The following is a 461,373-nucleotide window of genomic DNA, read 5'->3' on the forward strand; positions in this document are numbered from 1 at the left end:
GAGCAGCTTCATGCTTTCTATAACGGGAGAAAAAGTAAATTCAGCGTCCGGCGCTGGCGCGGAACGTATCGAAGCGCGAGCGCGTCGACGCGCCGGTCAGATAGACCGGTGCGATGGTTTCGATACTGGTCGGCTCGATACCGAGTTCAGGCGCCAGCGGCCCGCTCAATACATTGTCGACTTTCATCGAATCCAGATTGTCGCGCGAGATCACCGGTTCGCCGGGCGCCATTTCGAACGTCAGCGCCTGCAAACGCGCGAATGCTTCCGGCAGACGAATGATGCGCGCGTGCTTGCCGATCACGTCGCCGCAATAGGCGACGAGGTCTTCGAGCGTGTACACGGTCGGGCCGCCGAGTTCGTATGTGTGGCCGCTGGCGGCGTCCATGTCGAGCACGTTGATGATGGCTTTCGCGACGTCGTCGACATACACCGGCTGGAATTTCGCATCGGGCATGGCGAGCGGAATCACCGGAAACATCTTCTGCAGAAACGCGAACTTGTTGAGGAACTGGTCCTCCGGCCCGAACACCACGGACGGTCGGAAAATCGTCCACGCCAGGTTCGCCGCGTGCACGGCCTTCTCGCCGTCGCCCTTCGAGCGCGTGTACATACTCGGACCGTTCGAATCGGCGCCCAGCGCGCTGATGTGAATCAGGCGATGCACACCCTTGCCCTCGCAAGCCGCGACGATTTTGGTCGGCAGTTCGACATGCATGCGCGCGAACTCCGGACCATACGGTCTGCCGCGTTTGCCGTTCAGCGTGGCCACGAGATTGATCACGCAATCGGCGCCCTCGACAAAACGCGCGAGTTGAACCGGATCGAACACGTCGGCTTCGATCACGTCGATGGGTAATAGCGTGAGATGGCGGGCGTTATAGCGCCGCCGGGTGGCGATGCGCACGTCTTTGCCCATTTCAACGAGCGCATTGACGAGATGACTGCCGATAAAACCGGAACCGCCGATGATCGCAACGGCTTGATGTCGCATTTTCGACTCCCTTGGTGGAAGCCGCGGCAAGGGCTGGCGTGGCGCGCTGCCGCTCGGGTCGAACGCGGACCCGAGCGGCAGCGGCACGGCGCTTACGGTGCGATATAACCCAGACGCGCCTTCAGCGATTGCGGACGGCCTTCGAACAATGCCGCGTAGTAGACCGTGTTGGACAACACATTCTTGACGTAGTCGCGGGTTTCCTGGAACGGAATCGCCTCGGCGAAGATCGCGCCTTCCACCGGACGCTGCAACGATTGCCGCCAGTTGCGCGGCCGGCCCGGACCGGCGTTGTAGCCGGCGGTAGCGAGCACGGCGGACCCGTCGAACTGATTGTAGATCATGGACAGGTAGTTCGTGCCCAGCAGGATATTGGTGTTGATGTCGTTCATCTGCTCGCGCGAAATCGGACCGAGGCCGATCTTCTTGGCGACCAGTTGCGCGGTGCCCGGCATCAACTGCATCAAGCCGCTCGCGCCGACTTCGGAGCGTGCGTTCATGATGAAGCGCGATTCCTGGCGAATCAGCCCATAGGCCCATTCCACGTCGAGCCCGTTCGACTGCGAATCGCGCTCGACGATATCGCGGAACGGCGACAGATAACGCAACGAGAAGTCGTGCTCGCTCTTCGTGCGGTCCGCCGTGTTGACCGTGCGGTCATACAACTGAATACGGCGCGCGTATTCGGAGGCGGCGATCAGTTGCCGGTCGCTCATGTTGCGCAGCGGCCAGTTCCATTCGCGATTGCCTTCGAGCCGCAGATTCAGCGCGTAGAAACGCTGCGCCAGATCGAAGCCCGGCGTGTTGCCGGCCTGCTGGACTTCGGCGTCGGTCACCGAGGTTTTCGGCGGCACCGTGATCTTCTGGCCGAGTTCTTCCATGGCCAGTTGGCCGTAGAAATTGAAGCCCTGCGAGATCGATTCGAATTCCTGGTTGGCGGTGGCCGTGTCGCCTGCCTGCTTCAACGCGCGTGCATGCCAGTAGATCCACGAAGGCTGATTGCGCAGCGCGGCCGGCATCTGCTCGATCGACCAGCGCACCATCGTCCAGTCACCCGCCAGCAGTGCCGTGCGGGTGCGCCATTCATACGCGGGGTTCGACAGCGGCGCGTTCACCGACAGGCGATACCAGTCCACCGCGCTCGGCATCTGCTTGGCGGCAGCCTGATAAGCAATGGTGCCCCAGCCTATCGCGCGTTCGGGTGAACTGAGCGACGGCGCCACCGATGCGAACGTGGCCGCGGCCATGGCCGGATCGTTGCGCGCCATGCGCGTGATCGCCAGCAACGCCAGTTGATGCGACTGCGCATCCGGACCGACGCCGCGTGCCAGCAGCAACGGCGGTGTGCTGGTGGCCTGGCCGAACAGCACCGGATCGGGCGGCTGGTTGCTGAGCGCGTCGACGAGCTTGCTGCCGGTGGCGGTGTAGTTCTGTTCGTACGCGAGACGGATCTGCTGCCAGATGTCGTCGGTGCTGAACTGGCGGCTTACGCCCAGCGAGGTGATCAGATCGACGCAGCCGTCGCCGTACCACTTCGGATCGACCAGCAGCGCACGCGCCGCGTCGGCGACATTTTCACCGCGCGACGCACGCGATTCGAGCGCATAGCACTTCACCTGCGTGTCGTCGTTCAGGACGAAGCGCGCGTATTGCTGGTCGAAGTTGCGCCAGTCGTGACGCGCGCCGAGCACCGTCAGGTAGTCGTTACGCAGACGGTCGGCGATCGCCTGGCCGTCGTACTGCTGCAGGAAGGCCAGCACGGGCGCGTCCGGCGCGTCGACGCGGGCATGCCCGCTCGAGTCGAACAACTGCGGCTTGAGCTGGAAGTACGCCAGATAAGAAGGCGCGGGATAGTTCGGGATCATGCTCGCCAGCTGGGCTGCACGCGCCGCGTCGTTATTGCGGGCGGCCTCGCGAAGCTGGACGAAAATCTGGTCGTCGTTCGAGAGCTGCGAAATGGGAATGGGCTTGACGGCTGAGGCCGTGCTGCACGCGACGAGCGCCGCAGCGGCGAGCGCCAGACCGGCCGCGCGATATACTCGGTAAAGGCGTTTTGACATCGTTGTTTCTGGAGCGCGAATTGAACCCAAGCATAGCATGCAACCCCGTCGCCGAATCGAAAAAGGCACTGCGTCGAATGCTATTGGAAGCCAGGCTACAAGCGGCTTCCGAGCCGGCTCACAATGCCGCGCTCGGACGGCGCATGCTCGACGTGTTGAAGCGCCATGACGTGAACCGCGTGGGGTTCTACTGGCCACTCACCGGCGAGTTCGACGCGCGCGGCGCGATCGCGCTGTGGCTCGCGGCTGGCGCGCAACGCGAAGCCAGTTTGCCGGTGGTCAGGGAGCGCGGCGTGCCGCTCGAATTTCATGCATGGACGCCCGATACGCCGATGAAGCTCGGTCATCACAAGATCGCCGAACCGACTTCCGGGCAGGTGGTGATTCCCGATCTGCTGTTCGTGCCATGCGTCGGTTTCGACGCGGCAGGCTACCGGCTGGGTTATGGCGGTGGCTATTACGACCGCACGCTAGCGGCGTGGCCGGGGGCGACGCAACCGCTCACGGTCGGCGTCGCTTATGAAGCGTGTCGGACCGACGCATTGCGACGCGAAGCCCACGACATGCCGCTCGACCTGATCGTGACCGAGGCAGGGCTTTATCCGCGTCCGGTGAATTGAGCGTTCGGCCGGCGCGGCGAGAAAGGCGGGCTTCGATCTCGGGGCTCGCGTTCACTCAGTGAGTGAGTAAGGCAGTCAGACGCTGCCCCGTTCAACCACCCAGACGCTCAACGCGCAACTACAACGAAGCCGCCGCCCGCGCCGCCGTGTCGTACAAACCAGACGCGTTGCGCATCAGTTGCGCGGCCTCGCCGATCTGCTCGTTGGTCAGGCCGCTCTCCTTCAGCGTCGAAATCAGACAGCTCTCGCGGACCTCGCGATACCGCATGCACAACTCGCGGCCTGCATCGGTCGCCGAGAAGAACACTTCCTTGCCGGTCTTTTCGCTTTTTACATACCCTCTAGCTACGAGCTTTTTCAACGCGTAGGTGGCGACGTGCGTGTCTTCAATGTTCAGCACGAAGCAGATGTCCGCCAGCTTCTTGCGCCGCTCGCGATGACTGACATGGTGCAGCAGCGAAACTTCGATGGCGGTCATGTCCTTTTCTCCGGCTGCCGACATGCAACGCACCATCCACCGGTTGAATGCGTTGCCCGCCATGATCAGCGCGTATTCAAGTTCGGACAGTTCCGCGCTGCTGTCGGACACGAGGTGCTCCGACGAAACGATCTTGGTGGGATGGCGCGACATGATGACGATTCTCGGCAAACAGGATGGGAAGGTGTCGGGAGTGTACGACGAGCCATCGGTCCCGGCGAGCCTGGCAAAAACGCTTATTGAGAAATTGTTGATATTTTATTGATAATGTACGCTTCAACCATCGCGAACCCGATGCCGTTAATAGGGGCAGCAGGTCCGCCAGATGTTCGACTCCTCCGACTCGTCCTGGGCCGTTAAGCCATGAGCCAACCAAGAATCTTCCCGCTCGGCGATGCCGCGCTAGTCTGCGAAGCGCCGCCGCCCGCCACGCTGGACTGCCAGCGGCGCGTGTGGGCCGCCGCCGCAGCCGCGGGCGACTGGCCGCATGTGCTGGAAGTCGTGCCGGGCATGAACAATCTGACGCTCGTGTTCGATCCGCTCGAAGCCGACCCTGAGGCGCTCGCCGGCCAGTTGCAGGCGGCCTGGGACGCCGCGGCCGAAGCGCCGGAGGCTGGGCGTGACGTCGATATTCCGGTGCAGTACGGCGGCGAGTTCGGTCCCGATCTGCAAGCCGTGGCCAATCACACGGGTTTGAGCGTGCGCGAGGTGGTCGAACGTCATTCGAATGCCGAGTACGTGGTGTTCTTTCTGGGCTTTCAGCCGGGCTTCGCTTACATGGGCGGGCTCGACGCCGCGCTGCATACGCCGCGCCGCGCGTCGCCGCGGCTCGAAGTGCCGGCGGGCTCGGTTGGGATCGGCGGTGAACAGACCGGCATTTATCCGGCCACGTCACCCGGCGGCTGGCAGTTGATCGGCCGCACCGAGCTGCCGCTGTTCGACCCGGCGCGCCGCCCGCCCACGCTGCTGCAACCGGGCGACCGGGTGCGCTTCACCATCGCGGGGATACACACATGATCGATGTGATTCGCGCGGGTCTGCTGACCACGATTCAGGACCTCGGGCGTCATGGCTACCGGCATCTCGGTGTCGCGATGGGCGGGGCGCTCGACCGACTGTCGCTCGAAGTCGGCAACCGGCTGGTCGGCAACCGGCCCGATGCGGCCGGTCTGGAAATCACCTTTGGCCCGACCGTGCTGCGGTTTTTGCGCGCTACGCGGGTCGCTATCACCGGCACCGAATTCGGCGCGACGCTCGACGGCAAGCCGGTCTATTCCTGGTGGAGCCTGCCGGTCCAGGCCGGTCAGGAACTGGTGCTGAACACGGCCAGGCGCGGTATGCGCGGTTATGTGTGCATAGCGGGCGGTATCGACGTGCTGCCGATGCTCGGCTCGCGCAGCACCGATCTGGCCGGCCACTTCGGCGGACTCGGCGGCCGCGCGCTGCGCGACGGCGACCGCCTGCCGGTCGGCGCGCCGCCGCAGCGCGGCCATCTCGGCTTCACGCCCGAGGCGCCGGCATTCGGCGTGAAAGCGCCCTCCTGGTGCAAGTTCGTGCTGGTTCAGGAGCCGCTGCGGCGCGGCCGGCATCCGTCTGGCGTGCCGTGGGCGGTACCGATCCGTGTGCTGCGCGGGCCCGAGTACGACAACTTCACCGAAGCCGCGCACAAATCGTTCTGGTCCGATGAATGGCTCGTCACGCCGAACAGCAATCGCATGGGTTATCGCCTTGCCGGCAGCGAACTCAAACGCACGCAGAAAACCGATCTGCTGTCGCACGCGGTGCTGCCCGGCACGATTCAGGTGCCGCCAAACGGCCAGCCGATCGTGCTGATGAGCGACGCGCAAACCACCGGCGGTTATCCGAAGATCGGCGCGGTGATCCAGGCCGATCTGTGGAAACTGGCTCAGGTGCGTCTGAACGCCGCCGTCCGCTTCATTCCGACGACGCCTTACGAGGCGCGTCAGGCCTTACTGGAAGAACGCACGTATTTGCGGCAGATCGACGCCGCGATCGCGATGCATGAAGAACGCTGCGCGCGGCAGACGGCCGTCGCGGCGCTGTAAAAACGGGCGCTCCGAGTCTGGCGCTGCGAGGGACTGCCCTCGTCGCGACAAACCCGGGGTGGCCCGGCGTTGTCTTGAGCGTAGAGGAACACCATGGAAATCGATTTGAACGCCGACCTCGGCGAAGGCTGCGGGTCCGACGAAGCGCTGCTCGACCTCGTCAGTTCGGCGAACATCGCGTGCGGCTGGCATGCGGGCGGCGCCAACGCGATGCGCGACTGCGTGCGCTGGGCGGTGGAAAAAGGCGTGTCGATCGGCGCGCATCCGAGCTTTAACGATCCGGAAAACTTCGGCCGCAAAGAGATGGACCTGCCGGCCAACGACATCTACGCGGGCGTGCTGTACCAGTTGGGCGCATTGTCCGCGATCGCCCAGGCCGAAGGCGGGCGCATCGCGCACGTCAAGCCGCACGGCGCGCTGTACAACCAGGCCGCGCGCGATCCGAAGATCGCCGACGCGATCGTCTCCGCCGTGCACGATTTCGATCCGTCGGTGGCGGTGTTCGCGCTCGCCAACAGCGGACTCGTCACCGCCGCGCGCAACGCAGGGCTGATCGCCGTCGAAGAAGTGTTCGCCGACCGCGGCTATCGCGCCGACGGTTCGCTCGTGCCGCGCAAGGAGCCCGGCGCGCTGCTCGACGACGAAAACCAGGTGCTGGAACGCACGCTCGCGATGGTGCGCGAGCAACGCGTGCAAGCCGTGGACGGTCAATGGGTCCCGCTCAACGCGCAGACCATCTGCCTGCACGGAGACGGCCCGCATGCGCTCGCCTTCGCGCGACGGATTCGCGGCGCACTGGAAGACGCCGGCATCGAAGTCCACGCGGCCGGCGCGACGCGCGTCTGAGCCGCGCCGATTTACGTTGATCTGAGCCCAACCGGCGAACCGACCGGACAGCGCGCTTCAACCGTTGTGCAAAGACCGTTGTCATGCCCCAAACGCCCCGCTCCAGGCGGGGCGTTTGCCAGGCGCACGACGCATCGCATTACCCGCAGTCAATCAGTATCAGCAAAGGTAGTACCGAAGCGGTATAGGCAGGTGTAGCGCAGATGTTGTCGTTCGAAGCAACGCGGCCATGAAGAGCCGCGGCAACAAAACGGCGCGTGAATCACGACGCGCCGGCACACGTTAGCCGTCACAAGCGGCAAGGTTGAAACCCTGTTTGGAGATCCAGATGCAGACAACCGTCAGTCTATGGCCGCTCATCGGCGTGGCCGTCATCATCGTCGGCTTTTTATTACGGTTCAATCCGATGCTGATCGTGGCCGTCGCCACGATCGTCACCGGTCTGGCCGCGCACTTCCCGCCTGAAAAAATCCTGGCCGAAATCGGCACCGGCTTCATCAAAACCCGCAATATCCCGCTGATTATCTTTTTGCCGCTCGCGGTGATCGGCCTGCTCGAACGGCACGGTCTGCGTGAGCGCGCGCAAGCGTGGATCGGCGGCATCAAAGCCGCTACGGCGGGACGCCTCCTGATCGTCTATCTGCTGATCCGCGAATTGACGGCGGCGGTCGGCTTGACCGGCCTCGGCGGTCATCCGCAGATGGTGCGTCCGCTGATCGCGCCGATGGCCGAAGGCGCGACGGAAACCCGCTTCGGCAAGATCAGCGACGCGGTGCGTTTCCGGTTGCGCGCGTTCTCCGCCGCCACCGACAACGTGGGCCTGTTCTTCGGCGAGGACATCTTCGTCGCGTTCGGTGCGATCGTGCTGATGACCACCTTCCTGAAAGAGGCCGGCATTGTCGTCGAGCCGATTCACGTTGCGGTCTGGGGCATTCCCACCGCGATCTGCGCGTTTCTCGTTCACGGCTTCCGCCTTTATCTGCTCGACCGCAAACTCGAACGTGAATTGCGCGGCAATGCCGCGGCCGCCAGCGCCACGGTCGCGCCGACGCAATCCGCCGCAGGAGACAAAGCATGACGCTCACGATCAACTATCTGTTCTGGCTGTTGGGCGTGGTGCTGCTGGTGATCGGCGGCATGATCGTCACGGATAAGGAACACCCGCGCCGCTTCACCGCCGGCGGTTTCTGGATTCTCTATGCGTTGATTTTTCTGATCGGCGACAAGCTGCCGCCCGCCGTGGTGGGCGTGGCCGTGATCGTGATGGCGTTGATCGCCGGCTTCGGCGGCGTCACCGCGGGCAAGGCGAAAACACTGTCGCTCGAAGCACGCAAGGCTAGCGCCGCGCGTCTCGGCAACAAGCTGTTCATTCCCGCACTGACCATTCCGGTCGTGACCGTGATCGTCACGCTGTCGGCGAGCCATTTGATCTTCGGCGGAATGCCGCTGATCGAAAAGGCCAACGTCACGTTGATTGGCTTCGGCATTGGCTGCGTGATCGCGCTCGCGATTGCCTGCGTGCTGACGCGCGACACCGTCGGCCAGTCGATGAAAGAAGCGCGGCGCCTCGTCGATGCGTTGTCGTGGGCTGCGGTGCTGCCGCAGATGCTCGGCATGCTCGGCCTAGTGTTCTCGGACGCGGGTGTCGGCAAAGCCGTCGCGCACGTGACCATCGCTTACATCAGCCTCGACTACCGCTTTATCGCGGTGGCCGTGTACTGCATCGGCATGGCGCTGTTCACGATGGTGATGGGCAACGGCTTCGCCGCCTTCCCGGTGATGACCGGCGGCGTCGGCGTGCCGATTCTGGTGGGCGTGTTCCACGGCAACCCGGCGGTGATGGTCGCGATCGGCATGTTCAGCGGCTACTGCGGCACGCTGATGACGCCGATGGCCGCGAACTTCAACATGGTGCCGGCCGCGCTGCTGGAACTGCCGGATAAGAACGCGGTGATCAAGGTACAGATTCCGACCGCGCTGACTATGTTGGTCGTGAACATCTTCCTGCTGAATTTTCTGATGTTCCTGTAGGGCGCCTGCGTTTCAATGCGGTAGATATCGGTGCAGTGTGCGACGGATACGCATCCCAATTGGGATGCGTCCGATCGCGCCTCAACGAGGTGGAACCTAGGATGGCGGATTGCCTCCCTTCCACGGCTCGCCGACGCGTGCAATGCGCGCCGGCGGCACTCCCGAGCAGGTTTTCATGGAACAACCTTCCCACGTCGACGACGCGCGTAGCGACTCGCCGCCGTCCCATCTCGCCGCGTTGATCGACGCCGCACTCGCCGCACATCGAACGGGCCAGCCCCGCGCCGCCGAATCGCTGTACCGCCAGGCGCTGGCACTCGGTCCCGCCAATCCGCGCGTCCTGCACTACTTCGGCGTGCTGCACTATCAGCGCGGCGATCATGAAACCGCCGCACGGTTGATGAGCGAGGCACTCAGACTCGACCGCGACGACGCTGCCTGCTGGAGCAACCGCGGTCTCGTGGCCGCCGCACTCGGCCATGCCGACGAGGCGCTGATCTGCTATGACCAGGCGCTACAACGCCAACCGGATTTCGCCGACGCGCACAACAACCGCGGCGTCACGTTGCAAGCACAAGGCGCCTTCGGCGAAGCGCTCGAACACTACCGGCAGGCGCTGGCGTCGAACCCCGCGATGGTCGACGTTCATCTGAATCTCGGCACGGCGCTGGCCAGGCTCGAACGTTTCGACGAAGCGCTCGCGTGCTATCGCCACGCGCTGACGCTCGATCCGCAATCGGCCCAGGCACACTTCAACGCAGGGAACGCGCATAACGCGCTTGGACATCACGAAGCGGCCATCGCCAGCTTAGAGCAAGCATTGGCGCTGCGAGTGGACTACGTGGAAGCGCATATCAACCTGGGCAGCCTGATCGGTAAGCGCGGCGACTATGCGGGCGCCGAAGCGCACTACCGGCACGCGGTTGCGCTCAAGCCGAATCCGGTTCACCTGGTGTGCCTCGGCGGTTCGCTCGGCGCGCAGGGCCGACTGGACGAGGAGGAAGTTTTCTATCGCCGCGCGTTGGCGCTCGATCCGGATTACGCGGACGCGCATCAAAACCTCGCGTGGCTATTGCTCAAGCGTGGCGACTATAAGCAGGGCTGGGTTGTCTCTGCGCGGCGCTGGCGGCAAAGCGACTACGACGCGCTCGCGATTCCCGGCGTGCCCGAATGGCGCGGCGAGCCGCTTGCCGGACGCCATCTGCTGCTGGTCGGCGAACAGGGTTTCGGCGATCACTTCCAGTTCCTGCGCTTTGCGCGCGTGCTCGAACGGCTCGGCGCAACGGTCGACCTCCGCGTGCGCGAGCCTTTGCTGCCGCTGGCGGAGCGCACACCGGGCGTGCGCCGCGCATTCAGCGGCCAGCCCGATTCTCACTACGATTTCTGGGTCCCGATGATGAGCGTACCGTCATGCATCGGCACGGAGTTATCCACCCTACCCGCAGAGGTTCCGTATTTATTCGCGAAGCCGGAAAAGATCGACGCGTGGCGCAAGCGCATGGGTGCCGCCGGTCAGACGCTGCGCAAAGTCGGACTGGTCTGGGCCGGCAGCCCGACCTTCGGCAACGACCGCTACCGTTCGATCACGCTGACCGAACTGCACCGGCTCGGCGAGCTGGACAACGTGGCCTGGTACGCGCTGCAGAAAGGTCCCGCGCACGCGCAGTTGGCCGACGCGCCGACCGCGTTCCGCGCTCACGATTTCACCGCGGAATTGGCGAACTTCGAAGACACCGCCGCACTGATCATGAATCTCGACCTGGTGATCTCGGTGGACACGGGCGTTGCGCATCTGGCCGGTGCGCTGGGCATGCCGGTGTGGTTGCTGCTGCCCGCCAACTCCGATTGGCGCTGGCTGGAGACGCGCAGCGATTCGCCGTGGTATCCCGGCATGACGCTGTTCCGGCAGACGACGCTGGGCGATTGGGCGCCGGTGGTCGAGCAGGTGTCTGAAGCGCTACGCAACGGCCGCCATTAAAACCCACGCGACGCCCGCTCACAGCGTCTCTCAACACGCCGCCCAGCCGCGCGCGACGCGAGGTTAAGGCCGCCGACGCTGCTGCGCCATCATGTAAGCGCGCAACAACTTGTTGATGCGCGTCTGATAACCCTGCCCCTGCTCCTTGAACCAGCTCAGCACGTCCGCGTCGAGGCGCATGGTCACCGCCTGCTTCGGCGGAACATGCAGTTCGGCGCGCTCGAAGAAGTCGCCGGCCAGTTCGGGCATTTCGCTCGTATCGATCTGCTCGTCTTTGGACGATGCAAGCCGCTTCCAGTCTGTTGCCGATTTCTTTTTCATCATTTCACCTCTGCTTGTTTGCCGCGATGGCGCCGGTTTCAGTCAGTGCCAGATACGCTGCTTGTATTGCGTGACTTCGTGGCGGGTTGCCTTACGCGCTGAAATGATCCGCAGCACATTTTCGTCTCGCTCGACATACACCACCACACCCAGGACCACCGAAATACAGCCCAGCGCGATCCAGCGCTCCTCGCCGTAGTCTTCGCGCTGGTCCAGCGCCGTCAGTACCGGATGATTGAACACGTCGATCGCATCGCCAAAGTCGATGCCGTGTTTGCGGATGTTGATCTGATTCTTAATTTCGTCCCATTCAAAAAGCACGCGCCACCTGTATTGACGTTTGTACATACAGCATAGCATGCGAAGGCAGGCTACGTCAGCGTGCGCCGCGAGCATTTTGCGGCACACGTCAGCGTCGGACTGGCGGTGCGGAACCTTGTTCCTGTTCTGGCCGAACGGCCAGCCCGGCTTAGGATGCGGTGTCAATCAAGCGTGCCTCGCGCTCAGCACGCGGAGCGAATGTCAGTACGCGTCCACGATGAAACCGTGCTGCCGCAACAATTGCAACACGCCTTTGCGGCCACCCAGATGCAATGCGCCGATCGCCACGAACACCGGTTTGTTCGGTGCGGCGATCAGCAACATGCGCGACACGAAACGCCGGTTGCGTTCGTAGACGATACGGTTGTCGATCGAATCGGAGACGCGCTGGTCACGCGCGAGTTTTTCGGATTTGGCCGCCTGCCAGGCGGCGATCGCATCGGCGTCGCCGACGCGCCACAGGCGGTGCAAGGTCCGCACGTCTTCGACGTTTTCCGCGGGCGTCTGCACGAGGTCCTGCGCCAGCATCTCGCGCTGCTGCGCGAGCGAGAGCCCGGTGAATGCGCGCATCTGTTGCGGCAAGGTTTCGAGTCCGACGATCTTGCCGCGCGTGCGGATATACACGTTCTGCAATTGCGCTTCCGTGCCGTACTCGGTTTGCAGGCCGGCGCTCAATGAATCGTAGGTTTCGACCACCAGCGACGCGAGCCACGGCCGCATCTTCTTGATCGCATCCAGCGCAGCGGGATTGCCCCGCAGACGAAAGGCCAGCTTGCGCCACAACGGATCAGGCAACAGACCCGGCAGACAGTCGCGCCGGCACACGCCGTACTTCGACACGTCGTCTTGCGAGACGAGCAGTTCGTCGGGTGAGAGTTCGAGCGCCAAAGTCGGCGACGCCGCCAGAGCGCCGAGGATCGGCGCGCGGAACGGCTGTTTGGCGGGATAGTCGGCGGGGTCGCCGACATGCAGCGTGCCCAGAACATAAATGGTGGTGGTGCCGCGTGTCGCGACGTAGAACGGCATGCGCGCCGGCTGTTGACGCACCGGGCCGCTTGCCGTGGTGCCCGGCGAAGCGGGCGGCGGATTGAAACCCGGCAAGCTGGCGCGCGGCGGCGCCGGCATGCTGGGCAATGGTGCTGAGGGACGCCCGGCTTGCCCAGGCGCATTGGCGGCCGCCCCGGCCGCCTGCGCGAGCCCGATCGGCATCAAATCCGACGTCATGCCCGGCGGCAAAACCAGGCCGATGCCGAATACCGAACAGGCCAGCGCGACGCCGGTCAGCGCACGCGTCTTCCAGCGCCGCGCGAAAGCGGCACGGCGGCCGCCATCACGCGAGCGGCGCGTAAAACGACGCGCCGCCACCCCATCAGGCATCCACGTCCCCCACCTCCTCGGCGCGGTGACACGACACCTGGCGGCCATCCACTTCGCGCAGCTTCGGTTCTTCGCTGCGGCAGCGGTCGATCACATACGGGCAGCGCAGGTGAAACGTGCAACCCGACGGCGGATTCAGCGGCGACGGCATCTCACCTTGCAGCTTGATCTTGATGGTGCGATCCGCTTCGAAGATGGACGGCGTGGCCGACATCAGCGCGCGCGTGTACGGATGCCGTGGGTTCGAGAAAATCCGCTTCTTGTCGCCGAGTTCCGCGACGCCGCCGAAGTACATCACCATCACGTCGTCAGCGATATGCTCGACCACCGAGAGGTTGTGCGAGATGAACACGTAGCTGGTCTTGAACTGTTCCTGCAGATCCATGAACAGATTCAGAATCTGCGCCTGGATCGACACGTCGAGCGCCGACACGGGTTCGTCGGCAACCACGATCTGCGGGTCGAGAATCATCGCGCGGGCAATCGCCACACGCTGGCGCTGACCACCGGAGAACATATGCGGATAGCGCTTCGCGTGTTCCGGACGCAGGCCGACGGTGCGCATCATCTGCGCGATCCGTTCGGCGCGTTCGGTCGCGCTCAGTTGCGTGTTGATCGCGAGCGGTTCGCCGAGCGTCTGCTCGACGGTCTTGCGCGGATTGAGCGACGCAAACGGATTCTGGAACACCATCTGCACGCGCCGCCGCAACGCCGCGATCTTCGCGTGATCCGCGCCCGCCACGTCTTCACCGTCGATCATCAAGCGGCCCGCGCTGGGCGCTTCGATCATGGTGAGCTGGCGCGCCAGCGTCGATTTGCCGCAACCGGATTCGCCGACCACCGCCAGCGTCTTGCCGCGTTCGAGCGCGAACGACACGCCGTTGAGCGCCTTCACGGTGCCCGAGGAAAACATGCCGCGCTTGACGGAGTAGTAACGCGCGAGCTGGTCGGCAACCAGCACGTGATCGCCCGCATGGTTCGACTGGCGCCGCGTTTCGGGTACTGCGTTCATCGTGCGCCTCCATGGGTGTGAACGTTGGCGTCGCCGCTCAGGTTCAGGGGTTTGATGCAGCGCACGCGCGCCACCTCGGCATGGCCTTGCAGCGGCGCCAGCGCCGGGCGCGCCTTGGTGCAGTCGTCAGCCACGTACTTGCAGCGCGGCGCGAACAGACACCCTTTGGGCCGATCGTCACGCCCCGGCACCATGCCCGGCAACGCGGCCAGCCGCACCGCGCCGACGTTGTGCTCGGGAATCGCCGCCAGCAGTGCTTCCGTGTACGGATGATGCGGCGCGGCGAAGATATCGGGCACCTGGTTGGTTTCGATCACTTCGCCAGCGTACATGACCGCGACGCGTTGCGCGACCTCGGACACCACCGCCAGATCGTGCGAGATCAGCACCAGCGCCATGCCGCGTTCCTTCTGCAGCTTGATCAGCAGTTCCATGATCTGCGCCTGGATCGTGACGTCGAGCGCGGTGGTCGGTTCGTCGGCGATCAGCAGCTTCGGGTTGCAGGCAATCGCCATCGCAATCATCACGCGCTGGTTCATACCGCCCGACATCTGATGCGGGAACGAGCCGATGCGGCCTCTCGGGTCGGGAATGCCGACCTGATCCAGCAGTTCCAATGCGCGCTTGTCCAGCGCGCTGCCGCGCAGGCCTTCGTGCAGCTTCAGCACTTCCTTGATCTGATAGCCGACCGTGTAGCTCGGATTCAGACTGGTGAGCGCGTCCTGAAACACCATCGCGATGTCTTTGCCGATGATCTTGCGGCGTTCCTTCGCCGAGGCTTTCAGGAGATCGCGGCCGTTGAAGGTGACTTCGTCGGCGGTGACTTTGCCGGGTGCGTCGATCAGGCCCATCAGCGCCATCATCGTGACGCTCTTGCCCGAACCGGATTCGCCGACTACGCCGACGACTTCGCCCGGCGCCACGTCGAGGCTGATGCGGTCGACCGCAGGCAGCCCGTTGAAATTCACCGCCAGGTTGCGGATGGTCAATAGATTCGTCATATCACGCCATCCGTTTCAGTTTGGGGTCGAGCGCATCGCGCAGCCCGTCGCCGAGCAGGTTGATCGCCAGCACCGAGATCACGATGGACAGACCGGGCAACGTGACGATCCACCAGGCGTTGTCGATGTAATCGCGTGCCGAAGCCAGCATCGCGCCCCACTCCGCCGACGGCGGTTGCACGCCGAGGCCGAGAAAGCCGAGCGCGGCCGCGTCGAGAATCGCCGACGAGAAACCCAGCGTAGCCTGCACGATCAGCGGCGCGGTGCAGTTCGGCAGCACTTGCGAGAACATCAGCCGCAAGGTGCCCGCGCCCGCCACGCGCGACGCCGTCACGTATTCCTTCTGCAACTCGCCCTGCGCGGACGCGCGCGTCAAACGCACATAACCCGGCAACGCGACGATCGCGATCGCCAGCATCGTGTTGACAAGACCGGGACCGATGATCGCCACCACCGCGACCGCGAGCAGCAGCGACGGCAACGCGAGCAGCACGTCCATGATGCGCATGATCGGCGTATCGGCCCACTTTTCGAAGAACGCCGCGATCAAGCCGAGCACGATGCCCGGAATCAGCGCGAGCACCACCGAAACGAAGCCGATCCAGAACGACAGCCGCGCGCCGTACATGAGACGCGAGAGGATGTCGCGGCCCGCTTCGTCGGTGCCGAGAATGAACTTCCAGTTACCGCCGTCGAGCCAGGCGGGTGGAATCTTCACGTTGTCGCGGTATTGCTCGATCGGGCTGTGCGGCGCGATCAACGGCGCGAAGATCGCGACGAAGATCAATGCCAGCACGATGATGCCCGCGCCGACCGCACCTCGGTTGCGCGAGAAATTCGCCCAGAATTCACGGGCGGCGATAGCGCGGCCACTGGGCGGCGTCACTGCCTGGGGGACTGTATTTTGAATGTCGGCCATAGTGATTTACCTCGTATGGCGGATGCGTGGATTGAGCACGCCGTACAACAGGTCGACGAACAGGTTCACAACGATCACCAGCGTGGCGATCATCAGGATACCGCCCTGCACCACCGGATAATCGCGCCGGCTGATCGCGTCGATCAGCCACTTGCCGATACCCGGCCACGAAAACAGCGTCTCGGTCAGCACCGCGCCCGCGAGCAGCGTGCCGACCTGCAAACCGATCACCGTGACGACCGGAATCAGCGCATTGCGCAACGCATGCACGATGATCACGCGGCCCGGCGACAAGCCCTTCGCGCGCGCGGTGCGGATGTAATCCTCGCGCAGCACTTCGAGCATCGACGAACGCGTCATTCGCGCGACGACTGCCAGCGGAATCGTGCCGAGCACGATTGCCGGCAGGATCAGATGGCTCAGCGCGGATTTGAACGCGCCTTCGTCGGTCGACATCATCGCGTCGATCAGCATGAAACCCGTGACGTGCGGAATGTCGTATTCGACCGCAATGCGGCCCGACACCGGCGTCCAGCCGAGCTTCACGGAGAACACCATGATGAGGATCAAACCCCACCAGAAGATCGGCATCGAGTAGCCGGTCAAAGCCGTGCCCATCACGCCGTGATCGACCACCGTACCGCGTCGCAACGCCGCGAACACGCCGGCGGGCAAGCCCACGATCAGCGCGAACAGCATGGCGCAGATCGACAGTTCGATCGTGGCGGGAAAGCGCGCGAGGAATTCGCCCATTACGCTGGTGTTGGTGATGATCGACGTGCCGAGGTCCCCATGCAGCGCACGGCCGACGTAGTGGATGTACTGCATCGGCAGGGATTCGTCGAGCCCGAGCCGGTGCAGCGCCGCGGCGTGCATGGCGGGATCGACGCCGCGCTCGCCCATCATCACTTCGATGGGGTCGCCCGGAATCAGGTGAATTAGCGCGAACGCAAGGATCGTGATACCGATGAAAGTCGGAATCACCATGCCGATGCGGCGCAAAACAAAGCGGAACATGGTTTTGTCCCTATGGTCTTGATGAAGAAAAAACGCAACCGGCGACGAGGGCTTGTGACCCCGGTCGCCGGACCATTTCGACCAGTTTTCTAACCGTGCGAAAAGCGTACTGCGTAACTATTACGATTCGCCTGGCGAATTACTTGACGCTGACGCCGTCGAAGCGCGCGTAGCCGAGCGGTTCGATGCGCATGTCGACCACCTTCTTGCTGACCGGTTGGTAAACAGTGGAGTGAGCGATCGGCGAGAACGGCAGTTGCTGCGCGAAGATCTGCTGCGCCTGCATGTACGCCGAGGTGCGCGCGCCTTGATCGGACGTGACGCGACCCTTCTGGACCAGATCGTCGAACGGCTTGTAGCACCACTTCGAGAAGTTGTTGCCGTTCACCGCTTCGCAGCCGAGCAGCGTGCCGAGCCAGTTGTCCGGATCGCCGTTGTCGCCGGTCCAGCCGATCAGCATCGTGTCGTCTTCACCCGCGTGCGCGCGCTTGATGTACTCGCCCCATTCATACGTGACGATCTTCGCCTTCACGCCGATCTTGGCCCAGTCGGCCTGGATCATTTCCGCCATCAGACGGGCGTTCGGGTTGTAGGCGCGTTGCACCGGCATTGCCCACAGCGTGATGTCGAAGCCGTTCGGGAAGCCGGCCTTCGCGAGCAGCGCCTTGGCCTTGTCCGTGTCGTAGGACGCGCTCTTCAGGTTCTTGTCGTACGACCATTGGGTCGGCGGCATCGGGTTCGTTGCGGCCTGGCCCGCGCCTTGATACACCGAGTCGATGATCGCCTTCTTGTTGATCGCCATATCGAGCGCCTGACGCACTTCGAGCTTGTCGACCGGCTTGTGCGTGACGTTGTACGCGAGGTAGCCGAGGTTGAAGCCCGGTTGCGACGGCATGTCGATGTTGGCTTCAGCCTTCAGCGGCGCGATGTCGGCCGGACGCGGATAGCTCATCACCTGGCATTCGTCGCGCTTGATCTTCTGCACGCGCACGCCGGCGTCCGGCGTGATCGAGAAGATCAGCTTCGAGATCTTCACCGCGTTCGGCTTCCAGTAATCCGGATTGCCGTCGAAGCGGATCGTCGCATCTTTCGTGTAGCTGCGGAAAATGAACGGACCCGTGCCCACCGGGTACTGGTTGATGTCGGCGGCCTTGCCGGCCTTCATCAACTGGTCGCCGTATTCGCTCGACAGGATCGACGCGTATTCCATCGCCAGATTCTGGATGAACGGTGCGTTGACTTCCTTCAGCGTGAACTTGACCGTGTACGGGTCGACCTTTTCGACGCCGGTGATCAGCTTGTCGAGGCCCATGTCCGTGAAGTACGGGAACTGGACCGGGTACGCCTTATGGAACGCCGAGTTCGGGTCGAGCATGCGCTGGAACGTGAACAGGACGTCGTCTGCGTTGAATTCGCGGGTCGGCTTGAAGAACGACGTGGTCTGGAACTTCACGCCGTGACGCAGATGGAATGTGTACGTCTTGCCGTCCGCGGAGACTTCCCACTTTTCGGCGAGGCCCGGCTCGACCTTGGTGCCGCCGCGCTCGAATTCGACGAGGCGGTTGTAGACGGTGAACGTGTTAGCCGTGAAGTCGGTGCCCGTGGTGTATTGGGCCGGATCAAAACCCGCGGGACTGCCTTCTGAGCAGTAAACCAGGGTTTTATTCGGAATCTCGGCGCGCGCGACACTCGCGCCCACCATCGATGCCGCTGCGGCGGCGACGAGCGTCGTAACACGCACGGCGCGCAACAGATTGTTTTGCTTCATGTTTCCTCCAGGATCGGGGCCGGCTATCGCCAGCGTAGCGCGATCTTACTTGAGCTTGGCTCGGGGCAACAAGCGGAGGAAATTACCCGTGTTGACGATCGGAAACCTTTAGGGCATAAGGCGCTCCGCCCATCGGCGCTGGCCGGCCGACACGCTGCAGAGGGTGGGATCAGAAAAAGCATAGCGGCCGTGGCTATTTCAGGCGGCTCTTGAGACCCGCAGCTTGCCGGGCGCGACGGCGCGCGGTTGGTGCGGCGCAAAAAAAACCGCGCGGCTTGCATCGGCCGCGCGGTTTTTTGCCCAGATCCAGGCAAACCGGATTTTAAGCGTTCAGGCGTTCAGTCGTTCGCAGATCGCCTTGGTCGCCGCGGCGCCATTCAGCGTGTAGAAATGCAAACCCGGCACTTTGGCGTCGAGCAGGCGCTCGCAGAGGTCCGTCACCACGTCGAGCCCGAACGCGCGAATCGACTCGCGGTCGTCGCCGAAGCTTTCCAGCCGGCGCGCAACCCAGCGGGGCACTTCCGCGCCGCACATTTCCGAGAAACGCATCAGTTGCGAGTAGTTCGTGATCGGCATGATGCCCGGCACGATCGGCACGTCCACGCCGAGCTTCTGCGCGTCGTCGACGAAACGGAAATAGGCGTCCGCATTGAAGAAGTACTGCGTGATCACCGAGTTGGCGCCGGCCTTCACCTTGCGCACGAAATTGTCCATATCGTGACGCGGCGAGCGCGACTGCGGGTGGTACTCCGGATAGCCGGCCACCTCGATCCAGAACCAGTCGCCGAATTCGGCGCGGATAAAGCTCACCAGTTCCGACGCATAACGCAACTCGCCGACCTCACCCATGCCGGACGGCAAATCGCCGCGCAGCGCGACGATATGGCGAATGCCATGCGCGCGATACTCGTTGAGAATCGCGCGCAGGCTGTCTTTGGAGGAACCGATGCACGACACGTGCGGCGCCGCTTCGATGCCTTCCTTCGCGATATCGACGACGGTGTCGAGCGTGCCCTGCTGCGTCGAGCCGCCCGCCCCGAACGTGACGGACACGAACTTGGGCTTGAGCGGCGCGAGCTGCGCACGCGTGGCGCGCAGCTTGTCGACGCCTTCCGCGGTTTTCGGCGGGAAGAATTCGAATGAAAGTTCGATGGGGTTCATGATTCAGTAGGTCAACCGAGACTGCGGTTGCCGAAAATAATCGCGGACAGAATCCACGAAACGATGCTGTACAGAATCGAGCCGATGAACGCCGACCAGAAACCCGACACTTCGAAGCCCTTCAGCAGCGACGCGCACAGCCAGAAGCACAGCGCATTGACCACCAGAATGAAAAGCCCGAGCGTGACGATCGTGACGGGCAGCGTCAACAGGATCAGCACCGGCCGCAGGACGGTATTGATCAAGCCGAGCACCACCGCGACGATCAGGGCGGTGCCGAAACTGCGGATATGGATCGACGGAACGAGGTAGGTGATGATCAGGAGCGCGAGCGCGTTGATCAGCCAGGTCAGCAGCACGGTCATGTAGAGCTCCTTTCAAGCAGGATGTGCGGTAACGCAGAAACGCGCGGAAAAAAGCGCAGAAAAGGCGGCGATGGCGAACAAAGCGGCGCATGATGCGCCGCCCTGTCGTCAAACTGTCATGCCGTCAAACCGCCCACGTGCTTAATAGCGGTAGTGGTTCGGCTTGAACGGGCCGTTCTTGTCGACACCGATGTAGCCAGCCTGCTCGTCCGACAGCACGGTCAGGTTTGCGCCGATGCGTGCCAGATGCAGGCGTGCGACCTTCTCGTCCAGATGCTTCGGCAACACGTAGACCTTGTTCTCGTACTTCTCGCCCTGCGTGAACAGTTCGATCTGCGCGAGCGTCTGGTTCGTGAACGAGTTCGACATCACGAACGACGGGTGGCCCGTCGCGCAACCCAGGTTCACGAGGCGCCCTTCAGCCAGCAGGATCACGCGCTTGCCGTCCGGGAAAATGATGTGGTCGACTTGCGGCTTGATGTTGTCCCACTGGTATTGACGGGTCGACGCAATGTCGATTTCCGAATCGAAGTGACCGATGTTGCAGACGATCGCGTTGTGACGCATAGCCGCCATGTGATCGTGGCCGATCACGTGGAAGTTGCCGGTTGCCGTCACGAAGATGTCGGCCTTGTCCGCCGCGTATTCCATCGTCACGACGCGGTAGCCTTCCATCGCCGCCTGCAGTGCGCAGATCGGATCGATTTCGGTCACCCACACGGTGGCGCCCAGACCGCGCAGCGATTGCGCGCAGCCCTTGCCCACGTCGCCGTAACCAGCCACGACCGCGATCTTGCCCGCGATCATCACGTCGGTTGCGCGCTTGATACCGTCGACCAGCGACTCACGGCAACCATACAGGTTGTCGAACTTCGACTTGGTGACCGAATCGTTGACGTTGAAGGCCGGGAACGGCAGACGGCCTTCCTTTTCCATCTGATACAGACGGTGCACGCCGGTGGTGGTTTCTTCCGTCACGCCCTTGATGTGCGCGAGGCGCGTGGAGTACCACGTCGGGTCCGCATCCAGGTGAGACGCGATCGACTTGTACAGCGCGACTTCTTCTTCGTTGGTCGGCTTCGAGATCACCGAACGGTCTTTCTCCGCCTTCGAACCGAGGATCAGCAGCAACGTGGCGTCGCCGCCGTCGTCGAGGATCATGTTGGCGAATTCGCCGTTCGGCCATTCGAAAATGCGGTGCGAGAACTCCCAGTATTCGTCGAGCGATTCGCCCTTGAACGCGAACACCGGCACGCCGGCCTTGGCGATCGCGGCGGCAGCGTGGTCTTGCGTCGAGAAGATGTTGCACGAGGCCCAACGCACATCGGCGCCGAGCGCGGTGAGCGTCTCGATCAGCACGCCGGTCTGGATCGTCATGTGCAGCGAACCTGCCACACGCGCGCCCTTCAGCGGTTGCTGCGCCTTGTACTCTTCGCGCGTTTGCACGAGGCCGGGCATTTCCGTCTCGGCGATGGTCAGTTCCTTGCGGCCCCAGTCGGCAAGCGACATGTCGGCAACAATGAAGTCCTGGGAAGCTTGGGAATCGATTACTGCGGCGTTCATCACGCCCTCCTTTCTAAGAAATTGACTAGAAATTTGACGTGAGCGCGGTTCGATGCGGTGGTGGTAAAAGCGCATGGCGCATTCACCCCTCCGATTGAAGCCTTCGAGCCTGGCGGGCGGCCGGCGAATGTTGATTCGCGGTACCCGTCGCAACGCTCCTCGAAGGCGAACGGCGATTGTAGCAAATCGAGATGGCTTGGTGGCGAGCTTCGGTTTTTCGCGCGGGCCGGTTTTGGCGAGCGGAAAACGGCGTGCGGCGGAGGGGTGTTTGGCCTTCAGCGTGCGGCTTGTGGGGCGTTGGCCGGTGTGGCTTATGTCGCCGTCACATTCGCGACGAAAGCCGCGCGTAATTGATCGACGCCCGCCCGCGCGCTATCAACAAAGCGCTTTGAAAAGTGGAATGCGTCGGCGACATCGGCGGGGTCCGGCTGCTGCAAGCCCAGCGCGATGCGGAAGTAGCGTTCGGCGTGAATGCCCGGGTGGTAATGCATGCGCACGCGTGGCGTGTCGTCGAGACGCCGGTTGCCGAACATGTCGCGTAACGCCCACGAAAACGCGCCGTCTTCTCCGCCGATGCGGCGAAACACCGGATCCATCGGAAACCCGCCGAGCGCCGCGAACGCCGCGCGCCGGATGATCAGGCTGCTCGGCACCGTGTTGCTGAGCGTCGCCGAATGCACGGCGAAGTCGGGATGCGCGGTGAGTTGGGCGGGAAAGCCGGTGTACTCGACGTCGAGGCGCACGGCCATGTCCGCCAGGTTTTGCGCAAGGAAATCGGCGGCGGCAGTGAGCGCGCCGGGCAGATACTCGTCGTCGGCATCGAGAAAGGCGAGCAGGTTGTGCGACGCATGCAGCGCGCCCCAGTTGCGCGCCCGCGCGGCGCCGCCGTTGCAAGGCATGGACAGCAGGCTCACGCGCGGGTCGAACGACGCGCAATAAGTCACCATATCCGCCGACGCATCCGACGACCCGTCGTCGACAACAACAATCTGCGCCGCCTCGGGCTGGCTCAGGCAGCTTTGCAGCGCGCGGACCAGCGTCGGCGCGGCGTTGTAGCACGGCATGATGATCGAAATCGGTGTCATGGATCGAAACGCAGCCCAGCCGGCCGCCGAAAAAAGAGCCGCCGATGGTATCCCGCTTGGCGCCACGCCCATCCTGAAATGTCCGCGCCCCAATTCGGCGAGCCGCGCCGGCTTTTGACGACGCTCATACAACTTGCGCCGCCGCATAAATGGCATGACTTACAATCCCCAAGATCATTCCAATTTGGAATTCTGGAGCTTGAGATCGTGGAACTACGTGCGTTGCGGTATTTCGTCGAAGTGGTTCGTCGGCAGAGCTTCACCGTCGCCGCCGAGCAGATGTTCGTCACGCAGCCCACCATCAGCAAGATGGTGAAGTCGCTGGAAGACGAGATCGGTTCGCCGTTATTGCTGCGCGACGGGCGTCAGATGGTGCTGACCGACGCCGGCCGGATCGTCTACCAGCGCGGTCAGGACGTGCTGGCGGCGCACGCACAATTGCAGGCCGAACTGAACGATCTCGACACGCTCGGCCGGGGCGAACTCACCATCGGCATTCCGCCGATGGGCGGCTCGCTGTTCACGCCCGCTATCGCCGCGTTCCGCCAGCGCTATCCGAAAATCGAGTTGAAGCTGTTCGAACAGGGTTCACGTGCGATCGAAGCAGCGCTGATCAACGGTGAGCTGGAGTTAGGCGGCGTGCTGCAACCGGTCGATCCGGAAAACATCGACGTGTTGCCGATCACGCGCCAGCTGCTGTGGCTTGTGGCGCGCACCGGCTCGCGCTGGGACGAACTGCACGAAGTGCCGCTCGCGCAGTTGGCCAACGAACCGTTCGTGTTCTACGGCGAGAGTCTCGCGCTCAACGACGTGGTGCTGAACGCGTGCCGCACGGCCGGTTTTGCGCCGACTATCGTCGGGCGAAGCGGGCATTGGGATTTCATGGCGGCGCTGGTGCAAGCCGGCGTCGGCATTGCGCTGTTGCCGGCGCCGTATTGCAGGCGGCTCGATCCCGCGCAGTTCACCTGCCGGCCCGTGGCGGAGCCCGAAATTCCATGGGAAATGGCGATCGGCTGGCGCCGCAACGGTTATCTGTCGCATGCGGCGCGCGCGTGGCTGGAGGTTGCGCGCGAAGCGTTGCCGGGTCAGGCCGCCGATGACTTCATGCTGGGACCCGGCATCGGCGTGAGCGGTATTACGGTGCCGGTGCCGACGGGCAAGTAACGCCCAACGGCCTCCGCGCTCCATTTGCCGATTCAGGCCGCCGAAGCAGCCGAAGCCGCCATCCCGTTCGCCCGTGTCGTCGCCGTTTGTCCTGCTTGTCCCGCCTGCGCCTCGCGTCGGCTAGCCGCGATCAGCTCGGCCGCGCGCTCACCGATCATCACCGTCGGCGCATTGGTGTTCCCGCCGATCAGCGTCGGCATCACCGACGCATCGACGATCCGCAGCCCCGTCACCCCCCGCACCCGCAATTGCGGATCGACCACCGACCGCGCGTCCCCACCCATCCGGCAGGTCGCCACCGGGTGATAGATCGTGTCGGCATGTTCGGCGATGGTTTGCCGAAGCGCCTCGGCCGTCTGCCCCGGATGCGTGTACAGCTCAGTGCCGCCATGCAGCGCGAGCGAAGGCGCATCGAGAATGCGCCTCGCCATCTGCGCGCCTTCCATTAGCAGATCGAGATCGCGCGAATCGCAGAAAAAGCGCGGATCGATCACCGGCGCCGTGCGCGCATCCGCGCTCGCCAGCGTCACGGTGCCGCGACTGTGCGGCCGCAGCACGCACACATGCAGCGAGTAGCCGTGACCCCAATGCATATGCCGGTTGTGATCGTCGACCAGCGCCGCGCAGAAATGCAGTTGCAGATCGGGGCGCTCCAGCGTCGGTCTGCTTTTCAGAAAACCGCCCGCCTCGGCCACGTTGCTCGACAGCATGCCGGTGCCGTGGCGCATGAACGTGACGAACTGCGGCAGCATTCGCGCGATGCCGCGCAGCGAAAAACCCGTCGGTTCGATCGACGACACCCGCTTGTTGATCGTGAAATCGACATGGTCGATCAGGTTCTGCCCGACTTCGGGCGCATCGTGCAGCACGGGAATTCCTAGCGACTGCAAATGCGCGGCCGGTCCGATGCCCGAGCACATCAGCAGTTGCGGCGAATTGAACGCGCCGCCCGCCAGCACGACTTCGGCACGCGCGTCGAGCGTTTCGCGGCGACCACCGCGCACGATCTCGACGCCGCTCGCGCGCTTGCCGTCGAAGTTCACGCGCATCACCGTCGCCTCCGCGATCAGATGCAGATTGGGCCGCTCGCGATCGTAGATATACGCGCGCGCCACGCTGCAACGGCGTCCGTCGCGTTGCGTGACCTGGTAGAAACCGACTCCTTCCTGATCTGCGCCGTTGAAATCGCGATTCGGCTTGTAGCCGGCTTCAAGCGCGGCCTGCACGAAGCGCTTCGAAAACGGATTCTGATAACGCAGATCGGACACGGTGAGCGGGCCGTCTTCGCCGTGCGAGGCATCCGCGCCGCGCTCATTGCCCTCGGCGCGGCGGAAATACGGCAGCACTTCCGCCCACGACCAGCCGTCGCAGCCGAGTTGCGCCCATTCGTCGTAATCGAGTGGATGGCCACGCGTGTAGATCATCGCGTTGATCGCGCTCGATCCACCAAAGCCGCGGCCACGCGGCTGATAACCCTGTCGCCCGTCGAGGCCGGGTTGCGGCGTGGTCAGGTAGCCGTAGTTGGTCTTGAGCTTGTTCGGCACGACGGCCGCGACACCCACCGGCATGTTGACGAATAGATTACGGTCCGTATGCGGTCCGGCTTCGATCAGGGCGATCGTCGCGTCGGGGCAGCTATCCGCAAGACGGCTTGCCAGCGTGCAACCGCCCGAGCCCGCACCGACGATGATGTAGTCGTATTGCATCCGCTCCTCCTGTCGACCCGCTTTGGGACCGCGTTGCTCGCGGACCCTGTCTCGTGCACACTTGTCTACGTGTGTTTCAACGGCATTGTAGGGAGCGTTGGGAGGCGGCGGCAGCTTCGCGCCAGAGCGATTACTCTAAACGGAAGGCCCATCGCCCCCCTATGATGAAAGACGCGCGGCCGCCCGCCGGACGGCCGTGACAGTACGCCACGGTGTATTCAAACACGGCACGTTGAGCGCCGTCCTCATAGCGTGCGCCACGACACGCAGCGCTCAAACAGCACCCCGCCAATCGGCACCGGCGAACCCGCGGTGAACGGAGACAGCAGATGGAACGGCATAGCTTCGGCCAGACTCACGAGGTGACGAATCAGGCTCCGCCGCTGGCGGACTACAACCTGTTCGCCAGCGACGCCGCGTTGTCCGCCGCCCTCGACCGCGACGGCGCGCCGTGGCATCGCGATGCGTTGCTGCGGCACGGCGCCGCGCTCACCACGCCCGACACACTCGCCCTCGCCGAACTCGCCAACCGCCACACACCGGAACTGTTCACGCACAATCCGCGCGGCGAGCGTATCGACGCGCTCGAGTTTCATCCGTCATGGCATACGCTGCTGTCGCTGCTGCGCCGCGAAGGTTTGCACGCGCTACCGTTTTCCGATCCGCAGCGCGGCGCGATGGTCGCGCGCTGCGCCGGCTATTTTCTGCATGCGCAAATCGAGTCCGGCTCGCTGTGTCCGCTGACCATGACGTTCGCGAGCATTCCGGTGCTGCAGCGCGAACCGGCGCTGTTCGACAAACTGCGCGACAAGCTCTACTCGCGCGACCATGATCCGCGCGACGTGCCGCTCTCGCACAAAGGTTCCGCGATGATCGGCATGGGCATGACCGAGAAGCAAGGCGGCTCGGACGTGCGCAGCAATCAGACACGCGCCTATGCCACGGGCGGCAGCGGCCGGGGCGCTGCGTACCGGCTGGTCGGCCACAAGTGGTTTTTCTCCGCGCCGCAATGCGACGCGCATCTCGTGCTCGCCCGCACCGACGAACACGAAGGCCTGTCGTGCTTCTACGTGCCGCGCTTCGCGCCGGACGGCCGCAAGAACAACGTGCAGATCCAGCGTCTGAAAGACAAGCTCGGCAACCGTTCGAACGCGAGCAGCGAGGTGGAATTTCTCGACGCGTTCGGCATTCTGATCGGCGACGAAGGGCGCGGCGTGCCGACCATCATCGAAATGGCAAATTACACGCGGCTCGATTGCGTGATCGGCAGCGCGGCGTTGATGCGCGCGGCGCTAGTGCAGGCGATTCATCATGCGCGGCACCGCAGCGCGTTCGGCCGTCAGTTGGCCGACCAGCCGTTGATGCGCAACGTGCTGGCCGATCTGGCGCTGGAATCGGAGGCGGCCACGGTGCTGTTCATGCGGCTCGCGCGTGCGTTCGAGTCGACGGCGGATGCGTCGTCCACCTCGTCGGCGGAGCGGGCGTGGCGGCGCATCGTCACGCCGGCGTCGAAATACTGGGTGTGCAAGCGCGCGCTGGAATTCACCGGCGAGGCGATGGAAGTCTGGGGCGGCAACGGCTACGTCGAAACCGGTCCGATGGCGCGCTTCTATCGCGAAGCGCCCGTGAACTCGATCTGGGAAGGCTCCGGCAACGTGATGTGCCTCGACGTGCTGCGCGCCATGGAGCGCGAGCCCGACGCGGCACAAGCGCTGTTCGCCGCGTGGCAGGCGGACGCGCACGCGCAACCCGCTTTGCGCGCCGCGCTCGGCAAACTCGCCGCCGTGATCAATGGACCGGCCGACCAGCGCGAAGCATCGGCGCGACGGATCGCCCAGCAGATCGTGCTGATCGCGCAGGCGGTATTGCTGCTCCAGCACGCGCCGGCCGAAGTCGCCGACGCGTTCATCGCCACCCGACTCGGCGACGGCTGCGGCGAAAGCGGCCGCGTGTACGGCACGTTACCGGCGAGCTTCGACCACGCGGCGATTATCGAGCGGGCTTTTCCTGCCTGATATCCGACAACAAACTCAACAAACCTTCAGGCACGCCGCACCAACAGCATCAATAAACCAATAAAGCGCGATGCAAACGCGCACCGACATCATCAGGGAGTAGACACACATGAAGAACGATCTGCCCGAGGTCGCCGCGCTTGAAGCGCTGCTGCGCGATCAACGTCACGCTTATTTGCGCGCGCCGTATCCGTCGTGGGAGACGCGCGCCGCGCACCTCAAAGCGTTGCGCAAAGTCATGCTCGACAACCGCGACGCGCTCGCCGAGACCATGAACGCCGACTTCGGCAATCGCGCCAAACAGGAAGTGCTGCTCGCCGAATTCCTGCTGGTGAAAGAAGAGATCGACGCCGCGCTGCGACACGGCAAGCGCTGGATGAAGGCGCAACGCCGCAGCACCAACAAATGGCTGCTACCGGCCCGCGCGAAGGTGGTGCCGCAACCGCTCGGCGTGGTCGGCATCATCGTGCCGTGGAATTATCCGGTGCTGCTCGCCGTCGGCCCGCTGATCAGCGCCCTGACCGCCGGCAACCGCGCGATCATCAAGATGTCGGAATTGACGCCGCGCACGTCGGCGCTGTTCGAGCAGTTGATCGGCCAGACCTTTGCGCGCGATCACGTCGCGGTGGTGAACGGCGACGCCACGCTCGCCGCCGCATTCAGCGGGCAGCCGTTCGACCATTTGCTGTTCACGGGCTCGACCAAGGTCGGGCACGAAGTGATGCGCGCCGCCGCCGAGCATCTGACGCCGGTGACGCTGGAACTCGGCGGAAAATCGCCGGCGCTGATCGGCGCGCATGCGCGTTTCGATAACGCGGTGGACAACCTGATCGCCGGCAAGACGCTCAATGCGGGTCAAACCTGTATCGCGCCGGACTACGTGCTGGTGCCGCGCGGCAAGGAGCAGGCGTTCGTCGAACGGGCGCGCGCGCGGATGGCGAAGATGTACCCCGGTTTTGCCAGCAATCCGGATTACACGTCGATCATTTCGGCGCGCCACTTCGAGCGTCTGGAGCGTCTCGCGGACGAAGCCCAGGCCGCCGGCGCGCAACTGCACACGCTCACCGACAGTTCGCCCGATCCGGCGAGCCGCCGTTATCCGCTGATCGCCGTGACGAACGCGCCCGACGAATGCGCGCTGATGCAGGAAGAAATTTTCGGGCCACTGCTGCCGATCGTCCCGTACGACACGCTCGACGACGCGATCGCGTGGATCAACGCCCGCCCGCGTCCGCTCGCGCTGTATCTGTATGCGGACGACGCCGCCACCATCGAACGCGTGACGCATGAAACAATTGCCGGCGGCATGGCGATCAACGAGACGCTGATGCATCTGGCGTGCGAAAGCCTGCCGTTCGGCGGCGTCGGCGCGAGCGGGATGGGCGCGTATCACGGCTATGAAGGCTTCGTGACGTTCTCGAAGATGAAGCCGGTACTGACGCAGGCGCGTCTGAACGCGCGCGGATGGATATCGCCGCCGTACGGCAAACGGGTGAATGCGTTGCTGAAGCTGATGATGCGGTTTTGACGCGGGCGATCAGCGCCCCGCCGCCCCGCCTTCCACTTCAGTCGCGACCACATCGGTGACGTCGCTCGCGTCGTCACCCTCGGCGCCTGGCGCGGGTTCACTCTCCGCGCCGCTTTCCAACCGGTGCAGCCACGCGAGCATTTCCGCCACCGCCTGATAAAGCTGCGGCGGAATCCGCGAATCCAGGTCCACCTGCATCAGCAGCGAGACCATTTCCGGCGCTTCGTGAACGTACAGACCGGCCTCCTTCGCGCGCTGCACGATCATCTCGGCCAGCATGCCGTAGCCCTTGGCGATCACGCGCGGCGCGGGATCGCCGCCTTTGGCGTCGTAGACGAGCGCGGCCGCGCTGCGGCGGTGTCTGCGGCTCATCACATCTCCCAGTCGAAATCGTCGAGCGCGGCGCCGTTCGGCGCGCGGCGGCCCGCCGCTTTATCTGCTGCCGCCGAAGCCGACGCCGAGCGCGCATACGCCGACGCCGCCGCCTGCGCGGCCGCCGCGGCGCCTGGCGCGTTTGCGCCGGTGGAAGGCGCGCCGCCGCCAATCTCGCGAATCGTCAAGCCGTTCAATTCGATCCCCGCTGCCGCCAGCCGCTGACGGAAATTCTCACCCTGCATCGCCAGCCGCGCCGCGCCGACCGGGCTCGCCTGCACGCGCGCGACAAGGCGCGTGCCGGTCAACGTCAATTCTGCGTCGACGGTGCCGAGCGTGGGCAACGACAGCGTCAGACGGGTGTGCCACGGCTGGTCGTCCTCGCTCGCCGCGCCGCCGCCGCTGCGGTCCCATTCGTCGCCGTCCTGTTCGATGGTCCAGTCGAGCTTGGCGCCCGGCCACGCTTCACCGGTCCAGCGGAATTGCCCGGTCGCGAGCATATCCAGTTGCTGGCGCACCAACGGCACCGTCGCGGGATGCACCGCCGCCGCCATCGATTGCGAATTCTGCGACGCGCTGCCGTCGGCCGCCTGCGACGTGCCGCTATGCAGATTGGCATGCGTCGACTGCCCGTTCAGATCCGACAGCGAGCTAGCCAGCACCTCGCCGGCCACGAAGCGCGCGGTTTGCGCATTCGGAATGGGCTGCTGCGCACGGGCGGCGTTGGCGTCCTGCGCGCCGTTCGGCTGGCCGTTGTTCGGCGCGGCGCCCATGCCCTGGCGGGTCGACGCCGTCGACGCGCTCGCCTCGCTGCCATCGCTCGCCCAATCGAGCGGCAATTGCGCGGCGGCCACGAGCTTGTTTTGCGCCTCGTCGGCCAGGCTCGCGGGCGAACGCTGGCCCGCCAGCCATTGCGCGAGATGGGCTTCGTAGAAAAGACCGCTGTCGCCGACCGTCTGTTCGAGCGCGGCCGCGAGCGCCGCCACGGGCACCTGCGCCGCCGCCACATTGGCGGTGGCCGCGGTTCCAGCGGTATTCGGATTGGGATTGGCCGTGCCGGAAGCGGCCGGCGTGTCGAACAGCGGCAAAGCGCCGATTTCGACGTCGAGCGCCGGCGCGGCGGGCCAGATCGGCATCTGGCCAAGCACGGCGGGGGTGGCTTCGCCGCCGGAGCGCACGATCGCGCTCAAGGTCAACGCCACGGCGGACAGCGCGGTTTGCGCGGAAGGCTGCGGTGCGGGTGTCGCGACGGGAGCAGCGGTGGTCGGCGCGTCATCGACGCTTGCCGCACCGGTTTGCGACGCGGTCGCGCTGCCGGGGGCGATATTGAGCAGACTGTCGATCCGGTTCGCTAGCAGCGAAGCGACGGCCGTGTCGATTCCGTTCATGCCGATTCCTTGATCACAGTGGCGGCAACGCGCTCAAATACAGTCAGTCAGGCGAAGCCGTGGGGAATCCAGCACAGGCGCGGCACACGGACGGCAAGTCGGCACGCGGGCGTGCGAACTCAGCGCGCCCCGTACAGTTCCTTGAGCACGCGCGTCGGCCGGCCGGCGAATAACGCCGACAGATTGGCCATGCGCGGATTTGCCAGATCGCGGATCGCGGCGTCGTCGGCGAGAATTTGCCGGATCAGCGCGTATTTACGCAATCGCTCCGATTCATCGAGCCTGACGCCGGTCTCGGCGTCCTTCAACGCGTCCACCAGATGCCGGTATTCCTCCTGCAAGTGGACCAGATCGTTCCACAACGCGCGCCGGGCAGCCGTCAGCATGCGGCAGGAGATCGCTGCGATCGCCTCGTAGCGGGCGAAGTATTCTGCGTTCGATGTCATCTCATGCTTTCCGCGGCCGGCTGGACCGCCATCCGCGCGATTTCCGGGGCGATCCCGATCCATGCCTCTTCGAGTGTCGCCAGCAGGCCGTCGACCTCGACCAGCATCGCCTCGCTCTGTTTTACGTTGGCTTCGAGCAGCCGGCGCGACATGTAGCCATATAGCGCGTCCAACCGCTCTGCAATCTCGCCGCCCGCGTCAACGTTGAGCGATTGCTGCAGCCCGCTTTCGACGATCTGAATCGCCTTGCCGATCGCCTCTCCACGAGCCGGCACATTGCCCTGCTGCAAATGCATGCGCGCTTGCGCGATCGCCTGCCGGGCGCCCTGATACAACATTACGATCAGACGATGCGGACTCGCGCCCATCACCCCTGTCTCGACGCCCACGCGTGCGTACGCATTGGCTCCAGAGTGTCCTGGGGAAAACATCGGCGCTCCTCCTCTCTTGCACAGCGGTTGGTCATGACATCCCGTCCGGGCACGTTATCGCACCCGGATTTCTGCCTGTATCTGGTTATCGGATACGCAGCGGGAAAGCTTTAGGCCGGTGTAAGGAGGATTAAGGCGCCAGATGGCGCGGCCCGCCAGGGCCACACGGCAAACGGTGGTTCGGGCGGGCGGGTAAGCCTTGCCGCCCGAACGCCTTCATACCTGCATCTGCATGATGTCGTTGTAGGCGGACACCAGCTTGTTGCGCACCTGCAGGCCGAACTGGAAGCCGATATTGGCTTTCTGTCCGTCGACCATCACGTCGTTCAGCGAGACGTTCGACGCGCCGATTTCGAACGCCTGCGATTCGCCGGCGGCCTTCATCTGATCGCCGCTGATCTTGTCCAGCGAAGCTTTCAGCGCGGACGCGAAGCCGCCGGCCGAGGCCGCGCCGGATTGGTCGGCGACGGTGTTATTGCTGCCGGCCGCTTGCGCCGCCATCGACTGCATCTGTTGCAGCGCCGACGAAAGCGCGTTCACGGGCATAGTCATGTTCTCTCCAGGAATGACGACCGGCATGCCAGAACCGTACCGATCTGGGATGAAAGCATAGCAGCGGCGCATACGGGAAAGCCCCGAAACTAGGGGGGAAACCCCGCTCTATTCAAGCAATCGGGTTGAGCCGCGCTGCGGATAATTTCAATGGTGAAAGTCTCTGTCCGTACGCCCGCCGACCTCGGTGCGGTGAAGCGGCAGAACGCAAAGGCATCCCGGAGATACCCGACGCATGGATTCGTCAGCCAACTCTTTGATCAACCCCGACGCCCGCATGGGCCTCGCCGGTGCGCAGCCCGGCGCCGGCGCCCCCGGCGCCGGCCAGTCAGGCGGCGCCGCTGACCTCGGCGGCCTGGGGGGCAACCTCGGCGGCAATTTTGGTCAGCGCCTGTCGGGCCTCGCGCAAATGCGCGGCAACCCGCGCGCGCCGCTGATTTTCGCGGTCGCGCTGCTGATCGCCGTGATCGCGGGCCTGTTCCTGTGGTCGCGGGCGCCGGACTACAAGGTGCTCTACAGCAACCTGTCCGACCGCGACGGCGGGGCGATCATCACCGCGCTGCAGGCTGCCAACATTCCCTACAAGTTCTCCGACGCCGGTGGCGCGATTCTCGTGCCGTCCGAGCAGGTGCATGAAATGCGTCTGCGGCTCGCGTCGCAGGGTCTGCCCAAGAGCGGCTCGGTCGGCTTCGAACTGATGGACAACCAGAAGTTCGGCATCAGCCAGTTCGCCGAGCAGATCAACTATCAGCGCGCGCTGGAAGGCGAACTCGAACGCACGATCGAATCGATCTCGTCGGTGAAGTCGGCCCGCGTGCATCTGGCGATTCCGAAGCCTTCCGTGTTCGTGCGCGACAAGGAAGCGCCGTCGGCTTCCGTGCTCGTCAATCTGTATCCGGGCCGCGCGCTCGACGAAGGCCAGGTGCTGGCGATCACCCATATGGTGTCGTCGGCGGTACCGGATATGCCGGTCAAGGGCGTCACCATCCTCGACCAGGACGGCAACCTGCTGACGCAGCCGTCCGGCGGCAGCGGCCTGGACGCTTCGCAGCTCAAGTACCGCCAGCAGATCGAACGCAACACCCAGCAGCGCATCGACTCGATCCTGTCGCCGCTGTTCGGCGCCGGCAACGCGCATTCGCAGGTCAGCGCGGATATCGACTTCTCCCGTACCGAACAAACCTCGGAAAACTACGGCCCGAACGGCAACCCGCAGCAGGCGGCGATTCGCAGCCAGCAATCGAGCAGCGCGACCGAAATGTCGCAAGGCGGTGCGTCGGGCGTGCCGGGCGCGCTGTCGAACCAGCCGCCGCAGCCGGCCTCGGCGCCGATCAACGCGCCGAACGGCGCAAGCGGCGTGACCACCACGCCGGTCAGCGACCGCAAGGACTCGACCACCAACTACGAACTCGACAAGACGGTGCGTCACCTCGAACAGCCGATGGGCGGCATCAAGCGTCTGTCGGTGGCGGTGGTGGTCAACTATCTGCGCGTGGTCGACGCCAAGGGCCACGTGACGATGCAGCCGGTCACCGCCGACAAGCTCGCGCAGGTCAATCAACTGGTGAAGGACGCCATGGGCTTCGACGCGTCGCGCGGCGACTCGGTCAACGTGGTCAACAGTTCGTTCAGCACCGAAGTCGATCCGAATGCCGACCTGCCGTGGTGGCGCACGCCGGACATGATCGCGCTCGCCAAGCAGATCGCGACCTACCTCGGCATCGGCGCAGTCGCCCTGTTCCTGTACTTCGTGATGGTGAAGCCGGCCGTGCGCCGCGCGTTCCCGCCGCCGGAACCGGTCGCTGTCGCCGCGCTGAACTCGCCGGACGAGCCGATCCTGCTGGACGGCATCCCGGCCGCCGAGCGCGCGGGGGTGAGCACCGTCGCCGAACTGGAAGGCGACGCCGAGATGATGGCGCTCGAAAACGCCAAGCACAAATATGAGCGGAACCTGGAATTCGCCCGCAGCATCGCGCGTCAGGATCCGAAGATCGTTGCAACCGTCGTGAAAAATTGGGTGACTGATGAGCGCTGAAGGCGTAATGAAGAGCGCGCTCCTGCTGATGTCGATCGGCGAGGAAGAAGCCGCGCAGGTATTCAAGTTCCTCGGGCCGCGTGAAGTCCAGAAGATCGGCGTAGCGATGGCGGCACTGAAGAGCGTGACCCGTGAGCAGGTCGACGAAGTCCTGCAGGAGTTCGTGCGCGAGGCGGAACAGCACACCGGCATGTCGCTGGATTCGAACGAGTACATCCGTTCGGTGCTGACCAAGGCGCTCGGCGACGACAAGGCCGGCGCGATCATCGACCGGATTCTGCAAGGCAGCGATACCAGCGGTATCGAAGGCCTGAAGTGGATGGACTCGGCGGCCGTCGCGGAACTGATCAAGAACGAGCACCCGCAGATCATCGCGACGATCCTCGTTCACCTGGACCGCGATCAGGCGTCGGAAATCGTCGCCTGCTTCACGGAACGGCTGCGCAACGACGTGCTGTTGCGGATCGCGACGCTCGACGGCATCCAGCCGGCCGCGCTGCGCGAACTCGACGACGTGCTGACCGGCCTGCTGTCCGGCAGCGACAACCTCAAGCGCAGCCCGATGGGCGGGATCCGCACGGCGGCCGAAATTCTCAACTTCATGTCGAGCAACCATGAAGAAGGCGTCATCGAGAACGTGCGCCAGTACGACGCGGAACTTGCGCAGAAGATCATTGATCAGATGTTTGTGTTCGAGAACCTGCTCGATCTGGAAGACCGCGCGATCCAGTTGCTGCTGAAGGAAGTCGAGTCCGAAGCGTTGATCATCTCGCTGAAGGGCGCGCCGCCCGCGCTGCGCCAGAAGTTCCTGTCGAACATGTCGCAGCGTGCTGCCGAACTGCTCGCCGAAGACCTCGATGCGCGCGGCCCGGTCCGCGTCTCCGAAGTCGAGACGCAGCAACGCCGCATCCTGCAGATCGTGCGCAACCTGGCGGAAAGCGGCCAGATCGTTCTAGGCGGCAAGGCGGAAGATGCATATGTCTGATCAGAACTCCTCGGCGAAGGAACGGCTCTCGGCCTACCAGCGCTGGGAGATGGCTTCGTTCGATCCGGTGCCGCCGGCGCCGCCCGAACCCGAGGTCGACGACGGCGCGTTCGAAGCCGAACTCGAACGCCTGCGCGATTCCGCGCATGCACAGGGCATCGCTTCGGGCCATGTGGCCGGTCAGGCGCTCGGTTATCAGGCGGGTTACGACCAGGGTCATGCTCAAGGTTTCGAGCAAGGCCAGAGCGAAGCACGCGAAGAAGCGGCGCGGCTCGCCGCGCTGGCCGAGACCTTCAAGGTCGCGCTAGAAGGTGCTCAGGGCGCGATTTCCGAAACGCTGGTCGCGCTGGCGCTGGACATTGCGCAACAGGTGGTGCGCCAGCACGTGCAGCACGATCCGACCGCACTGATCGCCGCCGCGCGTGAAGTGCTGGCCGCGGAACCCACGCTGATCGGCGCGCCGGCCTTGATCGTGAGTCCCGCCGATCTGCCCGTCGTCGAAGCCTATCTGATGGAAGAACTGCAAACGCGCGGCTGGACCGTGCGGACCGATCCGGCGGTGGAACGCGGCGGCTGCCGCGCGCAAGCCGCGACCGGCGAAGTGGATGCCGGTATCGACACGCGCTGGGAGCGCGTCGCCGCTGCGCTCGGCAAGGTGAGTACGTGGTGAAGCCGACGCTCGAAGATATCCGCGCCAGCGACCTGACGCCGCTCGAGCGCGAACTCGCGCTCGCGTCGTTCGGCGCCGAGGCGCTGACGGATGAGCCGGCAAAGGGCGCGGCGGATGCGGCCCAGGCCGCTTCGGCGCAGCGCGATCCAAGTCTGGCGCATCCGGCGACCGGCGCGGCGGCCAGCCGCGAATCGGCGGCCGCGAAACTTGCCGGCACGGCCGCTGCCGCTCAAGTCCACGCCCCATACGATCCCGCGCTCGACAGCAATCCGCACATGCAAGCCTGGCGCGGCCGGCTCGACGCGCTGCGCGCGCGCAGCGCGATTGCCAAGCCGATGCGCGCCTGCGGAAAGTTGACGCGCGCCGCGGGGCTGGTGCTGGAAGCCGTGGGCTTGCGCCTGTCGGTGGGCGCCGAAGTGATGATCGAACTGCCGCTCGGCAGTTCGCGGCCGATGGCCGAAGCCGAAGTGGTCGGCTTTGCCGGCGACAAACTGTTTCTGATGCCGACCACCGAAGTGATCGGCCTGCTCCCCGGCGCGCGCGTCTATCCGCTCGAAAGCGCGCCGATCGCCGATCCGATGGCGGGCGCGAAACGCCTGCCGGTCGGCTGGGAATTGCTCGGCCGCGTGCTGGACGCGTCCGGCCGTCCGCTCGACGGGCTCGGCCCGCTCGGCGCGCACGCCGACGCGCCGCTGTCCGCGCCCGTGATCAACCCGCTGCACCGCGAGCCGATTCACAAGGTGCTCGACGTCGGCGTGCGCGCGATCAACGCGCTGCTGACCGTAGGCCGTGGCCAACGCATGGGTTTGTTCGCCGGCTCGGGCGTCGGTAAATCGGTGCTGCTCGGCACGATGGCGCGCTACACCAGCGCCGAAGTGATCGTGATCGGCCTGATCGGCGAACGCGGCCGCGAAGTGAAGGAATTCATCGAACAGATTCTCGGCGAGGAAGGTCTGGCGCGCTCGGTGGTGATCGCCGCCCCGGCCGACGTCTCGCCGTTGCTGCGGATGCAGGCTGCCTCGTATTCGACGTCGCTCGCCGAGTATTTCCGCGATCAGGGCAAACACGTTTTGCTGCTGATGGACTCGCTGACCCGCTACGCGATGGCGCAGCGCGAGATCGCGCTGGCCGTGGGCGAACCGCCCGCCACCAAGGGCTATCCGCCTTCGGTGTTCGCCAAGCTGCCGGCGCTCGTCGAACGAACCGGCAACGGTCCGGCGGGCGGCGGTTCGATCACCGCGTTCTATACCGTGCTGACCGAAGGCGACGACCAGCAGGACCCGATTGCCGACTCCGCGCGGGCGATTCTGGACGGCCACATCGTGCTGTCGCGCTCGCTGGCCGAGGCTGGACACTATCCGGCGATCGACATTGAAGCGTCGATTAGCCGGGCAATGACCGCGCTGATCGACGATAACCATCTCGAAAAGACGCGTATGTTCAAGCAGATGCTGTCGCGCTATCAGCGCAACCGCGATCTGATTAACGTCGGCGCCTACTCGAGTGGGCGCGACGCGCTGCTCGACCGGGCGATTGCGCTGTATCCGCGGATGGAAGCATTTTTGCAGCAAGGTTATCGCGAGTGCGCGAACTTTGAACCGAGTCTCGAGATGCTGGACGCGCTGTTTGCCCAAGGAGGCTGACGATGGCGAAACACTTTCCGATCAAGACCCTTATCGGCCTGGCTCAGGACGATGTCGACGCCGCCGCGCAACGTCTGGGCCGCGCGCAACGCGAGCGCAACGACGTAGAGGCACAGCTCGACGCACTCGTGCAGTACCGCGACGAATATCACGCGCGCTTCACGGCGACGGCCCAAACTGGCATGCCGGCCGGCAACATGCGTAATTTCCAGGCTTTCATCGACACGCTCGACGCCGCCATCGACCAGCAGCGCAACCTGCTGGTGACGGCCAATGCGCGGGTCGAGGCCGCCAAGCCCGACTGGCAACGCCAGAAGCAGAAGCTCGGCTCGTACGAAGTGCTGCAGGCACGCGGCGAAGCGGCTGAAGCGAAGACCATGGCGCGGCGCGACCAGCGCGACGCCGACGAACATGCCGCCCGAATTCTGAGGATGCGTGCCGAAGGCGCATGACGCGCCCCGGTACGACAACCACCTCGACTGACTGAACACCCCGTTTGACGGATTGACAGGATTCCCTATGTCGCCACTTTCACAGATCGGCTCACTGCTCGGCACCGCCAGCAGCTCGTCCACGAACGCGGCGATCGCCGCTGCGGCGAACGTCCAGCCGTTCTCGCAAACGCTGCAACAGAGCATCGACCAGCAGAGCAGCGCGGCTGCGCAGAGCGCCAAACAGCAGGCCGCGGCGCAACAGGCTGCCCAGCAAGCCGCCCAGCAGCAACAGGCCGCTCAGCAGCAGGCTGCGCAACAACAGGCCGCGCAGGCCGCCAGACAGCAACAGGTTGCGCCGACGCCGGCGACGCCGCCCGCGTCTTCGTCGGCTTCGTCCGCGTCGACGTCGAGCGTGCATGACGCTCCGCCGCCGGCCGATCCGTCCACCAAGAGCGCGAGCGACGCGAACAGCAGCGGCAGCAATTCGACCGGGACGACGTCGTCGGCTTCGTCGTCGGGCAATGCGCAGCAGGCGTCGACTGGCAATACGACAGGCACGCCGGCCAAGTCCGGCAACGCGGCGAACCAGGCTAATGCCGGCACGGCGGCCGCCGCCGCAGCGGCTCAAGCCCAGGCTCAAGCGCAGGCCAATGCGAACGCCGCGGCCACACCGACCGTTCCGGATCCGACGACGGCCGCGGCCGCTCTGCCGGACACCCTGGCGGGCACGGTCACTGACGGCACGACGAGTGGTACGCCCGGCAAGAAAACGAGCGCAACGGATTCGAAGGCGACCGACGACGCCTTGCAGGCGGCATTGGCCGCACTGGCGAGCGGCCAGGGCGTGGTGCCGCAACAGGCGCTGGCCAGCGGCGCGGCGGCGGGTGCCGCGACGATGGGCACGGCCGGCGCGAATGGCGGCCTGAACGGCACGTCGGACGGCAAGACGTCGGCGGCGGGATTGTTTGGCGACAGCAAGGGGGCGAGCGCGTCGAAAACCGCCCTGACGGCGGCGACGACCGCGGACCCTTCCGCGGCGGCCAAGGCGGCGGCGGACACGTTGGGCGCGACTGCAGCGGGCGCCGGCGCTCAGACCGACGATGTGGCCTCGTTCAAGAATGCGGCTGACGCGGCGACGGCGGCGCTGGCTGCGACGCAGGCGGCGGGTGCGGCGAGCGTGACGACGGCGGTGCAGAGCACGGCGAATGCGGGGGCGGCGCAGGTGGCGAATGCGTTGGCGCCGCAGGTGGGCACGACGGATTGGGAAGACGCGTTGAGTCAGAAGGTGGTGTTTCTGTCGAATGCGCACACGCAGAGTGCTGAGTTGACGTTGAATCCGAAGGATCTGGGTCCGTTACAGGTGGTTTTGCAGGTTGCCGATAACCATGCGCATGCGTTGTTTGTTTCGCAGCATCAGTCGGTGCGGGAGGCGGTTGAGGCCGCGCTGCCGAAGTTGCGGGAGGCGATGGAACAGAATGGGATTGGGCTTGGCAGCGCTAGCGTGAGTGATGGGTTTGCTCGGCAGAGCGGGCAACAGTCTGGGCCGTCCGGCGGTGGGGGGGGTGGGCGCTCTTCGGCGTCTTTTGCCTCCGGCAGTGGGGATGATTCTGCTTCTAGCGTCGTTTCTGTTCCCGTTAAACGGACTGTTGGGCTTGTTGATACTTTTGCCTAGGCGGCTGCTTTTTGGGCCTGCTGGCCTTGCTGGGCTGTTGGCCTTTCCTTGATTTCACGGTGGTCTATTGGCGTTCCCCCTGTGCGGGGGGCACCTACTTTTCTTTGCCTGCCGCAAAGAAAAGTAGGCAAAAGAAAGCGGCTCAAACCGCTAATTCTTAAGCGGGTCCCCCGCGCAGTCACAGTAGTGGCTCATCTGGAATCCGTGCCCTCGCGCACTCCGCGTCCGTGACACAGCATTCATTCATCCCGCCTCACGCTTCGCGCTCACCGGATCGGTTCGGCCGGTAGTTTTGGTTTCCCCGTGGGAGCCATCGGCTTCGCCTCGGCGAGGTGCCCCAAAAACCAGCGGTGAATACCGCTCGGGGTTTGGAAAGTGCCCGGGGGCGCGCGTAGCGCTGCCGGATGGATGACTGCTTTGTCACGGAAGTTGAATGTGCGGGGCACGGATTCCAGATGGGCCAATAGCGTGGCTGTGCGGGGGACCCGCTTAAGAGTTAGCGGTGTGAGCCGCTTTCTTTTGCCTACTTTTCTTTGCGGCAGGCAAAGAAAAGTAGGTGCTCCCCCGCACAGGGGGAACGCTAATAGACCACCGTGAAAGCAAGGAAAGGCCAACAACCCAGGCGCAAACCCCAAAAGCCCCCCGCCAAGGCCAACTCTAAAAACAAGAGATAGCCCTCAATAACCCTTCTTTTCGACCCATCGCGCACCGCCCAAATCAACAACAATCACCATCACCAGCACTAAAGGCAAGCAAAGCAAACCTCATGGCAACCACAACCGCAAACCAGCAAGCCGTGCCCGCTTCCCCGGGCCCCTTGAAGCGCATCATCCTGATCGCCGTCATCGCGATCATCGCCGCTGGCGCCGCCGGCGCGGGTGTGTGGTTCTTCATGTCGAAACGCGCGCCCGTCGCCGCATCGACTGAAGCCGCCGCGCCGACGCCGCCCGCCGTGCCGCTGTTCTTCCCGCTCGAATCAATGACCGTCAACCTGCAATCGGACGACGGCCAGCAACACTTCCTGCGCATCGGCCTGACGCTCAAGCTCGGCGACGCCCGCACGCAGCAGGAACTCACCGACCATATGCCGGAAGTGCGCAGCCACATCCTGCTGGCACTGTCGAATAAACACCCGGACGATCTGGCACCGCTCGACGGCAAGCGCGCACTCGCCACCGAACTCAAGACGCTGATCGAACAGCCGACCGATAAGGGCGCAGCGCCGATCCGCGTCGACGACGTGCTGTTCACCGAATTCGTCGTGCAGTGACGTCCCCCGCGACGTTGCATAGCGCTGCCACCATCAACCGCCACGGTACGCACGAGGAATAAGGAATGGGCCACGAAGAGTTCATGTCCCAGGAGGAGGTCGATGCCCTCCTCAAGGGCGTAACCGGCGAAACAGATTCAGAAGCCGATACCAGCGAACGTGTGGGCGTACGCCCGTACAACATCGCGACGCAGGAACGCATCGTCCGCGGCCGGATGCCCGGCCTCGAAATCATCAACGACCGCTTCGCGCGTCTGTTGCGCGTCGGTATCTTCAACTTCATGCGGCGCTCGGCGGAAATCTCCGTCGGTCCGGTGAAGGTGCAGAAGTACAGCGAATTCACCCGCAACCTGCCGATCCCGACCAACCTGAACCTGGTCCACGTGAAGCCGTTGCGCGGCACCTCGCTGTTCGTGTTCGACCCGAACCTGGTGTTCTTCGTGGTCGACAACCTGTTCGGCGGCGACGGGCGTTTTCATACCCGCGTCGAAGGCCGCGATTTCACGCAGACCGAACAGCGCATCATCAACAAGTTGCTGAACCTGGTGTTCGACAACTACACGGCGTCGTGGAAAAGCGTGCGCCCGCTGCAGTTCGAATACGTGCGCTCGGAAATGCACACGCAGTTCGCCAACGTGGCGACGCCGAACGAAATCGTCATCGTCACGCAGTTCTCGATCGAGTTCGGCACGACCGGCGGCACGCTGCACATCTGCATGCCGTATTCGATGATCGAACCGATTCGCGACGTTCTGGTGTCGCCGATTCAGGGCGAAGCGCTCGAAGTCGATCGCCGCTGGGTGCGCGTGCTGTCGCAGCAGGTGCAGGCCGCGGAAGTGGAACTGACCGCCGACCTCGCGCAGGTGCCGATCACGTTCGAAAAGATTCTGAACATGCGCAAAGGCGATGTTCTGCCGATCAACATTGCCGAACACATCACCGCGAAAGTGGATGGCGTGCCGGTGATGGAATGCGGCTACGGTATTTTCAATGGTCAGTACGCGTTGCGGGTCCAGAAAATGATCAGCGCAGCCGACACGATGAAGGAAGGTGGATATGAGTGATCTGAACGCAAAGCCTGAGACCGAACTGGCCGGCACTGCGCCCCAAATGGCGGCTGACGAGGTCTCGGCCGAAGACGATACGGCAATGGCGGACTGGGCCAGCGCGCTGGCCGAGCAGAACGACAACGAAGAAGCCAGCCCGACCACGGCGGGCGTGTTCCAGCCGCTGTCGAAAGTCGAACCGACCACGACGCGCAACGACATCGACATGATCCTGGACATTCCTGTCCAGATGACCGTTGAACTCGGCCGCACCAAGATCGCGATCCGCAACCTGCTGCAGCTGGCGCAGGGTTCGGTGGTGGAACTGGACGGCATGGCCGGCGAACCGATGGACGTGCTGGTCAACGGCTGTCTGATCGCGCAGGGTGAAGTGGTCGTGGTGAACGACAAGTTCGGTATCCGTCTGACCGACATCATCACGCCGTCCGAACGTATCCGGAAGTTGAATCGATGAAACGCTTTGCCGGTCGCGCTTCGGCCTCGATCGCCCTGCTGGCCATGCCGTTCGCGGCGTTCGCGGCCGACATGAACGCGGTCAACAACGCCGCGAAAATCGCTTCCGGTGTCGGCGCCGGCACCGCCGTTCCGGCACTCGGCGTCGGCGCGGTATTGCAAACCATCTTCGCGTTGCTGGTCGTGATCGGCCTGGTGTTCGCGTGCGGCTGGCTCGCGCGCCGTTTCGGCCTGCAGCCGGCCAGTCGCGGCGGCCTCGTGAAAACGGTCGGCGGCGCCTCGCTCGGCGGCAAGGAACGCGTCGCGGTCGTCGAGATCGGCGATACGTGGCTCGTGCTCGGCACGGCGCCCGGCAATGTACGACTCCTTCATACGATGCCGGCGGGTTCCACCGCGCTCGATCCCGCCGGCGCCACGTCGCCGGCCGCGCCCGGCACCAGCGCCGCGTTGCCCGGCAGCTTCGGCCAACGCTTTCGCGATGCGTTAAAAGGCGAAGTGGGCAAACGTTTCAACGGGCAAGGCAACGAGGTTCGTTAATGCAGTTCAGTCTTTCTTCGGCGCGTCACGCGCAATCCGCTCGCATGCACAGCACCGCTTCGACAGCTATGGCCACGCTCGGTCGCGTCGCGCGCCGTATCGCGCCGCTCTTACTGCCAGCACTGCCCGCGCTGATGCTCGCGCTGCCGACGCTGTCGTTCGCGCAAGCCGCCGGTTTGCCGGCCTTCAACACGAGCCCCGGTCCGAACGGCGGTACGACCTATTCGCTGAGCGTGCAGACAATGCTGCTGCTCACGATGCTGTCGTTCCTGCCGGCGATGGTGCTGATGATGACGAGCTTTACGCGCATCATCATCGTGTTGTCGCTGCTGCGCCAGGCGCTCGGCACGGCCACCACGCCGCCGAATCAGGTGCTGGTCGGTCTGGCGCTGTTCCTCACGCTGTTCGTCATGTCGCCGGTTCTCGACAAGGCCTACAACGACGGCTACAAGCCCTTTTCCGACGGCACGATTCCGATGGAAACGGCGGTCAATCGCGGTCTCGCGCCGTTCAAGACCTTCATGCTGCGGCAGACCCGCGAAACCGATCTGGCCTTGTTCGCCCGCATCTCGCACGCCGCGCCGATGCAAGGTCCGGAAGACGTGCCGCTGTCGCTGCTGGTGCCCTCGTTCGTCACCAGCGAACTGAAGACGGGTTTCCAGATCGGCTTCACGATCTTCATTCCGTTCCTCATCATCGACATGGTGGTAGCGAGCGTGCTGATGTCGATGGGGATGATGATGGTGTCGCCCGCCACGATCTCGCTGCCGTTCAAGCTGATGCTGTTCGTGCTGGTCGACGGCTGGCAGTTGCTGCTCGGCTCGCTCGCGCAGAGCTTCGTTTAAGCGCGCTATTTAATCGGGGCTGACGCCCTTCACGCTTTCCGGTTCCCTCGCCATGAATCAAGAATCCGTCATGACGCTCGCGCACCAGGCCATGTATGTCGGCCTGCTGCTCGCCGCGCCGCTGCTGCTGGTCGCGCTGGTGGTCGGTCTGGTGGTGAGCCTGTTCCAGGCCGCCACGCAGATCAACGAAACGACCTTGTCGTTCATTCCGAAGCTGCTCGCGATTGCCGTGACCATGGTGATTGCCGGCCCGTGGATGCTGACCACCATGCTCGACTATCTGCGCCAGACGCTCACCAACATTCCGACGCTCGTCAACTGAGCGCGGCGCCGGTCCTCGCTCACCCTTCCCCGCTGTCATGTTCTCCGTCACCTACGCGCAACTGAACGGCTGGCTCACGGCCTTCCTGTGGCCGTTCGTGCGGATTCTCGCGCTGGTCGCCACCGCGCCGGTGCTCGGCAACAAAGCCTTGCCGATGCGCGTAAAGATCGGCCTCGCGGCCTTCATTACGATCATCGTCGCGCCCACGCTCGGCGCGATGCCGCAATTCACGGTGTTTTCCGGCGCGGGCGTGTGGATCATCATCAATCAGTTTCTGATCGGCATCGCGCTCGGCGTGACCATGCAGATCGTGTTCCAGGCCATTAGCGCGACCGGCGACTTCGTCGGCCTCGGCATGGGCCTCGGCTTCGCGACCTTCTTCGACGCGCAGGCGAGTAGTTCGAGCCAGGTGCTGTCGAGCTACATGAACACCATCGCGATGCTCGTGTTTCTGGTGATCGACGGTCATCTGCAAATGATCAGCGCGCTGCTCGCAACCTTCCAGTCGGTGCCGGTGTCGGCGAATCTGCTCGGTGCGCCCGGCTGGCACACGCTGGCGATGTTCGGCAACACGGTGTTTTCGGCGGGTCTGCTGCTGTCGCTGCCGGTGGTCGTCGCGCTGCTCATCACCAACCTCGCGCTCGGCATCCTGAACCGCGCGGCGCCTCAAATCGGCGTGTTCCAGATCGGTTTCCCGCTGACCATGCTGATCGGCATGCTGCTCCTGCAACTGATGATCCCGAACATGATTCCGTTCTTCATGCGGCTGTTCGACATCGGGATCGATCAGATGGGACGCGTGGCGGCCGGGTTTCGATAGATAGCAAGACCTGACCGCAACGAAAAGAAACGCTGCCACAAACAGAAAGGGCGGATCCCGGTTCACACCGGGATCCGCCCTTCTTCGTTTCAGACTGCTTTGACGCCTAGTTCAGGTACTGGAACAGCGAGATGTTCTGAATCTTCGCGAAGGCCTGCTGTGCCGCTTGCAGCGCGTTCTGCGTCAGCGTGTACTGACCGATCGTCTTGACCATGTCGGTCTGCGTCAAATCCGCCAGGTTGCTCGCGGTCTGCAGCGTGTTGGTCTGCGTGACCGTCTGCAAAGCCTGCACTTCGTTCATGCGGCCACCCACGGTCGCCTGCGCCGTCTGCACGTTGTTCATCGTGTTTTCGAGCTGCGTCATGCTGGTGGTCAGTTGGCTCTGGAAGCTGGCCGTCTGCGCGCCGGGCGTGAGCGGCGTTTGCAACGTGGTGATCAACTGGCTCAGATTGGCGAACACGTCCATGCTGCCCTGCGTCGCCGGCGTCACCGTAAAGCTGTCGCCCGAATTCGGCGCGCCGCTGATCGACACCGACTGGCCGCCGATCGTGATCGCCGAACCGGCCGTGAACGGCTGCGCCGGGCTCGTGCTCGTCGCGCCGGTGGCCGGATTGGTCTGGCTCACGGTGTAGGTGGTCCCCGACACGAAGTTGATCTTGTACGTGTCCGCGTTGGTCGGGTCGGTCGGATTGGTCAGGCTGACGCTGCTGACCACGCCGGTGCCGGTGTTGCCGGCCGCTCCCGCCGGCACCGCGCTGGTGCCGATCGACGCGACGCTGCCGAAGATCGCGAGCCCGTTATCGCCGGTCTGCAGCGTACGCGAGCCGGTAATCTGCACAGCCGGCGAGCCGGTGTCGCCCGAATAGGTCACGGCGCCGGAGGCGGTCGTCGAGTACGGCTGGGCGCCGCTTTGATAGCCGGCGAACAGGTAGTTGCCCTGCGGGTCGGTGGAATTGGCGAGCGTCATCAACTGGCTGCGCAGACTCGTCAATTGCGTGGCGAGCGCGCCGCGGTCGCTGTCGGTCAGCGAACCGTCGCCGGCGCGCAGCACCAGCGTGTGAATGGTCGTCAGCACGGTGTTGACGCTGCCGAGCGTCGAGTCTTCCTGCTGCATCGACGCGAGCGCGGAGGTCTGATTGGTCGTGTACTGCGCAAGCGTGGTGGCCGTCGAGCTCAACTGCACGGCCTGCGCCGCGCCGAGCGGATTGTCCGACGGCGTGGACAGACTCACGCCGCTCGAAATCTCGGCATAGATCTGCGACAACTGAGCTTGCTGGTTGCTCATTGTCTGCACGTTCATGTTGAAGTACTGCGCGCTGGAGATACGCATGTTCAACGCCTCACTGGAAGATGCCAAGCAACGTCTGGAACAGGGTCTGCGCGGTCTGAATCACCTTGCTGTTCGCCTGATAGAGCTGCTGATACTGAAGCAGGTTGGCTGCTTCCTCGTTAATGTTCACGCCCGAGACCGACTGCTGCGCGGCGGTGATCTGCGTCACCAGCGCGGTTTGCGCCGTGCTCGCCGTCTGCACCTGGTTGGTCTGGTTGCCGATCTGGTTGACGTAGTTCGCGTACGCGCCGCTCAGCGTGACCGTGCCGCCCGCCAACGCCTTCGCGGTGGAGAGGTTCGACAGCGCCAGCGCGTTGCGGCCGTCGCTGGTCGCGCCGGTGTTCGGGCCGATGGTGAACTTGTCGCCTGCGGCCGGCGTGCCGCTGATGGTCATCGTGACCTTGTTCATCTGGCCGGCGGACGAATTGGTGATCGTCAGCGTCGCGCCGTTGGCCGTCGAATACGGCACCACGGTGGTCGCGTCGGTAATCGGATAACTGGTCGGCGGCGTGCCGGCCACGGTCACCGTCGAACCGGCCGGGAAACCGGTCAGACCCGTGCCGTTGTACGCCAGCGTGGTCGTCGAATTCGGCATCGTGTAGCCGGCCGTCACCGACGGCGAGGTGATCGTCGCCGTGCCGGTGTTGCCGGTCGAGGCCGCCACCTGCAACGGCAGCGCGGCGGCGATCGCCGCCGGATCGGTCGAGGCGGTCGCGAAGCTGTTCAACGCGCCACGGGTCGGCTCGACCGTGAACGAGTCGCCGGCTTTCATCGTGCCGGTGGTCGAAAAATTCAGGCCGTTGATCGGCTGGCTCAGATTGCTCGCCGAGCCCACCACTGCGCCGCTCGAGTTGTCGGTCAGCGTGTAGGTGCTGCCGTTGAAGGCGAGCGTGTAGTCGCCGGTGGTCGGCTGCGCGGGGTTCGCGAACGAAACGTTCAGTGAGGCGTTGCCGGTGTTCTGCGTGTTCGCGTAGACCGTCGGGCTGCCCACCGAGAACAGCGCGCCGCCCTGGGTGCCGCCGAGCGTAATGCCCAGGCTGTTTTGCGCGTTGACCTGCGCGGAGAAGCTCACGGCGATCGCGCCGAGTTGCGCTTCACCCGGATCGAGCGTCTGGCTGCGGAACTGCAGCAGGCCGCCCAGCGAGCCGCCGGTGACTTTGCTGTCCGGCAGGTTTTGCGGCGTGGCGGCCGGATTCGCGCCGGCCTGGCCGAGGTACTGCACGGACAGTTCGCTGGAGTCGCCCGTCGACGGCGCGGTGCCCAGGTTATAGCTGTTGGTGGACGACACGAGCGGCTGCCCGTTGCCCATGAACACGCTATAGCTGCCGTTGCTGTTGACGACCTGCACGCCCACCAGTTGCGACAGATTGGACACGGCGAGGTCGCGCTGATCCATCAGTTGGTTCGGCGGCTGGCCTTGCGTGCTGGCCTGAGCGATCTGGCCGTTCAACTGCGCGATCTGCTGCGTGTAGCTGTTGATCTGCGAAACGGTGTTGGTGAGCTGCGTGTTGACGCTCTGGCGCAGCGAGTCGTATTGCTGGCCCGCGGCATTGATCTGGTTCACCAGCGTCTGCGCGCCGCTCACCGCGGTCTGGCGGGTCGACAGTGTCGACGGGCTGTTCGAGACGTTCTGCAAGCCGGTGAAGTAGCTGGTGATCGCGCTCGAAATCCCGGCAGTCGGGCTGCCGATCAGATTGTTCAGTTGCGAGATCAGCGTGTTGTAGGTCGACAGCGAGCTACCCGACGCTTGCGCATTGTTCAACTGGGTCGTCAGATACTGACTGTACTGGCGCGTCACCGTGGTGGTCGAAACGCCTTGCGGCAGATAGCCGGAACCCGTGTACTGGCCGCCGCTTTCCGCGTAGACCGGGGTTTCGATCGTATAGCCGGGCGTCGACGCGTTGCTGATGTTCTGGCCGGTCGTCGTGAGTCCCCACTGGGCTGCGTTCAGTCCACTGAGGCCGAGATTGATGAGATCTGACATGCGTCATCCTGAAGGGCGACATCGACCGCATGCCGCCGCGTTGCTTGAACAGTCTGTTTAACGGCCTCGATGCGGAAAAATTGAGGCCGTTCCGATGCGTGTTCGACGTTTGTTTCAACGTTTGCGAGGCCGTGCCGCCGGGGCCTCGTGATCCATCCGCGAAAGCTCAGCGCACCAGCGAGCGGCGCTTCATTTCGAGCTGCGTGATCAGGCGTTGCAGCGTGTTTTCGGCGCTGCCCGGCAGCGTCAGAAAACGGAAGCCCAACTGGTAGCGCTGCGTGCCGTTCGGCAACGCGGTGGAGCGGTGCGACACCAGTTGCAGATCGAGCGAAAGACGGCCGAGCGCGCCGAGCATCAGCTCGCAATCCAGCAGCTGGGTGCCCATCGGCAATTCGGCGACGCGTTCGTCGGTGGTGCGCATGCCGACGCCGCCCAGCGACAGATCGTGCACTTCGAAGCGGAACGTATCGCCCTCAGGCAAACGGCCGGTACACATGTACGGATCGAGAATCGGCGCATCGACGCGGAAATATTCGCGGCGCTGCACGTAAAACAGCACCTCGGGGAAGTCGGCTTCGAACGCCGGCAGCCCTTCGTAGCGGGTCTCGCGCGGTGTGGAGGTGGCGAACTCGACGCGCACGCCGTCCGGCTGCGCATGGAACTGGCAGCGCGGCGCGGCCAGCAGGCCCTGGTTCTGTTCGGCGAGCGCGCCCCAGTCGAACGTGAAGGTGCGCCCGCGCACGTCGACGTCGAGCAGCCGCGTGACGAGCTGGCCGCTCGCGTATTGAGCAGTGAGGAAATCGCCGCGATTGACGAGATTGCGTAGCTGTACGCCGATCTCCAGCGGATTGCGACGACCGAAATCGTTGGAACTTTCGTCTGGTGAAGCGTGCGGCTGGCCGGGCGCTTCGGTCTGGCCATTCGACTGGTTCATATCCATGGGCTTGCCGGTATGCATGTTCTTGCGGGCGCGTGCCAAGGCTCCTGCCGGGGCTTTCGCGCGGTCTTCATCGAAGCCGCAGCACGCGCATTCAACCGGACAATACTGCGCTTTCCGGTATCGGGTCTAACTGATTAGCGGCATCGCCAGGCCAAAATTTAGGGGCCTGTAATGAATTATTTGCCGCAAACGTTAAAACCGCCCGATTCACCCCATCCGCCTCGCGCGGCTGGGCCGGCTGCCCGTGGACAGCCGGCCTCGTCCGTCTTGTTATGCACCTGGCCCCGTCGCGTGCATGGGATATCGCTCAGCCCATCTTTTGCATGATGGACATCAGTTTTTTCGCGTAATGCGGGTCGGTCGCGTAACCGGCGCGCTGCATACCGTTGGCGAAACCGCTCACGTCGTGCGCCGAGTTGATGACTTGCGCATAACGCGGATTGTTCTTGAGCAGGCTCGCATAGTCGGTCATTGCTTCCTGGTACGAGTCGTACGCGCGGAATTTTTCGACGGTGCGCTGCGGCTTGCCGTTCACATACTCGGTCGTGACGGTCGAAACGGTCTTGCCGGTCCAGTCTTTGGTTGCCTTGATGCCGAACACGTTGTGGCTGGTCGAGCCGTCCGTCTTCTTGATCTCGCTCTTGCCCCAGCCCGATTCGAGCGCGGCCTGACCGATGATGAAGCGCGCCGGAATCCCGGTCGCCGCGCTGGCAGCCTGAGCGGGTGCGGCGAGCTTGTCGACGAACGCGTCGACCTTCGGCGAGGTGCCGTCGCCCTTGAGCGGCGGAGTCAGCGCGCTGTTGGCCGAGTAGCCCCTGCCCATGGCCAACTGGCCGTTGGCTTGCGCATTGCCATACGCTTTTGCGAGCGCGTTCAGCGCCGCGGTCTGACCTTCGTCGCCACCGCCGCTGCCGCCGCCCAGTGCGTTGGCCATGCCGGCGAGACCGCCCGCGCCGCCGGCGCCGCCCGTCTGGATGCCCTGATTACGCATCAACTGCTTGAGCATCGCATCGGCCACGCCGATACCCTTTTGCGACAACTGCTGCGACATCTGCTGATCCATCATCGACGTGAAGGTCGCGCTGTCATGCGAATCGAATGGACCATCCTGCGGCGTCGCATCGCGCATGCTTTTCAGCATCATTTGCGTGAAAACCGCGTCGAACTGCTGCGCAGCCATCTTCATGCCGGCTTGCGGCGACGCCTTGACCTGCGCGCTTAGCTTGCTGAAACCCTGGACGTCGAGCGCGAAGCGCTGGGTCAGCTCGTTGGCCGCATTGGCCGAGTTGGCGGAATTGATCGTGTCCGAATTCATCTGCTGTCTTCCTTAGATGATTTCCAGGTCGGCGCGCAAAGCGCCCGCTGCCTTCATGGCCTGCAGGATCGACATCAGATCCGCGGGCGTCGCACCCAGTGCGTTGAGCGCCTTCACCACGTCGGCGAGGTTCGCGCCGGCGGTCACCATCTTCAGTGCGCCGTTGTCCTGCTTCAATTGAATCTGCGACTGCTTGGCCGCGACGGTCTGACCGTTCGAGAACGCGCCGGGCTGGCTCACCACCGGCTGCGTATTGATCACCACCGACAGATTGCCGTGTGCGACCGCGCAGCTCTGCAGCGTGACCATCTGATTCATGACGATCGAGCCGGTGCGCGCGTTCAGGATCACCTTCGCGGCGGCTTGCGCCGGCTTGACGTCGATGTTCTGCAATTGCGCCATGAAGGCGACCTGCTGCTCCGGATCGCTCGGCGCGCGCAACTGGATCGTGCGGCCGTCGAGCGCCATGGCCGTGCCGCTGCCGAACGTATTGTTCACCGCCGACACGACCCGCTGCGTGGTGTCGTAGTCCATGTCGTTCAGATCGAGCTGCATCGTGCCCGCTTGCGACACCGACGTCGGCACCGCGCGTTCGACAATCGCGCCACCGGCAATCCGCCCCGCGTTGAGCGTATTCACCTGCACCTTGCTGCCGTTCGCGCTCGCGCCGGCGCCGCCGACCGCGAGGTTGCCCTGGCCGAGCGCATACACCTGGCCGTCCGCGCCCTTGAGCGGCGTGAGCAGCAGCGTGCCGCCGCGCAGGCTCTTCGAGTTACCGAGCGACGACACGGTCACGTCGATTGCTTCGCCCGGACGCGCGAACGGCGGCAGCACCGCCGTCACCATCACCGCGGCGACGTTCTTCAACTGGATGTTCGACAGCGTCGACTGCGAATTGCTCGAGCCCGCCGCCTGGTTGTTGATCGAGATGCCGAGGTTCGCCAGCATGTTGGCGAGCGTCTGCGTGGTGAACGGGGTCTGCGTGGTCTGGTCGCCCGTGCCGTCGAGACCGACGACGAGGCCGTAGCCGATCAGCGGGTTGTCGCGCACGCCCTGAATCTGCACGAGGTCTTTCAGGCGCTCCGCATGAGCGGGCGTCGCGGCCGGCAGTGCCGCGCAGACGAGCGCGACGAAGGCCATCGCTCGGCCGAGATGAACGAGTCGCGCGAAGCGGCCGGGGCGGGAGAAGACGGTACGCATGATCACCACGGCGACACGTTGAGGAAGAAGCGTTGCAGCCAGCCCATATTTTCAGCTTCGTCGAGATAGCCCTTCGCGGAATACTCGATCTTCGCGTCGGCCACCTGGGTGGAATACACCGCGTTCAGGCTGGAAATCGTGTTCGGATTCACCACGCCGGAAAAACGCACGAACTCGTTGCCCTGGTTGATCAGCATCTGCTTTTCGCCGCTCACCGCGAGGTTGCCGTTCGGCAGCACGCCCGTCACCGTCACGGTAATCGTGCCGTTGAAGGTGTTCGACGCATTCGCGCCGCCGGTGCCCTGGAACACGTTGGCGCCGGTCGCGCTGAGGTTGGTCTTGCCGAACAGACCGGTGAGGAAACCGGCGGTCGGCACGTTGAAATTGGTGCTGCCCGAACGGTTCGCGTTCGCGCCCGAGGACTTCGTCGCGTTGACGTTTTCCTGGATCACGATCGTCAGAATGTCGCCCACATTGCGCGGCCGCTGATCTTCGAACAGCGGCCGGCCCGCGTAACCCGGGTTATAGATGGAGCCCGGCGACTGCATCTGCGGCGGCGGCGGCGGCAGGGCCGTCATCGGTTGCTGCGTGATGGGCTGCTTGGGCACGAGGCCGCACCCCCCCAGGGCGGCGAGCAGCGTGAGCTGCACGAGCGCCTGAGCGGTGCGCGAATGAACCGGGTTACGAGAGAAGTGCGACATCATGATTACCGCCTGTTTAATTCCCAGTCCCTCAAACCTGCATCTGGCTGAGGGTCTGCAGCATCTGGTCGGAGGTCGTCACGGCCTTGCTGTTGATTTCGTAAGCGCGTTGCGTCTGGATCATGTTCACCAGTTCCTGCACCACGTTCACGTTCGATGCTTCCACGTAACCCTGATTCAGCGAGCCGGCGCCGTTCAGGCCCGGTTGCGCGATGTTCGGTGCGCCCGACGAAGCCGTTTCCGAGAACAGGTTTTCGCCCTTCGCATCCAGACCGGCCGGGTTGATGAAGGTCGCGAGCTGCATCGAGCCGAGCTGCTGGCTGTTGGTCGAGCCGGCCACGGTGATCGACACCACGCCGTCGCTGCCGACCGTCATCGACGTCGCGTTGTTCGGGATCGTGATGGCCGGAATCACCTGATAGCCGCTCGACGTGACCAGTTGACCCTGCGCGTTGGTCTGGAACGAGCCGTCGCGCGTGTAGGCGGTCGTGCCGTCAGGCATCTGCACCTGGAAAAAGCCCGCGCCGTTGATCGCGAGGTCTTTCGAATTGCCGGTCTGCGTCAGGTTGCCCTGCGTGTACAGACGCTCGGTGGCGACCTGTTGCACGCCGGTGCCGAGCTGGATGCCCGAAGGCAGTTCGGTTTGCTGCGTCGAATTCGCGCCCGGCTGGCGGACGGTCTGGTACAGCAAGTCTTCGAACACGGCGCGCGAGCCCTTGAAGCCGTTGGTGCTGACGTTCGCGAGGTTGTTCGAGATCACGTCCATCTGCGCCTGTTGCGCATTCATGCCGGTGGCGGCGATATACAGTGAGCGGTTCACTTTTGTTCTCCTGGGGGCCGGGCGAACCCGGCGCATCCTGTTAGCGTTAGCTAAAGCTGAGCAACTGGTTGGCGGACTGATCGTTCTTGTCCGCGTTTTCCAGCAGCTTGGTCTGCATCTGGAACTGGCGCGCGTTGGTGATCATCGCGACCATCGCGCTGACCGGATTCACGTTGCTGCCTTCAAGCGAGGCCGGCACCACCGTGACGGCCGGATCGGCGTCGGCGGGGTTGCCGTCGGCGGTCCGGAACAGACCGTCGTCGCCACGCGTCATGGTTTGCGGATCCGGATTCACCAGCTTCAACTGATCGACCGTCACCACCGCCGTCGGCGGATCGCCAGGGGTCAGGGCCGACACCGTGCCGTCCTTGCCGATGGTGATTTCCGCACCCGGCGGCACCGACACCGGGCCGCCGTTGCCGAGCACGGTCTGGTTCATCGCGTTCACCAGTTGGCCGTTTTCGTCGACGTGCAGATTGCCGGCGCGCGTATAGGCCTCGTTGCCGTCGGCGGTTTGCACCGCCAGCCAGCCCGGACCCTGAATCGCTACGTCGAGCGGGTTGCCCGTCTGCTGGATCGGGCCGGGCGTGTAGTCCGCGCCCGGCGTCGACGACAGCACGAACGTGCGGGTGGTGTTGTCGTCGACCGTGCTGCCGTCGCCGAACGACATCGGCACGGCACGGAACGTCGCGAGCTGCGCGCGAAAGCCGGTGGTCGATGCGTTCGCCAGATTGTTCGCGACGATAGCCTGCTGTTCGAGCGCTTGCGTGCTGCCCGACATCGCGGTGTAGATCAGCCGATCCATGATGGGAAGTCCCGGTCGCTTACAGGTTGATCAGGGTCTGGTCGACGGTCTGCTGAGTCTTGATCGTCTGCGCGTTCGCCTGATAGTTGCGTTGCGCGGTGATCAGGTTCACCAGTTCGCTGGTCAGATCGACGTTCGAGTTTTCCACCGCGCCGCCTTGCAGCACGCCGTGGTTGGTCGAACCCGGTACGGAGATCTGCGCGACGCCCGATTGCGACGTTTGCTGGAACTCGTTGTTGCCCAGGTTCACGAGACCGTTCTGGTTCGAGAAGTTCGCCAGCGCGATCTGACCGAGTGCCGCCGTTTGCTGGTTCGAGTAGTTGCCGGTCAGCGTGCCGTCGGCGCCGATCGTGAAGCTCGTCAGCGTGCCGGCCGCGTAGCCGTCGGGCTGCAGCGAGTTCACGCCGTCCTTGCCACCGTACTGCGTCGTGCCGCCGATGTTCAGCGTCAGATTCTGCGGCGTCGACGAACCGTCGGTGGTCGGAATGCTGAAGTTGTAGACGTACGGGGTCGTGGTCGCGCTGAAGGTCGGCGGCGTCGCGATCGGGGTGTTGACCTGCGTCGTGCCGAGCAGCGTGCCCGACGAATTGAAGTTCGCCTGACCCACCAGGTTCGCCGTGCCGGTCGAGGTGCCCGCGTACACGTTCCACGTTCCCGCCGACGTCTTGGCGAAGTACATGTTGACCGTCTGCGAGCCGCCCAGCGAGTCGTAGACCGTCGTGCTGGTCGAGTAGTTGTACGTCGTCGAGCTGTTCTGGTTGAACGCGATCGGCGTCGGCGTGATCGTCATCTTGTCACCGAGAACCGGCGTGCCGTTCATCGTGATCGTCTGACCGTTGCCGAGCGAAACCGCCGAGCCGGCCGTGTACGTCGCGGGCGCCGTGGTGGTGCCGAGCGTGGTATCGGTCACCGTGTAGGTGGTCGCGCTCGTAAAGTTGACGGTGTAGCTGTCGTTATTCGTGCCCGACGCGGTGTTCGTGATCGTCGCGCCCGGCGAGGACAGCGTACTGCCCGTTCCTAGTGTGGGCGCTACGAGCGGCGTGCCGAGCATCAGCGGATCCTGCGCGTTCAGGTTCAGGCCGGCAACGATCTTGGTGGTCGCTTGCGGTGCGATGTTCGCGGTCGGCACGCTCAGCGGCACGGTTTGCGCGGTGTTGATGATGCCGGCGGCGTTCGCGCCGTAGCCCATCAGTTGCAAACCCTGCGCGTTGGTGATGAAGCCGTTCTTGTCGAGCTGGAACACGCCGTTACGCGAGTACACCAGCGAGCCGTTATTCGACAACTGGAAGAAGCCGTTGCCGTTGATCGCGACGTCCAGCGCCTGGTTGGTGCTGGTGATGGTGCCTTGCGAGAACTGCTGCTGCACTTCCGAGAGCTTGGTGCCGATACCGACCTGGTTGCCCACCGCGGTCGCCACCGAATTCGCGTACATGTCGGCGAATTGCGCCGCGCCGCTCTTGAAGCCAACCGTATTCGCGTTGGCGATGTTGTTGCCGATCACGTCGAGGTCGCTCGACGATGCCGACAAACCACTCAAACCTTGTTGGTAACCCATGACGGTCTCCGTATCTGGAAAGTCGTAACTGACTGAATCTGAATCAGAGGATGGCGGCGACGTTGGTCAGACCGACGGTCGTGCCGTTCGACAGCACGAGGCCCGGCGTACCGGTGCTCTGCATGACGACGCTCTGCACGGTCGCGCTCGACAGCGTGGTCGCGGTTGCCTGCTGGCCGTTGATCGTGCCCACGGCGCTGATCGTGTAGGTGCCGTCCGGCAGCGTGTTGCCGGCTGTGTCGGTCGGCGTCCAGCCCACCGGCACCGTACCGGCCGACTGCTTGCCGAGGTCGATCGTGTTGACGATCGTGCCTGCCGAGTTCTTCACGACCACCTGCAGATCGCTCACCGCGTTGGCGAGCTGCACGCCGAACGAGCCGGCCTTGCCGCTTGCGACCGAGACCGAGTTGCCCGGGGCGAGCACGGTCGAGCCGATCAGCAGCGCGGCTTGCGACTGCTGGCCCGCCGACATCTGCGTCGCGAGCGAGCTCAGCGTCGTGTTCAACTGGCTGATACCCGACACCGTGTTGATCTGCGCCAGCTGCGACGTCATCTGCGAGCTGTCCATCGGGTTGGTCGGGTCCTGGTTCTGCAACTGCGCGACGAGCAATTGCAGAAAGGTCTGCTGCAGGCTGCTGGCCGAGGTGCTGCTGCTCGAACTCGTCGAGCTGGTCGCGCCCGTCGCGCTCGAGCTCTTGCCCGTGCCGTTCATGGTATCGAGCAGCGTCTGCGACACGTTCGTGCCGTTGCTGCCGATGGTGGTGTTGGTGGTCAAGAAGCTCTCCTCAGGTTCCGATCGTGAGCGTTTTCAGCATCAGTGTCTTGGCGGTGTTCAGGGTCTCGACGTTGGCCTGATACGAGCGCGAGGCCGAGATCATGTTGACCATTTCCTGCACCGGGTCGACGTTGGGCAGCGTGACGTAGCCGTCCGAATTGGCGGCCGGGTTGCCGGGGTCGTACGCGGTCTTCATCGGCGTCGGGTCGTCGACCACGCCGGTGACCTGCACGCCGCCGACCTGCTGGCCGGACGCGGTGCGCGCGCCGCCCAGCGGGCTGACCGCGAACACGACCTGCTTGGCCTTATAAGGCTGGCCGTCCGGGCCGGTCGTGCTGTCCGCGTTGGCGAGATTCGACGCCGTCACGTTGAGCCGCTGCGACTGCGCCGACATCGCGGAGCCTGCAACACCAAAAATGTTCATCAGGGATGGCATGGTTTCCTGACCTCTCCTGCCGGTTCGACCCGGCTTCCTGTTAATTCCCGTAGCGATTGTTCTTGCGACCTGCTGTCCTGCGCGGCGTCGGTTATTACGAGCCCGACTGGATCGCCGCCAGCATCGTTTTGATCTGGCCTGACAGCACCGTCATGCCTGATTCGAAGTGCAACGTGTTGTCCGCGAACTGCACCCGTTCGGTGTCGATGTCGACCGTGTTGCCGTCGAGCGCGGGCTGCGTCGGAATGCGGTATTGCAGATTGCCGTAGTCGTCGGACGCGCCGCCGGTCGGCGTCAGCGTCGATTTGCCCGACATGTGGCCGGGCGACGTCGACACCATCGACATGCCGCTCGTCACGCCCGCGGGCTGCGTCATCGCGAGCGTCGAGTTGTTCGACGCAGCGGTGCCGGTGGCGCCGTCGCCCTTCTTCAGCGCGCCGGCGAGCGAGGAAGCGAAGTCGACGTCGCGCGCCTTATACCCGGGGGTATCGGCGTTGGCGATATTCGACGACAGCAGCTCCTGGCGGTAAGCGCGTACATCGAGCGCCTGGCGGCCAAAGGCGAATTCGGCATCGAGTTTGTCCAGCATAAGAAATCTCCGGAGAACGTTCCCGAGGCTTCCCGCTGCAGCCTCGCGTGAGGACTGCGTGAGGCGAGAAGGCCTTTTTGCATGAAGTGCATCTTATGGGCGCTACGCAAGGAGCAATCGGACGAATAACCGGGAAAGGGGGCTTCTATTCAACGTTTGCGCAAAGGGGGCGCTCACTAGAATGCAAGGCGTACCGATGCATTCGATGGAGAAACGCGATGGACCAGCCCACCTTCGATCCGACGCTCCGCGCCAACCGCGCGGCGGCGCATGGCGTCGGTGCGGGCGTGCCGCGCCGGGCAAAGAAACAGCCGGCCTGGTCGATGCGGCTCGCGCGCCTGGCGCTGAGTTCGGCGTTGTGCCTGCCGGCCAGCGCCCTGTTGCTCGCGCCGAGCGCCTACGCGCAGGAAGCCGATGGGCCGATCGTGATTCCCGGCCCGGGCGAAAAGAATCCGGCGGCGCTCGCCGATCTCGCGCAGCAGATGCAAGCCGCGCCGGCCAAACGCGCCGGCACCGCCGCGACGCTGGCTGCGGCCACCGCGCAATCGCTGGGGCGCGGACCGGTCTCGCGCACCACGGACGAATTCACCCGCGCCGCCAATGCGAGCGGCTCGATCGTGATTGCCGGCGAAGGCGAACCGCCTGCCGCGCCGCAAATGATCCGTACCAATTTCAAACCCGACGCGAACGGCGTCGTGACGATTCCCGCGCCGGGTGCGGCCAATGCGCCGACCGGCATGGCCAACGTCAATGTCATGCCGGGCCAGCGCCGGGTCGTGCCGGTCGTCGTGCCGGTCGTCGTGACGCCGGCCGCGCGGCAAGCGGTGGGCGTGCAGCCGGTGGCGGCCAACGCACCGGTCAACGGCGGGTATCGCGGCGTGAATAGCGGTGTCGTCAGCAGCGCCAGCGGCGTCAACGGCATTGCCAGCAGCACCTCCGCTACCGACGGCTTCGACAGCCTTGCTTCACGCGGCGAACCGCCGCAACTGGGCGCGAACGGCAAGCCGCTCGCAGCGCGGGCAATCGCAACGCGCGCGGCTGTCGCGCCGCTCGCCGCCTCGACCACTGCCGCCGCTGCGGCCAATAGCGCCACGCCGGCAACGGTCCCGACGCCCGCGACGATCGCCCGCGTATCGGCCACTCGTCCCATCGCACCGGCCATTGCACAGCAAAACATGCGCGCCGCGGCCATCGCGCAACCCGCGCCGTTGCCCGGCCAGCAGGACGCGGAAGCAATCCGCAGCGCCGCTCTCGCGTTCCTGCAGCAGCAATCCGCCGGTTTGCCGGGCAAGGTCGAGATCACCGTCGCCCAGGCGTTTCCGCGCGGCCTCGCGGCCTGCACGGCGCTCGAACCCTTCATGCCGAGCGGCGCGCGCCTGTGGGGCCGCGTGACCGTCGGCGTGCGCTGCGCCGGCGAACGGCCGTGGACCATTTATCTGCAAGCGCGTATTTCGCTGAACGCCACCTACTACCTGGCCGCCCGCGCCATGTCGCCGGGCGAAGTGCTGACGGCCGCCGACCTCGTTGCGCGTGACGGCGACCTGACCGGCTTGCCGCAGGCGATCGTCACGGACCCGTCGCAGGCAATCGGCTCGGTGACGCTCACGCGTGTCGCCGGCGGCATGCCGCTGCGCCGTGACATGCTGAAAAGCACCTCGGCGGTCTCGATCGGCCAGACGGTGCGGGTCGTCGCGGCGGGCGCCGGTTTCTCGATTTCGTCCGAAGGCAGCGCGATGAACAACGCGTCGCCAGGCCAGCAGGTGCGGGTTCGTACGCCCAACGGCCAGATCATTTCCGGCATCGTGAAAGATGGCTCGACGGTGGAGATTCAACTGTGAACGGGCATGCAGCACGCGCCGCCCGGGATTCGCGCGTGCACCACACCGCGCGGGGCCGGATGCCGGCAGTGCGGATGACACGGGTCGGGCCTGCCAAGGGGCCGGATCGTCTTGAATGGCAAGGCAAAACCTGGAGCGATTGCGCTAAAGTTTTGATCAGCGAGTGCCGTTATCAGGATCAAATCGTTCAGGAAGCCAATCGTGAAAGTCGATTCCACAACCAATTCGAATCTGCCGTCGTTGAAAGACGCCCTGTCCCGTTCGCAACAAAGCGACGCGACGACCGCGAACAGCAACGCGCAGACCGCGAGCACCGCCTCGCAACCCGCCACCAGCGGCACCTCGGGCGACGCCAGCGTCAGCCTGTCGGGCCTGTCGCAGCATCTGCGCAGCCTTGCGGCGTCCGGTTCGGCGGACATCGACACGGCGCACGTCGAGTCGATCAAGCAGGCCATCAAGAATGGCTCGCTGACGATCGACTCCGGCAAGATCGCCGACGGCGTGCTGAACACCGCACGCGACCTGTTGCAAAGCAAAACCTCGTCGACCGGCAACTGATCGACGCATCGAAGTACGGTGACTTGCCGGGCGACGTTCGACAAACCCGGCTCGCGAATCTAGCGCGAGCCGTCGTGTTCAGCGAGTTGTTGAAATGAAAGACGCCCTGCTTGCCACCCTCGTCGAAGAATATTCGGCTGTCGAGGCGTTCGCCTCGATTCTGACCCTCGAGACCAAGGCACTGACCGCCTTGTCGCCGCTCGAATTGCTACCGCCGATCGTCGAGAAGAAAACCGAACTGATCGGCGTACTGGCCAATCTCGAATCCACCCGCGACACGCTGCTCGCCGACATGGGCTTGCCGGCCGGCTGGCCTGGCATGGAGCTCGCAGCCAGCACCGACGCGCGCGTCGCCGAACAATGGTCACTACTGCAGAAAGCCGCCGAACGCGCGCGGCGCTTCAACACGAGCAACGGTGAGTTGATCCGCGTACGGATGGATTACAACCAGCGCGCGCTGGCAGCGCTGCAGGTCGAAGTGCCGCAGAAGGTCGGCTTCTACGGACCGGATGGGCGGATTCCCGCGCAACCCGCGGCGTAGAGACTTCCCGGACTTCCCGGATCTGCCGGGCGACGTCGCTGCACGCGATTGCGGCACACGTCTGCGGCTGAATCTGCGCTGAATCTATTGTCTTGAACGAAGGGCTCGTCATCGACGAGCCCTTTCTGTTTTTTGCCTTCACTTCCCCTTTCCCAGCCGCACGTTAGCCATCCGGCCAGGTGGCGCGAAAGCGTGCGCCGGGTTGAAATCATGCCCTCCCCCACTGCGGTTTTTCGCGCTCCCGTCTCGCGTGTCGACGCCGATGCGCAGACCAAGGCGGAACGCTAGGCACTAGCAATATTGTGTAGTCGTGTGTATGATTTCAGGGGTACAAGATGAACAGCGCCGCAGTAATCAAATGGATTCAGGCGAATGACTGGCAGTTGGTCCGCATCTCGGGCAGCCACCATCATTTCCGGCATCCGTTCAGGGGCGGTCTCGTGACCATCCCTCATCCCAAGAAAGATCTGCCGCCCGGCACATTGAATAGCATCCTGAAACAGGCGGGCCTGAAATGAAAAATCTGATTTTCCCGATCGCAATCGAATCAGGTGACGACGAGCATGCGTACGGCGTGGTGGTGCCGGACCTGCCCGGCTGCTTTGCGGCCGGCGATACGCTTGAAGAGGCTTTTGCCAACGCGAAGCTGGCGGTCGAGTCGCATCTGGACACATTGCTCGACGAAGGGCTGCCGGTGCCGCAGCCGCTCAAATTGAGCGAGCATCATCGCAATCCGGATTACGCGGGCTTTATGTGGGGATTTGTCACCACCCGGAATATTCCAGCCCTGAAGAAGGCCGTGCGCATCAACATCTCGCTGCCGGAGGTGCTGGTCCAGGATATCGATGTTTACGCGCAAACGCGCGGTCTGTCGCGGTCGGCATTTCTCGCGCTCGCCGCAGAGCGTGAGATGGCGGTGTGAAGCAGGCGGGGTTCGGGCTGGCTGCCAGAACCGCCGTGAGCTGAAGCGCCGGGGTAATCCGGCCGGCGCTTCAGGTTACGTGGTGACGTCGGGTTAGGTGGCGCGCCTTCGGGTTGCTTCAGGTCGCCTCAGGTCGCTTCGGCATTCGCCCAGGCCATTTCGCGCAGGCGCGTGCGCAAACGCGCCACCGCCTGGCTGTGCAACTGGCACACGCGCGACTCGCTGACTTCCATCACCGCGCCGATTTCGCGCAGGTTCATGCCGCGTTCGTAGTAGAGCGACATCAGCAGCTTCTCGCGGTCCGGCAGGCGGTCGATCGCTTCCACCAGCGCCGAGCGCAGGCTATCGTCGAGCAACGCCGACAGCGGGTCCGAATGGTCCACGCAGTAGCGGTCGAGGAACGGCTCGTCGTCCGCCGAACGGTCGAAGTCTTCGTAGTAGATCAACTGGCTGCCGTGCAGGTCCTGCAGCATCGACTGATACTCGTCGAGCGGCATTTGCAGGTGGTCGGCAATCTCCGTTTCGCTCGCCGAGCGGCCCAGGTTCTGCTCCACCTTGTGCACCGCCGATTCGACTTCGCGCGAGGTACGCCGCAGGCTGCGCGGCAACCAGTCGTTGCTGCGCAGCTCGTCGAGCATCGCGCCGCGAATCCGCTGGCTGGCATAGGTCTCGAACTGCGCGCCCTGGTCTTCCTTGTAGCGGCTCGCGGCGTCCAGCAGGCCGATCATGCCGGCCTGGATCAGATCGTCGAGATCGACGCTGGCCGGCATCTTGGCAACGAGCTGCAAGCCGAGGCGGCGCACCAGCGGTGCGTACTTCGTCAGAACTTCGGCTTGGGAAATTTTTCCCTGAGCGTTATACATCGTGCTCCCCTTGTCCTTGTGCCGCCACTCAGGCGTGCTGCGCAGACGGTTGGTCGGCGTGTTGCGCCGCTGTAACTGTCGCAGACGCCATCCATGGCGTTTGCGACGACATCGCTGGCCGCATCGGCCAGTACTGCAATTCGGCGGCGAGGTGCCGGAAGTCGCGCGCAGCCGGTGTCGATGGGAACGCATCGACGACACAACGCGACAACTCCAGGGCTCGCGCCATCCGCGCATCGGCGGTAATGCAACCGGCGTCTTCCAGCGCCACCGTCAGGTAGCGCCCGGCCACGCCGGCCAGGTTGGCGAACGCGGTATGCGCGTCGCCGGGACTCTGCACGTGATTCACCAGCACGCGGAACTGTGCGAGCGCGTGCGCGTAGTGCAGGCGCTTCATACAGGCGTACGCCTCGGTGATCGCTTGCGCGGCCATCCGCGTAACGATCATCACGTCGTGCGCCTGTTTGGCGAGCGGCGACAGGTGGCCTTGCGGGTCCAACTGCGCATCGATCAGCACCACATCCGCGGAACCGTGCAGCACCACGCCGAACTGCGTGGCCGAGTGGCCTTCGCGGTTCAGCCGCGACGCGGCCAGCACCGAAAAGCCCAGCGCGTGGCGCGCGACGGCGTCGTCGAGCGCCATCTCGCCGCGCATCACGGCGGCGAAATTACCCGCGCCGCGCAGGCCGCCAAGCATCCCGCTCACCGACAGTTCGCCGAGGCACTCGTCAATCACCAATACGTCCTTGCCTTGCTGCGCCAGCGCCGCCGCGAGGTTCACCACCGTCGTCGTACAGCCTGCGCCCGTCGAGCCGCCCGTCACCGCAATCACGCGCGAGCCGCTACGCGCCAGCAGGCGCCGCAGTCCTTCTGCCTGATCGGAGATGAGCTTATCCAAAGCGGACCTCGTGAAGGTCGGCTGTCGAGCGGGCGGACAGCGAGGAGAGCAAGGCCGGAATATCGTCTTCGTGCGGCACGAACGGCGAGTTGTCGCGCGGAATGCAGAAGGCGCTCTTGATCAGGAATTTCCTGGTCGCGACGTACAGGTTCTCGGGCACCTTCTGACCGGTCGACACGTAGTGCACCGGCAGCTTGTAGCGGATCACCGTATCGAGCACGCCGCCCAGATTGGTGGCTTCGTCGAGCTTGGTCAGAATGCAGCCGGCGAGCGGCTGATGGTCCGGCGAGCGCTGATAGGCCTGCACGACTTCGTTGAGGGTGTCGCCGTGGCTGGTCGCGTTGAGCAGTAGCAGGCGCTGCACCGGCTGGCCGGCGCGGCACAGCATCGCGATCTGGTCGGAGACGAGCCGGTCGCGCTGGCTCATGCCGATCGTGTCGATCAGCACGATGTGTTTGTTGCGCAGTTCGGAGAGCGCGAGTTGCAGATCGGCGCCATCTTTCACCGCGTGTACCGACACGCCGAGAATCTTGCCGAAGATGCGCAGTTGTTCGTGGCCGCCGATCCGGTAGCTGTCGGTGGTCAGCAGCGCGACCTTGCTCGCGCCGAAGCGCATCACGCAGCGCGCGGCCAGCTTGGCGGTGGTCGTCGTCTTGCCGACGCCCGTCGGGCCCATCAGGGCGAACACGCCGCCGCGCTCCATCAGCGCGTCTTCGTCTTCCATCACCGGCAGGTTCGACTCGAGCACCGAGCGCACCCAGTCCATGCCGCCTTCCATGCTGTCGACTTCGTCGGGCAGGTTGTCGACCATCATCTGCACGAGTTGCGCGGAAAAACCGGCCGCGAACAGGTGCTTGGTGAGCGCGGCGCGCGCCGGGTTGCGGCGTTGGCGATCGCCCCACAGCAGGCCGGCGAAGTGTTCTTCCATCATGCCGCGCATCGACGACAGCTCGTTCATCACCGTGTCGTTGACGACCTGCTCCATGCGCACCTTGATCGCTTCCGCGACGGACGCCGGCGTGCGGTCATCGTTCTGCGTCAGCGACGGCGCGATTTTCTGCGCGGCGCGGCGTGCGGCGAGCTGCGCGGCTTCGCGCGCCCACTCGGGGGTGTCGGCGGATTGCGCCGCGTTTGCGCTGCCCGGCTGGACGGCGGCGCCGAGGCCCTTGGCCATGGCGGCGGCCGGCGTCATCGCGGCGGGACGCGCGCTGTAAGCGCCTTCCGGTTGCTGTTCAGCGGCGATACGACGAGCGTGGTCGATCAGCCAGGGGTTCGATTCGGCCATCGTGCGCGGCGTTTGCGAGTCAGCGACCGGCACGCCGGCGGCTTTGAGCAGATCGGCGCGGATGTCTTCATTCAGACGCGCGACCGCGGCACGGGCGCTCGGCTGCTCGGCACCGGCTGCTTGCGGCGCAGCGGAGGCGGGCTTGCCCAGCGCGCCAGCCGACAGCACGTTCGTGGCGCCCGGCAATGCCGCTTTCGGCGCGGCGGACGGCGCCGGCTTCGCGGCGGCCTTCATGGCCTGATTCGGTGCGGCAGCCGGTTCGTCGCTTAAAGCGTCGTCGAAGGCGTATGGGCCGGCGGCATGACCGCTGTCACTCTCGGCACCGGCTTCCGGGCTCGCGCCGAAGACCGACGAAAAGACGTCGGGCATGCCGCTCGCGTACGGATTGCCGATCGGATTGCCCATCGGCAGCGCGCGCGGTGCGGCCAGCGCGGGATGTCCAGCCGTGCCATTCATCGACCCGGCGCTTGCGCGCGGCGCCTTGGGGGTGATGGCAGCCAGGTCGCTGTCGGCCAAGGCGACGATCTCGACGCTGCCGTCGTCCATCGTGCGATTGGACAGTACGACCGCGTCCGCGCCCAACGCTTCGCGTACGAGACGCAGCGCATCACGACTGGTTGCACCGACAAATTTACGAATGTTCAAGCTGGACCCCCGATGAGGTAAACGGAACTAACGGACCGGCAACATACCGCTTCCCATTGAGATCATTATTGCGAAACCCTTCGAGCGACGATCGATGGATAAAGACTGTTAAAGGGGGGTAATTCGGACGATGGAAACGTGCTGCAAGTCCCGCGCACAGCGGTTTTAAACGCGCCTTTCATGCCCGCACGACGGGGCGTCCGCGGGCGCATCATGAACGACGCGGCCGGCTTGCGGCGCCAGAAGTGAGGCGCGGAAATGAAAACCGGCGCTCGAAGAGCGCCGGTGAAATTACAGCCTGCGAGATGAACCGGTGCGGTTGCCCGGTTCAACGCGGGATTCAATGCCGGATTAATGACGGCGCTCAATGGGCCCCGATCAGATTCACCACCTTGATATTGCGCGTATCGGGTACTTCCGCATAAGACAGCACCTTCAGTTGCGGCAGGCTGCGCCGCAGGAAGCGCGCGAGCATCGGCCGTAACGCGTGCTGCACCAGCAGCACGGGCGAGAGCCCGAGGTTCTGCTGACGCGTCATCGCCTTCTGGGTTTCGTTCAGCAGCGTGTGCGCGAGACCCGGTTCGAGCCCCGGGTTGGCGCCGGTGGAAAGCGCCTGCGACAGCACGCGCTCCAGGTTCGAATCGAGGCCCATCACCTGCATGTCGCCGGTGCCCGGGAACCACTGCTGCGTAATCGCGCGACCCAGCGCGAGCCGCACGGCCGCAGTGAGATCGTGCGCGTCGGTGACCTTGGGCGCATGTTCGGACAGCGCTTCGAGAATCGTGCGCATGTCGCGGATTGGCACGCCTTCTTCCAGCAGGTTCTGCAGCACCTTTTGCAGCGTGGTGAGCGGCAGCGACTTCGGCACCAGATCGTCGACCAGCGACGGCGTGTCCTTCTGCATCCGCTCGAGCAGCGATTGCACTTCGCGACGGCCGAGCAACTCCGACGCATGCGTGACCACCAGATGATTCAGGTGCGTCGCCACCACGGTGCTCGAATCGACCACCGTGTAGCCGTACACCTGCGCCTGTTCGCGCAGATTCGTGTCGATCCAGATGGCCGGCAAACCGAACGCGGGATCCTGCGTCGGCGTGCCCGGGAGCGCTGCGGACACCTGACCGGGATTGATCGCCAGCCATTGCCCCGGATACGCCTCGCCGACGCCCACTTCGACGCCCTTCAGCGCGATGCGGTAACCATTGGGCCGCAGTTCGAGGTTGTCGCGAATATGAATGACCGGCGGCAGAAAGCCGATTTCCTGCGCGAACTTCTTGCGGATGCTCTTGATTCGCTTGAGCAGTTCGCCGTCCGAGTTCTTATCGACCAGCGGAATCAAGCGGTAGCCGACTTCCAGGCCGAGCGTGTCGATCATCGTCACGTCGTCCCAGCTTGCTTCGGTGTTCTCGACCGGCGTCATCGCGGCCGGCGCGACGTCGACCAGCGCGTTGGTGTTCTTGCGGTCGTCGGCCTTCTTCTTCATCGTGCGGCCGAGCTGGATCAGCCCGCCGCCGAGAAGCAGAAACGCGAAGTGCGGCATGCCCGGAATCAGGCCCATCAGCACGAGAATGCAGCCGGTGATCGCCAGCACGCGCGGGTTCGTGAACAACTGCCCGGTGAGCTGGGTGCCGATGTCTTCATTAGTCGCCACGCGCGACACGATCACACCGGCCGCGGTCGAAATCACCAGCGACGGGATCTGTGCGACGAGGCCGTCACCGATCGTCAGCAGCGTGTAGGTCTTGCCGGCCGAGGCGAAGTCCATGCCATGCTGCACCATCCCGACGATCAGGCCGCCTAAGATGTTGATCACCATGATCAGCAAACCGGCGATCGCATCGCCGCGCACGAACTTGCTCGCGCCGTCCATCGAACCGTAGAACTCGGCTTCCTGCGAGACTTCGAGGCGCCGCTTGCGGGCCTGGTCTTCGTTGATCAGGCCGGCGTTCAGATCGGCGTCGATCGCCATCTGCTTGCCGGGCATCGCGTCGAGCGTGAAGCGCGCGGACACTTCCGCGATCCGCCCCGCGCCCTTGGTGATCACCATGAAGTTGATCACCATCAGGATCACGAAGACGACGATACCGACCGCGAAGTTGCCCCCCACGAGGAAGTGGCCGAACGACTCGATCACCTGACCGGCCGCGTCGGGACCGGTGTGGCCTTCGAGCAGCACGACCCGGGTCGACGCGACGTTCAGCGACAGCCTCAGCAAGGTCGAGAACAGCAGCACGCTCGGGAACGCGGCGAAGTCGAGCGGCTTCATCGTGTACATGCTGACGAGCAGCACCATCACGGACAGCGCGATGTTGAAGGTAAACAGCAGATCCAGCAGGAACGGCGGCAACGGCAGAATCATCATGCCGAGGATCATTACGATCAGCACCGGCCCGGCGAGGGCGCGCAAATTGGTGCTGCTCAAGGCATCCGGCCGTCGGGCGAGGAAACCGGCGCGAGTGTTCATGCGGAACGTCCTGATGCGTCGTCGTTAGCGGGATTAAGTACGTCGGCGGCTTCCTGGTCGGCTTCGTCTTCCGCCACACCGCCCTTGTCGAGTTCCGGCGGCACGTCGAAATCGGTCGGTGCGACCGGCACGGTGCCGCCTTCGGTATTGAAGCGCCGCAGCTGATACACCCACGCGAGCACTTCGGCGACCGCGCCATACAGCGGGCCCGGAATTTCGCGGTTCAGCTCGACGTTGTGATACAGCGCCCGCGCGAGCGGCGGCGCTTCCAGCAGCGGCACGTTGTTTTCGGCGGCGATCTCGCGAATCCGCGCGGCCACCAGGTTGACGCCCTTGGCGACCACCTTCGGCGCGCGCATCTCGCCGTCGGTGTATTGCAGCGCGACCGCGAAGTGCGTCGGGTTGGTCACCACCACGTCGGCCTTCGGCACGTTGGTCATCATGCGACGGCGGGCAATGGCGCGCTGCTGCTGACGAATCCGGCCTTTCACATGCGGATCGCCTTCGCTTTCGCGGTGCTCGCGCTTCACTTCTTCCTTCGTCATGCGCAGTTTCTTGTGGAACTGCCACAGCTGATACGGCACATCCATCGCGGCGACCACGAACATGCCCGCCACCGTCATGCCGCAGCACACGGCGATCAGATGCGCGGAGTTGGCCAGCGCGAGATTCAACGGCTGGGTCGCCAGCGCGAGAATCTCTTCGCGGCGATTCCAGATCGCCGTGCCGCCGATAATGCCCACCACCAGCGTCTTCGCGAGCGACATGCCGAGCTGGACCGGGCCATTGATCGAAAAAATCTTGCCGAGCCCTTCAATCGGATTGAGCCGGTTGAACTTGGGCTCGAGTCCCTTTGAAGACAACTGCCAGCCGCCCAGTGCGAGCGGCGAGAGCAATGCGGCCGCGCCGGTGAAAGCCAGCACCGGCAGGAGCGTGTAAAGCCCTTCGCGACCCGCCACGCCGGCACCGATCATCATGCGCCGGGTCTCGAAGACAGTCGCGTGATTGAAGGTGAAGGCCGTACGCAGCATGCTCTCCAAATGCTCGCCGATGCTGCTGGACATGCCCCACACGCCGAAGAACCCCGCCGCCAGCAACGCAAACGTCGACAGCTCCCGCGAACGCACGATCTGCCCTTCCTCGCGCGCCTTCTGCAGGCGCCGGGGAGTGGCTGATTCGGTTTTTTCGAGGTCGCTGTCCTCTGCCACAAAAGCTCTCCAGTCGGCCGAGGCACGACGCCTCTTTCCAGTGAGAGCGATTATTCCCGCTCGACGCAAGCGCTGATCGGGGGATAAGGGCGGAGAAAGGGGGGTATTTCGAGAGATGGAGCGGCGCGCGGCCGGCGGCCCGGTGTTACCCGGGCCGCCGGCCGGCTACGCCTTCAGACGCGTGCGTCAGAACGCCACGAACGGCGCCTGGCCGCCAGGCGTCGCGGTCTGATCAAGGCCGTAGTACACGTAGCGGCCAAAGAAGAACGGCAGACCGAGGTCGAACGCGCTGCTGCCGCTGATTTGCCCGGCGAGATCGTTGAACGCGTAACTGCTGCTGTTGCTGAACAGCATCGACGCACTCAGGATGCCGATGCTGGCAGTCGCTCTCGTGCTGTTCACGCCGCCCAGCGTCACCGAACGGGTTTGCGCCGACGACGGACAGTAAAAGCCCTGGAAGTTGCTGCCGCACAGCGAAAGCGAACTATCCGAGAAGAAGTAAGCGTTCGAGCCCGAATCCAGGAATGCCTGCACCGTCGTGCCGTTGAACACGCTGTTGTTCAGATCGCCATAGGCGTCGGTGGTGAAGGACTGCGCGGCGGCCAGCGTATTGTTCGACTGCGTGCCGATGCCGAACACCAGCGTGCCGGTGACCGACGCCGCGCCGAAATTCGACACAGCCGGCAACTGCACGATCACGCCGTTCTTGTCGACCGGGAAGTTCGCCACCGGATTGGCCACCTGCTGCGCGAGCGGCACCGCCGTACGGGCACAGGACGCGCCGCCCGGACACGCGAAGTAATTGCTGTAGTTCGCGGCCGTCACGGCGTTCGCGCAGGTCGCGCCGCAGTCGTTCGGCGCGGTGCCGATACCGAGAATGCCGTTGGCGCCAAGATCGGCGACGGTGTTTTCCGCCGAGCCGCTGCAACCGCGCGCCGGCACCGTGCTGGCGGCCAGGTCGCCGATGATCTGCAGCGGAATGGCCGCCGTGGTCGTCTCACCGCCAATCGCCACGCTCGCGGTGCGTACGGTGCCCCACGTGTAGCCGTCGGCAAAGCTTGCGCACTCGGCAAGCTGACCGCCGCTCACTGTGCTGACCGGCAACGCCCCGAGCACCGACTGGTTGATCACCGAACCGACCAGCCGCAAGCCAAACGAAGCGGTATCCACTTGAACGTTATTGATGGTCTGACAGTTGGACGTGGAGCCCGGCGCGCAGATCGTCACGCTGACCGTCGGAATATTGACGACGCCGTTCACGCCGGGGCCGACCGTGATCGTCGCGGTGTTCGCGGCATTCGCGGCAATCGGCTGCTGCGTCGGGCTGGCCGGCAACGATCCGCCATTCAGCGTAAACGAGGAATTGTTGCCGCTGCTGTTGCTGTCGCCACCACCGCCGCCGCCGCACGCGACGAGCGTCGACACCAGCATCACGGCCGCGACGGCCTGCATCCAGCTCTTGAGCTTCACCGCTTTGATAGCAATACGCATGGTTCGCATCGTCGTCCTCGCTCTTACTGGATGTCGGAACCGCTGACGCCAGCGGGCAACGCGGGCGGCAGCCACGCCTGACCGTTGAATGCGCCCATATGGCCGCCGGAATGTACGACGAGACCGCTCTGATCGACCGCGATGGGCCCACGGGCACCGCCGCGCCCGGCCTTCACAGCCTTCACGCCGGCCACGTACTGCGGGAAATAACTGCCGAGCATCTCGTTCAGATCGGGCATTTGCGGGCCGCGCCACGCAATGCCGAACACCGAGCCGTCGGCGGCCAGATATTCGCGAACCACCGTGCCGTTACCGAGCGTGGTCTCACGCACGGTGTAGGACGCGGAAGCGGCACTGGAGGAAGCGGCACCGGATGCGGAACGCATCACGCTCAACGCGGCGCTCGCGGCGGGCTGAACGGTGCGGGAGGAAACCGATGCATCCGCGGGCGGCGTCATCGGGGCGCCGCCCAATCCCGCATAGGCGGACGGCACGGCGAATAGCGAACTGGGCAAGACTAGCGCCGTAACGATCCTGGCGCGGCGTACACGACTCCACATGACGAGGCTCCTCCCGAGCTGCGCACGGTTCGCACAACGTGCGACCGGCTGCATGTATGCAGATCATACGGCACCGCCGACCTGGCAAACGGGAGGGGTTTTCCTCACCTTGCCACCGCCCGGCGACTGTCGTCACCGGTTAGCCGTGCCGCTGCTTGAACTCGTAGTATGCCTGTGGTTTGTGTCGGTAGACAGCAAGCGCACGCGGGGCGCGTGCCGTGCTATGCGGACTGGTTTGTCCAGACGATGCGGGCGGCCCGGTAGGCGGGCCGCCGGTTGCGCTGCAGGCTTAGAAGCCGAGGCTGGCCAGCAGGTCGTCGACTTGCGACTGGTCCTGCATCACGTCCGTCTTGCCTTCCGGATTGATCTGCGGACCGTTCAGCAGACTCTCCGGGCTGCCGGTCGGCGAAATCTCCGCCGCGGCCAATGCCGCCGCGTTCGCCGCGAACTGTTCGCGCCGCTCGAGCGCGATGTTCTCGACCAGCACGCCGAGCAACTGCTGCTCGATCAGGTACACCACATCCGTGATCTTCTTGATGACCTGACCGGTCAGATCCTGGAAGTCCTGCGCGAGCATGATCTCCATGAGCTGCGAATTGGTTGCCGTGGTCGCTTCGGGCACGCCGCGCAGAAAGGTCCGCGTGTCGTTCATCAGCGCGCGCACTTCTTCGCGCTCGATCGGCGCCGCGTACCACTGCTCCCAACGCGCGTCCAGCACGCCGGCGTCTTTCTGCAGCTGCTCCTGGATCGGCTTGGCGACTTCGATCGACGACAGCACGCGCTCGGCGGCCTGCTCGGTCATGGTCGCGATGTACTTGAGGCGGTCGCGCGCATCCGGCACCGCTTCGGCCGCACGCTCGACATGCTTGTCGAGCCCGAGCTCGCGCATCGAATCGCGCAGCGTGCGGGTCAGTGCTCCAATGCGGGCGAGGATGCGGTCGGACGCGAAGTCGCCGCTCTCATTCACCGCTTCGGCGCCTTGCGCATTGGTCGGCAGAGTCACATCAGCTCCCGGCTTTCGCCATCTTCTCGAGAATCTTGTTCAGCTTCTCGTCGAGCGTCGCGGCCGTGAACGGCTTGACGACATAACCGCTCGCGCCGGCCTGGGCCGCCGCGATGATGTTTTCCTTCTTCGACTCGGCCGTCACCATCAGCACCGGCAGGTGCGTGAGGTTCGCGTCGGCGCGGATTTCCTTGAGCATGGCCAGACCGTCGAGGTTCGGCATGTTCCAGTCGGAAATCACGAAGTCGTAGGTGCCCCCGCGCAAACGCGCGAGGCCGGCCTGACCGTCTTCCGCCTCGTCGACGTTCGAATAGCCCAGCTCCTTGAGGAGGTTGCGGACGATCCGGCGCATCGTCGGAAAGTCGTCAACTACCAGAATCTTCATTCCCTTATCCATTTCATTTCCTTAGCTTGATCCATGTGCGGCGCTTGACCGTGTCAAAACAGCGCATCAAATAAACGCCTCAATCTCCCGGCCAGCATCATACCCGTTGAACGCGATCGCCCATCGACGACAGGCGCGCCATCACGCGCCGGCTCATTTCCGGCAGCGATGCGATCTCGTCCGCCGCACCGAGCGCAATCGCTTCGCGCGGCATGCCGAACACGATACAGCTCGCTTCGTCCTGCGCAAGGGTATACGCCCCCGCTTTTTTCATGTCCAGCAGTCCGGCGGCGCCGTCGCGCCCCATGCCGGTCAGAATCACCCCGACCGCGTTCTTGCCCGCGTGCTGCGCGGCCGAACGGAACAGCACATCCACCGACGGCCGATGCCGGTTCACCGGCGGATCGTCCGACAGATGCGCAATATAGTTCGCGCCGCTGCGGGCCAGCAACAGGTGAGCGTGGCCCGGTGCGATATACGCATGTCCCGGCAACACACGTTCGCCATGCTCTGCCTCTTTAACGGTAATCCGGCACAAACCATTGAGGCGTTGCGCAAAAGATTTTGTGAAACCCGGCGGCATATGCTGCGCGATCAGCACGGCGGGCGCATCCGGCGGCAGCGGCACCAGCACTTCGCGGATCGCTTCGGTGCCGCCCGTCGACGCGCCGACAATAATCAGCTTCTCGGTACTGAGCAGCGGATTGTTGAACAGCGGCGCGGCGCCCACCGGCGCATGCGCCGCGTGAGCCGCCGCATGCTGGACCGGCGCGGCCTGGCGCACACGGGCGCGGGCTGCGGCGCGGATCTTGTCGGCGAGCTTTTCCGAGTAGTCGAGCATGCCGTCGCGAATCCCGACTTTCGGCTTGGTGACGAAGTCGACCGCGCCCAGTTCCAGCGCGCGCAGCGTGATTTCGTTGCCGCGTTCAGTCAGCGACGACACCATCACGACCGGCATCGGTCGCAGGCGCATCAGCTTCTCGAGGAAGTCGAGGCCGTCCATGCGGGGCATTTCGACGTCGAGCGTCAGCACGTCCGGGTTGTGCTGCTTGATGAGATCGCGCGCGACCAGCGGGTCGGGTGCGGTCGCCACGACCGTCATGTCCGGCTGGCCGTTGATGATTTCCGTCATCAGGCTGCGGATCAGCGCCGAATCGTCGACGCACAGTACTTTGATCTTTTGCACAGCGCTCACGCCTCCTCTGTAGTTCTGGCGTTGTTTGAGTTAATCGGGCGCGAGCCGGCGCCGAACAGTTCGATGCGCGGCTTCGCTGCGCCCGCACTGCCTGCCGCCGACCCTGCTGTTCCCGCTGCTCCGCCGGCGCTCGAGCTGAACAGCTCGATCTTGGGGCGTGCCGCGCCCGTCGACGAAAACAGTTCGACCTTGGGCCGCGCCGCAGCCGGCGTCGAGAACAGCTCGACTCGTTTGCGCGCGGCTGCGAGCCGCTCGGCACGGGCCTCGGCGCCCTGCCGCACGAGCGCCTGTTCGCGCTCGGCCACGCCCGCTTCCTGCTGCAGGCGTAATTTTTTCACCATCACCTGACCGGTGCGCGGCATGAACGCGACCTTGCGCGGGTGCGAGCCCTGCAAGTCTTCCGCGACGATCCGGATCTTTTCGAGCGCCAGATAGCGGCGCACGAATTCCGAATTGCGGTCGCCGATGTTCATCGTCGTCATGCCCGCCAGCACCGCGCCGCCGCCGAACACCTTGGCTTCGAAGCGCTCGCGCCGGCCGCCGGCCTTGATCAGTTCGTTGATCAGCACTTCCATGGCGTACGCGCCGTAGCGCATCGAATCCGACGCGGCCTGCGCGACGTCCGCGCCGTCGTCGGGCAGCATGAAGTGATTCATGCCGCCAATGCCCGCGGTGCGGTCCTGAATGCAGGCCGCCACGCACGACCCGAGCACGGTGACCAGCACCATGTCTTCGTGCGTCGTGTAGAACTCGTTCGGCAACAGCTTCACGCCGGGGCGCTGGAAGTGGTTGTCGTAATACAGATTGGTTGCGATCGGCAGGCGGCTGCTCATACGGTCACCCCGCTCGTCGTGTGAGACGACGTCGATGTCGATGCACGCGCCGGCGCGCGCGCGCCGGTGGCGTCACGCGTCAGTTCGTAGACGGTCTGGCCGCGCAGCTTGAACGCCTGCGTGACGTACGTGAAGTTTTCCGAGTGACCGGCGAACAGCAGGCCGCCCGATTTCATCAGCGGTTCGAAGCGGCCGAGCACCTGAGCCTGGGTCGGCTTGTCGAAATAGATCATCACGTTGCGGCAGAAGATCGCGTCGAACTGCGAGCGCAACTGGTAATCGCGGTCGGTCAGGTTCAGTTGCTGGAAGCGCACCAGTGCGCGCACTTCCGGGCGCACCTTGACCATCCCGACATGCGCGCCGGTGCCCTTCAGGAAGAAGCGCTTGAGCCGCTCGGGCGACAGATGCTTGACCTGGTCGAACTGGTACATGCCGGCTTCGGCTTTCGCGAGCACCTGGGTGTCGATGTCCGTGGCGAGCACCGAGGCCTGGCGCGCGCCGCTGTCGCCGAGCGCTTCGATCAGCGTCATCGCGATCGAGTACGGTTCTTCGCCGGTGGACGCCGCCGAGCACCAGACCGAGACCGGCTGCGGGCGGCGCGGCACGAACTCGGCAAGAATCGGAAAGTGATGCGCCTCGCGGAAGAACGCGGTCAGGTTGGTGGTCAGCGCATTGGTGAAGGCTTCCCACTCAGCCGGATCGTTCTCCGCTTCGAGCAGATCGAGATACTGTTTGAACGTGTCGAGACCGCGGGCGCGCAGACGGCGCGCCAGACGGCTATACGCCATGTCGCGCTTGTGATCCGACAGCGAAATGCCCGCGCTGCGATGGATCAGGTCGCGAATGCGACCAAAATCCGCCGACGTGAATTCGAAGTCCCGTCCCTGTTCACCGGATCGAACCGGTTCCGCCCGATCGGGTCGTTGCTGTGCGCGCGTTGCCATCATGAAAGTTCCTGCCTGCAATACGAGCCATCCCGCTCGCCGCCCAAAGGGTGTCTCTGGGAGCAAGGGATTGTGTTCGCGGGGTCGCGCCCGCCCGCGAGTTCCTGCAACACGCAGTCGGCCCGCGACACGCCTTGTAAGCGTGCTTCGATGATTCGCCCCTCATGGAGCGAGATGTCGAATGACTGCATGTCTTTGTGCCACTTCCTAGAACGTTTCCCAGTCCGCGTCCGAGCCCGCCGCGGTCGCGCTCGACGCGCCCGAACGTGCTGCGGAATCGGCGGCCGGACGAATCGTCTTCGGCCGCAGCGCCGGTTCGACGCGTGCCGCGCCTGCTTCGTGTGCGGTTGCCGCCGGTGCTGCGTGTGTTGCGTGTGTTGCCGCGTTGCTTGCCGCTGCCGCGCCTGCTGCCGATGTAGCGTGATTCGTTGCATGAGCCGCGCCGGCTTGCGGCGTGGCCTTGGCAGCCGGTTTGCTCTTGCTGCCCTTGCTACTGAAATTGCCGCTGCTACGCGTCACCGCTGGCGAACGCGCCGCCGGTGCCGCGCTACTACGCGTCTGCCCGCCGGCCACCTTCCAGCCGGTCAGCACCGCTTGCAACTGACGCGTCTGATCTTCGAGCGACGCGGCTGCGGCCGCCGCCTGTTCGACCAGCGCGGCGTTCTGCTGCGTAACTTCGTCCATCTGCACGACCGCGCGATTCACCTGTTCGATGCCGCCGGACTGTTCTTCCGACGCCGCGCTGATTTCGCCCATGATGTCGGTCACGCGGCGCACTGCCTGCACGATCTCGTCCATCGTGGTGCCCGCGCGGCCGACCAGCGCCGAGCCGCTTTGCACCTTGTCGACCGAGTCGCCGATCAATTCCTTGATTTCCTTCGCGGCACTCGCGCTGCGCTGCGCGAGGCTGCGCACTTCGCCGGCCACCACCGCGAAACCGCGACCCTGCTCGCCGGCGCGGGCAGCTTCGACCGCCGCGTTCAGCGCGAGAATATTGGTCTGGAACGCAATGCCTTCGATCACGCCGATGATGTCGACGACCTTGTTCGAGCTGGTCGCGATGTCCTGCATCGTCGTGACGACCTGGCTCACCACGTCGCCGCCGCGCGTGGCGATGTCCGACGCATTGACGGCCAGTTGGCTCGCCTGACGCGCGTTCTCGGCGTTCTGCCGCACGGTGCCCGTCAGTTGCTCCATGCTCGACGCGGTTTCCTGCAGCGAAGCGGCTTGCTGTTCGGTACGTTGCGACAGATCGGTGTTGCCCATCGCGATTTCGCGCGCGCCGGTGTCGATCGATTCGGTGCTGCTGTGTACCGCTTTCACCATCGTCGACATGCTGTCCTGCATCCGCTTGATGCCGGCGAACAGAATGCCGATTTCGTTGCGGCTGAACACGTTGATCGACTCGGACAGATCGCCCGCCGCGATCCGCTCGAAGCACGCGGTCGCATCTTTCAGCGGTTGCACGATCAGGCCGCGCAGCGCGAAACGGATACCCACCACCACGACCAGCGCGAACAACGTGAACACGATGATCAGCGTGGTCATCAGCGAGATGTTCGACTGCGCGCCGGCCTGCAGATCCACGGCGCTTTGCTGCAACGCCTTGATGACCGCCGACGCCGCGCCGTCATAGGCGATGAACATCGGGCTGATCCTGGTGTCGGCGATCGCGTGGTACGCGTTCATGTCGTTCGCGTTCAACGCCGCGAACTCCGGATCGACGCCGTCGCGCATCACCGCCGTGCGCCTGGCAAGCACGTCGTCGAGCAGCGCCGGGTCGATGCCGGCTTTCGGCGCGTCGAGATACGCCTGCCAGCTTTGATTGCCCTTGACCAGCAGTTCCTGCGCGCGGTCGATCGCCTTCTTCGCTTCGTCCGCGTTACCCGCGGCCGACAGCGTGTTGAAGCGGTCGATCGCGAGACGCGAGCGCAACAGGTACGCGGAAGCATCGTCGAGTGCGTGAATCGCCACCAGATCGCCGCGCGCAATGCGGTCGAGCGACTGGCTCGCGCGATTCAGCGCGGTTAGCCCGAGGGCGCCGACCACCACGGTCAGCGCCGCCAGAAGGATCCCCACCATCGTCAATGACGTGCGAATCGACCACCTGCTCAGCATCTCGATGCTCCCTGTCCCAATCTGTCGTTAAAGCTGGCTGCTGCCGCTGCCGTTACGCGCCGAGCGCTTCGATCAGCGCCATTTCGCGGCTGGTCATCAGCTTCTCGATGTCCATCAGGATCAGCATGCGGCCGTCGACGGTGCCCAGTCCCGTGAGGTACTCGGTCGTCAGCGTCGCGCCGAATTCCGGCGCCGGCATGATCTGGTCGGTGGCGAGCGTCAGCACGTCCGACACGCCGTCCACCACCATCCCGACCACGCGATGCGCGACGTTCAGGATGATCACCACCGTCTGGTGGTCGTATTCGACGCGGCCCAGATGGAACTTGATGCGCATGTCCACGATCGGCACGATGATGCCGCGCAGATTGATCACACCCTTGATGAATTCCGGTGCATTGGCGATCCGCGTCACGTTGTCGTAGCCGCGGATTTCCTGCACCTTGAGAATGTCGATGCCGTACTCTTCGGCGCCGAGCGTGAAGACGAGGAACTCCTGACCGCCGGCGTCTGCCTGCTGCGCGTCGCGGCGGCCATTCGTACCGCTCGCGTTCGCGACGCTCGAATTGATGGATTGGACTTCTGCCACGTTAGCCCCCAAACGGTTGGGATGAAATAAGTTGAGTGAGTGTTACGTCGAGTGTGAGCGGCATCATGCGAGGCTCATCGCGCCATGCGCGTGGCGCGTTTCGCGGTTCAGCGCCGCCACGTCCACGATCAGCGCGACGCTGCCGTCGCCGAGAATGGTCGCCGCGGAAATGCCGTGCACCTTGCGGTAATTCGTTTCCAGATTCTTCACGACCACCTGCTGCTGGCCCACCAGTTCATCGATCAGCATCGCAAAGCGGCGCCCTTCGGTTTGCATGATGGTGACGATGCCCTGGGTCGGCTCCTGCTTCGCGTCGTCGACGTTGAACACTTCGTGCAACGCGACCAGCGGCAGGTATTCACCGCGCACGCGCACCACGCGCTCGCCGTTGGCCACCGTGTAAATGTCTTCGGCTTGCGGCTGCAGCGACTCCATCACGAAGTTCAGCGGCAGAATGAAAATCTCGCTGCCTACTTTCACCGACATGCCGTCGAGAATCGCCAGCGTGAGCGGCAGAACGATCCGCGTGGTGCTGCCCTTGCCGGCGTGGGAGGTGATTTCCACGTGACCACCCATCGACTGGATGTTCCGCTTCACCACGTCCATGCCGACACCACGGCCGGAGACGTCCGTGACCTGTTCCGCCGTCGAGAAGCCCGGCAGGAAAATCAGGTTCCAGACTTCTTCGTCGCTCATCGTCTCGCTGACCTGCATGCCCTGCTTGGCCGCCTTCGCGAGAATCTTGTCGCGCCGCAGACCCGCGCCGTCGTCGCTCACTTCAATGACGATGTTGCCGCCATGGTGAGCCGCCGACAGCACCAGCTGGCCGGTCGCATCCTTGCCCGCCGCGCGCCGCGCTTCCACGGTTTCGATACCGTGGTCGAGACTGTTGCGCACGAGGTGAGTCAACGGATCGATGATCCGTTCGATCAGGCTCTTGTCGAGTTCGGTCGCTTGACCGAAGGTGACGAGCTCCACTTCCTTGCCGAGTTTCGCCGCCAGATCGCGCACCAGACGCGGGAAGCGGCTGAACACGTAATCCATCGGCATCATGCGGATCGACATCACCGCTTCCTGCAGATCGCGCGCGTTGCGCTCGAGCTGCGCCATGCCGTTGAAGAGCCGGTCGTGCAGCGCCGGATCGAACGTGCTGGTGGTTTCCGCGAGCATGGCTTGCGTGATCACCAGTTCGCCGACCAGGTTGATCAGCTGATCGACCTTTTCGACGCCGACGCGAATCGAACTGCCTTCCGCGCCACCGGCAGCCGCAGCCGGACGGGCCGCGGCCTTACGGTCGTGTTCGGCAGGCGCGGCGGCGCTCGCCGCCGGCGCCGCACTGGCCGCCGGTGCGCTGCTAGCCGCGGCGGGTTGCGCCGCCGCTGCGTCGAACAAGCCGTGTGTTGCAGCGGACGCAGCGGTGTTGGCCACCGGGGCCGACGACGCTGCCTGCACCGCTTGTGCTGCCTGTGCTGCTTGCGCCGGGGCCGAATCGGCAGCGTCGGGCGTTCCAGGTTCGCCTTGCTGCGTTTCGTCCGCCGGTGCGGTGCCGCGGCCGATCGAGATCTGACTTTCGTCGATCACGAAACAGCAGACGGCGATGATATCGTCGGAGGTCACGTCGGTCTTGAGCCACAGCGTGAAATCGCCGCCACTCTTGACCTGCCCGACGATGTTCCCCAGGTTGCCGAGCTCTTCGGCCAGCAGTTCCTGGTCCTTCTCCCCAACGCCCCGTAGCGTAATTTTCAGATGGGGACCGGCGTTATCGTCCGCGCCGGCACCCGCGGCTTGTCCGGTCTGAGCCGGTTCGCCGTCAATCCATTCACCCGCCGCCGCTTGCACCGCCTGTTCGACGACGTGCTCCGGCGGGGTACCGCCTTGTACTGCCTGTGTTTCAACGACTGCTGCCGCAACCGGTGCGGCGGCTGCCGCTGCCGGCGCGCCGCCCGCGCGGCTTTCCGCGTGCAACTGTTCGAGCTTCGCGCAGATTGCCTTGGCGATCGCGGCGTCCGGCTCGGCGCTCGCCCGGTAGTCGGCGAGCTGGCCGGACAACACGTCCTTGGTTTCGAGGAACGTGTCGATCATGTCCTTGCGCAGCACGAGTTCGTTATTGCGTGCGCGGTCGAGCAGCGATTCGAGAATGTGGGTCGTTTCCGTCAGCGCGGTAAAGCCGAACGTCGCCGCGCCGCCCTTGATGGAATGCGCCGCGCGGAAAATCGCCGCGAGGTCTTCCGGGTCCGGATGCGCGATGTCCAGATTGAGCAGCAACTGCTCCATCTGCGCGAGCAGTTCGTCCGCTTCGTCGAAGAACGTCTGATAGAACTGAGTGATGTCGAGTGTCATGCCTGGGTCACCGCGAGAGTTCCTGTCTAGGCTTGGGCTACCGTGCCGCCGCGTCGAGAGCTTCTATAACTTGGTCTAAGGGTGATGCTTACGCCTGATCCGGTTCGGCCAACGCCGCCACCAGTTCGGTCAGCATGTCCGGGTCGAGCGGCTTTTCGATCCAGCCGGTCGCGCCCGCCGCTCGCGCCGCCGCCTTGAACGGCTCGCCCGATTCCGTCGTGAGGACGAGGATGGGTGTCGCCTGGTAGGCCGGGTTGCCGCGCAGCGCGGCGATCAGATCGAGGCCGGTCTTGCCCGGCATGTGCTGGTCGGTCAGCACGAGGTCGAACGACATGGCGAGCGCGTTTTCGAGCCCTTCGATGCCATCCGACGCGAGCGTCACCTCATAGCCGGCCGTCGTCAGCGTCGCGGCGAGAATCTGCCGCATCGATGCCGAATCGTCGATTGCCAGGATATGCCTGATCATGAAAACCTCGCTGCACTTACGCTATGGATCGCCCGGCGGTCCGCGCCTGTTGGCGCGTGGACCGGCCAGACGACCGCTGTCTGTTACTGGGCCGCCGGCGCTGCCGCCGGCAACTTCGGTGCAGCCGTCACCGGCTGCGCAAGCTTTTGCAGCAACGGCTTGGAGCCGGCTGCGTCGTCCGACAAGGTAGTCGTGGTGGAGTCGTCATGATCGAGCGCCTCCTCCGACTTCTTGTTCAACACGATGATGCTGATGCGGCGGTTTTCCGGATCCATCGGGTCCGCCTTGTTCAGGTTCTGCGTCGACGCGAGACCGAGCACGCGCATCACCTTCGCTTCGTCCATGCCGCCGGCGATCAGCTCGCGGCGCGACGCATTGGCGCGGTCCGCGGACAGTTCCCAGTTGCTGTAACCCTTCTCGCCGCCCGCGTACTGCGCGGCGTCGGTGTGTCCCTGCACGATGATGCGGTTCGGCACGTCGTTCAGCGTGTGGCCGATCTCGCGCAGAATGTCGCGCATGTACGGCTCCACCTGGTCTTTCGCGGTCGCGAACATCGGCCGCTTCTGCGAGTCGACGATCTCGATGCGCAGGCCGGTCAGCGTCGAATCGATGCGGATCTGCTGCTTGAACTGGCGCAGCACCGGATTCGCTTCGATCGCGGCCATCAGCTTGACCTGCAGATCGTGCAGCCGGACCTGCTCGCGGCGTTCCAGCTCGCCTTGCGACTGGTTCATCGAATCGTCGTTACTGTGCGAAACGGTCCGCTGCGCACGGCTGTTCTGGCCGTCGGTGATACGTGTAATGCCCTGGGCGTCGGTCGAAATGTCGCGGCCGCCGCCCTTCAGAATGCTGGAGTCTTCCGCGCTGCGGTCGCCGCCCCACAACGTGACCTTCAACGGCTGGTTGAAGTAATCGGCGATCCCCTTCAACTGCACCGTGGACGCCGAACTCAGCAACCACATCAGCAGGAAGAACGCCATCATCGCGGTCATGAAGTCGGCATACGCGAGCTTCCACGCGCCGCCGTGATGGCCGGCCTTCTTCGGCGCTGCGCGCTTGACGACAATGGCGCGGTCTTTATCCTTGCTCATCGATTCGGTTCCCGGCGCCCTTTACTTGGCCTTGACGCGGCGCACGTGCTCTTCGAGTTCGGCGAACGACGGGCGCTCGGTCGAGAAGAGCACCTTGCGGCCGAATTCGACGGCGATTGCCGGGGCGTAACCGTTCAGGCTGGCCAGAATCGTCACCTTGATGCACTGGAACATCTTGGTCGACTCGGTCACGCGCTGTTCAGCGACGCTCGCGAGCGGCCCGATCAGCCCGTACGAGAGCAGAATCCCGAGGAAGGTGCCGACCAACGCCTGCGCGATCATCTCGCCAAGCACCGCGGGCGGCTTGTCGGCCGAGGCCATGGTGTGCACCACGCCCATCACCGCGGCCACGATCCCGAACGCCGGCATGGCGTCGCCGACCTTGTTCAGCGCGTGCGCGGGCGCCTCGCCTTCCTGGTGATGCGTTTCGATTTCCTCGTCCATCAGACTTTCGATCTCGAACGCATTCATGTTGCCGCCCACCATCAAGCGCAGGTAGTCGGTCAGGAATTCGATGATGTGATGGTCGGCGAGAATCTTCGGGTATTGCGTGAAGATCGGACTCTTCGACGGATCGTCGATGTCCGCTTCCAGCGTCAGCGTGCCTTCCTTGCGCGCCTTGGCGAGCAGGACGTAGAGGAGCGCCATCAACTCCATGTAGACGTCCTTGTTGTACTTCGCGCCCTTGAACAGGGTTGGAATGACACGCAGCGTCGCCTTGATCGTCTTCATTCCGTTGCCGAGAATGAACGCGCCGACGCCGGCACCGACGATCATCAGCACTTCAACAGGCTGCAGCAGCGCGCCAAGATGGCCGCCTTCCAGCGCGTAACCGCCGAAAACGGACAACAGCGTCACGAGAGTTCCCACGAAAATCAGCACTGCCGAGCCCTCACAAAGAAGCGACGGTGACCGTCGTTAATCTGGTTTACGGCAACGGAGCAGAAAACTTTGGTGGAAAAGCGGCTCGTCGCTCCGGTGTAAACCAGAGTCGGGTGCGCCAGACCCGGCAAGGGTCGGCGCGGGACGGGCGGACCGGAGGGTCCGCCGGATAGGGAAGCGGCCGGCGCGGGGTGCGTCGGCGTGCCGCGGGCGGCTGTGGCGGCCGGGGTGGCTGTGTTGGCCGCCCGTAGCCGCCACGACTCAGGCTTCGAGCGCGGCAAGGTTCTCGCGGGCGCGAGCGTCGGCGAATTTCTTGGCGTCGGCGAATTTCTTTGTCTTACCGGCCCGCGACGGCGGCTGGCACAGCCCGCAGACGAACGCATGCTGCGGATCGTGTGCGTGCGCGACAAAATGTCCCCCGCAACGGCAGCAGGCGGTCATTTGCAGCATGCCGGAATCGAAGAAGCGCACCAGCGTCCACGCCCGCGTGAGGCTGAGCACCGGCTCGTCGTCGTGCAACTGGACATGTTCCAGATACAGCCGGTAGCTTTTCACGATCGACTGGATCGTCTGGCAACCGCCGTGGCCGGCCATGAAACGGTAGATGTTGTAGAACAGCGAGGAGTGAAAGTTCGGCTGCCAGGTCATGAACCAGTCGGTCGAAAACGGCAACATGCCCTTGGGTGGCGACACCCCTTTCAATTCCTTGTACAGCTTGATGAGCCGGTCGCGCGACAGACTGGTTTCCGCTTCCAGCAATTGCAGGCGCGCGCCCAGTTCAATCAGTTCGATGGCCAGGGTGATTTCCCTGACTTCGAGCACCACACTTTTATAGGCCATCCGTGTGCCAATCTCCCGTCCTGATCGCGTGGTTTGACATGCGAGCTGCCATCAGCCGAGTTGCTCGACTGGCTGGCTAGCCATCAGGATCGCGGAATGCGCCTGAGCCACGGCGCTGGTTTTGCCTTTGTCCGCGAGCGCGGACAGCACGGCATGGTCGTCGAAACGGAAACGGCACAACACCTGATTGGACGCCGCCAGCTTCACGGTCTGCGCCAGAGACAAACTGGCGAGCACATCGGCTAACTGGTCCGAAATCCCCATGCGAAACATGCCCATCGGCTTGTCTTCGCGCAGCAATCGCTGCGCTAGCAGGAGATACGACAGGTTGACTTCTCTGATCTCATTGAGCATTTCGCTTGTCGCGCTCATGATTCCCCCGGGGTAAATCTGGCTGGTCAGGCCGTTACGGAAACGTTTGCTCGAACGCGCGCACCCCAACCGCACGAATCGGCTCGTTTCTGGTCTTGCGCACATTGTCTCGAAAGGGGCGGCGGACGAAAATCGGACAGACACCCAGCCTGTCTGACGGATTAATCCGTCATTCGTGTAGGAATAATTCCTACACAGGGCCGTGCGCGAGGGAGAGAGTTGGCGCGGTATGCGCGCAATTTGCGGTTTGCAATGCGCTTTGAATACTCGCCTGGAGACGGGTACGGACTGAATGGTGAGCCTTGAGCGACTCTGAATCCGCACCTTTGCAGCGGTGAAAAAGAATTATAAGACCATTTCACTTCAGCGCAACGCGTCCTTACGCAGGCGCGTAGGTATTGCGCTCCAGCCGTCAGGCGCGCGCCTTGCTGGAGGCTGCGCAGCGTTTCATTACGTGCCGCGACGATCGGCTGAATGCCCACGGTGAGCGTCCAGCCGACCTGTAACGCACCATGTTTCGCGCTGTAACAACATTAAGCGTTTGAAAAATAACTCGAATTCGCTCGGCCGATCCCGATAATGGACGCTAAGGGATTACCCGATGCAGGTTCGGAGCACCCCCGGGCGGCGGCTTACCGCGCCCAACCGTCCGACAGGCATTCGCGCTTCGCTCGACCCGAGCATTGCTGTGCGAAGCCGATATGAACAGGAGAAACGCATGCGAATCGCCCAAATTGCGCCGTTGTATGAAGCCGTCCCGCCGAAACTCTATGGCGGCACCGAACGCGTCGTGTCGTACCTGACCGAAGCGCTGGTCGACCTCGGTCACGATGTCACGCTGTTTGCGAGCGGCGACTCGGTCACGTCCGCGAACCTCGACGCCTGCTGGCCGCGCGCACTGCGTCTCGATCCGACGATCCGCGACGCGTTGGCTCCGCACGTGCTGATGATGGAAAAGGTCCGTAAGGTCGCGCACGAGTTCGACGTGCTGCACTTTCACCTCGACTACATGCCGTTCCCGCTGTTCACGACCATGGACACGCCGTTCGTGACCACGCTGCACGGCCGCCTCGACTTGCCGGAACTGCAACCGGTGTTCGACGCGTTCTCCAACGTACCGGTGGTGTCGATTTCCGATTCGCAGCGCCTGCCGTTGCCGCAAGCCAACTGGCTGAACACGATTTACCACGGCTTGCCGGATCAGTTGCTGACGCCGCAGGCGCACAAGAAGCCGGAATACCTGGCGTTCCTCGGCCGAATTTGCCCGGAGAAGCGCGTCGATACAGCTATCAAGATCGCTGCACAAAGCGGTTTGCCGCTGAAGATCGCCGCCAAGGTGGACAAGGTCGACCAGGAATACTTCAAACGCGAGATCGAGCCGCTGCTGTCGATGGCGCACGTGGAGTTCGTCGGCGAGATCAACGAGGCGCAGAAACCGGAGTTCCTGTCGGGCGCCAAGGCGCTGCTGTTCCCGATCGACTGGTCGGAGCCGTTCGGCCTCGTGATGATCGAGTCGATGGCCTGCGGCACGCCGGTGATCGCGTTCAACCGCGGTTCGGTGCCGGAAGTGATCGACCACGGCGTGACCGGCTATATCGTCGAGGACGTGCAAGGCGCGGTGGCCGCGCTGCAGCGTCTGGACGAGTTGTCGCGTACTGAGATTCGCGCGCAATTCGAACGCCGCTTTAGTTCGAAAACGATGGCGCAGAACTATGTGGATGGCTATTCGGCACTGATCGAAGCGACCCGCCGACCGATGCTGCGCCAGGTGGCGGTGGGCTGAGCGCCAGGTTGAATGAGGTGAATAGCGTGGGACAAGCGGCTTATGTCTCATGCTTTAGCGGCGTTTAAGCGTGGCCCCCGCCCGCTTACGCCGCTTTCCCATTTTCTGGTCAAATTGGCAGTCAATTCACCATGTGAATCGTTTGCGCGGTCGGGAAGTCAGAGTTATCCCACCTCTTTTGCAGAAAAAGCCGCCTCCCCGGGCGGCTTTTTAATGCCGGTATGGATACGCTCCCATACCGGATTCGTGTACGGCCAATAAGTCCGATTGCCGACTAACCTTCAGTTTGCTTTCGTCGGGCCGCAAATAGACTCACGCCGCGCCAATCAGAAAACGCTCGCGATTCTTGCCAGCAATCCACTTAGGCGGTTTGCCGCGGCCGCTCCACGTATTGCCCGATTTGGGATCCTGGTATTTCGCCGGCAACGGCGCCTTCTTGGGCGGGCGTCCGCGCCGTGCGGCGACCGCAAAGCCCAGGTCTTGCGCACTCAGACCGTATTCAGCGATCTTTTGGCGGATGTCGGCGACAACATTGTCGATTTCAGTACGGCGCGCTTCTTCTGCTTGCGCCTGCAATTTGGCGATCTGCGCCTTGAGATCTGCGTATTGTGACATTCCGGTTCTCCCCTTTTCTAGAACTCATTCGCTCGCAGACTAACTGCAATTATAAAAATTCGCAATGGCCAATAATACCGATTTAGGAAGATATCCTCTGATAATTATTAAGCTTCGATGAATTGTAAAACGCCATCTTTATCCGGTAATAATAGGTAAATCAGACTCCACTTTTGACAATTCTTGACACCCATTCTGGCTGTCCTTCCCTAGAATTGCGCGCTCAAACATCTAGCCGCGGCTTGTCTCATCTGTGCCGTGTAAAGCGCCATTCTTTTTAGGATTACCGACCATGCCGTTGTCAAAACGCCTAGCCGCCGAGCTCTTCGGCACCTTCTGGCTCGTGCTCGGAGGCTGCGGGAGCGCGGTGCTCGCCGCCAACTTCGCCGGCCCGGTTCATGGCCTCGGTATTGGCTTCGTGGGCGTGGCGTTCGCATTCGGGTTGACCGTGCTGACCATGGCTTATGCGATCGGCCACATTTCCGGCTGCCATCTGAATCCGGCGGTGAGCGTTGGTTTGACGGTCGCTGGGCGCTTTCCGGCGCGTGACTTGCCGTCGTATATCGTCGCGCAGGTGGTCGGCGCCGTGCTCGGCGCACTGGTGCTGTCGCTAATCGCGTCGGGCAAGCCCGGTTTCGACCTCGTGGCTAGCGGCTTTGCCAGCAATGGCTACGGCGAGCGCTCGCCGGGCCACTATTCGCTCGTGGCGGCGTTTATCTGCGAAGTGGTCATGACCGGCTTCTTCCTGTTCGTCATTCTCGGCGCAACGGACAAGCGCGCGCCGGCCGGCTTCGCACCGATCGCCATCGGCCTCTGTCTGACGCTGATCCATCTGATCTCGATTCCGGTCACCAACACGTCGGTCAATCCGGCACGCTCGACCGGGCCGGCACTGTTCGTCGGCGGGGCGGCAATGGATCAGCTTTGGCTGTTCTGGGTGGCGCCGATCCTCGGCGCGGTGATCGCGGGCGTGCTGTATCCGGTCATCGCCGAAAACCGGCGCGGCAATTCGACGACGCTGGCGGTCGACTGATAGGTAGATGCGGTTGAGCGAGCAGGTTGAGCGGGCGCCTCGGTGCCCATTTCGTTTTTTAGCGTTTCGGTTCGCTTCGTTGCGGTTTCAACCCTGTGTGCCGAACGATATTCGTCGAAGGCCGCGCTGAAAGTCCGCTGCTAGAATCGTGCGACTTCCCAAGCTCGCACAGGTACGACCGATGAACCGTTTCCGCGGATTCCTGCATGGCATCGCACTCTTGATCGGCGGTTTGTGCGCCGCCGCGCTAGCGCTACCCAATGCGCATGCAGCCGACGGCCAAACCGAAACGCTCGTGTTCGTGCGGCACGGCGAGAAACCTGCAGCGGGCTACGGGCAACTCAATTGCCAGGGGTTGAATCGGGCGCTGGCTTTGCCGGCAGTGATCGCAGCCAAGTTCGGCAAACCGGACGCGATCTACGCGCCCGATCCCGGCCAGCAGAAAGACGACAGCGGCCACCCTTACTACTACATCCGGCCGCTCGCCACGATCGAGCCGACCGCCATTCAATTCCAGATGCCCGTACAAACGCCGTATGGGTTTGCACAGATCGACCAGTTGAGTACCGCGCTCGTGAATCCCGACAATCGCGGCAAGCTGATCGTCGTCGCCTGGGAGCACAAGCTGATCGTTAAGCTGTTGCGGCAAATGTTGAGCACGCATGGCGGCAATCCCGCCGATGTCCCGAACTGGAAGAGCGACGACTTCGACAGTATTTACATTGTTCGCCTCAACTGGCAGAACGGCGTTGCCCAGGCGAGCTTCAAGCATGACCGCCAGGGGCTTGATGGGCGTTCTACCGATTGCCCGTGTGCGGCGTTGCCCGGCGCGCCGTCGGCGGCGGCATCGGCGGCTTCCACGAACGCGGCGGATTAATTCGGTAATACAGATGTAAGTCGCGATTACGGGCTCGGCGGCCAGGTTTCTGGCCAATCTTTGCGCCGACGTGATTCTTCATTCGTCGACGTGCTGAAATCGCTTATGGAACAGGTAGTTGACTGAAGCGATCATGCAGCGAGGTGGGTTGTAGACCAAGCTTCAGTGAGCTTTCAACCCTGTGAAGATGCTTGCAGTCCGTAACATCTCGTCGCAGTCACCGCGTGCCGGCATGCGTACATTGGTCCTGTGCGACAAACACTCGTCGCCTCACAGGAGAACAACATGAAACGCATCGTCACTCACTTGCTGGTTGCCGCCGGACTCGCGGTCGGCGTATGCGGTGTCGCGCAAGCGCATGCGGATCTGAACATCGGCCTGTCGCTCGGCGCACCGGTTTATGCGCAGCCCGCTCCGGTCTACGCAGCGCCGCAACCGGTCTACTACCGCAATGGCGGATGGGACCATCGCTATGATCGCGGCGATTACTATCGCCATGACCACCGGTATGAGCGTGGCTGGGATCACAACGACCGACGCGGGGGCCATGACGATCGCGGCGGTTACCGCGGTGGATGGCACGGCTGATGGTTCGGCGCGGTAACGCGCCCTACGATGCCGCTGAATCACTGAGCGCGTGCTGCACGGGGTTTTCAAACGGCTCGCGTCCGAAACCGGCCCGCTTCCATGAAACTGGAACCGGGCCGGTTTCATTTCAGCTCACGACATCAACTCGTCGTTGAGCGAGAAAAGCTTGCGCAGATGGTGCGCAACGCCCGCCTCGAAATTGTTGCCGATACGCGGCACGTTCGGCAGGCGCGTGATGAGATCCGGATTGGCGTTGTTCATCATGAACGGATGGCCCGCCGTCTCCAGCAGGTCGATGTCGTTCATGTTGTCGCCGAACGCCACGCACTGCGCGGCATTGACGCCGAGGCGCCCGAGCACGATCTGCAACGCACGTCCCTTCGATACGTTCGACGTCATCACCTCCAGGCAGTCCGGCAGCGAATACGTGACGTACAACGCGTCGCCGAATTCGCGCGCGAGGTTCGTTGCGACTTGCGCGAGATCGGCGGGGTCGCCGATATAGAGAACCTTCGCGATGTCAGCGCCGTCGTGTTTCGGCAGATCGGTCACCTCGTAGGTGAAGCCGGAATCCTGATGGAATTTCAACAGATCCGGCGCATCGCGATCGATCAACCACGCCTGATCGGCGAACAGGTTGACGATGACGCGGCCATGCTCGCCGACGATTTCCGGCTGCACGAGGCGCTGCACGATTGCCGGCGGCAGGTCGTCGGCGTGGATCACCGTGTTGTCCGGCGCATGAATGCGCGCGCCGTTCGACGTAATCAGATACGGGCTGATGCCCAGCACGTCGCGAATACCCGCGACGTCGCAATAGTGACGGCCCGTTGCAATCACGAAGTGCAGCCCGTCGCTTTCCAGCTTGCGCACGGTGGCGACCGTGAACGGGTCCACCTGATGATCCGCGTTGAGCAGAGTGCCGTCGAGATCCGTGGCAATGACTTTGTACATGGTGTGAGCAACCGGGCAGCGTCGAAGCGCGTATTTTACCGTTGCCTGACGAAGTCGCGGCTTTGGTCTTCACGGCCGGCGGCCAAAGTTAGCAGGCGCATTCTGCCGCGCAAACGTAGCCGGCGCGTTCAGCTTGTAGACTCACCTGGCGAGCTTAAGCCAGCGGGCTTAGCCGGCGAACTCAGCGGGCGAGTTTAACCGGCGCGCTTAACCGGCGAATTCAACGGGCAATGCGCTGGGCTTCGCGCTGCGCCAGTTGCAAGCCACCATGCGCTGAGTCGGCCAACGGTTCGCGCAACCTTGCCTGGTAAGCCTGCGGCACATGCTCGCGCAGAGGTGCGCCAAGGCCACCGCACAAGGCAACCGGCAGGCTCGCCGAGGAATCCAGCGCAGCGATCATCTTGCCCACTTCAACACCCGCCTCATCGAGCAGACGCGCCGCAAACGGATGCGTGCGATGCGCGATGACAATCGGCGCGAGTCTCGCATAAGCGGTCTGATTGGCCTCGCAAAGCCAGACGACCAGGCTGTCGCGGTCATGCGCGCCGGTGTGGGCAAGCAGCGCCTGCGCGAGATCGTCGCGGGGTGCGCGCCCGTCGAGCGATTGCTGCGCATGCACGATGGCGCGCAGGCCGAGCCACGCACCGCTCGCCTCGTCGCCCGACGGATAGCCGAAGCCACCGATGATGCGGCATTCGCCGTCGCTGTGGAGCGCAGCCGCCACGCTGCCGGTGCCCAGCGCGACGATCACGCCATGCGCGCCGCCGTGCGCGCCGAGTAACGTGGTGTAGGCGTCGCTTTCTACCGCGAGCCCCGCCACAGCGGGCGCCTGCGCGCGAAACGCGGCGAGCCATTCGCGATTGTTGACCCCTGCCAAACCACAGCCCAGCACGCAGCGCGACCAGTCGAGCGCGATCCCGGCGCTCGCGAATGCGTCACCGCAACCGGCCGCGATAGATTGCCACGCGCGCTCGACGCCCAGCCCCAAACCCGACGGCCCGCTTGCCGCCTGCGCCAGTTCGCGGCCCTGCGCGTCGCCGAGCACCACACGCGTGCCGCTACCGCCGCCGTCAACGCCGATCAGAAAGAGGTCTTGGTTCATCGAATTAAAAGAGTTCAGAAGGTGAATAACGCGTAGCGTGGCAGGTCCGATTCAATCCCGCAATCGGCCGAATGGCCAGCTTGCGCCGCATGCGGCTTCGGCTATGCTGGCGGGCGACATGACAACGCAGGAGCACGACCGTGACACAGCGATGCAACTGGGCGTCGAGCGAATCGCTCGCACACTATCACGACACCGAATGGGGCGTGCCCTCGCGCGACGACCAGCATCTGTTCGAGATGCTGGTGCTGGAAGGCGCGCAGGCGGGCTTGTCGTGGTCGACGATTCTCAATAAACGGACCGGCTACCGCCGCGCTTTCGTCGATTTCGATATCGACAAGGTTGCCCGCTTTACGCCGAAACACGTGGAGGCGCTGGTCACGGACGAAAGCATCGTGCGCCATCGCGGCAAGATCGAAGCGGCGATCACCAATGCGCGCGCCGTGCAGCAGATTCAGAGCGAGCACGGCTCGCTGGCGAACTTCGTATGGTCGTTCGTGGATCAGACGCCCATCCAGAACGATTGGGCTTCGTATAAGCAGGCGCCGGCGTCGACTGAAGTTTCGGACGCGCTCAGCAAGGCACTCAAACGCTACGGCTGCAAGTTTGTCGGATCGACCATCTGCTATGCGTTCATGCAGGCGGTCGGCATGGTGAACGACCACGAGACGGGTTGCATGTGCCGCGCGCAATGCGCGGCGCTTGGCAAGAAGGGACGCAACCGCAAGGCAAGTTGAAGCGGCCCACGCGCCAAACCCGCGAATTGAGGGTCTTTCGTCACGCTAGTCGGGGCTTCGTTAATCGGTGCGCGCCTGATACTGATCGTCATGCGCACTAACAACGAATAACCGCTGCGGAACGCGTGGGAGACCAACCATGAAAACGCTTAGCTTCCTGACGCATCAGGATATTTTCGACCAGGCCGTGAGTCATCTGCTCGGCCAGAAGCGCGCGGCGCTGTTGCCGCGCGGCGGTGGCGCCTACCGCGGTTATTGCGGCGGCTGTCCGGTCGGCAGCTTCATCAAGCCGCTCGACTACATGAGCGCGATGGAAGGCATTCCCGTGCGCTACATCGGCAAAACGCCCGTGCAGGTGCCCGCTTACATGGACGTGGGCGTATCGGCGCTGAAGAAGGCGCTGCTGCGCGCGCGCCTCAATGTCTACGATCCAACCACCATCGACCTGCTCAGTTGCCTGCAGAACGTCCACGACGTGTTCGGCACCTGGGAATGGCACGAGCGATTGAGCTCGATCGCCGTCCAATTCAGCCTGTCAGCCGAGCGACTGAAAAGCGCCGCTTAATCCCCCAAAACGACTGCCCTCAAAAGGCTTTCAAAAGCCCCAAAAGCAAAACGGCGATGTGGCTTCTTTCGAAGCTCACACCGCCGTTCGGCCGTGCTAAAAAAGCGTGCTTAGTGCAGCTTTTTCGGCAGCATCTGGCTGCGCAGGCGCTTGTGCAGGCGCTTCACAGCAGCAGCCTTCTTGCGCTTACGTGCCGTAGTCGGCTTTTCGTACGATTGGCGCTCACGCAGTTCAGCGATCAGGCCATTCTTTTCGATTGCGCGACGAAAGCGGCGAATCGCCACTTCGAACGGCTCGTTTTCCTTCAGAAGAATCGTCGTCATGTAATTCCTAAATCAATCACTTGATACGGGTTAATTTGCGTGGCGGGAAACCGCTCACGCGCCGGCCCTCCGGTCGTTTCGATTCATGGCCAGTAACAGGCAAACGCGGGCAGAACCCGGCCAAACCACGAATGAAACGAGAGGCAAAGCGGCCACGGAGGCCGGAAAAGAGAGGTGGGGAGTTCACCGCCGAACGCGGACAGACGTTAATGCAAAAAGCCGCGTCTGTTGCCGTTTCGCCAACCTTTCATCAACGAAAAACATTGACGGAACAGGCAAAGATCTCAATTCACTCCCGATGATATCAGGAAACTCTCCATCCTACCAGGGGTTTAGCGATTGCGCCAGGCCATCCGAGCGTCACGCACTCGCCTCGTCCAGCTCGCGAATATCGGCGCCAGTGAGCATCAGGTGGACGGCCGCCACGAGGCTTTTCAGCTGCTCGACCGAGGTCGCGCTAGCAATCGGCGCCGTCACGCTGGGCCGCGCGATCAACCAAGCTAGGGCGACGGTGGCCGGCGTACTGCCATGCTGGTCGGCGACCCGGTCGAGCGCGCCGAGAATCCGCAAGCCGCGTTCGTTCAGATACTTTTCGACGCGGCCGCCGCGCACCTTGTTCGCCAGATCCGTCGTCGATCGATATTTACCGGACAGAAAGCCGCTCGCCAGGCTGTAGTACACGACCACCCCGAGCTGATTGGCCAATGCGACCGGTTCGATGTCGCGTTCATACGCGGCGCGATCATACAGGTTGTACTCCGGCTGCAGCAGCTGATATTCGGGCAGTCCGTGCTGACGGGACACCGCCAGCGCCGCCTCGATCCGCGCGCCGCCATAGTTCGACGCGCCGATCACCCGCACCTTGCCGGCCTCGATCAGCCTCTGATAAGCACCGAGCGTTTCGGCGAGCGGTGTGGCCGTGTCGTCGTCGTGGGAAAAATAGATGTCGATGTAATCCGTTTGCAGGCGTCGCAGCGAATCTTCGACCGCTGCCTGAATGTTGGCCGCCGACAACCCCAGACGCTGCGGATGCTTAGAGACCTTGGTCGCCAGCACGATCCGGTCGCGCTTGCCGCTCTGCCGGAACCACTTGCCGATGATGGTCTCCGACTCGCCGCCCCGGTTGCCCGGCACCCACGCGGAGTAGACGTCGGCGGTATCGATGAAGTCGAGACCGGCGTCGACGAACGCATCCAGAATGGAAAACGAGGTCGCTTCATCCGCGGTCCAGCCGAAAACATTGCCGCCAAACATGAGCGGCGCGACCTGCAATTCGGATCTTCCAACCTTGCGTTTCTGCATGATTTCTCCCGAGTTTGTTACAAGAAAAAACGAGAATACGCCCTCTTTTCAATACCTGCAGTGAGCGCGCCGAGCAAGGCTGCAAGCGCCTCCCAGCGGTTTCGCACGGTGTCGCGCCGGTAAAACAATTGGGAAGACTTCGAACAAATTGCCTCAAGTTTTTTTTTAACGCGCCGTCAACCTTCACTGAGGCGGCCAGCAATGAACGAGTGCTTCCGCCGATGCCAACGTGGCGTATTGGGCTCAAGGCTTATTTAGGAGATTTTCATGCTCGGAATCAATAGCAACATCAACTCGCTGGTTGCACAGCAAAACCTTAATGGCTCGCAAAGCGCCCTCTCGCAAGCCATCACGCGTTTGTCGTCGGGTAAGCGGATCAACAGCGCGGCCGACGATGCAGCAGGTCTGGCGATCTCGACGCGTATGCAAACGCAGATCAACGGTCTGAATCAAGGCGTGTCGAACGCCAACGACGGCGTGTCGATGATTCAAACCGCGTCGAGCGCACTGTCATCGCTGACCGCCAGCCTGCAACGTATTCGCCAGTTGGCCGTGCAAGCGTCGACCGGCACGCTGTCGTCGAGCGACCAGGCAGCACTGCAACAGGAAGTTTCGGCACAGATCCAGGAAGTGAACCGTATCGCGTCGCAAACGACGTACAACGGCACGAACATTCTGGACGGCTCGGCGGGTAGCGTGACGTTCCAGGTCGGCGCGAACGTCGGTCAGACGATCAGCCTGAACCTGAGCCAGTCGATGTCGGCAGCGAAGATCGGCGGCGGCCTGGTGCAAACCGGTCAAACGGTCGGCACGGTTGCGATCAGCACGGATTCGACCGGTACGTACACCAGCACGGGCGCAACGATCACCTCGGTGAACGTTCTGTCGGACGGCAAGGGTGGTTACACGTTCACGGACCAGAACAACCAGGCGATCTCGTCGGGCGCGGTTTCCAACATTTTCTCGGCAGGCACTGCCGCGGGTACGGGCACGGCGGTCACCAACCTGACGCTGAACACCACGCTGGCGACGGCAATGGGTGCAACGGCTTCGGGCGTGGCAACGGCATCGGTTGCGCAGATCAACGCGATCAACAACCCGCCGACGGTTTCGGGCCTGAACATCGGCACGGTGACCGGCGCGAACGAAGCGATGGTCTCCATCGACAACGCTCTGCAAACGGTCAACAACCTGCAAGCATCGCTGGGCGCCGCGCAAAACCGCTTCACGGCAATCGCCACGTCGCAGCAAGCTGAGTCGACCGACCTGTCGTCGGCACAGTCGCAAATCACGGACGCCAACTTCGCGCAAGAAACGGCGAACCTGAGCAAGGCGCAAGTGCTGCAACAAGCTGGTATCTCGGTGTTGGCGCAAGCTAACTCGAACCCGCAGCAAGTTCTGAAGCTCCTGCAATAAGAGCTGACGTAATACCGGCTGCGCGCCGCGCTATCAGGAGACGGCGCGCAGTCGGGTTTCAAGCAACGGGAGGCTCGCCTCCCGATGTGCATTTGCAACACCCGATGCTGTAGCATCCCGCACTACCCAATTTCAGATTCCTAGACGCCTGGAGCCTCTGCATGTCCTCGATCTCAACCACGTCTTCTACAGCGAGCGCTAACGCTGCGCTGCAGTCGGCCGCTCAGTCGATCATCAGCGGCTCGACAGGCAATTCGTCGATGGACGTGTCGACGCTCGTCACGGCACTCGTGAACGCCAAGACCGCGGGACAAGCCGCGGCGTTGACGGCGCAACAAACCAGCGACAACACCAAACTCTCCGCGTACGGCGCACTGAGCGCCGCGTTGAGCGCACTCCAATCCGGCATCGCCGGGCTGGCGAGCGGTTCGACGTTGTCCACGTTCACCGCCACCGCCAGCGGCACCGGCCTGACCGCTACGGCCGGCAAGGGCGCCGTGGCCGGCAGCTATACGGTTGCCGTGCAACAGATCGCCGGTTCGCAGGCGTTGTCGTCGGCGGCGTTCGGCGCGACCACGCAACTCGGCACGGGCACGTTGACGATCGGGCTCGGCAGCCAGACGGTGAACGTCAACATCGACAGCACCAACAACACGCTGTCCGGCATTGCGGCCGCGATCAACGGCGCCAGCGGCAACCCCGGCGTGACGGCTACCGTCGTGACCGGCACGGACGGCGCTCACCTCGTGCTGCGCTCGGCGAACAGCGGCGCGGCCAACGTGATCAACGTGACGACCAACGTCACGAGCGACAACGGGCTGTCGAGCCTCGGCGTGACGTCGACGGCCAGCACGACGGGCGGTCAGTCGACCATTACCTCGGCGAATACGAGCAGCGCCTGGTCGCAAAGCACCTTCGCGCAGGACGCGGAGTTCTCGATCAACGGCATCGCCGCGACCAGCGCAAGCAACTCGGTAACGAGCGCCATTTCGGGCGTCACGCTGAATCTGTCGGCGGCGGCCGTCAGCACGTCGCAGACGCTGAACGTTACGCCGGACACGACGGCGGAAAGCAGCGCGATCAACAACTTCGTGAGCCTGTACAACACCGTCGTCACGACGATGGCCACGCTCACCTCGTATAACTCGTCGTCATCGTCGCAAGGCCCGCTGCTGGGCGACTCGACGCTGCTGACAATCCAGAACGCACTGGCCTCGGTGGTCGGCGGCGCGGTCGGCTCGGGCAGCACCGGCACGACGCTGGCGTCGATCGGCATCACGCTGAAAGACGATCCGGCGGACGGCACCCTGGTGGTCGACAGCCCGACACTGACCACCGCGCTGACGGCCAACCCGGCAACGGTCGCCTCGCTGTTCAACTCGACCACCGGCATTGCCGCGCAGTTGAACAACGACATCACGACGTTCACGCAGACCGGCGGCATCATCGACACCCAGAACACCGGGCTGAACACCGATCTGAAGAGCGTCGCCTCGCAGCAAAGCGCGCTCGCCGACTACACGGCGCAGTTGACGAGCCAGTATCAGGCGCAGTTCACGGCGCTGAACACGTTAATGGCGAGTGCAAACAGCAACTCGCAATACCTGACCGCCCTGTTCGGTGGCGCCAACAGCGCCGGTGCGCTGGCCACCGCCAACAGCCAGTAACGGTCGGGCAGAAAGGACGCGCACACCATGAACCAGACGGAATTGGTCGACCGCCTGCTGTCGATGACACAGGAAATCACCCAGGCGGCGTCGCTGGCCGACTGGCCGGAAGCGGCCCGCCTGATCGAAGCTCGCTCGCCGCTGCTGATGTCGCTGGTGGCGGAGCAGGAACCGGCCGCGCTGCAGAAGATCCGCCAGATCCAGACCATGGACGCGGCGCTGCTCGTGGAAGCCGAAACGACGCAAAACGAACTGCATATCGAGTTCGAAGCGGCAATGGGACGCGCCAAGGCAGCCGGCGAGTACCAGCGCATGGCGCGCATGTAAGCCGACTTACCGCGGAACCTGAGAGCCGTCGTTCTGCCGCGAGGCAAGCGGACGCCGGCACCGGGTCCCCGCCTACAACCCGACAATAAGAACTACGCGTCGAAGTGAGACGCGCTCGTTCCCTCAGCCCGCCTTGTGCGGGCTTTTTTCTTGTATCCGGCGCCCGCGCCCGCCCGTCCATACGCTAAACAGGCGGCGTTTTTACCGTCATCTCCGCGCATCGGAAACCCCGTCCCCGTCGCACAATTTCCTTCATAGACCATTCCGCGCTGAGACCATGACGCACCTGTACGAGCAGCCGACCGCCGAACCCTTGACGCCCGACCAGCAACTCGAGCAAGACATCGCGCTCGTCTTGCAGACAGCGCTCGAGCACCATCACAAGGCCGAATTCGACGACGCCGAAGCGCTCTATCGGGCGATCCTCGACGCGAAGCCGCTTCACGCGGATGCGCTTTACGATCTGGGCGTGCTGCTGGTGCAAACCAGCCGCCCCAAAGACGCCTTGAGCCACCTCGAGTTGGCGCTGGGTCAGCAACCGCACAACGGCCAATACTGGACGGCTTATATCGGCGCGTTGATCGACGCCGGCGAATCCGCCGCCGCGTGGCTCGCACTGGAGATGGGGCAGAAACAAGGCTTGAAGGGCCCTGCCGTGGATGGCCTGATCGTGCGGCTGGCAAGCCCGGGCTCGGTGATTCCCACGTATGCCGTGAACGAGCCGAGCCCCGCACTGGACACCGACGCTGTGGCCGACACGCAAGGCGACACCGGCAAGCCGGCCGCCGCGCCGGTCAAGTCCACGATTGCCTCGGGCCGGCGCGTCAGCCAGCAGGAAACCAACCGGTACACCTCGTTGTACAACCGCGGCCAGATCGCCGAGGCGCTCAAACTGGCCCGCTCGCTGACCCAGCGTTTTCCGGCTGACGGCATAGCGTGGCGCTGGCTCGGCATCGCGCTGCACCGTCTGGGCCGCTACGACGAAGCACTCGAACCGCTGAGGAAAGCGGAAGAACTGATCCCGGAAGAACTCGAAAGCCGCACCGTCCTGGCGGACACGCTGCGCCTGAAAGGCCTGCACAAAGACTGCGAAACCGTCTGTCGCGCGATTCTCGCGATCAACCCGGGATATGCCGAAGCACAGCGTATCTTCGGCATGTCGCTGGTGCATCAGGGCCGTGTGGCCGAGGGCCTCGCCGCGGCACGGCGCGCCATCGAACTGGCGCCGGACAGCTCCACCGCGCGCAGCACGCTCGGTGTGTTGCAGCTCGATCTCGGGCTGGTGGGCGACGCCGAGGAAAGCTTCCGTATGGCGTTGGAGAAAGACCCGAAGGACGCGATCGCGGGCGACAACTATCTGTTCGCGCTCAATCACAATCCGGACATCGATCCGGACGTGCTGTTCGCGGAGCATCTCAAGTTCGCGCAACGTCACGAAGCGCCGGTGCTGTCGCAATGGCCGCGTCACGTGAACAAGCGGGCGCCGGAGCGCAAGCTGAAGATCGGCCTCGTGTCGGGCGATCTGTTCCGCCACGCGGTAGCGTCCTACCTGCTGCCGATCATGGAGCATTTGGCCCAGGATCCGACGCTGTCTCTGCATGTGTACAGCAACCACATCCTCGAAGACGATTACACGCGCAAGATGCGTCAGTGCGCGGCCGAATGGCATCAGGTCACCGGCATGCCGGACGTTCAGCTCGCCAACAAGATCCGCGACGAACGTATCGACGTTCTGTTCGATCTGTCCGGCCATACGGGCCGTAACCGGCTCCTGACGTTCGCGCGCAAGCCCGCGCCGATTCAGGTGAGCTGGATGGGCTACCCGGCGACCACCGGCCTGAGCGCCATGGACTATTACCTCGCGGACCGGTTCGCTTTGCCGTTCGGTCCGATGGAGCGCCAGTTCTCCGAAAAAGTCGTGCAGATTCCCGCCAGCGCCGCTTTCCTGCCGGAAGAAAGCGCGCCGCCGGTCAATCTGCTGCCCGCCATGCACCAGGGCTATATCACCTTCGGCAGCTTCAACCGGCTCAATAAACTGCGCCGCGACGTGATCGCGCTGTGGGCTGAATTGCTGCATGCCGTGCCGTCTTCACGCATGCAACTGGGCGCCAGCTCGACCGACGAGGACCGCCAACTCCTGACCGGCTGGTTCGCGAGCGAAGGCATTACGAGCGATCGGCTGACCTTCCAGCCGCGTTCGAGCATCCCGGTCTACCTGCAGCAGCATTTCCACGTCGACATCTGCCTGGATACGTACCCCTACACGGGTTCCACCACGGTGCTGAACTCGCTGTGGATGGGCGTGCCGACGCTCACCATCGCCGGCAATACGCTGCCGGCCCGCGCGGCAATGGGCTGGCTGTCGCAAGTCGGGCTCGAACAGTTCGTGGCCGCCGACAAAGCCGAATTCGTCACAAAGGGCATCGCGCTGGCTGCGGACATTCCCGCGCTGGCGGCCATCCGCAACGGTTTGCGCGCGCGCTGCCTGGCGTCGCCCGCGTTTCACACCAATGTGGTCGCGGCCGGCGTCTCGCGCGCCGTGCGGACCATGTGGGAACGCTGGTGCGCCGGCGAACCCGCCGCCGCGTTCGAAGTACTCGCGCAGGAACTGGACGGCGTCGCCGTCGAGACTTCCGCGCCGTCGCAGACAGGGGAATCGAAATGAATGCAGCCTTGCCGCTGAAGGCGTTCGAGCAGCCAATCGACGAGCGTATTTATGTCACGCAGCCGCACCTCGCGCCGCTCGACGAATTCATTCCCTATCTGCAGCAGATCTGGGACAGCAAGATATTGACCAACGGCGGTCCGTTTCACCAGCAGTTCGAAGCGGCGCTTTGCGAGTATCTCGGCGTGAAGCATCTCGCGCTCTTTACCAACGGCACGCTCGCGCTGCTCACCGCGTTGCAGGCGCTGCGCGTGACCGGTGAAGTGATCACGACGCCCTATTCGTTCGTCGCCACCGCCCACTCGCTGGTGTGGAACGGCATCAAGCCGGTGTTCGTCGACATCGATCCGGATACGCTGAATCTCGACCCGGCCAAGATCGAGGCGGCCATCACGCCGCAAACCACCGCGATCATGCCCGTGCATTGCTACGGCAAGCCCTGCAATGTCGACGCCATCCAGAAAATCGCCGACAACTACAACCTGAAGGTGATCTACGACGCGGCCCACGCATTCGGCGTGCAAACCGATAGCGGCAGCGTGTTGCAACATGGCGACCTCGCGGTGCTCAGTTTTCACGCCACCAAAGTCTTCAACACGTTCGAAGGCGGCGCGATCATCTGTCAGGACGCGAAGACCAAACAGCGCATCGATCATCTGAAGAACTTCGGTTTCGTGGATGAAGTGACGGTGGTGGCCTCGGGCATCAACGGCAAGATGAGCGAGATCAACGCGGCGTTCGGCTTGCTGCAACTCAAGCATATCGACGAGGCGCTGGCGCGCCGCGCGCAGATCGACGCGCTCTACCGCGAACGGCTGCGCGACATTCCGGGCATTCGCTGCCTGCCGAAGACCGGCGAAAAGGTCGCGAACCACTCCTACTTCCCGATCCTCGTCGAACCCGACTATCCGATCAGCCGCGACGCGCTGTATCAGAAGATGCGCGACCACGAGATCTACGCACGGCGATATTTCTATCCCCTGATTTCGGAATTCCCGATCTATCGTGGACTACCGTCGGCGCGTCGTGAAAACCTGCCGGTCGCGCACGGGGTCTCGCAGCAAGTGCTGTGTCTGCCGATTTTCCCGGGCCTGACGGACGACATGCTCGAACGGATCGTCGGTCTGATCGCCGGCTGACAAAGCATGAAGCTCGCGATCATGCAGCCCTATCTGTTTCCGTACATAGGGTATTTTCAGCTCGCGGCGGCCAGCGATCGATTCGTCTTCTACGACGACGTGAATTTCATCAAGAACGGTTGGATCAACCGTAACCGGATTGCGCTCGGCGACGAGATCCGCTATCTGACCGTGCCGCTTTCCGGCGCGAGTCCGAGCCTGAAAATCAACGAGGTGGCGGTGCAACCGCCGGGCGTCTGGCTGCGCAAGACGCTCGAACAGGTTCGCCACGCGTACGCGAGAGCGCCCTACTACGCGCCGGTCAGCGACCTGATTGTGCGAATCCTGTCGGCGCCGGCACACGATATCGGCGAGCTGGCGGCGCGCAGTGTCACGGCCATCTGCGACTACGTGGGTATCCGTACGGAGTTCGTGCCGTCGTCGACGATTTACGCGAACGCACAACTGAAAAGCGTAGAGCGCGTGCTCGACATTTGCCGCGCCGAACACGCGACCGCCTATGTGAATCTGCCCGGCGGCCGTGCGCTCTACAGTGCGGACACGTTCACGGCGGCCGGCATCGAACTGGCGTTCATCGAGCCGGACTTGCGAAGCTATCCGCAGGGCGGCACACCGTTCATTCCCGCGCTGTCCATTCTCGACGTGCTGATGTTCAACGGCCCGTCTCAGGTCAAGGACATGCTGTGCGCGCGGGAGGCCGCATGAGCGGCCAGGCGGAGGACCGCCCGGCGATCGGCGGGTATCTGCAGTTCGAGCTGCGCTATGACGGGGCCGAATTACACGCGGACGCGTTGCGCTATCAATCATCGCGTGCGGCCTTGCTTGCTTTGCTGCAAGTGCAGCGCCCCGCCGCGGTGTGGCTGCCCTGGTATATCTGCGACAGCGCGATCGAGCCGCTGCATGCCGCCGGCGTCGCGATCAAGCGCTATTCGATCGACCGCGATTTTTACGTGCAAGCCGCGGACGTCGCCGCCGACGAGTGGCTGCTCTATGTGAATTACTTCGGACTCTGCGATTCGCAGGTGGACGATGTGCTGCGCCGCTTCCCCCCCGAACGGGTGCTGATCGACAACGCGCAAGCCTTGTTCGCCATGCCGCGCGACTGTCTCGCCAACCTGTACTCGCCGCGAAAATTCGTCGGTGTGCCGGATGGGGGTTATCTGATCGGGCGCGCCGCGCTCAGCGAGCCCACGCAGATCGATACGGGATCGCTGGATCGCAGTGCGCACCTTCTGAAGCGCCTCGCCTTCGACGCCGAAACCGGCTACGCGGATTACGCCGCAGCGGAACAGAGCTTGAGCGGGCAGGAACCGCAACGCATGTCGGCGCTCACGCGGCACATGCTGAGCGGCATCGACTATGAATCGGTGCAGCGCCGGCGCCGCGCCAACTATGACCTGCTGCACAGCCGGTTGCGCGCGTACAACCCGTCCGCGCTGGCGCGTCATCCGGACTCTGTGCCGCTGTGCTATCCGTTGTTCCGCGCGCCCGACGGGTTGCGCGAAACGCTATTCGGCGAACGCATCTACACGCCGGGCTACTGGCCGGAAGTCGCCACAAACGACAGCGCGCCGCCCCTCGAGCGCGAGTTGGCGAAGCGCACGCTGTTCATACCGTGCGATCAGCGTCTCGCTCCCGATCAGATCGAACAGATGGCCGGGTTTCTGGCCGCGAAGCTGGCGGAGCGCGACTCGCCAGGCGAACGGACCCGGCCCGCACACGCGTGAAAGCGTGCGCCGACGTACCTGTGCATTGCAGGTATATCCATTGGATGTTGAAGACATGACGAAGAAAGTGAAAGTGCTGGTGTTTCCCTGTGGCTCGGAGAACGCCGGCGAGATCCATCAGGCACTGCGCTACTCGCTGCACGTTGAACTGATCGGCGCCTCCAGCGTGGACGACTTTGGACAGTTTCGCTTCGCACGATACGTGGGCGGCCTGCCCAAAATTACCGACGACAATTTCGACGCTGAATTCGCCGCCTTGCTGGCAGCGTGCGAAATCGACATGGTGTTCGCCACGCACGACACCGTGCTCGATTACCTGTCGAAGCACGCCGCAGACATGGGTGTTTTCCTGGTCAACGGCGATCGACATGCCGCCACCGTCGCCCGTAGAAAGAGCGCGACCTACGAGCTGTTCTCGGACACCGCGTGGGTGCCGGCGGTTTTTCGCAGCGTGGAAGAAGTCACCGCGTGGCCCGCCATCGTCAAGCCGGATCTCGGACAAGGCGGCCAGGGCGTCACGCTGGTTCGCACTGAAGAGCACGCGCGCGACGTGCTGCGCAATACGGCGGAACCGATCCTCGTTGAATATCTGCCCGGCGAGGAAATCACCGTCGACTGTTTCACCGACCGGAAGCGTCGGCTGCTCTGGACCGGCCCGCGAACGCGCGAGCGTGTCAGGGCGGGGATTACGATGCGCTCGCGGTTGTTGCCGCCGAGCCCGGAAATCGACGCCATTGCCCGCACCATCAACGAACGGCTGACTCTGCGCGGCCCGTGGTTTTTCCAGCTCAAAGCCGACCGCAACGGCAAGTGGAAACTGCTCGAAATTTCATGCCGGGTCGCGGGAACCATGGTGGCGCAGCGCGCCCGCGGCATCAACCTGCCGCTGATGGCGGTGCAGGACTTCATGGGGCGCGACCTGACGACGCTCGACAACTCGCAGGTCAGGTTGATCGAGCGCAGCATCGCGACCCGTGCGTTGCTGGACTTCGACTACGACACCGTATGCGTCGATCTCGACGACACGCTGATTCTCGACGGATTCGCCGTGCCGCAGACCATCGCGTTTCTTTACCAATCGGTGGCCTCGGGCAAGAAGATCCATCTGATTACCCGACACCGCTTCGACGTCGCGCAAACGCTGGCCAAGGCGCGCATCGATGCGGGTCTGTTCGACCGGATCATCGTGCTCGGCGAGGACGAGTCGAAGGCCGATCACATCACACCCACTTCGATTTTTATCGACAACCATTTTCCAGAACGAATGGACGTCGCAAGACGGCACGCAATTCCGGTTCTGGACGTGGACATGATCGAATTTCTCATTACCTAGGGAGTTACAGTCGTGGAGAAGACATCACCGGATTTCCTGCGCGTACTACGCACCGAGCGACAGGACCTTCTCAATCGGATGAGACAAACCCGCTTCGAGTCGCTCAAAGCGGGCTGCAGCCATTCACAGATCATTCCATTCGCGACCTATTCGCCCTGGCTGGACGACGAAGGATTCAAAACGGTTTATGAAATCGCCAAAGCCTGCACGATGGTCGATATCTATCGTTGCTACGAGCTTTATCGACTGGCTCAACAGTGCCGCAACGTGGCGGGCGACATCGTGGAAATCGGCGTCTGGCGTGGCGGCACCGCGGCGTTGATGGCGCGCGCGTTGCCCGAGAAGGCGGCGCACCTGTTCGATACCTTCACCGGCGTCGCCAAGCAGGACGCCCGGTTCGACACGTTTTATTCCGGCGGCGAGCACGCCGATACCGACGAACGGATCGTCACCGATCTTTTCGCGGCAGTCGGCGCCAAGGCCCATATTCATCGCGGCATTTTCCCGGACGACACATTGGCCGCGCTGCCCGCGAAAGTCTGCATCGCGCACATCGACGTCGACACCTACCAATCCGTGAAACAGTCTTTCGAATCGATCTGGCCGAACGTGCAGACGAACGGCGTGGTGGTATTCGACGACTACGCGATATTCGGCTGCGAAGGCGCCAATCAGGCAATCAATGAGATTGTGGCCAGCGTGCACAACGGCCTGTTCGTTCATAACCTGAATGGGCATGCGTTGCTTATCAAACAGGCAGCGGCGGTCTGAGTTCCGGCGGGTAATGCGATCTGCGGGTGCAGATCGCATTACCCGTTTTCAATAGCGCGAGCGCAATGTGGCTCGTGTCCTGCCTGGTTGTAAGAAGCCTCGGGCAGTCTATAAAGCGGTCGTCACAACGACGTGCTTCGCCTTGTGTCGATCCATTCCGCATTTTCAATGCCTCCCTCCCGGCCCGGTTTCCCGCGCTGATCAAGTTCTTAACCGGCATTTTTTATTGGACGCCGGTCGGACTCGAACCGCTTCGTCGAAAAAACATAAAAGCTGCAATAAGCGACGCACACGATTAGACTGGCGCTCGCTTAAAGTTCGATCATCGCTTTCGATGAGGCTTTCATGATTCGCACGATGCACCGATACTGCATTGCCTTCGCCGTCGTAGTCCTTTCAGCCTGCTCCGTCACGCCACGTCATGACGTGAGCGAAGCGCCGACCGGCGCATCGACGGCGGCGTCGCTGGCGTCATGGAACGACACCACGGCCAAGCGCTCGATCGTCGATTTCGTCCAACTGGTGACGACGCCCGAGTCCAAGGACTTCATCCCGCGCGCAGACCGTATCGCCGTGTTCGATAACGACGGCACCCTGTGGCCCGAACAACCGGCGTCGGTGCAACTGGTGTTCGCGCTGCAACGCGTGAAGACGGTGGCCGGCAAGCATCCGGAATGGAAGCGCCAGGAACCGTTTCGCTCGATTCTTAGAGGCAATCTGAAAAGCATAGCCGCGAGCGGCGACACCGGGTCGATGCGCGTCCTCGCGGCGGCCCACGCCGGCATGACCAGCGACCAGTTCGCCGCGCTCGTGCACGAATGGTTCGATTCCGCGAGCGATCCGCGCTTTAACCGGCTGTATGCGGATCTTGCGTATCAGCCCATGCTCGAATTGCTCGCCTATCTGCGCGCCAACGGCTTTAAGACTTATCTGGTGACCGGCAGCGACGTCGAGTTCGTGCGGGATCTGGCGCAGCGCGTGTATGGCATTCCGCCGGAGCAGGTTATTGGTAGCACCGTTAAATACCGCTATACGCAGACCAACGGCGCGGTCTCGCTGACCCGTCTCGCGCAGGTCGACAGTCTGGTCGACGGTTCGGCCAAGCCGCTTGCGATTGATCGCGTAATCGGCCGGCGTCCGGTGATTGCATTCGGCAACTCGGATGGCGACGTGCCGATGCTGGAATGGACTTCGGCCGGCGATGGGCCGCGGCTTGCTGCGCTTGTGCATCACACGGATGCGGAGCGGGAGTATGCGTACGACCGCACATCGAAGAGCGGCAAACTCGATAAGGGTCTGGACGAAGCCGGGACGAAGGGCTGGCTGGTTGTGGATATGAAGGGTGACTGGAAGACGGTTTTTAAGGCGGATGGGGCGGCGAGTGGAGTTGCGGCGGCGGCGGGTGCGGCACCGGTGAATTGAAAAGTGAACTGATCGAGAATGTGACAAAGGCCGCCCTGGGCGGCGGCCAGTCTGTTTCCGTCAGTTCCTTCGAAGAAGTCCGCTTCAGTCGTTCTCTTCTTCCGGATAAGACGGGTAGCTGTCGGACACCTTCGTCTTTATATAGTTGATGCGCAACGAATCGGCTTTCGACAGCCAATCCGCCGTCGTGCATTTGTTGCGGACATTGAGTACCCAATCGATCTGACCGATTCTCCCCGGATCCTGGTACGAGATTTCCTTCGAGTACTTTCTCTGCAGCAGCACGTATCCGTAACTCACCTGAGCGTCCAGTTTCTGCAGCTTGAAGGCGAGAAAGGCAGTCGGTGATACGCGACACCCCCACAGGTACTCAAGGAGCTGGGCGGATGGAAAACGCTGGAAATGGTGCGACGGTATGCCGACTTGTCGGCCGATCATCTGGCGCGCTGGGTGGCGCCGCTGACGGCACCGTCCGAATCGATGCTAGCTGCAATCTAGCTGCAGCGACGGAGACGGAGAGACGGAAAAACCGCTGGAAGCCTTACGGCTATTGGTGCGCCCGGCTGGGGTCGAACCAGCAACCCCTGCTTTCGGCAGTTTTATCTACGCAACAAATTCCTTGCCGAATCAATGCCTCACGCAAATTGCAAATTGCAAATTGCAAATTGCAAAACCAAGGCTAATCAAGATCACTCAGTGCTGTTCAAGGTGTACTTTAGCTACGCCTGCCTGTGACTCTACACGCGCATCAAAGTGCGTCATCTTGCATCAACTGCAACGCTTTCTGATGTCGTCAAACGCTGGCAAACCCACCCCGTGCGGGTTTCCCGCCTAGATGGCCCGCTACATGAAAACCCGCCCCACAAGAGAAGCCCGCAGGCGCGGAGGGGACTGAGTTTTAGAGCTTCAGGCGATGTAGGCATCGATTGTCCGTTGCTCCCTACCGCACGACACACTTCGCAAAGATACGTATCTCACTGATCCTCCTAGCATCGATGCAATCAAGCCCATCGCTGGTAATGGTAACAATCCTGCGTCAAGGGCAAAATTAGAATAAAAAGCTAAATGCAAGATATTTTTAAAAAATTACAAATAGAAAGTATTTTGGAGGGTAAATTTGAGATGCCAATAACCTGCTGATTGTTATACACATCCGCGACGATCGGGTTTGGTTTTTGCAATGCTATGTGCATATCTCTATTTTCACAACCATTACACAATTAATACGGGCATAGATGAAAATAATTTCAATCTCCCAACTATTTTGACTGTATTCGTTACATCTTGTTTCAAACTGTGACTGCGTATAAAGTGTGTTGAATATTGATGCGCTTGAAACATAAATGCATCAAGGTCGTCTCCTCGAGTTTGCTCAGGACGATGGCGCACTTCATCAACTACCTTAGCGTGAGGCAACGCCGAGAAATTAACAGCGTTCAAATACGTTTACTAGACATACTTACGAGGTAAATGTTAAGAATCTAAGATTCTGTCGCTGTGATACACGGACTTTTCATGAAAACATCCATTACGGATATTTTGGCAAAATGCGTACTTATTTTTCTGATTGGGATCGCAATGGCCGTCATCCTCGGAAAAATTGAAATTTTAAATGGCTCTGTATGGAAAGATTTTCTCGTTGGCGCCTCAGCTGTCCTGTTAGCTGAGGTTTTCTTTAACTTCAAAAATGGAAGGAAGAAAGGTGATGATTGATCATGTAAATATTGGTTTTTGTCCCTCGATTCACGAATTGACGGCCAGCGAAATTGCAGTGGTATCAGGAGGAATGGAGCAGCAGGACCAGCCGAATCAGGATGCTGGTGGCGTGAGCGGCATCGTGTACGCCATCGCGTCAGGCGCGTTTTACGGCGGCATTACTGGCGCGCTAACCGGTGCGTATTCGGGCCTCAATTGGGCGCACTCAGGCATCGGCGGAATGATTACCGGTGGCGTGGTAGGCGGGATGAAGAAAATTGGCGGCGGCGGCTAGGCGAGCGCCAAGGTTGTCATCAAGCGGGCCTGTTTTTCGTTCTTTCTTGACTTTGACAGGTCAGCTCTTTAGCTAGGCCACGCAAAGGTTTGCTAAATCGTTTCGCGGCCAAATATCCAGTTTCGGGAGCGCTTTGAGTTATTCCCGGTTTGTATACCTCAGGATCGCTTTCACTCGGAACACGCGGCCGATTGTTCGGCCCAAGCTATTTTCGGAGTGTCGGATAAGTGTGCCTAACACGCTCCAGACACACTTAAACGATTTCTGACAACGCCCAGCCTATTCCAAGGGAATATTTCAGAAAGCTAATATCCTTCAGTTTCATTTTTATAAAAATTAATTCCAAAAATAATTTGTTCCGGCGCGAAGCGCAAAACGCGCAGGGAACACAGCTACTCGGGGAAGTAATCCTGGTTCAGCCGCTGTCTTTTTCATTCCTGACGGCCTTCAGCGCCTGCATGGCATTCGCCGTAATTCTGCTGTTCGCCTTCGGCACCTACACGCGACGCACAACTGTGGAAGGCGTGCTGACGCCCGATGCTGGTCTTGTCAAAATCTACGCGCAGCAGGGCGGCATCGTATTGAACAGACGCGTGACCGAGGGCCAGCGAGTGACACGCGGGCAGGTGCTGTACACCGTGTCGGATGACGTGCAAAGCGCGGTCGAGGGCCAGACGCAGGCCGCGCTCATCGATCAGGCCCGCCAGCGCAAGGCATCGTTGCAGCAGGAAATCAGCAAGATCCGGCAGTTGCAAAGCGACGAGCGTGACACGTTGCAGGCGAAGATCGCGAGCCTGCGTGCAGAACTCGCCGGCATCGACAACCAGATCACGGCGCAGCGCACGCGTGCGTCGCTTGCCGCTGATGCAGCCTCGCGCTATGCGGGTTTGCTCGCAAAGGACTACATTTCGACGGACCAGGCCCAACAGCGCGAGGCCGATCTGCTTGACCAGCAATCGAAGCTCAATGCCCTGCTGGGGGACCGCACCAGCACGGCACAGTCGCTGAAGGAAGCCACCAACGAACTTGCCGGACTCACGCTCAAACAGCAGAACCAGGTGTCACAGATCAGCCGCAGCGTGATGGAAGTCGATCAGAGCCTGATCGAGAGCGAGGCCAGGCGCGAACTCGCGATCACCGCATCCGAAACCGGCACTGCGACTGCCGTGATCGCTGAACCGGGGCAGATGGTCGATACGACCCACCCGCTCGCGAGCATCGTTCCCGATGGCGCACACTGGCAGGCATACCTGTTCGTGCAGAGTGCCGCAGTGGGCTTCGTTCACGTCGGCGATCCGGTGCTGATCCGCTACCAGGCGTACCCGTATCAGAAGTTCGGGCAATACGCGGCCACCGTCGTATCGATCGCGCGCACTGCGCTGTCCAGCGCGGAACTCATGACGAGCGGTGGTCCCGCCGACCCCAATGGCACGTTCTACCGGATCACGGTCGCACTCAAATCGCAAACCGTGACCGCCTACGGCAAGCCGCAGGCACTACAGGCAGGGATGGCATTGCAGGCCGACATATTGCAGGAACGCCGCCGCCTGTATGAGTGGGTGCTTGAACCGCTTTACAGCCTGACCGGCAAACTCTGACCCCCCGCTCATGTCCATCCTGGATCGTCTCTCATTTGGTGTCGGCAGGAAACTGCCGATGATCCTTCAAACCCAGGCAGCGGAATGTGGCCTTGCGTGTCTCGCGATGATCACAGGTTTTCATGGCCACCACGTGGACCTCGCGGCGATGCGCAGCCAATTCCCGGTGTCGCTCAAGGGCGCGGGCTTGGGGCGCGTGATCGAGATAGCGCAACGGCTGAATCTCGGTACGCGTGCGCTCAAGCTCGATCTCGACAATCTGGGTCAGCTACGCCTGCCATGCATCCTGCACTGGAATTTCAATCACTTTGTTGTGCTTCGGGAGGTCTCAGGGCGAAGTGTCACGATTTACGATCCTGCTCAGGGCATACGTAAGCTCAGTTTTCAGGAGGTATCCCGTTCCTTCACCGGTGTCGCTCTCGAACTCTGGCCGACAGCCGACTTCAAGCCGCGTGAAGCTGCACCCACCGTCAAACTGCGCACGTTGATCGGCCCCGTGTCGGGGCTGTCGCGTTCGCTGACGCAAATCCTGGCGCTGGCGCTGGCGCTAGAGATTTTCACGCTGGCCTCGCCGTTCTTCCTGCAATGGGTCATTGATGAGGTCATCGTCAGCGCCGACCGTGACCTCCTGACGATGCTCGCGCTCGGGTTTGGTCTCCTGCTGCTGATGCAGCAGGCTACCAGTGCCGCCCGCGCGTGGGCACTGATGTACCTCGGGACAACGTTCAATGTCCAGTGGCGTGCCAACGTTTTTAGCCATCTGCTGAGTCTGCCGGTCCAGTACTTCGAACGGCGGCACCTGGGCGACGTCGTTTCCCGCTTCGGTTCGATCGATACGATCCAGCAGACGCTGACATCGTCGTTCCTGAGCGCCATCATCGACGGCCTCATGACTATCGCGACGCTGGCCATGATGTTTGTCTATAGCCGTACGCTGGCGTTTATCGCACTCGGCGCGATGATGCTCTACGGGTTGCTTCGCTGGGCGTGGTACTGGCCGCTGAGACACGCATCTTCTGATCTGATCATTCATACCGCGAAACAGCAAAGCAGCTTCCTCGAAACGGTTCGCGGAGTAAAGACGATCAAGCTGTTCAACCGGCAAGGAGAGCGACGCTCGGGGTGGTTGACGCTCCTTGTTAAGCAGATCAATGCGGGACTTCACGTGCAGAAGCTGCAATTGCTCTATCAGCAACTGAACGGCCTGCTGTTCGGCATCGAGGGGCTTGTCGTTATCTGGCTTGGGGCGCGGCTCGTGATGGACGGTCAGTTTACTGTCGGCGTACTCATGGCATTCAACGCCTATAAAGGCCAGTTCGACAGTCGCGTCAGTAGCTTGATCGACAGGTTTTTCGAGGTCAAGATGCTGCAGCTGCAAGGCGAGCGTCTTGCCGATATAGTTTTTGCGCAGGCGGAGTCGGATACCAGCCTGCGCCATGTGCCGGGTGAAACCGAAAATCTGGATGCCCGTATCGAAGCCGAGAATCTGGCATTTCGCTATGCCGATGGAGAGCCGCTGATACTGGACGGCGTGAGCTTCAGGATCGAACCAGGTGAGTCGGTCGCCGTTGTCGGCCCTTCGGGATGCGGCAAGACAACCCTTGTCAACGTGCTGCTTGGCATTCTGGAGGCGACACACGGCACGATACGGATCGGCGGTGTCGAGCTGGAACGGCTCGGCATTGACCGGATGCGCTCGCTCGTCGGAACAGTGCTCCAGGATGACGTGCTGTTTGCCGGTTCGATAGCCGACAACATCAGTTTCTTCGACTCGCAGGCCGATCAACTGTGGGTCGCTGAATGCGCAAAGCTTGCGGCGATTCACGCCGACGTTGTTGCGATGCCAATGGGCTACAACACGCTTGTTGGTGACATGGGAACCGTCCTTTCAGGTGGCCAGAAGCAACGCGTATTGCTCGCGCGAGCCTTGTATAAACGCCCGATGATTCTGATACTCGATGAAGCGACGAGCCATCTGGACGTGCAACGCGAACAGCAGGTCAATGCGGCCGTGAGCACCTTGCAGATGACACGAATCATCATCGCGCACCGACCGGAAACGATCGCAACAGCCTCGCGTGTCATCGTATTAGGGGGCGGCAAGGTCGTATTTGATCAACCAACGTCCGCGCTCGCGCAAGCGGTTGCTGCACCCAGCCAGCCCGTAGAAGGACGGTGACGTTGTCCATGCGAATCCGCGCTGCGCTTTGCCTGCTCGCCCTGACCGGCTCACCGTCGACTTACGCGCAATGGCTGGACGCATACGGCACAAAGCACATCGCCGCGAGTTCTCCGGCTGCGCCGCTGCTGAACAATGCCTCATGCCTGCCGGAGCCGGTTGACCATCCACTCGAATTGGAGGATGCGATCCAGCAGGCGGTTTGCGCAAACCCTCAGGCACGAGAGGCATGGGCCAATGCACGTGCGCAGGCTGCCGCCGTTGGGGTGAATGAGGCCGCTTACCTGCCAACGCTCAACGCAACAGCGGGCATCGAGCGGGACACGCTGGCGACGACGTATGACGCGGGTGCTTTCGGTAACATAAAGACCTCGCAGAATTCGTCCAGCAAGTATGGTGTACTCAACCTGAACTGGGTGCTATTCGATTTCGGAAAGCGAGGTGCGGCGCTACGACAGGCTCGTGAATTACTGGCGGCGGCGAATGCGACGCAGGACGATGTACTGCAAACAGTCTTCTTTAATACGGCGCAGGCTTTTTACGCGGTGCGCGACGCGCGTGCGTCCATGGAGGCCGCACAGCAGACGGAGAATGTTGCGAAGGAAAGCGTTGCCGAGACCAGCGCGAAACATGACGCAGGCGCTGGCACATTGAGCGATCAGCTGCAGGCTCAGACAACGTATCGACGTGCCGTCATTGACCGTGTCAATGCAGAGGGCAACGAGCGCACAGCGAAGGGTACGCTTGCTGCCGCCATGGGTCTCGATGCAAATACGCCGATGCAGATCGACGGATCGGAACCGCCGGCGAACAGTTCTGAATTCGAACAGGACGTCGATCGATTGATCGATGAAGCGAAGGCAAGTCAGCCGAAGCTGGTCGCCGCCCGTGCAAAACTGGAAGCAGCGCGCGCGAATGTCGATGCGGCACGCGCGCAGGGTCGGCCGACAATCTCACTCGTTGGCAGCCTGACCCAAAACAATCCATCGTACCAGCAGCAACCGGAGCAACTGCCCATTGCGAGCAGCCGCGGCAGCACGATCGGTATCCAGGTCACGATTCCACTTTTTGAGGGATTCGCATCCGGCTATCGCGTTGCTGAGGCACAGGCACAGGCGGATGCCCAGGAAGCCGATATGCAAAACACGGAGTTGCAGGTATCACTCGACGTGTGGAGGAGCTATCAGAGCCTGCATGCCGACACGGCAAACCTGGACAACTCGAAGGCGTTGCTGACCGATGCGGAACATTCGCTCGAAATCGCGCGTGGTCGCTACAAGGCAGGCGTGGGCACCTTCACTGAACTGCTGAATGCACAGACAGCCCTTGCGGACGCGCGCAAGCAACGCATACTGGCCGTCTCGAAGTGGTCGACTGACCGGCTCAGACTGGCGGAGAGCCTGGGGAATCTGGGGTTGTGGGCCGCGCGGTAGAACAGGCGTCGTGGGAGCAATCAAAAATCTCATGCAGGGATGATTTGCCGCACGGATTCATATCCAGACGATTGGGGCGGTAGCGATGCTCGATGTACGAATCTTCGGCGTATTCACGGCGGTGTATCCAGTTCTGTCCGCGTCGAACATGCCACATTTTTAGCCACCCGCCTGACGTGCGGCAACAACGCCACCGATGATCGAATACGGTGTGAACCGCACCACATTCCTGATGTTGAAGAACTCATCGCGCGCAGTGACTTCGGACACCGGAATGAGCTGGATGCCGTCTTTCTTCCCGTTCGGTGCGTACATGAACAGGTTCCGGAAATTGCCCGGTCCCTTGCTATTCTTCAACGCCTCGCATCGTGTCGACATCGGTCTGACTCTGCGCCGCGTCTGTCATGTAGCGGATGAAGCCGGCATGCGAACCGTTCTCGTAGTAGCGCCGGCGGAACAGCGTCGCCGACTCGTTCAGCCAGGCTGCATGCAGCGCGCCGAGATATTCGGGCAGACCGTACACCTCCTGATTGATATCCGGCTCCATCAGGTGATGCACCGAGCCGGCCGCGAACTCGTGCGAAATCTGCCATCCGTTGATCTGGTAGAAACGTTGTAGGTCAGTCGCCCGCCGCAGATACTTGGCTGGCACATGTTTGAGCGCGAGCGGCCTGCCGAGCCGGTTATCCTGCCGCTCAAGGTACGCATTGCCGAACGTGAGAAAGTCGAGCGCCCACCTGTCGAATTCCTCGCGCGTGAGCAGCCTGTGCGGAATGAACGTAGCCGACAACACATTGCGCTTGAAGTAGATCGGCGAGCCGTGATGCACACCGGCGCGGAATGTCTTCGCCAGCCCCGACCACGACACAGGCGGCTCGAACCACTGACCGGCTGACCACGTTTCGACGTAATCAAGGATTTCGGCCCGATCCATCACCGGTACGGGATCGCCGAAGGTGTTTGCGAAGACATTGCCAGCATAGAAACGACGAAGATTCACCTGCGCTGGCTTGATCCGCATCTACATGGCGAACTGCTCGCGAACATCGACCGCGACAGGATCGATGCGATCGAGCGCGTGAAGCGTGCGGAGCCCGTTATGGTTCGTACACGCAGTGGCCTGAAGGCGACGGGCAAGACTGCCAGCGCTGGCACGGTGCGTCGCGTGGGCAGTGTCATTGTCGCCGTGCTGAATCATGCGGCGGAACGCGGGTGGATCGCGCAAGCCCCGATGAGGAAACGGAAGAAATCGACGGCAAAGCGCATCCGGTGGCTCACCCATACCGAGGCGTGCCGACTGCTCGCACAGTTGCCCGAGCATCTTGCGGCGATGGCGCGGTTCAGCCTGGAAACCGGGCTGCGTCGCGCCAACGTCACAGGGCTACAGTGGTCGCAGGTCGATCTGGTGCGCCGCATTGCCTGGATACATCCGGACCAGGCGAAGGCGCGCAAGGCGATCCCCGTGCCGCTGTCGGAAACAGCGGTAGCGGTGCTGCGTCAGCAACTCGCGAAGAAGCGGAAGGTGGAGCACGTTGAATGCGTGTTCGTGTACAAGGGCGCGGCGGTTTACCAGACCACGACGGAGGCGTGGCGAAAGGCGTTGAAGCGGGCGCACATCAAGGATTTCCGCTGGCACGACCTGCGGCATACGTGGGCGAGCTGGCACGTCCAGCGCGGCACGCCACTCCAGGTGCTCAAGGAACCCGGCGGATGGGAAACGATGGAGATGGTGCACGCTATGCGCACCTGTCGGCCGATCACCTGGCGCAGTGGGTGGCACCCCATACGCCGGTCGCAGACGTGATCCAGCTGCCGCCGCCCGACACGCAGAAAGAAAGGCGAATGTCAGGCTGGCAGGTGTACTTTAGCTACACCGGATGAAAAAGGAGGATGGGGGAAATCGCTCAAAGCCTTATCCAGCTTGGTGCGCCCGGCTGGGATCGAACCAGCAACCCCTGCCTTCGGAGGGCAGTACTCTATCCATTGAGCTACGGGCGCTTCAACACGAAAGCGCGGCAACCAGAGCGGAAGCGACGCCAAAGCGAGACCGAGAGAATACCCGGTTTCGGCCCAAGCGTCCACCGGACGGCCTCGATAGCCCCGTCGGCCGCCCTCGGCCCGCCCTCGCCGATGCGGGTAAACGCCTGCTGAACACCGCGCCGCGCCCCTCGCCGTCGTCGAAAGCTTGCGTCTATAATCGTCCGTGGCTGATATAGAACAAGAAGTTGCCGTCACGCTGTACCGCTCACATACCCACGGAGACGAGACAAGCATGAGCGAAGCACCACACGGAGCCCCGATCAAAACCCCTGGACAGCTCATTGCCGCGATTATCGCCAGCTTTGCTGTTCCGATCGTCATCATCGTTCTGCTGGTCGCGTACGTCGATAATTCGACACGCACCGGCGCCGGCACCGACTCTCTCTCCGAAGCCGAAGTCACCGCCCGCATCAAGCCGTTCGCGCAGGTCGACATTCGCGACGCCAATGCACCGCGCGTCTACAAGACGGGCGAAGAAGTCTACAAAGCTGTTTGCTCCGCATGTCACGCGTCGGGTGCGGCAGGCGCGCCGAAATTCACCAATACCGCCGACTGGGCTCCGCGCATTTCGCAAGGCTTCGACACGCTGTGGCACACGGCGCTCGCCGGTAAAGGCGCGATGCCGCCGCGCGGCGGCACTAGCCCCGACGACTACAGCGACTTCGAAATTGCCCGCGCCGTGGTCTATATGGCGAACAATTCCGGCGCGAGCTTCCCGGAACCGGCACAACCGGCAGCGGGTGCGCCGGCAGCGGCTTCTGGCGCAGCGGCAGCAGCCGCGCCGGCCGGCGCTTCCGACGCAGGCGCGGCCCAAGCCGCCGCGGCCATGGCCGCCATGGCGAGCGTGCCGCAAGCCGCCGCGCCGGCAGCCGGCGCCCAAAGCGCGGATGCGTCGCAAGCGGGCAAAGCCTTGTACACGCAGGTCTGCCAGGCCTGCCACGCGGCCGGCGTGCTGAACGCACCGAAGTTCGGCGACAAGGACGCCTGGGCGCCGCGCCTGAAAGATCCGATCGACACGGTCTATAACTACGCGCTGCATGGCAAGGGTGCGATGCCGCCGAAGGGCGGATCGAACGCCTCGGACGCGGACGTGAAGGCTGCAGTCGATTACATGGTCAGCGCGGTGAAGTAACCCACTCCACGAATATCGAGCGCTCGCGGCGGTCGTTGCGTAAAGAAAAATCCCTGCCTCACGGCAACGTGAGGCAGGGATTTTTGCTTATTAATCGTGCTTCGGTGCAATCGCCGGCCGGCTGAAGGCTTCGACAAACGCCAACGCCGGCGTGTCGCGAGCCGGCGCGGCGAGATGCTCATGCAAAGCAGCCGGCGTAAGCCACGGATACGCCGGCCCCGCTTGCAGCGCGTCGAGCAAAACGCCATCGGCATCGGGCACGACGTCCATGCGGGCGATATGAATGTGAAAGCCCGTGACGACCGGTGTCTCGTCGAACGTCCACCGATACACGCCGTGGCCGACGCGCAAGGCGCCCGTCGCCGGTTCGCGCATCACCACCAGCCAGGGCAACGCGTCGATCACGCCGTCTTGCACGGCGAGCGCGTCGCACACGTAATAAGTCCTGCACCGTGTGTACTGCGCGCCGAAATCGGTGACGAGCGTTTTGGCGATTGCATTGGCGCCGACGGTGCGCGCCGGAAACGCGATATTCGACGTCGCGAGCGACATGGTGAGCACAGCGTCGGCAGCGAAGGCCTCGGCGATGCGCTCGGCCCGCGTGTTGTCTTTCGCGTCGATGTAGGTTTCAAGCGCGCGGCGATAGGGTGCGAGCGGCAGCGAGGTCATGCGGGCGGTCTCCAGTGAGCGACGGTGCCCGCCGACTTCCACGATCGACGAGCCGCGTCACTCTAGCGCGAGCACGCCGCCAAACCGCCGAAGCACCTGTCGCCCGCGGGGTTTTGCGCATCACGACGCCGCGCAACACGACACGACACCACGCCGCTAGAAGCCGCAGCTCAAGGCTTCTGCAACAACGCCTTCAAACTCGCCAACCGGTCTTTCGGCGACATCGGCGCCTCATCCGCCGTCGGCGGCGGCGCATCATCGAGCAGCATCTCAGGAATAAAACGCGACGGCTCGCACACCACCGTCTCTCTCGCGCGCTTGCGCTTCTTGCACCAGTTCAGATGCAGGCTGCGTTGCGCACGCGTAATCGCGACGTACATCAATCGGCGCTCTTCCTCGATGCGCGCGTCGTCGATCGGCTCGTCGTCGGGGCCGCCGCGGTGCGGCATGATGCCCTCCTCGACGCCCACCAGAAACACGTGCGGATACTCCAGCCCTTTCGACGCATGCACCGTCGACAGCCGCACCGCGTCGGGATCTTCCTCGCGGCCTTCGAGCATCGACATCAGCGCGACCGTCTGAATCAGGCCGAGCAGATTCTTGCCGGTGTCGCCGAGACCGTCGGCGGTGTCGTAGCCGGTCGCCTCGCTATTCGCGGCGCCTTCCGGCTCGGCCTTGGTGCCCTTGCGCTTCAGCCATTCCATGAACTCCAGCACGTTCTGCCACTTGGACTGCGCCTGACGCTCGTCAAACGCGTCGTACAAGTAGGCCTCGTAGTGGATCGCGTCCATCAGTTCATCGAGCAACGGTCCGGCGGCGTCTTTCTCCGCGCGATCGGTGAGGCGCTGCATGAAGTCGCAGAACACGCGCATCGGTTCGATCTGGCGCGGCGACAGGCGCGCTTCGATGCCGCCCATATACACCGCTTCGAACAGCGACACCTTCGCCTGGCCCGCGAACGAGCCGAGCGCTTCGAGCGTCGTATTGCCGATGCCTCGGCGCGGCGTGGTGATCGCGCGGATGAACGCGGGGTCGTCGTTCGCGTTGGCGATCAGGCGCAGATACGCGCAGATGTCCTTGATCTCGGCCTTGTCGAAAAACGATTGACCGCCCGACAGCACATACGGAATCCGTTCCCGACGCAGCACCTGTTCAAAGATCCGCGCCTGGAAATTGCCGCGATACAGAATCGCGTAGTCGCGGAAATTCGCGCGGCGCTCGAACTTGTGCGCGGAGAGGCGAAACACCACGGACTCGGCTTCGTGCTCTTCGTCGTTGCAGGGCGTGACCGTGATCGTGTCGCCCATGCCGTGTTCGGACCACAGTTTCTTTTCGAACAGCTTCGGGTTATTCGCGATCACGTTGTTCGCGGCGGTCAGAATGCGCACCGTCGAACGATAGTTCTGCTCGAGCTTGATCAGGTGCAGCTTCGGAAAATCCTTGCTGAGCTGGCCGAGATTTTCGAGCGTCGCGCCGCGCCAGCCATAGATCGCCTGATCGTCGTCGCCCACTGCGGTGAAAGCCGCGCGCTTGCCGGCCAGCTGTTTCACCAGCTCGTACTGGCACGCGTTGGTGTCCTGATACTCGTCGATCAGCAGATAGCGCAGCTTGTTCTGCCAGCGGTCGCGCACCGGCTCGTTCTTCTCGAACAGCTCGGCGGGCAGACGGATCAGATCGTCGAAATCGACCGCCTGATACGCGTGCAGCGTCGCCACGTAATTGCGGTAGACGATTGCAGCCTGATGCTCGTCCTCGTTCGCCGCGATCGCGATCGCCTGCTCCGGCATGATCATGCCGTTCTTCCACAGAGAGATGATCGACTGGATCTTGCGGATAAAGCCTTTGTCCGTGGACCCCACCTGCTCCTGGATCATGCCGAAGCAGTCGTCCGAATCCATGATCGAGAACTGCGGCTTCAGCCCGACGTGTTCCGCTTCCTGCCGCAGAATCTGCACGCCGAGCGAGTGGAAGGTGCAGACCGTCAACTGGTTGACGGGCACTTTGCGACCTTCCTTGCCGGGCGTGGTGAGCGTCTTGCCTTCGAGCAGCTTGCCCACGCGCTCGCGCATTTCCAGCGCGGCCTTGTTGGTGAACGTGACGGCGGCGATGTGGCGCGGCTCGAAGCCCTTGGCCTCGATCAGGTGCGCGATTTTCTGCGTGATCACGCGCGTCTTGCCGCTGCCGGCGCCGGCGAGCACGAGACACGGGCCGTCGAGATAACGGACCGCTTCATTCTGGGCGGGGTTCAGGCCTGCGGACATCGTGTGTGGATGGGTAATGCGGTTGAAGGCGGCGGAAGACGCGGCGGCCCGGCATTGCCGGCCGGCGGTCTGGAGGCCCAAGATCATGCTGCGCGGCGCCGGCGGCTGGAACGCGTGCCCGGCGCGCTGCGCGGGTGTTCCGGCCCGCCTGGGTTCGCGCGAGAGGAGCGATGTTAACACGGATGAATATGACGGACGACGACGCTCGTCGACCTTCCGTGCCGCCACGCCGGCTGACTTCGCCAGACAGGCACGCCGGGCAATCCGGCCGCATGCCCCCGACAATCCTTGACGGCCACGCCCGCGGCCGGCCGCCCGAACATGCCACAATTACAGCGTTGCGCGCCGACGCCACGGTGGCCAGGCGGCGCGCCGTTTTGCAGGAAGACACGCATGTCCGCATCGCTGAAGATTGGATTGATGGGTTACGGTTTTGCTGGCGCCACCTTTCATGCGCCGGTGATCGACCACTGCGGGCGCGCGAGCGTCGCGGCAATCGCGACGGGCCGGCCCGAGCAGGCGCTCGCCGACTATCCGCACGCGAAAGTGGTGGCCGATCTCGACGCGCTGCTCGCGCTCGAGGAAATCGACTGCGTTGTGATCGCGACGCCCAACGACACGCACTTCGACCTCGCGCGCCGCACGCTGGAAGCCGGCAAACACGTGGTGGTCGACAAGCCGGTCACGCTCACCGCCGCCGACGCGCATACGCTCGCCAACATCGCGCTGGCCCGCGGCAAGCGCTTCGTGCCGTTCCATAACCGCCGCTGGGACGGCGATTTCATGACCGTGCGCGACCTGCTCGCCGCCGGCACCTTGGGGCGCGTCACGCAATTCGAATCGCATTTCGACCGCTTCCGGCCGGAAGTGCGGCAGCGCTGGCGCGAAGAGGCGTCGCGCGGTGGCGGCCTGCTGTTCGACCTGGGACCGCATCTGATCGACCAGGCGCTCGCGTTGTTCGGCGCGCCGCAGACCGTGTCGGCAACCGTGCGCACGCATCGCGACGAAGCCAGTGCGCCGGACTACGTGCACATTCAACTCGGCTATGGCGAATTCGAGGTCGTGCTGCACGCCAGCGCGCTAACCATGCTGCTCGCGCCGCGGTTCGCGATCCACGGCACGCGCGGGAGCTATGTGAAATACGGACTCGACACCCAGGAAGATCAGTTGAAGGCCGGTCTGCGCCCCGGTGACGAGGGCTTCGCCGCCGGCAATACAGCGGGCGTGCTGCGCGTGCTGGAAGGCGATCAGGAAGTCGAACGCGAACTGCCGACGCGTAACGGCGACTACGCCGGCTTCTACATTGCTCTCGCCGATGCGATCCAGAACGGCGTGAAATTCCCGGTCAGCGCGCAGGAAGCCGTCGACGTCATGACGATTATCGAACTGGCCACGCGCAGTTCGGAGGAAGGCGTCCGCTTGCCGTTCGAGCGGATTCGCTAAGGGGCTTGCCGGCGTCCGGCGACGGTTTGTGTACCCAAAACTGGCTCACAAACCGTCGCCGCGCCGCCTAAACTAACAAGCCCGAAAGGAACATAACGTTACAAATAAGCGCCCCGCTCCGGTCAGCGCGAACCCCGTCTTATCCGTTGCTACCCGGGTAGCACCAGAAAACGACAACGACTTCCGGAGAGTCCATGCCCCGTATCATTCGCGCAGTAGCAGCATGCGCTTTGCTCAGTTCGCTCGCCGCTTGCGTGGTGGCGCCCCAACCGGCGCCGGCCCCGCGCCCCAACCCGCAGCAGATCGCGTATGAGCGCCTGCATCAGGTCGACGGCCGTCTCGACAACCTGAGCCGCCGCATCGACGCTCACGTCAACCAAGGCTATTACCCGCCCCCGCAAGGCGGCGCGCTGCATCATCGCCTCGACGTGATCCGTCAGGAAGCGCACGACATGGCCGCGCAACACGGCGGCGGGCTGTCCGGCGACGAACAGCGCGTGCTGAACCAGGAACTGGACAACGCGGCACACGCCATCGGCGAATAATCGCGCCAGTTCAGGTCATGCGGTACAAAAGAAGCGCGGGCATCACGTCCCGCGCTTTTTTTTGACAGGCGCAATCGCGCTGCGCCAACCCCCGCGCCGCTCGCGCGCCTTTATTTGACAAGCTCGGGGGCGTCGCGTACATTCGCCGCACGCGTCGGGAGAGCGTGCTGGCCGCTGAAAATCGCAGGCCGCGCCGCCGAAGGGGCACACCCGCAAACTCTCAGGCAAAAGGACCGACCGCGTCGAAAAACCCGCCTCACTGCAGCATCGAGGCGCCGGTTTTTCGCACTCTGGAGAGCGGCAGTAGCCATCTGCAAACGCAGATTCCGGCAGGCTGCCCACCGAAGGGGCGCGCGTTTCACCGTGGCACGTCAACGTGTTCACGGCAACGCAATCTCTCAGGTATCGAGGACAGAGGGGCCATGCAGCGCATCGCTCGCAGCCATCAGGCCGTGAGGCGTAGCGCCGCATGGCCTTTTTTGTTTCGCGAGACGCCTGAGGCCCCATGACCGAACTCAAACACACCCCGCTCCACGCCACCCATTGCGCGCTCAAGGCCCGCATGGTCGACTTCGGCGGCTGGGACATGCCCGTCAACTACGGCTCGCAGATCGACGAACACCGCGCCGTGCGCACCGACGCCGGCATGTTCGACGTCTCGCACATGTGCGTCGTCGATTTCACTGGCGAGCGCGTGCGCGCCTTCTTCGACTACGCGCTGGCCAATAACGTCGGCAAGCTGCAAACCCCGGGCCGTGCGCTCTACTCCTGTCTGCTGAACCCGAACGGCGGCGTGATCGACGATCTGATCGTCTATTACTTCGGCGAAGATCACTTCCGCGTGGTCGTGAACGCCGGCACCGCCGACAAAGACATCGCCTGGTTCGGCCAGCTCAACGCCGAAGGCAGCTTTGGCCTGACCATCACGCCGCGTCGCGATTACGCGATCGTCGCCGTGCAAGGCCCGAACGCACGCGACAAGGTCTGGCAAACCGTGCCGGCTGCGCGCGCCGCGACTGAAGCCTTGAAGCCGTTCAACGCCGCCCGTATCGACGGTACGCCGTTCGGCGAACTCACCGTGGCCCGCACCGGCTACACCGGCGAAGACGGCTTCGAAATCATCGTGCCGGCGGAACACGTCGCCGCCCTGTGGGACGCGCTGCAAGCGCAAGGCGTCCGCCCGGCCGGCCTCGGCGCGCGCGACACGCTGCGCCTCGAAGCCGGCATGAACCTGTACGGCCAGGATATGGACGACAACGTCTCGCCGCTCGACGCCGGTCTCGCGTGGACCGTCGACCTCACGTCGCCGCGCGCCTTCGTCGGCAAGGACAAGCTGGAAGCGAACGGTTCGCAGGCCGCGTTCGTCGGCCTGATCCTGCTGAAAGACAACGGCAAGGCTGCAGGCGTGCTGCGTGCTCATCAGAAAGTCGTCACGTCGCACGGCGAAGGCGAAATTACCAGCGGCACGTTTTCCCCGACCATGCAGGAATCGATCGCCTTTGCGCGCGTGCCGAAAGGCGTGCAGCCGGGCGACACCGTTCACGTTCAGATTCGTGACAAAAACGTTCCCGCAAGCGTGGTAAAACTGCCGTTCGTGCGCAACGGCAAAGTGCTCGCGGTTTAAGCAGGCCGGCGCGTACGCCTCCCCCTTTATTGAACACCATCCGAACACCGCATAGGAGCATCCGATGAGCATCCCGGCCGATCTGAAATATACCGAATCGCACGAATGGGTCCGCACTGAAGCGGACGGCACGCTGACGGTCGGCATTACCGACCACGCGCAGGAAGCGCTCGGCGATATCGTCTTCTTCGAAGTCCAGGAACTCGGCAAGAACGTCGAAGCCGGCGACACCGTCGCCGTGATCGAATCGGTGAAAGCCGCTTCCGACATCTACGCGCCGGTCTCGGGCGAAATCATCGAAGCGAACACCGCCGTCGCCGACACGCCCGATTCGGTGAACACCACGCCGTACGACAGCTGGCTCTTCAAGATCAAGCCGTCCGACGACGCCACGCACGATCGTCTGATCGATGCCGACGCGTACGCCAAGGCCATCGGCGCCTGATTCACCTTTACGTTTAACCCGTCAGGTGCGGCCCGTCACTTTCGAGACTTCGAAAAGACAGCCGCACCGCCAGGAACACCCATGAAGCTCGAACACCCGGATCGTCTGATGAACCGCACTCCTCTCTCGCTCGCCGCGCTCGAAGTGCATGACGCCTTCGCCGAACGGCACATCGGCCCGGATACGGCCGACCAGCACGCCATGCTCGAAGCCCTCGGCTTCGCGTCGCGCGCCGCGCTGATCGACGCCGTCATTCCGAAGACGATCCGCCGCACCGAACCGCTGCCGCTCGGCCCCTTCGCGCAACCGAAGAGCGAAGCCGAAGCACTCGCCGCGCTGCGTGAACTCGCGGACAAGAACCAGGTGTTCCGCTCGTATATCGGGCAGGGCTATTACAACGCGCACACCCCGACGGTGATCCTGCGCAACGTGCTGGAAAATCCGGCGTGGTACACCGCGTACACGCCGTATCAGCCGGAAATCTCGCAAGGCCGTCTCGAAGCGCTGCTGAACTTCCAGCAGATGATCGTCGACCTGACCGGTCTGGCAATCTCGAACGCGTCGCTGCTCGACGAAGCCACCGCCGCCGCTGAAGCAATGACGCTTTTGCAACGCGTGGGCAAGTCGAAGTCGACTGTGTTCTTCGTCGCCGACGACGTGCTGCCGCAAACCATCGAAGTGGTGAAGACGCGCGCCACGCCAGTTGGCATTGAAGTGAAAGTGGGCCCGGCTGCTGAAGCCGCCAGCGCGAATGCGTTCGGCGTGCTGCTGCAATACCCCGGTGTGAACGGCGACGTGCGCGACTACCGCGCGCTCACCGAAGCGATCCACGCCGCGGGCGGTCATGTGGTGGTCGCCGCCGACCTGCTCGCGCTGACCGTGCTCACGCCGCCGGGCGAATGGGGCGCGGACGTGGCCGTCGGCAACACGCAGCGTTTCGGCGTGCCGGTCGGTTTCGGCGGTCCGCATGCGGCTTACCTCGCGGTGCGTGACGAATTCAAGCGTCAGATGCCGGGCCGTCTCGTCGGCGTGACCGTCGACGCGCAAGGCAATCCCGCGCTGCGCCTCGCGCTGCAAACGCGCGAACAACATATTCGCCGCGAGAAGGCGACCTCGAACGTGTGTACCGCGCAAGCGCTGCTCGCGATCATGGCCAGCATGTACGCGGTGTATCACGGCCCGCACGGTCTGAAGACCATCGCGCTGCGCGTGAACCGTATCGCCGCGCTGCTCGCCGAAGGCGCGCAGCAACTCGGCTACACGCTCGCCAACGAAAACTTCTTCGACACGCTCACGTTCAACAGCGGCGCGCGCACGCAAGCGCTGCACGACGCGGCGAACGCGAAGCGCATTAACCTGCGCCGCGTGAGCGCCACGCAAGTGGGCCTGTCGATCGACGAAACCACGTCGCGTCGCGATCTCGCCGATCTGCTCGCCGTGTTCGCTGAAGCCGCGGGTTCGAAAGATGTACCGCAAATCGACGCGCTCGACGAAAAACTCGCGGCCTCGAACACCGCATCGGTGCCGGCCGCGCTCGAACGCACCAGCGCGTACCTCACGCACCACGTGTTCAACCGTCATCACTCTGAAACGGAAATGCTGCGCTATCTGCGTAGCCTGTCCGACAAGGACCTCGCGCTCGACCGCTCGATGATCCCGCTCGGCTCGTGCACGATGAAGCTGAACGCGACCTCGGAAATGCTGCCGGTCACGTGGCCTGAATTCGGCCAGATCCATCCGTTCGCACCGGCTGAGCAAACCGTCGGCTACCGCGAAATGATCGATCAGCTCGAAGCAATGCTGGTCGCGGCAACGGGTTATGCGGCAATCTCGCTGCAACCGAACGCCGGCTCGCAAGGCGAGTACGCGGGTCTGCTGATCATCCACGCGTATCACGCGTCGCGCGGCGAAGCGCATCGCAACGTCTGCCTGATTCCCGCTTCGGCGCACGGCACGAACCCGGCATCGGCGCAAATGGCCGGCATGCAGGTGGTCGTGGTGGCGTGCGACGCGCAAGGCAACGTCGATATCGACGACCTGAAGAAGAAGGCCGATCAACACGCCGACAAACTCGCGGCGATCATGATCACGTATCCGTCCACGCACGGCGTGTTCGAGCAGAATGTTCGCGAAATCTGCGAGATCGTGCATGCGCACGGCGGCCAGGTGTACGTGGACGGCGCGAACATGAACGCTATGGTCGGTTTGACCGCGCCGGGCCAGTTCGGCGGCGACGTCTCGCACCTGAACCTGCACAAGACCTTCTGCATTCCGCACGGCGGCGGCGGACCGGGCGTCGGTCCGGTCGCGGTCGGCGCGCATCTCGCGCAGTTCCTGCCGAACCAGATCTCGTCGGGCTATGAGCGCGCGCCGAACGGTATCGGCGCGGTGTCGGGCGCACCGTTCGGTTCCGCCTCGATTCTGCCGATCTCGTGGATGTACATCGCGATGATGGGCGCGAAGAACCTCACCGCCGCGACTGAAACCGCCATCCTCAACGCGAACTACGTCGCGAACAAACTGGCGCCGCATTATCCGGTGCTGTATTCGGGCCCGGGCGGACTGGTCGCGCACGAATGCATTCTCGATCTGCGTCCGTTGAAGGAAACCAGCGGCATCAGCGTCGACGACGTCGCCAAGCGTCTCGCCGACTACGGTTTCCACGCACCGACCATGAGCTTCCCGGTGCCGGGCACGCTGATGGTCGAGCCGACCGAATCGGAATCGAAGGAAGAACTCGACCGTTTCATCGAAGCGATGATTGCGATCCGCGACGAAATCCGCGCCGTCGAAGAAGGCCGCTCGGACCGCGAGGACAATCCGCTGAAGCACGCGCCGCACACTGCTGCGGTCGTGATTGCCGACGACTGGAAGCACGCGTATGCGCGCGAAACCGCCGCGTATCCGCTGCCCACGTTGATCACGAAGAAGTACTGGCCGCCGGTTGGCCGTGCGGACAACGTGTACGGCGACCGCAATCTGTTCTGCTCCTGCGTGCCGATCGCCGACTACGAGTAAGCGTGGCCGCTGCCGCGCACCGCCTGCGGTTATCAGCAGGCGGTGCGTGGTTCGATCCGCATTTCTGTCGCGAGTGGCCGCAAACGGCTAACATCACACACCGAATCAGCCTAACGAGGAGTTTCGCATGGCGCGAAAGGTGCGATCGATGCATAGCCGGACCGGTATCAGGCAAGCCCAGAAGACGTGGCAACAGGCTTGCGCGTTCACGCTGGCGAGCGCGGCGTTGCTGCTGCCGTTGCGGCAAGCGCAGGCAGCGATGAATTTTTGCGCGGCGCCCGCGCTGCAAACCAGCGAACGCACGAACGCCGATCCCGGTGTGAAAGCACTCGTCAGCAACGTGCAGGCGCATCTGAACGATGCGCCGCACGCGCTCGAGAAACTGCACACCGAGGGCACGCTGCCGCACGAGGGCATCCACGATCAGAGCGTCGAAGCGGAGAAAGATCTCGATCTGCTGCGCGACGCCGCGCTCGCCTGGCGCGCAACTAGCGACGACCGTTATCTGAAGCTCGTCGACCGTTTGCTGTTCGCGTGGGTGACCACGTATCAGCCGAGTTTCAATCCGATCGACGAAACGCATTTCGAAGGCCTGATCCTCGCGTACGACATGACCGCCAGTGCGTTGCCCGTGAAAACGCGCAATGCGTCGATGGCGTTCCTGACGAAACTCGCGAACGGTTACATCGGTCAGATCGACGCGCAGCCGCGGCCGCTCAAAGGCACCTTCCGCAACAATTGGCAGAGCCACCGCATCAAGCTGATCGCGATGGCCGCGTTCACGCTCGACAACCGCAGGATGATCAACGCGGCGCAACGGTTGTTCGACGAGCATATCGGCGACAACATCGCGCCGGACGGCTCGACGATCGACTTCAGCGAACGTGACGCGCTGCATTACGTGACCTATGACTTGCAGCCGCTCGTCACGGCCGCGCTGTCGGCGCGCCGCCACAACCGCAACTGGTTGCCGGAGAAGGGCTCGAACGGCGCGTCGCTGCAGGCCGCGCTCAACTGGCTCACGCCGTACGCGACCGGCAGCAAGACGCATGAAGAATTCGTGCATTCGAGCGTTCCGTTCGATGCCAAACGTCGCGAGGCCGGTTTGCCCGGCTATTCGGGTCAATGGGACCCGAAGAACGCGACGGAACTGTTTCACCTGGCGGCGCGTCTCGACGGACGCTATACGCCGATCGCGCTACAGCTCGCACCGACGCCGCCCGCGTGGCTCGCCGTGTGTTTGCCGCTGCCGGCGCGATAAACCCACACTCATTAAGCATGGAGCAGTAAATGGCAGTCAGCGTGTTCGATCTCTTCAAAATCGGCATTGGTCCGTCCAGTTCGCATACGGTCGGGCCGATGCGCGCGGCGCTGATGTTCGCTCAAGGGCTTGAACGCGACGGGCTGCTCGACAACACCGCGTCGGTGAAGGTGGATCTGTACGGTTCGCTCGGCGCCACCGGCAAGGGCCACGGCACGGACCGCGGCGTCATGCTCGGCCTGATGGGCGACGCGCCCGACACCGTCGACCCGGACACGATCGCGCAACGGCTCGAAGCTGTGCGGGTCACGCGCAAGCTCGCGCTGCTCGGCACGCACGAGGTGCCGTTCGTGCTGAAAGAGCAGATTTCGTTTTATCGCCAGGCGCTACCCGAGCATCCGAACGGCCTGAAGCTGCGCGCGCTCGACGCGCAAGGCGAGACGCTGCGCGAGTCGACTTATCTGTCGGTGGGCGGCGGTTTCGTGGTGACGGCCGGCGCACCGAACACGAAGGTGCTGAGCGCCGTCGATCAACTGCCGCACTCGTTTCGCAGCGGCAATGAACTGCTCGCGCTGTGCGAATCGACCGGCAAAAGCATTGCTCAGTTGATGTGGGAAAACGAGCGTGTCTGGCATACGGAAGAAGAAACGCGCACGGGCCTGATGAAGATCTGGGACGTGATGCAGTCGTGCGTGTCGCGTGGTTGCGGCATCAACAATCCAGATGCCGAAGGCAACCTGCCGGGACCGTTCCAGGTGAAGCGCCGTGCGCCGCAGTTGTATCGCGCGTTGTCGGGCAATCCGGAACTCGCGCTGCGCGATCCGTTGTCGATGGTCGACTGGATCAATCTCTACGCGATCGCCGTCAACGAAGAAAACGCCGCGGGCGGCCGGGTGGTCACCGCGCCGACCAACGGCGCGGCCGGCATCATCCCGGCGGTGCTGCATTACTACGTGCGTTTCATGCCGGGTTCGAACCAGCAAGGCGTGATCGATTTCCTGCTGACGGCCGCGGCGATCGGCATTCTGTACAAGCTGAATGCGTCGATTTCGGGTGCGGAAGTGGGTTGTCAGGGCGAAGTAGGCGTCGCGTGTTCGATGGCGGCGGGTGCGCTCGCCGCGGTCATGGGCGGCACGCCGAGGCAAGTCGAGAACGCTGCTGAAATCGGCATGGAGCACAACCTCGGGCTCACCTGCGATCCGGTCGGCGGCATGGTGCAGATTCCGTGTATCGAGCGCAACGCGATGGGTTCGGTCAAGGCGGTCAATGCCGCGCGCATGGCGCTGCGCGGAGACGGCACGCATTACGTGTCGCTGGACTCCGTCATCAAGACGATGATGCAGACCGGCGCGGATATGAAGACCAAGTACAAGGAAACCTCGCGCGGCGGCTTGGCGGTGAATATCGTCGAATGTTGAGCGCTGTGTTGTACGGTGAATGACGATGAACGCGGGCTACGGTCCGCGTTTTTTTATGGGCGCGCGGTTGCATGGCTCGGCGATGACGCTTCGCCGTATGTGCGCCCATTGCGCCGCGCCATGACAGTGCATGCGCTGTCGGCGTAAGCTGTCGAAGCGCCGATCGGCCCCCCTCTTCGCCGATGCGGCAATCTCAGATCGCACTCATGTACTGCCTGGAGGCTTCATCGCAATGTCGCTGCCGAATGCTCCCGTTTCAGGTTCCGTCGCCGCTCAAACCACTGGCGCGCGTCTCGTTGTCGATGCCTTGCTCACGCACGGTGTCGAACGTGTTTTCTGTGTACCCGGCGAGAGTTTTCTCGCTGTGCTGGATTCGCTGCACGATGAGACGGAACGCATCCAGACCGTCGTTTGCCGTCACGAAGCCGCCGCCGCGAATATGGCCGAAGCCGTCGGCAAATTGACCGGCCGCCCGGGCGTCGCGATCGTCACACGCGGGCCGGGCGCCACGCATGCATCGATCGGTGTGCACACCGCGTTTCAGGACTCCACGCCGATGATTTTGCTGATCGGCCAATGCGCGCGCGAGCATCTGGATCGCGAGGCGTTCCAGGAGATCGACTATCGGCGCATGTTCGGTCAGATGGCGAAGTGGGTCGCGCAGATCGACGATCCGAAGCGCATTCCCGAATATCTGAGTCATGCGTTTCACACCGCGACGTCGGGACGGCCTGGGCCGGTGGTGTTGTCCTTGCCGGAAGATGTGCTGAGCGAGGCGTGCGATGTCGTGGCCGGCGCGCCGGCTTATCGGCGCGTGGCGGCGTCGCCGTCGGTCGCGCAGATCGACACATTGCGGCAACTGCTGGAAGGCGCGCAACGGCCCATGGTGATCGCGGGCGGCAGCGGCTGGACGCCGGAGGCCTGCGCGGATTTCCGGCGCTTCGTCGAGAACTGGCAGTTGCCGGTCGGGCTCGCGTTCCGCTTTCAGGACACGCTCGACAACGAGCATCCGAACTATGCGGGCGATGTCGGCCTCGGCATCAATCCGGCGCTCGCAAAGCGTATCCACGACGCGGATCTGCTACTTGCGATCGGACCACGTCTGGGCGAGGCCACGACGAATGGCTACACGTTGCTGGACATTCCGAAGACGAAGCAGACGCTCGTTCACGTCCATCAAGGCGCGGAGGAATTGGGACGCGTGTATGCCGCGGATCTGCCGATCGTCTCCGGTATGCCCGAGTTGGCGGCGATGCTGGCGGCAATGAAACCCGCCTCTAACGACGCGCTCGCCTGGCGAGGCGCGGCGGACGAAGCGCACCGCGCGTATCTCGACTGGCGCAAACCGCGCCAGATTCCGGGCGATGTGCAGATGGGCGAAGTGATCCAGCAATTGCGCGCGCATCTACCGGACGACGCGATTCTCACGAACGGCGCGGGCAATTACGCGACGTGGCTGCATCGGCATTTTTCGTATCGGCACTATCGCTCGCAGCTCGCGCCGACGAGCGGCGCGATGGGCTACGGTGTGCCGGCGGCGATCGCGGCGAAGTCGCTTTACCCGCAGCGCGCCGTGGTTGCGTTAGCCGGTGACGGCTGCTTCATGATGTCGGCGCAAGAACTCGCGACGGCGATGCAGTACGACCTGCATGTGCTTTTTATCGTCGTGAACAATGGCCACTTCGGCACGATCCGCATGCATCAGGAGCGGCATTATCCTGGGCGCGTGCATGGCACGGGATTGACCAATCCGGACTTCGCGGCGTTCGCGCGATCGTTCGGCGCGCACGGTGAAACCGTGGAGCGCACGGAAGATTTTCTGCCGGCCTTGCAACGCGCGATGGAAGCGAAGCGCGCGGCGGTGATCGAGATCCGCATGCCGCAGGAAGCGAGTACGCCGGGGGCGACGTTGGAGCAGATTCGCGAGCAGGGGAGGAAGTTGCGCGGGGAAGCGTAGCGCGGATTTGGCACGCGACGCATGCAGCGAAGCTACCCATAAAAAGCCCTGCGATTCAGAGAATCGCAGGGCTTTTTCGCATCAAGCATCACGTCAAATCACGACGTGACGCGCACATGCTCGAACGGAAACTTACTTCCCGCCCACGCTTTGCAGCGTCGTCCACTTACCATCCACCACCTTGTACAGCGTGATGCCGCCGTTCTTCAGATCGCCCTTGCCGTCATAAGCCAGGTTCGACGACGTCACTGCCGGCATCGAAGTCTTCGCGAGCAGCGGCAGGTACTTCGCCGGATCGGTCGAGTTCGCCTTCTTCATTGCGTCGAACATCGCCATTGCGCCGTCATAAGCGTACGGCGAGTACGTTTGCACGTCCTCGTTGAAACGCTTCTTGTACTTCGCAACGTAGTCCTTGCCGCCCGGCATCTGTTCCAGCGGCAGGCCGGCGAGCGATGCCACCGTACCGTTCGCTGCGTCACCCGCGATCTGGATGAACGTCGGCGTGTGGACCATTTCGCCACCCATCAGCGGCGCCTTGATGCCCAGTGCCTTCATCTGCTTAACCATCGGCGCTGCTTGCGAATCCGCGCCGCCGTAATAGATCAGATCCGGCTGGACCGACTTCAGCTTCGTCAGGATCGACTTGAAGTCGACAGCCTTGTCGTTCGTGTATTCACGATCGACGATCTGGCCGCCCGCAGCCTTCGCTGCCTTCTCGAACTGATCCGCCAGACCCTGGCCGTAAGCCGTGCGGTCGTCGACGATCACGATTTTCTTCATGCCCAGCGTCTTGACCGCGAACGTGCCGGCGACCGAACCTTGCTGCGTGTCGGACGTCATCATGCGGAACGTGGTCTTGAAGCCTTGCTGCGTGTATTCCGGCGCCGTTGCCATGGCGATTTCGGGGATGCCCGCGTTCGCGTAAATGCGCGACGCCGGAATCGTGGTGCCCGAATTGAAGTGGCCCAGCATGCCCTTGATACCGTCATCCACCAGCTTCTGCGCGACGGTCGTGCCGGTGCGCGGGTCAGCCTGGTCGTCGGCCGAATCCAGCACGAAACGAACCTGCTTGCCGCCGATCATCGGCTTGCTCGCGTTCATGTCTTCCACGGCCAGCACGATACCGTTCTGAAAGTCCTTGCCGTAGTGCGCCTGCGCACCCGTCATCGGGCCGGCGAAACCGACCTTCACGTCTTCCGTCGATTGAGCGTTAGCCGTCCCCGCCAGCGACATCGCCGCAACCAATGCGGCGCCTGCCAGCTGTTTCATCTTGTATTGCATAGCTTCTCCTTGGTACCAGGTGTGGATGGAGCGGTTTCGGGGTCGCCGTACCGCTTCCGTTTTGTTGAAAAGATCGGAAAGAGGGTCGCTCAACCAATCGTCATCAAATTCGCATTACCGCCGGCTGCCGCGGTATTCACGCTGACCGAGCGTTCCGTCAGCAGACGCTCCAGCGCGTAGTCTTCGTCGCCGCTTTCCAGCGCGCGCGCCGCGACACCTTGCACCGACACGATCGGCCCGGTGCGCTTCGCCACTTCCTTAACCAGCGCGAGCAATTCGTCGCTATCGCCTTCGAACAGCACGGCGTCGAAGGGTGTGTCGGCACTCTTCTTCACGCTCGCATGCGACTTCAGCGAGGCGGGCAGTTGCGACACCAATTGTTCGCCAGCCGCGCCTTCGAACAACGCACGATTTCCCGTAGCCAGCGCCGCGGCGAACTGCACGCGCGCGCCGCTCGCCGTCGACGCGACACACAGCACCGTGCCGCGCGCGCCCAGCGTGTAGGTGTTGCGCTCGCCGGTGGGCCCCGACAATACCGCCGTCGCGCCGGCCGGTATATGCGACAGATAGCCGTCGCAACGTGCGGCCAATTGCGGCTGACGTTCGGCGATCAGCCAGTCACGCAACGCGGTCAGCGCGGCGGACGGATTGTCGCTGTTTTCACCGCCTTGCGGTACGTCGGCGATCAACGACTGCGCCAGCGACTTCGGCAAACCGGCCGGACGCGTGGCCAGCAGACGCTGCAGATACAACGCGCCGCCCGCTTTCGGACCCGTGCCCGATAAACCTTCGCCGCCGAACGGCTGCACACCCACCACCGCGCCGATCACGTTGCGGTTCACATAAATATTGCCGACGTGCGCGCGGCTGATCACGTGAGCGATCGTTTCGTCGATTCGCGTGTGAATGCCGAGCGTCAGGCCGTAACCCGTCGTGCGGATCTGTTCGAGCAACTTGTCCAGCTGGCTGCGGCGATAACGCACCACGTGCAGCACCGGGCCGAACACTTCACGCTTCAGTTCGTCGATGCTGTCGAGTTCGATCAGCGTCGGCGGTACGAAGGTGCCTTGGGCGCAGCCGTCCGGCATCGGCAGTTGTTCGATCTTGCGGCCTTTCTCGCGCATCGCCGCGACGTGCGCGTCGATACCGCGCTTCGCGTCGAGGTCGATCACCGGGCCGACGTCGATCGACAAACGGTCCGGATTGCCCACCGCCAGTTCGCGCATCGCGCCGGTCAGCATTTCGAGCGTACGGTCCGCGATATCGTCCTGCAGACAAAGAACGCGCAACGCGGAACACCGTTGACCGGCCGAATCGAACGACGACTGCAGCACGTCCGCCACGACCTGTTCGGCGAGCGCCGACGAGTCGACGATCATCGCGTTCTGGCCGCCCGTTTCGGCGATCAGCGGAATCGGCTTGCCGTCCGGATCGAGGCGATTCGACAGCGTCTTGTTGATCAGGCGCGCGACTTCGGTCGAACCGGTGAACATCACCGCGCGGGTGCGCGGATCGGCCACCAACGCGGCGCCGACCGTTTCGCCATTGCCCGGCAGCAATTGCACCGCGCCAGCCGGTACGCCGGCTTCGCGCAGAATGCGCACGGCTTGCGCGGCGATCAGCGGCGTCTGTTCAGCCGGCTTGGCGAGCACAGTGTTGCCGGCGGCCAGCGCCGCGGCCACCTGGCCCATGAAAATCGCCAGCGGGAAATTCCACGGGCTGATACAGACCACCGGTCCGAGCGGACGATGCGTGTCGTTCGAAAACTCGTTGCGAATCTGCGTCGAGTAGTAACGCAGGAAGTCGATCGCTTCGCGGATTTCCGCGACCGCGTTCGCCAGCGACTTACCGGCTTCGCGAACCACCAGACCCATCAGCGTATGCATCTGCGCTTCGAGCAGATCGGCGGCGCGAGCGAGGCAATCGGCGCGCGCATCGACCGGCGTGGCTTGCCAGATCGGCGCGGCGGCCACTGCGTGCGCCAATGCGGCACTCACGTGCTCCGGCGTCGATTCGACGACGGTGCCGACGAGGTCGCGCTGATCGGCGGGATTGCGCACGTCGCGTGCGGTGCCCACGGCGATCTCGTTGTCTTCGAGCATCGGCGTGGCGCGCCACGGATGATGCGCGCTCGCCAGCAACGCCGACGACAGCGACGCCAGCCGGTGTTCGTTCGACAGATCGAGGCCCATCGAATTGAGACGCTCCGCGCCGAACAGATTGCGCGGCAGCGGAATCTTCGCGTGCGGCGCGCCGAGCGGCGTGATCTTCGACGCTTCGTCGGACGGATCGGCAATCAGGTCTTTGATGGCGACGTTTTCGTCGGCGATACGATTCACGAACGACGTGTTCGCGCCGTTCTCCAGCAGACGGCGCACGAGGTACGCGAGCAGCGTTTCATGCGTGCCGACCGGCGCGTACACGCGGCACGGACGGTTCAGTTTGTCGCGGCCGGTGACTTCCTCGTACAGCGGTTCGCCCATGCCGTGCAGGCACTGGAACTCATACTGGCCGGGATAGTAGTTGTTGCCCGCGAGGTGATAGATCGCCGACAACGTGTGCGCGTTGTGCGTGGCGAACTGCGGATACACCGCGTCCGGCGCGCCGAGCAGCTTCTTCGCGCAGGCGAGGTACGACACGTCCGTGTAGATCTTGCGCGTGTAGACCGGATAGCCTTCAAGGCCGTCCACTTGCGCACGCTTGATTTCGGTGTCCCAGTACGCGCCCTTCACGAGGCGCACCATCACGCGATGACGGCTGCGGCGCGCCAGATCGATCACGTAATCGATCACGAACGGGCAGCGCTTCTGATATGCCTGGATCACGAAACCAATGCCGTTCCAGCCCGCCAGTTCCGGATCGAAGCACAGCGCTTCGAGCAGATCCAGCGAGATTTCGAGGCGGTCGGCTTCTTCGGCGTCGATGTTCAAACCGATGTCGTAACGGCGCGCGAGGATCGCGAGCGAGCGCACGCGCGGCAGCAGTTCGCTCATCGTGCGTTCCTGCTGCGAACGCGAATAGCGTGCGTGCAGCGCGGAGAGCTTGATCGAGATACCCGGGCCTTCGTAGATGCCACGGCCGCCGGCAGCCTTGCCGATCGCGTGGATCGCCTGCTCGTACGACGCGTAGTAGCGCTGCGCGTCGGCTTCGGTGGTCGCCGCTTCGCCGAGCATGTCGTACGAGTAGCGGAAACCGCGCGCTTCATACTTGCGGCTGTTGGCCAGCGCTTCGGAGATGTTCTCGCCCGTGACGAACTGCTCGCCCATCAGGCGCATCGCCATGTCCACGCCCTTGCGGATCAGCGGTTCGCCGCCCTTGCCGATCAAACGCGTGAGCGCCGACGAAAGACTCGTTTCGCTATTGGTCGTCACCAGCTTGCCGGTGATCATCAAACCCCACGTCGCGGCGTTGACGAACAGCGACGGCGCCTGGCCGACGTGCGACTTCCAGTCGCCCTTGCTGATCTTGTCGCGAATCAGCGCGTCGCGGGTTGCGCGGTCGGGAATGCGCAGCAGCGCTTCGGCGAGGCACATCAGCGCCACACCTTCCTGGCTCGACAGCGAGAACTCGTGGATCAGCCCTTCGACGCCACCGCCCTTGCTCTTCGTGCGCAGCGTCTCGACCAGCTTGTGAGCCATGGCTTGCACGTCGCCGGCGAGGTTGGCCGGCAAGCGCGCCTGACCCAGCAGGAACGGCACGCACTCCGGCTCCGGACGGCGATAAGCCGCCGTGATCGCCGCGCGCAGCACCGACTGCGGTTGCACGTTTTGCGCGAAGTCGAGGAACGGATGCGAGGCACCGTCTTCTTCCTGTTCGACTGCAGCGCCATCGGCCAGATCGGCGGAACCCATCACCCCGGACAACTCGGGCGGCAATTGGCCGTGCTCGATCTTTTCGAGGTAAGCGAAGATCGCCTGCTTGATGAGCCAATGCGGAGTGCGTTCGAGGCGAGTGGCGGCATCTTTCAGCCGGGAACGCAGGAGGTCGTCGACCTTGACGCCAAGGGTGGTGCTAGCCATGTTTCCTTCTTCGGATACCAGACGAATGCCCGGCGAAAGACTAAAAGTTGGCGAATCGTACGCCTCTCAATAAAAAGGTGCAACCATACCGGGTATATGGTTGCACCTTCTTTAAACCCTTGCGGGGCGCGGGTTTGCGCCCGATGGCACCGCGTGCGGCGGAGCGGGTTGCGATCAGTACTTTCCCTGGCGTGATTCTTTTTGCTTTTACCCTTATCAAACGGGACGGCGCGCCGTTATAGAGAACATGGCGGCAAGCGGCCTCACGGCACGCAAAAAAAACGAAACGGGGTTTGGCGTTTTAGAGGATCGGTGAAATGGAAAAGTGGCTGGTGGTATTGGGTATCTGGGCAATGTGTGCGACTTGCGCGGTGCTGTTTATTCGTGGCGCAACCGGCGGTGCGGACAAACGCGCGGCGGTCGAAGGACGCACGCGCGCGGCATCGCGTGCATCGGCCGGCGATACGCGGACGGCGTTGAACGATTGATTTGAGTAGTGCGGGTGGTACGGCGCGGTCGTCAGATGTCGAGCGGATCGACTTCGACACTCCAGCGCAGCACGCCTTTCAAGCCGCGCAGCAGCGGTTGCCACGCGCGCAACGTCGCCTGCAAAGCCGCCCTTGAAGCGCTTTCGATCAGCAACTGCGCGCGATGCAAGTGCATCACCTTGACGATGGTGAGCGGCACCGCGTCGTAGACGGTTACGCGTTCAGCGGCCGGAATGCCGGTCAGCGCCGCCGCGGCCTGTTGCAGGAACGCGATCGCGGCCTCGAGCGTGCGCCCTTCGGCGCGCAGCAGCGCCTGATAAACGAACGGCGGCAAATGCGCGTCGCGGCGCTCGGCCAAGGTCGAATTGGCGAAGCCGACGTAGTCGTGACGACCCAACGCGTGATACAGCGCATGGCGCGGATAACGCGTCTGCACCAGCACTTCGCCGGGCAAACCTGACCGGCCGGCGCGGCCGCTCACCTGCATCAGTTGCGCAAAGAGGCGCTCGCTCGCGCGGAAGTCGTGCGAAAACAGCGCGGTGTCGGCGTTCAGCACGCCCACCAGCGACACGCGCTGAAAGTCGTGGCCCTTCGCGATCATCTGCGTACCGACCAGAATATCGACCTCGCCGGCGTGAACGTCGGAGAACAGCGCCTGCGCGCTGCCTTTGCGGCGCGTGCTGTCGGCGTCGATGCGCAACACGCGGGCGCCGGGCACCGCGCTCGCGAGCGTTTCTTCGACGCGTTGCGTGCCGCGCCCCATCGGCTCGATGTCGACATTGCCGCAGTCCGGGCACGAGCGCGGAATGCGCGACTCCCAACCGCAATGGTGACAACGCAGCGCGCGCTCCGGCTTGTGCAAAACCACGTAAGCGCTACAGCGCGGACAGCCGGCGACCCAACCGCAGGCGTCGCAGGCGAGTTGCGGCGCATAGCCGCGACGGTTCAGAAACACGAGGCTTTGCTCGCCGCGTTCGAGCCGGGCCTTCAGCGCAGCGATCAGCGGCCCCGAGAGACCTTCCACCGACGCCCGTCCGCGCCGTCGCTCTTCTTCCAGATCGATCAGCCGGACGGTCGGCAGCACGGCGTCCGCCACCGCGCGGCGCGACAGCGTGAGGCGCTTGTAGCGCCCCTGGTCGGCCTGCCACCAGCTTTCCAGCGACGGCGTCGCCGAGCCGAGCACGACCGGCAAACCGAGCTGCTTGGCGCGGTAAATCGCCAGATCGCGCGCCGAATAGCGCAAGCCTTCCTGCTGCTTGTACGCCGGATCGTGTTCTTCATCGACGACGATCACCGCTAGCTTCGGCAGCGACGCGAGGATCGCGAGTCGCGTGCCGAGTACGATACGGGCGCGGCCGGTGTGTGCGGCGAACCAGTTGCGCGCGCGTTCGCCTTCGGCGAGACCGCTGTGCAGCGTGACGATCGACGTCCCTTCGAGCGCGGCGAAGCGAGCGCGGAAGGCTGCCTCGAACTGCGGCGTCAGATTGATTTCGGGGACGAGGACGAGCGCTTGCGCGTCCGGTTTGGCCGCGAGAATCTCGGCGAGCGCGCGAAGATAGACCTCGGTTTTGCCGCTGCCCGTCACGCCGTGCAGCAGGAACGGCGCGAAACCGTTCGCGTCGCGAATGGCTTCAACGGCGGCGGCCTGTTCGTCGGTGAGCGTGGGTAGCGTGGGCGCTGGCGTCTCGGGCGGGGCCGCCGCGCCGACTACGGCGGCGGCTTCGATCACCTCTAGCGCAACCCAGCCTTGCCCTTGCCACGCTTCGAAGGTGGCGATTGCTTTGGGATGCAGCGCGCGGGCGTCGGCGGCTAGCAGGAAATCGGCTTCGGTGAGTGCCTGGGCGAGCTTGCGCAGCGCGCTGGCGCGCGCCGGCAATGCGTCGGGCAAAGCCGCACGCCCTTCGGCCGTGAGGCTGTAGCGCTCTTCGGGCGCAAACAGGCGCGACCAACGCGAGGCGTCCCTCAGCGCTTGAGGCAGCGCGGGCAGCGCGACTTCGCCGAGACCGCGTTGATAGTAATCCGCAGCGAAGCCGGCCAGCGCGAGCCATTCCGCCGACACCGGCGGACACGCCGCGCACACGGCGCTCACGGCGCGGAGCCGGTCGGCGGGCACGTCACTGTGAGCGGTTACTTCGCAGACGAGCCCCACCACGTGGCGCTTGCCGAACGGCACGCTGACCAGCATGCCGGGTTCGGCAAGTTCGGGCGTGTCGCACCGGTAGTCGAACAGAGTCGGCAGCGGATGATCCAGCGCAACACGGACGAACACGTCGCTCACGCGGCAAGCCGAAGCGGATGCGCCGGCGCGGCACGACGCCGCATCTCCGTGCACGTTGAGCACGTGCCGAACCCGTCGAAGTTAAAGTAAAACTTCAATTTCGGCGCTAAGTTTTGGATTCGGCTGAACAATTGCAATCGGTCCGCGTGCCTGTGGATAACTTTGTTGAGAACTTCGCTGGAAAGGGCCGCGAAGCGCGCCGCAGCGGCCTTCTGTGGGTTTCCGCACACTTTGCCGTGAACCCTTGAAACCCTTGCCAGACAAGGCTTGGATCAAATGCGCCGGCAAAGTGCAAGGGCCACCGTACGACGAAAGCTTCTACCGCGCCGCAGCGTGAAGAATGTGCATAAGTCAAGTCTTGACTTTCGCAGGACCGCCGTCTGACGGCCTGTGGCATGCCAATTTTCCCTTAGAGCGAGAGCCCACTTCGCCGCGTTGCAGCAAAAACGGTAACGATTACAGCATCACGCCGGTGCATGCGCGCCGCTTCGAATCGCCCGGCTATGACGATGCACTTCGTCAACGAGCTCTGCGACATTTTCCGGCGGCGTGAATTGCGAGATGCCATGGCCCAGATTGAAGACATGGCCCGGATGATTACCAAAGCTGTCGAGCACGGCACGCGCTTCCATGCGGATCGCCGCCGGCGGCGCAAACAGCACGGACGGGTCGATATTGCCCTGCAGGGCCACCTTACCGCCGACACGCTCGCGCGCTTTGGAGAGATTCACGGTCCAGTCGAGGCCGACCGCATCCACGCCGGTCTCGGCGATCTCGTCGAGCCACAGGCCGCCGCCCTTCGTGAAGGTGATCACCGGCACTTTTTCGCCGTCGTGATCGCGCTTCAACTGGCTCACCACCTGCTGGATGTACTGCAGCGAGAAACGTTGGTAGATGCCGTCCGCCAGCGCCCCGCCCCACGTGTCGAAAATCATGACGGCTTGCGCGCCGGCTTCGATCTGCGCGTTCAGATACGCCGCCACCGAGCGCGCATTGATCTCGAGAATGCGGTGCATCAGGTCCGGACGCGCGTACAGCATCGATTTGACGGTGCGGAAGTCGGCCGAACCGCCGCCTTCGACCATGTAGCAGGCGAGCGTCCACGGGCTGCCCGAAAAGCCGATCAGCGGCACGCGCTGACGGCCTTGCGCGTCGGTGAGCGCGGTGCGGATTTCACGCACGGCGTCGGTGACATAGCGCAGCGTGGCGTCGATATCCGGCACGGCGAGACGCGCGACGTCGTCTTCGGTACGTACCGGGCGGGCGAATTTCGGCCCCTCTCCCGTCACGAACTCGAGGCCGAGGCCCATGGCGTCCGGCACCGTGAGGATGTCGGAAAACAGAATCGCGGCGTCGAGCGGATAGCGTTCGAGCGGCTGCAGCGTGACTTCCGTTGCGAACGCCGGGTTCTTCGCGAGCCCCAGGAAACTGCCCGCACGGCCACGTGTGGCGTTGTATTCCGGCAGATAGCGGCCAGCTTGCCGCATCAGCCAGATCGGCGTGTAGTCGGTCGGCTGGCGCAGTAGCGCGCGCAGGAAAGTGTCGTTCAGGAGTTTATGGGCCACGGTGCGTACGACTGAGGGCAAAGGGGCATTTTACCGGACCCGGCTCCCGGCATCGCGCTTGATGCGGGCAATAACTGTTGCGCAACCGGCCGGTGGGCGCGGCTGGCGGCGCCCAATACCCATGCGTACCTGGCTGAACGGCTAATGTTCAACCCCGAAACGCCGGGCTATTATCCGACGACCTTACCGGACAATTACACGCAAACAAGGAGACTCCATGAACAAGGCAGCACTCGCACTGCTCGGCGCACTGGCCGGTGTTTTGATGCACGCAGGCGTGGCCGTGGCGCAGACCAGCACCGCCGCGGCGCCCTCCCGGCTCGACGATATTCTTGCGCGCGGCACACTGCGCGCCTGCACGACCGGCGACTACAAGCCCTACTCGTTCTACAAGCCGGACGGCCAGTTCGAGGGCATCGACATCGACATGACGGAGTCGCTCGCCAAGTCGCTCGGCGTGAAGGTGGAGTACGTCAAAACGTCGTGGTCGAATCTGATGAACGACTTCGTCGCCAAATGCGATATCGGCATGGGCGGCGTGTCGCCGACACTCGAACGGCAAAAGCGCGCGTTCTTCACGCAGGCGTACATGGTGGACGGCAAAACGCCGATCGTGCGCTGCGACGACGTCAACAAGTATCAAACCGTCGCGCAGATCGACCAACCGGGCACTCGTGTGATCGTCAATCCGGGCGGCACCAACGAACGGTTCGCGAAGCAATACTTTCCGCATGCGAACCTCACCGTCTATCCGGACAACGTGACGGTCTTCAAGCAGATTCTGGCCGGCAAGGCCGACGTGATGGTGACGGACGCGTCGGAAACCTTGCTGCAGCAAAAGCTGAATCCGGGTCTGTGTTCGGTACATCCCGACAAGCCATTCCAGTACGGCGAGAAAGCCTGGCTGCTGCCGCGCGGCGACGTGACGTTCCAGCAGTACGTTGACCAGTGGCTGCACCTCGCACGCGCGACGGGCGAGTATCAGGCGATCTCGGATAAGTGGCTGAAATAAACCTTCGAGGTTGAGCGGCGCGGTCGGTTTATTTGACGGAGGGGCGGCGGTTCAACGCATTGATAGGGCCGCATCGCCCACTCGATCATGTAACGGAACGCCGACGAGTTAAGCGAAAGCCGAACAATGTGGCCGGATTGCCTCTGATGAGCTGGCCCCGTTCCGGCCTTCTAATCGGTTCGACGTTCCGCAATGCAGCACACCGCGGTTCGTTTTCTCTGATTAATTTCTCGAGTTGGAAAATCCCATGTAACACAGGCGATCCTTGAGAAAAACGATGAGAATGCAACCATTTCATGCGCAATCGACTGAATGGACTACACCGCACCATGCGTCGCGAATAGCATCAATCATGCGTATGAAATTGCGGGTAAGTCATCGGTCATAATTACGTTTAAAACATTTTTATTTGGCAATATGTCCCGCAACGCCTTATCTGGCGGGCGTTACAACCTGAAACACTTTGTTACGGCGCTCGTAGGTTAATTCGCCCACAATGCCCTCAACGGTTTCAACACGGATGTGGCTGGGTGCGTGGTGTGAGCGGATACGATGCACTTGCCGGTCGGCGTATGCCGAAGCCCTGTGAAGGGGCATCCCTGCTGGGGCCGTAGTCGACGCTGGGGCGTCGTCTCAGTGGGTTCCACCTTTGGTCTCCTCGCGCTAACCCCGTAGCGTGTGGTTTTTAGCGGGCTCCAGGCCCGCTTTTTTTTCGCCCGGTCAAACGTTTGCGCGGTACGGTATCGCGCCGGTTGGAGTCTATTCGCAGACAGTTAGCGGCTTGCGTGGGCTTGCACAGCAAATGGTTGACCAATCTTTTCGATCCGGAAGCCGCGCCGCAAGATGACTTGCAGGCGCGGCTTCTGTTGATCGGCCGGCCTTAAAGTTAAGCCGTCTTGTTTTCCTGCAGCTTCAGTTCGCTGATCATCCGTTCGCGCATGATGAATTTCTGCACCTTGCCGGTCACCGTCATCGGCAATTCGTCGACGAAACGGATGTACTTCGGCACCTTGTAGTGCGCAATCTGCCCCTGGCAGAATTGCTGGATATCTTCCGCAGTGGCCTGCTCTCCGGAACGCAATACCACCCACGCGCAAACCTCCTCGCCGTATTTCGCATCCGGCACGCCGAACACCTGCACGCTCTGGATCTTCGGGTGGCGGAACAGAAACTCCTCGATCTCGCGCGGGTAAATGTTCTCGCCGCCACGAATCAGCATGTCTTTCAGACGACCGACGATGTTGCAGTAGCCGTCGGCGTCGAGCGTCGCCAGATCGCCGGTGTGCATCCAGCCATTTTCGATGCTTTCGCGCGTCTTCGCCTCGTCGCCCCAATAGCCTTGCATCACCGAGTAGCCGCGCGTACAAAGCTCGCCGGTTTCGCCCACCGGGACGATCTCGCCGAGCGGGTCGACGATCTTCACTTCGAGATGCGGCTGGATACGGCCGACGGTCGTCGTTCGCTTGTCCAGCGGGTCCGTGGTCGAGCTCTGGAACGACACCGGGCTCGTTTCCGTCATGCCGTAAGCAATGGTGATCTCGCTCAGGTGCATTCTGGAGACGACCTTTTTCATCGTCTCGATCGGGCACGGCGAACCGGCCATGATGCCGGTGCGCAGGCGCGACAAATCGTAGGTGGCGAAATCAGGGAGGTCGAGTTCGGCGATGAACATGGTCGGCACGCCGTGCAGCGCCGTGCACTTTTCTTCCGCGACCGCGGCGAGCGTCGCCGCCGGGTCGAAGCCCTCGCCGGGAAAGACCATGTTGGCGCCAACCGACACGCACGCCAGCACCGACAGCACCATGCCGAAGCAGTGATAGAGCGGCACTGGAATGCACAGGCCGTCCTGCTCGCTCAGGCGCATCGCCATCGCGATATAGCGCGCATTGTTGACGACGTTCCGATGCGTCAGCGTCGCGCCTTTCGGGTTGCCGGTCGTGCCGCTGGTGAACTGGATATTGATCGGCTCGTCGGCGTGCAGCGTCGCGGCGGCCGCGTCGAGTTTCGCGGGGTCGAGCGACGCACGGCCCTGCTCAACCACCTCCGAAAACGACAGCATGCCGGGCGTCTCGGTATCGCACATGCGAATCACGATCCGCAGCCCCGGCAGGCGCGCGGCATGCAGGTCGCCGGGCGCAGCGCTCGCCAGCTCGGGGGCGAGTTCCTGCAGCATCTGCAGATACATCGACGACTTGAAGCGCTCTGCTGCAATGATCGCCTTGCAGTCCACCTTGTTCAGCGCGTATTCGAGTTCGGCCAGACGATAGGCGGGATTGATATTCACCAGCACGGCGCCGATCCGCGCGGTGGCGAACTGGGTCAGCAACCATTCGACACGGTTGGGTGACCAGATCCCGACGCGATCGCCTTTCACGATGCCCAGCGCGGCCAGCCCCGACGCGAGCACGTCGACCTCGTCGGCGAATTCCCGCCATGTCCAGCGGATGCCCTGCTCCCGGAAAACCACGGCCGGCCTGGTTGGAAAGCGTTGTGCGGTGTCCCGAAGATACTGACTCACCGTCGCATCGCTGAGCGGGACCTGCGCCGAGCCGCGCACATAAGAGATGCCGCCGCGGGGCTCGATGAGCGCACTTTCGTCTGTTAGCTGAGCTGCCATGGTGAAGTCTCCGAGAGGCAATCGTTGCTCTATTGAAATGAATTTGAAGCCGATTGTGCCATTACCGCCTGGCGCGGCGGCATCAAGTCTTACCCGCACCGCAGGCCGGTGGTGTTACCCCGTCATGCCCATTGGCGAATTGTGTGGCGTTGTCGACCGTGGTCATGGCGCGGGCGGTTAGCGTCCCCGTGGCTCGGCGAGCACAGCGAAGATGGAGACACGGAATGCAGGCGAAGCACAACGACCACGGTGGCTGTCGTGTTCGCCCGGGCAAACCGAACGATCGCGATGCGTTAGTCGCTCGCGACCGGGTGGCGCCCCGAATCACCGCGGCTATTCCACGTCGGCCTATCCGGCAGCGCGATGACCGGCGACGCCGTGAACTCGACGCTTCGAAGGAAATTGAAATGAGAGTAGTCAGCAACACCTGTCATCCGGCTGCAGACATGGCGGGCGCGCAAACCCGATCGGATTTGCCAAAACCACGGCCGACGCCGGCGTTGATTCAGCACGACGCGGCGAGCGGTGCCGCCTTGCGCGAACCGGCGCCGGGTTTTCCGGCCGCCTATGCCGTTGAGCGCCCCGCAGGCGAGCTATCGCCGATCACCCAGCAACCGAACCTCTATCGTGACGCGAGCGGCAGCCAATACCTCCATCACGATTCAGGCTGGTACCCGGTGCGCGATGATGTCGACAGCGGCACTTTGCGCGTCTGGCAGCCCGACAGGGCCTACAAACCCCAATACCCGATACGGCGCGATGCCGACGGCAACTTCACGCTGCATAGCAACGTGGGACTCAAGGGCGGCGGTCTTTTCGACAAGACACCGGCCAACTCGTCGAGTTACAGCGAGGCGGACCGCAACACCAACCGCCAAACGCTCGGCGCCCAGCTCGGCGTGATCCGAAGTGCCAGCGATCCGGGGAGCTACGCAAACAGCGTCAAACTCGTGAACGATGGACTTTCGCGATTGCAGGTTGGCCTATCCGACCAGGCCTTCGACCGGATATCGACCAATCTCAATCGCGTTCAAAACGGCAAGATGACGAACGCCGAAGCGTCGTCGTCGGAATATAGGACCTTCATGAACGATGTTCACGATTCGACGCTCTCGCAAGGTGATAGGAACTGGTCGCGTTTTGGCGCGTATCTGAATCGTTATGCGGGTGTCCCGTATCACGCCGAGACGGATATCGCCAACATGCATCTGAATCGAAACCAGGACCGATTGACGCGTCTGAACATGCAGGCATTCGTTCAAAACGATCCTAAAGCCTGACGCGTCACACCGTTCAGCAAGCGGACGTAAAAAAGGGCTCCTATCAGGAGCCCTTTTTCATTCTTACCGTTCCGCCGGAGGCAGCGACACACGCCGCTTAGTCCTAGAAACGCTTAACCGCTGTTTAGTTCTGACCGCGCAGCTTGCGCAGACGCTGGATCGCAGCGAGCTGCGCCGTCGCGTACGCCAGTTCCGCTTGCGCGGTGGCGTACTCGAGGTTCGAACCCGTGTTCTGCAGCGCTTCTTCTGCACGCTTGCGTGCATCTTCAGCCTTGGCTTCGTCGAGATCCTTGCCACGAATCGCGGTGTCGGCGAGAACCGTCACAGCGCCCGGCTGGATTTCGAGGATGCCGCCGGCGACGAACACAAACTCTTCTTCGCCGTTTTCAGCTTCAATGCGCACCGCACCCGGACGAATCCGCGTAATGAGCGGCGTGTGGCCCGGCAGAATGCCGAGTTCACCTGCTTCGCCCGGCAGTGCGACGAACTTCGCCTGGCCCGAGAAGATCTGTTCTTCCGCGCTGACGACGTCTACTTTAATAGTTGCCATAAGTGTCGACTCCTGTCGACGAGAGTGGGCGCTTTAGCGCTTCCCCTCGTCTCATGCAAGGCTGGGTTGAACGTAGTAAGAGGCGCCGGCTTTGCGTTCCGCTACCGTTCGGTACCGATACGCGCGAGGCCGGCGCCCGCTTCGTTACACCCGACCTTTACTGGATCTTCTTGGCCTTTTCGAAGGCTTCGTCGATCGTGCCGACCATGTAGAACGCTTGTTCCGGCAGGTGGTCGCACTCGCCTTCAACGATCATCTTGAAGCCACGGATCGTTTCCTTCAGCGGCACGTACTTGCCCGGCGAGCCCGTGAACACTTCAGCAACGTGGAACGGCTGCGACAGGAAACGCTGGATCTTACGAGCGCGCGCGACGGCGAGCTTGTCTTCCGGCGCGAGTTCGTCCATGCCCAGAATCGCGATAATGTCGCGCAGTTCCTTGTAGCGCTGCAGCGTTTGCTGCACGCCACGCGTGATCGCGTAGTGCTCTTCGCCGATCACGTTCGGGTCGATCTGACGCGAGGTCGAATCGAGCGGGTCGACTGCCGGGTAGATACCCAGCGAAGCGATGTCACGCGACAACACGACGGTTGCGTCGAGGTGGCCGAAAGTCGTAGCCGGCGACGGGTCGGTCAAGTCATCCGCAGGGACGTACACGGCCTGAACCGACGTGATCGAGCCGGTCTTGGTCGACGTAATACGCTCTTGCAGCTTGCCCATTTCTTCAGCCAAAGTAGGCTGATAGCCCACTGCCGACGGCATACGGCCGAGCAGTGCCGACACTTCCGTGCCTGCCAGCGTGAAACGGTAGATGTTGTCGACGAAGAACAGCACGTCCAGACCTTCGTCACGGAAGTGCTCAGCCATCGTCAGGCCGGTCAGCGCCACGCGCAGACGGTTGCCCGGCGGCTCATTCATCTGGCCGTACACCAGCGCGACCTTGTCGAGAACGTTCGAGTCCTTCATTTCATGATAGAAGTCGTTCCCTTCGCGGGTACGCTCGCCAACACCGGCGAACACGGAGTAACCACCGTGTTCCTTAGCGATGTTGTTGATCAGTTCCATCATGTTCACGGTCTTGCCCACACCGGCGCCACCGAACAGACCCACCTTGCCGCCCTTAGCGAACGGGCAGATCAGGTCGATAACCTTGATGCCGGTTTCGAGCAGTTCGGTCGACGGCGACAGTTCGTCGAACGCCGGAGCCTTCTGGTGAATACCGCGAACCACGTCCGAGTTGATCGGGCCGGCTTCGTCGATCGGGCGACCCAGCACGTCCATGATCCGGCCGAGGGTCGGTTTGCCGACCGGCACGCTGATCGGCTTACCCGTGTTCTTCACAACCGTACCGCGACGCAGGCCGTCCGATGCACCCAGACAGATGGTACGGACAACGCCGTCGCCCAGTTGTTGCTGGACTTCGAGGGTCAGTTCCGAACCTTCGAGAATGAGCGCGTCGTAAATCTTCGGCATGTCCGAACGCGGAAATTCCACGTCGATCACCGCGCCGATGCACTGTACGATCTTGCCTTCTACCAAAGCAGTAGTACTCATCGCTTTTCCTTTAGATACTCAATTCTTCACTCGCGCAAAGGCGCAGTTTCGGTGGGTGCGCCATACCGGCGCACACGAAGCGGTGTGCTTGACCGTCACGGTCAGACAGCCGCCGCGCCACCGACGATTTCCGACAGTTCTTTCGTGATCGCGGCCTGACGGCTCTTGTTGTACACGAGCTGCAGTTCGTTGATGACCGTCTTCGCGTTATCCGAAGCGGCCTTCATCGCGACCATGCGGGCCGACTGCTCCGATGCCATGTTTTCCGCGACGGCCTGATAGACCAGCGCTTCGACATAACGCACCAGCAGTTCGTCCACCACTGCCTGCGCATCCGGCTCGTAGATGTAGTCCCACTGCGTGCTCGGCGTCGTGCCGTCTTCTTCCTTGCGCTCGAACTGTTCTGCCGACAGCGGCAGCAATTGCTCGATCACCGGCTCCTGCTTCATCGTGTTGACGAAGCGCGTGTACGCGAGGTACACCGCCGAAACCTTGCCTTCCGAGTACAGGTCGAGCTGCACCTTCACCGCGCCGATCAGCTTTTCCAGATGCGGCGTATCGCCCAGATGCACGACGTTCGACACCACCTTCGCGCGCAAACGGTTCAGGAAACCCAGACCCTTGGTGCCGATCGCAGTTGCTTCGATCGTCTTGCCCTGGCCTTCCAGTTCCTTGAACTTCTGCACCGACGCACGCAGCACGTTGGTGTTCATGCCGCCGCACAGACCCTTGTCGGTCGTCACGAGGATGATACCGGCCGCCTTCGCGCCTTCGTTCGACACCATGAACGGGTGACGATACTCCGGGTTCGCACGGCTCATGTGTGCAGCGATATCGCGGACCTTGTCGGCATACGGGCGAGCAGCGCGCATGCGCTCCTGAGCGCGGCGCATCTTCGATGCGGCCACCATCTCCATCGCTTTCGTGATCTTGCGCGTGTTTTGCACGCTCTTGATCTTGCCGCGAATTTCCTTCATTCCAGCCATTGCTTGCTCCTTGTCGGCCCGAGTTAGCGCTTTAGCGCTGACTCGGGCCCATCGAAGCAGCGCGGGAGCATTCTCATGCGGCCCGCGCCGCTTCAAGGTCCGTTTATGCCTTGCGGATCACTCGCGGATCAATAAGCGCCGGACTTCTTGAAGTCTTTGAGGGCCGTGTGCAGCAGGCCTTCGTCGTCCTTCGAGAGTTCCTTGGTATCTTCGATGCGCTTGACCAGGTCAGCGTGGCTCGACTTCAGATGTTCGCGCAGGCCCTTTTCGAACGGCAGCACTTGCGAGACTTCCAGATCGTCGAGGTAACCGTTGTTCGCGGCGAACAGCGCGACCGCCAGTTCCCACACTTGCAGCGGTTGATATTGCGGCTGCTTCAGCAGTTCCGTCACGCGGCGGCCGCGCTCCAGTTGCTTGCGGGTCGCTTCGTCGAGGTCCGACGCGAACTGCGCGAACGCAGCCAGCTCACGGTACTGCGCGAGGTCGGTACGGATACCGCCCGACAGCTTCTTCACGACCTTCGTCTGAGCCGCACCACCAACGCGCGACACCGACACGCCGGCGTTAATTGCCGGGCGGATACCTGCGTTGAAAAGGTCGGTTTCCAGGAAGATCTGGCCGTCGGTAATCGAGATCACGTTCGTCGGAACGAATGCGGTCACGTCGCCGGCTTGCGTTTCAATGACCGGCAGTGCCGTCAGCGAACCGCTCTTGCCCTTCACTTCGCCGTTCGTGAACTTCTCGACGTAGTCTTCCGAGACGCGAGCCGCACGTTCCAGCAGACGCGAGTGCAGATAGAACACGTCGCCCGGGTAAGCTTCACGGCCCGGCGGGCGGCGCAGCAGCAGCGAGATCTGACGGTATGCCCAGGCTTGCTTGGTCAAATCGTCATACACGATCAGCGCGTCTTGACCGCGGTCGCGGAAGTATTCGCCCATCGTGCAGCCGGCGTACGGTGCGAGGTACTGCATCGCTGCCGATTCCGACGCCGAAGCGGCCACGACGATCGTGTATTCCAGCGCGCCGGTTTCTTCCAGCTTGCGAACCACGTTCATGATCGACGAAGCCTTCTGGCCGATCGCGACGTAGATACAGAAGAGGTTCTTGCCCTTCTGGTTGATGATCGCGTCGACAGCGACTGCGGTCTTGCCGCACTGGCGGTCGCCAATGATCAGCTCACGCTGGCCACGGCCAACCGGCACCATCGCGTCGATCGACTTCAGACCGGTTTGGACCGGTTCCGAAACCGACTTACGCCAGATCACGCCCGGTGCAATCTTTTCGATTGCGTCGGTTTTCTTCGCGTTGATCGGGCCCTTGCCGTCGATCGGGTTGCCGAGTGCATCGACCACGCGGCCGAGCAGTTCCGGACCCACCGGCACTTCGAGAATACGGCCCGTCGTCTTGACGATGTCGCCTTCCGAAATGTGTTCGTACTCACCCAGAATCACGGCGCCGACCGAGTCGCGCTCGAGGTTCAGCGCGAGACCGAAGGTGTTGCCCGGAAATTCGAGCATTTCGCCTTGCATCACTTCCGACAGGCCGTGAATACGCACGATACCGTCGGTCACGGAGATCACGGTGCCCTGGTTGCGAACGTCTGCGCTCGCGTCAAGGCCCTGGATCCGGCTCTTGATCAGCTCGCTGATCTCAGAGGGATTGAGTTGCATTATTCGCTCCTGATAGTCAATTCTGTTGCGTGCCAGCCGCTTCAGCGCGTTACGCGCTTCAGGCCGTCAGAGCCGTCTGCATGCTGGCAAGCCGCGCGCGGACCGAGGTATCGAGCACTTCGTCGCCAACCGTCACGCGCACACCGCCAATCAGCGACGAGTCGACTTCGACCGTCGGCTTCAGCTTGCGGTGGAACTTGCGTTCGAGACTTGCGACGAGGTCGTTCAACTGCGCGCCTTCGAGCGGGAATGCGCTGACGATCAGCACATCGGCCGCCCCTTCGCGGGCATTCTTCAACTCTTCGAACTGCGTAGCGATTTCCGGCAGCAATTGCAGGCGATGGTTGTCCACCAGCATTTGCACCAGATTCTTCGCTTGCGCGTCGTCCTTGAGCGGCGACTTGACCGCGGCCAGCAGCAGTTCGCTGACTTGGGCGCGGCTTACTTTCGGGCTCGAGGCGATCGACAGCACTTCGGGCAGACGCGCAACCTGTGCCAGCTCCTGCACGAGCGTGGACCAGGCGGCGATGTCACCAGCTTCGGCCACGCCAAACAGCGCTTCTGCGTACGGACGGGCGATGGTTGCAAGTTCGGCCATGATCAGAGCTCGGCTTTCAGTTGATTCAGCAGGTCAGCGTGAGCTGCCTGGTCGACTTCGCGCTTCAGGATCTGTTCAGCGCCCTTCACTGCGAGTGAAGCGACTTCGCCGCGCAGCGTTTCGCGCGCCTTCACGACTTGCTGGTCAGCATCGGCCTTCGCTTGCGCGATGATGCGAGCGGCTTCAGCGTGTGCTTGCGCCTTGATTTCGTCAGCGACTGTCACAGCGCGCTTTTCTGCGTCGGCAATACGTTGCTGACCGTCGTTGCGTGCCTGAGCGAGTTCCTGGTCGACGCGCTTATGAGCGGCTTCGAGTTCAGCCTTGCCCTTTTCAGCAGCCGACAAACCGTCAGCAATCTTCTTCGAGCGCTCGTCGAGGGCGTTGATCAACGGCGGCCACACGAACTTCATCGTGAACCACGCGAGGATCAGGAACACGACCATTTGCGCAAACAGGGTTGCGTTAAGATTCACGGTGTTTCCTTAAACGTTGCTAGTTCGGAAAGTGAAACGGCAAGGCGCTCATCGATTCTGTATTCGATCAGCGCCCAAGTGCCCGTTCCGCCCTGCGCCTTTACCAGTTATAGCTCAGGCGCAAACTTCCGAGGAACCTCAGCCTGCCAGCTTCGACAGCAGCGGGTTCGCGAACGCGAACAGCATTGCCACACCAACGCCAATCAGAAACGCCGCATCGATCAGACCAGCCAGCAGGAACATCTTGGTTTGCAGCGGGTTCATCAACTCCGGCTGACGAGCACATGCTTCGATGTACTTGCCGCCCATCAGGCCGATACCGATACAGGCGCCGATTGCACCCAGGCCGATGATGATGCCGATACCGATGGCGGTCAGACCCTGGATGTTGGCGATGAAAGCTTGCATGATCACTCCTTTGTGAAAAGTCTTTTAGAACTGGTTGGAACTGGGATTTAAAAAACTAAAGCTAAAACCAAAAACTATTCGCGACGTGCAGCCGCTACTAGTGGGTATCGTGAGCCTGGCCGAGGTACACCAGCGTCAGCATCATGAAAATGAACGCCTGCAGCAGAACGATCAAAATGTGGAAGATCGCCCAAACCGTGCCTGCGATCACATGGCCGATGAAGCCAAGCACCGACACGTCCGCGCCGAAACCCCACATGCTGCCGAGCAGGGCAATCAGCAGGAACAACAGTTCGCCCGCGTACATGTTGCCGAACAGCCGCATGCCGAGCGAGACCGTCTTGGCGACGAACTCGATGATGTTCAGTGCAAGGTTCGGGATCCACAGCAGCGGATGCGCACCGAACGGAGCGGACAGCAGTTCATGCACGAAGCCGCCGGCGCCCTTGATCTTGATGTTGTAGTAAATCATCAGCGCGAACACACCGAGGGCGATGCCGAGCGTACCGTTCAGATCAGCGGTCGGCACGATGCGGTGGTGCGGGATGACTTCGGACAGACCCAGCAAGCCAATGATCTTGCCCGGCAGGTCCACAGGGATAAAGTCGAGCGAGTTCATCAGCGCGACCCAGACGAACACGGTCAGGGCGAGCGGCGCGATGAAGGTGCGCGAGCCGTGGATCATCGACTTCGATTGATCCTCGACCATTTCGACCAGCATTTCGATTGCGCATTGGAAACGGCCCGGCACGCCGGACGTTGCCTTGCGGGCAGCGAGATGCAGAATGAAGATGGTGGCCAGACCGCAAACGATCGACCAGAAAAGGGTGTCCAGATTCCACACGTGAATGTCGAAAATCGACGTCTGATGCGCGGTGGAAAAGTTCTGCAAGTGGTGCGCGATGTACTCGGACGGATCCATTGCGCGCGTGCCTTCGCTAGCTGCCATATCGTTAAAGCCACCCAAATTGTCGAAAATCGTCTTAGGCCGTTCCCGCAGCAATTCTGTATTGCGGGAACACGCCGGGTGCGGATCGTGTCATATCCGCACTCCTGATGCCGGCGCTGCGCGCCAGCCTGAATTTTGTACTGCTTTTGTTCCTGCACCCTTAGCGCCAGGCTAAGGCGATCCAGTACGTCTTGAGCGCGACGAGGTAGGTCACGAGCAGCGGAACCCAGCTTACGTCGCGATACCAGAAGGCGATGACTACAAACATCGCGATCGTTGTCCCCATCTTGAGCGCTTCGCCAATCATCCAGCTCATGGCTGTCGTGGCGCCGCTCAGCGTTCTAAGTCGTGCCGCGAACAACGCGCTCGGCACCCAGCAGATCGCTCCCCCCAGGAGCGCGGACAGCGCAGCATCGCCCGGCGGCTTGTAGAACAGCCACCACAGCAGCGTTGCACCCAGGGACAAAACCATTTGCGCCGCCACGACCTTGAAAGGCGTAACGCGCGATGGACGACTCACATTCGGACCAAATAGCTTTTCAGCTTCGGTCCGCGTGAGCGGAACGATATTGTTATCTTGTTGCTCGACATCCCACGCTTCGTCAGAAGGGACTCGCTGACCGGTGGACGCAACGGAAGCGGTGCGTTCAGCGGATTCGTCGTGCCCATTCTTCGGCGCTTGATTCGACGTTTTGACCGCCATCGCAGTGTTCCGAAAGTCTTGTTCCAGCCCGCCAGCTTACGCTGTGCTTACGGGGTTGCCGTGCAATTAAATCCGGGCGATTGTAAGCGATAGTTGCAGGCAATTCAAGACTTTAGGCCGTTCAATAAGCTGCGTGAAACCGCCCCTCACGATGCGGGAATAGCTTCCTGGCGGGCCAAAACGCGCCAAATGTAAGGCGGCTGGGGGGTAGCAAAACATGCGCATTGAATCGCATCAATTTGCGCCCGCGCAAACGGCCTTTTAACGCTGTAACGGTCGTCTCGAAAATGCAACAAACGCCGATTTTTGCGCGCGCGGGTGGACAGGCGGGGCGGCGTTGGGTAGGCAGTCGGCTTCGTAGATCGCGTTAGCTGTTCAGGCCAAGCCGCGTACATCTGGAATCCTGATTATTCGACACAGGATTTAGTTAGGATTCCAGCACGCTCTGATCGCCAAGCGGCGGCTCAATCAACGCCGCAGGCTTGCATCGCTTGGCCCCACTCCGTCGCAGCTGATAACCTGCAACGCGCCAAGAAGTAGCTTGCGATCGAAATCTCACCCCGATCCGTCGCAAGCGCCCTACTTCAGTTCGCCAATCAAACAGCCGCAGCGTTACCGCGCAAGCGCACCAGAATACCTTCCAGCGCATCCAGATCGCCGAAGTCGACCAGCACCTGCCCTCGCCCGCGTCGGCCGAGTTTGATCTTCACCGTCGCCGCCAGCAAATCGGACAGCTCTTCCTCGAGCCGCCGCGTGTCGCGACCGCCGTCCGGATTCGCGCGCGCCTTCACTGCCGGCGCGGCCTTGGTGGTCGTCGTGACCAGCTTCTCGGTCTCACGCACCGACATGCGCTTATTGACGACCTGATTGGCCAGCGTGATCTGCGTCGCGGCATCCACGGCCAGTAGCGCGCGCGCATGGCCCATGTCGAGATCGCCGGCGAGCAGCATGGTCTGTACCGGCGACGCCAGATTGAGCAGGCGCAGCAGATTCGACACCGCACTGCGCGAACGCCCCACCGACTCCGCCGCCTGCTCGTGCGTGAAATTAAACTCATCGAGCAGGCGCTGGATGCCCTGCGCCTCTTCCAGCGGATTCAGATCTTCGCGCTGAATGTTCTCGATCAGCGCCATCGCCGCGGCGGCCTGATCCGGCACGTCCCTGACGAGCACCGGCACTTCGCTCAGTCCGGCAAGCCGCGCCGCGCGGAAACGCCGTTCGCCGGCGATGATCTCGTATTTGTCCGCGGACACGGGACGCACCAGAATCGGTTGCATCAAACCCTGAGCGCGAATGCTCGCCGCCAGCTCCTGCAACGCGCCTTCGTCCATGCGTGTACGCGGCTGATACTTGCCCGCCTGCATCTTGCTAAGCGGCAGCACGTTCGGCGCGCCTTCAATGGCAACGGCCTCGGTGATATCCGCGCTGCCACCCAGCAGTGCTTCAAGGCCGCGACCCAATCCCTTCTTTCTCGCTACTGCGTTCATCGTGCTTCCTCGATCCGCTTAGGATGCCTGGGGCGCGTCATTCAACGCGCGCACCCGCTCAATCATTTCCGCGCCGAACTGCACGTACGCCTGCGCGCCGCGCGATGCGCGGTCGAACACCACGCCCGGCAGACCGTAGCTGGGCGCTTCGGCCAGACGCACGTTGCGCGGGATCACCACGTCGAATACCTTGTCGCCGAAATGCTCTTTCAGTTGATCGGAGACTTGCTGCTGCAATGTGATGCGCGGATCGAACATGACGCGCAACAGGCCGATCACCTTCAGATCACGGTTCAGGTTGGCGTGCACCTGCTTGATGGTGTTCACCAGATCGGACAGACCTTCGAGCGCGAAGTACTCGCACTGCATCGGAATCACGACGCCGTGTGCGGCGCACAGACCATTGAGCGTCAGCAGCGACAAAGCCGGCGGGCAATCGATCAGCACGAAATCGTATTCGCCTTCGACCGCGGCAAGCGCGTTCTTCAACTGACGCTCACGGTTCTGAACGCTGACCAGCTCGACTTCGGCACCGGCGAGTTCGCGATTCGCCGGCAGCACGTCGTAGCCGACCGCTTCGGGCCGTACTCGCGCGTCGGTCACCGCGACGCCATCCACGAGCACTTCGTAGACCGTATTCGCGCAGGCGGCCTTGTCGATGCCGCTGCCCATCGTGGCGTTACCCTGCGGGTCCAGGTCGATGAGAAGGACACGCTGTCCCTGCGCTGCCAAGCTCGCGGCCAGATTGACTGTGGTCGTCGTCTTGCCGACGCCGCCTTTCTGGTTCGCAACGCAGAAGATTTTTGCCATCGTTGGTGTGTCCCTTTTGCTGCCTGGATGAAGTAAATAAAGCTTGCTGCTGGTACGGGGCGCGTCTACCGGCTAGTGGCCAGCAGCCCACGAAGCTGCGGCCGTCAGTTGGCCGAATCCACCCGAACCTTGATCAGATGCCGTTCGGCGTCGAGCGACGGCACATTCAGCCGGACGATCTGTTCCACGTGGGCGCCGGCAGGCAAACGCTCGATCTCGCCTTCCGGACGCACGCCTTTCATCGCCCAGATCGCGCCCTGCTCCGCCACCAGATGACGGGCCAGTGTAACGAAATCCGAGAGCTCTGCGAATGCGCGCGAGACGATTACATCGAACTTTGCGGGTACTTCGGCGCCCGGCTGCAACGTCTCGACGCGGCCGGTCACCACCGACAGATTGGCCAAACCCAGTTCGGCCTTAGCCTGCGACTGAAACGCCGTTTTTTTATGAACGATGTCGTTCACGGTCACAGTCCATTCAGGCAAAACGATCGCCAGCACGATACCCGGCAAACCGCCGCCCGAGCCGACGTCGAGCACCGACGACGGACCGCGTGGCGCCAGATGCGGCACGATCGAAAGCGAATCGAGAATGTGCTGGATCAGCATCTGCCGCGGATCGCGGATGGCCGTCAGGTTGTAGACGGCATTCCACTTCGACAGTAACGCGACGTAGTCGAGCAGCTTGCCAAGCTGGGCATCGCTCAACTTGAGGCCGAGTTCGCGGACGCCCTCTTCCAGCAACGGCGCCAACGCTTCCCGACCGCTTCCCTTCTGGCTTACCGTCATTGCGTCACCGGCGTGCTGTCGGTGCCGGGTTCGGCGGGTTTCGTCGAACGACGCCCCAAGCCGCGCTTCAGATGAACCATCAGCAACGAGATCGCCGCCGGCGTGATACCGGAGATGCGCGATGCCTGACCGATGGTTTCAGGACGGAATTGCGTCAACTTCTGGCGCGCCTCGAACGACAGCCCGCGCACTTCCGCGTAGTCCAATGCATCCGGCAAGCGCGTGCTTTCGTGCGCCTCATTACGTTCGATCTCGCCAGCCTGGCGATCGATATAGCCCTGGTACTTGATCGCAATCTCGATCTGTTCCTTGATCTGGGCGAGCAGCACGTCGTCTTCCGCGAGGATCTCCGGCGCGGCGCAGGCACCCGCACGCAGGCCGCACACGCCGTCGTACGAGACACCCGGACGACGCAGCAGATCAGCCAGGCTGTACTCATGGTCGATCGGCTTGCCGAGCAGCGCGGTCGCTTCGTCGGCCGATAACGTCTTAGGATTCACCCACGTCGTGCGAAGACGCTCTGTTTCACGTGAAACAGCATCACGCTTGCGGCTGAACGCGTCCCAACGGACGTCGTCGACCACGCCAAGCTCGCGGCCAATCTCGGTCAACCGCATATCGGCATTGTCTTCACGCAGGCTCAGGCGATACTCGGCGCGGCTCGTGAACATGCGATACGGCTCCGACACGCCACGCGTGACCAGATCGTCGACCAGCACACCAAGGTAAGCCTGATCGCGACGCGGGCACCACGCCTCCTTGCCCTGAACGAACAGACCCGCGTTGATACCGGCCAGCAGGCCTTGCGCCGCGGCTTCTTCATAGCCGGTCGTGCCGTTGATCTGTCCCGCGAAGAACAGGCCGTTGATCACCTTCGTTTCCAGCGACGCCTTCAGCCCACGCGGATCGAAGTAGTCGTACTCAATCGCGTAGCCGGGGCGCAGGATGTGCGCGTGCTCCAAACCGCGCATCGAACGCACCAACTCAAGCTGCACGTCGAACGGCAGGCTCGTCGAAATCCCGTTCGGGTAGAACTCGTTGGTCGTTAGCCCTTCCGGTTCCAGGAAAATCTGATGCGATTCCTTCGACGCAAACCGATGAATCTTGTCCTCGATCGACGGGCAATAGCGCGGCCCGACTCCCTCGATCACGCCCGTGTACATCGGCGAACGATCAAGGCCGCCGCGGATGATGTCGTGCGTCCGCTCATTCGTATGTGTGACCCAGCACGGCACCTGCCGCGGATGCTGCTCAACCCGCCCGAGAAACGAGAACACCGGTACCGGATCCAGATCGCCCGGCTGCTCTTCGAGCTTCGAAAAATCGATCGTGCGGCCGTCGATTCGCGGCGGCGTCCCGGTCTTGAGGCGCCCTTGCGGCAGCTTCAATTCCTTCAGGCGCGCGGACAACGACACCGAAGCTGGATCGCCAGCACGGCCGCCGGTGTAGTTGTTCAAACCCACGTGAATCTTGCCGTCGAGGAACGTCCCCGCCGTCAGCACAACAGCGCGCGCGCGGAACTGAATCCCCACTTGCGTCACCGCGCCGACCACGCGATCACCCTCCACCATCAGATCGTCAACTGCCTGCTGGAACAGCCACAAGTTCGGCTGATTCTCCAGCCGATGCCGGATCGCCTGCTTGTACAGCAGACGGTCGGCCTGGGCGCGCGTCGCCCGAACAGCCGGTCCTTTCGACGAATTGAGGATGCGGAACTGGATACCGCCCTCGTCCGTCGCGGCCGCCATCGCACCGCCGAGCGCATCGACTTCCTTAACCAGATGGCCTTTGCCAATGCCGCCAATCGACGGATTGCAGCTCATCTGGCCGAGGGTTTCGATGTTGTGGGTCAGCAGGAGCGTGGTGTTGCCCATGCGCGCCGAAGCCAATGCGGCCTCGGTGCCGGCATGGCCGCCGCCGACGACGATTACGTCAAATTCTGTGGGAAAGAGCATCGCGGATCTCACGCCAGATCGTCGCGTGAGCCTTCAAAGGAAAATGTATGAGCGAATTATAACGGGTTCGGTTTAGGCCCGAATTTCGCCCGATTGGTCAGCCCATAAAAAAAACGGTGTGTTTCACGTGAAACACACCGCTTCAGACATCCACGGTCGGCGAAAAACGAAAAACTAGGCCACCTTTTTCGCCAGCCCGAGGTACGTTTCGATCACGCGTGGATTCTGCGCCAGGTCCGCCGCCGGACCTTCCAGTGCCAGTTCTCCGGTTTCAAGTACATAGCCGTAGTCGGAAATCTGCAGCGCCGCGCGCGCGTTCTGCTCGATCAATAGCGTCGCCACGCCCGTCTGACGCAGCGCGCTAATGATGTGAAAAATTTCCTTCACGATCAGCGGCGCGAGACCGAGGCTCGGCTCGTCCAGCATCAGCAGATCGGGTTTGCCCATCAGCGCCCGGCCGACTGCCAGCATCTGCCGCTCACCGCCGGACAACGTGCCGGCCGCTTGCTGCCGACGCTCCTTCAGCCGCGGAAAGAGTGCGAACACCGGCTCGAGCTGATCGAGGAAGTTGCGCTCCCCTGCCCGCTTGCGACGGTACGCGCCGAGCACGAGGTTGTCTTCCACGGTCATCGACGCAAACAGCTCGCGCTTCTCCGGCACCAGACACATGCCGCGCGCGACGCGCTTTTCGACCGGCACCGCGCTCACATCCTCACCTTGATAGAGAACGGTTCCTTTCGCATGACCCGTAGTGGGCAGTGCGCCCATGATCGCGTTCAGCAACGTCGACTTGCCCGCGCCGTTCGGGCCGATCACCGAGACGATCTGCCCCGGCCGCACTTTGATCGCCGCGCCGTACAGCGCCTCGACCTTACCGTAGCGAACCGACAGACCACTCACGTCCAGAATGGGACCCGCAGCATTCATCGTGTTTTCCATCACTCCACCCCACCCAGATAAGCTTCAAGCACGGCCGGGTCTTGCTGGACTTCCTGTGGCAAACCTTCCGCGATCCGCGTGCCGAACTCCATCACCACCAGACGATCGGTGAGATTCATCACAAAATCCATATCGTGCTCGACCAGCAGCACACTCATGCCCTCGGCCTTCAGCCGGCGCAGCAGGTCGGCGAGTTGCAGCTTTTCCTGATAACGCAGCCCGGCCGCCGGCTCGTCCAGCAGCAGCAAGGTCGGGTCGCAGCACAACGCGCGGGCGATTTCCAGAATCCGCTGCTGCCCCAACGCCAAGCTGCCCGCCTCGTCGTACATATGCTGCTCGAGCCCGACCCGGCGGATCTGACGCGCGGCCTCCGCCATCAAGCGCGCTTCTTCCGCGCCGTTCAAGCGTGCGATGCTGCGCCAGACGCCCGCCTGACCGCGCAGATGCGCGCCGATCGCGACGTTCTCCAGCACCGTCATCCCCGGCAGCAGCTTGACGTGCTGGAAAGTGCGGCCGATCCCGCGCTTGACGATTTCACGTGAACTCAGCGAATCGATGCGCTCGCCGCGGAACGTAATCTCGCCGCTGGTGGCTTGCAGCACGCCGGTCACGAGATTGAACGTCGTCGACTTGCCCGCACCGTTCGGGCCGATCAACCCGATGATCTGCCCCGCTTTGACCTCGAAACTGACGTCGTTCACCGCGACCAGACCGCCGAACTGCTTGCGTGCCTTGTTCACCGTCAGCAGGTTCTCACCCGCCGTCGGTTTGCTGCGTTGCGGCAACGGCTCCGCATGTTCCGCCAGATGCGCACGCGGCCCGCGTGGGAAAAAGCGCGCGACGAACGGCCAGACACCTTGTCGAGCGTATTGCAGCAGCAGCACCATCAGGATGCCGAACACGATCACTTCGAAGTTGCCGTTTTCGCCGAGCAGCTTCGGCAGCAGGGTTTGCAGATAGTCCTGCAACACGGTCAGGATCGCCGCGCCGAGCACCGCGCCCCATACGTGCGACACGCCCCCCACCACGGCCATGAACAGAAACTCGATGCCGTGATTCAAACCGAACGGCGTCGGATTCACCGCGCGTTGCAGGTGGGCGTACAGAAAGCCCGAGATCGACGCCAGCACCGCCGCGTAGACGAAAATCACCACGCGCATCCAGGCCGTATTGACGCCCATCGCCTCGGCCATCATGCCGCCGCCGCGCAACGCGCGAATCGCCCGCCCCGGCCGGCTATTAAGCAGATTTTGAACAGAGATCACCGCGCCGAGCACGACGACCCAGATCAGGTAATAGATATGGCGGCCGGACTCCAGGTTGATGCCAAAAACATTCAGCACCGGAATCCCGTTGATGCCGTCGTACTTGCCGAGCATGTCCAGATTGCCGAACAGGTAGAACAGCGCCAGGCCCCACGCAATCGTACCGAGCGGCAGAAAGTGCCCGGACAGACGCATCGTCACCAGACCCAGCATCAGCGCGATCAGCGCCGTCACGATCACACCCGCGATCAACGCGAGCCACGGCGACACGCCATACGTGGTCGTCAGATAGGCGGTTGCATAGGCGCCGATCCCGACGAACGCCGCCTGCCCGAAACTCGTCATGCCGCCGATACCGGTCAGCAGCACGAGGCCGATCGCGACGATCGAATACAGACCGATGTAGTTGAGCAGCGTCACCCAGTACTCGGGCACGTGAATCGGATGCGGCAACACCGGCAGCGCGAACAGCACCACGAGGAACAACCAGAAGAACTTGTTTTGCATGATCCGTTTCATCGCGTCACTCCTCGTCCTCTTCGCTGTGCGGACTGGCCAGACTTCGCCAGAGCAGCACCGGGATGATCAGTGTGAACACGATCACTTCCTTATAAGCACTCGCCCAGAACGACGAATACGATTCCAGCAAGCCGACCAGGATCGCGCCGGCAGCCGCCAGCGGATAGCTGACGAGTCCGCCGATAATCGCGCCCACGAAGCCCTTCAGACCCATCAGGAAGCCCGAGTCGTAGTAGATGGTGGTCAAGGGCGCAACGAGGATGCCGCACAGCGCACCGAGCCCCGCAGCCAGCGTGAAGGCGAGGCGTCCTGCCTGCGTTGTGCCGATGCCGACGAGCCGCGCACCGAGCCGGTTCACTGAGGTTGCACGCAACGCCTTACCCGAGATCGTGCGGTCGAAGTACAGATACAGCGCACCGATCAACACTGCAGCGGTGCCGATCACCCACAAGCTCTGTCCGGAGATCGACAGACTGCCCAGGTTGTACGTCGCGTCGGAAAACGCCGTGGTCCGCGAGCCTTCCGCACCGAACATCACGAGCCCGACGCCGACCATCGCGAAGTGCACCGCCACCGCCACGATCAACAGCAGCAGCGTGCTCGCCTCCGCGATCGGCTCATACGCCAACCGGTAGACGAACGGTCCCATCGGAATCACGATCAGCAGCGTCAACGCGATCTGCGCGAGCATGGGCAGCGGATGCAGGAAAAGACCTTGCGTCACCGCGTACACCGCGATCGGGAACAGCAGATATTTGCTGACCAGCGTCACCAGCGTGCGCGCCGCGTGCCGACGTCGCTCGGCATGCCGCACCAGACCCGCGACTTCGACGACGAAACACGCCGCGCCCATCGCCATCAGCAGCCAGCAGGTGGCCGGAAATTTTTGTGTCTGCAACGCGGCGAGCGTGAGCGCGCCGTACGAAACAAACTCCCCCTGCGGGATAAAAATCACCCGCGTCACGGAGAACACCAGCACCAGCGCAAGCGCGAGCAGCGCGTAGATCGCGCCGGTGGTGATGCCGTCCTGCGCGAGGATCGCCGCAATTGATAGATCCATACTTCCTCGTCCTGAAGCGTCGAAATCGAAACCGGGAAACAGTCGTGGCGGCGCCGTAGCGGCCAGCGACCTGCAAGTCTGAAAAGGCGACCGCCGCGCCGGGACACGGCGCGGCGATCGATGCCATTCTCATCGACCAGAATGGCAATGCGGCGTCATAGGCCGCACATTGCGCGAGAGGCGCGTACCGCTTTTGTTATTAGTCGTTCTGCAGCTTCCACTTGCCGTCGACGATCTCCACGATCACGCGTGCGCGTTTGTCGAGGCCGTTGTGGTCGGTCGGCGTGGTGTTCATGATGCCGTGCGACACCGGCAGTTCCTTGATGTTTTCCAGCGCGCCGCGCAGTGCCACGCGGAACGCTTCCGTGCCCGGCTGAGCGGTCTTCAACGCGACCGGAATCGCCGCTTGCAGCATCTGGCCGGCGTCCCAGGCGTGACCGCCGAAGGTTGCCACCGAACCCGCGCCATAGGCCTTCTCGTAAGCCGTCTTATAAGCTTCCGACGACTTCTTCACCGGATTCGAATCCGGCAACTGATCGGCAACCAGGATCGGGCCGGCCGGCAGGAATTCGCCTTCGCAATCCTTGCCGCACACGCGCAGGAAGTCGTTGTTGGCGACGCCGTGCGTCTGATAGACCTTGCCCTTGTAGCCGCGCTCCTTGAGCGTCTTGGCCGGCAGCGCCGACGGCGTGCCCGCGCCCGCGATCAGCACCGCGTCAGGGTTCGCGCCCATGGTCTTCAGCACCTGACCGGTCACCGATGCGTCGGTGCGGTTAAAGCGCTCGTTGGAGACGATCTTCAGATGGTGTGCCGCGGCGGCCGCCGTGAAGACGTTGTTCCAACCGTCGCCATACGCGTCCGCGAAGCCGATGAAACCCACCGTCTTCACGCCGTGACGTTCCATATAGTCGGCAATAGCGTCGGCCATCAGGCTGTCGTTTTGCGGCGGTTTAAAGGCCCACGCGCGCTTCGCATCCATCGGCGAAATGATCGCCGCCGACGCCGCCAGCGAGATCACCGGCGTCTTGCCTTCCGCAGCGGGATCGAGCATGGCGAGCGAGTTCGGCGTGACGGTCGAGCCGATGATGGCGTCGACGTGGTCTTCGTCGATCAGCTTGCGCGTGTTCTGCACAGCTTTGCCGGTGTCGGACGCGTCATCCAGAACGATGTACTGCACCGTCTTGCCGCCGATCTCCTTGGGCAGCAGCGCGATCGTGTTCTTCTCGGGAATGCCGAGCGATGCAGCCGGCCCCGTGGTGGACAGCGTCACGCCGATTTTCACCTGCGCGAACGCGGCGCCCGCGCCGCACATGAGCGCCATCGCGATGCCGGTACGTACCCATTGATTTGTCTTTTTCATTGCCAGTCTCCAAACGCTTTGAAGCGCGTATCTGTAATCCGGCTCACGGGCCGGGTGTCTGAATCTAGTTATAGGGTTCGGGCATGCCAAGCATGGTTTTCCCTGCTCGACGCGAGTTGCCTCCACCGTTGGTGCCACTTCCCTGCTGCGTGCCACGACTGCGGACTGCTGCGATTCCCATGCTGATTTTCTCGCGATCTTCGTCGCGATTTAGTGCTGCGATTTGTCGCGAGCAAAACACTAACATGTTAGTAGTATTGCGTTCTGCATCATCGACGGTCAAGCGGCTGCGGGCCCAATACGGGTTTGTCCTGAAGCCGCGACACCACACTTTTTCACGCGACGTCGCGCGACTTCACGTGAAACGGCCAATAAAAAAGACGCGTCAACTGCACGCGTCTTTTTGAATGGGGTTCCGTATCGCTTCGCCCTCGCTCAGTCGCCGGCCAACTTCCACTTGCCGCCGACAATCTCCACCATCACGCGCGCCCGCTGGTCGAGGCCAGAGTGGTCGTTTGCGCTCATGTTGAAGATGCCGTGCGACGCGGGCATGTCTTTCGTGCTTTCAAGCGCCGCACGCAGCGCCTCGCGGAACGCGGGCGTGCCCGGCTGTCCCTTCTTCAGCGCCAGCGGAATCGCGCGTTGCAGCAGCAAACCGGCGTCCCACGCGTGGCCGCCGAAGGTCGACACCGAGCCGACGCCGTAAGCGGTTTCATAGGCGCGTTTATAGGTCAGCGCCGTCTTCTTCACCGGATTCGAATCGGGCAACTGTTCGGCAACCAGCAACGGGCCGGCGGGCAGATACGTGCCTTCGCAATCCTTGCCGCACACGCGCAGGAAGTCGTTATTTGCGACGCCGTGCGTCTGATAGAGCTTGCCCTTGTAACCGCGTTCCTTGAAGGTTTTCTGCGGCAACGCGGCCGGCGTACCCGCACCCGCGATCAGCACCGCGTCCGGGTTCTGCGACATGATCTTCAGCACCTGCCCGGTTACCGACGCGTCGCTGCGCGCGAAGCGTTCGTTCGCGACGATCTTGATTTTGGCCAGCTCGGCGGCTTTGCCAAATTCCTTGAACCAGCTCTCGCCGTAAGCGTCGGAGAAGCCGATGAACGCGACCGTCTTCACGCCGTGATTCGACATATGCTGCGCGATCGCGGTGGCCATCAGGATATCGTTCTGCGGCGTCTTGAAGACCCATGCGCGCTTTGCGTCCATCGGCTCGACGATGCTCGCCGCGGCGGCCATGGAGATCATTGGCGTGGTGCTTTCAGCGGCGACGTCGATCATGGCGAGCGAATTCGGCACGACGGTCGAACCGATCAGCGCGTCGACGTGGTCTTCGCTGGTGAGCTTGCGGGCGTTCTTGACCGCCTGGGTCGAGTCGGTCGCGTCGTCGAGCACGATGTAATCGATTTTCTGGCCGGCTACCTCTTTAGGCAGCAGCGCGATCGTGTTTTTCTCCGGAATACCGAGTGACGCAGCCGGGCCGGTTGCCGATACCGTCACGCCGATTTTCACGTCCGCGAATGCAATACCGCTCCATGCTGCGGATACCCCGGTGGCGACTAATGCCGCGCTTATCCAACGCAATGCCGACTTCATCCCGCTCCTCTGTCTACCCCGTTATTCATTTGAGGTTAAATCCGCGAATTCCATTCCGCGGATTTAATCCCGACCCAGCGGTCGGTGAATAGCGAGTGTAGCGGAGCGCAGCCCCGCGCTGCAAGCGTTTTGCAGGGAAACGGCGTGCGGAAATGGAATGGCTAAGGGAATAAAAAAGGGCCGGGAAATTGGCACGCAATTGGTGTCGTGCCATTCCGAAAGCACAAATAAAAAGCGCTGCTGGATATCAATCCAACAGCGCTTTCGTCTGGGCACTGAGTGCCTCATTGTCTCCTCGTTCTCCACCTGCAAAATTCGTGGTGCATCAGAACTGCATGAAGATTAAACGAGCACATGGTGTACTACAACTAGCAATTACCCTAGTGGTGCACTGCCGCACTGAATTGGGGCGCATTTGCGCGGGTTTGGCCGCTTGCGTCGAATGGCTGGCGGACTTCAACGCCCGCCTCGCCATTTCAACTGCCTGCGGATTATATCGGATGCCGAAGCAGTTACGCAGACCAATCGGAATCACGCGCGCAATGGCCGCACTCGCGCGACGATCTCGCCCACAATCCCGCGCCGGAACGCCAGCACGCACGCGATGAAAATCAAACCGGTGACAATCGTGACCGACTCGCCCAGCGAGCGGAACCAGTCGATGCCCGTCGACGACGCGAGCGCCGTGCCGATGTCGCCGAGACGATCTTCCAGCGCCACGATCAACGCCGCGCCGAGCAGCGGCCCGAACAGCGTGCCCATGCCGCCGACCAGCGTCATCAGGATCACAAGGCCGGACATGGTCCAGTACGCGTCGCTCAAGGTTTCGAAGCCCTGCACCAGCACTTTCAGCGAACCGGCGAGACCCGCGAGACCCGCCGACAGAACGAACGCGAGCAGCTTGAAGCGATCCGTGTCGTAGCCGAGCGAGATCGCGCGTGGTTCGTTTTCCTTGATCGCGACCAGCACCTGACCGAACGGCGAATGCACGATCCGCACAATCAGCAGGAAGGCCAGCACCATGACCGCGAGCACGACGAAGTACAACGTCACGTCGGACGAAAGATCCAGCAGGCCGAACAGCTTGCCGCGCGGCACGCCTTGCAGACCGTCCTCGCCATGCGTGAACGGCGCCTGCAGGAACACGAAGTAGACCATCTGCGCGAGCGCCAGCGTGACCATCGCGAAGTAGATGCCTTGACGGCGAATCGCGAAAAGTCCGACCACGAAACCGAGCAAGGTGGCCGCCGCGGTGCCCGCGAGCACGCCAAGCTCCGGCGAGAAGCCGAGCGTCTGCATCGCGTACCCCGTCACATAGCCGGCCGAGCCTAGGAACATCGCGTGGCCGAACGACAGTAAACCGGTGTAGCCGATCAGCAGATTGAACGCCGCCGCGAACAGCGCGAAACACAGCACCTTCATCACGAACAGCGGATAGATGCCGAGCACCGGCACGGCGAGAAGCACGATCAGCAGCAGACCGTAGAGCATTTTTCTCTGCATCATTTTTCCTTGCCGAAGAGACCCGCCGGTCGCACCAGCAACACGAGCGCCATGATCACGAAGACGACGGTCGCCGACGCTTCCGGGTAAAACACGCGCGTCAGTCCTTCGATCACGCCGAGCATCAGGCCGGTGAGAATCGAGCCCATGATCGAGCCCATGCCGCCGATCACGACCACCGCGAACACGGTGATGATCATCGGCTGGCCCATCAACGGCGAAACCTGAATGACCGGCGCGGCGAGCACACCCGCGAACGCCGCCAGCGCGACGCCGAAGCCGTAGGTGAGCGTGACCATCAGCGGCACGTTGATACCGAACGCTTCGACCAGTTTCGGGTTCTCCGTGCCCGCGCGCAGATAGGCGCCCAGCCGCGTCTTCTCGATCACGAACCACGTCGCGAAGCAGACGGAGAGCGAGGCCACCACGACCCACGCGCGATAGTTCGGCAGGAACATGAAGCCGAGGTTGGTCGCGCCGGACAATGCCGACGGCACGTCGTACGGCTGGCCGGACGAACCGTAAATAGAGCGGAACACACCTTCGACCACCAGCGTCAGACCGAAGGTCAGCAACAACCCATACACGTGATCGAGTTTGTAGAGCCAGCGCAGCATGGTGCGTTCGATCGCGATGCCGAACAGCCCAACGATCAGCGGCGCGAGCACCAGCATCACCCAGTACGGCAGGCCGAAATACGAAAAGCCCATCCACGCGAGCATTGCGCCGAGCATGAACAACGCGCCGTGCGCGAAGTTGATCACGTTGAGCAAGCCGAAGATCACCGCGAGCCCGAGACTCAGAATCGCGTAGAACGAGCCGTTCACGAGCCCCAGCAGCAGCTGGCTCAGCATCGCCGGTAGCGGAATGCCAAAGATTTCCATTGAAGCCTTAACCCCTGAAGCTATCGCCAAGGTGAGATCGGTGACGCACGATCCGGCCGGCGCGCGTTTCGGCGGCAATAACGCCGAAACGCGCGCGGCATGTGAAACGGTTTGCGGTCTGCGGACAGACGACTAGCAGACCCTCAGCGTCGGGCCCTCAGCCCGCGCTTACTTCCACAACGCGCAGCGCGTTTGCGCCTTGGTCGTGAACGCCTGCTCGCCCGGGATCGTCGCCATGATCTTGTAGTAGTCCCACGGCTCTTTGGACTCGGCCGGCGTCTTCACCTGCATCAGGTACATGTCGTGGATCATGCTGCCGTCCTGACGGATGTAGCCCTTCGCGTAGAAGTCGTCGATCTTGGTCTTGCGCAGTTGCGCCATCACCTTGTCGGTGTCGGTCGAACCGACTGCCTTCACCGCGTTCAGGTAGGTCATGGTCGCGGAGTAGTCGGCGGCCTGCAGGCTCGACGGCATCTTCTTCGTCTTCTCGAAGTAGCGCTGCGCCCACTTGCGCGTGGTGGCGTCCTTGTTCCAGTACCAGCTATCCGTCAGCACCAGACCTTGCGTGGTTTCCAGACCCAAGCTGTGTACGTCGTCGATGAACATCAGCAGCGCGGCCAGCTTCATCGTCTTGGTCAGGCCGAATTCCTTCGCGGCCTTGATCGAGTTGACCGTATCGCCCCCCGCATTTGCGAGGCCGAGAATCTGCGCCTTCGATGCTTGCGCCTGCAACAGGAACGACGAGAAGTCCGACGCCGACAGCGGCGCGCGCACGGCGCCCAGCACCTGGCCGCCGTTCGCCTTCACCACGTCCGAGGTCGCTTTTTCCAGCGCCTTGCCGAACGCGTAGTCGGCGGTCAGGAAGTACCACGTCTTGCCGCCCTGCTTCGTCACCGCCGAACCCGTGCCGTTGGCGAGCGCGGTCGTGTCGTACGCGTAGTGGATCGTGTACGGCGTGCATTGCTCGTTGGTCAGCGTATCGGCGCCCGCACCGATGTTGATGTAGACCTTGTGCTTCTCGCCCGCGACCGTGTTCATCGACAGACCCGTTGCCGAGTTCGTGCCGCCGATCAGCATGTCGACGCCGTCGCGGTCGAACCATTCGCGCGCGCGCGATGCGGCGATGTCCGCCTTGTTCTGGTGATCCGCGTAGACCAGCGTGATCGGCTTGCCGTTGACCTTGCCGCCGAAGTCCGCGATCGCCATACGGATCGCTTCGAGTCCGCCCGGGCCGTCGATATCCGCATACAGCCCCGACAGATCGGTGATGTAGCCGATCTTCACCGCGTCGTCAGCCGCTTGCGCGCTGCCCATTGTCAGAGCGGCGCCGGCGGCGGCCGCGAAGCAAAGGGTGGCGAGTCGCGCGAGTGGGTTCTTTTTCATTCCTGTCTCCTGTTTCTTCACTTGTGGTTATCAGAGGCAATCGGGCGGCTTTTATACGCCCAGTAGATCGTGCAGCACCGGCATCTTGCTTTCGAGTTCACCCGCCCCGAAGTGCTCGACGATCGTGCCGTGCTCCATCACATAGAAGCGATCGGCAAGCGGCGCGGCAAAGCGGAAATTCTGTTCGACCATCACGACCGTATAGCCCCGCTCTTTCAGCGTGATGATCATGCGTGCCAGCGCCTGCACGATGACCGGCGCCAGCCCTTCCGATATCTCGTCGAGCAGCAACAGACTCGCGCCGGTGCGCAGAATGCGCGCGACCGCCAGCATCTGCTGCTCGCCGCCCGAGAGCCGCGTGCCCTGGCTCATGCGGCGTTCCTGCAGATTCGGGAACATCGAATAGATTTCGTCGAGCGACATCATGTGCGCTTTGTCGCCGACGGGCGGCGGCAGCAGCAGATTTTCCTCGCACGAAAGGCTCGAGAAAATCCCGCGCTCTTCGGGGCAGTAACCAATGCCGCAGTGCGCGATGCGATGCGTGGGCATGTTGATGGTTTCGCGACCGCCGATCCGGATCGAGCCCGTGCGCCGGCCCGTCAAACCCATGATCGCGCGCAGCGTGGTAGTGCGGCCCGCGCCGTTGCGGCCGAGCAGCGTGACGACTTCGCCGCGATTCACCGTCAGATCGACGCCATGCAGAATGTGCGACTCGCCATACCACGCCTGCAAACCCGCAATCTCCAGCGCGGGAACGGCATCCGCCGTGCCGCTTACTTCGAGGCTTTCGCGCTCGGCAATCGTATTCATGCGTGGGCTCCGGCGAGCGCCGCGTCGGCGCTGCCCATGTAGGCTTGCATCACGAGCGGGTTCTTCGACACTTCGGCGTAGCTGCCTTCGGCGAGCACTTCGCCTCGTTGCAGCACGGTGATCGTGTCGGAGATGCCGGCGATCACGTTCATGTTGTGTTCGACCATCAGGATCGTGCGGCCGCTCGAGACTTTCTTGATCAACGCCGTGACACGATCCACATCTTCGTGACCCATGCCTTGCGTCGGTTCGTCGAGCAGCATCAGCTCCGGTTCCATCGCGAGTGTGGTGGCGATTTCCAGCGCGCGTTTGCGGCCGTAGGAAAGTTCGACCGTCATGACATCGGCGAAATCGGTCAGGCCGACCTGGGTGAGCAGATCCATCGCGCGATCGTCGAGTTGGCGCAGCGTGCGCTCGCTTTTCCAGAAGTGAAATGCCGTACCAAGCTGGCGCTGCAAACCGATGCGCACATTCTGCAATGCTGTCAGATGCGGGAACACCGCGGAAATCTGGAATGAACGGATGATGCCGCGCCGCGCAATCTGCGCAGGACGTTCGCCGGTAATGTCGATACCGTTAAAGACGATCTGACCCGCGGTCGGTTCGAGGAACTTGGTGAGCAGATTGAAACAGGTGGTCTTGCCTGCCCCATTGGGACCAATCAGCGCATGGATCGAGCCACGGCGCACGCGCAGGTTCACCCCGTTCACGGCAATGAAGCCTTTGAACTCACGGGTGAGGCCGCGCGTTTCGAGAATCGTATCGCCGAGAATCATGTTCCCTTCCATACGGAGTAAGGCGAAGCACTACGATCTTACGCGCGAAGTTTTGCGCGACTTGTTATGACGGCGGCACCCCATGCCGCTCGTTGGCGTACTGCACCAATCCGGACGGTAATCCATGGCACGGCACGCAGCATGGCTGCCATTGTCGCGCCAATGATGCAGCGCATTCATTGGGATTTGCACTTAGTGGATGACGTCGGTCTGCCGCGCGGAACGTGCCGGCGCGCCTAACAGCGGACGCACACAGGCCGCCCGGCCTACGCGTGGCAGGCGGCGGGCGGCCCATGCAATCAACGTGCCGCTGTCACACAGCCGACATCGACGCGCCCGCCATGCCTTGCGCCTCGCGACTGCCGGCCACGCGGGCGCGGCGGTCTTCGCGAATCATCTCGCTGGCGCGCTCGGCGATCATCAGCGTGGGCGAGTTGGTGTTGCCCGACGTGATGACTGGCATGACCGATGCGTCGACCACCCGCAAGCCGTCAACACCGATAACACGTAGGCGGTTATCGACTACGGCGGCCGGGTCGTCGGTCGTGCCCATGCGGCAGGTGCCGACCGGATGGAAGATCGTCGTGCCGACCGCGCCGGCGGCCTGCTGAAGTTCTTCTTCGGTTTGATACTGGATGCCCGGCAAAATCTCCCGTGGCTGATAGCGGGCCAAAGCGGGCGCGGCGGCGATCCGTCGCGTGAGACGCAGTGCGTTGGCGGCGACGTGACGGTCGTAGTCGGTGGAGAGATAGTTCGGTGCGATCAGCGGCGGCGCTGACGCATCCGCAGACTCGATATGAATGCTGCCGCGCGACGTGGGCCGCAACTGACACACCGACGCCGTAAATGCATTGAAGCGATGCAGCGGTTCGCCGAAGCGATCGAGCGACAGCGGCTGCACGTGATATTCGAGGTCGGGCCGCGTGAGCGAGCGATCGTGCGGATCGGACCTGGCGAACGCGCCGAGTTGCGACGGCGACATCGACATTGGCCCGCTTTGAAACAGCGCGTACTGCATGCCGATCATCAGCTTGCCCCACCAATGCGCGGACGCCGTGTTGAGCGTGCGCACGCCGTCGACCCGATAGGCCATGCGCAATTGCAAATGGTCCTGCAGATTTTCGCCGACGCCACGCAGATCGTTGACGACATCGATACCCAGATTCTGCAGACGCGCGCCGTTGCCGATGCCGGACAGTTCGAGCAATTGCGGCGAGTTCACCGCGCCCGAACTGAGGATCACTTCGCAGCGCGCTTTGGCGAGATAGTCGGTGTTGTCGCCGCGATATTCAACACCGCTGCAACGGCGCCCTTCGAACACGACACGCTGTGTCTGCGCGCCGGTGATGACGGTGAGATTCGGTCGTCTGAGCGCCGGACGCAAAAACGCTTTCGACGCATTCCAGCGAATGCCGCGTTTCTGATTGACGTCGAAATAGCCGACGCCGGTGTTGTCGCCGCGATTGAAATCGTCGGTGGCGGGAATGCCGGTTTGCTGCGCGGCCTGCGAAAACTCTTCGAGAATTTTCCATTTGAGGCGCTGCTTTTCGACGCGCCATGGGCCGCCCGCGCCATGCGATTCATTCGCGCCGGCGTGATGATCTTCGCTGCGTTTGAAGACCGGCAGCACCCCGTTCCAGGACCATGACGAGTCGTTGGTGACGCGCGCCCATTCGTCGTAGTCTTCGCGCTGACCGCGCATGTAGATCATGCCGTTGATGGAAGAGCTGCCGCCGAGTACGCGCCCGCGTGGATACGACAACGCGCGTCCATTCAAGCCAGCCTCGGGCTGCGTTTTGTAAAGCCAATCCGTGCGCGGATTGCCGATGCAGTAGAGGTAACCGACCGGCACATGAATCCAGTGATAGTCGTCTTTGCCGCCAGCCTCGAGCAGCAGAACCTGCACGTCCGGATCCGCGCTCAGGCGATTGGCCAGCACGCAACCCGCCGTCCCCGCGCCCACGATGATGTAGTCGAATTCACCTTCCAGACGCCGGCCTTCCGATACGGCCTTGGTGTGCGTGTCGCTCATGGTCTAGTCTCCTAAGCTTCTCTGCCCGCAGACAGGCGATGCTTCCCTGCGCCTGCGGCGTCGGGCCGATTTTATTTGTTCGTTGCGCTTTCTTGCGTTGACCTTCGGGGCGCGATGGAACGCCGCACCGAAGGTCAACGCGTCACACTATTTCGCCACCGGCATCGTGAACTCGGCGCCCTTCGCGATACTGTCGGGCCAGCGCTGCATGATGCTCTTGTAGCGCGTGTAAAACCGCACGCCTTCTTCACCATACGCGTGATGGTCGCCGAACAGGGACTTCTTCCAGCCGCCAAAAGAATGCCATGCCATCGGCACAGGAATCGGTACGTTGATGCCCACCATGCCGATCTGGATCTGTCTGGAGAACGCACGCGCGACACCACCGTCGGACGTGAACAACGAGACACCGTTAGCAAATTCGTTGGCGTTGATGAGTTCTACCGCCGACGCAAAATCCGGCACGCGCACCACGCACAACACCGGCCCGAAAATCTCTTCGCGGTAAATTTTCATGTCGGTCGAGACATCGTCGAATAAGGTGCCGCCGAGGAAGAAGCCTTTCTCGTGTCCTTCGACCTGATGACCGCGTCCGTCGACCACGAGCTTCGCGCCCGCCGCGATACCCGCGTCGATATAGCCGACCACTTTGTCGCGATGCACGCCAGTCACCAACGGCCCCATCTCCGCTGCCGATTCCATGCCGTTGAGAATCTTCAGGCTCTTCACGCGCGGCGTGAGCCGTTCGATCAGTTCATCGGCGATATGCCCCACTGCGACCGCCACCGAAATCGCCATGCAACGCTCGCCGGCCGAACCGTACGCAGCGCCGATCAACGCATCGACAGCCTGGTCGAGATCGGCGTCCGGCATCACCACCAGATGATTCTTCGCTCCGCCCAACGCCTGCACGCGCTTGCCGCGCTTCGTGCCTTCCGTATAGATGTATTCGGCGATCGGCGTCGATCCGACGAACGACAACGCGCTCACGTCCGGATGCACGAGCAGCGCATCGACCGCTGTCTTGTCGCCGTGTACCACGTTGAATACGCCGTCCGGCAAACCGGCTTCTTTCAGCAATTCCGCGAGACGGATCGCGCACGACGGATCGCGTTCCGACGGCTTCAGCACGAAGGTGTTGCCGCACGCAATCGCGACGGGGAACATCCAGCACGGCACCATCATCGGAAAATTGAACGGCGTAATGCCGGCCACCACGCCCAACGGCTGACGCAGATTCCAGTTGTCGATGCCGCCGCCGATCTGATCGGTGAAGTCCGTCTTCAACAGATTCGGAATGCCGCACGCGAACTCGACGATCTCGATGCCGCGCATCACCTCGCCCTTCGCGTCGGAAAACACTTTGCCGTGCTCGCGCGTGATCAGTTCCGCGAGTTCGTCGTGGTGACGGTCGAGCAATTCCTTGAACTTGAACATCACGCGCGCGCGTTTGATCGGCGCGGTTTCGCTCCATACGGGGAACGCGGCCTTGGCGGCGGCAACCGCGGCGTCCACTTCGGCAACGCTCGCCAGCGGCACGCGCGCACTGACAGTGCCGAGCGCGGGATTGAAGACGTCGCCGAAACGGCCGCTCGTGCCCTCGACCGGCTTGCTATTGATGAAATGGGTCAGCGCGCGCGCCTGGGTTTCGCTGCGCGCAGCCGCATCCTGATCTGTCTCGCTCATGGTTTTCCTCTTTCGGTGAAGTCATCCGCCCCGCGTGTCCGCGCCGGTTCAAAGGCGTCGTGCGGGCGTGTCGAAGGGCAAGCGTACGGCGCTTCGGGGCAACAAATCCAATGAGTAATGCTCAATTGCGATATAAGGCGCGCTAATATCAAGATATGGATCTGACTCTGCTACGGGCCTTTGTCACCGTTGCACGCGAGGGCAACCTCACGCGCGCGGCGGTGCAACTCCACCTGACCCAACCCGCCGTCAGCCTGCAAATCAAGCATTTGCAGGAGACGCTCGGCGTGACGTTGTTCACCCGCACCTCGCACGGGCTGTCGCTCACACGCGATGGCCAGGCCCTGCTGCCCCACGCCGAACGCGCACTCGGCGCGGCCAGCGACGTGCAGCGCGCGGCGCAGTTATTGCGGCACGAAGTGCGCGGGCGCTTGCGGATCGGCACAATACTCGACCCGGCGTTTCTGCGTCTGGGTGGCTTTCTCAAGCAGCTGGTGGAAACCTGGCCGCGTATCGAGACGGCGCTGCGTCATGGCATGTCGGGCTGGGTGCTGGAGCAGGTGCGCGCGGGCGAGCTGGATGTCGGCTATTACATCGGCCTGCCGTCAGAGGACGAACCGCGCGACGGTGCCGCCTTTCACGCCGTCACGTTGACGCAATTCCAGTATCGCGTGCTGGCGCCGGCCGGCTGGAAAGATCGTGTGAAAGGCGCGCGCGACTGGCGCTCGCTTGCCGCGCTGCCGTGGATCTGGACGCCGCCCGCGTCCGCGCACAATCGGCTGTTGTCACGCTGCTTCGACGAGGCGGGCGTGAAACCGGTGAAGGTCGCGGAAGTGGATCAGGAGCCGTCGATGCTCGATCTGGTCAAGTCGGGCGTCGGTCTCACGCTCGCACGCGACGCCACCGCGATCGCCGAAGCACATGCGCACGCGTTGACCATCGTCGAAGGCGTGACGGTGCCGACGCAGCTCAGCTTCATCACGCTCGACGCACGCAAGGACGAGCCGGCGATTGCCGCGGCGTTGAAGTTGATCGAGCAGCAGTGGGTGACGTGATGGCGTGTTTGCGGCGTAGTGCGTAGGGGCTCTACGCGCTACGCAGCGATATGAGCTGTTCTCATGACAGCAGAGCCGCCTCGTTTGAGCGTGACCTCGTATCGAGCCGACCCACTCTGCGGCTTTTAGCCACCTGCGCGTCGTCCGGCTCACGCTACTCGCCTTGCACACCGCCACTCGCCGGCAAACCGCCAACCATCGCCCGCCCCTGTCCCTTCATCTGAAACCACACCGTCACGCAGTTTTTGTTAGATTGAGGGTTCGCGCTGACGCGCCGGTCCGCATCGTTGTTCGTTTCGCCTGACTCTGTCCTTCCCGGCAGCTTCGCCCCGGCCTCGCCGGAAGCCGCCGACCACTCCACCCTTTCGACAGGAACCTGACATGGCACGCAACATTGAAATCAAAGCCCGCGCCCAGCATTTCGAGCAACTCCGTGAGCGCGCAGCCAAGCTCGCGCCGGACGCGCCGCTGATCTTCCGCCAGCAGGACTTTTTCTACGACGTGCCGCGCGGGCGCCTGAAGCTGCGCCAGTTCGACGACGGCACGCCGGCCGAGCTGATCTTCTATCAGCGCGACGATCGTGATGGTCCGAAGGCCTCGTACTACACGCGCAGCCCGGTGACGAATCCCGAAGCCATGCATGCGCTGCTCGCCACCGCGCTGACCACGCGCGGCATCGTCACCAAGGAACGCCATGTGTACCTGACTGGACGCACGCGAATCCATCTGGACCGGGTGGACGGTCTGGGTGACTTTGTTGAACTCGAAGTGCTGCTCGCGCAAGACGACGACGAAGAAGGCGGCCACGCCGAAGCGCATGCCATGTTCGAAACGCTCGGTGTGCCGGAGTCGGATCTGGTAGCGGTGGCTTACGTCGACCTGCTGAGCCCGGCTAGCGAGCCGAAGCAGGCTGCTTAAAATTTAAGCGGAGCGATTTTTCGCGGCGTGGGGCGCGTGGGACACGCAGGAGGCGTACAAACGCCGCGCTCTTCTAACAGCCGCCGCATCAAGCGGCGGCGCCCCCCGGCGACAGATGCCCAAGCGGTAACGGCCCATTACGCTTGAACGTGGTCAGCACGATATTCGAGCGCACACTGTCCACGCCCGGCACGCGCATCAGCTTCTTCATCACGAACGTCGACAGATAGTTCAGATCCGGCGCGACGATCCGCAGCAGATAATCGGCGTCGCCCACCACCGCATGGCATTCGAGCACTTCGGGCAACACGTCGATCTGTTGCTGGAATTGCTCGATGATCGAATCGCCGTGGTGCTTCAACTTCAAACTGGTAAACGCGGTTACGCCGAGACCGAGTTTCTCCGGCCGCAGCACGACGCGATAACCGTCCACCACGCCGACCTGCTCCAGCCGCTGCAAGCGCCGTCCAATCTGCGACGGCGACAGCGGCACCTGCTCGGCCAGTTGCTGATGCGTGGCCCTGCCGAAGCGTTGCAACACGTCGAGCAACGCGAGATCGAAGTGATCCAGTTCTAGCATGTTAGATGTCCGCATGTAATCGCTATTCTATGCACGATTATTGCATATCGACACGATAAAATGCCATGATTGCGCCCATTCCGCATGTGTGCCGCTCTACACTCGCATCATCGATTTTGATCGGCATACGCCGTAGAGCCCCAGCACCATGTCCACCGCGAACACCGCCAAACTGAAAGAGCAATTCGACGCCGGCCTCGAAACCCGAGCGGACTTCACCATCGATCAACCGACCGAACGCTACGGCGCGGTCGACCATGCCGTCTGGCAACAGCTTTATGCCCGCCAGACGGCGCTGCTCAAAGGCCGCGTCTGCGACGCGTTTCTTGAAGGGGTGGAACGTATCGGCATGCCGGCCGATCGCGTGCCGTCGTTCGACGAGATCAATGCGAAGCTCACGCCCGCCACCGGCTGGCAGATCGTCGCGGTGCCGGGTCTCGTGCCTGACCAGGTGTTCTTCGAGCATCTGGCGAACCGCCGCTTTCCCGTGACGTGGTGGATGCGCCGTCCGGACCAGCTCGATTATCTGCAGGAACCCGACTGTTTTCACGATCTGTTCGGCCACGTGCCGCTGTTGATCAACCCCGTGTTCGCCGATTACATGCACGCGTACGGCCGTGCCGCATTAGCCGCCAGCGACGCCGGCGCGCTGCCGCTGCTGGCGCGTCTCTATTGGTACACAGTGGAGTTCGGACTGATCCGCGACGCCGCGAGTCCGAACGGTGTGAAGATCTACGGCGCGGGCATTGTGTCGAGCAAAGGCGAGACGGTCTACAGCCAGCACGACGCGGCGCCGAACCGGATCGGCTTCGACCTGGAACGGGTGATGCGCACGCGCTATCGCATCGACACGTTCCAGAAAACCTACTTTGTGATCGACGACTTCGCCCAGTTGTTCGGCGTCGCGCAAACCGATTTCGCGCCGCTTCTGGCGAAGCTCATCAGCGAGCCCGCGTTCGCGGCCGGCGATGTGCTCGAGCACGATCGCGTGATTACGCGTGGCTCGCAGCAAGGCTGGCAAACCGATGGCGATATCTGAGCGAAGCGGCTGAACGCATTGGCAACGGCCTGACGACATCCATGGAAAAATAGCGAATGGACCTGCTGGCCGGCAGGCCCGTTCAGACCCGAGAGGTAAACATCATGATCAGCAAACTGACTTCCGAAGAACGCGCGACGAAGATCGCCCAGTTGCACGGCTGGCAAGCTGTGGCCGGACGCGATGCGATTCAGCGGCAGTTCAAATTCGCCGACTTCAACGAAGCATTCGGCTTCATGACGCGCGTGGCCATCAAGGCGCAAGAGATGGATCACCACCCGGAGTGGTTCAACGTCTACAACAAGGTGGAGATCACGCTGTCCACGCACGACGCCAATGGACTGACCGAGCGCGACATCAAACTCGCCACCTTCATTGATAGTATTACCGCGTAATACACGCGATCCGAGGCGATTCGATGACGTTTATGCCCGGTGATTCAAACAATGGGACGGAATGAAAGGGCATTGCAGGCAATCCCTTATCGAAACCTTCAGTTCTACAGGCTATTATTAAGCCGCACGTAAGATTCCCATGCTTGCCTGGCAATCCCGTCCAAACGTTCCAGTGATAGCGTGTGCTGACGCTGTACAATCATCAGCGCATACGGCTTGGAGAGCGCGCTTGCCTCCTTGCACAGAACGAGTTCGTCGCCGCTTGATGGTGAGCGGGCGCGCCAGAAGTTGATCGCGGCTTCCAGTTCGTGAATGCTTATTTCGGACATGACGTCGTGATCGCTCTCCAGATCTGTGCAGCAGGCGCCCCGGCGAACCGCTTGCCCAAACGCCTAAACCCATTGTACTTGAGCGAAATCCATGCGACTCCTTCTGATCGAAGATGACCGCCCCATCGCACGCGGCATCCAAAGTAGTCTCGAACAAGCCGGCTTCACCGTCGACATGGTCCATGACGGTATTTTCGCCGAACAGGCCCTGACCCAAAACCGCCACGAGCTCGTGATCCTCGATCTGGGTCTGCCCGGTATCGACGGCATGACGCTGCTGTCGCGTTTCCGCCAGAGCAACCGTCATACGCCGGTGATCATTCTCACCGCGCGCGACGAATTGAACGACCGTGTCCAGGGCCTGAATTCCGGCGCCGACGACTACATGCTGAAGCCGTTCGAACCCACCGAACTCGAAGCACGCATTCGCGCGGTGATGCGCCGCAGCGGTCCGCACGGCGATATGCCGCGTCCGGAAGTGTCGCTGGGCGGTGTGCGTCTGTCGGGCGTCGACCGTCGTATTTTCAACGACGACAAGCCGCTCGAACTGTCGCCGCGTGAATTCGCGGTGCTCGAAATGCTGTTGCTGCGCCACGGCCGCGTGGTCAGCAAGGCGCAACTGCAAGACCACCTGACGCATTTCGGCGGCGATCTCGGCGACACCGCGATCGAAGTCTACGTGCACCGGGTGCGCAAAAAGCTTGAGAACTGCCGTGTCGAGATCGTCACGGTGCGCGGCTTCGGTTACCTGTTGCAGGAAATCCGTCAGGCCGCATAATCGTCATGAAGGCCGCCATCGTCATGGTGGCCTGACGGCGCCGGGCCGGCGCCGCGCACTCGGTGCGCACCACGCCGGCACCCGGCGGAATTTCACGGCGTCTGTGCCGTAGCTACTTTCCCGCGCGTTCGATCATGCCCCAGCCGGCCGCCAATAGTCTGCGCCGCACGCTGCTGCGGCGCCTCGCTGCTCCCCTTTCATTGCTCGCGCTGATGAGCGGCCTGATCGCTTACTGGCTCGCGTGGCAATACACGCAACACGTGGTCGACCGTTCGCTCGCCGACCTCGCCACCGCAATTTCCAAGCAGATCCAGATTGCCGGACCGGATGCCCGCATCACGGTGCCACCGCTCGCGCAAGCCATGTTCTCCGACCCGGCCGAAAATCTGGTCTACCGGATCAGCAACGGCGATACCGAAATCGCCGGCGACCACAATCTGCCGCTGCAAGGCACCAGCGTACGACGGATGCACTACGCCTATGTGTTCGAGACGCAGCATGAGGGCACGACCGTGCGCGTCGCTCAGGTGCGCGTCGATCAACCGAGCGGCAATCCGATCGTCGTCGAAGTCGGGCAGCCGGTGCATCACCGCTTCAGGATCGCCGCCGAGTTTCTGGTCGCGATCATGATGCCGCTGCTGTTGCTGCTGCTGGCGGGTTGGGTGATCGTGTGGCGCGTGGTGAATCAGCAGCTCAATCCGCTGACCGATCTTGCCGACTCGTTGAATCGTCAGACGCACACCTCGCTCGAACCGGTCGACGAAACCTATGTGCCGGTCGAAATCCGGCCACTGACCGGCGCGCTGAACGCGCTGCTCGATCGTCTGAAAACCGCGCTCGACGGTCAGCGCAAATTCATCGCCGACGCCGCACATCAGTTGCGTACGCCGCTCACCGCCGTCAAGCTGCACGCGGAACAGGCGGCCGTTGCGCGCGACCCGCAGCAGACGCTCAAGGCGGTTCGCGAACTACGCGCCGCGGCCGACCGCGCGGTGCGCTTGTCGAATCAATTGCTGTCGCTTGCACGCGCCGAGCCGGGTGAACAGGCGGCACGCTTCGTCAATGTCGACATGGCCGCGCTCGCGTTCGACACCGGCGCGGAATGGGTGCCGCGCGCCCTGACCTTCCAGGTCGACCTCGGCTTCCAGCGCCTCGATGACCCCGCCAACGCGCAGCCGTTGATCGCGCGCGGCAATCCCGTTTTGCTGCACGAAGTGATCGCCAATCTGCTGGATAACGCGCTGAAGTACGTGCCGCCCTCGCGCTTCGACGGCGGACGTATCACCGTGACGGTGTCGCAAACGGTGATCGACGAATTGCGCATGGCGGAGATCATCGTCGAAGACAACGGACCGGGCGTGCCCTTCACGCAGCAAGCGGATCTGTTCAAACGCTTTTTCCGCGGCGACGGTCAGACCGAAGCCGGTGTCGACAGCGGCGCCGGTCTCGGTCTCGCGATCGTTCACGACATCATGGTGCTGCATCACGGCAGCGTGCATTACGAAGATGCGCCCGATGGCGGCGCACGTTTCATCGTGCGTATTCCGCTCGTGCCGATCACCGTGCAGAACGAGCCGGTTGCCGACGAACGGCGTCCGGTAAAAAAATCGGCGCACTCGGCGCCGATCGACATCTAACGTAGGGATACCCCACGCGGGCTGCCGCGATCGCTCACTGAAGTGAGCTCGCGGCAGCCCGCGTTTTCATTTCTTCTTCGCTTTCTTGCTGGCCTTCCTGGCCGACTTCTCGCCCTTCTCTTTCTCCGGCGGCGCCAGCATCGTGCCGCGGCACTTGCGCGCGCCGCAACGGCATTCGTATTCCTTCTTCAACTTGTTCGTCTGACGCGCGTCGATCACGAGGCCGTAGTCGTAAAAGACTTCCTCGCCTTCCGCAATGTCGCGCAGCGCGTGCACGTACACGTGACCGTCGATTTCCTCGGCTTCGCAATTCGGCGCGCACGAGTGGTTGATCCAACGCGCGCTGTTGCCGTCGACCTTGCCGTCGATTACCTTGCCGCTGTCGAGCGCGAAATAGAACGTGTGGTTCGGTTCGGCCGGATTATGCGGATGCCGACGCAACGCTTCCTTCCAGGAGATCCGCTCGCCCTTGTATTCGATTAGCCGCTCGCCGGCTTTGATCGGTTCGATGGCAAACACGCCTTTGCCGTGCACACCCGAACGGCGCACGGCGATCCTGCGTGAACTCATTGAATGAATCCTTGTGAATAACGGGGATGAGGTCCGGCAGCCGCCGGACATGCCCGCGTCTGACGCGCTGCTTTTTTCCGACGCGGATAGCAAACGCGGCGCCTTGCGAGCGCCGCGTCGACTTGCGGCGCACCTACGCCACATCCGGCATCCTACACGCTCCAGACGGCATCCTTCAACCGTCAAAAAGACGTGATCGTGTCACACACCTCACCCGCTTCAACGTTGTCCGAACGAAATGTCGCCGAACAGCGCTTTTTGCTCGCGCGGTTGCGAACGCCAGTATTGCGGCGGCGCCTCGACCGTCGCGCCGAGTTGCGCTGCGGCGTGCCACGGCCAACGCGGGTTGTACAGCAATGCGCGGGCCAGCGCGATCAGATCGGCGTCGCCGGCTTCGATCAGTTGCTCGGCATGAAGCGGATCGGTGATCAGGCCCACGCCGATGGTCGTGAGGCCGGTGGCCTCTTTAACCGCCTTCGCGAACGGAATCTGATAGCCCGGTTCGAGCGGAATCTTCTGCAACGGCGAGACACCGCCGGACGACACGTCGATCCAGTCGCAGCCGCGCTTCTTCAATTCCTGCGCGAACGCGATCGTGTCTTCGAGCGTCCAGCCGCCCTCGACCCAATCGGTTGCCGAGACACGCACGCCGACCGGTTTGTCGGCGGGAAACGCGGCGCGCACGATGTCGAAGATTTCCAGCGGAAAACGCATGCGGTTTTCGAGCGAACCGCCGTAGTCGTCGGTACGTTGGTTGGCGATCGGCGACAGGAATTGATGCAGCAGATAACCGTGCGCCGCATGCACTTCCAGACCGTCGATACCGAGGCGCGCCGCACGCCGCGCGGAGGCCGCGAACGCTTCGCGAATCCGGTTCAGCGCGGGCGTATCGAGCGCCAACGGCGGCTCTTCGCCGGCCTTGTGCGGCAGCGCCGACGGCGCATGCGGCAACCAGCCGCCTTGCGACACCGGAATCAGTTGGCCGCCTTCCCACGGCGCCTGGCTCGACGCCTTGCGCCCGGCGTGCGACAACTGCATCGTCACCTTGATGTGGGAATGCTTGCGGATCGCGGCCAGCACCGGCACGAGCGCGGCTTCGGTCGCGTCGTCCCACAGGCCGAGATCGCCGGGGGTGATGCGGCCGTCCGGTTCGACCGAAGTCGCCTCGATGCACAACATGCCGGCGCCCGACAAAGCCATGCTGCCGAGGTGGATCATGTGCCACGCGGTGGCCTCGCCACGATCGGCGGAATACTGGCACATCGGGGACACGACGATACGATTGGGAAGCGTCACGCTACGCAGCGTGAGCGGAGAAAAAAGCGCGCTCATGGATGTCGCCCAGTAGAAACCCGAGAGCGATCGAGCATAGCACCGCAGGGGATTTACTGCAGACAGGGGTCGCTTGAGCGAAGGGCTTAACGCTTAAGGCTTTGGCTCGACTTGATCGAGCCACTCGCCGAACATCCGGCAGACAGCGGCTTCCAGTGCGGGGCCGAACTGCGCGGTTTCGGCGCGCAACTGGCGTGCATCGATACCGTGGCCGACAAGCTCGCCCGCATTGCCGATCAGCCAGGGTTCGAAGCGATCGGTGCGAATCTCCGGATGGCATTGCAAACCGAGCACATGATTGCCCCAACTGAACGCCTGGTTTTCGCAGGCCGGCGTGGAAGCAAGACGCGTGGCGTTGTCAGGGAGATCGAAGGTATCGCCATGCCAATGCAGCATGGAAGTTTGCGCGGCGTCCAGGTGGCGCACCGGCGAAGCGCGACCGGCATCGGTCAGCGTGAGCGGTGTCCAGCCGAGTTCGGTATGCCCGGCGGGATAAACCCGCGCACCGAGCGCACGGGCGATCAGTTGAGCGCCGAGGCAGATGCCGAGCGTCGGTAAACCGGCGGCAATGCGTTTTTCGATCAACGAAAGCAGCGGCACGAGCGTCGGATAAAGCGCGTCGTCGGTGGCGCTGATTGGCCCGCCGAGCACCACCATGACCGACGCGGACACCGGATTCGGCGCCTCGATACGGCCTAAGCCGACGTCGAGATAACGCACCGGACGGCCGCGCTCGCCGAGCACCAGCTCAAGACTGCCCAGATCCTCGAAGTGCACATGGCGAATGGCCAGAACTTCGCGATTCATCGGCCTGACCCACCTTCAGGTTGACTAAAGACTTGCCGCTACGCGGCGCCGATCGGCTCAGGGTGGCTTATGCCACCCCAAGCCGGCTTGGCAGTGTAGCGGATTGTCCCGGAAGAAGCCGCCTTACTGGGCGAAGATCTTCCAGGTCTTTTTCTGGGTGGCGACGTCGGCGATTTCGTAGACCGAGCAATCCAGACGCACGTTCGTGTCCGACATGTTCATGTCGAGCAGCGAGCAGTGATGCGGCGTCTTCTTCGGATTCTTGCTCGGCTCGAAATGCGCGCAGCTCAGGCACATGCGGTGCGGCGGAATCGTGCCTTGCGCTTCCAGCTGATGGACGGTCTTGAGCAACGTGCGATAGAACACCGACTGCTCATCGTCACGCAGCGTGCCGACCGCCTTCGCGAGGAAGTCCGGCCATTGCGCGGCGCGCTTCGCAGCGGTACGGCCACGTGCCGTCAGACGAACCGCGAGCGCGCGGCCGTCGTCGAGTGCGCGGCGCTTTTCGACCAGACCCTTGGTTTCGAGCGTGCTGACCGCATCGCTCGTGGTCGCTGCGGTCAGAGCCGTTTCACGGGCGATTTCGCCGAGGCGCATCGGGCCTTTGCGCTGCATCAGCAGGACGAGAATTTCGCCTTGCGTCGGGGTGAGACCCGCGCCTTCGGCCCATTCCCAAGCCTGGCTTCGCATCGCCGTGCTCAATCGCAAGAGGCTGTGGGTCACCCGCCCGGCTGCCTGTTCTCCGTATACGCCTTCGCTCATAATCTTCGATTCGTTTATTTACAGCCTTGGTTCAAGACCGGCGACTTGCTCGCCGACCGCGCCCGCAGCCTGTGGGGGTAGCCTTGCCCAACTACGGACAAGACGGTTTCTACTATCTCAAAAATTTGCCGCCTGACCAGCCAAGGCTGCGAAAACGACATTCTATGCGAGAGCGGCGAATCGTACAGCTAACTTATCCAGGGCAAGCTGTGGATAACCACGGGAAAACCTGGGGACGGCTTGTGCACCGATTCTTGATAACCATCCAGGCGGTGTTTTTACCTGCTGAAGTTGTCCTCGTATACCGGCGTCGATGTGCTCACGTCCCGACCGGTTATGGTTTACGCAGCACGTTGACTTTGCAGGGAATTATTCAGTTGTCCACAGGCCTGGGCGATGCTTGTTAACTACTACTACTTTGGTATACGTTAACTTTATAAAAACCTAAGACACGTCCGGCTGGAAAAATAAATTACATAAAAAAACCCGCACGAAGCGGGTTTCCTTACGGTTTGACGTAATCCGTTTTAATCCTGACTAGGCTCGCCATTGCAGACATTGCTGACGGACAGCTTCGTGCAAGGATTTTTCTTTCTCGAACACGCCACGCACCCAGGTCGCATCGTTCACCTGGCCGCGCGCGATCGCGCCGATCTCGGCAAGCGCATTACCCGAACCCAATGCTTCGGCGTGCGGTGCAATCAGATCGAGCGTTTCGAGAATGTCTTCGGAAATCGTCTTGCGTTCGCCGGTTTGCGGATTGATGCAGGTGCCGGCCAGACCGAAGCGGCACGCTTCGAAGCGATTGAAGGTGTAGACGAGGTAATCGTCTTCCTGCGGTGTGATCGGTTTGTCGAGCAGCAAATGCCGCGCCAGCGTCTGGATGTAGCAGGCAATCGCCGCCGCGCGATCCACCGATAGCGGTGTGTCCATCACGCGTACTTCGATCGTGCCGAAACCCGGCTTCGGCCGGATGTCCCAGTAGAAATCTTTCATGCTGTTGACCACGCCCGTGTGGACCATCTTCGAGAAATATTCCTCGAAGCTGTCCCACGTCAGCACGAACGGCGCGCGGCCCGATAGGGGGAACGCGAACACGGAATTCAGGCGTGCCGAATGAAAGCCGGTGTCGACGCCCTGCACAAACGGCGACGAAGCCGACAACGCGATGAAATGCGGAATGAAGCGCGACATGGAATGCAGCAGATACAGCGCGCTGTTCGGATCCGGACAGCCGATATGCACGTGCTGGCCGAACACCGTGAATTGCTTGGCCAGATAGCCGTACAACTCGGACAGGTACTGAAAGCGCGGCGTATCGACGATCTGCCGTTCGCTCCATTGCTGGAACGCGTGCGTGCCGCCGCCGCACAAACCGACGTTCAGATGATCCGCCGCGGAAACCAGCGTGTCGCGAATCTTGCGCAAATCGGTGACGGCCTGCTCGTGCGTCGTGCAGATGCCGGTCGACAGCTCGATCATGCTTTCGGTAATTTCCGGCGTGATGTTGCCGGGAATTTTTTCGTCCTTGATGAGGCGCAGCAGATCCGAGCCGGCTTTGGTCAGATCATAGTCGTGCGTGTTGACGATCTGCATCTCGAGTTCGACACCGAAGGTAAACGGTTTCGAATCGATGAAGGGTTCGAGTGACATAGCGTCCCCTGTGTCAGTCGGCCGGGAAGTTGTCGCCTGCCCGGCCGTTTTTGAATCGAATAACTCGAGTAAGTCGAATCAGGCGGATGAAACATCGAGCAGCGCCGAGCGCTTACGCTTCACGCCGCTCGGCCACCATCGCGAGACTGCGATAGACGAGCCACGGCCCGAGAATCTGCAGCACGAAAATCGAACACATCACGATTGCGCGCAGTTGCGGATCGAAGTTCGGATACAGGTTGTACGTATCGTCGACCAGCAGATACGCGAGCGCCGACATGGGCGATAACGATAAACCGAGCGCTATGCCCTGCTTCCAGTTCAAGCCGCTCGGTTTCGCGAAAGCCAGCACACCGACCAGTTTTGCCACCAGACGCGCAACGATCAGGCCCAATGCCGCCACACCGCCCAGCGCGATATCTTTCCATTCGAACGAAGTCAGCGTCAGCACGAACAGAATCACGGTCAGCAACCAGCCGGCGGTACCGAAATGCTCCGGCCACAATTGCGGACGCGCCTCATGATTTTTCACGATGATGCCGGCCGCGAGCAGCGCCAGAATCGTCGAGAGCTTGAACAGATGCGCGACCGCGATCGCCAGCAACACGAGGCCGAACAGCGCGACAAACGAATGCTCGTCCTGCATGTTCAGACGGCGATAAAAGAACGTGCAGGTCCGCGCGAGCAGATAGGCGAGCACGAGCGAGCCGACCAGCAGATACAGCGGTTGCAGGATGGTGGCGAAAACATTGCCGTAAGCCTCCTGATGCAACCAGCTCGACACCAGCTTTTCGATCACCACGGCGTACATGCTATTCAACGCGGTCAAGGTCAGCATGCGTTGCGTGACCTGACCTTCCGCGCGCAATTCCGTTTTGAGCTGGATCACCATCGCGGGCGAGGTGGCCATCGCGATCGCGGCGAGCACCGTCGCCACGATCACCGGCACGTTCAGCAACAGCAAAACCGGCAATACCAACGCGAACGTCAGCGTCGCTTCCGCCACGCTCGACAGGATCAGCCACGGGTTGCGGCGAATCCAGCGCAAATCGAGCCGGCTGCCGAGTTCGAACAACAGCAAACCGAGCGCGACGTCGAGCAAAGGTCGCGCGGCGCTGGCGGAATCGGCATCGATCACGCCCGAACCGGCCGCGCCGGCGACGAGACCAATCACCGCATAGCCGGAAATGCGTGGCAGACGCCACGCGCGATAACACAGTTCACCGCACAGGCCGGCGGCAAGCAAGGCGAGACCCGCCCAAAAAATGGCGTCGGGTGCGAGAGGCCAGGCCGGAAAGAATGAAAACGCCGACTTCATCGTGATGGGTTCTCCTTGGCAGCAACGGCAGGCGACACGAACCGGCGCGAACACCGGCGAGCGGGCGAGCGCATGAAGCGCTCACAGTCGCGACCGCTTCGCGTGACCCGCGTTGCGAGTTTTTCAACGATCGGATGATCTGAATGCACCGCAGCCGCTGGGAGCCCGGCGCATTCCTGAGTGCGGCCGTAGCAACCGGCACGGCACGGTGAAAGAACGCCGGCGACTTTGAATCAGATTCTGATTGAGCGGCACCGTTCCGTTGTTGCGTGTGCCGCTAGAGGCGAAGCACGACGCGGAAAAGAACGGCGATTGTGCCATAGCTTTTTCAGAGTTGACCGAAAAGGCGCGAACATGCAGGCAAAACGGTAAAAACGTACGTTATCTTCGCAGCATGAGGAAAAAGCGACCGTTTTGAGATGAGCTTGGGTCGTCTGGACGTTCAGTTTGACGGAGCTAGATGTGTTTTTCGGGAAGGTTAACCGGAAATTTTGGGGCGGTTTGGAGGGCGGTTGGCCGGGCTTTCCGATGACGACCGCTTTCCAGCTCGCCTCGGTCTTTCTGTTTACAGGTTTACCGTATGTATACGTAGTAACAGTTAACAAGCTGCCTCGGTTTCTGTGGATAACTCCTGTTTACCGAAATGAATCATCAGCTTGCCGACGGCATAACCGGATGCACAGCTTGTGCGGGAGCGGCGGGTATACAGGGGTAACTTTTGGCGATTTCCGGCGGCGGCAAAGTTACCCCGTTTACGTCCACAACGGTTCCACATGAGTTTCGCCGGTTAACGGCAAGCTTATCCACAGGGTGTGGTGGATAAGTTATCCACCGGGGTTAACACGGTTCACACGGCTCGACGCGCGGTTAACTCACGGTGCCCTGACGCAATGCTCGCAGGAGGAAGCGAGCCGGATCGATGTCCTCGGCCAGATCCCGTTCGATTGGCCACGGCTCGCCTTCGAGCTGCGACGCGATCAGTTCCGCGCCGAGCGCCGCCCACACCAGGCCGCGGGAACCGTAGGCGAAGGCGCCGTACAAGCCGTCCGTGCGCGGCAGGTCGAGCGGCCAGGCGCCACGCAGACGTTGGGCGTCGCGTGTGGCGAGGGTTTCGTCGGCGAGTTGGCCGATCATCGGCATGCGGTCGCTGGTGACGCAGCGGAAGGCGACGCGGCCGGCCAACGCGGCCGACGGCATCTGTCCGGCTCGGCCGGCTTGAGCAGCTTGTGAGGCTTGAGCCGTCGCTGTCGCCGACGCAACGCCCGAGAACGCCGGCAGCATCTGCGCGACGCGCTCGAGGTTTTCCAGATGGCCGTCCGCGCGCAGCGATGTGTCGGGATCGTCCAGTTCGTAGGTCGCGCCGGTCAGCGTGACGCCGTCGACGAGCGGCACCGCGTAGCCTTCACCGATCACCGGCAGCGCCAGCGGCGCGACCGCGCCGGCTGGCAGCAAGGTCAATTGGCCGCGGATGCTGCGCGTCGGCGCATGCCGCAAACCGGCGATGCGCGCGGCATCGTGCGCACTGGCGACGATCACCACCGGCGCGCGTGCCACCGCTTGCCCCGACGTGTCGAACACGGTCCATTGGTCGCCATCCCACTCGATTCGCGCGACGTCCACGCCAAAGCGACGTTCAAGCAAGTTGCCCGCCGCGGCGCATTGTGCGGCGCACAGCGAAGCCGGATCGATCCAGCCGCCGTGTGGAAAGAACCAGCCGCCCCGCGCGAGCGGCATGCCGGCGAGTTTTTGCGCGTCTTGCGCCGACACGGGCGTGACGTACTCGGACGGATAGCCGAACGCGGCGATCGCGTCGCCGATCGAGCGGGCTTCGTCGTCGTCCGCGGCGATTTGCAACAGGCCTCGCGCGCCGCGCAACGGTTGATGGCCGAGCCGTTCCAGCGCGGCCCAGCGCCTGAGCGTGTATAGAAAGCCCGCGCGCGTCACGCGCGACGCGACGCTGTCGTCGCGGGAAATCATGGGATGGAACACGCCGGCGGGATTGCCCGACGCGTCTTGGGCCACCGACGCATGGCGCTCCAGTGACGTCACGCGCCAGCCGCGCGCCGCGAGCCGCTCGATCACCGCGCAGCCCGCGAGCCCCGCGCCGATCACCACCGCGTGCCGTTCTTCCACCGCAAGCGGCGCGGGCGGTTCATAACGCCGCACGCGCCAGCGCGGCGCGAAATGGCCGACCAGCATCGCCCGTTTCCAGCCGAAGCCGTCCACCTTGCGGTACTCGAAGCCGCATTGCGTCAACGCGCGTTTGATGTCGCCGGCGCTACTGTAAGTGGCGAAGGTCGCGCCCTCGCCCGCCAGGCGCGCGAGCGACTTGAAGATCGCCGGGGTCCAGAGTTCGGGGTTCTTGGCCGGCGCGAAACCGTCGAGATAGAACGCGTCGGCGCGTAGCCTCAACGCCGGCAAGCTCTCGAGCGCGTCGCCGAACACCAGCGTGAGCACGACGCGGCCCTCGTCGAATTCGAGCCGATGCGTGCCCGGAACCAGCATCGGCCAGGCGTCGGCGAGCGTTTCCGCCAGCGCGCTAATGGTCGGGTCGGAGATGGTTTTGGCGTAGACGGTGCGCAGGTCGTCCAGAAGGAACGGATGCTTCTCGGTCGACACGAAATGCAGCCGCTCGCAGCGCGCCGGATCGGCGCGCCACGCGGCCCACGTCATCAGAAAGTTGATGCCCATGCCGAAACCGGTTTCGAGCACGGTGAAAACGCGGCGTTTTTGCCATCGTTCCGGCAACGCATTACCGCGTAGAAAAACGTATTGAGATTGTTCGAGACCGCCCACGACGCTGTGATAAATGTCGTTATAAAGCGGTGAGTAAAGCGAGCCGTTATCGCGAAAAGCGACGACAGCGGGGATCAGCGAATCGGTCATGCCGGACGGAATTAGACGCTCGCAAGAGCGGGTCGAACGTTACCGTCCGCGCGGGCCGCTCGCCGGACGGCGAAAAAGACGCGCCGAACGTTGGCAAAATCCAACGCCAAGCCCCGTCCATACTGGGTTTCAGCCATCCGCGGGAGGCGCCGACAGCAAAAACTGCGGTTTCCTTGCGATATCGGCCCCGGAACCGCGTAAATCTTCGAAACCCTTATCCTGATTGGGTTTGCGCTGCGCTATCATAGCAAGCGCCGCGAAGGGAGCGGCGGCACGGCCGCCAGGCAGTCATCTGCCGGGCGTTCAGGTCCGGAGGGGATCCGGAGCCGCAGCTGCTCGACGGCGCGGCCCGCGCACGTATAATCGGCGCGTTCGCGCTGTTCGTGTCAACCTAAACTCAGAAAGGAACCTTAATGAACAAACAGGAACTGATCGACGCCGTCGCAGGACAGACGGGCGCCAGCAAGGCTCAAACCGGTGAAACGCTGGACACGTTGCTTGAAGTGATCAAGAAGTCTGTGTCGAAGGGCGACGCGGTCCAGTTGATCGGCTTCGGTAGCTTCGGTTCGGGCAAGCGCGCAGCACGTACGGGTCGTAACCCCAAGACCGGCGAGACTATCAAGATCCCGGCCGCCAAGACCGTCAAGTTCACGGCTGGTAAGGCGTTCAAGGACGCAGTCAACAAGCGCTAAGCAGATTACTGCCCGGCAGTTGACACCCGCCAACGGCGGGTTTTTTTTCGTCTGCTGGTTTTGCAGCAGCGGGTTGAACGGCGACGTGTGTCGCGGTTCAACCTTCAGGCGCGGTCAGTCAAGTCTGGCTAGTCGTGGCGGTGGATGATTTCGCCGTGACCGTCATGATCATGGTCGTGGTGGTCGTGACCGTGATCATGCCCGTGGCCATGATGATCGTGATCATGATCATCTTCGTCGAAGTCCCATGCCGGGAACGGATCCGTGAACTGCTGCCACGCTTGCGGTCCCAACGCGTATTCGTCATCGGTCAGCAGGCAGGCGTCGAACTTCGCCTTCCACACCGCCGGTTCGATACCGACGCCGATCATCACCAGTTCCTGGCGACGGTCGCCGATGCTCATATCGTCCGGATCGCCATGCCAGTCGGCGGCGATTTCAGCCGCCAGCTCGTCGTCACCGTCCGGCCATTCGCTGCGGTCCTGCGCTGCCCACCACATCCCCGCCGGACCATGCCGGCAAGCGCCGCCGGCCTGCGACAGCGAACCGGCGATATCGTTACGCGTGGCCAGCCAGAAGAAGCCTTTGCTGCGCAGAACGCCCTTCCACTCCTGATGCAGCAGCGCCCACAGACGTTCCGGATGAAACGGCCGACGCGCCCGGTAAATGAAATTGCCGATGCCGAATTCGTCCGCTTCACCGTGATGCGCATGACCGTGCTCGTGATCATGTTCGTGATTCAGCGACGCCAGCCAGCCCGGCGCGCTCGACGCTTCGTCGAAATCGAAGCGGCCGGTGTTCAGCACTTCCACGAGCGGCACTTCGCCGAAGCGGCTAACCACCTGCACCGCGCGCGGGTTGATGCGGGCGAGGATGCGTTGCAAACGCGTGAGCTCGTCGGCGCTGACGAGGTCGGCCTTGTTCACGACCAGCACGTCGCAGAACTCGATCTGCTCGATCAGCAACTCGACCAGCGTGCGATCGTCTTCTTCGGTCGCGGCAATGCCGCGCTCGGCGAGCGCGTCGGCGGAACCGTAGTCGCGCAGGAAGTTGAACGCGTCGACCACGGTCACCATCGTATCGAGCCGCGCGACGTCGGAGAGCGACGCGCCGTCGTCGTCGACGAAGGTAAAGGTCTCGGCGATCGGCATGGGCTCGGCTACGCCGGTCGATTCGATCAGGATCGCGTCGAAACGCTGTTCGCCGGCAAGGCGCTTGATCTCTTTCAGCAGGTCGTCGCGCAGCGTGCAGCAGATGCAGCCGTTCGACAGTTCGACCAGTTGCTCCTCGACATGCGAGAGCGCCGCGGCGTCGCGCACGAGGGTGGCATCGATATTGACGGCGGCCAGATCGTTGACGATCACGGCGACGCGCAAGCCGGCGCTATTCGCGAGAATGTGATTCAGGAGCGTGGTCTTGCCGGCGCCCAGAAAACCGGAGAGCACGGTGACGGGCAAAAGCGGCTGGTTCATCGCAGTACGGGAAACAAGAGGATTGGAAGGCGTGCCGGGCGTGGGTCGCAGGACCGCGTGACCCATGACCGCGTTGGCGGTCGCATCGCGACGGCAGCACGAAGCCGCATTGTGCATCAAAACGGGCGAAGCCCTCCTGGCGAGCCGGATCGGCACACGGCTGAAATGACGCAGAGGCTGAAGTTGGTGCTTAAGTCGACGTTGGAGCGTATGACCGAACGGCCAGACGAAAGATCGTCTATATATAAGAGTAACGATCCAAAGCGAATAAAACCGACACGCTCGCTTAACGTGCGGCCGGCATCAGATTCCACTTGCGCAGGATCGTGGCGATCTGCATCGCATACTTATCGCGCAGCGCCGGCGTTTCCGAGTGGTACGCGCCGATTGCCTGCCAGGTATTGCCGTACTTGTTCATCTGACGGCGCAGATGCCACGCCGCGATGTAGACGTTCTTGCACGGCTCCATCAGCGTGCCTTGCGAGATGCCGTATTGCGCGAGCACCGGCAGATGAATCGAGTTGATCTGCATAACGCCGTAGTCGATCGAGCCGTTGGCGTTCTTATGCTGGGCATCGGGCCGATTGTGCGACTCCTGCCAAGCAATGGCGCGCAGAATCAACGGATTGACCTTCTGATACTTCGCCGCTTCGTCGAAACAATCGGCGCGCGCCTGCCCTGCTGCAACCAGCACGGCAAGTCCTGCGACGACAGTGACGAAGATTCGTTTCATCGGTCAAGACGACTAAGTAAAGCGCAAGAGTAAGGTTTGGTAAGGCGGTTCGTCGGCCATACTTCAGCCGCTTGCAGCCGTCGAGCCGCACTGGCCGGGCGTTTGTCCGGCATCGGGGAAAACCCGCGTCGGCAAGCCGCAACCGCTGACCCGAACGGCTCGTATCATACCGACAGGCAGACTCGCGTCAAGTTAGCTAACAGACATAAGCATGTGGAAACAAGGCGCTGCGTCATTCGCGCCCAACCTCGCACGAGCTTTCATTTGATTGACGGCAACAAACGGTCTTTAGAGTATTCGCACGGCGCCGTTCGTTTTGTGACAAATCCGACATGAAAAACTGTTACTGTTCATTTTTTTCGGACATAGGGTGGCCGACGAAGCGGGCGAAGTCTGTTCGCAAGGCGGCCTGGCAGACCGATAGGGCGGCGGCCTGTTCCCATGTCCGCACGGCGTGACCGTCGGCAGTTTTGGCTGCCGGCATCGAAACCACATTCCATGAGAATAAATCGTATGGCTTTGCGTCGCGTCGCAACGGCGCTGCTGGTGGCTGGCTTGATCACCGCGCAGACAGCACAGGCACAGGTGACACTGAACTTCGTGAACGCTGACATCGACCAGGTGGCCAAGGCGATCGGCGCGGCCACCGGTAAAACGATCATCGTCGACCCGCGTGTGAAGGGGCAGTTGAACCTGGTGTCGGAAAATGCAGTGCCTGAAGAACAGGCACTGAAGACCTTGCAATCCGCTTTGCGTATGCAGGGCTTCGCCCTGGTCCAGGACCACGGCGTACTGAAGGTCGTACCGGAGGCCGACGCCAAGCTGCAAGGCGTGCCGACCTACGTCGGCAATACGCCGGTCGCGCGGGGCGATCAGGTGATCACGCAGGTGTTCGTGCTGAAGAACGAATCGGCCAACAACCTGCTGCCGGTGCTGCGTCCGCTGATCTCGCCGAACAACACCGTGGCCGCTTACCCGGCCAACAATACGATCGTCGTCACCGACTACGCCGACAACGTACGCCGCATCGCGCAGATCATCGCGGGTGTGGATACGGCGGCGGGCCAGTCGGTGTCGGTCGTGCCACTGAAGAACGCGAATGCGCTCGATATCGCGCAGCAACTGACCAAGATGCTCGACCCCGGCGCGATCGGCAGTACTGATGCGACGCTGAAGGTGCAAATTACCGCCGACCCGCGCACCAACTCGCTGCTAATCCGCGCGTCGAACGGCGCGCGTCTCGCGGCCGCGAAGACGCTGGCGAAAGAACTCGACGCACCGACCTCGATGCCCGGCAACATCCACGTCGTGCCGCTGCGCAACGCGGACGCGACCAAGCTCGCGAAGACCTTGCGCGGCATGCTCGGCAAGGGTGACACGGGTTCGTCGGCCAGCTCGAACGAAGCCAATTCGTTCAACCAGAACGGCAGTGGCGGCGGTGGCGGTGGCTTAGGCAACAATTCGACAGGCGGCTCCGGTACACCGCCGTTGCCCTCGGGCGGACTTGGCGGCGGTGGCTCGCTGGGTTCGTCGTCGTTGGGCGGCGGCGGTTCGGGCGGTTATGGCTCGAACGGCGGCGCCGGTGCTGCCGGCCTGCTCGGCGGCGACAAGGACAAGGGCGACGACAATCAGCCCGGCGGCATGATTCAGGCCGACGCTGCATCGAACTCGCTGATCATCACGGCAGCCGAGCCGGTGTACCGCAATCTGCGTGCGGTGATCGACCAGCTCGATGCACGGCGCGCGCAGGTTTATATCGAAGCGCTGATCGTCGAGCTGAACTCGAACACGAACGCGAATCTCGGTATTCAGTGGCAAGTGGCGAACAGTTCGATCTATGCGGGCACGAACCTGACGACGGGCGGCACCGGCAACAGCATCGTCAACCTGACGGGGGCCGCGGCGGTGGCCGCAGCGACCGCGGGGACCGGCGGACTCGCTGGCGCGCTCGCAAGCCAGGGCGGGCTTCAGCAGGGCCTCAACGTTGGCTGGATCCGCAACATTTTCGGTGTGCAGGGATTGGGAGCGCTGCTGCAGGCGCTGTCGCAGACCGCCGACGCGAACGTGTTGTCCACGCCTAACCTGATTACGCTCGACAACGAAGAAGCGAAGATCGTCGTCGGGACGAACGTGCCGATCCAGACCGGTTCGTATTCGAACCTCACGAGTTCCACGGCGAGCTCGGCGTTCAATACCTACGACCGTGTCGACGTGGGCCTGACGCTGCACGTCAAGCCGCAGATTACCGACGGCGGCATTCTCAAGCTGCAGCTCTACACCGAAGACTCGGCGATCGTGAACGGCACGACCAACGTCACGACCAATCCGGCCGGCCCGGAATTCACCAAGCGTTCGATCCAGTCGACGGTGCTCGCCGACAACGGCGAGATCATCGTGCTCGGCGGCTTGATGCAGGACAACTACCAGGTCAGCAACAGCAAGGTGCCGCTGCTCGGCGATATTCCGTGGATCGGCCAGCTGTTCCGTTCGGAGCAGAAGACCCGCAACAAGACCAACCTGATGGTGTTCCTGCGCCCCGTGATCATCAACGATCGCAGCACCGCGCAGGCCGTGACGTCGAACCGTTACGACTACATCCAGGGTGTGCAAGGCGCATACAAGTCGGATAACCGGCTGATCAAGGACAACGACGATCCGGTCATGCCGCCGATGCCGCTCGGCCCGAGTCAGGGTGTGGCGCCGGCCATGAATCTGTTCGATCTCGACCAGATGCGTCGCCAGCAGATGACGCGTCCGCCGCTCAATCTGCCCCCGCCGGCGAATGGTGGTGCGGTGCAGACCAACCCGGTGCCGTCGAACAACGGCGCGGTGCAAAGCAGCCCGACGCCGTCGACCGCAGCGCCTGGAGTGCAGCCGTGAGCACGCCGTCCACGCCGCCGTCAGCGTCGCGTACTGCTGCGTCGACTCAAGCGTCGGCGATGCCGGGCGGTGGCGCGGCTGAACCCGTCGAACGCGGCGCGCCCTCGCCGCTCGCCGCACGCCTCGTGCCGTACGGCTTCGCGCGCAGCGGCCAGATTCTGGTGGCGCACCAGCATCCCGACAGCCTCGAAGTCTGGATCAGCGAACGCACCAGCGAAGCCGCGCTCGCCGAAGTGACACGCAACTTCGGCGCGGTCTCGGTCGTGCGTTTGTCCGCCGATGAACTCGCGCAGGCGATCAACCAGGCGTATGCGCGCCAGGACGGCAGCGCTGCGCAAGTGGTCGGCGAAGTGGAAGGCGAAGTCGATCTGTCGCGCCTGATGCAAGACATTCCCGAGGTCGAGGATCTGCTCGAATCGGAAGACGACGCGCCGATCATCCGCATGATCAACGCGCTGCTGACGCAAGCGGCGCGTGAACAGGCATCGGATATTCACATCGAGCCGTTCGAGACTTCGTCGGTGGTGCGCTTTCGGGTGGACGGCACGCTGCGCGACGTCGTGCGGCCGAAGAAAGCGCTGCACGGCGCGCTGATCTCGCGGATCAAGATCATGGCGCAGCTCGATATCGCCGAAAAGCGTCTGCCGCAAGATGGCCGGATCACGCTGCGCGTGGGCGGTCGTCCGGTCGATGTGCGGGTCTCGACGTTGCCGACAGGTCACGGCGAACGCGCGGTGCTGCGTCTGCTGGAAAAAGACGCGTCGCGCCTGAACCTCGAAGCGCTCGGCATGGGCCGTGACACGCTGGTCAAATTCGACAAGCTGATCGGCAAGCCGCACGGCATCGTGCTGGTGACCGGCCCGACCGGTTCGGGTAAGACGACCACGCTGTATGCCGCGATGTCGCGGCTCGAAACGGCGACCACCAACATCATGACGGTCGAAGACCCGATCGAATACGACCTGTCCGGCATCGGCCAGACGCAGGTCAACGAGCGGATCGGCATGACCTTCGCACGAGCGCTGCGCTCGATTCTGCGGCAGGACCCGGACGTCATCATGATCGGTGAAATCCGCGACCTCGAAACCGCGCAGATCGCGGTGCAGGCCTCGTTGACGGGCCACCTGGTGCTCGCCACCTTGCACACGAACGACGCGGCATCTGCCGTAACGCGTTTGACCGACATGGGTGTCGAACCGTATCTGCTGGCGTCGTCGCTGCTCGGCGTGCTCGCGCAGCGGCTGGTGCGGCGCCTGTGTCCGGTGTGTCGCGAAGAGCGTACCGAAGAAGACGGCAGCGTGCGCTGGCATCCGGTGGGTTGCGACAAGTGCGGGCAGTCCGGTTATGCGGGACGGCGCGGCGTGTACGAACTGCTGCTGATCGACGACGGGATCCGCTCGCTGGTTCACCGCAACGCGGCCGATTCGGAAATTCTCACGGCAGGCCGCGCGCAAGGTATGCGTACGCTGCGCGAGGACGCGGACCGTTGGCTCGAATCGGGGCTGACGTCACTCGAAGAAGTGATCCGCGTAACGGGCGGAGCGTAAGCGCATGCCGGCATTTCGTTTCGAAGCAATCGACGCGGCGGGCAAGGCGCAAAAAGGCGTGCTCGACGCCGACAGCGCGCGCGGCGCGCGAACCAATCTGCGCTCGCAGGGACTGACGCCGCTCGTCGTCGAACCGGCGGCGTCGCGCACGCGTGGCGAACGCAATCAGCGGCTGTCGCTCGGCCGGCGTTTGTCGCAGCGCGAACAGGCAATCCTCACGCGGCAACTCGCGAGTCTGCTGATCGCCGGGCTGCCGCTCGACGAAGCGCTCGCCGTGCTGACCGAGCAATCGGAACGCGACTACATTCGCGAGCTGATGGCGTCGATTCGCGCGGAAGTGCTCGGCGGTCATTCGCTCGCCAATGCGCTGACGCAGCATCCGAAAGATTTTCCCGAGATCTATCGCGCGCTGGTCGCGGCCGGTGAACACACCGGCAAGCTCGGTCTCGTGCTGTCGCGGCTCGCCGACTACATCGAGCAACGCAACTCGCTCAAGCAGAAGATCGTGCTCGCGTTCACGTATCCGGGCATCGTCACGATTATCGCGTTCGGCATCGTCACGTTTCTGTTGAGCTACGTGGTGCCGCAGGTGGTGAACGTGTTCGCCAGCACCAAACAACAACTGCCGATTCTCACCATCATGATGATGGCGTTGTCCGGGTTCGTGCGGCACTGGTGGTGGGCGATGCTGATCGGCGTGTTGGTGCTCGCGTATCTGGTGCGCTCGATTTTGAGGCAGCCCGGCCCGCGTCTCGCATTCGACCGCTGGCTGTTGACCGCGCCGCTGCTCGGCAAACTCGTGCGCGGCTATAACACCGTGCGCTTTGCCAGCACGCTAGGCATTCTGACCGCGGCGGGCGTGCCGATTCTGCGCGCGCTGCAAGCGGCGGCCGAAACGCTCAGCAACAACGCGATGCGCGAGAACATCGACGATGCGATCGTGCGGGTGCGCGAAGGCACGTCGCTGTCGCGCGCGCTCGGCAATACGAAGACGTTTCCGCCGGTGCTGGTTCACCTGATCCGTTCGGGCGAAGCAACCGGCGACGTGACGACCATGCTCGACCGCGCGGCCGAAGGCGAAGCGAGCGAACTGGAGCGTCGCACGATGTTCCTGACGAGCCTGCTCGAACCGTTGCTGATTCTGGCGATGGGGGGCGTGGTGCTGGTGATCGTGCTGGCGGTGATGCTGCCGATCATCGAGTTGAACAACCTGGTGCAGTAAGGCTGGGGAGTCTGGATTGCGCAGCGGCGGAGGTTGCGTGACGGGGCTCGCGGCCTCGCTGTAGAGCTCAGCACGGCGGCCACCGTTGCGGCGGCCGCGCGATCAGATGAAGCGTCAACTGAAACGAAGCGGCAATTTGATGCGTTTCGCTTCAGCGCACGTAGATCGTGGGACCTGCAGGATTGGCCGGCAGAAATACTTCGGAATGCGCGCCATTGCGGTTGATGATGATCGAGCGGGCGCGGACTTCGCCGAGCGTGGCACCTTGCATCAGCGTGCTACCGAGCGACACCGCGTGCGGCGGTTCGCCGCCGACGCTGACGATGGCCGCGGCGCCTTCCGTCAAAGCGAGGATGCCGAACAGATGCACGTCCTGATTGGCGTTGCGCGTGAGCTGTCCGCCGAACAGTGTGGCGGCCTGGTCGGTCGAGACCTGCGCGTGCGCGGCGGCAGCGGGCAACGGCGCACCGGACAACGTGCTGAGCGTGATGACCCAGTAGGTCACCGTCGCGCAAAACACGGCGAACAGTGCGAGCGACAGAAGGCGGATTTGGATAGCGTTCATGCGCATCATTGTACGGACTATTGTGAAAATTGCGTTGGTGGAAAGTGTCTCGGTGTTTTCTGACAACCCTTCAACTGCGTAACATTAAAATGACCGGCCGGGCGTGTTCAATGGCAGCCTGATTGCTGACACGCGGATCCCGCCCCGTCAAAAAAATTCCACCTGATAAGAGGTAGCAAGCTATGCAACTGTCGACCACTCGCCGTACTGAAATCGCGGGTTCGCGCAGCCGTCGTCAACGTGGATTCACGCTGATTGAAATCATGGTCGTGATCGCGATTCTGGGCATTCTGGCGGCATTGATCGTACCGAAGATCATGAGTCGTCCGGATGAAGCGCGGCGTGTTGCCGCGAAGCAGGACATCGGCACCGTGATGCAGGCCATGAAGCTTTACCGCCTCGACAACGGCCGTTATCCGACCCAGGAGCAAGGTCTGCGCGCGCTGATCGAAAAGCCGAGCACGGACCCGGTGCCGAACAACTGGAAGGACGGTGGTTATCTTGAACGTCTGCCGAACGATCCGTGGGGCAATGCCTATCAGTATCTGAATCCGGGCGTGCATGGCGAGATCGACGTGTTCAGCTATGGCGCGGACGGCAAGCCAGGCGGCGAAGGCAATGATGCCGACGTCGGGTCGTGGCAGTAATCCGTCGGCGTAGAGAAGATTTTCATGCGAGGTCCACTGCCGAACGGCCGCCGCCGCACCGCGGGTTTTACGCTGCTGGAAATGCTGGTGGTGCTGGTGATCGCGGGCTTGCTGGTGTCGTTGACCGCGCTGACGATCACGCGCAATCCGCGCACCGATCTGAACGAGGAAGCGCAACGTCTCGCGCTGCTGTTCGAGTCGGCCGGCGATGAAGCGCAGGTGCGCGCACGACCGGTTGCATGGCAGCCGGTGGACGGCGGTTTCCGTTTCGATCTGCGCACCGAAGACGGCTGGCGTCCGCTGCGCGACGATCTGCTTGGACCGCGCCGTTGGGAAGGCGGCGTGACGGGTGTGTCGATCAACTATCCCGGTTCGGATACGCAACCGAGCCGGGTGGTGTTCGGCACCGAGGCGATCGACGTGCCTGTGCAGATCACGCTGTTTTCGGCGGCGGGGCGCGCGACGATCGTCGGCACCGGCAATGGCCGCTACGAGGTGCACTGAGATGCGTCGTTGCAGGAGCAGGATGGCTCACGAGAAGGTCGACCGCGCGCAGCGCGGCTTTACGATGATCGAGGTGCTGGTGGCGCTGGCGATCATCGCGGTGGCATTGGCCGCGTCGTTGCGCGCCGTGGGCAGTCTGGCGACTGGCGAGGCCGATTTGCACAAGCGTTTGCTGGCTGGCTGGAGCGCGGACAACACGTTGGCGCAATTGCATTTGACGCATGGCTGGCCGAATGTCGGTTCGACGAGTTTCGATTGTTCGCAGGGTAATTTGCAGTTGATCTGTACTGAGCGTGTGACGGCGACGCCGAATCCGGTGTTTCGTCGGGTGGAAGTGATGGTGACGACGCCTGGCGGTAGAGGCAATCTTGCCCAGATGGTGACGGTGGTCGCGAATGAAACGAACCGTTCGCTCTGAGCGCCGCCGCCGATCGGGCGGGCGTGGCTTCACGCTGATCGAGCTGATGGTCGCGATTGCGATCCTGGCGGTGATTGCCGTGCTGTCGTGGCGCGGGCTTGACCAGATCATTCGTGGCCGGCAGACCATTACGAACGCGATGGAAGACGAGCGCGTGTTTGCGCAGCTGTTCGATCAGATGCGGATCGACGTGCGTCAGGCCGCGTCGGACGACGAAGCGGGTCAGGCGGCGGTGTCGGTGTCGGGCAATGTATTGCAGGTTGTGCGGCAGTTGATGTTGCCCGGGACGGCGCCGCGGTTGCAGGTGGTGCGGTATCGGATTTCCAATGGACGCGTGATTCGGTATGCGTCGCCGCCGTTGGGGAATGCTGGGGATTTGCGGCGCGCGTTGCGCGGTGGTGAAGGCGATGGGTGGAGTGCTGTGCCTTTGATGGGTGGGGTTGGGGCGATCAATGCGCGGTTGTATGTGCCTAAGGTTGGCTGGACTACCCAGATGGGCGATGTGCAGAATGCGATTACCGAGGCGGATAACAATTTGAAGGTTCCCCAGTTGGGGAGTGCGCCGCTGCCGCGGTCGGTTACCGGGCTTGAGGTCAGTATTGGGGCTACTTCGCTGGCGCGGCCAGTGACGCGCGTTTTTCTCGTCGGAGAATGAAATGAGGTTCTGTTTTTTGTCTCCGCGACGCTCTTCGGGTTTTCGTTCTTCTGGACGGGGGTTTTGTTTTTGTCGTTGTTCTGATTGTGTTGGCCTTTCCTTGTTTTCGCGGTGGTCTATTGGCGTTCCCCCTGTGCGGGGGGGCACCTACTTTTCTTTGCCTGCCGCAAAGAAAAGTAGGCAAAAGAAAGCGGCTCACACCGCTAATTCTGAAGCGGGTCCCTCGCGCAGCCACGCCAGTGGCTCATCTGGAATCCGTGCCCCCGCACACTCCGCGCTCGTGACAAAGCCATCATCAGCTCCAGCGCCGCTACGCGCGCCGACCGCCAGCTCCGAAAACCAGCAGGGTGCTTTCGCTCCACGCCAAGGCGAAGCCGACGGCCCCCCCAACACGCCAACAAACCCGAGGGGGTTCCTGGTTAGCCGTTCCGACGAGCACGCAGTGCAAGACGGGATGAATGACGGCTTTGTCACGAGCGCGGAGTGTGCGGGGGCACGGATTCCAGATGCACCACTGCCGGTGGTGGACCACGGGGCCCACTTAAGAGTTAGCGGTGTGAGCCGCTTTCTTTTGCCTACTTTTCTTTGCGGCAGGCAAAGAAAAGTAGGTGCCCCCCCGCACAGGGGGAACGCCAATAGACCACCGCGAAAACAAGGAAAGGCCAACAACAACAACAAAAGCCTAACCAGAAAAAACCACGAAACCGGCGTAGCCATAATCAGCGCCCTGCTAGTGGTCGCGCTATCAGCGATCCTGGTCTCCGGCATGCTCTGGCGCCAGCAAGTCCAAATCCGCCGGATAGAAAACCAGCGCCTGCTGTCCCAGGCCCAATGGGTCTCGCGAGGCGCGCTGGACTGGACACGCCTGATCCTGCGCTCAGAAGGCGACACCTCAGCGGGCATAACGTACCTGGGCGGCCTATGGGGCGTCCCCATCGCCAAAACGCGCCTATCGGATTTCTTAGGCCAGATCGGCGAAGCCCGCTCCGCCCAGGGCGCCGAAACCTACCTGTCAGGCTCGATAGAAGACGCCCAATCCAAGTTCAATCTGCGAAACCTGGTCTCAAGCCCGGCCCCAGGCGTCATGCAACTGAACGTGGAGCAAATCGCCTCCTACCAGCGCCTATTGGTCTCGCTAGGCATAAGCGGCCAGCTAGCCAAAGCAACCGCCCTGCAAGTCCGCGCAAGCCTGGGCCAATCGGCGACCCGCTTCCAGACGATCACGTCAACCAACGGCACAGCACCGACGCCAACACCGCAAGGCGGCACCACCGGCGGTACGTTCACCGACAAACCCGGTATGGAAGACAGCAACGACAACTCCGCGCAAGCCCCGCTGCAATTAACCAGCGTCGACTCGCTGCTCGATATCCCCGGCTACACGCCGGAAACCGTCGCGCGCCTGCGCCCGTTCGTCACCGTGCTGCCCACCGTCTCGGCGGTCAACATGAACACCGCCTCGGCGGAAGTGGTCGCGGCCATCGTGCCGGGCATGAGCCTGTCGTCCGCGCAAGCATTCGTCGCACGTCGGCAAACCGTGTTCTTCCATAACGCCAGCGATGTGATGCTCGCGCTGCAAGGCGCCGGCGCCCAGCAAGCCTCAATCGACCCGAATCAGCTCGACGTCAACACCAGCTATTTCCTGATCCACGGCCGCGTGCAGCATGAACGCGCGGAAGTCGATCGCACCACCCTCGTCTATCGCGATCCATTGACTCACACTACGCGTATCGTGCGAGTACAAGACCAACTATGAATAACGCCTTTCCCAGAGAGAGTGGCCTTTGAGCACGCTGATCGTCCTACTCCCGCCGCGTGATCCGGCGGTGCCATCGCAGGAATGGCAACTGCCGGAGCTGCCGTTCGTGCTGCTCGACAAGTCAGGCCGCACCCAGCGCGCCGGACGCTCGTCGCTCGCGCTGCTGCCGCGCGCGTCGTCGACGGTGCTGATGGTCGCCGCCCGCGATCTGCTGATGATGCCGACCACGCTGCCGCCGCTGCGCGGTCCGAAGCTGCGTCAGGCCCTGCCGAATATCGTCGAGGATCAACTGATCCAGGACCCGCAAACCTGTCATATCGCCGTCGACCCGAAACCGCTCGCGGGCGGTAAGCAGATGCTCGCGATCATCGACCGTGGCTGGTTCCGCTTTATCTGCGAAGCCTTCTCGGCCGCCGGACACCGCAGCCTGCGCGCCGTGCCGGTCACGCGCTGCCTGCCGCAAGCCGTCTCGCCCGATGTGCCCGCTGAAGTCGCCGAACTGGTCAGCGCAGGTGAACCCGGCGTGGGCGGCGCTGCTCAGGTGGCGACGTCGCTGCCGGGCGTCGCGCCGGTGGTCGCGCCCGGCGTGGCGTCCGTCATGCCGATGGTGGCGACGGTGCTCGGCGCGGTGGTCCAGACCGCGCCCGCGCTGCTGCTCGAAAGCGTGGTCGACAGCGGCGTGCCGCGCGTCGAACTGGCCATTGCTCGCGGCGTACAAGGCGAAGGGCTGGCGGTGCCGGCCACCGCCGTTAACGCGACACTCGCCGCGCTCGCGGGTGCGGCGCCCGTCTCGCTGTACATGCTGACCGAACTGCCGGGCAATGAGCCCAGCCTCGCTGCAAAAAGCCCGGCGCGGTTGGCCGCGCACATCCACGGAGCGAGTCCGCTGCCGTTCGAGCAACTGGCGCGGCGCGCGCTGGAATGCCGCTTCGACCTGTGCCAATTCGAGTTCGCGTCGCAGCCGTGGCGGCTCGACCGCGCGACGCTACGCCGTCTGCGGTTGCCGGTGCTGCTCGGCGTCGGCGCGCTGGTCGTGGCGATTGTCGGCATGAACGTGCAGTGGCTGATGCTCGCGCACCAGCGCGACGCGATCAACACGCAGATGACTGAGCTGCTGCTCAACACCTTCCCGAAGACGACCGTCGTGCTCGACGCGCCCGATCAGATGTCGCGCCAATTGCAGCAACTGCGCGTGGCGGCGGGTGAGCTGTCGCCGGACGACTTCCTGTCGCTCGCCGACGGCCTCGCGCGCTCGCTGGCGCCGGTGCCGGTCAACGGCATCGCCGCGCTCGATTATCACGACCGTCGCCTCGACGTGACCTTCAAACCCGAGGTGAAACTCGATCCGGACTTCGCCAAGCGCCTCGCGCGCAACGGCCTGACTGGCGAGATCGACAGCAACACCGGCAAGTGGACCATCAGGAACGGACAATGAAAGCTGAACTCGCTCAAACATGGGCCGGATTCTGGGACCAGCGCTCCGAGCGCGAAAAGACCATCCTGGCGTGGGGCAGCGCCGTCCTCGCGGTGGTGATCGCATGGTCGGTGCTGTGGGCGCCGGCGCAGGAGGGCCGCGCGCATCTGAAGGAATCGCTGCCCAGCCTGCAACGGCAACTCGCTTCGATGACCGCGCAGTCGAACGAGGCGCGTACGTTGTCGGCGGCCGCGCAAGGTGTCGCGCCGACCGGCGCCGCGCTGAAGGATGCGCTCGCCGCGTCGCTCACCGATCACGGTCTTGCCGCGACGCAGGTGCAGGTGATCGGCAATGCCGTGCAGATCCAGATGAAGAACGCGTCGTTTCCGGCGTGGACGAGCTGGGTCGACGACGCGCGCAAGCAGTTCAAGGTGCAAGTCGCCGAAGCGCACGTGACCGCGTTGAAGGACGATGGCCAGGTGGATCTGACGGCGTCGTTGCAGCCGTCCACCGCGAAATGATCGCGGCGTCGTCACAGGATTTTCTCGCATGACTTACTGGATGCGGCGCCTACGCGTCGCGCTACCCTGGCTCGTGGTTGCGGTGTTGTCGGCCGCGGCTGTGATGCTCACGCTGTTGCCGGCCGCCTGGATCACCCCGCAATTCGCCAGACAGACCGGCGGTCACGTCAATCTCGTCAACCCGGCGGGCTCGCTGTGGCACGGTTCGGCCACGCTGATGCTGGCCGCCGGCGCCGATACGAGCGCGGCGACCCTGCTGCCCGGACGGATCGAATGGCAGACGGCGTTCTGGCCGCTCTTCACCGGCCGTGTGCGGATGACCATGCGGCACAGCGAGGCGATGCCGGAGCCGATCACCGTCGACGCCACGCTGCGCACCGCCACGGTGACGCCCGGCACGATCGCCGTGCCGGCTTCGTTGCTGAGCGGTCTGGGCGCGCCGTTCAATACGCTCGATTTGCAGGGCGATGTGCAACTGTCGTGGTCTGACTGGCGTCGCTTCAATCACGAAGCGTTCGGTCAGATGACGATCATGCTCACCGACGCCAGTTCGCGCGTTTCGCTGGTCAGGCCGCTGGGGTCGTACCGGGTGGTGTTTCAGGCGCAGGGCGCGTCGTCGACGCTCGATCTGACGACCATCAAGGGGCCGTTGATGCTGTCGGGGAACGGCACGGTGTCGGCGGCATCGACGGAGTTTCATGGCACGGCGAGCGCCGCGCCCGAAGCGCGCGATAACCTCGCGGGACTGCTGAATCTACTGGGACGGCCGAGCGGTCCGGATACGGTGGCGCTGACGTTTGCGCATTGATTGGCATGTCGGACGGGTAAGCGGGCGGCTGGCGGGCGGCTGGCGGGCGCTTAGCGAACGCGCTTTGTTTTTGCGCACAGCGCTGCATTACTCGCACCGATAAAAAAGGCCTGGCCGCATTTCGCGGCCAGGCCTTTTTACTTCATCCGTCATTGCGCCTATTTGTTCTGCGACGCCTGCATCTCCGGCAGCGTCGCGCCGCTCTGTGCAACCGGCATGGCCGACGATGCCGGCAACGGCGCGGGTGCCGCGACATCGCCCGTTTCGCGGTTCATCTGCGCGATGTCCCAGCCGCCGCCCAGCGCCTTCACCAGACCGACCGACGACACCATCCGCTGTCCGGCGATGGTTTCGAGCTTCTGCTCCGCCGTGAACGCGGTGGTTTGCGCGGTCAGTACGTTGACGTAAGCGACCGTGCCCGCCTTGTACTCATTCGTGACGATGGCGAGCGCCTGACGCGCCGAATCCACCGCTTGCTGCTGCACGACGATTTCCTGTTCGAGAATGCGCTGCGACGCGAGGTTGTCCTCGACATCCTGGAACGCGGCCAGCACCGTTTGACGGTAGCTCGCGACGTCCTGGTCGTAAGCCGCGCGCGCGGCTTCGGTTTTCGCCTGGCGCAGACCTGCGTCGAACAGCGTCGCGGCGAGTTGCGGGCCGACCGTCCAGAAACGCGACGGCATGGTCAGCAATTGCGAGAACACCGAATTTTCGTAGCCGCCCGTGGCCGACAGCGTCAAGGTTGGGAAGAACGCGGCGATCGCGACGCCGATCTGTTCGTTCGCCGCCGCGGCCTTGCGTTCCGCCGACGCAATGTCCGGCCGCCGCTCGAGCAGCGCCGACGGCATCTGTTCGGGTACGGCGGGCGGCGTGGCGGTCAGCGGCGATGCCGCAATCGCGAAGGTCGAGGCCGGTTCGCCGACCAGCACGGCGATTGCATGCTCGTCTTGAGCGCGTTGCACGCCGTTGTCGATCGCGGCGGCCTGCGCCGATTGCAATTGCGTTTGCGCCTGAATCACGTCGGAGCGCGCCGCGACACCGGCCGCGTATTGATTCTGCGTGAGTTGCAGCGAGCGCTGATAGGCCGCGACGGTATCGTCGAGCAGCTTCTGGCTGGAGTCGAGCGCGCGCAGCGAGAAGTACGTTTGCGCGAGCGTGGCCTGGGCGGACAGCCGCGCGTTCGCGAGGTCCGCGGCGGCGCCTTGCTGACCGGCTTTCTGCGAATTCACCGAGCGAGTCACCGAACCCCACAGATCCGGCTCCCAGCTCGCCTGGAGTTGCGCGTTGAAGCTGTTGTTGACGCCCGAGCGGCTCGTTGCCGTCGTCGAATTGCCGCTCGACGACGAGCCGTTGCCCGAGCGCGTTGCGCCCGCCGATGCACCGATAGTGGGGAAATACGCTGCCCTCGCCTGGCCGACCAGCGCGCGCGCCTGCCGGTAAGCGGCGGCGTATTGGGCGACGGTCTGGTTCGCGACGTTCAGCTTGTCTTCGAGCGCGTTGAGTTGCGGGTCCTGATAAATGGTCCACCAGGCGCCACGATCCTGCTGATCAGCGGGTTCCGCGATTTTCCAGCCGGGCGCTGCTTCCTTGTACGAAGCGGGAATTTCCGCCGCCGGCCGCCGGTAGTCGGGGCCGACCACGCAAGCGGTGAGCAGGCTGGCGAGGGCAGCGGCTACCGCGATGGTCAGGGCGCGAGGCGCAAACGTCCGCGCGCGCGAGATTCGATCAGACTGCATGCAATGGATTCCTTCAGGACGCCGCGGCGCCGGCAACGGCGGCACCACTGGCCGGGCGAGATCATGGTCTGCCGGAATGTTAGCGTATGAGCCCGCCTGAGCGCGGGAAACTGAAAGGGTAATGCGGGGAAGAGCGCAGGTGTGTTACTGAGGGTGTCGCGATGGTTACGTGCTGTTACTGGCCGCGCGTCAAACGCGCGATTCCGTCGACTTGGTTTGGCGGGCCTGTTTGCCGGCGGCCGCGCGGCACGGCGCGTCGCCGCGCGCGAGGCACGGACCGGCGGCAGCCACCAGATTGCCCGGTTGAAGCGCCGAGCCCGGGGCGCCGGCGGAATGCCCGGCATGAGCAACACTCGCCGACGAGGCCGGCGCGCCGAGCAGCTTCACCGCCGCCACCTTGCCGCTTTTGCGTGCCCGCCGATGCTCGACCCACGCCAATACCGCCACGCCCACCGACCCGCCGGGCAGCACGAACAACACCGCGAATAGCGCCAGTTTCCACCAGCGGTGCGGGCCTTGAAAGCTGTTCAGCGCGGAATCGGTCAGGGAGCGGCTCAAGCCGCCAAGCGTGTTTTTGAGGTACAGCATGGGGGAAATCCTTTTTCGCACGACGCGTTTGCGGCGTGCAGACAATCGGTCAGAACATGGTCTCGGGTGGCGCGGATCGCGCGTAACTCGTTGCCTATAATAATATTGACTATGCAATTAAATTTCAAGATACTTTGCTCCGGGCGAAACCATACCGTTGTTTTTTGACGGTTTGCCCTACGCGAAATCAGATTTGACTTGTCTGCTTAGGCAGCTAAGATTCGATCTGCTTGATGATGTCCCGAAAACACAATGACTGACGGTCCCTACAAGGCGGACGAGATTCACCTCGAATCGAGTCTTGGCTATTACCTGTCGAAAGCGCGGAATGTGCTGGTCGAGCGAACCGACCGTGCCGTCAAGCCGCTGGGGCTGACCGCGCAGCAGATCGGCGTGGTGCTGATGTTGTCGTCGGGGCGGGCGAATACGCCATTCGAGTTGTCGCGCGCCATGTCTTACGACAGCGGATCCATGACGCGCCTGCTCGATCGCCTTGAAAAGAAAGGCTTTATCGTGCGCACGCGCAGCGAAGCCGATCGCCGCATGGTGAAACTGGAGCTGACGCCGCAAGGCCACGAAGCTGCGCGGCAGTTGCCGGGGCTCGGCGCGGAAGTGCTGAACGAGCAGTTGCGCGGCTTTTCCACCGCCGACCTGACCACGTTGATCGACCTGCTCGCGCGCTTTATCGCGAACGGTATCAGCGAGGGCATCAGCGCGGGCTGCGGGTTAGGCGCGCACGATGAATCGCAGCAGGCAGCACCCGAAGCATCGTCGCCGGAGCGCGGCGAACCCTAATCACACGGCGCTTTTGAGGGCGTCGAAGTCTGAGGATATCTGTCTGGGCAGAGAGTGATCCGGCATATAAGCACACCGGTTGATGGGTGCGATAAAGCTGCCGCGACAAGCTTTCCCGGCTGAGGAGAAGAACCTATGAGCGCTACGGCTCCCGCCGCCGCCCTACCCGCCGCCGAACCCGCGCAGCTCAAAGGCGGCACGCTGGCCCTGCTCACCGTCGGCCTTGCGCTCGGCACGTTTATGGAAGTGCTCGACACATCGATTGCGAACGTCGCGGTGCCGACCATTTCCGGCAGCCTGGGCGTGGCGACCAGCCAGGGCACCTGGGTGATTTCGTCGTATTCGGTTGCTTCGGCGATTGCGGTGCCGCTGACCGGCTGGCTCGCGCGGCGCGTGGGCGAAGTGCGGCTTTTCACGCTGTCCGTGCTGCTGTTCACAATCGCCTCGGCGCTGTGCGGCTTCGCGCATAACTTCGAGTCGCTGATCGCGTTCCGGTTGCTGCAAGGGCTCGTGTCCGGACCGATGGTGCCGCTTTCGCAGACCATTCTGATGCGCTCGTATCCACCGGAAAAGCGCGGCCTCGCGCTCGGCCTATGGGCGATGACCGTGATCTGCGCGCCGATCTTCGGCCCCGTGATGGGCGGCTATATCACCGACAACTACACGTGGCCGTGGATCTTCTACATCAACGTGCCGATCGGTTTGTTCTCGGCGGTGTGCGCGTACCTGCTGTTGCGTGGCCGCGAAACGAAGATCACCAAACAGCGTATCGACGCGGTCGGGCTCGCGTTGCTGGTGATCGGCGTGTCGTGCCTGCAGATGGTGCTCGACCTCGGCAAGGACCGCGACTGGTTCAACTCCACGTTCATCGTGACGCTGGCGATCATCGCGGTGGTGTCGCTCGCATTCATGCTGGTGTGGGAGACGACGGAGAAAGAGCCGGTCGTCGATCTCTCGCTGTTCAAGGATCGCAATTTCGCGCTCGGCGTGGTGATCATTTCGTTCGGGTTCATGGCCTTCTTCGGCTCGGTGGTGATTTTCCCGCTGTGGCTTCAGACGGTGATGGGCTACACGGCCGGGCTCGCCGGACTCGCGACCGCGCCGGTCGGTCTGCTCGCACTGTTTTTATCGCCGATGATCGGCCGGAACATGCACCGCCTGAATCTGCGCGTGGTGGCGAGTTTCGCGTTCATCGTGTTTGCGTTCGTCTCGATCTGGAACTCGACCTTTACGCTCGACGTCCCGTTCAATCATGTGATCTGGCCGCGCATTGTGCAAGGCATCGGCGTGGCGTGCTTCTTCGTGCCGATGACGACGATTACGCTGTCGAGCGTGTCGGATGAGCGGCTCGCGAGTGCGTCCGGTCTGTCGAACTTTTTCCGGACTTTGTCGGGCGCGATCGGCACGGCGATCAGTACGACGTATTGGGAAAACGACATGATCCGCCATCACGCGATGCTGACCGATTCGGTCAACGTCTATGCGGACAATACGAATGCGTATACCAATGCGTTGGCCAGCATTGGTTTGACGGGCGATAGCATCACCGCGCAGTTGAATCAGGTGGTCACCGCGCAGGCTTATATGATGGCCACGAACGATTTCTTCCGGATTTCCTGTGCGGCTTTTCTCGCGCTGGCGGTGCTGGTTTGGTTCACCAGGCCGCGCAAGGGTGCTGGACCTTCGTTGGGCCATTAAGCCAAGCCTTCACGTTAAAACGAAGACGCGCGACGAAGCGGAGTTTGTCCAAGCTCCTAGTCGCGCGTTTTCGTTTTTGGCTTCGGCTCCAGCTTCCGCTAAGGCCGAAACCGCTCTTCACTGCGTCAATGCTTCGCCATTCGTCGACGGGATCGACTGACTCTGCGAAACATCCGGATGCGCCGCCGGTTTCACACCGTCCCCACTCTGCGGCGTACCGTTCGCGACCCCGCGCACGTACTCCTTGAAGTCGGCGCCCGCTTCCCACGGATTCGGCTTGCAACCCATCGCGCCATCGCAATGCGCGGCGAAGCCGATCGTCGCGGTGCCGTCGGGGTTCGCGGTGCGCGTGATCTGATACGCCAGCGCCCGTTTGCCGCCGTCGGGGCCGGCGGTTTGAATCAAGGTGTCGGTGGCGGATTCGATCTTGTACTTCGAGTGACCCGACACCCACGTTTGCGCGCGTTGCCACCAGACGTCGCACTGAGCTTTGCTCGTGCACGTCAACGGCGTTGTCGCGATCTGCATCACGTCCGGGTTGACCTGCCCTTGTGTCGAACACCCCGCCGCCGCTGCGCACAACACAGCCAACAGACCTTTTTTCATCACGTTGATTCCTCCCTCGCTGGAGTGCGTCATGCAAGTTTGGACCGTCCTGTCGATGCGGTGTTTCATCTGCATCAGAGAATCGTCAGAGCGTGCGGAGAATTTGCCGATATCGCGCGGCGCTCGACCGCTTTTGACGTAGACGTTACCTGCGCACAAAGAAAAAGCGGCCACGTGGGCCGCTTTTCGTCGTACGCGCTGGCGTGCTCGCCGCTTAGACGCTGAAGCGATTCAACGTGTAGGCCCGATAAGCCGCGACGAATGCATCGAACGAACCGACTTCTTCCTGTTCGAGCTGGGTTTGCTCCGCGAGCGACTGCGCAGCGAGGTCGGTGAACACCTTCGTTTCCTCGGCATCCAGCGGACGCGCGCGGAAATGCGCAGCGTGCGCTTCGCTCTGTTCGAGACCGAACGCGAGGAAGCTCTGCTGCTTGTCGCGCATGGTTTGCAGCACGCGTGCCGACGGCGTCAGCGACGCATCCGTGAGCTTCGCGCGCTGCACTGCCACTGAGCGTGCATGCGCGTCGCCGCCGTGCAAAGCGTCGAGCGTTGCTGCTGCGGCGTCGATCTTGAGCATCAACTCGTTGGCCCAGTCGAGCATGGCGACCGGCTGACCGTCGCGCGTCAGTTCGAGGCCGGGCTTGCGGCCTTCCATCGTCACGCGGCCGAAGTTCTGGTTCGCTTCCGCGTAGGCGTCCGGCGGCAGCAACGCGCTGTCGTCGAGCGCGCAAACCAGCAGGTAGGCGTCGAGAAAACGCGACGTCTCGAGCGAAATACCAGTCGGCTCGAACGGATCGATGTCCATGCAGCGCACTTCGACGTATTGCACGCCGCGCGCGGCCAACGCATGCAGCGGACGCTCGCCCGGATACGTGACGCGCTTCGGACGGATTGTCGAGTAGAACTCGTTTTCGATCTGCAGCACGTTGGTGTTGATCTGCACCCACTCGCCGTTGCGTTGCGTGCCGATTGCCTCGTACGCGGGGTACGGCTGGCTCACGGCTTTTGCAAGCGCGTCGAGATAGCCCGGCAGCGTGTCGTAGTCGGCATGCAACTCGGCCTGCGCCGTGGTGTTCGAATAGCCGAGGTCGCTCATGCGCAGGCTGGTCGCGTATGGACGGTACAACGTGTCGGCGTCGAAGCTGTCGAGCGTGTGTTGTCGATCGCGCAGGAAGCGCCGATCCAGCGCCGGCGACGCGCCGAACAGATACATCAGCAGCCAGTTGGTGCGGCGGAAATTGCGGATCAGCGCGAGATAGCGCTCGGACTGATAGTCGACGGCGTTCGCGGTGGATTGCTGATCGGCATGCAGCACTCGCCAGACTTCTTCGTTCAGCGAATAGTTGTAGTGGATGCCCGCAATACACTGCATCGTGCGGCCGTAACGCAGCGCGAGACCAATGCGGTAAACGTACTTCAATTTGCCGATGTTCGAGTTGCCGTAACGCGCGATCGGAATGCCTTCGTCGGTGTCGGGCAGCAGGCCCGGCATCGAGTTGTTCCACAGGATCTCGCCGTCGAGTTCTGCGTAGACGAAACGGTGCAGCGTATCGAGCTTCCCGAGCGTCAGCGCGACGTCGTGCTCAGCCGGCGTGATCAGTTCGATCAGCGCTTCGGAATAGTCAGTAGTGAGCGACGGATGCGTGAGCGCCGAACCCAGCGTACGCGGATGCGGCGTCAACGTGAGTTGGCCCTCGTGCGTGACGCGCAGGCTTTCCTTTTCGATGCCGCGCAAGCCGCGCAACAGCGCGTCGCGCTGCGGGCCTGAGGTCAACACGGACAGGCGGTGCGAGAACGCGTCGGTCGTGCGGGAAGGTGTGGTGTTTGGCATTGAGGCGAGTCGGGCGTTGTCGGCCGCCATGTGCCGCTGCGCTGCTCGCTGGCAGCACGGCGCGGTCGACAACGTTCGGCGGAATTTTCAGTAGCGGGCACTTTAACATCTCGCCAGAACGGCTGCTTGAGGCCGCTTAGGCGGGCGTTTTCAGCGCCTGAATCTCCCCGCTCGCGCCGTCAACCGCCGCGTGCTCCGCCCGCCCGATCCGCAATCTCATTCCACAGATGCATGGCCGCGTAGGCGCGCCAGGGCCGCCATGCGTCGGTACGCGCACGCTGCTGCGTGGGCCGTACGAGCGAGGGATCGCGCGCGGTGATCGCTTGCATCAGCACGAGGTCCGACGCGGGCCACGCATCGGCGTCGCGCCATACGCGCATCGCGACGTATTCAACCGTCCACGGTCCGATGCCGGGCCTTGCGAGCAACGCGGCGCGTAACGTGGCGCTGTCGGCGGTTGTGCTGTCGACGGGTACTTCGCCGGTGGCGACCGCGTGCGCGAAACCCTGCAACGCGGCTACGCGTTTACCCGGCATGCCGATCTGCGCGAGATCCACCGCGGCCAACGCGGCAGGCGTCGGAAAACGCCACGCGGTGTTCTCATGCGGATGCCCTTCAATGCGCTCGCCGGCACGTTGCACCAACCGGCCGATGATCGTGGTCGCCGCCTTCACACTCACCTGCTGGCCGACGATCGCGCGCACCACCAGCTCGAAACCCGACCACGCACCGGGCACGCGCAGACCGGGCACGGCTTCGACCAAGGGCGCGAGCCACGGGTCCGCGGCGAGCTCGGCGGCGATTTTTTTCGGCTCGGCGCGTAGATCGAACATCTTCGCGATCGGCGCGGCGAGCGCATCGGCGTGACGGCTTGCCGGTCCGTCGATCGTCGCAACCAGACAGCGTTTGCGTGGATGCAGCCGCACGCTGAGCGTGCCGCTGTCGCCGGCCCAATCGATCGCGCGGCGATACGCGCCGTCTTCGACGGCTTCGACGCCGGGCGTCGCGCGTCCGCCGAAAAATCGCAGCAGACGCGGCCAGTCGAAGGGAGGTTTGAACGGTAGTTCGAGAGTTGCTACGTCTTCAAGCGTACTCACGCGACGTGATCCAGTTTGGTATGGGTGGGTTTGACACCGGCGCCGGCGCTTGCGCTTGCGTCGTCAGCGGTGCCTTGCTGGCGCAGGCGTGAATTGGACGAAACATGGCCGGCATGCTGCGCTTCATTATCGAGCAACGCCGCCTTGCGCGGCAGACCCCAGCGATAACCTGCCAGCGCCCCACCCTTCTGCACCACGCGATGACAAGGAATCGCCAGTGCGACCGGATTCGTCGCGCACGCACTCGCCACCGCGCGCACGGCACGCGGCGAGCCGACCGCTTCGGCGATGTCCGAATAGCTACGCGTCTCGCCGTACGGAATGCGCCGCAGCGCATCCCAGACGCGCTGCCGGAACGCGGTCGCGGCGATATCCAGCGGTAGATCGAAGTCCTGACGGCTGCCGCGCAAATACGCGTCGATCTGTGCGATGAACGGTGCGAGCCGGTCTGCGTCTTGCAGCAGATCGGCGTTGGCGAATTCGCCGCGCAGGTCGTCGGCGAGCATGGCTTCGTCGTCGCCGAAACCGATCTTGCAGATGCCTTTGTCCGTCGCGGCGACCAGCACGACACCGAGCGATGTCGGCGCGCACGCGTAACGCACGGTGAGCCCCGCGCCCTTGCGGCGATACGCGGACGGCGCCATGCCCAACTCGGCCGACGCGCTGTCATACATGCGCGACGGCGAGCCGAAGCCGGCGTCGAGCGTGGCGCGCGTGACGTCCGAGCCGCTTTGCAGTGCATCGCGCAATGCCGCGCCGCGCTGCGCCGCCTGATACTGACGCGGCGACACGCCCACCACCCGCTTGAACAGACGCTGAAGGTGAAACGGGCTGACGTGCACGGCGTCGCTCAATTGCGCGAGCGTGAGACGCTGCTGCGGGTCGGCATCCAGCGCGGCGCAGGCACGATTGACGATGGCCAGTTCGCGCGGCAGACCGCCGGGCTGGCAGCGCTTGCAATCGCGAAAGCCCGCAGCGCGCGCGGCCGCGGCATCGGTGAAAAACGCCACATTCTCGCGACGCGGCTGGCGCGACGCGCACGACGGGCGGCAGAACACGCCAGTGGTTTTGACGGCGTAGAAGAACGCGCCGTCGGCCTGCGGCTCGCGGCGAGTGACGGCGTCCCAGCGGTCGTCGTCGGAAGTCCAGCTCACGGGGCCGGATGCGTGCTCGATAGGATTGCGGGTCATGAGGGTTCCGAATGGGCGATGTCGATGCTCACCAATGTAGGCTGCCTGCCCCCACACTACGCCCCGGTTCTTGCTCTGTCATTGCGCTTCACCGTGGGCCGAAACGCCCGCCGGACGGTCGTTTTGCCGAAAACTGCGACAATTTGGCTCAATATCGGGTTTTCCCTTAAAAAGTTATTGCGTCGCACCAACCCTGTGTGTATATTAGTTCTTGTCTCCTCCATGTCTCCTCCTGATATGGATTCAGCCCGCTCCACATAGAGCGGGCTTTTTTTCGTCCATCGTTTCCCGATCCGGCCCCTCAGGCGGGCTTCACGCGCTCCGCTCGCGGCCGCGCCCTTTCTTCTACACTGGCGATTCCTCCGTTCCGCGAACCTGCCAAGGGGCGTTCGACATGAAAATCCACATTCGCGAGATCGACCACGTCGTCATTCGCGCGGCCGACGCCCAATCGATGGCGCGCTTTTACTGCGACGTGCTCGGTTGCAGCCTCGAAAAGGAACAGCGGGATCTGGGTCTGACGCAGTTGCGCGCGGGGCATTCACTGATCGACCTGTTGCAGGTCGGCGCGCGGCTCGATCACCCCGAAAACGGCGTGCCGGGCACCGGGCGGAATATGGATCATCTGTGTCTGCGCGTCGATCCGTTCGACGCCGACGCGCTCAAGGCGCATCTCACGGGGCACGGCGTCCGGCTGGGCGAACTGGGACTGCGCTACGGCGCGGACGGCTTTGGGCCGTCGCTGTATCTGTTCGACCCGGAAGGCAATATGGTCGAACTCAAAGGCCCGCCTGAAGCGGCGCGCATGACGTCGCTCTGAGCGTCAGGCGCCGCCGGCGTCAGGCCGACATCAAGCGTTGGCGGGCTCTTTCAACACCGTCCAGTCGATTTTCACCGCATCGGCGTCGGCGCTGCCGAGCCAGGCTTCGCCGTCCTGCACCGTGCATTGCAGCCGCATGGTCCGCGCGGCGAGCGAGCCGAGCGCCGTGGCGATATCTTCGCCGAGCGACCACACCGTCACGTTGCGCATGCGTTCCACCTTGCTACGCACGCCTTGCCACCAGATGTCCGACGTGCGGCCGCCGTAGGCGATCACGATCACCTCGTTCGAGCGACCGCTTGCCTTGGCAATGCGCCGTTCGTCCGGCTGACCGACTTCGATCCAGGTTTCGATCTGGCCAGTCAGGTCCTTCTGCCACAGATCCGGTTCATCCACATCGGACAAACCTTTGCAGAATTCGAGGCGTTCCTGCGCGAATAGCGCGAACGCGGCGACGCGGACCATCATCCGATCGTCGGTTTCCGAGGGATGGCGGGCGATCGTCAGCGCATGGTCGGCGTAATAGTGCCGGTCCATGTTGGCGATCTGCAGTTCCGCCTTGTAAATCGTCGATTTAAGAGCCATGCCGTTGCTAAACCAGGCGCTCGCTCCACCGGAGCGAACAGAAAAAGAATCGTCGACGGCGCGTTGCCGTTTTCCGTGTTTGTTGTACATCGTATGGTCCTCCCGCGCCGTCGGCCGGCTTCTGATACCACGGGAGAAGCATTTATCGCGCCACACCCGGCTCGAAAGCCGTGCCGTAGACCTCGCCGGCCGCGTCCCGTAAGGCGTCGAGCACGACACAGGCCGCGGGAGAAAGGAGATGCGACTGGCGCGTGATGATACCGAATGTATCCATCCTGTACGGTAAATCGATCGGTATACGCTTCAGGACACCGTACTGTTGGTACTGACGCGCCACTTCTTCCGGTAAAACCGCCAACATGTCGCTTTGCAACAGTAAGCTCGAAATCGCCAGAAAATTGTTCGTATTCACGACGTTTTGCGGCGGATTCAGTCCAATGTGCGAAAACATCAGATCAAAGCGATGACGCAACACGCTGCCCGGCGGATGCAAAACCCAGCTTGCGTTGACGATTCCCCGTAGTGTCAAACCTGTCTCATTTTCGAGAGGATGCCCGGGGCGTGCGACCACGCACAGCGGTTCGTCGGCGAGCGGTTCGTAGCTGACTTCCGCCTTGAACTGGTTCTGCCGCTCCAGAACGCGGCCAATCATGATGTCCAGCTCACCTTCGGCGAGCCGCGGCAGCATGACATCCGAGGTTTCCACTTCGGCCCAGATCTGCAACTGCGGGTAGCGCTCTTTCACGCGGGAGATCGCGCGCGGCACCATCGTCGCGGCGGCCGCCGCGATCACGCCGATCCGCACCTGCCCCGCCAGACCGGCGCGCAACGCCGAAATCTCGTCGTGCGCGTGGCTCAGATTCGACAGCACCATGCGTGCGTGGCGAATCATCACCTCGCCATACAGCGTGGCGCGCATGCCGTGCGGCGTGCGGTCGAACAGGCTGACCTCCAGCATGTCCTCCAACTCCTTCAGCAAACGCGACGCCGCCGGCTGGGTCATGCCGAGCATGTCGGCGGCTCGCCGGACGTTGCCCTCCTCTTCCATAGCCGCGAGCAACTGCAATTGCCGCGTCTTCAGGCGCGCGCGGACGAACCAGTTCGAGTAGTTACGCGTCATGGCTTGTCTCCCAGACTTCCCGACGATTGGCACAAAACGGCTCAACGCCTTTCGCCGGCTCGTGAGCGCCGAGCAAGGCTTCATGATGCCATACCGGAATTGGTATCGGGTTGGCCTAAAAAGGGATTGGAAAGTTATCGGAGCCGCTCATACCATTCGTGGACTTTCTGAGCCGTTCCGCTTCGCCCCGCTGCCCATAAATCAAATCAACGCAGCACTACAACTTCAGGAGACAACCATGACCCGCAAGCTTCGTCGTTTGACGCTATCCGCGCTCGCCGCCGCCGCGCTCGCCGCGCCCTTCGCCGCCCAGTTTTCCGCGCACGCGGACCAGCCGCTCAAGGTCGGCTTCCTAGTGAAGATGCCGGAACAGGCGTGGTTCATCAACGAGCAGAAAGCGGCCTCCGCGCTCGGTCAGAAAGATGGCTTCTCGGTCGTCAACATCGGCACGCCCGACGGCGAAAAAGTGCTCGCCGCGATCGACAACCTCGGTGCGCAAGGCGCGAGCGGCTTCGTGATCTGCGCACCCGACGTGCGCCTTGGCCCTGCGATTCAGGCCCGCGCGAAGCGCTACAACATGAAGTTCGTCACCGTCGACGATCAACTCGTCGACTCCACCGGCAAGCCGTTGCCGAACGTGCCGCATCTGGGCATGTCCGCGCTCAAGATCGGCAATCAGGTCGGTCAGGCGATCAGCGACGAAATGAAACGCCGCGGCTGGAAACCCGAAGAAGTCGGCGCGCTGCGCATCACGAACTACGAACTGCCGACCGCGAAGCTGCGCACCGATGGCGCGACGCAATCGCTGCTGGCCGGCGGCTTCAAGAAGGAAAACATCTTCGACGCCCCGCAGAAAACGACCGATGACGAAGGCGGTTTCAACGCTTCGTCGCCGGTGCTGGCGCAGCATCCGACCATCAAGAAGTGGGTGATCTTCGCGCTCAACGAGGAGAGCGTGCTGGGCGGCGTGCGCGCGACCGAGCAGTTGCATATTCCGGCGGCGGATGTGATCGGCGTCGGCATCAACGGCGCGGGCGAAGCGTTCGCGGAATTCCAGAAGAAAGAACCGACGGGCTTCTACGGCACGATCGCCGTGAGTTCGACGATGCACGGCAAGGAGAGCACGGAGAACCTCGTCGAGTGGATCAAGGACGGCAAGCAGCCGCCCGCCGATACGCAGACCACCGGCAAGCTGATGGTGCGCGGCAACTGGCAGGACGTGCGTAAAGAACTCGGCATTTAAGCGGGATTCGCGTTCGCACGCGGCGGGCCGTCTCTTGCGGATTCACGCGAGCGCGGCCTGCACCGGTTGTCTATCAGTTCGAGGTTTCGAGGTTTTCGATGACGGCTTCACCCAGTGAGTCTTACCTTGGCGAGACGGCGCTGCCGACGCAAGCGCCCTCGCCCGCAACGGCATTTGCGTCGTCGCGTCCTTATCTGCGACTCGACGGCATCACCGTGCGCTTTCCCGGCGTGCTCGCACTCGACCAGGTTTCACTCGAAGTACGACGCGGCGAAGTGCATGGCTTGATGGGCGAAAACGGCGCCGGCAAATCGACGCTGCTCAAGGTGCTCTCCGGTGTGAATCAACCCGCTGCGGGCACGTTGTCGCTCGACGGCGTCGAGCAGCAATTCACCACGACGAAAGCGGCGATCGCGGCAGGCGTCGCGATCATCTATCAGGAACTGCATCTGGTGCCGGAGTTGACCGTTGCGGAAAACCTGATGCTCGGCGCACTGCCTAACCGTTTCGGCGTGCTCGACGAAAAGGCGCTGGTGGCGCGCGCGGTGCGTGAACTCGAACGGCTCGGCGAGAAGATCGATCCGTCGCAACAGGTGAAGAATCTCTCGATCGGCCAGCGGCAAATGATCGAGATCGGCAAGGCGTTGATGCGCGACGCGCGCGTGATCGCGTTCGACGAGCCGACCAGTTCGCTGTCTTCGCGCGAAACCACGCAACTGTTCCGGATCATTCGCGCCTTGAAGGCCGAAGGCCGCGCGATTATCTACGTCACGCATCGCATGGATGAGGTCTACGAGCTATGCGATCGCGTGACGGTGTTCCGCGACGGACGCCGCATCGATACGTTCGACGCTGGCGAAGGACTCGATCGCGATCGTCTGATCAGTTGCATGGTGGGCCGCTCGATTGCCGACGTGTACGGCTACCGCTCACGCGAACTCGGCGACGTGCAACTCGACGTCAAAGGATTGATGGGACGCGGCCTGCGTGAGCCGGCTTCGTTCTCCGCGCGCCGCGGTGAAATCGTCGGCTTTTTCGGCCTGGTCGGCGCGGGACGTTCCGAGTTGATGAAGCTGATCTACGGCGCGGTCAAACCGACAGCCGGCGACATCACGCTCAAGGGAAAAGCGGTGCGCTTCGCCACACCACGCGACGCAGTGCGCGCCGGTGTCGCGCTGTGTCCGGAAGACCGCAAGCAGGAAGGCATCGTTTCGATCGCGTCGGTGTCGGACAACCTCAACATCAGTTGCCGCCGTCACTTCAGCCGCTTCAACGTGCTCAACGGCCGCAAGGAAGCGCAGACCGCAAAAACCTTCATCGGCAAGCTCGCGATCAAGACGCGTAACGGCGACACGCCGATCGGCACGCTGTCCGGCGGCAATCAGCAGAAGGTGATTCTGTCGCGCTGGCTTGCCGAAGAGATCGACGTGTTTCTGATGGACGAACCCACACGCGGTATCGACGTCGGCGCGCGCAGTGAAATCTACGGCTTGCTGTATGGACTCGCCGAAGCGGGCCGCACGGTGATCGTCGTGTCGAGCGATCTCGCCGAAGTGATCGGCGTGGCGGATCGCGTGATCGTGATGAAGGAAGGCCGCATTGTCGGCGATCTGCCGAAGGCGCAGGCCACGCCGGACGCATTGATCAAGCTCGCGTTGCCGCGCTAACGGCAACCGGCCGCACCGCACCCGGCGAAACAAAGTAGGCGCATCGCGCCATTGAAACGGAACACACATCATGCAGACACCTTCAACCGACACCTCGACCGCCCCCGTCGTCGCCTCAGGTCTCAGCGCGCGCGCCGCGCGCACCTGGGATCTGATCAACAAGTCCGGCATCGTGATGGTGTTCGTGATTCTGTTCGCGGTGCTGTCGTTCACGGTGCCGGATTTTCTGAGCTCGCGAAACATTCAGGGCCTGCTGCTCTCCGTCACGCTGATCGGTTCGATCTCCGTGACGATGATGTTCGTGCTCGCGCTCGGCGAAGTGGATCTGTCGGTGGCGTCGATCGTCGCGTTCGCGGGCGTGGTGGCGTCCACGCTGATCACCGCGACGCATAGCGTGACGCTCGGCATTGCGGTCGGCGTGCTCGCGGGTGGCGCGGTCGGGCTGGTGAACGGCGTGCTGGTCGCGCGCTTCAAGATCAACTCGCTGATCGTCACGCTTGCGATGATGGAAGTCGTGCGCGGCCTCGCCTACATCACCTCGAACGGCGACGCGGTGATGATCTCCGAAGAACGTTTCTTCGACCTGGGCGGCGGTGCGTTCCTCGGTATTTCGTACCCGATCTGGAGCAACATCGTCGGCTTCGTCCTGTTCGGATTTTTGCTGAAGAAAACCGTATTCGGCAAGAACGTGCTGGCGGTCGGCGGCAATAGCGAGGCAGCCTTGCTGGCGGGCTTGCCGGTCACGCGGATCAAGATCACAGTGTTTGTATTGCAAGGCCTCGTGACGGGTTTTGCGGGCGTGATGCTGGCGTCGCGCATGAGTCTGGGCGATCCGAAAACTTCGGTCGGGCTCGAACTGGGTGTGATTTCCGCCTGCGTGCTTGGCGGCGTATCGCTGACGGGCGGCGTCGCGACGATTTCCGGTGTGCTGGTCGGCGTGCTGATCATGGGTTCGGTGCAGGACGCCATGAGCCTGATGAACGTGCCGACCTTTTATCAGTACCTGATTCGCGGCGGGATTCTGCTGCTCGCGGTGCTGTTCGATCAGTTCCGCCGCAGCAAGCGCGTGCACTGACGCACGCCCTGCTCCCCCTCTTTGCCAACAGGAGATTTCATGGCTGATTCGAACCAGACTAAAAAGCCGCTGCGCAGCCAGGCGTGGTTCGGCCTCAAGGACCGCGATGGTTTTCTGCATCGCTCGTGGATGAAAAACCAGGGCATTCCGCACGACGAGTTCGACGGGCGTCCGGTGATCGGCATCTGCAACACGTGGTCCGAACTGACGCCGTGCAACGCGCACTTTCGCGAGCTCGCGGAGTACGTGAAAAAAGGCGTGCACGAAGCGGGCGGCCTGCCGCTCGAGTTTCCGGTGATGTCGCTCGGCGAGACCAATTTGCGGCCCACGGCGATGCTGTTTCGCAACCTCGCTTCAATGGACGTCGAGGAGTCGATTCGCGGCAATCCGATGGACGGCGTGATTCTGCTGGTCGGCTGCGATAAGACCACGCCCGCTCTGCTGATGGGCGCCGCGTCGTGCAATCTGCCGGCGCTGGCGGTGTCCGGTGGGCCGATGCTCAACGGCCGGTTTCGCGGCAAGCATATCGGTTCGGGCACGGGCGTCTGGCAGATGTCGGAGGAAGTACGCGCCGGCTCGATGACGCAGGAAGAATTCACCGAAGCCGAGTCGTGCATGAACCGCTCGCGTGGTCACTGCATGACGATGGGCACGGCGTCGACGATGGCGTCGATGGTCGAATCGCTCGGCATGGGCTTGCCGCACAACGCGGCGATTCCCGCCGTCGACGCGCGCCGTCAGGTGCTCGCGCATCTGGCGGGCCGGCGGATCGTCGACATGGTCCGCGAGGATCTGACCATGGACAAGATCCTCACACGCCAGGCGTTCGAAAACGCGATTCGCACGAACGCGGCGATCGGCGGCTCGACCAATGCCGTCGTGCATCTGATCGCGCTGGCCAAGCGGATTGGCGTGGAGTTGTCGCTGGAGGATTGGGAGCTGGGATCGAACGTGCCGTGTCTGGTGAATCTGCAACCGTCGGGTGAATATCTGATGGAAGATTTTTACTACGCGGGCGGTTTGCCGGCGGTGTTGAAGCAACTCGGCGAACAAGGCCTGTTGCATCGTGAAGCGCTGACTGTCAACGGTAAAACGATCTGGGACAACGTGCGCAACGCGCCGAATCACGACGAGAAAGTCATCACCACGTTCGCCGAGCCGTTCAAGCCGAAGGCGGGCATCGCCGTGCTCAAGGGCAACCTCGCGCCGAATGGCGCGGTGATCAAGCCGTCGGCGGCGACGGCGGAGTTGCTCAAGCATCGCGGCCGCGCGGTCGTATTCGAGAACATCGAGGAACTGCACGCGAAGATCGACGACGAGTCTCTCGATATCGACGAGCATTGCATCATGGTGCTCAAGGGCGCGGGCCCGAAGGGCTATCCGGGTTTCGCGGAAGTCGGCAACATGCCGCTGCCGAAAAAAGTGCTGCAAAAAGGCATCACGGACATGGTGCGGATTTCCGACGGCCGCATGAGCGGCACGGCCTACGGCGCGGTGGTGCTGCACGTGTCGCCGGAAGCGGCCGCGGGCGGCCCGCTCGCGTTCGTGCAAACCGGCGACATGATCGAACTGGACGTCGAAGCACGCCGTCTGCACCTGGACGTCTCCGACGACGAACTCGCCCGCCGGCGCGCCGTATGGCAGCCGCCGGAGCCACCCAAACGCGGCTATTACAAGCTGTATGTCGAGCATGTGTTGCAAGCGGATCAGGGCGCGGACCTGGACTTCCTCGTCGGCTCGAGCGGCGCGGCGGTGCCGCGCGATTCGCATTGATCGCTGCGCTGAATGACGCGTTGACTCAAGAATGGATTGATTGAACCTGCGCTTTGCGAGAAGGCGTACTGCCGATGCGGGCCGATAGGCCGCATCGGCTTTTTTGTCCGCGTCCGCTTCAGTTCGGCGTCAAAGCGTTAACCCGTAAAAAACGCCACGCACAAAATAAAATCGGCCGGGCACATAATGCCCGGCCGATCTATTACTCACAGGTCCACCGCCTCCGGCTTTTAACAGTCAGAGAATCTAATTGTCCGACACAACAACTCATTCCGGCGTGATGCCGGAATGACGGCGTTCAGCTTATTTTCAGTTTATTGTTTAATAAAGCGATCGTTTGCCCAGAGGCCTTCCGTATCGCTATTGCCGGAATTCACGAACTCGACGTCGTGGCCGACTACGCGCACCACGCGGAAGCTCGAATTTTCCGGCGTCGAAACGCATTGATATCCGGAGAAGAATTCCTGCATTTTCTGCTGTTCGCCGGCCTGGGCATGCACATCGGCGGCGTCGAGTTTATCTTTCGACAGACAGCCGTACGCATTGGCTTTGAACTGAATGGTTTGCTGCGGCTTGATCATGACGTCTTGCGCCTGAACAGTCGCGGCAGCCAATCCCGCAATGGCGAAAACAAGGGCGATTCGCGTTTTCATATTTTCCTCCGGTGCGGGCCGGGAATACTCTGGTTAGCTATGTATTTAACTTTAACGTCCCACCCGCAACTTGCACTTTAGGAGAATGGCGAAGAACAACAAGCACATCTTGTGTGCGGTCGCAACAGTGGCGAATTGTCGCACCATGCGCCATGGCTGCTTAAACATTGAGCAGCCGCTTAAATGGTTGGAATGGCGGTGGATAACTGACAGGTAAGCAGGGCACGCCGCTTTAACCAGTAAAGCTTTGCGGCGCGTATCGGCGTAAACGAGTAGCACCAATTAAGCGATTTACTACATTTAATTCGCGCACTTGGTGCATTGCACACAAAGTCATTCAGACGATCAATGAAAAATCGCGAAATAACGGTGTACGTGCAGAAGATAAACAATGCCAGGCTGGGTCGCCGGTGCGCGTCAGCGACATCCGGCAACCCTCGCGCGCTCACTTTTCGCGCTGCTTCGACGCGAAAAACTCCGCCTGGAACAGGCACATGCGTAACGCGTTGTGGTAGCTGCCGTTGCCGAAAAACTCCTCGATCAACTCGGCCTCGTGGCGGAAGCCGCACTTTTCGTAGACGTGGATCGCCGCGGTATTCGACTTGTCCACAATCAGGTAGACCTTGCGCAGATTCAGCACCGAAAACGCATAGTCGATCGCGAGTTGAGTCGCGACGGTCGCGTAGCCGCGGCCCTGAGCGTGAGGCGCGATGATGATCTGGAACTCGCCGCGCCGGTGAATATAGTCCAGCTCGATCAACTCGACGACGCCGACGGTCTGCCCTTCGTTGTCGATCGCGACGAAGCGGCGCTCGCGCAGATCGTGCACGTGCTGGTCGTACAGTTGGGTCAGTTCGGAGAAGGTTTCGTACGGCTCCTCGAACCAGTAACGCATGATCTTCGCGTTGTTGTTGACTTCGTGCACGAAGCGCAGATCGGTGCGCTCGAGTGGGCGCAAGGTGAGGTCGTTGCTGCGTTCGGTGGTCATGAGATTCCCCTTGGAATTATTGGTTTAGGCGCGCGAGGCCGGTGACGGCGCATCAAGCGCGCGCTAGTTAGTCAGGGCGCGTAGCCGGGAGTTCGTAAAGCGTGCCAGCGCGGTGCGACACAGGCACGCGGCGAACCGAGGCGCCGCGCGGGTTTGGCGCGGGCGGGGCGTCGCGTTGTCGCAGGTGGCCTGCCGCGTGTTTATGCTTGGCGCGACACCGTTCGGGCACATGCGGTGCTCTACAATGAAATCATGCTCCTGCGATCGGAGGCCACCGTGATCGAGCACTTGATTCTGGGCGTTTTTCTGGTGATTCCGCTGCTTATCGTCGCGTTTCTTTTCTCCGACGAATTGTGGCAAGAACACCGCCATCTGCACGAGATGCGACCCGCGCACGTTAAACCGCGGCGCATCGACTGGCGGCATCCGTTGCGCCGCACGCGGCATCGGCTTTAACGCGCGGGCTTTGACTGGCCGCTGATCCTCCTGGGTGCTGCACAGCACGAATCGACGGTGCCGTTTTAGAATGACGGCCCGTTGAACAGGAGGTGTTGTGCGCAAACTGATGTCTTTGATGCTGCTGGCGGCCACCGCCGCGGCCTTCGTGCCGGCGGCTGCCGAGGCGCATTCCCATTCCCGGGTGGTGTGCAAACGCGTGTGGGTGCATGGTCGGCTGGTGAAGCGCTGCCGTCGCGTGCCGCCGCCGCATCATTACCCCCATCATCGTCGGCCGCCGCCGCATCATGGCCCGGCGCCGTATCACCGTTGATGCATCACGAACCCGCCGCGCGCGGGTTTTTTTATGCAGGGCGCCCGAGACCGGCAGCACGGCGCGTGCAAATACGTGCCGCCAATAAAAAAGCCTGCCGTTTCGGGCAGGCTGAAAAAGAGATCCACACTCAATGCCTTGCGGGTACACAAGGCAGAGATAAGTCTAACTTGTGAACGCGCGCCGCTGGTTTCACCGGCTTTTACAGTTATTACGGCGCAATACGCGGCGTTCAGCTTCGAGCGATGCTTCAGGCCGCCTCAATCGGCACGCCAATGAGCGCGAATCCGTTGGGCGAGGGCTTCGAGCGTATCCGCGTCGGCGACCTCGCGCGCGTGCATGCGCAGCGGCTGGCCGTCCCAGCGCGGAATCACGTGAAAGTGCACATGCGGCACCGTTTGACCGGCCGCCTCGCCATTGAACTGGCCGATAAACACGCCGTCGGGCCGCAAGGCCGCGCGCACGGCGATTGCCAGCTTCTGCGTCATGCGCATGCAGGCCACCGTCGACGCATCCGACAGCTCGAAAATCTCCGCGACCGCCTCTTTCGGCACCACCAGCAAATGGCCGTCCGCTTGCGGCATCAGATCCATGAAGGCCAGCGCCGTGCTGGTTTCCGCGACTTTGATGCAGGGTAGTTCGCCACGCAGAATCCTCGCGAAGGGATTGCTGTTGTCGTAGTTCATCACGCTTCCTTTCCTGGGTTGCAGGGACAGTTCGAGGGATGCCGCATTCGCCTCTATTGTCCGCCTCGACTGTTACAGCGCGCGGGCCGCGCGCTTGATTGCCTGCGGTGGTTGGCCATATGCCCGCAGAAAGGCGCGCCGCATTCGTTCGGTGTCGACGAAACCGGTGTCGACGGCGACGGCTTCCATTGAATGGCGGCCGGCCTCCAGCATGGCGCGCGCGGCCTCCACACGCAACGCTTCAATCGCTTTGGCGGGCGATTGACGGGTTTCGTCGCGAAACGCGCGGCTGAATTGCCGCGGGCTCAGATGCGCGACGTCGGCGAGTTGTTCGACCGTCAACGGCTCGCGCAGATGGTTCTTGGCATACGACAGCGCGCTCTGGATGCGATCGGATTTCGGCTCGAGATCGAGCATGGCCGAAAACTGCGACTGGCCGCCGGTGCGCCGGTGATACACCACGAGCTTCCTGGCGATCGCGCGCGACACCGCCGTGCCAAGATCGTTTTCAACCAGCGCCAGACAAAGATCGATGCACGCCGTCATGCCGGCGGACGTCCACACGGAACCGTCGACGATAAAAATGCGGTCGTCGTCGACCCGCGCGCCGGGAAAGCGCCGTTGCAGCTCGCCCGCATAGGCCCAGTGCGTGGTGGCATGGCGGCCGTCGAGAATCCCGGCCTCCGCCAGCACGAAGGCGCCGGTGCAGATGCTGGTGGTGCGGCGCGACGCAGCGAGCGCGTCGTTCAGAAACGCCAGCATGCCGGGCGACGACGGCGCGATCTCCATGGCGCCTGTCACGACCACCGTGTCGTAGGTGGGATCGCCGAATGGTCGCGAGACGACCTCGACGCCGGACGAGCTGCGCACCGTGCCGCCGAGTTCGGAAATCACCTCGACCTGATATTCGGGCTGCCCAGCCACCAGGTTAGCCAGTTCGAACACCGAGATCGCGACCATATCGAGGATCTGGAAGCCCGGAAAAACCACCACGCCGACGTGTCTCATTGCGATGTCCTAAAACGAGGTAATTACGACATTTGAGACGAAAGACTACGCGTCTAGACTTGCCTCGTCAACCTGCAGTGCGCGATGAAAACGGCACGGCAGCGGCGGTTTCCGGTTCTTTCCCTTCATCTGATATCTGACAGGGCACAGGCGCAAAGCGCCGCGCCCGCAAGGAGCGCTTCAAATGGCAACGCAAGCAGGCAACAAAGGAACGGCATTGGTGACGGGCGCATCGTCGGGCATCGGCGCGGTGTATGCGGATCGCCTCGCGCGGCGCGGTTACGACCTGATCCTCGTCGCCCGGGATGTCGCCCGGCTGAACGGCCTGGCCGACCGTCTGAAGCAGGCCACCGGTCGCAGCGTCGAGACCATCGGCGCGGATCTGACCGTGAAGGCCGATACGCGCCGCATCGAAGACCGGCTGCGCGTGGACCAGAACATCACGATGCTGGTCAACAACGCGGGCGTCGGCGCGACGGCGTCGCTGATCGATTCCGATGTCGACTCGCTCGAGCAGATGATCGAGCTGAACGTGACCGCGCTCACGCGGTTGACGGCGGCGGCCGTGCCGGGTTTCGTCGCGCGCGGCAAAGGGATTCTGATCAATGTGTCGTCGGTCGTGGCGTTGTCGCCGGAGATGTTGAACGGCACGTATAGCGGTACCAAGGCCTATGTCCTGAATCTGACGCAGTCGCTGCAGCACGAAGTGGGCGACAAGGGCGTGCAGTTGCAGGCGGTCTTGCCGGGCGCGACCAGCACGGCGTTCTGGGACCGTGCCGGACTCGCGGTCGAGCATTTGCCCGCGCAGATCGTCATGACCGCCGAAGACATGGTGGACGCGGCGCTCGCCGGTCTGGACCAGGGCGAACTCGTGACGATTCCGTCGTTGCCGGACGCCGCGGATTGGGAGCGTTTCAACACCGCGCGCCAGCATTTGCAGCCGAATCTGTCGCACAAGCTGCCGGCCGCTCGTTACGCGAGCGCCAAGGCGGCTTGAAGAAGGCTGTACGGCGCGGCGCCCTAGCGCCAATCCGTCGCCACGTCGTCGGGATCGACCAGCGTCAATCCCGACGACGGCAACGGCAACGCCGTCTTATAGCGCACCTGCTTGAGTGCAAAGCTCGAACGGATATTGGAAATACCCGGAATCTTCGTCAAATGATCGACGATGAAGCGCTCGAGCGTCTGCATATCCGGCATCACGACGCGCAACAGATAATCGGCGTCGCCCGTCATCAGATAACACTCCATCACCTCGGGGCGCTCCGAAATTGCCTGCTCGAAACGCTGCAGCGCGTCTTCCACCTGCTTTTCCAGACTCACCTGAATAAACACGTTGATGCGCAGCCCGAGCCGTTCCGGATTGAGCAGCGTGACCTGCTGCTTGAACAGGCCCAGCTTTTCGAGCGCGCGTACGCGGTTGAAGCACGGCGTCGGCGACAGATTCACCGAGCGCGCCAGATCCGCATTGGTGATGCGCGCGTTCTGCTGCAACTGGCTCAGGATGCCGATGTCGATACGGTCGAGCCGGCGGGGTGGCGTCGTCATAGATGAAATATTCCGTGTGGGCGGCGAATTTCGGAATAAATAGCCTATCGCAGCGGACGATCACAAGCAATTCAGACGCTCATTTTGCGACCTCATGGTTACCATTGACTCACTCGATCTTGAGCCGAACGCGTCGATTGCGGGAGTGGTGCCATGACGGATTTGTCCAACGGTAATGAGCAGGTGCGGGCGTTGAATGTGCAGCAAGTCGGCGGCGCGGAGCAGGCGGACGACGATCCGCAGGAAACCGCCGAATGGCTCGACGCACTCGATGCGGTGGTCGAACACGTCGGTCGCGACCGCGCGCAGTTTCTGTTCGACAAGCTGGCGAGCCACGCGCTGTCGCTCGGTGTCGAATCGGCACGCACCAACGTCACGCCGTATCAGAACACGATCCGGTTTGAGCAACAGCCGCGCTATCCGGGCAACCTCGAACTCGAGGAACGGCTCGCCGCCGCCTTGCGCTGGAACGCACTCGCCATGGTGGTGCGCGCGAACAAGGCCTACGGTGAACTCGGCGGTCATATCGCGAGTTATGCGTCGGCGGCGGATCTGTTCGAAGTCGGCTTCAACCATTTTTTCCGCGCGGCGGCGCCGGGCGGAGAGGCGGGCACTGGCGACCTCGTGTACTTCCAGCCGCATTCGTCGCCGGGCGTGTACGCGCGGGCTTACCTCGAAGGCTTTCTGTCCGAAGAGAACCTGCAGCATTACCGGCGCGAGATCGGCGGCCCGGGTTTGTGTTCGTATCCGCATCCGTGGCTAATGCCGGACTTCTGGCAGTTCCCGACCGGCTCGATGGGCATCGGCCCGATCAACGCGATTTACCAGGCGCGCTTCATGCGCTACCTGGCCAACCGTGGCCTCGCGCAAACCGACGGCCGCAAGGTGTGGGGCTTCTTCGGCGACGGCGAGATGGACGAGCCGGAATCGACCGGCGCGCTCTCGCTCGCCGCGCGCGAGGGGCTCGACAATCTGGTGTTCGTGATCAACTGCAACCTGCAGCGTCTCGACGGCCCGGTGCGCAGCAACGGCCGCATCGTCGACGAACTGGAGGCGCATTTCATCGGCGCCGGCTGGAACGTGATCAAGGTGCTGTGGGGCTCGGACTGGGACGCATTGTTCTCGCGCGACCGCACCGGCGCCTTGCTGCGCGCGTTCGCGCAAACCGTCGACGGTCAGTTCCAGACCTTCTCGGCGAACGACGGCGCGTACAACCGCGAGCGCTTCTTCGGCCAGAACCCGGAGTTGGCTGCGCTCGCCGCGCAATTGAGCGACGACGATATCGACCGTTTACGACGCGGCGGTCACGACGTGCGCAAACTGCACGCGGCCTATGCGAAGGCGTTGGGCCATCAAGGCCAGCCGACGGTGATCCTCGCGAAGACGATGAAGGGCTTCGGCATGGGCACCGCGGGGCAGGGCCGCATGACCACGCATCAACAGAAGAAACTCGATTTCGATGACCTGAAGGCGTTTCGCGACCGTTTCCGCCTGCCGCTGACGGACCACGACGTCGAACAGGTGAAGTTTTACCAACCCGCAGCGGACAGCCCGGAAATGCAGTACCTGCATGCTCGCCGGGCGGCTCTTGGAGGCTATCTGCCCAGAAGGCGGAGAGTCGCATCGACGGGGCTGATCGTCCCGCCGGTGTCCTCCTGGGGGCAATTCGCGCTGGAGTCGAACGGCCGCGAGATGTCCACGACCATGGCGCTGGTGCGCATGCTGACCGCGCTGCTGAAGGACAAGGAAGTTGGCCAGCGCGTCGTGCCGATCGTCGCCGACGAGGCGCGCACCTTCGGCATGGCGAACATGTTCCGGCAGGTCGGCATCTATTCGCCGCTCGGGCAGTTGTACGAGCCGGAAGACCTCGGCTCGATGCTGTACTACCGCGAGGACACGCAAGGCCAGATTCTCGAGGAAGGCATTTCGGAGGCGGGCGCGGTGTCGTCGTGGGTCGCGGCGGCGACGTCGTACAGCGTGCACGATCTGCCGATGCTGCCGTTCTACATCTACTACTCGATGTTCGGTTTCCAGCGCATCGGCGATCTGATCTGGGCGGCGGCCGATCAACGCGCGAGAGGTTTTCTGATCGGCGCGACCTCGGGCAAGACGACGCTCGGCGGCGAAGGTTTGCAGCATCAGGACGGGTCGAGTCATCTGGCGGCATCGACGATTCCGAATTGCCGCGCGTACGATCCGGCGTTCGCGTACGAGCTTGCCGCGATCGTCGACAAGGGCATGCGCGAGATGGTCGAGGCACAGCGCGACGTGTTCTATTACGTCACCGTGATGAACGAAAACTACCCGCAGCCTTCGGTGCCGGATAGCGATTGGACGACGCTGAGGGAAGGGATTCTGAAGGGCATCTACGCGCTGGGCGCTCAGCAGGAAAGTGCCGCGAACGCCAGGGTGCAGTTACTCGGCGCGGGCGCGATTCTCGGCGAAGTGATCGCGGCGCAGCAGATGTTGAAGGACGACTGGCAGATCGACGCCGCCGTGTGGAGCGTGACGAGCTTCACCGAGTTGCAGCGCGACGGGATGGCGGCGGAGCGGCTTGCGCGTCTCGGCGGCGGCACCGATACCGATGCAGACACGCCCTACGTCACGCAAGCGCTCGCCGCATCGCAAGGTCCGATCATCGCCGCAACGGACTACGTGCGCGCGGTGCCCGAACTGATTCGCGCCTACGTGCCGCGCCGCTACGTGACGCTCGGCACCGATGGATTCGGCCGCAGCGATACGCGCCAGGCGCTGCGCGAATTCTTCGAAGTGGACCGCCGCTCCATCGTGATAGCCGCGCTCAAAGCGTTGGTGGACGAGGGCGCCATCGAGGCCACGGTACTCGCCGAAGCGCGCGCCCGCTATCGGGGTGACGCAGCGCCCGGCGCCGCGTCCTGGCAACGCTGAACGATCAGTCGCTCACCGCGACCTGATTCTTCCCGTCCCGCTTGGCGCGATACAGGCCGATGTCGGCGGCTTCGATCAGCTTGGTCACCGGCTCGGCCGCTGACGGCACCAGCGTCGCCGCGCCGATGCTGATCGTCACCACGCCGCTCGCGGAGCCCGCATGCGGAATCATGAGCCCTTCGATCGCGATGCGGATCTTCTCGGCAAGCAGCCGCAAGCCGCCCGACGACGTGCCCGGCAGCACCACCGCGAACTCTTCGCCGCCGAAGCGCGCGGCGAGATCGGGCGAGCGTCCCAGGCAGGCTTCGACGGTTTGCGCGACGCGCTTCAGCACTTCGTCGCCAGCCACGTGGCCGTAGGTGTCGTTGTAGGCCTTGAAGTTATCCACATCGATCATCAGAAAGCCGAGGCCGGTTTTGTCGCGCATGGCGCGGCGCCATTCGGCGGCCAGATACTGATCGAGGTAACGGCGATTCGACAGCCCCGTCAACCCGTCCGAATGCGTGAGCCGCTGCAACTCCAGATTGGTCGCGAGCAACTGCTGTTGCGACTGGCGCAGCGCCTGATACGCCTCGTCGCGTTGCAGCAGGTTCAGATACGAGCGCGAGTGATAACGAATCCGCGCGATCAACTCGATGCGGTCCGGCAGCTTCACCAGATAGTCGTTGGCGCCGGCAGCGAATGCCGCGCTTTTCACCAGCGGCTCTTCCTTGGTCGACAGCATGATGATCGGAATGTCGCGCGTGGCCGGATTCTGGCGGTACTGACGCACCAGCGTGAGGCCGTCGGTGCCCGGCATCACCAGGTCTTGCAGGATCACGGTGGCGCGCGTTTCGTCGGCGCAGCGCACCGCCTCTTCGGGCGACGCGCAGTAATGGAAATCGACGCTCGACTCGCCGGCCAGCGCCAGCCGGATCGCTTCGGCGATGATCGCCTGGTCGTCGACCAGCAACACCATGATCGGGCATTCGGCAGCCGGCGGATTACCGAGGATGCGGGCCAACGCGTCGTCAACGGCGAGATTGGGGGCGTCCTCCGCTTCCAACGCTTGCGCCTGCGCGTTCGCGTCGTCTTCTGCGAGGTCCTGCGCGGCGGCGTTCCGATGCGGTTTAGGAGTGTCCATGATGTTCAGCCAGAATGAATGTCAGTGAATCGAAACGTGCTCAGATGCGGTCGCGCGGACAGTGTGCGCCAATCACGCGCTGATCGCAGCCGCGAGTGCAGTAGCAATCCTCGGTAAAGGCAGAATCCTGACGGCGGCGTCGAGCGCGGCCGCCGCTTTCGGCATGCCGTACACGGCGCACGTCGCCTCGTCCTGCGCGATCGTGTGATAGCCCTTGGTGCGCATTGCCTTGAGACCGATTGCGCCGTCGCGACCCATACCAGTCAGCAGCACGCCGACCGCGCGCGCCGGCCAGCGTGCCACCACGCTGTGAAAAAACACGTCGACGGACGGGCGGTACGGCGTTTCTTCCGGCACCCGCGTGTAGCCGAGCACGTTCGGCAACTTGAGGTGCAGGTGATCGTCGGTGGCGGCGAGCAGCACGAGGCCCGCTTGCGGCCGGTCGCCTTCGCGGGCGATCCGCACCGGCAACGCCGATTGCTGGTTCAGCCAGTCGGCCATGCCGGCCGCGAACGCCGCGTCAACGTGCTGCACGATCACGGTCGCCGCCGGAAAATCTTTCGGCAGACCGGCGAGCAAGGTTGCGAGCGCGGCGGGACCGCCCGCCGATGCGCCGATCGCCACCAGCGGCGTATCGCTGTTCGTCGCGCTGACGGGTGTGCCGGCAGCCGCCGCGCCGGGTGCGATGCGCTCCTTGACCAGCGCGCCGATGCGGTCGATTTTCGCGATCAGCGTGGCGATGCTTTTGTGCGCGTCGGGCCCGCTCAGCGACGGCGTATCGACGGCGTCGAGGGCGCCCGCGCCCATCGCTTCATAGACGCGCCACGCGTTCGCGCCGACGTCGACGGTCACGATCAGGATCGCGCACGGCGCACGCGCCATGATGCGGCGCGTAGCTTCGATGCCGTCGACGTTCGGCATCACCAGGTCCATCAGCACGATGTCGGGCCGCTGCGCGGTGCAGAAATCGACCGCCTGCTGTCCGTCTTGCGCGACCCATAGCACGTCGTAGTCGTGGCGCGCCGCGAGTGCGCGGCGCAGCGCCTCGATGGCGAGCGGCATGTCGTTGACGATTCCGATTTTCATCCGTTTTACCCCCGGGCTTAGCCGTAAGCTTCGCCAATCAGATCACGCACCGCATCGAGTAGTGCTTCGTCGTGAAAACTGCCTTTCGCCAGATAGTAGTCGGCGCCGGCGTTCAGGCCGGCGCGACGGTCTTCTTCGCGATCTTTATACGAAACGATCATCACCGGCAGCGACTGCAACTGCGGATCGCGCTTGATCAGCGTGACCAGTTCGATGCCGTCCATGCGCGGCATGTCGATGTCGGTAATGACGAGGTCGAAGCGTTCGCCGCGCACGGCGTTCCAGCCGTCCATGCCGTCGACGGCGATCGTCACGTCGTAGCCGCGCGTGGCCAGCAGCTTGCGTTCGAGTTCGCGCACGGTGAGCGAGTCGTCGACCACCAGCACGCGGCGGGTCGTGCGCTGTGCGGCCGGCGCGACACCGTGTTGCGTGTGCCTCAGATCGCCGCCCGCGACGAGCCGTTCGACCGAACGCAACCAGTCGTCGACGTCGGCGATCAGCACCGGGTCGCCGTTTTCCATCAACGCGCCGGCGGTGATATTGCGGACCTTGCCGAGACGCGGGTCGAGCGGCTGCACCACCAGCATCCGCTCGCCGAGAAAACGGTCGACCACCACGCCGTACGTGTGCGGACCGTCGCCGATCACGATCATGCTGACGGCGTCGCTTTGATCGGCGGGTGCGGCGGTGTCCAGAATCTGATGCGCGGTGACGACGCCGATGCGCCGGCCGGCGAAGGCGATGTGCTGATGGCCTTCGAGCAGTTCGATCTCCGCGCGGCTCACGTTCAGCGTGCGGTTCACGTGCGCGAGCGGCACCGCGTACGGCTCGCCTGCGACTTCGATCAACAGGCTGCGGATCACCGACAGCGTGAGCGGCAATTGCAGTTGCACGCGCGTGCCGAGGCCGGGTTCATGGGTGATGCGCACCGTGCCGCGCACGCGTTTGACGACGTCGTGCACCGCGTCGAGTCCGACGCCGCGGCCGGAGAGATCGGTTACCTGATCGCGCAGCGAAAAGCCGGGCAGCAGCAGGAATTCGAGCAGTTCGGCTTCGGACAGACGGGCGGCGGTTTCGTCGCTCGCCAGCTTCTTGCGCACGATCGACGCGCGCAACGCGTCGAGGTCGATGCCCGCGCCGTCGTCGGAGACTGTGATGAGCAGCGCGCCGGCGGTGTGGCGTGCGTCGAGCGTGAGCGTGCCTTCTTCCGGCTTGCCGCGCGCGAGGCGCACGGCGGGCGCTTCGATGCCGTGGTCGAGCGCGTTGCGCAGCATGTGGCCGAGCGGCGCTTCGAGCAGGTCGAGAATGTCGCGGTCCACCTGGGTCGATTCGCCGACGAGTTGCCAGCGCACCTTTTTGCCGAGCGAACGCGCGACGTCGCGCACCATCCGAGCGAGTCCGCCGGTGCCGTCGCCGAACGGACGCATCCGGCATTGCAGCGCGGCGTCGTAGAGCTGTTGCGACAAATGCGTCGAGCGACGGTCGAAGCTTTCGAGATCGGCCAGACGCTCGGCGAGCAGGTGCTGCGATTCGGCGGTGAGACGGCGCACTTCTTCGAGCGCGGCCTGGGCGCGTGGGTCGAGCTTGAGGTCGGCGAGCGTTTCGTGCAGTTGATCGAGCGCGCGGGTACCGTCGCGATGGACGCGTTTGATGCGCAGCATCGATTGCGCGAAGGGTTTCAGCCAGCGCGATTCGACCAGCGATTCGCCGGACAGCGACAGCAGGCGGTCGAGGTTGTCGGCACGTACGCGCAGCATGCGGCCGGATTCGGTGGTGGTGGCGCTCGCGTTGCTCGCCGAGGGCGCTGCGGGCTGCGCGGGAATTGCGTTACCGGCGATGGTCGAGGCGGGCGCTGAAGGCAGCAGCGGGGAGGCTGTGGGATCTGCGGGTGCGCTCGCAGATGCGGAGACGTTCGCAGGCGCAGGCGCGGAGGCAGTCGACTTCGCTTCAGCTCGCAGCGCTTCGGCTAGCAGGTTGAAGGCGGCGTCGGGGTCGAATGCTGGGGGGGCGTCGGCGGGTGCGGGTGATGGCGTCGTTGTGCTCGGTGCGGCTGCGGAAGGAGTGGCAGACGTAGCGGGCGTAGAACCGTAAGCGGCCATGGAGCCGGAAGCCGACGTCAGTGCCGAGTCAGCACCCAACGCAAACCCACTCCGCGTCGCTGCCCCATGCGGCAGCACACTCGCCATCCGCGCATGCAATGCCGCCACGCAGGTGCCGACCTCATCGCGGGCCGATTCATCCTCGTCATTGCCGATGCGCGCGATGATATCCACGCCGCGCAGCAACTCGTCGATCCACACCGCGTCGAGCAATGCGCGCCCTTCCTGCGCCGCGACGAAACACTCCTCCATCTCGTGCGCGAGTTCGACGCCGACCTGCACGCCGACAATCCGCGCTGCACCCTTCAGCGAATGCGCGGCTCGCATGCAGGCTTCGAGCGCGGCGGCGTCGCGTGGCGCACGGTCGAGCGCGAGCAGGCCGTCGTTCAGCACGCGTGCCTGGGTCCGCGCTTCTTCGCGGAAAAGATCGATCAGCGACGGGCGGCGCGGGTCGTCCGTCATCCGAGACTCCGGTTCAATGTATCGAATAACGCGTCGGCGTCGAGCAGACCGACGCTCATGCCGCGCCACGGCGCGACCGCGCGCGTATGCGCGGCGGCCGCTTGCGACAGCGTGGCGGGCGGCGGGCAAAAACTGTCGAGCGCGAACCGGTGCACGCCGTCCACCTGGTCGACCGGCAACACCGCATGTTCTTCGCCGCGCGTGACCACCAGCAGGCGCGGCAGTTCGTGCCGCGCGCGGTCGTCGCGGTCGTTGCGCTTATCGCGCTTGTCTTGCGCAGCGCCGCCGGCGTCGAAACCGAGCAGATGCGCGAGCGACAAACACACCAGCAACTCGCCCTGCACATTCACCACGCCCAGCACCGCGCGATGTTGCCGATGCGGCAACGTATGAATCGGCCGCGTCTGCACGATGCGCTTGAAGATCGGCGTGGGCAGCGCCAGCCATTCGTCACCGATACGAAAGACGAGGAAGGATTCGCTCGCGTTTTGTCCTTCGTGTTTTTGATGTGTCTGCGCCGGCACGCGCGCTTCATGCAGCGCGAGATCCACGCGCGGAATCGGCCGCTCCAGCAGTCTGGCCGCGGCCGCTTCGAACACCGGGCAATTCAGGCAACGCACATAGTCGTCGAGACGCTCGCACGACGAATCGCCGCGCACGCCGATGCGGTTCCAGCAATCGTCGAAGCCGATCGTCTGCGTATCAGCCACGTGGCGCTCCCTGTGTGCGCGACGCGCGTTGCATCAGCAGACGCGCGCCATTGCGGTCGCCTTCAAGTTCGAGCAATGTCGCCAGATGGGCGAGTGCTTCCGTGTGCTGCGGATCGAGATAGAGCGCCTTGCGATAGTGGCCGCGCGCGAGGTTTGTTTCGCCGTTGGCGTCGGCCAATACGCCGAGCAGATAAAACGCGTCGGCGTGCGGCGCGTGTTGCTCCAGATAAACGTTGATCGCCGTGGCGGCTTCCGCGAGACGGCCGGCATCGGCGAGCGCGTGCGCGGCGTCCAGACTGTCGCGGGCGGCGTTGGTCGGCGCGGTGACGGTGGGCGGCAGCACGTTGTGCGTTGGCGACGAAGTCATCGGCGATTGTCGCGCTGGCAACGATCCGGCATGAAGCGACGCGGACGGCATTGCCTCGTTGAGCGGCGTGGTGGACCCGGCAGTGATGCCGTTAAACGGTGCGCTCTGTGCCGCCCCGTTGATCGATGCGCGCGCAACCGGATCGGGCCACGCGAACGGCTCCGCCGAGAACACTTGCAAGGGAGCGAGCGCGGGCACCGGCGCGTGCGTCATGGCGAGTGCGGCGGCGGTGGCGAGCGGCGCGGTATGCCAACCGTTCAACTGCGTTTCGCCCGGCGCCGCGCGATGGAAGGCGAACGCGAGCGGAATCTTCGCGGACTGCATGCCGTAACGCATCAGCAGCCCGGTTTCCGCCGGACCGACGAACAGCGTGCCGTTTTCGGCGAGCACCTGATTGAGCGCGTGCAACGCGGTTTGCTGCGCGTCACGGTCGAAGTAGATCAGCACGTTGCGGCAGAACACGAAGTCGTAGACGCCCAGCGCTGCGGCGTCGAGTTGCATCAGATTGGCGCGCGAGAATCGCACCGTATCGACGATGCGCGGCGCGAGACGCCAGCCGTCTTCGGTGCGTGTGAAGTGCGCGTCGCGAAACGGAAACGCGTTGCCGCGAAACGAATTGCGGCCGTAGTGTGCACGCTGCGCAACGGCGAGCGAACGTTCGCTGATATCCATCGCGTCGATACGTAACTGCGCGGCGTCGATGCCCGCGTCGAGCAACGTCATCGCGATCGTGTACGGTTCTTCGCCGGTTGAACACGGCAGGCTCAGAATGCGCAGCGGCAGCGCGGCGCCGCGTTCGTATAAGCGCTCGTGCGCGAGCCGCGCGAGTGCCTTGAACGCGTCGGCGTCGCGATAGAACCAGGTCTCCGGCACCACCACGGTTTCGATCAGCGCCTGCACGATGGCCGGCGACGCGAGCGCCGCGTTCCAGTAGTCGGCGAGCGTGGCGTCGGGGTGACCGTCCGCGTACCACGCCGCAGCGCGCTGGTCGACCGCGCGCTCGATCGCACTATGGCCGAGCGACGCCGCGTCGAGTCCCATGGCCCGGTGCAGGAGTTCCGCGAAGCGTCGGTACAGCGGCGCGTTGTCGTGATGCGCGTTCATGCGTGCGCCTCGGGAAACAGCAGCGCCTTGACGTCGTCGGGCAGCAGATGTTCGACGCGAATCCATTGCACCAGACCGCCGGCCTCGCTCGCGACCGGGCCGAGATAGCGCGCGTGCGGCAGGTCGATGCCGGCGTCGTGAAACGCGTCGGCGTCCAGACGCAAGGTGCGGGTTGCGCCTTCGAGCAGCAACGCGAGCAGGCGCACGGTGCCCGCGTACGGATAGCGCACCAGCACCACGCGCGTCGACATGAGCTGCGCGGCGGGACGACCGAGCGCGAGCGCCGGCAGATCGATCAGCGGCAGCGGCGTGCCCTCGTGGTCCAGCACGCCGGCTACCCATGACGGCGCGCCGGGGATCGTCTTCGGCGGCGACTGCGGCGTGAGCGGCATCAGACGCTCCACCTGCGTCGCGTCGATCACGTAGCGTTCGCTATCGAGCGTGAAGAGGATGAAGAGCATCGGCGTGGGTGGTGGCTGGACGGGAAGGGTGTCTGGCTTCGTGGCGCGGGCTGCCGCGCGTCAGGCCATGACCTTGAAGCGCGACACGCCGGTGCGCAGACTGTTGGCGACGTGCGTCAGATCGTCGATCGCCTGGGTCGACTGGCGCAGCGATTCCGCCGTTTGCTGCGCGGCCTCGGAAAGCTGCGTCAACGCCTGAGTGATCTGTTCGGCGCCGGTCGCCTGGGTCTGCATGCCTTCGTTGACCATCGAGAAGCGCGGCGCGAGTTGCTGCACCTGCTGGATGATCTGCGTGAGATGGCCGCCCACGTTCTGCACGTCGAGCATGCCGCGCCGCACTTCTTCGGAGAACTTGTCCATGCCCATCACACCCGCGGCCACGGCCGACTGGATCTCCTTGACCATCTGTTCGATGTCGTAAGTCGCGACCGCGGTCTGATCGGCGAGGCGGCGGATTTCGGTGGCCACGACCGCGAAACCGCGGCCGTATTCGCCGGCTTTTTCCGCTTCGATCGCCGCGTTCAGCGAGAGCAGGTTGGTCTGATCCGCGACCTTGGTGATGGTGGCGACGACCTGGTTGATGTTGCTGGCCTTCTCGTTGAGGATCGCGAGCTTCGCGTTGACCGAGCCGGCCGCTTCCATCACGAGGCGCATGGTTTCTTCCATGCGCGCGAGACCGGCGTGACCGGTGCCCGCGAGTGCCGCCGACTGGCCGGCTACTTCGGAGACTTCGTTCATGGTGCGCAGCAGATCGCGCGACGTCGCGAAAATCTCGCGCGAGGTTGCGCCGATCTCGGTGGTGGTGGCGGCGGTTTCGTTCGCGGTGGCCTGCTGTTCGCGCGAGGTCGCGGCGATTTCCGTGACCGAGGTGGTGACCTGCACCGCCGATTTCTGCGCCTGGCCGACCAGTGCGGTGATTTCGTCGGTCATGCGGTTGAAGCCCGTTTCGAGCGCGCCGATTTCGTCCGCGCGGTTCAGTTGCAGGCGTTGCGTCAGATCGCCCGTGCGCATGATGTCGACGACCTGCAGCACTTTGGCCATCGGCGTGGTGACCGCGCGCAGCAGCCAGTAGCCGGACAGCACGGCGACAGTCGCGGCGAGCAGCATCATCACGAGCAGCACGATGCGGGTCGCTTCGACCGAGCCGCGAATGCTTTCGGCGGACGCGTCGGCGTAACTCTTGTTGTTCTCGACCAGCTTGCGCACCGACAGCCGGCCGGTTTCCCAGATCGGTGTGAGTTGTGTGTTGAAGATGCGCGCGGCGTTGTCTTTCGAAGTTGGCAGGACGTTCAGCAACGACGCCTGGATCGGCACGTACTGCGCCTGCTGCTGGCGGAAATCGTTGAAGAGCTCATGGTCGACGTCGCGGAAGATGGTCGCGCTGTAGTCGTTGAGCAGCTTCTGCAGCGTCTGCTGGGTTTCCTGCAGACGCAAGCTATCGCGCTTGACGGAATCGGGGTCCGCGTCGATATAGATGAGGCGCTGCGTGACGGAGTAGTTCTCGAACCACGCCGCGCGCATGGCGGTGGCGTAGTAGAGGCCCGGCATGGAGTCCTGCTGCTGGCTCCTGGCGTTGCGGTCGATGCCGCCGAGCTGTTCGAAAGTGACGATCGCCATTGTCAGCATCACGATCAGCACGATCCCGAAGCTGCACAGAATCCGTTGCCGGATGGTCCATTGTTTCACGCGCACGCCCCTTACTTTGGCTTTGTCTCGAACCCGGTTGGTCGACGTGGGATGTCTCGGGTCGAGGGATCGGAAAGCTTTGCGGGCTGCCGGATTGATCCGACAGCTTGTGCGGCGAATTTTACATTGATCGGCGGATTGGGGGGCTGATCTCGTTGAGCGGTGGAACCCCTGGGAAACTGGTTTGCGACGCACGGCGCGCGGCGGTTACACGGGTAATGTCTAGTTACCACTTGCAGCATCTATTTCTGCCCGCGACCTCCACAATCCGTTCCATGCCTCAACGGCGGGAGTCAAACATGAAAAAGATCGCAGTGGCGTTGGTGATGATTGGGAGCCTGAGCATTGCGGGGCAAGCCTCGGCTCATGGCAATGGCGGCGACGTGGTCGGTGCGCTGATCGGCGGGGCGTTGCTGGGCGCGGTGGTGACCTCTGCGCTGAATCCGGCGCCGGTGGTGGCCTACCAGCAACCGGTGTATGCGCAGCCCGTTTATGCGCAACCGGCGTATCAGCCGGCCCCCGTGTATGCGGGTCCGCCGCCGGGATATTGCTATGACCAGTACAGCGGCGGCTATGTCGCGTGCGGTGGGCCGCCTCCGCAAGCGCAATACGGGTATCCGGGATATCCGCAGCCTCAGCCGGGTTGGTGAGCGTCCGGCGCGCCTCGCGCGCGCTGTACGAACATAAAAAAGCCGTCGCCTTTGAAGCGACGGCTTTTTGTTTCATATGCCGCTCAGTGCCGGTGATGCAGCCATTCCGCGTAGTGCGTGTCGAGCCAGCGCTCGAATTTTGGCGGCCTGGTCTTGTGGTGATAGTGGGACGCTGCCCAGATAACCACGCCGACCAGCAGCATGACAACGGGTCCCAGCAAATAAGCCAACAACGATTCAGACATGGGAGCCCCCGTGTTGGGTTGCGTCGGACTTTAAGTTTAGGCGATGAATCGCGGGAAAAAAGGGCGACGTGATGTGCGTGGAGGCGTCCTATTCTTCTCACCTTTTAAAACGCCGCGAAGAAGGCGATTTCCTTTTTTGTGACAACGATTTAAGTCGGGCGTTTTAGGTCTTGTGTACCAAAAAGACGACTCGATCACGGTTTCTCAAAGCAGGTGTCGCGCCGGAAGCGTTGATCGTTAGACACCACTCACCCCCCGGCTTTCCGCCCACTCTCGATTTGCGAATCGACGAAGTCCGCCCAGCCCTGCACCTGTGCACGCTGCTCCGCGGCGTCTTCCTGGTTCGTGTCTTGACCGGCGGTTTCATCTGCCGCGTCGGTCGATTGCGTCAGGTTCCGCAAATGCGCGGCCGCCGTGCGCCGGAAGTCATGCAGGACGAAATGCTCCACCTCCAGCCCCAGCGCTTTGACCGCCTGATTCAGCGTGCTTTTGGCGATGGGTTTGTCGTCGCCCCTGACGCTCGGGAATACGAAGCTTCCACTCGCCCTGGCGTGCTGAAGCTCGCGCAGCATCGACACGGCCTGACGCGACAGAGGCACCCGTTGATCCTGGTCCTTATTCAGACGTGCGGCGGGTATCGTCCAGCGTGCGTGGTCCAGATCGAATTCGTCCCAGCGCGATTCCACCAGATCCGATTTGCGGGCCATCGTCAGCACCAGCAGATGCAGCGCCAGCTTCAACGGGCGGCGAATGCTCGACGCGTCGATAGCGCGCAGCATGACGCCGATCTCGTCGCCGGAAAGCACGCGGGTGCGGCTGTCGAACGTGGCGATGGAGCGCGCCGGCACGACGTCGGCCGGATTGCTGGTGGCGAGCTGGCGGGCGATCAGATACGCATAGAGACGCTTGATCACGTTGCGCGTGTGCAGCGCCATTTTCGGCGAACCACGGCTTTTGATGCGCTCGCAGATCGCGACGACGTCGTCCGCGGTCACCGCTTTGATCCCCATGCCGCCGATGGCCGGCAACACGTCTTTGTCGAGCGCGCGACGGGTGGTGCGGCGGTATTCGGCCGATTTGCCCGCCATTTCCGTTGCAAGGTACAGCTCGGCGGCTTCGCGCAGCACGTCGGCTTTGCTCTCGGCGCCGCGGTCCCGGCGCGCCGTCGCGACCGGCGAGACGCCTTGCGCGACCATCTCCGCATACTTCTGCGCCTTGGCCCGCGCGACCCGCAGCGAGATCATCCGATAGTCGCCGATCGTGGCGAGCGGCTGGCGGCGGCCGTTCAGCGAATAGCGGAAGCGCCAGACCTTGGTGCCGGTCGTCATGACTTCGATGACGAGGCCGTTGCCGTCCGCGACGCAATAGCGGGTGGCGCGCGGTTCGAGCGCGCGAATCTGGCTTTCGGTGAGCGGGACGGCTAGTCGGGGCATGCTGGGATCGCGGGTACGTGGCCAGCGGGGATTTTAGCGCTTATCCGGTCTGTGTACCAAAGATTGGCTGTGTTTTGGCATCACAACGGTAGGTTGAAGGTGGCCGATCGGAATGTGGTGGCTGATCAAGCGAGCCTTTCTTGATGAGGTTTTCTGTCAAGCTAGCGAACAAGCCGAGCACTCACTACTTCCCAATACAGAACCTGCTGAAAATCACCCCAAGCAGATCGTCCGAGCTGAATTCGCCTGTGATCGAGTTCAGTTGATCCTGGGCGAGCCGAAGTTCTTCCGCAAACAGATCCAGCGCCTGCGAGTTCTGATCCGCGTGCGCGGCCGCCGTCGCGAGATGCTCCTCGGCGGCGCGCAGGGCGATCAGATGCCGCTCGCGCGCCAGGTAGACGCTTTCCGCGCCCGCTTGCCAGCCGGCAATCCGCAGCAACTCGTCGCGCAGCAGCGCCACGCCATCGCCCTGTTTCGCCGATAGCCGCACCTCGCTGAGCTCGGCGTCGGTATCGAGCGCTTGCGTCGCTGGCGCGAGGCCGGTCAGGTCGGTCTTGTTCAGCACGCGCACCACCGGCACACCGCCCGGGAAGCGGGCGGCGATCGTTTGGTCTTCGGCGGTCATGCCGATGCGCGCATCGAGCAGATGCAACACCACGTCCGCGCGTTCGATCTCGCTCCAGGTGCGCGCAATGCCGATCTTTTCGACTTCGTCCTCGGTATCACGCAGGCCCGCCGTGTCGATCACGTGCAGCGGAATGCCTTCGATCTGGATGGTTTGCGCGACCTTGTCCCGCGTCGTGCCGGCGATCGGTGTGACGATCGCCAATTCAGCGCCGGCCAGCGCGTTCAGCAACGACGATTTGCCGACGTTCGGCTGCCCCGCGAGCACCACCGACAAACCCTCGCGCAGCAGCGCGCCTTGGCGCGCTTCGCTCAGCACGTGCGCGAGGCGTTCGCGAATGCGTGTGAGCTTGCCGCGGGCGTCGGCGGCTTCGAGAAAGTCGATTTCCTCTTCCGGGAAGTCGAGCGTGGCTTCGACCAGCATGCGCAGCGTGATCACGTCTTCGACCAGCGCGTGAATGTCGCGCGAAAACGCGCCGTCGAGCGAGCGGCCGGCCGAGCGCGCGGCGGCTTCGGTGCTGGCCTCGATCAGATCGGCGACGGCTTCGGCTTGCGCCAGGTCCAGCTTGTCGTTGAGGAAGGCGCGGCGCGTGAATTCGCCCGGCTCCGCGAGACGCAGGCCGAACGCGCGGCCGGCGTCGACGCAGCGCTGCAGCACGAGTTGCAGCACGACCGGACCGCCGTGGCCTTGCAGTTCGAGCACGTGTTCGCCGGTGTACGAATGCGGCGCCGGAAAGTACAGCGCGATGCCACGGTCGAGCACGTTGCCGCTGCCGTCGAGAAACGGTACGTAGCTCGCGTGACGCGCTGCGAGCGACTGACCGGTGAGCGCCAGCATCAACGGCTGAGCCGCCGCTTCGCCCGCACGGCCGAACGAAATCCGCACGACGCCGATGCCGCCTCGACCGGGTGCGGTGGCAATGGCGACGATGGGATCTGAATCGGTGGTGAGCATGGGGTGCTTGGCAAAAAACGGAGGAAGGGCGGCGCGGCGTAGTGTGGGCCGAGTGGGCCGACGCGGCGCGAGGCATTGTAACGCGAGCGTTTGCCAGGGTTTGCGACGGGCGGCTTCCAGCAACGGTGGCGCGTCGCATCGGTCACTTTACCCCGCCAGTTGGGATTTATCTTAAATAAGCTAGGAATGTATCGTGGTTTCCGAGAATAATTAGGAGCGCGTAGGCCGGCCGAATCGCCTGGAAGGCCATCCAATAAGGAAAAGATCGAAAAATTTGAAATCGGCGGAACGCGTTGCACGAAGCGGCAGACAAGCTAAATTTATCTCAATTACGCCACCCCATAGCCCGCGGGGTTGTCAACAGACCGGACGCAGAATTGCACAATCCGGCGCATGCCGACCAAACAAGAAAAAGCCGCCTTCGCCAAGAGACTGAAGGGCCTGCTGGAACCGCTCAAGATCCGCGGTGGGACGAGACTCGCCAAGGAATTCAATAAACACTATCGCGGCGAACCGGTGACACCGCAAACCGCGCATAAGTGGCACTCGGGCAGCACCATTCCGATGCCCGACAAGTTGCGCACGTTAGCCGAATGGCTGCTGGTGACCGAACATTGGCTTCGCTATGGACCGTCGCCGGGCATGGCCGCGAAGCCGCTCGCTCGCGAGGAGAAGTATCCGCCGTCGCCTGAAATCATCGAACTGGCTTCGAAGATCGGCGCGCTGAATCCGAAGGACCGCTTTCTGGTCGAGGAGATGATCGTGCGGTTTTACGGTGAAGAGGTGGAACCGGTGGAAGAGATGAAGGCGGGGGAGGGTGAGACGTAGCGTGTGTTGCGGGGTGTGGGTGCGATTGCTGTGACCCGCCTCGGGCACCACTTTCTGCCAGCGATTCGGATTTATCTCAACTAAGCTAGGATTGTTACCGCGATTGTTGAGACAAATTAAGGCTTTCTAAGATGGTCATGTCGCTGGCACGCCCGCCATACAAAGAAAAATCAAAAAATTTGAATTCTGCGAAACGGCTTGCGTGAAGCGGGATACAAGCTAAATCTATCTCAAATACGCTAAATCATAGCTCGTATGGTTGTCAACTGGTTAGACGCTGAATTGCACAATCTGGCCCATGCCGACCAAACAAGAGAAAGCGGCCTTTGCCAAGAGGCTGCGTGACCTGCTAGAACCGCTGAAAATTCGCGGCGGGACCAAGCTCGCCGAACAGTTTAATCTGCGCTATCACGGGGAGCGTCCGGTGACGACGCAAGCCGCCCACAAGTGGCTGTCGGGCGCGACGGTTCCGAAGCCGGACAAGCTGCGCATGCTGGCCGAGTGGCTGAATGTGAAAGAGCATTGGCTTCACTACGGACCGGCGCCGGGCGCGAATGCGAGGCCGCTCGCGCGGGGCGAAAAGTATCCGCCTTCGCCCGAAACGATCGAACTGGCGTCGAAGATCGAGTCGCTTACCCCGAAGGACCGGTTCCTCGTGGAAGAGATGATCGTGCGTTTTTACGGCGAGGATACGGCGGGAGAATAACCGCGGCGTTTGCCGGCCGAACGTTGACGCGCCGACCATGAAAAAAGCCGCCCGGTTTGCACCGGGCGGCTTTTCTTTTTACGCGCTGCTGCGGTTTTAATACCGCGATCAGCTGGCGTCGGCGTGAATCGGTCTTGCGGACGGCAAGCGCGTTAGCGCTCGCCGTCAGACCCGATCTCAGGCCGCTTTCGTCTTCGACTTGCCCATCATCCGCGTGATGTAGTATTGCTGGGCGATCGACAGCACGTTGTTCACGACGTAGTACAGCACCAGACCGGCCGGGAAGAAGAAGAACATGACCGAGAACGCGATCGGCATGAACATCATCATCTTGGCTTGAACCGGGTCCGGCGGCGTCGGGTTCAGACGCGTCTGCAGGAACATCGAGACGGCCATCAGCACCGGCAGGATGAAGAACGGATCCTGTTGCGACAGATCGTGAATCCACAGAATCCACGGCGCGCCGCGCATTTCCACCGACGACAGCAGCACCCAGTACAGCGAGATGAACACCGGAATCTGAATCACGACCGGCAGACAGCCGCCGAACGGATTGACCTTCTCGGTCTTGTACAACTCCATCAGCGCCGAATTCATCTTCTGCGGATCGCCCTTGAAGCGTTCGCGCAGCGCTTGCATACGCGGCGTGATCGCCTTCATGCGCGCCATCGACTTGTAGCTCGCGGCCGACAGCGGGAAGAACACCGCCTTGATCAGCAGCGTGAGCAGCACGATCGACCAGCCCCAGTTGCCGACATAGCTATGAATCTTCTCGAGCAGCCAGAACAGCGGCTTCGCGATGATCGTGACCCAGCCGTAGTCCTTCACCAGTTCCAGACCCGGCGCGATGCCTTCGAGCATGCGCTCTTCTTCCGGACCGGCGAACAGGCGCGCGGAGACGTCGACCGTTTGGCCCGGCGCAATCGTCGCCACCGGTTGCTTCACGCCGACGCGATACAACGCCGGATCGATCTTCTCGACGTAGATGTCGCGCTTCACGCCCTGCTTCGGAATCCACGCCGACGCGAAGTAATGCTGCACCATCGCGACCCAGCCGTTGTCGGCCGAATTGACGAAGTCTTCCTTGTTCTTGTCGATGTCGCTGAACGTCATCTTCTGGAAGTGATGCTGGTCGGTGTAGACAGCCGGCCCGATGAAGGTGTGCGAGAAGCGCGGCGTTTCCACCGGCTGATCGTCACGCACCAGTTCCATATAGACCGACGGCGTCACCGGCACGGTGCCGACGTTCTCGATCTTCGTGTCGACGCCGATCACATAGCTGCCACGCGTGAACGTGTAGGTCTTGATGACCTTCACGCCACCCTTCACCGGCGATTCGAAGCTGAGCTGGAACGATTTTTCGTCGCCCGTCAGATCGTGCGGCTGGTTCGGCAACGGCGTGTAGATGTCGTTGTGGTTCGGGAAATCGCCGCCGAGCAGACCGGTGCGCGCCAGATACGTATGGTTCGCGGTGCGGTCGAACAGCGTGATCACCAGGTCCGGCGTCTTGCCGTCGCCTTGCTTCACGAGCGACAGCTTCGACAGCGTGCCGCCGCGGGTGTCGATCTCGCCGTTATAGACGTCGGTGCTGAACTTGATCAGTTGCGATTGCGCGGCGGCCGGCGCGTTGCCCGGAGCAGCTGCGTTCGTGGCCGGCAAATCGGCGGGCTGGGTTCCCGGCGTCGTGGTTCCCGGTTCGGCGCTACCGACGGTGTGCGTCGGCGTGGCGCTCGGGAAGAACATCGACGGGCGTCCGTGGTCGCGTTGCCAGTTGTCGAACAGCATGACCGCTGACATGAAAAAGATGACCCATAGGACGGTGCGTTTGATATCCATGCGTTGTCTCAGTGTCGATGGAACGGCGCGTCAGCGCTTTTCAGAAGTGGGAGGCGGGACGAGATCGATGCCGCCCGCGGAAAACGGGTGGCAACGGCAAATACGCCTGGCGGCGAGATAAGTCCCGCGCGCGGCGCCATGATACTGGATTGCTTCGCGCGCGTAATCAGAGCAGGAAGGGTAAAAACGGCACCGGTTGCCGAGCATTGGGCTCACGGCAACCTTGTAGAAACGCAATAAAGCGAAGAGTACCGTTTGCATGGCTGGTGCGGCTAACAGCGCCGCGCAACGTGGAGGTCCGGGTGGATGCCCGCGCAGCAGGGCTGCGGGAGCCGCAAAGCGGCGCAACGGGCAGTCACTTGAGCGTCATTCCGTTTGGGGCGCTTCCGCGGGCGGCGCCTGACGACGGACAATTTCGCGCGCTGCCTTGTCGAGCAGCGCCTCGATTTCGCTGCGGCACAACGCCCTCAAAGGCGGCGACGAGGCGCTCGGCAAAGCTTTCTTGTCGAAGCGCGTGTGCAAACGCAGCAGCACATCCCAACCGCCGAATTCCGCGCGACGCAGCCGGAAGGCTTCACGCGCGATTCGACGTACCAGATTACGCGTGGCCGCGCGCGGCGCGTACTTCTTGCCGATTACGAGGCCAAGACGTGCGTCGTTGCCGGTGGGCCGGCCGTACACCACGAAGTGCGCGGTGCGGCGCCACGGGCGCAAACGAAAAACGGATGAAAATTCATCCGTTTTCAGTAGCCTTGCGGCTTTGGGGAAGGCGGCTTGCGCTCGCAACGGAACCGAGCCCAGTTGCTGCGCCCCACCTGTTCCCGCCTCACCGCGGGCTTCAGTCACAGCGCGCAATCCGCTCGCCTGCCTTAGATGGCGAGGCGCTTGCGGCCCTTCGCGCGACGTGCGTTGATGACCTTGCGGCCACCTGCGGTCTTCATGCGAACGCGGAAGCCGTGGGTGCGCTTGCGACGGGTAACGGAAGGTTGGTAAGTACGTTTCATGTTGCTCTCACTTGATCGACTGATCGAAAAATAACCGCACGATCATCGCTGAAGCGGCAATGGCCGGAGGTTTACAGAATTGGTTTTCGCGGAACCCGCTATTTAAACCGGTTTTCTGTTGGCCGTCAATAGTTTAGCGCTCGCCGGCCTGCGACGGCGCTGGCTCGGGCCGATGATCCGTCCCTGTGGATAACTCCCTTCCGGGTAGCATTTGGCGTTAGAATCTCGCCTTACTTCCCAAAAATCCTGCACGCCGCTCCGGCTCGCTTGCCCCGCAAACCCTTGTGGCACAAGCGCCTGGAGCCGTTACGCCTGGCTGCTCAGGGCCTTGTTGCGCGCACGCGACAGGGGCAGCGGCGACCGCCGTGCACACCATAACGACAGCAACTCGATGAACGATTTCTGGCAACACTGTTCCGCATTGCTGGAGCGTGAGCTTACGCCCCAGCAGTACGTGACGTGGATCAAACCGTTGGCCCCGGTCGCCTTCGACGCCGCTGCGAACACGCTTAGCATCGCCGCGCCGAACCGCTTCAAGCTCGACTGGGTCAAGAGCCAGTTCTCCGGCCGCATCGCGGATATGGCCCGCGATTTCTGGCAAGCCCCGGTCGACGTGCAATTTGTTCTGGACCCGAAAGCCGGCATGCGCGCGCCGCAGGCCACGTCGTCGCCGGGTTCGACCCGTACTGTTTCATCTTCATCCGCGCCAATGGGCGGTAACTCTGGCGGTGGCGCCGCAGTGGACGCGGCCGTCGGCGCCGTGCAAGCGGCGCATGCCACACGCGCCGGCGGCGTGAACGCTGCCGCGCAGCAACATGCGAACGCGCGCGCGGCATCCGCCGCCGCCGAAGACGCCGCCGACCTCGATCTGCCCAGCCTCGACGCGAACGAAGCCGCGGCCGCCCGTCGCACGTGGCGTCCGGGTCAGAGCGCGAACTCGAACGGCAATGGCGAAAACGATTCGATGTACGAGCGCTCGAAGCTCAACCCGGTGCTGACCTTCGACAACTTCGTGACCGGTAAGGCCAACCAGTTGGCGCGCGCCGCGGCGATTCAGGTCGCGGATAACCCCGGCATCTCGTACAACCCGCTGTTCCTGTATGGCGGCGTCGGCCTCGGCAAGACCCACCTGATCCACGCGATCGGCAACCAGCTTCTGATGGACAAGGCCGGCGCGCGGATTCGCTACATTCACGCGGAACAGTATGTGTCCGACGTGGTGAAGGCGTACCAGCGCAAGGCGTTCGACGATTTCAAGCGCTACTACCACTCGCTCGACCTGCTGCTGATCGACGATATTCAGTTCTTCTCGGGCAAGTCGCGCACACAAGAGGAATTCTTCTACGCGTTCGAGGCGCTGGTCGCGAACAAGGCGCAGGTGATCATCACCAGCGACACGTATCCGAAGGAAATTTCGGGCATCGACGACCGTCTGATCTCGCGCTTCGACTCCGGCCTGACGGTGGCGATCGAGCCGCCCGAGCTGGAAATGCGCGTCGCGATTCTGATGCGCAAGGCGCAATCGGAGTTCGTGAGCCTGAACGAGGACGTCGCGTTCTTCGTCGCGAAACACTTGCGCTCGAACGTGCGTGAGCTGGAAGGCGCGCTGCGCAAGATCCTCGCGTATTCGAAGTTCCACGGCCGCGAAATCACGATCGAACTGACCAAGGAAGCGCTGAAAGACCTGCTGACGGTGCAGAACCGCCAGATTTCGGTGGAAAACATTCAGAAGACGGTCGCGGACTTCTACAGCATCAAGGTCGCGGACATGTATTCGAAGAAGCGTCCGGCGAACATCGCGCGGCCGCGGCAGATTGCGATGTATCTGGCGAAGGAGCTGACGCAGAAGAGCCTGCCGGAAATCGGCGAACTGTTCGGCGGGCGTGACCACACCACGGTGCTGCACGCGGTGCGCAAGATCGCAGCCGAACGCAGCACTGACGCGCAACTGAACCACGAATTGCACGTGCTGGAGCAGACGCTGAAGGGCTAAGCAAGTCGACTGGGAAAAACGACCTGTTTATTTCCAAACTCGCCCCCATTTTAGTGAGGCGGTTCTGTTTTCAGGCACAATACAGGTTTAACCGCCCGGCGGCCGCGGGCGGATTTCACGCTGTGGCAGGCGCTGCGTGGCGCCGGCGGGGGGCCACGGCTGTGAGCTGGATCGCTTGCCTGGCAAGGCGCGCAGGCCGTTATATCAACGAAGGAACTCTATGCAACTGGTCAAGACCGAACGCGATAACCTCCTCAGGCCGCTGCAAACCGTGAGCGGCATCGTCGAACGCCGCCATACGTTGCCGATCCTCGCCAATTTGCTGATTACCAAGAACGGCCCTGACGTGTCGTTCCTGTCCACCGACCTCGAGTTGCAGATCACCACGCGTGCCGATTTCGGCGTGGGCGGCGATTCGGTGGCGACCACGGTGGCAGCAAGAAAGCTCCTCGACATTCTGCGCGCCATGCCCGACGGGCAGGTCACGCTCACGCTGAACGACAAGCGTCTGACCGTGCAATCCGGCAAGAGCCGCTTTGCGCTGCAAACGCTCGCGGCGGACGAATTCCCGACGGTCGCGCAAGCTAAAGACTACGGCGCGAACCTCGTGGTTCCCCAGAAAACGTTCCGCCAGTTGCTCGGCATGGTCCATTTTTCGATGGCCCAGCAGGACATTCGCTACTACCTGAACGGCATGCTGCTGGTAGTGGACGGCGATCAGTTGATGGCAGTCGCAACCGACGGCCACCGTCTGGCGTTCTCGTCGATGAAGATCGAGGGCACGTTCGCGCGTCAGGAAGTGATCATTCCGCGCAAGACGATTCTGGAATTGCAGCGTCTGCTGGAAGACATCGACGACACGCTGAAGATCGACATCGCGCAAACGCAGGTGAAGTTCACGTTCGGCCAGGTCGAACTGGTGTCGAAACTGGTGGAAGGCAAATTCCCCGACTTCCAGCGCGTGATTCCGAAGTCGCACAAGAATCAATTTTTGATCGGCCGTGAAGAACTGCAGCGCTCGCTGCAACGCGCCGCGATTCTGACGTCGGACAAATTCAAGGGCGTGCGCTGCATTATCGAGCCGGGCCAGTTGAAGATCATGTCGACCAACGCCGATCAGGAAGAGGCGCAGGAAGAACTGGAAATCGCGTACGACGGCGACAGCGTCGATATCGGGTTCAACGTCACGTATCTGCTCGACGTGCTCGCGAACCTGAAGGTCGACATGTTGCAAGTGAGCCTGGGCGACGCCAGCTCCAGCGCGTTGATCACGATTCCCGAGAACGACGAGTTCAAATACGTAGTGATGCCGATGCGCATCTAACGCGTCCAATACCGAGAAGACACCAAGGGGCGCAGTGCCCCTTTGGCGTTTTTATGGTGTTTTGAAAAGTCCCGAGCAGCAACCTTGCAGTAACGCAGAACCGGAAAAAATCCATGACTGAAACGAACAATACGCAACCCGACAACAGCTACGGCGCCTCGTCCATTCAGATCCTCGAAGGTCTGGAGGCGGTGCGCAAGCGGCCGGGGATGTACATCGGGGATACATCGGATGGCACCGGTTTGCATCACCTCGTGTTCGAGGTGCTCGACAACTCGATCGACGAAGCATTGGCCGGGCATTGCAACGACATCCAGGTGATTATTCACGCGGATAACTCGATCTCGATCACCGACAACGGCCGCGGCGTGCCGACCGGTCTGAAGATGGACGACAAGCACGATCCGAAGCGCAGTGCCGCTGAAATCGTGATGACCGAGTTGCATGCCGGCGGCAAGTTCGACCAGAACAGCTACAAGGTGTCCGGCGGTTTGCACGGCGTGGGTGTGTCGTGCGTGAACGCGCTGTCGGCGTGGTTGCGTCTCGTGATTCGTCGCGATGGTAAGAAGCACTTCATGGAGTTTCACCGTGGTGTGCCGCAGAACCGCATCATCGAAGAGATCGATGGCGTGGCCGTGTCGCCGATTCAGGTGACGGGCGATACCGAGAATCGCGGTACCGAAGTGCACTTTCTCGCCGACGACACGATTTTCGGCAATGTCGAATATCACTACGACATCCTGGCGAAGCGGATTCGCGAACTGTCGTTCCTGAATAACGGCGTGCGGATTCGTTTGACGGATCAGCGCTCGGGTAAGGAAGAAGATTTTGCGTTTGTGGGCGGCGTGAAGGGTTTTGTTGAGTACATCAACAAGAACAAGGCCGTGCTGCACCCGAATATTTTCCACGTCAGCGGCGAGAAGGACGGCATTGCCGTCGAAGTCGCGATGCAGTGGAACGACAGCTACAACGAAAACGTGCTGTGCTTCACCAACAACATTCCGCAGCGTGACGGCGGCTCGCACCTGACCGGGTTGCGTGCGGCGATGACGCGCGTGCTGAACAAGTACATCAACGATCACGACGTCGCCAAGAAGGCGAAGGTCGAGACGTCGGGTGACGATATGCGCGAAGGGTTGTCGTGCGTGTTGTCGGTGAAGGTGCCGGAGCCGAAGTTCAGCGCGCAGACGAAGGACAAGCTGGTGTCGTCGGAAGTGCGCGCGCCGGTGGAGGATGTGGTCGCGAAGGCGCTCGAGGAGTTTCTGCTTGAGACGCCGATCGACGCGAAGATCATCGTCGGCAAGATTGTCGACGCGGCTCGCGCGCGGGATGCGGCTCGGAAGGCGCGGGAAATGACGCGTCGTAAGGGTGTACTCGACGGCGTTGGCTTGCCTGGGAAGCTCGCGGATTGCCAGGAAAAGGATCCGGCGAAGTCCGAGATTTATATCGTCGAGGGTGACTCGGCAGGTGGCTCGGCGAAGCAGGGTCGTGATCGGAAGTTTCAGGCGATTTTGCCGTTGCGCGGTAAGGTGCTGAACGTTGAAAAGGCGCGGTTCGATAAGCTGATTTCTTCGGAACAGATCGTTACGCTGATTACCGCGTTGGGTTGTGGGATCGGCAAGGACGATTACAACCTGGAGAAGCTGCGTTATCACCGCATCATCATCATGACCGATGCTGACGTGGACGGTGCGCATATCCGGACGCTGTTGCTGACGTTCTTCTATCGCCAGATGCCGGAGATGATCGAGCGTGGGTTTATCTATATCGCGCAACCGCCGCTGTTCAAGATCAAGGCGGGGAAGGATGAGCGGTATTTGAAGGATGAGTCCGAGGTTAATGCTCACATTTTGAAGCTGGCGTTGCAGGGCTCGGAACTGGTGCCGGCTGAAGGCGCTACGCCGATTACTGGTGACGCGTTGGGTGAGTTGGCTCGTGCTTATTTGCTGGCGCAGGCGGTGGTGAATCGGTTGAGCCGTTTGTATGACGCTGGCGCGCTTGAAGCGGTGATGGATGGGGTCGTGATGGACCTGTCCAGTGAGGAAGCGGCTGAGGCTTCGGCTCGGGCGATGGAAGCGAAGTTGCGCGATGAACCGCTGAAGCCTGAAGTTAAGGTGACGACGATGTATGACGAAGTGCGTGAGTTACGCTCACTGCGCGTCGCGCGGACGCATCACGGGAATCAGAAGATTTTTGTGCTGGATGAAGAGTTTCAGCTGACTGCGGATTACCGACAGCTTATTAATACGGCTAATACGTTTAAGGGGTTGATCCAGGCTGGGGCGGTGATCAAGCGTGGTGAGCGGAGTATGGCGGTGACGGACTTCAAGAGTGCTATGAAGTGGTTGCTGGCGGATGCTGAGCGCAACATCTCGAAGCAGCGGTACAAAGGCCTGGGTGAGATGAATCCTGGGCAGCTTTGGGAGACTACGATGGATCCGACCGTGCGTCGTCTGCTTCGTGTGCAGATTGAGGATGCTATTGCGGCTGATGGGATCTTCACGACGCTCATGGGCGATGATGTGGAGCCGCGGCGAGCGTTTATTGAGTCGAATGCGCTTAGGGCGGGGAATATTGACGTTTGAATGGGCATTGTAGCGGGAGTCATAACCTGAGATTTTGAGAGGCATCCGTTGAGACATTTATTGATGGATGCGTTCCGATAGCTCACATGACGGCACGCTAACCGGCGTCATAGGCGCAGGAAGGAGGGCCACAGTGCGTTGAGTTGGCCCTCGTTTTTTTTCAAACTCGGCAACAATCAGGGCGGCTTTTCAGCCCGATTTCTGCTGCGTTCGGTGTTTCGTTGGTTCTCGCCTGAGCTTTAGCCCAATGTACTGAAAGCGATTCAGCCTGCGGAAGCGCCGCCCAGCTCACGCACAGCGGCTTCGTTAGTTGCCAGGGCATCGTAGTCGGGATGACCCTGTTGCTTGCTCTAGAGATTGTGGTTCTTGTAGATAGACGCACGGCGCTCACTGCCTCCGAAAGACGATGGTCGTTGATGCGCTACTATCTGACGCGGGAAAAAACGTGGAATCTGGCGAAGTCGGTGACGGTGGAGTGAACGGCGGCTATGGACGGGCTGCTGTGCTGAGGTGCATTAATTTCGGTTACGAAGCTTCGATTTAGCTTTGGTTACGGGGCTCTTGACGGCCGCTGAGCCTTACGCGGTCAGCGGTAACCAGATTTAATTGTCCTAGGGCGCTGAAGCATTTTCCAGCGCCCTTTTTTTGCGATTGCCCCTCATATCTTTGCTCTTTGCGCAGGCGCGGTGCACCATGACCGGGCGCCCGGTACCGGGTTACGAATACAATGAGCGGCCCGACAGTCCTCGGCGGGAACCGTCGGCGGCGCGTATCCACACTTCTTAAATTTCAATGAACGCCCAGTTCCCTCCAGCCAAACTCTTCAAATATCGTTCGTTCAGCACGACGACTTTACGGATGTTCAGCCAGGCGGAGGTTTTTTTCGCGAAGCCTTCCACTTTCAATGACCCGTTCGATTGCAACCCTCAGGTGCACGTCGATGTCGAGTGGCGTGAGGTCGAGCGCCTCTGGAAGGCCGTTGCATTGAAGCAGATGGGCAGAGAGCGCGCGGCCCAAGCGATGGCCAGCTACCGCTATAACTCGACTGAGCATGGCAGGCACGACGATGACGGCGATGGGACCGCGAGCTACTTGAGCTACATGGTCCGCGATATCGACGTGCACCTTAAAGCGCAGTTCAAGGACTACGGTGTTCTGTCGATGGCGTCGAGTTGGGACAATCCCCTCATGTGGAGTCACTATGCCGACGAACATCGCGGAATTTGCATTGAATACGAAACTGACGACCACCGGTGCAAAGTTCTGGGGCCGGTTAACTACCGCTCGAGCCGATTTATACACGTCAGTGACCTGCATCTGTGGCTGATTAAGCGCTCGGCGGCGGCGGAGAAGAAAATTTTCAACCAATACTTCTTCGCGAAGGCGCCTCAGTGGCGCTACGAGCGTGAGTGGCGCGCCGTGTCTCAAATAAATGGAGCGCAAGACCGGCCGTTTCGTATCCGTGCAGTCCACTTTGGACTGCGCTGCGACGTTGCAATCGTCACGACGATTGCAAAGCTCTTCGAAGATTCAAGGGAAGACCCGAAGTTTTACAGGGTCACGCCGCGCACCGACGGCTTCAAGCTCGGCCGCTACCAGCTCGACGGATTGGAAATTGCAGCCTTCGGGATACGCGAGTCAGAACACTTCACCATTGATGACTTTGAATTTGACCCATTGACCGCAACCGGAAAGATTTCTGGGCGTCGACTCGTGTAGTCGCGAACCCAATCGTTCACCGCGGCGGGCTCCGCGCTAGCCGGAGCGATGCCTAATGGTATATACAATACGCATAGAATCTTGTTGATTACACGGGGCGCCGCCAGAGACGGCATAAGCCCTGACGAAGCCAACGTTTGCTACTTTCCCAACATTGCTGGATACGACCTTTCTCCAGAACGTTGTCAGGTAATATATTCCGGACAAGACAAACGAGCAGCAGGAGGGGGAAGTGCAAGAGACGATACCTTCTTCCGGCAAAGGTGAATCGTGGCTTTAAGATTTATGCTGTTCCTGTTGAAGTGTCCGGAGAGGTGACGGTTGGTCTGATGTGCGCGTTCTTTGATGACGCGGAGAGCCCTCTGACGTCTTGGCGCCTTCTCACGCACGACGAGGTAACCTTGGACCTCTTGCACGCGCTAACAAGAAGCGAGATTCCAGTTCACATGTTCGACGACCAGAATCGAGAACTTCTCGGCTATCGGGCGCGGGTCGACGTGCCGCTCATGGCAAAGATACGCTTGGAGCATGTGAAGTATCCTGAATTGGACCATGAGAGCTTCGTCGCCGCCCACGAACAGGCGAATCTGTGGTTTGGCCTACGGGGGGCGCAGGAGGACACAGAGGCTATTCACATTCAGTTCGTCGAGCCGTCGTTCCCTGAGGAACTAGTAGTATCGGACTTAAGGCCGGACCTGTACCAATTCCATGGCGGTCGAGGATATGGCTTCACATCGCTTGAGAGAAGTGAGCCTGGCGCGTACCAGGAGCTGGACATCATCGTGTTGCTCCAGCGGGTCTTCAGGCCGGACCAGATTTATCATGCTCCCAAGAGACACTATGACAAAGAGGAAATTGCTGACGTCCTCGTGATAACTGACGACCTGTGCCTCGTTGTGCAAGCCAAGGATTCGCCGAATACGGAGCAAACGCTGAATCGCAGTCTGGAGCGAAAGAAATCTGTCTCCGTGCACCAGGTCAAGGAGGCACTCAAACAAGTGTCTGGAGCTGTAGGCTACCTTCGCAAAACGCGCCCGCTTCGGATGATTCTCGGTGACCGGGAATTTTCAACCGACCTCAGCAATCGCAACGTACTCTCGCTAGTGGTGGTCCGCGAGCTGTTCATCGACAAGTACGCTGAATACAGCAAGGCATTGTTCGAAACGTTCCAGCAAACTGAACTGCCGTGCATCGCGCTCGACTACGGAGAGCTCCATCAGTACACGACCTATTGCCGGGACCAAGGGATGTTCCTGGGAGCATACTTTCAGGTGTTCGACACGGCGCGCGAGCTGGGCGAATTTCCGAGGCTACGGTTCGGTATGAGAGATGTGCACGCCCTGTGGCGTAGAAGCGAGTAGGTGGAGAGCATCCCCACGGATATTCATCTGGGTGAAGTTCCGATGGCAGATAGCTGCGTAGTGAGAGCGACACTCCCAACGCGGCGGGGCTTCCCGTCTCGACCTGGGGAACAGACTAGACGGTCTTGTTCACGATTGCGCTCGCGGGATGGTCGTCAATCATCCTACGAGCCACTTCAGCCAAGAACGAGTCCGTGTCGGCAAAGATGTGAGCAGTTCGCGGAGACACCGTTGGATTCCGGAACTCGCCGGGAAACAGTATGCGCTCCTGCCGGAATCCGTAGCCAACGTTGTCGACGGCTGACAACGTCAAACCAATTTTTGTCTCCCGTAACAGCTGATAGACCTCTTTTTGTTCAGCGACGGGCGTCCTTTCGCCAAGCGCAACGGTCACGATGGCTTCTTGAGGAACGTCCACAGTTAAAACAGGGAAACCTCTTGTGTCGGTGCACTCCGCTTTCTTGCAGTCCTGAAGGGCGCGAATAATTCGCACCTCTTCTTCGTACTTCCACTCGGTGGATTTGGCACAGAGCTCTGCCAACGGGACTGGCTCCGATTTATAAGAGTCGATGTGCTTCTTTGGCCGCCCGTCAACATACTCGACCGGGATTTGACCGATGAAGAACTTGTGGTCGGCATCGAAGGAGATGACTGCGCCTTGATATTGGTCTGCGTAGTGCGACCACATCAAAATTGAGTTGGGAGACCTCGACAGACAAAGAATGCCAACCTGCCGATTGAGTTCGTCGAGTATATGTCTTGATGTGATATCGCTTGCTACCTGGCCGTCAGCCAACTGGACGACTGCCTCCAACGGATTCGCGCGGCGCGGAGCGAGAATGTCGAACGAGAAGCTGACTTGTTCTTCCCCTTGGTCGGCGCGCACGATTATCTCTGGCAATAGTTCGAACGGGTCGTTGAACGCGCCCGGTTGGGTTATGCGGATAGACCCTCCGAGTATTCGCCTCAAGGTAGAGATGTTCACGTACTTGTGCAGGAGGTTCTTTGTCATTACTGCCTCGTTTAGGTGTGCGTCAGAAATGCCACGCATTGCGATGGTGGATTGCACTAGACGATACGGCGGCCGACTTATGTAGGTGGCTCCGGGCGCTGTGTCGATGCTCATTGTGCCTTGAGGTTGTTTCGGGACAACACGTTTTTCGCGCCATGGACTTTTTCCGACTTATGCATTTCAACTATGTCTTTGGCATATATTGCGAATCGGCGCGTCGAAATCTCGGTAACGGAATAGCTGCCACTTGTTTATCTAGGAGAATAAAGCACATACACTTCAGCATAGGACTTTATCAACCACGTAACGGGGGCATTATGGGAAGCTCAGGCTCGGGCAACTTTTCGGACTATCCTGGAACGAAGGCCAAGGAAGTCACCGGAGAAGGTACCGGCATGGCCGGTGGTACAAGCGGCGTCGACAAATGCAAACAGGCGTTTTCTTGCCTGCTGGAGGATGTCGGCAACAGCGACTTCTATTCGCAATTCAAGAAGGTCCCCGCTGTTGGCGACCAGTTGGGCATTGTCTTCGACAAGAAGCGCATCTTCGCAGTCGATGTGAACAGTGTGAAAGTTGGAGCGCTCCCCACAGCGTTCAACTATCTCGCGGCCTGTCTCGCAAGCGGCGTAAGCTACGTCGGCGTGGTTAGTTCGTCTGCAGTCGCGCCTGTTCCCACCGTTGAGGCCGACTTCGCGCCGCAATAACCATGATGACCCACACAGACGCAGTTCTGATTGTTGGAGAGCTGGTCGTCGACTTTACGCTCGCCCAGCGTGGTGCAAGGTGCAAGCTTCGTTTGGGGGGCGTCGCACATGCTGCGCGGGGTCTCTGGGCGGCAGGGCTCGAATATTCCGTGGCTGCGGTTTGCCCTAGGTATCTCGTTGACGAAGCGAAGCACTATCTGGCGGAGTGCGGGTGCAAAGAGTTTATCTGGCTTGGTGATGTCGTCGGCGCTCCGAACGTCATCCTCATTGGTGACGCTACAGAGGTGTCGCATCAAGGCTATGAAGACTTGATGCGCGATACCAAGGTAGCGAAGTTCCACGACCCGCTGCCGAGCCTCGATGCCTACCAGAAGGTGGTCGTCTTCCCTGGCCGGTTCGATATTGGTGCACTCTCCGACGCATTTTCGAAGGACGCGCGGTTCTCGTTCGACATCGCGTATGACCTCGAGAACCTGTCGTCGCTCAAGACGTTCACCGGGCGCGTGCAGGCGGTCATCATCTCGACGTCGTCTTCGCTGTTCGAGGCGCTCGGCAAGGTCGACGTTGATGGATTGATAGATGCGGTGAAGGCGTTGTCACCGGAGGTGTTCCTGCTCAAGGAGAATCGTGGCGGAAGTCGGCTCTTCGATATGCGCGATGGCGGCGTCGAAGAAATACCCGCAACGCTAGGTAAGACCGTCAACTCTGTCGGCGTGGGCGACGTCTATTCCTCTGTGATGGTGGCCCTCTCTCACAAGGGATGGATGGAGGCGGCATGGCGCGGATGCCAGGCTGCGACGGTGTACTCACAGTCGACGTTTCCTGATGACATCAAGCGCGATGTGGGGCGCGGGTTCCTGCTTTCGTTGGATGTGCTGCAGGCGCTGGGTGGGACCATGCTTCCGTGGCACGACCGACCGAGCTACTCCATCTACCTTGCCGGCCCGGACGTCTCGTACGTCGAGAAGCAGGAACTCGACCGTGCTGTGGATAGCCTCACGTATCACAACTTCCGGGTGCGGCGTCCTATTTTGGAGAACGGCGAATTGAAGCGGCCCGCGAGCGAGGGCGACCTGTATCGCACGTATCACATGGACTACGAGCTGCTGAAGGAATGCGATGCAGTCTTCGCCGTGCCCCTCGACCGCGACCCTGGGACGCTCGTCGAAGTCGGTATCGCAATTGCGATGGGGAAGCCCGTCATCACCTTCGACCCACGGCAGGAAAATGAGAACACGATGGTAGTCGTCGGAAGTTCGGTATACTCCGCGGACCTTGACGCGTGCCTCAACGGCACCTTCAACGCTCTTGCTAAATTGAGGGCCGAATCGCGATGAAAAAAGCCCTTCTTCTGGCCTCCGGCGGGCTGGACTCAACGACTGTTGGATACCAGCTCGTGGCGACGGGCGTTAAGGTTGTACCAATCTTTTTTGACTACGGGCAACATTGCGTAGAAGTGGAGTGGAGTCGCGTCAACGAAGTCTTGCCCGCCGACATGCAGCGGCCTGAGCGCTTCAACATGTCTGATATCTTCAGAGGGTCGCAGTCGCGGCTGATTCGCGAAGCTGACCTCTGGACCGAAGAGGTCAAGGACGACGACTTGTACATCCCGTACCGAACGATGCTGTTTTTCGCCGCTGCTGCTGCGCGCGCACAGACAGTCGGTATCTTGGATGTCTATACTGGCTTCATCAACAGCAACCACGCCAAAGAGATTGACTGCACTGCCGCGTTTATGAACAGCCTCGACGCACTCACATCAAGCATTGGTCCCGTCCGCTTTCACTCGCCCTTCCGCTACTCGTCTAAGGCGGACGTGGCTCGGGTGGCCGCAGAACTTGGCGTGCCTATCGGGCGAACCTACTCGTGCCAGGCGTCCGCACAGTTTCCGTGCGGCGCCTGTCCCAACTGCGTCGAGCGCCTGAACGCATTGAAAGAGGCGAAGCTGGTATGAGCAGGATTGGTGCCAAAGGGTCCACCATCGAGGTGTTGCTCGCAGCGCGTCGCATTGCCGACCATGCGAAGGATGAAGGTGCGCTCTTCGAGGAGAAGCATCCGCGTGCTACGTGCGACCACCTGGGAGCCGTTCTCGGCGATTCGGTGCTCCAGGCCGGACTCAACTACACCACGGTTGTGCGTCCGCGGGTGCTGGCTATTCTGCGGACGCATCCGACACGCCGTACGATTTCATCATTGGTCTCCCTGGTTCAGAATGGTGAGACCGGTGCATTCTTGAACTGGCGCCACCACGAGAAGGTGACCAGGTTCGAAGCGTTGGTAGTTTTCTTAAAGGACTGGGGAATCGAGGACGCGAAGGACTTGCGCGCCGGCCTGATATCCGACGAGTTCTGCGACGCGATTCAGACCGTCAATGGTATCGGTCCGAAGACCGTGGACTACATGGCATGCCTCGTTGGAATCGACTCCATCGCAGTTGACCGCCACGTGCGGACGTTCGCCAAGACGGTCGGTGTCGAGAACGATGACTACCACTTCCTGCGCAAGTCGTTCTGCTGCGCAGCCGACCTTCTTTCTCTTCCGCGACGCGAGTTTGATGCCTGGCTTTGGCGCCGGGCAGTGGCGCCAGCTCAGGTGCAGTTGACGCTCGGCGTCTAGGCTCCGCCGGTGGCTCGCAGTCAGTGCGCCCCAGCATTCCGGAGGCCGTAATTCCGTCGTCGTTGTCGTCGCTCTCCGATGGCCGCTCTTTTCGCACCACAGGCGCGAAGAAAAGATTCGTTTCGAAATCGCTACTCAGCCGTTCAATTCGTCAGCGCCGTAAAAGAGCCGCCAGTTCTCCGAGCGGTGCCTCGACCGATTCGCGCGATTTGCGCCACTGGTCGTCCTCGCAGCGCATCTGGGGAAGTAACAGATAAGGCCCATCAATCAACGCCCGCATCACCCGAGAAAGTGCATTTGAAGCTCTGCCACTGACTGATGTCCGAAGTTCCTTTGCCCGGTCGCCAACGCGCTTCATGCAATCGAGTGCGAAGGAAAGCTGACTCTGGTCGATATTCTCTACGCTGTTCGCGAGGAGGATTGCCCCTGAGTGGTCAAGGAAGTCGCCGACTTCGTGAGCAAATCCTGAGAATAACTGGCCCGCATGTCTCCGCACATTGTCGACCTCCTGCTTTGCGGCGGCAAGGCAAGTGGCCACCCGCTCGAGTTCGCGGCGCGCATAGGCTATGAAGGTCGCCATATCTGAGAATCGCGTAAGGGAGCCGCCCGTGGTCATCGTGACTGGAAAATCGCCGGCTTGGGCGCGCGGGAGCGCAATCGAGTTCAACTCGAACACGGCCGCAAGCAGGTCGAGGAACGACTCGCGGTCCGCTCCCGCCGGTGGTCCCAGCGAACCGTTGTCTAGGATAAAAAAGTCATGCATTTGCTGCTGCAAGCGATGTGTATCTTGCATAAGAACCACTAGCTCACGTTTCTGCAGTTCCCCTCTGGCGCTATCGAGAAGCTCCTGCAAGCTTGTTAGCGTGATATTCGTGCTTTGGGCAACGCGAATCGCGCCGGCCTGAAAACCGGATTCAGACAGAAGGAAAGCCCGGTCGGCGCCAACGTCTGAAGCAACCTGAGCGAGAGTCAGAACCTTTTCCTTCGGAATAGCTGTGTTCCAAAGCTTGCACTCAATGACCCAAGTAATGCCGACACCTGCCAAGGTTGTTTCGGCAAGCACGTCAACCACATGGATGCCCCGCGCTCCCGCTACCTCCTTTTCCACCTCAACCGAGCAGCCAAGCGACCGAAATAGCCCTGCGACATCCTGTTGATAGGCTCTCCATGGTAAGGACATGAATTCTCCTGCGGTGGTCGTGCTATTTCGTCGAGATAGTGGCTCTTCCAGTTTAAGGTCGCGCCAAACCTTGACTCCGAATATGGGCCGACGGGAAGATGCAGAGTGCAGAAGGCGAACGCTAGGCCTCTCGACAAGAACTGGCTTGCTTTGCCGAGCGTTTGCACGGTTGCCGAGACGCATCGCGTCGATTTTTATTGCAGTTGCTGTTGAGTGGTCCGGTCGGCGCGGACAATGGTGAAGTACCAAGCGTCAATGGTCGCCGTGCGATATATTTAGATGGTCATCCGTCCACCGAAAAGATTATGTCCCGCCTTGGCATCGAACACGAGAACGGCCTAATCTATGAAGGCACCGACAATCCGACCCATCTCACAGTCCCAGCACCGATAATCTCACAGTGTGCGCTCGTCGAGTCACCTTCCGACCTCGAAAATTTGCCTCGCGGCATGCTGAGCGACCCGTTTCGATGGATTTTCCGAGAGGATTCGTTTGACCCGGTGTCTCGGGTTCGACGAGGCCGTGCTTTTCAGTCATTTACCAAGAACAATCGGGAATCGGTCTTCGTAGAAGCCCACCCCAATTCGTTGTCTGACAGTAGACGGAGCCGGCCGGACGGTCGAGTAACCAAAGAACTGAACGTGTTCATTCACTGCACCGAACTGCTGGGGCGCCCGAACCGCGGGGAAGGTCTCCAGCTTGCGATAGGTCACGTCGGAGCACACTCGCTTTGGCGAATATTGCAGACTGAACAAACGGTCAGCCAGGACGTGCTGGTTACTCTTCGAGCTGAGTCTGCGTTTGGGATACTGCCCGCTCTCAACATGGCCCGAATTCCGGAGGAAAATCAGAAATCCGTCGTGGATGCTTACGACCGCGTCATGAAGGTGGCGTATCGCGATTCTCCAACTTCTGTTGTAGACCAGTGCCGAAACCTGTGCGCGGTTCTCGCTGGCCGGTGGTTACGCCAATTGAGCGGTGACGAGAAAGCGGTCCACAAAGACCTAGGTCCATGCCTCACGGCAATTGGCAAACATGTTGGTGAAAATGAGCGACGGCTGATTCGTGCGGCTCTCGAGACCGTCAACCTTCTTCACCCTCGTGGGAAGGATAATGAGCGTGAGCGTCTCAACCTGCGGGAGGTATCGAACGAGGACGCCGAGCTTGCCTTGCATGCAATGGGGTTCATTCTTAGAGAGCTCGGTTGGGGGCATTGATGGAATCGGCTCACGTCGTGTTTCGGGCCTCGCCAAAGCACGCGTTTCGCGGAAGAACCCTAAGGTTCGTGGCCATTCCGTTCAAAGTCGAGTCGACTTTTATGGTGGTGCTGGGGCAGCAGATTGATGTGCAGTCGCTCTCGGCTCCATTCACCCTGAAAGGCAACCCGTAAGTCGGTCGCGCGGACCTTCAGGCGAAAAAGGGTGAAAGCGTCAGCGCTCGAAACCGGGCGCTGGTCTCCAGCTAAAGTAACTCCGAAAGTCAGCGCCGCTCGAGAAAAGCCCGCCTCACGGGGCTGCGCCCAGGGCGTCGCACGTCGCACCCGAATTGATAACCGCCGGCTTCACAACGGTTCTTTGCACCGCCCCGGAATTTGAGCGTGTCGGTCGCCATTGGGCGGTCGGCCTATCTTGAACAGTGTTCGCGCTGGCATCAACGTTGGCGACGCTTTCTGATTCGCATTGCCGCCTCGTCAAAGTCCGACGCCAACGTTGCAAGAGTGACTCTTCCGAATTCGGCAAGCAGCGCGCTTTGGGCGTCTCGCAGCGTTGCCGACAGATGTGCGTTCACAGCCTGCTCAACCAGGCACTCGGGATGGTCTTCTGACACGAGGTCGGAAAACAACGGCGGCTCGCCCACCGCCCGATAGACGTCGAGCAGCGTAATTTCCTCAAGCGGCGTGGCCAGAACCCAGCCGCCACCGTGTCCCTTTTCTGAGTGCACGTATCCAGCGTCCCGCAATCCGCCAAACATCCGCCGTACCACGACCGCGATTGTGGCCAGCACCCGCATCGAACCGATGCGTTCTCGGTAGGCAACCACATAAAGCGAGCGCTAGAATGGCGTTTCGCAGACCGACCTGAGGGAGCCACAAGACATGCTCTCAACGGCCATGCCCGTGTTACAGCGCTTCCTATGTTGGCTATGCTCGTGTCATCGAATTGTCGGCGAAGGCCACGTTCGAGTACCTGCACGTGGAAATCGCAGACGGCTGTCGGTGTCCTGAATCCCGAGCGCTCTACAATTCCCCTATGATTTCGTTCCAACAGGCCGTCAGCCTTCGCGAGATTGAAGCCGCCTACGACGAGGCTGGCCGTGACCCGATTTTGCGAATTCCACTTGCCCTTCGATATGGCGGTGCTGTTGGCGTCCCGTCCGCGCTAATGCAATATGTCGCGACGTGGTCGCGTCATCAAATGCATTCCGCACTTCGACTGTACGGAAACGCGGACAGCAATCCGATGGAAGCCCTGGCGCAAGAGCCTCACGGGCTGGTGTCCACGTATTTCGCCGGCTCGGTCGAAGTGCCCGGACGTGACGACCCGCTATCGACTCGGGAGGCGCTGTCTTTTGGCGTCGGCAGAATCCAAGCTATGCAGGAGAGTCAGTTCCGAGACACGATGCGCGGCAGAGGGGTCTTCCTCTGCTGCTTCGCGCGGGCGAAGAACGAATATCTCCTTCCGTTTTATAGCCGGCCGCATCCCAGTGGGCTACGCTCGCGAGCGGACTTTGTCCGGCTCACCTCGAACATAATTAGCGCATGCGCGCCCGCGGCGGAATGGAAGGTTTCCGAGCAAGATAACACCGCGATTGGGACGTTGATTTACGAGCTCTTCAAGAACACGGATGAACACGCGACCGTCGACGAGGAAGGGAAACCTTATGTCAGAAACGTACGGGCGCTCATGGCGAAGTTCATTTCCTATGACCGCGATGCTCAACACGAGCAGGTGGTATCCGACGACGCGGTATTTAGCGAATACCTCGCAGAGCATTCTGCAGCCCATGCGGCAGCGGCTCCTGGCGGAGATTCCCCGCTTCAGCGTACGTCGTTTTTAGAGTTGACAGTGCTCGACACCGGGCCAGGTCTCGTCCGTCGCTGGATGTCACGATACGGTGCGCCGTCGGCAGGAGCTCTTTCCATTGACGAAGAGGTCGACATCGTCAAACGTTGCTTCGCTCTGCACGAAACAACGAAGGAAACGAATGCAAGCGGTGGTGGACTCACCTATGTACTCAAGACACTCAGCGAGTTGAACGCATATCTTCGCCTCCGCACGGGACGGATTTGTCTCGTCCAAGATTTTTCGAATACACCCGCTGGCGCATTTGAGCCAACGCATTGGCTTGAAAACCAGAGAGAATTGAGCCACACCGCAGGCGCGTCGTACTCCATTGTGATTCCCATGACGACGGCGGTGTCGCGATGAAGGGCTTTTTTGCGTTTGATTGGATGCTCGAAAGTAGTTCGCCAGTCCGAAACTTCCATTTGCTCTTCAAGCCACCAGGCATGTTCAACGGAGAAAATCTGGCCGATGCCATTGAGGCCGGCTTGCAGGGCATCAATCCGCCGGACGTGGTCGCAATCATCTGTGAGTCGGAGGAAGCCGCTGAGGTGAAGGAGGCGTTCGAGCAACCGCTGCTCGTCCAGGCTTCGAACCGTACGTCGACCAAAGTCTGTCTTTGTATCTGCTCATTTGGCCACGACGGCACCATCAACCGGGTGGATGCGCTCACCAACCCCGTTGCTCACCTCGAACGCTTGTTTCGTGGCCAGAGCGTTGCCATCCGGAACGCGGGTCTCAAAGAACTGTTTTCGGCCAAGCACGTCTCCGTCGTTGCGCCGCCCGGGTTCACCTTCGTCAAACCATCTCAAAAGCGCTCGACGCACTTCTTGCGCGCCGAAGAAGCGTTGACCGAAGTTGAAGGAGTCCAGTTCCTCGCATTTGCCCTTCTCGAAAAGCTCTGCAATCGCGCCCTGAAAGTTGGGGCGAATCTCGATGTGATTTTCGTCGACACGATGGGAATTGCTGCGGTGGCCTATGCGCTGCGTGACATGTACTGCACGTTGTTCAAAGTTCCAAAGCCTCGCGTAGTCACGTTCCATTCTCATGAAGGGATAGACAAAATCGATGCGCCACTTTATGGCACGTCGTTCACGCTCATCTCGGCATCATCGTCGATGAATCTGGAGCGAGATTGGAAACAGAAGGTGAAATGCGACGCCACCGAGGTGGTCACACTTCTAACGCTCCTCGACGCGAAGGACGCCCAGGATGCTCTATTTGCACTTCCGGCTCCTGCAGGCCTCAGTGACAAGCCGCACCATAAACACCTGAAGGACCTGCCAATCGTCGGCGAGCGCTTCGCTCCGGAAGACTTGTTGCCGAAATCGGTCCTGCTCCGAAAGTTGCAACATCGACTGCCGGAGGTCTCTGATTTCTGTAAGGCCTTTGGTCTGAACGGCGCGCTCGCTGTTCAAGCGCGTGGCCCGATTCCAACCGCGAAGGTCCGCCCCATTTATCTCGATGGACGGAAGCTGTTGGGTGACCTCGGCTTCAAGCATTTCGTCGACAAGCTGGTGAGTCAGCAGACCCCCGCGTCGGTGAGCGCCATCGTTTATCAAGATGATGAAGCTTCGCGTGAGATTGCGAAACACTGCGCCGAGCGGCTGCAAGAGGTCATGAATCGAGCGACTCCACTTATGCTGATAAGCGATACGGGAATCGAGTCTGGCGATGCCAAGCTGGATAGCGCCGCCGGGATTCTGGTGATTGCAGCCGTGGTCGGGCGTGGTACGCGCCTCCTTTCGATAGGCCGAGACTTACGCGACGTCCATTCGGGAGCGCGCACCTACTTCATTGGGGCCCAGATTGCGGAAACCGCAGCTCAGCTCTCCGCACTTCCGTTGAATCTCAAACACTCGGCTTCAGGAGCCGAAATCAGAATCGAACGATTCGCGGGCATTGCTGTTGGGCAAGGTATTGACGAATCGTTCGAAGAAGAGTTGCAGGCCTTCCGAAATATTCAACGACAGTTGGGTGACCCTTTCGCTTCGCGCCTCGAGCTCCTCGCTGGCTCCGCGAACGGCTTGGGGAACGCGGTCTTCATGCCGCGAGACGACAGCCTCGTTGAGGATATGCGACTCCGTCCAGATTTTGCGTACTGGGACGGATTCTACGAGGAAAGGAACGACACAAACGCTGCTGTTCTGGCGACGGCCGGCGCGCTTCTTCAGAATGCTAGAGAGGGGAAAAAATTTGCGAGTGAAAGCGACCGGCTCGCCACAGACGCATTTCAGCAGGTCGTCCTCAATCCAGAGAACTTTACGCGGTACAACGATGGCGCAATCCAGGCGGCACTTTTGCGCTGCGCGCGACCCAGCGAGCTGGACTACTCGCGGGAAGCGAGTGCCAGCCAGTTCTTGTTGGACCTGCTGGTAAACATCTTCGAGCAGCACGACCGGCGACAAGGAGAGGCAGCGTGCGAGTTTGCGTTCGCGCTGTACACACGCAAATTGCGCCTTCAACAACAGCACCTTGATGAGCTGAAGGCTCGCATCCGGCCGAAGCTGGAAGGCACCACCCACAAGCTTCGCCTGCTCCGCATGCTGTTTGGATTCGACGCGATGCCGGCAAGCGAGACCCTTCCCGACGACTTTTGAACGGGGTGTTGTCGGTCGCATCGTGATGTGCCGATGAAAGCGCCGAAGTGGCTGAAGCCCGCGACGACGTCAAAAGAAAATATCGCGTGCTGACTTTGTACGACCAATACCACGTTGCTGAGCAGTATGCGGAAGGCGTCCATGGCGCTTTGATGGCTGGCTATGCGGACTCCGTCGACGGACGAAATATCAATGCAGCAACGCGACGATTCGATGTCGCTATCTATGACGAACACTCGCTCGTGCGAGAGTTGGGTAAGCGTTATCGGAAGCTCAAGGATGTCCTCGCCGACTGTTGACCTTTCAGTCAGTTCGGCGGAGCCAGAGCAAACTTTCCCACTTGTCGCCGTTGTTGTTCGGCAACGGCGGGCTACCGAGTCGAAGGCGACGGCGTCCCTCAGCGCTTCATTGCTCCGTGAGCGAGCGTCCGACTGCACCTGGTAAGCACCTGTCAACGCGATGCCGGCACCCAGCTCTCAACGAGGTGTGAGGCCGACCGTGATGCGCCATTTTCTCTTGTTTGGTGGATGCGGTTCCGTTGTCGGACGACAATATTTCTAGCGCTCTCGTCGCAGGATACAATGAAAGATAAAATTGAACCAACGAAACCCATCTAGGTTGTTTATGGCAAGGAAAGTGAGTAAAAGCGATGACAAATCGGAAAATAATCCGAAATCAGAAAAGCGTAAATCGATTTCAGAACCGATAAAACGAGAGGTACTTACCGAAGCCGGGTATATCTGTGCGAACCCGGGGTGTCGCACACTAATGTTCGAACTTCACCACATCACGTATGTAGCAGAAGGCGGCAAAGATACGGCTGACAATCTAATAGCACTGTGCCCCAACTGCCACACTAGGGTTCATACAAAGGAAATTCACGCGGACTCTGTTCGCGCTTGGAAGGTCATGGTCGTAGCAGTAAACCGGGCATGGACGAAAGAAACGGCAACCGCGCTACTTTTTCTCGATAGCCCCGTTGGCAGCGACTTGGTCCTCACTGGCGACGGCGTTGTTCGGTTCGCCGACCTCATCGTTTCGGGACTTGCTGAGGTAATGCCCCGCGATGACTTCGTGGGCGAAGGGGTTGCTCCAATTTTTTTGGAAACAAATTTCAAGATGCAATTCCCTGCCTCTGAATTGGCAAAAAGGGCTTATTCAGTGCGCCTGACCGAAAAAGGAACTCTGTTAGCCGAAGCCTGGAAGTCGGGAAGTGTCGAGCGAATTACTTCGGCACTCGACCTCCTCGAGAAAAAGGATTCTGCAGAATAGGTATTCCCTTGGACGCCGTCTCACGCTGCGAGCTTATATTCATCGCGCTCAATCTTCTTCGAAGGAGGCGGCGATGAGCAAAGGAACAGGCGGCAGCCAAGGCGGCGCACGCGGCACTCGAGCGGAGCATCGAAGGGCTCGTCCAGTGGGCCCAAATAGGGAGGGAGTGGCGGCCGCTCAGCGAATGGCTTTCCCGGTGGCAATTGGCCGAGTACCAATGGGAATCCGTCAGGCGGCGGGCGTGGCAACGCTACACCTCGAGGGCATCAATGACGGGTCGTTTGTCGAGGCATAGCCAACCCTCAACGATGGTAGGGTGCTTTCATAACGGGGCCGCGGCCTCTAGCTGAAGCCTGCTCATGCTGAAACCTCTTCGATGTCCGTCTTCTCGCGGCTCGCCTCAGGTTTGCCTAAAAATTTTTGCAGCCAAATCTCCTACGGCCGCGGGCAGGTTTTCGAGCGCGCGCTTCCAATGCGAAATCATCACCCCTACTGCGTGGTATACCTATCGCTGGCCGTTCCGCGGTGCAGCCGCGCGACTGGTCGGACATCAGCGGCAGCGGTCGTGGGACAACCGGTACTGTGGGATAGTCTTGTCTGGCTTAGGGCACCACCGTCGTTCGACGTGCGCGTGGAGCTACATGACGCTCGAGCAGTTTGCACGGCGCATGAAAAACGGCACTTTTTCACTTCAGATTCTACCTGGAGTCAGAATCAGAATAGGGGCCAGGTCAGTTCTCATCTGGGAGTGGCAGCAGCGATAAGATGCAAAGCGAGAGGCCATCTTGGCATATGGAAAAATATCCATTCACAATGCCACTGCAAATCCATGAGCCTGGATTCAACTTTTATTTAAATAAATCAGTCAATCAATCAATGATTACTTTACGAGGGCTACATCAATGAGCGGAGCGGCGGGGGCTAGAGGCTACCTTCTACAAGCACTGACGTGCGTTTTAGAGAGTTTAGATTGGAATAACGAATGGAAAAATGTAACCATCGAATCAAGCTTAAGCGAGAAGATAGATATTATTTGGGAATTTCAGAATGGCGACAAAAGAGCGATTCAGGTCAAGTCATCCCAAAATCCTTTTTCGAAGGGCGACGTCGACAGGTGGGTCGCCGAACTACAAGCACTCGTCGTCAATGACCCGACAATACAGGCGGAACTGCAACTTATCGGCAATATCGCGACCGGAGTCCATGTCGGGAAAAATGGTGACGTTCTTGTGGCTCAGCCCTTGCCATTGAGCTTTCCAATTCTTATCGGCTCGGCTGCTCATCAGCTCGACAAGTACCTTGCTAACAGAACGTTCGCGCCGTGTCCTGCGTTCGCTCGCGAACTCATAATCGAGGGATTAACAACGCGTTTATCGGAAATGTCTACTAGGAGGGCGACATACCAATTGGCAGATTTTAGGACACAACTTCAGACCTGGCTGTTGCACTTTTATGTCAGGGCCACGGACAATGCATACTCCATGCAGTGCGAAGGTCTGTTTGGACCGGTAATCTTCCCTGCAAAGGATTATGACGAGATTGGACTTCGCCAGCTCGGATTGGTCTGCAATTTCTACAATGGGGGGCAGCGTACAGCAATCATTGAGTGGGTCGCGCTTCAGATAGAAATGAAAAAAAAGAAGGCTACACTTGAACCGGTTCATCTAATAGTGGACCTTGACGAATTCATGGAAGATGATGAAATTCTAAGAAGAGGCGATAGATTCAATCCATTTCGACCAATCAATATTGCTTCTTACCAGAGCGCTACCGCTACGATAGTCTTCAGATTGACCAACGAGTATGATGCATTCGCGGTCAAGCCCGGTGATGAGTTCCAAATCAAGGTTGTCGCCAAACTCGCGGACGCCGTGACGCCGAGATTGTTCAGAAAGCTTAAAGTGGTTTACCCCGAGCGCTTGAGGGACCAAGCCAAGGCCGTATCCATGGCCGTACAAACTTTCGAGCTTCCCGCTGACTTAGGGGCGGCTTGCGCTTGAGGATGAGTGGCGTCAGCCGCATCCTACCGAGCAGCCAATAAACCAGATTCCTGACGACGCTGTTGCTCGACTTGCTAGCCGCCGTAGCCCCGGAGGAAATAGCAAGGAACCGCATACTTGTCGACAATGCCGCCGAGCTCTACCACTTCTAATTTAATAGACCTCGCTAAGGAGCACTGCCTAGCCCTATCGCAGCAAATGCGTCGTCCTCCCCGATGTGCTTCGGTTAGCTGCTCGTCGACGCGCCCCTACGGCTGCAATGGCCGTAGTCGGACGATGATGGAGCCCATCCTGCCGACAGACATCTCGAGCCGAATCTTGATGACATTGAGCTTCATGTATCGGTCACAGATTGAGTATCGAGAAAGCGAGTTTCGACGTGTTTTTGGTCAAAATCCGCCGAGGGCCGATGTCATGCGTCATCTGCGCAGCGAGCATGTAGATGGTTGCAACGAGATGCATGTCTCTGTCTGTGCGGATGGTGGCCCGTTGTCATCATCGCCAAGTTGGCGCAGCCGAGTGGGGTTGCGACGGCTTACCAAAGCCTCCGGGAGGTCGACATCTCCCGCAACGATACCATCTGGCTTCTTCCGGCAGGAGGACGCCGAGCACATCTCGGCCGTATTGTTCTGCAACACGGGCACCATCGCCAAGTTCAGCTTCCAGATGAAGACACGGTTGTGGTGGACGACGCGTGGCTGACCGGAGTGCTCGATAAATTTCCCAAGGAATATGCTGAGGCTGACTTTCTTGTTCGATGTGCAAGCGCGTTGGGACTTGACGCTGCCGCAGAAAATCTCTTTGTGAAAGAAAACGAGGAACGATTCGCCTTGGCACCATCACCGGATGGGATGCGGGTGCTGACATCAGGAGGTTTGTTGCTCTCCCAATATCATCAGGGGCAGTTGAGTGAGGAAAGTGTTAAGGAGCCGCACACGACCCGCGGGTAGCGAGAGGCCAAGAGGGTGAAGGGCTACGGGGGACAGGAACTGAACCTCCTTATCGGCCGAAGTCCTTCGTTGCATCGTCATAGATGGCTCGGTATTGCTTCTGCGACCGCGCGCTGAGCCGTTCAGCTCCGGAGCCGTTCTAACTTCGAGCAGAACCAATCGTTCGGTCGCTCCGGGTCTTTGCTGAGCACGGCCCTCACGAAAGTTGGCCCTTATGACGTCGTCTTCATGAGTTCGGCGAGGTGCGGCACGAATAGCGCCTTCGTTGACGGAAAAAGCTTGAAACGTATGTAGAGAGATAACACCGGTCTGCCTAAGTGTCGTTGCTTCGAAAGCGTGTCACGTTGCGCGCGCCCCCCCCCCGCTTCACGACGTCAACAAGGCCCTCTTCCGCCCGGCGTAGCGCAAGCCTCAATACCGAGGGGTGAAGCATCCTGTGCTGCAGCCAGCGACTGAACAATCACGAAAAGTGTTTCGGACGATTGCGCTGCAGGTGAAACCGTCGTAGCGACGAAGCCTGAATGGACTACGCTCAATAAATTAACGCGCCGACGCTGCCTGCACGGGGAACTTGTCCGGCGGACCAAAGCGCGTCCGCGGTTTTCGGCACTTTACAGGACCTTCGCCAGAAGCTGAGGCCTCGCAGCTATCTGCTACCGTGCGAGGACCAGAAGTGTAAAATCAGACGATTTCAAGCGCCCTCCGGTCGTGCGTCGACAAACCGCAATTCCTGAAGGGTTAGCCACACAATTTCGGCGGCAGGAATCCAGAAACAAATGAATCATCAAGCGTTATCTTCTTTTATCTGGTCCGTCGCTGACCTTCTGCGTGGCGACTATAAACAATCCGAGTACGGCCGGGTCATTCTTCCGTTCACGGTGCTGCGTCGACTGGACTGTGTGCTGGAGTCCACGAAACCGGCAGTGCTGGCCGAATTTGAAGCCAAGACAAAAGCTGGCTTGAATCCGGACCCATTCCTCCTGCGCAAGGCAGGCCAGTCGTTCTACAACACCTCACCGCTCGACCTCGTCAAGCTGTTGGGTGACCAAGACCATATCCGGCAGAATCTTTACGCATACATACAGGGCTTCTCACCTGCCGCGCGGGACATTTTCGAACGCTTCGATTTTTATACGCAGGTCGAGCGTCTCGCCAAATCGAACCTTCTATACCTAGTCACAGAAAAATTCGCGAACATCGACCTGCATCCGACCGTGGTGGATAACGCACAGATGGGGCTCGTGTTCGAAGAGCTGATTCGCAAGTTCGCGGAAATTTCTAACGAGACCGCCGGGGAGCACTTCACCCCGCGCGAGGTCATCCGGCTGATGGTGAACCTTTTGTTTATCGAGGACGACGATGTGCTCACGCCAGGCAACGCCGTGGTGCGCACGATTTATGACCCGACAGCTGGGACGGGCGGCATGCTTTCTGTAGCCGGGGAATACCTGCTGGAGCATAACCCGGATGCACGCCTGACCATGTTCGGGCAGGAGCTGAACGACGAGTCTTACGCCATCTGCAAGGCAGACATGCTCATCAAGGACCAGGATGTGGGCAACATCGTGGTCGGAAATACGCTTTCCGACGATGGTCACGGTGGTCGCAAGTTTGATTACATGCTCTCCAATCCGCCGTTCGGCGTGGAGTGGAAGAAGGTCGAGAAGGCTGTTCGCCAAGAGCATGAGCAGAAGGGATTCGATGGGCGCTTTGGCCCCGGCTTGCCACGGGTGTCCGACGGCTCCATGCTCTTCCTGCTACACCTGCTTTCCAAAATGAGACCAGCGCAAGAAGGCGGCAGTCGCTTTGGCATTGTTCTCAATGGGTCGCCTCTCTTCACCGGCGGCGCCGGCAGTGGCGAGAGCGAAATCCGTCGCTACGTGCTGGAGAACGACCTGGTGGAAGCCATCGTCGGCTTGCCGACTGACATGTTTTACAACACGGGCATCTCCACCTACGTGTGGATTCTGTCCAACAGGAAGCCGCAGGCGCGCAAGGGCCGGGTCCAGCTCATCGATGCTTCGAGCTTTTGGCAGAAAATGCGCAAGAGTCTAGGCAGCAAGCGCAAAGAGTTGAGCGATGACCATATCGCGATGGTGACGCGACTTTTTGGCGAGTTCCTAGAGGCAGAACTAGCCACGGTGCTGGACGCTGAGGGCAAGGAAGTCGGCCGGTATGTGGTCACCGCCGCCGCCAGTGCTCCCGAGGCGTCCGCAGGAGGCAGAGTCAGACTGGCGCCTATCGCCCGCATCTTCAGGAACGAGGACTTCGGCTACACCACGATTACCGTCGAGCGGCCGCTGCTCGACGAACAGGGCCAGATTACGCTCGGACAGAAAGGCAAGCAGAAGGGCAAGCCGCAGCCAGATTCCGCGCTGCGCGATACTGAAAATGTGCCGCTTTCAGATGACATTGGTGCTTTCTTCAAGCGCGAGGTATTGCCGCATGCGCCGGATGCGTGGATTGACGACGAGAAGAGCAAGGTCGGATATGAGATTCCTTTTAACCGGCACTTCTACTTGTTTGAGCCACCGCGCAGTCTTCACGAGATTGACGAGGAACTGAAGACAGTGACGGCCAGCATCATGAAAATGCTTGAGGAGTTGGCGGAATGAGCTTGCCGACTTATCCACGGTACAAGAACGGCGACGCAGCATGGCTCGGGCTGGTGCCAGCGCACTGGACCGTGAAGCGTATGCGTTTCGCGGTCGAGCTCAACCCGTCCAAGTCCGAAATTTCCACCGTCGCACGCGATACTGAGGTTTCTTTTTTACCGATGGAGGCCATTGGCGACGACGGGTCCTTGAGCCTTGAACGAACGCGCCCCGTTGGGGCAGTGGAATCTGGCTATACGTATTTCCGCGACGGCGACGTAGCGGTTGCGAAAATCACCCCGTGTTTCGAGAATGGGAAGGGTGCACTCATGCGTGGGCTTCAAGAGGGTATCGGATTTGGCACGACCGAACTTATTGTTGCTCGGCCTAGGGCCGCCCAAACATCCGGCGCATTTGTGAATTGGATATTTCGGTCACCTGGCTTTAGAAAGCAAGGTGAAGCGAGCATGTACGGCGCAGGGGGGCAAAAGCGTGTGCCAGATGATTTCGTCAGAAATATTTCTTGGGCTTTCCCGCCGTCTTCAGAGCAGGTAGCCATCACCGCATTTCTCGACCGCGAAACTGGCAAGATTGATGCGCTGATTGCCGAACAGGAAAAGCTCCTCACACTGCTGGTAGAAAAGCGCCGGGCGACCATCTCCCACGCTGTCACCCGTGGCCTCAATCCCGACGCGCCGATGAAGGATTCTGGCGCGGCGTCGTTGGGTGAGGTTCCGGCGCATTGGCAGGTAAAACGGCTCAAGACAATTTCACCTAGTATCACTGTTGGCATAGTAGTGAATCCAAGTGATTACATCTCGGACGGGGGCCTGCCATTCATCTATGGCGGCGACATTTCAGAGGGCAATATTTCACTTGAATCCTGTCGAAGAATAAGCCCGGAAGGCAGCAACAGACAGGCGAAAACGAAGCTCGAAGCAGGCGACTTGCTTACTGTGCGCGTAGGGGCGCCGGGGGTAACTGCGGTGGTACCGGAAAGCTGCGCCGGGGGAAACTGTGCGTCGGTGATGCTGATTCGTAGAGGCAGATTCGAGTCGGAATGGCTATGCTACGCGATGAATAGTCGTATGGTCAGGTATCAAGTCGAAGTTGTGCAGTACGGGGCAGCACAAGAGCAATTCAATATTGGTCACGCCATCAATTTTTGGGTTGCGACGCCTCCTGCGTGCGAGCAAGCGGAAATTGCGGATTTCCTCAATCGGGAGACCACCAAGCTCGACACACTCAATGACGCTGCACGTCACTCCATTGATTTGCTCAAGGAGCGCCGCAGCGCCCTCATCTCCGCCGCTGTCACTGGCAAAATCGACGTACGCGGTGCTGTGCCATCGCCCGTCAGCAAGGGGGAGGAACTCGCCGCATGAAAACCATCGACGGCAAAGCTCGCACAGTCAGCGAGGTGCTCAAGGGCAAGCGCTATGGCATCGACTACTACCAGCGCGAGTACCGGTGGCAACGCAAGCAGGCCAAGGAACTCATTGATGACCTGACCGGCCAGTTCCTGCAATCACACCGCGGGGGCAACGCGCGTGGCGCGGTCGCGCAGTACGGCAACTATTTCTTGGGCTCAATTATCCTTAGCGAACGCGATGGGCAGCTCTTCATTGTGGACGGTCAGCAACGTCTGACCACGCTAACTCTGCTGCTGTTGCTGCTACACCGCCGTCAAGGCCAGCGCTCAGACCGCGCGCATCTGGAAGACCTGATTTACTCCGAGCGGTTCGGCGAGCGCGCGTTCAACATCGCGGTTGAAGACCGCCGAGCCATCATGACGGCGCTGTTCAACGGCGAGGTGCCCGACACCAGCGACGCGTCGGAGTCGGTGCAGACCATCGTCGCACGCTACGCGGACTTGGAGGAGCTGCTCGACGAGCTCGGCGAAGACCTCGACGACGACGCGCTACCGTATTTCTGCGACTGGCTGAGCGAGAAGGTCTACCTCATTGAAATTCGTGCCGCGTCCGACGAGGATGCGTACACCATATTCGAGACGATGAATGACAGGGGGCTGTCGCTCTCGCCGCTGGACATGCTCAAGGGCTATCTGCTGGCCAACATCGGCGACGTGGGCCAACGCAACGAGGCGGCACGGCTGTGGCGTGAACGTGTAGAGGCACTTCGTAAGCTCGGAAAGGATGAGGACACCGACGCAGTGAAGGCCTGGCTGCGTGCCTGCTACGCCAATAGCGTGCGCGAGCGCAGGAGCGGCGCGGAGAACAAGGACTTCGAGCGCATAGGCACTGAGTTCCATCGTTGGGTGGGCGAGCATGCCGAAGCACTCGGGCTGCGCAACAGTGCAGACTATGTCCGCTTCCTGTGCGAGGACTTCGTTTTCTACACGCGCCAGTACGAGCGCATCCGCAAGGCATCGCTCAAGCCAGAGGAAGGCCTGGAGCCTGTGTACCACGTCGCTTGCTTCAACTTCACCTTGCAGTATCCGCTCTTGTTGGCGCCGTTGCGGGTGAACGATTCGCCCGAGATGCTGACACGCAAGATTCGCGCAGTGGCCATTTTTTTGGACATCCTGCTCGCGCGCCGCGCCGTGAACTACCTGAGCATGACTTACGGGGCTATGTCGTATGCGGTGTTCCTCATCCTGCGCGACATTCGGGGCAAAGACGTGGGTGAGCTCGTGAACCTCCTTCTCGTTCGGCTCGAAGAGCAGGGTTGCGACTTCGACGGTACCAGCGACCGCAAGCGCAATGGTTTCGCCGGGTTCGGGTTGAACCAATGGTCAAAGCGCTATATCAAGGTACTGCTGGCGCGCATGACAGCCTTTTTGGAGACGGCCTCGGGTGTCCGCAGCCAGACAAGCGATTACTTGGTGGACGGTCGTGGCCGCTTCGAAATCGAACACATCTGGGCCGACCATCCCGAACGGCACGCTGACGAGTTTGCCTCACCGGTGGAGTTCGCCGATTGGAGGAACCGCTTCGGTGGCCTGTTGCTGCTGCCCAAGACCTTCAACGCCAGCTACGGCGACCTCCCCTACGCCGAGAAGCGGCAGCACTACGTGAGTCAGAACCTGCTGGCCCGCTCGTTGCATGAGCAGTGCTACGAGAGACACCCGGGCTTCCTGAGCTATATCCGGGAGCAGGGCCTGCCCTTCGAGGCGCTGCCCCAATTCCGCAAGGACGAGATGGAGGCGCGTCATCTGCTTTACCGCCAGTTCGCCGACCGGGTTTGGGACCCGCAGCAACTAGCGCGTGAAGCAAAGGGGGCTTGATGGCGTTGCACCAGGAAGTTCACTTCGAAACTGAAATCTGTCAGTCCCTGGCGGCCAATGGTTGGCTCTACGCCGAGGGCGACGCAGCGCAGTATGACCGCGCCAGCGCACTCTTTCTGCCTGACTTGACCGCGTGGATTGAATCGACGCAGCCGGATACCTGGCAGCGCCTCACGAAGACCCACGGACCGGCGCTCAATGAGCGGCTCGCCGAACGGGTGCGCAAAAGCCTGAACGAACGGGGCACGCTTGACGTGCTGCGTCGTGGCGTAGAAATGCTCGGCTTGAAGGAGCCGCTGTCGCTGGCCCAGTTCAAGCCGGCGCTCGCCATCAATCCCGTCATCCAGCAGCATTACGCTGCCAACCGGCTGCGCGTGGTGCGTCAGGTGAGGCACTCGCCCCACCATCCGCTGGACGCGCTGGACCTCGTACTGTTCGTCAACGGCATCCCGGTCGCGACCGCGGAGCTGAAGTCGGACTTTACGCAGAGCGTGCAGGACGCGGTGGACCAGTATCGCTTCGACCGTCATCCGCATCCCAAGGGCGGTATGGCGGAGCCGCTGCTCAGTTTTCCCGGTGGGGCGCTCGTGCACTTCGCCGTCAGCCAGCGCGAAGTGATGATGAGCACCCGCCTCGCAGGGACGGCGACCTGGTTTCTGCCGTTCAACCGGGGCAATGAAGGGGCGGCGGGTAACGCGCCAAACCCGGACGGCTTCGCGACCGCGTACTTGTGGGAGCAGGTCTGGGCGCGCGACAGCTGGCTCGACATCCTGCACCGCTACCTGATTGGCAAGCGCGATGATAAGAAGCAGCTCAAAAGCGTCATCTTTCCGCGCTATCACCAGCTCGATGCGACCCGCCGCGTAGTCGCCGACGTGCTGCGTGAAGGCGTGGGCCAGCGTTACCTGATTCAGCATTCAGCCGGCTCAGGCAAGACCAACTCGATTGCCTGGACCGCGCATTTTCTGGCCGACCTGCATGACGCAGAACATCGAAAGATGTTTGACAGCATCTTGGTGGTCTCGGACCGTACGGTGCTGGATACGCAACTGCAGGAAGCCATCTTCGACTTCGAGCGCACCACGGGCGTGGTCGCGAGCATCACCGGTGAGCACGGCAGCAAAAGCGCGCAGCTCGGTCAGGCACTGAAGGATGGGAAGAAAATCATCGTCTGCACCATTCAGACCTTCCCATTCGCGCTACAGGCAGTGCAGGAACTCGCGGCGACCGAGGGAAAGAGTTTTGCGGTGATTGCCGACGAAGCCCATAGCTCACAGACCGGTGAGGCGGCCGCCAAGCTCAAGCAACTGCTGTCGGCCGAGGAGTGGGCCGAGTTGCAGGATGGCGGCGAAATCGACACGGAAGCGCTACTCGCGGCACAGATGGAAGCGCGCACCGGGGCGAAGGGGTTGACGTACGTGGCCTTCACCGCCACGCCCAAGCAGAAGACGCTGGAACTGTTCGGCCGCACCGGGCCTGATGGACTGCCGCAGCCCTTCCACGTCTATTCCATGCGCCAGGCCATCGAGGAAGGCTTCATTCTCGATGTGCTGAAGAACTACACCACCTACAAGCTCGCGTTCAGGCTCGCGCACGACGGCGAGGAGTTCGACGAGAAGGAGGTAGAGCGTAGCGCGGCGATGAAGGGCATCATGCAATGGGTCCGCCTGCACCCGTACAACATTACGCAGAAGGTGCAGGTCGTCGTCGAGCACTATCGGGAGAACGTGCAACCGCTGCTCGACGGTAAGGCTAAGGCGATGGTGGTCGTCGGGAGCCGCAAGGAGGCCGTGCGCTGGCAGAAGGCCATTCGCGCCTACATTGAAAAGCAGAACTATCCGCTGGGTGTGCTGGTGGCTTTCTCCGGAGAAATCGATGACCCCGAGAGCTACCCGGCGCCAGTGACCGAAACCAGCAAGGACCTGAACCCGGGCCTCAAGGGGCGTGACATTCGTGACGCGTTCGCGGAACCCGACTATCACCTGCTGCTGGTGGCCAACAAGTTCCAGACAGGTTTCGACCAGCCCCTGTTGTGCGGTATGTACGTCGACAAGATGCTGGGCGGCATCCAGGCGGTGCAGACGCTGTCGCGCCTGAATCGTGCCCATGCCGGCAAGGACACGACCTACATTCTCGACTTCGTCAACGACGCCAGCGAGATTCTGAAGGCATTCAAGACCTATTACGAAACCGCCGAGCTGGAGGCCACCACTGACCCGCATCATGTCTACGACCTGCGTGCTAAGCTTGACGCAAGCGGGCATTACGATGATTTCGAGGTGGACCGGGTGGCATCGGTCGAACTGGACCCGAAGGGGACCCAGGCGCAGTTGAGCACCGCCATCGCGCCCGTGGCCGACCGCCTGCTCAAACGCTACAAGGCGGCGCATCAGGAGCTGGCCGCCGCCGAAGCTCAGCACGATGACAAGGCTGCGCAGGCCGCGAGAGACACGCTCGACGCACTGGTGCTGTTCAGGAATGACATGGGCGCCTTCGTGCGCCTCTACGCGTTCCTGTCGCAGATTTTCAACTACGGCAATACCGGTATCGAGAAGCGCTTTATCTTCTACAAGCGACTCATCCCGCTGCTGGAATTCGGCCTCGAGCGCGATACGGTCGACCTGTCGAAGGTGGTGCTAACCCATCACACGCTGAAGAATACAGGCCGGCAGACACTGAATCTAAATCATGGCGATGCCGATAAGCTCGCGCCGATGGACGCGGTAGGCAGTGGTTCGGTGCAGGAAAAGCAGCAGGCGCTTCTGAACGAAATTATCCAGAAGGTCAACGGCCTGTTTGAAGGCGAACTGTCCGACGACGACCAGCTGGTATACGTCAACGGCGCCATCAAGGGCAAGCTGCTCGAGAATCCGAGGATGTTGCAGCAGGCGGCGAGCAACAGCAAAGCGCAGTTTGCCAACTCGCCGGACCTGAAGGTCGCGGTGATGGATGCCATCATGGATGCGCTCGATGCCCATAGCGCGATGAGTACGCAGGCGCTCGGTTCCGAACGGGTGCGTGAGGGGCTAATGGACATCCTTCTTGGACCAGGGCAGTTATACGAGACGTTGCGGGCACGCTCCGAGGCGGGGCAAAAGGATTCTCGTCTTTAGCGTTGTCTCTATTGTGGCGGGAGTGGCGGGATGACCCGACAGGGCCAGACGTCCTCCTGCCCTTGGCAGCATTGCGCGAGATGGAACCGTTCGTGTGCGCGCAAGGGCAGAATCAGATTTTTGAATGACTTGCGCTCTCGCGCATAGCTCGCATTGATGGACCGCGGCTGAATCAGACCAGCGCTGGTGGCCCGTCGGGAACCCTAGCGCAATCAATCGGTTGCGCCCCTTCCCGATGACTCATCGCGCCAAACGCGTAAGGCGCTCCCCGAACGCGCGTTGCGCTGATACCGGCATTTCAGTGACCATCTAGCGCTTCGAGCGCTTCCACATTTCTTTGTCGCGTTGAGCAGTCCGGATGCGCGGGTCGGGGTACTGCATGGTTTCGTCGTACGCACGCGTTACGTCGAATGGCATGCAGTAGTCGAACATAACGTTCCGAGCGATGCGGAGCGAAGCAAAGATACTGATATCTCTGACATGCTACGGCCCGAAAGCCACTGTTCCATGTGCCGCTCTGGCGAAAGCGTTGCTTCGCTAGACGCAAACAGCGTTGCAGTGGGCGCCCCACCAAGGATACACCGTGGTAGGCAAAGCCAATGGGCGAGGAACAACAATCGCTTCTCGACTAATGCAACTTAGCCTTGCGAGGCGGTCAACGTCTGGTCTGTCGGATGAGGAAGGGGTCCGGATTCAAACCGGCTTTGGACTAGGTTTCGAACTCAGCAAGTACCGCCCCTTTGGTCGACTCCAAGACGGAATTGAGACGGCGAATTACGGTGAAGGGCAGAATGGTGCGACCATACACCGATTGTTTGTAATCGCCGCGCAGAAGTTCAGATGCGGACCAGATGAAAGACTACAGGTATCGGTGATTCACAACGCGAATACCTCTTTTATCATCTCGGATGAGACCTGTTTTCGTGATTCAATCAGCGGTTGAAAAGAGGCGTAATTCAATAAATTAGAATTATCATCGACAGAATTGAAAAAATAGATTCCCTCGCTCTCTCCGCCTTCAACTATTTCGACGCACCGAACAAAATGGAAAAGCCGCACAAACACGTCGCCATTTAGGTCTTTCAATCTGTAGTACAGGTCATTGCTAATCAATGGTTTTGAAGACATTGCCGTTACTCGCTGGAATGGTGTGCTTGCCACACCCGTAAGAGAAAGCATGTCATTCTCATAGACCTGACCATTCCACTTTTGATTTATCGGTTTCACCAACTCCGCCTCGGAAAAAATTCCGTCCAAGTTCTCAGCCAAGTTTTCAAGAATTTTTTCATATTTATCTATATAGTCGCTCGATTGACTAGACGTCAATAATCCGTGGTGCGCAACCTCGTTGCGTATTTTTGTCGCCTTTTCTAATTCATCGATAACTGGATGGCCGGCCACCTGAGTAATGATGGATTTCAACATCGGTCTTGACATTTCTGTTGACCGTTCCATCGCCTTAACTAGCGTCTTAGGATAGGCTCCCATGGTTATCTTTTTTGGCACGGACCTGCCGTGTTTCAAAGTCTCCCTGCATGCAGCGAGCCCTAACTCTTCCAAGATAACGCCCAAGGCTATACTTAGCAATAAAGCTCCAAGGCATTCATAAAACGCCCTATACCCCTCTATAATTTCGCGCTTATTTGTCTCGCAAATTATTTTATGAAGGAGCGCAGCCAGAGGGTGCGGTAGCGTTTCGACTAGATAGCTCGTGGTCGTTCTGTATTCTTTGATTGACCGGCGAAGCATGTTGGTTCCGAGATTTTGCTGCCATTGCAGCAGCTCCAACCGGTCGATATTGCGCAGGAGCTGCTCTTTGCTGGCATAGAACTCCACGACCGCATTTTGTGAGTTAGCCGGCGGGCATTCGACCCATTGAGCGAGCGTGTCGCTATTCCAACCAGCCCCGCGACGGGATTTGTGAATGTCGCTCGCCGTTCGCTTATACTCCAATTGATGCCTCAAGAATTGAGGCGATATTAGGTTTCGCTCAATTCGATAGAAGCGATGTGCCTTGCTATTTCGACTGCCTTTCGAGAAATCTGCATCACCAGTGCTTCTATTTATCGAAAAATCCCATATCTCATTTTCGGAGCATTGCGTTACAAGAGTTGAGAGCGGAACAGCGTTTTCTCGTGCTTCCGATTCATTCAACGCAAAAGACCAAAAATCAAATCGACAACCGACTTGCTCACTTTCTTGAACTTGTACAGCAACGCCTTTCTGCGACAGCGCGGCAAAACGTGCATCAGCATCTACAGAAAGTGGTACCGAATGAGATATTGTTGCGCCGTGGCTTATCATTCGATAGTTCTTGTAAAGCATGTCCTGTTGACGACCGAAAAAAACATGTGCGCCCTCAACTTTTCCCTTATAAGAATCGCAGACGAATTCAATGTTTTTTTCAGAAAGGTATCGCACCTTACTCCCCGAGTGGCGTTGAAGAATCTCCCACTCCTTTGTCGCATCAATAAATATGATTTCTCTGCGTGGCAATTTCTTTTTTGTTGAAAGAAAAATCAGATAGGATGCGATACCTGTATTCATGAACAGACCTTCAGGCAACGCTACAATGCCTTCAAGTAAATCCTGTTCGAGAATCCATTTTCTTATTCTATTTTCGCCTGCTCCGATATCGCCAGTGAAAAGGACCGCACCGCTGACTACCATCCCGACGCGACTTCCTCCTTCGGCGGCACGTTTCATTTTGCTAATCATGTGCATGACGAAAAGGAAACTGGCATCCGAAACGCGCGGCAAAGCAGGCCCGAAGCGGCCATCGGAGCCCCCTTGTTCATGCTCCTGGCGGATAGCCTTCTCTATCTGCCGCCATTCCACACCGAATGGGGGATTTGAAAGGATGTAGTCAAATTTACGGTCGCTATGGCCGTCATTGGAGAGTGTATTTCCTAGGACGATGTTATCGACGTACTGTCCCTTTACGAGCATGTCGGCCTTACAGATGGCGTAAGACTCTTGATTCAACTCCTGCCCGAACATAGTAAGGGATACTGATGAGTTGTGTTGCGACAGGTACTCTCCCGCTGTTGAAAGCATGCCGCCTGTACCGGCCGTCGGGTCGTAGATGGTCCGCGCTGCGGCGTTACCGCGAGTCAGCATGCCTTCCTCGTCGAGGAACAGGAGTCGCACCATAAGTCCGACGACATCACGGGGCGTGAAATGCTCCCCTGCCGTCTCGTTTGAGACCTCTGCAAACTTCCGAATGAGCTCCTCGAACACCCGTCCCATCTGAGCGTCTTCGAGGACGCGGGAATCTAGGTCCATTTTCGCGAACTTATCGACAACTAGGTAGAGAAGATTGGCTCTAGCCAACCGCTCCACTTGGGTGGAGAAATCGAAGCTCTCGAAGATGTGCCGCACCGCAGGTGAAAACGCTTGGACGTACGCGTAGAGGTTCTGCCGGATAGAGTCCTCGTCGTCAAGCAGTGTGACGAGGTCGAGATGCGAGGTGTTGTAAAACGACAGCCCGGCTTCCTGTATGAGGAAGGGTTCCGGGTTCACGCCCGCCTTCGTCTTCGCTTCGAATTCGGCGAGAACAGCACTCTTGGTCGGCTTGAGCAAGCAGTCAAGACGTCTCAGCAGGGTGAACGGAAGAATGACCCGACCATATTCGGATTGCTTGTAGTCTCCTCGCAATAAGTCGGCGACGGACCAAATAATAGAAGACAGGGCCTGATGATTCATTCTTTGGAGCGGAGATTCGCTGCGGCTTACGAGTTATATGTACGCCGTCCCAAGGGGCAATTCCGGAGATGCTGTCCACGACGGCGCGGGTTGCCGGCGATTCTACATCCCGTTTGGCCTGCCAACGCAGGGAAATGCTCCCGTTACCAAGCCCCGTGTCGCGCACCGGAGGCGCTCGGCGATATGGCATATGGCATATGGCATATGCCATATGGCTCGGGTACGACGATTCCGAAATCCGTCTCCGGCGGCGAAGTTTGTTGTACTTCTTATCTAGGTGAGCGACCACGCCGAGACTCGTGTCACCAAATATTGGAGAACGGGTCTCGGGTCCGTAGCGTTGCCTAGGGGGAGCCATCGGCACTCCACTCTCCAGATGCGGTGCATACGCGATTGGTTCAGAGAAATGCCGTTCTCCGTCCGCGCTTTTTCGATTTCGATGACTTGGAGAGGCAGACCGTGCTTGCCGTCCATGACGAGCCCGCGCCGCGCAAGTGCGAGGAGGTGTCCCAGTAGTACGCGACGATGATGAACATGAAATCGTTCACGTATGGTTGCTTTTTTCAATGAAGCTGGGGGCGTACTTGCTGCCCGTCGAAAGGTGACAGCTCGCAAGTCGCAGTAGCCATTCAGCTTGAAAATCTCCCAACTATTGCCTACGTTGGTAAACCCAAGCCGGTGCAACGCCGGCACGCAGTACCAGGAATGAGCTTGCATTCGTCCTGTTGACCGTCCGCTCGGTCAGGCCCCCTATTTATGAGAGGGTATGACGCGGGAGCAGACGATGAAACTGGTCTGGCTGCGGGCGAATCCGGCGACGCGGATAGTAAGCCGTCTATTCAGTGTTCTGTCCCTGTTTGAGCTGGTGGAGCGCGATGGTCTCCACGCCCATGACACGCAGGCAGGCAATCAGGAAGGCTGCCGAGAACCGCCTGCGATTAATTTTGCGGTTGAGCTGGTCCGGCGACTCGTAGATGCCCAACCTCTCGAGCATCCGCGAAAGCTGTTTGTACCGGATGCCGCGGCGCATCATTTCTTCCTCTATCAGTCCCTTCGCTTCTTCTTCCCACTGCCCGTAGGGCTCAGCCGACAACCGACCGCGCTTGTGCGGCAGTCCTCCCATCGTTCCCCCTCGGCCTTGTTCGAGCATCTGCTTTTCTGGTGCCTGCATTTTCTCACGGGAATTTTCGGTCGTATACGACCGACCTCAATTCGGCATTTCTACACGTCCTTAGCAAACCATTTTTTTGCGAGGACAGAATGCTGACAATACCTTTACAAGCCAGTTCGCCGGCCCGACGGGCCGCAATGGCACCCTGGACGACCACGCACACGCGTAGCCGGCTGCAGGTTCCGGTTGGAGGTGCGAAATGAGAAGCGCACCGTCCTACGGCGCCCGCAGTCGCCGGAGCGCTGCGAACGCCGGCGTCCGGCTTACGGCGCGTACGTATGGCAAGGCCCGCATCGGCACGTATGCCGAGAAGGCCGACGGCCACATCACCGTCGACTCTGACGCGGAACGCCTGGTTGCGCACGTGCTGAGCGTCGACCCACGCGTGCGTTCCTTCAGGCAGCAACCGTTCACCGTCGACCTGGTCAGTGAACGGCTGCTGTTCACGCGTGAGGAACTGTCCGAAGCGCGCAAGGCGCGTGGTGGTCGCACGGGGGAGGTGGAGTACACGCCGGACTTTGCCACCGTTCAGGCCGACGGCCTCCAGCGCGCTTACGAGGTCAAGCTCGAAGGCTTCGAGGGCGATGGCCGGTACTGGGCCAAGGTCGAGCGGGCCAGGGAAATCATGGAGGCCTACTGCTATCCGCTTTCCACGGTGGTCGTGCCCGCAGATGAACGGCACCCTGTCGTCGTCAACGCGCAACTGTTGAAGCCGGCGATAGCGCGTGCCCGGGAATATCTCACGCTGGACATCATTGACCGGCTCGATGGCTATTGCGAATCGGGCCCGGTGCTTCAGCGCGCGCTGTGCGCTGACCTCCAGATTCCGACGGGCCTGATTCCTCCGCTGCTCGCCGCGGGCGTACTGCAGGCCGACCTCGCACATCACCACATTTCCGGTGCGCTGGAACTGTCGGCCGCGTATGGCGACCTGAGCCACCTCTATCTGATTGAGGAGCTGCGGCCATGATGTCCGACCTGCGCACCGGAGACAGGCTGGCTCTCTCCGGTAAACCGAACTGCTACTTCGAGGTAATGGACGGCCGTCTGCATGCTGGCTCCATCCGTCTCCTCGACGCCGAGAAATTCGAGGACCGGTATCACAAATACGACGACATCCGCGCCCGGATTTCGGAGGGCACTCTCGTCCTGCATCGAAAAGGACTGCCGCGGGTCAGCATTGCGGCCCAGTATGACAATCCGGAATTGCACGACCACATCCGCCTCCTGACCTATGTTCTACGGCGCATTGATGAAATCCGTGAGCAACGTGGCCTTTCGTTTAATGCAGCCATTCCTCTGGCCCGCGATGCCTATGCAAGGGAGCGGGTGGGTCAACTGCTCGTCAGTCCGTTTCCGTCGCGCGCAACCCTGTACAGGGCTCACAGAAATCAGCAGCTCGGCCTGCCAGTTCTCAGGGGTGACAAAAATAAAGGCAATTCGACGGCCAGGTACTCAAAGGACCTTGTCGAATTCGTCAAAGAAGTTATCGAGGACCAGTTCCTCGTCACGGAATCCAGGTGGACGGTCCTCGACCTGACGAGATACGTCAACCGTGAGGCTCGTCGCCGCGGCTTGCATGTTGCCAGGCACGCTATCAGCCGCAAGTTCGTGTGCGCCAGGATTAATGACCTGACCGTCGATGCTGAATACGACCGGATGGACCCGCTCGATAGGGTCGCGGGCAAATCGTTCGCGAAAAAGCGTATCCGAGCGGCGTTCCCGTTCGCCCGCATTGAGCAGGATGCAGTCCATCTGCCATTTGTCGTGCGCACGACCGATGGGACCGCCCGGACCATCTATCTGGTTCTCGCGATTGATGTCTGCACCGGGTATCCGGTGGGATGGCGACTCGTCATTGGTTCGCCGCGAGAGATGGATTCGCTGTTGTGCCTCGAGATGTATCTGACGCCCGCCAAGGCAGCCCGCTTCGCGGAGCTTGGCATCGCTTGCGCGCTGAACGTTTATGGCACGCCAGGACAGGTCATTTTTGACAATGGCCCGGAGACAAAAGGTGGACGGATTGTCCGCCTCGAGCGGTTAGGAATGGATGTCAAGCATTGCAAAGCAAAGGAAGCGCAAGGCAAACCATTCATTGAGCGGCTGAACAGGTCGCTCAAGGAGGCATTGCAGCTCCTCCCCGGCTGCACGCGCTTTGAAGGAAAGGATGGCAAGCGCGACCCTGAGGCGCTGGGCGACGAACTGCTGAGTGTCGAAGCACTCGAGAAGTGGATTGTCGGCTGGCTCTATAAATACTGGGTCAACACCCCGCTCGACCGTCTGCGCTGGGACGAACTCCTGGTCGATTCGGTCAGGGGAAAAACACCGCACGAGCGCCTGACCTACCAGCTTGTCGAGCTGGGACTACCCATCAGCCTGCCGCCACCGCGCCAGGAATGGATGGCAGCACTCTTCGAGAACAAGACGTGCACGTTGAGCGCCAAGACGGGCGTGACGGTCGAGCGTGGATTCAGATACACGGGCGAAGCTATGGCGTATCTGCTGGATAAGTACGGCGACCATGCGCGACTTCACGTGGTCTACAACCCCGACGATTTCCGTCAGGCGTACGTGTACGAGGGAGATGACCTTCCGCTTGTCACCCTGACACATCACCACGTTCGCCGGGACACACCGGCGTGGACCTTTGCTGAAGCCAAAGAGCGGTTCGATACGGGTATGGCCAACTGGACGGTCCCAGAGGAGAAGCTCCAATTCGAGACAGACATGGACGCGGCGGTCACTGGGAACCTGAAAGCAAGTAAGCACAAGACTCGCGGCAAGCGCGAGGAAAACAAGGAAACCGTGCGGCGCGCCAAGGAAAACTCAGCCGTCCAGCGGGCCATCGACCGGCCACTTTCGGAGGCAGCGCCGTTTGGGCCTGCACCTTCGACGAATCCGTCGTTGCCGGCGGAAAAATTTCAGCACGCCGTCATCTCATACGACGACGCACCATCAATGGAAGTCTTAGACAGAAAAACTGGAGAAAAACTGCTGTGACGCCAGCCCAACAACTGCGCAAAAAAATTGAGGGGTGCGAACTTACACATCCCATATTCATGGAGCATCTCACTGCGCTCAAACGGCGCATCGATGATGCTCTCGCTGGGTTCGCGCCCAAAATCGTTCGCGTTCCTGGTCCGAGTCGTGCTGGCAAATCCTCGCTCATCGCCAGGCTGTCTCGTGACTACCCCGCCAACCGCGTTGACGGACGGCGACATATACCCGTACTGGTTGTCAAGGTGCCGCCCTCCGCAACGGCCAAGCTGCTTCCGAAAAGTGTGCTGGCCGCGTTGGGCATCCAGGTTCCCCGCAGCATGACGGCGGGCGCAATGTTCGACCTGATGGTGGAGCAGCTTCGCCTGGCCGGCACACGCGTCGTGATTTTCGACGAGATATCACACCTCGTTGATGAAGGGTCACGGGTGCCTCCGCGCGCAGCAAGCGACTGGCTCAAGACCCTTTCGGACACGCTCGGCATGACGCTGATTCTCTTCGGCATTCCTCGACTCGAACGGCTTTTTTCGGCGAATGAACAACTGCGCAGCCGCGCTTGTCCTAGCCGTAACTTTTGGCCGTACGATGCAACCGACGCTGACCAGATGACCGCCTACGGCTCGTGCGTCGTCAATTACGCGCGCCTGTTCTCCGCAGCGGGCTACCCCATCAACGTACCCGCCCAGGTGCTCACGCACCAGAGCTATCTGCTCACCGGTGGCCTGATAGGCGTGCTCGCTGACTTCATGCGCGAGCTGGCCAGTTCGATGGCGACCGAAGCACCGCGCGCCATTACATACGCAGACTGCCAGAAGGCGATTGAATCCGTCAGCCATGCGGGGTCTCCGCACAGACTGGCTTTCCTGGATTCTGGCATCGACGGCGCGGACGTGGAGCCAGCGGCATTGAAACAGGCATACGTTCATGTCCTGACCAGTAACGCGGCGTCCGTACCAGTTCGTAAAAAATCAGGAGATAAACAATGAGCCTCGTTCTCACCTATGCACCGCGCGACGACGAGTCCGGGATGGGCTACTACCGACGCCTTGCCGCAGACAATGCGCTTTTCAGCTGGCGTGACCTCGCAAGCGCGGCGGGTGTCGAGCGCAGCCGCCGTGCGCTGCTGACGCGTACGGACGACGTAGCCCGTAACCTCGGCATGGAACCGGCATGGACCGAATTCACCCGTCAGCAGGAAAGTATCTGCCGGGATTGGGGGAGTCTGCACCGGGCGCAAGACGCCGTGTGTCCTGCGTGCCTGGCGGAATCGCCTTACCTGCGGCATCACTGGGAACACGCCTATGTCACGGTATGTCCGCAACATCGAATCCTGCTGGTCGACCAGTGCGACGCCTGCGGGAAGCACCTGTCGCCGGAGCGGCTCTACATCGGATTGTGCTCCTGCGGTCACGACCTGAGCCGCCTGCCACGTGTGCCGGCGACACGGGCACAGCAGTGGCTGTCGACGCTGATTGGGAGCAATGGGCAGCAGTCTGGCAGCATCGCGCCGCATCTGCGCGGCGTGGACATCAATGTGCTGGTGAAGGTCATCCGCACGCTCTGCCAATATGCGGACCCGACGCGTACTGGGTTGCCGCGCAGCGCGGCATTGCCGAAATTCATCAATGAAGCAGTCGAATTTCTCTCGCCGCTCGAACCGTTGCTTGCCGACTGGCCAGCGGGTTTCCGGAATCACGTTGAGCAGCGCATTGCCGCTGGTCGTAAGGATGCCCGCACGCTGAACACGTTGCTCGGCGACTGGTACATCGGTCTGCGCAAGCTCTGCCAGGGCACCTCGCTCGAACCTTTGCTCCCAATCATCATCGACATCGCTGCCCGGAAATCGGATTGTGTGCTGGGCCTGGATTCGGCCAAGGAGATGGCCGAGGATGCGACCGGATACATGCGCGCGCCGGATGCTGCAAAGGCTATCGGCGTCAGCGTCTCACGTCTGCTTAAATCAATAGAAGCCGGCGAGTGCGAACATCGTGCCCGACGCACTGGAACGCGCGGCCAGTTGTTCGAAATTCCACGCGTCGAGGTTGAGCGCATCCAGAGACAACGTGCCGGATGGATTTCGGACGCCGTTGCCTGCGAACTGGCGGGTGTTACACCCATCGTGCTCGAACGAATGAGAACGGCTGGCGTAATCCGGTCGGATACCCGCGGGCGCGAAGACCTGATGAAGGGCGGTCGGGTCGAGCGCCAATCCATCCTCGATTTGCATGAGCGTGTGGGGCGGTCGGTTCAACACGCTTCGGTGGCGGATGATTCGACGCTCACATGGGCGGAGCTGACCAGCCGGCGTATGGGTGACCGACGAGCTATCGAGAAACTGATGCAGGCCATCGCAAATGGCAAGGTGAAAGCCGTCGCGCGTGGGCGGACGCTGGGCGAGATGTCCTTCCTGCGGGCGGACGTGTCGCAATATTTCGGCACGCCGCTGCTCGAGGCTGGCATGTCAATTCAGCAGCTCGCCAAAGCGACCGGATGGAAATGGGAGTCTATCCAGAACTGGGTGGACAAAGGGTTGCTTGCGTCCGAACTGATTCAACGACGTGGCCAGCGTTGTCGCGTCGTGCTGCCGCAGCAGTTACTGGAGTTCCGGCAAGCCTATGTTCCGCTGGCCGACCTTGCGCGTGCCATGGATACGAGGTCGTCGGCGCTGTCCCGCTTGCTGCCCGATGTCGAACTGGTCGGTGCGAAACAGCTTCCTGACGGCGCCATTCGGGGCGCGCTGATTCGTATCGCCGACCTCGGCCGGCTGGCTGTTATCGGTGCGAGAGCGGGGCACGACCTTTTTGTGCCGGCATCGTTGACGCCATGAGAGGACGAGCGACACGTCGAACCACCTGCGTGTTCCGACCGGCGATGTCTGCGCCGTTCGGGACGTGGTGGGGCTCGCCCGCAGTGCCGCCAGGTCCATACGACAGAATCGGGGGTATGACTTTCCACCACCGCCCGGAGCCTGAGATGTTCACCTGGAAACGCGGCCCTACCTCCAAATTGCCGCAGCCTCCGTTATCTCAATGGCGCAAATTCGAGACGGACGATGGGAGCCAGCATTGTGTCGGCGCGCATATGTTTGACTCGTTGGGGTGCGTCAGCTCCCCGATAGTGACGTTCGACCAGGCCACCCGGCGTGGTACGACTCAGACTGGATGTATCTACGAGCCGGTCGGCAGGAAAGGCTCGTCATTGAACGTTGACTACGTCTGGATAGGGTGGTGCGAACTGTTCGAGGTCACAACGTACACCGACGTCAACGAACGTCTGCTTGATGGAGCTGATGATGACGACCCCACGTGAGCGCACGAAAGCCGTTACCGATACCCGAGAGCTGTTGCAGATGCTCGCATCTGCCCACGAGATAACCATCGGCGGCCTTCTCCAGACGGTGGCGCTAGGGTTGCTCAGGCACTACCCGCTCGACATCGACCTCGATGTGTCGGCCGCAGCGCTACCTGGAATTTGGGCCGCACCGGAACACCGGCGGGTTAGCTCAACAGTAGCCCCTGAACGTCCAGGAGGCATTCCCGGCCGGGGTGATGCTAACGATATTCGCACTCAGGGAGAAGATGATGACCAGACGACATGCGGTTCCTGACAATTTCCCGAGAGAACCAGCGCCAGGAGTGCTGCCGGGTGCGCAACCAAAGCTTATCGTGCGCGAAACGGACGGGCGGTATCACGCCGGTCTTACCGACGAAGAGCTGTGGACACGCTATGACGGGTGCGAGGACCTTGCCGGTCAGCTCGTGGAGTACGGGGTGCGAAAGATGTCGGCGTCTGGCCTGTCGCTGGACGATGCATTGAGGCGGGTCGACAAAGGCCTGCGAGCGAAGGTCGGCGCCGGCCAGTGGGATTTTTCTCCTGCCGAGATAACGTGGGTGATGAAGCGCACGCATGAGTTACTGTCGGCTGCTACCAGCGGTGCAGGTGTTCATCATGACCGTTGAAGAAGCAGCGAAATATCTCTTCGTCAGCCGCTCCCATATCCGCGCTCTTCTCGCGTCGGAGAAGCTGCTCGAAGTTTTGCCGAGAAACCCGTTCGGCGAGGTCGAAATCGAAATGGCTTCGGTACAGGCATACAGGGCGAGGATAGACGTCGCGCAGCGAGCCTGGATGGATGCGCAGACCGAGGAGAACGACCCGGTGGGGTCCAGGACGCACCGGCGACCTCCGCCCGAATGATTCCTGGCTCAGGATATCGCCACTGCCGCTATCTGGCTTTGGCGACATCTGGCGACTCACCACATGGTCAAAGCGAACACGAGCGCCACGTCATGGTTCAGCTATCCGACCGCCATCGAACCACCACAAGGAGGAAAGACATGAAGCGGCCCAACCCTTTTGCTGAATGGTTACTCCACTTCGCTTCATCGCAGAAGAACATCGACCGCGTCGCATTCTGGTTCGGTGGGACCGTCTCCATTCTGGCTGCTGCGCTCACCGTCGCAGTCATTGTCAAGCTGATGCTCAGATGAGCTATGCCGGGAACGACAGGGGAATCGATGGGTTCCCGAAATCTCTTTGCGACTGGGCCGCTTGACCACCGACGCCCGGCCGCCTCCTGCGCGACCATCGCCCGTCACTACAGAGGAGGGCATATGTTTTCGGAAAATAATCTGGACCTTGAGATTGCGCTTCGGAAGATTCACGAACTGTCTATGGGGGACGGCGATTTAGGATACGAATACTGGTGTGCAGTTGGACAGCTTCTACAGCGAGCAGCCGGCATGCAAGCCGAAATAGATTCGCTTGCAAAGGAGCTGAAACGATGTCGCGCGATGCTTGTTCGTGCCACTGGTTGAAGGTCATGTGCCACGCCGGACTTAGCGTGCGGATGCATGGACGCATATCCCCGTTATTGCCATCTAGCTCTGGATTGACGCGGAAAATTTCCAATGCGTCGTCATATTCGGTATCGCGCGCGCACTGTCCTCTGTAGCCAACGACAGCCAGTGCGAGCAATCATTCTGACGTCACTAATCGGCCGGTCATGCCACCCACGCGGAACGGACGACGTAGATATTCGTGCCGTCCCTGGAGAAATGATAGCTCGCGACCCGGCTGCATGCAGGTGTGTTCGGGTCCTTGAGCTTTTCTAGCGCGCGCACGAGGCTAGCCCTGAAATTACTCTTGTTGGGCCCGTATCCGCAGAGCTGGTGCAGCAGTTCTACCGGCAGCGGCTTCGGATGAGCGTGCCCCGCATAAAAGTTTGCGAGCCATCCTCGCAGTCCGTCATATCTCGCGGCGCCAATTTCGACAGCTGTCCACGCGCCCGGCCCGAACAGTTCCGCCACGGAAGTCGTGACCCGGAGCAAAAGCGCGTCGCTGCCTTTGAAACTCTCGACTGACTTCCCGTCGTCGTCGAACTTCACCGACATCAGATTTGGCACCTCGATGTTTATGCGCTCGTGGCGAAGGCGCACCTGGGCAAAGCTCAGGCGGAGCAGACTCGCCCGTATGGCCCTGTGCGCCTTGACGCTGTATCCATTTCCCATGCGACACGCGAACTCGTAGAACGTAGTTTGCTGATGCCGCGGACTCTCCTCAGGGCAAAGGGGCGCCTCGCGGTAGTATTCGAGGCAGGTCGAGTAGACCAGCCGGTCGAACTGACAAAGGCGGTGCCCGCTGAACATCATGGTCGTGTCTTTGAACGTGCCAATTTTCTCTTCAGCCACTAGACCGGTCGAGCCGCCCGCGAACAGGTTGGCGTTGTCGGCCTGTACGCCTCGCGTCGCCGCAAACAGGGCTGAACGGAGAAACGCGTTCGGCAGTGCCGACGACGTTGCGGACCAGCCCGGCAGATACACGTCCGGGCCCACGCGGGTGGCCTGTCGCCGCCGCGAATGGTGAATCTCGTTCGCCGTGGCATTCGCGGGAAGTTCGGCGACCGCCCGTTGCTCGAGCGCTTTCTTTTCCCGACGTTCAAGTCCGTCGGCGATGTCCTGAAGCTTCTTCGCCGCATCGAGTACAGTCATCTGCCGGTCGGTATCAGCAGTCAGTGCCGCGTCGGCCGTGAGATTTGCGAGCGTGCGCAGTTCAGCGACTTTGCCGCCGGGTTGCCTTGTCACCTGCGACCAGGTCATTTTGCAGCTCCGGGAACTGGAGGATGCCTTTCGTCATTGCCTCCGACAAGAGGAGCGCCAGAGATGCGGGGTTTGTCTAGTCTGGAAGGCATTCTCTGCAAATCGGGCAGGCGGCTCGGGCGACAAGTCGGGGAATGCGGGCAGCGCGAATCTGGTCTGGTCATGGCGAACGCATGCAGGTTGGTGATACCTGTGTATATGCGTGCAGGACGACCACCGCATCAAGAAAATGTGCCTTGCACCACTACCCTCCCAAATATCCCGGAAAATCAGGGCAGTTATTCGCCTCGGCCGCAGATTGCGCGACTTGTACTCCGCATCGGCGTGACTTGTACCGTGCATCGCCGGCACTTGTACCCCGCATCACCGCAACTTGTACTCCGCATGGCATTCCGCGTAGCCGACGCGAAGAATAGCCACTGAAGTCAGGAAATTATCGCCGGCCGCAGCATGGCCTAATATCTGTAGACCCTGTAATCGAGATAGCCGGACGAGTGCAGCCCTGGGCTGGCGAACTTCTTCGTCAGCTGACTTTCGGCGCTCTGGGGCGGCGCGGATACCTCCAGCCGAGTCGGCCTGCGTTGTTTAGTCGCGCGACATCGCCCGATGTTCGAGGAAAACTGCGATGCGACGCGCCTCCTGGTGAAGGCGAGCGACAGTCACCCGCCCTAGTCAGCAAGGCGTACCTCACGCGAGTCTCGTCTCACGCCTCCGTTCGATGACAACCGGACAGTCATCGCAAACGCCATCCGCTGCCAGAACGGAATTCAATCCTCGGTCGACGTCTTGCTGACCAGGGTGGGCGGTTCTACACCGCGCGTCTTGAGTTCCGCTACCGCCCGATGGCCGTGTCGCCTCGCGTTTCTGAACAACCCTCCAACCGTCCCGCCCTCACCACGCTTCGGGCGGACGACGCAACTTCCGCCTTCCGGTGAATGCCCGAATGCGCGTTTACAGGCCAGTCTCCGGCGCGCCGGTAAGCCTCAATGTGAATCGACGATTCGCATCAACGACGACTGCGAACGGACGGATACCTGGTCAGCACGCCCGCTCCCGCCGAAACTCCGGGAGCCAGCGCCGCGTCTACGATAGCCCGGGCCAACGAGGTACCGCTCGTAGATGACAGGCACCATCCGTTCTCTCTGTCCAGCGACTCCTTCTCGATGTGCATCAATAAGGGCGAATCAGCTCTGGTCGTTCGCGGCCGCGTTACCGCGCACGCATCCGAAGCTGGCAGATGCATCCATTTTCTCCGGGCGACTTCACGACAGTTTGGCGAGCAGCTTGATGAAGTTGCGCTTCGCGCGATACGCAGCCCGAATCTCCTCCAGTTCACTGGCGAACTCTGCACGTTCATCCAGCCGCGCCCGCAGCATGCCGATAGCCCGCACGATTTCGAACGCCTCGTCATACCTGGCGTTGCGCGTACCGCCCTCGGCAGCAACCGGCAGCAGCCGGTGATACAGGACGATGGCGTCGTGCGGATGAGTCTTGCCACGGACAGACGCCATTTCGGGCCATAGCCGTGTGGCGACCGGGCCGCCGGTAAACGTTGTCCATGCGATGTCGTTCTCCTTGCCGGCAAGAAAAATCCTGACCAGCTCGGTTCGCGTGCCGCGTTGCCAGACGGTGCGCTTCGATTTTGCGGTTGCTTCTTCTTCACTGACCAGCGCCCAGAGATGTTTGAGTGCACGCTCCCGGGTTTCTGCATGTCTGCCGGTGACTTTAGCGACCTCCATCAAAGCCGGAAATGCTTCAGCCGTCGGACGCATCTCGAAACGTCGCCACGCAAACGCATCGGCCTTCTCGAATTCGCTGCGCCGCAGATACGCGTCGATGCAAAAGTCGAGCAGGCGCTGGTCAAAGCTTTGGCCTGACTCCGTGATGCCGCGCTCGGCCCATGCGAGCCCTTCGTCCGGACGACCGTGCTTCACACAAAGCTCCGCAACCAGCAGAAACCGGTACGGGCCCGACAGGTCCTTCGAGCGAATGCGGATGAGCGCATCGACATCTCCGTCGAGTTCGGCCAGCGCCCCCATCGCATGTTCGAGCTGCATCCGCGGCGAGTCGTATGAGCGTCGATATTCCTTGCCCGGGGCGAGTATGGGCATCGCTTCCCATGCCTCGTTGACGAGTTCGCGATAGCGGCGCAACCCGCTCTTGCCCAGTGGCTCCGCGTACGCCGGCAGGACGTTGTAGAAGGTGTCCCACCGGCCTTCTGTCTGGAAGCGGAAGAGCCGCTCCGCAAGCTTCACCGGGTCGGGGCCAGTTACCTTGCAGGCATCGAGATGCACAGCGGCCAATTCGAGAATCGCCGGCATCACGTCGCCATTGGAGTCGTCAATCTGTTCGAGGCTCTTTTCCGCACTGGCAATCGCGAGCTCGGATAGCTCGACCACCTGCGCTGCGTGAGGTCCGGAAAGCCTTTGAAGCAGCATGTCGGCCAGCGACATCAGGCCGTCGCCGTATGCGCCAGACTCGCGCCAGTCCAGCGGGCGTGAAATGCGTGTCGCCTGCTTGACGGCGGCCTTCATGCCGGGAAGGTCGGAGGCCCCTGCCGCACGCGCAGCGAACAGCAGCTTGTCGCGCAGCGCAAGGTCCTGTTCGACGGCGTCCATCAACAACTCCTGAAGCGCGTCCCTGCCTAACGTCGCCACATATTCCCGAATGACTTCCTCGTAGGTCTTCCGCTTCTTGCGCGGCTTCCCCGGCGCCGGCGCATCGGCCTGAAACACCTCTTCACCGGAATTTTCGAGCCAGGAGAGCGCAACGGCAACAGCGTGCTTGCAGAAAACGCCATCGTCGCCTATGGGGCAGTTGCAGTCGTATGCGAGTTCGCCATTGTCGACGGCGAGTTCGACCCGGTACCTGTGCGTGCCGCGTACGGTCGCACGAACCTCTTCGTCGCGCTCATCCAGGCGGGAGACGACGCCATCGTGGAAATAGGCCTTGCCGCGCGCAAACGTCTTCGTGTCGGCCAGCGACTGGACTTCGGCAAGCGTGAGAACCTCGGAAAGCTTTGCAGACTTGGACATCGGGTGACTGGTGAAAGACGGGAAATGCCGCGACGGGCGGCGCACAGGCACGATGATACGGAAATGGGCAAGCGGGCGCCCGATTCGGAACGTGTGCGTAATGACCTGAATAACAACATCCTGCCCGGTTCGGCGCAGCTTTGCTTCAGCTTCCGGGCGGGCATTCTGACGGCCGAACAGTGAACGATGCAGCATCAAAGTTTCTTGTCCAACCATAAATTCTTTTGACCTGACTTCGGGACGTGCCGAACCTAAGCTATACCTGACGTATCTGGACCGAACACACTCAACGAACATGATTGAACTCACCGAAGAACAAATGGCCGCCCGGGAACTCCGGAACGCTGCCTACCATGAGGCGGCTCACAAAATGGTCTACGAACGATTCGGTGGTGCTGGTGACGCGGTCGTGTGGAGAAACGAAAGCGGGAACCCGGAGGAGACGGCGTGGCGCGGGCAGTTTCGTCCTCGCACCTGGTCCCGAGGAGTTGCGAACGATTGCTTTGGCGTCCGGGTTTTCCGTTCCTGACCTACCCGCGAACTGGAAGGCGCTCGTCGGCATCGCTGGCTTGGTGGCCGAGGAAATTCTGAGCGACGACACGGACGATGCCGGTGAAATTGCCGATGCCCTTCACCTCAAAATCTCGGATGGAGAGGCCTCGGCATCTGACCTCGCGACGATGGGCATCACGGACATCGATAGCTGTGAGCTGAGCTATGAGGTCGTCGAAGAGGTTGCGCGGATTTTGCGCGAAGGGTGGCAGGTCGTGCAACGAGAGGCCATTATCTGATTGGCTCGCCACCGGCTAGGTTCTCTTCTCGAGCCTTCGCCTCAAAGGGATGGCGCTCATCTCGCAGCGCGTCTTACGCGATGTGGACGGGCACCATGTCAGGGTTCAGCTAGAGGGCCGCGCTGAATTGCTGCTGGTCGAGAGAAATGGTTGCAATGATAGACTCGACCATGAACTGCATGATACTTCGGTAAGCGCGCCCGCTCCCGCCGGAACTATTCGAGCTAGAGGCCCATGTATGTGAGCCGGTACCCGAGGTACTGCTGTCAGCGACCGGTCATTATTTCGTCCAGCGCTTCCTCAATCGCGATGTACGTCGATAACGGCAGTTAGCTCTGGTGGTTCACCATATCGCGCTCGTCAGGCGTCTTGTGAAGCGCTTAGGCACCACTCCAAATCCTGCCTGCGGCTCGCTAGTTGAGCATCTCCTTGACCAGTCCATTGATGGAGCGGCCGTCGACCACATTCCCAGCATCACCGCGGCGAACTTCTGTGGCACGCTCCCCGAACAGGAATGGCAGATAGGAACTGTAGTCATCCGGCTTTATCGTCAGATTAAACGACCACCGCTTTTCTGCAAATTTAAGCATCGCCACCCCGCGCGCCGCGATGGCCGCGATGTTCCAAGTCCGAAAAACTTGCGCGACCTCCGTCTCGGAATGACTACCTACTTCGTAGTGTTCGACCTTGCACGGACTGTCGTCTTTCGTTCGGAAGGGCAAGTTCGATACCTTTGAATTATTTTTGATGGATAGCAACATAAGATTGCCCAGGGAGTGCACGACAGCGTTTTGTAGCGCCTTTGAGCGTCCATCGATAGGAATAGCTTTGTCCCAGTACCCATTGGCATCGGGTGTTTGGGGGAAAATGTGCTCGACCGTCTTGTCGAAACTGAACTCGTCCCAAGGCCATTTGAGTTTAATTGGCTTGTTGCCGGCTTCGCGGCGGGACTCCTCATACTCGAGCAACAGCAATTTGGTGAAGGCCCACTTGTAGTATCCAGTACCACGTAGGCGCATGCGTTCGGCGATTTCTTGCTCAACAGCGGCCGCTGAAAATTCTCCTTCCCAGTCGAAACGCTCATCGAGTCGACTGCCGTCGCTCCCGCTGTTGTTAATGTAGGCTTTCACATAATCTCGTACAAATGAGACGGCCTCACTGGCCGTCATGTCTGGCCCGCCGGACGTGACCCACAACCCGCCTTCGGTTCCGGACTCGGGGCGTAGCAGCCGGTGCGCGATAGTGTTCATATCCGCCCGCCCCAGGTGCGCAGGTCGCCCCGAAAGGGTTAGTACGATAACGATAAACCGCTCGATTTGTTGAAGAAGCGCTGCCACCGGTCGTAGCAAGGCCTCGTGCTCACTCGGCTGAGCTAGCGCCTGCGGCGTCTCGGCGCCCGCTCGTAGGTATGCAGCGAGTATGAGCGGCTTGAAATAGGCGTAGGTAATACGCTGCAACCGCGCGTGCTGTCTCTGGTGAATACGAGGCATGAGCTTCGGCTCGTGCATGTGCGACCACCAGACAGCAGCTTTTTCCAGATTGCGGATGTAGGTCGAAATTTGGTCGAGCGTCAGGTTGGCATTGTTCGCGGAGAAGGTTTGGTTGAACAGTACATTCTCCACCCAGTCAGCGTCGCGCTCTTCGCCGAAGTAACCAATGGCATGCGCTCGCAGAAACTCGTCGTCATGGTTCTGGGTGGCGGGGCTCCGACCAAGCGACTTGTAGATGCCCTTCCATGTAATGTGAATCTGTTCGCGTAACGTGTCCTCGCTTATGGCCGACGCTACCGACTCCGCGCCATTGCCCGCATCGTTAGCCGGCAAGAGGTTGGTGAGATAGATAAGGCGGTTCTTCAGCAACTCCAGCTTGGAGAGCTTTTTGCCACGATTATTCAATGTCTCGAACGCAACATGAATATCGAATTCCGGATGGGCGTCAAGCACGAACAGGCCGAATCGCTCAAGCATCACCTCCAGATATGCGCGTGCCGTCGCCGCATCAGGCAAGTCGGCGGCGCATTGGCGAAAAAACATCGACGCGTGCTTCAAATTGGCGGCGTAGCTTGAGCAATCCACCCCAAGACGGGGGGCGGCGCGCTCATCGTTCATTGTCCAAAAGTCGAAATGCGTCTGTAGTTCTTCATTGTTGGCAAAGCTGACCTCGAACTCGAGGGGCTGCGGCGGAACGTCTGCGGTTTCCTCTTGCGCGCCTCGATGGGCAAGAGCGCGCGCCAAAGTCATGGCGCTGATGACCCGTTGCTGACCATCCACGAGCTCAACCGAAGGCAACGCGGAGCCGTTCGGCGCCAGCTTGCGCAGAAGGACCACCCCGGTGAAGTGTTGCTTGGCTTGGGAACGCACGGTGACATGCAGGTCGCTCCACAGCGCCTGAAGTTGTACCTCGCCCCATGCATAGCCGCGCTGATAGTCAGGAATATGGAAACGATAAGCCGTGAGCAGGTTGCCCAGCTTCTGAAGTTCAGCAGAGGAGAATGCCACGTTGTTTTACCCCGTTTCTCGTTGTACCGACCGCTTGCTACCCGTGCCGTGCGCCGGGTTACCCCGGTCTTTGCACGCGACCATCAGCGGAGCATATGCTTCCTCGTTTTGCGACACAATAGTCGCAGGAACGACAGGTCTGGATGCAGTTGCGCCTCACCCAACCCTCCGACGGGGCCTCCGGCGCCGCAGGTCATCCCTCTTAATCCCTACTTGCCCCTAGCCTGCTGACGGAGACATCCCGACAAACGAACTAAATTCCGGCTGACGTTGGGCTTCCTCCGGCTCACCTCCCTCGCTTAACGCTGGGCCTAATGGCAACAGCGTTGCGCAATCTCTACAGCAGCACTGAGTTGCGAAGAGCGAAGTGCAGGATTTCTTTCATGACGTCCGGAGTTGCGGGGAACGTGGTATCAGGCCAGTGGCGAATGAATCGCTGTTGAGGCCGACGGCAGCCTGACCCACATGGCGACGGCGGACTGCCCGCCCGGCACAGTCAAGGTTGCGGTGCCATACTTCCAGCTGCATCCAGCCAGGGCTGCAGCTTCGCCTTGGCGGCATCAACTGCGGCCGGTGAAAAATGTTTCGGGTTGCGCAAGACGACTGCTTCGAACGTTTTGTCGAGCAATCCTGCTGCCTGCATCTGCGCGAACCCTGTACTTGGGCTAGGTTTCAACACAATCGCTTCAATTGCGTCAATCTCGCCGCGTCCTTCCAATGATTTCCGTGTACGACCTGCTCGAACGCGCTTCCCATGCTTTAAAAACAGGGCCTCCTCGTACGCATAGAACGCGCCCCAGATATCGCGTAGCAGGGGAGAAGTGACCACGTGCCCATCGACCTGAAGCTCCACAGCATGCCGGAGAGCAGCTCGCGCAAGGTCTGGGCGCTTCGCCTCCACGTTCTTCGCGAACTGGATGCAGTCGGCTCTGTTTCTCAGTCGAGCGATGCGGGTCTCGTCTTCCGGGCTCAATTCTTCAATTTCGTTCACTCTCTTCCTCCTCAAAGTCCTGAAACGGAGTTGGTTCCTGAAATTCAACTCCGACAGCGAGCTGATTCTGTTCTGGCACAACTTCGTCAATCGTTGCGTTTCTCTCTAGTTGTGGTTCCGGACGCACGGGGTCGTCGAGTAACGGGCTCGTGACGCCGGTCGGAAACAGCACTGCGTTTAGCTTTTGCCAGGTTTCCTTGCTAGGAAGCGTCGCATTGCTATTTGTGGCGTTCTCATAGCGGGAAGGCATCACCGCGTGGACGCCCACTAACCGCGCAAGTTCCCTGTAGGTGAGACCAGTTGCAAGCCGAGCTTCTTGCAGTGCGGACCGGAAATCAGGTGCGGTGACTTCGGGTAACCGCGTCAGTACAGTTGCGGCAGGCGACGAGCGACCATGTCGAGACGTCACAGCGAGAATCGGGGATTTCTCCTGCTGGACATCAGACGCGAAAGCTTTTAGCCGGCTTTTGCTGGCCCTTCTCTTCCTCCTGGGAAGCCCGTTGGTTCCGCCAGAGCTATGCGTATAGCGGACACGACTGAAGTCATAGCCAAGCATGAAAAGCGCCGCCTCCAACCTACGAAGTCCGTCGGGCCCTGCGCACCAATCCGCACCAGCTCTATCACGCGCTGCAGAGAGAACCCAGTTCGCCCAGACATTCACCCGTGCCCACGACTTGGAACCGTAACGTCCACCATACAACATGCCGAATTGATGTCCGCCGGCGGACGGTTCGCGCAACGTGCCGCCGCCATCACCGTTGGCCCACAGGAACTGGAGCTTCTCCGGAACGCCTGCGAAGCGCGCCAGGGTGGTCAGGTGTCGCTGCACGAGGAACCCAAGGGCAGCGCCAACCCGTCCATCGTAAATAATGTGATTGGGAAGTGCCAGCGCGTAGTATTTCGTCCAACCGGCGTTCATTCTCGGCAAGCGACTCTGGCGGTTCTCGTCCCCCCCGAAAGCATCAATGTCCGGATTGTCGCCGCTTAGTGATTCCCGGCCGACGCGAAGAACATGCGGGAACGATTCTCCCTGGCGCTTCGCCCAGTTCATATTTGCCGTGTACGCGCGGCGCCGCTCTCCGAAGCCCCACTTCATCACCTGATGACATGCTTCTTCGGCCAGCTCCTGCGCATTAGCGTTATTCTCGCCGTCAATGGCCGCCTTGATTTTGGCGCTGACTACGCTGAGCGCCAGCATGTTATCGCCAAAGTTTTTCCTGTTCCACCAGTACATCCGGAAGAGGTCTTGAAGCGTTTCCGCTTGCACGACATACACTGGACCGCCACGCTCCCGGTAGTCGTGGTAGCCGTCGAATTTGCTTTCAAAGCCATCGTAAAGCTGGTTCTTCGAAAAACCGACCGAAAGCTTGAGGGGTTCGTCGCCACGGATGACGCGAGCAAGAAAAGCGACGAAACCTTGCACATCTTCATCGCTAATGAAGTCAGTACGGTTCACGACGGTTTAACTCCTTGTGGAAGACAAGTCGAGCTAGCGATATGGACGCGGGCATCGCGCACTGGCCAGCTCTTGCTAACGGAATAATCGAGCCTTTTTTAGGGCAAGATGGTCAGGCCTGCCCGTGAAGTGCCACGTCGAGCTGTTCCAATACGTCTCGCGCCCCGCCCGCGATTCCCACCCCGACGGCTATCCGTATCGTGGACTCCCGCGGGTTGATGCGGATGACGCGAGGTCCGTAGCGCTCGCTGAAGCGCCTGACGGTCGGTAAAGCCCGGCCAGCCCCCATTTCGACAACGACGAGTCGCTCGACGGACTCAAGCCAGGTTGCAAGTCGTCTCTCCTGCCTGTCCGCGTGCTTCTCCACCCATTGCCAGTCCCCGAACATAAGAATGTTCGGCCGCGCGAGACCATTACAATGCGGACACGTCGGCATTTCGTTTTCGAGCAGACAGGTCGTCTCGTTGATGATGGGGGTGAAGCCGTCAGCCGGCCAGGTTTCATCGGTACACGCCTCGACGCATTGAAGACGGTGGATGGTTCCGTGGCATTCCACAATGCGTTCTGTATCAAACCCCGCTTTCTGGAACTCACCATCGACGTTACTGGTGAACACGAAAGCGCCGTGCTTCATCGTCGACGCCCACCTGAGCAGAATTTCGAAGCCCGCATGAGGCACGGTTGCCCGATAGAGCGCGAGCCGATGCCCATAAAACCCCCAGCTCAAGCGCGGATTGCCCGCGAAGCCGGCGGGATTGGCCATGTCCTCGAACGAAAATCCATGGTGGCGCAGCGCTGGGTAAGCGCGCCAGAAGCCCTCGTTTCCCCGGAAATCAGGCAGCCCCGAATCCACGCCCATGCCGGCGCCCGCAGTGATGAGCAGCCCGTCCGCATTGCGAATCCAGGCAGCCGCCTGTCTGATTGCATTGTCGTTATCCACCTGCCACCCCGATTGTGTTGTTTGACCCCTGCCGGACAAAAACATCATTTCCGCGATTCACGCTGCCGTGTCGTAGCGCCGCGCCAACGCGGCAGCGTCGCGCGCAAACTCGTCGCGGAGCGCGGATGGCGCCAGGATTTCCACTGCAGCGCCGAGCGACCGAAGCCACCACCGCAATTTGACACTGGGTACCACCGTTCCAGTGACCTTTATGCGACCGTCGGGTAGCGGCTCAAAATCCTGGTCGTGCGACATGCCGCGCTCCTTCATTCGCTTCGCCTCTGCTGGTTCAACCGCGAGTTCCAGTACAACTGGCGCTTCGGGGAGAAAGTCGAAAGCCTGTTCTTTATCAATCGTGTCTTGCAAGCGGAAGTCCCGCGGGTACGTGAACGTATCCCCAGACTCGACCACCGACACGATTCGGTCCAGGCGATACAGAGTCCGAAGCCAATCCGGCCTGCCTTTTTCGGGTCTTGGCGGATGGTCCGGACTCTGGGCGACCATGTACATCAGTCCGGCTGACTCGACGAGCGCGAGCGGCCAGAGCCGCTTCGGCTTGATGTCGTCGGGCCTGCTCTCCCGGTAAGCCTGGGAATAGCCGACAAGCAGCTCGCGCTCAAAGAATGTCCCAGTCACGACCGTCTGAAAGACCTCCGGGTTGACGGGAGGGCGGGTCAGCGCATAGTTAGCCGCCACCGAGTCAATCTTGTTGACCCACGCCCGATATAGCCGACTGTCTTCCCGGTCTTGCGAAAGTCGCGTGTCGGCCGCCTTGAATAGCGGTTCGATGTCGCGGGTCACTGCCGCCGGCAGCTTGTCTCCCACAAAACGCCTGAGTGCATGAAACGCCACGGCCTCGGAAGCACTCATCAAATTCGCCACCTGGCTTGCGCCCAGCAGCCAGGATTTGCGCTGCCACAGGCTGTTCCGGCCAGACACGGTCGACAGGACAAGCAGGTCCCGCTGCAGCATGGAAAGGCGTCGTCGCAACTGCCTCGGGTAGTCGACGCGGTGCCCCCGGTCCTTCAGCAGTTGAAGAACCCTGGACGTGGGCATCCACGGTTCCAGGTCCCTGTCTGTTGGCAGGATGCGAAGAATCGCTTCATCAAGGCTTGAGGTCGTCATGCTGAACTTTGGTCGAGGAGGGGTTGTCCGGCATCTCTGTAGCGATGATTCTATCTGGCGATGCGGACACTTTTTGTCCCAATTGCCCTGCATCATGGTGTTCAGCCACAGGAGAGACCTATGACTTCGAACACAAAAATCACCGTCGCTGTTTCCGCCCGAGCGCTTTTCGACTTCGAGGCAGAGAACCAGGTGTTTTGTGACGACGACCCGTCGGCGTATTGCGCGCTTCAGGCCACGCGCCTGGATATCCCCGCAAGCCCCGGCGTCGCCTTCCCGCTGGTGCGGAAATTCCTCGCCTTCAACGGCGGCGAGAACGAGGACGTCGAGGTCGCCATCCTGTCACGTAACGACCCCGTCACAGGGCTGCGGGTGTTCGCGTCCGCGCGACATCATGGACTGGCAATCAGCCGGGCCATTTTCACCAGCGGCGCGAAGCCTCACTGGTGCCTCGCGCCGCTTGAGGCGAACCTGTTTCTTTCCGCTCATGCGTCGGATGTCCGGGAAGCGATGGCGGCGGGATTCGCCGCCGCGCGGGTCTGCCCGGCTTCTGGATTGTCCGTCACCCAGGACGACGGGGAACTGCGCATTGCGTTCGACGGAGACTCGGTCCTTTTCAGCGACGAAGCCGAGCGCGTTTTCAGGCAGCGGCAATTGCAGGAGTTCAACGTCCACGAGGCACGTCATGCGCGTTCGCGATTGCCACCCGGACCGCTGAAGCCATTCCTCGCCGCCCTTTGTGCCCTTCGCGGCCATCGCCGTTCGCGGGGCCCGGTACGTATGGCACTGGTGACCGCTCGTAGCGCCCCGGCGCACGAGCGGGCGATTCGCACGCTGATGGCGTGGGGTGTCGCCGTCGATGAGGCCATGTTTCTCGGCGGCAAGGACAAGACGCGCTTTCTTGCGGAATCCAGGCCCGACATCTTCTTCGACGACCACGTGCCCTACGGCATCAACAACGAATGCCGGCCAGTTCTACATTGAGCAATTGCCCTGTAATGAAACGAGAACTCGAGAATGCTCTGGTCGAGCGCTATCCGGCCATCTACCGTTCACTGCAGCCGCGCTTCTCCGGCGGAACCCGGTTCGAATGTGACGATGGCTGGTACGGCATCATCGACGAGCTGTCGCGCAAGCTCGAAGCCGAGTCGCGCACTACGAATCTGCGCGCAATTGAAGTTCGAGAGAAGCTCGGCAGTCTGCGCTTCCGTCTTCAGGGCGACACGACGAGCACGGTGGACACCTGGCTCGCCGAGGCCGCTCGCCTGAGTCAGCGCACGTGCGAGCGGTGTGGTCGACTGGCGGTGCTGCGCGGCCATACGGATGGTCGGGTACGCACGCTCTGTCTCATGTGTGCCACGGCGATGGGCTACGCCCTCGAATGAATGACGCCGCCACAACAAAACTTTCCGTCAGCCACCTACGGATGATATGCCATGCCACAACTCCTTGAATATATTGATGCAATTGCCCGGAAGCTGAAGCGGGACGTGCTTTATCTCGAGTTCCTCAGAGCGCAGCGTCCTCACCGTGCGGACTACCGGAGTCTGGAGACCCGCTCGCGCATCATGCAATGGCTCGACAGCGAAGGCATCGAGTGGCGCGAGTGTGGACAGCTCGCGTCCGAAACAGTGATGCGTTCGTATGCCGGCGAAATTTTCATCAATGTGCCGTTCGACGAAACCGACGACCAGTATCGCAAGGTCCAGGCGTTTCTCGAGTATCCGGACTGCACGATGCGATTCGACGACGTCCGCTTCTACGTCGTCACGCTGGAGATTGCCATGAAGAACGCGCACCACGATGAGCCCGGCTTCTGGGAACGCTGGGCGGACAACTTCTAATCAGCAAGACAGCAGACCGGAGGCGTTGTGAGCACAATCTATATTCGTGACGGTTCGTCGAGAATTGTTGGCCGTATCCAGACCGGCAGCCAGGGGAAGCAATTTGCCTACGTGGGCGGCAGGATGGTTGGAATCTACAATCCTCAACTGGATAAAACATTCGACTCCCATCTCAAGATGTACGGAAATGGTAATCAGTTGATGGCGCTGGTCCGTTGCGACGACGATTAACGTCCTTGAGCTTCGACCTTCTTGTGCGCTAAAGTCCGAATCAAAAAACTGACCTGCCATGCGACTACCCACTCGAGAAAGCTGCGCGCGAGAACGCCCGGACGCGCTGTGGTTCTGCCTGGGGTACGTACCCATCACACCGCCGAGGTTCTACAAGTACACGTGGCAGATATGGACACCAGACTGCGAGCTTGAGGGCCATGAGTTCCTGCGTTATGCACCGCGCATGTCGACTGCTGAGTTTATAGCGCACTACGAGGAAATGTCGAATTCCAGGCTGCCAGGATGGATATATCGCCACGACCGCCCGCGGGAGGGTCCCGGGACACCATTCGACAGAAGCCACCCGAAATGGAAAACCGTGGAATTCGCTCCGTCATGGGACGACGACCCGGACCCCATCTGGAATGGACACAAATGAAACAGGTGCGTAGACGCCCGGCACGGCAGCGGATGCACCACCCTTGGCCTCAATACATTCGCACGTTAATTGATGTATTCCCTCTCGGAGGATGAACGGTGTCATCTGCGCAGCATTTCACTGGTCCGCGCCTGTATGTGTTTTCAGGAGCAGGGCTGTCCGCTGAGAGCGGCATTCCGACGTTCCGTACCGGCGGCGGTATCTGGAGGCAGGAGAGCATCGACGAGGTCTGCAACTTCCTGACCTGGCGCCGGAACCGGGAGGCGGTCTTCCGCTTCTACAACCAGAGAATCTCGGAGAAGCGGGATGCGCGCCCGAACGAAGCTCACCAAGTACTCGCTGCATGGCAGAGCACGTGGGGGAAGGAGCGAGTCCGACTCATCACCCAGAACATCGACGACATGCTCGAACGGGCTGGCGCGCAGCACGTCACGCATCTCCACGGTGACATGCATTCGCTGCTATGCACGTCCTGCGACCTCCGCTTCCCGAAAGACGGGGAGGAATATCGCCTGGAGACCGCATGCCCGCGCTGTGGAGAAGTCGAAGCAGTCAAACCGGGCGTGGTGTTCTTCCACGAAGCTGCACCCGAATACCTGAAGCTGCATCGAATGCAACACGAAATGACCGATGACGACCTGTTCATCGCGATTGGGACCGCATTCCAGGTCGTTTCGCCGGAAAGCATGCTGCCGCGCGAGCGAAGGCGCCCGCATGAGAGGAATTTTTTGATTGACCCGGAACCGCGTCGAGCGGAGTTCTTTGGATGCGTGGAGCCGGAGTCTGCAACTGTGGGCCTCCGCAACCTCGAAAGTCGCGTCCATGCCCTGATGTCGATGTGATAACGCGCATTGCGTTCAAGAACTTTCTTACTCGGGACCACCGCGGTGAAGCTGTGCAGGGACGGTTCCCGAGGCGCGAATCACGTGAGAACACGTGCATTGTTTCTGCTTTCTTTTCGGCGGAGGTACTGATGGGCGACGCAGTTTTCTGGCTATTCATCGATGACCTACGAGACGCGCCGAGTGAGGAATGGATGGTCGCGCGTTCTTCGTCTGAAGCGATTGCGCTCGCGAAGGAGCGGCGCTGCCCCGCAAGAGTTTCGTTCGACCACGACCTGGGAGGAGACGATACCGCGATGGTCGTTGCGAGATGGTTGGTTGACACCGACCTTGACTGCTCGGGGCGATTCATCCCTGACCATTTTAATTTCTCGGTTCACAGTGCGAATCCGGTCGGCGCGGCTAATATTCAGGGGCTGCTCGCAGCGTACCTATCATATAGAGCGAAGAGCAGAAACGCTGCTGAAGGCTACCAGTAGGTCTGTGTCGTCGGGTGGTGTGGTCGAGCTCGGCCCTTACGAAGGCTCAACAATCACTTGGCCTATTGCCGTTTCAATAACGCTAACCTGTTCAATCCATGACCAATCTTGACCGCTCATTTGACCCGCACTTCGAGACGCGCCCAGCGCTGCGGTGGTGGCCTTGGGTCGGCAGCCAGTATGCAAGCTCGCCTGTCCGCACCTTGGTCCTCGGGGAAAGCATCTACGAATGGACGAAAACACCGCGGGAACAGGAAATCTTCCGGGCGCGGTACGCGAAGCCCGATGCGCTGCGCGTCACGCACTCGAACCATGCCCTGAAGTTCAAGCGTAACTCGCGGTACGTGCGCAACATCGAGCGGGCAGTGCTGTGCGCAGCCAAACCGACGAGTGAGCACAAACTTGCGTTCTGGTCGTCGGTGGCGTATCACAACCTCGTGCTGGACCCGCTGCGGTCGCTGAAGCACCGACCGTCACAGCAGCAGTTTCGAGCCGGATGGGGAGAGGTGCTCGACTTGCTCGAGCCTCTGGCCGTCAAGCAGATACTGGTCTACGGCGTCGGGTCAGTCGAGGCGCTAAAAGAAGTTGCAGCCCAGCGTCAGCTCCCATGCCGAATCGAGAAGGTTCCCCAGAATATCAACAGATGCTACCCTCGCGCCGGTGCGCTCGCGACCCCGGCCGGGGAAATCCAGCTGTTGTTTGTCCTGCACCCGAGCCGCCCTTTCAGCTGGAAGCTTTGGAGCGCCGTTATCCAAGAGCGGTTTTCACTGCCCGTGGCCGTTTGACGTCGTCACCAAGGATTCCTTTTGCAGGACGGCCACGTACGGCAGCGAAACTGAGTTCTCAATGACAGCAATCGTGAAGCGGGGTATCACCGAAGAGTACTGGGGCCGCATGAATGAGGACCGAAAACTCGGCTGGGAACTATTCACTAGGACGCTGGCCATCGTCGCCGCGTGGTTTGTCGTGAAGACGGGAGTGACGGCCATCGATTGTGTTATCGGAGCCTTCGCTGGATTCACGCCACTCTTCGTCATCCGCAGTCAACGGTCATTTCGGAAATACAGCAAAGTCGTCCGGAAGCGTCTCCTCGGGGCAATCGTCTTTCTTGGCGGCACCGGAGCGGCCGTCCTTGGACTGCTCTACTTCGGCCTTGCGTTCCTGAGTGCTTTAGTCCAGACCTACGCGACCGAAGTTGCTCCGCTCCATCACCGCACCGACCCACTCGTGGCTAACATCATGCTGGCGATGCTTCTGGTCACTGGTCCCATTGCCGGGGTGAAAGCCTGGCGCAACCTTAAGATGGGCGAAATCATTTTTGGTTTGCCCAAGCGTTCGCTCAAGCGCCTGTTGCTTCAACGGAAGTACATGGCCGACACCTTCATCACTTTCGCGCACTTCGAATTGACTGTCCAGGTCGTAGGTTTCGCGTATGCGTCAGTATGCGCGGAAATCTTCAAGGTCTACTTGAATTTACTTCTCCCGAAATAACGGCGGACTGGCCGAGCACTCTCACGGAATCCGCTAGGATTACACCGTTTTACGGTCAGTTTTTCGCATAGCCCTCTGCGCGATATTGGCCCTTGGCCTGACGTCAGCAAACGATTCACCTCAGTAGAGGCACATGTCGGTAGCAGAAGGTCCTTTTTTTTGTGGCGGCATTGAAGGTTGCGACAGCAAAGATAGGTTCAACCCAAGCTGCCCGTCCCAGCTGACCTCATTCCTCCAGCGGCGGTCGCACTACCGACGACGACCAACCAGTCTTGGTCCGCAGGACAAACCAGCGCCTCCGACAACGAGGCTGTACCTTTTTAGCACCGTCAATTGCGGTGGACTCTCCGCTGCTTCCCGCTGTGGCATCCCGAATTCTGCGCGACACCGCTTGCGGTGCAATACGCCGTGCTTACCGGTACAGAAAAAGTGTCTTATTATTCGGCAAGACTCCAAAACTGCTGCGCTGACTGCGCACGATAGGAAACGTCATGACGACAGGCAAGGGGGGCTTCCTCATCTCATTCGAGCCGGAGCGCTCGCGCTTATTCGAAGGCCGGGCTCGAGCGGGCGACTACTTTTCCCTAGAGCTTTCGCGTTTGGATAACTCGGCCAAGACTCGAGAATTCTTCTTGGTGTGCTTCGATGGAGAGGGTAAGGAGGTTTCCGCCGCTGCGATGGCTTCCTACAAGGCGGGTCCACAAAACACCGGGGCGCGGAACTACCGATTCTCGGACTTTGTGTTTTTCAAGCCGATTTCAGTAACGCAGCTTGAGAGCAAGGTGTCACCCGGAACGAAGAGGGCGCTTGTCAAGAGCGTTGGTGGCGTCGCAAGGAGGATGCCGCCCGTTGCGTGGGAAGAGGTGCGTAGAACAGTTTCAGAATTGCGACCATCCGTCGCGAGCGAGCTTGAGGCACTGTGGCAAAGGGTTTGCCAGCCCGACCGGATTGAAACTTCGAGCAACCTGCAAACACTTGCGTTGCAGCGAGATGCCATTGGCTTGGCGCTGGATTGCGCGAAACTTGGGGACACTCGTCGTGAGGTGTTTCGAAGAGCTAAACCGGTAGACGAGGCCGCAAAAAAAGACTCATTTATCGCCTACCTCGAAGACGTTGCGCCGACTCAAGAGCGCGAGCTCGTTGACTATGACCGGAATGCCTTCGCCAGTCTCAAGTTGCCAGACTTCTCGGTAACCGGAGACCTCTCGATAGAGGAGGGTTCACGCAAGCTCCATGTGCAAACGCTCGACAAAGGGCCACTCGAAACTGCCCTAGGCGTTGACTTGCTCATCTATTTGGGTGACCTGGCGTCGCTGGTCATGATTCAGTACAAGTGCTGCGAGAACAAGAATTCTGAATGGACTTATCGTGCCGACCGCAAGTTCCTAGACCAAATGGAAAGCATGCAGGAGGCCGAGATTGCCTTTGAGGGTATGCGTAATTTGAGAGCCAATGCGTATCAAGCACCTCAAGTGCAGATGCATCAAAGCAGGCTTTGTTCGGCTCCGTTCTACGTAAAGTTCTGCAAACGTCTGCCACTGCAGCGGCAAGATGGTGAGCTCTGTGATGGTCGCCTTTTGCGCCGGGCCGACGTCGCTACGTTGCTTGAACTAGAACAAACTCAAGGACCACGGTCGGGGAAAATTGTGAAGTACGACTTGATACCTCGCCATATGTCGAACAGCGACTTCTCAGGATTGGTGAGCGGGGGGTGGATTGGTACGAGCCATCTTACGCCTGAAGACCTTTCAGCCGTAGTTGGTCGCCTTCTAGCGACGTCATCACGAGTCGTTCTGGCAGAGGCTCAGAGAAGCTGACCATGTCACCCGCCCCGAAATCGATACGACCCGTGCTAAGGATTTTGGAAACATAAGGGGCAAATCGTTTCGCTCGGTCAGCATCGTCGTTGCGGGACGCAGAGGTCAAAGCGATTGCGCTCATCTCGCGGCGCGTCACACGCGATGTAAACGGCCATCACGTCGAGAAGATACCCATCAGCCGCGAAAATCGCTAAAATTTCCTTAGTTAACGCGCAGTTTTTCGAAAACCGCGGGCGAGCACGACCACCATCCGCTGAGGGGACAGGTTCAATCAGCCACTCGCTCGGTACCAGGTTTGAGACGGCCGCGGGTTCTCTTTGAATAAAAACTGCCAAGTCGACGCGGGACCTCAATGAGTTGGCGGCAATCAGGCTGTCAATGAGCCCATGGTCTGCGACGCCACCAGCTTAGGAAGAGGCTCGCATTTGCACTGGCATAAATCGTTCTCGAGCGCGACCTGCTTACCCATCACACTCATCGAGTGAGGCGAGCCGTCGCTGACGATGATGCCTTCGGTGTTACACGTGTGGCACATTACAGGCGCCCCAAGATAAGCCAACGGCCGGCCGTCGAACGGCGAGCCGACGATACCGTCGAGCACCACACCATTGTGGGTAGTCGTGTCGTCTTTCAGTATGAATCTGCAGCTCATGGTAAGACGTCCTCCTTTCCCTCGATACATTCCGACGAATGACGTAGCGCACTTCTGCGCCGAAACCCGTGCGGTCAGGACTCTCGGAAATCCCATCAAACGCAGCTTCGGGATTAACGTTGACGCTGACGGCGAATATCACATGAGCTCAATGTGGCTTTAGTGATGTCGCGATGCTGTGACCGTGAATTGGTTGTTTGACCCTCGGCAGACCTAGCTGCCACTCGGCCCCGATTTGCGAAGCGCCTTAGCGTTCTCGATATCCTGCTTTTCCAGCGCGCGCAGTCCCGTTACGACGGCGTTGTCCGGGCCAAGATGGCTCTCAAGCAAACCAATAGACATCACGTGCGTAGCGCAGTCGTGCAGCCTCGCCTTGAGCGTGCTCTCATCCAGCGCGTCTTTGCCATCATCGGTCTTCGCGTCTGACCATACCTCGCCTGACGACCAGGAACCACTTGCCCCATCCTGTTGGATGCGGGCGTGAATAGCATACTGCCCCGGCTTGAGCCCGATGCGCGCGGTCCAAGGGCGGTCGTCGTCTGGGAACTTGATGGCACACTCCTGCACGGCCGCGTCACTGCTATCGAGCTGAACCCACTGGGCGTCATGCGGGGCCTCCGTCTTTGCAAGCGTGGCGGCTGCGCGAGCGAGTGGGCTGTCTGATACGCTGTGGCAGCCTGTGAGGAAAATCAGTGTTGTGGTGCAGACCAGAAGACCGCAATCCTTTTGCATCGGATACATGGCGACAAGTGAAATGGGGACGTGCTTGCGCGCGTGTGAGTTTGAGCCCGGAAAGGCGTGACGTTACGACAGGGGTTGACGCGCTGACCGCGGCCACGACGCAGACCCTTGCCGTTCACCCGGGCGATTCGCGGCAAAACAGTAGCGGCGCGTTCAGACAGCAACGGAAGCCCGCAACCTTAGGCTTGAACCATTGCGGTCGACGCTGAGTTGCCGCAGGCGGCCTCTACGTCGGTCGGCCAAACTGGCTCCCGGCTTGTCAGTTGGGCGATGTAGTGCAGAATCGACAGCAGGAATATTGGCCCCGAAAGCAGTATGGTAAGAAGGCGCATGACACCGTTGGCGCTGCCGACAGCTCCGATGCCGTAGAACCAGACGCTCATTGAGGCGCGCAGCGAGGGGCCGCGCGGAAGATACCGCTCGACCTTCGGTAGCGCGCCCGGGCCCTGTTCCATGTACCGCCGGATGAACTCGAAGTTGGCCTGAACCTGATAGAGGACCTGTTTGCCAATTGGAGTGGACTCGTCTGCGCCGTTGACCGTACGGGCACCGAAGCTGAACGTGTTCACGATTTTCGTTCCAGCGTCGTCAAGGACAAAGCAGCGCATCAGGGTTGGCGCTCCCCCGGCCAGCCCATTGGAAGGCAGCCGGTGCGGGTAGAAAAACGCCTTGTCCCAAGATACCGCGATTACTCCGCCCGGCCCGTTGTGCCGGAAGGCGTACACCATTCGCGTCTGGCGGTTGAAGCGCACCGCATTGTGCCGATAGTTGAAGCAGTCACGCAGCAGCACTGCGACGGTGAGCGCGCAGCACAGCACCGTAATCACGGTGAAGACCCACATGCCGGCGCTGAACATCCCCTGCTCTCCGTTCCTGACCATGGCCGGAGTATCGACGACCGCGCTTTCGACAGAAAAGGCCGTCAGGACAACAAATGCCGGGAAACAAAGCAAAAAACCTAGAAGGCCCCAGCCAACCTGCGGATAGGAAGAATCGCAGACCTCGAGATAGACATCATTCATCCCGAACACGGTGTACGCATCCGCGGCTTCATCAGCGACTGGCTTGTGAACATCAATCCGCCGCCCGACCTCTTCTTCGGTTAGTGGACGGTTGATTCGAATCTTTGTCAGGTAATCGTACGCCATGGTGCCTTGCTTACTATGTTTTCGCTGGCGGCGTCGCATTAGACGCGCACAAGCCGCGTGGCTGATGTATCCCCGCAGGCAACCTCGACGTCCGCGGGCCAAGCGGGCTGGCGACTTGTAAGCTGACCGATGTAATGCAGAATTGCCGTATAAAAAACAAACCCGCTGAACATGAGGATAAGGCGATGCGCCTTAGGGTTGCCATAGCGATTCCTCTCAAGCTCCGAGGCTGCTCGCGAAACGACTCGGCGGGCAGCAGCAGTTCACCTTAGTCGCGGCGCGTTTCGATTGCGTCCCGGAAAGACGGTAGACGTGCTCATTGTGAGGCAGCAATCAGCGCTTACGCGGATTCTTGGCTCGATGAAGCAGCGCCACCGACCCTGCTGTTAAGTGCAGCGCGGCAATCGTCACTATATAGATAGCGAGCCCCGAGTCTGTGAGGCCACGAGCTTCGGAAGCGGGTCGCACGTGCATTTACAGAGGTCATTTTCCAGAGCGACTTGCTTGCCCATCACCGATACGGTATGTGGCGTACCGTCAGTGATGATGACACCTTCCTTGTCGCAGCTATGGCATTTGACAACGCCGCCGATGTAAGCCAGCGGCTTCCCGTCCAGTGATGACCCGCTTATGCCGTCCATCACCACGCCGTTACGGTCAGTTGTGTCGCCCTGGACAATGAATCTACGTCCCATGTCTTCATCTCCGTGAGCCATGTCGTCGTTGGCGGCGTCGCGTCAGACGCGCACAAGCCGCGTGGCTGATATATCCCGGCAGGCAACCTCGACGTCCGCGGGCCAATCGGCCTTGCGAAATGCAAGGAGATTGCATAGGTGGCATCTGAAGCACGTCACACTTTCGCTACGACTGCCGGCCGGGCGTTATCGCATGCTGCCTCGACGTCTTCCGGCCATATCGGTTCACGACAGGTTAGCTGTGCAATGTAGTGAAGCACGGACAGCAAAAAAACTGGGACACTGAGCACGAGAGAAAAAATGCGGAGTCCCGCGTTAACGCCGCCAATGTCTCGCAGTCCGTAGAACCATATGCTCATGGAGGCTAGAAGAGAGGGGCCGCGTGGCAGATACTTTTTCACAGGTGCCAGCGAATCCGGACCGTTTTCCATATAGCGGCGAACGAACTCGAAGTTGGCCTGGACCTGATAAAGCACCTGTTTGCCGTAGCGTGTGGACTCTTTCGCTCCGTTGACTGTCCGAAGTCCAAAGCTGAAGGTGTCAACGATTTTCTTGCCCGTGTCGTCAAGAACGAAACAGCGCATCAGAGTGGGGGCTCCGCCAAACGTGGCATTCGAGGGCAGCCGGTGTACAAAGAAGAATGCCTTATCCCATGGAACGGCGATGACACCACCCGGCCCGTTGTGCCGAAACGCATACACCGTGCGGGTCTTGCGGTTGAACCGCACAGATTTGTGCCGGTAGTTGAAGCAGTCGCGCAGGAGAAGCACTACTGTGAATGCACAGCAGAGCACTCCCAAAACCGCAAGGACCCACATCCCGATGCTGAAGGCGCCCTGCTCACCGTTCTTGACCATAGCCGGGTTCACCTCCACAGCGCCCTGTATCGCGGTGACCGTGAAGAATATGAACGCGGGGAAACCAATTAGGAAGGCAAGCAGACACCATCCAATCTGCGAATATGAGCCGTCACAAACCTCCAGGTACACATCGTTCATGCCGAACACGGTATTGGCGTCGGCAGCCTCGTCCGAGACTGGTTTGCGAACGTCTATGCGCCGTGCCGCTTCATCCTCGTCAACCGGGCGGTTCAAGGCCACCCGGGTCATGTGGTCATACGCCATATCTTCTCGCTTATGATGTCAGAGCTTCAAACTGCTTGCGTTCATCCTGCTCAGAGAACTTTTCCTCTCCCGTACCGAAGATGCACTTGCTCAGCCATTCGTTGATTTCGCGGTGCTTCTTCCATGCTATTAGTATGCCGATGACAATCAGGATAAGGATAAGCGGCAATATCAGGAACGTGGCTCCGGCGATGGTGGCGATACACAGAAGGATACTTGCAGCCATGGACCCCAGATATAGCCATGCCAGCATGCCATGGCCCGCTTTGCTCTCGGCCTGATACTGCTTGAAGTCGTACCAAGCTCCAACCAGACCTGCGGCAGCGCCAACCACCCGACCGGCAATTTCGAGGAAGGGTCCATATTTCGCCATGATGGACGAAAAGCGCAACTCCAGCTCGCCGAGCGCTTTCAGGCCATTGCCAACCGTCTGCGTGACCGCAGCACCGGTCGAAACGATAGCGGCTATGAATTTGTCGTGAGTTTCCTTGCGGTTCAGGGCACTCGACTTTTCCAGTTCCTTGCTTGCAAGCATCCAGTTGACCGTGTTGAAAATGACGCCTATCACGCCGTATCCGACCTCACCTTGGGTGATTGCCCGGAACTTCGGAAGAAAACTCTCATTGATATTTTCTTCCGTCAGTACCGCGCGGACGCCCGGAGCAAAGATTGCTGCCCCCCTGCCGCGGAGGGAAGTTGCGCCCGAGGACGATTCGACGGCTTCCCTGGCGTCAAACACGATGAACTGCGGAACCTTGATTGGACCATCCTTGGGAGACGAGGACTGAAAGGACTTACGCAGGTTGGCGTTGAGCGAACCCAGACTTGGACGTTTGTTCGCGGGCATCTGGTCGTACATCTGTCGCGCCATATAGGAAATCCACTGGTTCACAGTTCCCTCGACGGGCTTATAGATAATGGTCGCGTGCGTACGAAGACACATGCACGCAGTGAAAACGCGAACACTTCCTACATCGCCAGCCTTGGCTACGAAGTTGGCGACCGGCCCTACCACCTCATGCAATATTTTGGCTACGACCTTGTCCGCCCGGGCCACAAGCGCCCCGCCTTTTTCTTCCAGCACCGCGTTTGCCGCGTTGTTTGATTCAATCATCTTCGCGAGCGGCTCGCGCAGCTCGAGCAGTGGAAATCCGGCAGCCTCCTTCGCCTTCTCTGCCGTTGGGTCGTGGTTCAATATCAACGACCGTAGCAGCGGATTGTGCCGGTCCTTCACGTCTCCCTTCGCCCACTCGATGACCAGGTCAAGAATGATTTTCCTGTCGGCGGAGCCCGCGATGCAGGCATGGAACAGCTCGGCATAGTTGATACCCCGGACTGGGTCAAGCTCATGATAGTCCCACGCAAAAACTGTTTTCATGCCAGTCTTTAGCCACGCCGCATGGTCTTCCGCCAACGGGTTGAGCGTACTGTTCTCAACCTGCTGGAGCTGCGTGGCCATGTCATTTCGAAATTGCGTGACTGCATTGACGCTGTACGACTCCGTATACGACTCCCAGGCAGAGTCCTTCACCGACGCCATCTCACGGTCCTTCTGCTCGTCGATAGACTTGACTTCCTTTTCATAGCGTTTGCCGCCATCGAAGATTGAGTAGAGAGCGTAGGTCTCTGCCGCCTGCCCTTTCAATTGCTCGGCCGCGGCGTTCTCGTCTTGCTCCGCACCTTCTTTGACTGCATCCTTGAGTCCGTCGATAGCACTGGCAGTCCACATCTTGCGTTGATAGGGCTTGAGCGCAGCGCCGTACGCGACGATATGCTCAGCGTTCAGTTCCTGCGTGATGCCGGCAGAGTCCCACAGCGCAAAGAAGACACCGTCCCCCTTTTCGTGTGCGTCCATGAGCTGCTTTAGTCCGCTCGCCTCGCTTGCGCGACCCTTAGAGGCGAACGGCGAGACAAGTGCGGAAACGTCTACGCCGTTTTTGTACTCAAGGACGTACTCGGAGACGTGCGCAATGGTCTGGGCATGCTTCTGCGAATGGTTGCCGTTCGCCCATCCCGCTGCATCGAAGAGCTGCATCCGGTGGTCCCTGCAACCACTTTCGTTGGCTTCATAACGCTTGCGCACAGGGGCCGTCCAGCGTACGTCGCTGAAAGCGAGATAGACCTTGCCTGCCTTTTGCGGATGGTCGATGCTGATGCACTGCGCGAGTTCCTTGTGCCCGGTCTGCTGACAGTTGAATCCTTTCTCCTGCGTTTCGGGCAGGTCGACGTCAAGCGGGTAGTTGAAGACATAGCCTTCGGACGTCACGCCATAGATTTGCCACTTGCTTTGGGACGGGTAATAGACGTGGATGAACCCTTTGCGCACCGAGCGCAAGAAGTAGGTCGCCTTCTTGGCACCTACGCCTGTGACGCCGTCACCAAACGGTCCCTTCGGCAACGCAAGCGCCGTGGCCGCGCCGAGATTGTGAGCATTGGTCGCGGCAGCTGCCGCATACCGTACCGGCAGAATCAGAAGACCCGTCTTTTCACACATGTTGCAGGACTTCTGGCACGCTGCATTGGCTTTGGCGTTTGCCGATGCGGCCTGGACCTTCGGAATGGTACCCATAGTTACTCTCTCTGCCTTGCGTTATGTGTTGTTGCGTTACGCGTACAGCGCCGCTTCCTGCGCAATCTGCGCCCAGTGTTCATCGGTCCACAAAGCGGTGATTTCCGAGTACGACGACGTCTGCCCCGGCTGAAGCGCCGCGGCCACGTCGGGATGTCGGTCGAGATTCGATGAAACCAGCAAGCCCTGCACCGCGAACACCACCAGGTCCTCGCCCGCGAGGCTATATCGGGCTCCCTTTGTGAACATGGCGTCGAGCTGGCGAGGGGTCCGCTCATCAACGGGCTCCCCGGCGTCGCGTATGGACTTCAGCGCCTGCTCGATGAGATGCAGGCGGCGCAGCGTTGCCCACTGGTCAGTCGATGGCGACAGGTGTTCAGCGGGAGCGACTGCCGGGCGCTCCATCGTCAGCCACCCTCTGCCTGAGAAATAGCGCCAGCGCTGCACCGGTCCGAACATGAGCGACAGCTGCTCCGGTCGAAGCACCCATCCAAGGTTGCCAACCACCCGGGGGTCGTAGAACCGGAATATCGAGTAGCCCTCGGGTTCGCGAGGCAGCGCAATCATGTCGCTAACGTGCCGCATCAATGTCTCGGCGTTTGCATCAGTCTCAAGCAGCGCACAGACGCGCGGCGGGAGGCCCTCCTGCAGGTCCCGAGCCGCAATGGTCTCGATAGCCGGAAGTTGCTGTTCAGGGTGCTCCACTGCGTAAAGCATCGGCATCACCCCTTTGAGTTCCGGCATCGCAATCGGGACAATCTCGCCGACTTCGTACATCCGTGGCGCCGTGCCAAGGTCAACGAGGCCGTTGTCGGGCTCCGCAATCAGGTACTGGTCCATGGGTACGCCTAGTCGACAATGGCCGCACCGGCCTGCGACGCAGAAGCAAATTTCTGCGCACACGCCTCAGTCACGGGCAGTTGTGCTGTAGCGTTCTCACTCGCCGGGCCTTGGAACGAATGCTGGGTACCTTTGATTTCGACCAGGCCGGGTGCATGCACATAGATGTTGCCCCCAGCCAGGCGAATCGTTGCACCACCCGCCATCAGTTTGATTTCCTTGTCTGCCATCACATTGACGGCATCAGAAGTCGACACAACCTTGACAGTCCTGTCGGCCGTAATCTCGACGTTATCGGACTGAGCCTGCAGCTCGACCTTTCCTTTGCCTGCGAAGAGCTTCATGCCCGAGTTCTGCACGAAGAGACTGAGTTTTTCGCCCACGCTCGCGATGAGCGACCTGGTCGCGGCAATGTGCGTGCTGGCGCCACTCACGATGTTCACGTGTTCAGTCGCCGCGGCCTGGATGGATTTCTGCGTCGAAAGGCCGATACCGGAGGGGCTGGCGAGTAGCATCACGGGTTGAGCGAATCCGTTCGCCTCGCCAGTTCCACCGCCGGCCGTGCTGCCGCCACCCGAGTTTGCCTGCCGCGCGCTCTGCGTCGCGGCTGCGAAATCGTTGATGGTGTCCTGAGCATCCTGCAAGCCTTCGGCCTGACTGCCTGTAGCGACTTCGGAGCGCCGCTCAACGACACCGCCCGAGTCGACGAGGTGCTGGTGTGCCTCCTTGACATCGAGCGGCTGGCTCGACGTGCCGACCTTCGCGTACGTCGACAGATACATACCCTGCGAAGCGCGCACAGCGCCGTACGAATCGGTCTTCAGGTCGAAGCCAGTCCCCAGATAGCTACCGCGCGTATTGCCTTGCTGGTCAATGAGGTAGCCGAGATGCAAATAGCTTTGAGACGTGCTGCTGAAAAGCTGGGCCCGGTTCTGCCCGGTCGAATCGTCCATGACAAGCTGGTTGTAGCCCGTGCCCTGAAATTCCTTGGATTTGTAACCCGAGAGCAAGCCGTTGGAGTGCCATTGCGGCGTCTGCTGTCCATTGAACAGGCTTCCACTGACTACCGGGCGGTCGCAATCGCCGTCCAGATAGACAATTCCTACTTCGTGCCCAACACGCGGTACAAATACACCGCCGTGCGTACCGCCGGCGTTCGGCGACATCACGCGCAGCCAGCATGATGCCTTTTCATCACCGCCGTTCTGCCGGTCCCAATGCATCAGCACTTTGACGCGATTGAGGCTGTCCGTGAACACTTCTTCCTGCTTCGGCCCAACCACTGTCGCGGTCTGAGTGTGCATCAGAGGCTTGCGATGCTCAAACGGGCTGCGAAAGGGAACGGTGCGCCTCTGGGTTTCCAGTTCGACAAGGAAGAATCCTTCGCCGCCCAGTGCGTCCTTCACGTTGAAGATGTCGGATGCCCCCGCGTGATAGGCGCGCACCTCGGCAAGCTGCGCCTGGAGACTATGACGGAATAGCGTTCCCGTCGACACGGGAAGGTTGTTCTCGATGTACCAGGTCGCCGCCAGAATCGCAAATTGACGGTTGTCTGTGCTGTCGGAAGCAAGAGCAGTTGCACCGTCAAGCTGGAACCATCGTCCTGCGTCGGCCCGGCGAACACTGCCAGTCGCAAAAAATCGCTTGGCGCGCGACTCCCACTCCTCCATGCGGATTTTGGACAGAGTATTGCCTCGGTCGCTGCCGCCATAGGTATAGGCCCCGGTGTACTCGTAGACCTCCGCCTGGTCGGGCAAGTCACCTTGCTTGTCGACGGTTGGAGTCGACAACTCCTTCTGGAAGGTCGGACTCTTGTAGTCGAATGTGCGCGTGGTGTAGTTCACGCTTTGCAAGGTGCGCGCACCGCCCCATTGGACAATGGCGTCTGTTTCGCTTCCGACGCCTGCACGATAAAACTGGATTTGCTCCGGTGCGAGGCCTTTCAGCGAATACAGGTCGTCCGTAATGACCAATGTATGCGCTTTGCCGTCGTCTGCCTGTTGAAAGTAGCCGAAGAGGCCCTCTGCCTCCATAATTCGATGCACGAAATTCCAGTCGTCCTCGTATTGAACGCAGAACGACCGTGGCGGGAGTTGTCTATAGAGTTCAAAACGATAGGCACCGCGCGACTGAGGATGCTCGTCAAAGACCGACGCGATAATGTCCTCTGCGGTCTTATCCTGAAAAATCCGCGCGTCACTTCTGAACTTCAGGAAATGCAGCCAAGATGAAAAACTAATCTGGTATAGCTGAACGCTTCCGTCCGAGCCCAACATACGGGCAGTGTGGACGTAGCCGTGGCGGGGCAAATACGATGAGTCGCCCTGTTGCATCCAGAGCGTGACCGGCTTTGCAATGAGGGATTTTAGCTCGATGGAATCCTGCAGCGATGCGACATCGACAGTGAAGTCGTAGTTCCGACCGATGCGTGAGGTTCCTAGCGCCCGCACAGGAACCAGCACGTTGTTTCCCAATGGCGTGTCCAGTTTGAGCAGCCGTCGAGATTGTTCCATCCCCGCGCTCAGTACCGCCGCCAAGTCATTTACCGTCATTTTCTAACCCCACCCGCAAATTTCCACGCGAAATAATATGATGAAAAACATCAACGGACAATTGAATCCATGAATGGCGCTTCCATTTTTATAAATCGGAATTATTTTCCAGGCGACGTTTTATATGTAATTATTGCCGCCCCGATTATTCCCGACTCTCCAAGGGTGCGGAATTCAGGGGCATGAAGCTCCCAGCAGCACCGTTGTTTCGCGCATCGCCGGTAGTCATCCAGTTTCGAGCGAAATTGGCGACAGAATTGAAGTATCTAACTTCAAACTCGGGCGTTTTTGATTTCTATGCCAGATGAATAGAAAGTGCCTCGATTGGATTTTCTGCTAAGGAGGCGCAGGTCGTACTACAAGAGGCAACTCATCTAATGGAGGGGACAGCGCCAAGTAGCCTCTCTGACTTTTCGCCTCCGAGCGTCGGCGTTCATCTCGAAGCGGTTCACACGATGTGAACGTTCACGGCATCAGGATTCGGATAGAGGGTTGCGCCAAATTTCTGCTGGCCGAGAGAAATGGTTGCAATGATGCACTCGAACTCCGCCGTCGAATCCGGATATGGTCGGCGTCATTCTGGTAATTGCGGCCTTTATAGGACCAGTTCTGGCTCTGCCGCTGCTGATTCTCGCGGCAGTTATTGGTGGGGTCATCAACTACGTCCAAGGTCGGGAAATCAATGAGTGGCTTGAGCAGTGTTACTTTGGGACAAATACGCTTCACGACTCTTGTCGAATACCAGAAAGCGCTGGCTTTCGCACTCTCGAACTGGAGCAACCATGGATATCAGCGGAGTCACCCGTGCGGTCACCGATGAAGAGGTTGCCGCGCGTTTGGAACAAAAAACGCGGTACTCAGACGTCCCAAGAAGCCGCGGAACTGCCTTCAAGGCGACAGACGGTTACCTCGAGATTTGTGACGGGCTTTATCGGGAAAAAGGCTGGGGCCTGATGGTTTTTTTCATGGGTGGCATCCCTGCGCTGGGGCTGACACTCATGGCGTGGTACATGGCCATTGATGTATCTCCGGCGATTCGGGCGAAAGGGCAGGCCGGAGTCGCGCACTGGGTGTTCGGCCTCCTTTCGCTGGTTTCGATTGGAGCACTCGTGTGGGCGTCGCGGGGCCTGTTCAAGGACTGCTTCAACTACACGCGCAGGCCAATCCGGTTTAATCGCGCCGACCAGACGATTTACGCTTTTCGCCACAATGGTCCGGGCGGCGTGACCGCCCTGCCGTGGGACAAAGCGTTCTTCTACGTCGAACGGAGCGCCAGGTCGGGTCTCAGCGCGACGGCGGGGCGGCTTGTCCGGTGCCTGGTGCTGGACGAAAAGGGGCGGGTGACTGACAGCTTCCCCGTAGGGAAGCGTGTGGTGCTGGCGTCGTCGGAAGAAGGACGGCTCGGCCAGGAAGTGATGAAGGAGCTCTACCAGGACTTCGAGTATTACCGTCGGTTCATGGAGGACGGTCCTACTACGATTCCCAGGGTCGAGAGCTTTCTCTCCACAGAGGTGTCCTTTCGCAACTGTCTGAAGCTGCAGTTCGAAGACGACTCCGCACTTTTGAAATCGGGCAATCCGTTCCTGAAGTTTTTCGGAAGTATTGCTGCGGTGCCGTTTTTCATATTTTCCATCGCCAACTACGCGGCCCTGCGGACCTGTCGCGAGCCGGTCTGGCCCGATGATGTAGAACGCGCCTGCGGATTGTCGCCCCTGAAAACAGGCGAAAGAGTCGCGACATGAGCCGCCGCTTTATTCTTAAGGGCGACAAGACAGACCACGATGGCGTGGTCGAAGAAGGGATTGAGGGTACCTCTTTTCAGGGCCGCCCCATGGCTTACATAGGCGCGCAGGTGCACTGTCCCCGGTGCGGCACGACTGGAGTGATAGTGAGTGACGGAGCTTCTCGGGACATGACGGTCATGGGAAAGCAAGTCGCGCTCGAAAAAGACCTATGCCAATGCCAGTGCGACCCGCTGCCGAGACTGGTGGCGTCGCAGACACCCGGGGCCATCTCATCCTAGCGCCCCTCTTTGCAGCGAAGCGATAGCGGCTCTCAAAGAAGGCATATTGGGAAGAACTGCCCGCGCGATGGACCAGAGGATGGTCTTTGGTTATCTTGGTTTCCGATTCAGGGTTAGCGAGGCGTCCGGGCCGTGGGGCAGACGGCTGGAATCTGAGATGAAGCCTCTAAACTATGTTCCCAAGTAACGCGGCATCATCCGATGCAAAAAAAACCGGTATCGCGATTACTGGCTGCAAAAGTCAACGCGCGATGGCGCTCATGTCGCGGCGCGTCGCTCGCGATGTGAGTCGCCGGCCACGTCAGGGTTCGACTAGAGGGCCGCGCTGAATTGCTGCTGGTCGAGAGAAATCGTTGCAATGATGGACTCGAACTCCGCCATCAAATCCGGATGGTGTTGGGCAACGTACGACCGCGCAGATTCGTTTTCGAGGAGCTTGGCGAGATAACCTTTTGCGAGCACTAGATTCAAAACGTCTTGGCCGTAATTCTGTTCGACGAGCTTGTACTGGCCCTGCAAATTGCTCATTTCTCGCTCCATTTTTGCCATCTGCTCAGGGCTGACACCGTTCAGTTTGCGTGGCTTTTTACCGTCGACAAGGAGCAGCGCTGGCGTTGCTACCAGCAATGCTTCGGCGTAAGAAACGGACACATTGTTCGCGGCCACCATCAGTTCAACGCATTCGACCTGCCGCGTCGGCTTCATTTTGCGAATGGCACGAACAAGCTCTGGTGAGAACTGCCGGTCGCCGAGCAGTTCCGCGGCTTCAGGACACACACCGTCGAGGAGCGACATCTTCTTTATAATCTGGGAGACATCCACGGAGAGAGCTTTCGCTAATCGTTCGGGCGATACGCCTCTGCCAACTACGCGCCGAATCATAAAGTGCTCCTGGATTGTCGAGAGACGATTGACTCTGTTGTTATAGGTGTAACTCTCGTCGTCGGTTGCCACAAGACAGGCAGCGCGCTCGTGCCCCAAGTCCTGGATGGCGAGTAAACGCAGATGACCATCCAGTAAAACATGCTGCCCGGAAGACTGGTCCGCGGCGGTGACAGATAGAGGTTCGATGAGGCCCACCTCTTCGATGGAGGTTTTTATCTGCCTGTATTTGCGCGATTCGACCACCGGCGCCGGTATTCTGCGCGATGGCAGGATGTTGCAGACGGGAACCGACAACGGCTCGGGGATGAATCCAAGAGTTACGCCCGTCATGTAGCACTCCCGCTTGGCCAAACGCGCTCGGCAAGGTACTTCGGTAGGCTGGCCAGTCCCTCCGCCCGCAAGAGGTTGATAAAGTTCTCATCGGAGAACAACTGCCTCAAAGCACCGACGACAAACAGCAACCGCTGCTGTGTGAATTCGGCCTTTCTGACCATGGATTTCTGACGTTCTACCTCGTGCTCGTATGTACGCACGAGACTCGAGGTTGTGACGGCGGGAGATTTGCTGGTCAGATTGTGTGCAGTGCTTCGCCCAAGCGCCTTTCTGCGCTCGATGACGCGGCGAGCGCTCATCAGTTGCTTGCCTCGCAATTTTCCTGACTCGTAGGCCTCCTGAAGCGCCGCTTGTATCTCGGCGTCGTCGTCGCCGGCGCCGACAATGATGAGGGCGGCATTGAGGGGAACGAGGCCCTTCTCCACTGCGACCACAAGTCTTTCTTCTCCCTGATGGAGCAGCGTGAGGATGCCGTGAACGTAAGTCGGGGTAAGGCCTGTTTTTTCGGCAATAACCTTTGGCGCATACCCCTGTTCTTGTAATTGCCGAATACCAGCAAGCCGTTCGAGTGGACGACACTGTCTTCGCGCGATGTTTTCCGTCAGGCTCATTACGAATGCATCCTCGTCGCTTACGCTCACGACGAGTGCGGGAATGGTCGCCTCACCGAGCGAAAGGAACGCTTTCAATCGCCCTTCGCCGCACACCAGCAGGTATTTTTCTACGCCAGTGGCCGTTGCTCGCGGCGTGACCACGATTGGTTTTTTGAGGCCGATTGTCCTGATGTTTTCGACGATTTCGTTGAACACCCGACCGTTACGTTCTCGCGGGTTGATGACTTCAATCTGAGCGACCGGGACCATTCTGATTTCTCCGGGCTGATGTCGCGAGTTCACGCCACTCTCCTGAGACGGGCACGCTCGGCCATGCCATAAAGGTAATCCAGCGTATTGAAACGATAACTTTCAAACTCGATTGGATTCTGGTCGGCGAGGTGGATACGCGGTTGTCCAAAATCCAGACGCGGCAGCAGGTAGTAGTCCAGTGCGGAAGCATTCGCTGGGTCGAGCCGCACCGCAACAGTGATATCCGGCAGCAGGCTCGTATCAAAGCGCACCTTCCAATGATTTCGACCGTCGTCGTGCGCCTGGCAGCGCGCGAGGACGATGCAAGCTGTGAACTCGTCGTTGACCGTCAGCAGGTCGGTTGCCGGGTCGCGTATCACGGTGCCACCCAAATCCGCGATGTTCCTCTCGGTCTGCGCGACAATTCCTGGATGAAGTTGTCTCAGAAAACGGTTGGTCTCGATATAGCGATAGTCTCGGCCAGGCGTAAATCCGACTGTCTGGTAGGCACGAATTAAACTGCCGAATCTATACACGTAGACCGACGCGGACGGCATGCCATCTGTTTCGTCAATCACGACGCCGGACAGAAATCCACGACTGCGGTACAGGTTGCGCAGTCGCTCGATTAGCTCGTCATTCGAGTAGTGACGAGCTCTCGCTCTCATGATGCCTTGAGCTGTGTAGAACGTCTCGCTTGCCACGATTGCCTGAAATGCTCCGTCCTTCCGAATCCACATATCCGGCGTGTTGGTCACGCGCATCTTTTTCAGCTTGAACGACACACGGTTGTAAACGTTGTTGCCGATGTATTTTTCGTTGGTCAATACTTCGCGTACCGTGGCTCTTGTCCACTCCCGGTCAAGGGCAGTCCGCACGTGCATGCCGTTCAGACGAGCGGCGATTTCGTACTCGTCGAGCGACTCGTCGATAAACCAGTCGTAGATTAGATTAACGGTTCGCACTTCGCTTTCCGGCCCCGGCATGAGAATTACCCGGTCCGTCTGCAGGCTCTTATGTTCGCCGCGTCGCAACTCTGTTTTCATGAGACCGTGGTCGTCGACCAGCACGCGGCGCAGTCCGTAGCCGGCGGGACCTCCTTGACGGAAGCCCATCTCAATCAGCCGGCACTGGCCGGCGAATACCTTCGCGGACAATTCTCGGCTGTACTCGCCTGCCATCGCACGTTTTACCCCTTTCACGATAGTGGAGACCGGTGACCCGTCGTTCTCGAACTGCTCGGCACAGTAGGCGACCTGGATGCCGGCGCGGCGGCATATGTACTCGTAATATGCGCTTTCGTCGGCATCCTGGAATCGCCCCCAACGACTCACGTCGTAGACGAGGATTGCGCAGAAGTCGGCTTTGCCATTGACTACATCGGAGATGAGACTTTGAAGTGCTTGCCGGCCGTCGATTCGAAGACCGCTTTTACCTTCATCCGCATATGTGCGGACAATTTCGAATCCGCGGCGGGTTGCGTAATCTCGAATTCGGTCGCGCTGATTTTCGGTCGAATACTGTTGGTGTTCGGTCGACATTCGGACGTATTCCGCTGCGCGCCCGACCGGGCAATTGGCCACGACTGGTGCATCCGCGTTATTGAAGGACATTCTCGACTCCGCAACTCTGACACGGACACGCGGCAGGCACTGGGCGCAAAGGGGCGTCATACGCGGGCGTCGCAGCATCACATCGCGTGGTCGCGTTCGAAAACGAACCACGACAAGGCAAAGGTAGCAGGCCTGACAGCAGTGCGCATCAAGTCATCTCTTTGCAATCATATGGGTGGCGCGGTTGGCCCAGAGAGCACGGCTATGTGGACGGTCCACACGTTCATTTTTGCAGCGCCGCCATCATCCGCATGAGACAGCAGGTAGAAGCCAGAGCCCAGCGGCCGAGGGAGCCCGACGACATCCATCTTTGCAATCGGCTTGAAACTCCGTCGCAAATTGCGCATCCGCTGCATGCTGCAGTTGCGCTCGCGATACACGGGGTACGCTGCTCGATAATCGCGCCAATAGTTTGAGTGGCTTGCGCGCCATTTCGCCTGGGCCCGAGACTGGTTATCGCGATAGTCGCTGTCGATACGGAGCCGGTGGTTCTGCCAGTCGCGTCGACGCGCTCGCTGGCAAGCTGCCGACGAGCAATAACGCTGACGAGGAACATGCAGCAGCGGCACGAACGCGCTGCCGCAGGCGAGACAGAGGCGGGGGGATTTCATCAGCGCTCTCCAGGTCAAGTTGCGACTGGCAGAGGCCGCCGCCTCTGGCATTCTGTATTTTCGATATTGATCGCCTAGAATTCCGGCGAGTCAGGAGGCAATCGAGCCGGTCCAAACCGGCGGTATTTGCCCGGTCTCGCTCAGACCACTTTGACGAGAACATTACCTGCTTCTGTGTCGCCAGACTCCGTTCTAACTGAAAGAACAACGCAAAGATTCATGAAACACAACCACGTACGCTCTGCCTTACTAAGCCTGTTACTTTCCTTCACCGCAACCACCACCAACGCCGCCTCCACCACCTCCCCCGACATCCCCCTCGGCACCCCTGAAGGCTTCACCGCCTCAACCATCGACTCAGCCGGCAACGGCCGCTACTGCATCAGCGGCGCCGTCTACGACGACTCCGTCCCAACGATGACAGCCTACGCACTGCTCGTCGACGCCACCACGCATCAGGTCCTCTGGCGCCTGCCCATCCCACTGGATCGCAACTTCGTCGGCAGCAGCGTAGATCGCTGCCTGAGCGACGGCAACGCCTACTACATCCTCTCGGAAGAAAACTCCGACAACTCGCCGGCGGTCAGTCAGGAGCGTGTCGTGATCAACAAAGTTTCCGCGCAAGGCAAGTTGCTGCGACAACAAAAGATCGAAGCGGGATTGGACGAATGGTCCTACTTCTTCGATGTGGGACCGAGCGCGATCACCATCGGCGGCGGCACGAGCGTGACACTTGACCACGGTGGCAAATTCGGCAATTTCCTGTGGCAGTTCGATTCCAACCTCACGCGAACCAGAACCACCACGCTCGAAAACGGTGCCTTCTGGCTTGGGTCGAACGCGAAGCTCGACGGCGATCACTTGCTCGTGTCGGGGCAATTCATGCCGAACAAGGGCTCATCTGCCGGGCAGGAAGCGTATGCGGTATCGAAGATCGATGATGGCAGCAGCAGGTACACGTGGTCAAAGTATCTGTTCCCGCTGGATGCCCAGAGCGTGACATCGGTGTTCGGACCGGACGGCAGTACGTACGTCGCCGCGCTGACAGGGCCCGACCTGGCAGTGTCGGTCGTCGATCGCACAGGCAAGAACGTGAACAGCTTCGCTGTAAAAAAACCGCTGTGCGAAATCAAAGCGCTTGCGCTGGACGGCCAAGCGCTAAAAGCGATCGGCAAGTCCTGTACGGGAAAGTCGACGTCCGTGATCGTGGCGATTGACCTCGTCGGCAAAACCGCTGCGGTCGTGAGTCAACTGAATGGCGAAATCTCAGCACCGCAGTTTGACGGCCAGGGATGGGTTGGTGTGGTGAAAACCAAAGGAGATCAACTGGTCTTCAGGCGCACCGCTCAATAGCGCGAAGCGAAACGCGGCGAGTAGGACGATGGAAAAATCGATTGCCGGTCAGCGAGATCACGCTGACCGGCCGTTCGCGACGCAGCAGAATTCACTCAATTCGACGACCTCAAAATCGCCGACAACTTCCCGCAACTCGCTTTGTCGCCAGTCTCGAGCGAATCCGGGCAAATGAGACTTTCGTAAAACGACACCTGCTCATCCCGGACCGCGGACTTGCAGCCTTCGAACTGGAAGTCCGCATCCGGCGCCGGATTCTTGCCCCAGTCGTTAAACGCATCGCGCTGAAGAGCGCAGTCCGTGTCCACCTTATAAGTCCACACCAGCAGGTTTTTCTGCAGCGTGTCGCGCTGCGCTTCCGGCACGTCTCGCCGCAAAGCCTGATAGAGCTTGTCGGCCTGAGCCGTCTTAACGGCGGTTTGCTGTTGCGCGCAAGCGAGTTGCTGATCCCGATTGAGATTGGACGCGTCGCAATCCGTTCTGGCATGAGCGCCGAGCGTGAAAAACGCGAAGCCACTCAAGATCGCGAGTCTGGCGAGACGCAGTGTCGTTCTTGTCATGCAAGCGTACCCCTCGAAGTGATTGAACTGACCGCACGATTTTTCTGTTCGGGTGGACCGACGATCGTCCGCAGAGAAAATGCGTGACGCATATAAACCGATGTCGCCCTCGCAATAGCTTCTTCGATTCGACTGCGCGAATCAACCTATGTTTTATCGCCTGATCAGATTGCTTTGGATTGGAGCATCGATTGCCGTTTAGTTAGTGCCCTGCCCGTGATTCGGCGAGCACGGGACATTTCATTCAGAAATCACGCCTCACGCAATACCACAACGCCCCCGGCACTTCTCTCAGCGAAGAATAGACATCGCGAGCTTCAAAGAACACAGGGTAAGCGCCACTAACCCGACTCACACCAAACCGTTTCAACGCAATCATCGCGCGAGGCACATGAAAGTACTGGGAAACGACAATCGCGCTGTGCAGACCGTGCGCCTTCGTATACACGCTAGCGTTTCTCGCGGTATCCCACGTGTCACGGCCCAGGTTGTCCATCACGATGCGATTCTCGGGAACACCTTGGTTGACGAGATCACGCTTCATGGCGAGCGCTTCATCGGTGCCGTGTTTGTCGATGCCGCCGCTCACCATGATCTCGCGACACAACCCTTTCTCGTAGCACAGACGCGCCTTGTCGAGCCGCGCCGCTAGCCGTGACGACGGGCTACCGTCCACGTGAACCTTGTTACCGTAGACGATCGCGAGATCAGCTTGCTGAGGTCTCGACAGCAGGCCAGCGGAAACAATGATCAGCGTTGCGAGCAGCCAGAAGCCAGCGACCCATTTAATTATCGTAGTCAGCAGGAGAAGCCGGGAAGTACGCGTGTGGCCGGCGGGATCAGGAGTTTGCAACCACTGATTTCAGGCATTCGATTCACGCACCACCGCTCCACCTTCATCCCGCTCCCAAACAATCCGCTCGAATATCGCCTTCAATTTCGCGCCTCTGCGCGCATTCAGCATCGCTAGATGCGCGACACGTCCCGCGAGATGCGCCCGGAAATCCGAATGTGCGTCGCGGTTCTGCGAATGCGGTCCATGTCTCACGCAATTGGTGAGAATCGCCTTCAGCGTATCGAACATTGGCCGGGCGAGATTCGGATGGCTATTCACCACCACGCCGGCCAGATGTTGCCGCGCCCCACGACGCATGACGCGCGTTTTCCTGAGATTAAGTGCAAAGCCTTCTTCGATCGCAATGGCCGCAACGCGAATCGATAAGCGCTCGGCTATTCGCGCGAGATCTTCATCGCCGGAAAAGGCGAGATCGTCGGCATAGCGCGTGTAAGTCGCGCCCACAGAGCGCGCGAGCCCCGCAAGCCTGAGGTCGAGTCGGTAAGCACACAGATTCGCCAACGCAGGCGAGGTCGGCGCGCCTTGCGGCAAATGCCGGTTCCGATAGCGCTGCCGTTCCAGCCAATCGATCCGCTCCCGCACATCCGCTTCCAGCAGGCGGCCACTCGGCACGCGATTGGTACACAGCGCGGTCAGCGAGCGAGCAACCGCCAATGGATAGCCAAAATCACGAAACGCTGAGTAAACGCGCCCAGCATGAACCGATGCAAAAAAATCCGTCAGATCGAAGCGAATCACCACCGCTTTCGCCGCATGAGGCGTGGCGAAGCTCAGCGTATTTCTGCCGCGCCGAAACCCATGCGCCGCATCGTGCAGGGGAATCTGATCGAGCAAACCATGCAGCACTTTCCGCTGCACGGTCCGCAAGCGCGATTTAGGAATTTCGATGATTCGGCAGCGACCGTCGCGCTTCTCGATCGCCTTGTACGAATAGTGATGCAGCGGCGTTGCGGCGGCGTGCGCCGGTGCGCGCCAGCGATCGGCGAACCAGTCCAGTTCCGTTGGCTCGACTTCGAGCCAGTCGGCCAGATCCGCCAGCGTGGGCAACTGCGGCAACGTGACGCCGTGCAACCAGGGCGGCGCCCGGCGCTGAACCGGCGGTCGCGTCAGCAGACGCACCACGCGCGGACGGTTGTCGCTCTGCCACGCCGAGACAAACGCCGCATGGTCGGCAATGATCTTCGACAGTTCATGACGCCCGACGCTGTCCCACCGCTTGCCGAATCGCCGCGAAATGCGACGCGCCAATCCGCTCATCCAGTCGGCCGGCGCGCCCAACGCGAGCACCATCCGCTCGACGATCGACGCAGGCTGGGCGGGACCGGCGAGCATGGCGTCGGCAATCGCATTGGTAACGTACTGCAGGTAAGAGGAGGGCATAGGGAAGAGGGGCGGGCCGGCCAGTCAACGCGTCTTGTGCTGCGTGAGCTGTGTTGCGCAAAGCGCAAGTGACGCTCATGCGACGAACTGCGGAGGTCATGCTGATCCACGGGGTAGCCCCGTAGTGCCCGAAACGTATGCTGCCCGATCACAGGCGTGCTTGACCAGCCGTCCCGCGAGCCGACGATAAGCGAGCGAGCCGCGCCTTGTCAACGTCGAGGTCTCGTCCAAAATCCGTCGAACTTATCCACAGCCCCCTCTGGACAACATTTGTAAAAGCCGTCTGACTCGTTGTGGGCGAAACCTTGATAACGATGCCGCGACGGTTCGCCGCTCGAAAGTTTTCCCAGGCTCCGCCTCGCTGTCCGCACACGCTGCGCAGGGTTATGGATTCCGCAGCGCGTTGATCCGTAAACGAAGTTTCCAGTTATCCACAGCGGAGTGCGAGGCTTGTTAACTATTACTACGTATACGTATACAAAGACTATAAAAACCAGAGAAGCCTCCGCGAAGCGCGCTGCACAAGCGGGCACGAAGCAGGCAAAGCAACGGCAATCGAAGGGCAATCGCCAAACCTCCAAGCCTCAAACCAACGGTAAACAGATCTCGGTGATCAGATCCGCAGGCGCCGTATCCTTCGGGCTGTTCAGATACTCCTCGAACACCGGCGCATCCGCCGCTTCGCGGCCCGACTGCACGAGCCACGTTCCGTACAACCATTCATACGCAGCACGCATATCGCTATACGGACCTTTGTGCCGCAGCACCGCGTACTCACCGCCCTTCACATGCGCGACCGAAGCCGGTGCACTCACCGTCACCGAAGCCTGAACCGGATGCGGCAACAACACGCCGGCCTTCGAGCGCAACGCGTTTTCGTCGACCACACCTGGATCGTCGTAGTAAATCCCGATCATGCGCATCTCCGCGGCCAGCAAGTTGTGTTTCGCGAGCCAGCCGAATAAAGCATCGAACGCTTTACCGATCTGCATATACGGTCCTACATGATCGACCGACAACACATCCATCGGCTCCACGTGTCGAATCGTGACTTCGCGCAAGGTCATTTGATCGTCTCCTGAAAGTGCCGGACGAAACCGGCTATGCGTGCCCTGCTTGCGATACTGCGCCGGCGGCACGCCGAATGCCGCGCGAAACGTGCGCGAGAAAGACTGCAAACTGCTATAGCCCGCGCGCTCGGCAATCTCGGCGATCGGCATCGAACCGTTCGCGAGATAACCGGCCGCGCGATGCAAGCGCAAACGTCGCACCGTCGTCGCGACCGTTTCGCCATACATGGCCTGATAAATCCGATGCCAGTGATACGGCGACAAACACGCGATTTCCGCGAGTCGATCGATATCGAGCGGTTCGTCGAGGTGATCGTAAATATGGTCGAGCACGCGACCGAGCCGGGTTTCGTAACGCGCCCGATGAGCTGATTCGTTCATAACCATGCCGACACCAAAAAAATGAAATGGGCGAGTTCACTGCGAACGAAAGTACCACGAGCCCATTTACCAAATCCTGCGGACTTCAACGGTCTCCCGCAAAAAGAGCGCGTTGCCACGACCACCCCGAACTTTGCCGAATTTCGATAACACCTCGATTAATGGCTCACTACCATCGGTTGAACGCTGTCCGCCCCTGCACCGCAAAGCCTTGCGGCGTCGAGCAAGCGGCCATATCAGGGAGCTCCGATGAAATCAGAATCCAAAAGTCAGCACGTCGGTAAAGTCACCCATCACGAGTTGAAGCAGACGCTCGGCACGTGGCAACTGTGGGGCATTGCGGTCGGGCTCGTGATTTCCGGCGAATACTTCGGCTGGAGTTACGGCTGGGCAAGCGCCGGTACGCTCGGTTTCGTCATCACGGCGGTTTTCATTGCCGCGATGTATACGACCTTCATTTTCAGTTTCACCGAACTCACCACGTCGATTCCGCACGCCGGCGGCCCGTTCGCCTACGCGCGTCACGCGTTCGGCCCGACCGGCGGTTATCTGGCGGGCGCCGCTACGCTGGTCGAATTCGTGTTTGCGCCGCCGGCGATTGCGCTGGCGATCGGCGCTTATCTGCACGTGCAGTTTCCCGGACTCGAGCCGAAACATGCGGCAATGGGCGCGTATCTCGTCTTTATGGCATTGAATATCGTCGGCGTGCAGATCGCTGCGGCGTTCGAGTTGTGCGTGACGGTGCTCGCAATCTTCGAACTGCTGGTTTTCATGGGCGTGGTGTCGCCCGGGTTTGAATGGTCCAACTTCACGAAGGGCGGCTGGTCCGGCGCGGATACCTTCAGCATGGGTTCGTTCCACGGCATGTTCGCGGCGATTCCGTTCGCGATCTGGTTTTTCCTCGCGATCGAAGGCGTCGCGATGGCCGCCGAAGAAGCCAAAAACCCGAAGCGCTCCATTCCGATCGCCTATGTGGCCGGCATTCTGACACTGGTCGTGCTCGCCATCGGCGTGATGGTGTTTGCCGGCGCGGCCGGTGACTGGACCAAGCTGTCAAATATCAACGACCCGCTGCCGCAGGCGATGAAGTTCATCGTCGGCGAACACAGCGGCTGGATGCATATGCTCGTGTGGCTCGGGCTGTTTGGACTGGTCGCGTCGTTTCACGGCATTATCCTCGGTTATTCGCGGCAAATTTTCGCGCTGGCTCGCGCCGGCTATCTGCCGGAATGGCTTTCCAAGGTGCATCCGCGGTTCAAGACGCCGCATCGCGCGATTCTTGCGGGCGGCGTGGTCGGCATCGCGGCGATCTACAGCGATGAGCTGATCCAGTTCGGCGGCCAGACGCTGACCGCGAACATCGTGACGATGTCGGTATTTGGCGCTATCGTGATGTATATCATCAGCATGCTGTCGCTGTTCAAGCTGCGCCGCAGCGATCCGGACATGGAGCGCCCGTTCCGCGCGCCGCTGTTTCCGTTCTTTCCGGCGTTTGCACTGGTCGCCGCGGTCATCTGTCTGGCCACGATGGTTTACTTCAATTTTCTGGTGGCGATTGTGTTCGCCATTTTCCTCGCGCTGGGCTACGTCTACTTTTTGCTGACGCGCCATCAACGCGAAGCGGCGCCGTCAGACGCCCTGCTCGAAGAATGACGGATCGGGCCGCTGCGCAAGCAGCGGCGATGGAGTCGTAACGATGAGCTACACCGAAACGATCGGCAGTCGCACCTATCGCTTTGCCGACCTGAAGACTTTGATGGCGAAGGCCAGTCCGCAACGCTCCGGCGACCAGCTCGCGGGCGTCGCGGCGGCGAGCGAGGAAGAGCGCGTTGCGGCCAAGATGGCGCTCGCGCAGGTGCCGTTGCGCACGTTTCTCAACGAAGCGCTGATTCCGTACGAGAGCGACGAGGTCACGCGTCTCGTGATCGACGATCACTCGCCGCAAGCCTTCTCAGAGATCTCGCATCTCACGGTGGGCGATTTTCGCAACTGGCTGCTGAGTAGCACGACCGACGCGGACGCGCTCACGCGTATCACGGCGGGCCTCACGCCCGAGATGGTCGCGGCGGTCTCGAAGCTGATGCGCAATCAGGATCTGATCGCGGCGGCGCGTAAACGTCCGGTGATTACGCGCTTTCGCAATACGGTGGGTTTACCGGGCCGCATGTCGGTGCGTCTGCAACCGAATCATCCGACCGACGACGTCAAAGGCATCGCCGCCTCGATGCTCGACGGCCTGATGTACGGTTGCGGCGACGCGATGATCGGCATCAATCCGGCCAGCGACAATCTCGCCGCGATCACCAAGCTGCTGCTGATGATCGACGACTTCCGCCTGCGCTACCAGGTGCCGACGCAATCGTGCGTGCTGACGCACGTCACCAACACGATTGCCGCAATCGAAAAAGGCGCGCCGGTCGATCTGGTGTTCCAATCGATTGCGGGCACCGAGAAGGCGAACGCGGGCTTCGGCATTTCGCTCGCGCTGCTGCAGGAGGCGTATGAAGCGGGGTTGTCGCTGAAGCGCGGCACCGTCGGCAACAACCTGATGTATTTCGAAACGGGGCAAGGCAGCGCGTTGTCGGCGGACGCGCATTTCGGCGTCGATCAACAGACTTGCGAAGTGCGCGCTTATGCCGTGGCGCGCAAATTCAATCCATTCCTGGTCAACACGGTAGTGGGTTTTATCGGACCGGAGTACCTGTACGACGGTAAACAGATCACGCGCGCCGGACTGGAAGATCATTTCTGCGGCAAGCTGCTCGGCGTGCCGATGGGTTGCGACATCTGCTACACGAACCATGCCGAAGCGGATCAGGACGACATGGACAATCTGCTCACGCTGCTCGGGGTGGCGGGCATCAATTTCATCATGGGCATTCCGGGCGCGGACGACGTGATGCTCAACTATCAAAGCACCTCGTTCCACGACGCGCTGTACGTACGCGACGTGCTCGGCCTGCGTCGCGCGCCGGAATTCGAGGAATGGCTGGAGTCGATGCAGATCACCGACGCGCGAGGCGCATTGCTGAGCGCATCGCCACAACAACCGCTGCTGGAAGGGGCGAACGACTGGATGGGAATCGCATGAGCGAATTCCTCGAAAAGAATCCGTGGAACGCGTTGCGCCAGTTCACCAACGCGCGCATTGCGCTGGGCCGCGCGGGCAATAGTTTGCCGACGGCTCCGCTACTCGCGTTCAACCTGTCGCATGCGCAAGCGCGCGACGCCGTGCATCATCCGCTCGACGCGGAGGTGCTGCACGAACAGTTGCGCGCGCTGAATTTCACGACGCTGGATGCGCATAGCGCCGCGCCGGATCGTGAGCATTATTTGCGGCGTCCCGATCTTGGGCGGCGCTTATCGGAAGAGAGCCGCACAGCGCTCGGGCAGGCGCAGAACGATGCGCCGGAAGTGGTTTTTGTCATTGCAGATGGCCTATCCGCATTCGCCGCAGCGAAGCAATCCATTCCGCTGCTGCAGGCGGTGTGCGCAAAACTCATCGACTGGAAAATCGGGCCGGTCGTGATCGCGCGGCAGGCGCGTGTCGCGCTCGGCGACGAGATCGGCGAGTTGCTCAATAGCAAGCTGGTGGTGATGTTGATCGGCGAAAGACCCGGGCTGAGTTCACCGGACAGTCTCGGCATCTACCTGACCTACGCGCCGAAAGTCGGCTGCAGCGACGCGCAGCGCAACTGCATTTCCAACGTGCGTCCCGAAGGACTCGACTATCCGCACGCCGCGCACAAGTTGCACTACCTGCTGACGCACGCAAGACGTTTGGGTCTCACGGGCGTCGGCCTGAAAGACGATAGCGATGCGCTGCTGGAAAGTGCTCCGGCAACGCCCGCCGTTAGCGACAACTCTAGTCCACCCGGCACGACGTAAACCCATCATGCAACGACGCGTTCCACCGGATGCGTCTCCAGCCATGCGTTCTCGCCGTCTTCAAAGAGCCGCGAGCGCGTTAAAAACCGCAAGCCGCTGGGACGCTCCAAGGAAAACATCCCGCCATTGCCCGGCACCGCGTCGATGATCAACTGCGTGTGCTGCCAGTATTCGAATTGCGATTCGCTCATGTAGAACGGCACACTCGCAATCGTGCCGAGTTTCACGTCGGACGAGCCGACCATGAATTCGCCTTGCGGAAACATCATCGGCGCACTGCCGTCGCAGCAACCCCCCGATTGATGGAACAACACGTCGCCATGTTCGGCGCGTAGCTTGTCGATCAACTCGACCGCGGCCGGTGTCGCGACCACGCGGGCCACTTCTTTCTCGTCAACCATCCCATGCCTCGCTGAAAAAAGCGCGAGCCGCGCAAGGCGGCTCGTGCGAACAGGATCGTGATGCTTAGAAGAAGCCGAGCGGCTTGTCGCTATAGCTGACCAGCAGGTTCTTGGTCTGCTGATAGTGGTCGAGCATCATCTTGTGATTTTCACGGCCGATGCCCGATTGCTTGTAACCGCCAAATGCCGCATGCGCCGGATACGCGTGATAGCAGTTGGTCCACACGCGGCCCGCCTGGATTTGCCGGCCAAAGCGGTAGGCGCGCGTGCCGTCGCGCGTCCACACGCCGGCGCCGAGACCGTACAGCGTGTCGTTGGCGATCTCGAGCGCTTCTTCTTCGGTCTTGAACGTCGTGACCGATACCACCGGCCCGAAGATTTCCTCCTGGAAGATGCGCATCTTGTTGTGGCCGCGGAACACGGTCGGCTTCACGTAATAGCCCTTGCTCAATTCGCCGTCGAGCTGATTGCGCTCACCGCCGATCAAACATTCGGCGCCTTCCTGCTTGCCGAGGTCGACGTACGACAGGATCTTCTCCAGTTGTTCCTGCGAAGCCTGTGCGCCGATCATCGTCTTGCTGTCGAGCGGATGTCCTTGCGTGATGGCTGCGACGCGCTTCAACGCACGTTCCATGAAACGATCGTAGATCTTTTCGTCGATCAGCACGCGCGACGGGCACGTGCACACTTCGCCCTGATTCAGCGCGAACATCGTGAAGCCTTCGAGCGCCTTGTCGAAATAGCTGTCGTCGGCGCTCATCACGTCGGCGAAGAAAATGTTCGGGCTCTTGCCGCCCAGTTCGAGCGTGACCGGAATGATGTTCTGGCTCGCGTACTGCATGATCAGGCGGCCGGTGGTGGTCTCGCCGGTAAACGCGATCTTGGCGATCCGCTTGCTCGACGCGAGAGGCTTGCCGGCTTCGAGGCCGAAGCCGTTAACTATGTTCAGCACGCCGGCGGGCAGCAGGTCGTGAATCAGTTCGGCCAGTACGAGAATCGACGCGGGCGTTTGCTCGGCCGGCTTGAGTACCACGCAATTACCGGCGGCGAGTGCGGGCGCGAGCTTCCACACCGCCATCAGGATCGGGAAGTTCCACGGAATGATCTGGCCGACCACGCCGAGCGGTTCATGAAAGTGATACGCGACCGTGTCGTCGTCGATCTGGGAGAGCGAGCCTTCCTGCGCGCGCACAGCGCCGGCGAAATAGCGGAAGTGGTCGATGGCGAGCGGAATGTCGGCCGCCATGGTTTCGCGTAGCGGCTTGCCGTTGTCGATCGTTTCGGCGATCGCGAGACGTTGCAGGTTCGCTTCCATCCGGTCGGCGATGCGGTTCAGGATGTTCGCGCGTTCGGTGGTCGAGGTTTTGCCCCATGCCGTTTTCGCGCGATGCGCGGCGTCGAGCGCGAGTTCGATATCGGCTTCGCGCGAACGCGGGATCGACGTGAACGGCTCGCCGGTGATCGGCGACACGTTGTCGAAGTACTCACCGCCCGCAGGCTTGACCCATTCGCCGCCGATAAAATTCGCATACTGCTTTTTGTACGGGAATTCGGTGGTCAGAAATTGCATCTCTGCGTGATTCATCTGTGTGCTCCTCACATGGTGAATGTTTGAATGGGCTATATTCGGCGCGATATTTCGCTTGGCCGCGAGAGGCTACAGCCAGAAGTGTGCCAATGCACCGCGCTGGGGATCCGTGCACGCGCAGCAAGCACTCGCGCACGGCCTGCGGCGTGTGGCTGTTCACGCGGCAATGCGGTAACGTCCCGTTTCTGATCAGCCTGTGCCGGTCTGTTCAGGAATTGAACAGCGACGTGGCGCAGGCCACGCCGCTCAGGCGGAGCGGGGCGGGCCGCGAAACCGTTCGGCATGGGAATTGCCTTCCTGTCCCGCTTCGATATCCGTTTGCGCAGATCCGGTATGACGATCGACACCCCATCCGACGGCCAGACCAGTGCCATGCTCACGCCGCAGCCGAGCTTCCGCGTGCAGACCTGCGTCGCTCACGACGCCGATGAACAGGCGCGCAACCTGCACGGCTGGAACCAGACCTACGACCAGTTGACCGCGGGCAGTTTTGTCGGCGGCCTGACCGAGTTGTGCCTCGATCACATGCAGGTGTTCGTCGAAACGACCAGCCATACATTGCGGCAAACCTGCGAGGTACAGAAAGACGCGTACTGGTTCGGCATTCCGACCTGCCCGGCGGGGTCGGGCCGTATCGACGCGCAGGTGATCTCGGGCGACGCGCTGGCGTTCCGTCCCGGCGGCGTCGAATTCGAACTGTTGACGTCGGCCGGTTACGAGATTTTTGGCGTGGTGGTCAAAGGCGAAGTGCTGCGCCGTTACGCGGCGGATGTCGAGCGCGTCGGCCTGGCCGATCATGTGCCGCACACGGAAGTGGTGCCGATCGACCGGGCGCGCAAGGAGCACTTGTGCGCGTCGCTGCGGCAACTGCTCGACGACGGCGCGGCGCGCGGCACGCCGCTGTCGCCGTTCGCGCGCAACAATCTGCAGGCGTCGGTGCTGGCTTCGCTGTTCGATGTCGGCGCGTTGCCGGCGTCGGAGCCGGTGGCGATGCCGGCGCGGCCACGCCGGCAGTCGATCGTGTCGGAAGCGCGCGAGTATGTACTGGTCAATCGCGACCGGGCGATCAGCGTGCCGGAGTTGTGCGAGCGGTTGCATGTGAGCCGGCGCACGCTGCAGTACTGCTTTCAGGATGTGCTGGGGATGGCGCCCGCCACGTATCTGCGCGCGATACGCCTGAACGGCGCGCGGCGCGATCTTTCCAACGCTGCGCGTGAATCACGTTCGGTGCAGGATGTTGCGGCGGCGTGGGGATTCTGGCATCTGAGCCAGTTCGCGACGGACTATCGCAAGCTGTTCGGTATGCGGCCTTCTGAGACGTTGAAGGCCGCGGTGGGGGCGCAGGCGGTAACGGGGCAGCGTTCGTTCGCGCATTGACAGCGGTTGAGGGTGACGGGTGGCGGTTTTTACTTACGCAACAACCGCAACCCGTTCGCTACCACCAGCAGGCTCGCGCCCACGTCCGCGAACACGGCCATCCACATCGTGCCGAGACCCATCACCGTCAGCACGAGAAACACACTCTTGATGCCGAGCGCCAGCGCGATGTTCTGCACCAGCACCGCATGCGTCGCCTTCGAGAGCCGGATGAACGACGGGATCTTGCGCAGATCGTCGTCCATCAGCGCGACGTCGGCGGTTTCGATCGCGGTGTCGGTGCCCATCGCGCCCATCGCGAAGCCGATATCGGCGCGCGCCAGCGCCGGGGCGTCGTTGATGCCGTCGCCGACCATGCCGACCGTCGCGCCTTCCGCCGACCACTGCGCCACCGCGTTGAGCTTGTCTTCCGGCAACTGATCGCCGCGCGCTTCGTCGATGCCGACCTGCTGCGCGATCGCGGCGGCGGTGTGCGGGTTGTCGCCGGTGAGCATGGTTGTGGCGACGCCGAGGCGCTGCAATTCGGCGATGGCGGCGCGACTCGTCTCCTTCACCGTATCGGCGACCGCGAACAGCGCGAGCACGCGCTCCGCGTCGACCAGCATCACGACGGTTTTGCCTTGCCGCTCCAGCGCGTCGAGCCGGGCTTCGAGCGACGCCGAGCATCGCCCAAGTTCCTCGACCAGCCGATGATTGCCGAGCCAGTACGACAAACCGTCGATCTCGCCGCGCACGCCGCGTCCGGCGAGGGCTTCGAACGCGTCGACCGTGACGCTGGCGACGCCGTCGGTCCTCGCCGTCGCCGCAATCGCCATCGATACCGGATGATCCGAGCCTCCCGCGAGACTCGCCGCGAGCGAGCGGCAACGGGCGTCGTCGACGTCGGCGAGGATCGCCAGTTCGGTTTGCACCGGTTTGCCGTGCGTCAGCGTGCCGGTTTTGTCGAGCGCGAGGCGGCGCAGTTTGCGGCCTTGCTCCAGATAAGCGCCGCCCTTGATCAGAATGCCTTTGCGGGCGGCCGCTGCAAGCCCGCTGACGATCGTTACCGGCGTCGAGATCACCAGCGCACACGGGCAGGCGATCACCAGCATGACCAACGCCTTGTAGACCCACTCGTGCCATGCGCCGCCGAACAGCAGCGGCGGCACGATCGCCACCGCCAGCGCGACGGCGAACACGATCGGCGTATACACGCGAGCGAACTGATCGACGAAACGTTGCGTCGGCGCCTTGGTGCCTTGCGCTTCCTCGACCGCGTGGATGATGCGCGCGAGCGTCGTGTTGCTGGCCGCGGCCGTGACCCGATAGTCGAACGAACCGGCCTGGTTGATCGTGCCGGCGAACACGGCGTCGCCGACGGTCTTGTCGACCGGCAGGCTTTCGCCGGTGATCGGCGCCTGATCCACGCTCGAACGGCCCGCGACGATCTCGCCGTCGAGCGCGATCCGCTCGCCCGGCTTCACGCGAACCACCGCGTCGAGCGCAATCGCTTTCAGATCCGTGGCTTGCCAGCTGCCGTCGGGCTGCTGGACGCTCGCCTGTTCGGGCGTGAGTTGCATCAATCCCTGGATCGCATTGCGGGCGCGGTCGAGCGACTTCGCCTCGATGAGTTCGGCGATCGTGAAGAGGACCATCACCATCGCGGCTTCCGGCCACTGGCGCAGGACCAGCGCGCCGGTGACGGCAATGCTCATCAACGCGTTGATGTTCAGGTTGCCGTTGCGGATCGCGAGCCAGCCCTTCTTGTAGGTTGTAAGGCCGCAGGAGAGGATCGCGACGAGCGCCAGACCCGCAGCCATCCAGATCGGTGCGCCGAGCCAGCCAGCGGCCTCTGAGCCCACCGCGGCGACGCCGGCCAGGGCGAGCGGCCACCACGGCTTGGCCGGCGCGGCGGCAGCGGTCGCCGGCGAGCCGTTCGGGCCGGCGTCCGCCATTTCGGGCGTGAAGTCGAGCGAACGCAGCGCGGCGAGGATCGATTCGAGCGCGTCCGGCGCGTGCACGACCGTCAGCACACGCTGCATCAGGTTGAAGTCCATGCTGCGCACATACGGCATGCGGCTGAATTTCTTGCGGATCAGCGCTTCTTCGGTCGGGCAGTCCATCTGCATGATGCGGATGGCGGTACGCACGTCGTTGCCGACGGCTTCGGATCGCGGCAAGCGGATCGGCGCGGCCAGAGTGCTGGGTGTCGAGCCGCAGCAGCCTGCGTCGGCGTGGTTGTGGGCGTGACCTTTGTGATCATGGCCTTTGTGGTCGTGGTCGTGGTCGTGACCAGCGTGGTCATGCCCGGCGTGCCCGTGGGCACAGGCTTTGGCCTGTTCGGGACGGTCTGCTTCGGCGTGGTCGGCGTGAGACATGGTGGCTTCCTGGTTCGATTTGTGGTCTAGTAAACACCTTGAAGCCACTACAAGGTCAAGGCCGCGATCCGGAGGGTCCATGAAAATAGGCGAACTGGCGAAAATCGCCCATTGCACGACCGAAACGATCCGTTTCTACGAAAAAGAGGGCCTGTTGCCCGAAGCGGACCGCACCGAAGCCAATTACCGTAGCTATACCGGCAAGCACGTCGAACGGCTGCGCTTCATCCGCAACTGCCGCGCGCTCGATATGACTCACGACGAGATCCGCGCGTTGCTGCGTCTCACCGACGCGCCCGCCGAGGGTTGCGGCGGCATCAATGCCCTGATCGACGAGCACATCGCGCATGTCGATACGCGCATTGAGGAGCTGAAGCAGTTGAAAGTGCAACTCACCACGTTGCGCGAGCAATGCCACGGCGAACAGGCCGTTGAAGACTGCGGCATCGTGCAAGGTCTGACCGATATGGATGTGAGCGCGCCGCGAGCGCGGCATACGCATCTGGGTTAAGGCGTGTCGGCCGCGCTAACGCGAATGCCGCGCGGCGGCGGCGCGCAGCTTTATGGCGAAGGCCTCGCCTCACCTGTGGCCGGTCCAAACAATCATCGAATCCAGTTGGAGAATCAACGTGTTTACTTGTAGAAACCAGCCCTGCAACGCGCGGTGGGAGCAATCGGACGTCGTCATCAAGAACGAAGGGCAAGGGCTGCTGTTCCGCTGCCCGATGTGCGGCGCGCGCAATTACGTCGAGCGTTTCGACGGCGAAGACGGTTCGGTGCTGTACGAGCAGATCGAAGGCCGTCCCGCTAACGGCCCGATGGCCGACTAAGTCCTTTTTTCCAGCCGACAGCGAGCTCACCCTATGAACAGTCCCACTCCCGCCGGCGCGCCGTTTAGCCAGTTGCCGCTCCCGCCCGCCGCGCTCGCGAATCTGACGCAGCTCGGCTATGTCGAGATGACGCCGATTCAGGCCGCGAGCCTGCCGATCGCGCTCGCCGGCCACGATCTGATCGCCCAGGCGAAAACCGGCAGCGGCAAGACCGCGGCGTTTTCGCTGGCGCTGCTGGCACGCCTCGACGTCCGCAACTTCGCCGTGCAGGCCATGGTGCTGTGCCCCACGCGCGAACTCGCCGACCAGGTCACGCAGGAAATCCGCCGCCTCGCGCGCGCCGAAGAAAACATCAAGGTGCTGACGCTGTGCGGGGGCACGCCGATGCGTCCGCAAACGGCCAGCCTCGAACACGGTGCGCACATCGTGGTCGGCACGCCGGGCCGCATCATGGATCACCTCGAGCGCGGCAGCCTGCCGTTGCAGTCGCTCAACACGCTGGTGCTCGACGAAGCCGACCGCATGCTCGACATGGGTTTCTTCGACGACATCGCCACCGTCGTCAAGCAATGTCCGAAAGAGCGGCAAACGCTGCTGTTTTCGGCGACGTACCCCGAAGGTATCGTCAAGCTGAGTCAGCAATTCCTGCGCAACCCGAAGGAAGTGAAACTGGCCGAGCGGCATGACAACAGCAAGATCCGTCAGCGGTTCTATGAAGTCGCCGAAGACGGGCGTCTGCATGCCGTGGGTTTGCTGTTGAACCACTATCGTCCGGTCAGCACGCTGGCGTTCTGCAATACCAAGCAGCAATGCCGCGATCTGCTCGACGTGTTGCGCGCGCAAGGTTTTCATGCGCTCGCGCTGCATGGCGAGCTCGATCAGCGTGAACGCGATCAGGTGCTGATCCAGTTCGCCAACCGTAGCTGCTCCGTGCTGGTCGCGACCGACGTCGCCGCGCGCGGCCTCGACATCGCGCAACTGGAAGCGGTGATCAACGTCGACGTGACGCCGGACCCGGAAGTGCACGTGCACCGCATTGGTCGCACGGGCCGGGCCGATCAGGAAGGCTGGGCGCTGAGCCTCGCGAGCATGAACGAGATGGGCCGCGTCGCCGGTCTCGAACAGGCGCAAAAGCGCGAGGTGGAATGGCACAAGCTGTCCGAACTCACGGCGGCGAGCAATGAGCGGCTGTTGCCGCCCATGGAGACGCTGCAGATTCTCGGCGGTCGCAAGGAGAAGATCCGTCCCGGCGACGTGCTCGGCGCGCTGACCGGCGAGGCGGGATTCGACGGCTCGCAGATCGGCAAGATTAACGTGACCGAAATGTCCACCTACGTGGCCGTGGAACGCAGCATTGCGCGTGAGGCGCTGCGCAAGCTCAGCGCCGGCAAGGTGAAGGGCAAGAAGGTCAGAGTCCGGATGATGGACGAAGCCTGATCGGCGTTGGCTGGCGGCGCGAGCGCTCATGCTTGCCTCGCCAGCCGCCCTGCGTTTTTCCGGGTCGCGTCAAGCTGCGATCGCCCTGATCGTCGCTGCCCCTGCCGCATCACATTCCTTCATACCCTTGGCGCTTTCCACCGTCTTCGCGTTTTTCGCGCGGTGCCGCCTTTTCCCTGTCAATCCCGATCTCACAGGCTTCGCCGGTGGTGACGCGCACTCGTCCAGGCCATGACGTAAACGCATGCCGCGCATGACAAAGTTTCGATTGTGACGCTTCTTTGGCTGATGCCTAATCACCGAACCGGATGGGACCGCCACGCCGTTGGCCGTCCGCGAATCCATTGCCGGATGAAGAAAGGGAGAAGCCTTATGCAGAGCGCCATGCAAGCCCGCTCGAAATTGCCTGACGTGGGCACGACGATTTTTACCGTGATCGGTCAGTTGGCCGCGCAACACGATGCGCTGAACCTGTCGCAAGGCGCACCGAATTTCGCGCCGGACGCAAAGTTGATCGACGGTGTCGCGCAAGCCATGCGCGCCGGTCACAACCAGTACGCGCCGATGGCCGGCATCGCGGCACTGCGCGAAGCGCTCGCCGACAAAGTCGAAACGCTGTATGGCGTGCGCTACGACCCGCAGAGCGAAGTGACCGTGATCGCCAGCGCCAGCGAAGGCCTGTATTCGACGATCAGCGCACTCGTGCATCCGGGCGACGAAGTGATCTACTTCGAGCCTTCGTTCGACAGCTATGGTCCGATCGTCCGACTGCAAGGCGCCACGCCGGTAGCGATCAAGCTCTCGTTAGATGGTTTCCGCGTGGATTGGGACGAGGTCGCCGCCGCGATCACGCCGAAGACCCGCATGATCATCATCAACACGCCGCACAATCCGACCGCCACCGTGTTCAGCGCGGACGACCTCGCGCGCTTAAAAGCCGTTACACGCAACACCGATATCGTGATTCTCGCCGACGAAGTCTACGAGCACGTGGTGTTCGACGGCGCCCAACATCAGAGCATGGCGTGCGATACCGAACTCGCGGAACGCAGCGTGATCGTGTCGTCGTTCGGCAAGTCGTATCACGTGACTGGGTGGCGTGTCGGCTATTGCCTCGCGCCCGCTGCGCTGATGGACGAGATTCGCAAAGTCCATCAATTCATGGTGTTTTCTGCCGATACGCCGATGCAGTACGCGTTCGTCGATGCATTGGCGAATCGCGAAAGCTATCTCGGCTTGTCCGCGTTCTATCAGAAGAAGCGTGATCTGCTCGCGCATGCGTTGCGCGATTCGCGCTTCGAATTGCTGCCGAGCGAAGGCAGCTTTTTCATGCTCGCGCGGTTTCGCGGTTTCTCTGACGAAAGCGATAGCGACTTCGTGCTGCGCCTGATTCGCGATGCGCGGGTCGCGACGATTCCGCTGTCGGCGTTCTACACCGACGGCACCGATTCGGGCCTGATTCGCCTGAGCTTCTCGAAGGACGATGCGACGTTGCTCGAAGGCGCGCGGCGTCTGTGCGAAATCTGACGATTCGATTGTTTGATTGTTTGATTGCGCGCGCAACGGTCGGGTTTTTGACCGCAGTATGATCGTGACGCCTTCATGCATCAGCGTGTTGCATGAAGGCGTTGACACCGAATCGAAGGGAAGGGACCTGTTATGAAATCGCTCAAGCCACTATGGGCATTGGCCTGCGCATTCACATCGATCGCGGCTTTTTCAACGGCCAGTGCCGCTGAAACGACACTGCGATTCGGACTCGAAGCACAGTATCCGCCGTTCGAGTCGAAGGGGCCGAATGGTGAGTTGCAAGGACTCGACGTCGATGTCGGCAATGCCGTTTGCGTCGCCGCGCATATGACGTGCAAGTGGGTCGAGACTTCGTTCGACGGCCTGATTCCCGCACTGCAGGGTCGCAAGTTCGACGCGATCAATTCGGCGATGAACGCCACCGAACAACGCCGTCAGGCGATCGATTTCACCACCGTGGTGTATCGCGTGCCGACGCAGTTGATCGCGAAGCGCGATAGCGGTTTGCTGCCGACGCCCGCGTCGTTGAAGGGCAAACGCGTCGGCGTATTGCAGGCTTCGATTCAGGAAACCTTCGCGAAGACGCATTGGGAAACGGCCGGCGTGACGGTCGTGCCGTATCAGGATCAGAACCAGGTTTATACCGATCTCCTCTCGGGTCGCCTCGACGCGACGCTCGTGCTCGCGCCCGCGGGTCAGGCGGGTTTTCTGTCGAAGCCGAACGGCAAGGACTACGCGTTCGTCGGGCAACCTGTGCGTGACGACAAGATTCTCGGCAGCGGTATCGCGTACGGGATTCGTAAAGGCGATACGGCGCTGCGTGAGCAATTGAACGCGGCGATCGCCAAGGTGCAGGCGGATGGCACGGTGAAGACGCTGGCCGCTAAATATCTCGGCAATATCGACATCTCGGCGAAGTAAGGCTGCGGTGTACCGGGCGCGCTGAAACACCTCGCGTCTTCGTTCCATGAGTTGTCTTGTTGACGATCCGTTTGGCGGCTACGATACGTAGGCCTTGCAGGTGTGCGAGGTCTGCGTACACATCGGAGAGCCGGTAGATGAGCGAGACGACGGAAGCGGCCATTCACGCGAAATGCGCTTCTGCGCCGAAGTTCTGGCGCAGCGACGCGTTGCCGTTCATCAAGGCGCGTTCCATCGACGATGGCCGCGAGGTCTGCTACGCCAAACATTCGCATGAGACGTTTTCTATCGGCGCCGTAACCGGCGGGCGCAGCGTCTACGTGAATCGCCACGCGAGCGAATGGATCGGCGCAGGCGCGGTCGTCATGATGAATCCGGACGACGTGCATGCCTGCAATCCCGTCGCCGATGAGCGCTGGTCGTACTGCATGCTGCATGTAGACGTGACGTGGTTCACGAGTCTGCAACACGAACTGGGTTTCAGCGAAAACCACGCGTTTCGCGCGTTCTCGCAGACCATGACGACGGACCTGAAACTGTTCGATGATCTGAACCGTTTGCATGCGATTCTCGTGGACAGTGATGCCGAGATTCTTCACAAAGAAAGCACGGCAGTCGTCTTCTTCTCTGAAGTACAACAAAAGCTGAACCCGGCATCTTTGCCGGATCACGACGCCAGCCGGCAGCTCTCGCGCGCAGCGGAATTCATCGCGGAAAACTGCACCCGTGCATTGAGACTCGATGACGTGTGCAAGGCGGCCGAACTCTCGCCGTCGCATCTGATTCGCGCGTTCAAACAGCGCTATGGCATGACGCCTCACGCGTATCTGATCAATCGACGCATTCAGTACAGCCGCGCGCAATTGCGACGTGGCCGCTTGATCGCGGACGTCGCGCTTGACGCCGGGTTCGCCGATCAGGCGCATTTGCAACGTACGTTCAAGCGGCTGGTTGCGGCGACGCCGGGTCAATATCGCAGTTGAGTCGGTGCGTCACTCGACCAGCAGATACGGCGCACTCGCCGCGAGCAACGCGGCCATGACGCGATTGAATACCCTGACGCGCTGCGGTTCCTGCAAGTACTTGCGCAGGAACGTGCCGGCGTACGCCCAACTCGCAATCGACACATAGCAGATCACGAAATAGACGACGGCGAATTGCCAGACGAGCTGGCCGTCGCCATCGGCTGCATAGGCGCCCATGCCGGCCAGCGACGCGAGCCACGCTTTCGGGTTGAGCCATTGCATCGCCGCGCCATTGGCGTACGAGGGGCCGCGGGCGGATTGATCCGCGCCGAGGCGGCCGTCGTCGACGGCGAGTTTGTAGGCCATGTAGAGCAGAAAGCCGACGCCCGCCCATTTGACTACCGCGATCAGGTTCGGGAAATGCGCGAGCAACTCGTGCAGTCCGAGACCAATGAGCAGAAGCAGTACGGTGAAGCCGACGGTTGCGCCGGTGACATGCCGCATGCTCGCGGCGAGTCCGTGCTGCGCGCCGGCGCTGAGCGCCACGACATTAACCGGACCGGGAGAAATGGAACTGGCCAGCGCGAATGCGGCCATGGAGAGTAATGCGGTCATCTGATGCCCCGAAACAGGAGTGCGCCGGATTGGCGACGCTGAACGGTAGCGGGCGGTGCGGTGGGGTGTATTGAAGGAAATTGCTGTGGGGAATGCGTGGGATTTCGTCGGGCTCTGGCTTGGGGCGATTGTTCGCTGAAAACGCGCGCCGCAAAGCAAAAAGCCCGGTCGCGAGGACCGGGCTTTTTGCTTTGAATCTTTGGTGGGGCGTGACAGATTCGAACTGTCGACCTACGGATTAAGAGTCCGCTGCTCTACCAGCTGAGCTAACGCCCCCAACAGAAGCGAAATTATGCAGTAATTTCCAGAACTTGCCAAGCCTCTTTAGCAGATTTCTTAAAAATAGCGGCTTCAGCGGGTTCGAAGCATTCCTCGATCGCCACGCGGCCGTCAAAAACACGCGGCCTTTCCCGTCCCGGTATTATGTCGCGAACCCTTGCCGCACGAAGCGTCGCGCGGCTCTCCACCGAGGATTGCCATGGATGAGAAAGAGATTATCGCGTTGCTCGACCGCATCCTCGCTCCCTGGGTCCGTGCGCTCACGCTGACGCCCGTTAAAGTCGACGACGAAAGCGCCACGCTGCGTCTGCCGTTTTCCGGGGGTCTGCGTCATTCGGGCGGCGTGATTTGCGGCCAGGTCTTCATGGCCGCGGCCGACACGGCGATGATCGTCGCCATTTCCGCCGCGCTCGGTGGCTTCAAGCCGATGAGCACCGTCTCGCTCAACATCAATTTCATGCGCGCGGTCCGCAATGGCGACGTGCTGATCACCGCGCGCGTGCTGCGCATGGGCCGCAATCTGGTGTTCGGCGAGGTCGAATTGTTCGACGAGTCCGGCAACATGGCCGTCCACGCCACCACCACCTACGCGCTGCTCGACTAGCACCGCGGCGTGAGCCGCATCAAAGTCAAAAGAAAAGGAAAAAGCAGGATGTTCGATCAGGTCGTATTCGCGGGCGGCGGCAACCGCTGCTGGTGGCAGGCGGGTTTCTGGGACGTGGTGCAGCCGGAATTGCAGATCCGCCCGCGCGTCATCACCGGCATTTCGGCCGGCGCCGCCACCGCGTGCATGCTCTACACGCGCGACTCCGACTGGGTAATGCGCTATTACGAAGACGCGCTTCGCCACAACACCCGCAACGCCTACTGGGGCAACCTGCTGCGCGGCGAGTCGGTGTTTCCGCACTACCGCATTTACCGGCAGGCGCTGCTCGACATCTACGGCGAGAAGTTTTCGACGCTCGCCGGGGCGCCGGAAATCCGCATCGGCGTGTCGCATCTGCCGCGCTGGCTCGGCGCGCGCAGCGCGGTCGCCGCCGGGTTGATCGCGTACAACATCGAGAAATACGTCCGCAAAACGCTGCATCCAACGCTCGGTCAGACGCTCGGTTTTCATCCGGAATTCGTGCGTGCGCAGGACTGCGCCAGCGTCGAGGATCTGGCGGATCTGATCCTGCAATCGTCGAGTACGCCGCCGTTCACGCCGGTTTTGCGGCGCAATGGGCGTCCTGTGCTGGATGGCGGCATGGTCGACAACGTGCCGGTCGGCGCGCTCGACGCCGATGCGCCCGGCAACGTGCTTGTGATGGTCACGCGTCTTTACCCGCGTCCGCAGATGTTCGTGGTGCCGCATGGCGTGCAGCAACGGCTGTATGTACAGCCGTCGCGCAAGGTGCCGATTTCGAGCTGGGATTACACCAGCCCTTCGCAGATGGTGCACGCGTACAACCTCGGCCGCGGCGACGGCGAGACTTTCCTCGAGCGCATGCCCGCGCTGCTAGAGGTCGGCGCGCACGCAGCGCGCTGATACGAAACGAGGGGCCGAGGGGCCAAACAACCGCCCCTCGCGACTCGACTTACCGCCGACGCCCGCCCTGCAACGCCTCCGGATTCGCCACGCTGCCCGTATCGCCGGCGTCGAACGCGAGAATGTTCTGGAACGCCGCAGTGAAGTAAAGCTCGTAGCTCTCGCGCTCCACATAGCCAATGTGCGGCGTGCAGATCACGTTCTCCATGCGCAGCAGGCTGTAGCCCTGCAGGATCGGCTCGCTTTCATACACATCGATCGCGACCATCCCCGGACGGTTGTGCGACAGCGCGTTCACCAGCGCGTTTTCATCGAGCAACTCGGCGCGGCTCGTATTCACGAGCAAGGCAGTCGGCTTCATCCGCATCAAATCTTCCTGCTTGACGATGCCGCGCGTGTCGTCATGCAGACGCAGGTGCAAGGACAGCACATCGCTTTGCTCGAACAACGCTTCGCGGCTTTCGGCGACGCCGTAGCCGTCGGCGCGCGCAGCCTCGCGTGAATGCTCGCGGCCCCAGATCAGCACGTTCATGCCGAACGCCTTGCCGTACCCGGCGAGCAGGCGGCCAATCTTGCCGTAGCCCCAAATCCCCAGCGTCTGACCACGCAAGACCTGACCCAAACCGAAGTTCGGCGGCAGCGCGGACGTCTTCAAACCCGACTGCTGCCAGGCCCCTTGCTTAAGGTTTGCCACGTATTGCGGAATGCGCCGCTGCGCCGCCATGATGAGAGCCCACGTCAGCTCAGCCGGCGCGATCGGCGAACCGCTGCCTTCCAGCACGGCGATGCCGCGCTCGGTACAGGCCGCCAGATCGATATGGCTGGAGACCTTGCCGGTCTGGCTGATCATGCGCAAACGCGGCAGTTTGTCGAGGAGTTGCGAGTTGATACGGGTACGTTCGCGAATCAGCACCAGTGCGTCGACTTCGGAAAGACGGCTCGCCAACTGACCGAGACCGCGAACGGTGTTGTTAAAAACTTTGACCTCGTGGTCGGCCAGCAATTGAAAGCAGTCGAGCTTACGAACGGCGTCCTGGTAATCGTCGAGGATGGCAATCTTCATGGTATGTGTCTTGCGGCGCACCATGACGGTGCGGAACGGAGTGTTATGCTGACTGTCCCACCATGTGACCTAGGTCACATGCCGGACTGGCTGGATGCCTTACCGTAGAAGCTGCCGCGTAGAACGGCTGCGCCACGGAAAGGCCGATTGACATCGTTTTTAACAGTTTGTTGCGTGTTGAGGCAAGCCGCTTTACAGACGGTTGCAGACAACCGTCGGTCGATGCCTCCGCCCAGCAGGCTGTGTGGCCCATGATGACCTGCACAATTATTTGCGCGCCGGTTCAGGCAGTCTCCCGGCGTGAAGAATTGAACGCCTCTCGCATGCAGCGTCCCCTTGGGCTTGTACCGTTTTTCTATTCGCTTTCAAAACGGAGACAAGTCGATGAACCATCCCTCATTCGAAGGACAGCCCGTAATCGAGGCGCCCGCGTGGGTCAAACACCGAAAGCTGCTCGACTGGGTCCAGCGCGTCGCCGCGCTGACCAAGCCCGACCAGGTCGTCTGGTGCGACGGCTCGCAGGAGGAATACGACCGCTTGTGTGCACAAATGGTCGAAGCGGGCACCCTCAGAAAGCTCAATCCCGCGAAACGTCCCAATTCTTACCTCGCCTGGTCCGATCCGTCCGACGTGGCGCGCGTCGAAGACCGCACGTTCATCTGCTCGCCGCGCCGCGAAGACGCCGGCCCCACCAATAACTGGATCGCCCCGGCGGAAATGCGCTCCACGCTCGACGGTCTGTTCGACGGCGCGATGCGCGGCCGCACGATGTACGTGGTGCCGTTCTCGATGGGCCCGCTGGGTTCGCCGATCGCGCACATCGGCGTTGAATTGAGCGACAGCCCGTACGTGGTGACGAACATGCGCATCATGACGCGCATGGGCCGCCAGGTGTACGACGTGCTCGGCGAAGACGGCGAGTTCGTGCCCTGTGTGCATTCGGTCGGCGCGCCTTTGGCGGCCGACGCGAAAGACGTGCCGTGGCCGTGCAACGACACCAAATACATCGTCCATTTTCCCGAGTCGCGCGAAATCTGGAGCTACGGCTCGGGCTACGGCGGCAACGCGCTGCTCGGCAAGAAGTGCTTCGCGCTGCGCATTGCATCGACCATGGGCCGCGCCGAAGGCTGGCTCGCCGAACACATGCTGATTCTCGGCGTCACTTCGCCGCAAGGGCGCAAGCATCACGTGGCGGCGGCGTTTCCGTCGGCGTGCGGCAAGACCAACTTCGCCATGCTGATTCCGCCGGAAGGCTTGAACGGCTGGAAGATTTCCACGATCGGCGACGATATCGCGTGGATCAAACCGGGCAAGGACGGCCGCCTGTACGCGATCAATCCGGAAGCCGGCTACTTCGGCGTTGCGCCGGGCACGAGCGAAAAGACTAACTTCAACGCCATGGCCACGTTGAAAGAGAACGTGATCTTCACGAACGTGGCGCTGACCGACGACGGCGACGTCTGGTGGGAAGGCATGACCGACGAAGCGCCCGCGCACCTGATCGACTGGCAGGGCAAGGACTGGACACCGGCCTCCGCGAAGGAGAGCGGCCGCAAGGCGGCGCATCCGAACGCGCGCTTCACGGCGCCGGCCGCGCAATGTCCGTCGATCGACGCCGACTGGGAAAACCCGGCGGGCGTTGCGATCGACGCGTTTATCTTCGGCGGCCGCCGTTCCACGACCGTGCCGCTCGTCACTGAAGCGCGCAACTGGGTCGAAGGCGTCTACATGGCCGCGACCATGGGCTCCGAGACGACCGCCGCCGCGGCCGGCCAACAGGGCGTGGTGCGCCGCGACCCGTTCGCGATGCTGCCGTTCTGCGGCTACAACATGAGCGATTACTTCAGCCACTGGCTGAAAACTGGCGAACGTCTGGCTCAACTGAACGCGAAGCTGCCGAAGATTTTCTGCGTCAACTGGTTCCGCAAGGGAACCGACGGCAAGTTCGTCTGGCCGGGCTTCGGCGAGAATATGCGCGTGCTGGGCTGGATGGTCGGCCGTATCGAGGGCACGGCCCAAGGCGAGGAACACGCGTTCGGCGTGTCGCCGCACTATGACGACATCGACTGGAGCGGGCTGAACTTCAGCCGCGAGCAATTCGAGCAGGTGATTTCCGTCGACGACGCAGCATGGCACGACGAACTCGCGCTGCACGCCGAACTTTTTGACACACTGCAGCAAGGGTTGCCGACCGCTTTGACGGACGCTAAACGCTCATTGGAGCAGAAGCTCATTGCCTGATCATGTGAGTATTCACTTCGCATGAAGAGCCGCCTTCGGGCGGTTTTTCTTTGTCCGCCTCCCCTTACACCGCGATTTTTTCCGATTCCGCAACGCCGGGACGATCATTACGTCTGTTCGAACAAAAAAGACAGAGCAAGCTGCAGCGCAGCAGATTGTTTCTTTTTTCGGAATAATGAGTGGTCGCGCCCCACATTGGTGAGTACAGTCGCACAGAAATCGACAATATTTCCGCTTTCGTGGGCAACTTCTGCACGATTTCGCGAGTCGTAGGAGAATTCCAAGTTCGCTTCACTGGTTTTCACTAATTGTCAGGAAGCTGTAACACGGCAGGAGTTGTCTTATGGATCATTTGCAGTCGATGCGAGTTTTCGTCAGAGTGGCGGATCTCGGCAGTTTTGCCCGCGCTGCGAGCGCGATGGATATTTCCAACGCAGTTGCCACCCGTCACGTCGCCGACCTCGAAGGGCGTCTTGGTACGCGGCTGCTCAATCGCACAACCCGCAGCTTGTCTCTGACCGAGTCGGGTCAGGTTTATCTCGAGCGCGCGCGCCAGATTCTCGACGAACTGGAAGACGTCGAGCAGATGGTGGTGGCGCGCAATCATGAACCCGTCGGCACGCTGAGAATCGTCGCGCCGGTGGTATTCGGGCTGCACAACCTCGCACCCGTACTTCAAACATACGCGGAGCGTTACCCGAAAGTGATTCCCGATGTGACGCTGGTCGATCGTCAGGTCGACCTGGTCGAAGAAGGTTTCGACGTGGGCGTCGTGATCGCGCGGCAGATGCGCAGCGCCAGCATCGTCACGCGGCGTCTCACCACGGGTTGCATGACGGTGTGCGCCACGCCGGCTTATCTCGAGAAGCACGGTGTGCCGACGCGTCCCGAGCATTTGCTGGAGCATCCGTGCCTGAGCTTGCCGTCCGAGTATTGGGGCGACGAGCGCGTGTTCACGGGCCCGGAAGGCGAGGTGCGCGTGCGGCCGTCGAACGTGATCGTGGCGAACAACACGGAAATGCTGCGGCAGTTCGCGTTGCTCGGCATGGGCATCGCGATTCTGCCGAGCTATCTGATTGGCCGCGACATGACGCGTGGCCGGCTGGTGCGTCTGCTCGGCGATTACCGTTTGCCGCAGGTCGAGATCAACATTGCGTATCCGAGTCGCCGTCATTTGCCGGCAAAGGTCCGCACGTTCATCGATCATCTGGTCGAGCATTTCAGCCAGACGCCGAACAGCCTTCTCGGCGAACAGTGGATCAAGGACGGCCTTGGACGCCCCGACACGACGTCGGCGTTCGAATCGTCGGATCATATGCCGCCGGAAGCGTTCGACGGCGCTGAGCCGCTGTCTCGCCTGCTGGACAGCGAGTTATCGCCGATGCCGACCACCACGTTGGCCAAGACGGCCACGCGCACGCGACCGACGGTTTTGTCGCCGCTGTAAGTGCGGGTGGATCGATCAGGCCCGGAAGCCGGGCGCGGCGCTTGGTAGCCGCGTTCCGGTGGACAAAGAAAAAGGCGCAGTCACGTAAGTGACTGCGCCTTTTTTCGTAGCGTGGCGGATACCGCGTGAATCCGAATCTATGACGCAAGCTGGCTGGAAGCAAACGCTGCCTCCAGCCGTGTTGGCATCTATCAGGAGCCGGTTTTACGCGCCACGGTTTTCTTCGCTGGCGCTTTCTTGGCCGCCGCTGCGGTTTTCGTGGCCGCCTTCTTGGCTGCCGGCGCTTTCTTCCCTGCGACCTTCTTGGCAGCCGGCACGGCCTTCACCGCGACAGAGCCTTCGTCGTCGTCCGATTCCGAATCCGGCGCTGCCTTGGCCGCCGCTTTCGCCGCTGCAGTTTTCGCCGCGGTCTTGGCGGACGGTTCCTTCTTTTCGAACTCGAAGCCGATCTTGCCGTCGTTCTGCTTGACGAGGAACGCCTTGAAGTTACGGCCGGTGCGCGACGACTTGAAGTTCGTCAGCAGGTCCGTACGGCCTTCTTCGAGCAGCTTCGCCATCTGTTCGCGCGCGATTTCCTGCTGCAGGATCACCTTGCCCGAACGGAAGTCGCAGGTCTTCGGATTCGCGACCGAGTTCTCGCAGACGTAGCTCATGCCGTGTTCGAACACGCGACCCTTGCACTTCGGACACGCACCCACCGATTGCTGATCGGAGAAATCAGGCGGTTCACCGTCTTCGCCGCCCGAATCCTGACCGAAGTCGAACTCAAGCTTGTAGTTCTTGATCTCGTCGTCGAGCGACAGCTTCAGGATCGCCGAGAACGGACGGCCCATCTTGCTGCGGAAACCCGACAGCGGCCCGATCGTCTTGTTCTGCAGCAGCTCTTCGACTTCCGGAATTTCGAACTGGCGTCCGCCCGGAATCTTCGAAATCGAGAACTCGCATTTCGAGCAGGCGAAGCGGCGGTAGTTTTCCTTCACCTGACCACTGCAGTTCGGACACGGCGTCTCTAACGTCGCGTAATCACCCGGGATCGTGTCGGAATCGTATTCCTTCGCGCGCTTGACGATGGTCTGCGTCATGCGGGCGATTTCCTGCATGAACGCGTCGCGCGGCAGGTTGCCGCGTTCCATTTGCGAGAGCTTGTATTCCCACTCGCCGGTCAGTTCCGGTGCGGTCAGCTCCTTAACGCCGAGGCCGCGCAACAGCGTCATCAACTGGAATGCCTTGGCGGTCGGAATCAGATCGCGGCCTTCGCGGATCAGATACTTTTCGCCGAGCAGACCTTCGATGATCGCGGCGCGCGTGGCCGGCGTGCCGAGCCCCTTGGCCGCCATCGCTTCGCGCAGTTCGTCGTCTTCGACGAGCTTGCCTGCGCCTTCCATGGCCGACAGCAAGGTCGCTTCGTTGTAGCGTGCGGGCGGCTTCGTCACCAGTTGCTGGGCGGCGATCTTGTCGGTCTTGACCTTCTCGTCCTTCTGCACCGGCACGAGGTTCGCGTCTTCACCGCTGATTTCGCGGCCGTAGACCTGCAGCCAGCCTGGCTCGACCAGTACCTTGCCTTCCGTCTTGAAGTGATGGCCGACCACTTCGGTGATCCGCGTCGTCACGCGATATTCGGCGGCCGGGAAGAACACCGACAGGAACCGCTTCACGACCAGATCGTAGAGCTTCTGTTCCGGCTCGGACAGGTTCTTCGGCGCTTGCGCCGTCGGGATGATTGCGAAGTGATCGCTGATCTTCGAGTTGTCGAAGATGCGCTTGTTCGGCTTCACCCAGCCCTTGTCCAACACCTGCTTGGCGAACGGCAGATAGTTGTTGCTCTCCTTGAGCATGCCGAGCGTGTCTTTGACCGTATCCATATAGTCTTCCGGCAGCGCGCGCGCGTCGGTACGGGGATAGGTCAGGACCTTGTGCTTTTCGTACAGCGCCTGGGCGAGGCCCAGCGTGTTTTTCGCGGAGAAGCCGAAGCGGCCGTTAGCCTCGCGCTGCAGGCTGGTCAGGTCGAACAGCGCCGGCGAGAGTTGCGTGGACGGCTTCGATTCTTCGCTGACCTTGCCGATCTGGCCGCGGCAGGCGGCAACGATCGTTTCGGCCGCGGGCAGCGCCCACAGACGCGAATCGCGCTTTTCAGGATCGAACTCGTCGCGCTTGAATTTCGGATCGTACCAGCGGCCTTCGTAGAAACCGCCGGCGCAGACGAACTCCGCCTTCACTTCCCAATAGTCGCGCGCCACGAAGCGGCGAATCTTTTCTTCGCGCTCCACCACGATCGACAGCGTCGGCGTTTGCACCCGCCCGACCGTGGTCAGGAAGAAGCCGCCGCCCTTGCTGTTGAACGCGGTCATGGCCCGCGTGCCGTTGATGCCGACCAGCCAGTCGGCTTCCGAGCGGCAACGCGCGGCGTCGGCCAGCGGCTGCATCTCTTCGTCGCTACGCAGACGGGCGAAACCATCGCGGATCGAGCCGGCCGTCATGGATTGCAGCCACAGGCGCTGCACCGGCTGTTTGGCTTTCGCGTGCTGCGCGATCAGGCGGAAAATCAGCTCGCCCTCGCGCCCCGCGTCACATGCGTTGATCAGGCGGTCGACGTCTTTACGTTTGAGCAGTTTGGTCAGCACCTTCAGGCGCGACTCGCTCTTAGCGATCGGATTGAGGTCGAAATGCGGCGGAATGACGGGCAGATTGGCGAAACTCCACTTGCCGCGCTTGACTTCATAGTCTTCGGGCGCGGCGATTTCCAGCAGGTGGCCGACTGCCGAGGAAAGGACGTAGTCGTCGCTTTCGTAGTATTCGTCATGCTTGGTAAAGCCGCCCAAAGCCTTCGCGATGTCGTTCGCGACGGAAGGCTTTTCGGCGATGATCAGTGCTTTGGACATGACTCGATGTGAGGTTGGTAGATCCGGGTTGATGGCCTTGAGTGCGCGGTTATTCGCGCGACCCTCGTTTGCGACCTTTGCGACCCATTAACGACCGCTTTATAGCACACGCCGCGAAGGCGACGTGTCAAGTGCCATAAAAGCGCGCCATCTTAATTGCGCGCTCCGCGCTCGGGCAAGTTATGGAAAACGCGCCGTACACCGCTCGCAACGCCCGTGCCGCAAGGCTTGGGCGTTGCGGTTTCAGGCTGCCTCATCAGGCCACCTGAAGCGCCGGCCGCAACTTAGGCGCGCCGCTGACGCCGGGCACGGCCGTCAGATCCGACAACATCCGTTCCACAATCGCCGCCTGTGGCAATACCGTGCCGAAGAATCGTGTCGTGACTGAGTCTTCGATCAGGATGGTCGGGAAATTCTCGACGTCCAGATCGTCGAAACGGTCCGCATGGGTTTCAATGTCGATCCATGCGAAACACATATCCGGATGGCGATCGGCCAGCTTGTCGAAGGCGTCCCGATAGTCGCGACAGGTTCCGCACCACTCCGCGCACAGGCAGGCGACGAACAGCGTGTCGGGCTCGTTGACGCGCTCGGCGATCCGGTCTTGGTCGGTGTCGAGGTTCAGCGCGGGCATGGTGGTTCCTTACGTACTTTGTCGAGTGCTTTGGCGCGAATGTAGCATGGTCGATCCGCGAGAGTGGTCAACCCTGGTCAAGACGAGGTCGGTCGTGGCTTGCACGCATGAAGCGGCCGCCGGGCAGCATCGTCACCTGGCCGGCGAGTTCGAGTTGCAGCAAGGTGGTCTGTAAAGCGGTGTCCTCCATTTCGGTGCGAGCGGCAAGAATTTCAAGCGTGGTGGGCGAATGGCCGAGCGCGGCGAGGAGTTGCTGAGCCTCGGCGCTCGGCGGACGGGCGGATGACGCGGTTGCTCGTCTGGCCGCGTGGGCGGCGTCTTCGCGAGTGGCCGCGTGTTCCGTCGCCAAGGTCGCCCCGGCGCGAGGAAGCGCGCCCGGCTGTTCAGCCCCGTCGCCGAAAATCGCGTGTAGCGATGCCGCCGAACCGCCCTTGGCGGCTGGTCGTTGCGTGAAGCCGAGCTCTTCCAGTATTTCGTCCGGCGTCTCCACCAGCTTGGCCCCCTGCTTGATGATCCGATGACACCCGCGCGACAGCGGCGCGTGAATCGATCCCGGCAACGCGAAGATGTCGCGTCCCATTTCGTTGGCCAGCCGCGCGGTAATCAGCGAGCCGGAGCGCATCGCCGCCTCGACGATCACCACGCCGCTGACCAATCCGGCGATCAGCCGATTGCGCTGCGGGAAGTTGGCGGCGCGCGCGGGGGTACCGAGCGGCCATTCCGAGAGAATCACGCCCTGCACCGCGATCTGCCGCGCCAGCGCGTGATGCGCCGACGGGTACACCAGGTCCGCACCGGTGCCGATCACGGCAACCGTCCCGCCGACGCCTTCCAGGGCGCCCCGATGCGCGGCCCCGTCGATGCCGAGCGCCAGCCCCGACACGATGGTCACGCCGGCTGCCGACAACGCCCGCGCAAACCGCTCCGCGTCTTCGACGCCTTGCGGCGTCGCGCTGCGGCTGCCCACCAGCGCCACCGCCCGCGTATGCAGCAGATCCAGCCGGCCCTTTATATATAGCAGCGGTGGCGGATCGGGCATGGTCAGCAGCGCGGGCGGGTAGGCGGGGTCGTCGAGCATCACGACCTGGTTGCCGGGCAGTTCGCGCCATGCGAGCACGGCGTCGAGCTGGGCGTCGAATTCCGGCCCGGCTGGCGCCAGCGCCGCGCGCGCCGCGGCCTCGCCGGCGACCGCTGCCAGCGCAGCCAGTGTTTGGTCGAAAATCGCTTCCGGCAGTCCAAAAGCGGTCAACAACAGGCGCAGCGCCGCCGGTTTCAGACCGGGCGCGAGCGAAAGCCGCAGCCAGGCGGCGATCTCAAAATCGGTTGCAGGCAAGCTGTGCATTGCGAGTCGATCCTCCTGCAGGGCCAGCGGGCAGGCGGGCGCCATGCTAAAATTTTCATCATCCGAAATAACTGCAGCGCCGCGCCCACCCGCGCGGGCTCGTCGTCTAGCGCACCTGGCGCGTTGAATCGAACCGGTTCGACACCATCTATCCTGTGCGTAAGGCGGCGCGTCCACAACCTGGCCGAATGGCTAACGCGGGCCTCACAACGGTCAGCGGCGCCTAAAAACACACTCAAGATCATGGCTTTACTGAACATCCTCAATTACCCGGACAAACGGCTGCACAAGATCGCGAAGCCGGTCGCGGCGGTCAACGACCGCATTCGCCGCCTCGTCAAAGACATGGCTGAAACCATGTACGCCGCGCCCGGTGTCGGCCTTGCCGCGACCCAGGTCGACGTGCACGAGCGCGTGATCGTGATCGACGTGTCGGACGATCACAACGAACTGCTCGCGTTCATCAACCCGGAAATCATCTGGTCGAGCGACGAAAGAAAGCTGTCGGAAGAGGGTTGCCTGTCGGTGCCGGGTATTTACGACAATGTCGAGCGCGCCGAGCAAGTGCGCGTGCGGGCGTTGAACGAGAAGGGCGAAACCTTCGAGCTGGATTGCGAAGGCCTGCTCGCGGTGTGCATCCAGCACGAAATGGATCACCTGATGGGCCGCGTGTTCGTCGAGTACCTGTCGTCGCTGAAGCAAACGCGCATCAAGAGCAAGATGAAAAAGCTCGCCCACGCGATGTAATGCGCGTCCACTTCGCCACCTGTCCCCGTCCATGAGTCATTCGTTGCGCGTCATCTTTGCCGGTACGCCGGAGTTCGCCGCGGCCGCACTGGCCGCGATCCATAGCGCCGGCTTTCCGGTGCCGCTCGTACTGACCCAGCCGGACCGTCCGGCCGGGCGCGGCATGAAATTGCAGGCGAGCCCGGTCAAGCGTTACGCCGAGGAGCACGGGCTGGCTGTCGCGCAACCGCCTTCGTTGCGCCGCGCCGGCAAGTATCCCGAAGAGGCGACCGCCGCGATCGAAAAACTGCACGCCACGCCGCATGACGTGATGGTCGTGGCCGCTTACGGTCTGATCCTGCCGCAGGAAGTGCTCGATATTCCGCGGTTGGGCTGCATCAACATTCACGCTTCGTTGCTGCCGCGCTGGCGCGGCGCGGCGCCGATCCACCGCGCGATCGAAGCAGGCGACGCTGAAACCGGCATTACGCTGATGCAGATGGACGTTGGCCTCGACACCGGCGCGATGATCTCGGAGGCCCGCACCTTTATTTCCGGCGACGACACCACGGCCACGTTGCACGACCGTCTGGCGCAAGACGGCGCGAAGCTGATCGTCGAGGCGCTGATCGAGCTTGAGCGCAGCGGCAAGCTGGCCGCCATGCCGCAACCGGCGGACGGCGTGACCTACGCGGAAAAGATCGGCAAGCAGGAAGCCGCGCTCGACTGGCGCCGCCCGGCCACGGTCCTCGCGCGCCAGGTCCGTGCGTTCGACCCGTTCCCCGGCGGGCTCGGCACGCTGGAAGACGGCACCTCGATCAAAATCTGGGCGGCGGTTCCCGCGATTTCCGCCAGCGCAGAGGGCGACAACGCACCCGGCACGATCACCGAAGTGTTCGCCGAAGGCGTGCTGGTGGCCTGTGGCGAAGGTGCGCTGCGTCTCACGCAGTTGCAGAAACCCGGCGGCAAGCGCCTGCCGGTGCGCGAATTTCTGGCCGGCTCGACGCTGGCCGTGGGACAGCGTTTCCAACTCCCCGAAGCAAAATAACAGGGTGGTACGGGCCTTGAACATCGTCCGTTCGGCCGATGCTCAAGGCCTCCGCCGCGACCCTGCCGCGCGTTAGAATCCTCCATGCAGTCGCCCACGTTTCGAGGATTTTCATGTTCGGCATCACCCATTTCGAATTTTTCATCGTCGCGGTCTTTCTGTTGAACGTGACGCCCGGACCGGATACCGCTTATATCGTCGGCCGCAGCGTCGCACAGGGCCGCGGTGCGGGATTGATGTCCGCGCTCGGCATCTCGGCGGGCTGCTGCGTTCATTCGCTCGCCTGCGCGTTCGGCCTGACCGCGCTGCTGGCCGCCTCGGCCACCGCGTTCACCGTCATCAAGTTTGTCGGCGCCTTTTATCTGATGTATCTCGGTGTTCGCCTGCTTCTGGCCAAACCGGCAGCGGACCAGGCCGCGGGCGAAGCGCGTGGGGCTGGCGGCGCCAAGTCATTGCGGCAGTTGTTCCTGCAAGGCTTCTGGACCAATGTGCTGAACCCCAAGGTGGTGCTGTTCTTCGTGTCGTTCTTCCCGCAATTCGTGACGGCCGGCAGCGACCACAAAGCGTTTGCGTTCCTCACGCTCGGCGCCGTGTTCGTGGTGATGAGCATGCTCTGGAACAGTTTCGTCGCCTGGATCGCCGGTAGCGTGACGCGGCGTTTCTCCGGCAAGCAGTCGCTGAAGAAATGGCTGGATCGCGGCGTCGGCAGCGCCTTTGTCGGCTTGGGCATCAAGCTGGCCACCGCATCAAGATGATTGAATTTTCCACGCGCGCCCATATCTAACAATTAGCTTACAATCAGGCGTCGCATGATGCGGCGCAGATATGAACCCCGCGTTAGGGCAAGGAGTAGCAGACATGTTCAATTGGGTCAAAACCGCGATGTTGATGGCCGCGATCACGGCCCTTTTCATCGTGATCGGCGGCATGATCGGTGGGTCGCGCGGCATGATGATCGCGCTCGTGATCGCGCTGGGAATGAATTTCTTCTCGTACTGGTTCTCGGACAAGATGGTGCTGCGCATGTACAACGCGCAGGAAGTCGACGAAACCAGCGCGCCGCAGTTTTACCGCATGGTGCGCGAGCTCGCCACGCGCGCGAACCTGCCCATGCCGCGCGTCTACCTGATCAACGAAGACGCGCCGAACGCCTTCGCCACGGGCCGCAACCCGGAGCACGCGGCGGTTGCCGCCACCACCGGCATTCTGCGCGTGCTGTCCGAGCGCGAAATGCGTGGCGTGATGGCGCACGAACTGGCGCACGTGAAGCACCGCGACATTCTGATTTCGACGGTGTCGGCCACCATGGCGGGCGCGATTTCAGCGCTGGCGAACTTCGCGATGTTTTTCGGTAGCCGCGACGAAAACGGCCGTTCCACGAATCCGATCGCGGGTATCGCGGTCGCGCTGCTGGCGCCGATCGCCGGCGCGCTGATTCAGATGGCGATTTCGCGCGCACGCGAATTCGAAGCGGACCGTGGCGGCGCGCAGATTTCGGGCGATCCGCAAGCGCTCGCTTCGGCGCTCGACAAGATTCATCGCTACGCAAGCGGGATTCCGTTCCCGGTCGCCGAGCAGCATCCGGCCACCGCGCAGATGATGATCATGAATCCGCTGTCGGGTGGTGGCATTGGCAAGCTGTTTTCGACACACCCGGCTACCGAAGAACGCGTCGCGCGGTTGATGGAAATGGCGCGTACCGGGCGCTTCGAATAACACCGCGCGGCGCTTACGCGCTGCGATGAAAGGCGAGTCCACGGACTCGCCTTTTTTATTCGAGGCCGCGGCCAAAAGCCTGCGAGAGCTGCGAGCACCGGGGCGCCGCGCCTCGCCACGCTACAATGTGTGCTGTTTGCGTCGCGCGTACCGTGCGGCCTGTCTTTGCCTTCTTCATGACCCCAAAGCCTTCTTCGCGTTCTGCTTCCCCATCGACGCGACCGCGCGAATCCCGTTTGTCGCTGCTGCACCTTGCGCCCGAATCGCTCGCGTTCGCGCTCGACTGCGCGGGCCAGGCGGTCGGCGCCGTGCGTCTCGGCGCGGCTTTGCCGGCCGCGCTGCAAGCCGTCTTCGTCTCCGCGCCTGAAGGTACTGCCGCCGCCGCGCGCGGCGCGGTGCAGGACATCGCGTACCGCACGATGCGGCGTCTCGCCACCGCCGAGTGGCTGATCGCGAAGCTGGTGAAGAAAGCGCCGCCGCCGCACGTCGGTCATGTGCTTGCCTGCGCGCTCGCGCTACTCGTCGACGACGAAGCGAGCGCCGCGTACACGCCGTTCACGGTGGTCGATCAGGCGGTCGGCGCCATCAGCGCGCGTCGTGAATTCGCATTTGCCAAGGGGCTCGTCAACGCGGTGCTGCGCAGTTTCCTGCGTGAGCGCGAGTCCCTGCTCGCCGCTGCGCAAGCCGACGAAGTGGCCCGCTGGAACTACCCGTCGTGGTGGATCGACGCGGTGAAACGCGCCTGGCCGGATGCCTGGCAGGCGGTGCTCGCCGCCGGCAACACGCAAGGGCCGCTCACCTTGCGCGTGAACGCCCGTCACTCGACGGTCGACGCCTATCTGCAAGTGCTGCAGAACCATCACATTTCCGCAAGCAAAGCCGGCGACTACGCCGTCAAGCTCGCCACGCCGATGCCGGTAGACCGCATTCCCGGCTTTAGCGAGGGCATCGTTTCGGTGCAGGACGCCGGCGCGCAACTCGCCGCACCGCTGCTCGGCGTGCGCGACGGCATGCGCGTGCTCGACGCCTGCGCGGCGCCTGGCGGCAAGACCGGTCATCTGCTCGAACTCGCCAATCTCCAGCTCATCGCGCTCGAAAGCGATGCGTCGCGCGCGCGGCGTATCGGCGAAAACTTGCAGCGGCTAAAGCTCGAAGCGGAAGTGCGTATCGGCGACGCCGGCGCACCCGCGCAGTGGCATGACGACCTCGACCAGCCGTTCGACCGCATTCTCGCCGACGTGCCGTGCTCGGCGTCGGGCATCGTGCGGCGTCATCCGGACATCCGCTGGCTGCGTCGCGCGTCGGATATTCCCGCGCTGGTCGCGGAACAACGCCGTATTCTCGACGCGCTGTGGCCGCTCGTGAAAACTGGCGGCGAGTTGCTTTACGTTACGTGTTCGATCTTCCCCGAAGAAGGCGAGTTGCAGGCGCAGTGGTTTGGAGACAAGTACCAGGATGCGGTACGATTGGACGCGCCGGGGCAACTTCTCCCTTCAGTCGCCCGCGCGCCCGCCGACACCTCGGCCGGTTCCCTTGCCGGACAACTCGTTGAAGAGCGCGCCGGCGCGAACTCAGACCACGACGGATTTTTCTACGCGCGCTTTCAGAAACGGTGACCATCAAACGCTTCTTCCCGCTTCGGCTCGCTGCCGTGCTCTGGATCGCGCTGGCCGTCTGGCTTGCCGCACCGGGCGCGGCGCACGCCGACCCGATCGCGGTGCAGCGCGCGTCGCTGCAATCGGACAACACCGGCTGGAATCTCGACGCGCGTTTCGACTTCGACCTGAACAGCAATCTCGAAGACGCGGTCAATAAAGGCATTCCGCTTTACTTCACGACCGACTTCGAATTAAGCCGGCCGCGCTGGTACTGGTTCGACGAGCAGCCGGTCAGCGTGTCGCAAAGCATTCGCCTGTCGTTCCAGCCGCTCACGCGTGAATACCGTGTATCGAGCGTGTCGTCCGGCGGCTTGCAGCTCGGCTTCCAGACCTTGAAAGATGCGCTCGCGGTGATCAAGCACATCACGTCGTGGCATGTGATCGACCGCAACGACGTGCACGCCGGCGAGACGTACAACGCGTCGGTGCGTATGCAACTCGACATCGCGCTGATGCCCAAGCCGTTCCAGATCGACGCAGTGAACAACCGCGACTGGAGCCTTTCATCCGAGTGGAAGCGTTTTACCTTCACGGTGACCGAACGTGCTAAATAAAGTGCGCCAAACCACCAGTGTCAGCAGCATCGTCGTGCGCGTGCTGGTGTCGACGGTCGCGGTTACGGCCGTGCTGTTGCTCGTGCTGCTCGCCGCCGCCAGCGCGAACACCGAATTCTTCGACCGCTATTACCAGTGGCTGTACGCGGCCAACCTCGTGGTCGCGATGATCTTTCTGCTGGTGGTGGCGACGCTCGTCATCATCATCATCGCGCGGCTGAGAAAGGGCAAGTTCGGCACCCGGCTACTGGCCAAACTCGCGTTCTTCATGGCGCTGGTCGGCGTGGTGCCGGGCGGGATCATTTACGTGGTCTCGTATCAGTTCGTGTCGCGCAGTATCGAATCGTGGTTCGACGTGAATGTCGAAACCGCGCTCACATCAGGCCTGAATCTCGGGCGCGGCATGCTCGACGCGTCGCTGTCCGATCTGCAGACCAAGGGGCGCCTGATGTCCGAGCAGATTGCCAGCGCGGATGCCGCCGGCACCACGCTCACGCTGCTGCGCTTGCGCGATCAGTTCGGCGTGCAGGACGCGACGATCGTCGAACCTACACGCAGCATGTCGGGCGCAACGCCGGACATGCACGTCGTCGCGCAGGCCTCGAGCAATTACGCGACGCTGGTGCCGAACGATCTGCCCACACCGTTGATGATCGATCAGGCGCGCGGTCGCGGCTATGCGGCGATTGAAGGCGAAGTCGACGGCGATCCCAACGAGCATGGCAGCAAAGGCGCTTTGCGGCTGCGCATCGTGCAGCGCATTCCCGATTCGAGCGCCGCGCTGCTGCAGCCCACCGAACGTTTCCTGCAACTCACGCAGCCGGTGTCGCCCACGCTCGCGCGTAATGCGGATGCGGTGCAGCGCGCCTATCGCGAGTACCAGGAGAAGGCGCTCGGCCGCACCGGTCTGCGCAAGATGTATATCGGCACGCTGACGCTCGCGCTGTTCCTCGCCACGTTCATCGCGATGATGCTGGCGCTGGCACTCGGCAATCAGTTGGCACGGCCGTTGTTCCTGCTCGCGCAGGGCACGAAGGAAGTGACCGAGGGCGACTACACGCCGAAGCGCGAAATCAAGTCGCGCGACGAGTTGGGCTTTCTCACGCAGTCGTTCAATGCGATGACGCGGCAGCTGTCGGAAGCGCGCGCAGCAGTCGAGAACAATCGGATCGCGCTAGAGCATTCCAAGGCGTATCTGGAAAGCATTCTCGCGAACCTGACCGCCGGCGTGTTCGTGTTCGACCGGCAGTTCAGGCTCACCACCGCGAATCGCGGCGCCGAGCGGATTTTCCGTCAGCCGTTCCAGGCGACCATGGGTTCCGCGCTCGATCAGATCGGCGTGTTGAGCGAATTCGGCGGCATGGTGCGCAAGGCGTTCGCCGATCGCGAAGCGGCCAGCGGCGACGGTCACGACGACCGCGGTCATTGGCAGCAGCAGTTCTCGATTCAGGTGCCGGGCGAAACCGAACCGTTGACCTTGCTGGTGCGCGGCGCGCGTCTCGTCTCCGCCACCGACCGCGACGCCGAAGACATGCAGACCTCGGGCTACGTGGTCGTGTTCGACGATATCTCCGACGTGATCTCCGCCCAGCGATCGATCGCATGGGGCGAAGTCGCGCGGCGCCTCGCGCACGAGATCAAGAATCCGCTCACGCCGATCCAGCTCTCCGCCGAGCGTTTGCAGATGAAGCTCGCGGACAAGCTGTCGCCGTCGGATGCAGACGTGTTGAAGCGCGGCGCGACCACGATCGTCAACCAGGTCGCCGCGATGAAGCAGATGGTCGACAATTTCCGCGACTACGCGCGCACGCCGCCGGCGGTGCTCGCGCATTTGCAGTTGAACGAACTGGTCAGCGAAGTGCTGACGCTGTACGGTATCGAAGAAGGCAAGGGCGCGATCCAGGTGGAGCTCGCAACTTTGCCGGCGATCCGCGGCGACGCGACGCAATTGCGCCAGGTGATTCACAACCTGCTGCAGAACGCGCAGGATGCGGTAGCCGAACTCGAGCATCCACGTGTCTTGCTCGAAACGAGGACAGTAGAATACGGAGACCCCGACGCGGAAGGCAAAGTCCATGTCGCGGTGCGTCTGACCGTGTCGGATAACGGACCGGGCTTCCCCGCGCGTATCCTCACACGGGCATTCGAACCTTACGTGACGACCAAGGCCAAAGGTACGGGTCTGGGTCTTGCGATGGTCAAGAAGATCGTCGACGAACACGGCGCGCGCATCGACATTCGCAATCGCATGAAAGCGGGCGACGTGATCGAAGGCGCGCAGATATCGATCCTCTTCCTTCAGTTGGCAGACGACGCCGCGGCGCCCGGAGCCGGGCCGCGTCCGGCGCACGGTGGTGCGTCGCAGGGAAAGACAAAAGCAACAGTGCAGACAAGGGCAGCGTAAATGGCAACCATCCTGGTGGTAGATGATGAAATGGGCATCCGGGAATTGCTCTCGGAGATCCTGAGCGACGAAGGGCATGTCGTGGAGGCCGCGGAAAACGCGCAGGAAGCGCGCGAATTCCGTTTGCGTCAGGCGCCGGATCTGGTGCTGCTCGACATCTGGATGCCCGACACCGACGGCGTGACCTTGCTCAAGGAATGGGCCGCGCAAGGTCAGTTGACCATGCCGGTGATCATGATGTCCGGTCACGCCACGATCGATACCGCAGTCGAAGCGACCAAGATCGGCGCACTCAATTTTCTCGAGAAACCGATCGCGTTGCAGAAGCTGCTGAAGGCGGTCGAGCAGGGCCTCGCGCGCGGCAATGCGGCGGGTGCGCCGGGCGGTGCGGCGGCCAAACCGGCGCTGCCGGTCAGTGCGTCGGCGGTGGCCTCGGCGGCCGCGTTGCCGATGCTCTCCACCGACGGCATGGGCAGCGGCGCGCTGGCTGCGCAAACCGCCTCGATCTCGTTCGACATTCCGCTGCGCGACGCACGCGACGCGTTCGAGCGCGCGTACTTCGAGTATCACCTCGCGCGTGAGAACGGCAGCATGACGCGCGTCGCGGAGAAGACCGGGCTCGAGCGTACGCACCTGTATCGCAAGCTCAAGCAGCTCGGCGTCGATCTCGGCAAGAACAAAGGCGAATGAATCCCGCGCGCGGCGCGATAAACGCGATCCGCGTAGATTTTTTCGAGAAGGGGCTTGCCCTGCTGCTGACCCTTTGATATTATTTCGTTCTTCGTTGGCCCGGTAGCTCAGTTGGTAGAGCAGCGGATTGAAAATCCGCGTGTCGATGGTTCGATTCCGTCCCAGGCCACCAGGATTCAGCCCCAGGAAATCGCAAGATTCCTGGGGCTTTTCCTTTTCTGACGGGCACTCGTTGCTTCGGCCTGCCGCTCCGATGCACCGGCAGGCGCGCGGCGAGGTTTGGCATCGCGTGATAAAATCGCGCCAGTTCAAGGACTTGCACGATCAGTGCGTCGCGTGGATCGCGGCCTGACTGCCGCGCGGCCGAGCCGCCAACGCAAAGCCGACACCCGCCGAATCCTTCGCCCGACGATTAACGGTATAAGCGCCCAGCGACTCTGCATGCGGAAGGCGCCGCCTATACTGCTTTGGGCCGGCAACAGTGCCGGCACGCGTCGCGCCGCGTTGCTTGCATGGCGCACCTCGCGCAGCGCGACGTGGCACTCATCATTCACGGAGTTTCACGGTGATCCGCAAAGACGCTAAACGTAGCGCTCTGGTGCTGTTTTCCGGCGGCCAGGATTCCGCCACGTGCCTCGCCTGGGCACTCGAACGCTACGACACGGTCGAGACGCTCGGCTTCGATTACGGCCAGCGGCATCGCGTCGAGCTCGAATGCCGAGAAGGATTTCGCGACGCTGTCATGCGCGCATTTCCGGCATGGGCCGACCGCCTCGGCGACGATCACATGATCGACCTGTCGGTGCTCGGTTCGATCAGCGATACCGCCATGACGCGCGAGATCGAGATCGAAGCCACGGCCAACGGCTTGCCGAACACTTTCGTGCCGGGCCGCAATCTGATGTTCATGACCATCGCCGCGGCCATTGCTTATCGGCGCGGTTTGCAAGTGCTGGTGGGCGGCATGTGCGAGACGGATTTCTCGGGCTATCCCGATTGCCGCGACGACACGATGAAGGCGTTGCAGGTCGCGTTGAACCTCGGTATGGACACGCGTTTCCTGCTCGAAACGCCGTTGATGTGGCTCGACAAGGCCGACACATGGCGCCTCGCGCATGAGCTGGGCGGTGACGAACTGGTCGAGCTGGTGCGCGTCGAAACGCATACCTGCTACGTCGGCGAACGCTCCGAATTGCACGCGTGGGGTTTCGGCTGTGGCGAGTGCCCGGCGTGCCGTCTGCGCAAACGTGGGTATGAAGCGTATCTGTCCGGCGAGAAGGTCACCGAGCCGCCGGTTTGATACGTTGATGTCGATGGCTTGAGGGTCGGCGCGTCGGCAGCACGACGCGTCAACGCCAACGTAGCACACGGCATCGCAGTGACGCAGCATCGCGATTCAGGCAACCATTTTCAGGAACACAAAGGCAGAAAGCAGCATGACGTACGCGGTCAAGGAAATCTTCTACACATTGCAAGGCGAGGGCGCGAATGCCGGGCGTCCGGCCGTGTTCTGCCGGTTCGCCGGCTGCAATCTGTGGTCGGGTCGCGAAGAAGATCGCGCTGACGCGGTGTGCCGCTTCTGCGATACGGATTTTGTCGGCACGGATGGCGAGAACGGCGGCAAGTACCGCACGCCTGAAGAGCTGGTGCAGATGATCGCGTCACAATGGCCGGAAGGTGAAGGCGAGCGTTTCGTGGTGTGCACGGGCGGCGAGCCGATGCTGCAGATCGATCCGCCGCTGGTCGATGCGCTGCATGCCGCCGGCTTCGAAATCGCCATTGAAACCAACGGCTCGCTGCCGGTGCTCGAGACGATCGACTGGATCTGCGTGAGCCCGAAGGCCGACGCGCCGCTCGTCGTGACCAAAGGCAACGAACTGAAGGTCGTGATTCCGCAGGACAACCAGCGCTTGTCCGACTACGCGAAGCTCGACTTCGAGTATTTCCTCGTCCAGCCGATGGACGGTCCGTCGCGCGATCTCAACACGAAGCTCGCGATCGACTGGTGCAAACGCCATCCGCAATGGCGCCTGTCGATGCAGACCCACAAGTATCTGAACATTCCCTGATTTGCCGTGCTGACGATTACACGAAAACTCGAATTCGACGCGGGTCACCGCATCCCCGACCACCGCAGCCAGTGCCGTAATCTGCACGGCCATCGCTATGTGCTCGAAATCACGCTGCAAGGCGATCTGGTCGACACCGAAGGCGCGCCCGATCGCGGCATGGTGATGGACTTCGCCGACGTGAAGTCGCTCGCCAACGAGCATCTGGTCGACAAGTGGGACCACGCGTTCCTGGTCTTCGAAGGCGACACGCAAGTGCGCGGCTTTCTGGAAACCATGGCCGGTCATAAGACCGTGGTGCTCGACCGTATTCCCACGGTGGAAAATCTGGCCGCCGTCGCGTTTAACATCCTTGCGAACGTCTACGACGCGCACTACGGCGTGAACCTGCGGCTGCACAAGCTGCGTCTGTACGAGACGCCGAATTGCTGGGCCGACGTGGTCCGCGACTGATCGCGCCGGGGCGCCTTCGTCCTGAAGGAAGTCCCTATTAGGGACGCCCCAACCCTCCCGTTATTGTCACGGTATGATCGCTCCGATAACCACACGGAGCGAGACATGCCGGTCACCGCATTGCGTCGCAACAGGCTTGCAGGCCATCCGCGCCTGAACGCAAGCCCCGGTCTTTCTCTGGCCCACACGGCCAGCATGCCGTCCCGCGTTTCAGGCGAGGTGTCCGATCACCGTCGGCGCCATGGAGCACGGCGATGAGCACCTTCACCAATCCCCTCAAGCAACGTCTGAAGGAAACCGATCCGCTGTTCGGCTTATGGCTGTCGCTCGGTAGCGACGCCGCCGCCGAAGCGCTCGCGCACGCCGGCTACGACTGGTTGCTGATCGACATGGAGCATTCGCCGAACGACAGCGGCGACGTCGCGTCGCAATTGCGCGCGATCGCCGCCGCGCATCTGCCGAGCGAGCCGGTCGTGCGGGTGCCCGCCAGCGAGGCATGGCTCGTCAAACGCGTGCTGGATGCCGGCGCGCGCACGCTCATGTTCCCGAATATCGAATCCGCCGACGAGGCCGCGCACGCCGTGCGTCTCACCCAATATCCGACCGCCGATGCGCTCGACGGTCAGCGCGGCGTCGCCGGCGTGGTGCGCGCGGCGGGCTACGGCATGCGTCGCGATTACGTGCAGACGGCCAACGCGCAGATCGCGACCATCGTGCAGATCGAGTCGGCGCGCGGCTTGCAGGAAGTGGAAAAGATCGCGGCGACGCCGGGCGTCGATTGTCTGTTCGTCGGGCCGGCCGATCTGGCCGCAAGCCTCGGTCATCTCGGCGATTCGAAGCACGCCGACGTGCAGGCGGCGATGGCGCGTATCGTCAGCGCCGCGGACAAAGCCGGCATTGCGACCGGTATTTTCTCTATGGACGTCGCGAGTGCGAAGCAGCATCGCGATGCGGGTTTTCGATTTATCGCTCTGGCCGCCGACGTCATCTGGATGTTGCGCGCGACTCGCCAGGCGCTGCAGGAGGTGAGGTCATGAAGGGGAAGGTGCAAGGCGTCGTCGTGAAATGGGCAGTGAGCGCGGCGTTGATCATGAGTGGCGCGGTGAGCGTGACGGCCTATGCGGCGGACGGCGCCGTGAAGTCGAGCGATCCGGAGACGCAGACCGCGGTGGCCGATTACAACGCCGGCAATCTCGGCGCGGCGCTGACCGAGTTCCGCAAGGCCGCGGAGCGCGGCAGCCGGCTCGCCGAATTCAACTACGCGATGATGCTGCTCAACGGCGAAGGCACCACAGCCAATGTCGATGAAGGCAAGAAATGGCTCCGCAAAGCCGCCGACGCCAACATGTCGCACGCGCAATACGTGTACGGCAAGATGTACGACGATGGCGAGTTCGTCGGACGCGATCCGGTCGAAGCGCACCGCTGGTTCCTGAAAGCGGCGCAGCAAGGACACGTGCAGGCGGAGCTGGCGCTGGCTAACCAGTTCCTCGATGGCCGCGGCACCGAGCGCGACAACAAGCAGGCGTTCGTCTGGTACAAGAAGGCGGCGCAAGGCGGCGACATGACCGCGCAATACGTGGCCGGCTCGTTCTACGAGCGCGGCGGCGATGGCGTGGAGAAGAATCTGAACGTGGCGCGCGCGTATTACGCAGCGGCGGCGGCGCAAGGCGATCCGGCGGCGCGGCTCAAGTATCAGCAGCTCAGCGCGCAGTTGCGGGATCAGAAGGAAGTGAAGCCGCAGTAACAACTGAGGCGGTAAAAACAGAAGGGGCGCAGTTCAATGTGAACTGCGCCCCTTCTGTTTTCTCAATCGACGTCGCCTGAAAAAGCGCCGCTAACTCTGCATCAAACGTTTCTGCCGCGCGATGCTCATGATGAGGCCGATCGCGACCCCCAGCGTAGTCAGTGCGGTGCCGCCGTAACTCATGAACGGCAACGGCACGCCGACCACCGGCAGGATACCGCTGACCATGCCGATATTGACGAACGCATAGGTGAAGAACGCCATGGTCAGCGAGCCCGCGAGTAATCGCCCGAACAGCGTCGCGCCATTGGCCGCGATATACAGCCCGCGCGCTATCAGCAGCATGTAAAGCGTGAGCAGCACGACGCCGCCCGCCAGGCCGAACTCCTCCGAAAACACCGCGAAGATAAAGTCGGTGTGCTTCTCGGGGATGAACTCCAGATGCGCCTGCGTGCCCTTCAGCCAGCCTTTGCCGAGCGGTCCGCCGGAGCCGATCGCAATCACCGCCTGGATCGTGTGGAAGCCCTTGCCGAGCGGATCGGAAGTCGGATCGAGCAGCGTACAGATGCGGTGCTTCTGATAATCGTGCATCAGCGGCCATTGCACTTCGGGCTGACAGATCTTGTCCTGGAACGTCGCGATCGCGGCGACCGCGATCACGCCTGCCACCAGCACCGGCACGATCAGCTTGAAACTCAGGCCCGCGAAGTAAATCACGAAGAAACCGGCCGCGAACACCAGCACGGCGGTGCCGAGGTCGGGCTGCTTGGCGATCAGACCGACCGGCACCGCGAGGATCACGAAGCCGACCAGGTAGTCGTACCAGCGCATCACGCCTTCGCGGCGCTGGTAGTACCAGGCGAGCATTAGCGGTGTCGCGATTTTGAGGATTTCCGACGGCTGGATCACTACGCCGACGTTGATCCAGCGCTTCGCGCCCTTGCGCGTGAGACCGAACATCGCGACCGCAACGAGCAACGCGATCCCGAACGTATAGAGCGGAACCGCGAAGCGCAGCAGCGTGGTGGGCGGCACATTGGCGAGCCCCCACATCAGCACGAACGTCAGCAGGATGTTGCGCAACTGGTCTTCCACGCGACCGGGGACGTCCAGGCTCGCGCTGTACAGCGTCACGATGCCGACGCACAACAGCAGGAACACGATCAACGCGAGCGGGCGGTCGAAGCCCGCGAACATCTGCTTGATGCGGTCGAGCCAGGCGCGCTTGTCGAATTGCATGCCTTTCTCCTTACTCGTCGATGCTGCCGGCAACCGGCTGGCGTGGCGACGTGGCTTCAATGCCGTCATCCCGCGACGGCGCTGCGGCGGTCGGCGCCGGCTCGCTGGCGGGGCGGGGCTTATGCGGGGCGCTTGGCTTGCGCGGCGCCGGATTTTTTGTGGCGGTCGAGGTGGACGTAGAGGCTGAAGCTGAAGCCCCCTTGGCGGCCGTCGCTGTACCGCCAGCGCCAGCACCAGCACCAGCACCAGCACCAGCACCAGCACCAGCACCAGCACCAGCACCAGCACCAGCACCAGCACCAGCACCAGCACCAGCACCAGCACCAGCACCAGCACCAGCACCAGCACCAGCACCAGCACCAGCACCAGCACCAGCACCAACAGCAGGTGCCGACGCCGCTGCCGCTGCGGAAGCCGCCTCAGCCGCCGAGGCAGCAGCCGCCGCCGAAGCCGCACCGGGAATCGGCAACGCCGTAAAGCCCGCGGCGATCTTGACCGGCTGCACGGCGGGTTCCTCGGAAGCCGGTGCCCCACCCACGACCGGCGCGGATGCATCCTGCGTTGCCGACGCCGCTGCGGCAATCGCCGCCGCCTGAGCGCCCGGCTTGTTCTTGCCGACGAGGTAGTAGTCGAGCACCTTGCGCGCGATCGGACCGGCCGATTCCGCGCCCCAGCCACCGTTTTCGACGATCAGCGCGAGCGCGATCTTGGGGTTGTCGACCGGCGCGAAAGCGATGAACAGCGCGTGGTCGCGCAGATGCTCGGCGATCGCATGCCCCTTGTAGTTCGCGCCTTGCAGCGAGTAGACCTGGGCCGTGCCGGTCTTGCCGGCTGCTTGATACGGCGCGCCGATAAACAGTTTCGACGCCGTACCGTTGGTGACCACTTCGGCCATGGCATGCTTGATGAAATCGATGTCCGCCTGCTTGACGGCGATCTTGTCGCTCGGATCGCGCACCACGGCACGAGTCTCTTTGGTGATCGGATTTTCGATGTCGCGCACGAGGTGTGGCTTCATCACGACGCCGTTGTTCGCGAGCGTCGCCGTGGCATGCGCGAGCTGCAGAATGGTGAACGAGTTGTAGCCCTGACCGATGCCGAGACTGATCGTTTCGCCTTCGTACCAGCGCTGCTGCTCGGGCTTGTGGTACGCCTTGCGCTTCCAGTCCGTTGAAGGCAGGATGCCGCGCGCTTCGCCGGAAATGTCGATGCCGGTGATCTGGCCGAAGCCCCACGGCTTCATGAAGTTGGCGATGTTGTTGACGCCGAGGTCGTGCGCGAGCATGTAGAAATACGTGTCGTTCGACACGACGATCGCGCGGTTCATGTCGACCCAGCCCTGACCGGAGCGCACGTCGTTGCGGAACGTATGGCCGCCGAACGTGTACGAACCCGGATCCTGGAAGCCCCAGCCCGTCGTGCGCTTGTGCAGCGTCAGCGCGGCGAGCGCCATGAACGGCTTATACGTCGAACCCGGCGGATAAGTACCGTGCAGCGGACGGTTCAGGAGCGGGTGATCCGGCGAATTGTTCAGGTCGTCCCACGTCTGCTGGTCGATACCGTCGACAAACGAATTCGGATCGAAGCTCGGCGCCGAGACGAACGCGAGCACGTCGCCGGTAGCCGGCTCGATCGCGACCAGCGCGCCGCGGCGACCCGCGAACGCCTGCTCGGCGACCTGCTGCAAGCCGATATCCAGCGACAGTTCGAGGTTGTTGCCGGGCGTGGCCTGCGTGCGCGACAAGGTGCGCACCGGCCGGCCGCCGGCGGTCACTTCTACTTCTTCGAAACCGGTCTGGCCGTGCAGCTCGGTTTCATAACTCTGCTCGACGCCGATCTTGCCGATGTAGTCGGTGCCCTTGTAGTTGTTCGCGTCCAGACGCGGATCGTAGTGGTCCGGATCGCTGTCGTTCTGGTCGCTGGCGTCGTCAATACGATCCTGGTCGCGCTGCGAAATCCGCCCGATGTAGCCGATCACGTGCGCCGCGGTCGGGCCGAGCGGATATTGGCGGAACAGCCGCGCGCGCACTTCCACGCCCGGAAAGCGGAAACGCTGCGCGGTGAAGCGCGCGACTTCGTCGTCGGTCAGGCGGGTGCGGATCGGCAGGCTCTCGAAGTTCTTCGAGTCTTCCTGTAGCTTCTTGAAGCGGCGGCGATCGCGGGCATCGATCGAAACGACCGTGGCCAGGTTGTCGATCACGTTTTCGATCGAGTCGTTGAGTTTCGACGGCGTCAGTTCGAGCGTGTAGGCCGAGTAGTTCTTGGCCAGCACCACGCCGTTACGATCGGTGATGATGCCGCGGTTCGGCACGATCGGCGCGACGGAAATGCGGTTTTCATCGGCCTGCAGCGAGTATTTGCTGTAGTGCCAGACCTGCAGGTACAGGAAGCGGACGCCGATCAGCCCGAAGCAGACGAACACGAACAGGCCCGCCGCCGCGACGCGCAGGCGGAACTTCGAGAGCTGTTGCTGAGTGTCCTTGAATTCGGTCATGCGATTCTGCAAAAGGCCGGGTGACGGCCATCATGAGTGTGCGCCTGATCCGGCCGGAACCGGGAGGCATGAACAGCGATGCGCGTCGAGCGGGCCGGCGGTGGGGGTCCATTCCAATGGAACCGCCGGCAGGCTCGAAGCATGGTCAAATCGGCCGGGTGTCGTCCGGATCGGCCGGGCGACGCTGCGGCATCAGCAGCAGCATGCTGGCGATGGGCCACAGCGCGGCTTCGACGAAACCGTCGATCAGATAACCCCAACCCGGAAACGCCGCGCCCGTCAGCAGACGGATCACGAACGGCACCAGTTGCGCGACCACCAGCAACGGCATGACCGCGAAGGTCTGCACGCCGAGCGACATCCACAGCACCCGGCGGTGGATCGTAATCGCCCCATACGACAACAACGTATACGCCAGCGCGTGCTCGCCGAGCAGGCTGGCGTTATGCACGTCCATCAGCAAACCAAGGAAAAACGCGATGCCCATGCCGACCTTGCGCGGCTGGTGCACGTTCCAGAACAGCAGCACGAGCGCGACGAAATCCGGCACGCCGATGAGGCGCCCCCACGGCATCAGATTCAGCAGGAACGCCGCGGCGAGGCTGAAGGAGATGAAGTACGGATTGACCGGCTGCAGGATGTATTGCGGACGGTTCATGGCTGCGCCCCCGGCGTGGCTTGCGGCCTCGCGTTCTTGTCAGCGGCCGGCTTCTTTTCTGCGGCGGATTTTTTCTCCGCGGCGGTGGATTTGGCCGGGGCTTTCTCAGCGGACCTGGCAGCGGCCGGTTTGTCGGCCGCAGCTTTTTCGCCTGCGGGTTTGTCACTCGACTTGGCCGGTGCCGATTTGTCCGCTGCGGTCTTGCCGTCTGCCGGTTTGCTGCCCTTCTTCGCCTTCGCGTCTTTGGCGATGGTGGCTGCATCGGGTTCTTCAGCCGGACGCGGCGGCACATTGTTCAGGTAGTGCAGCACCAGCAGTTGCCGCGCGCCGCGCACCGGTGCGATCGGCAGACAGATCACGCGCGCGAACGCCGTATCGGCCTGCTTGTCGACGCGTACCACCTTGGCAACCGGCAGTCCCGGCGGATACGTGCCGTCGAGTCCGCTGGTGACGAGTTCGTCGCCGGTTTGCACGTCGGCGCTGATCGGCACGAAGCGCAGGTCGAGCGTGTCGCCCTTCGGCGTGCCGTAGATCACGCTACGCAAACCCGTGCGCACGATCTGCACGGGTACGGCCTGATCCTTGTCGGTGAGCAGCGTCACTTCGGCTTGCAGCGGGAACACGCGGGTGACCTGACCGATCACGCCGTCTTCGTTGACGACCGGTGAACCGTTCTGAATGCCTTGCTGCGCGCCACGGCCGATCACCACTTTCTGCGTGAACGGGTCGCGCGTGTCGTACTGGATTTCGGCGGGCAGCGATTCGGTGGCCGAGCGCTGCGACAGTTGCAGCAGCGCGCGCAAATGGGCGTTTTCGGCAGCCAGTCCGGCGGCCGTATTGGCTTGCTGCGAGAGTTGCAGATCTTTGGTGCGCAGCTTGTCGTTCTCGCTGCGCAGTGTGGCGCTGGTCACGGCCAGGTCGGCGGCGCCCATAAAGACGTCACGCGGCACAAGCGCCGCGCGTTGCAACGGATAAAGACCCGCGCCGAGCACGCCGCGAACGATTTCGAGCGTTTTGAAGCGTGCGTCGGAGATCAGCAGGGCCAGCGCCAGCACGACGAAAAACACCAGTCGGGCGAGGGCGGATGGGCCTTGCTTGAACAGGGGCGGCGGACTGTATTCCATGGTCGGCGCCGGGGGCGTGAGCGGTTGGGTGAGACGGCGGCGCGCGAGGAACGCGCGTTCAGCGCGCGGAGGCTGGGTGACCCAGCCAATGGCAAACCGGCCCGCAAGGGGCCGTGTGCCAGATCCGCGCTACTGACATGGAGACGGGCTCTCGCTTACTCGTACGAGAAGATGCTGCCCAGCTTGTCCATGCGTTCGAGCGCCATGCCCGAGCCGCGCACAACGCAGGTCAGCGGGTCTTCGGCGACGAGCACCGGCAGGCCGGTTTCTTCGGCGAGCAGGCGGTCCAGGTCGCGCAGCAGTGCACCACCGCCCGTGAGCATCATGCCGCGTTCGGCGATGTCCGCGCCCAGTTCCGGCGGAGTTTGTTCCAGCGCGATCTTCACCGACGACACGATCTGGTTCAGCGGATCGGTGAGGGCTTCGAGGATTTCGTTGCTGGAGATGGTGAAGCTGCGCGGAATGCCTTCCGACAGATTGCGGCCCTTTACTTCCATTTCCTTGACTTCGGAACCCGGGAAGGCGGAGCCGATTTCCTTCTTGATCGCTTCAGCGGTTTGTTCGCCGATCAGCATGCCGTAGTTGCGGCGGATGTAGTTGACGATAGCTTCGTCGAACTTGTCGCCACCAACGCGCACCGAGCCTTTGTACACGATGCCGCCCAGCGAGATCACGCCGACTTCGGTCGTGCCGCCGCCAATGTCGACGACCATCGAGCCGGTCGCTTCCGACACCGGCAGGCCGGCGCCGATAGCGGCAGCCATGGGTTCTTCGATCAGATAAACCTGCGAAGCGCCTGCACCGTGCGCCGCTTCTTTAATCGCGCGACGCTCGACCTGGGTCGAACCGCACGGCACGCAGATGATGATGCGCGGCGACGGCGAGAACATACGCGATTCGTGAGCGGTCTTGATGAACTGCTTGATCATCTGCTCAGTGACCGTGAAATCGGCGATCACGCCGTCTTTCATGGGGCGGATCGCCTCGATGTTGCCCGGCACCTTGCCAAGCATCTGCTTGGCTTCCTTACCGACTGCCTGAATAGTTTTCTTACCGTTGGGACCGCCTTCCTGGCGGATTGAAACCACCGACGGTTCGTCGAGAACGATACCCTTGCCACGCATGTAGATGAGCGTGTTGGCAGTGCCAAGGTCAATCGCCAGATCGTTGGAGAAGTAGCTGCGCAGAAAACCGAACATTCAAAATCCTGTCTCGCTTGGGGCCGGGCCTCGCAACGTATGCGTAGGGCGGCAGCGGAAAAAATAACAGCTTCAACCGGGCGGAAGCGGCGCCACAGGAACTTGAAGCTGCGAGGGAGTCTACCGGAGGCCGTTGCAAAGCCAGGTTGGAAATCCGAACGATCTTGTGGGAATTGTTCGAAAGGCCTTGGTAAGTCGGTCCGGGTTTGGGTCGAACGCGTAATGATACCTTATAATTTTGGATGTTTTGAAGGAAACGGACGGCACATTTTGCCGCCGCTGACCCCTTTTTCGAGGTCTTCCTCCAGCGTCGTAACCCGCTGTCGCAGCATTGTTTTTTCCTTGCGGCGGCGTTCCACCACATTTTCCGGTGACTGCATGGCTCTGACCCTGACCGATGTTAAACGCATCGCGCACCTTGCGCGGCTCGAACTGGCTGATGCCGACGCTGAGCACACGCTCGTCCAGCTCAATGATTTTTTCGGCCTCGTCGAGCAGATGCAGGCGGTCGATACCACCGGCATCGCGCCGCTGGCCCATCCGATCGAGCAGATCGAAGACGTCGCGCTGCGTCTGCGCAATGACGCGGTGACCGAAACGGTCGAACGCGACGCTTTCCAGCGCCCGGCGCCGGCGGTGCAAGACGGCTTGTACCTCGTGCCGAAGGTGATCGAGTAAGACCCGCGCAGCGGGCTCGAATGCCTCCACGGCAGCGCGACTGCGCTGCCGCGCTCTTCAGGATAAAACGCAATGCATGAAAAAAGTCTGACCGAACTGCGTGCCGCACTGGCGGCCAAGGAATGCTCCGCAGTCGAACTGGCGCAGTTGTATCTGAAGCGGATCGACGCGGCTAATAGCCTGAATGCGTTCATCCAGGTCGATCCCGATCTGACGCTCGCGCAGGCGAAAGCCGCCGACGCGCTGCTGCACACCGGCCACGCCGGCCCGCTGGTCGGCCTGCCGATCGCGCATAAAGACGTGTTCGTGACCAAGGGCTGGCGCTCCACGGCCGGCTCGAAGATGCTGTCGAACTACGAAAGCCCGTTCGACGCAACGGTGGTCGCGCGTTTGCAGAACGCCGGCATGGTGTGCGTGGGCAAGACCAATATGGACGAGTTCGCGATGGGCTCGTCCAACGAGAATTCGTACTTTGGTCCCGTGCAGAATCCGTGGGATGTTAAGGCCGTGCCCGGCGGTTCGTCGGGTGGTTCGGCGGCGGCTGTGGCCGCGCGTCTCGCGCCCGCGGCAACCGGCACGGACACGGGTGGCTCGATCCGTCAGCCGGCGTCGTTCTCCGGCATTACCGGCATCAAGCCGACGTACGGCCGCGTGTCGCGTTACGGCATGATCGCGTTCGCGTCGTCGCTGGATCAGGGCGGCCCGATGGCGCGTAGCGCCGCGGATTGCGCGACGTTGCTCAACGCCATGGCCGGCTTCGACGAGCGCGATTCGACCAGCCTCGTGCGCGACGACGAAGACTACACGCGCTACCTCGGCCAGTCGTGGCAAGAAGGCAGCGTCGGCAAGCCGCTCGCCGGTTTGCGCATCGGCCTGCCGAAGGAATACTTCGGCGCGGGTCTGGCCGACGACGTACGCGCCTCGATCGACGCCGCGTTGAAGCAATACGAAGCGCTCGGCGCCACGCTGGTTGAAGTGTCGCTGCCGAAAACCGAGTTGTCGATCCCGGTCTACTACGTGATCGCGCCGGCAGAAGCTTCGTCGAACCTGTCGCGTTTCGACGGCGTGCGCTTCGGCCATCGCGCCGCGGAGTATCGCGACCTGCTCGACATGTACAAGAAGTCGCGTGCCGAAGGTTTCGGCCCGGAAGTGAAGCGCCGCATTCTGGTCGGCGCGTACGTGCTGTCGCATGGTTATTACGACGCGTACTACCTGCAGGCGCAAAAGATTCGCCGCATCATCGCGCAAGACTTCCAGGAAGCGTTCAAGCAGTGCGATGTGATCATGGGACCGGTCGCGCCGTCGGTGGCATGGGACCTCGGCGCGAAGGGCGACGATCCGGTGCAGATGTATCTGGCCGACATCTACACGCTGTCGGTGAGCCTCGCTGGTTTGCCGGGCATGAGCGTGCCGTGCGGTTTCGGCGCGGGCGCGAATGCGCAGCGTCCGGTGGGTTTGCAGATCATCGGCAACTATTTCAATGAAGCCCGGATGCTGCAGGTGGCCGACGCGTTCCAACGCGCGACCGACTGGCATCGTCAAGCACCGGCAGGAGTGTGAGCACCATGACCAAGCAATGGGAAGTCGTGATCGGTCTGGAGACCCACACGCAACTGTCGACGCAATCGAAGATTTTCTCCGGCTCGCCCACGCAGTTCGGCGCCGAGCCGAACACGCAAGCCAGCCCTGTCGATCTGGCGTTGCCGGGCACGTTGCCGGTAATGAACCGCGGCGCAGTGGAGCGTGCGATTCAATTCGGTCTCGCGATCGGCGCGACGGTGGCGCCGCGCAGCATCTTCGCGCGTAAGAATTATTTCTACCCCGATCTGCCGAAGGGCTATCAGATCAGCCAGTACGAAATCCCCGTCGTGCAGGGTGGTCAGGTGACGATTCAGGTTCCGGCCAACGAAAAGACCGGCAAGGAAGCGTACGAGAAGGTCGTCAACCTGACACGCGCTCACCTCGAGGAAGACGCGGGCAAGTCGCTGCACGAAGACTTCGCGGGCATGACCGGCATCGATCTGAATCGCGCGGGCACGCCGCTGCTCGAAATCGTCACCGAGCCGGAAATGCGCAGCGCGGCTGAAGCGGTCGCGTACGCCAAGACGCTGCACACGCTCGTCACGTGGCTCGGTATCTGCGACGGCAACATGCAGGAAGGTTCGTTCCGTTGCGACGCGAACGTGTCGGTGCGCCCGGTCGGTCAGGTGGAATTCGGCACGCGTGCCGAGATCAAGAACCTGAACTCGTTCCGCTTCCTCGAAGAAGCGATCCAGTACGAAGTGCGCCGTCAGATCGAACTGATCGAAGACGGCGGCACGGTGGTGCAGGAAACGCGTCTGTATGACTCGGACAAGCGCGAAACGCGCTCCATGCGCAGCAAGGAAGACGCGCACGACTACCGCTATTTCCCCGATCCGGATCTGATGCCGCTCATGATCGACGCCGCGTGGATCGAGCGCGTGAAGAGCGAGATGACGGAGCTGCCGGAAGCGATTCAACAGCGCTTCGTGTCGCAATACGGTTTGACGCCGTACGACGCGAACGTGCTGACGTCGAGCAAGGCGATGGCCGCGTATTACGAGGCCGTGGTCGTCAAGCTCGGCCCGGCGCACGCGAAGGTCGCGGCGAACTGGCTGATGGGCGAAGTGTCGTCGCAACTGAATCGCGAAGCGCTGGACATCGCGTCGAGCCCGGTGTCGGCCGCGCAACTCGCGCTGCTGCTGCAACGCATTGCCGACGGCACGATTTCGAACAAGATCGCCAAAGAAATTTTCGTCGCGATCTGGGAAGAGAAAGCGACTGACGAAACCGCCGCCGACCGCATCATCGAGTCGAAAGGCCTGAAGCAGATTTCGGACAGCGGCGCGCTGGAAGCGATTCTCGACGAAGTGCTCGCCGCGAATCCGAAGTCGGTCGAAGAATTCCGCGCCGGCAAGGAAAAGGCGTTCAATGCGCTGATCGGCCAGGCGATGAAAGCGACCAAGGGCAAGGCCAATCCGGCGCAGGTGAATGAACTGCTGAAGAAGAAGCTGTCCTGAGTTGAATTTCAGTTGACCAGAATCGGCTTGGGCTTCGCGCTTGAGCCACCGCGGGCCGTTGCCGGAAACGAAAGTGGGGCAACGGCCCGTTTCATTTTTGCGGGCGCCGTTTTTGCCAGCCCGCTGAACGCAGATCACGGAGTGTGTGGATGGCGAAGCAACCCGAACTCGACGATTTCCGCGTGCCGTTTTTCGAAGACGGCAAGAAGAACAGCAAGTTCTCGCTCGACGCTTTCGACCCGGCATCCAAGCCGTTTTCGACCGGCTCGAAAGACTCGGACAAGGCGCGTTTGTCGGAGATCGGCGAGAAGCTCGACCAGCAGCAGGAGCGTCTGCACTCGCAACAGAAGCGTCGCGTGCTGCTGGTTTTGCAAGGCATGGACACGAGCGGCAAGGACGGTACGATCCGCGCGGTGTTTCACGAAGTCGATCCGCTTGGGCTGCGCATCGTGCCGTTCAAGGCGCCGACGCCTGTGGAACTCGCGCACGATTTTCTCTGGCGCGTGCATTCGCAAGCGCCTGCCGCCGGCGAGCTGACCATCTTCAACCGTAGTCACTACGAAGACCTGCTGGTGCCGACTGTGCTCGGCACGCTCGACGCGAAAGCGTTCGAGACGCGTTGCGTCCACATTCGCCAGTTCGAAGCGTTGCTGGCGGATAGCGGCACGACGATCATCAAGTGCATGCTGCACATTTCGAAAGACGAGCAGCGCACGCGTCTGCAGGCGCGTATCGACGATCCGAGCAAGCACTGGAAATTCGACGTGTCCGACCTCGAAGCGCGCAAGCAGTGGGACGCCTATCAGTCCGCGTATCGCGACGCATTGGCCGCGACCTCGACGGATTACGCGCCGTGGTATGTGATTCCGGCCGACTCGAAGACGCATCGCAATGTGATGGTCGCGGAGTTGCTGTTGCGCACCTTCGAAACGCTGCAGCTCGACTATCCGCCGCCCAAAGAATCGCTGAAGGGCGTCAAGGTGGAGTGACCTTACGCATTGGCTGGCGCCTGAAGGCATCTCAAACACGAATCGAACACAAAAAGGAACGACATGTTGCGTGTGATTACCGCCAACCTGAACGGCATCCGCTCAGCGGCGAAGAAGGGCTTTTTCGACTGGTTCGGCGAACAGAAAGCCGACGTGCTGTGCGTGCAGGAAATCAAATGCTCGCAGGACGACATGACGCCGGAATTCATGGCCCCGCACAATTTCACCGGCTATTTCCAGCATGCGGTGAAGAAGGGTTATAGCGGCGCGGGCGTGTACACGCGACAGGAACCGGACGAAGTGATTATCGGTTTCGGCAGCGAGGAATTCGATCCGGAAGGGCGCTATGTCGAACTGCGTTTCGGCACGCTCTCGGTGATCTCGGTGTATGTGCCGTCGGGTTCGAGCGGTGAGGAGCGTCAGCAGGCCAAGTTCCGCTTCATGGCCGAGTTCATGCCGCATCTCGCGGAACTGGCGAAAGAGCGCGAAGTGATCGTGTGCGGCGACGTGAACATCGTCCACAAGGAAATCGACATCAAGAACTGGAAGAGCAACCAGAAGAACTCGGGTTGCCTGCCGGAAGAGCGCGCGTGGCTCGACAAGCTGTTCGACGAAGTGGGTTACGTCGACGTGTTCCGCACGCTCGATCAGCGGCCAGAACAGTACACGTGGTGGAGCAATCGCGGTCAGGCGTACGCGAAGAACGTGGGGTGGCGGATCGATTATCAGATCGCGACGCAAGGCATTGCGAGCAAGGCGAAACGCACCGACGTGTTCCGCGATATCAAGTTCAGCGACCACGCGCCGCTGACGGTCGACTACGACCACAAGGTCAAGAAGTAACGCAGCGCGTCACTTGGTCGAATCAACTCCGTCGCGCGGCATTTTGCGCCGTGGGCGGCCCATGCCGGCGTAGTCCGGCAGCGCATCGACAGTCTTGCCGATTGCCTTCGCGTACAGCGGCAGCATATCCGGCAAGCGTTTGATGATGTCCTGGCGGCGCGCCGGCGTGTACGGATGCACGTAGATGAAGCCCTGGTTGCGGTTGCTTTGCGTCACTTGCGCCAGCTTGTCCCACAGCGTGACCGCCGCGCGCGGATCGTAACCGGCACGCGAGGCGATGTCGCTGCCAATCACGTCGGCTTCGGTTTCGTCGGTGTTCGCGTACTTCATTTCCAGCAGGCGCGAGCCGATGCCGAGCGGCGCGGCGCCGAGATCGGCGAGGCCGAATAGCTGCGGAATCGTGCCCGACGAATCGAGCTGGCTGGCCTGCAACTGGCCGAGACGCTCGCGGGCATGTTCGCGCAACGCATGCGCGATCTCGTGGCCGATCAGCATGCCGAGTTCGTTGTCGTTCAGGTGAGCGCGATCGAGCAGTCCACCGTACACGACGATCTTGCCGCCCGGCAGACAGTACATGCGGATATCGGGCGAACGCACCACCGCCACTTCCCACTTCCAGTTCTTCGCCCGCTCGTTCCATTTGAGCGAGTAGGGAATCAGCTTGTCGACGATCGAGCGCACGCGTACGACGTGCGCGTCAGTGTCGCCGTACAGACGGTTCGCGTGCTCCGCGCCGTAGGCGATCTGGCTGAATTCTTCGGCGGCTTGCGCCTCGAGTACCGGCGACGGGATCAGGTTGCGGAACACCATGTAGCCGCCGTAACGCAACTGCGGGCTCGAACTGTACGAGCCGGTGGCGGTGGTGGCGGGCATAGTGGCGACGGCGGGCGCTTTCGCGGCGGCTGCGGCCGGTGCTGGTGTCGACGTGGCTGCGGGTGTGCGCGCGGTGACGGGCGGCGCGGACTGGGGCGATGACTGCGCCGACGGGTTCGGTGTGGCGGCAGCGGGTGCGCTGCCCGCGTTGGCAGCGCTAGTCGCGCTATTTGCGCTCGGCGCTGCGGATGTCGCGCTTTCAGGACTGATCGCGCCCGCAGCAGACTTGCCTGTCGGTGCGGCAGTGGCGGCCGCTGCAGGCGTTGGCGTTGACGACGTTGCCGTTGCGCTGGGCGCGCTATTGGCGACCGCCGGCATGGCTGTCGCGTAGGCACTCAGCGGCATCGCCGTTGTCGCCATGCTTGCACAGATGAACGTCAACGATGTACGCAACACTGCGCCGCGGACCCTGCGCGCAGGCGTGCGAGGCGCGCGGCCGTTAGCTGAACTGAGGCCGATCACCCGCCTCGAAAAACGCGCCGTCACGACTTGGTTCTCCACGGCGCGATGCGCAACAGCAGCAGCATGCCGGGCAGTGCGAGCACGGTACAGACGAGGAAATAATCGAACCAGCCGATCTTCGCGACCACATAACCGCTCGCCGCCGACGCCAGCGTGCGCGGCACCGAAGCGAGACTCGTGAACAGCGCGAACTGCGTAGCGGTGTAGCGCGGGTCGGTGGTGCTGGCGATATAGGCGGTGAATGCCGCCATCGTCAGTCCGGTGGCAAAGGTTTCGAGGCCGTAGACGAGCGCCAGCGCGACCGAGCGCGGCTCGAGCTGCACGGCCCAGTCGATGCCCACCAGCGCCAGTAGTTTCGTCGTCCCTTGACTCACCCACACGGCGATGTCGTAAATCGCGGTGAGACCAGGCGAAGCCGGCCCGAGATGCGCAAGCCACGCAAAGCCGAGCGTCGACACCATCTGCAGAATGCCGAAGATCCACAGGCCGCGGCCAATGCCGATCTTCATCAGCCAGATCCCGCCGACGATCCCGCCTGCGAGACTCGCGCCGAATGCGGTGGTCTTCGCGATCACGCCGATCTGCGTGCGCGAAAAGCCGATATCGAGGAAGAACGACGTGGACAGCGTGGTCGCCATCGTGTCGCCGAGCTTGTACAGAAAGATGAACCCGAGCACGAACAGCGCGCCGCGCCAGCCGTCGCGCTGAATGAATTCGCGGAACGGCTGCACGATCGCTTCGCGCAGATTCCTGGGCGGCGTGCCGTGTACTTCAGGCTCGCGAACCACCAGCGTCATGACCATGCCTGGCAGCATGAACGCCGCAGTCACCATGAACACGGTGGTCCACGGCAGATGGTCGGACAGGATCAATGCAAGCGAACCGGGCACCAGCGCGGCGATCTTGTACGTGTTCACGTGCACCGCGTTGCCGAGACCTTGTTGCGTGTCGCTCAGCAATTCACGCCGGTAGGCGTCGATCACGATGTCCTGGCTCGCGCCGAAAAACGCGACCAGTGCCGTCAGCGCGGCCACCGTCCAGATCGAATCGCGCGGCGACACAAACCCTAAACACGCAATCGCGCCGGCGACCAGAATCTGCGTGACCAGCATCCAGCCGCGCCGTCTGCCCGGCCGCCAGCCGGGAAAACGCGGCACGTAGCGGTCCATCAGCGGCGCCCAGACGAATTTCCAGGTGTACGGGAACTGGATCAGCGCAAACAGGCCGATTTCCTTCAGATTGACGCCTTCGGAGCGTAACCACGCCTGCACCAGATAGACGAGCGTGAACAGCGGCAATCCCGACGTAAAGCCGAGAAAGACGCAGATCAGCATGCGCGTATTCAGAAACGCGCGCCAGCCGGGATGTTCTTCGTGAGCGGTAAGTGCAGGCGCCTCGTGCGGCGGGTTCGACATGTGGATAACTTGGTGTTAGCTTTTCTTGACGCGATAGACCGCAAGACTACCACGCCAGTTCACCCCCCAACGCACCACCTGGCCGTCATGGAGCACGACGCGATCCAGAATTTCAATGCCGACTTCCGGCGCCAGCGCTTCGAAATCCTCGATGGTCAGCACCCGCACGTTCGGCGTGTTGTGCCACTGATAAGGCAGCGACTTCGACACCGGCATGCGCCCCTTCAACACCGACAGCCGGTGCGCCCAGTAACCGAAATTCGGAAACGACACGATGCATTCCTTGCCGACCCGTACGGTCTCGCGCAAGATCGCCGCGGTCTGATGGATGGTCTGCAGCGTCTGCGACAGGATCGCGAAATCGAAGCTGCGGTCTTCGAACAGGCGCAGGCCGTCTTCCAGATTCTGCTGGATCACGTTGACGCCGTTTTGCGTCGACGCCAGCACGCCGGCGTCGTTGATCTCGATGCCGTAGCCCTGCACGTCCAGTTCCTCGGTCAGCAGCGACAGCAGCGAACCGTCGCCGCAGCCGAGATCCAGCACGGACGCGCGCGGCTCGACCCAGCGGGCGATCGCGCGGAAGTCCGGGCGCAACGCCAGATAATCTAGTGCTCGCTGGTTCATGCGTTCACCTCTTTCGCGATACGTTCGTAATAGGCGCGCATCACGTTGTGATAGCGCGCGTCGTCGAGCAGGAAGGCGTCGTGGCCGTGCGGCGCGTCGATTTCCGCGTAGGTGACGGTGCGCTTGTGGTCGAGCAGCGCCTTCACCAGTTCGCGCGAGCGGGCCGGCGCGAAACGCCAGTCGGTCTTGAAACTGGCGATCAGGTATTTCGCCGTGGTGTGCGCGACCGCGGCCGTCAGGTCGCCGTCGAAGGCTTTGGCCGGATCGAAATAGTCGAGCGCGCGTGTGATCAGCAGATAGGTGTTCGCGTCGAAGTAGTCGGCGAATTTGTCGCCCTGATAGCGCAGGTACGACTCCACTTCGAACTCCACGTCGAAGTTGAAGTTGTACGCGTCCACCGCGCCTTCCGCGCGGCGCAACGAGCGGCCGAATTTCTCGGCCATGTCGTCATCGGACAGATACGTGATGTGGCCGATCATTCGCGCGACGCGCAAGCCGCGCTTCGGCTTCACGTTATGCGCGTAGTAGTTGCCGCCGTGGAAGTCGGGGTCCGACAGGATCGCCGAGCGCGCGACCTCGTTGAACGCGATGTTCTGCGCCGACAGCTTCGGCGTGGACGCGACCACGATGCAATGCGCCACGCGCTCCGGATACATCACGCTCCACGCCAGCGCCTGCATGCCGCCGAGGCTGCCGCCCATGACCGCGGCGAAGCGCGTAATGCCGAACTCATCGGCCACGCGCGCCTGGGCGTTGACCCAGTCTTCCACCGTCACGACCGGGAACGCCGCGCCGTAGGGATGGCCGGTCGCGGGATCGAGGCTCATCGGGCCGGTCGAGCCGAAGCACGACCCGAGGTTATTCACGCCGATCACGAAGAACCTGTCGGTATCGAGCGGTTTGCCCGGGCCGACCATGTTGTCCCACCAGCCGACGTCTTTCGGATTGTCTTCGTACACGCCCGCCACATGGTGCGACGCGTTGAGCGCGTGACACACCAGCACCGCATTGCTGCGCGCGGCGTTGAGCGTGCCGTAGGTCTCGACCATCAGGTCGTAACCGGCCAGCGTCGTGCCGTTCTGCAGTTGCAGAGGCTCGCTGAAATGCATTTTTTGGGGAGCGACGATACCGATCGATTCCATTCATTCCGCCGTTTAACAAATACAGGGCGGCTAGATGGCGTCGGCGAGGCACGGAGGAGAACGGCTGTGTGCGCGGCTGACGACCTCTTTAGCCGCATTTATAGTGAGCCGCGGGAGAAACTCCCGGCAGTTCGCGCGCCCGCAATCGAGTCAGCAAATCGGCGCGTAATAGATATTCAAGCGATGTTCAAGCGATATTTCAAGGTGTTCTGGGTGCTGCGGAAAGCGGCGTGGGAGGCACTTGGTAGGCATCCGGCGGCCGCAGTCAGGCGCAAAGTATAGCGGAAAATCCGGAGCGGCAGCGTCGCCGGCGCGGCCCGCCACGCGCGGCGGGCCGCGTGGACTACTGAAGAATCAGCAGGATTTGCGCGTCGGCGTGTTCGACGGGCAGGCGCACAAATCCGCTGCGCACATAGCGGTGCCAGCGGCCGATGATGTAGCTCAGCAGCAGGCTCGCGCGAATCGCGGGATCGTAGCCGGCGGGTAGGGCGGCGGGGTTTTGTGCCGGCGCTTGCGGGTGGTTTTCGTGCGCGGTTTTGTCCGTGGTCGCGCTCTCGTCGCTGGCGGCCTCGATTTGCGCGAGCCGCAGACATTGTTTCAGCGACGCCTCCACCCGTTCCAGCATCTGATTGACGCGTTCGGTCAGCCGTTCATGCTCGCCGACCAGCGCCTCGCAGGTGAGCACGCGTGTCATGCCGGGATTCTTCGCGGGGAAATTGAGCAGCATCAACGCGATCGCGCGGGCCTGCAGCACGCCGTTGCTTTCTTTGCCGGCGATCTGGTTGATCAGCCCAAAGATGGTCTGTTCGATGAACTCGATGAGCCCTTCGAACATTTGCGCCTTGCTGGCGAAATGGCGGTACAGCGCGGCTTCCGAGACGCCCAGCCGGGCGGCGAGCGCCGCCGTGGTGATCTTTTCGCTTTTCGGCGCTTCCAGCATCGCGGCGAGCGTCTGCAGGATATGCACGCGGCGCTCGCCTGGCTTCAGGCGCTGCGCGCGCGGGGCCGCGGCTGCCGCGACGGGCTCGTGTTCAGGTTCGTGTTCGGCTAAGGCTTCGTCAGGCTTGTCGATCGGCTGCATGGCTGTCGTCCCGTCTGCTGTCCCTTCAATCGAACCGAGCGGGTGCCCAGTCGTAGCGATTTTAACGAACGAATGCTCTGATCGACATAGTGCGGCCGACCGGTGCCCGGCAGGCGCGTCGGCACGCCGTCCACGTGCGGCTTGCGCGGCAGATGGCCGGTGATCCACACGGTGCGGATGCCCAGACGCCGATAGTTCTTCAGATGCGAGCGCGTGTCTTCGACGAGTATCACGTCTTTCAGCGCGACGTGGGCTTCGCGCATGGCCTTGCGCAGCATGGCGTGGTCGGGCTTGGCGCGCCAGCGGCGGCGATCGGCCATATGTTCGATCGCGATCACCTGCTCGAACAGACGCTCGATGCGCAGTTCCGCCAGCACCGCGCGCGCATACGCTTCGGGCGCGTTAGTCAGCACGATCTTGCGGCCCGGCAGCGCCGCCACGAGGCGCGCCACGCCGCGTTCGTAGCGGATCATCGAGCCGAGATCCGGGAACGTGTGCACGAACTTCAGGAAATCATGCGGATCCAGCGGATGGTGCCGCGTGAGGCCCAGCAGCGCCGCGCCGTAGCGCTGCGTGTAGACGCGGCGCATGCGGTTCGCTTCATCGACATCCACCTTTAGCGTGTCGATGATGTACCGATTCATGCCCTGATTGATCGCCGGAAAGATGGCGTGCGAGGCGTGGTGCAGGGTGTTGTCGAGATCGAACAACCAGACCGGTTTGCCACCGGCGATATGCGGACGGCGGCGCCGCGAAGTGGGAGTGCGCATGAGGTGCGGCGCCGTTCAGGCGCGAAGTGTCGCGTCAGGCAACGAACGTTTGCGGTTCGTGGCGCCGGCGGCGAGATAAGAATGGGAGTGTGCTGGCGCGCCTTGCTGGCGCGTTGCGGGTCGCCGTCGTTGTGAAGGCGGCTGGCTGTGAAGACGAATGCGGGTGCGGCTGTGAGTGCGGCTGTAAAGCGCGCGACTGCGGAACGACTGCACGGCACATAGTGCACGCCGTTAAGACGTGCGCTATGTGCCGGGATTGAGGCAGGAATCAATGCGAACGGATCATCGTGCCGAACGGCTGTTCGGTGAGAATTTCCAGCAGCACCGAGTGCTCGATGCGACCGTCGATAATGTGCACCGAACGCACGCCGCTCTTGGCCGCGTCCAGCGCCGACGAAATTTTCGGCAGCATGCCGCCGGAGATCGTGCCGTCGGCGAACAGACCGTCGATTTCGCGCGCGGACAGATCGGTCAGCAAGTTGCCTTCTTTATCCATCACGCCGGGAATGTTGGTCATCATCACGAGCTTTTCGGCGTTCAGCACGACCGCCAGTTTGCCTGCGACCAGATCCGCGTTGATGTTGTACGACAGGCCGTCTTCGCCGAAGCCGATCGGCGAGATGACCGGGATGAACGCGTCGTCTTGCAGCGCCTTCACCACCGCCGGATTGATCGCCTCGACCTCGCCGACCTGGCCGATGTCGACGTACTGGCCCGGGTTGTCGCGATCCGGCATCAGCATCTTGCGCGCGTGGATCAGGCCGCCGTCTTTGCCGGTGAGGCCGACCGCGTGGCCGCCGAAATGGTTGATCAGCGTGACGATGTCTTGCTGCACTTCGCCGCCGAGTACCCATTCGACGACTTCCATCGTCTCTTCGTCGGTGACGCGCATGCCCTGGATGAACGTGCCCTGTTTGCCGATCTTCTTCAGCGCCGTGTCGATTTGCGGACCGCCGCCGTGGACGATAACCGGATTGATGCCGACCAGCTTCAGCAGAATCACGTCGCGCGCGAAGCCCTGCTTGAGACGCTCCTCGGTCATGGCGTTGCCGCCGTATTTGATCACCACGGTCTTACCGTGATATTGACGAATGTAAGGCAGCGCCTCGGCCAGGATTTCAGCCTTCAGGGTGGGCGCGATCTGCGAAAGGTCGGGAAGCTCGGACATGGCGGCAGGCTCAGGCACGGAACAGTTAAAACACGGCGAATTGTACAGGACTGGCGCGCTGCAACAGGGTTTTCGACAGCGGCGCCGGTGGCGGGCGGCGCGGCTTTTTGCGCACCGCGCCATGACGGCCCGCGAATGCCGGCCGACCATCAAGCCTAACGCGGTTCGAAGGCGTTTGTGTATTAGCCGAATGGACGACTAACGGCGCTTCGCCGGTAGTGGCATCATCTGCGGATCGATGCCCGATTCAGCGCGTTTATCCGGCCCTGCCATGAAACTGTCCGCCCCCCGCCACGAAAGCAGCGCGCGCTGTCCGCGCTGCGGTAACGCGTTCGATTGTTCAAGGCATGCGCAGCCGTTCGACTGCTGGTGCCGCGAGATGCCGTCGTTGCCGGCGGAGCGGCTGGATCCGGCCGGCGGATGCTTGTGTCCGGAGTGCCTCGCGGCGGAGATTGCGCGAGCGACTCAGGCGCGACCGCCAGGTGGTGCTTTGACGTAAGGTTGCGGGAACGGCGGCGGATTGACGACAGAGCACAGGATTCGCGGACGATTCGTCGATAGCCCGCTTACGAAGCGCTTTTGGCCCGCTTGCGGCCTGCCCATAACGCACTTATAACGCGCGATACCCCGCCGCGAGCGCGCCCAGATCGCGGGCGACGGCCTCCAGCGGCGGTTCCCACAGACCAAACTGCGGTTGCCGGTACAGCGTGGCGCTCGGATACCAAGGGCTGTCGCGGCGATCGAGCAGCCAGACCCAGTGCGGATTGACGTCGAGCAGCACCCAGGTGCGCTGGCCGAGCGCGCCGCTCAAATGCGCCGTCGACGTGCACACGGTGATGACGAGGTCGAGCGCGCTCACGAAGGCGGCGGTGTCGTCGAAGGTGGCAAATTCAGCGGTGTAGTCGGTCATGGGCAAACCGGCGTTTCGAGCTGCCGCCACGTCGGCCTCAGCACCCGGCTGCAACGAATAGAACGCCACGTTTTGCATTCCGCCGAAATGAGCCGCGTAGCGTTCCCAGCCAACCCGCCGGAATGGATTGCGCTGATGGCCGAGGCTGCCGGTCCATGTCAGTCCGACTTTCAACCGCGTTTCGCAAGCCAGCCTATGACGCCACGACTGGCTGGCCGCGGCGTCCGCATGAAGATATCGAGCGGCAGCCGGAATCGTCTCGGCACGCGTGCCGAAGATCAACGGCAGACTGAGCAACGGAATCTCATAGTCGAACGGCCGCAGCGATTCCAGATCGACGCCGGTTGAGTAACCGTCCGCGTGCCGACCGAGGCAGCGCGCGAGCAGTGCGCCCATCTGCGGAAACGAATTCCAGATCACGCGCCCGCCTTCGCGATGCACGCGGTCGGCCAGCATCGGGATATAGCGGCTGAACTGCAGCACGTCGCCCATGCCTTGTTCGCCCCACACCAGCAGCGTTTTTCCGGCGAGCGGTTCGCCGCGCCAAGTCGGCGCCGGTATCGCGGGCCGGTTGCCGCCGAGTTCCGCCGAGCCGTCCCAGCGAGCCTCGTGCGACTGCCAGCCGTTTGGGCAATCGCCGCGCATCAATTGCAGCATCGCGAGATTCGAGCGCATCGTCGCATTCGAGGGGGCGATCGCGCAGGCGGTTTGGGTGGCCTGTTCGGCCTCTGCCCAGCGTTGCGCTTCGCGTAGAGCCAGCGCATAGTTGTTGAGCGCCAGCGGGCTGAGCGGCGCACATTGCACGGCTCTCGCGCCGGCTTCAAGCGCACGCGGCAGGTTCATGCCGGTGCGACACGCATGCGTGAGATTCGTCCACGCATCGCCCTCGTCGGGTTCGTCTCGCACCGCGCTTTCCAGCAGCGCGAGCTGTTCGCTCGGGTTGCCACCGGTCAGCATCAATGCACCGGCGAGATTGCTGCGCAGCCGGGGCAAAGTCGGATCGATGGCAAGTGCGCGGCGGTAAGCGGCAATCGCCTCGCCATGCCGGTTCGCCATTTGCAAAACGTAGCCGAGACGGAAATGCGTTAAAGCGCGACGCGAATCGAGTTGGGCAATAATGGCGGCGAGTTCGATCGCCTCGCCGTGACGGGCCTGCGCAAGCAACGTGGCGGTGAGCGTTTCAAGCGATTCGTCGTCGAGCGGATGCAACTGGCCCGCGGCGTCGAGCCATTGGGCTTCGGTATGGGCCGTGCCGTTTTGGCGCGCTGCGGCAGCATGCCGCAGAAAATTCAGGAAAGCTGATGAGACATCAGCCTCGCAGTCGGAGGTAGGTAGCATGGAAGAGTGGTGCGCCGGAAGAGCCGATGCCGAAGGATCGGTCCGAGCGTCGCTATCGCAAAAAATCCATGGTACCGACGCGAGGCTGCGCAGTAAGTCGGACTAGTCTGAACAGGTACACTCAAGTCATGCATCGAATAACCAACACCGGTCGCGTCAATCTGGGTCATCTGTTCTGGCTGCGTAGTCTGGCCATCATCGGACAGCTAGTGACCATCGCGGTCGTGCAGATCTTTATCGGCGTGCACCTGCCGTTGCCTGCCATGCTGCTCGTGATCGCGCTCGAAGTGATCTTCAACGGACTCACGTGGTGGCGGGTTTCGCAGCAACGGCCCGAATCCAACATGGAGCTGTTCGGACAGATCTGGGTCGATCTGGGCGCGTTGTCCGCGCTGCTGTTCCTCTCGGGCGGCACCACCAATCCGTTTGTATCGCTCTATCTGCCTTCGCTGGCCATTGCCGCGGCGGTGCTGCCATGGCATCTGATGGCGTGGCTCGCGGCATTCGCCGTGGCCTGCTACGCGGTACTCGGTTTCGATTCCGTGCCGCTCAATCTCGACAACCCCGCGAACCTGTTCGACTACTACCGCGCCGGTATGTGGGTGAACTTCATGGTCAGCGTGGGGCTGATTGCATGGTTCGTTGCACGTATGTCGCGCGCGCTGCGACTACGTGACGCAGCGCTCGGAGATGCGCAGCAGCGCTTGCTTCATGACGAGCGCGCGGTCGCACTGGGTGTGCAGGCGGCCACCGTCGCGCACGAAATCGGCACGCCACTGTCTACAATTGCAATGTTGTCCGAAGAATTGCGTGACGCGGCACGTACCGACAAAGGGCTCGCGCCCTACAGCGCCGACATCGAGTTGCTCGAGCAGCAGATGTCGCTGTGCACGTCGGCGCTGGCCAGATTGCGCAGCCGTGCCTCGACGACCACGAGCCGGCAGCCGGTCGGCGAATGGCTCGAATCGTTCGGCGAGCAGTGGCGCCTGCGTCATCCGCATGTGAAATTCGAGCGGATCGGTGTGCCGCCGCCCGAGGTCAGTCTTGACGATACGGTAGCCGTGAGTCAGATTCTCACGATTCTGCTCGACAACGCCGCGCGTGCAAGCCGCGATCACGTGACGCTGGCCTGCACGCTGGCGGCGCGCGGCGACCAGATCGTTTTCGAAGTCTGCGACGCGGGCCCTGGCATTCCTGCCGCGCTGCGTGGCTCACTCGGTGCGATGCCGGTGGAGAGCACGCAAGGCGGACACGGCGTGGGTCTCTATCTGGCCTTTTCGGCGGCGGCGCGTTTGAGAGGGTCGATCGAACTGACCGATGTCAGCCCGATCAAGCCGCGTGGCACGCGAGCGCTTCTGAAGCTGCCGCTCGCCGGGCGCAAATTATCAGGCGTGGGCCGTCAAGGCAGCGCGCCATCCAACACGGAGAAACAGGCATGAGCGAAATGAATTTTCTGGTGATCGACGACGATGAGGTGTTCTCCGGCATCCTCGCTCGCGGTCTGACGCGGCGCGGTTATACGGTGAGCGAAGCGCACAACGCGGACGAGGCGATCAAGCTGGCGAATCAGCAGAAGTTCAGCCAGATCACGGTGGATTTGCATCTCGGCAGCGACTCCGGTCTGACGCTCGTCGCGCCTTTACGTGATCTGCAGCCCGACGCGCGCATGCTGGTGCTGACCGGCTACGCCAGTATCGCCACGGCGGTGCAGGCGGTGAAAGACGGCGCGGACAACTACCTCGCCAAGCCCGCTAACGTCGAGACGATTCTGTCGGCGCTGCAAAGCGAAGCGAGCGCGCTGCAGGCGGAAGAGGCGATCGAACATCCCACGCCGCTTTCGGTTGCGCGTCTGGAGTGGGAGCATATTCAACGTGTGTTGGCCGAACACGGCGGCAATATTTCGGCGACCGCGCGGGCGTTGAACATGCATCGTCGGACCTTGCAGCGCAAGCTGGCCAAGCGGCCGGTCAAACAGTAAGCCGTCATAGCTTCGCTGGCGTTTCGGCGGGGCGAAAAAAAACGGGCTGCCTGGTTAAGGGCAGCCCGTTTTTTTGCGATTCGCGTCTGATCTACATCAAGCAATCCGCACGCGAATCAACGGTGCGATATCGGCGTCAATATCACAGCACGTAACGCGACAGATCTTCGTCTTCCGCCACTTCGTTCAGCGCGCGATCCACATACGCCGCGTCGATCTGCACCGTCTTGCCCGAGTGATTGCCGGCCGCGAACGAGACTTCTTCGAGCAGCTTTTCGATCACCGTGTACAAGCGGCGCGCGCCGATGTTCTCGGTCTTCTCGTTCACCGAATAAGCGATCTCGGCGAGACGACGAATACCGTCGTCGGCGAATTCGAGGTGCACGTCTTCCGTGGCGAGCAGCGCCTGGTATTGCTTGACGAGGCTCGCGTCCGTAGACACCAGGATCGATTCGAAGTCGTTCACCGACAGCGAGTCCAGTTCGACGCGAATCGGGAAACGGCCCTGCAGTTCCGGAATCAGATCGCTCGGCTTGGCCAGATGGAACGCACCGCTCGCGATGAACAGAATGTGGTCAGTCTTCACCATGCCGTACTTGGTGTTGATCGTGGTGCCTTCCACCAGCGGCAGCAGATCGCGCTGCACGCCCTGACGGGACACTTCACCGCCGCCGGCTTCGGCGCGCGACGCGATCTTGTCGATCTCGTCGAGGAACACAATGCCGTTCTGCTCGACGTTCTGCACCGCCTTCGCTTTCACCTCTTCCTCGTTCAGCATCTTGCCGGCTTCTTCGTCGGTAAGAACCTTCAGCGCTTCCTTCACCTTCAGCTTGCGACGCGTTTTCTTGCCGCCGCCGATGTTCGCGAACATGGAGCGGATCTGTTCGGTCATGTCTTCCATGCCCGGCGGCCCCATGATGTCCATGCCCGCTTGCGGCTGCTCGACGTCGAGCTCGATTTCCTTGTCGTCGAGCAGGCCTTCGCGCAGACGCTTGCGGAAGGTGTGGCGCGTGGTGCTGCCTTCGTCCGCGGTGTCGATGACGCTCGAACTCGCACCGAAGCCGACCGGGCGCGCGCTCGGCAACAGAATGTCGAGAATGCGGTCTTCGGCCTGGTCTTCGGCCTTGGTGCGCACTTTGCGCATTTCCGTTTCGCGCGTTTGCTTGACGGAGATTTCGATCAGATCGCGCACGATGCTGTCGACGTCGCGGCCCACGTAACCGACTTCGGTAAACTTGGTCGCTTCGATCTTGATGAACGGCGCGTCGGCGAGTTTCGCCAGCCGCCGCGCGATCTCGGTTTTGCCGACGCCGGTCGGTCCGATCATCAGAATGTTCTTGGGCGTGATTTCCTGGCGCAGCGGATCTTCAACCTGCTGACGCCGCCAACGATTGCGCAGCGCCACGGCCACTGCTTTTTTCGCGCGGCCTTGGCCGATGATGTGTTTGTCGAGTTCCGAGACGATCTCGGCAGGGGTCATGGTGCTCATCGTGGGTCCTTACTCGATCGTCTCGATGACGCGGTTATGGTTCGTGTAGATGCACATGTCGCCAGCAATTGCCAACGACTTCTCCACGATTTCGCGGGGCGACATCTCGGTGTTCTGAGCCAGCGCGATCGCGGCGGCTTGTGCGTACGCGCCGCCCGAACCGATTGCGCAGATACCGCCTTCCGGATCGAGCACGTCGCCGTTACCGGTGATGACGAGCGTGGTGGTCGCGTCCGCGGTGATCAGCATGGCTTCAAGCCGGCGCAGCATGCGGTCGGTGCGCCAGTCTTTCGCGAGTTCGACGGCCGCGCGCGTGAGGTTGCCCTGATGTTTTTCCAGCTTCGCTTCGAAGCGGTCGAGCAGCGAGAAAGCGTCTGCCGTGCCGCCGGCGAAGCCGACCAGCACGTTGCCGTTGTAGATGCGCCGGACCTTCTTCGCACCGCCTTTCATGACGATGTTGCCCAGCGTCACCTGGCCGTCGCCGCCGAGCGCGACCTTGTCGCCGCGCCGCACGGAGACGATCGTCGTGCCGTGAAATTGCTCCATATGCGTTCCTCTTTGCAAAACGGGTAGGACGCGGCAGCACAATGCGCCACCGCATGAATCCTGAAAGCGGACGGCGCGCGGCGCTGGGATCAACCGGCCTGGCGCGCGCTCGTGCAGCGCATGTCCGGTTTATTTTAGGGCGTACGCGGTCATATCAAGAGCCGGCAAAAGGCATAGGCCAAAAAACGGTGTTTCGGCGCGGGGCCGGGCTGGCAGTGAACGCATGAAAGCGTCGCACAAAAGAAAAAAGGCGCACGGATCACCGTGCGCCTCTCGACGAAGCAGCGTTTGAGGGCGCGGAGCCGAAGCCGCGCCGCAGGCGTTCAGTCGCCGAACAGCTTCTGGCGCAGTTCGCGGCGTTCCTGCGCTTCGAGCGACAGGGTAGCCGTGGGCCGTGCGAGCAGACGCGGAATGCCGATCGGCTCGCCGGTTTCTTCGCACCAGCCGTAGTCGCCCGAATCGATGCGCGCGATCGATTGCTGCACCTTCTTCAGCAGCTTGCGTTCGCGGTCGCGCGTGCGCAGTTCGAGCGCATGCTCTTCTTCGATCGTTGCGCGGTCGGCCGGGTCCGGCACGATTACCGTTTCGCGCAGGTTCTCGGTCGTCTGGCCGGCATTGCGGAGAATGTCCGCTTGCAGCTGTTCGAGCTTGTTCTTGAAGAAAGCGAGCTGATCCGCATTCATGTAATCCTTGTCGCTCATCTTCAGGATTTCGGCTTCGGTCAAGAGTCGTTTCGTCGTCATCTGGCTTACTTCTTCAATGTGAGGCAAAACTCTTACATAGTGCCCGCACTTTCGTATTGCCCGCAAAGGCGCCTTGAAGACGCTGAGCGCAGGGCAGGCACGGACGACGATGGACTGTCGTGACGCCGAAGCGCCTGGCGCCCACACGCCGTGGCGTCGCAGCGCCTATGCGGGGCCGAACTCCTCTGGAAACCGATTCTCAAATGCTCCTGAGGCATTGCTTACCGGCAGCGCGCCTTTTATCAGGCGCTGCCAGCCGGCATTGTCGGCGTATTTCCGGACAAGATTTTCCGGCGCCGTTTCAGGCCCGGCGCGGGATACGCGCTGACCGGGCAATTCGTTGTCATTCTCCAGTGGGCACGTATTGTAACTGAATCACAATCCGGCACCGCATCTCGCGAAAATCCCCGGCGGCGCGCCGATATCCCGAAAATATAACGCGCGCCAGACCAAAAAGCGATGGTCGTGCACGCTTTAATACAGCAGGGTTTTCACGCGCTTTTCACACGCGCGACATTTCAGCGGGCTTTCGGTTACCGACTGCTCGTATTCCGCAGAGGATTGCCGCGCCGCGCGTCATGCAGCACGCGTATTTGAGAGCCTGATAGCACGGCGCGTGCCGCGTCCACACTGTCGTGCGCACGGCAGCGCCGCCGGGGCGCGGGCGTTTGCCCGGCGCCCTCGGCCGGGCGTTATGCGAGGCAGGCGTCCAGACCGTCAGTGATCAGGTCTTGCGGCAGTTCGATGCCGATAAACACCATCTTGTTGGTCTTTTTCTCGATCGGCTGCCATTTCGCGGCGAGATCGCTGCCCATCATCTGATGCACGCCCTGGAACACGACTTTACGGTCGACGCCCTTCATATACAGCACGCCCTTGTAGCGCAGCAGGCGTTCGCCGTAGATCTGCAGGATGCCGCCCAGGAAGTCTTCCAGCTTGTTCGGATCGAACGGGCGATCGTTGCGGTAGACGAACGACTTGATCTTGTCGTCGTGGTGCGCGTGGTGGTGATGCGCGTGATCGTGGCCTTCGTGATCGCACTTGCCGTGGTCATGATCGCAGTCGGCGTGATCGTGCTCGTCGTGGGCATGCGTATGACCGTGCTCGTCGTGCGCGTGAGCATGACTGTGCGCGTGTTCGTCTTCGGCGAGGAAGTCCGGGTCGATCTCGAGCTTCGAATTCAGGTTGAAGCCACGCAGGTCGAAGATTTCCTTGATGTCCGCTTCGCCGAAATTGACGACCTTGATCGCCGCTTTCGGGTTCATGTGCAGCAGGCGGTGACGCAGCGCGTCCACATGCTTTTCGTCGACGAGGTCGGCCTTGGTGATGAACAGGCGATCGGCGAAACCGACCTGGCGCTGCACCACTTCGTGCTCGTCCAACTGGTGGTTCGCGTGCTTCGCGTCGACCAGCGTGATGATCGCGTCGAGCAGGAATTCGTCGGCGATCTGGTTATCCATGAAGAAGGTTTGCGCGACCGGACCCGGATTCGCGAGACCGGTGGTTTCGATCACGATGCGGTCGAAATCCACTTCGCCGGCCTGCTTCTTCGCGGCCAGATCGCCCAGCACGCGCGCGAGGTCGCCGCGGATCGTGCAGCAGATGCAGCCGTTGCTCATCTGGATGATCTGCTCGGTCGTGTCCTGCACGAGAATTTCGTTGTCGATGTTTTCTTCGCCGAACTCGTTTTCGATCACGGCGATCTTCATGCCGTGCTTTTCGTTCAGGATGCGCTTGAGCAGGGTGGTTTTGCCGCTGCCGAGAAAGCCGGTGAGGATGGTGACTGGGATCATGAGGGTCGCCTGTATCTGGTTGTTCGTGAAACTTGCGGAATCTGAGCGTGAGCCGTGGGCAGTGAAGCGGGGCGCGGCAGCCGGTGGCGCGCAGCCCTGCCTGACCGGTTATTGGAACATATCTGTCAAGCCGGTGCAGGCGGGCGGCTTCAGGCTGGTGCTTCAACCGCCGCACCGCCGGCGCTCGTAATAACCCTGAAGCTATGGGCGATCAGGCGATTTGCAACAGCAGGCCCTTCAGGTATTCGCCTTCCGGGAACGCGGTGAGCAGCGGATGATCCACGCCCGCGCCGAGCCGCTTGAGAATCCGCGCGTCGACGCGCGCGTCGGCGGCCGCGCTGGAGACGATCTTCTGGAACAGCTCGGAGTCGATCGCGCCGGAACACGAGTAGGTGAACAGCAGGCCGCCCGGGCGCAGCAGCTTTAGCCCAGTGAGATTGATGTCCTTGTAAGCGCGCGACGCGCGGTCCACGTGTTCTTTCGACGGCGCGAATTTCGGCGGATCGAGCACGACCAGGTCGAAGCGCTCGCCTTCATCGTAGAGACGGCGCAGCGTCTTGAACGCGTCGGCGTCGAGCCACGTTGCGCGTTCGGCGTCGAAGCCGTTGGCCGTGACGTTCTGCTGCGCGATCGCCAGCGCGTCGCCGGACGAATCGATCGACACCACTCGTTTGGCGCCGCCCTTCAACGCCGCCAGCGAGAAGCCGCCGGTGTAGCAGAAGCAGTTCAGCACTTCGCGACCCTGCGCGAGCTGCTGCACGAGCAGGCGGTTATCGCGTTGATCGACGTAGAAGCCGGTTTTATGACCGTTGCGCACGTCGACGTGGTAACGCACGCCGTTTTCGCTCGCGATCAACGCGTCCGACGGCGCTTCGCCCGCCAGCACGCCGGTGATCTGTTCGAGTCCTTCTTTCTGGCGGATCGACACGTCCGAGCGCTCGTAGACGTTCGGGCAGCCGGTCGCGTCGGCCAGTGCGGCGACGATCGCGTCCTTCCACGCCTCGACGCCCGCGGCCATGAACTGGCAGACCAACTGGCTGCGCTGGCCTTCGTCTTCGGCGACGTAGTGATCGACGATCAGGCCGGGCAGGCCGTCCGCTTCACCGAAAATCAGCCGCACCGCGCCGGTGTCGTGCACCATCGTCCGCCGATGCGCGAGCGCGCGTTGCACGCGGCGCTTGAAGAATGCGTGATCGATCGGCTCGCTTTCGTCGAAGCTCCACACCCGCGCGCGGATCTGCGAATGCGGGCTGTAGGCGGCGCGGGCGAGGAAACGGCCGTCGTGCGCGCGCACCAGCACGGTGACGCCGGGCGCGGGATTGCCGTCGACGCGATCGATCGCGTTGGCATAGACCCACGGATGGCGGCGCAGCAGCGACTTTTCTTTCGACGGTTTGAGCGTAACGATATTCATCAGGGTGTCAGCAGAGCATTAAGCCGCGCGGCAAGACGTGCGCGGCGGGTGAAGCGAAACCGGAGACTGCGAACCGCTTCAACGAGCGGAATCAGTCGCGTTTTTTGGCGCGTGGATGCGCCTTGTCGTAGACGTGCGCGAGGTGCTGGAAATCGAGCGCGGTATAGACCTGCGTGGCGGTGATGCTGGCATGGCCGAGCAGCTCCTGCACCGCGCGCAGATCGCCGCTCGACTGCAGCACATGCGTGGCGAACGAATGCCGCAACACGTGCGGATGCACATTCGCGGGAATGCCGGCGGCGAGCGCCGCGCGTTTCACGCGCTCGCGCGTCACGTTCGGCGACAGCCGGTTGCCGCGCGCCGACAGAAACAGCGGATGCGGATCGTGCTTCACCATCTGGTCGCGCACCGCCAGCCACGCATTCAATGCCTCCAGCGCCTTGCGGCCGACCGGCACGATGCGGCGCCGGTTGCCCTTGCCGAGCACTTCGACTTCGGCGGCATCCAGCTTGAGCCAGCCCGCGGAGCGGTAGCCGTCGGCATCGGCGAAACGGGCGTCGAGGCCGACCAGTTCCGACAGCCGCAGACCCGACGAGTAGAACAGTTCGAGCATTGCATGATCGCGCAAGCCTTCGAGCGATGCGGGCGGCGGGCTTTCCATCAGCCGCGTGGCGTCGTCGACGGACAGCGCTTTGGGCAGCGTTTTCGGCTGCTTCGGCGCGCGCACGGTCGCGACCGGGTTGGCCGGCAGATCGACGCGGCCGGCGAGCCAGCGATAAAACGCGCGCCATGCCGACAAGCGGTGGCTGATTGATCGCGCCGTCAGGCCGCGCGCGTGCGCGCGGGACACGGCGCCGCGAATGTCCACGGCGGTCAGGCTTTGCAGCGGCCGGCCCTTGGCCAGCAACCGGAGTTCGTCGAGTTCGTGGGTATAGCCGCGCAGCGTATGCGCCGACAGCCGCCGCTCATGTTCGAGATTCGACAGATAGGCGGCGATCGGGTCGGCTTCGGTCACGATGGGCCTCTAGCGGCGAGGGCGGCGGTAGCGGATCGGTTGCACGATCGGCGCTCAGCGCGGCAGCAAACGACTCAGCGCGGCGCTGGCCAGCGCGCCGATCTGCGTCAGGAAATCGGTCGCCATGCCGTCGTGGAAGCGGCGCGCGTCGGCGGAACCCATCACCAGCAGGCCGAAGGTCGGTGCTTCTTCCTTGCCCTCGGGGTCGCGCAGCGCGAGCAGCGCGATCGATTCGGTGACGTGCGCGGCTTCGGACGGCGCTGCGCCGGACGCGCTTTCTTCAGGCGCGGCAGCCGTCGCATTCGCGGACGGCACCAGCCACTGCGCCGCTTCGAAGCCGGTATTCGCGCCGCAATACGGCGTGGTCAGGCTGTTGGCGAAAATCCGCACTTCTTCACCGACGTGGCGCGCGAAGTCGGCTTGCGCATAAGGCTCGGCCACGTCCCACACGCGCAGCGCGGCTTGCGGCACGTCGAAGATATCGCGCAAACCGCTGGCGATCGTGCGCGGCAACGCGTACGGATCGCGCTCGGCCATCACGCGGATGGTCCAGCGATTGAATTTCGACGCGATGCTGTCGTTCTCGTGGCCGTAGCGCAGCAGCTCGGCGAGGCGGCGTTCGAGATGCTTGTTCTTGTCGCGCAGCATTTCCATCTGCCGTTCCTGCAGCGACACCGCGGCTTTGCCGTGCGGGTTCGCGAGCCGGATGGTCGCGAGTGTCTCCGCGTGGTCGGCGAAGAATTCGGGGTTGGCGAGCAAATATTCGGCGACTTCGCGATCGTTCATGGTTTCGGCTAAAGGACTACGGGGCGACGCCCTGGGGCGGCGCTTCGGTCAATGGATTCAGGCAGCTAACTAATCGGCCAGCTCAATCTCGCCTTCGAAGACGGTCGCCGCAGGGCCGGCCATCAGCAACGGCTCGTCGGCTTTTGCACTGTCCCACGTGATGGTCAGCTTGCCGCCATGCGTATGCACGAGCACCGGCGCCTCGAGCAAACCGCGCCGGATTCCGGCCGCGACTGCCGCGCACGCGCCCGTGCCGCATGCCAGCGTTTCGCCGGCGCCTCGCTCGAACACACGCAGCTTGATCTCGCTACGGCCGACGATCTGCATGAAGCCCGCGTTCACGCGCTGCGGAAAGCGCGCGTGACGCTCGATCACCGGGCCTTCGACCAGCACCGGAAACGCTTCGACGTCGTCGACCACTTGCACCGCGTGCGGATTGCCCATGGACACCACTGAAATCCAGCGCGTCGTGCCGTTCACGTCGAGCGGCCACAGCGTGTCCGCGCCTTCGCGACGGCCTTCGAGGCCCTTGGTGGCAAACGGCACGCGTTCCGGGTCGAACACCGGCGCGCCCATGTCGACGAGCACCTCGCCGTTTTCCTGCAGGGTCAGCGTGAGGGTGCCGTTCTGCACCTGCACGCGCACCGTGCGCTGGTCGGTCAGACCCTTGTCGCGCACGAACTTCACGAAACAGCGCGAGCCGTTGCCGCAATGTTCGACTTCACCGCCGTCGCAATTGAAGATGCGATATCTGAAATCGACGCCTGCGATGGTGGGCTTTTCCACCAGCAGCAACTGGTCGGCGCCGACGCCGAAATGCCGGTCCGCGAGCGCGCGCACCTGCGCCGGCGTCAGGTTGACCGGTTGGGTGTAGCCGTCGAGCACGACGAAGTCGTTGCCCGCGCCGTGCATTTTGGTGAATTTCAGTTTCATCACGCTATTGTAAGTGACGCGCCCACGCCTGCGTTCAATACACGCTGGGTTCGCCGGGCGGGCGGGTTTTGAAGCGCTTGTGCACCCAGTAGTACTGCTCGGGTATCAGCTGAATCTGTTCTTCCAGGAAGGCGTTCATGCGACGGGCGTCCGCGTCGTCGTCGCCAGTGGGGTAGTTCTCCCACGGCTTGAATACCTTCAGCCGGTAACCCTTGTAGTTCGGCAGCACCTCGCCGATGAACGGCACGACCTGCGCGTGCCCGACTTCCGCCAGACGGCCTACCGCAGTGAGCGTGCAGGCGGGCACGCCAAAGAACGGCACGAAGGTGGAGTTGCGCGTGCCGTAGTCCATGTCGGCGCCCAGCATGACCGGTTTGCGGTCGCGCAGCCAGCGCAGCACGATGCGAGCGCTGTCGGCGCGGCTCGCCATGTCGGAGCCGAAGCGGCCGCGTGCGGCCTTCGCCACGTCGTCGAGCACCTTGTTGGACATCGGCTGGTAGAGCGCGCCGCACTGCCGGTGCAGCGAGTAATTGATGAACACGGAGCCGGCCTCGATACCGACGAAATGCGCGCCTAGCAACAGCGTGGGCGGCATGTCCGGATCCAGCAGGTCGACCTCGCTGTCCACCTGAATGAGTTTCTTCAATTTTTCCGCCGAGCCGAACCACTGGACGCTGCGCTCCACGTAGCTGCGGATCGCGTGGCGGAAATGTTTCTGCGCGATCTCTTCGCGATGCTCCGCGCTCCACTCCGGGAAACACAGGCTCAGGTTGACGTGGACGACGCGTTTGCGCTTGCTGGGAATCTGATAAAGCAGCCAGCCTAGTCCGTCGCCCAGTCTTGCCACGAAACCGTAGGGCAGCAGTGCCAGAAATTTGAGCAGGCCGATCGCCAGATGGGCGCCAAGACGACTCAGCATGTCGGTCCTCCGCTCAGGGCGTCGAGCGACGGTTTACTCAAGAAATTCTGGATCGGGTCGAAATGCAACACGGGTGGACACTCTGTGACAAACAAAGGAAGCCGCTATAATAAGGGCTTCGCCGAGTTAATAGACAACTTGCGGGGCGAAGCTGGCGGGTCCGATCCACGTGATAGGCCCCAGCCAGTAAGGTATTCCGCTAAAGCGTCGCCGCTTCAAGGCTCCCGAAGCTGGCTACGTGAAACTCAACCGTAACCACACAATTGGAGTCTGAAACGTGGCAAACGACTATCTCTTCACTTCCGAATCCGTCTCCGAAGGCCATCCCGACAAAGTCGCGGATCAGATCTCTGACGCGATCCTCGACGCTATCCTGACGCAAGACAAGTACTCGCGTGTCGCAGCGGAAACGCTGTGCAACACGGGTCTGGTCGTGCTGGCCGGTGAAATCACCACCACCGCGAACGTCGATTACATCCAGGTCGCGCGCAATACGATCAAGCGCATCGGCTACGACAACACCGAATACGGCATCGACTACCGCGGCTGCGCGGTGCTCGTCGCTTACGACAAGCAATCGCCGGACATCGCCCAAGGCGTGGACCGCGCGCACGACAACAACCTTGATCAAGGCGCCGGCGACCAGGGCCTGATGTTCGGTTACGCGTGTGAAGAAACGCCGGAACTGATGCCGCTGCCGATCCACCTGTCGCACCGTCTGGTGGAACGTCAGGCGAATCTGCGCCGCGACGGCCGTCTGCCGTGGCTGCGTCCGGACGCGAAGTCGCAGGTCACCGTGCGCTACGTCGACGGCAAGCCGCATTCGATCGACACCGTCGTGCTGTCCACGCAGCATTCGCCGGATATCGAACTGGCCACGCTGCGCGAAGCCGTGATCGAAGAAGTCATCAAGCCGACGCTGCCGGCCGAACTGATCAAGGGCGACATCAAGTTCCTCGTGAACCCGACCGGCCGCTTCGTGATTGGCGGTCCGCAAGGCGATTGCGGCCTGACGGGCCGCAAGATCATCGTCGACACGTACGGCGGCGCGGCGCCGCACGGCGGCGGCGCGTTCTCGGGCAAGGATCCGTCGAAGGTCGACCGTTCGGCGGCTTACGCCGGTCGTTATGTTGCGAAGAACATCGTGGCTGCCGGTCTGGCTTCGCGCTGCCTGATTCAGGTGTCGTACGCGATCGGCGTCGCTGAGCCGACTTCGGTGATGGTCAACACGTTCGGCACGGGCCGCGTGTCGGATGCAACGATCACGCGCCTCGTGCAGGAGCATTTCGACCTGCGTCCGAAGGGCATCATCCAGATGCTCGACCTGCTGCGCCCGATCTACGAGAAGAGCGCGGCTTACGGTCACTTCGGCCGTGAAGAGCCGGAATTCACGTGGGAATCCACGGACAAGGCTTTGGCGCTCGCTGAAGCTGCCGGTACGGAACCGGTCGCTGCGCTGGTTGAATAAGCGCGGGCTGTCCGCTTAAGAAAAACCCCGCCGGGCGTGAGCCCGGCGGGGTTTTTTTATTGCTGGTGAGCTGGTTGGGGCGAGCTGTTTTGCTACGCGCTTAACGGCTCGCAAACGCGAACGCGAACCAGCCGGTGCTGCCGTTCGTCGACATGCGGCGCGGACGGCGGCTCGTGTTTTGCGGCGCGGCAACCGGCACGAGTTGCGGGGCGGCGAGGCGTAGCGGCGTCGGCTTGCGCAGCAGCGTGCGCAGCGAAAAGCGCCGCGAACTGCCTTGCAGACGCAGCGCGGAGAAGAACGTGTGGAACCAGGTGCGAATGCCGTCGACCGCTTTGGCATCGCGCCATTGTTCGCCCATTGCGCGGGTGCGCGTGGCATGGTGGCGCAGCGCGCGCACGACATGGCGGCGCGCCGGACGTGCCGCTTTCAGCGCGGCGCGGGTAAGGCGGGTATTCAGAAGAGTATGCATGGCTTCACAGGTGGGCAACGCGTCGCGTGTCGGAAGGTGCGTCAGTCAGAGCAGCAAATGTGCCAATGACAGGATCGCAAGGAACGGCGCGAATGCCCGGGATTCGATCGGAAAAGGCACGGAGGCCGATGATATTGGCCTTAGCGGCCAGTATGCGGCGCGCTAGTGCGGGAATGGCGTTAAACATGTATGCAGGCTACACGTGATTCATGACGTCAGAAAGTCGGTTTTTACCCTGCGAATCGGGGTTTTTACGGAGTAAAGCGATGGTGCGCGTCGACGGGGTCGCGCCCTTTGCGACCGATTATCGTGCGTGTTTGCCCATTTGACGTGCTGGCATTTTGCCGCGTCGCGGGAGACGCGGTGCGCATCTAGGATTGGTTGCGAGAAATCGCGGATTCTTAATCCATTCGCATTGAATGATTAATCTTCAGGCATTTTCAGATTGATTCTGGAATACCCGATCACGGTTCATTACGTCCGCGAAGTAATTCGATTTCACTCTAACGCTCGTGGCGAGCGGGCTATTCACTGATTTGCGCTACGTCTTCCCGCACGGCGAAACTGCGCACCGTCCGATCGCGCCCGCTTTACAATCGAGGGATCAGCTAGTCGACGGTAACGGAACACCATGTCACTTCATTCGAAGAAAGAGCAGATTCAGACGTTGCGGGAGCAGGGTTTTGTCGTGGTGCCCGGATTGGTGTCGCCCGAGCGTTGCGATGAGTTGAAGCAGATTGCACTGCGCCAGTTGCACGAAGCGGCGGCGCCGATCGAGTTCGAGGCGGATCTGAAATACCCCGGCGCGCCGGATTCCAGGCATGCGCCGGGCGGCCAGACGGTGCGCCGCTTGCTGGACGCCTATGGCCGCGCGCCGGCCTTTGCGCAATGGGCCACCGCGCCGGAAATTCGCGGCTGGATGGAGCTGTATTTCGGTGAGGAACCGCGCCTGTCGCGCGCGCATCACAACTGCGTGATGACCAAGCATCCGGCGTACGGCAGCTTGACCGGCTGGCATCGCGACGTGCGTTACTGGTCGTTCGAGCGCGACGATCTGGTGTCGGTGTGGGTGGCGCTCGGCTCCGAAACGGTCGACAACGGCGCGCTTTGGCTGGTGCCAAAGTCGCACAACGCGTCGTTCACCTCCGAACGCTTCGACGAGGCCAAGTTTTTCCGCTCCGATCTGCCAGACAACGAGGCATGGATTCGCACCGCGGAATCGCCCGAACTCAAGGCCGGCGACGTGGTGTTCTTCCACTGCAATACGCTGCATTCGGCCGGCAAGAATCTCAGCGACCAGGTGAAGTTTTCGCTGGTCTACACCTATCACGGTGCGAGCAACGTGCCGTTGCCGGGCAGCCGGTCGGCGGCCAAGCCCGAGGTGCCGTTCTGATTGTTTGAGCCGGGTGGTTGATCCAGCACGTGGCGCGGCTCGCGCCATCGTCGGGTGCCTCGGCGCCTGAAGCCAGGCGCCGCGCACCGGCAGCTAATCGCCGCTTACCGCTTGCGCCCCGACAACGCGACGCCGGTCAGGCCGGCGATCGTGGCCGCCACGCCGGCGACGATCAGCATGATCGCCTTATTCGTCGGCGAACCCGTGAAGACACGCGAAACCTCGCTGCTCACTGAGTTGAACGCCTGACCGCCGAAATACAGCAGCACGATACCGCCGACAATCAGCGCGATTGAAATCGCCTTCACCATCTACTTCTCCCATCAGTTCGGTCCGCGCAAAGTGTAGGGGACGTGCAAGCAATCGTCCATCCCGCATACTGGGCCTCTGCAGGGTTCACGTCGATTGGCTACCATAGTGGACCAGCCGTCTATAACAACGCGTCGACAATACGTCGAACGACACATCGCGAAGTACGCCTCCCGCAGCATGCGATTGCCTCACGCCCGCACTGGTTGGGCAACCTCAACTTCAAGGACACAAGCAATGGCTTACGAAGCAGCTTCAGAACGCTATTCGGACATGCAGTACCGCGTCTGCGGCAAGTCGGGTCTCAAACTGCCGGCGCTGTCTATCGGCCTGTGGCACAACTTCGGCGACACCACGCCGATCTCCACGCAGCGCGACATTCTGCGCACGGCCTTCGACCTCGGCATCACGCACTTCGACCTAGCGAACAATTACGGCCCGCCGTACGGCAGTGCCGAAACCAACTTCGGCCGTCTGTTCAAGGACGACTTCAAGCCGTATCGCGACGAGCTGCTGATTTCGTCGAAGGCCGGTTGGGACATGTGGCCGGGCCCGTACGGGCAGGGCGGCGGCTCGCGCAAGTACGTGCTTGCGAGTCTCGACCAGAGCCTGCAGCGCATGGGCCTCGACTACGTCGACATTTTCTATTCGCATCGTTTCGATGCCGATACGCCGCTCGAAGAAACCGCCGGCGCGTTGGCCACTGCCGTGCAGCAAGGCAAGGCGCTGTACATCGGGATTTCGTCGTACTCGGCCAGCAAGACGCTTGAAATGGCGAAGCTGCTCGCCGAATACAAAGTGCCGCTGTTGATCCATCAACCCGCGTACAACATGCTCAACCGCTGGATCGAGCACGAGTTGCTGGATACGCTGGCGCAGGTCGGCGCGGGGTCGATCGCGTTCACGCCGCTCGCGCAAGGTCTACTGACCGGCAAGTATCTGAACGGCGTGCCGCAAGACGCGCGCGTCAATAAGCCGGGCGGCGGTTCGTTGAAGCAGGAGCATTTGAGCGAGCAGAACATCGAGCACGTGCGCAAGCTCAACGACATCGCGCAGCGTCGCGGCCAGAGCCTCGCGCAAATGGCGCTCGCCTGGGCGTTGCGCGACCCGCGCGTGACCTCGGTGCTGATCGGCGCGAGCCGGGCGGAGCAGGTGCGTGAGAACGTCGGCGCGTTGAAGAACCTCGCGTTCTCGAAAGACGAACTCGCGGAGATCGACCGCTACGCGACCGAAGGTGGCATCAACCTGTGGGAAAAGCCGTCGACGGATCAGGCGATCTGATTCCCGGCGCTTGCAGGCCGAAGTCGTTGCCGCCGCAGCAGCAACAGAAAAAGCCGCCCGTGAGGCGGCTTTTTTTCGCCGGTTTCGCTAGACCAGCGCCGGCAGACCCTCGACCAGCACGACCGCGAACATCACGCCGATCAGTGCGCCGAGTACCCGTAGCACGTTGTGCCGAAACTCCGTCTTGCAGGGAAGCGCGCCGACAAACAGGGCGCCGGCCAGCGCCATCGGAATCACCAGGATGAAATCGCCGATCGTGAAGTAGGTCGTCATAGTCGTCTCCGTAACCTGATACTGGCTTAGGCAGCGGCGCCATGTTGGCGTCATGCAACTGCCCGGCTCGATTCGAGTATAGGAGACGGTTTGACCGTCATCGCTGCGCTGTGCGGCGCTGCAGCGGCTATTCGCAAGCCGCTGAACCCGGCGCGCCAAGGCTTGCCGCGATTGGCGCGGCGCAGCAAATGGGACGAAAACAGTGAAGCGTTTGCTTACACTGGCCTTTCTTTTTACGGGTATTCCATGCAGAGCGGATCGAAGCGTCAGCCGTCAGCCGTCAGCCGGTGGCCTGTTCGCGTTCACGTCCGCGTAAGCGCAGCGCCGCCAGCATGCCGATCACGAGCAGCAGACCGACGAGTCCCGCGACACCGTTCCATCCATAGTCGGCCCAGATGTGGCCGCCATACGAGCCGACCACGCTCGAGCCGATGTAATACGCGAGCAGATACAGCGCGGCGGCCTGGCCCTTGGCCTCTTTCGCGAGGCGTCCGACCCAGCCGCTTGCCACCGAGTGCCCGGCGAAGAAACCGAACGTCACGCAGGCAATGCCGAGCGCGATTGCCGCGAGCGGGTGCAACAGCGTGAGGGCGAGACCGAGCGCCATCAACAGCAGGCTCGCCGTCAGCACGCGTGCTCGGCCGAAGGTATCGGCCATGCGGCCCGACCATGGCGACGCGACCACGCCCGTCAGATAGACGATGAAGATCGCACCGATCTCCGTCTGGTTCAAGCGGTAAGGCGGCGCGAGCAGCCGGTAGCCGATGTAGTTGTACAGCGTCACGAAACTGCCCATCAGCACGAAGCCGAGCAGAAACAGCAACGGCAAACCAGGCCGCGTGAACTGCTTCAGCAATGCATTGCGGTGATGGCCGAAACCGAGTCCACGCCGCGGCACGAAATGGCGCGACGGCGGCAGCAGCGCGCGAAAGGCGAGCATCGACAGAATGCCGAGCACGCCGATCGTGCCGATCGCCACACGCCATGAAAACAGATCCGCGACGACGCCGGTGATCACGCGCCCCGCCATGCCGCCGATCGCCGTGCCGCCGACGTAGAGGCCCATCGCGAGACCGAGCCCGTCGGGATGGACTTCCTCGGCGAGGTAGGCCATTGCGACGGCCGGCACGCCGCCGAGCGCGAGACCTTCGAGCGCGCGCAATACGAGCAACTGATGCCACTGCGGCGCGATCGACACGCCGATCGTCAGCAGCGCCGACACCGTGAGCGACATCGTCATCAGCTTGTGACGGCTCCAGCCTTCCGAGACGAAACCGGCGACGAAGATAGCCAGCGCAAGCGCCGCCGTGGTCACCGACAGCGACAGGCTGCTTTGCGCGGGCGTCACGTTGAACGCCGCGGAAAAGGACGGCAGCAGAGGCTGCACACAGTACATCAGCGAGAACGTGGCGTAGCCGGCGAACAGCAGCGCGATGCTGGCGCGCCAGTAGGCTCGTGTGCCGCGTTCGAGGTAGGTGAGGTTGGCGATGTCGGGCGCGTCGGACGTGGACGCGCTCAACGAGGCGGGCGAGGCAGACGAGTCAGACGAAGAGGGAACAGCCGAAGTAGCAGTCCGGTGGGATTCCGGCGACGCGGTCACGAAACAATCTCCTTGGCGAGCGCGGGTGAGTCGAAGGTGTTAAGGATACGCTGAAAAATCCGCGTGGATCGGCGAGTCGGGCACTCGCCGTGCGCTAACCGTGCGCCGCCGCTTCGCTCGCCGCCGTTGCCGGATGCACGATCTGCTCGTCGGTGGGCAACGCGGACGCGTCCCAGCCGCCGCCCAACGCCTTGATCAACGCCACGCTCGCAGCCATCCGGCGGCGCGCGATCGACACCGCGTTGCGCTCGTTGGTCAGCGCGGTGGTCTGCGCGACGACGACGTCGAGATACGTGATCGCGCCGTTCTTGTAGCGGTTCGAGACGACCGCCAGCGAACGCTGCGCGGCGGCGACGGCGTCGTCCTGCGCGGCCGCTTCCTGTTCGAGCACGCGCAACGCGGCGAGGTTGTCCTCGACTTCGCCGAACGCGCTCAGCACGGTCTGCCGGTATTGCGCGACGCTTTCGTCGTAGTGCGCGCGCGCCTGTTCCTTCACGGCGGCGCGTCCGCCGAAGTCGAGCAGCGTGCCGGCAAGCGCCGGTCCGAGCGACCACAGCCGGCTCGGGGCCACCAGCCATTGGCTGTAGTTGGTCGCTTCGAGGCCGCCCGTCACCGACAGAATCAGGCTGGGGAAAAACGCCGCGGTCGCCACGCCGATCTGCGCGTTCATGTCGGCAATATGGCGTTCGGCTGCCGCGATGTCGGGGCGTCGTTCCAGCAACGCCGACGGCACGCCCGCAGCGGCCACGACCGGCACCGCGACGAGCGGTGCGACCGGCAGTGAAAACGTCGAAGGCGGCTGGCCAGTCAGGATCGCGATCGCGTGTTCGAGTTGCGCGCGCTGCACGCCAAGATCGAGTGCTTGCGTCTGGGTGGTCTTCAGTTGCGTTTGTGCCTGAGCGACGTCGGCGTCGGTAGCGATGCCGCCGGCGTAGCGGTGCTGCGTCAGATCGAGCGCTTCCGTGTAGGCCTTGATGGTGTCGTCGAGAAGCTGGCGTTCCTGATCGAGGCCGCGCAATTCGAAGTAGTCGGTCGCGAGTTCGGCTTGCATGGACAGCAGCGCGGCGTCGACGTCGGCGGCACTTGCCTGCGCTTCGGCCTTCGCGCCTTCGACGCTGCGCGACACGCGGCCCCACAAGTCCGGCTCCCACGATGCGTCGGCTTGCACGAGGTAGTCGTTCAGCGTGAGGCCGGCGGTCGACTTGTGCAGCACGTTGCTCGAACCCCGTGCGCGCGAATAGTCGCCGTTCGCGCTGATCACGGGGAAGTAGGTCGAGCGATATTGCGCGACGGTTGCGCGCGCGGCGCGAAAGCGCGCTTCGGCGGCCTGGACGGTCTGGTTCGCGGTGGCAACCTGCTGTTCGAGCGCGTCGAGCGAGGGATCGGCGTAGACGTTCCACCAGGCGCCGCGCGTGAGCGTGTCGGCGGGTTGCGCGGGCATCCAGCCGGTGGCTTCGAGTTCCTTGTAGGTGGCGGCGGTCGCGGTGGGTGGTTTGACGTAGTCGGGGCCCACGGTGCAGGCGGCGAGCAGGCAGGCTGAAGCGAGCGCCAAGGCCGACACCCACGCCGACGTGCGCAAGGCGACGCGCTTGCGTTGAGGCGCGCGATTGCTGCGCGAGGATGGCGTTGGTGCATTCATGACGATGCGCTCGCGGATGGACTCGCGACAGGGTGCGCCGCCGGTGTGTTTCCAGCCGCACCGGAAGCACCGGACGTGTCGGCCGCACCGGCCGCACCTTCACCGTTCGCTGCTGCACCCGAAGCACCCGAAGCACCCGAAGCACCCGAAGCACCCGCCGCGCCCTGCCGCGGCACGATCCGCACCGGCGCCCCGTCGACGATCGAATCCTGCGGATTCAGAATCACCTGCTCGTTGCCCGTTAAACCCGACGCGACCGCCACACGCGTACCGAAGTCCGTCCCCAGCGACACCGTGATCAGCTTCACCTTGTGCTGCGCGTCCACGGTCGCGACCTTCACGCCATCCGGCCGGAACAGAAACGCATTGCCCGGCAGCGTGAACGGCGCCGCGCCCGTGCCCAACGCGAAATGCACCTGCGCGTACGCGCCGGGCAGCAAATCACCATTGCGATTGTCGACGTCCACTTCCACCAGCATGGTGCGCTGTTGCGGATCGACGGCGCCCGCGGTGCGCGCCACCGTCCCCGGATAGTGTTTCGACGGCGTTTCGGTCAGCGTCAGAAACGCGTTTTGTTGCGCGCGCACCTGTTGTGCGTAAGCCTGCGGCACGTTCACATACACCCGCAAGCGGTCGGCCTGCGCGACGTGGAACAGTTCCTTCGCCGGGCCGCCCGAACTGCCCGCGTCGATCAGCGCGCCGACATCCACGTTGCGCGCCGTGACGATACCGTCGAACGGCGCGTAGACCTTCTGGAACGACTGCGTCTTCTCCAGACGCGCAACATTGAAGCGTGCCGCGTCGAGCGTGCCTTTCTTCGCAAGCATGTCGCCGACTTTCTCGTCGGTTTCCTGCTTCGATACCGACTTGCTTTTCAACATGTCGGTCCAGCGGTCGGCGGTGCTTTTCGCGAGCGCATAGTTGGCGTCTGCATTCGCGAGATCGGCGCGCGCGGCGCGCAGTTGATCGTCCACTTCCGGCGTGTCGATTTCGGCGAGCAGCTGGCCGTTTTTGACGTGCGCGCCGATGTCCGCGTACCACTTCTTCAGATAGCCGTTGGTGCGCGCGTAGATCGGCGTGTCGAGAAAGGCCTGCACGTTGCCCGGCAGCACGAGATCGAGTCCGGCCGTCGACTTCTGCGGCCGCACGACTTCCACGCTGGTCTGGCTCGCGTGTTCGGCATCGCGTTCGAGCGCGGCGTGCGCGTCGTGGCGCGACCAGATGCCTTGCGCGGCGAGGGCGATCACCACCACGGCCACGGCGACGGCGATCAATCGCCTGCGTTTGCTTTTCGCCGGTTCGTGCGAGGTGCCGGAACCGTCCGGACGATGTGCTTCCATCAAACTTCCCCTGTGAAGATGCGTGGGCAGTCAGCGCTGCCTCTCGTCATGTTTGCCGTTGCGATTGCCGCCGCGATGCACGTCATGGCTTCTGCACCACATGTTCCGCCGCGCGCAAACGCCGCGCCGCGAGTCGACGGTAGATCATCGAGAACACTACTGGCACGAAGATCAGTGTGGCCAGCGTGCCGATCGTCAAACCGCCGATCACCGCGCGCCCCAGCGGCGCATTCTGCTCGCCGCCTTCGCCGAGACCGATCGCCATCGGCACCATGCCGATCACCATCGCGAGCGCCGTCATCAGCACCGGACGGAAACGCGTGAAGCCCGCTTCGATCGCCGCGCGTGTCGCGTCGCCGTGTTCGAGCAGGCGTTCACGCGCGAAGCTGATCACCAGAATCGAGTTCGCGGTCGCGATGCCGATACACATGATCGCGCCGGTGAGCGCCGGAATGGACAGCGTGGTGTGCGTGAGAAACAGCATCCAGACAATGCCCGCGAGCGCGCCGGGCAGCGCCGTGATGATGATGAACGGATCGAGCCACGACTGGAAATTCACCACGATCAGCAGATAAACCAGCAGGATCGCGAACACGAGACCGGCGAACAGACCCGAGAACGAATCGTTCATGGTCTGCACCTGGCCGCGCACTTCGATGCTCGACGTTTTGGGCAACTCGGCCTTTGCGTCGTCGATGATCTTGCGGATATCGTCGGACACGCCGCCGAGATCGCGGCCGTCCGCGGTGCCGTAAATGTCGATGGTGGTCTGCGCGTTGTAGTGGTTCAGTGTCGCGTTGCCGGCTTCGCGCGTCATCGTGGCGAACGAGCCGAGAATATTGCTGCGGCCGTTCGCGTTCAGCGGAATATTGGCGAGCGATTGCAGTGAATCGATCGTGTATTGCGGCGCTTCCGTGATCACGTTGTAGCTGACGCCGTTGCGCGGATTGAGCCAGAACGTCGGCGTGGTCTGCTGGCTGCCGGACAGTGTGATCAGCAGATTGCTCGCGATATCGCGTTGCGTGAAACCGGCTTGCTGCGCGCGCGTGCGATCCACGTCGATGAAAATACGCGGCAAATCGGCGGGCTGCTGGATGCGCGCGTCGGCGAGACCGGGCACTTTGCGCAGACGGTTCAGCAGATTGGCCGCGAACACGCGATTGCCCGCTACGTCGCGGCCCACGATCTGGATATCGATCGGCGACGGCATCCCGAAGTTGAGCGTCTGACTGACAATATCCGCCGGCAGAAACGCGAACTGCACGCCGGGGAATTCGTCGGTGAGCGTGCGGCGCAGCGTGCGCACGTAGTCGGCGCTCGGGTGATGATCGGGATTGAGCGTGATCAGCACGTCGGCGTCCGAGGTGCCGATCGTGCCGGTGTTGCTGTACGACAGGTTGATGCCCGACACCGGCAGGCCGATGTTGTCGATGATCGAATGCAGCTCTTCTTTCGGAATCAACTGGCGAATGCGCGTGTCGACGCGATCGGTGACCACCGCGGTTTCTTCCACCCGCATACCCGTTTTCGCGCGCAGATGCAGCGCGATGGTGCCGGCGTCGACCGCGGGGAAGAAGTCGCGGCCGAGGAACGGCATCAGGAACATCGACACGCCGCAGCACACCAGGAACAGCGTCACGAACAGACCCGGTCGTGCGACGCGCGCTTCGAGAAACACGCGATAGCGCTCGCGCAACCGCTCGAAGCCGCCTTCGAATGCATAGTGCACGCGCATGAACGGGTTGCGCGTTTGCGCCGGCGCGTGATGCGCGTCCACTGCCTTATGGTGATGACGCAGCAGATATTTCGCGAGCGTCGGTACTAACGTTCGCGAGAAGAAATACGAGGCCAGCATTGCGAACACCACCGCTTCGGCTAGCGGAATGAACAGGTAGTGCGCGACGCCCGTCAGCAGAAACATCGGCACGAAGACAATGCAGATCGACAAAGTCGACACCAGCGTCGGAATCGCGATCTGATGCGCGCCGTCGAGAATCGCCTGCTCAAGCGTCTTGCCTTGCTCCAGTTGATGACTGATGTTTTCGATCGCGACCGTCGCATCGTCCACCAGAATCCCGACCGCGAGCGCGAGCCCGCCGAGCGTCATGATGTTGATGGTTTCGCCGAGCATGGAGAGCGCGATGATCGACGTGATCATCGACAGCGGAATCGACACGGCGATGATCAGCGTCGCGCGCCAGTTACCGAGGAACAGCAGAATCATCAGACCGGTGAGGCAGGCGGCGATCAACGCCTCGCGCAGCACGCCCTGCACCGACGCGCGCACGAATAGCGATTGATCGGCCACCGGATCGATGTTCAGCGACGCGGGCACGAGATTGCGCAGCGTCGGCATCATCGTCTTGATGCGGTCGACGATTTCGAGCGTGGACGTGTTGCCGCTTTTGTTGATGGTCAGCAAGGCGGCGCGCTGGCCGTTCACCCGCACGATATTGGTCTGCGGCTGGAAACCGTCGCGCACGTGCGCGACGTCGCGGATATAAACGGTGCCGTTGGCGGTGGACTTGATCGGAATATTGTTGAGCCCGGCGAGCGAATCGGGGCTGCCGTTCATTTCCACCGAGTACTCGGTCGAGCCGATTTTCGCGGTGCCCGAGGGCAGGATCAGGTTCTGCGCGGTGACCGCGTTGACCACGTCCATGGGCGACAGATTGCGCTCCTGCAGCTTGCGCGAGTCGATATCGACCATGATCTGCCGCTGCTTGCCGCCGTACGGCAACGGCGCCGACGCGCCCGGCACCGTGGCGAGCTGCGTCTTCAGAAAGTTATTGCCGAAGTCGTACAGCTCCTGCTCGGTGAGCGATGCCGACGACAGCGCGAGCCGCAGAATCGGCACCGTCGACGCGTTGTAGCGCAAGATGTTCGGCGGCGTGATGCCGGGCGGCAGCGAGCGCAATTGCGTCTGTGACAACGCGGTGACTTCGGCGAGCGCTTCATCGATATTCGCGTGCGGCTGGAAAAAGATCTTGATGACCGCGATACCGTTCAGCGAGGTCGATTCCGTGTGCTCGATATCGTTGACCGCGACCGACAAACCGCGCTCGTAGTTGAGCACGATGCGCTTTTCCATCTCGTCCGCAGGCAGGCCGTTATACGACCAGATCACCGAGAGCACCGGAATGTCGATGTTGGGGAAGATATCGGTCGGCGTGCGCAGGATCGTCAGCGGTCCGACGATCAGCAGGAGCAGAGCCAGCACGACAAAGGTATAGGGGCGCCGCAGCGCGAGGCGAACGATCCACATGGCTAGTCGCGACGGTCGAAGCCGAAGAGCACGGCGCTCGCGATGCCGCGGGCACGGCGAGCCTGAAGCCGACCCCGACCCCAGTGACGGCCGCGATGCGAGCCGGCGGTCGCGCCGGGCCGATTCAACGGATCATTGTGTCGATGCACGTTTTTGATATATCCCCCCAGCTGGGTTTATGATGGGCTCGTTACGACGCGTTACGCCAAGAATCATCGGTCCGGCGCGGCGTAATGGGAATAGGGCGAAACGACGGGTCAAGTGCCCCGAGTTCGCGCTTTTCATGGCCCCGCAAAACGGGAACAATGACTCGAACCTCTCACGCGTCAAACGCGCAGAAGATTGGGTGCGTACGCAACGTTATCGGCGTGGCGGCGTTTTTATTTACCTTGACCGGCGTGAAATCATAAAGCCGGCTATGGGAGAACGGGGAAACATCATGCAAATCGGTTCTATTGTCCGATCGGTGCATATCGCCGTGCCGCAGGGCGCGCGCGGAATCGTCATGCGCATTCTCGGCGACATGGCCATGGTGGCGTGGTATGCCGGCGAGCCCGGCACGTCCGAGCACCTGAATACTGAACCCTTTTTCCTGGAAGATCTGATCGATACGGGCGAGCAGGTCCGTCCGTCGAGTGCGCAGGTTCATTGACGCTGGTTCGAGTTCGACGCGTTGGCTCGTTGGCCCGTCTGCGCGTTTGCTGTCTGTAAGCCGCGCGCCCATCGTGCGGCGACCCTGCGCTCAGGCGCCGTCCACCGCATCGTGAGCCGTTGCCCTCGTGTTTGACGGCGGCGCGGCGCACAATGCGTGCATGAACGACGACACTTCCGATTCCCAGGCCGGCGCGAATAGCGCTGCGCCCTTCGCCCGGCTCCAGCCGGAAATCGTGCTCGACGCGCTCGACAGCGTGCTCGCTACCGTCGGTGTACGAACCGACGGCCGCATGCTGCCGCTCAACAGCTACGAGAACCGCGTGTACCAGGTGGGCGTGGAAGACGGCCCGCCGGTAGTCGCGAAGTTCTATCGTCCCGAGCGCTGGAGCGACGCCGCCATTCTCGAAGAACACGCATTCGTCGCCGATCTTGCCGCACGCGAGATTCCGGCGGTGCCCGCGCGCGCGTTCGAAGGCCGCACGCTGCACAGCTTCGAGGGCTTCCGCTTTTCGATCTTCGAGCGTCGCGGCGGTCGTGCGCCCGATCTCGACCGGCGCGATACGCTCGAATGGCTGGGGCGTTTCATCGGCCGTATTCACGCGGTGGGGCAGACGCAAAACTACACCGAGCGTCCCACGCTCGATATCCAGACCTTCGGCTACGAGCCGCGCGATTTCCTGCTGGCACAACGCTTCGTGCCGGACGACGTGCGCACCGCGTGGGAAACCGTAGTGAATCTCGCGCTTGAAGGCGTTGAGCGTGCATTCGAGCGCGCCGGTGAGATTCGCCTGCTGCGCATGCACGGCGATTGTCATCCGAGCAATGTGCTGTGGACCGACGCGGGCCCGCATTTCGTCGACTTCGACGATAGCCGCATGGGGCCGGCGATTCAGGATTTGTGGCTGCTGCTGCCGGGCGAACGCGGCGAGGCGTCGCGCGCGCTGACGGATCTGCTCGCCGGTTACGAAGACTTCTGCGACTTCGAGCCACGTGAACTCTATCTGGTCGAAGCGTTGCGCACGCTGCGCCTGATTCACTATCAGGCGTGGCTCGCGCGCCGTTGGGACGACCCGGCGTTTCCGGCGGCGTTTCCGTGGTTCAACACACAGCGCTATTGGGAAGACCGCATTCTCGAATTGCGCGAGCAGATCGGCGCGATGCAGGAAGGACCGCTCTGGCCGGTTTGAGCGCGCGCATTGATGTGTGAGACCGCCGGCGCTTCACGGCGCCTGCGACGCCACGCTCGACGATTCCACCAGCGTCGATTTAACAATCACCTCGGCGCGCACGTCGCGGCCGATCGCTTCCATCGCGGGACGCATCTGCGCGAAGTCGTCGGGCGTGCAGACGTCGCTGTCGAAATGCGTGGCGCCTTCGCGCGTCATCGTGACGACGTTGCTGAGCGGATCGAACGTGTACTGCGACTGAAAATCGACGAAGCGGTCTTGCGTGCGTTTCGCCTCCGGCATGTCGAGCACGCGGAAATTCGCGGGCAGTTCGATACGCGCGTGTTCGTGCAAGGTGAGGTTGTGGCAGACGAACGGTTGCGTGCGCTGACGTTCGCCCAGCCAATAGCGCGTGTCCGCTTCGAAGCCGCCGGCCAGACTCGTCAGCGCCGGAATCGATGCCGCTGCACCCGGCACGACGAGACTCTCCAGCGTGCCTTTCATCGTGATCGTCAACGGACCGTCGACAGCGCTCAGGTCGCTGGTGCTGAGCGTCGCCGTGCCGCGCAGATTCGCGCTGCGCAACTCGGCCTGAATCGATTCCTCGCGTTGCGCGGGCGTCTGCATGCGCAACATCGCGCGGGCCTGTTCGGCGGACGCGCCGGCCGCTTCCAGCCGGTAGGTGAAGCTCGCCGAACCATCCGGTTCGACCTTCATCGACAGGTCGCTGCTACGCGTCATGAGCGCGGTGGCGGGGGTGCTCGCCAGTACGCCCTGACCGACCAGCACGGTCGGCCGGTTCATATCCGACGAAGGCAGAAAACCGAATTCGACATTCGACGCGGTCGAATCGGCGTACTGCTGCAAATCCGGCAGCCACGTAATGATGTGATTGATGACGCCGTAGCCCGGCACGCTCGGCAGCGTATAGATCGAGCCGCTGCTGATCAGCGCCGGCTCGTTACGCACGCCGGCCGCGTCGAGCAACGCGCCGTATAACGCGACGTGGTCCTTGCAGTCGCCGTAGCGGTTCGCGAGGATCTCGCTCGCGCTATGCGGCACCACCGCGCCGCGCCCTACATTGATCGCCACATAGCGGACGTTGCGGCGAACCCAGTCGTACAGCGTTTTGGCTTTATCGCGCGGTGTGTGGTCGTGAGCGGTGAGCTGTTGCGCGAGACGCGTGACCGCGGCGTCGTGCGCGCTCGGGTCCGCCGCGGATTCGCGGTAGGTCGCGGCGAACGCGGCGTAGTCGGGGAAAGTCGAGACCATCAGCCGATCGCCATAAGACACGTACGCAATCGAGCCGCGCTCCAGCCGGCTGAAGTGCGACTTGTCGTAGCGATACTCGTAGCGCGTGCGGCCGTCGCGCGTGACCGGTTGCAAGGCGGTGAAGCCGCGCGCGTCGGCATAGAGCGGTTTGTCGGCGGGCAGGTCGTAGATCAGATGGAAGTTGTGCGTCGGCGCGAGGTCGGGCGGCGTGAAGTCGCTGAACTGGCCCGGCACGATGGGCTGCTTCTGCGTCTTGCTGTAGGTGAGATGCACGCGGGCGCCTGGCTCGACCGCGGGGAACACGATTACCTTTTCCTGAATGTCCTGGAACATCGGCGCGTCGAACGAACGGGCTTCCTGCACGTCGCGGATCTGCTCGGGCTGCACGTCGTGACGCACACCGTCGGCGGTCGTCGTGTAGGCCTCGAGAATCTGCACGTCCGCCATGTTGCGATTGAACCAGACGTATTGCTGCGCCACACGCGCAACGCCGGCTTCGTTGTTCACGCGCAGCGTCATCGTGTCGAGCTTGGAGAAGGAGCCGTCGGCGTTCACGGTGAAGGTCTGCGTCTCGCCTTCGTTCGTGTAGGGATCGTCCAGTTTGGTTGGCACGCTCGCGCTCGCCGAAGGAACGCCGGCCAACCAGCCGGACAACGCCAGGGCGAAACAAACCACGGAAGAAGGGCGCATGGCGGGTAAGGTTCCGGCGGCAATGTTGACGGGATCGCCAGCTAGAGTCGGTTTGCGCCGCGTAGATGTCAAGCGGTAGCCGCTCGCTGCGATTGAGGAAATGCCCTATTTGTGTAATGATATCCATTCTCAATTGAAAGGCATCGCCAGCGTACCGTCACATTTCTCCTCCTCTGTGACTGCCAGCCAGCCAGCTTTTCAGCCGGACGCCCTGGACCGCAAGCCGGGTCGTCCGGCACCTCCTCTCGATACTCGTACGTAATCCCCTTTACTGCTGCCCAGAGCGCGCGATGTTGCCGTGCCCGGTGGCGATCAATTTGCCGTAGCTGGAGCCTGGATGTGAATGCGCCTGATTCGATCGATATGAAATCTGCTGCTGCCGACGGCTCGCAATACACCGCGCACACGCCGCAGCGAGGTCATCATCTGATGGACGACGCCGAGCAGGCCGCACGGCGCCAGCGTTCACGGCGCGCGAACTTCATCAAGTGGCTGCGCAAGGTGCACGGCTGGGTCGGGTTGTGGGGCGCCGTCCTGGGTCTGATGTTCGGTGCGACTGGCTTCCTGCTGAATCACCGGGGCGGGCCGCTGAAGGTGTCGTCGGGCGAGCCGCAGGTCGAGGAAATGCAGATTCCGGTGCCGCAGAAACCGCTGCGTTCGCCGATAGACATGGCGAAGTGGCTGCAAGGCGAATTGAAGATCGACGGCAAGCCGGGCAAGGCGAAGCGCGAGCCGGCGCATCCGGTGGCGTGGGGCGACCGCAGCACGATGCAGCCGGAGTTCTGGCAGGTCGGCATCTTCGGCACCGCGCAGAACGTGCAGGCTGAGTACTGGGTCGGCAACGGCTTTGTCGCGGTGAAGCGCACCCACAACTCGTTTCTCACGACGATGAACAATCTGCATCGCGGCGTGGGTTTGAGCGTCGGCTGGGTGTTGCTGATCGATACGATTGCCGGCGGGATGATTCTGCTGTCGCTGACCGGCGTGCTGCTGTGGACCGAGTTGAACAAACGCCGCCTCGTGGGCGTGATTCTGGTGAGTGGCTCAGTGATTGCCGCCGTGGTGTGCGGATTGATGTAATCCGCGTTTCAGCTTGCTTCGCGCGGCGGCGGCGGTTGTGGCAACGGTTATGGCAAGACTTGCCCCGCACGCCGCACGCCGCACGCCGCACGCCACACGAGGCAATCGAGCGCTTAAGCTAACGCGCCATCAAACGCTACACGCTACACGCTGCATGTCGCGTCACCGGACGCCGCAATTTCCCGCGCGGCCTTCGCGCCTTCAACCTTCAGCAGCGTCGGTAACGAAACGCCGTTCTTGGCCGCCGTCACTTCGGCGAGAATCGAAACCGCGATCTCCGGCGGCGTGCGGCTGCCGATATAAATGCCCACCGGCCCATGCAAGCGGGCCAGTTCGGTATCGTTCAGATCGAACTCCTTCAGCCGTTCGCGCCGCGCCTGGTTATTGCGCCGCGAGCCCAATGCGCCGACGTAAAACGCCGGCGTCTTCAACGCTTCCATCAGCGCGAGGTCGTCGAGCTTCGGATCGTGCGTGAGCGCGATCACCGCGCAGCGCTCGTCGAGCTTCATGTCGGTCACGGTATCGTCCGGCATGGTGCGCACGATCTTCGTGCCGGGGATATCCCATTCCTCGGTGTACTCTTCGCGCGGATCGCACACCGTCACCTGATAGTCGAGCCCGACCGCGATCTGACACAGATAGCGCGACAACTGCCCCGCGCCGATTACCAGCATCCGGTAACGCGGGCCGTGAATCGTCAACAGACGCTCACCGTCAAACAGCACGCCATCCGTGGCTTGCGCATCGCCGAGTCGCACCGCGCCGGTCGCCATGTCGAGTTCGCGCGCGACAAGGCGGCCGTCTTCCACCGCATTGCACAGTTCCGCGATGCCGCTTTGCGGCGCCAGCGGTTCAAGCACGAGCTGGATCGTGCCGCCGCAGGGCAGGCCGAAACGATGCGCTTCTTCCGCCGTGATGCCGTATTTCACCGCTTCCGGTTGCGTCTGCTCGATACCCTTTTGCCGTACCCGATCGATCAGATCGTCTTCGATGCAGCCGCCCGAGACCGAGCCGACCACGAGTCCATCGTCGCGTACCGCGAGCATCGCGCCCTCGGGACGCGGCGACGAGCCCCACGTCTTCACCACCGTTACCAGTAGCGCGCGATGTCCCTCTTCCAGCCAACGTGCGCTGGACTTCAGGACTTCGAGATCCACGCTGTCCATGATTTCTTCCTTTTCGTTGCGTCGCCGCCGGACTCGGCGTCCGCGGCCTCATTCTGTGCTGTATTGTCCCGCGCCGTTGGATCGGCTGCTGGCTCGGTGCCTTCCGGGGCGGCTGCGTCCAAGCTTTCAGCGCTGTCGCCACCCTCGCCACTCACCAGCGCGCCGAAGCGCTTGAAGAATTCGCCCGCGATTTTACGCGCCGCGCCATCCACCAGTCTGGAACCGATCTGCGCGAGCTTGCCGCCCACCTGCGCGCTCGCCGTGTAGGCGAGTTTCGTGGCGGCGTCGCCGTCGGCTTCGAGCGTGACGCGCGCATTGCCCTTGGCGAAACCCGCGGCGCCGCCCTGGCCTTCGAACACGATGCTGTAGCCGTTCGGCGCGTCGATGTCGGTCAGTTGCATGCGTCCTTTGAAACGCGCCTTGACGGGGCCGACCGCAGCGCTCAGCGCGACCAGATACGCGTTCTCACCGTCGGGATCGATGCTTTCGCAGCCCGGAATGCAGGCGCGCAAAATTTCCGTGTCGTTCAACGCGTCCCACGTTCGTTGCTGCGAAACCGGCAGTGTGTGGGTGTCGGTCAGTTCCATGACGGCGCTCCTGCGGTGGTCCTGGCGGCGACGGCGGGACGCGGCGCGCGCGTGAGTTGCGCGAGGTCGTGGCCGAACGCGGTCAGGCTGTCGAGATTATGAACCGGACGATGCGCGTCGACATACGGCAGGATCGCCTGCACGCCGCGCGCTTTCGGGGAAAAGCCGCTGAAACGCAGCAGCGGATTGAGCCAGACGATCCGATGCGCGAAGCGGTGCAGACGCGCCATTTCGGTATCGAGCACGTCGATCGCTTCGTGATCGAGGCCGTCCGTCACGAGCAGCACCGTGGCCCGGCCGGTCAGCACGCGCCGCGCCCAGCGGCGATTGAATTCCGCGAGCGCCGCGCCGATCCGCGTGCCGCCCGACCAGTCGACTACCTGATCGGTGAGCGCGGCGATCGCGACGTCGGGGTCGCGCTCGCGCAGCGCGCGCGTCGCGTTGGTGAGTCGCGTGCCGAACAGAAACACCTGCAGCCGCTCGCGCGACTGCAACAGCGCGTGGCAGAAATACAGCACCGCGCGCGAATAACTGCTCATCGAACCGGAGATGTCGAGCAGCAACACGAGCGGTGGTTTGCGCTCGACCACCGCGCGATACTTCCACACGGTCCAGTCGCCGCCCGAGCGCACGGCGTGTCGCGCGCTCGCGCGCAAGTCCGCATGCGTGCCGCGCGAGGCGGCCTTCAGGCGGCGCGTCGGTTCGGTGGCGAGCGGCAGGCGCTGGCCGCGGATCAGGTGACGCAAAGTGCGCCATTCATCGGCGGTGAGGGTATCGAAATCGCGGTGGCGCAGCCGTTCTTCCGCGCTGAAGGTGGCGTGCGCGCGCAGTTCGTGCTGCTCGGTTTCCTGCGGGGTCTTGCGATGCGGCGAGGGCGGCGCGCGCACGGCGAGCGCGTCGGCGAGACGATTATTGCGTTTGGGCGGCGGCAGGCCGTCGCGCACTTTCGGCAGCAGCAGCGCGCGCAGCTTGCCTTCCCAGTCGGGATCGCGCCAGAACAGGTCGAAGGCGGCGTTGAACAGGTCGCGCTCGTCGGGCGCGGAGACCAGCGACGCGGCCAGCGCGGCGCGCACGTCGTCGCGGCGGTCAAGATCGATCCAGTGCAGCGCGGCGAGCGCGTCGACGGCATGCGCCGGCGACATCGGCAAACCCGCACCGCGCAACACGCGCACGAAATGGACGACGTTGCGGGCGAGGGTGGGCGTATCGTCGGGCGTCGTCATGCTGACTATCCCGGCGCGGCGAGACACTGCGCGATTTGCGCGGCATCGACGCGCGCCAGATCGTCCTGATACTTCAGCAGCACGCCCAACGTGTTCTGCACCGACTGCGGATCAAGCTCCGTCACCGACAGTGCTTCCAATGCGCGGCACCAGTCGATCGTTTCGGCAATCCCGGGCGCCTTGAACAGATCCATGCCGCGCAGCCGATGCACGAAATCGACCGCGCGTCGCTGCAATTCCGCCGAGGTTTGCGGCGCCCGCGCGGCGACGATCTCCAGCTCACGATCGCGCTCCGGATAGCCGATCCACTGGTACAGGCAACGGCGCTTCAGTGCGTCGTGCACTTCGCGCGTGCGGTTCGAGGTCATCACGACCAGCGGCGGCTGCGCCGCGCGCACCGTGCCGTATTCGGGAATCGATACCTGAAAATCCGACAGCAGTTCCAGCAGAAACGCTTCGAACGGTTCGTCGGCGCGATCGATCTCGTCGATCAGCAGCACCCGCCGCGCGCCCGGATGATGCTCGTCGGGCATCAGCGCTTGCAGCAGCGGACGCTTCAGCAGGAATTCGCCGCGATACAGCGTGTCGTTGTCGGGGCGTTCGCCGGCGGCTTCGGCGAGACGCAGCGCCATGATCTGACGCGGGTAGTCCCACTCGTACAGCGCGCTCGCCGTGTCGAGCCCTTCGTAGCATTGCAGCCGCAGCATCGTCGTACCGAGCATGCCGGCGGCGGCTTTGGCGAGTTCGGTCTTGCCGACGCCCGGCTCGCCTTCGACGAACAACGGCCGCTCCATGCGCAGCGCAAGGTACAACGCGGTCGCGAGTTCGCGGCTGGCGAAATAGCGTTGGTTCGCGAGTTGTGCGAGGGTGTCGTCGATTGAAGCGGGCTGCATGGTGGTCCTGAATTGAGCGAAGGAATGGGCGGCTGACGCCGGCGTGCAGGAGCCGCACGTCTCGTCAGCCGCCCATGGCGATAGTCGCTAACCGATCGCCTTCGTCACCGCGCGCGCGGCGAGCACCGGAATCAGATGCGCGCGGTAGTCGGCGCTCGCGTGCATGTCGGTGTTCAGATCGGCCGCCGACACCGTCACCGCGCGAGCCGCCTCGGGCGTGAAATTCCCCGACAACGCGCTTTCCAGCTCCGGCACGCGAAACACCGACGACGCCGCGCCCGTCACCGCGACCCGCACGCCGCTCGCGAACTTCGCGACGAACACGCCGACCAGCGCGAAGTGCGACGCCGGATTGCGGAATTTCTCGTAGGCGGCGCACTCTGGCACGGGAAACTCGACGGCGACGATCAGCTCGTCAGGCGCGAGCGCGGTCTCATACATGCCGACGAAAAAATCGCTCGCGGCAATGCGTCGCCGCTCGGTGACGATGGTCGCGTCCAATGCCATCGCGGCGGCCGGATAGCACGCGGCGGGATCGTTGTTCGCGAGCGATCCGCCGATCGTGCCAAGCGCGCGCACCTGCCGGTCGCCGATGTGCGCCGCAAGCTCCGCAAGTCCCGGCGATACGCGCCGTAGCTCCGCGTGATCCGCGACGTCGGCGTGACAGACGGCTGCGCCGATCGTCACCTTTTGCGCGTCGACGCTGATCGATTTCAGCGCGGGAATCCGCGTCACGTCGATCAGTTGCGACGGCTGCGCGAGACGCAGGCGCATGGTAGGCAACAGGCTCTGACCGCCGGCCAGGAACTTCGCGTTGCTGTCGGCGGCGAGGGCGGCGACGGCCGCTTTGGGATCCGTCGCGCGTTGATACTCGAATGAATACATGTCGAATGCTCCGCTCAGGATTTCAATGGGCTGCTTACGGTTGCTTCGCCGCGCGAATCGCGGACCACACGCGATGCGGCGTCGCCGGCATTTGCAGGTCCGTCACGCCAAGCGGCGCGAGCGCGTCGAGAATCGCATTGATCACGGCCGGCGGCGAGCCGATCGCGCCAGCTTCACCGCAACCTTTCACGCCGAGCGGATTGTGCGTACACGGCGTGCCCTTCGCGGTTTCGACGGTGAAGTCCGGCAGATCGGACGCATGCGGCATTGCGTAATCCATGTACGAGCCGGACAGCAACTGGCCGCTCTCGTTGTCGTACACGCAGCGCTCCAGCATCGCCTGGCCGATGCCTTGCGCGAGCCCGCCATGCACCTGGCCCGTGACGATCATCGGGTTGATCACGTTGCCGAAATCGTCCACAGCGGTGAACTGCTGGATCCGGCACACGCCCGTGTCAGGATCGACCTCGATCTCGCAGATGTACGCGCCAGCCGGATAGGTGAAGTTGGTCGGATCGTAGAACGCGCTTTCCTCAAGGCCTGGTTCGAGCACGTCGAGCGGATAGTTGTGCGGCACGTAGGCCGCCAGCGAAATCTCGGCGAAGGCCTTGGTGCGATCAGTGCCCGCGACGCGGAACACGCCGTCCTTGAACTCGATGTCTTCCACCGCGGCTTCGAGCAGATGCGCGGCGATTTTCTTCGCCTTGGTTTCGATCTTGTCGAGCGCCTTCATGATCGCCGAGCCGCCCACCGCGATCGAGCGCGAGCCATATGTGCCCATGCCGAACGGAATCCGCCCGGTGTCGCCGTGCACGATCTCGACGCTTTCCAGCCCAATACCGAGCCGGTCCGCGACCACTTGCGCGAAGGTCGTTTCGTGCCCCTGGCCGTGACTATGCGAACCGGTGAAGACGGTGACCGAACCGGTTGGATGCACGCGAATCTGCCCGACTTCGAACAGACCCGCCCGCGCGCCCAACGCGCCCGCGATGTTCGACGGCGCGAGACCGCAGGCTTCGATGTAGCACGAGTAGCCGAGGCCGCGCAGCTTGCCGTTCTGTTCGGATTGCTGCTTGCGCGCGGCGAAACCTTTGACGTCCGCGAGTTCGAGCGAGCGCGCGAGCAGGGTGTCGTAGTCGCCGGTGTCGTAGGTGAGGCCGACCGGCGTCGCGTACGGAAACTGGCGGATGAAGTTGCGGCGGCGGATCTCTGCCGGATCGAGCTTCATGTCGCGCGCGGCGGTTTCGACCAGCCGCTCGACCACGTAGGTCGCCTCAGGACGGCCGGCGCCGCGATAGGCATCCACGGGAACCGTGTTGGTGAAGACCGCTTTGACCTCCGCATAGATCGCGGGCGTGGCGTACTGGCCGGCGAGTAGCGTCGCGTACAGGATTGTCGGCACGCTCGACGCAAACGTCGACAGATACGCGCCCATGTTGGCGGTCGTGTGGATGCGCATGGCGAGGAACTTGCCGTCGGCGTCCATCGCGAGTTCGGCGTGGGTCACGTGGTCGCGGCCGTGCGCGTCGGAGACGAACGCTTCCGAGCGCTCAGCGGTCCACTTCACCGGACGGCGGATTTTCTTCGACGCCCACGTCAGCGCGACGTCTTCGGCGTACAGGAAAATCTTCGAGCCGAAGCCGCCGCCCACGTCCGGCGCGATCACGCGCAGTTTCGATTCCGGCAGCGACAGGACGAACGCCGCCATCAGCAAACGCTCCACGTGCGGGTTCTGATTCGCGACGTACAGCGTGTAGCTGTCGTCCTGCACGGAGTAGCTCGCGTTGACCGCGCGCGGTTCGATCGCGTTCGGGATCAGGCGGTTGTTGACGATTTCGAGCGTGGTGACGTGCGTGGCTTTGGCGAACGCGGCGTCGGTCGCGGCTTTGTCGCCGTGGCCCCAGTTGTAGCAGATGTTGTCGGGCACTTCGTCGTGCACGGCGGCCTGGCCTGGATCGGACGCGTGCGCAGTGTCGACCACGGCGGGCAGCACGTCGTAATCGACTTCGATCAGTTCGGCGGCGTCTTTCGCGGCCTTGATTGAATCGGCAATCACCAGCGCGACCTGATCGCCGACGTGCCGCACTTTCGTATGCGCGATGATCGGATGCGGCGGCTCGTTCATCGGCTTGCCGTCGGTGCTGTGGATCAGCCAGCCGCACGGCAGGCCGCCGACGTTGTCCGCCGCCATGTCCGCGCCGGTGAAGATCGCGATCACGCCGGGCGATTGCCGGGCCGTTGTGGTGTCGATACTGGTGAGCTTGGCATGCGCGTGCGGCGAGCGCAGGAACACGGCGTAGGTTTGCTGCGGCAGGACGATGTCGTCGGTGTACTGACCGTTGCCGGTGAGGAAACGGTAGTCTTCCTTACGTTCGACCGAAGCGCCGATCAGATGGGTGTCGGGTGCGTTCATCGTCGGCTCCTCAGGCGGTGGCGGGCGCGGTGGCCGCTGAGTTGGCGGTTGCGCTGTTGCCGGCGCTGCTGGCGGCTGCGTTGGCCGAGCCGGCGGACTTCATGCCCACGGCGCCTTCGAGCACGGCTTTGACGATGTTGTGATAGCCCGTACAGCGGCACAGATTGCCGTCGAGCTGGGCGCGGACCTCGTCGCCGGTGAGATCGGGCTGGCGTTCGACCAACGACACCGCGCTCATGACCATGCCGGGCGTACAGAAGCCGCATTGCAGGCCGTGACAGTGTTTGAAGGCGGCTTGCATCGGGTGGAGCGCGCCGTTCTGGGCGAGTCCTTCGATGGTGGTGACGGTTGCGCCGTCGGCCTGTACCGCGAGGATGTTGCAGGACTTGATCGCGCGGCCGTTCAGGTGGACCGTGCAGGCGCCGCACTGGGCGGTGTCGCAGCCGACGTGGGTGCCGGTCAGGCGGAGCTGCTCACGCAGGAACTGGACAAGCAGGGTACCGGGGTCGATTGAGGCGCTGATCGCGGCGCCGTTCACCGTCAGACTGATGCTGATCGTCATGAAGCTGTCTCCTGTGAGGTGAGACCGGACCGTTTTTCTGCTTTGTTTTGGTTTTACTCGCGGGGTCCGATTGTGGGACTGCGGTTTTTATTGGGATGCCGAAAAGTAAAGCACAAATCGGGCGGGGGCGCTATGAGGGGTTTTTTAGGCGGGCGCCTGGGATGCGGTTTCAGGCAAGGAGGGGCGGCGCCGTCCCACACACCGGCGCCACCTCGACATGCCGATAAAAGTGCGGGGGAGGCCCGGAGCAGTGGCTGCGCTCCGGGCCTCCTGGTCGCGCCTAACTGAGCTCTCGGTCCACGTCGGCTATTTGCCTTTTTACGTCGTTGATCTGACGTGTCAATGCGGACATGCGGGCGGCTACTGCGGCTTGTTGCTGGGGGTTGCCCATCGGCCCGTAGGCGGTGCCGATTTCGATGGTCCGCATGCCGGAGGATGAAGTCCGCTCGACCGTTGGCATGAGAGGCATCTCACGGCTCGCGTTATACAACTCCGACTCCAGTTGCTGCCGTTGATTGTCCAACTGCGACCGCCGCATCTGCAGAGCCTGACGCGCGCTGTTGTTTGACCCGGACGCGCCGCTGCTTGTAGAAGGCTCGCCCCACGGAATTCCTTTTCCGCCTCCCCGCAGCCGAAGGGCAGCCGCCCCCCCGTTTACCGGCGAACCCGGTTCTCCGCGCACCGGGTTGCCCGCCCGGATATCCACGTCAGACGGGCGGTGCCCTGACATGTCGAACACGGCGGGCACCGCAACCTGCGCGGCGCCCGGGCCGCCGCTGGCTGCTGCCGGTGCATGAGTGGGTTCGTTCGCTTGACTGCTGGCTGACTGGACTTTCATTTCCCTCTCCCTAACTGGATGGAAGGTCGGAATCGGCTTCGCCGAGCGCCCCCGAGAGGGAGGCGCGAGTCCATTTCAACAGGGCGGACCCATCACGGGGTCGTACATATATTGAAGGCAATTCGCGCGACGAAAGATCGCAGCGGCGCGCGAAGCGCCGCCGGAAGCATGACTGCTGTGCCACGAGAGCGGAATGTGCGAGAGCACGGATTCCAGATGAGCCACTACCGTGACTGTGCGGGGGCCCCGCTTATGAGCTAGCGGTTTGAGCCGCTTTCTTTTGCCCACTTGCTTTTGCGGCAGGGCAGGCAAAGAAAAGTAGGTGTCGCCCCGCACAGGGGCAACGCTGGCAGACCACAAAGAAATCAAGGAGAAGCCAACCCAGCGGGTGCGGCAAACCGAACCAAACCAAAGCGCCGCACGGCCCACCCCCTTCACTTCGCGAGCTTGGAATTCCGCCGCGAATAGCCGAAATAAATAACCATCCCAATGAGTAGCCAAACCACAAAAGCGACCCAGGTGACCGCCTGCAGATTGACCATTAAAAACAGACAGGAAGCGACAGCCAGAACCGGCACAACCGGCACCCCAGGACACCGAAACGCCCGCGGCAGCTCAGGATGCGTCTTCCGCAAAACGAGGACCGCAATCGACACCATCGAGAAAGCCGCCAACGTCCCGATATTAATCAGCTCAGCGAGCACATTCAGCGGCACCAACGCCCCGATCAACCCGAAGAAGATCCCAACGAGCCACGTAGTAAAGAACGGCGTAGCAAACCGCAGATGCACTTTCGACAACCGCGCCGGCAGCAGCCCATCCCGCGACATGGCAAAAATAACGCGCGTTTGCCCGTAGGCCATAACCAGAATGACGGTCAGCATACCGAGCACGGCACCGAGGTCGATAAACCCGGCGACCCACTTCTGCCCTGCGACCTGCAACGCATACGACACCGGGTGCGAGATATTCGCAAACTGCGCCGACGGCACGATCCCGGTGACCACCGCCGCCACGGCCACATACAAGACCGCACAAACGCCGAGCGAAGCAATAATCCCAATCGGCAGATCCCGCGCCGGATTCTTCACTTCTTCTGCCGCGGACGACACCGAATCGAACCCGATAAAGGCGAAGAACATAACGGCAGCCGCGCCAAAAACCCCATTCCAGCCGTTCGGCATAAACGGATGCCAGTTAGCCGGCGTCACATGGAACACCCCCACGCCGATCACCAGCAGCACCACGGTCACCTTGATCGCGACCATCACGTTGTTGATCCGAGCGGATTCGCGAATGCCGACCGACAACAGCGCGGTGATCGCCATCATGACGAGAAACGCGGGCAGATTGAACAGCGTGTCATGCCCCGGCAACGCGCCCGGCGCGGCCGTCAGCGCCACCGGCAACGACACACCGAACCCCGCCAGCAGCGACTGCAGATACCCCGACCAGCCCACCGAGACCGCCGACGTTGCCAACCCATACTCCAGCATCAAATCCCAGCCGATGATCCACGCGGCCAACTCGCCGAGCGTTGCATACGAATACGAGTAGATGGACCCGGCCACCGGAATCGTCGAAGCGAACTCGGCGTAGGCGAGCGCGGCGAAACCGCAGGCGACTGCTGCGATCAGGAACGAGACCATCAGCGCCGGGCCGGCCTGAACGGCGCCCGTGCCGGTCAGCACGAAAATGCCGGTGCCGATAATGGCGCCGACACCGAGGAAAGTCAGATCGAGCGCGCCGAGCGCTTTCTTCAGGCCGGCGTTCTGAGCGCTCGCGGCGATCATCTGCTCGACGCTCTTTTTGCGGAACAAGGACATTGGCGGGGTCTCCAGTAGTGCACGCGTTGTTGCGCGCCGAATGTCGGGGGAAACCCTCGATTTTAACGGATGCACGCCGCTGCACCATTTTGGAACGTAGTTTTTAGGGCACGGTGAACAGGCGAAAAATCCCCTTCGCATGGGATTCGCTCGACACGTTCATTCGTCGTGCGATCTATCGCGAAAAAGCTTTCGCGCGATGCAGGGCAAGCGGGAGGGAATCGCTCTCTTACCGGCTCGCCACGCCGAACGGCGCGCTATTCAGCGCGCGCAGAGCAGGGCGGGAGAAAAAGGCGCTTTAGCCGGCCATCGCCGGATTGAGATCGACGAGCCGGTTGCTCATCACGTAGAAAGTGAGCTCGGCGTTGTTGCGCAGCTTCATTTTCTCGAGCAGCCGTGTGCGGTACACACTGACCGTCTTCACCGACAGCGACAGCGTGGCGGCAATATCCGTCAGCCGTTTGCCCGAGGCGAGCATGCATAGCGTCTGATATTCGCGATCCGAGAGCTTTTCGTGCGGCAATTGTTCGCCGTCGAAGGAGACGTAGTCGGCCAGCGCTTCGGCCATCGCCGGGCTCACGTATTTGCGGCCCGCGGCGACCTGCTGGATCGCGCCGATCATCTGCGCGGCGTCGACGGTTTTCGACAGATAACCCGCCGCGCCGGCTTTCAGCGCGCGCACGGCGTACTGGTCCTCGCGGTACATCGAGAACATCAGCACGGCCACGCGCGGCACCTTGCGTTTGAGGCGCTTCAGCACTTCGACGCCGTTCATGTCGGGCAGCGAAATGTCGAGCAGCACCACGTCGTAACTGTGCTGGACGACAGCCTCGAGCGCTTCGGCACCGCTTTGCGCTTCGGTGACTTCGCGCGCGACGCCGCGGTCGAGCAGCAATTGACGTACGCCCTGGCGGACCACGGCGTGATCGTCGGCGAGCAGGATGCGCAGACTCATGTCGGCACGCTCACGATTGCAACGCGCGCCGCTCGGCGCACGGTGCGTCGGCCAGCATCGCGTCCCACGCGAAGCGCGCGCGCAACAGCGTGCCGCGCGACGCATCGGCGCCCTCGCCACGCTTCGCGGCGACGCGCCGGGCGCTTACGCGCAACGTGCCGTCGAAAGCGGCGCAGCGCGCCTGCATGCCGCTCAGGCCGAAGTGGCCACGGCGGCTGCGGGCTTTGCGCGTCAGGCCGATGCCGTTGTCGGCGACGATCAGCGTGAGATGACGCCGGCTGGTTTCGATCCGCACGTCCGCCGATTCGGCGCGGGCGTGCTTGGCAATGTTGTTCAGCGCTTCCTGCGCGACGCGGAATACGGCGAGCGCGGCGTCGGCCGGCAGGCGGGTGAGGCGCACGTCGGCGGCGCAGACGAAGCTCGTGCGCAATTGCGTTCGCGCGGCGAAGTCGCCGGTCCAGTGCGCCAGCGCGCCGACAATGCCGCTTTCCAGCGACGGCGCATGCAGCTCCGCGACGGCCTGGCGGCTGGCGGCGCACACGGCGTCGAGCGAACGGTTCGCGACGGCGAGCGCGGCCGCGCATTGCGGCGGCGCGTCGGCGGGCAGCCAGGTTTCGACGCCGGCAAGCGCGAAGCGCGTCGCGGTCAGCTCGGCGCCCACGCCGTCGTGCAACTCGCGCGCCACATGCCGGCAAGCCGCCTCCTGCGCCTGCACGAGTTCCGCCGACAGTTCGCGGACCCGCGCACGCAACTGGGCGAGCTCGCGCTCGGCAGCGGACAGCGGCGCGACAGCGTTGACGAGGGCAACGGCGGCCGTAGCGGACGTGTCGAAGCCGTCACGAGCCGGTGACGAAGGAAGATGCGCGGAAAAAGGGACGACAGTCGACGTATCCATGACTTTCCCTCTCAGGAAGCGGTGTGGACAGCGAAGCGGATGCGCATCCAGGGCGCGAAGACGAAAGAACGCATGCGGGTCTCTAGCCTCCAGGGGTGAACCGTGACGCGCAGCGTGCGACGGACAAATTGCTACGGTGCGACGTAACGAAATTTACATTCAGTAACATGAACTGCGGACTTCGAAAGGAGTGATCTATTCGTCTGATCACGCGCGGCGATGATATCTCAAAAGTAGAAAAAATGCAGTCACACCAAGGGTTAGCGCCTACATTTCACGCAATGGTTGATGTATTGCAACATGACAAAGCGGCGAATTTTGTAGGAATAATACCGACGCCAAATGTCAAACAGACGGCGTCATTTTGTAACGGACAACAAAAAAGGAGCCCGAAGGCTCCTTTTTTGCTTGATCCGCGGCGCGGCGCCGCGTGATCGGGGGCGAGACGCGTGGTTTAACCGACGAACGCCTTTTCGACCACGTAGTGGCCCGGCGCGTTGTTGCTGCCTTCCTCGAACCCGAGGTCGTCGAGCAGCTTGCGCGTGTCGCGCAGCATGTGCGGGCTGCCGCACAGCATGACGCGGTCGTTTTCGAGCGAGAAGCCCGGCACGCCGAGGTCGGCGAATAGCTTTTCGGTTTCGATCAGTTCGGTGATACGGCCGCGGTTCTGGAATGCCTCGCGCGTGACCGTGGGGTAATACAGCAGCTTTTCCTGCACCAGTTCGCCGAGGTGTTCATGCGCCGGCAGGTGGTCGGTGATGTATTCCTTGTACGCGAGTTCGTCGACGAAGCGGCAGGTGTGCGTCAGCACGACGCGCTCGTAGCGGTCGTAAATGTCCGGATCTTTGATGATGGACATGAACGGCGCGAGGCCCGTGCCAGTGGACAGCAGCCACAGCGTCTTGCCCGGCAGCAGGTTGTCGGCCATCAGCGTGCCGACCGGCTTCTTGCCGATCAGGACTTCGTCGCCGACCTTCAGATGCTGCAGACGCGACGTGAGCGGGCCGTCCTGCACCTTGATGCTCAGGAACTCGAGGTGCTCTTCGTAGTTCGCGCTCGCCAGGCTGTAGGCGCGGATCAGCGGCTTGCCGTCGACTTCGAGGCCCACCATCGTGAACTGGCCGTTCTCGAAACGGAACGCCGGGTCGCGCGTGCAGGTGAAGCTGAAAAGCGTATCGGTCCAGTGATGGACGCTCAGGACGGTCTGTGTGTTCAGGTTGCTCATGGCTTCTTGGATAGTGCGAAAAAGGCGGCCAGTCGTTGGAGCCGGCCGGCACGGCAAGGGCGATGCTGCGTTCACCCGGAGTCGGGAATCACGCGCAATCCGCTATTTTACCGCGCCGGCTGCCCGAGGGCGGCGACGCGGCGGTTGAGCGTGGTGAAGCGGGTGCCGGACCAGGAAGCGGCGGTGCCGGCCGTTGATACAGTCGGGCGCCGCGAAGTACGTTGGCGTGGCAGCCGCCGCGCTTCAGCAAGGGAACGGCGATGGGCGAACGCCGCGCAGGGCGGCTGCCATCGGCTGTCCGGCATGCGCCGGGTAGGCGCGCCGCGCGGGCAACTTGTTCGCGATGATACCGAAAGCCGCCGGGCGCTGCAGCATTGACCCTGCTGATAAAACTGGCAAAAGCGCGGTCGCAGCGTGGCGAGAGGGATGGCCGCGACAGGCCTGGCGTGAGCGCGGCGGTCTTCCGTCAATAAGATCTGGGGCGGATCTTATTGGTACACAGGCATAGCCTGAAAGCCGTATTCGCCTCCGTAAAGCCAGGCCCGGTGGCGCTAAGCGAGTTTCAAGGATTGATCACGCCGGCGCCGCCACGCGCTTCTTCCCACGCTGCTTCAACACCCGCGCCTGCAACACGATCACCAGCAGCAGGAACACGCCGCGAATCACCGACTGCCAGTACGCCGACAAGCTGATGAACCCCAGCCCATTCTCGAAGTTCAGCAGATTGAACACGAGACCGAGCAGCAGCACGCCGGCAATCGTCATTGCGATCGAACCTTCGCCGCCGCTCAGCAAGGTGCCGCCGAGCACCACCGCCGAAATCGCGAACAGCTCCCAGCCGACGCCTTCGTTCGGTTGTCCCGCGCCGAACTGCGCCGCGAGAATCACGCCGGCCATGCCGGCCAGCAAGCCGCTCACCGCATAGGCCATCACGAGTGTGCGGTCGACGTTCAGGCCCATCAGCCGCGCGGCTTCCTCGCTGCCGCCGACGGCCAGCGAATGCCGTCCGAAGCGCGTGCTGCGCAGCGCCAGCCAGCCGGCCAGCGCGGCGGCCACCGCCACGAGCCCCGGAATCGGCAGCCCGAACAGATCGCCCTGACCGAAGTTGCCGAAGTTCGAGTCGGCCGCGATCGACACCGCGTCGTTCTTGCCGAGCAGCAGCGCGACGCCGTGCGCGCCGAGACTGGTCGCGAGCGTCACGATAAACGGCAGGATTTTCAGACGCGTGATGATCAGGCCGTTCAGCACGCCGACCACGAGTCCTGCGGCGCATCCCGCCAGCACGGCGACCCAACTGCCGTACACGCTGGTCAGCGCCGCGACCACACTCGCCAGCGCCGCCACCGTGCCGACCGACAGATCGATGCCGCCGGTGATGATCACGAACGCCATGCCGACCGAGATCAGCGCGAACATCGAGTTGTAGCGCCAGAAAGACGTGATGTTGTACGCCGAGCCGAAATGGTCGTAGCGCACGAGGCCGAATACGACGAGGCCGACCAGCGCGAGCAGGATAGGGAGATTCTTTTTCATCGCATCGAGTCCGGGAGAGTCCTTGCCTTGTCTTGCGGTTCAGCGCGAACGCCGCTGCACATACACCGCCGCGACGATGATGCCGGCCTTCACCACCAGCGCCGCCGCATCGGGAATGCCGTGCGCGAGCAGCGTGTAGCGCAGCAACTGGATGATCAGCGCGCCGATCAGCGTGCCGCCGATATACGCCTTGCCGCCCGTCAACGCCGTACCGCCGACGGCCACCGCCGCGATCGCATCGAGTTCGACACCGAGCCCGACCACGTTCGCATCGGAAGACGAATTCACCGAGATCGAAATCAGCCCCGCGAGGCCGGCGAGCGCCGCACACAGCGTGTAGGCGATCAACTTGACGGTGGCGGTCGGCACGCCGCAGAGATACGCGGCCTTTTCGTTGCCGCCGGTGATCAGCAGATACTGGCCGAACAGCGTTTTACGCACGACCCACACGAACACGGCGACCAGCGCCAGCATCAGCAGCACCTGGAACGGCACGCCCGCCACCTTGCCGAGCGCGATCCACTGGAATGCGGGCGTGTTGAACGCTTGCAGGCTGCCGTCGGTGACGACCTGCGCAATGCCGCGTCCGGCGATGAACAGCACCAGTGTCGCGACAATCGGCTGCACAGCGAGCCTCGTCACGAGCCAGCCGTTGAACACGCCGCACAACGCGGCGGCCAGCACCGGCAGCACGAACGCGAGCGCAATGCCGGCGGGTCCGGCGATGTTCAGGAACAGCATCGGCGCGAGCGCGCCGGAAATCGCCATCGACGCGCCCACCGACAGATCGATGCCGCCCGTCGCCACCACCAGCGTCATGCCGATGCCGACGATCACGATCGTTACGACCTGCGTCATGTTGACGTTGAAGGTTTGCAGCGACAAGAAGTGCGGGGTGAAGATCAGGTTGAACAGCACCATGGCGAGCAGCACGATGACTTCGCGCTGCATCGCGAGGCGCCGCCATTTCTGCACGGTGCTGGCCGCTTTGACGCGCGGCGCGGCGCTGATTTGCGCGGCGCTTTCGCCGTGGCGCGGTTCGGTATGCAACGATTCGGTGTGCAGCTTAAGCGCCATGACGGTCGCCCTCCAACGCGTCTTCGATATGGGCGGCGTTCGCCGTTTGCGCGGCGTCGGCCAGTTGCGAATGGCCTTCGCTGCCGTAGGCGATGGCGTCCATGATCGCGGTCTCGCTCATGTCGGCGCCGTTCAGTTCGGCGACGGTCCGGCCGTCGCGGATCACCACCGCGCGATCGGCAACGGCGGTCAGCTCTTCCAGTTCCGAGGCCGACAGCAGCACGCCGAGTCCCGCGTCGCGCAACTCGCGCACGATCTTCGCGACGTCCGCTTTAGCGCCGACGTCGATGCCGCGCGTCGGTTCGTCGAGCAGCAGCAGCGACGGCTCGGCGGCGAGCCAGCGCGCGAGCAGCACTTTCTGCTGATTGCCGCCGGACAGTTCGCGGATCGGCTGATCGGCGGAGCGCAGTTTGATGCCAAGCGACGCGATGAAACGGTCGACGATCGCCTGCTGCTTCTTCACGTCGACGATGCCGTTTCGGGTCAGCGTGCGCAGACAGACCAGGGTGAGGTTGTCGCGTACCGACAGTTCGGGGACGATGCCTTCGGCCTTGCGGTCTTCGGTGAGATACGCGAGCCCACGCGCGATCGCGTCTTGCGGCGACTTCAGCGTGACGGTTTCGCCGTTGAGCGACAGCGAGCCTTGCTCCAGCGGATCGGCGCCGAACATCAGCCGCATGGTTTCGGTGCGACCCGAACCGAGCAGGCCCGCTAGGCCGACCGCTTCGCCCGCATGCACCTGCAGCGAGACGTCGCTCACTTTCGGCGGTGCGCTCAGATTGATGGCGGCCAGCGCCTGCTTGCTGCGGCGCGCGAGGTTCGCTTCGCGGGCCGAGGTGTCGTCCTGCACGACGGCGGCGAGCGTGCGGCCGAGCATCGTCGTGACGAGCTGCAGTTTGTCCATATCGGCCATCGTGCTTTGCGCGACCGTCTGGCCGTCGCGCATCACGGTGACGCGGTCGCACAGCGCATAGAGTTCGTCGAGCCGGTGCGACACGAAAATCACCGCGCGGCCGTCGTCGCGCAGTTTGCGCACCACCGTGAACAGCAGCTCCACTTCGCGTTCATCGAGCGACGAGGTGGACTCGTCCATGATGACCATCCGGGCGTCCGCCGATACCGCGCGCGCCAGCGCCACCATCTGCTGGATCGCGGTCGAATAGCTGGCCACCGGTTTCTTCACGTCGATCTGCAAGCCGAACGATTCGAGCAGCGCGGCGGCGCGGTGCTGCACCGCGCGCCAATCGATCAGACCGAACCGGCGCGGTTCGCGGCCGAGGAAAATGTTTTCCGCTACCGAGCGGAACGGCACCAGATTGATCTCCTGATAGATCGTGCTGATGCCGGCTTCGCGCGCCAGTTTCGGCGTGCGGAAATCGACCTCGCGGCCTTCGAAGCGCACGCTGCCCGAGCCGCGCCGATAGGCGCCGGTCAGGATCTTGATCATGGTCGATTTGCCGGCGCCGTTCTGGCCGATCAGCGCGTGCACTTCACCGGCGGCGACGCTCAGGTTGGCGCCGCGCAAGGCAGGCACGCCGCCGAAGCTGATGCCGATGTCCTGCATCTCGAGCAGCGGCGAAACGTTGAGGGGAGAGTCTGGCGTCTGCGTGGCGGATGGCGTCACGGGTGTCCTCCTGATGCATGTGCTGCGAGTGCTGCACGGTCTGCGACGATCCGCGCGGACTGCACGGCAGTTGACGCGCGCTGCAGGCGGAAGCGCTTTGCAGCGACTTCGCCGAATCATGGTACGCCGCATAAAAGCGAAGCGACGGTCCGTGCGGGCACGGGCGCGTCGCTTCGAACCCTTCCCGTCAACCGCCCGCCGAGGAGACGGTTTTCAAAGGCGGATGACGTCCTGCTGCAACGCTGTTTCGAGGAAGCCTCCCAGGCTGCAGGAGGCTTCACCGTCAACCATCAATCAATAGCCGTACTGCATGTTCTGCTGCACGTTGCTCTTGTCGTAGAAACGGTCGGATACCTTCACCCACGTCGGCACCTTTTCACCCTTCGCGTAACGCTGCGCGACGTCGCAGGCGAGCGGGCCGAAGAACGGGCTCGACTGCACGCTCGCGCCGAGTTCGCCGGCGGCGATCGCATCCATGCCGCCCTTGGTGCCGTCGATCGTGACGATCTGGATATCCTTGCCCGGCTGCTTGCCGGCCGCCTTGATCGCGGCGATTGCGCCGAGCGCCATTTCGTCGTTATGCGCGTAGACCGCCGTGACGTCCGGATGCGCCTGCAACAGCGTTTCCATCACCTGGCGACCCTTGTCGCGCGCGAAGTCGCCGCTTTGCGACGCGATGATCGACATGCCCGGGTTCTTCGCGATGACTTCGTCGAAACCCTTCTTGCGATCGTTCGCGGCAGACGCGCCGGTGGTGCCTTCGAGCTCGATGATCTTCGCCTTGCCACCAGTCGCCTTGACCAGCCAGTCAGCGGCGCGATGCCCTTGGTCGATGAAGTCCGAACCGATGAACGTGATGTAGTCGCGGCCCGCCTTGGCAACCGATTGATCGACGTCGCGGTCGACCAGAATCACCGGAATGCCCGCCTTTTTAGCCTGCAGCACGATCGGTGCGAGCGGCTTTTCCTCACGCGGCGGGAACACCAGCAGATCGACGTGCTGCGCGATCATGCTTTGAATGTCGGAAACCTGTTTGGAGTTGGAGCCGTTGGCGTCGGTCATGACCATCTGCCAGCCGCACTTTGCCGCGATGTCCTTGAAGCTCTTGGTTTCCGCGAGACGCCACGGATTGTTGCTTTCGGTCTGCGCGAAGCCGACCTTTAGCGGAGTCTTGGTGGGCAACTTCGGCAACGCGTCGTCGGCGTGCGCGGTGGCGACGCCGAAACCGATTGCCAGAGCCAGCAGCGAACCCGCCAGCGGACGAATCTGCTGCTTGCGCACGTGAGCGCGCGACTGCGTGTTGAGCGACGCCATGTCTTCCTCCAGTACCTGGTGAGGTAGGTTGTATTTGCTTTTTGTGTTTCTCCTGCCGGCCGACGCTGTTCCGCCACAACCGGACGTGCCGATTATTCCACTCGGAATTATTATCGGTCAATCACTAATAATATTAATTGCTGGCCTTTTTGCCTCGGTAATTACCCTGACCGACGCACGTTCGACGAGTGGTCCATCGAGCTTCACCATGCGATGCCGCACCGGTGCGCCGGCCGCGCGGTTCTGTTCTTCCTGCAGCAGGGTTTCGACCGCCCAGCGGCCTAGCTCGTAGTTCGGCAGCACGACGGTCGAGAGCGGCGGGTGCGTGTGGCGGGCGATTTCCTGGTCGTCGTAGCCGAGCACCGAGACGTCTTCGGGCACGCGCAGGCCGAGTTGCTTCAAGGCTTCGATCGCGCCGAGCGCGGTCAGGTCGTTGGCGCAGAAAATCGCGGTGGGCGGATTGGTTTCGCGCATCAGCGAGAGCGCCAGTTCGAAGCCGAGGCCCGAGCTCCAGTCGCCGTCGCGCACCAGTTCCGGTGCGTACGGCAGGTCGGCGGTGGCGAGCGCCGTGCGATAGCCTTTGAGACGGTCTTTCGACGCGTCCTGCCACGGTTCGCCGTTGATATAGCCGATGCGCCGGTGCCCGGACTGCAGCAGATAGTCGGTCGCCAGATGACCGCCGGCGACTTCGGCCGGCACGACCGACGACACGCCGCCTTCGCTAGCGTAGCAGTTCAGCAGCACGGTCGGCACCTGCGACAGCGCGGCCGGCAGCGTCACCTTGCGCGTGTAGACGGTCGCGTAGATCACGCCGAACACATGCGGGTTGGACAGCGTCGTGTCGAGCACCTGCTTTTCGATGTCCGCATTGCCGTGCGTCGAATAAACCGCCAGCATCTTGCCGGCTGCGTAGGCCGCGTCGCGCGCGCCGTCGACGTTGACGACCGGATGCGGGCTGGTGGAAATCTCGTCGGCGAGATAGACGATCAGATTGCGGTCGTCGGCCGAGGCCGGCACCGCCTCGCGCAGCGACAAGCGGTAGCCGAGGTCATGCGCGGCCTTCAGCACCTTGGTGCGGGTGGCCTCGGAAAACTTCGCGCCGGTGGCGTTGTTCAGCACCAGCGAGACCGTGGATTGCGACACGCCGGTGAGCTTGGCGATGTCGGTCATGGTGGGACGGCGTTGAGTCGATTTTTTCATTGTGCGGGCCGCACTGCAGCGGCGCTAAAGCGGGAGCATGCCGAGGCATTGTGGTGCTGACGGTACCACTAATAATATGTGCGCGGCAACGCACGCTAACCCGCCATTTGGGAATGCGTGATGCGCGTATGAGGGCAGTGTTTTGGTGAATTTATTACTAATAATATTGACCGATCCGCTTTGGCGTGCGATTCTCGGTCGCGCGGACTTCCAGGGTCCGCCGGCCGCGCGCAGTGCGCGGCACGCTACAGGAGACAAGCGATGCGCGTTGCTGCCGGCCTTCGTCCGAGGCCCCGCCTTTTCTGATCATGCGCGACGTTTCCCTGAACTCGAACCGGCCGCTCGCGACGGCGGCGGCGCCTAACGAGCTTGCGTGGCTCGACGATCCTGCCATTGCGCCCACGCTTGTGACGTTGCAAGCCGGGTCCTTGCGCGCGGTGCTTGCGCCCAAAGTGGGCGGCGCGCTCGCCGCGTTTTACGAAGTCACGCCCGATGGTCCATTGCATTGGCTGCGGCCGGCGACATCGGCGGCGTTCACCGAACGCGATCCGCTGCGGATGGCGAGCTTTCCGCTGCTCCCCTATTGCAACCGGATTCGCGACGCGCGCTTCGAGTTCGACGGTGTCACGATCGATCTCGCCGGCAACGACACGCGCTTTGCGCATGCGCTGCACGGGAATGCGTGGCGGCATCCGTGGCGAGTCGGCGCGCGCACGGAAAGCTCGGTGGACTTGCATTTCGAACACGAACCGGATGCGCGGATTCCCGGCGACTGGCCGTTTCGCTATCGCGCGCAGCAGCGCATTGCGCTGAGCGGCGGCGCGTTGGTCATCACGTTGTCCGCGCAGAACCTGGACAACCGGCCGATGCCGTTCGGCATGGGGCATCACCCGTACTATCCGCGCACGGCGGCGACTCGCGTGCAGGCCGACGTGCGGGCCATGTGGCACGCCGACGCCGACGTGCTGCCGACGCATCTCGGCCCGCATCCCGCCGTGGATGCCTTGCGTGAAGGTATGTCGCCGGATGCGTTCGATCTCGACAATAACTTTGCGAACTGGTCGCACAAGGCAACGATTGCGTGGCCCGACGAACACCGTCAACTGACCATGACCGCCGACGCGCCGTTCGATCACATGGTGGTGTACGCGCCGGCCAACGATCCGCAGTTGTGCGTGGAACCGGTGACGAATACCACGGACTGTTTCAATGCGGCCGGCCCGCGTGAGCAGGTGGGCGGCTGTGTGTTGCTAGCGGGAGAGGAACTGGTTGCAACGGTGAAGTGGACGCCGCAACGCGGCTAGGCGAGCGGCGCAAGTCCACGCATCACGCCGCGCCATGCATCACACCACGCACCACGCCACGCGCTCGTGGCCAAAGCCAAAAAAAACGGGCGACCTAATAAGGTCGCCCGTCTTTGTTTCACACCACCGCGCGTCACTCCACCCGCAAGCGCGCCATATACGGCAAATGATCCGACAGCCACGCCGTCTCCTGCGTCGGCTGAATCCATTCGATCGGCTTCATGCCGCGCACGAACATCTTGTCCAGCGCGAGCGCCGGTGAAAATGCCGGAAACGTGCGCCCCGATTCACCGAGCAACGTCGCCACTTCCTGCAAACCGTGCTCGCCGAACAGCGGCACCGAGTCGTTACGCCAATCGTTGAAATCGCCGGCCAGCACCAGCGGACCCTCGGGCGCTTCCTTCGCGATCCAGTGCGCGATCCAGTTCATCTGCCGCAATCGCGCCGAGCGCGTCAGCGCGAGATGCGCACACAGCAGCGTGACCGAATGACCGCCGAACGTGGCTCGCGCCACCAGCAACCCGCGCTTTTCAAAGCGATGCGCGGAGATGTCCCAACGTCCGCCGAGATCGAGCGGATGCGGCGACAGAATCGCGTTGCCGTGCCGCCACGACGGCTTGAACACGTTCGGCCCGAGCGCAATTTCGAGCTCCAGCGCACGCGCGATTTCGGTGGCCTGGCAATGCCACACGTCGTTCAACGGATCGGCGACCGGTGCGCCGAAACTGCTCGCCAGCACCGGCGACGGCATGCGCCGCGCCATCGCTTCCTGCAAAAAATACGCGTCCGCGTGAGTGGATTGCACCCAGCGCTGCATGGCCTGCCACGCCTGAAAGCCGAGCGGTGTGCGGCCCTTGTGCAGGTTCCAGCTCACCGCAATGAAGTCCTTCGGCGCAATGCTTTCGCGGATCAATTCTTCGGGGTTTCGCATGCCGCGTTATCCACGTGTTCTGTTTGAGGGCTTCATTAATGTGGCCCGTGTCGCCAGCGGGTTGCTCGCGCCTGGCTCGTATCGATGGGTTCGGGTGGGCGCGTAGTGGTTTGCACGCTCATTCGCAGAGGCTCGGCTAGTTCGCACTGGTCGCCGTATTCGCGAGGCTGGCCTTCACGCGGTAGACCAGGTTCGGATTCTTGTCGACGATCGTCCAGCTCGCCCACTGGCCCGCCGCCACTTTCAGTCCCGGATGGCTCGCGCTCACCTGACGCGGTTGCGGCGGCAGCTTGCAGCCGGTGTCGGTCTGCTGCGCGCCGTCTTCCTCGAACGTTTCCTGCGCTTCGATCGACAGCGTGACCTCGTTCGCGTCCGCCTGCAGTGGCGAGACGGTCAGCGTGCGCGTCAGATCGAGACTGCCGCCGGGCTGATCTTTACAGCCGACGTTATGTTGCACCACCTTGTGATGGGTATCCGTGCGTGCCTGGCCGACCGTGGTGGTGCCGTCGAACGAGTCGATCTGCTGGCCGTCGCGCATGACCTGCAACTGCCACTGCACGACCTGTTGCGCCGGACGTTGCTGCGCGTTCGCGAGCAACGAAGTGCCGAGCAGCACGGCCAGGATACTGGTTTTCCACATAGAAGCATTCTCCGGTCACTGCACCTGCCCGCATGGACAGACGGTCATCTTACGCCTGATGGGCAGAACGTTTTTCTGACACGCCAAACGGGGCCGGGTTCAGCAACAATGCATTTCAGTTGAGGGCTTGAGTCCCCGAAAACAACCGGTTGTTAGCAGCAGAGCCGCACGACTGCTGGCTTGCACACGAATATGTCGTCGTTACACTGGACTTGAAACGGCGCCAGTCAGGGGCCGCTGCAGCAAGACCAGCCAGACGGGGTGAGCGATGACAACAGCAATGGTCAAACAGGAAATCGCCGTGGCATCTTTCAGTCAGGTGTACGACCTCGATCAGGTCGAGACCGCGCTGAACGATCTCGGCGAAGGCGCGAACGAGGCACTGCGCGCCATGTACGAAAAGATGCTGAAAACCGGCAATCTGCGTTTCTGCGTCAAGCCGAACCGGATGCCGTCGATCGACGATCTGATCGGCGCGCTGCCCAACTTTTCAGCGCCGCTCGACGACATCCGCAAGCAGGTCGCGTTGTGCCTCGAGACCGAAGACCGGCTCGAACTGATGCCGATCCTGCTGCTCGGCGACCCCGGCATCGGCAAGACCCACTTTGCGAAGCAGTTGGCGCGCCTGCTCGGCACCGCCTATCAATATGTGGCGATGAGTTCGTTGACGGCGGGCTGGATTCTGTCGGGCGCCTCGTCGCAATGGAAGAACGCGAAGCCGGGCAAGGTGTTCGATGCGCTCGTGAACGGCAGCTACGCGAACCCCGTGATTGCTGTGGATGAAATCGACAAGGCCACCGGCGATTCACAATACGATCCGCTCGGCGCGTTGTACGCGCTGCTGGAGCACGACACGGCACAGACCTTCATCGACGAATTCGCCGAGATTCCGATCAACGCGGGGCACGTGATCTGGATCGCGACCGCGAACGACGAACGCTCGATCCCCGAGCCGATCTTGAACCGGATGAACGTGTATGAGATTCCGCCGCCGGATCACGCGGGCGCGCGCCGCATCGCCCAATCGATCTACGACGAGATCCGCTCGGCGCACAACTGGGGGCAGCGCTTTCCCGAGCAGATCGGCGACGGCGCGCTCGATGCGCTGAGGCCGGCGTCGCCGCGCGAAATGCGCCGGGCGATTCTCAATGGCTTCGGCTCGGCGCGCATCGACGGGCGCGATCGGATCGAAGCCGGCGACATTCGCCTCGACTACGGAAATCGGCGAAAACCTATTGGTTTCTGAGGTTTTTTGCCCGTTTTTCGTAGAAAAGCCGCCTCCGGGCGGCTTTTTTATCGGCCAAAGCGGGAATCCCTGCCGTAAATGCGGAGATTGCCGCAGCAATTGTTGCTGATTATGAGACGTTAAGTTGCTTTCAATCGGTCCAATTTTTCGATAGTCAGGGAATACACTGAGCTCCATCGACATGACGTCTAAGCCACCGCGCCAGACGTCACTCGCCAGGCACAGAACCCGAATTCAACGACTATTGGAAACCATCATGAGAACCGCTTCCCTCGCTCTGCTTTTCTCCGTTGCTGTCGCGGCCCCTGCTTTCGCGAGCGGCTATGGTCCGGCAACCTCGTATCGTCCCGAAGTCGCTACGTACACGCAGTCGAGCGGTGTGAGCCGCGCGCAGGTTAAAGCCGACGTGGTGCAGGCCCGCGCCGACGGCGAACTGAATCAGAATCCGTACGCGCCGGTTTCCGCCGACAGCGTCCGCGCCACGCCGGATAACGGCCCGAAGACGCGCGCTCAGGTGAAAGCCGAACTGGCCGAGGCTCGCGCCAACGGTGAACTGAATGTGAACCCGAACGCGCCTGCTTATCAGCAGCAACTCGCGCTGGGTGGTTACACGCCGCCGCGCGCGCAAGCGACGAGCTCGGTGGTCGAAGCATCGCGCCGTACGGTGAGCACGCAGAACTAAACGTTTGCGCGGTTTGCTGTCTCTGCGCTGAAGCTGCGATGTCTCTGCGTCGGCGCACGGCACGCGCCGCGCAGGCTGTCGCGAGACCCCGCGAAGAAGTGAGCGCCACACGCTTCGACGGCGTACACTGATTCGTCTGGCCGCTACGTTTGACCCGCTGAAGACCGAATTCAAATGCCCGCCGTCGTTCCCGACGGCGGGCATTTGCGTCTGTGCGGCGTCGTACAATTTGCGTAACGGTTGCAGAAACGGCAGGAACGTTCGACAGCGAGCGGTGGGCGGCACTCGATAGCCGCATCCTGTCTTCATCACTATCGGGTGAACGAGGCAGCGCGCGGTGATGTCAGCCGCGTCAAGGGACATGGACCAAATCGAATGTGTAGTGATCGGCGCGGGTGTGGTCGGTCTGGCAGTGGCGCGCGCGCTGGCCGCGCGCGGGCGTGAAGTGATCGTGCTGGAGGCCGCCGAAGCGATCGGTGTGGGCACCAGCTCACGCAACAGCGAAGTGATTCACGCGGGTATCTACTATCCACGCGGCTCGCAGAAGGCGGCGCTCTGCGTGCGCGGCCGCGAGATGCTTTACGACTTCTGCGCAGAGCACAACGTGCCGCATTCACGCTGCGGCAAACTGCTGGTCGCCACCTCGCGCAACCAGATTCCCCAGCTCGAAAGCATCATGGCCAAGGGTCGCGAGAACGGCGTGCTCGACCTGTTGCGGATGGACGGCGATCAGGCGCAAGCGCTCGAACCGGCGCTCGAATGTGTCGAGGCAGTGTTCTCGCCGCAGACGGGTATCGTCGATAGTCATCAACTGATGCTGGCGATTCAGGGCGATGCCGAACGCGACGGCGCGGTGTGCGCATTTCACGCGCCGGTCGAAGCGATCGAAGCGAGCAACGGTCGCTTCATCATCAAGGTCGGCGGCAGCGCGCCGACCACAATCAGCGCCGCGTGCGTGATCAACAGCGCGGGTCTGCAAGCAAATGCGTTAGCGCGGCAGATTCGCGGACTCGACGCGCGTCACGTGCCGCCGCTTTATCTCGCGCGCGGCAATTACTTCAGCATTTCGGGGCGCGCGCCATTCAGCCGTCTGATCTATCCGATGCCGAACGAAGCCGGCCTCGGCGTGCATCTGACAATCGATCTCGGCGGTCAGGCTCGTTTCGGTCCCGACGTCGAATGGGTCGACGCGATCAATTACGACGTCGATCCCCATCGCGCGGAGTCGTTTTACGCGGCGATTCGCGCGTATTGGCCCGCGCTACCCGACGACGCGCTGCAACCCGCCTATGCAGGGATTCGTCCGAAGCTTTCCGGCCCGGGTGAGCCGGCTGCGGACTTTCTGATTCAAGGTCCGGCCGCGCATGGCGTGCGTGGGCTCGTCAATCTGTTCGGGATCGAGTCGCCGGGATTGACGGCGTCGCTGGCGATCGCGCAGCGGGTCTGCGAGTTGAGTGGGCGCGCGTAGTTCGAGCGGGATTCATCGCCTGCTTTAACAGGCAGCAAATCGGCCGCAAAGAGACCACGCACCCCTCTCTTTGCGAGTCATTCTCATCGCGCGCAATCTCTGCTCAAGCTCCCGCGCGACATTCTGGCGCAGGGGCGTACCGATTCGGTTATCTCTATCATTTGGGCCGTCACGCGCGACGGCTTCGTTGCTATCCTTGGGGACCGCTGTCACTAGAACGGCGATCAGTTCTGTATAAATGGAGTGAGTCCCCATGAAATCTTCCCGTCGTACGTTTTTGATCACCAGCATTGGTGTGGCGTCCACGTTCGCGCTGTCGCGCTCGGCTTTTGCCGATGCACCGAAAGTTGCCGAAACCGATCCGACCGCACAAGCACTCGGCTACAAGGCCGACGCCAGCAAAGTCGACAAAGCCAAGTTCGCGAAATACGCAGCGGGCCAGGACTGCGGCAACTGCAGCTTCTATCAAGCCAAGCCCACCGACGCATGGGGCGGCTGCCCGATGTTCGCGGGCAAGCAGGTCGCCAGCAAGGGTTGGTGCAGTGCATATAACAAGAAGGCCTGATTACGTTTGAACCGCGCGCGCATTCAGTGACGCGCGAAGTGCGCCGCAACATCGCGGCGCGAGATCGAGCTTCGATCATTGAGGCGTCTGCCGCTCCCTGCGACAGACGCCTTTTTGCTGTCCGCCGTTATCCGCTTCGCCGCGCGCATTGCTGCTTGAAAACAGCGGGTGCGCTCTTTACACTCCAAGTCGATTCTTGCGACTGACGTAGCTCTTCTACGTTCGCGCTCGCGCACTTCGCGCGAACACGGCGTACCACGGGACCCATTTCGCCGGCTGGAGATTCGCATGGCACCCGCGTCAAAGAGCTTCAATACGCGCGCCGTCGTCGCGGCGGTAATCGGCAACGCGCTCGAATGGTACGACTTCACCGTGTTCGGCTTTCTAACCGTGGTGATCGCGCAGTTGTTCTTTCCGGCGGGCAGCGACTACACGTCGTTGCTCCTGACCACCGCGACCTTCGGCGTCGCGTTTGTGATGCGGCCGATCGGCGCCATCGTGCTCGGACTCTACGCGGATCGCGCGGGACGCAAGGCGGCGTTGTCGCTCGTCATCGCGCTGATGACGCTCGGCATTCTGCTGCTGGCGATTGCGCCGCCGTATTCGGCGATCGGCATCGGCGCTCCGTTGATGATCGTGCTCGGGCGTCTGCTGCAAGGCTTTTCCGCGGGCGGTGAATTCGGCAGTTCGACGGCGCTGCTGATCGAAGCGGCGCCGTTCTCGAAACGTGGTTTCTACGGTAGCTGGCAGATGTCGAGCCAGGCGGCGGCGCTGCTGCTTGGTGCGTTGGTGGGCGCGGCGATCTCGCACGGTTTATCGCCCGATGCGTTGAAGTCCTGGGGCTGGCGTGTGCCGTTCGTGATTGGCCTGATTATCGGCCCGGTCGGTTTTTATATTCGCCGGAATCTGGCCGACTCCGAGGCCTTTCTCCACGCGCAAAAAACCGCACGACGCGCGACGCTCAGTGAGGTCTTCAAAAGCCATAGCCGCGACGTGCTGTGCGGGCTCGGTTCCGTGATCGCGCTCACAGTAACGGTCTATGTACTGATCAGTTATCTGCCGACCTTTGCCGTGAAGCAACTCAAGCTGCCTTACGCGCAATCTTTCTATGCGGTGATCGTCGGCAATCTGCTGTTGATGGTGCTTTCGCCGCTGGCCGGCGCATGGTCGGATCGGATCGGGCGCAAGGGTTTGTCGCTGTGGTCGCTGGGAATCACGCTCGCGATCATCTATCCGCTGTTCGCGTGGCTCGCGGCGGAGCCGAGCGTGTCGAAACTGATCCTTGTGCAGGCGCTTCTGTCGATCACGCTGTCGGGCTATTACGGGCCGTTCGGCGCGTTGATCGCCGAGCTGTTTCCGGCGAACGTGCGCTCGATCGGTTTATCGCTCGCCTATAACGTCGCGGTGATGGTGTTCGGCGGTTTCGGACCACTTCTCGTGACGTGGCTGATCGACACGACCGGCTCGCCGCTCGCGCCGACCTACTACGTGATGAGCGGATTGGCGCTGTCGATCGTCGCGGTGGCGTGCATTCCCGGCAAGCGTCACGCGGATCTCGACGCGCGGCGAAAACCGGCGTGACGTGTGGTCCGATTCGAATCAGGCGTTGAGGCCTGATCTGTGCAATCCGACTGTCAAACTATCTAACGGTCTAACTCCGAGCCTGCATCAACGGCGGTCGCTTGTCGAACCACGGCCGCGCCGTTTCGAGTTGCGCGGCCAGACGTAACAGCGTCGCTTCGCCGCCTTCACGCGCGGCGAATTGCACGCCAACCGGCAAACCCCGCGCATTCCAGTACAACGGCACCGACATCGCCGGTTGACCCGTCAGATTGAACAGCTCCGTGCAGCCCGCCCACGCGAATGCTTTGTTCGACGCCTCGGTCAGCAGCTTTTTCATGAGCGCCTCGATCGGCAACGCGCTGACCGCGCGCATCTGGATCCGCTCGGCCGAGGTGGGATGCATCTCGCCGATTTTGATCGGCGGCGCGGCCAGCGTGGCGCACAACACCACGTCGTAGCGGTTCAGCAGATCCGTGAGGCGTGCGGTGATGCGACGTTGTTCTTCGAGCGCGGAAGGTAAGCCGCGCTCGCCGAGCTTGCGGCCCATGTGCGCCATGGCCCACGTCGAAATTTCGAATTCGCTGCGTGACGGTTTGCGGCCCGTAATGCGATCTGCGTTCAGCACCAATTCTTCCGCTGTCACCGACCACAGCATAAGAAACGCGTGACGAACCGTCGCGAAGTCGATGCCGAGCGAAACCGGTTCGATGTTGTGACCGAGCGAGATGGCGAGCTGCGCGGCGTCGTCGAGCGCGGCGCGCGAGTCGGCGGAGAGCACGGGCGCCAGCATCGGCTCGGTAACGTACGCGATATTCAGCGGCTTGCACGGCTCGCGACTCGCACCGAGAAAAGTGCCGGGCGCGCCGAGTGGCCGCTGCGCATTACCCGACAGCAGATCGAGCAGCAACGCGCTATCGCGCACGCTGCGCGAGACCGCGTGATCGACGCCGAGATCGCCGGCACCCGGCGGCGCGACGCGCGGCACGCGAGCCCTCGAAGGTTTGAGACCGAACAGTCCGCAGCACGAAGCGGGAATGCGGATCGACCCGCCACCGTCCGACGCGTGTGCAAGCGGCACGATGCCCGCAGCCACCGCCGCCGCCGAGCCGCCGCTGGAACCGCCCGGTGTGTGGTCGAGACTCCACGGATTGCGGCACGCGCCGAACAGTTCGGGCTCCGTATAAGGCATCTGACCGAGTTCGGAGGTACTGGTCTTGGCGAAGATGTTGAGGCCGGCCGCTTTCGAGAGCGCGACGACGGGCGCGTCTTCCGTGGGAATGAAATGGCGATAGTGGCGGCTGCCCATCGCCATGCGCAAGCCGGCAACCGGCGCGCCCAGGTCTTTGATCAGATACGGCACGCCGGCCAACGCTGCTTGCGCGCTCGTGCTATCCGCGGGGTCCGCGCCGTTGGCCCGGCTCGCGTCGTCGCGCGATGCACGGTGACGGGCCGCGTCGTAGTCTTTCAGGACGATGGCGTTGATCGCGGGATTGACGGCCTCGGTTCGCGAGATCGCGATGTCGAGCAACTCGCGAGCGCTCGCCTGGCGAGTTCTCACGAGTTCGGCGAGGCCGATGGCGTCATGGGCGAGATAGTCTGATAGCACGACGGAGAAGTCCTCGCTTTCGAAGGGTGAACCGGGTGGTTTTTCATGCGCCCGATCAACCCGTTCGACTGGATGTTGCGTCGTTCGGGTTTCAGGCTAATCGCCGCACATGAAAAAAGACGGCGAGTCGCGGACGCGCCGTCTTCAGGAGAGTAACTGAGTTAAAGGCGAATCAAACGCCAATCAAGCGCGATTCAAGCGCACATCAAAGCCGCTCGCCAAGAAACGTCAGCGTGCGCCCATGCGCGAGCGCCGACGCGCGCTGGTTATACGAAGCGCGCTCCGAGCAGTTGAAGCCGTGATCCGCATTCGGATAGATGTGAAACTCGGCGTCGGCGCGGCCGGCGAAACGCTCCTGAATCTCTCCGACGGCGGACAACGGAATGTGCGCGTCGAGTTCGCCGTAATGGAATTGCATCGGCACCTTGATCTTTGCGGCTTCGTCGAGCTGATTCTGGATGCCGCCGCCGTAGTAAGCGACCGCGCCGTCGAGCGTGCCTTGCGCCGCTGCCAGATAAGCCAGCCGGCCGCCGAAGCAGTAACCAATCGCTGCAAGCTTGCCGGTCACTTCGGGCATCGCGCGCAATGCGGCGGCGGCTGCGCCGATGTCGGACACGGCTTCGTCGACGTTGAGCTTCTGCATCAGTTCGACGCCTTTCGCGCGATCCGCGCCTTCGTACGTCAATTCGACGCGCGGCTGCACTCGCCAGAACACGTCAGGCGCGAGCGCCACATAGCCGTCCTGCGCGTACTGATCCGCGACCGAGCGGATATGTCCGTTCACGCCGAAGATTTCCTGAATGATGATGACGGCCGGTCCCTTGCCGCCCTGGGGCAGCGCGAGGTATCCGCCGAAACTGTCGTTGCCGGCGGGAATGTCGATCCAGCGGGACGTGATGCTCATGGTGCTCTCCATAGACCCGCGTGCGTTTTCGCATGAGGTCGGTCTGAATGAATGCCGGAGGCCTGAATGCCTGAAGCGGGCGGTCAGTTTGCCAAAAAAAGAAATGCGCTGCAGCGAGCCCCAACGCGCGCTGAGAAAGCACGGTGACAACGCGTGCGCGGCATGAATCTCGTAAGACGATTGAAACGTTCTCGATTATTCATTTTCCGGCCGTGGCCCCTCTCTATACAGTCGAAGCTATCGGCTTGCGGTTGCCGCGAGCGCATGACCCAAAGGAACCGATCATGAGTGAAGTCCGTTTTGTGACACCGTTTGCTGAACGTTTCGCGTTGCGCGTGCCGGTCGTTCAGGCACCGATGGCCGGCGGCGCGACTACGCC

The 461,373-nt window shown here is 62.1% G+C and carries 402 protein-coding genes, 3 tRNA genes, 6 pseudogenes and 3 riboswitches (2 of these 414 running past the window's edge); of the genes and pseudogenes, 187 read left to right on the plus strand and 224 right to left on the minus strand.

Annotated features, from left to right (window positions below; translation table 11 throughout):
* From HWY05_RS15650 to HWY05_RS15660, 3 genes are all read right to left on the minus strand, one after another.
* Window positions 1-12, minus strand: partial view of a glutathione S-transferase family protein gene (locus HWY05_RS15650; RefSeq protein WP_176058896.1) — the beginning only. Its footprint begins 642 nt before the window's first position; 12 of the gene's 654 nt are visible here — the first part of the coding sequence; its start codon is at window positions 10-12; its stop codon lies beyond the left edge, outside the window.
* A gap of 28 nt (window positions 13-40) precedes the next feature.
* Window positions 41-994 carry a complex I NDUFA9 subunit family protein gene (locus HWY05_RS15655; RefSeq protein WP_035554596.1) on the minus strand — a complete coding sequence of 318 codons (954 nt, stop codon included), beginning with the start codon at window positions 992-994 and terminating at the stop codon, window positions 41-43.
* Window positions 995-1,086: 92 nt separating this feature from the next.
* Window positions 1,087-3,054 carry a lytic transglycosylase domain-containing protein gene (locus tag HWY05_RS15660; RefSeq protein ID WP_035554594.1) on the minus strand — a complete coding sequence of 656 codons (1,968 nt, stop codon included), beginning with the start codon at window positions 3,052-3,054 and terminating at the stop codon, window positions 1,087-1,089.
* 77 nt (window positions 3,055-3,131) lie between these two features.
* Here HWY05_RS15660 and HWY05_RS15665 point away from each other — a divergent pair, with 77 nt between their 5' ends.
* Window positions 3,132-3,674, plus strand: a complete 543-nt coding sequence (locus HWY05_RS15665; protein WP_244146619.1) for a 5-formyltetrahydrofolate cyclo-ligase — start codon at window positions 3,132-3,134, stop codon at window positions 3,672-3,674.
* A gap of 118 nt (window positions 3,675-3,792) precedes the next feature.
* Here HWY05_RS15665 and HWY05_RS15670 read toward each other — a convergent pair whose 3' ends face one another.
* Window positions 3,793-4,305 (minus strand): winged helix DNA-binding protein, encoded by a 513-nt coding sequence (locus HWY05_RS15670; protein ID WP_035554587.1) that lies wholly within the window; start codon window positions 4,303-4,305, stop codon window positions 3,793-3,795.
* 210 nt (window positions 4,306-4,515) lie between these two features.
* Between HWY05_RS15670 and pxpB the strand changes: the two genes are divergently transcribed.
* The 6 genes from pxpB (at window position 4,516) to HWY05_RS15700 (ending at window position 11,073) form a co-directional block, all read left to right on the plus strand.
* Entirely contained in the window at window positions 4,516-5,169 is a 654-nt protein-coding gene (gene pxpB / locus HWY05_RS15675; RefSeq protein ID WP_035554585.1) for a 5-oxoprolinase subunit PxpB, read from the plus strand.
* Window positions 5,166-6,218: a biotin-dependent carboxyltransferase family protein gene (locus HWY05_RS15680; protein WP_176058897.1), complete on the plus strand. Its 1,053-nt coding sequence runs from the start codon at window positions 5,166-5,168 to the stop codon at window positions 6,216-6,218. Before pxpB ends, HWY05_RS15680 begins: the two co-directional genes overlap by 4 nt.
* Window positions 6,219-6,311: 93 nt before the next feature.
* Window positions 6,312-7,064, plus strand: a complete 753-nt coding sequence (pxpA, locus tag HWY05_RS15685) for a 5-oxoprolinase subunit PxpA (RefSeq protein ID WP_035554580.1) — start codon at window positions 6,312-6,314, stop codon at window positions 7,062-7,064.
* 328 nt (window positions 7,065-7,392) lie between these two features.
* Complete coding sequence (locus tag HWY05_RS15690; RefSeq protein WP_035554578.1) at window positions 7,393-8,142, plus strand: DUF969 domain-containing protein; 750 nt, start codon at window positions 7,393-7,395, stop codon at window positions 8,140-8,142.
* On the plus strand, window positions 8,139-9,095 hold the full coding sequence (locus tag HWY05_RS15695; RefSeq protein ID WP_176058898.1) for a DUF979 domain-containing protein: 957 nt from the start codon (window positions 8,139-8,141) through the stop codon (window positions 9,093-9,095). Before HWY05_RS15690 ends, HWY05_RS15695 begins: the two co-directional genes overlap by 4 nt.
* 175 nt (window positions 9,096-9,270) lie before the next feature.
* On the plus strand, window positions 9,271-11,073 hold the full coding sequence (locus HWY05_RS15700) for a tetratricopeptide repeat-containing glycosyltransferase family protein (protein ID WP_176058899.1): 1,803 nt from the start codon (window positions 9,271-9,273) through the stop codon (window positions 11,071-11,073).
* A gap of 63 nt (window positions 11,074-11,136) precedes the next feature.
* Here the strand turns inward: HWY05_RS15700 and HWY05_RS15705 are convergent, their stop codons facing one another.
* The 12 genes from HWY05_RS15705 to HWY05_RS15760 form a co-directional block, all read right to left on the minus strand.
* Entirely contained in the window at window positions 11,137-11,397 is a 261-nt protein-coding gene (locus HWY05_RS15705) for a BrnA antitoxin family protein (RefSeq protein ID WP_231584993.1), read from the minus strand.
* Window positions 11,398-11,436: 39 nt separating this feature from the next.
* Window positions 11,437-11,715 (minus strand): BrnT family toxin, encoded by a 279-nt coding sequence (locus tag HWY05_RS15710; protein WP_035562588.1) that lies wholly within the window; start codon window positions 11,713-11,715, stop codon window positions 11,437-11,439.
* Window positions 11,716-11,916: 201 nt separating this feature from the next.
* Window positions 11,917-13,092, minus strand: a complete 1,176-nt coding sequence (locus tag HWY05_RS15715) for a TraB/GumN family protein (protein WP_176058900.1) — start codon at window positions 13,090-13,092, stop codon at window positions 11,917-11,919.
* Complete coding sequence (locus HWY05_RS15720; protein WP_035554569.1) at window positions 13,085-14,104, minus strand: peptide ABC transporter ATP-binding protein; 1,020 nt, start codon at window positions 14,102-14,104, stop codon at window positions 13,085-13,087. The genes HWY05_RS15715 and HWY05_RS15720 overlap by 8 nt, the downstream gene beginning before the upstream one ends.
* A complete protein-coding gene (locus tag HWY05_RS15725) occupies window positions 14,101-15,105 on the minus strand; it encodes an ABC transporter ATP-binding protein (RefSeq protein WP_176058901.1) in 1,005 nt (334 codons plus the stop codon). Before HWY05_RS15725 ends, HWY05_RS15720 begins: the two co-directional genes overlap by 4 nt.
* A 1-nt stretch (window position 15,106) precedes the next feature.
* The gene (locus tag HWY05_RS15730; protein WP_176058902.1) at window positions 15,107-16,024 is read right to left on the minus strand and encodes an ABC transporter permease subunit; all 918 of its coding nucleotides are present in this window, start codon (window positions 16,022-16,024) and stop codon (window positions 15,107-15,109) included.
* Window positions 16,025-16,030: 6 nt separating this feature from the next.
* Complete coding sequence (locus HWY05_RS15735; RefSeq protein ID WP_035554563.1) at window positions 16,031-17,041, minus strand: ABC transporter permease subunit; 1,011 nt, start codon at window positions 17,039-17,041, stop codon at window positions 16,031-16,033.
* A 139-nt stretch (window positions 17,042-17,180) separates the two neighbouring features.
* Window positions 17,181-18,809 carry an ABC transporter substrate-binding protein gene (locus HWY05_RS15740; RefSeq protein ID WP_035554561.1) on the minus strand — a complete coding sequence of 543 codons (1,629 nt, stop codon included), beginning with the start codon at window positions 18,807-18,809 and terminating at the stop codon, window positions 17,181-17,183.
* A gap of 330 nt (window positions 18,810-19,139) precedes the next feature.
* A complete protein-coding gene (gene metF, locus HWY05_RS15745) occupies window positions 19,140-19,970 on the minus strand; it encodes a methylenetetrahydrofolate reductase [NAD(P)H] (RefSeq protein ID WP_035554559.1) in 831 nt (276 codons plus the stop codon).
* 11 nt (window positions 19,971-19,981) lie between these two features.
* The gene (locus HWY05_RS15750) at window positions 19,982-20,335 is read right to left on the minus strand and encodes a phage holin family protein (RefSeq protein WP_035554557.1); all 354 of its coding nucleotides are present in this window, start codon (window positions 20,333-20,335) and stop codon (window positions 19,982-19,984) included.
* Window positions 20,336-20,476: 141 nt separating this feature from the next.
* Window positions 20,477-21,898, minus strand: coding sequence for an adenosylhomocysteinase (gene ahcY, locus HWY05_RS15755; RefSeq protein WP_035554555.1), 1,422 nt, complete (start codon window positions 21,896-21,898; stop codon window positions 20,477-20,479).
* 33 nt (window positions 21,899-21,931) lie between these two features.
* Window positions 21,932-22,065, minus strand: a riboswitch (S-adenosyl-L-homocysteine riboswitch).
* A 144-nt stretch (window positions 22,066-22,209) separates the two neighbouring features.
* On the minus strand, window positions 22,210-22,983 hold the full coding sequence (locus HWY05_RS15760; protein WP_176058903.1) for a glycosyltransferase family 2 protein: 774 nt from the start codon (window positions 22,981-22,983) through the stop codon (window positions 22,210-22,212).
* On the opposite strand from HWY05_RS15760, the gene HWY05_RS15765 reads away from it, so the two are divergent.
* Together HWY05_RS15765 and HWY05_RS15770 are read left to right on the plus strand one after the other, a co-directional pair.
* Window positions 22,961-23,101, plus strand: a complete 141-nt coding sequence (locus tag HWY05_RS15765) for a hypothetical protein (RefSeq protein ID WP_176058872.1) — start codon at window positions 22,961-22,963, stop codon at window positions 23,099-23,101. The two genes, HWY05_RS15760 and HWY05_RS15765, sit on opposite strands and share 23 nt — an antisense overlap.
* A gap of 89 nt (window positions 23,102-23,190) precedes the next feature.
* Complete coding sequence (locus HWY05_RS15770; RefSeq protein WP_035554547.1) at window positions 23,191-24,147, plus strand: LysR family transcriptional regulator; 957 nt, start codon at window positions 23,191-23,193, stop codon at window positions 24,145-24,147.
* Between the two features lie 32 nt (window positions 24,148-24,179).
* On the opposite strand, the gene HWY05_RS15775 is transcribed toward HWY05_RS15770, so the two are convergent.
* Window positions 24,180-25,853, minus strand: coding sequence for a GMC family oxidoreductase N-terminal domain-containing protein (locus HWY05_RS15775; protein ID WP_176058904.1), 1,674 nt, complete (start codon window positions 25,851-25,853; stop codon window positions 24,180-24,182).
* Window positions 25,854-26,182: 329 nt separating this feature from the next.
* Here HWY05_RS15775 and HWY05_RS15780 point away from each other — a divergent pair, with 329 nt between their 5' ends.
* On the plus strand, window positions 26,183-27,868 hold the full coding sequence (locus HWY05_RS15780; RefSeq protein ID WP_035554545.1) for an isovaleryl-CoA dehydrogenase: 1,686 nt from the start codon (window positions 26,183-26,185) through the stop codon (window positions 27,866-27,868).
* Window positions 27,869-27,977: 109 nt separating this feature from the next.
* Complete coding sequence (locus HWY05_RS15785) at window positions 27,978-29,396, plus strand: coniferyl aldehyde dehydrogenase (protein ID WP_176058905.1); 1,419 nt, start codon at window positions 27,978-27,980, stop codon at window positions 29,394-29,396.
* Between the two features lie 9 nt (window positions 29,397-29,405).
* Here HWY05_RS15785 and HWY05_RS15790 read toward each other — a convergent pair whose 3' ends face one another.
* The 5 genes from HWY05_RS15790 to fliE form a co-directional block, all read right to left on the minus strand.
* On the minus strand, window positions 29,406-29,768 hold the full coding sequence (locus tag HWY05_RS15790; RefSeq protein WP_035554541.1) for an EscU/YscU/HrcU family type III secretion system export apparatus switch protein: 363 nt from the start codon (window positions 29,766-29,768) through the stop codon (window positions 29,406-29,408).
* On the minus strand, window positions 29,768-31,156 hold the full coding sequence (locus tag HWY05_RS15795) for a flagellar hook-length control protein FliK (protein WP_176058906.1): 1,389 nt from the start codon (window positions 31,154-31,156) through the stop codon (window positions 29,768-29,770). The genes HWY05_RS15790 and HWY05_RS15795 overlap by 1 nt, the downstream gene beginning before the upstream one ends.
* Window positions 31,157-31,275: 119 nt before the next feature.
* Complete coding sequence (locus HWY05_RS15800; RefSeq protein ID WP_035554537.1) at window positions 31,276-31,602, minus strand: flagellar protein FliT; 327 nt, start codon at window positions 31,600-31,602, stop codon at window positions 31,276-31,278.
* Window positions 31,599-32,033 carry a flagellar export chaperone FliS gene (gene fliS, locus HWY05_RS15805; RefSeq protein WP_035554535.1) on the minus strand — a complete coding sequence of 145 codons (435 nt, stop codon included), beginning with the start codon at window positions 32,031-32,033 and terminating at the stop codon, window positions 31,599-31,601. The genes HWY05_RS15800 and fliS overlap by 4 nt, the downstream gene beginning before the upstream one ends.
* A gap of 216 nt (window positions 32,034-32,249) precedes the next feature.
* Window positions 32,250-32,585, minus strand: a complete 336-nt coding sequence (fliE, locus tag HWY05_RS15810) for a flagellar hook-basal body complex protein FliE (protein WP_035554533.1) — start codon at window positions 32,583-32,585, stop codon at window positions 32,250-32,252.
* Between the two features lie 235 nt (window positions 32,586-32,820).
* Between fliE and fliF the strand changes: the two genes are divergently transcribed.
* The 13 genes from fliF to fliR all read left to right on the plus strand — a co-directional run bounded on the left by fliF (window position 32,821) and on the right by fliR (window position 45,338).
* Window positions 32,821-34,620: a flagellar basal-body MS-ring/collar protein FliF gene (fliF, locus tag HWY05_RS15815; protein WP_035554531.1), complete on the plus strand. Its 1,800-nt coding sequence runs from the start codon at window positions 32,821-32,823 to the stop codon at window positions 34,618-34,620.
* A complete protein-coding gene (gene fliG, locus HWY05_RS15820) occupies window positions 34,610-35,605 on the plus strand; it encodes a flagellar motor switch protein FliG (RefSeq protein ID WP_035554529.1) in 996 nt (331 codons plus the stop codon). The genes fliF and fliG overlap by 11 nt, the downstream gene beginning before the upstream one ends.
* The gene (gene fliH, locus HWY05_RS15825; protein ID WP_176058907.1) at window positions 35,592-36,275 is read left to right on the plus strand and encodes a flagellar assembly protein FliH; all 684 of its coding nucleotides are present in this window, start codon (window positions 35,592-35,594) and stop codon (window positions 36,273-36,275) included. Before fliG ends, fliH begins: the two co-directional genes overlap by 14 nt.
* Window positions 36,269-37,918 carry a flagellar protein export ATPase FliI gene (fliI, locus tag HWY05_RS15830; RefSeq protein WP_035554524.1) on the plus strand — a complete coding sequence of 550 codons (1,650 nt, stop codon included), beginning with the start codon at window positions 36,269-36,271 and terminating at the stop codon, window positions 37,916-37,918. The genes fliH and fliI overlap by 7 nt, the downstream gene beginning before the upstream one ends.
* A 2-nt stretch (window positions 37,919-37,920) precedes the next feature.
* A complete protein-coding gene (gene fliJ / locus HWY05_RS15835) occupies window positions 37,921-38,370 on the plus strand; it encodes a flagellar export protein FliJ (RefSeq protein ID WP_035554522.1) in 450 nt (149 codons plus the stop codon).
* 67 nt (window positions 38,371-38,437) lie between these two features.
* Complete coding sequence (locus tag HWY05_RS15840) at window positions 38,438-40,024, plus strand: flagellar hook-length control protein FliK (RefSeq protein WP_176058908.1); 1,587 nt, start codon at window positions 38,438-38,440, stop codon at window positions 40,022-40,024.
* A 766-nt stretch (window positions 40,025-40,790) separates the two neighbouring features.
* Window positions 40,791-41,294 (plus strand): flagellar basal body-associated protein FliL, encoded by a 504-nt coding sequence (gene fliL / locus HWY05_RS15845; RefSeq protein WP_035554516.1) that lies wholly within the window; start codon window positions 40,791-40,793, stop codon window positions 41,292-41,294.
* 65 nt (window positions 41,295-41,359) lie between these two features.
* The gene (gene fliM / locus HWY05_RS15850; RefSeq protein ID WP_035554514.1) at window positions 41,360-42,358 is read left to right on the plus strand and encodes a flagellar motor switch protein FliM; all 999 of its coding nucleotides are present in this window, start codon (window positions 41,360-41,362) and stop codon (window positions 42,356-42,358) included.
* Complete coding sequence (fliN, locus tag HWY05_RS15855; RefSeq protein ID WP_035554512.1) at window positions 42,351-42,815, plus strand: flagellar motor switch protein FliN; 465 nt, start codon at window positions 42,351-42,353, stop codon at window positions 42,813-42,815. Before fliM ends, fliN begins: the two co-directional genes overlap by 8 nt.
* Window positions 42,812-43,351 carry a flagellar biosynthetic protein FliO gene (gene fliO / locus HWY05_RS15860; protein WP_176058909.1) on the plus strand — a complete coding sequence of 180 codons (540 nt, stop codon included), beginning with the start codon at window positions 42,812-42,814 and terminating at the stop codon, window positions 43,349-43,351. Before fliN ends, fliO begins: the two co-directional genes overlap by 4 nt.
* On the plus strand, window positions 43,351-44,196 hold the full coding sequence (gene fliP / locus HWY05_RS15865; protein ID WP_176058910.1) for a flagellar type III secretion system pore protein FliP: 846 nt from the start codon (window positions 43,351-43,353) through the stop codon (window positions 44,194-44,196). Before fliO ends, fliP begins: the two co-directional genes overlap by 1 nt.
* 52 nt (window positions 44,197-44,248) lie before the next feature.
* On the plus strand, window positions 44,249-44,518 hold the full coding sequence (gene fliQ, locus HWY05_RS15870; RefSeq protein WP_035554507.1) for a flagellar biosynthesis protein FliQ: 270 nt from the start codon (window positions 44,249-44,251) through the stop codon (window positions 44,516-44,518).
* Window positions 44,519-44,555: 37 nt separating this feature from the next.
* Window positions 44,556-45,338 carry a flagellar biosynthetic protein FliR gene (gene fliR, locus HWY05_RS15875; protein ID WP_035554506.1) on the plus strand — a complete coding sequence of 261 codons (783 nt, stop codon included), beginning with the start codon at window positions 44,556-44,558 and terminating at the stop codon, window positions 45,336-45,338.
* A gap of 106 nt (window positions 45,339-45,444) precedes the next feature.
* Here fliR and flgL read toward each other — a convergent pair whose 3' ends face one another.
* The 12 genes from flgL to flgB all read right to left on the minus strand — a co-directional run bounded on the left by flgL (window position 45,445) and on the right by flgB (window position 57,788).
* Window positions 45,445-46,668, minus strand: a complete 1,224-nt coding sequence (flgL, locus tag HWY05_RS15880) for a flagellar hook-associated protein FlgL (protein WP_035554505.1) — start codon at window positions 46,666-46,668, stop codon at window positions 45,445-45,447.
* Window positions 46,669-46,678: 10 nt separating this feature from the next.
* Window positions 46,679-48,652 carry a flagellar hook-associated protein FlgK gene (gene flgK / locus HWY05_RS15885; RefSeq protein ID WP_035554504.1) on the minus strand — a complete coding sequence of 658 codons (1,974 nt, stop codon included), beginning with the start codon at window positions 48,650-48,652 and terminating at the stop codon, window positions 46,679-46,681.
* Window positions 48,653-48,818: 166 nt separating this feature from the next.
* The gene (locus HWY05_RS15890; protein WP_176059185.1) at window positions 48,819-49,592 is read right to left on the minus strand and encodes a flagellar brake protein; all 774 of its coding nucleotides are present in this window, start codon (window positions 49,590-49,592) and stop codon (window positions 48,819-48,821) included.
* Window positions 49,593-49,899: 307 nt separating this feature from the next.
* Complete coding sequence (flgJ, locus tag HWY05_RS15895; RefSeq protein WP_035554501.1) at window positions 49,900-50,907, minus strand: flagellar assembly peptidoglycan hydrolase FlgJ; 1,008 nt, start codon at window positions 50,905-50,907, stop codon at window positions 49,900-49,902.
* A gap of 12 nt (window positions 50,908-50,919) precedes the next feature.
* Entirely contained in the window at window positions 50,920-52,107 is a 1,188-nt protein-coding gene (locus tag HWY05_RS15900; RefSeq protein WP_035554499.1) for a flagellar basal body P-ring protein FlgI, read from the minus strand.
* Window positions 52,108-52,109: 2 nt separating this feature from the next.
* Window positions 52,110-52,808 carry a flagellar basal body L-ring protein FlgH gene (gene flgH, locus HWY05_RS15905; protein WP_035562582.1) on the minus strand — a complete coding sequence of 233 codons (699 nt, stop codon included), beginning with the start codon at window positions 52,806-52,808 and terminating at the stop codon, window positions 52,110-52,112.
* Between the two features lie 31 nt (window positions 52,809-52,839).
* Entirely contained in the window at window positions 52,840-53,628 is a 789-nt protein-coding gene (gene flgG, locus HWY05_RS15910; RefSeq protein WP_035554498.1) for a flagellar basal-body rod protein FlgG, read from the minus strand.
* Between the two features lie 46 nt (window positions 53,629-53,674).
* On the minus strand, window positions 53,675-54,433 hold the full coding sequence (gene flgF / locus HWY05_RS15915) for a flagellar basal-body rod protein FlgF (protein WP_035554496.1): 759 nt from the start codon (window positions 54,431-54,433) through the stop codon (window positions 53,675-53,677).
* 19 nt (window positions 54,434-54,452) lie between these two features.
* A complete protein-coding gene (locus HWY05_RS15920; RefSeq protein ID WP_035554494.1) occupies window positions 54,453-55,988 on the minus strand; it encodes a flagellar hook protein FlgE in 1,536 nt (511 codons plus the stop codon).
* A 43-nt stretch (window positions 55,989-56,031) separates the two neighbouring features.
* A complete protein-coding gene (locus HWY05_RS15925; RefSeq protein WP_035554492.1) occupies window positions 56,032-56,763 on the minus strand; it encodes a flagellar hook assembly protein FlgD in 732 nt (243 codons plus the stop codon).
* 10 nt (window positions 56,764-56,773) lie between these two features.
* Window positions 56,774-57,199 carry a flagellar basal body rod protein FlgC gene (gene flgC / locus HWY05_RS15930; RefSeq protein WP_012434707.1) on the minus strand — a complete coding sequence of 142 codons (426 nt, stop codon included), beginning with the start codon at window positions 57,197-57,199 and terminating at the stop codon, window positions 56,774-56,776.
* 94 nt (window positions 57,200-57,293) lie between these two features.
* A complete protein-coding gene (flgB, locus tag HWY05_RS15935) occupies window positions 57,294-57,788 on the minus strand; it encodes a flagellar basal body rod protein FlgB (RefSeq protein ID WP_035554489.1) in 495 nt (164 codons plus the stop codon).
* A gap of 218 nt (window positions 57,789-58,006) precedes the next feature.
* Between flgB and flgA the strand changes: the two genes are divergently transcribed.
* The 5 genes from flgA (at window position 58,007) to HWY05_RS15960 (ending at window position 61,647) form a co-directional block, all read left to right on the plus strand.
* Window positions 58,007-59,626 carry a flagellar basal body P-ring formation chaperone FlgA gene (gene flgA / locus HWY05_RS15940; RefSeq protein WP_176058911.1) on the plus strand — a complete coding sequence of 540 codons (1,620 nt, stop codon included), beginning with the start codon at window positions 58,007-58,009 and terminating at the stop codon, window positions 59,624-59,626.
* 201 nt (window positions 59,627-59,827) lie between these two features.
* A complete protein-coding gene (gene flgM / locus HWY05_RS15945) occupies window positions 59,828-60,184 on the plus strand; it encodes a flagellar biosynthesis anti-sigma factor FlgM (protein WP_035554485.1) in 357 nt (118 codons plus the stop codon).
* A 94-nt stretch (window positions 60,185-60,278) separates the two neighbouring features.
* Window positions 60,279-60,725, plus strand: a complete 447-nt coding sequence (locus tag HWY05_RS15950) for a flagellar protein FlgN (protein WP_035554483.1) — start codon at window positions 60,279-60,281, stop codon at window positions 60,723-60,725.
* A gap of 335 nt (window positions 60,726-61,060) precedes the next feature.
* Window positions 61,061-61,243 (plus strand): type II toxin-antitoxin system HicA family toxin, encoded by a 183-nt coding sequence (locus tag HWY05_RS15955; RefSeq protein WP_035554480.1) that lies wholly within the window; start codon window positions 61,061-61,063, stop codon window positions 61,241-61,243.
* Window positions 61,240-61,647 carry a type II toxin-antitoxin system HicB family antitoxin gene (locus HWY05_RS15960; RefSeq protein WP_176058912.1) on the plus strand — a complete coding sequence of 136 codons (408 nt, stop codon included), beginning with the start codon at window positions 61,240-61,242 and terminating at the stop codon, window positions 61,645-61,647. The genes HWY05_RS15955 and HWY05_RS15960 overlap by 4 nt, the downstream gene beginning before the upstream one ends.
* A 128-nt stretch (window positions 61,648-61,775) precedes the next feature.
* Here HWY05_RS15960 and HWY05_RS15965 read toward each other — a convergent pair whose 3' ends face one another.
* From HWY05_RS15965 to flhD, 20 genes are all read right to left on the minus strand, one after another.
* Window positions 61,776-62,510: an RNA polymerase sigma factor FliA gene (locus HWY05_RS15965; RefSeq protein ID WP_035554477.1), complete on the minus strand. Its 735-nt coding sequence runs from the start codon at window positions 62,508-62,510 to the stop codon at window positions 61,776-61,778.
* Between the two features lie 28 nt (window positions 62,511-62,538).
* Entirely contained in the window at window positions 62,539-63,408 is an 870-nt protein-coding gene (locus tag HWY05_RS15970; protein ID WP_035554475.1) for an AAA family ATPase, read from the minus strand.
* Window positions 63,401-65,338, minus strand: coding sequence for a flagellar biosynthesis protein FlhF (gene flhF, locus HWY05_RS15975; RefSeq protein ID WP_176058913.1), 1,938 nt, complete (start codon window positions 65,336-65,338; stop codon window positions 63,401-63,403). The genes HWY05_RS15970 and flhF overlap by 8 nt, the downstream gene beginning before the upstream one ends.
* Before the next feature lie 364 nt (window positions 65,339-65,702).
* On the minus strand, window positions 65,703-67,802 hold the full coding sequence (gene flhA, locus HWY05_RS15980; RefSeq protein WP_035554467.1) for a flagellar biosynthesis protein FlhA: 2,100 nt from the start codon (window positions 67,800-67,802) through the stop codon (window positions 65,703-65,705).
* Complete coding sequence (gene flhB / locus HWY05_RS15985; protein ID WP_035554466.1) at window positions 67,799-69,010, minus strand: flagellar biosynthesis protein FlhB; 1,212 nt, start codon at window positions 69,008-69,010, stop codon at window positions 67,799-67,801. Before flhB ends, flhA begins: the two co-directional genes overlap by 4 nt.
* Before the next feature lie 186 nt (window positions 69,011-69,196).
* Entirely contained in the window at window positions 69,197-70,510 is a 1,314-nt protein-coding gene (locus HWY05_RS15990) for a DUF3443 domain-containing protein (RefSeq protein WP_176058914.1), read from the minus strand.
* A gap of 14 nt (window positions 70,511-70,524) precedes the next feature.
* Window positions 70,525-71,061, minus strand: coding sequence for a DUF2844 domain-containing protein (locus tag HWY05_RS15995; protein ID WP_176058915.1), 537 nt, complete (start codon window positions 71,059-71,061; stop codon window positions 70,525-70,527).
* A 289-nt stretch (window positions 71,062-71,350) separates the two neighbouring features.
* Window positions 71,351-72,064, minus strand: a complete 714-nt coding sequence (gene cheZ / locus HWY05_RS16000) for a protein phosphatase CheZ (RefSeq protein WP_035554461.1) — start codon at window positions 72,062-72,064, stop codon at window positions 71,351-71,353.
* A gap of 1 nt (window position 72,065) precedes the next feature.
* Complete coding sequence (gene cheY / locus HWY05_RS16005; RefSeq protein ID WP_007179968.1) at window positions 72,066-72,461, minus strand: chemotaxis response regulator CheY; 396 nt, start codon at window positions 72,459-72,461, stop codon at window positions 72,066-72,068.
* Between the two features lie 85 nt (window positions 72,462-72,546).
* The gene (locus tag HWY05_RS16010; RefSeq protein ID WP_035562579.1) at window positions 72,547-73,635 is read right to left on the minus strand and encodes a chemotaxis response regulator protein-glutamate methylesterase; all 1,089 of its coding nucleotides are present in this window, start codon (window positions 73,633-73,635) and stop codon (window positions 72,547-72,549) included.
* 5 nt (window positions 73,636-73,640) lie between these two features.
* Window positions 73,641-74,477, minus strand: a complete 837-nt coding sequence (gene cheD, locus HWY05_RS16015; protein WP_035554460.1) for a chemoreceptor glutamine deamidase CheD — start codon at window positions 74,475-74,477, stop codon at window positions 73,641-73,643.
* A complete protein-coding gene (locus HWY05_RS16020; RefSeq protein WP_035554458.1) occupies window positions 74,474-75,424 on the minus strand; it encodes a CheR family methyltransferase in 951 nt (316 codons plus the stop codon). The genes cheD and HWY05_RS16020 overlap by 4 nt, the downstream gene beginning before the upstream one ends.
* A gap of 204 nt (window positions 75,425-75,628) precedes the next feature.
* Window positions 75,629-77,539: a methyl-accepting chemotaxis protein gene (locus HWY05_RS16025; protein ID WP_176058916.1), complete on the minus strand. Its 1,911-nt coding sequence runs from the start codon at window positions 77,537-77,539 to the stop codon at window positions 75,629-75,631.
* A 52-nt stretch (window positions 77,540-77,591) separates the two neighbouring features.
* Window positions 77,592-78,128: a chemotaxis protein CheW gene (locus HWY05_RS16030; protein WP_035562576.1), complete on the minus strand. Its 537-nt coding sequence runs from the start codon at window positions 78,126-78,128 to the stop codon at window positions 77,592-77,594.
* Between the two features lie 63 nt (window positions 78,129-78,191).
* Window positions 78,192-80,468 carry a chemotaxis protein CheA gene (gene cheA, locus HWY05_RS16035; protein WP_035554452.1) on the minus strand — a complete coding sequence of 759 codons (2,277 nt, stop codon included), beginning with the start codon at window positions 80,466-80,468 and terminating at the stop codon, window positions 78,192-78,194.
* A gap of 88 nt (window positions 80,469-80,556) precedes the next feature.
* The gene (locus HWY05_RS16040; protein WP_035554450.1) at window positions 80,557-80,934 is read right to left on the minus strand and encodes a response regulator; all 378 of its coding nucleotides are present in this window, start codon (window positions 80,932-80,934) and stop codon (window positions 80,557-80,559) included.
* 83 nt (window positions 80,935-81,017) lie between these two features.
* Window positions 81,018-82,025 (minus strand): flagellar motor protein MotB, encoded by a 1,008-nt coding sequence (gene motB / locus HWY05_RS16045; RefSeq protein ID WP_035554444.1) that lies wholly within the window; start codon window positions 82,023-82,025, stop codon window positions 81,018-81,020.
* 21 nt (window positions 82,026-82,046) lie between these two features.
* Window positions 82,047-82,907, minus strand: a complete 861-nt coding sequence (gene motA, locus HWY05_RS16050) for a flagellar motor stator protein MotA (RefSeq protein ID WP_006050895.1) — start codon at window positions 82,905-82,907, stop codon at window positions 82,047-82,049.
* Between the two features lie 261 nt (window positions 82,908-83,168).
* Complete coding sequence (flhC, locus tag HWY05_RS16055) at window positions 83,169-83,747, minus strand: flagellar transcriptional regulator FlhC (RefSeq protein ID WP_105510118.1); 579 nt, start codon at window positions 83,745-83,747, stop codon at window positions 83,169-83,171.
* Window positions 83,748-83,798: 51 nt separating this feature from the next.
* The gene (gene flhD / locus HWY05_RS16060) at window positions 83,799-84,119 is read right to left on the minus strand and encodes a flagellar transcriptional regulator FlhD (RefSeq protein ID WP_035562573.1); all 321 of its coding nucleotides are present in this window, start codon (window positions 84,117-84,119) and stop codon (window positions 83,799-83,801) included.
* A 718-nt stretch (window positions 84,120-84,837) separates the two neighbouring features.
* Here flhD and HWY05_RS16065 point away from each other — a divergent pair.
* A complete protein-coding gene (locus HWY05_RS16065) occupies window positions 84,838-85,902 on the plus strand; it encodes a glycosyltransferase family 4 protein (RefSeq protein ID WP_035554440.1) in 1,065 nt (354 codons plus the stop codon).
* Between the two features lie 312 nt (window positions 85,903-86,214).
* Here the strand turns inward: HWY05_RS16065 and HWY05_RS16070 are convergent, their stop codons facing one another.
* Window positions 86,215-86,517, minus strand: coding sequence for an H-NS histone family protein (locus HWY05_RS16070; RefSeq protein WP_035554438.1), 303 nt, complete (start codon window positions 86,515-86,517; stop codon window positions 86,215-86,217).
* Window positions 86,518-86,809: 292 nt separating this feature from the next.
* Here HWY05_RS16070 and aqpZ point away from each other — a divergent pair, with 292 nt between their 5' ends.
* From aqpZ to HWY05_RS16085, 3 genes are all read left to right on the plus strand, one after another.
* Entirely contained in the window at window positions 86,810-87,550 is a 741-nt protein-coding gene (gene aqpZ, locus HWY05_RS16075) for an aquaporin Z (RefSeq protein WP_035554437.1), read from the plus strand.
* Window positions 87,551-87,731: 181 nt separating this feature from the next.
* Complete coding sequence (locus HWY05_RS16080) at window positions 87,732-88,427, plus strand: histidine phosphatase family protein (protein WP_176058917.1); 696 nt, start codon at window positions 87,732-87,734, stop codon at window positions 88,425-88,427.
* Window positions 88,428-88,712: 285 nt separating this feature from the next.
* Complete coding sequence (locus tag HWY05_RS16085; RefSeq protein WP_176058918.1) at window positions 88,713-89,015, plus strand: PXPV repeat protein; 303 nt, start codon at window positions 88,713-88,715, stop codon at window positions 89,013-89,015.
* A gap of 132 nt (window positions 89,016-89,147) precedes the next feature.
* On the opposite strand, the gene HWY05_RS16090 is transcribed toward HWY05_RS16085, so the two are convergent.
* Complete coding sequence (locus HWY05_RS16090; protein ID WP_176058919.1) at window positions 89,148-89,969, minus strand: Cof-type HAD-IIB family hydrolase; 822 nt, start codon at window positions 89,967-89,969, stop codon at window positions 89,148-89,150.
* Between the two features lie 220 nt (window positions 89,970-90,189).
* Entirely contained in the window at window positions 90,190-91,071 is an 882-nt protein-coding gene (locus HWY05_RS16095) for a BadF/BadG/BcrA/BcrD ATPase family protein (protein ID WP_035554429.1), read from the minus strand.
* 140 nt (window positions 91,072-91,211) lie between these two features.
* Here HWY05_RS16095 and HWY05_RS16100 point away from each other — a divergent pair, with 140 nt between their 5' ends.
* Complete coding sequence (locus HWY05_RS16100) at window positions 91,212-91,808, plus strand: DNA-3-methyladenine glycosylase I (protein WP_035554428.1); 597 nt, start codon at window positions 91,212-91,214, stop codon at window positions 91,806-91,808.
* A 139-nt stretch (window positions 91,809-91,947) separates the two neighbouring features.
* Entirely contained in the window at window positions 91,948-92,373 is a 426-nt protein-coding gene (locus HWY05_RS16105) for a hypothetical protein (protein ID WP_176058920.1), read from the plus strand.
* Between the two features lie 110 nt (window positions 92,374-92,483).
* Here the strand turns inward: HWY05_RS16105 and rpsU are convergent, their stop codons facing one another.
* Both rpsU and HWY05_RS16115 read right to left on the minus strand, forming a co-directional pair.
* Window positions 92,484-92,696, minus strand: a complete 213-nt coding sequence (gene rpsU, locus HWY05_RS16110) for a 30S ribosomal protein S21 (RefSeq protein WP_006050883.1) — start codon at window positions 92,694-92,696, stop codon at window positions 92,484-92,486.
* A 360-nt stretch (window positions 92,697-93,056) separates the two neighbouring features.
* The gene (locus HWY05_RS16115; protein WP_176058921.1) at window positions 93,057-93,998 is read right to left on the minus strand and encodes an aldo/keto reductase; all 942 of its coding nucleotides are present in this window, start codon (window positions 93,996-93,998) and stop codon (window positions 93,057-93,059) included.
* Window positions 93,999-94,265: 267 nt separating this feature from the next.
* On the opposite strand from HWY05_RS16115, the gene HWY05_RS16120 reads away from it, so the two are divergent.
* The 10 genes from HWY05_RS16120 to HWY05_RS16165 all read left to right on the plus strand — a co-directional run bounded on the left by HWY05_RS16120 (window position 94,266) and on the right by HWY05_RS16165 (window position 106,465).
* Window positions 94,266-95,414 (plus strand): flagellin, encoded by a 1,149-nt coding sequence (locus tag HWY05_RS16120; RefSeq protein ID WP_035554425.1) that lies wholly within the window; start codon window positions 94,266-94,268, stop codon window positions 95,412-95,414.
* A gap of 161 nt (window positions 95,415-95,575) precedes the next feature.
* Window positions 95,576-97,081, plus strand: a complete 1,506-nt coding sequence (gene fliD, locus HWY05_RS16125) for a flagellar filament capping protein FliD (RefSeq protein WP_035554424.1) — start codon at window positions 95,576-95,578, stop codon at window positions 97,079-97,081.
* Window positions 97,082-97,108: 27 nt separating this feature from the next.
* A complete protein-coding gene (fliT, locus tag HWY05_RS16130) occupies window positions 97,109-97,408 on the plus strand; it encodes a flagellar protein FliT (RefSeq protein ID WP_035554422.1) in 300 nt (99 codons plus the stop codon).
* A 277-nt stretch (window positions 97,409-97,685) separates the two neighbouring features.
* On the plus strand, window positions 97,686-100,073 hold the full coding sequence (locus HWY05_RS16135) for a glycosyltransferase family 41 protein (protein ID WP_176058922.1): 2,388 nt from the start codon (window positions 97,686-97,688) through the stop codon (window positions 100,071-100,073).
* Window positions 100,070-101,212: a dTDP-4-amino-4,6-dideoxy-D-glucose aminotransferase VioA gene (gene vioA / locus HWY05_RS16140; protein WP_035554418.1), complete on the plus strand. Its 1,143-nt coding sequence runs from the start codon at window positions 100,070-100,072 to the stop codon at window positions 101,210-101,212. Before HWY05_RS16135 ends, vioA begins: the two co-directional genes overlap by 4 nt.
* A gap of 6 nt (window positions 101,213-101,218) precedes the next feature.
* Window positions 101,219-101,917: a WbqC family protein gene (locus HWY05_RS16145; RefSeq protein ID WP_035554416.1), complete on the plus strand. Its 699-nt coding sequence runs from the start codon at window positions 101,219-101,221 to the stop codon at window positions 101,915-101,917.
* Window positions 101,914-102,939 carry a hypothetical protein gene (locus tag HWY05_RS16150; protein WP_063771791.1) on the plus strand — a complete coding sequence of 342 codons (1,026 nt, stop codon included), beginning with the start codon at window positions 101,914-101,916 and terminating at the stop codon, window positions 102,937-102,939. The genes HWY05_RS16145 and HWY05_RS16150 overlap by 4 nt, the downstream gene beginning before the upstream one ends.
* Window positions 102,940-102,994: 55 nt before the next feature.
* Window positions 102,995-104,272, plus strand: a complete 1,278-nt coding sequence (locus tag HWY05_RS16155; protein WP_176058923.1) for an ATP-grasp domain-containing protein — start codon at window positions 102,995-102,997, stop codon at window positions 104,270-104,272.
* Window positions 104,273-104,350: 78 nt separating this feature from the next.
* Window positions 104,351-105,043: a TylF/MycF/NovP-related O-methyltransferase gene (locus HWY05_RS16160; protein WP_244146620.1), complete on the plus strand. Its 693-nt coding sequence runs from the start codon at window positions 104,351-104,353 to the stop codon at window positions 105,041-105,043.
* Window positions 105,044-105,388: 345 nt separating this feature from the next.
* Complete coding sequence (locus HWY05_RS16165; RefSeq protein WP_176058925.1) at window positions 105,389-106,465, plus strand: HAD family hydrolase; 1,077 nt, start codon at window positions 105,389-105,391, stop codon at window positions 106,463-106,465.
* 84 nt (window positions 106,466-106,549) lie between these two features.
* Here HWY05_RS16165 and HWY05_RS16170 read toward each other — a convergent pair whose 3' ends face one another.
* On the minus strand, window positions 106,550-106,765 hold the full coding sequence (locus tag HWY05_RS16170; protein WP_176058926.1) for a hypothetical protein: 216 nt from the start codon (window positions 106,763-106,765) through the stop codon (window positions 106,550-106,552).
* A 54-nt stretch (window positions 106,766-106,819) separates the two neighbouring features.
* On the opposite strand from HWY05_RS16170, the pseudogene HWY05_RS38325 reads away from it, so the two are divergent.
* The 6 genes and pseudogenes from HWY05_RS38325 to HWY05_RS16195 all read left to right on the plus strand — a co-directional run.
* Window positions 106,820-106,963: pseudogene (locus tag HWY05_RS38325) on the plus strand (site-specific integrase); the annotation flags it as partial.
* Window positions 106,964-107,980: 1,017 nt separating this feature from the next.
* The gene (locus HWY05_RS16175; protein ID WP_176058927.1) at window positions 107,981-108,178 is read left to right on the plus strand and encodes a hypothetical protein; all 198 of its coding nucleotides are present in this window, start codon (window positions 107,981-107,983) and stop codon (window positions 108,176-108,178) included.
* Window positions 108,171-108,455 carry a hypothetical protein gene (locus tag HWY05_RS16180; protein ID WP_156126680.1) on the plus strand — a complete coding sequence of 95 codons (285 nt, stop codon included), beginning with the start codon at window positions 108,171-108,173 and terminating at the stop codon, window positions 108,453-108,455. Before HWY05_RS16175 ends, HWY05_RS16180 begins: the two co-directional genes overlap by 8 nt.
* 335 nt (window positions 108,456-108,790) lie before the next feature.
* Complete coding sequence (locus HWY05_RS16185; protein ID WP_176059188.1) at window positions 108,791-110,053, plus strand: HlyD family secretion protein; 1,263 nt, start codon at window positions 108,791-108,793, stop codon at window positions 110,051-110,053.
* Between the two features lie 10 nt (window positions 110,054-110,063).
* Window positions 110,064-112,232: a peptidase domain-containing ABC transporter gene (locus HWY05_RS16190; RefSeq protein WP_176058928.1), complete on the plus strand. Its 2,169-nt coding sequence runs from the start codon at window positions 110,064-110,066 to the stop codon at window positions 112,230-112,232.
* 8 nt (window positions 112,233-112,240) lie between these two features.
* Window positions 112,241-113,665, plus strand: coding sequence for a TolC family protein (locus HWY05_RS16195; RefSeq protein WP_176059189.1), 1,425 nt, complete (start codon window positions 112,241-112,243; stop codon window positions 113,663-113,665).
* Window positions 113,666-113,887: 222 nt separating this feature from the next.
* Here HWY05_RS16195 and HWY05_RS16200 read toward each other — a convergent pair.
* Window positions 113,888-114,686: pseudogene (locus HWY05_RS16200) on the minus strand (phage portal protein); the annotation flags it as partial.
* Here HWY05_RS16200 and HWY05_RS16205 point away from each other — a divergent pair.
* A pseudogene (locus tag HWY05_RS16205) lies at window positions 114,630-115,546 on the plus strand (site-specific integrase); the annotation flags it as partial. The pseudogenes HWY05_RS16200 and HWY05_RS16205 overlap by 57 nt on opposite strands.
* 41 nt (window positions 115,547-115,587) lie before the next feature.
* Here the strand turns inward: HWY05_RS16205 and HWY05_RS16210 are convergent.
* A tRNA-Arg gene (locus tag HWY05_RS16210) sits at window positions 115,588-115,663 on the minus strand.
* 274 nt (window positions 115,664-115,937) lie between these two features.
* Here HWY05_RS16210 and HWY05_RS16215 point away from each other — a divergent pair.
* Window positions 115,938-116,837: a c-type cytochrome gene (locus HWY05_RS16215; RefSeq protein WP_176058929.1), complete on the plus strand. Its 900-nt coding sequence runs from the start codon at window positions 115,938-115,940 to the stop codon at window positions 116,835-116,837.
* 90 nt (window positions 116,838-116,927) lie between these two features.
* Here the strand turns inward: HWY05_RS16215 and HWY05_RS16220 are convergent, their stop codons facing one another.
* Complete coding sequence (locus HWY05_RS16220; RefSeq protein WP_176058930.1) at window positions 116,928-117,506, minus strand: hypothetical protein; 579 nt, start codon at window positions 117,504-117,506, stop codon at window positions 116,928-116,930.
* Window positions 117,507-117,676: 170 nt separating this feature from the next.
* On the minus strand, window positions 117,677-119,767 hold the full coding sequence (locus HWY05_RS16225; RefSeq protein WP_035562561.1) for a UvrD-helicase domain-containing protein: 2,091 nt from the start codon (window positions 119,765-119,767) through the stop codon (window positions 117,677-117,679).
* Window positions 119,768-120,160: 393 nt separating this feature from the next.
* Here HWY05_RS16225 and HWY05_RS16230 point away from each other — a divergent pair, with 393 nt between their 5' ends.
* The 8 genes from HWY05_RS16230 (at window position 120,161) to HWY05_RS16265 (ending at window position 131,478) form a co-directional block, all read left to right on the plus strand.
* Window positions 120,161-121,210: an oxidoreductase gene (locus HWY05_RS16230; RefSeq protein ID WP_176058931.1), complete on the plus strand. Its 1,050-nt coding sequence runs from the start codon at window positions 120,161-120,163 to the stop codon at window positions 121,208-121,210.
* Between the two features lie 194 nt (window positions 121,211-121,404).
* A complete protein-coding gene (locus tag HWY05_RS16235) occupies window positions 121,405-121,755 on the plus strand; it encodes a hypothetical protein (RefSeq protein WP_035554389.1) in 351 nt (116 codons plus the stop codon).
* Between the two features lie 145 nt (window positions 121,756-121,900).
* A riboswitch (glycine riboswitch) is annotated at window positions 121,901-122,002 on the plus strand.
* A 33-nt stretch (window positions 122,003-122,035) separates the two neighbouring features.
* Window positions 122,036-122,180: riboswitch (glycine riboswitch) on the plus strand.
* Between the two features lie 80 nt (window positions 122,181-122,260).
* The gene (gene gcvT / locus HWY05_RS16240; RefSeq protein ID WP_035554386.1) at window positions 122,261-123,379 is read left to right on the plus strand and encodes a glycine cleavage system aminomethyltransferase GcvT; all 1,119 of its coding nucleotides are present in this window, start codon (window positions 122,261-122,263) and stop codon (window positions 123,377-123,379) included.
* Window positions 123,380-123,443: 64 nt separating this feature from the next.
* Window positions 123,444-123,824, plus strand: coding sequence for a glycine cleavage system protein GcvH (gcvH, locus tag HWY05_RS16245; RefSeq protein WP_035554384.1), 381 nt, complete (start codon window positions 123,444-123,446; stop codon window positions 123,822-123,824).
* An 81-nt stretch (window positions 123,825-123,905) separates the two neighbouring features.
* Window positions 123,906-126,842, plus strand: coding sequence for an aminomethyl-transferring glycine dehydrogenase (gene gcvP, locus HWY05_RS16250; RefSeq protein ID WP_176058932.1), 2,937 nt, complete (start codon window positions 123,906-123,908; stop codon window positions 126,840-126,842).
* 127 nt (window positions 126,843-126,969) lie between these two features.
* Window positions 126,970-128,103, plus strand: a complete 1,134-nt coding sequence (locus HWY05_RS16255; RefSeq protein ID WP_176058933.1) for an alginate lyase family protein — start codon at window positions 126,970-126,972, stop codon at window positions 128,101-128,103.
* Between the two features lie 29 nt (window positions 128,104-128,132).
* A complete protein-coding gene (locus tag HWY05_RS16260) occupies window positions 128,133-129,521 on the plus strand; it encodes an L-serine ammonia-lyase (RefSeq protein WP_035554379.1) in 1,389 nt (462 codons plus the stop codon).
* A 232-nt stretch (window positions 129,522-129,753) separates the two neighbouring features.
* Window positions 129,754-131,478 carry a thiamine pyrophosphate-binding protein gene (locus HWY05_RS16265; RefSeq protein ID WP_176058934.1) on the plus strand — a complete coding sequence of 575 codons (1,725 nt, stop codon included), beginning with the start codon at window positions 129,754-129,756 and terminating at the stop codon, window positions 131,476-131,478.
* 132 nt (window positions 131,479-131,610) lie between these two features.
* On the opposite strand, the gene HWY05_RS16270 is transcribed toward HWY05_RS16265, so the two are convergent.
* Both HWY05_RS16270 and putA read right to left on the minus strand, forming a co-directional pair.
* Window positions 131,611-132,759 (minus strand): branched-chain amino acid ABC transporter substrate-binding protein, encoded by a 1,149-nt coding sequence (locus HWY05_RS16270; protein ID WP_134961344.1) that lies wholly within the window; start codon window positions 132,757-132,759, stop codon window positions 131,611-131,613.
* 89 nt (window positions 132,760-132,848) lie between these two features.
* Entirely contained in the window at window positions 132,849-136,778 is a 3,930-nt protein-coding gene (gene putA, locus HWY05_RS16275; protein WP_176058935.1) for a trifunctional transcriptional regulator/proline dehydrogenase/L-glutamate gamma-semialdehyde dehydrogenase, read from the minus strand.
* Window positions 136,779-137,095: 317 nt separating this feature from the next.
* Here putA and HWY05_RS16280 point away from each other — a divergent pair, with 317 nt between their 5' ends.
* Window positions 137,096-137,266, plus strand: a complete 171-nt coding sequence (locus HWY05_RS16280) for a hypothetical protein (RefSeq protein ID WP_176058936.1) — start codon at window positions 137,096-137,098, stop codon at window positions 137,264-137,266.
* Window positions 137,267-137,297: 31 nt separating this feature from the next.
* Here the strand turns inward: HWY05_RS16280 and HWY05_RS16285 are convergent, their stop codons facing one another.
* Both HWY05_RS16285 and hemE read right to left on the minus strand, forming a co-directional pair.
* Complete coding sequence (locus HWY05_RS16285; protein WP_176058937.1) at window positions 137,298-139,544, minus strand: primosomal protein N'; 2,247 nt, start codon at window positions 139,542-139,544, stop codon at window positions 137,298-137,300.
* Window positions 139,545-140,008: 464 nt separating this feature from the next.
* Complete coding sequence (gene hemE, locus HWY05_RS16290; RefSeq protein WP_176058938.1) at window positions 140,009-141,109, minus strand: uroporphyrinogen decarboxylase; 1,101 nt, start codon at window positions 141,107-141,109, stop codon at window positions 140,009-140,011.
* A gap of 217 nt (window positions 141,110-141,326) precedes the next feature.
* Between hemE and HWY05_RS16295 the strand changes: the two genes are divergently transcribed.
* Complete coding sequence (locus tag HWY05_RS16295; RefSeq protein ID WP_035554369.1) at window positions 141,327-142,121, plus strand: transporter substrate-binding domain-containing protein; 795 nt, start codon at window positions 141,327-141,329, stop codon at window positions 142,119-142,121.
* An 886-nt stretch (window positions 142,122-143,007) separates the two neighbouring features.
* Here the strand turns inward: HWY05_RS16295 and HWY05_RS16300 are convergent.
* Window positions 143,008-144,738, minus strand: coding sequence for an AMP-binding protein (locus HWY05_RS16300; RefSeq protein ID WP_176058939.1), 1,731 nt, complete (start codon window positions 144,736-144,738; stop codon window positions 143,008-143,010).
* 224 nt (window positions 144,739-144,962) lie between these two features.
* On the opposite strand from HWY05_RS16300, the gene HWY05_RS16305 reads away from it, so the two are divergent.
* Window positions 144,963-146,018 (plus strand): hypothetical protein, encoded by a 1,056-nt coding sequence (locus HWY05_RS16305; protein ID WP_176058940.1) that lies wholly within the window; start codon window positions 144,963-144,965, stop codon window positions 146,016-146,018.
* Between the two features lie 124 nt (window positions 146,019-146,142).
* Here HWY05_RS16305 and HWY05_RS16310 read toward each other — a convergent pair whose 3' ends face one another.
* The 25 genes from HWY05_RS16310 to HWY05_RS16430 form a co-directional block, all read right to left on the minus strand.
* On the minus strand, window positions 146,143-146,568 hold the full coding sequence (locus tag HWY05_RS16310; RefSeq protein WP_012434800.1) for a F0F1 ATP synthase subunit epsilon: 426 nt from the start codon (window positions 146,566-146,568) through the stop codon (window positions 146,143-146,145).
* 157 nt (window positions 146,569-146,725) lie between these two features.
* A complete protein-coding gene (gene atpD, locus HWY05_RS16315; protein WP_035554361.1) occupies window positions 146,726-148,120 on the minus strand; it encodes a F0F1 ATP synthase subunit beta in 1,395 nt (464 codons plus the stop codon).
* A gap of 101 nt (window positions 148,121-148,221) precedes the next feature.
* A complete protein-coding gene (gene atpG / locus HWY05_RS16320) occupies window positions 148,222-149,106 on the minus strand; it encodes a F0F1 ATP synthase subunit gamma (RefSeq protein ID WP_035554359.1) in 885 nt (294 codons plus the stop codon).
* 128 nt (window positions 149,107-149,234) lie between these two features.
* A complete protein-coding gene (gene atpA / locus HWY05_RS16325; protein ID WP_035554357.1) occupies window positions 149,235-150,776 on the minus strand; it encodes a F0F1 ATP synthase subunit alpha in 1,542 nt (513 codons plus the stop codon).
* 58 nt (window positions 150,777-150,834) lie between these two features.
* Window positions 150,835-151,374 carry a F0F1 ATP synthase subunit delta gene (locus HWY05_RS16330; protein ID WP_035554356.1) on the minus strand — a complete coding sequence of 180 codons (540 nt, stop codon included), beginning with the start codon at window positions 151,372-151,374 and terminating at the stop codon, window positions 150,835-150,837.
* A gap of 2 nt (window positions 151,375-151,376) precedes the next feature.
* Window positions 151,377-151,847 (minus strand): F0F1 ATP synthase subunit B, encoded by a 471-nt coding sequence (locus HWY05_RS16335; protein WP_035554353.1) that lies wholly within the window; start codon window positions 151,845-151,847, stop codon window positions 151,377-151,379.
* A 138-nt stretch (window positions 151,848-151,985) separates the two neighbouring features.
* Window positions 151,986-152,255 (minus strand): F0F1 ATP synthase subunit C, encoded by a 270-nt coding sequence (gene atpE, locus HWY05_RS16340; protein ID WP_007180033.1) that lies wholly within the window; start codon window positions 152,253-152,255, stop codon window positions 151,986-151,988.
* A 97-nt stretch (window positions 152,256-152,352) separates the two neighbouring features.
* Window positions 152,353-153,204 (minus strand): F0F1 ATP synthase subunit A, encoded by an 852-nt coding sequence (gene atpB, locus HWY05_RS16345; protein WP_035554351.1) that lies wholly within the window; start codon window positions 153,202-153,204, stop codon window positions 152,353-152,355.
* Window positions 153,205-153,364: 160 nt separating this feature from the next.
* Window positions 153,365-153,907 (minus strand): ATP synthase subunit I, encoded by a 543-nt coding sequence (locus HWY05_RS16350; protein ID WP_176058941.1) that lies wholly within the window; start codon window positions 153,905-153,907, stop codon window positions 153,365-153,367.
* Between the two features lie 596 nt (window positions 153,908-154,503).
* On the minus strand, window positions 154,504-155,394 hold the full coding sequence (locus HWY05_RS16355) for a ParB/RepB/Spo0J family partition protein (protein WP_035554348.1): 891 nt from the start codon (window positions 155,392-155,394) through the stop codon (window positions 154,504-154,506).
* An 18-nt stretch (window positions 155,395-155,412) separates the two neighbouring features.
* Window positions 155,413-156,204, minus strand: coding sequence for a ParA family protein (locus HWY05_RS16360; protein ID WP_035554346.1), 792 nt, complete (start codon window positions 156,202-156,204; stop codon window positions 155,413-155,415).
* A 104-nt stretch (window positions 156,205-156,308) separates the two neighbouring features.
* A complete protein-coding gene (gene rsmG, locus HWY05_RS16365) occupies window positions 156,309-156,992 on the minus strand; it encodes a 16S rRNA (guanine(527)-N(7))-methyltransferase RsmG (RefSeq protein WP_035554344.1) in 684 nt (227 codons plus the stop codon).
* Complete coding sequence (gene mnmG / locus HWY05_RS16370) at window positions 156,989-158,947, minus strand: tRNA uridine-5-carboxymethylaminomethyl(34) synthesis enzyme MnmG (RefSeq protein WP_035554342.1); 1,959 nt, start codon at window positions 158,945-158,947, stop codon at window positions 156,989-156,991. Before mnmG ends, rsmG begins: the two co-directional genes overlap by 4 nt.
* A 174-nt stretch (window positions 158,948-159,121) precedes the next feature.
* On the minus strand, window positions 159,122-159,874 hold the full coding sequence (locus tag HWY05_RS16375; RefSeq protein ID WP_176058942.1) for an ABC transporter ATP-binding protein: 753 nt from the start codon (window positions 159,872-159,874) through the stop codon (window positions 159,122-159,124).
* Window positions 159,875-159,885: 11 nt separating this feature from the next.
* Window positions 159,886-161,670: a branched-chain amino acid ABC transporter ATP-binding protein/permease gene (locus HWY05_RS16380; RefSeq protein ID WP_051980646.1), complete on the minus strand. Its 1,785-nt coding sequence runs from the start codon at window positions 161,668-161,670 to the stop codon at window positions 159,886-159,888.
* A 4-nt stretch (window positions 161,671-161,674) separates the two neighbouring features.
* A complete protein-coding gene (locus tag HWY05_RS16385; RefSeq protein ID WP_176058943.1) occupies window positions 161,675-162,730 on the minus strand; it encodes a branched-chain amino acid ABC transporter permease in 1,056 nt (351 codons plus the stop codon).
* Between the two features lie 199 nt (window positions 162,731-162,929).
* Window positions 162,930-164,090: an ABC transporter substrate-binding protein gene (locus tag HWY05_RS16390; protein ID WP_035554335.1), complete on the minus strand. Its 1,161-nt coding sequence runs from the start codon at window positions 164,088-164,090 to the stop codon at window positions 162,930-162,932.
* A gap of 435 nt (window positions 164,091-164,525) precedes the next feature.
* Window positions 164,526-165,692, minus strand: a complete 1,167-nt coding sequence (locus HWY05_RS16395; protein ID WP_176058944.1) for an ABC transporter substrate-binding protein — start codon at window positions 165,690-165,692, stop codon at window positions 164,526-164,528.
* Between the two features lie 531 nt (window positions 165,693-166,223).
* On the minus strand, window positions 166,224-167,195 hold the full coding sequence (locus HWY05_RS16400) for a branched-chain amino acid ABC transporter permease (protein ID WP_035554331.1): 972 nt from the start codon (window positions 167,193-167,195) through the stop codon (window positions 166,224-166,226).
* On the minus strand, window positions 167,195-168,079 hold the full coding sequence (locus HWY05_RS16405; RefSeq protein WP_035554329.1) for a branched-chain amino acid ABC transporter permease: 885 nt from the start codon (window positions 168,077-168,079) through the stop codon (window positions 167,195-167,197). Before HWY05_RS16405 ends, HWY05_RS16400 begins: the two co-directional genes overlap by 1 nt.
* Window positions 168,080-168,247: 168 nt before the next feature.
* Window positions 168,248-169,462 carry an ABC transporter substrate-binding protein gene (locus HWY05_RS16410; protein WP_176058945.1) on the minus strand — a complete coding sequence of 405 codons (1,215 nt, stop codon included), beginning with the start codon at window positions 169,460-169,462 and terminating at the stop codon, window positions 168,248-168,250.
* A gap of 51 nt (window positions 169,463-169,513) precedes the next feature.
* A complete protein-coding gene (locus HWY05_RS16415) occupies window positions 169,514-170,272 on the minus strand; it encodes an ABC transporter ATP-binding protein (protein ID WP_035554325.1) in 759 nt (252 codons plus the stop codon).
* Window positions 170,269-171,048: an ABC transporter ATP-binding protein gene (locus HWY05_RS16420; RefSeq protein ID WP_035554323.1), complete on the minus strand. Its 780-nt coding sequence runs from the start codon at window positions 171,046-171,048 to the stop codon at window positions 170,269-170,271. Before HWY05_RS16420 ends, HWY05_RS16415 begins: the two co-directional genes overlap by 4 nt.
* A gap of 313 nt (window positions 171,049-171,361) precedes the next feature.
* Window positions 171,362-173,080 carry a GMC family oxidoreductase N-terminal domain-containing protein gene (locus HWY05_RS16425; protein ID WP_035554321.1) on the minus strand — a complete coding sequence of 573 codons (1,719 nt, stop codon included), beginning with the start codon at window positions 173,078-173,080 and terminating at the stop codon, window positions 171,362-171,364.
* 147 nt (window positions 173,081-173,227) lie between these two features.
* Complete coding sequence (locus HWY05_RS16430; protein WP_176058946.1) at window positions 173,228-174,766, minus strand: CoA-acylating methylmalonate-semialdehyde dehydrogenase; 1,539 nt, start codon at window positions 174,764-174,766, stop codon at window positions 173,228-173,230.
* 155 nt (window positions 174,767-174,921) lie between these two features.
* Here HWY05_RS16430 and HWY05_RS16435 point away from each other — a divergent pair, with 155 nt between their 5' ends.
* Window positions 174,922-175,821 (plus strand): LysR family transcriptional regulator, encoded by a 900-nt coding sequence (locus HWY05_RS16435; RefSeq protein WP_176058947.1) that lies wholly within the window; start codon window positions 174,922-174,924, stop codon window positions 175,819-175,821.
* A 381-nt stretch (window positions 175,822-176,202) separates the two neighbouring features.
* A complete protein-coding gene (locus HWY05_RS16440; RefSeq protein WP_035554316.1) occupies window positions 176,203-176,739 on the plus strand; it encodes a CYTH domain-containing protein in 537 nt (178 codons plus the stop codon).
* Window positions 176,740-176,827: 88 nt separating this feature from the next.
* On the opposite strand, the gene HWY05_RS16445 is transcribed toward HWY05_RS16440, so the two are convergent.
* Window positions 176,828-177,319, minus strand: coding sequence for an Lrp/AsnC family transcriptional regulator (locus tag HWY05_RS16445; RefSeq protein ID WP_035554313.1), 492 nt, complete (start codon window positions 177,317-177,319; stop codon window positions 176,828-176,830).
* 148 nt (window positions 177,320-177,467) lie between these two features.
* Here HWY05_RS16445 and phhA point away from each other — a divergent pair, with 148 nt between their 5' ends.
* Together phhA and HWY05_RS16455 are read left to right on the plus strand one after the other, a co-directional pair.
* Complete coding sequence (gene phhA, locus HWY05_RS16450; protein ID WP_176058948.1) at window positions 177,468-178,358, plus strand: phenylalanine 4-monooxygenase; 891 nt, start codon at window positions 177,468-177,470, stop codon at window positions 178,356-178,358.
* A gap of 56 nt (window positions 178,359-178,414) precedes the next feature.
* The gene (locus HWY05_RS16455; RefSeq protein WP_279614176.1) at window positions 178,415-178,753 is read left to right on the plus strand and encodes a 4a-hydroxytetrahydrobiopterin dehydratase; all 339 of its coding nucleotides are present in this window, start codon (window positions 178,415-178,417) and stop codon (window positions 178,751-178,753) included.
* A gap of 104 nt (window positions 178,754-178,857) precedes the next feature.
* Here HWY05_RS16455 and HWY05_RS16460 read toward each other — a convergent pair whose 3' ends face one another.
* Window positions 178,858-179,082 (minus strand): DUF3717 domain-containing protein, encoded by a 225-nt coding sequence (locus tag HWY05_RS16460; RefSeq protein ID WP_035554309.1) that lies wholly within the window; start codon window positions 179,080-179,082, stop codon window positions 178,858-178,860.
* Window positions 179,083-179,173: 91 nt separating this feature from the next.
* On the opposite strand from HWY05_RS16460, the gene HWY05_RS16465 reads away from it, so the two are divergent.
* Both HWY05_RS16465 and HWY05_RS16470 read left to right on the plus strand, forming a co-directional pair.
* Window positions 179,174-179,860: a response regulator transcription factor gene (locus HWY05_RS16465; protein ID WP_013590077.1), complete on the plus strand. Its 687-nt coding sequence runs from the start codon at window positions 179,174-179,176 to the stop codon at window positions 179,858-179,860.
* Window positions 179,861-179,994: 134 nt separating this feature from the next.
* The gene (locus HWY05_RS16470; RefSeq protein ID WP_035554307.1) at window positions 179,995-181,497 is read left to right on the plus strand and encodes a sensor histidine kinase; all 1,503 of its coding nucleotides are present in this window, start codon (window positions 179,995-179,997) and stop codon (window positions 181,495-181,497) included.
* A gap of 66 nt (window positions 181,498-181,563) precedes the next feature.
* Here the strand turns inward: HWY05_RS16470 and HWY05_RS16475 are convergent, their stop codons facing one another.
* The 7 genes from HWY05_RS16475 to mnmC all read right to left on the minus strand — a co-directional run bounded on the left by HWY05_RS16475 (window position 181,564) and on the right by mnmC (window position 190,825).
* Window positions 181,564-182,067 carry an SET domain-containing protein-lysine N-methyltransferase gene (locus tag HWY05_RS16475; protein ID WP_035554305.1) on the minus strand — a complete coding sequence of 168 codons (504 nt, stop codon included), beginning with the start codon at window positions 182,065-182,067 and terminating at the stop codon, window positions 181,564-181,566.
* A gap of 219 nt (window positions 182,068-182,286) precedes the next feature.
* Window positions 182,287-183,399, minus strand: a complete 1,113-nt coding sequence (locus tag HWY05_RS16480) for an NADH:flavin oxidoreductase/NADH oxidase (protein WP_035554303.1) — start codon at window positions 183,397-183,399, stop codon at window positions 182,287-182,289.
* A gap of 93 nt (window positions 183,400-183,492) precedes the next feature.
* Window positions 183,493-184,206: a glutamine amidotransferase gene (locus tag HWY05_RS16485; RefSeq protein WP_176058949.1), complete on the minus strand. Its 714-nt coding sequence runs from the start codon at window positions 184,204-184,206 to the stop codon at window positions 183,493-183,495.
* A gap of 123 nt (window positions 184,207-184,329) precedes the next feature.
* Window positions 184,330-184,968 (minus strand): MarR family winged helix-turn-helix transcriptional regulator, encoded by a 639-nt coding sequence (locus HWY05_RS16490; protein WP_035554298.1) that lies wholly within the window; start codon window positions 184,966-184,968, stop codon window positions 184,330-184,332.
* 537 nt (window positions 184,969-185,505) lie between these two features.
* On the minus strand, window positions 185,506-186,621 hold the full coding sequence (locus HWY05_RS16495) for a YbdK family carboxylate-amine ligase (RefSeq protein ID WP_035554296.1): 1,116 nt from the start codon (window positions 186,619-186,621) through the stop codon (window positions 185,506-185,508).
* Between the two features lie 112 nt (window positions 186,622-186,733).
* Window positions 186,734-187,939, minus strand: a complete 1,206-nt coding sequence (locus HWY05_RS16500) for a cation:proton antiporter (RefSeq protein WP_035554294.1) — start codon at window positions 187,937-187,939, stop codon at window positions 186,734-186,736.
* 867 nt (window positions 187,940-188,806) lie between these two features.
* Window positions 188,807-190,825 (minus strand): bifunctional tRNA (5-methylaminomethyl-2-thiouridine)(34)-methyltransferase MnmD/FAD-dependent 5-carboxymethylaminomethyl-2-thiouridine(34) oxidoreductase MnmC, encoded by a 2,019-nt coding sequence (mnmC, locus tag HWY05_RS16505; protein ID WP_176058950.1) that lies wholly within the window; start codon window positions 190,823-190,825, stop codon window positions 188,807-188,809.
* Between the two features lie 413 nt (window positions 190,826-191,238).
* Between mnmC and HWY05_RS16510 the strand changes: the two genes are divergently transcribed.
* Window positions 191,239-191,517 (plus strand): HU family DNA-binding protein, encoded by a 279-nt coding sequence (locus HWY05_RS16510; RefSeq protein ID WP_006050811.1) that lies wholly within the window; start codon window positions 191,239-191,241, stop codon window positions 191,515-191,517.
* 128 nt (window positions 191,518-191,645) lie between these two features.
* On the opposite strand, the gene HWY05_RS16515 is transcribed toward HWY05_RS16510, so the two are convergent.
* Window positions 191,646-192,989: a GTP-binding protein gene (locus HWY05_RS16515; RefSeq protein ID WP_176058951.1), complete on the minus strand. Its 1,344-nt coding sequence runs from the start codon at window positions 192,987-192,989 to the stop codon at window positions 191,646-191,648.
* 286 nt (window positions 192,990-193,275) lie between these two features.
* On the minus strand, window positions 193,276-193,722 hold the full coding sequence (locus tag HWY05_RS16520; protein WP_176058952.1) for a lytic transglycosylase domain-containing protein: 447 nt from the start codon (window positions 193,720-193,722) through the stop codon (window positions 193,276-193,278).
* Between the two features lie 513 nt (window positions 193,723-194,235).
* On the opposite strand from HWY05_RS16520, the gene gspD reads away from it, so the two are divergent.
* From gspD to gspF, 3 genes are read left to right on the plus strand one after another with little or no spacing between them, the layout of a single operon-like run.
* The gene (gspD, locus tag HWY05_RS16525; RefSeq protein ID WP_176058953.1) at window positions 194,236-196,602 is read left to right on the plus strand and encodes a type II secretion system secretin GspD; all 2,367 of its coding nucleotides are present in this window, start codon (window positions 194,236-194,238) and stop codon (window positions 196,600-196,602) included.
* Entirely contained in the window at window positions 196,599-198,149 is a 1,551-nt protein-coding gene (gspE, locus tag HWY05_RS16530; protein ID WP_035554288.1) for a type II secretion system ATPase GspE, read from the plus strand. The genes gspD and gspE overlap by 4 nt, the downstream gene beginning before the upstream one ends.
* A gap of 4 nt (window positions 198,150-198,153) precedes the next feature.
* Window positions 198,154-199,371 carry a type II secretion system inner membrane protein GspF gene (gspF, locus tag HWY05_RS16535; protein WP_035554287.1) on the plus strand — a complete coding sequence of 406 codons (1,218 nt, stop codon included), beginning with the start codon at window positions 198,154-198,156 and terminating at the stop codon, window positions 199,369-199,371.
* A gap of 151 nt (window positions 199,372-199,522) precedes the next feature.
* Here the strand turns inward: gspF and HWY05_RS16540 are convergent, their stop codons facing one another.
* A complete protein-coding gene (locus tag HWY05_RS16540) occupies window positions 199,523-199,936 on the minus strand; it encodes a type II secretion system protein N (RefSeq protein ID WP_035562549.1) in 414 nt (137 codons plus the stop codon).
* Between the two features lie 182 nt (window positions 199,937-200,118).
* Here HWY05_RS16540 and gspG point away from each other — a divergent pair, with 182 nt between their 5' ends.
* From gspG to HWY05_RS16580, 8 genes are all read left to right on the plus strand, one after another.
* Window positions 200,119-200,583: a type II secretion system major pseudopilin GspG gene (gene gspG, locus HWY05_RS16545; RefSeq protein WP_035554286.1), complete on the plus strand. Its 465-nt coding sequence runs from the start codon at window positions 200,119-200,121 to the stop codon at window positions 200,581-200,583.
* 24 nt (window positions 200,584-200,607) lie between these two features.
* Complete coding sequence (locus HWY05_RS16550; RefSeq protein ID WP_035554284.1) at window positions 200,608-201,087, plus strand: GspH/FimT family pseudopilin; 480 nt, start codon at window positions 200,608-200,610, stop codon at window positions 201,085-201,087.
* Window positions 201,088-201,109: 22 nt separating this feature from the next.
* A complete protein-coding gene (gene gspI / locus HWY05_RS16555) occupies window positions 201,110-201,505 on the plus strand; it encodes a type II secretion system minor pseudopilin GspI (protein WP_231584990.1) in 396 nt (131 codons plus the stop codon).
* Window positions 201,483-202,160: a prepilin-type N-terminal cleavage/methylation domain-containing protein gene (locus HWY05_RS16560; protein ID WP_035554279.1), complete on the plus strand. Its 678-nt coding sequence runs from the start codon at window positions 201,483-201,485 to the stop codon at window positions 202,158-202,160. Before gspI ends, HWY05_RS16560 begins: the two co-directional genes overlap by 23 nt.
* Window positions 202,161-202,875: 715 nt before the next feature.
* Window positions 202,876-203,916: a type II secretion system minor pseudopilin GspK gene (gene gspK / locus HWY05_RS16565; RefSeq protein ID WP_244146642.1), complete on the plus strand. Its 1,041-nt coding sequence runs from the start codon at window positions 202,876-202,878 to the stop codon at window positions 203,914-203,916.
* A gap of 28 nt (window positions 203,917-203,944) precedes the next feature.
* On the plus strand, window positions 203,945-205,354 hold the full coding sequence (gene gspL / locus HWY05_RS16570; RefSeq protein ID WP_035554277.1) for a type II secretion system protein GspL: 1,410 nt from the start codon (window positions 203,945-203,947) through the stop codon (window positions 205,352-205,354).
* Complete coding sequence (locus HWY05_RS16575) at window positions 205,351-205,854, plus strand: type II secretion system protein M (protein ID WP_176058954.1); 504 nt, start codon at window positions 205,351-205,353, stop codon at window positions 205,852-205,854. Before gspL ends, HWY05_RS16575 begins: the two co-directional genes overlap by 4 nt.
* A gap of 28 nt (window positions 205,855-205,882) precedes the next feature.
* Window positions 205,883-206,662, plus strand: a complete 780-nt coding sequence (locus tag HWY05_RS16580) for a type II secretion system protein N (RefSeq protein ID WP_035554273.1) — start codon at window positions 205,883-205,885, stop codon at window positions 206,660-206,662.
* 158 nt (window positions 206,663-206,820) lie between these two features.
* On the opposite strand, the gene HWY05_RS16585 is transcribed toward HWY05_RS16580, so the two are convergent.
* Both HWY05_RS16585 and HWY05_RS16590 read right to left on the minus strand, forming a co-directional pair.
* Window positions 206,821-208,398 carry an efflux transporter outer membrane subunit gene (locus HWY05_RS16585; protein WP_176058955.1) on the minus strand — a complete coding sequence of 526 codons (1,578 nt, stop codon included), beginning with the start codon at window positions 208,396-208,398 and terminating at the stop codon, window positions 206,821-206,823.
* 189 nt (window positions 208,399-208,587) lie between these two features.
* A complete protein-coding gene (locus tag HWY05_RS16590; protein WP_035554269.1) occupies window positions 208,588-208,986 on the minus strand; it encodes a hypothetical protein in 399 nt (132 codons plus the stop codon).
* A gap of 252 nt (window positions 208,987-209,238) precedes the next feature.
* Between HWY05_RS16590 and HWY05_RS16595 the strand changes: the two genes are divergently transcribed.
* Entirely contained in the window at window positions 209,239-209,781 is a 543-nt protein-coding gene (locus HWY05_RS16595; RefSeq protein WP_035554267.1) for a MarR family transcriptional regulator, read from the plus strand.
* Window positions 209,782-209,916: 135 nt separating this feature from the next.
* Window positions 209,917-211,479, plus strand: coding sequence for a DHA2 family efflux MFS transporter permease subunit (locus HWY05_RS16600; protein ID WP_035554265.1), 1,563 nt, complete (start codon window positions 209,917-209,919; stop codon window positions 211,477-211,479).
* Window positions 211,480-211,596: 117 nt separating this feature from the next.
* Here the strand turns inward: HWY05_RS16600 and HWY05_RS16605 are convergent, their stop codons facing one another.
* The 4 genes from HWY05_RS16605 to ada all read right to left on the minus strand — a co-directional run bounded on the left by HWY05_RS16605 (window position 211,597) and on the right by ada (window position 216,203).
* Entirely contained in the window at window positions 211,597-212,085 is a 489-nt protein-coding gene (locus HWY05_RS16605) for a hypothetical protein (RefSeq protein ID WP_035554263.1), read from the minus strand.
* Between the two features lie 214 nt (window positions 212,086-212,299).
* Complete coding sequence (gene gshA / locus HWY05_RS16610; protein WP_035562542.1) at window positions 212,300-213,916, minus strand: glutamate--cysteine ligase; 1,617 nt, start codon at window positions 213,914-213,916, stop codon at window positions 212,300-212,302.
* Window positions 213,917-214,095: 179 nt separating this feature from the next.
* Window positions 214,096-215,013, minus strand: coding sequence for an AlkA N-terminal domain-containing protein (locus HWY05_RS16615; protein WP_035554261.1), 918 nt, complete (start codon window positions 215,011-215,013; stop codon window positions 214,096-214,098).
* Window positions 215,010-216,203 (minus strand): bifunctional DNA-binding transcriptional regulator/O6-methylguanine-DNA methyltransferase Ada, encoded by a 1,194-nt coding sequence (gene ada, locus HWY05_RS16620; protein WP_035554260.1) that lies wholly within the window; start codon window positions 216,201-216,203, stop codon window positions 215,010-215,012. Before ada ends, HWY05_RS16615 begins: the two co-directional genes overlap by 4 nt.
* Before the next feature lie 394 nt (window positions 216,204-216,597).
* Between ada and HWY05_RS16625 the strand changes: the two genes are divergently transcribed.
* Window positions 216,598-217,023 carry a VOC family protein gene (locus HWY05_RS16625; RefSeq protein WP_035554257.1) on the plus strand — a complete coding sequence of 142 codons (426 nt, stop codon included), beginning with the start codon at window positions 216,598-216,600 and terminating at the stop codon, window positions 217,021-217,023.
* Between the two features lie 30 nt (window positions 217,024-217,053).
* Here HWY05_RS16625 and HWY05_RS16630 read toward each other — a convergent pair whose 3' ends face one another.
* Window positions 217,054-217,608: a YaeQ family protein gene (locus HWY05_RS16630; protein WP_035554255.1), complete on the minus strand. Its 555-nt coding sequence runs from the start codon at window positions 217,606-217,608 to the stop codon at window positions 217,054-217,056.
* 142 nt (window positions 217,609-217,750) lie between these two features.
* Window positions 217,751-218,728: a LysR family transcriptional regulator gene (locus tag HWY05_RS16635; RefSeq protein ID WP_035554253.1), complete on the minus strand. Its 978-nt coding sequence runs from the start codon at window positions 218,726-218,728 to the stop codon at window positions 217,751-217,753.
* A gap of 238 nt (window positions 218,729-218,966) precedes the next feature.
* Between HWY05_RS16635 and HWY05_RS16640 the strand changes: the two genes are divergently transcribed.
* The 4 genes from HWY05_RS16640 to HWY05_RS16655 all read left to right on the plus strand — a co-directional run bounded on the left by HWY05_RS16640 (window position 218,967) and on the right by HWY05_RS16655 (window position 224,486).
* Entirely contained in the window at window positions 218,967-219,971 is a 1,005-nt protein-coding gene (locus HWY05_RS16640) for an arabinose ABC transporter substrate-binding protein (protein WP_035554252.1), read from the plus strand.
* Window positions 219,972-220,069: 98 nt separating this feature from the next.
* Window positions 220,070-221,638, plus strand: coding sequence for an L-arabinose ABC transporter ATP-binding protein AraG (gene araG, locus HWY05_RS16645; protein ID WP_176058956.1), 1,569 nt, complete (start codon window positions 220,070-220,072; stop codon window positions 221,636-221,638).
* A gap of 70 nt (window positions 221,639-221,708) precedes the next feature.
* Window positions 221,709-222,713, plus strand: coding sequence for an L-arabinose ABC transporter permease AraH (gene araH / locus HWY05_RS16650; protein WP_176058957.1), 1,005 nt, complete (start codon window positions 221,709-221,711; stop codon window positions 222,711-222,713).
* Window positions 222,714-222,752: 39 nt separating this feature from the next.
* Complete coding sequence (locus HWY05_RS16655) at window positions 222,753-224,486, plus strand: IlvD/Edd family dehydratase (protein WP_176058958.1); 1,734 nt, start codon at window positions 222,753-222,755, stop codon at window positions 224,484-224,486.
* A 314-nt stretch (window positions 224,487-224,800) separates the two neighbouring features.
* Here HWY05_RS16655 and HWY05_RS16660 read toward each other — a convergent pair whose 3' ends face one another.
* Both HWY05_RS16660 and speG read right to left on the minus strand, forming a co-directional pair.
* A complete protein-coding gene (locus tag HWY05_RS16660) occupies window positions 224,801-225,139 on the minus strand; it encodes a hypothetical protein (protein WP_035554244.1) in 339 nt (112 codons plus the stop codon).
* Between the two features lie 445 nt (window positions 225,140-225,584).
* A complete protein-coding gene (speG, locus tag HWY05_RS16665; RefSeq protein WP_105510208.1) occupies window positions 225,585-226,127 on the minus strand; it encodes a spermidine N1-acetyltransferase in 543 nt (180 codons plus the stop codon).
* A gap of 153 nt (window positions 226,128-226,280) precedes the next feature.
* Here speG and HWY05_RS38330 point away from each other — a divergent pair, with 153 nt between their 5' ends.
* Both HWY05_RS38330 and HWY05_RS38155 read left to right on the plus strand, forming a co-directional pair.
* The gene (locus HWY05_RS38330) at window positions 226,281-226,583 is read left to right on the plus strand and encodes a hypothetical protein (protein WP_244146621.1); all 303 of its coding nucleotides are present in this window, start codon (window positions 226,281-226,283) and stop codon (window positions 226,581-226,583) included.
* Between the two features lie 97 nt (window positions 226,584-226,680).
* Window positions 226,681-226,896 (plus strand): hypothetical protein, encoded by a 216-nt coding sequence (locus tag HWY05_RS38155; RefSeq protein ID WP_035554239.1) that lies wholly within the window; start codon window positions 226,681-226,683, stop codon window positions 226,894-226,896.
* A gap of 260 nt (window positions 226,897-227,156) precedes the next feature.
* On the opposite strand, the gene HWY05_RS16675 is transcribed toward HWY05_RS38155, so the two are convergent.
* Window positions 227,157-227,582: an HIT family protein gene (locus tag HWY05_RS16675; protein WP_176058960.1), complete on the minus strand. Its 426-nt coding sequence runs from the start codon at window positions 227,580-227,582 to the stop codon at window positions 227,157-227,159.
* 72 nt (window positions 227,583-227,654) lie between these two features.
* Window positions 227,655-228,590, minus strand: a complete 936-nt coding sequence (locus HWY05_RS16680) for a GlxA family transcriptional regulator (protein WP_035554235.1) — start codon at window positions 228,588-228,590, stop codon at window positions 227,655-227,657.
* 184 nt (window positions 228,591-228,774) lie between these two features.
* Here HWY05_RS16680 and HWY05_RS16685 point away from each other — a divergent pair, with 184 nt between their 5' ends.
* Window positions 228,775-229,587 (plus strand): SDR family oxidoreductase, encoded by an 813-nt coding sequence (locus HWY05_RS16685; RefSeq protein ID WP_176058961.1) that lies wholly within the window; start codon window positions 228,775-228,777, stop codon window positions 229,585-229,587.
* A gap of 23 nt (window positions 229,588-229,610) precedes the next feature.
* Here HWY05_RS16685 and HWY05_RS16690 read toward each other — a convergent pair whose 3' ends face one another.
* Window positions 229,611-230,138 carry an Lrp/AsnC family transcriptional regulator gene (locus HWY05_RS16690; RefSeq protein WP_035554231.1) on the minus strand — a complete coding sequence of 176 codons (528 nt, stop codon included), beginning with the start codon at window positions 230,136-230,138 and terminating at the stop codon, window positions 229,611-229,613.
* Window positions 230,139-230,291: 153 nt separating this feature from the next.
* Between HWY05_RS16690 and mdeB the strand changes: the two genes are divergently transcribed.
* Window positions 230,292-233,045, plus strand: coding sequence for an alpha-ketoglutarate dehydrogenase (gene mdeB, locus HWY05_RS16695; protein WP_176058962.1), 2,754 nt, complete (start codon window positions 230,292-230,294; stop codon window positions 233,043-233,045).
* 4 nt (window positions 233,046-233,049) lie between these two features.
* Here mdeB and HWY05_RS16700 read toward each other — a convergent pair whose 3' ends face one another.
* From HWY05_RS16700 to HWY05_RS16730, 7 genes are all read right to left on the minus strand, one after another.
* Window positions 233,050-234,168 carry a diguanylate cyclase gene (locus HWY05_RS16700; protein WP_035554228.1) on the minus strand — a complete coding sequence of 373 codons (1,119 nt, stop codon included), beginning with the start codon at window positions 234,166-234,168 and terminating at the stop codon, window positions 233,050-233,052.
* A gap of 72 nt (window positions 234,169-234,240) precedes the next feature.
* Complete coding sequence (locus HWY05_RS16705) at window positions 234,241-235,254, minus strand: chemotaxis response regulator protein-glutamate methylesterase (RefSeq protein ID WP_035554226.1); 1,014 nt, start codon at window positions 235,252-235,254, stop codon at window positions 234,241-234,243.
* Between the two features lie 17 nt (window positions 235,255-235,271).
* Window positions 235,272-237,815: a hybrid sensor histidine kinase/response regulator gene (locus HWY05_RS16710; RefSeq protein WP_176058963.1), complete on the minus strand. Its 2,544-nt coding sequence runs from the start codon at window positions 237,813-237,815 to the stop codon at window positions 235,272-235,274.
* Window positions 237,812-238,525 (minus strand): chemotaxis protein CheW, encoded by a 714-nt coding sequence (locus tag HWY05_RS16715; RefSeq protein WP_176058964.1) that lies wholly within the window; start codon window positions 238,523-238,525, stop codon window positions 237,812-237,814. The genes HWY05_RS16710 and HWY05_RS16715 overlap by 4 nt, the downstream gene beginning before the upstream one ends.
* The gene (locus HWY05_RS16720; protein WP_176058965.1) at window positions 238,518-239,996 is read right to left on the minus strand and encodes a CheR family methyltransferase; all 1,479 of its coding nucleotides are present in this window, start codon (window positions 239,994-239,996) and stop codon (window positions 238,518-238,520) included. Before HWY05_RS16720 ends, HWY05_RS16715 begins: the two co-directional genes overlap by 8 nt.
* Window positions 239,993-240,457: a chemotaxis protein CheW gene (locus tag HWY05_RS16725; RefSeq protein WP_035554220.1), complete on the minus strand. Its 465-nt coding sequence runs from the start codon at window positions 240,455-240,457 to the stop codon at window positions 239,993-239,995. Before HWY05_RS16725 ends, HWY05_RS16720 begins: the two co-directional genes overlap by 4 nt.
* A gap of 60 nt (window positions 240,458-240,517) precedes the next feature.
* The gene (locus tag HWY05_RS16730) at window positions 240,518-242,143 is read right to left on the minus strand and encodes a methyl-accepting chemotaxis protein (protein WP_176058966.1); all 1,626 of its coding nucleotides are present in this window, start codon (window positions 242,141-242,143) and stop codon (window positions 240,518-240,520) included.
* A 299-nt stretch (window positions 242,144-242,442) separates the two neighbouring features.
* Between HWY05_RS16730 and HWY05_RS16735 the strand changes: the two genes are divergently transcribed.
* Entirely contained in the window at window positions 242,443-242,793 is a 351-nt protein-coding gene (locus HWY05_RS16735) for an ecotin precursor (protein WP_176058967.1), read from the plus strand.
* A gap of 83 nt (window positions 242,794-242,876) precedes the next feature.
* Here HWY05_RS16735 and HWY05_RS16740 read toward each other — a convergent pair whose 3' ends face one another.
* The 3 genes from HWY05_RS16740 to mnmE all read right to left on the minus strand — a co-directional run bounded on the left by HWY05_RS16740 (window position 242,877) and on the right by mnmE (window position 246,050).
* Window positions 242,877-243,038 carry a hypothetical protein gene (locus tag HWY05_RS16740; protein ID WP_176058968.1) on the minus strand — a complete coding sequence of 54 codons (162 nt, stop codon included), beginning with the start codon at window positions 243,036-243,038 and terminating at the stop codon, window positions 242,877-242,879.
* 248 nt (window positions 243,039-243,286) lie between these two features.
* On the minus strand, window positions 243,287-244,471 hold the full coding sequence (locus tag HWY05_RS16745; RefSeq protein WP_176058969.1) for an integrase arm-type DNA-binding domain-containing protein: 1,185 nt from the start codon (window positions 244,469-244,471) through the stop codon (window positions 243,287-243,289).
* Between the two features lie 184 nt (window positions 244,472-244,655).
* The gene (mnmE, locus tag HWY05_RS16750; RefSeq protein ID WP_176058970.1) at window positions 244,656-246,050 is read right to left on the minus strand and encodes a tRNA uridine-5-carboxymethylaminomethyl(34) synthesis GTPase MnmE; all 1,395 of its coding nucleotides are present in this window, start codon (window positions 246,048-246,050) and stop codon (window positions 244,656-244,658) included.
* 393 nt (window positions 246,051-246,443) lie between these two features.
* On the opposite strand from mnmE, the gene HWY05_RS16755 reads away from it, so the two are divergent.
* Entirely contained in the window at window positions 246,444-246,878 is a 435-nt protein-coding gene (locus tag HWY05_RS16755) for an XRE family transcriptional regulator (protein ID WP_176058971.1), read from the plus strand.
* A gap of 298 nt (window positions 246,879-247,176) precedes the next feature.
* Window positions 247,177-247,584 carry an XRE family transcriptional regulator gene (locus HWY05_RS16760; RefSeq protein WP_176058972.1) on the plus strand — a complete coding sequence of 136 codons (408 nt, stop codon included), beginning with the start codon at window positions 247,177-247,179 and terminating at the stop codon, window positions 247,582-247,584.
* A 177-nt stretch (window positions 247,585-247,761) separates the two neighbouring features.
* On the opposite strand, the gene yidC is transcribed toward HWY05_RS16760, so the two are convergent.
* The 4 genes from yidC to rpmH all read right to left on the minus strand — a co-directional run bounded on the left by yidC (window position 247,762) and on the right by rpmH (window position 250,424).
* A complete protein-coding gene (gene yidC, locus HWY05_RS16765) occupies window positions 247,762-249,420 on the minus strand; it encodes a membrane protein insertase YidC (protein ID WP_176058973.1) in 1,659 nt (552 codons plus the stop codon).
* Between the two features lie 30 nt (window positions 249,421-249,450).
* Window positions 249,451-249,681 (minus strand): membrane protein insertion efficiency factor YidD, encoded by a 231-nt coding sequence (gene yidD / locus HWY05_RS16770; protein ID WP_081936011.1) that lies wholly within the window; start codon window positions 249,679-249,681, stop codon window positions 249,451-249,453.
* Between the two features lie 105 nt (window positions 249,682-249,786).
* Window positions 249,787-250,275 (minus strand): ribonuclease P protein component, encoded by a 489-nt coding sequence (locus HWY05_RS16775; protein ID WP_231584989.1) that lies wholly within the window; start codon window positions 250,273-250,275, stop codon window positions 249,787-249,789.
* A gap of 14 nt (window positions 250,276-250,289) precedes the next feature.
* The gene (gene rpmH, locus HWY05_RS16780; RefSeq protein WP_004198824.1) at window positions 250,290-250,424 is read right to left on the minus strand and encodes a 50S ribosomal protein L34; all 135 of its coding nucleotides are present in this window, start codon (window positions 250,422-250,424) and stop codon (window positions 250,290-250,292) included.
* Window positions 250,425-250,815: 391 nt separating this feature from the next.
* Here rpmH and dnaA point away from each other — a divergent pair, with 391 nt between their 5' ends.
* The 5 genes from dnaA (at window position 250,816) to HWY05_RS16805 (ending at window position 259,406) form a co-directional block, all read left to right on the plus strand.
* A complete protein-coding gene (gene dnaA, locus HWY05_RS16785) occupies window positions 250,816-252,417 on the plus strand; it encodes a chromosomal replication initiator protein DnaA (protein ID WP_035562529.1) in 1,602 nt (533 codons plus the stop codon).
* Window positions 252,418-252,637: 220 nt separating this feature from the next.
* Window positions 252,638-253,741, plus strand: coding sequence for a DNA polymerase III subunit beta (gene dnaN / locus HWY05_RS16790; RefSeq protein ID WP_035554206.1), 1,104 nt, complete (start codon window positions 252,638-252,640; stop codon window positions 253,739-253,741).
* A gap of 113 nt (window positions 253,742-253,854) precedes the next feature.
* On the plus strand, window positions 253,855-256,326 hold the full coding sequence (gyrB, locus tag HWY05_RS16795) for a DNA topoisomerase (ATP-hydrolyzing) subunit B (RefSeq protein ID WP_035554203.1): 2,472 nt from the start codon (window positions 253,855-253,857) through the stop codon (window positions 256,324-256,326).
* A gap of 792 nt (window positions 256,327-257,118) precedes the next feature.
* Window positions 257,119-258,045: a DUF2971 domain-containing protein gene (locus tag HWY05_RS16800; protein ID WP_176058974.1), complete on the plus strand. Its 927-nt coding sequence runs from the start codon at window positions 257,119-257,121 to the stop codon at window positions 258,043-258,045.
* 446 nt (window positions 258,046-258,491) lie between these two features.
* On the plus strand, window positions 258,492-259,406 hold the full coding sequence (locus tag HWY05_RS16805; RefSeq protein ID WP_176058975.1) for a hypothetical protein: 915 nt from the start codon (window positions 258,492-258,494) through the stop codon (window positions 259,404-259,406).
* Window positions 259,407-259,521: 115 nt separating this feature from the next.
* On the opposite strand, the gene HWY05_RS16810 is transcribed toward HWY05_RS16805, so the two are convergent.
* On the minus strand, window positions 259,522-260,418 hold the full coding sequence (locus HWY05_RS16810) for a DUF2971 domain-containing protein (RefSeq protein WP_176058976.1): 897 nt from the start codon (window positions 260,416-260,418) through the stop codon (window positions 259,522-259,524).
* 317 nt (window positions 260,419-260,735) lie between these two features.
* Here HWY05_RS16810 and HWY05_RS16815 point away from each other — a divergent pair, with 317 nt between their 5' ends.
* From HWY05_RS16815 to HWY05_RS16830, 4 genes are read left to right on the plus strand one after another with little or no spacing between them, the layout of a single operon-like run.
* Window positions 260,736-261,122 (plus strand): hypothetical protein, encoded by a 387-nt coding sequence (locus HWY05_RS16815; protein WP_244146622.1) that lies wholly within the window; start codon window positions 260,736-260,738, stop codon window positions 261,120-261,122.
* Window positions 261,123-261,124: 2 nt separating this feature from the next.
* Entirely contained in the window at window positions 261,125-262,459 is a 1,335-nt protein-coding gene (locus tag HWY05_RS16820; RefSeq protein WP_244146623.1) for a nucleoside 2-deoxyribosyltransferase, read from the plus strand.
* Window positions 262,456-263,076, plus strand: a complete 621-nt coding sequence (locus HWY05_RS16825) for a 7-cyano-7-deazaguanine synthase (RefSeq protein WP_176058977.1) — start codon at window positions 262,456-262,458, stop codon at window positions 263,074-263,076. Before HWY05_RS16820 ends, HWY05_RS16825 begins: the two co-directional genes overlap by 4 nt.
* The gene (locus HWY05_RS16830; RefSeq protein WP_176058978.1) at window positions 263,073-263,738 is read left to right on the plus strand and encodes a hypothetical protein; all 666 of its coding nucleotides are present in this window, start codon (window positions 263,073-263,075) and stop codon (window positions 263,736-263,738) included. Before HWY05_RS16825 ends, HWY05_RS16830 begins: the two co-directional genes overlap by 4 nt.
* Before the next feature lie 151 nt (window positions 263,739-263,889).
* Here HWY05_RS16830 and HWY05_RS16835 read toward each other — a convergent pair whose 3' ends face one another.
* Window positions 263,890-264,918: a restriction endonuclease gene (locus tag HWY05_RS16835; protein WP_176058979.1), complete on the minus strand. Its 1,029-nt coding sequence runs from the start codon at window positions 264,916-264,918 to the stop codon at window positions 263,890-263,892.
* Window positions 264,919-265,115: 197 nt separating this feature from the next.
* Here HWY05_RS16835 and HWY05_RS16840 point away from each other — a divergent pair, with 197 nt between their 5' ends.
* Complete coding sequence (locus HWY05_RS16840; protein WP_244146624.1) at window positions 265,116-266,135, plus strand: hypothetical protein; 1,020 nt, start codon at window positions 265,116-265,118, stop codon at window positions 266,133-266,135.
* Between the two features lie 433 nt (window positions 266,136-266,568).
* Here HWY05_RS16840 and HWY05_RS16845 read toward each other — a convergent pair whose 3' ends face one another.
* Entirely contained in the window at window positions 266,569-266,928 is a 360-nt protein-coding gene (locus HWY05_RS16845) for an Rrf2 family transcriptional regulator (protein ID WP_176058980.1), read from the minus strand.
* A 239-nt stretch (window positions 266,929-267,167) separates the two neighbouring features.
* Between HWY05_RS16845 and HWY05_RS16850 the strand changes: the two genes are divergently transcribed.
* From HWY05_RS16850 to HWY05_RS16895, 10 genes are all read left to right on the plus strand, one after another.
* Window positions 267,168-268,346, plus strand: coding sequence for a hypothetical protein (locus tag HWY05_RS16850; RefSeq protein WP_176058981.1), 1,179 nt, complete (start codon window positions 267,168-267,170; stop codon window positions 268,344-268,346).
* On the plus strand, window positions 268,343-270,580 hold the full coding sequence (locus tag HWY05_RS16855) for a hypothetical protein (protein ID WP_176058982.1): 2,238 nt from the start codon (window positions 268,343-268,345) through the stop codon (window positions 270,578-270,580). The genes HWY05_RS16850 and HWY05_RS16855 overlap by 4 nt, the downstream gene beginning before the upstream one ends.
* A 47-nt stretch (window positions 270,581-270,627) precedes the next feature.
* Window positions 270,628-270,879, plus strand: coding sequence for a hypothetical protein (locus HWY05_RS16860; RefSeq protein WP_176058983.1), 252 nt, complete (start codon window positions 270,628-270,630; stop codon window positions 270,877-270,879).
* Between the two features lie 337 nt (window positions 270,880-271,216).
* Window positions 271,217-271,852: an HNH endonuclease signature motif containing protein gene (locus HWY05_RS16865; RefSeq protein ID WP_208459094.1), complete on the plus strand. Its 636-nt coding sequence runs from the start codon at window positions 271,217-271,219 to the stop codon at window positions 271,850-271,852.
* A 902-nt stretch (window positions 271,853-272,754) separates the two neighbouring features.
* Window positions 272,755-273,852, plus strand: a complete 1,098-nt coding sequence (locus HWY05_RS16870) for a hypothetical protein (protein WP_176058984.1) — start codon at window positions 272,755-272,757, stop codon at window positions 273,850-273,852.
* 446 nt (window positions 273,853-274,298) lie between these two features.
* Window positions 274,299-274,802, plus strand: a complete 504-nt coding sequence (locus tag HWY05_RS16875) for a hypothetical protein (protein WP_176058985.1) — start codon at window positions 274,299-274,301, stop codon at window positions 274,800-274,802.
* 776 nt (window positions 274,803-275,578) lie between these two features.
* A complete protein-coding gene (locus HWY05_RS16880; protein ID WP_176058986.1) occupies window positions 275,579-277,417 on the plus strand; it encodes a class I SAM-dependent DNA methyltransferase in 1,839 nt (612 codons plus the stop codon).
* On the plus strand, window positions 277,414-278,781 hold the full coding sequence (locus tag HWY05_RS16885) for a restriction endonuclease subunit S (RefSeq protein WP_176058987.1): 1,368 nt from the start codon (window positions 277,414-277,416) through the stop codon (window positions 278,779-278,781). Before HWY05_RS16880 ends, HWY05_RS16885 begins: the two co-directional genes overlap by 4 nt.
* On the plus strand, window positions 278,778-280,643 hold the full coding sequence (locus tag HWY05_RS16890; protein WP_176058988.1) for a DUF262 domain-containing protein: 1,866 nt from the start codon (window positions 278,778-278,780) through the stop codon (window positions 280,641-280,643). The genes HWY05_RS16885 and HWY05_RS16890 overlap by 4 nt, the downstream gene beginning before the upstream one ends.
* Window positions 280,640-283,756: a DEAD/DEAH box helicase family protein gene (locus HWY05_RS16895; RefSeq protein ID WP_208459095.1), complete on the plus strand. Its 3,117-nt coding sequence runs from the start codon at window positions 280,640-280,642 to the stop codon at window positions 283,754-283,756. The genes HWY05_RS16890 and HWY05_RS16895 overlap by 4 nt, the downstream gene beginning before the upstream one ends.
* A 309-nt stretch (window positions 283,757-284,065) precedes the next feature.
* On the opposite strand, the pseudogene HWY05_RS16900 reads toward HWY05_RS16895, so the two are convergent.
* The 4 genes and pseudogenes from HWY05_RS16900 to HWY05_RS16910 form a co-directional block, all read right to left on the minus strand.
* A pseudogene (locus tag HWY05_RS16900) lies at window positions 284,066-284,191 on the minus strand (MBL fold metallo-hydrolase); the annotation flags it as partial.
* A gap of 274 nt (window positions 284,192-284,465) precedes the next feature.
* Window positions 284,466-284,609, minus strand: coding sequence for a type I restriction-modification system subunit M N-terminal domain-containing protein (locus tag HWY05_RS38335; RefSeq protein ID WP_279610427.1), 144 nt, complete (start codon window positions 284,607-284,609; stop codon window positions 284,466-284,468).
* Window positions 284,610-284,632: 23 nt separating this feature from the next.
* Entirely contained in the window at window positions 284,633-287,461 is a 2,829-nt protein-coding gene (locus HWY05_RS16905; RefSeq protein ID WP_176058990.1) for a class I SAM-dependent DNA methyltransferase, read from the minus strand.
* Window positions 287,462-288,296: 835 nt separating this feature from the next.
* Window positions 288,297-288,632, minus strand: a complete 336-nt coding sequence (locus HWY05_RS16910) for a DUF6471 domain-containing protein (RefSeq protein WP_244146625.1) — start codon at window positions 288,630-288,632, stop codon at window positions 288,297-288,299.
* 199 nt (window positions 288,633-288,831) lie between these two features.
* Between HWY05_RS16910 and HWY05_RS16915 the strand changes: the two genes are divergently transcribed.
* The 8 genes from HWY05_RS16915 (at window position 288,832) to HWY05_RS16950 (ending at window position 296,116) form a co-directional block, all read left to right on the plus strand.
* Window positions 288,832-289,602 (plus strand): hypothetical protein, encoded by a 771-nt coding sequence (locus tag HWY05_RS16915; protein WP_176058991.1) that lies wholly within the window; start codon window positions 288,832-288,834, stop codon window positions 289,600-289,602.
* Entirely contained in the window at window positions 289,599-291,632 is a 2,034-nt protein-coding gene (locus HWY05_RS16920; protein ID WP_176058992.1) for a transposase family protein, read from the plus strand. Before HWY05_RS16915 ends, HWY05_RS16920 begins: the two co-directional genes overlap by 4 nt.
* Complete coding sequence (locus HWY05_RS16925) at window positions 291,629-292,615, plus strand: TniB family NTP-binding protein (RefSeq protein ID WP_244146626.1); 987 nt, start codon at window positions 291,629-291,631, stop codon at window positions 292,613-292,615. Before HWY05_RS16920 ends, HWY05_RS16925 begins: the two co-directional genes overlap by 4 nt.
* Entirely contained in the window at window positions 292,612-294,456 is a 1,845-nt protein-coding gene (locus HWY05_RS16930) for a TniQ family protein (protein ID WP_176058993.1), read from the plus strand. The genes HWY05_RS16925 and HWY05_RS16930 overlap by 4 nt, the downstream gene beginning before the upstream one ends.
* A gap of 453 nt (window positions 294,457-294,909) precedes the next feature.
* Window positions 294,910-295,236 carry a BPSL0761 family protein gene (locus HWY05_RS16935; RefSeq protein ID WP_176059197.1) on the plus strand — a complete coding sequence of 109 codons (327 nt, stop codon included), beginning with the start codon at window positions 294,910-294,912 and terminating at the stop codon, window positions 295,234-295,236.
* Entirely contained in the window at window positions 295,208-295,588 is a 381-nt protein-coding gene (locus tag HWY05_RS16940; protein ID WP_244146627.1) for a hypothetical protein, read from the plus strand. Before HWY05_RS16935 ends, HWY05_RS16940 begins: the two co-directional genes overlap by 29 nt.
* Window positions 295,578-295,823 (plus strand): hypothetical protein, encoded by a 246-nt coding sequence (locus HWY05_RS16945; protein ID WP_176058994.1) that lies wholly within the window; start codon window positions 295,578-295,580, stop codon window positions 295,821-295,823. The genes HWY05_RS16940 and HWY05_RS16945 overlap by 11 nt, the downstream gene beginning before the upstream one ends.
* 140 nt (window positions 295,824-295,963) lie before the next feature.
* Window positions 295,964-296,116 (plus strand): hypothetical protein, encoded by a 153-nt coding sequence (locus tag HWY05_RS16950; protein WP_176058995.1) that lies wholly within the window; start codon window positions 295,964-295,966, stop codon window positions 296,114-296,116.
* Between the two features lie 513 nt (window positions 296,117-296,629).
* Here the strand turns inward: HWY05_RS16950 and trfA are convergent.
* Together trfA and HWY05_RS16960 are read right to left on the minus strand one after the other, a co-directional pair.
* A complete protein-coding gene (gene trfA, locus HWY05_RS16955) occupies window positions 296,630-297,724 on the minus strand; it encodes a plasmid replication initiator TrfA (protein WP_176058996.1) in 1,095 nt (364 codons plus the stop codon).
* 1,262 nt (window positions 297,725-298,986) lie between these two features.
* Complete coding sequence (locus HWY05_RS16960) at window positions 298,987-300,759, minus strand: DUF6880 family protein (protein ID WP_176059199.1); 1,773 nt, start codon at window positions 300,757-300,759, stop codon at window positions 298,987-298,989.
* Window positions 300,760-301,148: 389 nt separating this feature from the next.
* On the opposite strand from HWY05_RS16960, the gene HWY05_RS16965 reads away from it, so the two are divergent.
* Window positions 301,149-301,550 carry a hypothetical protein gene (locus HWY05_RS16965; RefSeq protein ID WP_176058873.1) on the plus strand — a complete coding sequence of 134 codons (402 nt, stop codon included), beginning with the start codon at window positions 301,149-301,151 and terminating at the stop codon, window positions 301,548-301,550.
* A gap of 413 nt (window positions 301,551-301,963) precedes the next feature.
* On the opposite strand, the gene HWY05_RS16970 is transcribed toward HWY05_RS16965, so the two are convergent.
* The 5 genes from HWY05_RS16970 to HWY05_RS16990 all read right to left on the minus strand — a co-directional run bounded on the left by HWY05_RS16970 (window position 301,964) and on the right by HWY05_RS16990 (window position 308,560).
* Window positions 301,964-304,048, minus strand: a complete 2,085-nt coding sequence (locus HWY05_RS16970; protein ID WP_176058997.1) for a DUF262 domain-containing protein — start codon at window positions 304,046-304,048, stop codon at window positions 301,964-301,966.
* Window positions 304,049-304,544: 496 nt separating this feature from the next.
* Complete coding sequence (locus HWY05_RS16975) at window positions 304,545-305,039, minus strand: hypothetical protein (protein WP_176058998.1); 495 nt, start codon at window positions 305,037-305,039, stop codon at window positions 304,545-304,547.
* On the minus strand, window positions 305,026-306,495 hold the full coding sequence (locus HWY05_RS38340) for a helix-turn-helix transcriptional regulator (RefSeq protein ID WP_244146628.1): 1,470 nt from the start codon (window positions 306,493-306,495) through the stop codon (window positions 305,026-305,028). Before HWY05_RS38340 ends, HWY05_RS16975 begins: the two co-directional genes overlap by 14 nt.
* A 112-nt stretch (window positions 306,496-306,607) precedes the next feature.
* Entirely contained in the window at window positions 306,608-307,435 is an 828-nt protein-coding gene (locus HWY05_RS16985; RefSeq protein WP_244146629.1) for a Sir2 family NAD-dependent protein deacetylase, read from the minus strand.
* Between the two features lie 57 nt (window positions 307,436-307,492).
* Complete coding sequence (locus HWY05_RS16990) at window positions 307,493-308,560, minus strand: WYL domain-containing protein (protein WP_176058999.1); 1,068 nt, start codon at window positions 308,558-308,560, stop codon at window positions 307,493-307,495.
* 120 nt (window positions 308,561-308,680) lie between these two features.
* On the opposite strand from HWY05_RS16990, the gene HWY05_RS16995 reads away from it, so the two are divergent.
* The 9 genes from HWY05_RS16995 (at window position 308,681) to HWY05_RS17030 (ending at window position 315,685) form a co-directional block, all read left to right on the plus strand.
* Window positions 308,681-309,544, plus strand: a complete 864-nt coding sequence (locus tag HWY05_RS16995; RefSeq protein WP_176059000.1) for a 5'-nucleotidase — start codon at window positions 308,681-308,683, stop codon at window positions 309,542-309,544.
* 14 nt (window positions 309,545-309,558) lie between these two features.
* The gene (locus tag HWY05_RS17000; RefSeq protein ID WP_176059001.1) at window positions 309,559-309,945 is read left to right on the plus strand and encodes a hypothetical protein; all 387 of its coding nucleotides are present in this window, start codon (window positions 309,559-309,561) and stop codon (window positions 309,943-309,945) included.
* Between the two features lie 51 nt (window positions 309,946-309,996).
* Window positions 309,997-310,404, plus strand: coding sequence for a hypothetical protein (locus HWY05_RS38345; protein ID WP_244146630.1), 408 nt, complete (start codon window positions 309,997-309,999; stop codon window positions 310,402-310,404).
* A 27-nt stretch (window positions 310,405-310,431) separates the two neighbouring features.
* On the plus strand, window positions 310,432-310,635 hold the full coding sequence (locus HWY05_RS17010) for a hypothetical protein (RefSeq protein WP_176059002.1): 204 nt from the start codon (window positions 310,432-310,434) through the stop codon (window positions 310,633-310,635).
* Window positions 310,636-311,154: 519 nt separating this feature from the next.
* Complete coding sequence (locus HWY05_RS17015; protein ID WP_176059003.1) at window positions 311,155-311,898, plus strand: Sir2 family NAD-dependent protein deacetylase; 744 nt, start codon at window positions 311,155-311,157, stop codon at window positions 311,896-311,898.
* Between the two features lie 131 nt (window positions 311,899-312,029).
* Entirely contained in the window at window positions 312,030-312,377 is a 348-nt protein-coding gene (locus tag HWY05_RS38725; protein WP_347880808.1) for a cyclic-phosphate processing receiver domain-containing protein, read from the plus strand.
* A gap of 98 nt (window positions 312,378-312,475) precedes the next feature.
* A complete protein-coding gene (locus tag HWY05_RS17020) occupies window positions 312,476-313,162 on the plus strand; it encodes a hypothetical protein (protein WP_176059004.1) in 687 nt (228 codons plus the stop codon).
* A gap of 61 nt (window positions 313,163-313,223) precedes the next feature.
* A complete protein-coding gene (locus tag HWY05_RS17025) occupies window positions 313,224-313,868 on the plus strand; it encodes a hypothetical protein (protein WP_176059005.1) in 645 nt (214 codons plus the stop codon).
* Window positions 313,869-314,359: 491 nt separating this feature from the next.
* A complete protein-coding gene (locus HWY05_RS17030) occupies window positions 314,360-315,685 on the plus strand; it encodes a hypothetical protein (RefSeq protein WP_176059006.1) in 1,326 nt (441 codons plus the stop codon).
* A 370-nt stretch (window positions 315,686-316,055) separates the two neighbouring features.
* On the opposite strand, the gene HWY05_RS17035 is transcribed toward HWY05_RS17030, so the two are convergent.
* The 8 genes from HWY05_RS17035 to HWY05_RS17070 form a co-directional block, all read right to left on the minus strand.
* A complete protein-coding gene (locus HWY05_RS17035) occupies window positions 316,056-316,340 on the minus strand; it encodes a PAAR domain-containing protein (RefSeq protein ID WP_176059007.1) in 285 nt (94 codons plus the stop codon).
* A gap of 213 nt (window positions 316,341-316,553) precedes the next feature.
* Window positions 316,554-317,081 carry a hypothetical protein gene (locus HWY05_RS17040; protein ID WP_176059008.1) on the minus strand — a complete coding sequence of 176 codons (528 nt, stop codon included), beginning with the start codon at window positions 317,079-317,081 and terminating at the stop codon, window positions 316,554-316,556.
* 179 nt (window positions 317,082-317,260) lie between these two features.
* Window positions 317,261-318,229, minus strand: a complete 969-nt coding sequence (locus HWY05_RS17045; RefSeq protein ID WP_176059009.1) for a DUF6708 domain-containing protein — start codon at window positions 318,227-318,229, stop codon at window positions 317,261-317,263.
* Between the two features lie 410 nt (window positions 318,230-318,639).
* A complete protein-coding gene (locus HWY05_RS17050; RefSeq protein ID WP_176059010.1) occupies window positions 318,640-318,924 on the minus strand; it encodes a PAAR domain-containing protein in 285 nt (94 codons plus the stop codon).
* A gap of 155 nt (window positions 318,925-319,079) precedes the next feature.
* Window positions 319,080-320,048 carry a DUF6708 domain-containing protein gene (locus tag HWY05_RS17055; RefSeq protein ID WP_176059011.1) on the minus strand — a complete coding sequence of 323 codons (969 nt, stop codon included), beginning with the start codon at window positions 320,046-320,048 and terminating at the stop codon, window positions 319,080-319,082.
* 10 nt (window positions 320,049-320,058) lie between these two features.
* A complete protein-coding gene (locus tag HWY05_RS17060) occupies window positions 320,059-322,617 on the minus strand; it encodes a T6SS effector BTH_I2691 family protein (RefSeq protein WP_176059012.1) in 2,559 nt (852 codons plus the stop codon).
* 36 nt (window positions 322,618-322,653) lie between these two features.
* Window positions 322,654-323,457: a DUF4123 domain-containing protein gene (locus HWY05_RS17065; RefSeq protein WP_176059013.1), complete on the minus strand. Its 804-nt coding sequence runs from the start codon at window positions 323,455-323,457 to the stop codon at window positions 322,654-322,656.
* Window positions 323,458-323,465: 8 nt separating this feature from the next.
* Window positions 323,466-325,970: a type VI secretion system Vgr family protein gene (locus HWY05_RS17070; protein ID WP_244146631.1), complete on the minus strand. Its 2,505-nt coding sequence runs from the start codon at window positions 325,968-325,970 to the stop codon at window positions 323,466-323,468.
* 821 nt (window positions 325,971-326,791) lie between these two features.
* On the opposite strand from HWY05_RS17070, the gene HWY05_RS17075 reads away from it, so the two are divergent.
* Window positions 326,792-327,751: a DUF6708 domain-containing protein gene (locus HWY05_RS17075; protein WP_176059015.1), complete on the plus strand. Its 960-nt coding sequence runs from the start codon at window positions 326,792-326,794 to the stop codon at window positions 327,749-327,751.
* Entirely contained in the window at window positions 327,748-328,032 is a 285-nt protein-coding gene (locus HWY05_RS17080) for a PAAR domain-containing protein (protein ID WP_176059016.1), read from the plus strand. Before HWY05_RS17075 ends, HWY05_RS17080 begins: the two co-directional genes overlap by 4 nt.
* A 312-nt stretch (window positions 328,033-328,344) precedes the next feature.
* Here the strand turns inward: HWY05_RS17080 and HWY05_RS17085 are convergent, their stop codons facing one another.
* The 4 genes from HWY05_RS17085 to HWY05_RS17100 all read right to left on the minus strand — a co-directional run bounded on the left by HWY05_RS17085 (window position 328,345) and on the right by HWY05_RS17100 (window position 332,319).
* Complete coding sequence (locus HWY05_RS17085) at window positions 328,345-329,247, minus strand: plasmid partitioning protein RepB C-terminal domain-containing protein (protein WP_176059017.1); 903 nt, start codon at window positions 329,245-329,247, stop codon at window positions 328,345-328,347.
* Window positions 329,244-330,146: a ParB/RepB/Spo0J family partition protein gene (locus tag HWY05_RS17090; RefSeq protein WP_176059018.1), complete on the minus strand. Its 903-nt coding sequence runs from the start codon at window positions 330,144-330,146 to the stop codon at window positions 329,244-329,246. The genes HWY05_RS17085 and HWY05_RS17090 overlap by 4 nt, the downstream gene beginning before the upstream one ends.
* Window positions 330,143-331,708, minus strand: a complete 1,566-nt coding sequence (locus HWY05_RS17095) for a recombinase family protein (protein ID WP_176059019.1) — start codon at window positions 331,706-331,708, stop codon at window positions 330,143-330,145. Before HWY05_RS17095 ends, HWY05_RS17090 begins: the two co-directional genes overlap by 4 nt.
* 167 nt (window positions 331,709-331,875) lie before the next feature.
* Entirely contained in the window at window positions 331,876-332,319 is a 444-nt protein-coding gene (locus tag HWY05_RS17100) for a hypothetical protein (protein WP_176059020.1), read from the minus strand.
* Between the two features lie 219 nt (window positions 332,320-332,538).
* On the opposite strand from HWY05_RS17100, the gene HWY05_RS17105 reads away from it, so the two are divergent.
* Entirely contained in the window at window positions 332,539-333,672 is a 1,134-nt protein-coding gene (locus HWY05_RS17105) for a hypothetical protein (protein WP_176059021.1), read from the plus strand.
* Window positions 333,673-333,767: 95 nt separating this feature from the next.
* Here the strand turns inward: HWY05_RS17105 and HWY05_RS17110 are convergent, their stop codons facing one another.
* The 4 genes from HWY05_RS17110 to HWY05_RS17125 form a co-directional block, all read right to left on the minus strand.
* Window positions 333,768-334,232, minus strand: a complete 465-nt coding sequence (locus tag HWY05_RS17110; RefSeq protein ID WP_035554180.1) for a DUF1311 domain-containing protein — start codon at window positions 334,230-334,232, stop codon at window positions 333,768-333,770.
* A gap of 244 nt (window positions 334,233-334,476) precedes the next feature.
* Complete coding sequence (locus tag HWY05_RS17115; protein ID WP_244146632.1) at window positions 334,477-335,085, minus strand: YdcF family protein; 609 nt, start codon at window positions 335,083-335,085, stop codon at window positions 334,477-334,479.
* A gap of 9 nt (window positions 335,086-335,094) precedes the next feature.
* The gene (locus tag HWY05_RS17120) at window positions 335,095-336,468 is read right to left on the minus strand and encodes a reverse transcriptase family protein (RefSeq protein ID WP_176059022.1); all 1,374 of its coding nucleotides are present in this window, start codon (window positions 336,466-336,468) and stop codon (window positions 335,095-335,097) included.
* A gap of 584 nt (window positions 336,469-337,052) precedes the next feature.
* Complete coding sequence (locus HWY05_RS17125) at window positions 337,053-337,919, minus strand: AraC family transcriptional regulator (RefSeq protein WP_176059023.1); 867 nt, start codon at window positions 337,917-337,919, stop codon at window positions 337,053-337,055.
* Between the two features lie 249 nt (window positions 337,920-338,168).
* Between HWY05_RS17125 and eat the strand changes: the two genes are divergently transcribed.
* From eat to eutC, 3 genes are read left to right on the plus strand one after another with little or no spacing between them, the layout of a single operon-like run.
* Window positions 338,169-339,572 carry an ethanolamine permease gene (eat, locus tag HWY05_RS17130; RefSeq protein ID WP_035554173.1) on the plus strand — a complete coding sequence of 468 codons (1,404 nt, stop codon included), beginning with the start codon at window positions 338,169-338,171 and terminating at the stop codon, window positions 339,570-339,572.
* A 43-nt stretch (window positions 339,573-339,615) separates the two neighbouring features.
* Window positions 339,616-341,010: an ethanolamine ammonia-lyase subunit EutB gene (locus HWY05_RS17135; RefSeq protein WP_035554171.1), complete on the plus strand. Its 1,395-nt coding sequence runs from the start codon at window positions 339,616-339,618 to the stop codon at window positions 341,008-341,010.
* Window positions 341,007-341,807 (plus strand): ethanolamine ammonia-lyase subunit EutC, encoded by an 801-nt coding sequence (gene eutC / locus HWY05_RS17140; protein WP_176059024.1) that lies wholly within the window; start codon window positions 341,007-341,009, stop codon window positions 341,805-341,807. Before HWY05_RS17135 ends, eutC begins: the two co-directional genes overlap by 4 nt.
* A 5-nt stretch (window positions 341,808-341,812) precedes the next feature.
* Here eutC and HWY05_RS17145 read toward each other — a convergent pair whose 3' ends face one another.
* Both HWY05_RS17145 and adh read right to left on the minus strand, forming a co-directional pair.
* Entirely contained in the window at window positions 341,813-342,208 is a 396-nt protein-coding gene (locus HWY05_RS17145; protein ID WP_035554167.1) for a DUF779 domain-containing protein, read from the minus strand.
* A gap of 64 nt (window positions 342,209-342,272) precedes the next feature.
* Window positions 342,273-343,793 carry an aldehyde dehydrogenase gene (adh, locus tag HWY05_RS17150; RefSeq protein ID WP_035554166.1) on the minus strand — a complete coding sequence of 507 codons (1,521 nt, stop codon included), beginning with the start codon at window positions 343,791-343,793 and terminating at the stop codon, window positions 342,273-342,275.
* Between the two features lie 336 nt (window positions 343,794-344,129).
* On the opposite strand from adh, the gene HWY05_RS17155 reads away from it, so the two are divergent.
* On the plus strand, window positions 344,130-345,173 hold the full coding sequence (locus tag HWY05_RS17155) for a helix-turn-helix domain-containing protein (RefSeq protein ID WP_176059204.1): 1,044 nt from the start codon (window positions 344,130-344,132) through the stop codon (window positions 345,171-345,173).
* A gap of 29 nt (window positions 345,174-345,202) precedes the next feature.
* Here HWY05_RS17155 and HWY05_RS17160 read toward each other — a convergent pair whose 3' ends face one another.
* Window positions 345,203-347,530 carry a heavy metal translocating P-type ATPase gene (locus HWY05_RS17160; RefSeq protein WP_176059025.1) on the minus strand — a complete coding sequence of 776 codons (2,328 nt, stop codon included), beginning with the start codon at window positions 347,528-347,530 and terminating at the stop codon, window positions 345,203-345,205.
* A 79-nt stretch (window positions 347,531-347,609) separates the two neighbouring features.
* Here HWY05_RS17160 and cadR point away from each other — a divergent pair, with 79 nt between their 5' ends.
* From cadR to HWY05_RS17190, 6 genes are all read left to right on the plus strand, one after another.
* Entirely contained in the window at window positions 347,610-348,041 is a 432-nt protein-coding gene (cadR, locus tag HWY05_RS17165; RefSeq protein WP_035554160.1) for a Cd(II)/Pb(II)-responsive transcriptional regulator, read from the plus strand.
* A 118-nt stretch (window positions 348,042-348,159) separates the two neighbouring features.
* Window positions 348,160-348,360, plus strand: coding sequence for a hypothetical protein (locus HWY05_RS17170; RefSeq protein ID WP_035562518.1), 201 nt, complete (start codon window positions 348,160-348,162; stop codon window positions 348,358-348,360).
* A 33-nt stretch (window positions 348,361-348,393) separates the two neighbouring features.
* Window positions 348,394-349,797: an ATP-dependent RNA helicase DbpA gene (dbpA, locus tag HWY05_RS17175; protein WP_035554158.1), complete on the plus strand. Its 1,404-nt coding sequence runs from the start codon at window positions 348,394-348,396 to the stop codon at window positions 349,795-349,797.
* A 372-nt stretch (window positions 349,798-350,169) separates the two neighbouring features.
* Window positions 350,170-351,324: a pyridoxal phosphate-dependent aminotransferase gene (locus HWY05_RS17180; protein WP_035554156.1), complete on the plus strand. Its 1,155-nt coding sequence runs from the start codon at window positions 350,170-350,172 to the stop codon at window positions 351,322-351,324.
* Window positions 351,325-351,456: 132 nt separating this feature from the next.
* Window positions 351,457-352,248: an ABC transporter substrate-binding protein gene (locus HWY05_RS17185; protein ID WP_035554154.1), complete on the plus strand. Its 792-nt coding sequence runs from the start codon at window positions 351,457-351,459 to the stop codon at window positions 352,246-352,248.
* Between the two features lie 137 nt (window positions 352,249-352,385).
* The gene (locus HWY05_RS17190; RefSeq protein WP_176059026.1) at window positions 352,386-353,231 is read left to right on the plus strand and encodes an AraC family transcriptional regulator; all 846 of its coding nucleotides are present in this window, start codon (window positions 352,386-352,388) and stop codon (window positions 353,229-353,231) included.
* Between the two features lie 9 nt (window positions 353,232-353,240).
* Here HWY05_RS17190 and HWY05_RS17195 read toward each other — a convergent pair whose 3' ends face one another.
* Both HWY05_RS17195 and HWY05_RS17200 read right to left on the minus strand, forming a co-directional pair.
* Window positions 353,241-353,828, minus strand: a complete 588-nt coding sequence (locus HWY05_RS17195) for a LysE family translocator (RefSeq protein WP_176059027.1) — start codon at window positions 353,826-353,828, stop codon at window positions 353,241-353,243.
* Between the two features lie 200 nt (window positions 353,829-354,028).
* A tRNA-Lys gene (locus HWY05_RS17200) sits at window positions 354,029-354,104 on the minus strand.
* 202 nt (window positions 354,105-354,306) lie between these two features.
* On the opposite strand from HWY05_RS17200, the gene HWY05_RS17205 reads away from it, so the two are divergent.
* Entirely contained in the window at window positions 354,307-354,711 is a 405-nt protein-coding gene (locus HWY05_RS17205) for a PaaI family thioesterase (RefSeq protein ID WP_035554148.1), read from the plus strand.
* Window positions 354,712-354,759: 48 nt separating this feature from the next.
* On the plus strand, window positions 354,760-355,635 hold the full coding sequence (locus tag HWY05_RS17210; RefSeq protein WP_176059028.1) for a patatin-like phospholipase family protein: 876 nt from the start codon (window positions 354,760-354,762) through the stop codon (window positions 355,633-355,635).
* 49 nt (window positions 355,636-355,684) lie between these two features.
* Here HWY05_RS17210 and HWY05_RS17215 read toward each other — a convergent pair whose 3' ends face one another.
* Window positions 355,685-356,698, minus strand: coding sequence for a D-2-hydroxyacid dehydrogenase family protein (locus tag HWY05_RS17215; RefSeq protein WP_035562516.1), 1,014 nt, complete (start codon window positions 356,696-356,698; stop codon window positions 355,685-355,687).
* A 384-nt stretch (window positions 356,699-357,082) separates the two neighbouring features.
* Here HWY05_RS17215 and HWY05_RS17220 point away from each other — a divergent pair, with 384 nt between their 5' ends.
* Both HWY05_RS17220 and HWY05_RS17225 read left to right on the plus strand, forming a co-directional pair.
* Window positions 357,083-358,939: a phosphoenolpyruvate carboxykinase (GTP) gene (locus HWY05_RS17220; RefSeq protein WP_176059029.1), complete on the plus strand. Its 1,857-nt coding sequence runs from the start codon at window positions 357,083-357,085 to the stop codon at window positions 358,937-358,939.
* 343 nt (window positions 358,940-359,282) lie between these two features.
* Window positions 359,283-360,386 (plus strand): LysR family transcriptional regulator, encoded by a 1,104-nt coding sequence (locus HWY05_RS17225; protein ID WP_035554141.1) that lies wholly within the window; start codon window positions 359,283-359,285, stop codon window positions 360,384-360,386.
* 191 nt (window positions 360,387-360,577) lie between these two features.
* Here the strand turns inward: HWY05_RS17225 and HWY05_RS17230 are convergent, their stop codons facing one another.
* The 3 genes from HWY05_RS17230 to dprA all read right to left on the minus strand — a co-directional run bounded on the left by HWY05_RS17230 (window position 360,578) and on the right by dprA (window position 365,241).
* Complete coding sequence (locus HWY05_RS17230; protein WP_176059030.1) at window positions 360,578-363,265, minus strand: DNA topoisomerase III; 2,688 nt, start codon at window positions 363,263-363,265, stop codon at window positions 360,578-360,580.
* 256 nt (window positions 363,266-363,521) lie between these two features.
* A complete protein-coding gene (locus HWY05_RS17235; protein WP_035554138.1) occupies window positions 363,522-363,899 on the minus strand; it encodes a thioredoxin family protein in 378 nt (125 codons plus the stop codon).
* Between the two features lie 67 nt (window positions 363,900-363,966).
* Entirely contained in the window at window positions 363,967-365,241 is a 1,275-nt protein-coding gene (gene dprA, locus HWY05_RS17240; RefSeq protein WP_176059031.1) for a DNA-processing protein DprA, read from the minus strand.
* 243 nt (window positions 365,242-365,484) lie between these two features.
* On the opposite strand from dprA, the gene def reads away from it, so the two are divergent.
* The 14 genes from def (at window position 365,485) to HWY05_RS17310 (ending at window position 378,306) form a co-directional block, all read left to right on the plus strand.
* Complete coding sequence (gene def, locus HWY05_RS17245) at window positions 365,485-365,988, plus strand: peptide deformylase (RefSeq protein ID WP_035554135.1); 504 nt, start codon at window positions 365,485-365,487, stop codon at window positions 365,986-365,988.
* Between the two features lie 31 nt (window positions 365,989-366,019).
* Entirely contained in the window at window positions 366,020-367,015 is a 996-nt protein-coding gene (gene fmt / locus HWY05_RS17250) for a methionyl-tRNA formyltransferase (protein WP_176059032.1), read from the plus strand.
* A 113-nt stretch (window positions 367,016-367,128) separates the two neighbouring features.
* Entirely contained in the window at window positions 367,129-367,770 is a 642-nt protein-coding gene (locus tag HWY05_RS17255) for a LysE family translocator (RefSeq protein WP_176059033.1), read from the plus strand.
* A 103-nt stretch (window positions 367,771-367,873) separates the two neighbouring features.
* Complete coding sequence (gene htpX, locus HWY05_RS17260; RefSeq protein WP_035554131.1) at window positions 367,874-368,731, plus strand: zinc metalloprotease HtpX; 858 nt, start codon at window positions 367,874-367,876, stop codon at window positions 368,729-368,731.
* 176 nt (window positions 368,732-368,907) lie between these two features.
* A complete protein-coding gene (gene rsmB / locus HWY05_RS17265; RefSeq protein WP_035554129.1) occupies window positions 368,908-370,347 on the plus strand; it encodes a 16S rRNA (cytosine(967)-C(5))-methyltransferase RsmB in 1,440 nt (479 codons plus the stop codon).
* Window positions 370,344-370,943: a DUF4390 domain-containing protein gene (locus HWY05_RS17270; RefSeq protein WP_035554128.1), complete on the plus strand. Its 600-nt coding sequence runs from the start codon at window positions 370,344-370,346 to the stop codon at window positions 370,941-370,943. The genes rsmB and HWY05_RS17270 overlap by 4 nt, the downstream gene beginning before the upstream one ends.
* Window positions 370,933-373,347 (plus strand): PAS domain-containing sensor histidine kinase, encoded by a 2,415-nt coding sequence (locus HWY05_RS17275; protein ID WP_035554127.1) that lies wholly within the window; start codon window positions 370,933-370,935, stop codon window positions 373,345-373,347. The genes HWY05_RS17270 and HWY05_RS17275 overlap by 11 nt, the downstream gene beginning before the upstream one ends.
* On the plus strand, window positions 373,348-374,037 hold the full coding sequence (esaR, locus tag HWY05_RS17280) for a response regulator transcription factor EsaR (protein WP_035554125.1): 690 nt from the start codon (window positions 373,348-373,350) through the stop codon (window positions 374,035-374,037).
* Between the two features lie 96 nt (window positions 374,038-374,133).
* A tRNA-Phe gene (locus HWY05_RS17285) sits at window positions 374,134-374,209 on the plus strand.
* A gap of 393 nt (window positions 374,210-374,602) precedes the next feature.
* On the plus strand, window positions 374,603-375,337 hold the full coding sequence (gene queC / locus HWY05_RS17290) for a 7-cyano-7-deazaguanine synthase QueC (RefSeq protein ID WP_035554124.1): 735 nt from the start codon (window positions 374,603-374,605) through the stop codon (window positions 375,335-375,337).
* Between the two features lie 136 nt (window positions 375,338-375,473).
* Window positions 375,474-376,106 (plus strand): 7-carboxy-7-deazaguanine synthase, encoded by a 633-nt coding sequence (gene queE, locus HWY05_RS17295; RefSeq protein ID WP_035554123.1) that lies wholly within the window; start codon window positions 375,474-375,476, stop codon window positions 376,104-376,106.
* 9 nt (window positions 376,107-376,115) lie between these two features.
* A complete protein-coding gene (queD, locus tag HWY05_RS17300; RefSeq protein ID WP_105511731.1) occupies window positions 376,116-376,559 on the plus strand; it encodes a 6-carboxytetrahydropterin synthase QueD in 444 nt (147 codons plus the stop codon).
* A 254-nt stretch (window positions 376,560-376,813) separates the two neighbouring features.
* Complete coding sequence (locus HWY05_RS17305) at window positions 376,814-377,596, plus strand: aldolase/citrate lyase family protein (protein ID WP_176059034.1); 783 nt, start codon at window positions 376,814-376,816, stop codon at window positions 377,594-377,596.
* On the plus strand, window positions 377,593-378,306 hold the full coding sequence (locus HWY05_RS17310) for a tetratricopeptide repeat protein (RefSeq protein WP_035554119.1): 714 nt from the start codon (window positions 377,593-377,595) through the stop codon (window positions 378,304-378,306). Before HWY05_RS17305 ends, HWY05_RS17310 begins: the two co-directional genes overlap by 4 nt.
* Before the next feature lie 90 nt (window positions 378,307-378,396).
* Here HWY05_RS17310 and rodA read toward each other — a convergent pair whose 3' ends face one another.
* From rodA to HWY05_RS17340, 6 genes are all read right to left on the minus strand, one after another.
* A complete protein-coding gene (gene rodA / locus HWY05_RS17315; protein ID WP_035554118.1) occupies window positions 378,397-379,545 on the minus strand; it encodes a rod shape-determining protein RodA in 1,149 nt (382 codons plus the stop codon).
* A gap of 10 nt (window positions 379,546-379,555) precedes the next feature.
* On the minus strand, window positions 379,556-382,039 hold the full coding sequence (mrdA, locus tag HWY05_RS17320; RefSeq protein WP_176059035.1) for a penicillin-binding protein 2: 2,484 nt from the start codon (window positions 382,037-382,039) through the stop codon (window positions 379,556-379,558).
* Between the two features lie 145 nt (window positions 382,040-382,184).
* Entirely contained in the window at window positions 382,185-382,697 is a 513-nt protein-coding gene (mreD, locus tag HWY05_RS17325) for a rod shape-determining protein MreD (protein WP_035554115.1), read from the minus strand.
* On the minus strand, window positions 382,694-383,821 hold the full coding sequence (gene mreC, locus HWY05_RS17330; RefSeq protein WP_035554114.1) for a rod shape-determining protein MreC: 1,128 nt from the start codon (window positions 383,819-383,821) through the stop codon (window positions 382,694-382,696). Before mreC ends, mreD begins: the two co-directional genes overlap by 4 nt.
* 155 nt (window positions 383,822-383,976) lie before the next feature.
* Window positions 383,977-385,020: a rod shape-determining protein gene (locus HWY05_RS17335; protein ID WP_004189550.1), complete on the minus strand. Its 1,044-nt coding sequence runs from the start codon at window positions 385,018-385,020 to the stop codon at window positions 383,977-383,979.
* A gap of 230 nt (window positions 385,021-385,250) precedes the next feature.
* Window positions 385,251-385,400 carry a hypothetical protein gene (locus HWY05_RS17340; RefSeq protein WP_176059036.1) on the minus strand — a complete coding sequence of 50 codons (150 nt, stop codon included), beginning with the start codon at window positions 385,398-385,400 and terminating at the stop codon, window positions 385,251-385,253.
* On the opposite strand from HWY05_RS17340, the gene gatC reads away from it, so the two are divergent.
* The 5 genes from gatC (at window position 385,399) to HWY05_RS17365 (ending at window position 390,571) form a co-directional block, all read left to right on the plus strand.
* On the plus strand, window positions 385,399-385,698 hold the full coding sequence (gene gatC, locus HWY05_RS17345; RefSeq protein ID WP_035554113.1) for an Asp-tRNA(Asn)/Glu-tRNA(Gln) amidotransferase subunit GatC: 300 nt from the start codon (window positions 385,399-385,401) through the stop codon (window positions 385,696-385,698). The two genes, HWY05_RS17340 and gatC, sit on opposite strands and share 2 nt — an antisense overlap.
* Before the next feature lie 72 nt (window positions 385,699-385,770).
* Window positions 385,771-387,258 carry an Asp-tRNA(Asn)/Glu-tRNA(Gln) amidotransferase subunit GatA gene (gene gatA, locus HWY05_RS17350; RefSeq protein ID WP_176059037.1) on the plus strand — a complete coding sequence of 496 codons (1,488 nt, stop codon included), beginning with the start codon at window positions 385,771-385,773 and terminating at the stop codon, window positions 387,256-387,258.
* A 5-nt stretch (window positions 387,259-387,263) separates the two neighbouring features.
* Window positions 387,264-388,739 (plus strand): Asp-tRNA(Asn)/Glu-tRNA(Gln) amidotransferase subunit GatB, encoded by a 1,476-nt coding sequence (gene gatB / locus HWY05_RS17355; RefSeq protein ID WP_176059038.1) that lies wholly within the window; start codon window positions 387,264-387,266, stop codon window positions 388,737-388,739.
* A gap of 149 nt (window positions 388,740-388,888) precedes the next feature.
* A complete protein-coding gene (locus tag HWY05_RS17360; RefSeq protein ID WP_176059039.1) occupies window positions 388,889-389,728 on the plus strand; it encodes a PPK2 family polyphosphate kinase in 840 nt (279 codons plus the stop codon).
* A gap of 63 nt (window positions 389,729-389,791) precedes the next feature.
* Window positions 389,792-390,571: an exodeoxyribonuclease III gene (locus HWY05_RS17365; RefSeq protein ID WP_035554106.1), complete on the plus strand. Its 780-nt coding sequence runs from the start codon at window positions 389,792-389,794 to the stop codon at window positions 390,569-390,571.
* Between the two features lie 9 nt (window positions 390,572-390,580).
* On the opposite strand, the gene HWY05_RS17370 is transcribed toward HWY05_RS17365, so the two are convergent.
* From HWY05_RS17370 to argB, 7 genes are all read right to left on the minus strand, one after another.
* Window positions 390,581-391,816: a M48 family metallopeptidase gene (locus HWY05_RS17370; protein WP_244146643.1), complete on the minus strand. Its 1,236-nt coding sequence runs from the start codon at window positions 391,814-391,816 to the stop codon at window positions 390,581-390,583.
* A gap of 110 nt (window positions 391,817-391,926) precedes the next feature.
* Window positions 391,927-393,321, minus strand: a complete 1,395-nt coding sequence (locus HWY05_RS17380) for an AmpG family muropeptide MFS transporter (RefSeq protein WP_176059041.1) — start codon at window positions 393,319-393,321, stop codon at window positions 391,927-391,929.
* 15 nt (window positions 393,322-393,336) lie between these two features.
* Complete coding sequence (gene metW / locus HWY05_RS17385) at window positions 393,337-393,945, minus strand: methionine biosynthesis protein MetW (protein ID WP_035554102.1); 609 nt, start codon at window positions 393,943-393,945, stop codon at window positions 393,337-393,339.
* Window positions 393,942-395,087 carry a homoserine O-acetyltransferase gene (locus HWY05_RS17390; RefSeq protein ID WP_176059042.1) on the minus strand — a complete coding sequence of 382 codons (1,146 nt, stop codon included), beginning with the start codon at window positions 395,085-395,087 and terminating at the stop codon, window positions 393,942-393,944. The genes metW and HWY05_RS17390 overlap by 4 nt, the downstream gene beginning before the upstream one ends.
* Window positions 395,088-395,430: 343 nt before the next feature.
* Window positions 395,431-396,168 (minus strand): nucleoid occlusion factor SlmA, encoded by a 738-nt coding sequence (gene slmA / locus HWY05_RS17395; RefSeq protein ID WP_176059043.1) that lies wholly within the window; start codon window positions 396,166-396,168, stop codon window positions 395,431-395,433.
* Entirely contained in the window at window positions 396,135-396,938 is an 804-nt protein-coding gene (locus HWY05_RS17400) for a pyrimidine 5'-nucleotidase (RefSeq protein WP_035554099.1), read from the minus strand. The genes slmA and HWY05_RS17400 overlap by 34 nt, the downstream gene beginning before the upstream one ends.
* A gap of 268 nt (window positions 396,939-397,206) precedes the next feature.
* Window positions 397,207-398,106, minus strand: coding sequence for an acetylglutamate kinase (gene argB, locus HWY05_RS17405; RefSeq protein WP_035554096.1), 900 nt, complete (start codon window positions 398,104-398,106; stop codon window positions 397,207-397,209).
* A 271-nt stretch (window positions 398,107-398,377) separates the two neighbouring features.
* Between argB and HWY05_RS17410 the strand changes: the two genes are divergently transcribed.
* Window positions 398,378-398,605 carry a cysteine-rich CWC family protein gene (locus HWY05_RS17410; RefSeq protein WP_176059044.1) on the plus strand — a complete coding sequence of 76 codons (228 nt, stop codon included), beginning with the start codon at window positions 398,378-398,380 and terminating at the stop codon, window positions 398,603-398,605.
* Window positions 398,606-398,716: 111 nt separating this feature from the next.
* Here HWY05_RS17410 and HWY05_RS17415 read toward each other — a convergent pair whose 3' ends face one another.
* Window positions 398,717-400,354 (minus strand): tetratricopeptide repeat protein, encoded by a 1,638-nt coding sequence (locus tag HWY05_RS17415; RefSeq protein ID WP_176059045.1) that lies wholly within the window; start codon window positions 400,352-400,354, stop codon window positions 398,717-398,719.
* Between the two features lie 128 nt (window positions 400,355-400,482).
* Here HWY05_RS17415 and HWY05_RS17420 point away from each other — a divergent pair, with 128 nt between their 5' ends.
* Window positions 400,483-401,793 carry an ATP-binding protein gene (locus HWY05_RS17420; protein WP_035554089.1) on the plus strand — a complete coding sequence of 437 codons (1,311 nt, stop codon included), beginning with the start codon at window positions 400,483-400,485 and terminating at the stop codon, window positions 401,791-401,793.
* Complete coding sequence (locus HWY05_RS17425) at window positions 401,790-402,332, plus strand: response regulator transcription factor (RefSeq protein ID WP_035554088.1); 543 nt, start codon at window positions 401,790-401,792, stop codon at window positions 402,330-402,332. Before HWY05_RS17420 ends, HWY05_RS17425 begins: the two co-directional genes overlap by 4 nt.
* A gap of 142 nt (window positions 402,333-402,474) precedes the next feature.
* On the opposite strand, the gene hslU is transcribed toward HWY05_RS17425, so the two are convergent.
* The 9 genes from hslU to HWY05_RS17470 form a co-directional block, all read right to left on the minus strand.
* On the minus strand, window positions 402,475-403,821 hold the full coding sequence (gene hslU / locus HWY05_RS17430) for an ATP-dependent protease ATPase subunit HslU (protein ID WP_176059046.1): 1,347 nt from the start codon (window positions 403,819-403,821) through the stop codon (window positions 402,475-402,477).
* Between the two features lie 9 nt (window positions 403,822-403,830).
* On the minus strand, window positions 403,831-404,367 hold the full coding sequence (gene hslV / locus HWY05_RS17435; RefSeq protein ID WP_176059047.1) for an ATP-dependent protease subunit HslV: 537 nt from the start codon (window positions 404,365-404,367) through the stop codon (window positions 403,831-403,833).
* Between the two features lie 323 nt (window positions 404,368-404,690).
* Window positions 404,691-405,110, minus strand: coding sequence for an RNA polymerase-binding protein DksA (gene dksA, locus HWY05_RS17440; protein ID WP_035554081.1), 420 nt, complete (start codon window positions 405,108-405,110; stop codon window positions 404,691-404,693).
* 692 nt (window positions 405,111-405,802) lie between these two features.
* Window positions 405,803-406,903 carry a GTP-binding protein gene (locus HWY05_RS17445; protein ID WP_176059048.1) on the minus strand — a complete coding sequence of 367 codons (1,101 nt, stop codon included), beginning with the start codon at window positions 406,901-406,903 and terminating at the stop codon, window positions 405,803-405,805.
* A gap of 211 nt (window positions 406,904-407,114) precedes the next feature.
* Complete coding sequence (locus tag HWY05_RS17450) at window positions 407,115-408,317, minus strand: class I SAM-dependent rRNA methyltransferase (RefSeq protein WP_035554074.1); 1,203 nt, start codon at window positions 408,315-408,317, stop codon at window positions 407,115-407,117.
* Window positions 408,318-408,408: 91 nt separating this feature from the next.
* A complete protein-coding gene (gene xerC / locus HWY05_RS17455; protein ID WP_176059049.1) occupies window positions 408,409-409,332 on the minus strand; it encodes a tyrosine recombinase XerC in 924 nt (307 codons plus the stop codon).
* Window positions 409,333-409,386: 54 nt separating this feature from the next.
* Window positions 409,387-410,118, minus strand: coding sequence for a DUF484 family protein (locus tag HWY05_RS17460; RefSeq protein ID WP_035554069.1), 732 nt, complete (start codon window positions 410,116-410,118; stop codon window positions 409,387-409,389).
* A 69-nt stretch (window positions 410,119-410,187) separates the two neighbouring features.
* Window positions 410,188-411,051, minus strand: coding sequence for a diaminopimelate epimerase (gene dapF, locus HWY05_RS17465; RefSeq protein ID WP_035554066.1), 864 nt, complete (start codon window positions 411,049-411,051; stop codon window positions 410,188-410,190).
* 34 nt (window positions 411,052-411,085) lie between these two features.
* Window positions 411,086-411,970, minus strand: a complete 885-nt coding sequence (locus HWY05_RS17470) for a lipid A biosynthesis lauroyl acyltransferase (RefSeq protein ID WP_035554064.1) — start codon at window positions 411,968-411,970, stop codon at window positions 411,086-411,088.
* Between the two features lie 277 nt (window positions 411,971-412,247).
* Here HWY05_RS17470 and metK point away from each other — a divergent pair, with 277 nt between their 5' ends.
* Window positions 412,248-413,438 (plus strand): methionine adenosyltransferase, encoded by a 1,191-nt coding sequence (metK, locus tag HWY05_RS17475; RefSeq protein ID WP_035554061.1) that lies wholly within the window; start codon window positions 412,248-412,250, stop codon window positions 413,436-413,438.
* 100 nt (window positions 413,439-413,538) lie between these two features.
* Here metK and HWY05_RS17480 read toward each other — a convergent pair whose 3' ends face one another.
* Window positions 413,539-413,907, minus strand: a complete 369-nt coding sequence (locus tag HWY05_RS17480; protein WP_035554059.1) for a hypothetical protein — start codon at window positions 413,905-413,907, stop codon at window positions 413,539-413,541.
* Between the two features lie 631 nt (window positions 413,908-414,538).
* Between HWY05_RS17480 and HWY05_RS17485 the strand changes: the two genes are divergently transcribed.
* A complete protein-coding gene (locus HWY05_RS17485; protein WP_176059050.1) occupies window positions 414,539-415,300 on the plus strand; it encodes a phytanoyl-CoA dioxygenase family protein in 762 nt (253 codons plus the stop codon).
* 104 nt (window positions 415,301-415,404) lie between these two features.
* Here HWY05_RS17485 and HWY05_RS17490 read toward each other — a convergent pair whose 3' ends face one another.
* On the minus strand, window positions 415,405-415,611 hold the full coding sequence (locus tag HWY05_RS17490) for a DUF3185 family protein (protein ID WP_035554055.1): 207 nt from the start codon (window positions 415,609-415,611) through the stop codon (window positions 415,405-415,407).
* Window positions 415,612-415,846: 235 nt separating this feature from the next.
* Here HWY05_RS17490 and mgrA point away from each other — a divergent pair, with 235 nt between their 5' ends.
* Window positions 415,847-416,890: an L-glyceraldehyde 3-phosphate reductase gene (gene mgrA, locus HWY05_RS17495; RefSeq protein WP_176059051.1), complete on the plus strand. Its 1,044-nt coding sequence runs from the start codon at window positions 415,847-415,849 to the stop codon at window positions 416,888-416,890.
* A gap of 87 nt (window positions 416,891-416,977) precedes the next feature.
* Here mgrA and HWY05_RS17500 read toward each other — a convergent pair whose 3' ends face one another.
* The 5 genes from HWY05_RS17500 to HWY05_RS17520 all read right to left on the minus strand — a co-directional run bounded on the left by HWY05_RS17500 (window position 416,978) and on the right by HWY05_RS17520 (window position 425,007).
* Window positions 416,978-417,163, minus strand: a complete 186-nt coding sequence (locus tag HWY05_RS17500; protein WP_035554051.1) for a hypothetical protein — start codon at window positions 417,161-417,163, stop codon at window positions 416,978-416,980.
* A gap of 280 nt (window positions 417,164-417,443) precedes the next feature.
* Window positions 417,444-418,682, minus strand: coding sequence for an MFS transporter (locus HWY05_RS17505; RefSeq protein ID WP_244146633.1), 1,239 nt, complete (start codon window positions 418,680-418,682; stop codon window positions 417,444-417,446).
* Window positions 418,683-418,857: 175 nt separating this feature from the next.
* Entirely contained in the window at window positions 418,858-420,402 is a 1,545-nt protein-coding gene (locus HWY05_RS17510; protein WP_176059053.1) for an efflux transporter outer membrane subunit, read from the minus strand.
* Complete coding sequence (locus HWY05_RS17515; RefSeq protein ID WP_176059054.1) at window positions 420,399-421,742, minus strand: efflux RND transporter periplasmic adaptor subunit; 1,344 nt, start codon at window positions 421,740-421,742, stop codon at window positions 420,399-420,401. The genes HWY05_RS17510 and HWY05_RS17515 overlap by 4 nt, the downstream gene beginning before the upstream one ends.
* Window positions 421,743-421,824: 82 nt before the next feature.
* Window positions 421,825-425,007 carry an efflux RND transporter permease subunit gene (locus HWY05_RS17520; RefSeq protein WP_176059055.1) on the minus strand — a complete coding sequence of 1,061 codons (3,183 nt, stop codon included), beginning with the start codon at window positions 425,005-425,007 and terminating at the stop codon, window positions 421,825-421,827.
* Window positions 425,008-425,446: 439 nt separating this feature from the next.
* On the opposite strand from HWY05_RS17520, the gene HWY05_RS17525 reads away from it, so the two are divergent.
* Complete coding sequence (locus HWY05_RS17525; protein WP_035554043.1) at window positions 425,447-425,659, plus strand: hypothetical protein; 213 nt, start codon at window positions 425,447-425,449, stop codon at window positions 425,657-425,659.
* Between the two features lie 160 nt (window positions 425,660-425,819).
* On the plus strand, window positions 425,820-426,848 hold the full coding sequence (locus HWY05_RS17530; RefSeq protein ID WP_035554040.1) for a serine/threonine protein kinase: 1,029 nt from the start codon (window positions 425,820-425,822) through the stop codon (window positions 426,846-426,848).
* 33 nt (window positions 426,849-426,881) lie between these two features.
* On the opposite strand, the gene HWY05_RS17535 is transcribed toward HWY05_RS17530, so the two are convergent.
* Window positions 426,882-428,789 (minus strand): DUF3857 and transglutaminase domain-containing protein, encoded by a 1,908-nt coding sequence (locus HWY05_RS17535; RefSeq protein WP_176059056.1) that lies wholly within the window; start codon window positions 428,787-428,789, stop codon window positions 426,882-426,884.
* 339 nt (window positions 428,790-429,128) lie between these two features.
* Between HWY05_RS17535 and HWY05_RS17540 the strand changes: the two genes are divergently transcribed.
* Window positions 429,129-429,869, plus strand: a complete 741-nt coding sequence (locus HWY05_RS17540; protein ID WP_244146635.1) for a PepSY-associated TM helix domain-containing protein — start codon at window positions 429,129-429,131, stop codon at window positions 429,867-429,869.
* 143 nt (window positions 429,870-430,012) lie between these two features.
* Here HWY05_RS17540 and HWY05_RS17545 read toward each other — a convergent pair whose 3' ends face one another.
* The 17 genes from HWY05_RS17545 to HWY05_RS17625 all read right to left on the minus strand — a co-directional run bounded on the left by HWY05_RS17545 (window position 430,013) and on the right by HWY05_RS17625 (window position 450,055).
* The gene (locus tag HWY05_RS17545; protein WP_035554033.1) at window positions 430,013-431,035 is read right to left on the minus strand and encodes an XdhC family protein; all 1,023 of its coding nucleotides are present in this window, start codon (window positions 431,033-431,035) and stop codon (window positions 430,013-430,015) included.
* Window positions 431,008-431,622 (minus strand): carbon monoxide dehydrogenase subunit G, encoded by a 615-nt coding sequence (locus tag HWY05_RS17550; RefSeq protein WP_176059057.1) that lies wholly within the window; start codon window positions 431,620-431,622, stop codon window positions 431,008-431,010. Before HWY05_RS17550 ends, HWY05_RS17545 begins: the two co-directional genes overlap by 28 nt.
* Window positions 431,613-432,845 (minus strand): VWA domain-containing protein, encoded by a 1,233-nt coding sequence (locus HWY05_RS17555; RefSeq protein ID WP_176059058.1) that lies wholly within the window; start codon window positions 432,843-432,845, stop codon window positions 431,613-431,615. The genes HWY05_RS17550 and HWY05_RS17555 overlap by 10 nt, the downstream gene beginning before the upstream one ends.
* Before the next feature lie 5 nt (window positions 432,846-432,850).
* Window positions 432,851-433,738 carry a MoxR family ATPase gene (locus tag HWY05_RS17560; protein ID WP_176059059.1) on the minus strand — a complete coding sequence of 296 codons (888 nt, stop codon included), beginning with the start codon at window positions 433,736-433,738 and terminating at the stop codon, window positions 432,851-432,853.
* 87 nt (window positions 433,739-433,825) lie between these two features.
* On the minus strand, window positions 433,826-434,623 hold the full coding sequence (locus HWY05_RS17565; RefSeq protein WP_176059060.1) for a xanthine dehydrogenase family protein subunit M: 798 nt from the start codon (window positions 434,621-434,623) through the stop codon (window positions 433,826-433,828).
* A 34-nt stretch (window positions 434,624-434,657) separates the two neighbouring features.
* On the minus strand, window positions 434,658-437,036 hold the full coding sequence (locus HWY05_RS17570; RefSeq protein WP_176059061.1) for a xanthine dehydrogenase family protein molybdopterin-binding subunit: 2,379 nt from the start codon (window positions 437,034-437,036) through the stop codon (window positions 434,658-434,660).
* A gap of 10 nt (window positions 437,037-437,046) precedes the next feature.
* Complete coding sequence (locus HWY05_RS17575; RefSeq protein WP_176059062.1) at window positions 437,047-437,598, minus strand: (2Fe-2S)-binding protein; 552 nt, start codon at window positions 437,596-437,598, stop codon at window positions 437,047-437,049.
* A 280-nt stretch (window positions 437,599-437,878) separates the two neighbouring features.
* Entirely contained in the window at window positions 437,879-438,436 is a 558-nt protein-coding gene (locus HWY05_RS17580) for a hypothetical protein (RefSeq protein WP_176059063.1), read from the minus strand.
* A 434-nt stretch (window positions 438,437-438,870) separates the two neighbouring features.
* Window positions 438,871-440,262: an amino acid permease gene (locus HWY05_RS17585; protein ID WP_176059064.1), complete on the minus strand. Its 1,392-nt coding sequence runs from the start codon at window positions 440,260-440,262 to the stop codon at window positions 438,871-438,873.
* A gap of 298 nt (window positions 440,263-440,560) precedes the next feature.
* Complete coding sequence (gene rqpR, locus HWY05_RS17590; protein WP_035554009.1) at window positions 440,561-441,217, minus strand: response regulator transcription factor RqpR; 657 nt, start codon at window positions 441,215-441,217, stop codon at window positions 440,561-440,563.
* A gap of 10 nt (window positions 441,218-441,227) precedes the next feature.
* Entirely contained in the window at window positions 441,228-442,112 is an 885-nt protein-coding gene (locus HWY05_RS17595; protein ID WP_176059065.1) for an ATP-binding protein, read from the minus strand.
* Between the two features lie 454 nt (window positions 442,113-442,566).
* Window positions 442,567-443,337 carry a ferredoxin--NADP reductase gene (locus tag HWY05_RS17600; protein ID WP_035554005.1) on the minus strand — a complete coding sequence of 257 codons (771 nt, stop codon included), beginning with the start codon at window positions 443,335-443,337 and terminating at the stop codon, window positions 442,567-442,569.
* 573 nt (window positions 443,338-443,910) lie between these two features.
* Window positions 443,911-444,870: an ABC transporter permease gene (locus HWY05_RS17605; protein ID WP_035554001.1), complete on the minus strand. Its 960-nt coding sequence runs from the start codon at window positions 444,868-444,870 to the stop codon at window positions 443,911-443,913.
* Window positions 444,871-444,909: 39 nt separating this feature from the next.
* A complete protein-coding gene (locus HWY05_RS17610) occupies window positions 444,910-445,947 on the minus strand; it encodes an ABC transporter permease (protein ID WP_176059066.1) in 1,038 nt (345 codons plus the stop codon).
* A complete protein-coding gene (locus tag HWY05_RS17615; protein WP_244146644.1) occupies window positions 445,937-447,511 on the minus strand; it encodes a sugar ABC transporter ATP-binding protein in 1,575 nt (524 codons plus the stop codon). Before HWY05_RS17615 ends, HWY05_RS17610 begins: the two co-directional genes overlap by 11 nt.
* Window positions 447,512-447,865: 354 nt before the next feature.
* A complete protein-coding gene (locus HWY05_RS17620) occupies window positions 447,866-448,885 on the minus strand; it encodes an ABC transporter substrate-binding protein (protein WP_134961169.1) in 1,020 nt (339 codons plus the stop codon).
* A 117-nt stretch (window positions 448,886-449,002) separates the two neighbouring features.
* Window positions 449,003-450,055, minus strand: coding sequence for a LacI family DNA-binding transcriptional regulator (locus HWY05_RS17625; RefSeq protein ID WP_176059207.1), 1,053 nt, complete (start codon window positions 450,053-450,055; stop codon window positions 449,003-449,005).
* Between the two features lie 338 nt (window positions 450,056-450,393).
* Between HWY05_RS17625 and HWY05_RS17630 the strand changes: the two genes are divergently transcribed.
* Entirely contained in the window at window positions 450,394-451,389 is a 996-nt protein-coding gene (locus HWY05_RS17630; protein WP_051980641.1) for an aldose 1-epimerase, read from the plus strand.
* A gap of 133 nt (window positions 451,390-451,522) precedes the next feature.
* Here the strand turns inward: HWY05_RS17630 and HWY05_RS17635 are convergent, their stop codons facing one another.
* The gene (locus HWY05_RS17635) at window positions 451,523-452,320 is read right to left on the minus strand and encodes an endonuclease/exonuclease/phosphatase family protein (protein WP_035553991.1); all 798 of its coding nucleotides are present in this window, start codon (window positions 452,318-452,320) and stop codon (window positions 451,523-451,525) included.
* A gap of 136 nt (window positions 452,321-452,456) precedes the next feature.
* Window positions 452,457-452,960: a hypothetical protein gene (locus HWY05_RS17640; protein ID WP_035553987.1), complete on the minus strand. Its 504-nt coding sequence runs from the start codon at window positions 452,958-452,960 to the stop codon at window positions 452,457-452,459.
* A gap of 268 nt (window positions 452,961-453,228) precedes the next feature.
* Between HWY05_RS17640 and HWY05_RS17645 the strand changes: the two genes are divergently transcribed.
* From HWY05_RS17645 to HWY05_RS17665, 6 genes and pseudogenes are all read left to right on the plus strand, one after another.
* On the plus strand, window positions 453,229-454,206 hold the full coding sequence (locus HWY05_RS17645) for an AAA family ATPase (RefSeq protein WP_035553985.1): 978 nt from the start codon (window positions 453,229-453,231) through the stop codon (window positions 454,204-454,206).
* 256 nt (window positions 454,207-454,462) lie between these two features.
* Window positions 454,463-454,561, plus strand: a pseudogene (locus HWY05_RS38350) (hypothetical protein); the annotation flags it as partial.
* A 138-nt stretch (window positions 454,562-454,699) separates the two neighbouring features.
* Window positions 454,700-454,888: pseudogene (locus HWY05_RS38640) on the plus strand (DUF4148 domain-containing protein); the annotation flags it as partial.
* Between the two features lie 361 nt (window positions 454,889-455,249).
* Window positions 455,250-456,356: an NAD(P)/FAD-dependent oxidoreductase gene (locus tag HWY05_RS17655; RefSeq protein ID WP_176059068.1), complete on the plus strand. Its 1,107-nt coding sequence runs from the start codon at window positions 455,250-455,252 to the stop codon at window positions 456,354-456,356.
* A 253-nt stretch (window positions 456,357-456,609) separates the two neighbouring features.
* Window positions 456,610-456,921 carry a high-potential iron-sulfur protein gene (locus HWY05_RS17660; protein WP_035553981.1) on the plus strand — a complete coding sequence of 104 codons (312 nt, stop codon included), beginning with the start codon at window positions 456,610-456,612 and terminating at the stop codon, window positions 456,919-456,921.
* 288 nt (window positions 456,922-457,209) lie between these two features.
* Entirely contained in the window at window positions 457,210-458,502 is a 1,293-nt protein-coding gene (locus tag HWY05_RS17665) for an MFS transporter (protein ID WP_035553978.1), read from the plus strand.
* Window positions 458,503-458,572: 70 nt separating this feature from the next.
* Here HWY05_RS17665 and HWY05_RS17670 read toward each other — a convergent pair whose 3' ends face one another.
* Window positions 458,573-460,090: an amidase family protein gene (locus HWY05_RS17670; RefSeq protein WP_035553975.1), complete on the minus strand. Its 1,518-nt coding sequence runs from the start codon at window positions 460,088-460,090 to the stop codon at window positions 458,573-458,575.
* A gap of 205 nt (window positions 460,091-460,295) precedes the next feature.
* Complete coding sequence (locus HWY05_RS17675; protein ID WP_035553973.1) at window positions 460,296-460,994, minus strand: dienelactone hydrolase family protein; 699 nt, start codon at window positions 460,992-460,994, stop codon at window positions 460,296-460,298.
* Between the two features lie 284 nt (window positions 460,995-461,278).
* Here HWY05_RS17675 and HWY05_RS17680 point away from each other — a divergent pair, with 284 nt between their 5' ends.
* Window positions 461,279-461,373: the 5' end (the start) of a nitronate monooxygenase gene (locus tag HWY05_RS17680; RefSeq protein WP_176059069.1), read on the plus strand. Its footprint extends 1,009 nt past the window's final position; only the first 95 of its 1,104 coding nucleotides appear in the window; its start codon is at window positions 461,279-461,281; the stop codon falls past the right edge of the window.

The organism is Paraburkholderia sp. BCC1876, assembly GCF_902833695.1.
Lineage (GTDB): Bacteria > Pseudomonadota > Gammaproteobacteria > Burkholderiales > Burkholderiaceae > Paraburkholderia.

Bases quoted from the DNA above. Each gene is read 5' to 3' on its own strand.
- HWY05_RS15655 (WP_035554596.1), bottom strand. From the start codon at position 994: ATGCGACATCAAGCCGTTGCGATCATCGGCGGTTCCGGTTTTATCGGC.
- HWY05_RS15660 (WP_035554594.1), bottom strand. From the start codon at position 3,054: ATGTCAAAACGCCTTTACCGAGTATATCGCGCGGCCGGTCTGGCGCTC.
- HWY05_RS15665 (WP_244146619.1), top strand. From the start codon at position 3,132: ATGCTATTGGAAGCCAGGCTACAAGCGGCTTCCGAGCCGGCTCACAAT.
- HWY05_RS15670 (WP_035554587.1), bottom strand. From the start codon at position 4,305: ATGTCGCGCCATCCCACCAAGATCGTTTCGTCGGAGCACCTCGTGTCC.
- pxpB (WP_035554585.1), top strand. From the start codon at position 4,516: ATGAGCCAACCAAGAATCTTCCCGCTCGGCGATGCCGCGCTAGTCTGC.
- HWY05_RS15680 (WP_176058897.1), top strand. From the start codon at position 5,166: ATGATCGATGTGATTCGCGCGGGTCTGCTGACCACGATTCAGGACCTC.
- pxpA (WP_035554580.1), top strand. From the start codon at position 6,312: ATGGAAATCGATTTGAACGCCGACCTCGGCGAAGGCTGCGGGTCCGAC.
- HWY05_RS15690 (WP_035554578.1), top strand. From the start codon at position 7,393: ATGCAGACAACCGTCAGTCTATGGCCGCTCATCGGCGTGGCCGTCATC.
- HWY05_RS15695 (WP_176058898.1), top strand. From the start codon at position 8,139: ATGACGCTCACGATCAACTATCTGTTCTGGCTGTTGGGCGTGGTGCTG.
- HWY05_RS15700 (WP_176058899.1), top strand. From the start codon at position 9,271: ATGGAACAACCTTCCCACGTCGACGACGCGCGTAGCGACTCGCCGCCG.
- HWY05_RS15705 (WP_231584993.1), bottom strand. From the start codon at position 11,397: ATGATGAAAAAGAAATCGGCAACAGACTGGAAGCGGCTTGCATCGTCC.
- HWY05_RS15715 (WP_176058900.1), bottom strand. From the start codon at position 13,092: ATGCCTGATGGGGTGGCGGCGCGTCGTTTTACGCGCCGCTCGCGTGAT.
- HWY05_RS15720 (WP_035554569.1), bottom strand. From the start codon at position 14,104: ATGAACGCAGTACCCGAAACGCGGCGCCAGTCGAACCATGCGGGCGAT.
- HWY05_RS15725 (WP_176058901.1), bottom strand. From the start codon at position 15,105: ATGACGAATCTATTGACCATCCGCAACCTGGCGGTGAATTTCAACGGG.
- HWY05_RS15730 (WP_176058902.1), bottom strand. From the start codon at position 16,024: ATGGCCGACATTCAAAATACAGTCCCCCAGGCAGTGACGCCGCCCAGT.
- HWY05_RS15735 (WP_035554563.1), bottom strand. From the start codon at position 17,041: ATGTTCCGCTTTGTTTTGCGCCGCATCGGCATGGTGATTCCGACTTTC.
- HWY05_RS15740 (WP_035554561.1), bottom strand. From the start codon at position 18,809: ATGAAGCAAAACAATCTGTTGCGCGCCGTGCGTGTTACGACGCTCGTC.
- metF (WP_035554559.1), bottom strand. From the start codon at position 19,970: ATGAACCCCATCGAACTTTCATTCGAATTCTTCCCGCCGAAAACCGCG.
- HWY05_RS15750 (WP_035554557.1), bottom strand. From the start codon at position 20,335: ATGACCGTGCTGCTGACCTGGCTGATCAACGCGCTCGCGCTCCTGATC.
- ahcY (WP_035554555.1), bottom strand. From the start codon at position 21,898: ATGAACGCCGCAGTAATCGATTCCCAAGCTTCCCAGGACTTCATTGTT.
- HWY05_RS15765 (WP_176058872.1), top strand. From the start codon at position 22,961: ATGATGATCGAAATCGGTGTCATGGATCGAAACGCAGCCCAGCCGGCC.
- HWY05_RS15760 (WP_176058903.1), bottom strand. From the start codon at position 22,983: ATGACACCGATTTCGATCATCATGCCGTGCTACAACGCCGCGCCGACG.
- HWY05_RS15775 (WP_176058904.1), bottom strand. From the start codon at position 25,853: ATGCAATACGACTACATCATCGTCGGTGCGGGCTCGGGCGGTTGCACG.
- HWY05_RS15780 (WP_035554545.1), top strand. From the start codon at position 26,183: ATGGAACGGCATAGCTTCGGCCAGACTCACGAGGTGACGAATCAGGCT.
- HWY05_RS15785 (WP_176058905.1), top strand. From the start codon at position 27,978: ATGAAGAACGATCTGCCCGAGGTCGCCGCGCTTGAAGCGCTGCTGCGC.
- HWY05_RS15790 (WP_035554541.1), bottom strand. From the start codon at position 29,768: ATGAGCCGCAGACACCGCCGCAGCGCGGCCGCGCTCGTCTACGACGCC.
- HWY05_RS15795 (WP_176058906.1), bottom strand. From the start codon at position 31,156: ATGAACGGAATCGACACGGCCGTCGCTTCGCTGCTAGCGAACCGGATC.
- HWY05_RS15800 (WP_035554537.1), bottom strand. From the start codon at position 31,602: ATGACATCGAACGCAGAATACTTCGCCCGCTACGAGGCGATCGCAGCG.
- fliS (WP_035554535.1), bottom strand. From the start codon at position 32,033: ATGTTTTCCCCAGGACACTCTGGAGCCAATGCGTACGCACGCGTGGGC.
- fliE (WP_035554533.1), bottom strand. From the start codon at position 32,585: ATGACTATGCCCGTGAACGCGCTTTCGTCGGCGCTGCAACAGATGCAG.
- fliF (WP_035554531.1), top strand. From the start codon at position 32,821: ATGGATTCGTCAGCCAACTCTTTGATCAACCCCGACGCCCGCATGGGC.
- fliG (WP_035554529.1), top strand. From the start codon at position 34,610: ATGAGCGCTGAAGGCGTAATGAAGAGCGCGCTCCTGCTGATGTCGATC.
- fliH (WP_176058907.1), top strand. From the start codon at position 35,592: ATGCATATGTCTGATCAGAACTCCTCGGCGAAGGAACGGCTCTCGGCC.
- fliJ (WP_035554522.1), top strand. From the start codon at position 37,921: ATGGCGAAACACTTTCCGATCAAGACCCTTATCGGCCTGGCTCAGGAC.
- HWY05_RS15840 (WP_176058908.1), top strand. From the start codon at position 38,438: ATGTCGCCACTTTCACAGATCGGCTCACTGCTCGGCACCGCCAGCAGC.
- fliL (WP_035554516.1), top strand. From the start codon at position 40,791: ATGGCAACCACAACCGCAAACCAGCAAGCCGTGCCCGCTTCCCCGGGC.
- fliM (WP_035554514.1), top strand. From the start codon at position 41,360: ATGGGCCACGAAGAGTTCATGTCCCAGGAGGAGGTCGATGCCCTCCTC.
- fliN (WP_035554512.1), top strand. From the start codon at position 42,351: ATGAGTGATCTGAACGCAAAGCCTGAGACCGAACTGGCCGGCACTGCG.
- fliO (WP_176058909.1), top strand. From the start codon at position 42,812: ATGAAACGCTTTGCCGGTCGCGCTTCGGCCTCGATCGCCCTGCTGGCC.
- fliP (WP_176058910.1), top strand. From the start codon at position 43,351: ATGCAGTTCAGTCTTTCTTCGGCGCGTCACGCGCAATCCGCTCGCATG.
- fliQ (WP_035554507.1), top strand. From the start codon at position 44,249: ATGAATCAAGAATCCGTCATGACGCTCGCGCACCAGGCCATGTATGTC.
- fliR (WP_035554506.1), top strand. From the start codon at position 44,556: ATGTTCTCCGTCACCTACGCGCAACTGAACGGCTGGCTCACGGCCTTC.
- flgL (WP_035554505.1), bottom strand. From the start codon at position 46,668: ATGCGTATCTCCAGCGCGCAGTACTTCAACATGAACGTGCAGACAATG.
- flgK (WP_035554504.1), bottom strand. From the start codon at position 48,652: ATGTCAGATCTCATCAATCTCGGCCTCAGTGGACTGAACGCAGCCCAG.
- HWY05_RS15890 (WP_176059185.1), bottom strand. From the start codon at position 49,592: ATGGATATGAACCAGTCGAATGGCCAGACCGAAGCGCCCGGCCAGCCG.
- flgJ (WP_035554501.1), bottom strand. From the start codon at position 50,907: ATGAATTCGGACACGATCAATTCCGCCAACTCGGCCAATGCGGCCAAC.
- HWY05_RS15900 (WP_035554499.1), bottom strand. From the start codon at position 52,107: ATGCGTACCGTCTTCTCCCGCCCCGGCCGCTTCGCGCGACTCGTTCAT.
- flgH (WP_035562582.1), bottom strand. From the start codon at position 52,808: ATGTCGCACTTCTCTCGTAACCCGGTTCATTCGCGCACCGCTCAGGCG.
- flgF (WP_035554496.1), bottom strand. From the start codon at position 54,433: ATGGATCGGCTGATCTACACCGCGATGTCGGGCAGCACGCAAGCGCTC.
- HWY05_RS15920 (WP_035554494.1), bottom strand. From the start codon at position 55,988: ATGGGTTACCAACAAGGTTTGAGTGGTTTGTCGGCATCGTCGAGCGAC.
- flgC (WP_012434707.1), bottom strand. From the start codon at position 57,199: ATGCCATCCCTGATGAACATTTTTGGTGTTGCAGGCTCCGCGATGTCG.
- flgB (WP_035554489.1), bottom strand. From the start codon at position 57,788: ATGCTGGACAAACTCGATGCCGAATTCGCCTTTGGCCGCCAGGCGCTC.
- flgA (WP_176058911.1), top strand. From the start codon at position 58,007: ATGGACCAGCCCACCTTCGATCCGACGCTCCGCGCCAACCGCGCGGCG.
- HWY05_RS15950 (WP_035554483.1), top strand. From the start codon at position 60,279: ATGAAAGACGCCCTGCTTGCCACCCTCGTCGAAGAATATTCGGCTGTC.
- HWY05_RS15955 (WP_035554480.1), top strand. From the start codon at position 61,061: ATGAACAGCGCCGCAGTAATCAAATGGATTCAGGCGAATGACTGGCAG.
- HWY05_RS15960 (WP_176058912.1), top strand. From the start codon at position 61,240: ATGAAAAATCTGATTTTCCCGATCGCAATCGAATCAGGTGACGACGAG.
- HWY05_RS15965 (WP_035554477.1), bottom strand. From the start codon at position 62,510: ATGTATAACGCTCAGGGAAAAATTTCCCAAGCCGAAGTTCTGACGAAG.
- flhA (WP_035554467.1), bottom strand. From the start codon at position 67,802: ATGAACACTCGCGCCGGTTTCCTCGCCCGACGGCCGGATGCCTTGAGC.
- HWY05_RS15990 (WP_176058914.1), bottom strand. From the start codon at position 70,510: ATGCGAACCATGCGTATTGCTATCAAAGCGGTGAAGCTCAAGAGCTGG.
- HWY05_RS15995 (WP_176058915.1), bottom strand. From the start codon at position 71,061: ATGTGGAGTCGTGTACGCCGCGCCAGGATCGTTACGGCGCTAGTCTTG.
- cheY (WP_007179968.1), bottom strand. From the start codon at position 72,461: ATGGATAAGGGAATGAAGATTCTGGTAGTTGACGACTTTCCGACGATG.
- cheD (WP_035554460.1), bottom strand. From the start codon at position 74,477: ATGAGCAGCCGCCTGCCGATCGCAACCAATCTGTATTACGACAACCAC.
- HWY05_RS16020 (WP_035554458.1), bottom strand. From the start codon at position 75,424: ATGATGGCAACGCGCGCACAGCAACGACCCGATCGGGCGGAACCGGTT.
- HWY05_RS16025 (WP_176058916.1), bottom strand. From the start codon at position 77,539: ATGCTGAGCAGGTGGTCGATTCGCACGTCATTGACGATGGTGGGGATC.
- cheA (WP_035554452.1), bottom strand. From the start codon at position 80,468: ATGACACTCGACATCACTCAGTTCTATCAGACGTTCTTCGACGAAGCG.
- HWY05_RS16040 (WP_035554450.1), bottom strand. From the start codon at position 80,934: ATGATCAGGCATATCCTGGCAATCGACGATTCGGCATCGATGCGGCAG.
- motB (WP_035554444.1), bottom strand. From the start codon at position 82,025: ATGAGCAAGGATAAAGACCGCGCCATTGTCGTCAAGCGCGCAGCGCCG.
- flhC (WP_105510118.1), bottom strand. From the start codon at position 83,747: ATGGCCTATAAAAGTGTGGTGCTCGAAGTCAGGGAAATCACCCTGGCC.
- flhD (WP_035562573.1), bottom strand. From the start codon at position 84,119: ATGAGCGCGACAAGCGAAATGCTCAATGAGATCAGAGAAGTCAACCTG.
- HWY05_RS16065 (WP_035554440.1), top strand. From the start codon at position 84,838: ATGCGAATCGCCCAAATTGCGCCGTTGTATGAAGCCGTCCCGCCGAAA.
- HWY05_RS16070 (WP_035554438.1), bottom strand. From the start codon at position 86,517: ATGTCACAATACGCAGATCTCAAGGCGCAGATCGCCAAATTGCAGGCG.
- aqpZ (WP_035554437.1), top strand. From the start codon at position 86,810: ATGCCGTTGTCAAAACGCCTAGCCGCCGAGCTCTTCGGCACCTTCTGG.
- HWY05_RS16080 (WP_176058917.1), top strand. From the start codon at position 87,732: ATGAACCGTTTCCGCGGATTCCTGCATGGCATCGCACTCTTGATCGGC.
- HWY05_RS16085 (WP_176058918.1), top strand. From the start codon at position 88,713: ATGAAACGCATCGTCACTCACTTGCTGGTTGCCGCCGGACTCGCGGTC.
- HWY05_RS16090 (WP_176058919.1), bottom strand. From the start codon at position 89,969: ATGTACAAAGTCATTGCCACGGATCTCGACGGCACTCTGCTCAACGCG.
- HWY05_RS16095 (WP_035554429.1), bottom strand. From the start codon at position 91,071: ATGAACCAAGACCTCTTTCTGATCGGCGTTGACGGCGGCGGTAGCGGC.
- HWY05_RS16105 (WP_176058920.1), top strand. From the start codon at position 91,948: ATGAAAACGCTTAGCTTCCTGACGCATCAGGATATTTTCGACCAGGCC.
- rpsU (WP_006050883.1), bottom strand. From the start codon at position 92,696: ATGACGACGATTCTTCTGAAGGAAAACGAGCCGTTCGAAGTGGCGATT.
- HWY05_RS16115 (WP_176058921.1), bottom strand. From the start codon at position 93,998: ATGCAGAAACGCAAGGTTGGAAGATCCGAATTGCAGGTCGCGCCGCTC.
- HWY05_RS16120 (WP_035554425.1), top strand. From the start codon at position 94,266: ATGCTCGGAATCAATAGCAACATCAACTCGCTGGTTGCACAGCAAAAC.
- fliD (WP_035554424.1), top strand. From the start codon at position 95,576: ATGTCCTCGATCTCAACCACGTCTTCTACAGCGAGCGCTAACGCTGCG.
- fliT (WP_035554422.1), top strand. From the start codon at position 97,109: ATGAACCAGACGGAATTGGTCGACCGCCTGCTGTCGATGACACAGGAA.
- HWY05_RS16135 (WP_176058922.1), top strand. From the start codon at position 97,686: ATGACGCACCTGTACGAGCAGCCGACCGCCGAACCCTTGACGCCCGAC.
- vioA (WP_035554418.1), top strand. From the start codon at position 100,070: ATGAATGCAGCCTTGCCGCTGAAGGCGTTCGAGCAGCCAATCGACGAG.
- HWY05_RS16145 (WP_035554416.1), top strand. From the start codon at position 101,219: ATGAAGCTCGCGATCATGCAGCCCTATCTGTTTCCGTACATAGGGTAT.
- HWY05_RS16150 (WP_063771791.1), top strand. From the start codon at position 101,914: ATGAGCGGCCAGGCGGAGGACCGCCCGGCGATCGGCGGGTATCTGCAG.
- HWY05_RS16155 (WP_176058923.1), top strand. From the start codon at position 102,995: ATGACGAAGAAAGTGAAAGTGCTGGTGTTTCCCTGTGGCTCGGAGAAC.
- HWY05_RS16160 (WP_244146620.1), top strand. From the start codon at position 104,351: ATGAGACAAACCCGCTTCGAGTCGCTCAAAGCGGGCTGCAGCCATTCA.
- HWY05_RS16165 (WP_176058925.1), top strand. From the start codon at position 105,389: ATGATTCGCACGATGCACCGATACTGCATTGCCTTCGCCGTCGTAGTC.
- HWY05_RS16175 (WP_176058927.1), top strand. From the start codon at position 107,981: ATGAAAACATCCATTACGGATATTTTGGCAAAATGCGTACTTATTTTT.
- HWY05_RS16180 (WP_156126680.1), top strand. From the start codon at position 108,171: ATGATTGATCATGTAAATATTGGTTTTTGTCCCTCGATTCACGAATTG.
- HWY05_RS16190 (WP_176058928.1), top strand. From the start codon at position 110,064: ATGTCCATCCTGGATCGTCTCTCATTTGGTGTCGGCAGGAAACTGCCG.
- HWY05_RS16195 (WP_176059189.1), top strand. From the start codon at position 112,241: ATGCGAATCCGCGCTGCGCTTTGCCTGCTCGCCCTGACCGGCTCACCG.
- HWY05_RS16215 (WP_176058929.1), top strand. From the start codon at position 115,938: ATGAGCGAAGCACCACACGGAGCCCCGATCAAAACCCCTGGACAGCTC.
- HWY05_RS16220 (WP_176058930.1), bottom strand. From the start codon at position 117,506: ATGACCTCGCTGCCGCTCGCACCCTATCGCCGCGCGCTTGAAACCTAC.
- HWY05_RS16225 (WP_035562561.1), bottom strand. From the start codon at position 119,767: ATGTCCGCAGGCCTGAACCCCGCCCAGAATGAAGCGGTCCGTTATCTC.
- HWY05_RS16230 (WP_176058931.1), top strand. From the start codon at position 120,161: ATGTCCGCATCGCTGAAGATTGGATTGATGGGTTACGGTTTTGCTGGC.
- HWY05_RS16235 (WP_035554389.1), top strand. From the start codon at position 121,405: ATGCCCCGTATCATTCGCGCAGTAGCAGCATGCGCTTTGCTCAGTTCG.
- gcvT (WP_035554386.1), top strand. From the start codon at position 122,261: ATGACCGAACTCAAACACACCCCGCTCCACGCCACCCATTGCGCGCTC.
- gcvH (WP_035554384.1), top strand. From the start codon at position 123,444: ATGAGCATCCCGGCCGATCTGAAATATACCGAATCGCACGAATGGGTC.
- gcvP (WP_176058932.1), top strand. From the start codon at position 123,906: ATGAAGCTCGAACACCCGGATCGTCTGATGAACCGCACTCCTCTCTCG.
- HWY05_RS16255 (WP_176058933.1), top strand. From the start codon at position 126,970: ATGGCGCGAAAGGTGCGATCGATGCATAGCCGGACCGGTATCAGGCAA.
- HWY05_RS16260 (WP_035554379.1), top strand. From the start codon at position 128,133: ATGGCAGTCAGCGTGTTCGATCTCTTCAAAATCGGCATTGGTCCGTCC.
- HWY05_RS16265 (WP_176058934.1), top strand. From the start codon at position 129,754: ATGTCGCTGCCGAATGCTCCCGTTTCAGGTTCCGTCGCCGCTCAAACC.
- HWY05_RS16270 (WP_134961344.1), bottom strand. From the start codon at position 132,759: ATGCAATACAAGATGAAACAGCTGGCAGGCGCCGCATTGGTTGCGGCG.
- putA (WP_176058935.1), bottom strand. From the start codon at position 136,778: ATGGCTAGCACCACCCTTGGCGTCAAGGTCGACGACCTCCTGCGTTCC.
- HWY05_RS16280 (WP_176058936.1), top strand. From the start codon at position 137,096: ATGGAAAAGTGGCTGGTGGTATTGGGTATCTGGGCAATGTGTGCGACT.
- HWY05_RS16295 (WP_035554369.1), top strand. From the start codon at position 141,327: ATGAACAAGGCAGCACTCGCACTGCTCGGCGCACTGGCCGGTGTTTTG.
- HWY05_RS16300 (WP_176058939.1), bottom strand. From the start codon at position 144,738: ATGGCAGCTCAGCTAACAGACGAAAGTGCGCTCATCGAGCCCCGCGGC.
- HWY05_RS16305 (WP_176058940.1), top strand. From the start codon at position 144,963: ATGCAGGCGAAGCACAACGACCACGGTGGCTGTCGTGTTCGCCCGGGC.
- HWY05_RS16310 (WP_012434800.1), bottom strand. From the start codon at position 146,568: ATGGCAACTATTAAAGTAGACGTCGTCAGCGCGGAAGAACAGATCTTC.
- atpD (WP_035554361.1), bottom strand. From the start codon at position 148,120: ATGAGTACTACTGCTTTGGTAGAAGGCAAGATCGTACAGTGCATCGGC.
- atpG (WP_035554359.1), bottom strand. From the start codon at position 149,106: ATGGCTGGAATGAAGGAAATTCGCGGCAAGATCAAGAGCGTGCAAAAC.
- atpA (WP_035554357.1), bottom strand. From the start codon at position 150,776: ATGCAACTCAATCCCTCTGAGATCAGCGAGCTGATCAAGAGCCGGATC.
- HWY05_RS16330 (WP_035554356.1), bottom strand. From the start codon at position 151,374: ATGGCCGAACTTGCAACCATCGCCCGTCCGTACGCAGAAGCGCTGTTT.
- atpE (WP_007180033.1), bottom strand. From the start codon at position 152,255: ATGCAAGCTTTCATCGCCAACATCCAGGGTCTGACCGCCATCGGTATC.
- atpB (WP_035554351.1), bottom strand. From the start codon at position 153,204: ATGGCAGCTAGCGAAGGCACGCGCGCAATGGATCCGTCCGAGTACATC.
- HWY05_RS16350 (WP_176058941.1), bottom strand. From the start codon at position 153,907: ATGGCGGTCAAAACGTCGAATCAAGCGCCGAAGAATGGGCACGACGAA.
- HWY05_RS16355 (WP_035554348.1), bottom strand. From the start codon at position 155,394: ATGAACGCAGTAGCGAGAAAGAAGGGATTGGGTCGCGGCCTTGAAGCA.
- HWY05_RS16360 (WP_035554346.1), bottom strand. From the start codon at position 156,204: ATGGCAAAAATCTTCTGCGTTGCGAACCAGAAAGGCGGCGTCGGCAAG.
- rsmG (WP_035554344.1), bottom strand. From the start codon at position 156,992: ATGACGGTAAGCCAGAAGGGAAGCGGTCGGGAAGCGTTGGCGCCGTTG.
- mnmG (WP_035554342.1), bottom strand. From the start codon at position 158,947: ATGCTCTTTCCCACAGAATTTGACGTAATCGTCGTCGGCGGCGGCCAT.
- HWY05_RS16375 (WP_176058942.1), bottom strand. From the start codon at position 159,874: ATGAATGCTGCGGGTCCCATTCTGGACGTGAGTGGTCTGTCGGTTCGC.
- HWY05_RS16380 (WP_051980646.1), bottom strand. From the start codon at position 161,670: ATGAAACGGATCATGCAAAACAAGTTCTTCTGGTTGTTCCTCGTGGTG.
- HWY05_RS16385 (WP_176058943.1), bottom strand. From the start codon at position 162,730: ATGGATCTATCAATTGCGGCGATCCTCGCGCAGGACGGCATCACCACC.
- HWY05_RS16390 (WP_035554335.1), bottom strand. From the start codon at position 164,090: ATGAAAAAGACAAATCAATGGGTACGTACCGGCATCGCGATGGCGCTC.
- HWY05_RS16395 (WP_176058944.1), bottom strand. From the start codon at position 165,692: ATGAAGTCGGCATTGCGTTGGATAAGCGCGGCATTAGTCGCCACCGGG.
- HWY05_RS16400 (WP_035554331.1), bottom strand. From the start codon at position 167,195: ATGCAGAGAAAAATGCTCTACGGTCTGCTGCTGATCGTGCTTCTCGCC.
- HWY05_RS16405 (WP_035554329.1), bottom strand. From the start codon at position 168,079: ATGGAAATCTTTGGCATTCCGCTACCGGCGATGCTGAGCCAGCTGCTG.
- HWY05_RS16410 (WP_176058945.1), bottom strand. From the start codon at position 169,462: ATGAAAAAGAACCCACTCGCGCGACTCGCCACCCTTTGCTTCGCGGCC.
- HWY05_RS16415 (WP_035554325.1), bottom strand. From the start codon at position 170,272: ATGAATACGATTGCCGAGCGCGAAAGCCTCGAAGTAAGCGGCACGGCG.
- HWY05_RS16420 (WP_035554323.1), bottom strand. From the start codon at position 171,048: ATGATTCTCGGCGATACGATTCTCGAAACGCGCGGCCTCACCCGTGAG.
- HWY05_RS16425 (WP_035554321.1), bottom strand. From the start codon at position 173,080: ATGAGCGACACGCACACCAAGGCCGTATCGGAAGGCCGGCGTCTGGAA.
- HWY05_RS16430 (WP_176058946.1), bottom strand. From the start codon at position 174,766: ATGAGCGAGACAGATCAGGATGCGGCTGCGCGCAGCGAAACCCAGGCG.
- HWY05_RS16435 (WP_176058947.1), top strand. From the start codon at position 174,922: ATGGATCTGACTCTGCTACGGGCCTTTGTCACCGTTGCACGCGAGGGC.
- HWY05_RS16440 (WP_035554316.1), top strand. From the start codon at position 176,203: ATGGCACGCAACATTGAAATCAAAGCCCGCGCCCAGCATTTCGAGCAA.
- HWY05_RS16445 (WP_035554313.1), bottom strand. From the start codon at position 177,319: ATGCTAGAACTGGATCACTTCGATCTCGCGTTGCTCGACGTGTTGCAA.
- phhA (WP_176058948.1), top strand. From the start codon at position 177,468: ATGTCCACCGCGAACACCGCCAAACTGAAAGAGCAATTCGACGCCGGC.
- HWY05_RS16455 (WP_279614176.1), top strand. From the start codon at position 178,415: ATGGACCTGCTGGCCGGCAGGCCCGTTCAGACCCGAGAGGTAAACATC.
- HWY05_RS16460 (WP_035554309.1), bottom strand. From the start codon at position 179,082: ATGTCCGAAATAAGCATTCACGAACTGGAAGCCGCGATCAACTTCTGG.
- HWY05_RS16465 (WP_013590077.1), top strand. From the start codon at position 179,174: ATGCGACTCCTTCTGATCGAAGATGACCGCCCCATCGCACGCGGCATC.
- HWY05_RS16470 (WP_035554307.1), top strand. From the start codon at position 179,995: ATGCCCCAGCCGGCCGCCAATAGTCTGCGCCGCACGCTGCTGCGGCGC.
- HWY05_RS16475 (WP_035554305.1), bottom strand. From the start codon at position 182,067: ATGAGTTCACGCAGGATCGCCGTGCGCCGTTCGGGTGTGCACGGCAAA.
- HWY05_RS16480 (WP_035554303.1), bottom strand. From the start codon at position 183,399: ATGAGCGCGCTTTTTTCTCCGCTCACGCTGCGTAGCGTGACGCTTCCC.
- HWY05_RS16485 (WP_176058949.1), bottom strand. From the start codon at position 184,206: ATGAATCGCGAAGTTCTGGCCATTCGCCATGTGCACTTCGAGGATCTG.
- HWY05_RS16490 (WP_035554298.1), bottom strand. From the start codon at position 184,968: ATGAGCGAAGGCGTATACGGAGAACAGGCAGCCGGGCGGGTGACCCAC.
- HWY05_RS16495 (WP_035554296.1), bottom strand. From the start codon at position 186,621: ATGTCACTCGAACCCTTCATCGATTCGAAACCGTTTACCTTCGGTGTC.
- HWY05_RS16500 (WP_035554294.1), bottom strand. From the start codon at position 187,939: ATGAAGTCGGCGTTTTCATTCTTTCCGGCCTGGCCTCTCGCACCCGAC.
- mnmC (WP_176058950.1), bottom strand. From the start codon at position 190,825: ATGACCGATTCGCTGATCCCCGCTGTCGTCGCTTTTCGCGATAACGGC.
- HWY05_RS16510 (WP_006050811.1), top strand. From the start codon at position 191,239: ATGAACAAACAGGAACTGATCGACGCCGTCGCAGGACAGACGGGCGCC.
- HWY05_RS16515 (WP_176058951.1), bottom strand. From the start codon at position 192,989: ATGAACCAGCCGCTTTTGCCCGTCACCGTGCTCTCCGGTTTTCTGGGC.
- HWY05_RS16520 (WP_176058952.1), bottom strand. From the start codon at position 193,722: ATGAAACGAATCTTCGTCACTGTCGTCGCAGGACTTGCCGTGCTGGTT.
- gspD (WP_176058953.1), top strand. From the start codon at position 194,236: ATGGCTTTGCGTCGCGTCGCAACGGCGCTGCTGGTGGCTGGCTTGATC.
- gspF (WP_035554287.1), top strand. From the start codon at position 198,154: ATGCCGGCATTTCGTTTCGAAGCAATCGACGCGGCGGGCAAGGCGCAA.
- HWY05_RS16540 (WP_035562549.1), bottom strand. From the start codon at position 199,936: ATGAACGCTATCCAAATCCGCCTTCTGTCGCTCGCACTGTTCGCCGTG.
- gspG (WP_035554286.1), top strand. From the start codon at position 200,119: ATGCAACTGTCGACCACTCGCCGTACTGAAATCGCGGGTTCGCGCAGC.
- HWY05_RS16550 (WP_035554284.1), top strand. From the start codon at position 200,608: ATGCGAGGTCCACTGCCGAACGGCCGCCGCCGCACCGCGGGTTTTACG.
- gspI (WP_231584990.1), top strand. From the start codon at position 201,110: ATGGCTCACGAGAAGGTCGACCGCGCGCAGCGCGGCTTTACGATGATC.
- HWY05_RS16560 (WP_035554279.1), top strand. From the start codon at position 201,483: ATGAAACGAACCGTTCGCTCTGAGCGCCGCCGCCGATCGGGCGGGCGT.
- HWY05_RS16575 (WP_176058954.1), top strand. From the start codon at position 205,351: ATGAAAGCTGAACTCGCTCAAACATGGGCCGGATTCTGGGACCAGCGC.
- HWY05_RS16580 (WP_035554273.1), top strand. From the start codon at position 205,883: ATGACTTACTGGATGCGGCGCCTACGCGTCGCGCTACCCTGGCTCGTG.
- HWY05_RS16585 (WP_176058955.1), bottom strand. From the start codon at position 208,398: ATGCAGTCTGATCGAATCTCGCGCGCGCGGACGTTTGCGCCTCGCGCC.
- HWY05_RS16590 (WP_035554269.1), bottom strand. From the start codon at position 208,986: ATGCTGTACCTCAAAAACACGCTTGGCGGCTTGAGCCGCTCCCTGACC.
- HWY05_RS16595 (WP_035554267.1), top strand. From the start codon at position 209,239: ATGACTGACGGTCCCTACAAGGCGGACGAGATTCACCTCGAATCGAGT.
- HWY05_RS16600 (WP_035554265.1), top strand. From the start codon at position 209,917: ATGAGCGCTACGGCTCCCGCCGCCGCCCTACCCGCCGCCGAACCCGCG.
- HWY05_RS16605 (WP_035554263.1), bottom strand. From the start codon at position 212,085: ATGAAAAAAGGTCTGTTGGCTGTGTTGTGCGCAGCGGCGGCGGGGTGT.
- gshA (WP_035562542.1), bottom strand. From the start codon at position 213,916: ATGCCAAACACCACACCTTCCCGCACGACCGACGCGTTCTCGCACCGC.
- ada (WP_035554260.1), bottom strand. From the start codon at position 216,203: ATGACCCGCAATCCTATCGAGCACGCATCCGGCCCCGTGAGCTGGACT.
- HWY05_RS16625 (WP_035554257.1), top strand. From the start codon at position 216,598: ATGAAAATCCACATTCGCGAGATCGACCACGTCGTCATTCGCGCGGCC.
- HWY05_RS16630 (WP_035554255.1), bottom strand. From the start codon at position 217,608: ATGGCTCTTAAATCGACGATTTACAAGGCGGAACTGCAGATCGCCAAC.
- HWY05_RS16635 (WP_035554253.1), bottom strand. From the start codon at position 218,728: ATGACGCGTAACTACTCGAACTGGTTCGTCCGCGCGCGCCTGAAGACG.
- HWY05_RS16640 (WP_035554252.1), top strand. From the start codon at position 218,967: ATGACCCGCAAGCTTCGTCGTTTGACGCTATCCGCGCTCGCCGCCGCC.
- araG (WP_176058956.1), top strand. From the start codon at position 220,070: ATGACGGCTTCACCCAGTGAGTCTTACCTTGGCGAGACGGCGCTGCCG.
- araH (WP_176058957.1), top strand. From the start codon at position 221,709: ATGCAGACACCTTCAACCGACACCTCGACCGCCCCCGTCGTCGCCTCA.
- HWY05_RS16655 (WP_176058958.1), top strand. From the start codon at position 222,753: ATGGCTGATTCGAACCAGACTAAAAAGCCGCTGCGCAGCCAGGCGTGG.
- HWY05_RS16660 (WP_035554244.1), bottom strand. From the start codon at position 225,139: ATGAAAACGCGAATCGCCCTTGTTTTCGCCATTGCGGGATTGGCTGCC.
- speG (WP_105510208.1), bottom strand. From the start codon at position 226,127: ATGACCACCGAACGCAGCAACGACCTCACCTTGCGCCCACTCGAGCGC.
- HWY05_RS16675 (WP_176058960.1), bottom strand. From the start codon at position 227,582: ATGAACTACGACAACAGCAATCCCTTCGCGAGGATTCTGCGTGGCGAA.
- HWY05_RS16680 (WP_035554235.1), bottom strand. From the start codon at position 228,590: ATGAGACACGTCGGCGTGGTGGTTTTTCCGGGCTTCCAGATCCTCGAT.
- HWY05_RS16685 (WP_176058961.1), top strand. From the start codon at position 228,775: ATGGCAACGCAAGCAGGCAACAAAGGAACGGCATTGGTGACGGGCGCA.
- HWY05_RS16690 (WP_035554231.1), bottom strand. From the start codon at position 230,138: ATGACGACGCCACCCCGCCGGCTCGACCGTATCGACATCGGCATCCTG.
- mdeB (WP_176058962.1), top strand. From the start codon at position 230,292: ATGACGGATTTGTCCAACGGTAATGAGCAGGTGCGGGCGTTGAATGTG.
- HWY05_RS16700 (WP_035554228.1), bottom strand. From the start codon at position 234,168: ATGGACACTCCTAAACCGCATCGGAACGCCGCCGCGCAGGACCTCGCA.
- HWY05_RS16705 (WP_035554226.1), bottom strand. From the start codon at position 235,254: ATGAAAATCGGAATCGTCAACGACATGCCGCTCGCCATCGAGGCGCTG.
- HWY05_RS16710 (WP_176058963.1), bottom strand. From the start codon at position 237,815: ATGACGGACGACCCGCGCCGCCCGTCGCTGATCGATCTTTTCCGCGAA.
- HWY05_RS16720 (WP_176058965.1), bottom strand. From the start codon at position 239,996: ATGAACGCGCATCACGACAACGCGCCGCTGTACCGACGCTTCGCGGAA.
- HWY05_RS16725 (WP_035554220.1), bottom strand. From the start codon at position 240,457: ATGCTCTTCATCCTCTTCACGCTCGATAGCGAACGCTACGTGATCGAC.
- HWY05_RS16735 (WP_176058967.1), top strand. From the start codon at position 242,443: ATGAAAAAGATCGCAGTGGCGTTGGTGATGATTGGGAGCCTGAGCATT.
- HWY05_RS16740 (WP_176058968.1), bottom strand. From the start codon at position 243,038: ATGTCTGAATCGTTGTTGGCTTATTTGCTGGGACCCGTTGTCATGCTG.
- HWY05_RS16745 (WP_176058969.1), bottom strand. From the start codon at position 244,471: ATGCCCCGACTAGCCGTCCCGCTCACCGAAAGCCAGATTCGCGCGCTC.
- mnmE (WP_176058970.1), bottom strand. From the start codon at position 246,050: ATGCTCACCACCGATTCAGATCCCATCGTCGCCATTGCCACCGCACCC.
- HWY05_RS16755 (WP_176058971.1), top strand. From the start codon at position 246,444: ATGCCGACCAAACAAGAAAAAGCCGCCTTCGCCAAGAGACTGAAGGGC.
- HWY05_RS16760 (WP_176058972.1), top strand. From the start codon at position 247,177: ATGCCGACCAAACAAGAGAAAGCGGCCTTTGCCAAGAGGCTGCGTGAC.
- yidC (WP_176058973.1), bottom strand. From the start codon at position 249,420: ATGGATATCAAACGCACCGTCCTATGGGTCATCTTTTTCATGTCAGCG.
- yidD (WP_081936011.1), bottom strand. From the start codon at position 249,681: ATGCAAACGGTACTCTTCGCTTTATTGCGTTTCTACAAGGTTGCCGTG.
- rpmH (WP_004198824.1), bottom strand. From the start codon at position 250,424: ATGAAACGTACTTACCAACCTTCCGTTACCCGTCGCAAGCGCACCCAC.
- dnaA (WP_035562529.1), top strand. From the start codon at position 250,816: ATGAACGATTTCTGGCAACACTGTTCCGCATTGCTGGAGCGTGAGCTT.
- dnaN (WP_035554206.1), top strand. From the start codon at position 252,638: ATGCAACTGGTCAAGACCGAACGCGATAACCTCCTCAGGCCGCTGCAA.
- gyrB (WP_035554203.1), top strand. From the start codon at position 253,855: ATGACTGAAACGAACAATACGCAACCCGACAACAGCTACGGCGCCTCG.
- HWY05_RS16800 (WP_176058974.1), top strand. From the start codon at position 257,119: ATGAACGCCCAGTTCCCTCCAGCCAAACTCTTCAAATATCGTTCGTTC.
- HWY05_RS16805 (WP_176058975.1), top strand. From the start codon at position 258,492: ATGTTCGACGACCAGAATCGAGAACTTCTCGGCTATCGGGCGCGGGTC.
- HWY05_RS16810 (WP_176058976.1), bottom strand. From the start codon at position 260,418: ATGACAAAGAACCTCCTGCACAAGTACGTGAACATCTCTACCTTGAGG.
- HWY05_RS16815 (WP_244146622.1), top strand. From the start codon at position 260,736: ATGGGAAGCTCAGGCTCGGGCAACTTTTCGGACTATCCTGGAACGAAG.
- HWY05_RS16820 (WP_244146623.1), top strand. From the start codon at position 261,125: ATGATGACCCACACAGACGCAGTTCTGATTGTTGGAGAGCTGGTCGTC.
- HWY05_RS16825 (WP_176058977.1), top strand. From the start codon at position 262,456: ATGAAAAAAGCCCTTCTTCTGGCCTCCGGCGGGCTGGACTCAACGACT.
- HWY05_RS16830 (WP_176058978.1), top strand. From the start codon at position 263,073: ATGAGCAGGATTGGTGCCAAAGGGTCCACCATCGAGGTGTTGCTCGCA.
- HWY05_RS16835 (WP_176058979.1), bottom strand. From the start codon at position 264,918: ATGTCCTTACCATGGAGAGCCTATCAACAGGATGTCGCAGGGCTATTT.
- HWY05_RS16845 (WP_176058980.1), bottom strand. From the start codon at position 266,928: ATGCGGGTGCTGGCCACAATCGCGGTCGTGGTACGGCGGATGTTTGGC.
- HWY05_RS16850 (WP_176058981.1), top strand. From the start codon at position 267,168: ATGATTTCGTTCCAACAGGCCGTCAGCCTTCGCGAGATTGAAGCCGCC.
- HWY05_RS16855 (WP_176058982.1), top strand. From the start codon at position 268,343: ATGAAGGGCTTTTTTGCGTTTGATTGGATGCTCGAAAGTAGTTCGCCA.
- HWY05_RS16870 (WP_176058984.1), top strand. From the start codon at position 272,755: ATGAGCGGAGCGGCGGGGGCTAGAGGCTACCTTCTACAAGCACTGACG.
- HWY05_RS16880 (WP_176058986.1), top strand. From the start codon at position 275,579: ATGAATCATCAAGCGTTATCTTCTTTTATCTGGTCCGTCGCTGACCTT.
- HWY05_RS16885 (WP_176058987.1), top strand. From the start codon at position 277,414: ATGAGCTTGCCGACTTATCCACGGTACAAGAACGGCGACGCAGCATGG.
- HWY05_RS16890 (WP_176058988.1), top strand. From the start codon at position 278,778: ATGAAAACCATCGACGGCAAAGCTCGCACAGTCAGCGAGGTGCTCAAG.
- HWY05_RS16905 (WP_176058990.1), bottom strand. From the start codon at position 287,461: ATGAATCATCAGGCCCTGTCTTCTATTATTTGGTCCGTCGCCGACTTA.
- HWY05_RS16910 (WP_244146625.1), bottom strand. From the start codon at position 288,632: ATGCAGGCACCAGAAAAGCAGATGCTCGAACAAGGCCGAGGGGGAACG.
- HWY05_RS16915 (WP_176058991.1), top strand. From the start codon at position 288,832: ATGAGAAGCGCACCGTCCTACGGCGCCCGCAGTCGCCGGAGCGCTGCG.
- HWY05_RS16920 (WP_176058992.1), top strand. From the start codon at position 289,599: ATGATGTCCGACCTGCGCACCGGAGACAGGCTGGCTCTCTCCGGTAAA.
- HWY05_RS16930 (WP_176058993.1), top strand. From the start codon at position 292,612: ATGAGCCTCGTTCTCACCTATGCACCGCGCGACGACGAGTCCGGGATG.
- HWY05_RS16935 (WP_176059197.1), top strand. From the start codon at position 294,910: ATGGAGCTGATGATGACGACCCCACGTGAGCGCACGAAAGCCGTTACC.
- HWY05_RS16940 (WP_244146627.1), top strand. From the start codon at position 295,208: ATGATGACCAGACGACATGCGGTTCCTGACAATTTCCCGAGAGAACCA.
- HWY05_RS16945 (WP_176058994.1), top strand. From the start codon at position 295,578: ATGACCGTTGAAGAAGCAGCGAAATATCTCTTCGTCAGCCGCTCCCAT.
- HWY05_RS16950 (WP_176058995.1), top strand. From the start codon at position 295,964: ATGAAGCGGCCCAACCCTTTTGCTGAATGGTTACTCCACTTCGCTTCA.
- trfA (WP_176058996.1), bottom strand. From the start codon at position 297,724: ATGACCTGGTCGCAGGTGACAAGGCAACCCGGCGGCAAAGTCGCTGAA.
- HWY05_RS16960 (WP_176059199.1), bottom strand. From the start codon at position 300,759: ATGTCCAAGTCTGCAAAGCTTTCCGAGGTTCTCACGCTTGCCGAAGTC.
- HWY05_RS16990 (WP_176058999.1), bottom strand. From the start codon at position 308,560: ATGACGACCTCAAGCCTTGATGAAGCGATTCTTCGCATCCTGCCAACA.
- HWY05_RS16995 (WP_176059000.1), top strand. From the start codon at position 308,681: ATGACTTCGAACACAAAAATCACCGTCGCTGTTTCCGCCCGAGCGCTT.
- HWY05_RS17000 (WP_176059001.1), top strand. From the start codon at position 309,559: ATGAAACGAGAACTCGAGAATGCTCTGGTCGAGCGCTATCCGGCCATC.
- HWY05_RS38345 (WP_244146630.1), top strand. From the start codon at position 309,997: ATGCCACAACTCCTTGAATATATTGATGCAATTGCCCGGAAGCTGAAG.
- HWY05_RS38725 (WP_347880808.1), top strand. From the start codon at position 312,030: ATGGGCGACGCAGTTTTCTGGCTATTCATCGATGACCTACGAGACGCG.
- HWY05_RS17020 (WP_176059004.1), top strand. From the start codon at position 312,476: ATGACCAATCTTGACCGCTCATTTGACCCGCACTTCGAGACGCGCCCA.
- HWY05_RS17025 (WP_176059005.1), top strand. From the start codon at position 313,224: ATGACAGCAATCGTGAAGCGGGGTATCACCGAAGAGTACTGGGGCCGC.
- HWY05_RS17030 (WP_176059006.1), top strand. From the start codon at position 314,360: ATGACGACAGGCAAGGGGGGCTTCCTCATCTCATTCGAGCCGGAGCGC.
- HWY05_RS17035 (WP_176059007.1), bottom strand. From the start codon at position 316,340: ATGAGCTGCAGATTCATACTGAAAGACGACACGACTACCCACAATGGT.
- HWY05_RS17040 (WP_176059008.1), bottom strand. From the start codon at position 317,081: ATGTATCCGATGCAAAAGGATTGCGGTCTTCTGGTCTGCACCACAACA.
- HWY05_RS17045 (WP_176059009.1), bottom strand. From the start codon at position 318,229: ATGGCGTACGATTACCTGACAAAGATTCGAATCAACCGTCCACTAACC.
- HWY05_RS17050 (WP_176059010.1), bottom strand. From the start codon at position 318,924: ATGGGACGTAGATTCATTGTCCAGGGCGACACAACTGACCGTAACGGC.
- HWY05_RS17055 (WP_176059011.1), bottom strand. From the start codon at position 320,048: ATGGCGTATGACCACATGACCCGGGTGGCCTTGAACCGCCCGGTTGAC.
- HWY05_RS17060 (WP_176059012.1), bottom strand. From the start codon at position 322,617: ATGGGTACCATTCCGAAGGTCCAGGCCGCATCGGCAAACGCCAAAGCC.
- HWY05_RS17065 (WP_176059013.1), bottom strand. From the start codon at position 323,457: ATGGACCAGTACCTGATTGCGGAGCCCGACAACGGCCTCGTTGACCTT.
- HWY05_RS17070 (WP_244146631.1), bottom strand. From the start codon at position 325,970: ATGGAACAATCTCGACGGCTGCTCAAACTGGACACGCCATTGGGAAAC.
- HWY05_RS17075 (WP_176059015.1), top strand. From the start codon at position 326,792: ATGGATATCAGCGGAGTCACCCGTGCGGTCACCGATGAAGAGGTTGCC.
- HWY05_RS17080 (WP_176059016.1), top strand. From the start codon at position 327,748: ATGAGCCGCCGCTTTATTCTTAAGGGCGACAAGACAGACCACGATGGC.
- HWY05_RS17085 (WP_176059017.1), bottom strand. From the start codon at position 329,247: ATGACGGGCGTAACTCTTGGATTCATCCCCGAGCCGTTGTCGGTTCCC.
- HWY05_RS17095 (WP_176059019.1), bottom strand. From the start codon at position 331,708: ATGTCCTTCAATAACGCGGATGCACCAGTCGTGGCCAATTGCCCGGTC.
- HWY05_RS17100 (WP_176059020.1), bottom strand. From the start codon at position 332,319: ATGAAATCCCCCCGCCTCTGTCTCGCCTGCGGCAGCGCGTTCGTGCCG.
- HWY05_RS17105 (WP_176059021.1), top strand. From the start codon at position 332,539: ATGAAACACAACCACGTACGCTCTGCCTTACTAAGCCTGTTACTTTCC.
- HWY05_RS17110 (WP_035554180.1), bottom strand. From the start codon at position 334,232: ATGACAAGAACGACACTGCGTCTCGCCAGACTCGCGATCTTGAGTGGC.
- HWY05_RS17120 (WP_176059022.1), bottom strand. From the start codon at position 336,468: ATGCCCTCCTCTTACCTGCAGTACGTTACCAATGCGATTGCCGACGCC.
- HWY05_RS17125 (WP_176059023.1), bottom strand. From the start codon at position 337,919: ATGAACGAATCAGCTCATCGGGCGCGTTACGAAACCCGGCTCGGTCGC.
- eat (WP_035554173.1), top strand. From the start codon at position 338,169: ATGAAATCAGAATCCAAAAGTCAGCACGTCGGTAAAGTCACCCATCAC.
- HWY05_RS17135 (WP_035554171.1), top strand. From the start codon at position 339,616: ATGAGCTACACCGAAACGATCGGCAGTCGCACCTATCGCTTTGCCGAC.
- eutC (WP_176059024.1), top strand. From the start codon at position 341,007: ATGAGCGAATTCCTCGAAAAGAATCCGTGGAACGCGTTGCGCCAGTTC.
- HWY05_RS17145 (WP_035554167.1), bottom strand. From the start codon at position 342,208: ATGGTTGACGAGAAAGAAGTGGCCCGCGTGGTCGCGACACCGGCCGCG.
- adh (WP_035554166.1), bottom strand. From the start codon at position 343,793: ATGAATCACGCAGAGATGCAATTTCTGACCACCGAATTCCCGTACAAA.
- HWY05_RS17155 (WP_176059204.1), top strand. From the start codon at position 344,130: ATGACGATCGACACCCCATCCGACGGCCAGACCAGTGCCATGCTCACG.
- HWY05_RS17160 (WP_176059025.1), bottom strand. From the start codon at position 347,530: ATGTCTCACGCCGACCACGCCGAAGCAGACCGTCCCGAACAGGCCAAA.
- cadR (WP_035554160.1), top strand. From the start codon at position 347,610: ATGAAAATAGGCGAACTGGCGAAAATCGCCCATTGCACGACCGAAACG.
- dbpA (WP_035554158.1), top strand. From the start codon at position 348,394: ATGAACAGTCCCACTCCCGCCGGCGCGCCGTTTAGCCAGTTGCCGCTC.
- HWY05_RS17180 (WP_035554156.1), top strand. From the start codon at position 350,170: ATGCAGAGCGCCATGCAAGCCCGCTCGAAATTGCCTGACGTGGGCACG.
- HWY05_RS17185 (WP_035554154.1), top strand. From the start codon at position 351,457: ATGAAATCGCTCAAGCCACTATGGGCATTGGCCTGCGCATTCACATCG.
- HWY05_RS17190 (WP_176059026.1), top strand. From the start codon at position 352,386: ATGAGCGAGACGACGGAAGCGGCCATTCACGCGAAATGCGCTTCTGCG.
- HWY05_RS17195 (WP_176059027.1), bottom strand. From the start codon at position 353,828: ATGACCGCATTACTCTCCATGGCCGCATTCGCGCTGGCCAGTTCCATT.
- HWY05_RS17205 (WP_035554148.1), top strand. From the start codon at position 354,307: ATGGATGAGAAAGAGATTATCGCGTTGCTCGACCGCATCCTCGCTCCC.
- HWY05_RS17210 (WP_176059028.1), top strand. From the start codon at position 354,760: ATGTTCGATCAGGTCGTATTCGCGGGCGGCGGCAACCGCTGCTGGTGG.
- HWY05_RS17215 (WP_035562516.1), bottom strand. From the start codon at position 356,698: ATGAAGATTGCCATCCTCGACGATTACCAGGACGCCGTTCGTAAGCTC.
- HWY05_RS17220 (WP_176059029.1), top strand. From the start codon at position 357,083: ATGAACCATCCCTCATTCGAAGGACAGCCCGTAATCGAGGCGCCCGCG.
- HWY05_RS17225 (WP_035554141.1), top strand. From the start codon at position 359,283: ATGGATCATTTGCAGTCGATGCGAGTTTTCGTCAGAGTGGCGGATCTC.
- HWY05_RS17230 (WP_176059030.1), bottom strand. From the start codon at position 363,265: ATGTCCAAAGCACTGATCATCGCCGAAAAGCCTTCCGTCGCGAACGAC.
- HWY05_RS17235 (WP_035554138.1), bottom strand. From the start codon at position 363,899: ATGCCCGCGCTGAACCTCGACACCGACCAAGACCGGATCGCCGAGCGC.
- dprA (WP_176059031.1), bottom strand. From the start codon at position 365,241: ATGCACAGCTTGCCTGCAACCGATTTTGAGATCGCCGCCTGGCTGCGG.
- def (WP_035554135.1), top strand. From the start codon at position 365,485: ATGGCTTTACTGAACATCCTCAATTACCCGGACAAACGGCTGCACAAG.
- fmt (WP_176059032.1), top strand. From the start codon at position 366,020: ATGAGTCATTCGTTGCGCGTCATCTTTGCCGGTACGCCGGAGTTCGCC.
- HWY05_RS17255 (WP_176059033.1), top strand. From the start codon at position 367,129: ATGTTCGGCATCACCCATTTCGAATTTTTCATCGTCGCGGTCTTTCTG.
- htpX (WP_035554131.1), top strand. From the start codon at position 367,874: ATGTTCAATTGGGTCAAAACCGCGATGTTGATGGCCGCGATCACGGCC.
- rsmB (WP_035554129.1), top strand. From the start codon at position 368,908: ATGACCCCAAAGCCTTCTTCGCGTTCTGCTTCCCCATCGACGCGACCG.
- esaR (WP_035554125.1), top strand. From the start codon at position 373,348: ATGGCAACCATCCTGGTGGTAGATGATGAAATGGGCATCCGGGAATTG.
- queE (WP_035554123.1), top strand. From the start codon at position 375,474: ATGACGTACGCGGTCAAGGAAATCTTCTACACATTGCAAGGCGAGGGC.
- HWY05_RS17305 (WP_176059034.1), top strand. From the start codon at position 376,814: ATGAGCACCTTCACCAATCCCCTCAAGCAACGTCTGAAGGAAACCGAT.
- HWY05_RS17310 (WP_035554119.1), top strand. From the start codon at position 377,593: ATGAAGGGGAAGGTGCAAGGCGTCGTCGTGAAATGGGCAGTGAGCGCG.
- rodA (WP_035554118.1), bottom strand. From the start codon at position 379,545: ATGCAATTCGACAAGCGCGCCTGGCTCGACCGCATCAAGCAGATGTTC.
- mrdA (WP_176059035.1), bottom strand. From the start codon at position 382,039: ATGACCGAATTCAAGGACACTCAGCAACAGCTCTCGAAGTTCCGCCTG.
- mreD (WP_035554115.1), bottom strand. From the start codon at position 382,697: ATGAACCGTCCGCAATACATCCTGCAGCCGGTCAATCCGTACTTCATC.
- mreC (WP_035554114.1), bottom strand. From the start codon at position 383,821: ATGGAATACAGTCCGCCGCCCCTGTTCAAGCAAGGCCCATCCGCCCTC.
- HWY05_RS17335 (WP_004189550.1), bottom strand. From the start codon at position 385,020: ATGTTCGGTTTTCTGCGCAGCTACTTCTCCAACGATCTGGCGATTGAC.
- gatC (WP_035554113.1), top strand. From the start codon at position 385,399: ATGGCTCTGACCCTGACCGATGTTAAACGCATCGCGCACCTTGCGCGG.
- HWY05_RS17340 (WP_176059036.1), bottom strand. From the start codon at position 385,400: ATGCAGTCACCGGAAAATGTGGTGGAACGCCGCCGCAAGGAAAAAACA.
- gatA (WP_176059037.1), top strand. From the start codon at position 385,771: ATGCATGAAAAAAGTCTGACCGAACTGCGTGCCGCACTGGCGGCCAAG.
- gatB (WP_176059038.1), top strand. From the start codon at position 387,264: ATGACCAAGCAATGGGAAGTCGTGATCGGTCTGGAGACCCACACGCAA.
- HWY05_RS17360 (WP_176059039.1), top strand. From the start codon at position 388,889: ATGGCGAAGCAACCCGAACTCGACGATTTCCGCGTGCCGTTTTTCGAA.
- HWY05_RS17365 (WP_035554106.1), top strand. From the start codon at position 389,792: ATGTTGCGTGTGATTACCGCCAACCTGAACGGCATCCGCTCAGCGGCG.
- HWY05_RS17380 (WP_176059041.1), bottom strand. From the start codon at position 393,321: ATGTCGAACCCGCCGCACGAGGCGCCTGCACTTACCGCTCACGAAGAA.
- metW (WP_035554102.1), bottom strand. From the start codon at position 393,945: ATGAACCAGCGAGCACTAGATTATCTGGCGTTGCGCCCGGACTTCCGC.
- HWY05_RS17390 (WP_176059042.1), bottom strand. From the start codon at position 395,087: ATGGAATCGATCGGTATCGTCGCTCCCCAAAAAATGCATTTCAGCGAG.
- slmA (WP_176059043.1), bottom strand. From the start codon at position 396,168: ATGCAGCCGATCGACAAGCCTGACGAAGCCTTAGCCGAACACGAACCT.
- HWY05_RS17400 (WP_035554099.1), bottom strand. From the start codon at position 396,938: ATGCGCACTCCCACTTCGCGGCGCCGCCGTCCGCATATCGCCGGTGGC.
- argB (WP_035554096.1), bottom strand. From the start codon at position 398,106: ATGTCCGAGCTTCCCGACCTTTCGCAGATCGCGCCCACCCTGAAGGCT.
- HWY05_RS17410 (WP_176059044.1), top strand. From the start codon at position 398,378: ATGAAACTGTCCGCCCCCCGCCACGAAAGCAGCGCGCGCTGTCCGCGC.
- HWY05_RS17415 (WP_176059045.1), bottom strand. From the start codon at position 400,354: ATGCTACCTACCTCCGACTGCGAGGCTGATGTCTCATCAGCTTTCCTG.
- HWY05_RS17420 (WP_035554089.1), top strand. From the start codon at position 400,483: ATGCATCGAATAACCAACACCGGTCGCGTCAATCTGGGTCATCTGTTC.
- HWY05_RS17425 (WP_035554088.1), top strand. From the start codon at position 401,790: ATGAGCGAAATGAATTTTCTGGTGATCGACGACGATGAGGTGTTCTCC.
- hslU (WP_176059046.1), bottom strand. From the start codon at position 403,821: ATGAGCACCATGACCCCTGCCGAGATCGTCTCGGAACTCGACAAACAC.
- hslV (WP_176059047.1), bottom strand. From the start codon at position 404,367: ATGGAGCAATTTCACGGCACGACGATCGTCTCCGTGCGGCGCGGCGAC.
- dksA (WP_035554081.1), bottom strand. From the start codon at position 405,110: ATGACGACGAAACGACTCTTGACCGAAGCCGAAATCCTGAAGATGAGC.
- HWY05_RS17445 (WP_176059048.1), bottom strand. From the start codon at position 406,903: ATGATCCCAGTCACCATCCTCACCGGCTTTCTCGGCAGCGGCAAAACC.
- HWY05_RS17450 (WP_035554074.1), bottom strand. From the start codon at position 408,317: ATGAATATCGTTACGCTCAAACCGTCGAAAGAAAAGTCGCTGCTGCGC.
- HWY05_RS17460 (WP_035554069.1), bottom strand. From the start codon at position 410,118: ATGAACGATCGCGAAGTCGCCGAATATTTGCTCGCCAACCCCGAATTC.
- dapF (WP_035554066.1), bottom strand. From the start codon at position 411,051: ATGAAACTGAAATTCACCAAAATGCACGGCGCGGGCAACGACTTCGTC.
- HWY05_RS17470 (WP_035554064.1), bottom strand. From the start codon at position 411,970: ATGCTGAGTCGTCTTGGCGCCCATCTGGCGATCGGCCTGCTCAAATTT.
- HWY05_RS17480 (WP_035554059.1), bottom strand. From the start codon at position 413,907: ATGCATACTCTTCTGAATACCCGCCTTACCCGCGCCGCGCTGAAAGCG.
- HWY05_RS17485 (WP_176059050.1), top strand. From the start codon at position 414,539: ATGTCACTTCATTCGAAGAAAGAGCAGATTCAGACGTTGCGGGAGCAG.
- HWY05_RS17490 (WP_035554055.1), bottom strand. From the start codon at position 415,611: ATGGTGAAGGCGATTTCAATCGCGCTGATTGTCGGCGGTATCGTGCTG.
- mgrA (WP_176059051.1), top strand. From the start codon at position 415,847: ATGGCTTACGAAGCAGCTTCAGAACGCTATTCGGACATGCAGTACCGC.
- HWY05_RS17500 (WP_035554051.1), bottom strand. From the start codon at position 417,163: ATGACGACCTACTTCACGATCGGCGATTTCATCCTGGTGATTCCGATG.
- HWY05_RS17510 (WP_176059053.1), bottom strand. From the start codon at position 420,402: ATGAATGCACCAACGCCATCCTCGCGCAGCAATCGCGCGCCTCAACGC.
- HWY05_RS17515 (WP_176059054.1), bottom strand. From the start codon at position 421,742: ATGGAAGCACATCGTCCGGACGGTTCCGGCACCTCGCACGAACCGGCG.
- HWY05_RS17520 (WP_176059055.1), bottom strand. From the start codon at position 425,007: ATGTGGATCGTTCGCCTCGCGCTGCGGCGCCCCTATACCTTTGTCGTG.
- HWY05_RS17525 (WP_035554043.1), top strand. From the start codon at position 425,447: ATGCAAATCGGTTCTATTGTCCGATCGGTGCATATCGCCGTGCCGCAG.
- HWY05_RS17530 (WP_035554040.1), top strand. From the start codon at position 425,820: ATGAACGACGACACTTCCGATTCCCAGGCCGGCGCGAATAGCGCTGCG.
- HWY05_RS17535 (WP_176059056.1), bottom strand. From the start codon at position 428,789: ATGCGCCCTTCTTCCGTGGTTTGTTTCGCCCTGGCGTTGTCCGGCTGG.
- HWY05_RS17545 (WP_035554033.1), bottom strand. From the start codon at position 431,035: ATGGACAGCGTGGATCTCGAAGTCCTGAAGTCCAGCGCACGTTGGCTG.
- HWY05_RS17550 (WP_176059057.1), bottom strand. From the start codon at position 431,622: ATGGAACTGACCGACACCCACACACTGCCGGTTTCGCAGCAACGAACG.
- HWY05_RS17555 (WP_176059058.1), bottom strand. From the start codon at position 432,845: ATGACGACGCCCGACGATACGCCCACCCTCGCCCGCAACGTCGTCCAT.
- HWY05_RS17560 (WP_176059059.1), bottom strand. From the start codon at position 433,738: ATGCAGCCCGCTTCAATCGACGACACCCTCGCACAACTCGCGAACCAA.
- HWY05_RS17565 (WP_176059060.1), bottom strand. From the start codon at position 434,623: ATGTATTCATTCGAGTATCAACGCGCGACGGATCCCAAAGCGGCCGTC.
- HWY05_RS17570 (WP_176059061.1), bottom strand. From the start codon at position 437,036: ATGAACGCACCCGACACCCATCTGATCGGCGCTTCGGTCGAACGTAAG.
- HWY05_RS17575 (WP_176059062.1), bottom strand. From the start codon at position 437,598: ATGACGATCAGCATCAGTCTGACGGTGAACGGCGCCGCGATCAGCGCC.
- HWY05_RS17580 (WP_176059063.1), bottom strand. From the start codon at position 438,436: ATGAAAGTCCAGTCAGCCAGCAGTCAAGCGAACGAACCCACTCATGCA.
- HWY05_RS17585 (WP_176059064.1), bottom strand. From the start codon at position 440,262: ATGTCCTTGTTCCGCAAAAAGAGCGTCGAGCAGATGATCGCCGCGAGC.
- rqpR (WP_035554009.1), bottom strand. From the start codon at position 441,217: ATGAGTCTGCGCATCCTGCTCGCCGACGATCACGCCGTGGTCCGCCAG.
- HWY05_RS17595 (WP_176059065.1), bottom strand. From the start codon at position 442,112: ATGGATACGTCGACTGTCGTCCCTTTTTCCGCGCATCTTCCTTCGTCA.
- HWY05_RS17600 (WP_035554005.1), bottom strand. From the start codon at position 443,337: ATGAGCAACCTGAACACACAGACCGTCCTGAGCGTCCATCACTGGACC.
- HWY05_RS17605 (WP_035554001.1), bottom strand. From the start codon at position 444,870: ATGAAAAAGAATCTCCCTATCCTGCTCGCGCTGGTCGGCCTCGTCGTA.
- HWY05_RS17610 (WP_176059066.1), bottom strand. From the start codon at position 445,947: ATGGCGCTTAAGCTGCACACCGAATCGTTGCATACCGAACCGCGCCAC.
- HWY05_RS17615 (WP_244146644.1), bottom strand. From the start codon at position 447,511: ATGCAGGACATCGGCATCAGCTTCGGCGGCGTGCCTGCCTTGCGCGGC.
- HWY05_RS17620 (WP_134961169.1), bottom strand. From the start codon at position 448,885: ATGGCGTCGCTCAACACGCAGTCGCGCGCTCACGTGCGCAAGCAGCAG.
- HWY05_RS17625 (WP_176059207.1), bottom strand. From the start codon at position 450,055: ATGACCGACATCGCCAAGCTCACCGGCGTGTCGCAATCCACGGTCTCG.
- HWY05_RS17630 (WP_051980641.1), top strand. From the start codon at position 450,394: ATGCGCGACGTTTCCCTGAACTCGAACCGGCCGCTCGCGACGGCGGCG.
- HWY05_RS17635 (WP_035553991.1), bottom strand. From the start codon at position 452,320: ATGCGAAACCCCGAAGAATTGATCCGCGAAAGCATTGCGCCGAAGGAC.
- HWY05_RS17640 (WP_035553987.1), bottom strand. From the start codon at position 452,960: ATGTGGAAAACCAGTATCCTGGCCGTGCTGCTCGGCACTTCGTTGCTC.
- HWY05_RS17645 (WP_035553985.1), top strand. From the start codon at position 453,229: ATGACAACAGCAATGGTCAAACAGGAAATCGCCGTGGCATCTTTCAGT.
- HWY05_RS17655 (WP_176059068.1), top strand. From the start codon at position 455,250: ATGGACCAAATCGAATGTGTAGTGATCGGCGCGGGTGTGGTCGGTCTG.
- HWY05_RS17660 (WP_035553981.1), top strand. From the start codon at position 456,610: ATGAAATCTTCCCGTCGTACGTTTTTGATCACCAGCATTGGTGTGGCG.
- HWY05_RS17665 (WP_035553978.1), top strand. From the start codon at position 457,210: ATGGCACCCGCGTCAAAGAGCTTCAATACGCGCGCCGTCGTCGCGGCG.
- HWY05_RS17675 (WP_035553973.1), bottom strand. From the start codon at position 460,994: ATGAGCATCACGTCCCGCTGGATCGACATTCCCGCCGGCAACGACAGT.